Genomic DNA, 335,683 nt, shown 5'->3' with positions numbered 1-335,683 from the left:
GGAGCTCGACCGCCCACACAAATAATGGTGGATTTTATCCAGAACAATAAAGATCGATATGGTGTTGAAGCGATTTGTAGAATTTTACCGATTGCAGCTTCGACCTATTATCGGGCTTTAGATCTCGCTGACAATCCAGAACATCGAGCGAAACGTGCTCTGCATGATTTACATCATGCAGAGCAAATCAAACGTATTTGGAAAGAAAGTTTAGGTCGATATGGTGTGCGTAAGGTCTGGCAACAATTGAAACGTGAAGGTTATGTTATCGCACGTTGTACAGTTGCTCGATTGATGCAGAAGCTAGCTATACAAGGTGTTTGGCGAGGTAAGAACAAACAAACCACCCGTAGCCGAGATGACCAAAAACGAGCAGATGATTTAGTGAAACGTAATTTTACTGCTGATCATCCTGACCAACTGTGGGTCAGTGACTTTACGTATATTCAAACTCATTCAGGCTGGGTCTATACCGCCTTTATTATTGATGTGTTCTCACGAGCAATTGTTGGCTGGAAAGTATCTACACGAATGAATACAGATATGGTGCTCGATGCATTAGAGCAAGCATTGCATGATCGAGGCATGCCAAAGAATGTGATTCATCATTCCGACAGAGGTGTGCAATATCTTTCCATTCGTTATACCCATCGTTTAGAAGCAGCAAATTTACGAGCATCAGTCGGTACGACTGGTGATTCATACGATAATGCTTTGGCTGAAACGGTGAATGGCTTATACAAAACAGAGGTGATTGAATATTTAAAAGCAGATTGGCAAGGTTTAGCAGATGTACAACTTGCGACACTAAACTGGGTAGATTGGTTCAATAAAAAGCGTGTACACAGTGCACTGGGTTATGTATCGCCTTTTGAGTTTGAAGCAATGTACTATGATAAGATTAACCCGTTAGGTCAGGTGGCCTAACTTAAATAAAAAAGTCTCCGACAAACCCGGTACGGTTCATAAGATGCAAGTCCCAGTTCTTCAAGCGCTTGCTCAACAATTTGTCTTTTAGTCCAGGACATTTAGCACCTCTTATTTATTCAGAGTCTTTAGACTCATGGCCCAACACCAACTGAGCTAATTCAGGCTTTCCAGCATTGGCTTTGTATTTGATTTCAGCCTTATCAAGAATGGCTTTGAGTTCATCTGCTGGCTTGTCTTCCAGTTTCTTAAAACGGATCTGCTTGCGTAGCTCTTGGTTTTCTTTTAGAGCTTCAACCAGTTCTTCTTTAAGCTTCGTGTTTTCTTCACCTAGCGCATCAAACTGCTCTACTGGTACGAATGCAGATGAATCAATTCCAGAAACCGAGCCACCAGTAACTGGTTCACGTTCAGGCAATTCACCAAAACCCACCCAACCTGAATCAAGTAATTTTTTTTCCGACTCTTCATTCGATGCGGTTTGGTGTTCGTATTTAGCTTTGTTGCCCTTGTAGAGCATTTTTGGATAATTCGACATTTCACTACTCCAAAAATGACAACGCCCGCATATAGCGGGCATTTGTCGTCATGGTTTTGTTAGGTCTGATTCTCTAGCATGATGCCAGCCAATTCAGGGTTAAGCACTTCCACGTTCGCCCATACAAATAAACGGTAGTTAGCCGCCAATGTATCGACGTTAGAGTCAGACAACATCACGATCTGAATACCGCTATCTGTAGTCGCTTTACGTACACGCTTACCTGAAGCTTCAAACGGCTCAGTATTGAAGTCAGCATGCACAATTTCAATCGCTGATTTTTCATAGAACACGCTTGCTGCAGTGGTCTTTGTGTTTAGGATAGTAATTGCTGCATCTGCTGCCGCACCAGTGGTCACGTTTGCATAAGCTTTTTGTGCTACTGCAGTGCCATCTGCAGGAACGATTGCAGGTGAAATTGTCCAGTTACCACCGCTAATTGCAAGAATACGGAAAGTTTTCAACTGTCCAGTAGACTGCTTGTTGATATGACCAACCGCATATACACCCGCAATTGTAAACACATCACCAACTGCGGCACCTGTACCAGTTTTAACTGCTAAAGTTTGAGTACGATTATCAGCAGGGATGCCATTCACATCAGCAGAAACTGGGGTATATGACTGCGCACCGCTAACCAAATAACCAGCACCTGCAGAGCCAACAATTGATTTACCGTAGTCAACACGGAAAGTATCAAAGCCTGCAATCGGTTGAAGTGTAGAGCGCTGGTATGCGTTCATTGGCGCTGTGTTCATTGTTTGACGCGCAGCAAGGTTGCCTGCAATGTTTTTCGCCATACGTGGATTTAACAGCATGATACGTTCGCCACGAGTCGCTTGTTGCTCAAGCATCAAAGCATCAGCCTCAGCAGCCTCGTCGTAAGTGTCAATCGGACCACCATTGATGACTGCTAAAGTGCCGCGCTCTGCAATACGGTTAGCAACCAATGTATCCAACTTGTTAGAAAGTAAGATATTTGATGTTTTAACGATATTGTCAAAAGCATACGGGTTGTTAAGGTCTACACCTGTCAATTTAACTGGCACGTTACGGATGTGTGATTCAGTCAAAGTAGCAGGTACAGTAAGCTCCACTAGGTCTTTATATTGACCAGTAATGTCGCGACCATCCACAATTTCAGTCATCAATGGCATTGGACGGTGGAAAGTTTGACCATTTAAAGCAAGTGCTTCTGCAGGTGCTTTGTATTGAGAAACGTTTTTAGAGCTGATATTGGTTGCATCAAAGCCAGCCACAACATCATCAAAGAAAACATCAATTTTTTTAGCAAATGAGTTCGCCATAAGTATTCACCTTATTTCTGTAAAGATTTTTTGTATTTAATCAGCTCGGTACGATCACCAGTTTTAGCTGCTTTCGCTTCGAGTTGCGCTAACTTCTGATCTACCACACCAGATAAGCCCGCCGATCCACTGGGTTTCCGCTCTGGTTGAGTTGATGGTTTACGAGTTTGGATTTTCATCTGAGAGTCCAGTTTGGCTGCAGCAAAGGCGAATTGAATTGGGTCTGTAATTTCAGAAAGCTCTTGTGCTTTCTTTGGGTTTTTCCCTAAGTGATACAGAATTAATTCTGGATTCTCGGCAGCATGAATCAAAATGCCCTGTTGGGTTGCTGTGAGTTTGTCTTTTGCAGCTTCTTCTACTTCCTCAAAGTCACGAACTTTGGATGCTACATTTTGACGTCGCTCTTCATAGCTTTGCATTTTGGTCTGCCATGCTTGCTTAGCCTTTTCTTCCTCAGCCTGCTTTGCTGCCTGCTGCTGTTCAACTTGACGTTTACGCTCATGCCATTGCTCGACTGCGCTTTCAAATTGATCTTCGTCATAATCAAAGTCGGCAAGCTTTGGTTTTGGTCCAACTTCAATTGGCTTTTCAGTAGGTTTAGCTTGTTGCACCTGAGCTTCTAGCTCCTTGATGCGCTTTCTTGCTTCCCGCTCTTTTTTGCGAAGGTCTTTCACCCATGTTGGCGCTGGTTTACCGCTAAAATCATCCTCATCGGATGGTTCGGGATCTTCATCACCAACCGTAATAACAAACTCCTCATCTTCAGACGTCTCATCATCAGATTGGTTTGATTCATCTTGGGTTTCTTCTGGATCTTCCTGATTTTCATCGTCCTGATTATCTTCAATCGGGTCGATGTTGTCTTGTTCATCCAGTTCTGTGCGCAGGTCTTCAATTGACATATTGCATTTCCTCGTTCTGTGTAGGCTGAACGGTTGCCTGTTGTGGTTGCATACCTAGTTGGCTGATTGCTTCAAGCACTGCTTGTCGCTCGTCCATATCTAAGCGTGTCATTAAATCGATTGCTTTGGCTTTGGTTTCTTCTGCTCTTGCTATCGCAAGTTCAGTGTCTGCCTGTGCTTTAATTGCGAGTGATTTATTCTTTTCAGCTTCGGATTGCAGATACAGTGTATTTGCATCAGGCTGCTGATTCTGAGCTTCTTGCGCGAGTTGCTGAGCTTCCTCTTTGGTTGGCTCTACAACACCCATACGCAGCAATTTCTTGCGGTAATATTCACGGACTTCATTAACGCCTTCACCTTCCATATTCATCATAATCATGGATGACAAAACTTGTTGATCCATTGGATCAGATACCAGTGGAAGCATGTTTGTCAGTGATCGTACGGTTGCATTGCGCTTACTGGTTGATGTTGGTCCAATATCAATTGAGACATCAAACTTGGCTTTGGTTAAGTCATTTGTATGCTCAACCTCACCAGAAGTCGGGTTATAAACAGGTTTAAATAACTCAATGGAGTCAATCTCGTCCTGATCCCCCACCGTCTTCATTGTTCGACCATCTTCAACATAAAGCTCAGATGCCATAGACAGCCAAATTTCACCAGAACGACGCACCGCTTTAGCAAAGTTCGAAATGTAGATAAAGGACTGCATATCCAAGCGGTTTTGAATCATCTCGATTGCAACACCGCTAGTATTGGAAACAATCTCATCACCTGATTCTTGATTGCCTAAAATGTCCGATAAATCCTGCTCAGTAACCTGAAGCAAAGCAGCCATTGCGGGCGGTATATTTGGCGACTTGGTATAAGCCACTGGACCCTGAGCAACAGCACTACCCATTGCATCTTTAAGCGGATGAGCTAACAGGAATGGATAGTTCTCAATATTGTCATTCGCCCACATGTGCTGAACGCCAGCTACCTGTTCAGGCGCTAGAATCGGCTTCTCAACGCTAGATAGCGCACTGATTTCACCAAGCTTAGATAGCTGCATGTTCTTCAGTCGTTGAGCGTCTTTACAAAGCCGCACATGACCCATGCAACGCTCTACGTTGTCGATATACCAGCGCTTACCATACACAGGCACGATTGGAATATGACGTCCTGCGATATGGCCGTAATCCTCAAGAACACCAAGACCTGACATAAGCATTTTACGAACACGCTTACGCTCAAAATCTCGGACTCGAACTTGTTGCGCACCTGTTGCATTTAATTCTTCAAGGATGCTTGGCTCTTCTTCAAGTTGTTCTGCGGTATATCGCTCTTCGGATCCATCGATTAAGCGGAAGATATGAATCTTCTCCTTAACCTTTTCGACCTTGTAATATTCAGCGACATAAACAGAATCCTTTGATGCCCAATCAAAATGACCATTGCTAATCGTCTTATCCCAAGAAGATGGGTCTTGATCTTCACCATATTCTTCTTTGAATGCATCACAAGACATTGAAGTTAAAACAAAGCAGTATTTCGCATCTGCTTTGTCTTGGCGCTTTGCATCGGGATCAAAGAAAACACATGTATCAGCATCAAAAATAGGCTCTATTCTGATTCGTTGACGCTCGTTCTCTTCATCGTCCTCATCTTCATAGTCAGCACGCAAACGCCAAGCACCAAAGCCACCACCGACTGCTTCTTCAAACGCATTGTCATAAGCCTCGTCTGCACCAGAATCCTGTTCATCTGCCCGGTAAAGCTTTGCACAGGTATCAGCCAAGTCATCATTGCTCACACCATCTTTGCTAATGAAGTTCACACCAATGCGGTTGTTGCGATATTCATTGATAATACGAATGACAGCCAGGTGAATCTTATTGACTTCAAATTTAGGCTTATTTTCAAACTGTTCGCCTAACTTGCCTTCCCATTGAGCACCAGCAATAGAATAAAAACGACGATCCTCTAAGCACTGCTGACGTTCATCGGCAACAGCACATTGAGCTTTATCAAATTGTTTCTTTGCGGTTTCGTGGATTTTGGCAAGTCGATCTGTTTTATCAGTCACGACTTGACTCCATTTGATTACCAACGATTGATTGTTGGGGTTGGATTGATTTCTATTGGATCTTGTTTAATCTTCACAGGGAACATAAAGGCAATTGGGTATGTGCCAGCATCATTCATGTGATCAAAGCCTGCTTTCTTGTCTGGTTGTCCATTCTCGTCATAAATTTGACGCTCTTGGCATTTCGAAAAGTGCGGGCACTTATCCACATTCACAAATAATTTTCGTTCGCCAAGCGTGTTGCATAACATCCCATTCATGGAGTTAATACGATCTTTAACTGATGGGTTTGTGGTATTCACAAAAACATTAAAGCCAGCGTTTTTTAGCAAAGAAATGTCTGTGTAACTTGCGCCAACGGACTTCCGGTTATCACCCGAAGCATCAGGATAAATACCAATTTCATGCTCTGGATAGCGCTCTTTGATCTCATCAATCATTGCAGGCGTATCAAATAGATTCACAAACTCATCTACTGCATGCATGGTGTCACCACGACGCACATAAACCACAGCGGCCATTTTGGTAACGTTAAAGTCCATGCCGATATGAAGCGTGTCACCATCCTGAACCGTTTCATTTGAGCTACTGAGTACCCGATTAAAGCAGTAATAAATAACGCCATGATAACTTTCAAAACTGGCTTCATATTCCTGACTGAATGTTTTCGGGTCCATCTTGCGCTTGGCAACAATGATTTCTGATTCAGGAATATTCCCACCCTGCAGCGAGGTATAGGAAAAGCTACGACAATCCGGTTCATGTCCTGGCTGACCATCCATGAAAGTGTCATAGCAATGGTTAAAGCCTTTCGGTGTACCAATCCTTAGGACATGGCCACCAACACGCTGTTCGCCACTCACGACGTACTTACAGGTTGAAAGCATTGGACGCAGGACTTCTTCCCATGCGGCCCATTTACAGTCTGCCCATTCATCAATGATCAGGAAAAATAAGCCAGATCCACGAAGGTCATCATAGTTATCCAGACCAACCACACGCATGACATGACCACTTTTTAGAGTGATCGTGCATTCAGTTTCGTTGGGCTTTCCTGCGCGCCATGATGGTGGAATTGCTTGTTTTAATCGTTTCCAGAAGACACGCTTGGCCTGCTTGAATGTAGGTGCTGCATACCAGATTTCATCCTCAACCGATACATTCCATTTTGCAGCCAGTCGTGCAGCTCGACGCATTTCAGCTTTAGCCAAGAATGTCTTGCCAAAGCGTCGACCACATACAGCATCACGAAAACGCGCTTCTTTTTGCCAGCCCCATAAGTAGATATTGGCCTGCTTTGGTGTAAGAGTGACTACACCTTCTGGTGGCTCAAAGAATTGGCTCATTTGGAATTTCCTCATCAGGCCGCAGCTCAACCTTGTAGTCTTCTCCCAGGCCGTGTTCTTGAGGTGGCTTAACTTCTCGTCTCAATTTCTCTACTTCAAGCTCTAATTTTTGATTATTCAAAACCTGATACTCAAGCTCATTTCTTTGCTTGGTCAACATAGAGATGCGACCAATCAAGCGGTCAATTAAAGCGTCATAATCTTTGCGCTTATATACAATCCTGTCACCACCACTCTGATCTTCAGGGTTTGTGTCCCCAAGCGTCATCGAGTCAATAGCAACCTTGTCTTGGTCTTTAATTGCGTCATCCTGTGCTTGTTTGGCTTTTAATGCTCTAGTCAATTGCACCTTGCAAAGCTTTAGTTCTGAATCAACAGAATGCAATTCAGATTGCTGACTAAACTCTATTTCTTCTTCAGTCATAAACTGAGAATAAATATTGTGCTTTGCGCTGTTTTTGTTACCTATTGGCGCTCCTGCGTTCCCACCATGCAGGCGACATCGTTTTTTACCTTTGATTGGCGGTTTTTGACACGCTTCGCCATTGCGTTTCTTTGCTCCGCAAATAGCCATAAACGCCTCATAAACTTTCTTTCATAGGATTGTTTCGCAAATGCCTGTTATTGTTCTCTCAAATACTTCAAATCATCTGGACAAGTCAGCTTCACACCATCTTTCAAGCACCACACTTCAATATCATTCAAATATTCGGCCATCTGCTTTGTCGTGGCTTCTGTAATACTCATTCGATTTGATACAAACTGTCTTAACGGCTCATAGCCTAAACTGCCTGATTCTTTAAGCTCTCGCATGACTTTAAATGTTTCAGGATACTCGCCAACCTTGTCGCGGTTATAAATAATCGAAAGGTATTTGTATTTAAAAAATGCAGAAGCTTCCTCTTTATCTAGTCCGCGCTGTTTGCCGTACTCGGTCATCCAAAGCCAATACAATCGTCTTTGTGCGCTAGACAGTGTTTCCTGCTTCTGATCTATACGCACCACCAACGGCTTGCCATCATTAATCGCCTGAGTGTAATTGGTGTGCATGAAGTTAATGGCTTTGGTGATGTCAGCATGTGATTGGATAGGAAACACGGCTTTTTGCATTTCCTGCTCCTGCCATTACTTAAAACAATTCAATCCGACTAACAAGCAATGTGTAATACCAATTCATTGCATCGTACTGCTCGTTTAACAAAGCCCAATTCTTATCATCAATGAAAGTTGGCTGCCCTTTTTGCAGAAAATCACGCAACTTATCAAGTCGTTCTTTGAGTTGATCTTTTTCTTCAACTACGCGCTGTTCATGTGGTTGTAGTTCTTTATTACTCATTTTCTTCTCACAAAAAAAAGAGCCATCTGGCTCAGTTAAAAAATCTCTTTGTCTGTTTGATTCATCATCAGCTCAGTCTTGACCAACCATTTCTCAAACATGGCTTCACTCTCTGCCCGATTGCCAAGCTCAAACCGATCAAACGCAGCATGGCATTTAAAACAAAGGGGAACGGTAAATAGGTCAGAACTTTTGATTCCTCTACCCTTACCATGCTTGGCGCTATTTGAATGAGCAGCTTGCGAGTTTGGATTACCACACTTCACACACGGAAGCTTACGAATCTCAGCGAGTCTTTTTGGATTGCGCATTTAATTGCTCTGCTATGCCATGAATCTGTTTATTGATCTTGCGCAATTCAGCACTGCAAGATTCTTTAAACGCATAGCTTGAAAACAGATGGTTGTAATTCATCAATCGGCTGCGGTTCTTTTCCAGCGTTTCTAAATTCCGTTTTGCTTCTATGATGTCCATACACCACCTGATAAGAAAAGAAAAACCCTGCCAATAATGCATATTGAGCAGGGTCTTATGTGCCGTAATACGTTCGGCAAATGCCACTGGAGTTGTGGCGAGGGTTCATTTAACTTCTTTCAAACAATCCCGACACACTTTGATTTCTTCATCATCAATCGTGTAATCAATCTCAGTCGCACCATGAAAACCGAATAAGCACATTAATAATCGGAGCATGTTTTCTCCTTATTTCATCGCAAATCGAAATAACTAAAAATAACTAAATCTATCTAAAATAATGTCAGTAATTTGTTCATTAAAACCAATGATTTATTTTATTTTTTAGCTAAAACATGCAGAAATTTTGGTGCCCTCATTTGCGAGGGTAGCATCTGGCACGCCATGCAGGACTCGAACCCGCAACCAATGCAATAGAAGTGCAATGCTCTATCCAATTGAGCTAATGGCGCTTAAATAAGGATGTGGCGATCTGCCACACCCTGCCTTAGATTACGATATTGACCAGCTCGGCAACTGATCTACCGCTACTCACAATCACACACACCTAACATGCACGGTCTGCTTTACTTGCTTTCAATCCTCTTTAGTTCGGGACGCTACTCCCTAGTCCAGATTCCCGAAGGAAGTTTACTCGATGGCATGTTCCACTGGTCAGCACTCCAGTAGGAATGAGTTACCTTTTTACAGGCAACAAAAAAGCCCACATTTCTGTGAGCCTTTACGGTAATTATCAGTCTTTCCTGATCGTCATTTGCTTTCATGGTTAAGTGCGTATACATGACTTTGACCACTTAACATAAATATAGCATCTGCCTTGCGCAAGGTCAATTTTTTTCATACCTAATAAAACCATAGCGAACATGCAGTGCAGCTAAACCACACTTAACATCCTGCTTGGCGTCATGCTCAGTGCGATATGGAGTTCGCATTTCAGACCAGCTATTAAAATAAAAATATCTCACTATGACTGCATCCAGCCAATCATCCAAAATATCCGATCTGCCTTGCATATCCAAAATTAGGCGCTGCACTGCACGCGCTTCATCATCACTGATCTGGCAAACAATGTCTTTAGGGGTTTGTTTTTTTGTTGGCAGAAAATCAAGGTCGCTACACATTGCATCCGCAATAATTTGGCGTTTTTTCTTAACGCCCATTTTTAGCTTTTTCCGTTTACTTACAGCTTGATCCATTGCAGTAGCAATAGGGTTTAATGACTTCCCACAGGTACCTTTGACACTGTCTTGCCATGCTCCAAATTGATACAACCACCCCTCTAAATCAAAACGTGACCAATCAACCGCCTGCAAAATATGTTTCTGTTTAACTGCTGCATTCATCACTTCACCAACCCTTCAATCTGTTTAATTGCAAATCCGCTTGTCACTTGCTCTGTACTGAACCGTAAAACCTGAAATCCCATCATTGTTGCTGCGTTATATTTTTCCATATCCCCCAAATAACCATTACCCCGTGTATGCCTGCCGCCTGACCATATACCGCCTTCAACTTCGATCAGCAGCTTCGTATTCTTAATATAAAAATCTGCCCGCCATTTTCGTGTTGAGTGAAATTGAAATTCTTGCTCAAATTCAATTTGTAATGCTTTGAGCTGCTGGATTAGTGCCGCCTCTCCTTTGCTCTCAACCCTTACACCCTTAACTTTGGTTGTGCGTTTGGTGGCAGTCTTACGACCACCGCCATAAAGTTTTTTGTATTCAGCAAGTGAGATGCTAGTCACTGGCACCTCGCAATGCATACATCACACGACTTGGCACCCAGCCACAGTACCCACAAACCAAACCGCCTTTTAAGCGGCCACAGAATTTACACATGTTCACCTACCCGTTCTATGACTGTTTGAATGGCTTTCAATGTCATATCCTTGTCAGTGGAATCACGTAAAAGATCAGCAATCATTAAAACTTTTCGCTTATATTTCTCAGCAACTTTTTCCGCAGCTTTCTGCTTACGATCCTGCACAGTGTTGAATGCGATTAGCTCATTGTGTTCTTGCTTGAGCTGGATATAGCACTGCTCCATGTTGTTAAGCTGGGCTTTTAGGTCGTCAGTGCTAAACTCATTCGCTTTCATACTCAATCCCCCTGCACAATCGTCATCGGCGATATGTGGTTGCGAATATCACTTACATAGTCCGTGCGGTCGTGGTCGGCGATGGCTGCTCTCAACTCATCCAAATCAAATACGTGTGTATCTGTCTCATAGACATCGAAACCCTCAGGCGCACCATCCACAATTTTCCGCATTTGTTCGATTGTTAAATTCATGCCTTCAACTCCCTTTCAACATTCATGATGTCTTTGGCGTACTGCGTTGCCTTGTAGTGACTACCTGAAACACGCTCCAAATATCGCCATTCAACAAAATTTTGCAGTTGGCTATAAACGGTTGCCCTGTGTGCATCAATAACGGCTTCTTGAATATCTTTCACAGTGAACAACTGAGTTGCATAGCATGCGAAAAGCAAAATATTTAACTGATCTTCAAATGTGAGCTTCCTTGTTTTATCAATCACACTTTCAACTGGTTTAATATCCCCGCCATTCTTTAAGAATTCTGCAACTGATTTGCTCACACCACACCCCCTACTCGCTGATCTGCCCAGTTGCATTCCACAACCTCCAACCCATCATGTTGAAAACGGGACCACAGTCGATCACCTAAATCTTTGCGCAATTCTTCTAACGTATAATTTGAAATGAGCATTGTTGGCTTGCCTTCGTCATAACGTGCGTACAGCACTTTGTGCACCAGCTGAAGTCTGTTCTCGTGCCGATCATGCAAACCGTATTCATCCAAAATCAGTAAATCGTATTCAGTGAATCGGTAAACCGCTTGAGCTTCGTTGTCATCGGGCTTAGTCCATGCATTGGCAATTTCTGCTGACATGTCTTCAGACGTGATGTATCTTGCGAATTTACCCTTATCCAAAGCGTTTCTAGCCACGGCGCAAGACAGATGCGTTTTACCCGTACCAGTACGACCAACCATGATCAAATTACGTGTAAGGCCCGTAATAAAATCCTTGGTGTATTTCACGCAAAGCTCTTTGGCATTTCTTTGGCCATCGTTTTGAGTGATGTACTCGTTGAATCCACTTTTGGCGTGTCGGCTTGGGAGCTTGGCACCTTCAAAGTGTTTTTTTCGCACCATGGCATCAACTGTTTTTTGATGTTCCAGATTGCTTTGAATCACATTTTCTTTTGCACAGGTTCCACAAACCAAACTACTGCCCGCTTTGATTTTGAGTTCACCGTGGATGGGACAAATGTCGCTACTCACTTGGAAATTAAATCCTGCTACTGCTGCAATTGAGTTCATACAAGGTCCCCCAAATCGATATCGTCAGTTGAGCAAGGCGCGTACTGGGTCACATCGCCCCAAGCGTCGTTGACGTTGCGTGAAGTGCTAACTTGGCTTTGTTTGTATTGGTGGGTATTTGTATTGCGTGAAAACTTTCGCTTAATCCATTTCACAAAATTTGAATACATCTGAGTTTCTGTAATCAGCCCAGATTTAAACTTTTGCTCGTAATGCGCATTGACCTCCAGCAAAACCTGATTCACTTGATCTTGTGTCATTGGCATTTCACCTGATCGTTGCAACCAAGAATTCAAAGAATGTAAATCTGGTGTCCAGAGATTCAATACCTGATCTACTGGATTTTGCTGAGTATCCCTTTCTTTAAATTTTTCTTTAATATTTTCTTTTAAATCTATTTCTTTTACAGAGTGACATTTGATGTCACTAGTGGTGGTGACATGAGATGTCACTGGTGTAGTAGCATTTGATGTTACTGGTGTAGTAGCATTTGATGTTACTGGTGTAGTGACATGAGATGTAACTACATTAGATGTAACTGCATTAGATGTAGTTACATTTGATGCTACTGCTTCAACAGAAATACGATCACCTAAAGTCAGTGTGTAAGAGCTACTTTTACCTAGTGTTTTCGTGATGATGATCAATTGGTATTTGGCTAGCTCGGCCATACATTTACGGACAGTTCGCTTGTCTTTAATTCCAGTGATTTTCATCACCAAGGTTTCACTCATTGACTTTTGATCTAGGTGAAAGCCTTTGATGTGGCGATTTAGTAGAACGATGCACTTAATAGCATCCCCACTTAATACAGCCAGATAGCCTTCGTCACAGATGAAATTGGGCAAGGGTGAATACCCATCATCTTTTTTCGACATGGCTTTTCGCTCTTTTTTGGGAAAATTCACAACCTCACCTTGTTGGTTGAGTGGTTCATGTGCTAAATTTGTGTTCATTCAATGCCCTCTAAGTTTTGAATACCAAAAGCCTGATCTCAACCATCAGGCTTTTTCTTTGTCTGCCGAGGTAGCCGAAGTTTCCTTTGTCTGCCCCCATAGTTTTTCCATACGATGAAACTCACGCTTACGAGCAACGAGGTTCTTTATGGCTAAATCTCTTAACCACTCAGCAACAGTTATGCCTTGTGCGTTGCAAATGGTTTCAATCGCTTGGTTTGTGTTGTCGTTAAATTTCACAGTCACAGGATTGCAAAGCTTCCCTTCTAGGAATCCTGCTTCCAGTGCTTCATTCATATCGTCCACCCCCATGTTTCCACCTATGCTGCAGGACTGTGTGAACAGTGTTTTTTCCACAGGCGTTCTAGGCTTTTGCCCAAGTCATACCCGATCCGTTTTCCACATAAGCCGTTTTCAAGATTGCTTACATAGTTTTGCGAACATTTAATTTCACTGGCGATCTGGGTTTGAGTGAGACCTTTTTCTTTTAAATCCACAATCATGGATTGCCATTGATTCATATCAACCTCCGATATTTTTAACCAATATATAGTTTTTCCGATATTTATACAATAGCCAAACCGATTGGTTTTTGTATCACAATTCCGATAATGGTTATAAAGGAGAAGCACATGGCTACTCTTGGTGAAAATTTAAGAAAGATACGCAAAGCCAAAAAGATGACTCAGGCTGTCTTGGCGCAAAAATCAGGCGTAAAGCAGTCTGTAATTTCTGACCTTGAAACTGGTAATGCTAGAAATACAGGCTTTGTAGTTGAGCTTGCTACTGCGCTCGGAGTTACTGCGGAAGAATTAAAGAAAGGTGTGGATACAGCTGATCTTATTACAAGTAATGTCGCCGCAATTAAGCCAAACATGGCTCCTGTTCTTTCTTGGGTGCAGGCAGGCGTATTCACCAATGTTCAGGCTGTAGATATGTCGCAGGTCGAAGAATGGCTTCCGCTTCCAGATGACTGTGAGGATTGTTTTTATTTAAAGGTTCAAGGTTTAAGCAACTACCCTACTTTCCATGAGGGCGACTACATCCTTGTTGATCCGCATGTGCAGTATTGTGATATGCAGTCTGGTGATCTGGTTGTTGTTAGAAAACACGATGATGCAACATTTAAAAGATTGGTAATCGAAACTGACGGCTCACCCTACTTACAAGCACTTAATCCTGACTTTAAACCAAACATTATTCCACTTGATGAGGAGTGTGTATTTGTTGGTGAAGTGGTGGATTGCATTCGCTTCGTTTACCGAGCCAAGAAAAAACCGCGCAAGAATTAAAAATAAAAGCCGCTATATGCGGCTTAGGTATTAATTGTGAACCCGCTGCATGATTTTAGAAATATTAGGTTTTTGTTTTAAATGGGGTGGCAAATGAGAAAAAGACCAAAAGATGATGAAATAATAGCCTTAAAAAGTGTTCCCAAAATACTCTTAAAGCCACTTCGTCAAAAGTGGATAGATCAGCTAAAATTTAGACAGCTTTCTATTGAGTTGTGTAGCCAGGATCAAAAACATAGATTCAAGCTTTACATGAGACAATCAAATCTAGATGAGGATAATTTCTCATGTGGATTGAGTTACTTGGAGTCAAATGAAAGTGATATTACGCTAGCAAGATACAATGGAAGTAGCCATGTTCATGTCAATAAATGTGATGGTCAACGATTTGATTTTCAATGCCATATCCATCAAGCTAATGAAGCATCACTAAAAGTTTCCAAAAAAATTGAAAACTTTGCTATTCAAACAGATAGATATAAAAATCTATCTGGCGCTATACAATGTGTACTAAAAGATTTTAATATAATTGATATCAACATCGGACAACTTATAGAGCAAGGAGGATTGTTTGATGAAAATTAATGAAGTTAAACAATTGCTTTGCAATAGCTTTTGTCGTGATATAGGTTTTAAAGAAACTAGAAATGGAGCAATAGTATCCCTGCCTATATTTGATATGGATGGTGATGCTTTTAGTATTTATTTAAGTGAAATAACTGGTGGTTGGCGTTTATCAGATGGCGCAAGCACGATGATGCGCTTAAGCTATGAGAATGACTTAGACACATTGTTAAAAGGCTCACGTTTTGATTTATTTAACAACTATGTAGCAGAGGCTAATGCTGAATATGATGATGGTGAGTTCACAATGCAGATCCCAGCTGACCAACTAGTCATGGGCTTGTTTGAATTCACTAGGTTGTTAAATAGAATTAGCGATTTAGCGTTACTAAAACAACATAGAGTTGTATCTACATTTAAAGATCAGCTTAGAGAGGCTTTATTCTCTCTGCTACCATCCGACCAGATTCATGAAAATTATCGCGTCCCAGGGCTACCAAATGCTGATGATTATGTTATTGATTACATGGTAGAGGCAGAGACCCCTTTATTTCTATTCGGTGCCAGCAATAAGGACTCTGTTAGATTATCAATTATTACAATGCAATACCTTGAAAAGCATAATATCAACTTTAACTCCTTAGTGATTTTGGAGGATTCTTCAAAATTACCAACACAGGATTTAAATCGACTCATGATTGCAGCTAACGATATAATTCCTAATTTGCATGAAACGCAAGCTATCGAGAAAAAAATCAAACATCGATTAGTTTGCTGATACTCAACTTAGCTCTATAGCAGCACAAACCCACCCCAGCGGTGGGTTTTCTTTTGTCTATTAAAGCGTAAAGCACAACTCAAAAATAAAAAATTATCGGTTTTTCTATATTTTTATCGGTTTGCCTATTGACTAATAATATCGGTAATGCGATATTTAACCTCGTAAACACAAAAAAGCCCGCAGACGGTCAAATCAGGCGGGCTCGAATACAACGAGGTCATTATGGCAAAACTTCAAAAATCATTCAAGGCTGCGTTATTCGCACTACTTGTTGGCTCAGGGATGTTCGCAGCGTATGCGGTACAGCCTGCCAAAGAGCAACCTACTGAGCATTTTTATAGCAGCTCATACCAAATGCAAAACAGCTTCTGCGCTGATGAATATTGCACGGCACGTATCAAGGCTGATGATGCTGACGTTTATGTTGAATACAAACTTGATGACGCATCTGTTGCAGAAATGGAAGTTATCAACGTGATTCGCTTCAACGAGTCAGTAAACGCTGAAATAGATCGCTACGAAATTCAAAAAATTAATGCTGCGATTGTAGGGGGTGTTTGATGAGTATCTTCACTCCGAAAATTGCACCTCCAGCTGGCGCAACACATCACGCTTTAGTGAATGGTGAAGCGCTTGAGTATTACCGCAAAGACACGAATCAAAAATTTGATGGTAGTCACTGGGTAGATTTGAACTCTTATTTCCCGATGTGGCCAACCCCTATCAACCAAATGCCTGCACAAGTAACTCGTGGCTTTGTGCGTTCTGAAATTTACCCACGTAAAAGCGTTTGTGGCGCATATCAAGGGGACTAAATATGAATACTGCAGTGGATTTACAAAGTGCTGAAAACGCCCGCCAAGCATGGCTTGAGTCTCGTCGTTTAGGTATTGGTGGTTCAGACGTTGCTGCAATCCTTGGTTTGAGCAAGTACAAATCACCGTATCAATTGTGGCTTGATAAAACTTCACGGTCTGAACTTGAAGATTCTCAATCTGAGGCTGCTTACTGGGGCAACACTTTGGAGGACATTGTTGCCAAAGAGTATGCCAAACGGAATGGCGTTAAGGTGCAGCGTGTTAATGCAACGATCGCCCACCCTGAACATGACTGGATGCGTGCCAATATTGACCGTGCAATCATTAATCCTGAAATTGCAGGCAATGTACGCATCAAAAATGGAAAGCTAACCACTGACCGAATTCTTGAGTGCAAGACTGCAAACCAATACTTAGCAAAACTTTGGGGTGATGAGCAAACTGAGTCGGTACCTGATTATTACCTGACTCAATGCCAGTGGTACATGGGTGTTACAGGTGCATCACTTTGCGGTTTAGGCGTGCTGATCGGTGGTCAAAAGTTCCGTACCTACCAAATTGCTTTCGACCCTGAATTGTTTGAAATGCTTATCGAGCAATGTTCTGAGTTTTGGCATGAGCATGTGTTGGCAGACGTACCACCAGCGCCAACCACATTTGATGATGTCTTGCATCGCTGGGCAAAACACAATCCTGATCAGGCTGTGGAAGCCGATAGCGAGCTGGCGCAGATCATCACCGAATACAAAGAGCTAAACAGCAACATCAAGGAAGCTACAGCCGAGCTTGACCAACTCAAGCTGCAGATCTGCACACGCATGGAAGATGCGGAAATGATCATTGCTGAAGAAAAGCGTTTGGCCACATTCAAATATCAGGAACGCAACACCTTAGACAGCAAAGCATTAAAGGCTGCACATCCTGAGATTTATGAACAATTTTTAAAGACCTCTAGCACTCGTGTGCTGCGGATTGGTTGAGGTGGGTATGAGTCAAATCACAGTCGAAAAACTTTCCGCTAGGTTCACTAAACACGATGAGGAGGTGCAGGTAAATCTTTTTCGGGATGTGGAAACCGAGAAGATAGAGGTGATTTACGGCCTGCATATCAATGATGGCCGTGAAATTTACCTGTATGAAGAAGAAATCGAACTTGCACACCAAATGCTGCAAAAACTTAAAGAATTAAACTCAAAGGATTAAAACCATGAACTCAATTGTTAAAGCTCCAGCGAACCAAGCTGTTAATTTCTTAACTCCAAACAACTTGCAAGAAGCAATGCAGATTGCTGACCTTTTGGCGGGTTCTGACATTGTGCCAAAGGATTATCAGCGTAAGCCAGGCAACATTCTAGTTGCTATGCAATGGGGTGCTGAAATCGGATTGCAGCCACTTCAAGCAATGCAAAACATTGCTGTAATTAATGGTCGCCCTTCTATCTGGGGTGATGCAATGCTTGCCTTGGTGCGTGGCTCAGGCTTACTTGACTTCATCCGTGAAGAACTTTCAGAAGATGGTACTAAGGCAATTTGCACAGTAAAGCGTAAAGGCGAAGAGCCAACCGTTTCTGAGTTCAGCATGGAAGATGCCAAAAAAGCTGGCTTGTCAGGTAAGCAAGGACCTTGGACACAGTATCCAAAGCGCATGATGAAATTACGTGCACGCTCTTATGCTTTACGTGATGTCTTCCCTGACGTGCTTAAAGGTATGGCAATTGCTGAGGAAGAAAAGGACAAGGAAATTGATATTACCCCTGCTACGGTTACACCAGAAACAAGCAATGCAAAAGCAAATAGTGGTTCATCTGCATTAAAAGCACGTATGGCCAAGAAGCAGGCGGTTGAGTCTGTTGCCACTGAAATTGACCTTACTGCTTATTACCAGCGCATTGATAACGCAACGTCACTTGATGATTTGAAGCAGATTGGTGCTGATATTGTGGCACTCAATTTGGGCGAACCTGCCAAATCTGAAATTGGGGAGGCATACAAAGCCAAACATAAAGAGCTTAAAGAAGCTCAAATGTTCCCTGCTGAATCTGTGACCGCTGTGATTGATGAAATCAACAACGCAAGCGACTTGGATGCATTGAATGCAGTCATGGCGACCCGTTTTGAACCATTTACAGCGAAAATGACTGAACAGCAAATTGCTCAAATTAATTCAGCGTATGAAGCTCAAGAAGCAGCTCTAACACCATGAGTTTTTCATATTCAACCATCACCCGAACACTGACAGTGTTCGGGACCAAGATGACGCACATATTTAACAACGTGAGTTTAGGTGAAATTGAAAGCCTAATTCTTGACGCAAAATTCAAAGAAGCGAACTGGAGAGAATAATGAATTCAGCAGCTGATCTAAAACGATTACACGAGCAAACGGCTCTACAAAAAGCAAAAGACAAGGTAATTGATGCTTTAAAGAATGACCCGCTTGGCTTATCTGCAAACCAATTAATGACTGTTTGCCGCCTTAGTATTAAGACCGTGAAAAACACTCTAGCAACGATCGATGTGCAAGAAGAGCATGGTGTTTATTTTCTGTCAGGTGTGGCTAGAGCAGAAATTTCAACCGAACCACAAGCAGAACAAGTCACAACTGTAGCGCAGGTAAAGGCTCATGATGCAATTTTGCAATATTTGCATGACTTTCCTGCAGGTTTAACAAAGCCTGAATTGATGGCTGCTTTGCAACTGAATGACAAGCAATTCACCAATGGTATTTATAAGCTGAAAAACGAAGGTGAAATTATCCGTACTGGTAAATTCGGCAGCTACAAATACCAATTAAAAACTAATAGCCAAGAAATGAATACTGAAGTTATTGCGGCACCAGCTGCTGAAGAAAATGTGATTAGTGTGCAGCCTGTTGTAGAAACATCTGCTCAGGATCCACAACCAAGTGAGCCTGATGCCATCGCTTTACTAAAAGACCAAATCAAAACAGTGGTCACAACCAAAAACCACTTAACAATTACGGAAGATCAGCTGTACGTCCTATTGTCTGACTTATTTGGTTTAAACACAGTCAATTTCTGTATTGATGGTGGTCGTCTTGTTGGTGTGAATCTTAGTGAGGAAGTGGTGGCGTGATGGATATTCATATCAGTACATCTCGATTTAACGCCAAAAGAATAGTTCGATTTAACTGCCCAGACTGCAAGAAAAATAGTCGAGCTATTGAGTTTTTTCAACACTATCGCGGATGGGGCTCAACTTGCATAAATTGCGGCAGACAGTGGTGTGATGGTGAGTGGTTGCCTTTGGATTTTTATCGTGGCGTGCGCAAAGAGAATATCAATGCAGCTAAGCGGCTTTGGCGAAAACTAAAAGATATTGGTAGCGAAATAACATTTGAAGAATTTGAGGTGGCGTGATGGATATTCAAAGAAAATGTTTTGAGGAATCAAACAATGTAAATCCAGATTGGTCTTTTAAGTTTGATGAAGAATTGCAGCAGTATATTGCGCTAGATAGCGAAATGGAATTGCAAGTAGACGAGTTTAACGAGCTTTGGGATGCGTTCCGTGCTGGATGGCAAGCAGCCAAAGCCCAATCCGAAAAAGCTCTACTCGAACAATTTGAAATCAACAATAAACTTGTTGAGCAAATGGAAAACATGGTCACTTATGAGCGCTTGCAAGAGCTTATTGCAATTGGTGTTGAGGCGGCACTGGAGCAAGCTAATGACTGAAATTCAGCAAACGAACGTCGGCGTAGCGAATTTCATTGCTGGTGAGTTGCACAAGGAGTTGCCCTTTGACTTGGTGTTAGATCCAGGTGAAACAGGCGCTCTTTATGAAATAGCGGTTGATATGCGTCATTTAAATTCTGATTTTGTTGAATGGGTTATCAAGGTCACAAAGAGCAGAAAGGTTGATGGTACTGGAATCATTATCCGTGTGCAAAAACACTTTGTGCATCCACTCTACAACATGCTTGCTTTATATATTAATAAGCATGACCAGTATGGCGTGGTGAAGGCTTTGGGAGAGGTGTCGTGAAATTCTATGAAAGAGTGATCAGAGATTTTGGCGGATATGAAAAGTGCAAGGATATTTTAAGTCAGCCAAACATTGGTTTTATTATGAATGCCCATGCATTGCGCGACCACATGCTCGAATACCGCCGCCAGCACAATATTTTTGAGGTTGGGGATAAGGTTGTATTGGCTCAATCTTACCCTTTGGATACGGTTAATGAGATCAAAAGAATTGAAAATCTTACACCGCATATCAAGGGCTCAGAAACTAAATACTTTTTGGAAAATTCATTAGGTTGTTGGTCATTTCAAATAAAACACGCCACAGATGAAGAAATCAAAGCAGGTAAAAGATTGGAGGTGAATCAATGACAGCAATGGCAAACATGGGCAACTTGGTTGTTGCTCTGCCTCCTGCGGATATTTGGCTTACAGATGAACAGGCGGCAGATTTTTTGGGTTATGCGGGCACTTATTTCAAAGCATCTATTATTTGCTTAAAAGGATTCCCAAAACCAAGATACATCACAGACAATTCAAAAGGTCGCAGATGGAACTTGAAAATGCTATCTGATTGGTTGAGTGAAAGACCAGAAGATTTGAAAATTAAGACAGGCAGACCCCGCAAAATTTAGCGGGGTTTTTCTTGTTTAAAATATGGATTACGCCAATATTACGCCAAAGTGTATATAAGTTATTGTTTTTATAGTATGTATTGGTGCGCTCAGCGGGACTCGAACCCACGCCACAGGCTTCGGAGACCTGTACTCTATCCAGTTGAGCTATGAGCGCGCGCTGCACATCATAACAAAAAATTGCTGAAGGTAAAGCAACTATATATAAGTTACGTATTTTTATGCTTATGCTTTAAACAATGTTCCAAACTTGGAACAAAGAATTCCATGTAACTTACTTGGTTTATTGACGTGGATCGCTCACAATAGTGGCTCTATTCCTCAAGTGAGAATTTCATGACTGATGCATTGACGTTAAGGGACGTGTCAAAGACCTATCGAAATGGTTTCCAAGCACTGAAAGGAATTAATTTGACCGTTCCTGAAGGCGAGTTTTATGCCCTACTTGGACCCAATGGTGCAGGTAAATCTACAACCATTAGCATCATCAGTTCTCTTACCAAAAAAACTGCAGGTACCGTCGAAATTTTTGGGCATAATCTAGATACCCAACCATCCCAAGCCAAGCAATGTTTAGGGGTAGTACCGCAAGAATTTAACTTTGGTCAGTTTGAAAAGACCTTTGATATTTTGGTCACACAAGCAGGCTATTACGGCATCCCTAAAAAAGTTGCCGAGCAACGTGCCGAAGAATATTTAGAAAAACTGGGTTTATGGGATAAACGTGCCACTCAAGCGCGAATGCTGTCTGGCGGTATGAAACGTCGTTTAATGATTGCACGTGCCATGATGCACGAGCCGAAACTGCTTATTTTGGATGAACCCACTGCAGGTGTAGATATTGAGCTGCGTCGTTCAATGTGGGATTTTTTAACAGAGATGAATGATAAAGGCACCTCAATCATTCTCACTACCCACTATTTAGAAGAAGCGGAAATGTTGTGTCGTCGTATCGCGATTATTGATCGTGGTGTGATTAAAGAAGACACTTCAATGAAAAACTTCTTAAACCAGTTAAGTGAAGAATCTTTTATTTTCGATTTGGCTGAACCTATTCAACCCATTCATCTAGATATTATTGGTGTACGTTTCAACTTAATTGATGCAGTGACCCTAGAAGTCACTATGGATAAAGCTCACACCTTAAATGATTTATTCCAACTTTTAGAAGCACAAGGCATTCGCGTGCGCAGTATGCGTAATAAGTCCAACCGTCTAGAAGAGTTATTTGTCAAAATGGTCGAAAAGAATTTAGATGGAGCTGCGCAATGAATTTTACCCAACTACGGATTGCACTCTATACCTTAGTACATAAAGAAGTTCGTCGTTTTATGCGCATATGGCCTCAAACCTTGCTCCCGCCAGCCATCACCATGAGTTTGTACTTTGTGATTTTTGGTAATTTGGTCGGTTCGCGTATTGGTGAAATGGGCGGCTTTAGCTATATGCAATTTATTGTGCCCGGCTTAATTATGATGGCAGTCATTACCAACAGCTATGCCAACGTATCTTCAAGTTTTTTTAGTGCAAAATTCCAGAAAAGCATTGAAGAACTAATCATGAGCCCTGTACCTTTGCATGCCATTTTATGGGGCTATGTTTTGGGTGGTGTTAGTCGTGGCGTATTGGTCGGTATTATTGTCACCACCATGAGTCTATTCTTTACCGACCTTTATATTACCAATTGGTTTGTTACCATTTATACCGTATTAATTACGTCCTTTTTATTTTCATTAGGCGGTTTTATTAATGCTGTTTATGCCAAATCATTTGATGATATTTCTATTATTCCAACTTTTGTACTGACTCCACTGACTTATTTAGGTGGTGTATTCTATGCCATTAGTGCCTTAAGCCCTTTTTGGCAAAATCTCTCTTTAATTAACCCTGTGGTGTATATGGTTAATGCTTTCCGTTACGGCATTTTAGGCCATAGTGATGTCAACGTGACGATTTCATTATCTGTGATTACACTATGCTGTGCTGTGCTTTATGGTATTGCCTATCATTTACTTTCTCGTGGTTCAGGAATGCGTGAATAATGAGTGTTGAACAATCTCTTCTTGGTAAAGACACCAATTATCCTACAGAATATCAACCCGATATTTTGTTCCCTATTTCACGTGCTGCTGCACGTGAAAAATATGCAGATGTTGAGGGAATTCAACTGGGGCAAGACTGGTGGCACGTTTTTGAAATTTCGTGGTTGAATGCCGCAGGCATTCCGCAAGTTGCGATTGGTCGGATTACACTACCTGCTTCATCGCCTAACCTGATCGAATCAAAATCATTAAAGCTCTACTTTAATAGTATGAACTTTACCCGCTTTCAGTCTGAAGCCAATTTCATTGAAACTGTTGAGCATGATTTAACGGCTGCTGCGCAAGCACCTGTTACGCTAACTTTATTTCAGGTCGATGATTTAGCGATTAGCCAGCCTGAGGGCATTTGCATTGATCAGCTCACGCCTGAGCGTTTAGAGCAGCATCCTGACCCAAGTTTATTGCAATTCGATTTAGAACAAGCGGAAGATGTAGAGGTACAACTTTACTCGCATTTATTACGCAGCAATTGTCCAGTCACAGGACAACCTGACTGGGGCACGGTTTTTATCCGTTATCAAGGCAAAAAACCTTGTTATCGCAGTATTTTGGCTTATATTATTTCTTATCGTCAGCATAATGGTTTCCATGAACAATGTGTGGAACAGATGTTTGCAGACATCTGGCAAAAATTCGCACCAGAAAAACTGATGGTATATGCAACCTATACACGTCGTGGTGGTTTAGACATTAACCCTTGCCGTGTATCGGACTTAACATGGATGCCTCGCCCTATTCGTTTAGCGCGACAATAACAACATTGAGGTTGAACAATGCCATTTTTTGGATTCATTCCATCTGCAGAATTATTAAATACGATTGAAACTGCACAACAGAAAAAAAATTCAAGTGAGCCGCTGTACCCACTGCGCGACAAAACCGCATTAATGATTAATGAAGAAATCATTGATGCCATTTTAACCGAGTTGGTACGTCGTTTTCCTGCCAGCGATAAACGCGACACTGCCGAAAAACTTGCGGGCTATGTCAAATCTACCGTTGCAGTACTCCTAAAACAATTATTAAGCAAAGCGCCAAATGATGTCGTGAAACAATCGATTGAATTTTCTGAGCGCAGTAGCTTTAAAGATGCAGCAGGCAATGCACGTGTAGGTGAAACGCTCGATGCAAGTTTAGTGACCAACCTGAAACACAACTATGCCGAAATTCAAGCAGGCAATGAAGTGAACAAAGCTGCTTTAACCGAACTATATAAACAGTTTGCAGAAGCGACGGTACGCCACTTTATGAGCGACTTTAACAAAACCCTCGATTTGGGCATGATTAAGCGTAAAGCAGCAGATATTGGCGCAGCAGCGGTAATTAAAGCTGTCCATATTGCGGTGGATAAAATCATCCCAAATTTAACCAAAGAGGAACTCTTGGTTTTAGCGGAATATCACGACACCTTATTCCATCATTAATATCAGTGGGTTTAACTCATAATGCGTTTTAAGCCCTTTTGTTGCATGTTAAGTGCAAAATGCCTGATTTTGATCAGGCATTTTTATATGCAATGCAATATCAGGATATGTCTGCAACTTTTGCACAATCAAGAATAACTTTTTGCACCTAGATTGAATTTTGTTACAAATCCTGCGCGCTTTTTACACATTCTTTGTCTATTTTTGTATAAGTTTTTGCAAACCAGTCACGCATGAATGCTATCTTAGCCGCTTACTTCGCTTTCGCAGTTTGGCCCCAATAGCGGCTTATTCTTCATATATAAGTAGCAACTTATTTACTGCATATAAATAAGTTGTGTAAATCATCAATTTGGAATTTTCCTCAATATGTTCAAACTTGATTTTTATAACAAACTAAAACGTCTTTCTTTACTCATTGGTGCATTTTCTATCACCAGTTTTTGTCAGGCCAATGATTTCCAAAATCATCCGTCTTATGCCAGTTTTAAACAAAAAACCATGCAGACCTATGGCTTGAGTGCAGCACAAGTCGATTGGGCGATGGAAGGCTCTAAAAACTTACCCAATATCATCAACATCATGAACCGCCCAGGCGAAAGTAAGCCTTGGTACGACTATAAAACCAATTTCCTTGCAGAAAGCACTATTCAGCGCGGTGTGCGCTTTAAACAACAATATGCAGACACGCTCAATCGTGCTGAAGAGCAATTTGGTGTACCGCAATCCATTATTTTAGGGATTCTGGGTGTAGAAACAGGTTTTGGAAGCAATAAGGGCTCTTTTGTAACCCGTGATGCCCTTGCCACCTTAGGCTTTGGTTATGAACGTCGCGCGGAATACTTTAAAGATGAACTCGCAGCACTGATCGCATGGTCATATAAAGATGGTGTGCCAACTTCTTCAATTGTTGGTTCTTATGCAGGTGCTGTTGGTTATCCGCAGTTTATGCCTAGCAATATTCCAAAATTTGGGGTCGATTATGACGGCAACGGACATATTGATCTACGCAACTCGGCAGTCGATGCCATTGGCTCTATTGCAAACTACTTAGCACAACATGGTTGGCAGCGTAATCAACCCATTGCATTTGCTGCACGGTATACAGGCAACAATCCTGACAGCGTCATCGCCAAAGATTTAACCCTGCCAACACCTTATGGAGTTTTAAAATCGCAAGGTGTGATGCCAATGAATCCAATTGTGCAAATAGATGACCTCGACTTGGTCAATGTCATTCAATTACAAGAAAATTATGGTCATATCTACTATATAACCTATCCAAATTTTCAGGTGATTACGACTTATAACCGTAGCCGTATGTATGCGACTGCACTGTGGTTATTGGGCACTGAAATTGCGAGCCGCTAAGCGCGAGTTCAAACACAAAACCAAAAAGTCAAGAAATATTTTTAACAATTTGATCACAAAACAAACTTTTTAAATATTATGTTACAATGTTGATTATTTTTTAATCAAATAGAGTTGGTTTTTGTCACTTTTTGTCATTATTTTCGTATAAAGACTAGACACCTTTAGTAAGGGGTGAATATTATCCATTTCGTCAAATGTAGTCGAAAAAGTGAAATTACAGACAGGATTACCGCTATTTCAATCAGTTAAGAGCGAAATAAGTTAAAAATTCTGTCTTCAGGAGTTCAAACCATGCATAGTTCACTTAAATACTTACTTGCACTTTCTGCAGCTATTGCCCTAAGTCAGTCGCAAGCTGAAATGGTGCAATCATCATTCAACAATGATAATGAGTCATCTAGCCTAGCTGCGCGTGTACTCAATAAAGAAGCTCAAAGTTTTAATTCACATTTCTCAAATTTAAACAGCCTTTCAATCACCGAACGTTCAGGCGACCAAATTCGTCGTCAAACGATTGCAGCGAAAATTGAAATTCCTGCAGAAGAGCCTTCAGTGATTGAGAAGTTAAACACTGTGGCTTCAAATACTGTACGTAAATTTAGCCAAACAGGTATGGCGTCTTGGTATGGTCGTCAATTCCACGGTCGTAAAACTGCAAGCGGTGAAACGTTCGACATGAACGCAATGACTGCTGCACACCGTAGCCTGCCGCTAAACTGCTATATTCGCGTAACCAATAAAAACAATGGTAAAAGCGTTGTAGTTAAAGTAAATGACCGTGGTCCATTCCATGGCAACCGTGTACTCGATCTTTCTTATGGCGCTGCAAAACAATTGGGCATCACCAATGCAGGTACTGCCAAAGTAAGCATTGAGCGTATTGACGGTCCAAACTCTTAAGATTCGCTTACACGACTTCACATTTGACTTGAAAGCCACAGCAATGTGGCTTTTTTAATGCCTGTAAGATTTACAGTCATCCCATGCATGTCTGCACAAAGATGATCCACACAAATTTTGTTGCCACTTCATTTTGAAAATATGAATACTGTTTTGACCGCCTCACTGTTCTCAGTTATATTTTAGACAGTCAAACAATAACAACGGATGATCGGTCTACAGGAGTAGCACATGAAGACAGTAAGCGAGTGGCTTGATGAATACAGCGAGAGCCATCAAAATAAAACCAATAAATTAATTCACTGGGTGTGCGTACCTACGATCTTTTTTTCGATTGTCGGCATCTTGGCGCATTTCAGCGCTTTACTAACAACATTACTTCTGGTGCTCAGTTTTATTTTTTATGCACGTTTAGACTTGGTTCTTGCAGTTGCAATGGCAGCATTAATGCTGGTAATGGCATGGCTGATTTATGTTTTGCCTGTTGGAATGGGTTTTTATATCGCAATTTTTGTTTTGGCGTGGATTGGGCAGTTTTATGGTCACAAAGTTGAAGGGAAAAAGCCTTCATTCTTCAAAGACCTCCAATTCCTTCTCATTGGCCCAATTTGGTGCATGGATGCCTATTTAGGTAAAATCCTACCCTCTTGGAAAACACGTCGTAAAAACAGCATTATGAGCATTTAAACGCTATATCCTATTTTCGTTATCGGAAGAACCGTTATTGATAGGTTCTTCCTTGATGTTTTAACCATCCGCCCACGTGTTTATTTGCTGGATCATGATGCGTCCAGTGAATCACCCCACCCTTATCTGAGTATTCATATTCACCAAAAAACTCAACAGTATCACCTTTTGCAATATTGGTAATTCGTGGTGCAAGATCAATATTATGTGCAACCAATACAGTTTGCCCATTATTCAGTTTTAAAATAAATTTTTGATGACGTGAGCCTTCGTTGTCATCCGCTAACACTGCAATGACCTGCCCACTCGCACGGACTTGTAAATCGCTCTGTTTGCGCTCAAACGCACGTTCAATCAGCTGAACACCCTGAGCATCATCTTGCAGCGCATCTCGCTGTACGTCTAACTGCTCTTTTTCAGTTTGCGATGTGCGAGCAGTACTTGTAGATGGTGCATTTGATGTTTCAGACTGAAACTGCTGTAAATCTATGCCAAAAAATGCAGCAATTAGCACTACAATAATTGCGCCGATGCTTAAATTCTTTTTATTTGCCATATAACCTTCTTGTTCTGATTCCGCTCTATACGATTAAGTCAATCACCCATAACATACTGATTTAAAATAAATATTTTTTAATTCTCATCTCAATATTTATGCTTCAATTGCATATCGCTAAAATCTATATTCACAAAAAAGCCCCAAAATAAATTGGGGCTTTCCTTACAAAATATTTTACCTTAAGTAAAAATTATTTTGCAGCAGCTTGAGCAGCAGCAACTTCTTCAGCGAAGCTCATTTCTGCTTTTTTCTCAATACCTTCGCCTACTTCGAAACGAACGAATTGAGCAACAGTTGTACCAGTTGCTTTTAATACTTCAGCAACTTTCTTCTCGTTGTCAATTACGTACATTTGACGATCAAGCGCAACTTCGTTCAAGTATTTTTCAACTGAACCAGTTACCATCTTCTCTACGATGTTTGCAGGCTTACCAGATTCAACTGCTTTCGCTTCTGCAATTTCTTTCTCTTTAGCGATAAGATCAGCAGGAACTTGTTCAGCAGTAACAGCAACTGGGTTGAATGCAGCAACGTGCATTGCAATACCTTTACCAGTCGCAGCATCACCTGTGTAAGAAACAACAACACCGATTTTTAAACCGTGCTTGTACACAGCAAGGTTTTCACCTTCAACGATTTGTGCACGACGAACTTGGATGTTTTCACCAATTTTTTGAACAAGTGCAACACGTGTTTCTTCAACAGTTGCGCCATCTTCAAGTTTAAGTTCAGCAATTTTAGCAGCATCAGTTTCGTTTGCAGCAAGAGCAGCAGCAGCAACTTTCGCAGAGAAACCAGCAAAGTTTTCGTCTTTTGCAACGAAGTCAGTTTGACAGTTTACTTCTAAAAGAATCGCTTTGTTGCCTTCTTGAACGATTGTGATTGCACCGTCAGCAGCAATGTTACCTGCTTTTTTAGCAGCTTTTGCTTGACCAGATTTACGAAGGTTGTCAATCGCTAATTCGATGTCACCGCCCGCTTCTGTTAATGCTTTTTTACATTCCATCATTGCTAGACCAGTACGATCACGCAATTCTTTAACCATGCTTGCTGTAACTGCAGTCATGTTTATCTCCTAAAATCGGTAGAAAATGAATTCTTTTTTTAACAGAAACGGCCCAGAGGGTGTCTCTTGGGCCGTCTGCATACATGACGCTTACTTTGCCACCATCACATGTCGCAAAAATGACAAGCTTACGTCAAAACGCATTAAGCCTCAGAAGCAGGAGCTTCTTCGCCTTTTGCTTGAGCATTGGCTTGAGTTTGAGCGTATTCTTTACCAGCAATGATCGCATCAGCCATTGAAGAAGCGTAAAGTGTTACTGCACGGATCGCATCGTCGTTACCCGGAATAACGTAGTCTACGTTGTCTGGGTTAGAGTTTGTATCTACGATACCGATTACAGGAATACCTAAGTTTTTCGCTTCTTTAATTGCAATTGCTTCGTGATCAACGTCAATTACGAATAATGCGTCAGGTAAACCACCCATGTTTTTCACACCGCCTAAAGCGCGCTCAAGTTTTTCCATTTCACGGCTACGCTCTAAAGCTTCACGTTTAGTAAGCTTAGCAAAAGTACCGTCAGTAGACTGAACTTGAAGATCTTTTAAACGGCTGATAGATTGGCGAAGTGTTTTCCAGTTCGTCAACATACCACCTAACCAACGGTGATCTACATACGGTTGACCAGCGCGTTGAGCTTGTTCACGGATGATTGCAGAAGCAGCACGTTTTGTACCAACGAACAAAACTTTGTTCTTTTTGCTAGCCAATTGGTTTGCAAAGTTCAAAGCATCATTTAACGCAGGAACAGTGTGTTCAAGGTTGATGATGTGAATTTTGTTACGCGCACCAAAGATGTATTGACGCATCTTTGGGTTCCAGAAACGTGTTTGGTGACCAAAGTGTGCGCCAGCTTGAAGAAGGTCGCGCATGCTTACGTTGTAATCTGCCATTTTCTTTACCTTAAATGTTTGGGTTAGGCCTCCATATATCCGCATTCTCCACCCCAAAGGGCACCCAGAGTAATGTGACGATATATGTGCGGATTTTTAATTTCCCTTTTACCAAGCTCTTTGAAACATATTCATAAAAAGCATTTGATAAAATGGGCGGCTATTTATACCATAGTCACACACAAATTTCCAAAAGTTTTTAAAGATCATGAACACAACTTATCAAGCACCTCGTCGACTCATCAAAACCGCAGAAGATATTGAAAAAATGCGCGTGGCAGGACGACTGGCGGCAGAAGTTTTGGAGATGATCAAAGCACACGTTAAACCAGGCGTTACTACGCTCGAACTGGATACGATTTGCCATGACTATATTGTCAATCAGCAACAAGCTATTCCTGCCTGCTTAGGTTATGGTGCTGCTCCGGGTCGTCCAGCATTCCAACACACCATTTGCACATCGGTTAACCATGTAGTTTGTCACGGTATTCCGTCAGAAAGTAAAGTGCTGAAGAAAGGCGATATTTTAAATATTGATGTCACAGTCATTAAAGATGGTTTCCACGGCGATACCAATATGATGTATATCGTGGGTGGTGAAACTTCCATTTTAGCCAATCGTTTATGCAAAGTTGCCCAAGAAGCGATGTATCGCGGTATGGCAACCGTTAAACCCGGTTCAACCATTGGTGATATTGGTCATGCGATTCAAAAATATGTTGAATCTGAACGCTTTAGTGTCGTGCGTGAATATTGCGGTCATGGTATTGGGACGACCTTCCACGATGAGCCACAAGTATTGCACTATGGTCAAGCCAACACAGGCATGATTTTAGAAGAAGGTATGACTTTTACCATTGAACCAATGGTCAATGCAGGCGTATGGCAAACCAAATTACTTGGCGATAAATGGACAGTGGTGACCAAAGACCACAAATTATCGGCACAGTTTGAACACACCATTTTGGTCACCAAAGATGGCTTGGAAGTGCTGACTGCCCGCCCTGATGAAGATTTATCACGCTTTACTGCATAACGTGTTTGCAGCCAAAATCTGTCATTGGCTAAAAATTTAACCCGTATGTCAAAAAGATCAGTTCCGACTGGTCTTTTTTATTAATTTCAACGCATACAATTTCTATAAAATCTTTTTATTTCAAACCAATAGAACTTTAAAGCCATCCAATAAAACAAGCATTTTCACGTATTCAACAGTTTTGGATTTAACAAAACACCTGCACACTTTTCCAGTTATTCACAAAAGTTTAAAAAAATATCTTGTAAAAACAACAGTTTTATTTTTCCAGTCCATTTCATAATGCCTTGCATAACAATGCCGTAAATAACAACAAGCAAAATTGGACATGGAGTTCCACAATGAAAAAAACACTATGCTGTTTGGCACTGAGTAGTTTGCCAGTCATTAGTTATGCCAACTCACCTTATTTTAGTTTAAAAGATGGTGATGGTTTATTTTAGTTTAAAAGATGGTGATGGTTTTAAACGCTTTTCTGTTTCGGTAGGTGCGCTGCACGTTATGCCACAAGGCAAAGCACAACCTTTTCGGGTCAATACAGCCATTCACAACGGCTACACAGCCGATGTCGGTGAGGTTCAATCTCAAACTGTAAGAGATAATTTACGTGACGGTTTTGAGCCACCCGTATTATTAAGCGGAGCATTAAATTTACTGCCTACCGTACCTGCCAACATGAGTGGACAAGCCACAATTTCAGGTTTGGAGCAATGGGATAATCCCGGCACAGGTTTAGAAGCAGATGATGTCACCACACTGGGTATTATCAGCAACTATTTCTTTACCGATAATATTTCCTTTGAAGTCAAAGGCGGCATTCCACCTAAAGTTGATTTGCAAGGCAAAGGTAAAATTTATGCACCCTTCTCCGCAATTGCACGTCCATTAGGCGGTGCGTTGGGTGAACTAGAATTACAAAATGATATTTTCATTACCGATTTAGCAGCGCATGGCCCTGCTGCTTCTGCCCGCGCATGGACACCTGCATTTGAGTTTCAATATCACTTTGGCAAAACAGGCGTAAATAAGTTCCGCCCCTATGTTGGCGTCGGTTTGATGTATGCCTATTTCAATGAGTTAGAAATTAATCCACGTACTGAGCAGGACTTAATTGCTTCAGGTCACATGATTGCCAATATTAAAGAAGGAAAATCAGGCGCATCTTTAGAAGGCAAACCAAGTTCAGCCAACCCAAAAGTTGAGTTAGATGCCACCGATGCGTTTGCACCTGTTGCCACCGTAGGTTTTACCTATGACTTTAATGAAAAATGGTTTGCAGTTGATTCACTATCTTATGCACACCTTAAAAATGAAACCACCATTACGGTGACCGATGCCAAACATGGTGAATTGATTCACTCTAAAGCAGATATTGAAGTGAATCCGATCATTGCATACGCTGGCTTTGGGATGCGCTTTTAATCTCTAATTTTACTTTTCCACTTTCAACTAAATTTAAGACGGCTACGGTCGTCTTATTTTTTCTTACACTATTTAATTAAAGCAATCGCTTCTATCTTGATAACTCAATTTTATCATTTGATGAATTTTATTTTATCGCGCTCTTGAGCTGAATCGATTACCATAACAAGCTGTTAGCCATACGTGGATGCCTTATGTCGAATGCTCAATTTTCCAAACCTCTAATTTATATGTTAATTGGAAGCGCCATTATTTTGGCATTATCGCTTGGGGTTCGGCATGCATTTGGTTTGTATTTGGTACCGATGAGCCATGAATTTGGCTGGGGACATAATGTCTTTAGTTTAGCCATTGCCATGCAAAACCTAATTTGGGGTGCAGTCCAACCCATCACAGGTGCTTTTGCAGACAAATACGGTAGTAAAATTGTAGTTGCAGTTGGTGGCGCACTGTATGCACTCGGCTTATTGCTCATGGCCGTCAGCTCGACAGGCTTATTGCTAAATTTAAGTGTGGGTTTAATTTTAGGTTTGGCACTTTCTGCAACCTCTTTCCCTGTGCTACTTTCTGCAGTAGGTCGCGCTGCTCCTCCAGAAAAGCGTAGCCTTGCAATGGGTATTGCCAGTGCTGCAGGCTCGTTTGGGCAATTTATCATGTTGCCATCGACCTTATTGTTATTACAAAGTGTAGGTTGGTCGGGCGCATTAATTGTCAGTGCGATTTTAATTGTCTTGATTGTTCCTTTGGCATGGATGCTCAAAGCACCCATGTATCAAAACCCTAATGCAAGTTCAGTCAGCCAACCCGCTTTAGGCTTTAAACAAGTTTTGGTGATTGCCAAAAACCATAAACCCTTTTGGTTTTTAGCTTTGGGCTTTTTTGTCTGTGGTTTTCAAGTGGTGTTTATCGGGATTCACTTACCTAGCTACTTAATCGATCATGGCTTTAATGCAACCACAGGCACAGTTTTTCTAGCACTCGTGGGTTTATTTAATATTGTAGGCACCTATACCGCAGGTTGGTTAGGCGGTCGCTATTCGAAACCGCACTTGCTGATGTGGCTTTACGGACTACGCGGTATTGCCATTATCGTCTTTTTAATCCTGCCTTTAAGCATCTGGACAATTTATGCATTCGGGATCATTATGGGTTTGTTGTGGTTATCTACAGTGCCTTTAACCAATGGTATTGTGGCAAATATGTTTGGGATTAAATACCTGACCATGCTCAGTGGCATTGTGTTTTTTACACACCAAGTCGGCTCATTTTTTGGTGGATGGCTTGGCGGTTTAAACCACGATCTGACAGGTAACTATAATGCTATCTGGATTGTTTCTATTGCTTTAAGTGCGTTTGCGGTCTTGGTGCATTTCTGGGTCAATGAGGAGCACGTCATTCATGACTAATTCTTTATTTAATTTTAAAGTGCTGCTCGCGCTGGCGGTTATTGCCCTGCTCGTCTTTTCAATTTTTTTATGGATGCAAACGCCTCAACTGTTTGAGTATTTTAATCAGGCATTCTGCGCACATTAATTGTCTGCGTCACTCGATCTCTTTATCAATGTATTCAATACTGAAGGAGTAACTTATATAACATGCTCCATTGACTAGATTGCATTTAAACAGCAAATCTATGCAAAATAAGTTAAATAGTTCAAGATCAAACATTTATTTAAAAAATAATATTTTTCATAAGTTTAGCATTTCTTTTAATTTTATTTGATGGCTGTTTTTACTTAAATTTTCTTGACCATATACCAAGAAAGAGTAAAAACCCAATGAGCAGTCTAAGCCCGCTTTCTCAAGCAATTCATGATGCACCACGTTGGCATCAAGCCGATTCATTACAAAATCCTAATGATATTCAAATACAACCTTTAGCATGTGCTGCCTTAGGTGCTGTCGTGACAGGGCTAGATGCGAAAAAAGCCCAAACAGGTGCAACAATTTATCGTCTAAAACAAGCTTTGGCACAACATCTAGTTTTGATTTTTAAACAACAACATTTAGATGATTTACAGTATTTAGTATTTGCCAGTTACTTTGGTTCTATTTTCCGTCCAAGTTCAGACAATCCTGTTTTGGGCAGTCAAGCCGACACAGGCACACCGTCTGATGTTGTGCCTGTATCTAATGCTGTTGGACAAGGTGATTATACGGGACATGCAGAACTCAAACCGCATGCAGACCATCAATGGACACCTTTACCCTCTTTTGCCTCGCTGCTGTATGCCATAGAAATTCCAGAACAAGGCGGCCAAACTACGTGGTACAACACCATTAAAGCCTACGATGCCTTAGATGAAACCACCAAAGCGGAAATTGATCATCTTCAACTCATTACATACAACCCTTTTGTTCGTGCACAAAACACAACTGCAACGGGTAGCTATGGTAATTCGCCCCTATATCGTTTTCATGATCAACCTATTGTTGGTCATGGCTATCCACATCCTTTGGTGAGAGTCCACCCTGAAACTGGACGTAAAGTCCTTTGGCTGAACACCCATTCTGAAGTGGAGTTGCTCAATTATGATGATCAGGCAGGCAGTGAATTAATTGCTCGGCTACGCGCACATATTTTAAAGCCAGCCTTCCGCTACACGCATCATTGGGAACAAGGGGATTTGGTATTTTGGGACAATCAAGTGACCTTACACTCTAGGGAGCCATTCCCTGCCGAGCAACGGCGCTTACTTAAAAGAATTAGTTTGGCGGGTAGCCGACCATTTTAATTTGTTCATCATGCAGATAATCTATCGAGCCATTATTGGACTCAAATAAAATGACGTACCAAAACTAAAACACCAAACGAATAACTTAGAATAAGAAAACCCGTAAAGCCTAAACTTTACGGGTTCTTCTTTTAATGAACTTTAAGCGATGTTGCAGCAACTTAGAATAAGCGGTTCATACCATTTAAAGTTGCTACACGGTAGGCTTCAGCCATAGTCGGATAGTTAAATGTTGTTTCAACAAAATACTTAATTGTATTGTTCGGGCTGTTCATCACGGCCTGACCAATGTGAATAATCTCTGCAGCATTATTACCAAAGCAATGCACACCCAACACTTCTAAAGTATCACGGTGGAACAGAATCTTTAATTCACCTACGGTATCACCCGTAATTTGCGCACGTGCTAAATGACGGAACGACGCCTGACCAACTTCATACGGAATTTTCTCTTCAGTTAATTCCTGCTCAGTCTTACCAATCGAAGAAATTTCTGGAATGGTGTAGATACCTGTTGGAATATCAGTCACAGGTACAACATTTTCTTCGCCACTCATATTTGCACCTGCACAACGACCTTGGTCATACGCAGCAGATGCCAATGATGGCCAACCAATTACATCACCCGCAGCATAGATATTATCTACTTCAGTTTGATATTGATCATTGACTGTTAACTGACCACGGCTGTTTGGCTTAAGCTCAACATTTTCAAGACCTAAACCATCGGTATTACCTGAACGACCGTTACACCACAGAATTGCATCGGCTTTAATTTTTTTACCACTTTGCAAATATAAAACCACGTGATCATCAAAAGTTTCTAAATGATCAATTTGCTCATTATGGCGAATCAACACACCCTGCGCACGTAAGTGATAAGACAGCGCATCGGAAATTTCATCATCCAAATAACTGAGTAATTTATGCTGTGTATTGATCAAATCGACTTTGTGATCTAAACCAATGAAAATAGACGCATATTCACAGCCAATAACCCCTGCACCGTAAATAATGATTTTTTGGATAGAAAAGTCCAAATCCAAAATTTTATCTGAATCGAATACACGCGGATGGTTGAAATCTAAAATTTCAGGACGATACGGACGACTACCCGTTGCAATCACAATTTGCTGACAAATAATGGTTTCTTTAATGCCGTCTGCACTAAAAACCAAAACTGTATTTTTATCTTGAATATAAGCACGGCCATGATAAATCGCAATTTCATTGCGATCATAAAAACGTGAGTGCGTTTCAACCTGCTGTTGAATTACTTTATGTGCACTTTGAAGCACTTGCTTCATGGTAAACTGACGCCAGTCACCCATTTTTTTAAACATTGGGTCACGACGGTAACGAATAATATTAGACACCGTCTGACGCAGTGCTTTACTCGGGATTGTACCCACATGCGTACAGTTACCACCGAGTTGTTCACGAATATCTACAATCGCAACACGCTTACCTGATTTGGCAAGTTTCATTGCCGCGCCTTCACCCGCAGGGCCTGAACCGAGAACGACCGCATCATACTTCACGAAAGTTCCACTAACGACCTCTTTTTTACGTGGCATTCAACGCTCCTTTTCTTTAAATCTATCTTTTCAATGGGCCATATTATGACGTAAATCGTTTGAATTTTCTGTATTTAGTGTGCATATATTACGTGATAACCACATTTTTTATATGAATATCGTTTTTACCCAATTTAAGCACAATTTCGTTATAATAATATGCTCTTATGATGAATGTTCGTTGACATTTTACCGTGCATGTTGGAATTGGCATATTTTGCTTCAACATTCTGTAAAATGTAAGCCATACTAAATCTCTCCCCTTCAAAAACAGTGGAAAAGTTGAATATGTCTGCAAACCGTAAACCTGAACAGGGTGTCAAACTCCGTGGTGCTGAAAAAGTCGCACGTATTCCTGTAAAAGTTGTTCCTACGGTTGAAACGCCTCGCAAGCCTGACTGGATTCGGGTCAAAATGACGGCACCTGAAGAAGTTCAACGCATTAAAACCACTTTGCGTCAGCAAAAATTACATACCGTTTGTGAAGAAGCCGCTTGCCCAAACTTACCTGAATGCTTTGGTGGTGGTACTGCAACCTTTATGATTATGGGTGATATTTGTACCCGTCGCTGCCCATTCTGTGATGTTGCCCATGGTCGACCAAATGCGCTTGACCCTGAAGAGCCACGTCACATGGCAGAAACCATTGCCAATTTAGGCTTAAAATATGCCGTAATCACCTCTGTAGACCGTGATGACCTATTAGATGGCGGTGCGCAGCATTTTGTAGATTGTATTAAAGAAACCCGAGCGCTCAGCCCAGACACCTTATTGGAAATTTTGGTGCCAGACTTCCGTGGTCGTATGGATATTGCACTACGCATTATGACTGAATGTCCGCCAGATGTTTTCAACCACAATATTGAAACTGTGCCACGTTTATATAAAGCCATGCGTCCAGGTTCGGACTATCAACACTCTTTAAACTTACTCAAAATGTTTAAAGAATACTGTCCTGATATTCCAACCAAATGTGGTTTGATGGTGGGCATTGGTGAAACTGAAGAAGAAGTGATTGCGTTATTGGATGATCTTAAGGCTCACGACGTAGATTACGTGACCATTGGCCAATATTTGCAACCCTCTAAAGAGCATGCGCCAATTGACCGTTTTGTAACGCCAGAAGAGTTTGAACGCTACACAGCACATGGCCAAAAGCTTGGCTTTAAAAATATTTGGGCGGCACCAATGGTGCGTTCAAGTTATTTTGCAGACCGTCAATACTATGGCGAACCTGTTCCAACAGTGCGCCGCAAAGCAGACCCTGCTAAAAAAATTAGCGTGCAAACCATTGAGGCTTAACACTCGCTTATTTCCAAATTTGCGATAAAGCCAAAACAGCCCCAACTCGATGTCTGGGGCTTTTTTATGCCTTGTGAATAGATTTAAATAGGTTCATCTGAGCATTTTTTGATTGTCTACGACCAAGTGTGAATGGTGTTGTGCCCATAAATTGTTAATCTATCTACTAAGTTCAAACAATAAAATAAGGCTAGCAAAATGTCACAACAAGATTATGAAAATGGCTTAAAAGTCCGCACAGAAGTTATGGGTGAAAGCTTTGTAAAACGTGCACAAGACAATACTGTGCCGTTTACCCAACCTTTACAGGACTGGATTAACGAACATGCTTGGGGCTCAACTTGGCAACGTGAAGGTGTATTACCTCGTAAATATCGTTCATTAATTACCATTGCATTTTTAACAGCGCTAAAAAGCCCAACCGAATTAAAAGGACATATTCGTGGTGCGCTGAATAATGGCGCAAGTGTAGAAGAAATTCAGGAAGTTTTGCTACACAGCCTACCTTATTGCGGTGCACCTGCAACACAGGAAGCCTTTCGTGCAGCTTTAGAAGTGTTGGCTGAACATACCACCAACACTTAAGTGCAAGCTAAGAAGTTATAAAAACTGTCGACATTTCACTGAACGCATACAGTGAAATATCGACAGTTTTGATCTTAAATCCAATACACATTAAAACTATAGAAAAACTCATTCAGCTCAAAACGTACCTGATAACCTAAGTCAGTCAGTTCAGCCGATAAATTGCGAATATCTTCCAAAGGTAAATGTTTAGGTAACACAGCCAAAACTGCCGTATTACCCTGTTTGGCATTTTCCTCAATCAACATAGCCAAACGCTGTTTATACAATTCAATATCAAGGTGGGCGTGATCTGAATAGACTTTCGCTTCCTCAGCAGTCAAAAATTTTACCATCTTATTGTTCTCATCATGTCTTATTCAAATTAAGCATATTGAAGCAAGCCATTCTGACTCAAGTGATTTTTTGTTATTCATTTAATTTTAACCAATCAAATACAACACTCTTCCCTTGCAGATCAACCCACCAAACCTCTGCAATAAAGATAGCTTTTTCATGCAAGACCTTTTAGGCTATCGCTCATTCAAAAGTTCAAAATTGTGTTGGATGGCGTTATGTCAGAATCTGTTTCTATTCCTACTGCACTAATTAACCGCGCGATTGCTGGGCAAGCTGAAGCTCAGTTTGAAGTTGCCGTGCTGTATATGCAAAGCGATTTTGATGAAGATATTGAACTGGCCGAAGAATGGGCACTCAAAGCGGCAAGTAATGGACATATTGAAGCCATGTATTGGCTTGGTGAAGGCTATACCGTATATGCAAAAGATGTGCAGGAAGATGACCCTGAAGATGCCAAACATCACTTTGACCAGGCCTTTTTTTGGCTTAAACAAGCCAGTGATGCGCAACACCCTGCTGCAATTTTAGAACTGTCGGGCTTTTACCGTCGTGGCGATGTCGTTGATAAAGATGTCGCACGTTCAGTCGCACTGGTTCAGCAAGCTGCGGAACTAGGCGAAGTACAAGCCATGCGTGACCTTGCTTTTATTTATGAAAATGCTTTGGGTGTAGATGCAGATGAAACCAAAGCAGATTATTGGACACAAAAAGCCGATGCTGCCCAATAGCTGCAATAATTTTTCTTTCAAGCCGATCAAATGATCGGCTTTGATAGATTTGCTGCTTTCACTTTGGATTATTGAAAGACATTTCAATCATATTTTAAACATCTACCACAATCACTTGTCTGCAAATACCTGCTTGCTGACGTTGTTGCTCAAAAACAGCCGCAGGCATAGGCTCAAAACTGTCAAAAAAACAGATTTCAGCTTCGTCTATTGAATATACCAGTGAATGATTGCCCTCACCGTCTAAAGTATCGTAATACACAATCACAAATTTATTTGCATCAAAGGCTTGCTGAATTTGGGTATAAGCAATAGGCGCTAATATAGGCAATTTTAGCTGTTCAGCTTTTGCATAACTCAACTTTTCTGAATCTTGTAGATCAGGGTCAGGGTCTGTGTAAAACTGCACATTAAAACCGAATTTTTTCAGACCAACTGCCAGACCAATCGTGGTTGTACCCTGCTCAGGTGTATAGCCACAGACATCAATTAATTGTTGAATATCGGCATCAATGCCTAAATGTTGTAATAACATCCAAACCGCGTAAATACCACAATTGGCTTCAAGCTCTGCCAATTCAGAAGGAATCTCCACCGCCATGCTTTCGCCCCAAAATATAATTGTGTTGATAATAAACAAAACATGATTGGAACTAAATCAATTTCCAAGTACAATATTGCGCTAGTCGAGGGATGCTGCGACGTTTTACAGGCACTAAATGTAAAATCGCCAGGCTCGACCAGCGTAGCATATCCATTGCTATGCAAGAAACGGCATCCGCGAACTGAATGATCAATTGTTTTTTTAAGGAGATCGTGATGAACGCGGTTAATGCTTCATTTACAGATTATAAAGTTGCCGATATCACCCTAGCTGATTTTGGCCGTAAAGAAATCAAACTTGCAGAAGCTGAAATGCCAGCATTAATGGGCTTGCGTAAACGCTACTCAGCTGCAAAACCACTTGCAGGCGCGAAAATTCTCGGCTGTATCCACATGACCATTCAAACTGCTGTTTTAATTGAAACATTGGTTGAATTAGGCGCAGAAGTTCGTTGGACATCTTGTAACATCTTCTCTACTCAAGACCATGCTGCGGCAGCAATTGCAGCATCTGGCGTGCCTGTTTTTGCTTGGAAAGGCGAAACTGAGGAAGAATATGTATGGTGTCTTGAGCAACAAATTAATGTAAACGGCACACCTTGGGATGCCAATATGATTCTGGACGATGGCGGTGACTTAACTGCACTTGTTCATGAGAAATATCCTGCATTATTAGAGCGTATTCACGGTATTACCGAAGAAACCACAACTGGCGTACAACGTCTGATTGAAATGTGGAAAGATGGTTCTTTAAAAGTACCTGCCATTAACGTCAATGACTCAGTGACGAAATCTAAAAACGACAACAAATACGGGTGCCGCCACTCGCTCAATGATGCAATCAAACGCGGTACAGACATGCTATTGTCTGGTCGTCGTGCATTAGTGATTGGTTATGGTGACGTAGGTAAAGGTTCTGCGCAATCTTTACGTCAAGAAGGCATGATTGTACGTGTTTCTGAAATTGACCCAATTTGTGCAATGCAAGCATGTATGGATGGCTACGAAGTTGTATCTCCATATAACAATGGCGTGCAAACAGGCAACAAAGCAGACGTCAACCTAGAGCTTTTAGAAAATACTGACTTGATTGTGACTACAACAGGTAACTATCACGTGTGCGACGCAGCAATGCTAGATACACTTAAAGCAGGCGCTGTTGTATGTAACATTGGTCACTTCGATACTGAAATCGACACCAACTACTTACGTGGTTATAAGTGGGTTGAAGTGAAGCCACAAGTACACCAAGTGTATCGTTCAGAAAACGAAAACGATTATTTAATCTTGCTTTCTGAAGGTCGTTTAGTGAACTTGGGTAACGCAACAGGTCACCCATCACGTATTATGGATGGTTCATTTGCTAACCAAGTATTGGCACAAATGCACTTATTTGCAGAGAAATTTGCCGATCTTCCTGCCGATCAAAAACAAGCGGCAATTCGTGTTGAAATCTTACCGAAAAAACTAGACGAAGAAGTTGCTGCTGCAATGGTTGCTGGTTTTGGTGGTGTATTAACACAATTGACTCAAGTACAAGCGGACTACTTAGGTGTAGCTGTTGAAGGTCCGTTTAAATCGGATGCTTATAAATACTAAGTTTTTAATCCTTCTCCCTAACCCTCTCTCATAGGGAGAGGGAATGATTCATTGTTTAATGAATGTATTCGAGGGTAAGTCCTCTCCTGAGCAAGTTTAAAGCACTGCTTTTAAACCCAGCGCAAGAGAGGATTTAGGAGATGTGAAAAAATATAAATAAGTATTTATAACAAGGATTTAATCATGACCAAACAAGTTCCTATTTCATTTGAATTTTTCCCATCTAAAACCGATGTAGGTGCAGAAAAACTCAAAGTTGTGCATCAAGAATTACAACTTTTAAATCCAGAGTTTTTTTCTATCACTTATGGTGCAGGTGGTTCTACTCGTGAACGTACTTTATCGACCATTAGCGACTTCAATGGCAAAGGCACACCTGTAGCGCCGCACCTGTCTTGTATTGGTGATGACAAAGCGCGTATTGCTGAATTGCTTGATATTTATAAAGCACAAGGCATTGACCGCATTGTGGCTTTGCGTGGTGATTTACCTTCAGGTCAAGTTGGTTTAGGCGAATTGCCGTATGCGTCTGACTTGGTGCGTTTTATTCGTGAACATTCAGGTGATCATTTTCACATTGAAGTTGCGGCTTATCCTGAAATGCATCCACAAGCAGACCACTTTGATCAAGACATTAAAAACTTTGTCACCAAAGTAAATGCTGGTGCCAATGCTGCCATCACCCAGTTCTTTTTTAATCCAGATGCGTACTTTTACTTTGTAGAACGTATTCAAAAGCAAGGTGTGAATATTCCTGTTGCGCCTGGCATTATGCCGATTACCAATGCCAGCAATTTAATTCGCTTTGCAGATGGTACAGGTGCAGAAATTCCACGCTGGATTCGTAAGCAATTAGCAACCTATGGTGATGACACAGCTTCAATCAAAGCCTTTGGTCATGAAGTGATTATTAAACTGTGCGAACGCCTGATTGCAGGTGGTGCACCAAGTTTGCATTTTTACACCATGAACAACACCGAACCGACTCGTCAATTAGTGACAGATCTTGGTTTGGCTTAAGCTGTATTTTTCATATTTATTGACTTGAACGAGTAATCCCTATGCCCCGTTTTTATATTGAGGCTGAATTAGCAGTAGATACGCAAGTTGAACTGACTGAAACAGTATTTCATCACTGGGTGAAAGTACTACGCGCACAAGTCGGTGAAACCGCCACCTTGTTCAATGGGCAAGGTGGTGAATATGAAGTGGAACTGGTTGAAGTTACCAAAAAAACAGCGCAAGTGCAGATTAAAAGTTTTAATCCAGACAATCGCATCCCAAGCTTTAGCGCCTTATTAGGACAAGTAATGAGCAAAGGCGATCGTATGGATTATGCGATTCAAAAAGCGGTAGAGCTTGGCGTGACTAACATTCAGTTGCTCACCTCTGAACGCTGTGAAATGCGCTTAAAATATGACCGCGATCAAAAAAAATTAGATCATTGGCAAGGCATTGCCATTGCAGCCTGTGAACAATGTGGCATGAATATCGTACCGAAAATTTTAGCCCCACTACGTTTAGAGGACTGGCTGAATAGTGACCTTCCTACCACCAAATTAGTGTTAGCACCGAATAAAGATCAAGTAGATGTGCTAAACAATGTCAGTAAAGATTTGGCTTTATTAATTGGGCCTGAAGGTGGTTTAAGCGAAACAGAAATTAGCGCTGCCAATGCGGTTGGCTTTCAAAACTGGTGTATTGGTACTCGGGTATTACGCACTGAAACCGCACCTGTGGTTGCTTTAGCTCTCTTAAATTATCGCTTGGCCGAGTAATTTATCCGTTTTTACAGAAATCGATTGCCAATAACATTGCAATTTATAAAGTACAGGATTAATCTCGAACAATATATTAAAAAATTTGCATAAAATTTAAACACAAAACAGCAATATTTTATGCATGAACGTGATGTTATTTAAAAATATAAATGATGGAATCATTTAACTAGATTTTGGGGAAGTATGTCAGACGCTCAAGATGAATTGTTGCAGCAATACTTAGATGCTGCGCAAATCACCAATACCATTCGGCTTATTCGATTCTTTTTGGTCAGCATCCTGATTGTTTGCCTGTATGTGTTTTTTATTTATCAAATTTCTTTCTCACATTCATCACCTTACTTCAATATCTGGTTTATTCTCACTGAACTGACCATTGGTTCGTGTTTACTGCTCACAGCAATTCACTTTAAAGTGGGACAATATCAACTCCAACAAGCACATCGTTGGTTAAAATTGGTGTGTTTCTTGATCGGAACAGCAATCGCGGTTGGGGTAAGTTTACTGTATTACTTTTTACCTCAGCAAAACCCTGAACTGAGCAACTATGAAGCGATTATTTTAGCGGCCTTATTAATTATTGTGAGTCAAACCTTTGCCCTCACCTTTTTAACGCAGCGCTTGAGTTATTTTTGCTGGGTATTCATTCCAGTGATTACACCCTATATTTTCGCACAGTTTTTAGTTCACTCCGAAACTTCCGCTTTCTTTTTTCTCGCGACAAATTTTGCCTTAATTACCTTACTGATTTGTGCCAATACTTCAATGCACATGCATCGTCGTTTATCGAGCGTCTATTTTAAGAACGACCAACTCAAAAAAGCCGCAGAGCAACAAGTCGGCTGGACAGATCAACTCTGCCAACAATTACAAGTTGAAATGAACAAGTCCAAAGATATTGAACTTCAACTGCAATTTAACAATCAAATGCTAGAACAAAAAGTAAGAGAACGTACCTTTGACTTAGAACAAACGCACCAAGATTTAATCAATCAACAACATAGTTTAATTTTAGCGCATGAAGCCGCAGGTCTAAAAGCATGGGACTGGAATATACGGCAACGCAGTATTGTCTTTGGTGGTGGCGCACAGCAAACTCGTTTAGAGAATACCAAACAGCATCGGAATAAATTACAGCAACTGATTCACCCTGATGATATTCCGCACTTTCACCAAACCATGAAACAACATTTACGGGGTCTAACTGAACGCTATCAAGCCACATATCGCGTACAACATAGTTCAGGTCAATGGTATTGGGTGCATGATATTGGTCGGGTGATTGAGCGTGATCCTGTCACCAATAAACCTTTGCGCATGGTGGGGATTCGCCGTGACATTCACCAAGAACGAATTGGACAAGAGCGCTTAAAACTTACTGCCAGCGTACTTGAACAGGCAGCCGAAGGTATTTTTATTTTAGATGAAAACTTACGTTATATTGAAGCCAACCCATTCTATGCTCAAATGAGCGGATTTAAACGCGACCATATTTTAGGCAAATATCTGTTTGATTTGGTCGAGTCCCACAAAGCACATCAACGCATTACGCAAGAAGAAATTCTTCAACAATTGCTCAGCACAGGTAAATATGATGCTGAAATGAATACAAGATTCCGCTCTGGTAAAGAACTCGCAGTTCGTGTGCATATCAATGCCGTCACCGATGAGCAAAACCGCATTATTAATTATATTGGGATTGTGTCTGATTTAACCGAACATAAACTACAAGAACAGCGTCTATCCTATTTAGAAAATTACGACCCACTGACCGACTTGCCTAATCGCTTTTACTATAATTATCAACTACATCAATATCTTATTTCGCAGCAAGATTCATTGCAGCAATTGGCGGTCATTCGACTCAATATTGACCGTTTCAGACCTTTAAATGAATATTTAAGCAATAATGGTGGCGATGAATTACTCCGTCAAGTGGCGCAGCGTTTACGCATCACCAATGCCGAAGCGCTGTTTGTCGCGCACTTAAATGGCGATGATTTTGCAATTGTGTATGAAATTTCTCATATTCGCCCTTCTATACAGCAGCACTGTGAACGCATCGCCAAAGCCTTTAATTTGCCGTTTAATGTGCAGGGACAAGAACATATTATTACCCTGTCGATGGGGGTTTCCCTCTATCCTGAACATGGACGCCAGCTGGATTATCTGAATAATTGTGCAGAACAAGCCTTGTCTGAAGCCAAGCGTTTGGGTGGTAATACCGTTAAATATTACGCTTTAGACAACACCAAACTGCTAGAACAAGATGTGCATTTAGAGCGTGACTTACGCCAAGCCATTAAAAATGATGAGTTAATTGTATATTATCAACCTAAAATTGATTTCCATAATTATCAGGTAGTTGGGTTTGAAGCATTGGTGCGCTGGAAACATCCAACCAAAGGCATTATTCCACCGAACCTATTTATTCCTATTGCGGAACAAACCAGTTTAATTTCCGATATTGGTCGGGTTGTAATTCAACAAACTGCCAAGCAAATTCGTGAATGGAATCTGTTAGGTTTTGATCATATCCAAGTATCGGTTAATGTAGTTGCACAACAACTGCAACGTGGTCAATTGCTGCAAGATTTAGATGATGCGATTAATACCTATCAAATTTCAGGTGCAAGCTTAGAATTAGAAATTACCGAATCCTCTTTAGTGGAAAACTCCACAACCGTGAAGTCTTTATTAGATGAAATTAAACAACGTGATATTCATATCGCCTTAGATGATTTTGGTACAGGCTATTCTTCACTTTCTTACTTAACAGACTTCCCAATTGACAGTTTAAAAATAGACCGTAGCTTTGTTTCTAAAATTGGAAATACCAAACAAGAAGCCATTGTTAGTGCCATGATTGCTATGGGCAAAGCCATGGGCATGAGTGTGGTGGCTGAAGGGATTGAAACTGAGCAACAACTGCAATATTTGCAGAATTTAAATTGTGATATTGCGCAGGGGTATTTATTCTCTAGGCCTTTGCCTGAAAGTGAAGCGACCCAATTTCTAAAAGCCAATTTAGTATCGCGCGCTTATCGCTCCTTAATCTGAAACTAGACCCAAAAGCTCTAAGTTTGTTCTAAAAATAAACAGTGACGTCTGTGCTAAGGGGGCAAGTAATGGTATATTCGATAAGATTCATAAAAAAACCACCAGCATCGCTGGCCAACTTGTCACACACGAGATTCAGATGGACGATCAATCATTAAAACAGCAGGCACTTTACTATCACGAATTTCCAACACCAGGAAAAATCAGCGTTACTCCAAGTAAGCAGCTGGTCAACCAACGTGACTTAGCGCTCGCTTACTCACCAGGTGTCGCAGCACCATGTTTAGAGATTGAACGTGATCCTTCAACAGCTGCACTTTATACCGCTCGCGGTAACTTGGTTGCTGTCGTTAGTAACGGTACAGCAGTATTAGGTTTAGGTAATATCGGTCCTTTGGCGTCTAAACCTGTGATGGAAGGTAAAGGCGTACTCTTTAAAAAGTTTGCTGGTGTCGATGTATTTGACATCGAAATTGCTGAAAATGATCCAGACAAAATTGTAGATATTGTTGCAGCACTAGAACCAACTTTTGGTGGTATTAACCTTGAAGACATCAAGGCACCAGAATGTTTCTACATTGAGCAAAAACTTCGTGAACGCATGAATATTCCTGTGTTCCACGATGACCAACACGGTACGTCAATCATTGTAGGTTCTGCCCTACTCAATGCCTTGTTACTTAACGGCAAGAAGATTGAAGAAATCAAAATCGTTGCTTCAGGTGCAGGTGCAGCCGCACTGTCTTGTTTAGACCTGTTGTGTGCATTGGGCGCGAAAAAAGAAAATATCATTGTTGCAGATTCGCGCGGTCTAATCACCACCAAACGTGAAGGTTTGGATGACTCGAAAAAACGCTATATGCAAGACATTGAAGGAACGCAACTTGCTGATGTAATTAGCGGTGCGGATATGTTCCTTGGTCTTTCTGCAGCGGGTATCTTGACCAAAGCTATGGTCAAAGAAATGGCTGAAAATCCAATTATCTTTGCTTTGGCTAACCCAGATCCAGAAATCTTACCTGAACATGCGCATGAAGTACGTCCAGATGTGATTATGGCGACTGGTCGTTCGGACTACCCGAACCAAGTTAACAACGCACTTTGCTTCCCGTATATTTTCCGTGGTGCATTAGACGTTGGCGCAACTACCATCAACGAAGAAATGAAAATTGCTTGTGTACACGCAATTGCACGCATGGCACACATTGAAGCAGATGCTGCGACTTATGGTGAAAAATCTGCATCATTCGGTCGTGACTATTTAATTCCACGTCCACTTGATCAGCGTTTAATTCTTGAAATTGCACCTGCAGTTGCTCAGGCGGCAATGGATTCAGGTGTAGCAAGTCGTCCAATTCAAGACTTCTCTGCATACCGTCAGCGTTTGTCTGAGTTTGTATATAACTCGGCATTTATGATGAAGCCTATTTTTGCTCAAGCAAAAACTGACCCTAAGCGTATTGCTTATGCAGAAGGTGAAGACTTACGCGTACTTCGTGCAGTACAAATTGCAGTGGATGAAGGCTTGGCTAAACCAATCCTTGTAGGTCGTACCTCAGTGATTGAAGCGAACATCAAAAAGTTAGGTTTACGTCTTGAACATGGCGTGAATATGGAAATAGTAGACCAGGAAAGCAACCCTAACTACGAAAAATTTGCAGATGATTACTACACCATCATGCAGCGTAAAGGCGTTACACCTGAATACGCGCAGCGTGAAGCACGTCGTCGCTCTACCCTCATTGCAGCAATGTTAGTGAAACATGGTTTAGCCGATGGTATGTTATGTGGTACTTATTCTAGCTACGATATTCACCTTGATTTCGTGAAAAATGTGATTGGTCTAAAAGAAGGTCGCACTAACTTCTTTACCCTTAACGCATTGATGCTTGAAGATCGCAACTTGTTCATTGCCGACACTTATGTCAACACTAACCCAACTGCTGAACAGTTGGCTGAAATGACACTTTTAGCGGCTGAAGAAGTACGCCGTTTTGGTATGACACCACGCGTTGCTCTACTTTCTCACTCAAGTTTTGGTTCTGACCAACAAGACTCTAGCGCACAAAAAATGCGTAAAGTCTTTGAAATCTTGAGTGAGATTGCACCTGAGCTTGAAGTTGAAGGTGAAATGCACGGTGATGCAGCATTAGACGAAAATATTCGTCAATTTGCTTTCCCGAACTCACGCTTCAAAGGTTCTGCAAACTTGTTGATTATGCCGAACTTAGATGCTGCCAATATTTCATTTAACTTGTTGAAATCGACTTCAGGTAACAATGTTACGATTGGCCCTATCTTGTTAGGTGCAGCAAAACCTGTACATATTTTGACTCCGACTGCAACGACACGTCGTGTTGTGAATATGACTGCACTCACTGTTGCTGAAATTCAACAAACAGCACAAGTTAAAGCATAAACCTATATTTCTGAGTGACTGACTCAGAATTATAGACTTGAGAAAACCTCTATTCTGTAGCATGATTGCTTGAAGAATAGAGGTTTTTTCATGCAAGTTTATTTAGTAGGCGGTGCAGTTCGAGATCACTTACTCGGGCATCCCTATCACGAAAAAGATTATGTTGTGGTTGGCGCAACGCCCGAACAACTTTTGGCTCAAGGTTTTCAACCTGTGGGCAAAGATTTCCCTGTTTTTCTTCATCCTGAAACCAAAGATGAATATGCACTTGCTCGTACAGAGCGCAAATCTGGACATGGTTATCACGGTTTTGAATTTCATACCGACCCAAGCGTGACTCTAGAAGAAGATTTAATCCGCCGTGACTTAACCATTAACGCCATGGCAATGGATAGCGATGGCAATGTTTATGACCCTTACGGTGGACAGCAAGATTTGTGCAATAAAGTGCTGCGCCATGTATCCAATGCATTTGTAGAAGACCCGTTACGAGTACTGCGCATTGCCCGTTTTGCGGCACGTTATCATGCTTTAGGCTTTGTGGTTGCCCCTGAAACCTTGTTATTAATGCAAGAATTGGCAGAATCTGGTGAGTTACACGCGCTGACACCTGAACGCGTGTGGAAAGAAACTTCACGCGCCTTAATGGAAGCACGTGCCGATGTTTATTTTGAAACGTTGCGTGCCTGTGGTGCTTTAAAAGTTTTATTTCCTGAATTAGATGCTTTATTCGGTATTCCACAGCGTCCTGAATATCACCCTGAAATTGACAGTGGTGTGCACACCATGATGTCACTACAACAAGCCTGTCGTGCCAATTACTCACTCGATGTACGCTTTGCAGTGTTATTGCATGATTTAGGCAAGGCCTTGACCCCTGCCGATGAATTACCACGGCACATTATGCATGAAGAACGTGGGATTCGACCTGTAACGGAAGTGTGTGAACGCCTGCGCGTACCGACCAATACCAAACAACTTGCACTTGCTGTATGTAAAGAGCATTTAAAATGCCACCAAGCATTGAGCTTAAAGCCTGGCACGTTATGGCGCTTATTACAGCGTTTGGATGTCTTGCGTCGTCCTGAGCGTGTAGAAGCCTTTGTACAAGCCTGTGAATGTGACTCTCGTGGGCGTTTAGGTTTGGAAGATCGTGACTATCCGCAAGCGAGCTATATTTTGGAAGCGATTCAAGTGGTACGCAGCATTAAGGCGCAAGACTTACCTGCCGATGTCCAAGGCCCCGATATTGGTGAAATGCTGATTGAACGACGCATTAAAGCGATTGAGCAATTAAAGGCACGTCACTTGGCTGCTACTGCTTAGGCTATTTAAGTCTATAGAACGTCATTACATGCGTTCTTTGATCTATCATTCTTAACCTATTTAAGTCAGCCTAAATTTCTGATCGAAAAGCCGTAATCTTCTAAAATATAGAAGCTACGGCTTTTTAGCTCAAATAAATCCTTCTTGAAATAAGAAACTGTCTTTTGCTTTTAGGCAAGCTGCGCAGGAAAGCTAATCACTTGCTCTAAACGCATCTGCTCAGTTGCAATCATCAATAAGCGATCTATGCCCAAGGCGATACCTGAACATTCAGGCATGTTCGGCAACGCAGCCAATAAATATTCATCAATTGGCATCACATGTAAACCAAGTTGTGCGCGTTCTGCATTATCGGCTTCAAAACGAGAACGCAGCACAGTAGCATCAATCAATTCATCATAGGCATTGGCAAGCTCTAAACCTTCGATATATAGCTCAAAACGGGCTGCGACCAATTCCCCATCATCATCTGTTCTGGTTTTAGCCAAAGATACTAATTCAGGTGGAAAATCGGTTAAAAATACAGGAGCATCAAAGCCCAAACTTGGTTCTACAAAATGTGAAAACAATAGGTCGATGTAGCCTAGACGGTCATCACCCAAATCCAGATGCAAACCCACACGATGACAGCAGTCTTTCAATTGTTGCAGACTTGCCTGTAAAGGATTTAAATCCAAACGATCCATAAATGCGTGTTTATAACTCAACACTGTTGGACGTACTTCGCCAAAGCGTTGTTTTAACGTCAGATTAAGTAAATCTGTCACCTCAAACATAAGCTCTTTCAGGCTAAATTCGGGACGATACCATTCCAACATGGTAAATTCGCTGTTGTGTTTACGTCCATGCTCATCATCACGAAAGACTTTGCAAATTTGATAAATAGCACCACTACCACTGGCCAATAAACGCTTCATGGCAAATTCAGGTGAGGTCTGTAAATAGTGCGTATGCAATTTGCCCTGCACATGGCGCTGTGCTTGCACTGAAGCCAAATGCACATCTGTCACTCCTGCCTGTGACAAAATTGGCGTTTCAACTTCAAGTACTTCACGTTCCGCAAAAAAATGGCGTATTTGTGCATACAATTGTGCACGTGCGCGCATGCTGTTTAAGTCGCAAGTTGGTTGATATTGGAGATTTGAACTCATGCTTGCGGGCCTCCGTGTGCTGCCCATTCACGACGCAGAGGATAAGTTTTTCTTAAATGATCAAAAGCCTGCTGCTCAACTTTGCCCGCTTTGACACAGGCACGTAAATTGGCATCATCCTGTGCAATATCATAAATTTGACTTAAATGTGCATGCAGACTATTTTTCAAATCTTGGGTTTTGAAATATTGCGCGCAGCTTGGCAATTGAGTTTCAAATTGTTTTGTGGCATCTAAACCAAAATTTTCACAAAAAGCCTGATAAATCATTTGTGTGCCGCGTGCCTTGCCTTCTAGGCTATACCCTGCAATATGCGGGGTTGCCAAAGCAAGCAAATCTAATAATTCTGCAGAGATTTCAGGTTCATATTCAAAAACATCTAATACCACTAAACGCTGAGTATGTTGAATATCCTGCATTAAAGCCGCTTCTTCTACCACTGGCCCACGCGCTGAATTAATCAGAATGGCTTGAGGCTTCATACATGCCAAACGCGCTGCATTAATTAAATGATGAGTAGGATGTTCACCAGTTTCTGTTAATGGCACATGAATGGAAATTGCATCTGCCTGTTGTAATAGTGCATCTAAGTCACATTGCTGCACATTGGGCAACTGCACAAATGGATCGTATGCGATGACATCCCAACCTAATAATTGTGCCATTTTGACCAAGCGCGAGCCGACATTGCCCAGTCCAATAATGCCAAGTTTAAAGTTTTGATTGGCATGTAGTAATTCAGGCTCGAGATGAAGCAATGCGGTAATCACATACTCACTCACCGCCTGCGCATTACAACCTGCCGCATTTGACCATGCAATGCCCTGCTGCTCGATGGCTGGGATATCAAGGTGGTCTGTGCCAATGGTCGCGCTGCCAATAAATTGAAGCGCGGTCTGTTGAATCAATGCTGCATTCACTTGGGTGACGGAACGAACTAGCAGCGCATCAGCATCTTGCACATCTTGATGCGTTAGACGGCGTCCAGCCTTGTGCTCTATTTCTGCCAAATCTGCAAAGAAATAATCGGTATATGCCAGATTTTCATCTGCAATGATTTTCATAACGCCATCCCATGTGTGTTTGCTTGTTTATGATAGCTTGAGTTGTCTAGGATGACTATGATTGTTGAGATTAATGCAGAATTGTTGAACAGCAAGCCGACGATTCATTTAGGTGGAAACATGCACGTCTATATAAAAGTTGCATATTCACAGCAAAAAAATCAGCCACCCGAAGGTGGCTGACTGCTATAGATTAAGCGAGTTAAATCTTAACCAATAAATTTACGCGCATTGCGGAACATACGTAACCATGCACCATCTTCAGTCCATTCTTCAGGTTTCCAAGAATGTTGAAGCGCACGGAAATTACGTTCAGGGTGCGGCATCATAATTGTTGCACGACCATCTTTTGAAGTTACGCCTGAAATACCTTCTGGCGAACCATTCGGGTTCATTGGATAATGTTGAGTCGCATTTCCGTGGCTATCGACATAACGTAAAATCACTTGGTTACCTGCGTTCAAGGCTGCCAAATTAGCTTCTGGTGCAACGACGCGACCTTCACCATGTGCCACTGCGATTGGTAAAATCGAGCCTTCCATATCTTGCAATAATACAGAGTTTGATTTTTCCACACGGACGTTAACGCTACGCGCTTCAAACACTTCTGAAGTATTGCGATGGAAACGTGGCCACGCTTCTGCACCTGGAATGAGTGGTGCCAATTGTGACAACATTTGACAACCGTTACAGATACCCAGTGAGAACGTTTCTTGACGGTTAAAGAATTTCTCAAACTGGTCGCGTAATTTCGGGTTGAACAAGACTGACTTCGCCCAGCCACCGCCAGCACCTAATACGTCACCGTAAGAGAAACCACCACACGCCACTAAGCCTTCAAAGTCGTCTAAATCGACACGCCCTGCAAGCAAGTCACTCATGTGTACGTCAACGGTGTTAAAGCCGACTTTGTCAAATGCTGCCGCCATTTCTACATGACCGTTTACACCCTGTTCACGTAAAATCACCATATTAGGACGACGTGTATTGATGTACGGCGCTTCAACTGGCTCATTTAAGTCGAATGTCGGTTGAGCAATCAAACCTTTGTGGTTCTTATCTGTAATCAAGGCAAATTCTTGATCAGCAGTTTCTGAGTTGTCACGTAAACGCTGGATTTGGTGAGATACTTCACTCCAAGCCGTTTGCAAGTCAGCACGTTCAAGCACCAAGCCATTTACAGCAAGTTGATCTGTGTTATTGACTGTACCGACTACCGAAATTGCATCTTTCAGAGTAGATGCAGCAACTTCAGTAGCTAAGTCAGCCCAATCTGCTTTAGAAATTTGTAGTACTGCACCAATTTCTTCAGCAAACAATGCCGCAACAGATTGATCTTCAAGCGCTACGCCTAAACGCGAAGCGAACATCATTTCAGTCACAGTTGCCAATAAACCACCATCACCAATGTCATGGTAAGCTTGAATCAAGCCGCGGTTATTCCAGTCTTGCACCAAAGCAAAGAATGCTTTGAATTCGTCAAAGTTATCGACATCTGGTGTCACTGAACCAATGGCTTTATACACTTGCGCTAAAATTGAACCGCCTAAACGAAACTGACCTTTAGACAAGTCAATACGCACCAATACTGAATCGGTATTTTTTAATTCAGGGGTTAGCGTTTTGCGTACATCAGTCACTGGTGCAAATGCGGTAATTACACCTGACATTGGTGAAGTTACAGATTTATCAACACCTTCGTCATTCCAGGTGGTACGCATAGACAATGAGTCTTTCCCTACTGGAATTGCAATTCCTAGTGCAGGACACATTTCCATACCAATGGCTTTTACACCTTCAAACAAGGCTTGGTCTTCGCCTTTTTGACCTGCTGCTGCCATCCAGTTTGCAGACAATTTAATGTCGCTAATCTGGTCAATTTTGGCTGACATGATATTGGAAATAGATTCTGCCACTGCCAAACGCGCAGATGCTGCAGGGTTTAATAAAGCTACAGGTGGACGTTCACCCATCGCCATTGCTTCGCCTGTAAAGCCTTGCAAGCTGGTAGTGGTTACTGCCGCATCTGCAACAGGCACTTGCCATGGGCCAACCAATTGATCACGTGCAACCATACCTGTAATTGAACGGTCACCAATCGTGATTAGGAATGATTTAGAAGCAACAGTTGGATTCTTAATCACACGGTAAATCGCATCTTTCAGATCAATAACTTGAGCTACATCAAAATCATCACCTTGACGTTCAATGCTTTCATAAGAACGGCTCATGCGTGGCGTACCACCTAACAAGACCTGCATTGGCATATCTACAGCTTTGTTATTGAACAGTGGATCTTCAACCGTTAAATGACGCGCTTCTGTCGCTTCACCCAATACTGCAAACGGACAACGCTCACGCGCACAGATTGATTCAAATAATTCTAAAGAACTTGGACGGATGGCCAATACATAACGCTCTTGCGCTTCGTTTGACCAAATTTCCATTGGTGACATGCCTGGTTCTAAAGATGGAATCTTACGCAAATCAAGTACAGCACCTAGTTCGTGATCATTCACCAACTCAGGCATTGCGTTTGAAATACCACCTGCACCCACGTCATGCACTGATACGATTGGGTTAGCATCTTCCAAACGCCAGCACGTATCAATTACTTCTTGGCAACGACGTTCCATTTCTGGGTTTTCACGTTGTACTGAAGCAAAGTCAAGGTTTTCACCCATGGTTCCGCTATCTACAGAAGATGCAGCGCCACCGCCTAAACCGATCAACATCGCAGGGCCGCCTAAAACGATTAATAAATCGCCTGGCTGAATTGGGTCTTTTTCGACATGGTCTGGACGAATGTTGCCGTAACCACCTGCAATCATGATTGGTTTATGGAAGCCTTTTACTTCACCATTCACGTTTTGCTCGAAAGTACGGAAGTAACCATTTAACGCAGGACGACCAAATTCGTTGTTAAACGCTGCACCGCCCAATGGGCCTTCAATCATAATTTGTAATGGCGATGCCATACGTGAAGGCTTGCCATAGTTTTCTTCCCAAGGCTGTTCAAAACCAGGAATATTTAAATTCGATACTGTAAAGCCTGTTAAACCTGCTTTTGGTTTACCACCACGACCTGTCGCGCCTTCATCACGGATTTCACCACCCGAACCTGTCGCAGCACCTGCAAATGGCGCAATTGCAGTTGGGTGGTTGTGTGTTTCCACTTTCATAAGAATGTGGGCAGCTTGGCTCTTATATTTATAAACGTAGTGACCTGTTGCAGCATCTTTTTTCGGATAGAAACGCTGCGTATCAAAACCAACAATCACCGAAGCGTTGTCTTTGTAAGCCGACAATACATCTGTTGGTGATTCTTTATAAGTATTTTTGATCATTTGGAACAATGACAATGGCTGTACTTCGTCATCAATTGTCCATTCAGAACCAAAGATTTTGTGACGGCAGTGCTCAGAGTTGGCTTGTGCAAACATCATCAATTCAATGTCATGCGGATTACGGCCTAACTTGATAAATGCTTCGGTTAAATAATCAATTTCTTCATCAGACAAGGCAAAACCAAACTCACTGTTGGCTTTTACCAATGCCGCTTTGCCTTCACCCAAAATATCAATGCTATTTAAAGGTTTTGGTTCAGTTTCAACAAATAACGCTGCAGCATCGTTAATGTGGTTAAACACACTTTCGGTCATGCGGTCATGCAATACTTGTTTTACTTCGTTTGAAACGTCTGTAATACCTTTTAAGGTAAACAAAACACCGCGTTCTAGGCGGTGTACAGGCGTATTACAGTTGGCAAAAATATCGGTTGCTTTTGATGACCAAGGAGAAATTGTGCCCACACGTGGTGTCACTAAAATTTGAACTTCATCACTTGCAGCTTGGCGTAATTCAAAAGATGCACCATCGTTTAAAAGCTGTAAAGCAGATTGCTGTTGTTGCTCGTCGAGCGCTTGGTCAAATAAATAAACCCATTGGCTATCGAAAGATTGAACAGAACTCATTGACGCTAAACGGTTTAAGAGTTGAGTTTTCTTAAAAGATGAATGTGCAGGTGCACCGGCAACGATAAACATGCTGATTTTGGCTCCACGGGCTGATCTTTTGGACCATGCCACAATGTGACTTGAAGAGAGCGCATATTCTACTGTGAAATGCCATAATCAGCTAGATGGAAAATGGTTTTCTTGGCGCGTTTCGGCAGTAAAACTTCCGAATGTTGATTTAAAGCCTCTATTTCAGATCAATGTATTCAAGATTCGTGCTTTAAATTGCACAAAGCACTCTCACTGTGGAAATTACTGAATGATTGATGCTGTTTTTATTTTCTATGCCATCTGTTTACACACAGATGCTCTAAAGATCAGGACATGACGCTCAACTTCCGCCTTGCTCAATATCAACTAATCAAAGCACCTCAAATTCAATACGTCGATTTTTCTTACGTCCTTGTGGCGTTGTATTGTCTGCGACAGGCTGATTAGAACCTTGACCTTCGGTGCTTAAATGCGTTATCGCAATACCTTTATCGATCAAATAATTTTTTACCGCGCCTGCACGTGATTGGCTTAACACTATATTTTTATGCGCATCGCCCGAACTGTCTGTATGTCCAACAATTTTCACTTTTTTGGTGCCAACTTGCTTCAATGCCACAGCCATTTCATCCAGAATTTTTTGCCCTACGTCAGTCAAAATTGCACTGCCCGATTCAAACTCAACAATCCTGTTTTTGAGCGCAGTATCCAGCATTTTTTGTTCATACTGACTCTCCGAAAGCTGTGTGTTCAAACGATAAGGCTGCTGTACCAAAGCCTGAAAATTTGCTGTCGTGGCTTGAATTTGATGAGCAGCATTCACTTTTCCTTTCAAATCAACTTGAGTCCCTTTCACACGTAACTGCCCTTGAGAAATCTTTTTTAACTCTGCTGTAATCATACGAGTGACTGAATCATCCCAACCATTCGGTGCAGCAACTGCACGGACTTGAATTTTATCTAACACCTGCGATTCACCATACACAGCTTGCATTTTCGCCAAAATGGCTTGTTTACTTGCTTCGTTTGGCACCACACCTTCTATAACAATGGGCGCTGCATAGATCAAATGACTTTGGACTAAAAAACACAAGCCAATAAGTAGACTTACGCGAATACGTTTTTGATTATTTTTCATATTTATTTATCTAAAAAAGTTTGCCTAAACAGCTTCAAGGCTTGGTTAAGATTTAACTGCCGCTGACAAAGTAATTGTTCCAATGTTGCAAGACCTGCATTTTGTTCTAAATAAGCATCAATCCAAGTGGCTTGAATTAAAGAAACCCAATGTTCACCCTGCATATTTTGAATAAATAGATCGCGCAGCGTCATGACATCAGCCCCCTGAAAATCAATGATCAAAATGGGTGCCTCAAAATGTAGTATCCCCAGCAAAATTTCAGTATGATGCGCGCCTAAAAACCGCCCGATCATGCCCATCCAAAATGCTGCGATTTCAAAGCAATATCGCGGATGATTCAGCGGTAAAATCATCACTTTGTTTAAACGACGAGTGCCATTTTTGAGGACGGGTTGCAGTAAAAGTCCCAACCCAATCACACTCTGAGCCAAGTCATTGACACTGATTTTCATTAATTGTGCCAATGAATGCGTGCTGTGTTTTTCATAAAAGTCTTGGTATTCTTCTGCACTCAAAAGTTGAACCCTATTCGGCAATTGATTCAACAGTTCAAATGACATATTGGGATCACGGATATTGCTTAAGACCTGATTGCGTTGCAATAAATCAGTCCAAATAGCTTTGTAAAAAAACGGCACAAATAATAACTTTTGACTCGGCTGTTCGACCTCAAACAACTGCCCCAGTAGCATTGGAAATGCCCGCCCCGAGCTATCTTGGCTCGCCTTTAAATTAACAGCTAAAAACATTGGTTCTGCTGGATGGGCAATCAAAAAATCTAAAGCAGGCAAAGTTGCATAACGCTGTTTAAAATCTGCGCTCTGCATGGCATGTTCCAGTGCATTACTAATCCACTGATCGAGCTGCTGAATGAGTTCCGATTGCCCTTTAGACTTTATAAAATCACCACGGGCAGGTATTTTTCCATAATATAAAGGTACGGTTTTTACTGCTTGCATACCCACCACGCCTTTTGCCAAGTGTTATTTCTCTTGATCATTGCGGAACGCCTCCCACTTGTGCAGACATTGTAGTTTTAGACTGCGTAGCCGCTGTTTGTGCGGGACTCATTGCTGTCGTTTGTGCAGCAACCACAAGAAGTGCTTTGGTCGTGGTGACTTGATCGACCAACTGCAACCCCACATAACCACGACTTGAACCAATATTGCCCGAGCTATGTCCGCTAATGAGTCGGAAATTCACTTTTAAAGATAAAGATGGTTCCGTTTTACTGACCCAAGTCATTTCAAAGTGACCGTTTTGCTCTTTGCGCTGTGCAGCATCAATTAAACGGTTAATGCCATATTCGCCCGGTGCTTCAAAAATAGTATGCGACTGACCTTTTAAATCGAGTGCACTAATACGCACGCCGGGAATTGCGCCTGGATTGGGCCACACAAAGTTGACCCATTGTTGAATTCCATTTTCAAACTGCATTCGCTGACCATCAATATCGATGCTATACGATAAAAATTGTGGGTGCTGTAATGGATAAAATTGGAAATTGGATTGATTTGAAACAGCAGATGTTGCAGGCTGATCTAAACGTCCTGTTGCCATACCATGAATTGGCGCAACATATTGCGGAAATGCCATCACAAACTGAGGATTTAAATTTAAGCCTAAATCTTTCCATGTTTTTGAAGTTAAGACATAACCTCGACGAATCAACAACGGATCTAAAGTGTCTTTGACAAAGCCAGCAATACTTCCTGTTTCACCAAAAATTTGTCCCATTTCCTGACTGGTTGCCTGTAAAGTCCCCCCTGAATGAAATGGATATTTCTGACCTAAATGTGTTGCAAACGGTTGATAGGCTTGAATACGCCATAATTTATTAATTTCATCTTGTGTCGGTACAATTAAACTTGCAAAAGATTGAGTTAGCGGTGTCATCAACAGTTTTTGTAATAATTGTTGGTCAGCCTCTTTTAAACCCACCATCATTTTTTCATCGACATATTTTTGCGTTGTATTAAAGACCGAGTTTTGATCATGGATGGTTTGTTTGAACAATGCCATTGCACTTGGTCCAATTTCCCCTGCCGTTTGGAGATCATTTAACTTGCTGCGTACCTGTGCAAGGTTGTTCATATACACATCAAACAGAGATTGATCCTGTAAATCGTCACGTTTACGCAGCAGTTGATAAAACATTTGGTATTCTTGAGAAATCGCACCTTGCGCTTTTAGAGCTGCCTGCGCTGCAGCTTTGTCATTAGATTGACGCAGCACTTTGTCTTTAAACCACGCCATAAATCCTTGTTCAGGCACAGCAAGTTCAGCTTGCACAATTGGATTATCCCAATTGGTTTCCACTGCAATACGTTGCAATAACTTGCGAATTGGCGAGTTTTGCGGCTCTCCCAACAGATCAAGCTGTTTCACTTGCTGATTGAACTGATCTGTTTTTGCATAATGGATGCCATTTAGAAATTTCTTCCATTCACTTACATATTCTTGCTGATACAAACTCAGCAATTGTTTACGGATTTGTTCAGGGCTTCCTGAAAAAGTCAGATCATCTGACTGACGGCTATTGAGTACCCAATCTTTGCTGTCCGTTGGCTGATTGGCTGCCTGATCAATTGCTTGTTCGACATATTCACTCCACGCCTGCTGCGTAAAAATGCCAGGCAAAGCATGACTGCCTAAAACAATGCGACTGTGTTGCTCCCCCACAATTTGACTGACTGTTAGCGCAGGAAAACGTACTGCTGCACGCATTTTTATTTCGTTATATACCCGATCTCGTGCAGGCATTCCCTGAATGACCGACAACAGCACTTGACGAGTTTGATCGACCATTTGTGCATCGCTTTCCAGTACAGGAAAATCGTCCTGATGAGCGAGTGTCATGGCATAAGACAGGATTTTTTCTGCCTGCAGAATCATGTCAGTACGTGGCATTTCCCCACGATGGGCATCCAACCAAGTGCGCCAAAAACGTGAAATCTGATCACTTAAATGACTGCTCTCCCGATATTCAGGATTCGTCAGCATTAAATAAGCCTTTAACGCATTATAAGCATCTTGCGGATTTTGCACGGAAGGCTCTAAATATGGTTGAGTTTTCGCAACTTGCTGCGTTTTTGCATGTATATGATGCGCTTTGAGTGTTGCCGCATCTTGTTGGACACGCTGTAAATATTGCGCGATATTTTGCTGCGTTGGCAACAATACAATCTGCTGAACACCTTTTAGATATTCAACTTTGAGCTGTTCGCGTAACTGCTTGCCCTGATATAAGCCAAAACTGAACTTAAGTGGACGTTGTTCGGAAAATCCATCCAACTGTTGCAGTCGCGCTTGTAAAATTAATAAGCTTTCCAATTGCGTGGATAAAACCTGCCCAGAAGTTTTTTCCAAACGTACAACTTGATCTAAATCTGCCTGAACATCGGCAATGAGTTGTTGATTATGGCGATATGACCATACCCAAACACTGAGCAACAATCCAACACCAAGCAATGCAGCAGTAAATGCCATATAACGCTGACGTTTTTTCGCAGGATTAATATGTTGTTTCACCAAATGCTGATCTCGCAAAATCACATTGGAAAACAGACCTTGTAAAAAATAGCCATGATTTGGGGCAATCGAACTTTTTTCTTCGTCCTGAAAAGGACTTGCAATCTGCTGCAGTTGAAATTCTTGTGCGATACTTTCTGTCATCGGGCTTTCGATGCTGCCTTCCTGTAACGCACTGGTAAAGTAAAAACCTCGAAAAACAGGTTGGAATTGATACGGATTATCTTCAAATAAAGTCCCAGTAAAACTTTTTAATGCTGGCTTTAAAGTTTTAAATTCCAATGGAAATGTCATGACACTCGGCGAAATATTTTGAGCATGACGGCGACTTAAATGTGTGGTGCTCACGCTTTTTAAGCCATCATATAAAATGTTGTAATGTTTCTCGAACAATGTCACGGCATGCTGCGATGAGTTTTGCTCATAAGGCAAAGTCGCGCCCCAAGCCTGATTATATTCTTGCGCTGCATAACAATTGAAAAACTCGGTAAACCCTGCAATTAAATCCATTTTGGAAAATACCAAATACACAGGAACCACAACTTCCAGTCTTTCGGTTAAATCCTGAATTCGGGCACGTAAATTTTTAGCAAGTTTCAACGAATGTTCGGGGCTTTGACTGATTAATTCAGCAATACTCACGATCACAATCAAGCCATTTACAGGGGCTTTGGCTCGGCTTTTTTTAAGAATATTTAAGAAGCCAAGCCATTCCGCATGATCTTCTGCATACACCGAATAACGTCCTGCTGTATCTAGCAAAACGCCTTGGGTAGAAAAAAACCAGTCACAACTTCGGGTGCCGCTTAAACCAGCTGACACCATTTTTTGATGAGTTTCTTCAAATGGAAACTTCAAGCCTGAGTTATAAATTGCAGAACTTTTACCTGCAGCAGGATTACCAATCACCATATACCAGGGCAATTCATATAAGGCAGCATTGCCCTTTTTATCGCCAAGTTTAGATTTACGAATCAACTGGATTGATTCTTTCACTTGTTGTTGAATTGATTGTAATTCTGCCTTGTCTTTATATTGGGTAGAAACAGCCTGATGGCTTTGTTCAATAGCATGGGCAAGTTTTTCACCTTGTTCCGCGTGCTGTTTGCGCTGGATGAGCCAATAAATAACATAGGCAATGACACTCAGCGCATAACTGACTACCAATATCCAAAATATTTTGCGGGGTAGCACTGAATATGTAGATAGCAAGGCAATGAATAAAGATAAAGCAATCATCGCTTTAGGATTACTCATGTACTGCCACAAATAAGCTAAAATAATATGCATGGAATTCTCTTATTATTGTTGTTCATTAATCAGCAAATGCTGCACATGCTCGCTCTGCGGGAATCTCAGAAAAAGTTTGGATGCATGCCTGTAAATTTTGTGTATAAACCAAAGCGGCTTGATGACTTGGGAGCAATGCTCCCAACATCAACCCAAATGGTTTGGCTAAGTTCAGGGTATTTCCGACAGCGGGTTTACAATATAAATAGTGATACGGCTCGACAGGACTTTCTGCGAAAAACTGTTCACATTTTTTCATTGCTTTACGATCCGTAGCATCTTCAAGCATGAATACAAAAGGCGCTTCGGCTTGGTCTAGTGCCAACTCACGCAGTTTTAATATTTCAAATATTTGTTGCACATGAGCTTGATCGGCAAATAGATTAAAAGCCTTGATAGGTCGTTGCTGTTCTAGTTGCACAGCAGTATTTGCAACACACCAACTACTAATAAATTCGGCAGGGAGATAGCTGCTATTAATCCAACATTTTTCATCAATCAATACTTGATCAATTTCAGAATCCACCACAATGATCAAAGCAATTTCATGTGCTTGATGCTGAATACGCTCAAATAATTCCTGTAGTTCCTGTTCGGCAGATAATGCGCTTAGATAATGATATTCAAGGTGAATTTTTTCTAAAATGATGCCCATTTCATCTAAAATACGCTGAATAGCCGTATTACTGTGTGAATCATCCCAAACATCCACAAGCTCTGCAGACAATAAAATATGTAGATTCAGACGATCTAAACGATAGACCTGTTCAAGCTGAGCAAGCTCACCCTGTTCAGTATCTGCCAAACTTAAATCTGTCCATGCAGGATGCATACGATATTCATGTAAATGCTGGCTTTCATAAAATAAACTTGAGCATTTTAGCTGCGCTGAGATCAGACTCAAAAGCGTAATGTGCTGTTCAATTTGCTGTTGAATTAATGCCATGATGCGCTGCTGTCGAAGTGACAAGCATGATTCATCTTGCTCATGCGCACTTCCATCACCGTGCTGTTGATCTAAATCTTCAATGCGATACGAAAGCATCGGCAGCCCATGTAAATTCAGTAAATTTCGATCTAACTTTGGACTGGTAAAATGCTGAATACCTTCCAGAATTGCCTCATTTTCACCTAAAGCACTATATGCAGCTGCTGCATACACATGCAATTTCAAATATTGAGGGTCAACATGAGGCATGGCTGTTGTGAAAAACTGCGCTGAATCAAATTCAGTCTGTGAAGCTTGTTGCCGCTGCATTTTGTAGTGCTGATAAACCTGATAAATAAACCAAGGTGCAAACAAAGCTGCACTGATCAGCATCGGTACAACCAAAAAATATGCAATCAAATCTGTCAATTCAGGTTGATATTGAATATCACGCCAATAATCAATCGCGCCCCATCCAAACAAAATAAAACAGGCAATCCATGTTGCTAAAAACTTCTTCAACATGGCGCACGTCCTATTAAGGCATAGCAAGTTTCAGCATGATGGTCTAATGTCTTAGTAGGCATTAAAAATGCACCTTGCCCCAACCCCATCTCATGTTTTGAATCTAAACACATCGGCTGAATTTCTGTTCGACCTAAAATCAAACGCAAATCAATATGCAAACTTGGATCACACCATGTTTCAATCAGACGTTTTAATTTGTGGCTTAAAGGTTGATCTGGCAAAAAAGCGAGATATTGCGCTCGGCATAAAGGCCCAATTTGAATCTCAATTTTGCCATCCATTTGCTGCATAGTACTTCCACAAAACGTATTCAGCCCGAGCAAACTTGGATTCTTGCCACCTAAGCAGGATTTTTGTTCATCCTGTAACTGAAACTTTTCTTTTACAAATTCCCGAATATGTATTTGCTGCGCAAAAATGCAGGACAAGACCGTTTTTAAGGCATGTGCAGTGTTATTCTGCCCCTGCATGAATCCAGAAAACTCGGCAAAATATTCATCTAAATCAGGCTGTTCATGATGAGTTCTCGAATAACCACTTAACGCATGCAAAATATCGAGATAATCATTTTTGTGTTCTATCTCATAGCGGATGGGCAAGTGATATGCCAAAGTCGCATCGACATATTTTGCGGTCAGTTGATGATTAAATAAGCCTAAAAATGCTTGCGCTTCCAAACGCTGTTGACGCAAATGCTGTTTTAACTGATGCGTATAACTATAAGGCAAAGCCCCTTGTATACCAGTCAGTCCGATCACTAAATTGCTTAGATGAATACGTTGATCCTGATAATGCAACGATTCAATTTCCGCTAATGGAAAACTCAAGCGAAATGAAGGTTCAAAATAAAACGCTGCTGACCAATGGTATTGACCTTGCACTACAGTCGAATGACGTAATAAGCGCGTCGATTGAACAAATTCAAATGTGCCTGGCTGTTTAAAGACTTGATCAATTATAGAAGTGTCTTGCCACCAACGTTCTGCACGCATGGGTAGATCTCCTGTTGATTCAGACTGTCTTTAATGACGACATCCACAAAACTATTGATTTGAACTTTCAGATTAAAAAGATGACTTAATAATTGGCTAAAAATATAAAGACTGTGTCCATGAAAAACACGTGGATCTATACAAAGCTCAGCTTTCACACCCCGAAAAAACATAGGAAATGGCTGTGTATTCACTAACTTATGTGTTGTGGAAAAACTGAGTTGTTTGATTGCATCAATCAATACAATATTGTCTTTCGACTGCGGCAAATTGTATAAAGTTAAAAGCTCTTTCACGTGACTCAAAGCATCACCTTTCATTAAAGCCAAAGTATTGAGTGAAAGATGCGAAATAATGCGCCATTGTTGCTGACTATTTTGATCAAATGAAACCGCCAAGGTAGGTCGTTTTAGAATATTGGCACGCCTTGCCAGACGACTGTCATTTAAATGTAGAACATGATTGCTCTGACTTAGCGCTTCATGCGCCAAATCACCGTTGGAACACAGCAAACGTGTACTGATAAAATCCGATTTAACTTCATCTGGCTGCAACTGTTTGGAAATAATCGAATAGCTGATTGGCATCATTTTATTTTGCACAGGCTGATAATGCAGCGTATAAAAAAATTGAGTTTGATCTGGATGATAATGACTCATGGCAAAAAATGGCAAAACAGGCAAATGAGTTGCAGCCTGCCGAGTCTTTTCGCGCAGCATATTCATTTCGATCACTGCATAAACTTGATATAACTCAGGGTGATGCGCATCTGTAATCAAGGGATAGTGTAATTGTGTATGTAAAATCTTTTGCGGTTCTGCCTGCTTTTCAAACAGGTTAATTGCAGGTGTACTAAACAATTTAAAATTTGCGACATTCAATGCGGAATAATTGCGTAGAAGTGCCTGATTATTCAAATTCAGTTTGAGATGAATCAATATTTCAAAACTATTTTGCTGCTGCAAGTGTTCATTTAAAACACTCAAATCAAAGTTTAAATAATGAAACTTTTCAGGAAAACAAAAATACTCCATCAATAAACGATAAGCATGATGCGTGTGTTGATCAATCGGCAATAATCTCTCTTGTTCGCTAAATCCCATCACGGTAAATGGGTTGCGAATATCAGTTACGCTTTGTCCAACACGAAGGGAAAAAGCTGTTTCCTGACGAAAAATACCATCTAAAACTTGTAGGGGAAAATTAGAAAGAGCATCCAAATAGATCGGTAGTTTTTCATCTAAAATCCAGCTGTGTGCATCATTAAAAATTTCAAATTTCAGACTTAAAGTTGCATTCTGATTCAAATTCAGATGTACACTTGGTGAGGTCTGAAATGCCAAATCCGTTATTGCAATCGGCAATAAACGCACATCTTGACTGGTGTTAAATTCACATTGTACGCCTTTAAAACTACGTGACTTTAATGTAGTTTTTGCTGGAATTAACTGTGCTGCAGTCAATTGTTTCAATTTATCGCGCTCATCAAAACTCACCACCGTACACGCGGGAAAATGACGTAGATACTGCGGAAACATCACCTCAAACAAAGAATAAGTAAAAACCTCATAACTGTCTGCTAATTTTTTATCAATACGTGCAGCAATAAAGGAAAATGCCTGAATGAGACGCTCGATATGCGGATCATCAATTTGCTCTTGATTTAACGCGAGTCGCTGTGCAATCTTCGGATATTTCTCTGCAAATGCTCTAGATTGTTGACCGAATTCTTGTAATTGTTTTTCATAATACGGTAAAAGTTGCTCTATCACAGTGGACTCCCACTAAGCTCGGGCAGAAATAACATATTGTTGTGTTGTGGGTTTGAGTAAGGCATCAAAAAAAACAGGCTCATACAATGGGTGAATATTTAAATAAGCTTGAATACTTAAACAAAGCGCGCCCATGTTGTGTCCATCAAATAGCATGTCAACTTTAATCTGCTTCAATCTTGGTTCGTGCGCTGTAATGGACTGCTCAATCGATTGACAAATTTTATCGCGATCTAAAGGGTTCGCTGTCGACAATCCAATAAAGTCAATAATGCCAAACTGCAAAATCGATTTTTTAACGAGTGGGAACTCATCCATATTTCGATCAAACTTTGCAATTCGACTATTCAGCAAATCTTCTAAATCACGTGCAACTGACTCGCGCAATTGCTGAATCGACATCCCGCTTAATCCGTTTTCTTGTTCAGCGAACAAACGATCAAATAAAGTTGATCTAAAACCATAAGGATATAAATGATCTAAATTCATGATGATCACGATAATCTTTGAGAGATTTTGAGAAATTAGAGCTGAGGTGCTATGACCTCAGTCTAATCACCCCATGCTTGATTAAGCAGCGTATGAAGCTGTGTTATTGGACAACGACCACTTTTTCGTCACTGCACCTTTTGCAGTGCCATTAATGTCTTGTTGGTTATACGTCCACTCAACTGCTGCATATTTCAAACCAAATGTTTCAGCCGGAACGCCCTCTTCATTTACAGTAGGCGTCACACTTGAAACCAAAACATGCTTCAATTTGATTTGTAAGTACTTGATTCGCTTATCGCCATTGGCACGATAATAATCAATTTGCACTTCATCGAAGGTATAACCCGCAGAACACGCTTCCCATAATTTAGGACTGGTTGCATCTAAGTCTTTCACAAAAATCATATCTGAATGTTCAACTCGTTCAGCGGTATGACCACCAACGCTACTTGAGGTCGCAGATTTAGGTTGACGAATGTGATGTGACCAAGAGTTCACTTCAAGCCAACCTTTGTGTTCAGCATCTCGTGATTCTCCATCGACTTTGTACTTGCCGCGAAACTCAACATATATATCTTTCATTTATAATTGACCTCTATTTTTATATTTAAAGTTATGATTAGGCTCTTAATGTGAGGACTGAGGTAATTCAGTCACGAGTCGCAAAGAAACAGACAACTCGTCTAGCTGGAAATGTGGTCTTAAAAACACCACAGACTTGTAATGACCCGGTTGAGCTGGATCTTCTACAACTTTTACAGATGCCTCTCGAAGCGGATATTGCGCTTTTGCTTCTTGAGATGCACCATCATCAAGCAAGACATACTGCGAAAGCCATTCATTTAAAAAGGCCTCCACATTGCCTGCAGATGCAAAACTTCCGACTTTGTCGCGCATCATGGCTTTTAAATAATGTGCGATACGTGACACCGCCATGATGTATTGAATTTGACTCGACAATGCAGAGTTCGCATTGGCTGTATCATTGTCATATTTTTTAGGTTTCTGTGCAGATTGCGCACCAAAAAATGCTGCATAATCGGTATTTTTACAATGAACCAAAGGAATAAAACCTAGATCGCTGAGTTCTTTTTCACGGCGATCTGTAATGGCAATTTCAGTCGGGCATTTAAATACCACTTCACCATCTGAGGTTTTAAAGGTGTGTACAGGTAAGCCTTCTACCAAACCACCACCTTCAACCCCACGAATCGCAGCACACCAACCATGCATATCAAAAGCATTGGTTAAGCGCGTGCCAAAAGCATAAGCAGCATTCATCCATAAATAATCATCATGCTTTTCGCCAGACACATGTTCTATAAAATTAAAGCCTTCTGTGGCTGTGCCATCTTTGGGATGGTAAGGCAGGCGACCCAACACATGCGGCATAATTAATGCAACATAGCGTGAATCTTCACTCTCTCGAAATGAACGCCATTGCACATATTCAGCCGTTTCAAAGATTTTTGAAACATCACGCGGGCGGTCAATATCCGTGAATGATTCAAGTCCTAACATGCTCGGACTTGCAGCCGATACAAAAGGTGCGTGTGCCGCTGCAGCCACATGCGAAATTTGTTCCAATAAATACATATCTGACGGGGTACGATCAAACTCAAAATCGCCAATCAGTGCCGCATAAGGCGCTCCACCAAACGAGCCATATTCTTCTTCATAAATCTTTTTAAACAAAGTGCTTTGGTCAAAATCAGTTGCCCCCTGAAAATCTTTGACCAATTCTTTTTTTGTCGTATTTAACATACGAATTTTGATCATGCTATTCGAGGGTGTTTCTTGGCAAAAATAGTAAAGCCCCCGCCAAGTTGATTCAATTTTTTGAAACTGCGCATGCTGCATAATCTGGCTGAGCTGACTGGAAATTAATGCATCAATTTCGGCAATACGCTGATCAATAGACAGCGTCATATTCTCAGAAACAGTAATTGTTCCCGCCATGACTTCTTTTGCCAACTCACCAATCAAACTTTTGGCACGAATCTGCTCATCCGCATTACGCGCAATACGGCTTTGCTCAATAATTGAATCCAATAAACCTACCGATTCTACTTGCTGATTTGATGCAACTGCTGTTTGTAAATTATTCACGTTCAGCCTCTGCACTCAATTGACGAATTTGATCGGTATTGTTCAGCACTTCATCCAGTAAATCTTCTAAACGTTCGCTATTAGAAATTTTATTACGCAAATCCGTTAAACGCTCACGCGCTTCTAGCAACTTACGCAGCGGATCCACTTGTTGTACGACCTGTTCTGGACGAAAGTCTTCCATCGAGTTAAAAATGAGATCAACGGATAGTTTTCCACCTTCCGCAGTCAAGGTATTTTCCACTTGAAAAGCCGCACGCGGTGCTAAAGATTGCATCACTTCATCAATATTATCTAAATCGACATTAATGAATTTTTTGTCTTTTAATTTGGTCTTTTCTACTTCGGATGCCGCTGAAAAATCCCCCATTACTCCAACCACAAACGGTAATTCTTTAGATGCAATACCATCACCAACCTCAACATCATAAGTCAGCTGAACACGCGGTGGACGTATGCGTTGCAGTTTCTTCTGCACGCTTTCTTTTTTAGCCATGAGTGATTCCTTTGGTTATTTTTTTAAAGTCGCAAATGGATTTGTACTACTTGGTGCAACAGCAAGTTGAACCATTTTTACAGGTTGAGTTGTTACGGTTTTTTCTTTTTTTGGTGATTTTGCAGTCACTTTAGATATTTGCTTTTTAGGTTTAGGTTTAGGTTGCAGTGATTTTTTTGACGATTTCTTGACGTAACTAGAAGCCTCTTTTACCGCTAAAACAGGTGCAGGCTTTGCTTGTTCAATTGCATCGACCAAGTTTTTTGCTGCCGGATAAGTCTGTTCTTCACTTAAATAGCGAACTTCATTACGACGCATTTGCTCAATCGCTGAAGATGCCATTTGCGTACTTGCCATAAATTGCACATCCGTCAATGCAGTACTTTGAATATCTTGCTCGTGCAAATGACTGATCAACTGCAATGCTTTAAAATTCTGTCCAAGCTGCTGATGTTGCTGTGCGGCTTGAATGAGTAAATTATTTTTATTTTGACGATTTTTCTTGTCACAAATCTGCGCATAAATACCACGCAAAGCAAGGTCTGACTCCCCTTCCATCCACGGATATTGTTGGATACATTTCTTTTTAAGCTTCACTTCTGATGTATTTGCAACCACATGCTGATTGAAAGTAAAACCAGACAAAATTGTGATAAAAATAACGATTCTTTTCAAGACAACCTCTTATTTATTTGTTATTTGAACTAATTTCTAATCATTTTTATTAAAATGAGTTTCTCTTAATTTTTGTAATTCAACTGGAGTCAAAATTAACTTTTATTTTGATTATTTCCAGTTCAAATATAGTTATAAAATAATTTAGCGAGCGCATTTAACTAGAACATGAATAGATAAGTCAAGTCATACGTGAAAATTCAGTTAAGTATTCCAATATATTATGTTGTGAGTGAATTACAACATTTAAAAATATTAAAATTTAGTTTGATTTTATTTTTTGATTTAAATATGATGCGGTGTCCCAAGACAGGAAAGCAATCGTTTTTGTCGCAAAAATAAAAGTAAAATATATTATTTTCAATAATTTAAATAAAAATAGAACGATTAGATTCATTTAAAACTAAAAATTTTCTTACGATAAAGTTAGAGCCAGATAATGAACAACCTAAAAACACTCATTACAAAACTTTCGCAACCGACTAAAACAGCATTAGAAAAATCTGTAAACTTTTGCATAAGTCAAAGTCATTATGAAGTCGAGATTGAACATCTTTTATGTGAATTATTAAAGGAACAATCCAAAACTGATCTTTCTATATTATTTGCTAAATATAAAATATCAAAATCCAAATTTATTGATGATTTAAATAACAGCCTTACAACACTGTCTAAAGGAAATACACGTACACCTATTTTCACAAAATCAATTATTCTTTTATTAGAACAAGCTTGGTTACTCGCTGCTGCAGATCAACAGCCGATTATTCGCAGTGGTCATTTAATCATTGCCTTATTAACTTCTGCCGATTTATATCAAGTGGCAATCCGTGCCTCAACTTTATTTGAAGCATTTCCCATTGATACCATGAAACATAAGTTTCTAGAAATTTGTGCTGAAAGCTGTGAAAATTTTAGCCAAACAAATCAAACATCATGTGCAGAAAACACGAATCAACTTCAAGCAAAAACATTAGCACCCAAAACCCCTGCATTGGATCAATACACCATCGACCTGACCCAAAAGGCACAAAATGGTGAGATTGATCCTGTCATTGGGCGTGAGTTTGAAATCCGTTTGCTGCTTGACATCTTAATGCGACGTCGTCAAAACAACCCAATTTTGACAGGTGAGCCAGGTGTTGGAAAAACAGCTGTTGTAGAAGGTTTGGCATTAAAAATTGCCCAAGGTTTGGTACCTGATGCCTTAAAAAATGTGCATCTGCATGCCTTAGATTTAGGTCTGTTACAGGCTGGTGCCAGTGTCAAAGGTGAGTTTGAAAGTCGCCTAAAGCAAGTGATTCAAGAAGTTCAATCTTCCTCTCATCCGATTATTTTATTTATTGACGAAGCACATACTTTAATTGGGGCAGGTGGTCAAGCAGGACAAAATGATGCCGCAAATTTACTGAAACCTGCCTTAGCACGCGGAGAATTAAGAACGATTGCCGCAACAACTTGGAGCGAATATAAGCAATATTTTGAAAAAGATGCTGCGCTTAGCCGTCGGTTTCAAGTTCTCAAAGTTGCTGAACCTACAGAAGCTGTCGCAATTGACATGCTACGTGCCATGATTCCAGTCATGCAAACACATTTTAATTTACAAATTGATGATCAAGCCATTATCAGCGCAGTACAAGCATCTAATCGCTACATCAGTGGTCGTCAACTTCCAGACAAAGCCATTAGTGTTTTAGATACTGCTGCGGCACGAGTGGCTTTAACCCAAAATGCACAACCTGTTGTTTTGGATCACCTCAAAGCACAGTTACACAATCTACAATTAGAACAGCAGCTTATCACGCAAGAACATCAACAACTCCCGATTTATCAGGAACGATTATCACAACTCAAACAACAGCTCGTTCAGCTAGAACAAGAAATTGCCGATACTGAAAAACGGTGGCAACAAGAGTTGAATTTGGTTCAGCAGATTCAGCAGCTCAATACGCAAAACGCCTCAGATGTTCTGGATAAAGTTACGCAATTAAGAATCCATTTAGCTGAATTACAAGGTCAAAATCCTCTAGTTTTTGAACGTGTTAATGCACAGATCATCCATGAAATTATTTCTGATTGGACGGGTATTCCTGTTGGCGAAATGCTCAATGATGAAATCCAGAAAATTCTAAAGTTAAAGGTCAAACTGAGCCAACGTGTGATGGGACAGGAGTATGCCTTAACTCAATTGGTGCATGGGATTCAAACTGCCAAAGCAAAATTAGAAGACCCACAAAAGCCTCAAGGTGTTTTCTTATTAATTGGTCCAAGCGGTGTCGGTAAAACTGAAACAGCGCTCGCCCTCGCCCATGAACTCTATGGCGGTGAGCAACATCTCATCACTATTAATATGTCTGAATATCAGGAAGCACATACCGTTTCTACCTTAAAAGGCGCGCCACCGGGTTATGTCGGTTATGGGCAAGGCGGTGTCTTAACCGAAGCCGTGCGCCGCAACCCTTATAGTGTCGTGTTATTGGATGAAATTGAAAAAGCGCATCCCGATGTTCAAGAATTATTTTATCAAGTCTTTGATAAAGGCATGCTGGAAGATGGTGAAGGTCGCAGCATTGACTTTAAAAACACCACGATTTTACTGACCTCAAATACAGGTTCGAGTGCAATTATGCAAGCCTGTTTAAATCAACCTGTAGAAAATTGGCCTACTGCAGAAAAGTTAATTGAGCATTTAAAAACAAGTCTATCTCAACAATTTAAACCTGCATTTATTGGGCGAATGCGCATCGTACCTTATTTTCCGCTGCACGATGATCTTTTGGTTCGTATTATTCAGCACAAACTCGAAAAAATTATTACGCGTATCGAACAACAGTATGCAATACAGGTTCAATATTCTGATGATGTGATTGAATTAATTTTGCAGCGTTGTACTGAAGTAGATAGTGGCGCACGCAATGTCGACCACATCTTGAACGCTACCATTCTACCTACTTTAGCCACGCATATTTTAGTTGCTTTGGCAGAACAGCGCCTACCGAAGTTGATTTTGATGCATGTCGTCAATGATGAAATTCACTATCAACTAGATCCAGCAGAACCAACAACCAAAAAAGCCTCCAATCCAGAACCTCAAGCTGCGGTTTAAAACTTTAAAATTGAGTTAATTTAGCTATATGGATATTTTATCTTTACTTGCACCTATTCAAGCACAATTGCCTTGTGGCGAAGATTATTGTTTTTCAAATGAATTTCATGCAATCAAACTCGCTAGAACTCAAGATGATACTTTACTGGAACAAGGGGATTGGGTCACTGCCCCCAAACAGGCAGATTGGGACTTTGTTGCAAATACAGTAATACATTTACTGCAAACGAAGACTAAAGATATTCGTTTGCTGACTTGGCTTGCTGAAGCATGGGCGAACTTATCTGGTTTTGAAGGGATCAGTAAAAGTCTGGAACTCAGCCATCGCCTCATCGCGCAATATTGGATAACGCTCCATCCTGAAATTGAAGATGAAGATTTAGACCAACGAATTGGACTATTACAAGGACAGATCAATCAATTGCCCGTCTTGATTAAAAAAGTTCCCTTGGTCAATCAGGCGCCTTTTTATTGCCTACTCGACTATGACAATTTTCTTTATCAGGAAAACATGCTTCGTAAGCAAGGCGATGATAGCAGCGTGGATCATTCCGCGGAATTGGCTCATTTAGAACAAGCCGTATTGGAGCTAAATCCAGACATTCAGCGCCAAAACTATCAATATTTTACAGAGATTTTACAGCACTGGACGACCTTAAAGCAGGTGCTAGATCATGTGCTGGGCTTAGATGCGCCAAGTTTTGCTGCAATTGATTCAAGCTTCAATAGCATTCATCTTAGTCTGAAGAAAATTTATAAAGTAGCATCACTTGAACAAAGCCCAGTCACTGCACTTACAGAAGTGACAGCTTTATCGCCCTCTATTTCACCTCCAGTCAGCATTCAATCGTCTACTGCACAACAACTGTCATTTCAACCACAGCAACAGTCACACCTAGAAAATCGTGAACACGCCATGCAAATTCTGCAGGAAATTTCAGCATATTTTCAAAAAAATGAACCGCATAGTCCTGTCAGCTATTTACTGGAAAAAACCATTAAGTGGAGCCAAATGCCCTTGCATGAATGGCTAGCGCAGGTGATTAAGGATGAACATCCATTGAACATGCTACAAGACACGCTTGGCGTTCAATCCAACAATCAATACCAATCAGAATAAGTGAATCACCATGTTTAAAGCAGAAAAAATCCTTTGGGGTGAAGGCTTATTTTTACGTCCTCAGCATTTTCAAGTTCAAGATCGCTACCATGAACAGCGTTTGAATCACACCATCCGTGCCATGATTCCTCATGCCTATGGCATACAAAAATTAAAATTTGATGAAGCACAACTTGCAACACATATTCTTGCACTGCAAGAGGTACAAATGATTTGGCAAGATGGTGAAATTTACCATGCACCTGCACAAGACTTGCTACCTGCACCGTTGTTATTGGATGACCTGAATTTAAACACAGAGATGATGCTGTATCTAACTCTTCCGATTTTGCAGGCCAAGCAAAAAAATATAGCAGATGAAACACAGGCAATACCGAGTCGCTATCATAATTTTTTGCAGGAAACCCATGATTTATTTACCGATGCCAGCCCTGCTGAACTCAATTTTTTACATCGCCGCGCAGCATTTAAGTTATTAGAGTTGCATGTTCAGCCCAGTCAAAATCTGGATGGTTTTCTATACCTACCGATTGCGAAACTCAAACGCCATAGTTCAGGCAGTTTTGAGCTAGATTACCAATTTATTCCACCACTTTTGCATATTTCAGCTTCAGAAGTCTTAATCAATCACTTCAAACGTAGTCTAAACATCATTAAGGCGAAGATAAAAACCATTCAGGGCAATAATCGTGAAAATGAACAAAAACTGATTGAGTTCCGTTCAGGAGATATTGTTTCCTTTTGGCTAATCAATGTCTTAAATACAGCCTATGCCGAATTAAACCACCTATTACACTATCCACAGATTCATCCAGAACGCTTATTTTCAGAATTATTACGTCTAACTGGCTCATTACTGACGTTTTCAACTGCTTATAGTGTGGAGCATCTTCCACAATACCGACATTGCCAATTACAAGAGAGTTTTCAGCAGCTTGATCTCATCTTAAGAGATTTACTCGACACAATTATTTCCAATCGTTACTTCAGCATTGCACTGAAAGAAACCCGCCCATCATATTGGGTCGGTAGCCTTGAATCTGACAAGATTGACCGTGATACGCGACTGTATCTTGCAGTTTCTAGCAGCTCAATGCAAACCCATGAATTAATTCAAGTCGTGCCTTTACGTTTTAAAGTGGGCAGTACCTTTGATGTAGAGCAACGTGTCATTGCCGCACTACCCGCAGTTCCATTGCAGCATTTAGTCCAAGTGCCAAGTGCAATTCCAGTACGTTCTGGGGTCAGTTATTTTGAAATTGAATCACATCATGAGCTTTATCAACCAATGCTGGAATCCACAACAATTTGTGTGTATATGCCCGCAGGCTTCCAAGATATCAGCATCGAACTGATTGCAGTACTTAATCATTAAGAGAAAAATTATGACTCAACCCATCGGCATGCCCTCTTTATTTGATGATGAAGAAATTGGTTCAGACTTATCTCACCTGTCCTTACCAACAGCTCAAACCACCAGTTTAATTGACCTCTTACATGATGGCTTTTATTTAGTTTTTCTGCTGCGTAATCATTATATCCCTACCCATCCGAGTGAGTTTCGTGAAAAGATTCTGGATGTACTCAGTCATTTTGAGCAACAGGCAAAACGCTTACAATTTTCTGCCGATGATATTCACAACGCCAAATATGCCTTTTGCGCTCTGATGGATGAAACCATTGCCACACAACAAGATAATGCCTATTTTGACTTGCAAAATACATGGCTCATCAGTCCTTTACAATTGAGTCTGTTTGGTTCGCAATTGGCAGGCTATCGTTTTTTTGAAATTTTGGAACAGTTGCGTAGTCGCGGTAAAGAACATTTAGCAGCATTAGAAGTATTGCATTACTGCCTGTTACTGGGTTTTCAAGGGAAATATCGACTGGAATTGGTGGAAAATTTAAATCATCTTGTTGCCCGTGTTGGCGATGAAATTGATTATCTCAAAGGGAAAAAAGCGGCATTTTCTCCATTTGCTGCCATTCCAGATCAAATTAAGCATCTGATTCATCATGAATTACCTTTTTTCTGGATTTTAATTTGCCTCTGCATGTTTACGGTACTGACTTTCGCTGGCTTAACATTCATGCTTTCTCAACAGAGCCAGAATGCCTTAAGTCCCTATCAAAATGTGATTTCGATACCTGTAGAAGAAGCACATATCACAATTCATTTACCCTAGTGGATGATGTATGGCACAGGAAAAAAAGACTTCTTTACGCATCTTACAACATAAGAAAAAGACCTTAGCTTCTCGCTTTTATGTACTGATCGGTTTTATTGCAGGTTTGATTGTTTCTACCCTGATTTTCTTATTATGGGTGAACAACTTTAATGGCTCTAATCTACAGACCTCGCCAATATTAGATGAATCAGAAAAGAAACAAATGCATCCATCAATCACGGTTCATGCTCCATGGGTTGATGAGGTTGTAACAGATGATCATGAAACTTCTTTATTAAGTGAAGATCATCATTTCATTCAGCCGAAGGACAAGGATTTAAATAAATTCTTTGAGCGCCCGACATCCAACAACACACCATCAAACGGCGCTCCAACGCCGCCTGCACAGCAAGTTGCTCCCTTTGAAAATACCGCACAGCATCCAGTAAAGCGCATCACGAAAGTTGAGAAAATTAATCCAGCAACAACGAAATCCACAACATCGACACAATCAGAAGCTGAAACAGCAACGCCTGAAGCAACACTAAAAATTACGGTGACACAAAGACCATTGGCTATAGATGAAGATCAATAACCTATGATTTTTGTGATTTTTTTCTGCTTTGTTGCTATTGCACTCGGATTAATGCTGCTCATGTCTTATGAGATACAGCATACATGCAGGCAGCGTTTACGGTCTTTATTGCCACAAAGTAAAACTAAAATAATCAATTTTTTGCACGTTATTCATCATTTATATCAGGCTGCTTCACCCAACAAACTACAATCACATTGGTATGTGCAGCAATGGTGGATTTTAATTGCGGGGCTAATTTTATTGACCAGTGTTCTGACTTTTGCTTTTACCCAACCCATTCATTCCACACGAATTGAAGCTGAATATTTAAAAGAAACTGACCCACAAATTTATGCCTTACTTCAGGGAGAAATGCTCAGTCCTCCCCCAGAAGAAGATGCTATTTTGATTCAAGATGCAATCATAGAAACGACTCAGCTTGAACAAAGCTATCAAGCACAACATTCCGCCGAGGGCAGCGTGGATGCTGCTCGTATTGAAACGCCCGTTTTTCATAGCCATGCACATTTAGATTCTGCTTTACTGGATCGTAAATGGGACAAAATCAACCCACGCTATAAGCAACGTCTGCTGATGGTATTTAAAATTATGCGAGAACAACACGGTTATGAACTGGTCTTACTTGAAGGTTATCGTAGTCCAAGTCGTCAGAATATGTTGTCGACTAATCCAAATACTACACGCGCCAAAGGCTATCAGAGTTATCATCAGTTTGGTTTAGCTGCCGATATTGCTTTTAAACGTAATGGTAAAATTGTTATTTCGGAACGTGATCCTTGGGCAATGCGTGGCTATCAACTGTATGGTGAGGTGGCTGAATCGGTAGGTTTGACTTGGGGTGGTCGCTGGAAATCAATCCAAGATTATGGTCATACTGAATACCGTATGCCTGGTTTAAAAAAGACCAAAGAAATGGCTGAACAGTTAATTGCAGAGGGTCAATTGCGATAGTTGAGGGGTTGTAAAAACAAAAGCAACTCAATTTTCAGCCTCTATACCAAGTTAATCATATTTAACTTTTTCAGATATAGGTCATAAGTGAAATAACAAGACATAAAAAAGACCCTTGAAAATCAAGGGTCTTTTAAAAATTTGGCGGAAGCGGTGAGATTCGAACTCACGGAGGACTCACACCCTCGTCGGTTTTCAAGACCGGTGCATTAAACCGCTCTGCCACGCTTCCATGTGGGCCATGATACGAAGCTTTTGATTTGATGACAAGTAAAAAATACCACTCAAGCACTCAAGTGAATATTGTTTCACCAAATCAGCGCTAAAGTTCATCAAAACAACAGCATAGCCACCTCACTTTTTAAAGTTTAGCAGCCAATTCAGCCCCTTCACGAATCGCACGTTTTGCATCTAACTCTGCAGCAAGCTTTGCACCACCAATAATATGATAGTTAGCCAAAGTATTTTCATCTGCCGCAGGCATTAAATCTTTAACCGATTCCTGCCCTGCACAGACTACAATGCTATCTACACGTAACAATTGGTCTTGACCTGCCATTTCAATCCACAAGCCTTCATTGCTGATGGCTTTATATTGCACACCACGTAGCATACGCACCGCATGTTTTTTCAACTGTGCACGATGTACCCATCCTGAAGTTTTACCCAAACCTGCACCTAAAGCTGTCGTCTTACGTTGCAATAAATAAATTTCACGGACTGGGGGATGAACTTCTGGAGCAAGCATACCACCTTCAGTCACATAGTTAGGATTCGGATCGACTCCCCACTCACGCTGCCAATCTGCCAAAGGCTGCGGTTGTGGCTGATGTTCAGGTTTCAGTAAAAACTCCGACACATCAAAACCGATACCGCCTGCACCAATCACAGCGACTTTTTGTCCAACAGGTGCACCACGTAATACTTCTGCATAAGACAATACTTGCGGTGCATCGCTGCCTTCAATTTTTAAAGCACGTGGTACTACACCTGTTGCAATGACCACTTCATCAAAACCTTCACGTTCGAGTTGCTCGCGGTTGACTTTGGTATTTAAACGCAAATCGACCCCAGTTTTTTCAATTTGCACTTTAAAGTAGCGAATGGTTTCGTGAAATTCTTCTTTGCCCGGCACGACTTTTGCCAAGTTGAATTGACCGCCCACTTCGTTGCTGGCTTCAAATAAAGTCACATGGTGCCCACGACTAGCAGCAACTGTAGCAGCAGACATTCCCGCAACACCACCACCGACAACTGCAATACGCTTCGGTTGCTTGGTTTTTTCATAGACCAATTCAGTTTCATAGGCTGCACGCGGATTGACCAAACAAGTCGCACGCTGATTTTTAAAGGTATGATCTAAACACGCTTGGTTACAGGCAATACAGGTGTTAATTTCATTGACACGATTGGTCGCAGTTTTATTGACCCAAAACGCATCTGCCAACAATGGTCGTGCCATTTGAATCATATCAGCTTTACCCGCTGCCAATATTTCTTCTGCAGTATCAGGCATATTAATACGGTTGGATGCAATTACAGGAATCTCAACGTGTTTTTTCACTTCTGCGGTGTAATCAACAAAAGCTGCGCGTGGCACAGAAGTCACGATGGTTGGAATGCGCGCTTCATGCCAGCCAATCCCTGTATTGAGCAAGTTCACACCCGCATGCTCTAAGGCTTTGGCAACGGTAATCACTTCGTGCATGGTATTGCCATCGTGGACTAAATCCAGCATCGACAAGCGGAAGCAGATAATAAATTTTTCACCCACTTCGGCGCGAATGGCTTTGACTACTTCTAAAGCAAAACGCATACGGTTTTCAATCGTACCGCCCCATTGGTCTTCACGCTGATTCACATGACGGCTTAAAAACTGATTCAGTAAATAGCCTTCCGAACCCATAATTTCGACACCATCGTAGCCTGCCATTTTGGCTAAACTAGCTGTTTTCGCATAATCTTCAATGGTATTTAAAATTTGTCTTTCACTCATTTTACGTGGTTTAAATGGTGAAATTGGAGATTTAATCGGACTTGCAGACACCACAAATGGTTGATAACCATAGCGTCCTGAATGCAGAATTTGCATTAAAATTTTCGCACCATGCTTATGTACGGCATGTGTCACTAATCGATGTGGTGCAACATCGCCCAATGTATTCATAGTACCGCCCGCAGGCAATAACCAGCCTTGACGGTTAGGTGAAATACCACCTGTAATAATTAAACCCACGCCACCTTTGGCACGTTCGCCAAAATAAGCAGCCAGTTTTGGATAATTATAAAAACGATCTTCCAAACCCGTGTGCATTGAACCCATCACGACACGGTTTTTAATGGTGGTAAATCCTAAATGTAATGGTTTTAGAATATTTGCATAGCGAGTTGTCATGATGAGTCCTTATATAATGAGCTTTGCAACTTGTTGCATGAATACTTTAACCGATTTTTATAAACTGTTTATGACTCTAAAGTTCGACTGTGTGGCGCAAACGTCAATTTATAGGGTCTGTTGACACTTCTTCTATGTTTGCGACGTGAGAGATATATCTCGCAAGGTTTTTTAGCTGATATAAGGCATGAGGCAGGAAATTTAGTCATTCTAAATGACTGACTCATAACGCAATAGCAGCAAAAAATATGCTTGTCCCCTTGCGCAGCAAACAAAGCAGTGCTTTGTTCTTGCTCATGTGGCTAAAACTTTCTCAGATTGCGTTATGAAACTTGGCAATAGACCCTAACTATTCTTGATATAAACTTGATATAAAACCGCCCAAAAGTAAAAGTGATTTTATTCTGCACCATCCCAATTGCAGGTTTTGATCTTCAACATCTATACCAAGTTTGCCATTTCTAAATGAAAATTTAAGCCTGAACCTGATTTTTTTATCAAATGCGCTTTTTTAACGAAAACAAGCATTTTAAAGAGTGCTATAATTTGCAGTTTAGAATTCTCCTTGGCCACCAAATGTGGTGCCTATTTTAAAAAAGTTAGGACTAGCAATGACTGATAATGCAACTATCTTGCAGAATGTACCAGTAGGCAAAAAAGTCGGTATCGCCTTTTCTGGTGGTCTAGATACTTCAGCTGCTTTATTGTGGATGAAGCAAAAAGGCGCTGAACCATATGCGTATACCGCAAACTTGGGTCAGCCAGATGAAGATGACTATGATGCCATTCCAAAGAAAGCCGAAGAATACGGTGCGGTAAAAGCAGTCTTGGTTGACTGCCGTATGCAGTTGGCTTTGGAAGGTATTGCTGCCATCCAATGTGGTGCATTCCATATCAGCACAGGCGGTATACCTTACTTTAACACCACCCCGCTTGGTCGTGCAGTAACAGGTACAATGCTAGTGACTGCCATGAAAGAAGATGACGTAAACATCTGGGGTGATGGTTCAACCTATAAAGGTAACGATATTGAGCGTTTCTATCGTTATGGTTTATTGACTAATCCTGCGCTTAAAATTTATAAGCCGTGGTTAGACCAAACCTTTATTGATGAATTAGGCGGTCGTGCGGAAATGTCACAATTCCTTATCGACAATGGTTTTGACTATAAAATGTCAAAAGAAAAAGCTTATTCAACTGACTCAAACATGCTAGGTGCAACACACGAAGCGAAAGACCTTGAGTACCTAGATGCTGGCATCAAAATCGTTGATCCAATCATGGGCGTGGCGTTCTGGAAAGATGACGTTGAAGTTAAAGCCGAAGAAGTGTCGGTTACCTTTGAAGAAGGTATGCCAGTTGCATTAAACGGTCAGCGTTTTGAAAACCCTGTTGAGTTGATTCTTGAAGCGAACCGTATTGGTGGTCGTCATGGTTTGGGGATGTCTGACCAAATCGAAAACCGTATTATTGAAGCAAAATCTCGCGGTATTTATGAAGCACCAGGCATGGCGTTATTGCACATTGCTTATGAGCGTTTGGTTACGGGTATTCACAACGAAGATACTATTGAACAATACCGCATTAACGGTTTACGTTTAGGTCGTTTATTGTATCAAGGTCGTTGGTTCGATTCTCAAGCGTTAATGTTACGTGAAACTGCGCAGCGTTGGGTGGCTAAAGCAATTACTGGTACAGTGACTTTAGAATTACGTCGTGGTAATGACTATACCATTATGAACACTGAATCTCCGAACCTCACTTATGAAGCTGAGCGTTTAACTATGGAGAAAGGTGATTCAATGTTTACGCCAATGGATCGTATTGGTCAGTTAACTATGCGTAACCTAGACATTACCGATACACGCGCTAAATTGGGTCTTTATACCAATTCTGGCTTATTGTCGATTGGTTCAGGTTCTGCAGTGCCACAATTGAAAGACAAAAACAAATAATCACTTGGTGATGATTTTGTGAAATCGAAAGCCGCTCAAATTGAGCGGCTTTTTTATGTTTGTTTAAACATGAGGACTAAACAATTCATACTAAATGAAAGCTGCAATAGAAAAATTTACAGCACTTCTTCCACCTGCAAAGTGTGGTAATAAATTTGATTACGTCCCAACTGTTTCGCACGGTACAAGGCTTGGTCTGCACGTTGTAAGAAATCGCTTTTAAAAATGTCCGCCTCACCTTTATAGACGGTAAAGCCCAAACTGATGGTGACATTACTGTCAACCAAAGATTGACTATGTGGAATCGCTAAACGCTCAACCGCTTTAAAAATATTGGAAGCCACAGCATACGCACCATGCGCATCGGTTTCTGGCAATAACACCACAAATTCTTCACCACCATAACGCGCAACAAAATCCATGTGACGAATTGAGTCTTTAATGGATTTGGCAATCGCTGAAATGACTTCATCTCCCTTTTGATGCCCATAATGATCGTTATATTTTTTAAAAAAATCGACATCGATAAAGAGTAAAGACAATGGCACTTCATCATGCCGTGCCTGTTCGAAATAGCTGTCCAGCATTTCATCAAAAGTACGTCTGTTGGATACTTTAGTCAGCGCGTCATGCTGACTTAAATGCAACAATTCTTCAGCATGAATACGGTTAATTTTTTCACTAAGTCGGGCTTGGTGCATGACCAAAAAAATCATCCGCTCACGGGTACACAGCATTTTACTGATTAAAAAACCCACTACCGTACTGCCAACCAACACCCGCCCCATCACCATCACATCAATTGGAATATACAAGGTTAATAGCATAATCATGGCAACCACAGCCGCCATTAACCCAGTCAGCAGCATGTGAAACGGCTTCACCCCCGTCAGTACAAAACCCATAATATAAATCATGCTGATGATCATCATGGCTTGGTGTCTAAACACTTCGGTATGCACCGTCATGGTCAGCCAGGTCATCGACACAATGGCCCAAAAAATCATAGCCATGGCGGCATAGGCATAATACGGGCGCAAAATTTTATAATGGGCAAAAAAGAACAGGGTCAGTAAGCAAAACGCGCCATTGACCAAGCCTAGTAAAGAGTGGATAAAATCGTGTTTAAAAAAATTACGATCAATAATCCAATAATCCCCAGTAATCATCAGCACGGTGATAATAAAGTAGATGAGTACGCCCGACCAAAAATATTGGTTAATGTTGTGCCGAGCTTGTTCAAGATGCTGTTGCCAAAACTCAACTTCCAGTTGTTTCGGAAAAACCTGCCCCGCACGTTTACGTTGACGTTTAATCAACTCTTCATTTTTTTCTTTGTCGTACTGTAGCTTGGCTAACTTATATTTGTATTCCATGGATGCTTTAAATTCCATTTAATCACGATTGTTGCACAGCAAAACTGTAACAACCTGAATATAATTTTTTTAGTGGTTTAAAAATAACACAATGTCGAAACAATTAATTCAGGCATTTCTATTTTTTATGGCTTTCGACGTTACCATTTTAACATTTATAGATTATCATCTGTTTTATTTTTCAGACTGGCAGCGCCTTGAATACGATTACTCTTATCCAGCCAGATGACTGGCATGCTCATTTACGTGATGGTTTAGCACTACAACGTACTGTTCCCGATCTTGCCAAGCAATTTTCACGCGCAATTTGTATGCCTAACCTTGTTCCACCAGTAAAAACGGTAGAAGAAGCGGAAGCGTATCGTGAACGCATCATGGCACACGTCCCTGAAGGTGTAAATTTTGATCCGCGTATGATGTTGTATTTTACCGATCAAACCTCTCCCGAAGAAGTCAAGAAAATTAAAGCCTCTGCGCATGTGAATGCCATTAAACTTTACCCTGCTGGCGCGACCACCAATTCAGACAATGGGGTGAGCGACATTCGTAAAGTATATGCGGTGATTGAGCAACTTGAAGAACAACAAGTGCCATTATTACTGCACGGCGAAGTCACGCACAATCATGTCGATATTTTTGACCGTGAAAAACGTTTCTTAGATGAAGTGCTTTCACCATTATTACAACAATTTCCAAACTTAAAATTGGTGCTTGAACACATTACGACCTCTGAAGCAGCGCAATTTGTTTTAGAACAAGGCCGTAATGTCGCAGCAACCATTACCCCGCAACATTTATTATTTAACCGTAATGATATGTTGGTAGGTGGCGTAAAACCGCATTTCTATTGTTTGCCTATTTTAAAGCGTCAAACCCATCAACAAACTTTATTGGAAGTTGCGACTAGCGGAAATCCTAAGTTTTTCTTAGGGACAGATAGCGCACCGCACTCAAAAAATGCCAAAGAAAATGCATGTGGCTGTGCAGGCTGCTATAGTGCGCCTACGGCAATTGAGCTTTATGCACAAGCTTTTGATCAAGTTGGACGTATTGACCGCTTAGAAGGCTTTGCAAGCTTCTTTGGTGCAGATTTTTATGGTTTGCCGCGTAATACCAACACCATTACTTTGGTGAAAGAAGAGCAAATCATTCCAACCAGTTTAGACTACTTGGATGGTGAACAAATTATTCCGTTATATGCGGGTAAAACCATTCAATGGAGAAAAGTGTGACAGATACAACTTTGCCCGTGATGGGGCAACGTTTTCGTGGTTTTTTGCCTGTGGTGGTTGATGTGGAAACCGCAGGCTTTAATGCCCAAACCGATGCTTTGTTGGAAATTGCTGCCATTCCAATTATTTATGATGCGGATGGCAAATTTGTACCAGGTGAAGCGTATCATGCGCATATCAACCCGTTTGAAGGGGCAAATTTAGACCGTCGTTCGTTGGACTTTATTGGGATTGATCCTTTCAACCCTATGCGTATGGCTATGGCTGAAGATGAAAAAACCGCATTAAAACGGATTTTCAAATCAGTCAATGAAGTGCGTCGCCAACAGAATTGTACCCATGCCATTTTGGTCGGTCACAATGCGCATTTCGATTTAGGCTTTGTACAAGCAGCCATTGCCCGCACAGGCACGAAAAACCAAAACCCATTCCACAGCTTTTCAGTGTTTGATACAGTGACTTTAAGTGCGGTGATGTTTGGTCAAACGGTGCTGGCAAAATCATGCATTCAGGCAGGTATTGAGTTTGATGGCAAAGAAGCTCATTCAGCTTTATACGATACGCAAAAAACTGCAGAGCTGTTTTGTTTTATTCTAAATAAACTTGCGCCGCACATGGTAGAGAACTTACTCAACCCAGATCAATAATACGATTTGTACTCGAACATTGAGATGTTTACAGGATGACAGACTGCGTTTGTCGTCCTGTTTTCTTTTTAGTGTTGTGGTTTTGATTCGTGCTTTTCAACCACAAGACTGAGCATCAAAATGATTTTTACTGCGAATCAGCTTTTATGCATGCAGTCTTTTGAGCTGGCTTTGGTTATAATGGCAATATTCCAATTTGTGTTATTGATTCTGCCATGTTGAAAAAAATTGTCTTGGTTTTGGTCATTCTCGCGCCTTCTGCGTTGTATCTTTATATTGTGAATCGTGAGCCTGCTCAACCTAAACCAAGCACTCAACCCGCAGCCACACAAACAACAACCACTGAAAAGCAATATCAAACCCCTGATCATTAAAATGATGCACCGTATTCAAATTTACATGCACTGATTTATTTTTAAAGATGTATTATTTTTTAAGCAAATAACAAATAGTGCGGCAGTTTTTTTAGATTCAGGTTTGACACTGTCGCTAAAAATTCATAATATACGCATCACCTCGCAACGTCCCTATCGTCTAGAGGCCTAGGACATCGCCCTTTCACGGCGGTAACCGGGGTTCGAATCCCCGTAGGGACGCCATTTATCGTGCTATACGATCATTTCTAATCCAAATTTATTATTTCAAGATTGCAGATTTGTAGTTTTTCTCTACAATACTTCGCTTCATTTCATTTTTTCTCCTATCACTTATGCCGTCATCGAATCATCAAAATGATGCTGTGCATCAAGGCAATACTATGCCTTTAAAACGTGCGATGAGCACTCGACATTTGGTTATGATTTCACTGGGCGGTGCTATTGGCACAGGTCTATTTTTAGGCTCAGGTGAAGTCATTGCACAAACAGGCCCCGTTGGCGCCATCATCGCTTATATTTTTGGTGGTTTAATTGCCTATATGGTGATGCTGTGTTTGGGCGAGCTTGCCGTACACATGCCTGTTTCAGGTTCATTTGGGGCATACGCCAAACAATATATTGGACCTGGCACGGGCTATACCATCACTTGGTTATATTGGCTCACGTGGTCGGTCACTTTAGGCACAGAATTTACCGCCGCTGCGTTGCTAATGCAGGAATGGTTCCCGCATATTTCCATGTGGATTTGGACACTGATTTTTGGTGGCGTTGTATTTGGTTTGAATATGATTTCCACGCGCTTGTTTGCAGAATCTGAGTTTTGGCTATCTTTGGTCAAAGTCGTGACTGTCATTGCCTTTATCGTTTTGGGTTTAATGGCAATTTTAGGTGCTGTGTCTTATCAAGGTTATACCTCTGCACCTTTATTTAGCAATTTAACCGCACAAGGTTGGTTTCCTGAAGGGCTATTCCCTATTTTTGCCACCATGTTAATTGTTAATTTCGCCTTTTCAGGTACAGAGTTGATTGGTGTTGCCGCAGGTGAAACCAAAGACCCTGCCAAAAACGTGCCTAAAGCAATCAATACCGCAATTTTCCGTCTGTTGATTTTCTTTGTAGGTACCATTGTGGTGATTAGTGCCTTGCTACCACATCAGGCTGCAGGTTTGGCTGCAGAAGGTGTAAGCAGCAGTCCTTTTGTAACGGTGTTTAATCAGATTGGTATTCCTTATGCGGAAGATATTATTCGTTTTGTGATTATCACAGCGTTACTCTCTGCAGCGAACTCAGGTTTATTTGCAGCTTCACGAATGATGTGGTCGCTCTCACACCAAAAGCAATTACCACAGATTTTTTCTAAGGTGAATGCGCGTGGTATTCCTTATATTGCAGTCATGGTCACCATGCTCGGTGCAATGCCAGGTTTATTGTCTGAACAATTTGCGCCTGAAACCATCTTTAAAAACCTCTTGGGTGTGGCTGCATTTACCATGGTCGTGGTCTGGATGAGCATTTGTTTAAGCCAGTTTAACTTCCGTCGCCAATGGTATAAACAAGGTAAAACCGTGCAGGACTTAGGTTTTGCTGCACCGCTATTTCCAATAGTGCCTATTTTAGGTTTTGTGTTCTGTTTTATTACTTGCTTAAGTATGGTGTTTGACCCTGAAATGCTGGCAGGTTTTATTGGCTGTATGATTTTTATTGTGTTGTGCTATCTCAGTTATTACATGATTTATCACAAAAAATCATAATGCTTTTTTAGCGATGATGTAAAACAATAGGGGCGATCTTCGGATTGCCTTGTTTTTTGAGTTGTGTTGATTAGCAATGAATACTGCAAAATACAAAGAAAATCATGCTGCTCTAATAAATGTGTCCATTTAAAAATAACTTGAAAAGCATGATTTTTACCGCTTCAAACGTATCACGACAGCAGAATAGTTTTAATTTTATTCAGTTGAACATTTTTTTCAGAATTATTGCAGAAAAGCGTTTGACACCCCCCCTTATACGCCCTATTATACGCCCACCTCTGAAACGTCCCTATCGTCTAGAGGCCTAGGACATCGCCCTTTCACGGCGGTAACCGGGGTTCGAATCCCCGTAGGGACGCCAATTTCAGAAGTAGATATTTTTTTAAGTCCCTATCGTCTAGAGGCCTAGGACATCGCCCTTTCACGGCGGTAACCGGGGTTCGAATCCCCGTAGGGACGCCATATTCTCAACAACTGCATTGGTTGTTACATGGTTTAAAAATATAAACTTCTATTTGTCCCTATCGTCTAGAGGCCTAGGACATCGCCCTTTCACGGCGGTAACCGGGGTTCGAATCCCCGTAGGGACGCCATATTCGAGATGTTTACATCTCAACAAAAAGCCCAATCAATATGACTTGGGCTTTTTGCTATCTAACGCATTAGTTTTATATTTCAATCTGTGCGGACTGATTCAAAAACCATAGTTTAAGCTTTGAATCCGTCCACTGAGGTTTGAAAAATACGAATCAAGCTGATTTACGTGAGTTGACCTGTCCTTTAATCACCGCAGTTAAATTGCCTTTTAAATATTTGAAAAAGACTTTTAAAGGCGAGAGTTTTGGGTTTGGACGCTTGCCTTGTGCAATTGCTTTGAACTGCGCGGCATACCAAATAATTTCCATAATTGCCATTTTATCAATCATCGGGATACCAGTTTTAATTTTATCGACCCCGTAACGTACATCTTGACCCGCCAACAAACGGTTGGCTAAATCGGTTTCTACCGCAAATGGTCGGGCGATCCCAATAAAGTCACATGCACCACTGTCCAAAGCAGCATTCATGGCAACTACCGTTCTAAAACCACCTGTCACCATTAAGTGGCATTTCACCTGACTGCGAATCAATTCCGCAAAAGATAAAAAATAGGATTCACGGGCAATGGTACTTGGTTTACGTTTATCAGCTTTAGAGCCTGCCATCGCGGGTGCTTCATAAGTACCACCTGAAATTTCAATCATATCTATACCTGCTTCATCCATGGCTTTAAACACGCTAATCACTTCTTCTTCAGTGATGCCGCCACGTTGAAAATCTGCAGAGTTTAGTTTGACTGATACAATAAAATTGTCTGAGGTCGCTGCACGTACCGCTTGATAAATTTGCATCAAAAAGCGCATACGGTTTTCAATATTGCCGCCCCATTGGTCTTGGCGTTTATTGGTCAGTGGCGATAAAAACTGGCTGATCAAATAGCCATGCGCACCATGCAGTTGAATCCCTTCAAAGCCCGCTTGCTCACAAATCTGTGCAGCTTTGGCAAAACGCTGAATAATATCGAGGATTTCATCTTCATGTAGTTCACGTGGTGTACCAAAACTCAAAGCTAAACTTGGACTAAAAGGCACAGCCGAAGGTGCAACCGTTTCTTTATTCAAACCTTTCGGACATTGCCGCCCAGGATGTGACAACTGTACCAATTGCACCATGCCATAACGTTTACCAACTTCTGCCCACTGTTTGAGCTTTTCTATATCTCGGTCTGATTCAATTCCCACAACACCCGGTTCATTTTTGGCACGTAAATCGACCATTACGTTGCCAGTGATGGCACAGCCCAAACCACCTTTTGCCCATGCTTCATATAGACCTAAATGCAGGCTATTCGGCTGCCCTGCCGTGTTGGCAAGCGCCTCACTCATCGCGCCTTTAATGATGCGATTTTTAAACATGGTATTACGAATCTGAATTGTTTCGGCAAGATGGCTCATACACTGTTCCGTATTGTGTTTTATTGGTCTTTTTTACTCTAAAGATTTTTCGGAACAGGTCAATGCCATTTTGACAAATCTTATTGTCAAAATGGTAAAACAAGTCAGCCAGCCGAAATAGCTGTTTAAAAATATTGAAGGTTTAATACTCACTGGCAGCAATCAATTGACGGGTATATTCTGTTTGCGGATGGCTAAATAACTGTACAGTATCTTGAAATTCCATGACTTTCGCTTGATGCAGCACCAACACTTTTTGACACAGTGCTTTCACCACTTGCAAATCGTGGCTAATAAACAAATAGCTCATCTGTTCTTGCTGCTGCAAACGGCGTAACAGCTGCACGACAGCACGTTGCGTGGTACGGTCTAAGGCAGAAGTCGGCTCATCCATAATTAACAGTTTAGGACGCAGCACCAACGCGCGTGCTAATGCAATCCGTTGTCGTTGCCCACCCGACAATTCATGCGGATAGCGTTGTTTAAAACTCACAGGCAATTCCACTTTGCTTAGAGCTTCATCAATGCGCTGGATGATTTCAGGCTTGGACAATTGTTGCAATGCCAAACCCTCACCAATGGTTTGCTCCACATTTAAACGTGGATTTAAGCTGCTAAACGGGTCTTGAAATACAATTTGAAACTGCTGACGTAAGGGACGCAATTGGCGTTCATTCAGTTGATTCAGATCTTGCCCAAGTAGTTCAATTTTTCCCTCACTTTCAATCAATCGTGCAATTGCAAGTGCCAATGAACTTTTACCCGAACCACTTTCACCGACAATACCAATAGATTGACCTTGCGGAAGTTGCAAGCTTAACGGCTCAACCGCAACCACATAATCTTTAACCCGATTCAGCAAGCCTTGTTTAATCGGGAATTTCACAGCAACCTGCTCCAACTCCAAAATGGTCGGCAACTCATCAACCTGCAAAGCTTCACCAAAATCATGATTCAACAAGTTTTGGGTATAGGCTTGCTGCGGTCTATTAAAAATATCTGCCACACTGCCCTGTTCTTCGACCCGCCCCTGATTCATTACAATTACCCGATCTGCATAGTGTTTGACTAAATTCAAATCGTGGCTGATCAAAATCATGGCCATATTACGACGCACTTGCAGGCTTTTTAATAAATCCAAAATCTGCGCCTGCAAAGTCACATCTAAAGCCGTAGTTGGTTCATCAGCAATTAAAATATCGGGATCGAGTGCCAACGCCATTGCGATCATCACTCGCTGACGTTGCCCCCCAGATAATTCATGTGGATAACGCTTTAGTTTTTCTTCAGGCTGTGGAATGCCGACATCTGCAAGTAATTGCAGCACCCGGGCACGCGTTTTTTCTTTGCTCCAACCTTGGAGTAATAAACTTTCACCAATAATTTTTTCCACTCGATGCAACGGATTTAAAGCCGTCATTGGTTCCTGAAAAATCATGGCAATTTTTTGACCACGAACTTGTCGCAATTGTTGCGGTTTAAGGCGAAGTAAATCTTGTTCTGCAAAGACTGCCTGACCTTGCACCTGTAAATGTTCGGGCAATAAACCCAGCAATGCCAAACTACTAATAGATTTTCCAGAACCACTTTCACCAACCAAAGCAATGGTTTCGCCTGCATGCAGCTCAAAGTTTAAATCGTGCAATAAAACCTGTTGCTGCTGAATACGCAGATGACTGACTGTTAGCAATACTGCAGGCTGTGATGCAGTTGAAGAATTAACGTCTTGGATCGAATGCATCACGGGTCGCCTCCCCAATATAAATTAACAAGGACAGCACAATTGCTAAGGTAAAAAAGCCTGACAATGCCAACCACGGTGCATTTAAATTATTTTTACCTTGTAACAACAACTCCCCTAAAGATGCTGCATCGGGCGATAAGCCGTAACCTAAAAAATCCAGTGCGGTTAAAGCTGTAATATTGGCGGTTAGCATAAATGGCAACTGCGACAAACTCGAACTCATGGCATTGGGTAAAATATGCCGAAACATAATGGTACGATCGGTTACGCCTAAACTTCGCGCTGCACGGACATAGTCAAAATTTCGGGCGCGTAAAAATTCTGCTCGAACCAAGCCGACCAGTGTCGTCCAGCCAAATAACAGCATAATCACAAATAGCCAATACACACTTGGGGTAAACATGCTGACCAAAATCATCACCATGAACAGCATCGGTAAACCGCCCCACACCTCTAAAACGCGCTGACCAATTAAATCGACCCAGCCGCCATAGTAGCCCTGAATTGCCCCGACCAAAATGCCCAAAGCTGCCGATGCAAAAGTCAATGCAAAGCCAAATAACAACGATACACGCAAGCCATATAAAATTCGCGCCAACACATCGCGCCCTTGGTCATCTGTACCTAGCCAATTTTGTGCAGTTGGTGCAGAAGGTACAGGAACGGCCAAATCTAAATTCGGGGTCTGGTAAGAAAACTCAATGAGCGGCCAAACTGCCCATCCTCGGTCTGCAATCAGTTGTTGCACCACTGGGTCTTTATAATCTGCTTCGGTTTCAAATACACCGCCAAAGGTCGTTTCAGGATAAGCCTTGAACACTGGCAGATATAAAGATTGCTCATATTTGACCAATAACGGTTTATCATTGGCAATCAGTTCTGCCGCCAAAGACAACACAAAAATAATGATAAAGACAATGAAACAACCCAAACCCAATTTATTCTGTTTAAAACGCTGCACACGCGCCTGCATGATCGGTGACATTATTTTGCCCCTCGCGATTCAAAACTAATACGTGGGTCAATCACCTGATATAACACATCGCTGATTAAGCGTAGAATTAAGCCCAATAAGGTAAAAATAAACAAAGTGCCAAAAATTACAGGATAATCACGCTGTACAATCGCCTCAAAACCAAGCAGGCCTAATCCATCCAAATTAAAAATAATTTCGATGAACAAGTTCCCGACAAAGAAAATACCCACCAACGCTTCGGGCAAACCTGCAATTACAATTAGCATGGCATTACGAAACACATGCCCATATAACACACGCGATTCGGTTAGACCTTTAGAACGTGCCGCCAACACATACTGCTTGTTTAATTCTTCCATAAACGAGTATTTGGTGAGATAAGTCAGCCCTGCAAAACCACCAATCACCATCGCCAATAAAGGCAAAGTTATGTGCCAAAAATAATCGGTAATTTTTCCCCACAGACTTAATTGTGCAAAGTTCTCAGACACCAAACCCTGTAAAGGAAACCACTGAAAATATGAACCACCCGCAAAAAATACAATCAGCAAAATAGCAAAGGCAAACGCAGGAATGGCATAACCGACTGCCAACAAAATAGAAGTGGCTTTATCAAACAACAAGCCATGCTGACGGGCTTTTTTAATGCCTAAAGGAATAGAAATTAAATAAATCAGCAAGGTGCTCCATAAACCTAAAGATAGCGATACAGGTAATTTTTCCCATAACAATTGGGTCACAGGTTTATCTTTAAAAAAGCTGGTGCCAAAATCGAACTGCACATAGCTGGTGAGCATTTGCCAAAAGCGTTCATGTGCAGGTTTATCGAATCCATATTGCGCTTCGATTTTTGCAACCATTTCATCACTTAAACCTTTAGCACCTTGATAATTGCTGCTATTGGAGGTTGCAGCAGTTTCACCGCCTGTCGCCCCCATGCCCTGAAAGGCTTCGGCTTGCTGAATCGCCTGTTCGACTGGACCGCCCGGTGCAATTTGAATCACCACAAAGTTAATCAATAAAATGAAAAACAAGGTTGGAATAATCAGGAGCAATCTTTTGAGTATGTATGTGCCCATGTACTTACCTTTTGGCAATGTTCTGGTTTATCGCAAACACTGTCATGCTTGAGTTTTAAAATCGTTATTGTTGACGTAAATAATGTGCAACTTTCTTGGCTTGGGCAGCATCACTCCACCAATAATCAATTCCTGCCGATAGTTTAGGTTTGATGGCGGGCTGACGATACATATTCCAATAGGCATACCAGTTTTCACCTTTGCCATAGGTTGGAATTTGATAATACCCCGCACGCAATAAACGATCCAAAACTTTGGTACGCACAATCAATTGTTCACGATTAGGCGCACGAATCAACTGTTGTACCACCTCATCAATTACTGGGTTTTTAATGCCTGCGTAATTATAGTTTCCTGGTTGATCTGCGGCAGCACTACTCCAAAGCTGTGCTTGCTCATTGCCTGGACTTAAAGATTGCGGCATGACACTGGTGGTCATATCAAAATCGGCACGGCGCATGCGTTCAATATATTGCGGCACATCGACATGCCGAATATTTACCGTAACGCCCAGACGTTTCATATTGCGCACAAAAGGCACTAATGTGCGTTGCAAACCATCCTGATGGATTAAAAATTCAATTTGAATGGCTTTGCCTTTGGCATCGACCAATTTACCTTGCTGAAAACGATAACCCGCTTTCAAAAGCAATTCACGGGCTTTAAGCAAGCCGTTACGGTTAAAGCCACTGGCATCAGTCACAGGATACTGCCAATTTTGCAATACGCCTTGGCGTTGAATAGGATGCAGCTTGGCCAAATAGGGTTTTAAAACAGACAATTCTGCGGCTGAAGGTGTGCCTTTGGCTTCTAATTCACTGTTAGAAAAATAACTTTGCAAACGGCGATATTGCCCATAAAACAAGGCTTTGTTTTGCCATTCAAAATCATAAGCGTAGGTTAAAGCCTGCCTAAAACGAATATCCTGAAACGCATGTCTGCGGGTATTAAAAACAAAACTTTGGGTCGGAATTGGGTTTTGGTGCTGAAATTTATGCTTGACCACCATGCCCGCATTCACAGCAGGAAAACGATATTCAGTGACCCATTTTCGTGCGGTATATTCTTCATGCAACGTGTATTGCCCCGACTTAAACCCTTCGAAGGCAATATCCAGATTGCGATAATAAACATACTTCAGGCGGTCAAAATTATAGCGCCCTTTATTTACGGGTAAATCTTTGCCCCAATAATTTGGATTACGCTTATAAGTAATGCTGCGCCCTGCATCAATCCGCTCAATAAGATACGGCCCTGAACCTAAAATCGGTTCTAGTGTGATGCGGGTAAAGTCACGCTTTTGCCAGTCTTTTTTAGAATAGATTGGCATTTGCGACAAAATCAGCGGCATTTCTGCATTGTTAGTGGATTTAAAACTGACTTTAACCTGATGCTTAGACAAGACCGTGGTTTTATCTAAATCGGATAAATACATTTGCAAACCTGGATTAGACTTGGTCTGAAAAGCATCAAAACTGAATTTCACATCATCTGCTGTAACTGGGCTGCCATCACTAAATTTAGCTTTAGGATTTAAATGAAAAATGACAAATGCAGTTTGCTTGGGGTCATAGCTGACTTTTTCTGCCAATAAGGGATACATCACCCCCGGCTCATCTAAAGAACTGCTCATGAGTGAATCGAATATAAAACTCACCCCATCGGTTGAGCTGCCCTTGCCATTCATGTCATTTAAATTATCAAAAGTGCCATTACTGGCACGAATTAAATCGCCACCTTTGGGCGCTTGCGGGTTGGCATAAGGCATAGCCGAGCGCCCCACATACTGAGGCTGGCTATGTACGGCAATATAGGGCGTGGTTTGTAACGCAGCCCATCCAAACTGCGGCAAGACCACACAACCTAAAATACAGCCCAGATATTGATGTGTCTTTTTTATGGCAAATGACATGCACACAGCTCCTTGTGCAGTATTCCTGAGGATGCCGTCAAAACATGACATCCTCAAGATTAAACTTTACAGATTCGGGACTTTAATCACATCGCCAATACGCAATTGAGTATTTGGCTGCATATCATTTAAATCTGCCAATGCTTTGGTGTCGATGCCATAACGACTGGATAAGCCAATCAGCGTATCCCCACGTTTCACTTTATATTCAGTTACGGTTTTGGGAACTTGAATATTTTGTCCAATGCGTAAACCTGAACGTGGCGTTAAGTTATTTAAACTCGCCAATTCTGCAACCGACACACCCACACGGCTGGCAATCGAATTTAAAGACTCACCACTTTTAACGGTATAAGTTTCGGTGGCTTTACTACTGCTGCTTTTCGCAGCACTTACGACCTCTGTTTTTACTTCATTTTTTGCAGCGCTGGCATCGACTTTTAAGCGCTGTCCAATGCGGACATTGGCAGTATGTGAAAGATCATTCAGCTCTGCCAAATAATTCAATTGCAATTTATATTGGCGCGCAATACTGCTTAAAGTTTCCCCTGCTTTGACCACGTGAATATCATTGGTGGTTTCAGCCACCGCTTCAACTTGGGCTTTTTTCTCAGGAACATCCCCCGTGAGTTTAAGAATTTGTCCTGCTCTTAAACCACTGTTACGGCTTAGATTGTTTAAGTCTGCAATATAGTCTTGGCTGAGATTATATTTTGTCGAAATCGCCGATAAGGTATCGCCACGTTGTACCGTATAACGCTCAGGCACATTGACACCTGCAGGCACTTTGAGGGTTTGACCAATGCGCACACCGCTTTGCGTGCTTATATTATTTAAACTGGCGAGCTCTGCCAAAGAAATTTTGGCTTGGTTGGCAATGCTCGATAAAGTATCACCACGCTGTACTTGGTAGTTTTCAGTCGAATAGTTTGGCTCTGCTGCTTTTGTTTCTGACTTACTGGCTTCAGCTTTGCTCGCTTCCGTTTTTTGTGCAGTCACTTCATTTACAGGCACATTAATGCGTTGCCCAACCAATAAGCTACTGTTCGCGTTTAAACCTGGAGTTAAATCAGCCAATTCCTGATTTGACAAGGCATAACGGTCTGCAATCAGTTTTAAGTATTCGCCACGCTTCACTACGTAAGTTTTGGTTGCGATTTTTGCAGCCTGTTCTGCGGCTTTTTTGTCGGCTTCTGCTTTGGCTTTAGATGCAGCCGTTTCTTTTAAACTTAGACGCTGCCCTACAAATAAGCCACTGGTGGTGCTTAAGTTATTAAAATCTGCCAATTGTTTTACAGTTAAACCAAACTGACTGGCGACACCTGTTAAGGTATCATTGGCTTGCACCACGTATTGCTCAGGCATGGTTTTTGGCTTAGCAGGCTCTGCCTGTACTTGTGGCTTGGCGTCGTATAAATAAATACTGGTGCCCACATACAAAGTTGCATCTGGAGCAATTTGGTTCCACTTGGCAATATCACGCCAGTTCAAGCCATTTTTCATGGCAATACTGGCCAAGGTGTCCCCCGCTAACACGGTGTACGTGGTACGTTTGCCTTTTGGTGGTACGACCACCACTTCAGACTCCGTACGCACATAATTCTTACCTTGGTTACGCTTTGCTTCTTCTGAATCTAGGCGCGTATTTTCTGCCACACTTTTCGGGTAAGCAAAACCTTTGGTTAATTCTTTACCTTGCTGCTCTGCAACAGACAGACTGGTCTGAATAGCGGTCAGCTTAATTTTTCCATCGTATGGATCAACAATTTCAGTGCCTTGAGGCGCAATTTGTTTTAACTCAGCCACAAGTTGTTCTTGTTCTGCTTTAGAAGCCACAGGCTGCAACACTTCTTCTACAGTTTTATTGCTACCTTCTGCCTGCACTGCTGCAAGAATTTGCTCACGCTCAGTATTGGAAATTGGTGGTTCAATCCGCACAGGCTGAATATTGGCAGCAGGTGTAACAGCAACAGGAATACGCGGCGCACTTGGAATATCGCTACCCGCAGCAAATGCTGCCAAAGCGTCCGAACCTTGTGGCGTACGTGACAAACGTGTAGGCGTAGTCGTTGCTGGTTTTGAAACACTGGCTGTAGTCGATGCTGTGCTTGGTGTAGTGGTAGTTGTGACTGCCGTAGAGGCAGCAGGCTTGCCTGTAGTCGTTCTGGTTGTTGTACTGGTCGTTAACGCAGGTGGCTCAGATTTAGATGGTGTAATGGTCACACCAGAAGATGAAAACGATGGTGTGTTGCTGCTATTGCTTGCCCATAAACCGCCACCACCTTGTAGTTTTTTCAATCGTGCATCGACTGTTGGGCTTAAATCTGCAGGAATCAAAATACGCATTGGACTTTGGGTGTCAATCCGATCCCCACGATGTCCAGGGTTAAGCGAATACAGTTCGGCACGGCTGAGACCGGTAATATTGGCCACATCATTTAAATTCACCGCGCCTACATTAATTTCACGGAAGTGTGGACGGTTGGCAATTGGGGGTAAAGACACGCCATAAGCATGCGGGCTTTTAATAATTTGTGCTACCGCCAAGAAACGCGGCACATAGTTCATGGTTTCTTGCGGCAGTTTTAAAGACCAATAATCGGTTGGTAAACCTGCAGCTTTATTGCGGTTAATGGCTTGTTGAATACGACCCGGGCCTGCGTTATAAGCCGCCAATGCCAATTCCCAAGAACCAAACTGATTATACAAACTGCCCAAAAACTCATAGGCAGCACGAGTCGACTCCACGACATCTCGGCGACCATCGTACATCGAAGTTTGTTTTAAGCCGTAAATACGCCCTGTACTTGGAATGAACTGCCATAAACCTGCGGCAGCTGCGCTACTGGTTGCTGCAGGGTCATAGGAACTTTCAATCACAGGTAACAACGCCAATTCAGTTGGCATACCACGACGTTCAGCTTCTTTAACCGTGTGATACAAATAACGTGACGCACGCGCACTTAAACGATCCAAATACGGTTGACGTGAAATAAACCAGCCTCGCTGCGCTTCAATACGTGGGTTCCAATGGTTTAAATCCATTTTGAAACCAACGGTCATACGCTTCCAGACATCACCGTGTTTTAAAATTAATAAACGGTCACCTTCTACCGCGCGCATATCGGTTGCAGAGAGTAAATCTTCCAGAGCATCTAAAGTACTGGCATCTAAATAACCCGAACCGACCTGACTTGAAGTGAGTGGCTTGCTCGCACCCTGCGTCGAGCTACAGCCCATCATCAAGCCAAGGGCAGCCAATGCTGAACCTAAAACTGTAATTTTTAAAAATGAAGGTAAAGTCGGCTGCCACATGCGCGTGGTTGGTTTATACATAAAAAAATCCAAACAACTCGTATATAAATTATTTTTTAGACTTGCCATTGTAGTAGAGCTAGACAACGACACAAGGCATTAATTTAGCGCGTTTCGTCTATAAATGTTACAAGAAATTAAAAAATAGACAGGATTTACACGTCTAAACCGAATTTGCGATATACAATAGCTTTTCATTTTGATTTATTTTGCACAACCTGCGGATCTGATTTATGTCTCAAACAATCACTTTATATGTTGATGGTGCTTGTCGTGGTAATCCTGGCTTGGGTGGCTGGGGTGCGTATATTGTTACCGAACAAGAAGAACATAAATTATATGGTGGCGAAGCTCAAACCACCAATAACCGTATGGAATTGACTGCAGCGATTGAAGGCATTTTATTTTGCCCAATGGATGCCAAGCTGATTATTTGGACTGACTCCAATTACGTCAAACAAGGCATTACCGAGTGGATTCACGGTTGGAAAAAGAAAAACTGGAAAGATGTCAAAAACCCTGACCTTTGGCAAAAATTAGATGCGGTCTGTCAAGGTCGTGAAATTGAATGGCACTGGATTAAAGGTCACGCAGGACATGCAGGTAATGAAATGGCAGATCAACTCGCCAATGTGGGTGCAGATCAAGTCAGCAAAATGTTAAAAACCGCAGACTCAAACCCAACCCTCAATGCAACCTTAATCACATCGGCAGTAGACATAGCAGAACATGATAAAAAAAAAGCGGAATCTGACTGGTTGCTCGATGACCCGTTTGGTTTTGATTTAATGGGCGATGATGCCGAGGTTGAAACAGAAGATATGCAAAATACGCTTCAGGAAGCTCATCAGGCAACCGACACGGAACTCGAAATCGGCGCATCTGTTCATGTCATTGAAGCAGAAACCAACGTGCCTGCAACTGAATCAACCATTACAGATGAAACTGAAACAGAAAAAACCAATCCATCAGCTCGCGTTGACGTAGTGAACACAACTCAATTGCATCCGCATATTGTGGTCACCCCTGCCACAATGGAGCTACACGGCCCGCGCCAACTGATTCTGGATACCGAAACCACAGGTTTTTACTATCAAGATGGTGACCGAATTATTGAAGTCGGTGCGCTGGAAATGATTAACCGTAAACTCACGGGCAGTTCCATCCACATTTATATTCAGCCTGAAAAACTGGTCGGTGAATCAGAAAACATTCACGGTATTTCAGATGAGTTCTTAAAAGACAAACCCAAGTTTGCCGAAATTGCCGATGTGCTGTATCAATATCTTAAAGGTGCAGAAATTATTGCGCATAACGCCACCTTCGATATGAACTTCTTAGATATGGAGTTCAGTCGTGCGGGGTTGGGCAATTTGTCCGAAGTATGCGAAGTGACCGACTCACTGCTCATGGCAAAAAGTAAGCATCCTGGGCAAAAAAACTCACTCGATGCGCTCGTCAGACGCTATGAAATTCCTGCGCGTGACCGTACGTTCCACGGCGCATTACTAGATGCTGAAATTCTAGCCGATGTTTACTTGGCAATGACTGGCGGACAAGTCGCCTTTGATATGGATGCTCTGTCTGCAAGCGAAGAACAGCAACGTCAAAGTGATCGTTTAAGCATTGATATTGATCTTGCTGTGATTCTGCCATCAGAAGAAGAATTGGCTGCACATGAGAATTGGGTCAAACAATTTGAAGAAAAACACGGTAAACCTTGCTTTTTTGCCAAATAAAATCTACGAGTTTTGTAATTTTATGTATTTAAAGATTTGCCAGTTCAGTTATAGTTAAAGCAAATAGGACTTTGTGTATTTTGCAAAGAACCAACAAACAGATAAAACACTAGGAAAGGTGCAGATCCATGTCTTACCAAACCTCTATACATTTTGATCCAACTGCCTTACTGATAATAAAAAATGAGGTTGATAATTCTATCAAACTGGTTGAATCCGCAGTAAGCACCTTAGCAGAAGATCAAACTTTGCCTTTTGGGATTGATGATGCACTGAATCAGTTTGAACAGTGTGCTCAGGTTTTAGCCTTAATTGATATGGAAAGCTTGGCAAAAATTGCGCAATACTCAGCAGAGCTGATGCGTAAAATTATGGGGAATCCAAGCAATATCAACACGCTGGAAGTCATTGCACTTAGCGAAGGCACCACCATGCTCAAGCGTTATATTGAGTTTATTTGCCTACGTGAAGTTAAAATTCCACAATTCCTACTCGACACTTTAAACCGTTTAGAATTGGCATTGGGTAAACCATTGACTCAGGAAGGTCAGCATATTGAAACTTTATTGGACTGCATCACTCCAAGTTTCCAATTGCCGCAAGTGCCTTCTTTAGAAAAGTCGGCTTATGTGCATCGCTTATATAAACTGTCATTACATAAGCTGCTCAAGCAAGAAGAATCTGCCATGGATCTTCAAGCGATTAAACTGGTAGGAACGTATTTGGCAGGTTTGGCAGAACAACATCCGAGTCAGCAATATTGGGGCTTAGTACACGTTGCCTTTAACCATATTGATAACTTGTTGTTGAATGAGCCACGTTTGCGTACTTTTATTAGTATTGAGCACAATATGCGTCAATACTTTGCTACGCCAGAAAGCTTTACCGCCAGCTTGTCTGATCTTGCGAATGTGTTGAGCCTGTGTATTAGTCAAGAAGATGAAATTTCTCAACATATTCGCAGTCAAATGAATATTGGTGAAGACTTACTCACCGACATGCAGCTCCAAGTATTCAGCCGTCATTTATATGGTCCAGATTTTGACACCATGCATACCATTAGCGATTTGGTCACCACAGAAATGACACAAATTCGCAATGATATTGAATACAACTATCAAAACATGAGTCCTGAAAAAACGCTGGAATTACAAGGCAAATTAACAGAGTTAGCAAACTTGTTTAAAGTCTTGAACTTAAATGAAGCGCATTTGGACTTACAACGCCAAGCTGAATCATTAAGCCGTCCTGAATTACTCAAAGATGAAAACTTTGCCCAGCAATTAATGAACGTGATTTTATCGGCCATGAACTCAATCGGTGTGCTTGAACGTCACCACACCTCTAGCCGTTTGCAGTTACGTGTGAATAACATGAACATTTCGCTAGATCGTTTAGATGAAGCACACGAAGCCTTGCTGACTGAAACCAAGTTACTGATTGACTTAATCACGCAAACACTGACACAGTACCTACAAACTCAAAGTGTTGCAGATTTAGAGCATACTTCAGCGCAAATTCGTGAAGTTGCAGGGGCAATGTTGTTCTTGAATGCTGAAAGTGGTCAAAAAGCACTGAAAGTATCTGCAGATTTTGTGCATGCACAAGTTGAAGCAGGGCAAAACTTAACAGCTGAACAGGTCAACAATATCTTAGATACGCTTGCCAGTGCAGATATGCTGATTGACAATTTAAAGAACAAACAACCTGTTCTGCAAAGCATGTTTAAGGTAGCATTGGACAGTAGTAAAAAATTGAAAACTGTAGCCTAATGACTGAACTCTCACTTGCATATATTTTTCAGCAACAACAACTTTTGGTCGATGAAAACTTCCAATTACCACGTGTGGAAAAGTTGGCAAGTGATTTAAGTTTTAGCTCGGGTGATCAAGTGATTGCCCGAGATCTGCTTGAAGATGAATCCATTCCTGAAGGCTTTCAACTGGTGCCTATCCGACAACTTTTACAAGTCTGGAACACCCAACAGTTTGAACAAGCCAGCCGTGCTATTCAGTTACTCGAATGGCGTCGCAACCACAAATTCTGCAGCCATTGCGGTCATAAAACCGAAGTCCATGCGACTCAATATGCCATGGTCTGCCCAGCTTGTGGCTATCACCAATATCCGCGCGTAAATCCATGTGTCATTACCGTGATTACTCGTGGTGAAGATGAAGTCTTATTGGCGCGTAATGCACGCAATAAACTGCCCATTTACGGTTTAATCGCAGGCTTTGTTGAAGTGGGTGAAACACTCGAAGAAGCAGTACGTCGTGAAACTTTTGAAGAAGTTGGCGTACAACTTAAAAATATTCAGTATCTTGCCAGCCAGCCGTGGCCTTTTCCAAGTAACTTAATGATCGCCTTTAAAGCTGAATATGCAGGCGGTGAAATTCAGTTACAGGAAGAAGAAATTCGTGATGCACAGTTCTTTAAGTTTGATCAACTGCCTGATATTCCATTTAAAGGCAGTATCGCCCATGCCATGATTATGCATGTGACCCAAGGCACGCCTGTGGCAGATGACACCAAAGCTTGGCTATAAGTCTAATTCGCAATCTTGCATTTAAAAAACCGTTGCACCCCATAAGCTGCAACGGTTTTTTTAATTACCATTTTCCACAGAAGATCAATCAACATCACGCATCTTTAAGTGCCTGATCTAAAGCACGCATAATTTGGCGTTTGGTCGCAAAGAAACGACTAAACAAACTCGACACCGATGCCATAACACTGACATGCCCTGTTTTTGGAATGACAATAATTTCACTATGATTGCCATATTTCTTTAATACGTGGTCGAAGTCTGTGGCATTACTTGCCCCCACAATTTGATCTTTTTCTGCCACCAATAAATAGTGTTTGACTGAATTCGGCTCCACAAAATAATACGGCATCACATCCTGATACGGCACCTCTTGATCAAAGGCATCGGCACATAGCGGATCATCCTTATAATCAAAATGATAAGGCCCTGCCAAACCAATAATCGCACGAATGTGATCTTTACAGCTTAAAGCATAGGGCTGGGGATGGTACAACAAGGACATCACATTAAATGCCCCAGCCGAATGTCCCATCAATACCACCTGTGCCGTAGAAATACCCAGTTTGTGTTGCTGCTGAGTCAAGTAATTCAGTGCAAGAGTTAAATCATCAATATAGGTGGGAAAAATATGCTGTGGCGCGAGTTGATAGTTCATCACCGCAACATCAAAGCCTTCTTTTGCAAAAGCTTCGCCCACAAAACGATAATCCTGCTTATCGCCACGTGACCATGCCCCACCATGCACAAACACCATGAGTGGACGCTGCGGGCGTGGTGTTATGGTGCGGTACAAATCCAAACGATGCCGTGCGCGTAAACCATAAGCAATATTGCTTTGAACGGTATAACCCTGACGTGGCGTTAAACGGTTCAGCGCATAGCTGCCCAAATCATACAGGCGAAATTCTTCATAAATACGTTTCGCCTGTTCTAAAGTTTTATTCAGTTGTTTAAACCAGTGTTCCACATTATTGAACATGTGTCGGTTCAACCTGATCTGGGTCAATCGCGACTGGCGTTTGTGTTTCTGGAGCAACCATTGGGCTGACAAAGTTCGCATTGTTGCTCGGTTGTAGCTCAATATTATCAATCAGGGTAATAATTTTAGTGACATTGCCCACTTGTTGTAGCACTTGGTTTAAATCCTGCAATTCTGCATTGTTTAAACGTCCCATCACATACAACACACCATCTTCGGTATGAATACGCACTTTGCTGTCTGACACCACAGGTGCTTTCATAATCAAACCACGGGTATTTGCAGTAACCGTGGTGTCCTGCATAATGGTGCTATAGCTGATTTGATTACCCACTGTAATATAATTGTGGATGGTTTTTACATCACTCATGGCACGCACATTGTCTTCTGCCAACTGTTTTAAATGCGCGTCAGGCACTTGCCCTGTCAACAACACATTGCCATGAAAACTTTCTATATTGACACGTGATTGTTTAAAACGTGAATCCAGTTTATATAAATTAATTTTTGCAGTACGTTCAATAGAGTTATCTATAAACACTTGCCCAAGTGAGCGTGCACCACTTTCTGTACCCACTGGCGCAGTGCCTGTGCCACTTGAAATAAAACTTGCACAACCCGATAAACTTGCTACACACAGCAAGGTCACTGCAATACGCTTGAACACTCAGCAAGACTCCTATTATTTTCTTTCAATTCTGGCTTGTGCTGTGCATTTCATCCTTAGATTTGCACGATCAACAATACACCGACTGATGCTTTTGCTTTAAATTTCACTCAAAGATTAATCAAGTCTGCATCAAAAGTAAAAGCATTTTCAATCCATTGCAAATCATACGGGAATTTGGAAAAGTCTTGCTGTACTGTTTTTGCAAATTGCTGAGAAAAATCAAAGCAAATCACATCAAAACGACAATAATATTCTGAATAGTGTGGATATTCTGTTAAAAACTGCATGGCGGTTTTCATAATTTTACGCTGCTTAGATGCAGACACCACTTCGTAGGCTTTGCCATAGCCAGTTTGCGAACGCGCTTTAACTTCTACAAAAATCAGTTGTTCTGCTTGAATAAAAATACCATCTATTTCACCAAAAACACTGTGATAATTCTGCTCCAGCATACGCCAACCGTGTTGATGTAAATATTGCCAAGCCGTCTGCTCTGCCCATGTGCCAATGCTTTGCTGCAGTGTTTTTTGATTCATGCTATATCCGATTTTTTTTATTTTGTTATGGTGCGCAATCGTAGTATTCGCTGAAGTGCGATGACGCGAGTTTCACACGCCAGACTGCAATTCAGGTAGAATAAGCGCTTGGTCTGTAACTTGTATCAGACGCAAGCCAATACTGCTGTTGTTTCGTGTTCCATCATTTTTATTTTAGTTTGCTATTTCCCACGGAGAAAACTCAATGAGTGCCCAGTTATTTGTTGTTGCTACCCCAATTGGTCACTTAGATGATATGAGCTACCGTTCAATTGATGTGCTCAAATCGGTCAGCCTAATTGCCGCTGAAGATACCCGCACCTCTGCACAATTAATGAAACATTTTAATATTTCAACTCCGCTTACAGCCTGCCATGAACACAACGAAAGCAACAAGATTGATATTTTAGTCCAAAAATTACTCAATGGCGAAGATATTGCGCTCATTAGCGATGCAGGTACACCACTGATTAGCGACCCAGGTTTTAAACTGGTTCGTGCAGCACAAGCCAATGGTATTCGTGTGATTCCTGTGCCGGGTGCATGTGCAGCCATTGCAGCGCTCAGTGCGGTTGGCTTACCAAGTGATCGCTTTAGTTTTCAGGGATTTCTCGCTTCTAAACAGTCACAGCGATTACAACAACTTGAAAAGCTAAAAGATGAAACCCAAACCCTGATTTTTTATGAAGCACCACATCGAATTTTAGATTCAGTCAAAGATATGGCTGCCGTGTTTGGTGCAGATCGCCCTGTTGGCTTTGCCCGTGAAATCACCAAAACCTTTGAAACCATTAAAAAAATGACTTTAGGTGAATTGGCTGAATTTATCGCAGCAGATCATCATCAACAAAAAGGTGAAATTGTATTGGTGGTGGGGGGAGCGAGCGAAGAAAAAGACATGGAACAAGAAAAATTAGATCAATTATTGCAGCGTTTGTTGCAAGATTTATCGGTAAAAGCAGCATCACAATTGGCGGCTGATCTAACAGGGATTAAAAAGAAAATTGCCTATCAACGTGCGTTGGAATTAAGCCAAGCAGCTGAATAAGCCGATTGAGCAATAACAGTGATGACGATCATCGCGCATAAAAAAAAGCATCACCCTTTATACAAGGTGATGCTTTTTTATGTTGAAGGTATAAGCATTAGAGCAGCCTGCATAGTAAGCATCCCGCCCTAACTCACTCAACAGTTCAACGAATAAATTCAATCAACAAGTTCAGCAAGCACGTTCAACAGATTAGTCGCGCGCAGACTCATCTGGTGGCACTTCGGTAATTTTTCCGCCACGCGCCAAGAATGCAGCCACTTCATCTTCCAATGCCTGACGCTGTTTTAGTTTGGCAGTTACAGTGAGAGTTTCTGCTTCTGCAAGATCACCATCTACAGCACCTTCTTCTGATTCTGCTGCACCTTTTTCAGCCGCTTTCGCTTCATCTTCGTCTACAGTTGAATCTTCTACATCATCGTAATCGTTCATGTCCGTCATCTTAATCTCCCCACAAATGACTTCAATTTAGTCCAAGTGAAAACTGGTTATGAATTACGATGAAATTTAGCAATCTCTTGGCCTTTCGCATAGAGTCTAGATTAAAAAAAACGTATCTTTTTTAACCAAATTCGTAATCAGGTATGTATGACCGTACAAAAAACGACTGTTTTGCTTTAAACCGCGTAGCGTGTGTCTTTAAGCAGGCTTAATCCACTGGCTTGTGACATAAAGGCATCTTTTAACGCAGGCAGCTGCTCCACCTGTTTTAAACCAAAGTTACGTGCCCACACCACAGGGAATAAAGTGGTGGTTTCCATCCAGCCAATCGCAGACATACTATGCATCATGGCATCATTTTGTCCTTTACGACGATGCTCGTAACGCTTTAAAGTTTGCTCATGCGCCCAAACACCACGTTTGAAATCATGCAACAACACATCGCACAGTACGGCTGCATCCAGACAACCAATATTCACGCCCTGCCCTGCAAGCGGATGAATTACATGCGCGGCATCACCAATAAGTGCCAAACCATCTTGCACATAACGCTGCGCTGCACGTGCTTTCAGTGGGAAAATAGCACGTGGGGTTGCCTCTAAGACTTCCCCAAGCATGTGATGACTTTCACGAGTCAAAAGTTGGGTAAAGTCGTCATCATTCAGTTTGGCATATTCTTCGGCATAGTCATCAGGCAAAGTCCAAACAATCGACTGCCAATGCCCTTCCTGCTCGGCGTGTAAACTTGCCATCGGTAAATAGGCCAAAGGACCAGTTTCTAAGAAAATTTGACGTGCAACATGCTGATGCGGCTGCGCAGTACGAATTGCACAGGTTAGACCTGCCTGACGATAATCCAACACATCAAAATCAATAAAGGCTTGTTCGCGCACAAAGGAGTTAGCACCATCTGCACCAATCACCAGTTTGGTTTGTAATTGGGTACCATCGGCCAAATAAATGTGCCAAACGCCAACACCACGCTCTAAACGGGTCACTTTGACTTGCGTTCGATAATCTTGCACTTGTTGCAACATTTGCTGCTGAATCGCTAGATTTAAAATGCTTGGCTCGACCATTGAACCCAGAGCCTGCTCAATAGCGGGTGTACGTTCGTTACTTGCCCCAAAGTTAATTTCGCCATAGCCATTTTTATTCCAAACCTGCATGCCGCTATACGGCATATGTCGCGCCAGTTTAGACCAGACATTGACTGTTTTTAACAGGTGGATGGTGGCCTGACTTAAAGCCAATACACGCGGATTGGCAACTGCAAGGGTTTTCTCTGCATCTAAAATAGGTGCGGCATCTAAAACTGTAGCCTGCACACCCCCTTGTGCCAATAAAAGTGCAGTTAAGCCTCCCACCAAGCCGCCACCAATAATGACGACATCTAACACTTGCGTTTGTTGATTTGCTGTGATCATGCTTTTAACCCCATGGCATAATTGGCGACCAAAGGTTTAATGCCTGGAATGGTATCAAACGCGACTAAGCCTGTATTACGCATAAATTTCAGGATTGGGTTTTGATTGCTAAATCCACGTACCACGCTGTCACAGAATTTAATGACTCGCTGTTGATCTTTCAAACGCGATTGTTCATAGTCACGCAGCATTGCAGCATCGCCTAAATCTGCTGACTGTGCCGCCTGTTCGGTGAGATAACGCAATAATACGTAAGCATCTCGCATACACAAGTTAAAGCCCTGCCCTGCGACTGGGTGAATGGTATGCGCTGCATTACCCATCAGTACAACGCGACCAACCGCCTGTTTTTCTGCCAGAACTTGTGACAATGGAAAACTAAAACGACGTCCTGTTTTTTCAAACTTCCCTGCACGATCACCATAGGCTTGTTGCAAGGCATTTAAAAAGTGTTGATCATTTTCATCGCCAATCCATTCATGTTCTGTACCTTTTGGCACAGGCCACACCACAGAACGGCGATATTCACCTGGCAGGGGCAGCAACGCCAAAGGCCCTAAGTGACTAAAACGCTCAAAACCCACATGCGCATGCGGCTTGGAGGTTTGCACTGTGGTCACAATCGCTACTTGGTCATAATCATGTTCCGATGCACCAATGCCCAAGGCTTTACGGCAGAAAGAATCACGACCATCGGCAGCAATCAGTAGTTTGGCAGCAAGCTGTAATTGTTCCTGACCACGTACCGCTTCAATATAGGCAAAATCTGCATCTTGTTTAAGACTGGTGACCTGCACACCATCAATCAATTCAATCAAAGGTTGTTTACGTACTTCGGTCAACAACACTCGACCTAACCATGCATTTTCAATCACCTGACCAAAGCTTTCGACTTTTTCTTGTTCGGCCAATAAACGTGCCTTGCCAAAACTACCTTGTTCGGTAATTTGAACTTCTAAAATAGGCGTAGCATGTTCTTGCAAGGCATCCCATAAACCTAGCTCTTGGTAAATTTGTACGCTGCGACGCGACAAGGCACTGTTACGTGCATCAAAACTGGAATGATACGGCGCAAGGCTGGCATCGTCATAATTGGGGTATTGAATCGCTTCTAGCAACTTCACTGCAATGTTTGACTTAGCCAACATCAAGGCTAAGCTTAGCCCGACCATACCACCGCCTACAATGATCACTTCTTGTTGCATGCCTTGATCCTTTTTATGAGGTATTCGACTTCAAAAGATTCAATCGAAATACGTATAATCTGTAATGGATTTTATCTTACCGCAAAGTCATTTATTTTTATAATGAATTAGTGTTGAAGCTATGGAAGATGATTAGACTTCTTGCAAATGTCCAATTCAAACTATAATTATTAGTCCCTCATCTTCTTGCTCCGAGCCATGTATGACACAAGAGAAGATAAATTCAATACTTAGTATTATTGATGGCTGATGATCAATTTTGAAATAAGCTCAATGATAAAAATGATCTCACATAATGATTATTATACAAACTATCTTTGTAATGCATATTGCATTACAATATTTCCATACATTCAATAACTGAGAAAAGTGATGGCTACTGTTAATTTCAGGGTCGATGAAGCCCTTAAAGAAAAATCTTATTCTATTCTAAAAGAACAAGGTATTTCACCTACCGATTTCTTCACCAATATTCTTGAATATGTGGCAACGACTGGAAAACTTCCTGTACAAAAAGTATTGCTTTCAGAAGAAGATGCAGAACTATTGGCACTCGTCCGTAAACGCATGAATGATCCTAAAGAGATGTTCGAGGAAGTCACATTAGATGACTTATAATCTTTTACGTCATAAGGACTTCACTGCAGAATGGGAAAAGCTTCCGAGTGCTATCCGCGACCAATTCAAGAAAAAATTAGCCAAAGTCATTGAGCAGCCACATATTCCAAAGAACATGCTTAAAGGTGATCTTGCTGGCTGCTATAAAATCAAATTATTAAAAGCGGGTGTCCGACTTATTTATCAGGTCAAAGATGATCAGGTCGTTATTTTGCTCATTACCGTTGGAAAGCGTGCTGATAACATTGTTTATGATGAAGCAAAAAAGCGGATCAAAGACTAAAAATTATTTACATACTCAAAATTTACACGCGCTTTCTAATAAAAAAGCTGATCACTTGACCAGCTTTGATTAGACCCAATTAAGCAGATTTAGCTTTTGCCATCAATGCTTCAATCTCTTCTACGGTTTTCACCACTTTTGAAGTCAGATTCAATGGCCCGTTCGCAGTCGCAACAATATCATCTTCAATACGGATACCTATACCACGCCATTTAGCATCTACCGTTTCATCATCGGGTGCAATGTATAGACCCGGTTCAACGGTCACCACCATACCTTCTTCATAAACACGCCAGTCTTCACCGTGTTTATAGCTGCCGACATCATGCACATCCATGCCCAACCAATGCCCTGTACCGTGCATATAAAACTGGCGATAACTTTCCGAAGCAATAATTTCTTCTAAATTGCCCTGCATAATGCCTAGATCAAGCAAACCTTGCACCAAAATACGCACCGCAACATGGTGTGGTTCTTTATAGGAGTTACCAATTTGTACAGCTTCAATTGCTGCAATTTGCGCATCCAATACAATGTTATACAGTGCTTTTTGTTCTGGACTGAATTGACCATTCACGGGAAAAGTACGGGTAATATCTGAGGCATAGCACTGATATTCACAGGCTGCATCAATCAGGACTAAATCGCCATCTTTAAGCACTTTGTCATTTTCGACATAATGCAAAATGCAGGCATTTTCACCACCACCGACAATACTGTTATAGGCAGGTACGCAGCCATTTTTACCAAAAATATAATTCAGTTCAGCTTCTAGCTCATATTCCATCATGCCTGCTTTTACTGTTTGCATGGCACGAGTATGTGCTTCTGCACTAATATTTGAAGCAATTTGCATCAGTTCCAATTCAGACTCAGTTTTATGCAAACGCATTTCATCCAGCAAACGATCTAACTGAACAATTTTGGCAGGTGCAGTATTGCCTTGACGATGTTGTGCATCAGCTTGTTGGTTCCATGCCGCAACACGTACATCAAATTCAGTCTGATGCCCCAAGCGATAGTACAACGTGTCTTTATTGACAATTTTGGCGATGATTTCTGCATCTAATTGCGCAATTGCAAAAGACTCATCTGCCTCAAACAGCTCAATTGCACCTTCTAAACCTGCGCGATAACCATTCCAGATTTCCATTTCACGGTTACGTTCACGGCAGAACAACGTGTAGGTATAACCTTCATCAATTGATTCATAGGTTTCAATCACCGCAACTGCTTCAGGTTCGGCAAAACCTGTTAAATAGAAAAAACTGCTGTCGGCACGATATTTATAATCTGCATCACGATTACGCATTGCCACAGGACTGGTTGCAATAATTGCGACACTATTAGGCCCCATCAGTTCTGCAAGTTGATCACGACGTTCTTTAAATTCGACTTGAGTCAGTTTTTTCATAAATACGGTCTACACATATAAAATGATGAAAATATGATTGTTGTAATGACTTAAAGCACCTTACACCGACTTAACTTAGGCACACAACGCCCGATTAACTCGGACGGTGTGGCGTAAACATTTCAACAACAGCACTTGCGTTTTGTGTTGTTTGTACGGTTTGTTGACGCGACTTAGCATGTAAGTTTTGCAATAAAGAGCTTTCTTCTACAGGCACTTTTTTACGTCCTACAGATAAACTCACAGGAATCAAACGTACAAATTCATACAATTCCTGATAGCTTTCTTCGCCTTCTTCATCATTGTCTGAATCTTCAAATTCAACCGCAGCGACATCTTGTAAATGCTCAATCAGTTCGATTTCATCTGAACGAATATGCCCAGAAGCTAAACCAAACCCAAGCACGACGCCTGCACACCAATCCGCCAAAGCTTGCACACGTTCTTGTAAAAGATGTTCATCATCTGGCAACAACGGCAAATAATCCAACTCATCTTCAGACAAGGCATGTGCGACATCTTCTGATTCATCGGTTAAAAGTGAGAGTGCGGCTGGCTCTAATTCTGGCACATTTAAAGTTTCTAAAATCTGCTGCCATTCGGTTTCGGTTGGTGCATTTGTCACACAAACTATACCTGTCAGCAAGCCATGTAACTCACTTGGGCTTGAAATTTCTTCAATGTTAGAAAAATTGCGGAACCATTCCGACCAACCTGAAATATCGTCTTGCATTCGTTTATCCAATCTCTATACTTCGTATATATTACCTTTGTTTGCAATACTGTGCGACCACGATATGTTAGAAGAATTACAGCGTCTACAAGCGTATATTGGTGTTTTAAAAACACGAATTAATCATTATGAAAGTGAAAATGCCGCCCTCAGCACAGCCAAGCAAACTGCTGAGGAACAGCATCATGCTCAAATTGTTCAAAGAAACGGCATCATTACTGCCAAGCAAGATGAAATTGAGAATCTGACTGAGCAATTAAGCAGCACGCAAGCGCAATTACAGCAGTTAAATCAAGATGCGACAGCACTGGCAGACCGTTACAGTCGTTTGGAAAAAAGCTGTACTGATTTGAAAAACCGCTTTCAGGAAATTTTGGCTGAGCGCAATGAATTACGCATTTTAAAAGAAAAAATGCTGAATGATCAGCGTTTAAATCAGCACGAAATTCAGACACTCAAACAAGAACGTGAAAGATTGTTACAAAAAAATGAGCATGCAAAAGCCAAAGTGGAAGCCATTATTCAGCGTCTTGCAATTTTAGGTACAGCTCAAGATCATCATGCGCAAGAAATTCAACAACTTGCCCACCCTGCCGAAGTGAGTGAGGAAGGTTAATATGTCAGTTCAAATTCCAATTGATTTACGTGTTTTAGGACATAGTTTCCGTTTAGCCACAACTGAAGAAAAAAGAGAAGATTTAGAGCGTGCGGCACAATTATTGAATGAACGCTATGATGAGTTTCGTCGTAAAGCGCCCAATATGGAACCGAGCAAACTGATTATTGTGGTGGCTTTAGAGTTGATGCAAGAGGTTCTTTCTATGAATAAATCTTTGCAGCATTATGAGCATTGTGAGCGTTTACTCAGCACCATTTTGCAAGAAGTTGAAGCCCTTACTTAAGTGGTGTTTTTTTGACTTAAGTTTGCATAAAGGCTATGCAAACAAGCTCTATCTTTATAGTTAATTCGTGAACATGAGTTGCCAAGCAACTGAGATGGGTTATACTAATTCTAACTCTGAGGTGTTCGCCAGCGAGTCTATATCCCTGCCGATACTTAAATCTTAGGATTGTGTTCTGCATATTTAGAGCGTATGCCCATCTCGTATGGGAAACCCAGCAAGTATGCGTCGCGTCCGCCTTGAACTTTTTCGGGTTCAGGGTAACGACATGCAGCGGCATCTTCGGAGCTATTTATTTTTAAATATCTAAAAATAAAATGTCTAAAAAATATAAAATCGTTTAGAAAAATGTATCAGCAGAAACCTTAAACCGCTCAGACAGCGCTTTAATATGACGAATATTCAACTGGCGTTTGCCGCTTAAAATCTCCGAAATCACAGATTGAGTTGCAACCTCTGCCAAGTCAGATTGACCTAATCCATGTTGCGCCATCAAAAAAGCTAAAGCAGCACGACCATCTCCATGAGGAATAGGCAGGTGTTCATTTTCATAAACAGAAACCAAGTCACCGAGTTGATGAATCAGCCCCATTAAAGGATGCGTTTCATCATCACCAACAATATCTAAAAGCTCATCTAAAGCCTCGACAAGTGCATGAAAATCTTTTTCATTTTCTGGTTTACTCAGCAAAGGAGCAACGTAGTGCCAGTGATCTACAGCCTGTTTAATCATTGCGTTCATACTAATCCTCCTTCCAATGACCTTTGTCATATTCTTTATGGGATAACACATGACGAATATACACACGCTTTGCCTGATACATCACAACAGCAATAAGTCGAATCTTATTCCCACCAATATCGAATACATGAAACTTTCCAACTTTATCAACTGCTGGAAATAACTGCTTCATTTCGGCAAAGTCTTTCGGATCATTTGCCTTAATAATTCGATACCAACCATCGAGTGCTGTTTCAGCCTGTGGCCACTTGTGCATTGCCTCTATAATTCTAGCGTGGGTGATCACATGCATAATATTTTATCGCATTTTGCTATAAATCAAGTATAAACTGATTATCGCATATTGCAATATTTTATAGCGAATTAAACAAACTCAGTTTCACCAACTTGATGATAGTGACGATTAAAATAAACCAACGCCTGATCTTGTTGATTTTTTTGAATAGCAACAATTGGGCAAATAAAAATAGTATGCGTCCCCACTTCTTGAATTTGTGAAATTTCACAATCAAAACTGACCAATGCATTTTTTAATATAGGAGCACCTGTTTCCAAAGCTGCCCATTCAGCCTGCTTAAAACGCTCATCGGAACTCAATTTTGATGAGGCAAATGCATTAGAAAGATGTTCTTGTTCTGCATTTAGCACATTCACACACAGCACTTTATTCTCTAAAAAACTGAGATGAGAACGCGATGATTTGTTCATACACACCAATAATGTTGGCGGTGTATCTGTCACGCTACATACCGCAGATGCAGTAAAACCATGACGTCCTGCATCTCCCATTGTCGTCACTACATTGACTGCACTTGATAAGAAAGACATTGCATTTTTGAAGTCTGTTGCTTTAACCATCACCGTATTCTACACTCAACTTTTTTAGAAAGTTCAAAGGATGCTTTTTGCCTGAAAAAGCATCCCTGATTCACTTAACTTAAATTCACTTGGCTTGAATTCACTTCGCCTGATCGAACGCTTAACTAGATAATTCTTGGCGAATAATCTTCGTACCAGCAGCCAAAGCCTGTAACTTGCCTCGTGCAACCTGACGACTCAATGGTGCCATTCCACAGTTAGTCGATGGGTACAACTTGTTAGCATCGACAAATTGCAATGCTTTGCGCAATGTATCTGCAACTTCATCGGCTGTTTCAATCGTATTCGTTGCGACATCAATCGCACCCACCATCACCTTTTTACCACGGATAAGTTCAAGCAAATCCATCGGAACACGTGAGTTGTGACATTCCAGTGAGATAATATCCAAATTAGACTGCTGTAGTTTTGGGAAAACTGCTTCGTATTGACGCCATTCTGAGCCGAGTGTTTTTTTCTTCCAATCGGTATTGGCTTTAATGCCATAGCCATAGCAAATATGCACGGCTGTTTCACATTTCAAACCTTCTAACGCGCGCTCTAATGTTGCCACGCCCCAGTCATTCACCTCATCAAAAAACACATTAAACGCAGGTTCATCAAACTGGATGATATCCACGCCTGCTGCTTCAAGTTCACGCGCTTCCTGATTCAGGATTTTGGCAAATTCCCACGCCAGTTTTTCACGGCTCTTGTAGTGCGCATCGTATAAAGTATCAATCATGGTCATAGGACCAGGCAGCGCCCATTTGATGGGTTGATCTGTCAGTGAACGCAGGAATTTGGCATCTTCAACAAAGACTGGTTTTTGCCTAGAAACTGCACCCACCACAGAAGGGACACTGGCATCATAACGATCACGAATTTTGACTGTTTCACGTTTTTCAAAATCGACACCTTCAAGGTGTTCAATAAAGGTGGTGACAAAATGCTGACGGGTTTGCTCCCCATCACTCACAATATCAATCTCTGCTTGCTGTTGTTCATGCAGTGATAGACGTAGCGCATCTTGTTTTGCGTCCAGTAATTCTTGCCCTGTTAATTTCCAAGCTGACCAAAGTTTTTCAGGTTCTGCGAGCCACGAAGGTTTAGGTAAACTGCCAGCCGTTGAGGTCGGTAATAAAATAGCCATTTTGAATCTTCTATCTGTATTTTAAGTTAAGCAACACGTTCTTGATTGGCAGCATGTAGCGGCACGAACTTGGCAGCCCATTGTTCAAGAATATCTTGATAAGGCTTGATAAAGTTTTCTTCAGTCCATTTGCCCTGCTTGACTGCCAACTGACCTCGCTCAACACGGTCATATACAACTTGGGTTAATGAATAATCCTGATAATTCAAACTTGGCTGATAGACCTCGCCTGCAGGTGAGTTGGTGTTATAAATTTCAGGACGATAAATTTTCTGGAAACTTTCCATAGTACTGATGGCACTGATCAACTCAAAATCTGTGTAATCATGCAGTAAATCGCCAGAAAAATAGAACGCAAGCGGTGCATTGCTATTTTCAGGTTTGAAGTAACGCACGGTTAAACCCATTTTTTCAAAATAGTCATCGGTTCGTGAATATTCATCATTTTTATATTCTGTACCTAAGACAGGATGCACATTGGTCGTACGATAATAAGTTTTTGTGGTTGATACGCTCAGGCAAATCACAGGTTGTTTTTGAAACTCAGCTTGGAACACTGCTGAACTGACCAAATGCTGATAAAGCTTGCCATGTAAATCACCAAAACTTTCAGGCTTTTCATTTACTTTGCAGCCTAATGCTGGCAAGACCACACTAAAATCATAATCACGAACATACGATGAAAAACTGTTGCCAATCATGCCTTCAATACGTTCATTTGTTTGATGATCTGTGATCGTACTTTTTAGCATTTCAATGAATGGAAAAGTTTTGCCATTTCCTTCAATATCAATTTCTGCAGAAATAATGTCGATTTCAAGCGAATAACGATCACCTTTTGGGTTATCGCAAGATGCCAGCGAGTTAAAACGATTATTGATCATCGCTAAAGTTCTGCGTAAATTTTCCTGACGGCTTTCACCACGCGCCAAATTTGCAAAATTGGTGGTTAAACGCGTGTTGTTAGCAGGTTCATAGTTTTCGTCAAAACGAATACGTTTAATTGAACAGGTGAATGGCTTTGTCATGATGATCTACTACCCAAATTTAAAAAGTTAAAATTTCTGAATGAGGGTATTTATACTGGAACGACAAAGTGAATAAAAATGATTTAACCTCAATCCAAAGTGAATTTTATTCACCTTAATTTAAAATATGCAGCAAAACATCTAAAAATGATGGTTTTTCTGTTATCCCTTAAATTTAAAAATTAAAATAAATATTTCAATAACAACAAGTTAAAACCAAAAAATTTTTTTATTCCGATAAATATTGAAGAGTATATTTTAGAGGACAGCACATAGTTCATTCAGTAGATTTCAGCCCTGAATGAATGAAACTCAGCTTGAAGTTAGAAAATCTCAGCTTCTGATTGGCTTGGTTTAGCATCTTCGTGATCAAAATGTATTCAGTTGGTCACATCAAAAAACAACGAGAAAAAATCGGCAGGCAAAAAAATAGGTCAATTCGTCAGTTGACCAATTGACCTTACGATAAGCTCACACATTGGAGCTTCTTAGATGATGCAGTTTTATTGAACTTGTGCAGGAAAATCATCTTCTGCCAATGCAGCCGTAATTTGATCTACAGTTGCAGTGCTTTCCACGGTCACAATTTTAGTCGCTAAATCGACTTCAACTTTTGCAGCAGGATCAACATCTTGAATGGTTGCCGTGACACCACGTGCACAACCGCCACAAGTCATATTTTCAATCAATAGTTTCATTGCGAACTCCACACTTCTGCCTTTGTTGAACTGTAGTTTAAAGCTTACCATGCTGGCAAGGTCAAGCCTATTTTGGGCTAAAATTTACTTGACCTTACCATCGTGTCAATCTATATGCTAAACACATCCTCCAAATTATAGAGACGACCATGGACGCAAAACACCCAAATGCCTCTCCCTATCAGGAAACTTTGTCTATAGAAGGCATGACCTGTGCCTCATGTGTCGGGCGTGTCGAAAAAGCCTTAAAAAAAGTCGATGGTGTAGAAAAAGCTGAAGTGAATCTTGCAACAGAAAAAGCACTGATTCACGCATCGCAACCTTTAGACCGTGCACTGCTCATTAAGGCAGTGCAACGTGCAGGTTTTGATGTAGCTGCCATTCAACCAATAGAACTGTCTATTGATGGCATGACCTGTGCCTCGTGTGTAGCACGTGTCGAAAAAGCCTTAAAGAAAGTGTCTGGTGTAGAACAAGCCAATGTCAATTTGGCGACTGAACGCGCATGGATTCAACCGAATGCCACAGTTTCTAGCCAAGACCTGATTCGAGCGATTCAAAAAGCAGGTTATGACGCCAAACTGCTGCAACACGACTCTAACGAACAACACGATAAAAAGAATCTGGAACAGCAACAACTGAAACGTGATTTAGTAATTTCACTGATTTTAGCCTTGCCTGTATTTATTCTGGAAATGGGCTCACACATGATTCCCGCCTTTCACATGTGGGTGATGCACAATATTGGGCAACAACAAAGTTGGTTGATTCAATTTGCTTTAACCACATTGGTGCTGCTGTTACCAGGACGTCGTTTTTATCAAAAAGGGATTCCAGCGCTGTTACATTTTGCGCCTGATATGAACTCTTTGGTGGCGGTAGGAACTTTGGCTGCATACAGTTTTTCATTGGTGGCAACGTTTATGCCGCAGCTTTTACCCGAAGGCACAGTGCATGTTTATTATGAAGCTGCGGCAGTGATTGTCAGTTTGATTTTGCTGGGTCGTTATTTTGAAGCCAAAGCCAAAGGTCGCACCTCGCAAGCCATTCAGCATTTAATTGGCATGCAAGCTAAAACTGCACGTATTCATCGGGATGGTCAAATCATTGAAGTGCCAGTGGCGGAAGTCAGCTCCAATACCATTGTCGAAATCCGCCCAGGTGAGCGCATTCCTGTAGATGGTGAAGTGATCGAAGGTCATAGTTATATAGATGAGTCAATGATTACAGGTGAGCCTGTTCCTGTGGCAAAACAAGTGGGCAATCAAGTTGTAGGCGGTACCATCAACCAAAATGGCACACTAAATATTCGTGCCACTGCCATTGGTGAAGCTTCGGTGTTGGCGCAAATTATTCGCATGGTCGAGCAGGCGCAAGGGTCTAAATTACCCATTCAAGCCTTGGTGGATAAAGTAACCATGTGGTTTGTACCTGCCGTGATGTTATTGGCTGCACTTACTTTTATTGTGTGGTTTATTTTTGGCCCAGAACCTGCCCTGACCTTTGGTTTGGTCAATGCAGTCGCTGTTCTAATTATTGCCTGCCCATGTGCGATGGGTTTAGCCACACCGACTTCAATTATGGTGGGAACAGGTCGTGGCGCAGAAATGGGCGTGCTGTTTCGTAAAGGCGAAGCTTTGCAGCTTTTGCAAGATGTTAAAGTGGTCGCGGTGGATAAAACAGGAACGCTCACCGAAGGCAAACCAACATTAACCGATTTTCATGTGCAATCGGGTTTTGATGCAGATCAGGTCTTTGCACTTTTGGCATCGGTAGAAGCGAAATCTGAGCATCCCATTGCACTGGCGATTGTGCAAGCTGCAACAGAAAAGCAAGTCAGTTTACTGCCTGTGACCGAGTTTGACAGCATCACAGGTTCAGGTATTGAAGCACTGGTGAATGGTCAACGTATTCAGATTGGTGCAGACCGTTATATGCAACAAATTGGGCTAGATGTTAGCGCTTTTAATGCAGAAGCTGCACGTTTAGGACAAGAAGGCAAAACACCCATTTATATGGCGATTGATCAACAACTGGCAGCCATTGTTGCCGTTGCAGACCCAATTAAAGACACGACTTTTGCTGCTATTGCGGCGTTGCATCAACTGGGTTTAAAAGTGGCGATGATTACGGGAGATAACCGACATACGGCTCAGGCAATTGCTGCACGTTTACAGATTGATCATGTGGTGGCCGAGGTTTTACCTGAAGGCAAGGTCGATGTTGTACGTGAATTACAACAGCAATTTGGACGTGTGGCTTTTGTGGGTGATGGTATTAATGATGCCCCTGCTTTGGCACAAGCCGATGTTGGAATTGCGATTGGTACAGGTACAGATGTTGCGATTGAAGCAGCCGAAGTTGTATTGATGTCGGGCAATTTACAAGGTGTGCCCAATGCAATTGCTTTGAGTAAAGCCACTATCCGCAATATTCGTCAAAATCTGTTTTGGGCATTTATTTATAATATTGCCTTGATTCCAATTGCTGCAGGCGTGCTATACCCGTTTGCAGGTATTTTGCTCTCGCCTATTTTTGCTGCGGGCGCGATGGCATTATCTTCAGTGTTTGTATTGGGTAATGCGCTCCGTTTAAAATATTTCCAAGCAGCACAGATTTAAATGCAACATACAAAAGGGTTTAGAAGATTGCTCTACGCCCTTTTTATGAGAGAAGTCACATGAATATTGGTCAAGCCTCTAAGCTATCGGGTATTTCCAGCAAAATGATTCGTTATTATGAGCAAATTGGTTTACTGGATACCGCCAAACGCTCTGCTTCGGGTTATCGGATTTATTCTGAGCAAGATTTAAAAACTTTGTCTTTTATTAAGCATGCACGGGATTTGGGGTTTTCTTCTGAGCAAATGAAAGAATTGCTAGGTTTATGGAAAAATGCTGACCGACAAAGTGCAGAAGTGAAGCAACTCACGCTTAAACATATTGAAACCTTAAAACAGAAGATTACGCAATTACAGGAAATGGCGAACTGGTTGCAAAGCTCTGCAGATCATTGCTCTGGCGATGAACAGGCAGATTGTGTGATTTTGAAAGATATTGAATTGGGGAAGTGATTTGGAATTAAGCTTCCCCCATTCAAACAAGACCTGACAGTTATCCACTTGTTAGAAACCATTGTTGTATCTGTCAGCTTAAATTTAACTTAGGAAATCTACATCCCTATCTTTTTAATACATAGCATAAAAAAACTCACACTTTGGGGAAGTGTGGGGGGAAACTTGGAATATCTGTTACTTTATGGGAGCGTATTATATATAAACACAATTTGAATTAGTGAGCATTCTATATAATTTACGAGATAAATTTAACACTTTTTAAGAATCTCTCCGATAAACTGCACAACAATCAAGTTTTAGCACTATTCATTACGCATATTTTAGCGCGGTAATTCATATCCTTTTTCATTAATTAAACGAACCGCAGCATCACAGACTTCTGCATCATAAATTGTACCGTGTCCACGTATGACTTCTGCAAGTGCGACATCTACCCCTAATGCGAGGAGAAATAAATGACTTTAAGTCAAATACGTCTGGCGATACTAAGTCACGAGATAATTTAGGCATACTTTACCCTGCACCCAACCGATGAATGGTTTTTAGACTGACTTCGCTCATTACAGGTACGACAATATTCTGAAAAGACATCACGATATTTCCTATTTACTTGCAAGCCTGATTGAATCAATCTCTTTTATCATCTTACAAGCTATTGATCATTTTTTAAGGCATTTAAAGGTTGAAATTTAAGGAAATTTTATAAAAAACTCCAAGCTCAAACTCAAAAACCACATTACGACTTCATCTATTTTGTGAAATACCTCTCATTTTTAAACGATAAATTTTTTAGAATGATTTATGCTATATCACACATCAATAAACGAAAATTGAATAACAAGAGAGTTTGATCTATGCCACATTCTTACCACCTCGAAAAACACTATATTGAACGGTCTGGATGGTTACGTGCTGCAGTATTGGGTGCGAACGATGGGATCATTTCTGTGACCAGTTTGGTCGTGGGGATGGCAGCCAGTGGTGCATCTTCTCAAACATTGTTAATTACCTGTATTGCAGGCTTAATTTCGGGCGCTGCTTCTATGGCAGCAGGTGAATATATTTCGGTGAAATCTCAACAAGACATTGAACAAAATGACCTTGCGATGGAAGCACGCGAATTAAAACTCAATCCAGAGCATGAACTAAAAGAACTCACCAATATTTATATGATTCGTGGTTTAGATGCCGAATTGGCAGAACAAGTTGCCATACAACTGACTGCTCACAATGCTCTAGATGCCCATGCCCGTGACGAAATTGGTATTTTAGAACACACCTCAGCGCAGCCATTTATGGCAGCTTTTTCATCGGCATTGGCATTTACTATAGGTTCATTATTCCCGTTGGTGTCTATTTTACTCTTACCTGAACATCTGTTAGACAAAGGCGTGATGTTGGTCGGTGTAATCAGTCTAGGGGTTATGGGTGCGCTTGCCAGCTATGTCGGTGGCGCAAGTATGTGGAAAGGTGCATTGCGTGTCATGATCTGGGGTATTGTCGCCATGGTATTCAGTGCGTGGATTGGTTCAATGTTCCATGTCGCTGTGGCTTAAAATCTAGAAAACTCAGTATAAAAATCTGCCCTATCTTTGGATAAAAATATGTTCAGAGATAGGGCAAGCTTCAGAAATAACATGAATGAACAGCTTATCCATGCAAAGTTTATATCTCTAAAACTTCTATCTTCAAAGTTAATCAAATAAAACTACAACAGATTCAGCCCACAATTTTAAGTCAGTTTTAAGTTTCAAATTTTAAACTAAAGCATCTTAAAGTCTTTTAAATCATTGACAATGTCTAAGCAGCCCGAATCACCACTTGCTCCATCTATCTTTGCCCGACTACGCTTTTGGCAAAAACCGATTTCTTTATTCTATTTCAATCTACTGCTTGCCCTATGGTTAGGCTTGGTATTGAACTATGGATTTTATGAGAAAATTCAACAATTCACACCTTATCAGGGCATTAAAGCCATAGGCTTATTGATTGCAACTGTGATCGTCATCGTATCGGCGTATCATCTGTTGCTGCAATGGCTAAACTGGCGTTGGAATGCCAAAATATTAGCCAGTATTTTGATTGTAGTCGGTGGATTCAGCGCTTATTTTGTTAATAGCTTGGGCGTAGTGATTACCGCAGACCAAATTCAAAATATGCTGCAAACCGATGTACGTGAAGTACGTGATCTTTTGTCTGTACGCTTAGTGGTTTGGAGTGTGCTGTTTGTACTATTGCCATTGGTCTTGGTGTGGTCTGTTAAAATTCAGCCGACTCATTTTGCCCGTCAATTACTGCAAAAGACTTTAGGCAGTGTGGTTTCGATTGTGCTGATTTTAGGTTTATTGTTCTGTTTTTATGTGGATTATGCTGCAATCTTCCGTGAACATCGTGATTTAAAAGGCATGCTTTCTCCACAAAATGCGATTACCTCTAGTCTATCGTATTATAAAAAGAAAGCTCCTAAACAGAATTTGCCGCTGCTGCGCTATGGTGAAGATGCGCATTTAATTCAACGTGCGAAAGCAGGCACAGCACCCAAAATTATGCTGTTGGTGGTTGGTGAAACTGCACGTGCCGAAAGCTTCTCACTGAATGGCTACGCAAAAAACACCAATCCTGAACTGTCCAATCTGCCTGTGATTAATTTCACTCAAGTCAGCTCATGTGGTACAGCCACGGCTGTTTCTGTGCCGTGCATGTTCTCGGGGATGCCACGCCAAAACTATGATGAACAACTGGCAAGTCACCGCGAAGGTTTACTGGATATTGCCCAGCATGCTGGTTATCAAGTCACTTGGATTGATAACAATTCAGGCTGTAAAGGTGCTTGTGATCGGGTGCAGCAATATCAAATTCCTGCAGCGCTAAAACAAAAATGGTGTGATGCTAGCGGTGAATGTTTAGATGAAATTTTAGTGGACAGTTTACAGGCTTATCTTGCTCAGCTTGACCCGAAAGACACGCGCTCACATTTAATTGTATTGCACCAAATGGGCAGTCATGGACCTGCTTATTTCAAACGCTCAACCGCAGCTTATCACCCCTTCCAACCGACGTGTAACAGCAATGCGATTCAGGGGTGCAGTGCCGATGCCTTACGCAATACCTATGACAACTCGATTGTCTATACCGACCATGTTTTAAGTCAGTTGATTCAAACTTTAGAGCAACAAAAAAACTATCAAACAGGTTTTTGGTATTTGTCTGATCATGGAGAATCGACAGGCGAACATGGTTTATATTTACACGGCGCACCGTATTCTATGGCACCCACTCAACAAACTCATGTACCGATGCTGATGTGGTTTTCAGAAACTTGGCAACAACAAAATGCTGCGCAAGTGAATTGCTTAAAAGCACAACGCCAAACAGCATTGAGTCAGGACAATCTTTTCCCAAGTTTATTGAGCTTACTAGATGTAAAAAGCCAAGTGATTGATCCGAAAAATGATATGCTGAATCAATGTTCTGCCCCATCTACCACTCAACCGCAGCACGAGTCGTAACATGCCTAAAATATTAATCATTGAAGATGATTTTATGATTGCCGAATCGACCCAAACCTTGCTCAAGTTACAGCAATTTGATGTTACTTGGGTGAACAACGGGATTGATGGCTTAAAGCAATTAGAGCAGCAAGATATCCAGTTGGTGTTGCTGGACTTAGGCTTACCCATGATGGACGGCATGCAGGTATTAAAAAACATTCGCCAGTTACATCTACAATTGCCCGTGCTGATTATTTCTGCGCGTGATCAATTGCAACAACGGGTGGATGGTTTAAATCAGGGTGCAGATGATTATTTAATTAAACCCTATGAATTTGATGAATTACTGGCGCGAATTTATGCCCTGCTCAGACGTAGCGGCGCACAAAATCCTGTAAACGATACCGCACATATTTTAAGTTATGGCGATTTAGTCTTAGATACCGAACAACATTTGGCAAAATTCAAAGGTGAATATATCGAATTGTCGAATCGTGAATGGGCAATTTTAATGGCTTTGGTCAGCCACCCTAATAAAATTTTCTCTAAAAGTAATTTAGAAGATAAATTATATGATTTTGACAGTGAAGTCAGCAGCAACACCATTGAAGTCTATATTCACCATTTACGCGCCAAACTTGGCAAGGACTTTATTCGTACCATTCGTGGTTTGGGCTACCGTTTAGGGCAAATTTAATGCAATCCTACTCTTTGCAAAAACGTCTGATTGTTTATGTTTCTATCTTTAGTGTCATGTTGGGCTGCGTTTTGGTATTTGCAGCGTATCGAATTGCCCTAGAAGAAATGAATGAAATTTTAGATGCACAAATGCAAAGTTTGGCAGAACGCATTGCAGCGAACCATCCTGAACCTACACAGAGCCAAATCGATTTAAATCAGAGATATAGCGAAGAAGACTTATTTGTCGATATTTGGTCATATGACGATGCTACAACACAATTACACCCTCAAGATGTGTTGCTACAACCCGTAGAAAAACCAGGGTTTTATAATCATCAAACCGAAGTTGGACTGTGGCATACCTATATTTTGCCGCAAGAAACCCTACAGATTCAAATTAGCCAGCAAAACTCTGTGCGCCAATATTTAGCTTTAGAATTAGCGGCAAATATGTTTATTCCCTATGCAATATTTTTACCCTTTGCCCTTTTGGCTTTGGGTTGGCTGATTCGTCATAATTTTCAACCACTAAATAACTTTAAAAGCGAATTGGCACGTCGTAAAGCGCAGGATCTCAGCCCGATTCACATGTTGGATTATCCTGTCGAGCTTGCACCCACGATTCAGGAAATGAATCAGTTATTTACGCGAATTTCTGCCGCACAGCAGGAACAGCGCCAGTTCGTTGCCGATGCTGCACATGAATTACGTACCCCACTCACTGCACTCAATTTACAAGTACAAATTTTATTGCAGCAATTTCCACATAGTGATGCCCTCAATAATTTAAGCCAAGGGGTTTTGCGTTTACAGCATTTAGTCAATCAGTTATTAAGCTTAGCCAAGCAAGATGCCTCAGATAGTCTAATTGAAAACGATCAAACCCTATCTTTAAATCAAATGACCATTGCCTGTGTGGAACAACTTATTCAATTGGCATTGCAAAAAGATATTGATTTAGGTGTCGAACAACGCCAAGAGTTAAATATTCATGGACAAAGTTCTGCCTTACATTCCATTATTTATAATTTAATTGATAATGCGATTAAATATACGCCCAAACAAGGCGTGATTAATGTGACTATTTTTCAGCAAGCGCAGCATGCTATTTTGCAAATTGAAGACAGTGGTGCAGGCATTGACCCCGCACTATTCAATCAAATTCGACAGCGTTTTTACCGTATTCATAACCATGCGGAAATTGGTAGTGGTTTAGGTTTATCTATTGTAGATAAAGCCACCCAACGCTTAGGTGCAAGTTTAGAGTTTTCTAAAAGTGCCAGTTTAGGTGGTTTATGTGTGCAGGTTAAATTTCCGATGCGTTAAGATCGGGTTTTAAGTTAGATTTTGAGTGTGCAATTTATGCGCCAAGAATGCATAGGCAACCACATTCAAACACCAAGTAATCCAGCCTGTCCAAAGATTATGACTAAAAAAATGTGCCCCGCGCATCATTTGCGCCCAGCCCATCCCCATGCCTAAAATACATGCTGCAATTAAGAAAAAATAAGCACGTTTAGGTTGAGCAACCCGATAAACAAAATATCCTACCAATAAAGCAAAACCACTTGAGGCATGCCCACCAGGAAAACAATGCCCTGCCGTTGCACTTAAATCCCACCAAACGCCATGCGCTGTGGCAATGCTCATATCCCACGGGCAAGCATGTGCCGACTGCGATTTAAGTATTGCAATCACACTGGTTGAAATCACCGCCATCCAAAAGAAATAGCCAAACTCCCAACGACGAGCACGTAATTTTTGAAATCTGAAAGACAGCAACCAAGCCAGCAAATAGCTCAGATATACTGCAATCAGGATATATTTGACATACCGATGATTTAATACAGCCAATGCCCAGTCTTGTCGAAGTGGAAATTCTGCATGAGCATCCACAAAGGGTTGAATGAGGTATAAATCTAGCCTGCCTGCAACGCTAAAGAAATTGAGCAATATCAGCAAACTCAGAAGGAGTAAAATTGCTTGAAGAAGTAAAAATTTTGAATGCTGATGCCGCATGAGGAATACTCAACTCACTATCTATTTTAAAGTCTGTTTTATGCTTGTTTTTTAAGGAATTAAGCAGAAATCAGGCATGCACCCCAAGTCAATGCGATAATTGCCAAAGCAACAAATTGCGCTGCACTGCCCATATCTTTGGCATTTTTAGACAAGGGATGTTGCTCAATTGAAACACGATCGACCACAGCTTCAATGGCTGAATTAATCAGTTCGACAATGATGGCAAGTAAACACACCACTATCATGATCACTTGTTCGACACGACTAACAGGCATGAAAAAACTGAGTGGAATCAGCAGTGAATTAATCAGAATGATTTGCCGAAATGCCGCTTCATTTTGAAAGGCGGCTTTAAACCCTGCCAAAGAATAGCTTGTGGCATTCAAAATCCTTTGTAAACCAGAAGTGCCTTTGTAAGGAGAGCGTGGAAGCATAGTGAATCTGATTTGAAATAAATCCGATGTTAAGTCACTTAGCTTAAAATTGGCTTAAATATAACCTTTTGAGACTATTAAATTAAATCTGTGTAATATGTAACATTATGAATGCCTATTGAATAATAAGACTCCATCTAAAGTAAGCTGTAAATACCATCAATTTCTTATTGTTGAATCTAAGGTTGTATCAATTGCTCGGCTTCAACTTGCTTAATATCAAAATCAGGACTTTCTTTGGCTTGAATAATTTGCACAGGAATAAAGCGCACTTGAACCACACTTGGTTTTCCACGTGGGTCTTGTGCTAATTTTTGATTCAATGCAGAAATCTGTTGAGGTTTTGGCGCTATATCTCCACGCAAGACTACGCGAATTAAAGTCATCTCTTTACGCCGATCAAACTGCACCGTATCAATCAAATTATTATGTTGATTAAATTGACTTTCAATCAAGCTTTCTACCTGATGTTCATACATCTGTTTATTTAACATCATCATAAAGTTAAAGCTTAAATAGATACCCAGCGCAAAAAGTACTAAAAGACTCACGATATTTCTTTTAATAAATTCAATTACTGTGCTATTTACTTCTTCATCTGAACCGCGTCTAAAACCTGCTGCCCATAACACCAGTGAAGAACTAATTTGAATAGCAACAATATTGGTCAGTGCCAACAGCAGAGCATTTGCTGCATGTTTCCATTCCAGATGCGCAATTAATATGCCACTTGCAACCAGCGGCGGTACCAAAGCAGTCGCAACTGCAACGCCAACAACAGCCACAGACAGACGTGGTGAAACGGCTGCAAATGCCCCTGCTGCACCACCAGCAAGTGCAATCATTAAATCCATAATGGTAGGCTGAGTTCTAGACAGAATTTCATGGGTGATAGGTAAGTTAATATTGATAAGACCTAAAATGATGCCAATACTGACAATCATCGACACACCTAAAACTAAGGTTTTAAATGCTGTTTTAAAAAACAACCATCGATTATCAATAAATGCTAAAGCCATACCTGAAATAGGACCAAGCATCATCGCAACCAGCATTGCACCAATCACCACTGCAGCTGAATTAGACAATAAACCATAGCCTGCAATAATAGCTGCCAAAGCATTCATTATAAAAAAGGTTTTGCTTGGCAAGGCATCGGCCTGAATATTCAGCCGTACTTGTTTATGATCAATCTTTTTAGAGTTTTCGCGCTCCGCTTGTTTGTATTTCAGCTTTTCTTTCAGAAGTTCATATTTTTCTTGTTCAGGACTGTCTTCAACCACAATCGTTGGATCTTGATCTTTTTCCATCGCATGCCTCTGTGTTAGCTGAATAGGAATCTATCCAAATTCTCATGTAGCCGTAGACTTTGTGCAATTCCGCCCAGCATGTTTGGCTTCATACAATTTATTATCTGCAAGTTTAAGCACTTCAGAAATATCCTCTGCATCTTTAAACCAAAATGCGATACCAATTGAGATGGTAATTTCACCCATACCATTAATATTGGTTTGTTGCATGGTCGTTCTTAAACGCTCCGCAGCTTTATATGCCACACTTGGGTCGGCAGTCGTCATCAGCACTAAAAACTCTTCGCCCCCAGAACGGCAACAAATATCATGATCCCTAAAATTAGTTTGCATTATTTGGGCGAGCGTTTGCAGTACCATATCACCTTGATCATGCCCATAGTGATCATTAACTTTCTTAAAGAAATCAATATCAATAGACAATGCTGCAAACTCAGTTCGGGTTTTGACCAACTCATTTAAAAATAATTGCATCCCACGACGGTTATATAAACCTGTCAATGGATCAGTATTGACGTGATGCTTTAACTCCGCAATCCGATGACTAAAGGTTTCCGAACTGAGTAATAATGAGGTTCTAAACTTTAATACCTCGAAATACCACGGGTCGACTTCTTTAATTTTATCTTGAATTTCAGCCTGATTCAGCATACTTGCCATACGTGCCAAGCGGTTCAAAGGTGAAGAAATAAAGCTTGAGATATACCAAATCAATAAAAAAATAAAAAAGTAAAAAATGAAGATTCCAATCGATACTTTAAAAATCAGCGTATTAGCTTGTGCAAGTAAATCATCTGTGGGCTGCTGAGAAACTACAATCCAATTTACACTTGGAATATGTGCAAAACCCGCCAAATTATCTATACCTAAACTATTCTTTAAACGAATTGATCCCTTTGTATTCTTATTAATATAATCCAAACCTGTATTATTGATAATTTTTTCACCAATTCGCTTTTTATCTGGATGAAAAATAATACGATTATGTTGATCAATCACATACATATAACTTTTTTTATAATCATACTGAGTATTGAGCATGGTATTAATCAAGTTCTGCTCCTGTAAATAAATCGTACCACTGATTAAGCCTAAATATTGATGTGTTTTATTATAAATAGGTTGTGACATCATGACGATTAAATTATTACTTATAGACCAATAGGGAGATGAAATATAAGTTTTCTTTTTTTCAATAGATCCATCAATACCAATGGTACTATAAGCCTGATTAAAATTAAGTTTTAATGTATTAGGTGCATAAGCTAAAATATGTTTATTCTGCTCTACCAATAAAACACTATTAAAATTATTCGATTGATTTTTTAAGCGTTTTACTTCTTCTTTTCTAACTTGTGTATTATAAAATTTTTTTTCTAATAAACGTGCACTATAATCCAACTCTTGCAGCATATCTGAAAAATGTTGATTGGCACTGGTGGCAATTTTTTCTGCATATTTTTCATTGATCGAAAGTGAATTTTGAATTAATTGTTGTTTAATTACATAATTTAAAATAAAAATACTTACGACAAATAAGCCTGATACACTTAAAATTGTGGAAATTAAAATAAGTTTACGCAGATCCAATCCAAGTCGTAGTAAAAAATGTTTCAACAGTTCCTACCCCAAAAATTCAAAAACTGTGACAATTGCCAACTTTAACACATAATTTTACAACTAAATCACATAATTTTAAAGCAATATAGTTGAATTTTTGATGTTCAATTCAACAAATTGGATAATTCGCTTGTTGCTGACCACAAACTAAATCAGAAATATATCCTCTAAATACAATTTCTACCACACACTTCCTAAGAATGCACCGACTAATAACAAATAAAGACAACTTGAATTTTTTCGTTCTTATTTTTTGCTGAAAACCTTGTCTATTCGATAAATTTTTAGGGTCAATTACTCATAAAATTACAAAAAATAAATATTTATTCCATGCTTTAAATTTATCCTATCCACCTAATAAATAAATTGTTTTCTCTTATGTTTAAGACACTTTTCACTATAAGCAGTTGCTCACTTTTAACAGCATGTATTGTAGTTGACGGAACAGCATCGGGGCAGATTCCCAATATCGTCATTCAACCTCAAATTCCAGCAAGTACACCTGTAGAACGTCCTGCACAACAAACCATTTATATGCCAACACCTATGCCTTATCCTGCACAAACATGGCAACAAAAAGTCAAAATTAAAACCTATGATGGTCGCTGCGTAGATTTTAGTCGCAGTAATCAACGTTCCATTCAGACTTCACATTGTCATGATGGTACCAATCAGCATTTTATTTTCCATCCTGATCAAAGCATTACCGTGCAAGGTAAATGTCTAGATGTAGCAGGAAAACAGAAACATGATGGTGCTGAAGTAATTGCTTATACCTGTAATGGACAAAGTAACCAAAAATGGTATCTCGATGGTCAGCGTATTCGTAGTGCAGATACAGGCAAATGTTTAGATATTTATAATGGAAAAATGAAAATGTATAGCTGCAATCAAAATCGTGGGCAGAAATTTAGTTTTATTGCCTTATAAAAAAGAATCACTAATTCCCTCAGCCTAGCCTGCTCTTTTGAAGATGAGGGAATTAGCGAATGATAATTTAAAAAATTATAAAAATTTTACTTTAAATACGATTAATTAAGGATGCTGACTAAACAAATCAAAAATCACTTTTCTTAACCACTGATGACTGGTTTGGTGATGACAAGACGTATGCCAATATTGTCGTACAGGATAGGTTGGAAAATTCAAAGGCGCACTCACTACTTGTAAATTCCCGCGTGCCAATAACACCTCACTTAAATAATAAGGCACTGTCGCAATCATATCGGTTTCTTGCACAATTAAACCGACCCCTAAATAACTTGGGATACTCATTAGAATATTACGTCTTAAACCACGATTGCTTAATTCATTTTCAATATGGTAGTGACCTATACTGGTATCTACATCGACATGCGATTCACGAATATAAGCTTCAACATCTAAACTTTTTTCACAAATACGTGGATGATCTTTACGACTAATCACCACATAATATTGTAAAAATAATTGCTGCTGATAAAAATCCTGCTCTAACTCAGGTAAAAAACCAATCGCAAAATCAATTTCACCATTTGCCATTTGATAACTGGTTTCACGGGTAATAGGACGAATTTTAATCCGCACTGAAGGTGCATATTTTTTTAAAAACTTGGTCAGTTTTGGCAATAAAACCAAATGCGAAACATCGGTCATTGCCAAGGTAAATAATTGATCGGAATGTGTCGGATCAAAATCGACTTTAAAATTATTGACCGTTTCAATTTTATTAATAATTTCACTAATCGGTGAAAAAATCTGTTTCGCCAACTCTGTAGGCAACATTTCATTGCCAACCCTTAAAAATAATGGGTCATTAAAATGCTGACGAATTTTATTTAAACAGTTACTAACCGCAGGCTGACTCATGCCCAATGCATCTGCTGCTGCAGACACATTTTTTAATTTATATACATAGTAAAAAATCTGTAGCAGTTTGCTATCTAACTTAAACATATCCATCTTTCCTTAGAATCAGTTTCACTGCTCAGTTTTCATCCTTATTTAACGCCAAGCTTTTAATTTAGAGCTATGCCCAATGCCCACATTAAAACAATTGGTCGGATCCAATTTTTGATAATGCTGCTTTAAGGCAGGCTTCGCCACATATAAATGCCCAACATTATGCTCTGCAGGATACTCTGCCCCACGTGCATCAAGCAATGACCACATTTGATGTTCCATCGCCAACGGGTCTACGCCTTTTTTAATAATATAGTCCTGATGAAAGACATGACATAAAAAATGACCATAATACAACTTATGTATAATCGCCTGCTCCAACTCTTCGGGCAAGGTTTCAACCCATTGCTGATCATTACGTCTTAACGCAATATCTAAAGCAACAATGTCTTCCACTTCATTTCGATGTGTATCACGATAACGAATTGCAGCACCTGCCACTGCAAAGCGATGCAGAAAAGCCTTGCGTCCTTCATCTTCACTACACAGGAAAAAACTGCCTGAGCTGCGCGTGATAAAATAATCCATTAAAAACTGCTGTACTGCCGCAACATCTTGCTGCTCAATGCGCAAAATTAAATGATGTTCATACAAATCACGAAATTGGTTCATGCGTTCTGGTAAATGATTTGGCAGTAGTTTCGTGAACATTTGCAAAACTTTATCCGACAATCCACGCATGCCCCAACGGGTTAGAAAACCATCAACTTTGTCTTTCATGGCAAAAGCTGCAGGTACTTTACTGGTGCCAAACTTCTCGATAAACAAGAAGCTGTCTTTGCCATATTCTGCACCAATGTCATAGGCATCTCGATGAATATACTCGCCAGCAATCGGTACACGCGGCAAATCACGTAATAAAAAACGGCGAATCGCGGTTAAATCATCCTGCTGATTGCTGCCGATATAAAACACCTGACTCGGAATTTTCTCAAATGTATCCAAACGCACTGCAAACACACAGACTTTACCTGCCGAACCCGAAGCTTCAAACAAACGGCTCGGGTCGGCATTAAACCGTGCAGGCGTATCGGCATCGACTTGGGCAACATCATGCACGTAACGCTGATCTGAAGCACAACAATGTTCCGAATATTCAATATCTTCAGGGCGATATTGTTGTTGCTCAAGTTTGGTTAAAATTTCTTCTGGCGAGTTCCCTAAATTCACCCCCAAATGATTGATGAGTTGCAACTCGCCCTGTGCATCGACTTGTGCATATAAGGCCAACTCAGTATAGGCAGGACCACGTCTGACCAATGCACCACCTGAATTATTACATACCCCGCCCAACACTGAAGCGCCAATACAAGATGAACCAATGACTGAGTGTGGCTCACGCTGATGCGGCGCCAATTGCTGTTCCAAAGCATCCAATGTTGCACCAGGCAAGCAAATCACTTGCTTGGCATCGTTGATGAGCTGAATACCTTTTAAACGTTGGGTGTTGATCAAAATTACAGGACGATCATAGTCATCACCAAAAGGGGTAGAACCACCCGTGAGTCCAGTATTGGCGGCTTGCATGATAATAATACAATCTGCTGCCACAGCCACTTGTAACACTTGCCACTGCTGCAATAAAGAACCTGGCGTGACCACCGCAAAAACCTGTCCTTCGCCAAAACGTCGCCCTTGACGATATAAACGAGTATCTGATTCATGGGTCAATACATGCGCTTTTCCCACAATATCGACCAAGTTTTTGAGGGTTGATGCAGCATCAAATTGTATTGCAGAAGAAATTGTCTGTGGCATAGTGTACAAGTCCTGAAACAAGGTGATAAATACAATTAAGCGATTCAGCCAAATGCATCGGTTGATGGATTGGTCGCTTCTGTTGGCAATTTAGCCTTTCAGTTCACGCTCAAGTTGTACCAAGCAATCTGAGTTAATCGCCTGAATGTTTTTAGCACCCGTTAAGGTCATTGCGACTCGCATTTCCTTATCAATCAATTCGAGTAAATTACTCACACCCGCCCCGCCTGCTGCACCTAGTGCATAAATAAAGGCACGTCCGAGCATACAAGTATCCGCGCCCATCGCCAGCATGCGCACCACATCTAGGCCATTACGAATACCTGAATCCACTAGAATTTTAAGATCTCCTTTCACCGCATCAGCAATTGGCGGTAAAGCACGTGCAGTCGAGAGCACACCATCTAACTGACGACCACCGTGATTGGACACCACAATTCCATCAGCGCCAAAACGCACAGCATCTTTAGCATCTTCTGGGTCTAAAATGCCTTTAATGACCATTGGGCCATCCCAGAATTCACGAATCCACTCCAAGTCTTTCCATGAAATAGATGGGTCAAAGTTATTGCCTAACCAGCCAATATAATCTTCAAGTCCTGTTGGTTTGCCTAAGTATTTAGAGATATTGCCCAAGTCATGCGGACGACCTAGTAAGCCAACATCCCATGCCCAGTTTGGATGCATCACTGCCTGCATATAGCGGCGCATAGCAGCATTTGGACCACTCATGCCCGAATGTGCATCACGATAACGTGCGCCAGGCACAGGCATATCTACCGTAAAGACTAAGGTTGAACAGCCTGCTGCTTTGGCACGTTCCAAGGCATTGCGCATAAAACCACGGTCACGTAATACATATAATTGAAACCACATTGGGCGTGAAATGGCAGGCACCACTTCTTCAATTGGGCACACCGACACGGTAGATAAAGTAAACGGAATACCTTTTTTGTCAGCTGCAACTGCAGCCTGCACTTCACCACGGCGCGCATACATGCCCGTTAAACCCACAGGTGCCAAAGCCACAGGCATTGACAAGGTTTCATTAAATAAGGTGGTTTCTAAACTTAAAGCCGACATGTCATTCAAAACACGTTGGCGCAAGGCAATCTGTGAAAGGTCTTCCACATTTCTTTTCAGCGTTTGTTCCGCGTACGCACCTCCATCAATATAGTGAAATAAAAATGGCGGTAAACGGCGTTTGGCTGCTTCGCGGTAATCATTCGCAGAAGAAATAATCATGGCGCTATCCTGTTTAATCGACTCGCACGCTGACGACGCGCATCTTCCTCGTCTATCATGCGTACTTGTTGAACTACAAATTCAATATGTCCACACACTGCCGAACGGGCAGCTTCTGGATCCTGGCGTTCAATTGCATCCATCACTTGAAAGTGTTGATCGTGCAACTGATCGAAACGGTGGGCTTCGGTATAGACTTTGCGTCTGCCCAAAACTACGTTGTATTGCAACAAATCAAATAAGCCGCGCATCATTTGAATGAGCACCAAATTGTGCGATGCTTCGGCAATTGCCAAATGAAACTTGGCATCGGCAATTGCTGCCTGATCGTCATCACCTAAAATTTGAAAATGGGCGATTTGCTCATAACAGGCACGGATGTTTTTCAAATCCTCAGCAGTTGCCCGCTGTGCGGCATACCATGCCGTACCACCTTCAAGCACCATTCGTGCTTCCTGCACATCAAAACGATAAGCAGGATCTTCATCAATCAGGTTACTTAAAGGCTGCACAATTTGATATTGCGACCAATTGGTTGGCAGCTGTTGCAAAAAAGTACCCGCTCCAACTTTGCTGACCAGCATGCCCTGACTGGTCAATTGCTGAATAGCCTCACGCAAAGAGGAACGGGAAACCCCGAGTTGTTCACATAACTTTCTTTCGGCAGGCAATCGGTCTCCGACTTGCATCTGATTTTTTTCAACCAGTGTGCGCAGGTCTTGAACAACTTTGTCGGAAACTTTCATGCGGCTATCCTCTTGTGCATGTGGTTATGGAATCATCCATGGGAACACATAAGCTTGTAGAGTGATAATAATACCGATCATTACGGTGAACGTGATACTGTGTTTCACGGTAAAGCGGAATAAATCCGATTCTTTACCGACTAAACCAACAGCCGCACAGGCAATTGCAATAGATTGCGGTGAAATCATTTTGCCTGTTACTCCACCACTGGTATTGGCAGCAACCAACAAGACTTCTGGTACACCAATTTGCTGTGCAGTTGTGGCTTGCAAGGCAGCAAATAAGGCATTGGCTGATGTATCTGAACCTGTCAAGAACACTCCAATCCAACCTAAAAATGGCGAGAAGAATGTGAAAGCATTGCCTGTGTGTGACAAAGCCAATGCCAAAGTCGCAGACATGCCTGAATAATTGGCAATAAAAGCAAAAGCCAACACCATCCCAATCGAATAAATTGGTGTTTTTAACTCATTGATGGTTTCTGCAAAAGTTTTAACAGCTTCGCGCGGTTTCATTTTTAAGTAAATGATGGTGATGACAGCCGCAATCATAATTGCAGTCCCTGTTGCACTCAGCCAATCGAACTTAAAGATTGCATCGTAGTCTTTAACTTCAGCAACCACAGGCGGCATTTTTTGCACCAGTTGGTGTAAAAATGGCACTTTGATGGAAATTACCCAGTCGTGCATTGCGCCATCTTTGGCAAATAAATCTTTAAACGGCTTGATGCTCCAAATAGTGACCATCACCGTTAACACTGCAAAAGGTGACCATGCTTTAACAATCTGCCCGATGCTGTATTTTTGCTGTTGTTCTGCAACTAAGTTGGCATCCACTTTGGTGTCTGCATCGCTAAAACGGAAAATGTGTTTTGGCTGCCAGAATTTAAATAAGACCGTTAAACTAATCAAAGAGGCAATTGCGGCTGTAATGTCAGGTAACTCAGGTCCAACAAAGTTAGAGGTCAAGTATTGTGCAATCGCAAAAGCACCACCACCCACCAACACTGCAGGCCAAGTTTCTTTCACACCGCGCCAGCCATCCATAATTGCCATAATCCAGAACAGCACAATAGGCACCATAAATGGCAACTGACGCCCAACCATCTGGCTAATTTCCATGGTTTCTACACCCGAAACCTGACCCGCCACAATAATTGGAATCCCCATTGCGCCAAACGCAACAGGTGCGGTGTTCACAATCAAACATAAACCCGCAGCGTATAAAGGTTTAAAACCCAAACCCACCAACAAAGCAGCAGTAATTGCCACTGGCGCCCCAAAGCCCGCTGCACCTTCTAAAAATGTGCCAAACGCGAAGCCCACTAGTAGCATCTGGAGACGCTGATCTTCTGTAATTGACAGAATAGATGAGCGAATAATGTTAAACTGCCCTGTTTTTACAGAGATTTTATATAAAAATAATGCGCCAATAATAATCCATGCGATTGGCCATAAACCGTAGAAAAAGCCATAGATCAATGAAGCAAAAGCCATTGGTGCAGGCATGCCATAGGCAAATAACGACACCAATAACGCCAAAATCACCGTAATTGTTCCCGCAACACTTCCTTTTAAGCGAAATACAGCCAATGCCAGAAAGAAAAAGATAATCGGGATTAATGCAATAAGACTCGAAATCCAAATATTTGCCATTGGATCGTAGATCTGTTGCCAATGTTGAAGCATTGTCATCTCCTTGAAATGCTCACTCAAACGTAAACATAGGTCTAAGCATAGAGGTAAAATTCTAATTTTGGTCTGACCAATATTGAGGTTAAAATCAGAATTTCCTCAATATAAGGTACAAATGATAGTTTTAGACAAGAAAAAGTCAAGATTGGTCTGATTGTTTATCTTGAATGGTCATACCAATTTTACTGAAGGTATGTCTTTATATACAGCATAAAAAATATGCCAAAGAAATATTTAAACTTTGTTTTTTCTGCAGTTTTTAAAAGGAAGGAAAAACCAAATTTATTCGGCACAGCCTTATACAACTTTCGTCTAATACAGTAAAATACGTGTGCTTTCTTCTAAGATGAATTGAACGCTTGATCAAAGGAATCATGGATAAATTCAGCTCAAGTGGCCGCTATTCGGCTTAAAAACATGTGGATTAAAAGAATTTTTTAGACAAAAAAATAACGCCATTATTGACTGCAACAATGGCGTCATCGTGTATTTATAACAGCAACTCACACCTTACTGTGGCTTAACCTGTCACCACGTTCAGGCGCTTTAAACGCGAAATATGCAAATCAATTTGCCCTGCAATTTCAGGTAAAATTTGCTTTAAAAACTGGCTATAGTTCATTGCATCTTCTGCTCTTAATACGCCTGCTTGTACCAATTGTTCCTGCTGTAGCAACATACTTTGTACACGGTTTAAATCAGGCTTTTGCCCTTGGCTTAAACCTGTACTAATTTGCTTAAAGCCTAAATACAACTGATCACGTTGCTGGATTAATTGCTGCATTTCAACTGCAGATACCGCAGCACGCTCTAGCATAGCGTTTGTTTCCAGTACATTTTCAGATTCATCTGAATATAGACTTTGCGTTGTTTCTATCTCTGTGGAAGCCGTGTTCGGTTTCACCCACACTGTTTCCGAAACAGTCTTATTCGGTGGTTGAAATACATACACCACAGTAAACAACACCGCGACCGCCAAAACAAAAAAGCCAATACCGAGCCATCGAGTCCCATTCATGTGCATGCTCCATAAGCAAACCATCCTAAAATGCGCTCAATTCAAATATCGTCTTGAGCGCCTTAGCATGCTTTGCCTGTTATGATCGGCTTAAAAATTACGGCGTCGACCAATCGCTTGGTGCATAACCCAAACGCACTCGCTGTGGGTGATTCCCCACTGGCACACTGCGGACTTTTTCTCCCGTAGCAAAGTCAATCACCGTTACCACATCGGTTTCACTTTCTGAAATCACACAGCTTTTTCCATCTGGGCTACGGGTTGCCCAATATGGTTTACCTGCAGGAATCAGTTTGCCTGCTTTTAAACTCTGACGGTCTACAATGGTCGCGTAATCATCCATCGTGCCTGCCACACAGAGTTTTTCGCCATCTGCGCTGATGGATAAACCATGATGACGTGAATCATTTACCCATTTGCTGCGGTCTTTTGGAATTGTACTGCTGCCTGGTAATTGTCCAATACGCGTGACTTTATCGGTTTTTAAGTCGTATTCCACCAAACCATTAAAAAATGAAACCTGCGCATAAAGTTTGCTTTCATCTTTACTTAGCACCATAGGACGCACTGAGTTGGATAAATCCTTACGTCCAAAGGCATCTAACGCAGGTCGGAAATCAATTTTTTTCAGAACTTTATAATTGTTGGCATCGGCAATGGTAATAAAGCGCTTACCTTTGGTAAAATCTTGCCACTGTGCATCCATCGAAGTTTCTACGTTACCAATCGCAGAGTTTAAGATTTTCGTTCCACCTGCAAAGTAAATATTTTCGTGCGGCTTATCCCCTGTTGCAAAACGCCCCAATTCTTTACCTGTATGAATATCTAAAACATGCACCACATTACCTGACGATGCCGACACAGCAACACGTTGTCCATCTGGTGAAACCGCCATGTGGTCTGCGCGGAAACCTTCGACTGGCGTACGCCAATTAATTTTGCCCGTTTTAATGTTGATGGATACCACATCGGCAAAACTTGGACGTGAAGCCACAATCGACTGTCCATCTGGCGTGGAATACATATCATCCACCAACTGGTCATTGCCCTCACCTGCAGTTTGTTGAATGTAAGTGTAGGCAATCAATTTCACTGGATTTAAATGAATTTCTAATAAACGCTCTTTGCGGTCAGGAATCATATTGACCACACCCACTTTGCTAAAGTCTTGTGAAGGGTGAATCACCGTCACTGTGCCATCCCAGTTATTGCCGACAAAAAAGACTTGTTGGGTATTCGGTGGCTGCGGTAAATAGGTCGAATCTGCATAACTTTGTGCGCTGACACAACTTCCTAAAGCCAGCACGCCTTGAAGTAGATGTTTAAACACCTTGTTGGAATAATTCATGTTCTTGTTCTCCCTGAACAGCAAAATGAAAGTGTTGTTTTTGTTTTGGCTTGTGTTTTTACATATTTGTTGTTTTTAACTGAAGCCTGCCTAATCCATCTTGAAGCGATCTTGAAGATTGTTGGCGTGGCATTGATTGGGCAATAGCATAAGAGTTTTTGTAATTTTGCGTCTAGGGTTCGAGCTAGACTATCCGATAGCAGGTCAATTTTCAGATAAACAGAAATACAGCATCACATCCTGTTAAAATGCCAAGTATGATAAAAGCTTGTTTTTGTCGATGAAATGACAGTAATCCCATACCCATTCAAGCATTTAAACTCAAGAATATAAGGATGTGCCGAGATGCAGTTGTTGGAACTTAAAACCTTGCGTAAACAGCTTCGACAACAGCGCAGAGCGGTCACGCGCACCCAACAGCAACACGCACAGCAAGCTGTTTTGCAGCGGCTAATACGACTGCCAAAATTTCAGTACGCAAAAAAAGTGGGTATGTATTTACATGCTTTTGGTGAAATTCATACACACCGCATCATTGAATATTGCTTCGCGCATAGCAAACAAGTGTATTTGCCCATGATTTGCAATATGAATCAACACTTGGTGTGGGTACAAATCACCCCACAACAATATCGTCAGCGTCGCTTTGCCCATCATCGTTTGGGGATGCAAGAACCAAGAACAAGTCGCGGAAAACACATCTCCCATTTAGATTTAGTCTTGATGCCCTTATTGGCTTGCGATACGCATGGCACCCGCATTGGAATGGGCGGTGGTTATTATGACCGCACTTTAGCCTCTGCCCCGCAGCATCCTTATCGCTTAGGGATTGCACATGATTTTCAGCTAATTCATACACGCTTGCCACGTGAAAATTGGGATCAACCTGTAGATGCCTTACTAACTCCACAACATTTTTTACAGTTTAAACGCACCTTGAAACGCTAAATTGATCATTTTGACTGAATAGATCAATTTAAAATCACATATTTAGCTACTTTTTAAACAATTTGTGTTGACCTACCCTTGTATTTTAAAAAATACCCATCACTATTAAAAACATGGCAACACCGTTGTCACTCATTAGGAGTGCCCATGTCTGAAATTATTATGAATCAAGAAACCTTAGAGCCTCAGGTTCCAAGTGTATTACCGCTTTTAGCGCTACGTGATGTGGTGGTTTATCCACACATGCAAATCGCGCTATTTGTAGGTCGTGAAAAATCGATCAATGCAGTTGATGTGGCTCGTAACAGTGACAATCTAGTATTTGTAGTTGCGCAAAAAGATTCGCTTACAGAAGAAATTGATCACGACAATTTATATCAATACGGTACTGTCGCGAAGATTGTGCAAGTTGTGAATCACGAAAATGATGAAAACTGTATCAAAGTTCTGATTGAAGGCTTATACCGCGCCAAACTCGAAAAAATTATTGATGAAGACGCGTATTTGACTGCAGAACACAGCTTGAGCCCAATGACTGTTGCGATGGATGAAAATACCCAAGCAACACGTTTGCAAGAATTACGTGCCTTATTTGCGCAATATGCAGAAGCAAAATTACGCAATGCACGTGAACTGATTGCTGCTGCCAATAAAATTGAAGATTTATTGCAGTTGTTGTTCTTTGTTGCAACCCGTGTGCCATTGAATATTGATGTCAAACAAAAATTCCTTGAGCACGATGAGTTTGAAGCTCACTTGACCGAGTTAATGACTTATTTATTGCAACAGTCTGAAGAACAGCAGATTGAGCAAACCTTGCATGACTCTGTTAAACGCCAGATGGAAAAAAATCAGCGTGAATACTTCTTGAATGAGAAGATGAAAGTCATTCAACGCGAACTGTCCGATATGAACGGCGGTGCGGAAGATGATGTCGCTGAAATTGAAAAACGTCTGGCCGAAGCAGACTTGCCAGAACATGTCCGCAAAAAAGCAGAAGCTGAGTTCCGTAAGCTAAAAGCCATGCAACCTGCATCTAGCGAAGCGGCTGTGGTACGTAACTATCTGGAAGTAATTTTAGATACGCCATGGAACAAAGCCAGCAAAGTCAGCATTAACTTGGCGAAAGCACAAGAAATTTTAGATGCCGACCATTACGGTTTAGATGAAGTCAAAGACCGTATTGTGGAATACCTTGCTGTGCAGTCGCGCGTGAAAAAACTCAAAGGTCCAATTCTGTGCTTAGTCGGTCCTCCGGGTGTAGGTAAAACCTCACTGGGTGAATCGGTTGCAAAAGCCACTGGACGTGAGTTCGTGCGCATGGCGCTAGGCGGCGTACGTGATGAAGCGGAAATTCGCGGTCACCGCCGTACCTATATTGGTGCGATGCCGGGTAAAATTGTGCAGTCATTGACTAAAGTTGGTGTGAAGAACCCACTGTTCTTGCTCGATGAAATTGACAAAATGGCACAGGATTACCGTGGCGACCCTGCATCTGCTTTGTTAGAAGTACTTGATCCATCACAAAACAACAAGTTTAATGATCACTATTTAGATCTAGACTTAGACTTGTCTGAAGTGATGTTCATTTGTACTGCCAACAGCATGAATATTCCAGAAGCTCTGTTAGATCGTATGGAAGTAATTCGTCTACCGGGTTATACCGAAGATGAAAAAGTGAATATTGCAGAACGCTATCTTGTCCCTAAAGCCATCAAAAATAATGGCTTGCGTGCTAAAGAATTGACGGTTCATGAAGAAGCGATTCGTGACATTGTGCAGCGCTATACACGTGAAGCAGGTGTGCGTAGTCTGGAACGTGAAGTGTCAAAAATTGCCCGTAAGGTGGTGAAAGAAGCAGTCAGCAAAAAAGCCAAAAACCTACAGGTAGATGTGACTTCACAAAACTTGCCTGACTACCTTGGTCCACACAAATTTGACTATGGTATGGCAGAAGAAGAAGCCGAAGTGGGTCGTGTAAATGGCTTGGCTTGGACTTCAGTGGGTGGTGAATTACTCACCATTGAAGTGGCAACCATGAAAGGCAAAGGTAATTTCATCACCACAGGTTCATTGGGTGATGTGATGCAAGAGTCAATCAAAGCCGCGATGACCGTTGTGCGTACCCGTGCCGACAGTTTAGGCATTGAAGCCAATGTATTTGCCGAAACCGATGTACACGTACACTTGCCAGAAGGTGCAACACCTAAAGATGGTCCATCTGCAGGTTTGGCATTGACTACGGCATTGGTATCTGCATTTACAGATATTCCAATTCGTCCTGATATTGCCATGACAGGCGAAACCAGCTTACGTGGTCGTGCAATGCGCATTGGTGGCTTGAAAGAGAAACTTCTTGCGGCACATCGTGGTGGTATCAAACTGGTATTTATCCCACAGGAAAACGTGCGTGACTTGTCTGAAATTCCAGACAATGTCAAAGAAGGTTTGGAAATCAAGGCTGTGAAAAGCATTGATGAAATCTTGCCTTTGGCACTGACCAGTATGCCTAAGCCTTTAACCAAGGCACCGATTGTGAAGCCAGTAGCAGCAGGCAAAGCCGCACGTCATTAAGCAAGTTACTCTGCTTTAAGCATAGAACATCTCAAAAGAGCACTTCGGTGCTCTTTTGTCGTATTTAGATTCTGGATTTAAAATAATTGAATAATTTTTTAATTATTTTTAAAATGGATAGTCTGTTTTTAATTCAATTTCCTTGAAAAATAGGCAAACCATCCACATATATAAATTTAAGATACATCGCGCTGTATGTTTCTTGTTTGGTCTATTTAGACCGATAAATTGATCAGACGCTTTTGATTGAAGCGTGCTTCATGGTCTGGTCATCCATATCTCCAGGTGGATGACCTTTTAACCGCAGTCCTATTTCAATTCAGGGCTGCGTTTTTTATGCGCTGCGATCAATCATCAAGGTGATAAAATCTGTGCAACCAAGCCATTCACGACATGTGCCATTTTTTCAAAATTTACTGTTTTTAAAGTATCACCTGTGGTATGGCGAAGTGTGCTGCGATAACTGCCTGTATCGGTAATTAAAATGGCAGGAATATCATATTTCCAATAATTTAAATGATCTGAAAAATCCATGCCCTTGACGAAAGTCGGTGCGACCACACGCTCACATTGCAATTGATTCAAACGCTGCATCGCATTGCAATAGGTTGCACTCATTTCACGTGACTGCATATTGCTCAATGCCGCAATAAAATTGCCATGACTTGGGTAAATCCACTTTAAACCGATTGGGTAATTTTGCACCAAATTTTTATCGTAATAACCAATCATATCCAGCACATACACCGCACGGATTTTTTCCTTTTCAGCCTGCACAGATTTGGCATGTATAAAACTGCCCATCGACTCGGTTTTAAAAAATGGTGGCTCTGCCAAGGTATAAAAAACAAATTCAACATTTTGACTAAGTTTATTCTTTTCCTGCGCCAAAATTCGTGCTGTTTCGATTACACCTGCAACGCCAGAAGCGTTGTCATTTGCCCCCTGCTGCTGCCCATAAACATCGTAATGCGCACCAAAAATCGTTTTTTGCGCAGCACCGATATTCAATTTGCACACCACATTGCGGTAGCTTTGCTGATTGACCACATAATTTTGAAATTGACACGGAATTCCAAATACTCGCATTTGTTCCCGAATCCATGCCGAAACCCGATTCAGTTCAATCACATTTTTATAATGACGATACTGTTCTGAATTACCCAAACCCTGCTGCCCAATCACTTGCTGCATATAGACTTGCAAATTGTTTGGTTCTGCCCATTGAGCCTCAGGCACAGCAAATGTAGCAGTGGTCATCAATCCCATACCCGCGCCCAATATCCATGAATATAACTGCTGACTTTGAAACGCGCGCATGCTGATAATTCCAAGACAAAAAAGACCAATAAGATTGCTGAGTATTAAAGCAACAGCCTGTTGGCAAATTCAATTGCAAATTGTGTCGTTACACAGCGCTTGTGTTGAATCATGGTTATAATGCGAGATTCTGATTGATCGCTACATGAACTCGCCTATGAAAATTCGCATTCTGACCATTGGACAAAAAATGCCTGCTTGGGTGCTGACTGGTTTTGAAGATTATTTCAAACGGATTCAGCCTTTTGTGCAGACTCAAATTGTCGAACTGCCAATGGCGAAACGTGGCAAAAATGATTCTGAGGCCGATATTCTAAAATATCGCCAAATTGAAGGTGATAGCATTTTAAATGCCATGAAAAACAATGAGCTGTTAATTGCCTTGGAAGTGGGCGGCAAAGAGTTCAGCACCGAAAAACTTGCAGAAACCATGAAAGGCTGGATGCTAGAAGGCAATGATGTCGTGCTTGCGATTGGTGGACCAGATGGTCACTCTGAAGCAGTACGTAAAGCAGCAGCATGGCATTGGTCATTATCCAAACTAACTTTGCCACACCCTTTAGTTCGCGTGATGCTGATTGAGCAGCTATACCGTGCTATGAGCATCAACCACAACCATCCTTATCATCGTGCAGGTTAAATCAACTTATTCAATTTGTACGTTGAGTTATCAAAATATCTTCAACTCAAACGACGTTGCAAAGCTGCAACATAGCGTTGAACAAAAGTACATTTCGCTATACACACTTTTTTGCGATGCTGTAGAACAGCAGGCTTTAGGGATCTAGGCATGAACTTACAGACATTACCCGGTTTATTTATCTCACATGGTTCGCCCATGTTGGCACTCAATCCTGAACAGGTCGGGCCTGCACTCAGCCGTTTAAGTGAAAATTTGCCAACACCGCAAGCCATTGTGGTGATGTCGGCGCATTGGGAAAGTAATGCACTGGAGGTCAACACAGGTATTCGCCCTGAAACATGGCATGACTTCCGTGGTTTTCCTGAAGCCTTGTACGCCCTGCGCTACCCTGCACCTGGCTTACCTGAACTGGCAGAAGATATTTTGCAGCGTTTGGCTGATGCGGGCTTTGCTGCCCATGCCAACAGCACACGCCCGCATGATCATGGCGTATGGATGCCATTACTACACATGTATCCCGATGCCAATATTCCAGTGATTACCATTTCTTTGCCCATGAATATGAGCGCCGAACAGATTTATCACATTGGGCAAAGTTTAGCGCCATTACGTGAACAGCAAATTTTACTGATTGGCTCAGGCAGTATCACCCATAACTTACGTGAATTATCATGGAATACACCCAATGCGGCTGTGCCTGAATGGGCATCTAGTTTCCGTAATCGTGTGGTGCAGCATTTAAGTCATCGCAATTATGATGCAGTACTAGATTGGCAACAATTGCCACATGTAGCACGTAATCACCCAACCCTAGAACACTTTGCACCGCTGTTTTTTGCAATGGGTACGGGAGATCGATTTAACATTGTACATAGCAGCTTTAGCATGGGTTCACTCGGTATGGATATTTATCGTTTTGACTAACCGATAGCTCCGCTTATTTAAAATCTGACTTTTTAATTTGGATACATTTTGTTAGCAAAAGCTACGATTTGTATCCATATTTTTTGTTAATCTCTTGATTATAATCACGTTGAAACTTTAGCACATAGAATATAAACCAATGAAATTCAGTATTTTTGCGCTTGCCCTGCTCCCTTTGGCTTTAACTGCATGTCAATCTTCACATCTTCCTGCCACTTCAGGAGATCCAGCTATTTCTACTCTATCCACCACATTAAAAACGCCTACACAAATTTTGCCCGCTTATACCTGGGAACTTGATCGTGGGCTGCAACGCCCGATTGTTCTGAGCTTTGATCAACGAGGCAGACTAAGTGTAGCTTCTGGCTGTAATGGCCTTGGCACGAGCTGGACTGTTAAAGATAATACCCTGAGTACGGGTGACATGATGGGCACCATGATGGCATGTGATGCACCATTAATGGAACAGGAACGTTTTATCAGCCAGCTTCTGCAAAAGCGTAATATTCCGTTTAGTCTGGATCTAAATGATGCCAATCAGCCAAAACTGAGTATTACTGCAGCTGATGGTCAAAAATATGTCTTTACCGGAAAAATGACACCGGAAACCAAATACCAAGGTCAGGCAGAAACCATTTTCCTGGAAGTTTCGTCACAGACTAAAGCCTGTACGGGTGTAGCTCAGCAAACCTGCTTACTGGTGAAAGAAATCAAATATGATGAAAAAGGCTTAAAGACTCAGGTCGATAAAGACTGGACTTTATTTTACGATCAGATCGAAGGTTTTCAGCATTCATCGAATGAGCGTCAGATTATTCGGGTAAAACGTTATGAAATTAAAAATCCGGCAGCTGACCAGTCTAAATATGCCTATGTATTCGACATGACCGTAGAGCGTGAAGCAGTCAAAGGCACTCTATAACGATAAAATCGCAATATAAAAAAACCGAGGCATTCACCTCGGTTTTTTTTCAAGCTTAAACTCAGTCAGACTTAGAATACGCCTTGAGAAAGCATTGCATCAGCAACTTTTACGAAGCCAGCGATGTTTGCGCCGTCTACATAGTTCACGGTACCGTCTTCTTTCGTACCGAATTTTACGCAGTTGCGGTGAATTTCTTTCATGATTGCGTGTAAGCGCTCATCAACTTCTTCGAAAGTCCAGCCTAAACGCAATGCGTTTTGAGACATTTCCAGACCAGAAGTTGCTACACCACCGGCGTTAGATGCTTTACCTGGCGCATAAAGAATTTTCGCTTCAACGAATTTCTCAACCGCTTCAAGTGTAGAAGGCATGTTCGCACCTTCAGCAACACAGATTACGCCGTTTGCAAGAAGCGCTGCTGCATCATTCGCATCAAGTTCGTTTTGAGTCGCACATGGAAGCGCGATATCACATTTAATACCCCAAGGACGTTGACCTTCAAGGTATTCAAAACCGTGCTTAGACGCAAATTCAGAAATACGACCACGTTTTACGTTTTTAAGCTCCATCACTTCAGCAAGTAATTCTGGCGTGAAACCTTCTTTCACGTACACAGTACCATTCGAGTCAGAAAGTGAAACTACTTTCGCACCCAAGTACATTGCTTTGTCTGCAGCAAATTGTGCAACGTTGCCTGAACCAGAAATCGCAACGACTTTATCTTTAAAGCAATCGCCACGAGTCTTGAGCATTTCCTCAGCGAAATACACAGTACCGTAACCTGTAGCTTCTGGACGCGCCAAAGAACCACCGAAAGACAAGCCTTTACCTGTGAATACACATGAAGTGTCATTGCTGAGCTTCTTCATCATACCCGCCATGTAACCCACTTCACGACCGCCTACACCAATATCACCCGCAGGAATATCCGTGTTAGAACCTAAATGACGATATAACTCGATCATTAAGGCTTGGCAGAAACGCATAATTTCGCCTTCAGACTTACCTTTAGGGTCAAAGTCTGAACCACCTTTACCACCGCCCATTGGCAATGTAGTCAAAGCATTTTTAAAGGTTTGTTCAAAACCTAAGAATTTTAAAATTGAAAGGTTCACTGATGGGTGGAAACGCATACCACCTTTAAATGGACCAATTGCTGAGTTGTACTGTACACGGAATGCACGGTTTACGTGGGTTTGACCTTGGTCATCTACCCAAGAAACGCGGAACTGAATTGCACGCTCAGGCTCAACCAAACGCTCAAGCAAACCATGTGCTGCATATTGAGGGTTCTTTTCAATGAACGGCCAAAGGCTGGTCATTACTTCTTCTACAGCTTGTAGAAACTCTGGTTGATGTGCATCACGTGTTTTAACGTAATCTAGGAATTCGTTAAGGCTGTTGTATTTCAACGCTTAATCCTCAGCAGAAAATGGATCAAAATTGGTCAAAATTTCAATCAATGATATATTTTGGCGCAAAATATTAAATATCTTTTGTTAACAATCTACAATAGTTTTTTTCAAAAAACTTTAAAACATTTGTATTTTCATAAATTTAACTTATTTTTTAGCGTGTTAAGCCCATAAGTTAATGTAACAAATTAATTCATAGTTTTGAGCATTTTTGCCCAAAAAGCTAGCAATTGTTGTTCTTAATTTGCGCACAAGCCTAAAAGCAAAAATCGTGCTAAAATCATCGACCTAGAATTTCCCCCTAGCCTTATCTTCCGTTTTTCTGCTGCTGTTAAAGTGGCATTGGTTTGTCCATGAATTCGCAAATTGCTCTGATTCAAAATATTGATGCGCTGCTCCCTCAAACTCAATGTGGCTTATGTGGTCACCGTGATGGCTGTTTACCCTACGCCAAAGCGATTGCAGAAGGCGAAGCGGCCAATAAATGCGTACCCGGTGGACAACCTGTTGCAGATGCACTAGCAAACTTACTGCAACGCCCTGTATTGACCGCAGAAGCCAGTGTTTGGCCTGTGCAGGCAGATGGACGCCCACAGCGTATGAAAGCCCTAATTCGTGAAGATGAGTGCATTGGTTGTACCAAATGTATTAATGCCTGCCCTGTCGATGCCATTTTAGGCTCAGGCAAACTCATGCACAGCATTTTGACTGATTTATGTACGGGCTGTGAATTGTGTATTCCGCCTTGCCCTGTCGATTGCATTGACTTGGTAGAAGATACACAACCCCTGCTTTCTGATAGCGCACGAGTGGCAGAACAGAATGATTTACGCCAACGCTACTACGCCCACATACAACGTGAAGAACAACGTCGTCTGCACCGTAAAGGCCCTGTGGTACGTGCAGAAATTGATACCGAACTGTTTGCTCAATTTTCTGCACAAGCCGATGCTGCTGTGCCTGTGATTGAATTGCCTGTGCAAAAAAATGAACAGATTTCCACTGCCGATGCACAAACCACCATCGAACTGGCAAAATTACGCACACAAATTAAAAAACTCGAAAAACAACTCAGTGTGCGTGACGATGAGAAAAAACGGCTATTACTAACCAATTTACAACAACAGTTACGTGAATTAGGAGCATAAACATGCCCGAAAGAAATACACGTCTGACCAATAAAGCGGTCAAAACAACGGCTGCCAAAAGCACCACGCTCAAAGAAAAGCCGTCTAAAAATATGACCAAAAAGCAAATTCAGACTTTTTTTGAGCGCTTACGTGACCAACGTCCAAATCCGACCACTGAACTGAATTTTTCCAATCCATTTGAATTGCTGATAGCGGTGACCTTATCTGCACAAGCGACCGATGTCAGCGTCAATAAAGCCACCGACAAACTGTTTCCTGTTGCCAATACTCCCGAAGCGATTTATGCCTTAGGTGTGGAAGGTTTAAAAGAATATATTAAAACCATCGGGCTGTATAATTCCAAAGCAGAAAATGTCATTAAAACCTGCAAAATTCTCATCGAAAAACACGGCAGCATCGTGCCTGATAATCGTGCCGATTTAGAAGCCTTGCCCGGCGTGGGACGCAAAACGGCCAATGTAGTGTTAAATACCGCATTTGGACAGCCTACTATGGCGGTCGATACGCATATTTTCCGCTTAGGTAACCGTACAGGTTTAGCTGTAGGTAAAAATGTTTTAGAAGTCGAACACCGTTTGATTAAAGTCATTCCTAAAGAATTTTTAATTGACTCGCATCACTGGCTAATTTTACATGGCCGTTATTGTTGTATTGCGCGTAAGCCTAAATGCGCTGAATGTGTGGTGTCAGATGTGTGTAACTGGCCTGATCGCTTTGAATTTGGTGCACATCGTCATACTACGCTGCATGAAATTCATCACGCGCCCATATCTAAGTAAGTGCTTCGGTAGAGTTTTGCAAAGTGATCTAAGCTTATTGATGACAAGCTAGATCATCAAAGCAATGTGGATTATCCAAAATCGTGTGGATAACTGTGCAATCTATGCACAAGATTGTGCAGAGATGATTTATTTATCCTGAGAATCTTCAGACTGACGTTGTTGTTCTTGCTGTTGTTTAAGTTTCGGATGCAATTGATAGTGCTTGCCTGATTTTTTTTCAGCCGAATTCTGAGCTTGTGTGTTGCGCAATAACTTATAGCTCACAAAAACAAGAAAGCCTAAAACGGCAATACTTGCCAATAACATGATGATCACAGCAGCATGTTGCAAAGCACTCTCCCAAACTGACACAAATAAAAAGAGCCCTAATATGAATCAGGACTCTTTTAAAGTCAAAACAAGCTGCCTGTTTAAGCGATTTTATTTTCTTTTAAACAGGCTTGGTCTAAAACCTAGACTTATTTTGCTTGGTCTAAAATAGCAAACAAATCTGCTTGAACTTCTTCAATTGGACGAAGACCATTCAATTTGTTATAGCTTGGTGCATTTTCACCAGAAGCAGCACGACCTTGATAGAAGCCAACCAATTGCTCAGTTTCTGAGTGATACGCTTTTAAACGTTTACGAATAGTTTCTTCTTGGTCATCTGGACGTTGAACCAAATCTTCGCCAGTTTCGTCATCTTTACCTTCCACTTTTGGTGGATTGTAAACAAGGTGATAAATACGACCAGATGCAGGGTGCTGACGACGACCAGACAAACGTTGTACGATTTCTTCGTCTGCAACATCAATTTCAATCACGTGGTCGATATTGATGCCTTCGCTTTCCAAGGCTTCAGCTTGTGGAATAGTGCGAGGGAAACCATCAAAAATACAACCATTCACGCAATCTGGCTGCGCAATACGCTCTTTCACTAAGCCAATGATCAGTTCATCAGATACCAAACCGCCACCGTCCATGACGCTTTTGGCTTGTAGACCTAATTCAGTACCTTCACGAATTGCAGCACGGAGCATATCACCGGTTGAAATTTGTGGGATATTGTAGCGCTTACAGATCAACTGAGCTTGTGTACCTTTACCTGCTCCAGGTGGTCCGAGTAAGATAATGCGCATAAAAAAACATCCTCATTTTAACAATGTATTTGACACTCGTTGCATATCAGAGCCATCGCCCTTTACGCAGCCAGCATCCTCTTATAAGAAAGCGACAAACAAATGTATTAAACCAGCAATAAAACCAGTTACACCACCCAAGACAATTAAAATCCACTCATCTTCCTGAAAGGCAGGACGCAAGAGATTCTGGAATTCTTTTGGCGTCAGTTCACGAATACGATCTCTGAACATTTGATAAATTTTCTGTGCACGGCTCGCATTAAAGGCAGGGTCGCATACAGGCACCATCGTAATTTCAATCGAACGATCAATCAAGTCAGTCTTGAGTTTGGCATACTCTTTTGGCCCCAAAGACAACTGTAAAAAGGTACGAACCAATGGTGTTTCCATAATTTCGTTGATGTGGCGTTTGACAATACGGCGGGTTTTGTCTTTTTTACTGCCATACATCATTTCAGTCATAATCGATTTTAACGTAATCAGATCTTCTGTGACTACCGTTGCAAACACATCCGAGACTTCTTCTTGGCGTTTCATGAACGCACCCTGAATATTATAAGTCCCAATGCGTGGAATCACTGGCTTAATCCATGGAAATTGACGATTTTCAGTCAATTTAAAGAACTGCGGATATTTCACGTAATGTGGTTCGACTGGGTTAAATACCATCCAAATCGCAATCCAGTTGGTCAAGAAGCCCCAAATTGCCGCCCAAAATGGAACCGTCCAGTGCCATGGTACAAGAAACCAAACAATCATTTGGAAAATACCAAAGAACATCCCAATCAATGCACTGATATGCCAAATAAAGTTAATTTCTTTTTGACCGACTTTTAGGAACATACGCACCATTAAGCGGCGATCACCTTCCATTTGGCTGACCACCATTTCACGCATATCCACCAAGGATTCAACATTCAAGGTCAGTTCAGTCACCAATTCACGCAGCACACCTGGCAATTGTTTATGCGCCTGTGCGTAAATACGGCGTTTAATCGAATACGGTAGGTTTTCCCAAAGCACAGCATTGCGGTCTAACATGACCTCATCAATTAAGTGCTCAAGTTCAAAACCCACTTGCTCACCAATAATACGCGCCATATCTTCAGGGTCCATAGCATTGAGAAACTCACGCAATGAACCTAATTTTGACAATGTGTTATCGGTAATGATGCCTGAAATACGCCCTGCTTTACGCGGTACAATCCCCTGCCATCCCACAGGAATAGGCCCAAGGTGAAAGCCCCAAAAGCTAATTGGATAGAACACCATTTTTAGTGCCATCCACACGTGCGCCCAAGTCACAAAAGCAGTCACAGGAATAATACTGAGCACGGCCCAAAAATCTGGACGATTCAAAAAGGTTTGCCACAACTGATTGACGTACTCAAGCATGCATTTTTTCCATATTTAGTTCTAATTACAAGATTCTAAAGTAGTTAAAAGTCACTATTCTGACTACAAACCCATACTGAGCGTATAGGAAAATTGTAGTCTAGGCTCAGTTTCCGCAATCACTCGCCCTTGTCGATCTTCCAATTTTTCACCTGCGCCAATGCCAACACTAAAGCTACTGATGCGTTCAGGGCTCAGTAATACATAAGCCAGATCAATGCCTGCACCTAAACGCGCTTTTTCTTCACCATCCACCCATTTAGATTCTAGGTGTCCTGCGTAAGCGCCAATATAATAACCATTTTTGTCTTTACCTGTGAGGTGGTATGGGTAACGAAAACCTGTTTGCCCACCGACTTCATGGTCACCATTTAAAAAAGCCCCCGCTTTTAGATAGGCAATGCCATAAGGATTGACCCATTCACCATTCAAATGCAGTAATTTTTGGGTAATACCCGCCCCTACATTCCAGGTTTTTGCGCTATCTGCGCTAATTTTTGCTTCAGGTAAAAAAGTAGTGTTCCCAGCAAAGCTAAAACTTGAAAAGGCAAGTAATGCCACGAAAGAATAGACTTTTGTCATTATTGTCACCAGTGTCCATTTGTTTTAATTTTAAAAACAGTCCTGTTTTCGTGTTTTGACTCTAGCAGAATTGTCAGGATTCTTATATACAGCAAATTACAATTTTGATGTCGCTAAAGTCAAAAATTAAGATTGCGCCCATCTTCTAGGTTAAATCGGGCAATTCAGTCAAACATGGTTACTCAAAATTGCCAATAGATGCGTTAGAATAGTCCAAATTCGTTCTCCCTCATTTTTGTTAAGCCAATTTTTGTATGAAACAACACTATCCGTTAAAAAATGCTCAGCAAGAGAAGCGTATTTTTCGCAATCGCATCTTTTTTTCGGTGGGTGTTGTGGTTTTTTTCTTGCTGCTGTTGGTGGCTCGTTATGCCTTTTTACAAATTAGCGGCTACGATGAATTTGCGACTGCATCAGATAAAAACCGAATTCGGCTACAACCACTCGCACCTGCACGTGGTTATATTTATGACCGCAATGGTGTGTTATTGGCAGATAACTACCCTGTGTTCTCAGCCACTTTAAGCCGTGCAGATGTTGAAGATATTGACGATACCATTGCGCGACTGACACTTGTTTTACAACTGACAGAAGAAGATATCGATCGCTTTAAAAGTCGGATTAAAACTTCACGTAAAACTGAACGTGTATCGATCAAGCTGAATTTAAATGAATCGGATATTGCCCGTTTTAGTGAAGTTAAATTTCAATTCCCTGGGGTCAATATTGAAACCCAGATGACACGTTACTATCCGCATGGTGACTTATTTGCGCACGTGATTGGTTATGTCGGGCGCATTAACGACAAAGAACTGAAAGAAATTGACAAAGATGCTTATGCAGGCACCAACTTGATTGGCAAAATTGGGGTGGAGAAATCGTATGAGCACTTGCTACATGGCGTACCCGGCAACGAATCTGTAGAAGCCGATGCACATGGTAATGTGCTGCGCAATTTAGGACGTAAAGACCCTGTACGTGGCAATGATTTGTTTTTGTCATTGGATTATGGCTTGCAAGTGGTCGCCTCTGAACAACTGGCAGAACGCCGTGGTGCAATTGTGGCACTTGACCCACGTACAGGTGAAATTTTAGCTTTAGTCTCCAGTCCGAGTTTTAACCCTAACTTATTTGTCACAGGTATTAGCCATACCGACTACTCTGCCTTACGCGATAATTTAGATCAACCACTCTATAACCGTGCAGTACAAGGTGTTTATCCACCGGGTTCTACCATTAAGCCGATGTTTGGTTTAGGCGGTATTCATTATGGCTATGTCGACTGGAAAACCGCCATTCAGGATTATGGTTATTTCACTTTACCAGGCGACAGCCACCGTTTCCGTGACCATAAAAAAACTGGGCATGGCATTGTCGATATGCACAAAGCTCAAGTCGTGTCGTGTGATACCTACTTCTATGTATTGTCGTATCGCATGGGCATTGAAAAAATGAACGACTGGATGCGTCAATTTGGCTTTAGTGAAAAAACTGGGGTCGATTTACCAAGTGAAAGCACAGGACTCTACCCAAACCCGGACTGGAAAATGCGTACGCGCAAAGCCAAATGGATGAAAGGTGAAACAATTTCCGTCAGTATTGGTCAGGGTGCATTTACCTCGACACCATTGCAATTAGCAATGGCCACCGCCATCACCGCCAACAAAGGATTTAAAGTCACACCGCACGTGTTACGTGAAAGTCGTGGCGCGAAACCATTTAAAGTTCACAATGGTACCAACGGAAAAATTGACTTTAACGGCACAGAAGAAGACTGGATTAAAATGCGTGATGCCATGGTTGATGTGATTCAATCAGGTACAGGTAAAGGGATTAAAGGCGGCTTGCAATATTCAGTTGCAGGTAAAACAGGTACAGCACAGGTTAAAAGTATTGCGCAAGGTAAACGCTATAACGAAGCCTTATTGACCGACCGTCAGCTTGACCACGGTTTATTTGTTGGCTTCGCTCCTGCCGAAAACCCTGAAATCGCAATTGCCATCATTCTAGAAAATGGTCGCGGTGGTTCTGCAGCAACGGCTTTGGCGCGTCCAATTTTAGACTATTGGTTACTGAATAAAAATAAAAAGCCAATTCGTCCATCTGCCGCACAAGTGAGTGGTGGCTTAATGACTGCAGGTTTAAAACCAAGTGAATTGCCAAGTGGTGAAGTCCCTTCATCTACTGCACCAAATACGAATAACGTGAATAATCCGAATACAGCAACCAATCACCCTGCGCTCAACCCAAATCCTTCGCAAACTACTCCGAGTTCAGCTCCAACCAATCCACCTGCAACTGCGCCAACAGCAGTTGTACCCACTAACCCAATTGAGAGCGACTAAGCCATGAAAAATCAACTACGCATTATTGGTGGAGAATGGAAACGTCGTCAGTTGGCTTTTGCTTCAATTGAGGGATTACGCCCTACGCCCGACCGAGTGCGCGAAACCTTATTCAACTGGTTAATGTGGGATGTGCAAAACGCCAAAGTGTTAGACCTCTGTTCAGGTTCGGGCGCTTTAGCTTTTGAAGCCCTGTCTCGCGGTGCGGCACACGTGGTCATGATTGAGCCAAACCGTACACAAGCACAGTTTTTACAGCAAAATTTAGAATTATTACGCGTCAATAAAAGCAAAGCACAATTAAAAGTTTCTACCGCACAACATGCTTTGGCGACACTAAAAGATCAGTTTGATTTGGTATTTTTAGACCCGCCTTATAGTTTAGATTTATGGGAAGAATTGGCAGGGTTGGCTGATCCACTCATTGCGGCACAAGGTCTGATTTATGTTGAAGCAGATCGTGATTTAAACCTGTTAAAATTACCGCAGACTTGGCAAAAAGTTAAAGAGAGCAAAGCGGGAACTGTACGTGCGGGCTTATACCAAAAGATTGTTGTTTAAATTTTCTCCTTAAAAGATACGCGGTAATTTTATGACTATCGACACTTTTCAAGAGCCATCTATTAATGTAATATTATAACATTACATATTGTAGTGTTTATCTTCATGAAAGTTCGTTCATCTTTAAAAAGTGCAAAATCGCGTGCCGATTGTCAAATTGTGAAACGTCGTGGCAAATTATTTGTGATTTGCAAATCCAATCCACGTTTTAAAGCAAGACAGGGATAATCCCCTGTCTTTTAGTTTTGATAGATTATTACACTGAAATAGTGTGCTTATTCTGAATAGTAACGTGTATCGACACTAAAACTTTCAGGAAATTTTGCTTGAACCTGCGCATAAAATGCCATGATTTCAGCCATATCTTTTTCAAAATCACCGGTTGGATGCACAATTTTTCCCACACCCGTTTTCTTTTTTGCGTAATCCATATACGCCAAAGCAATTGGCACACCTGCATTTAACGCAACATGATAAAAACCTGTTTTCCATTGTTCTTGACGCGCACGTGTGGCTTCAGGCGTCACCAACATCACCAATTTAGGATGGTTTTTAAATAAGTCCGTCATGAGCTGAACCATACTAGGTCGTGCTTCGCCTGGTGCTTTCGGACGACGGTCTATACCAATGCCTCCCATCGCACGAACAAATGGCCCAAACGGCAATTTCATATAGCTGTCTTTAATGGTCAGGCGAACATTAACGCCCAAAGCTTTAAGCCCTAAACGTGCATATAACGCATCCCAATTACTGGTATGCGGTGCTGCAATCATCACATATTGGTCTAACTCCAACGGACAATGATTGTCGATTTCCCAACCCATTAAATTTAAGCTTCGCTCAGCTAACTTTTCAAACACAACCGCATACCCCAAATAAAGTGTGCGAATTTTAGCAAGCATCGACAAATACAAAAGTCTAAAACGACGAATAAATAAACAAATACTTTATAAATGTATAAAAATTTCCTGCACTCATCTTATTTTTGTCATTCCATGCAAAATCATACTGTTTTTGCGCTTATTCATTGCTAGATTCAAGCAAGTTTAAAATGGTAAATATATAAATTTACGCACAGTTTGCTGAGTTTTTTACGGTCTAATCCGATGTAATCCTTGAAGTGAAACTTAAAACTTTAAAACATCTGGCTTGTTATGATTTGCTACAAATCTTCATTAAAAATAAGGCAAATTGGCTTTTCAGATACAAGGTGAAAGTTTAAGGTGGCAGCAAGACAAGTTTGAAGTTCAGAACATTTATGCTGAATCGTTATCCGATTGCACTCAGTACACTTAGCTTATTTTTAGTAGCTTGCGGATCAACTGATCCAAGCAGGGAATATCAATCCGCTTTGCCTTCTGAGCCACAAATTACGCCCAAAACTGAAGTTCAAAATTCAGCAACTTCATGGACAGGACAAGCTACAGGTAACTTTAGAGCCTTATTGCCTTGTGACAACTGTGAACAGCATGTGATTCATTTACGCCTGAATGATGATCAAACCTTTCAACTCATCGACATTAAACGCTCGAAACAGCGGCAGCGCGAAAACCAAGTGGCGGGAACGATTCAAGCTGCTCAGGGCAACAATCAGCAAGACAAACAGAACCAACACCCATCGCAAAACACGGCAAATGAATGGTTGCTCAATACAGAAAATGGGCAAGCCTATGCACGTATTCAACTCACAGCGCACGGTCTTAAATTCAGTTTATACAATCAGAAAAAGACACAAAATCAGCAGAAAAATGAAACTCAGGTTTTCTTACATCCTGTAGAAAATATGCAAGTCAGTAATGCCCTGAAGCATGTCGATATTCAGGCTGAACACGTACAAAATGTTGAGGTCAAAGAATTAAACGACCCTGTGATGGCACACGATTATTTTCTGGCAATTCACAATCAATCTGATCAAGCATTACAATTACATGCCAATGACTTGGTTTTGGTCGATCAGCAATATCAAGAATATGCAGCCGTAGTCGATCCGCATTTTTTAGAACCAATTCCTGCACAACAAAAACAATGGATTAAGGTGTCTTTCCATTACCCTGCTTCTGTAGAGGCAGATGTGATCAAAATTAAATAGGTTACAGCTGCTGCATTTCATAAATGAAGGAACATCAATTTAAGGATGTTTCAAAGTTCTTTGACTATTTTAAATAGCCATAAAAAAAACCCTGCATCAGCAGGGTTTTCTTTTAAACCATCAAGCGATTACGCGTTGAATTGGTTCATTGTGTTTTTAGCTTCGTCCGCTGCTTTAAGCGCGTTGTCACCAGAGAAAATTTCTTTGTGATCGTCACCGATGTCAGAACCAGCCATTGCTTGGTGTTTAACACAAGCGATACCACCGCGGATTTCTTTACGTTGTACGCCAGCAACATAAGCCAACATACCTTCAGAACCGAAGTAACCTTGAGCAAGCTCGTGAGTAGAAAGAGCAGCTGTGTGGTAAGTAGGCAGAGTGATCAAGTGGTGGAACACGCCTGCTTCACGAGAAGCGTCTGCTTGGAATGTACGTACTTTTTCGTCAGCTTCAGCAGCCAATTCAGAATCGTCGTACTCAGCGCTCATTAATTTAGCGCGGTCGTATGCAGATACGTCTTTACCTTCAGCAACCCAACGGTCGTACGCTTGTTGACGGAAGTTCAGTGTCCAGTTGAATGATGGAGAGTTGTTGTAAACAAGTTTCGCATTTGGCACAACTTCACGTACACGGTTAACCATGTGAGCGATTTCTTCTACGTTTGGAGTCGCAGTTTCGATCCAAAGAAGGTCAGCACCGTTTTGTAAGCTAGTTACACAGTCAAGTACAACGCGGTCAATTTGAGTGCCTTCACGGAACTGGTACAAACCAGAAGCTAAACGCTTAGGACGGTGTAATTTACCATCACGCTTGATTAGGATTTCGTCTTCTTTCGCTTCAGAGATGTCAATTTCTTGAGTGTCTAAGTAGCTGATGTATTGAGAAGCGATGTCGCCTGGCTCTTTAACTACTGGGATTTTTTGAGTTAAGTCAGCGCCTTCAGAGTCAGTACGTGCAACGATGATACCGTCGTCAAGACCCATTTCTAAGAACGCATAACGTAACGCGTGGATTTTAGCGATGAAGTCTTCGTGTGGAACAGTTACTTTACCAGCTTGGTGACCACATTGTTTCGCGTCAGAAACTTGGTTTTCGATTTGAAGTGCACATGCACCCGCTTCGATCATTTTCTTAGCTAATAAGTAAGTTGCTTCTTCGTTACCGAAACCAGCGTCGATGTCCGCAATGATTGGCACAACGTGAGTTTCAAAGTTGTCGATTTGAGCAGTGATTTCAGCAGCTTTAGCAGTATCACCAGCGTCTTGTGCTTTTTTAAGTGCGCGGAACAAATCGTTTAATTCTTTCGCGTCAGCTTGACGTAAGAATGTGTAGATTTCTTCGATCAATGCAGGAACAGAAGTTTTTTCGTGCATAGATTGGTCAGGAAGTGGACCGAATTCTGAACGAAGTGCAGCAACCATCCAACCAGAAAGGTAGATATAACGGCGTTCGGTAGTACCGAAGTATTTTTTGTTCGCAATCATTTTTTGTTGCGCAACAAAACCGTGCCAGCAACCTAAAGATTGAGTGTATTTGCTTGAATCAGCATCATAAGCAGCCATATCACGACGCATAATCGCAGCTGTATATTTAGCAATATCTAAACCAGTTTTGAAACGGTTTTGCATTTGCATACGCGCAGCATCTTCAGGACTGATGTCTGCCCAAGTGTTGCCGAATTTTGCTTTTAATTCGCGGATTGCATCAATCGCTGTTTGGTATGTAGTCATGATATTGTACCCTGTAATATTATTTAGGATTTATCAATCGAAGGCTAAATCGCGCTTATGCTTGATTGCTCAGATTTAGAGCACTTCGTTACGATGAATACAGAGTAGAGTGACTGAATGAATTAATCCAATATTCTCGTGTAATTCTCGGTATTTTTTAAAAAAATGTATAGATCAAAGTCTTAATTCACAAAAACAATAAAAACACAACATATTGATTTTAAAAACCTTATTTAGAAAATCAATCAAATATCTTTGCTTACAAATTCATCTCTGTGCCGATATTTTCTGCATTAGACTTAAGTCTTGCATTTCATAAAAAATGCTTGCATTGGCGATTTCTGCCATTTTTTAGCAAAATTTTGCTGCTTTTCAGCGCAATGTAAGTGCATAAGTTTCATACAAAATAGAAGCTGCTATCAGTTCTGCCAATGCTTTTAAGTGTTTTTGCATTTAAGATTAAAAAGTATAGATGCAGTACTAGGCAACCTACATTTCTTTAGGAAATAATGATGGGGCTGGCTGTTTTTATTCAGATTTTTTGCTGTTTATCTCGTCGATTTTTTCATCATAATTTATACACAAGCCTTACGGCTTATGGCATAATTCCAATAATTTAGTGATTTTATTTTCGGTATTTATTTTATGAATCTGGAGCGGGTTGATCTTAATCTATTAATTTATCTTGACGTCTTACTTCGTGAAAAAAATGTAACCCGTGCTGCAGAACAATTGGGCGTTACCCAACCTGCGATGAGTAACATTTTACGTCGTTTGCGCAATTTATTTAATGATCCCCTGCTGATTCGTTCTTCTGAAGGCATGACGCCAACTGAACGTGCCTTAGAATTACAACCGCGTATCCGCGATGCCTTATCTGACCTTTCTATGATTTTGGAGCCGCGTACTGAGTTCCGCCCTTATACTTCAAATCGTGTATTTCGGATTATGACCTCCGATTACGCAGAAGCCACATTAGTCCCACGCTTGGTTAAAGCTTTACGCTCTGAAGCACCTAATGTGGTATTAGACTTTTTAACCCCGAGTGATGTGTCTTATCGCGACATGGAACAAGGTAAAGTCGATTTGGCGATTAACCGTTTTAATGAAATTCCACAAAGTTTCCATCAGGTTTTAGTTTGGCGTGATAGTTTTTCTTGCCTGCTCAATCACAAACACCCTGCTGCCAATAACCTGAATTTAAAAAGCTACTTAGATGCACAACATATTTGGGTTTCTAAAACAGGTATGGGCGTTGGTTTTGGTGTGAATCCAGAGAAACAAGCGGGACTGGGTTGGATTGATCAAGCTTTAGAGCGTATTGGACAAAAACGTAAAATTTCGGTGTTTACCCGTCATTATCAAATGCCTGCACTACTCGCGTCTAATGTAGATTTAGTCGCAACCTTACCTACACGTATTGCGCGCTTACAAGCCAAAAGCCAAAGTTTACTGATTAAAGACCCACCATTTTATATTCCAGAATTTGAATTAAAGATGGCATGGTGTCCGTTGTTACATCATCACCCTGCACACCGTTGGTTACGCCAATTGATTTTATATGTAGCGCGCCAAATGATTGAAGAAGAAAACCGTGAGTTTTTACTGAATAACTCTCAATTTTCAGCCTATTAATTAAAAATTCACTGAACTTATTGGTACAAACGCTTATACTCAGATGAGGAATATTTCGATATTCCTCATTGTTTAATCATGATTTAATAAAGATTCAAATTGTTATATTTAAAATAATATAATCCACAGGTGGATTCGTGAGCCTCTTCCAGAATATTGTTATTATCCTCATCCTCATTGTCGGAGCTGGTTTTTTATCGCTGACTGAAATTGCGTTGGCTGGTGCACGTAAAGTTAAACTGAAAATTCTAGCCGAATCAGGCGATGAACGTGCCCAAAAAGTTTTAGACCTACAAGAAAACTCAGCTGATTTTTTTGCTGCCTCACAAATTGGCTTAAACGCAGTTGCCATTTTAGGTGGTATTTTAGGTGAAGGCGCATTCCGTCCTTATTTTTACAACTTAGTTGTGCGCTTCTATCAAGGACCATGGGCTGAAACGCTTAGTTTTGCCTTGTCATTTACCTTAGTGACTTCGCTGTTTATTTTATTTGCCGACCTAATGCCTAAGCGTTTGGCAATGATCGCCCCTGAAAAAATTGCGGTATCGGTGATTAATCCGATTCAAATTTTTATTCGGATATGCAAGCCTTTGGCATGGATGATTAATGCGATTGCCAACGTGCTGTTCCGTTTATTCAAAGTAAACACCACGCGCGAAGACAATATTACATTTGATGATATTTCTGCAGTCATGGATGCAGGCGCTCAAGCAGGTGTTTTACAAAAGCAGGAACATCACTTTATCGAAAATGTGTTTGAACTTGAAGAACGTAACGTACCTTCGAGTATGACCACACGTGAAAATGTGGTGTTTTTTACTCTAAAGGAATCAGAAGCCAGTATTCGTCAAAAACTTGCAGAATATCCTTATTCGAAATTTTTAGTCTGCAGTGAAAATATTGATGATGTGATCGGCTATGTTGATGCTAAAGATATTTTGGTCAGAATCCTCAATAATCAATCTTTACTACAACTAAATGAAAGCACCATCCGTAATGTATTAACCATTCCAGATACACTCACGCTCTCTGAAGTGTTAGATCGTTTCCGCTCGACCAAAGAAAAATTTGCCGTAGTGATTAATGAATATGCATTGGTTGTAGGCGTAATTACCCTGTCTGACATTATGATTACTGTGATGGGCGATTGGGTAACACCTATTGAAGAAGATCAGCAAATCATTAAACGTGATAACAACTCTTGGTTAATTGATGGCAGTACGCCAATTGAAGACATTAAACACGCGCTGCAAATTGATGAAATGCCAGATGATGAAAATTATGAAACCATTGCAGGTTTTATGATGTATAAGCTACGTAAAATCCCGCGTCCTGCCGACTCTGTACTTTTTGATGGTTATAAATTTGAAGTGGTCGACGTCGATCATTTTAAAATTGACCAACTTTTAGTGACACGAATTGTAGAAACGCAGGAAATACAAAACAACACTGAAGCAGATGGATAGTGAGATTCCTTGTATTCGTTCAGCCTGATTGCATCTACATTTTCGGTAGTGTTCAAAAAACTGTGTCATTTCCTTAAACTGTTAAAAACAGGAATGATGCATTATGGCAACTACATTTGATTTTGAAACAGCCTTAAAACAACTCCAGTCAGGACAAGCACTGACTGGAGAAAATGGCATACTCACCCCTTTAATTAAACAACTGACCGAAGCTGCTCTTGAAGCAGAAATCGAGAATTACATTGAAGCGAATCCGAAACAAGGTAATCGCCGCAATGGCTATACTCGCAAGACAGTAAAATCTACATCAGGTTCATTTGAGCTTGAACCCCCTAGAGATCGAAATGGTGAATTTGAGCCACAGTTAGTTAAAAAGAACCAGACCAAATTATCAGAAGAAATTGACAATAAAATCATATCACTCTATGCACTTGGTATGAGCTATCGTGATATTCAAAAGCATGTTGCTGATATGTATGGATTGGAGATTTCAGATGGTGCTATCACCAATATTACAGATAAGCTCCTCCCTCAGTTACAAGCATGGAAACAACGCCCACTCGATACAATTTATCCCTTTGTTTGGTTAGATGCCATACATTACAAAGTGAAGGATAAAGGTGTTTATGTGAGCAAAGCGATCTATACCATTTTAGCTTTAAATGTTGAAGGTAAGAAGGAACTACTCGGCTTGCATTTATCGGAAAGCGAAGGGGCGAACCATTGGCTTAGTGTACTGACAGACCTACAAAATCGTGGTGTTCAGGATATTCTGATTGCCTGTGTAGATGGACTAAAAGGTTTCCCCGAAGCCATAGCAGCGATTTACCCTCAAACAGAAATACAACTGTGTATCGTTCATCAAATTCGTAATTCTTTACGCTATGTTGCCAGTAAAGATCAGAAGGCATTTATGGCTGATTTAAAGCCAATTTACCGTGCTGATACCAAAGGGGCGGCAGAAGTAGCACTGGATGAGCTAGAAGAAAAATGGGGCGAAAAATATGGTGTGGTCATTCAGTCATGGCGTACCAAATGGCATCTACTATCCGCCTATTTCAAATACCCTAAAGCGATTAGGAAGCCGATTTACACCACCAATGCCGTTGAAGCCGTACATCGTCAATTCCGCAAACTAACCAAAACCAAAGGAGCTTTCCCCAATGAGGATAGTCTGATGAAATTACTGTATATTGGTATTCAACAGGCATCAGAAAAATGGACAATGCCTATTCAGGAATGGGGACAAACGATTACTCAATTATCCATTTACTTTGAAGGTCGATTAGATGATATAATTAAAATCTAGTCAAATTTACTGACACAGAATTTTGAACGCCCTCACATTTTCTCGCATTCACAAAAAAGCACCACATCAAAATGAAGTGGTGCTTTTTTAAATCTGAACTGATACTTCTGAAATTTAGCTGAGTATTTACTTAATACTTACTGATCAACTCATCCAATACTGCTTGATAATGAATCGCAATATCTTCAGCTAAAATTTTATAGACATTGTCGAATTGCACCATTGGCCAACCTTCTTTCCAGAAAGGGAAAATATTGTGCAAATCATGCGTTACCACAGCATCTTCACGCACAATCGCTTGTGCAACCTGAGCCAATACTTGTGCAGTTTCTGTGCCATCAATGGCTAAATAATCAATCCCACGTGCTTTTAAAATACGCACACGGTCTTTTTTATAACGAATTTTTTTCATTTGCGCTTCATTTAACTGCAAAGCCAAACTCACCGCTTCTACAAATTTGCTTTCAAATGATTGATTCAGTGCCACCAACGCTGCTTTATGCGCTTCCTGACGACCTGCTTTCCCACCATTACGGATAATTTCTTTTGCCTCTGTGTCTAGCTCATCACTTTTCATAGACTGCAAAATGTCGAGTATTTCGATATCACTTAATGATTCAGGAGATTGGTCAATCATGTACTGCCCTTGGACAAAAATAGCAAAACGCTATTTTCGCACAATTTAGCTAAAAGCTCGACACATTCCGAAGCAATTGTTCACACAAGGCAGTGCTGCACCTATTACAGTGCAGCAGTTTAAAATTGATCTTTCAGCTTTGATCATCCTTGTTTATTTTAAATTTCTTATTGTTCCCTTAGTTTTTCTCCTGAATTTTACCGTCTATTTAAAACCCGTTATTTCAAATGAATAATCCAATAAATAACAGGTTTAACTTTTCAACTCACTTGTACTTTTTAGTAAAAAATAATTAACAGGTTGCTCTTTACACTTAATACAAGTTTTCGCGTTTATCATGATCGAGGCGGTCAATATAGCGCTCTAAATGTAGCATCGCATGATACATTTTATTTAAGTTCCCAACATTGATTTGCTGACGAACAATATTTTTGTGTAACCGTTTTAATGCACGTAGACTGTGCTTTGTCGTATATGCAGATAAAATTTTCATAAGCCTGCTCTCTCTATCAAATTATTTTACATGAACCGTTTTGTAATCTTGAGAATGAATTCAATGAATATAAAGATAAGGTTTATTATTGACAGGGTGTGTCCTACACCTCCTTAATATTTGACTATTTGGAAAAATTTCATTGTGTTGAATTGTAGTTTAAAGGAATATTTATGTAATTATGATTAAAATAATTGCTAAAACTGATTCAAAAAATCTTTGTTAAAATCCTCTATAAAGTACACATAAAAAAACTGACACTCGGTCAGTTTTTTTATGTACGCTGATTTTAAATTTTGAGTCTTTAAATCACTTCCACCACTACTTTGCCCACATGCTCACCTGTATCCATTTCGGCATGTGCTTGTTGAATTTGATCAAACTGGAAAGTTTTATAAATCATTGGCAGACATTCGCCTTTTGCTAACAATGGCCAAACAATCTCTTGCAAGCCTTTGGTAATTTCAGCTTTTTCTGCAGTATTGCGGGCGCGCATGGTCGAACCCGTAATGGTAAGACGCTTCATCATAATTTGACCAAGTTTTACTTCTTTGGCTTTTGCACCACCTAAGAATGCGATATACACCAAGCGACCATCACGACGTAATAAGTTTAAATTACGTTCCAAATACGGCGCACCAACAATATCTAAAATGACATCGACCCCAGCATTGTCTGTCGCTGCATTAATCACTTGTTCAAAATCTTGTGTCTTGTAATTAATTGCTGTGGTGAGATGTGAAATTGCTTGTACTTTTTCATCTGAACCTACGGTTGCAAAGGTTTTTAAACCTAAGGCATTGCACAGCATTAAAGCAGTTGTACCAATACCACTGGTTCCACCATGAATCAGCGCCGTTTCACCTGCTTTGGCTTTACCCATTTGGAATACATTGGCCCACACAGTAAAAAATGTTTCAGGTATCGCAGCGGCTTGTACAAAACTGACACCTGTTGGAATTGTCAAAGTCTGGCTTTCTGGTACAACACAATATTCTGCATAACCACCACCATTGGTTAAGCCACACACTGCATCACCAACTTTAAATTGGCTAACATCTGCACCCACAGCAACTACTTCACCTGCTACTTCTAAACCTGGCACTGGCGTCACGCCTTTAGGCATAGGATACAGACCCTGACGCTGTAAAATATCAGGACGATTCAAACCCAAAGCATGTACTTTGACCAAAACCTCATTGGCTTGTGGCTCAGGTATTGCAACCGTTTCATAGGCTAATTTTTCTGGGCCACCTGGTTCTGTAATAATAATCTGCTGCATTGTGTTTTGTGTCATGGCAAATCCCTGATTGTTTGATGCTGATATGAATTCTGACTATTTGAACATAAAACAGCAAAGCATTAAAACCCAGATTAACTTAGGTATAATTCTCATGCCGTGGTGTTTCATGCGTGATTAAATTTTTATTTATGATTAAAGAGTATGTGATGTCAGAAATTGTGGAATACAACGAAAATAATTACCGTGAGTTTGAATATGAAACAGGCGTTGCGGTGATTCGTTTTTATGCGACGTGGTGTACGCCTTGTGTTCAAAATGCACCATTTTTTGAGCAGCTTGCCCAACTTTTTGATGCTTCGGTAAAGTTTGGCAAAGTGAATGTCGATCAATCTCCAATTTTAACTTTGCGTTATCAAGTCTTTGGTTTACCGACCACTCTGATTTTTAAAGATGGGCAAATTGTTGAACGACTGTCGGGCAATGTTTCTGTCGTACAACTTCAACAAAAAATTCAGAGCTATCTTTAAGCCATGTAGAGTAGCGTCAACATATTAAGTTTGAATTACTACCTGATCGCGTCCTGCATGTTTGGCTTGATACAAATGCGCATCTGCAGCTTTCATAAAATCATCCACGTGCGTATACGCTTGTGCGCGAGTCATCCACGCTACACCGATACTTAAAGTCACATATTGTTTATGGTCTTCTCGTGCTACATGCTCAAAAGCTGCATCACGCACAGCCTGCAAGACCTTTTGCATGAGTGGTGCAATCGCAGGTTGCGGAATATCGTGCAGTAAAATGGCAAATTCTTCACCCCCATAACGTGCCACAAACGCATTTTTAGGCAAAATATCTTGTAAAACTTTAACTAGGTTTTGCAGAATTTGATCGCCTTTTAAGTGCCCATAATGATCATTGTATTTTTTAAAATAATCGACATCGAGCATCGCAAAGACCAAAATATGTCGCTTATTTTGCAAGGTTTCAAAATACAAACGCTGAATTTCTTCATTTAATGCACGGCGATTATATGCCCCTGTTAATGCATCGGTTTTAATCTGTATTTCCAGTTTTTCATTCAAAAGACTGAGTTGTTCAGTGCGTTCCTGCACTTTTAAATCTAACGAGCTGTTTAAATGAATCAGTTTTTGGTTCAAGCGTTCAATGCGCAAGTTATGGTAGGCATAATTTCGTGCCTGCTGAAACATGATAAGCAATGCATAAACACTGGTCGAAATAAAAGATAAATGAATGGAATTGACCAGATTCAGCATTAATAAAAAATCATGAATAAATGTGCCACATAGAATAATTACTGCCCAAAAATTAATTTTGGAATAATCCTCTCCTGAACGCAGGGTTTGATAAAATCCATAAGCAAAATTTGCCAAAATCAAAACAAAGAAAAATGAACTATAAAATGCCAATTGCTGAAAAATAGTGGGTTCTGCCCACAGCGTCACCCCAATATTAAAGCTCAATAACAGCATTGCCGCGCTATATACCCAACGATGCAAATAGCGCGAACTGAGCAAAAACATATAACTCAGGAAAAATAAAATCGCTAAAAAACTAAATAAATATTCGAGTCTTATTCCCCAAGACCAACTTAAATTCAGGAAAGTGGTATAGGCATAGGGTGCAGAAAATAAATTGTGTAATGCCAGAAAAACAATAAAAATGCCGAAAATAAAAATACGCTTGGTCTTTCCACCATTTGCAAGACTAAATGCCGAAAACATCAAGGTAAACAAACCAATACCAAGTACTGCCCCACAAATCATGGCAATACTCATCATCAAACGCTGATACTGTTGATTGATGGTGCGACTTAAACCAATTTTCATTGGATTTTTTAAACCACCTTGCAAGCTCTGAAAGCTAGACGCTTGAATGGTCAGGGTAAAATATTCACTTTCAGGAACAAAATATGCAATTCGTGGGGCATTTTCGGTTTGGTGACTACTCGCATCTGCACCGACTGTGCCAACACGCACCAGTGGATCGCCATTTAAAAATACCCGATAGGCGCCATATTGGTTGGGAATCCAAATCGCAATACGTCTGCCTAGAAATTCTTTTGGAATTTGAAAGTGCCCAATAAAAGTGCCGTAAGTATTGGCATTGCCCATTAAATCTTCAAATGAAGCAGGCAATTCAACGGTATTCGATGCCAGTACCGCACTGGGTTCTTGAATCAATTGTTGCGGATAAAACAACCATCGCCCAGTCAAAATACTCGATTGATCTTCAGTAAATTGAACAGAATTGAGCAGTTGTTGATGTAGATAGTAAGATTCAGGTGCAGACTCATACTGCGCCAACACACACGGTGGTGTGAGTACACTGCACAGTAAAATTAAGAAGAGTAATGCACACTTGTGCCACATCCGAGTGAAATTCAAAAATGCAAAAGTCCTATTGTGCTTGTTTTTTAATCTAATCGTTCTTGCACTAAATTTGAAGTAAAAAATTAAGTCATTTATGCTAGACCTTACTGGCATCGGATGAATGACTTAAATTCTAGCGGTTTGGCTAAGTTGAAAGGTGTTTATTGATCGCGTGTTTTCACATCATACAATTCAATTTCAAAAATCAAATTAGAATTAGCAGGAATGATATTGCCCATTTTGCGCTCACCATAAGCCAAATGCGCAGGGACGATCAGTTTGCGTTTACCACCCACTTTCATCCCCATGATGCCTTGATCCCAGCCTTTAATGACACGACCTGTACCAATCACGGTTTCAAAATAGTTACCACGGTCTAAGGATGAATCAAACTTGGTGCCATCTTCCAACCAGCCTGTGTAATGCGTAGTAATTAAAGCGCCTTTAACCGCTTCTTTCCCCTCACCCACCACCAAATCAATAATTTCTAATTCTGCACTCATGTTCATCTCCAAATATTTACACTTCGATGTTTAAGATAATTTCCAGCTCGTGCAAGTGTTATTGCAACTGTGTCCACTCAATCTGAGCCTGTGCCTGATCACCAATCAATGTCCATTCACCATCCATCACATTCAACTGCAATTGCATGGTACGCTCGCATAACGCTTGAATGGCTTCGGTACTTGCTGGCGATAGTTGCCACACTTCAACATTATTCAAAGTTTTGATTTTACTGTTACGTTTGTACCACTCATCTACCGATGAACCATAAGCAATAATCGCAACTTGCTTACAACGCGAACTGGCTTTTTTGACTTTGTCTTCATCTGGGCAACCAACTTCAATCCACTTAATTAACTGCCCTGTTAAGTCTTTTTCCCACAAAGCAGGCTCATCGGTTTCAAACAAATCTTTGGTAAATTCCAAAGCTTCATCTGCATAACGTGCGAATGCCAAAATACGCACCATCAAACGCTCAATAGTTTCAGAAGGATGCAATGCCATGGTGAGCTGATAGTCACCGTATTGATGCACATCCATATTGGCAATGTTCAAATCTGCCTTATAAATTGTCGCTTTCAGCGCCATTGTCTATTCCTAAAACCATGTTCAAATTTGCCGCTAAGCATAATGGATTTTCTGGGATTTTGCTTTATCGTTTGCCCGATAACGTATAGATTTCAGTCTAGAACCGCAGCAGCATCGACCCGATACGCCAATATTTCAGCCTCAAATTTTGCCCAATCCCGCGCGGTTTGATAAATAATTTCCACCCGATTGTCTGTGCCTTCATCGGTAGATTGATAATTAAATTGCTGCGGATTGAAGTTGAAACTTTTCCAACCCTGATTGGTATAAAAAATTCCTTTAATACGCAGCCAATCTTGCTGTTCACAGAGTAAATCTAATAAGGGATAAAAGTCGAATTGCCAACGTTTAGGCAATTTCCAACCTGCGACTGCATATCCTTGTGCAGTTTCGACATAGTGATATGGCAATTGTTTGATTTCTGCAGACTCTTGCAGATTTGTAGAGCTGACCTTCTGTTGCAATTTTAGCAACGGCTGAATTTTACGCTGTGTACCGACATACGGTATATCCATTTCGGTCAAAGCCAGATGACCCTGTTCTGCTTTCAACCATTTTTGCGCGTAGGCTTGATATTCCTGTTGTAGTTGCTCGAAGGCTTGCTCATCTGCCGCCTGCATTTGATCTGCATGTGATACCACAATAATTTGTGCAGCTTTAAGCTGATCGGCATACAGGTTTTGCTGCGTCCACGCCTGATCATGCAAACGCGAACCGTCTACCACCGTCACCAAGGCACGCATAGATAAATGCGTATGCCAATGTGGTTCAGTCAGTTGTTCCAAGAGTTGTGCAGGATGCCCCAAACCTGTCGGCTCGATGAATAAACGGTCAGGCTTCGCTTCGGACAATAAACGCGACAAAGCAATTTGCATAGGCAATTGGCTGCTACAACATAAGCAACCGCCCAATAACTCTTTGACCTGATAGCCTTGTTGCTGAGGTAAGAGTTGTTGATCGACCCCGATTTGTCCAAATTCATTCATCAACACCGCCCAAACTTCATGTTCTGGTTTTTGGCTGAGTAACTGTTTCAATAAGGTGGTTTTTCCTGCACCGAGAAAACCAGAAATAATATGCGTCGGGACTGCTTTTTGTGGTGCAATTAATTTCAAAATAAGCTCACTTTATTGAATTTCAAACAACTCAAGCATGCTAAGCAAGTTTAGCGATTAGTTCAATCTGAATCTAAACACACTGAAATTTATTCATTTCAGCACATCTATCACCATCATGATTTGAAAAATTCGCTTACATTTATTACGTGATGATCTGCAACTTATTTGGGGAAATACACGAGTTTTAGCCGCTTGATGTTATGTTTTATTGCCAACCACGCAATTTTATTGCGGAAAACACAGCCATTTTGATTGGATTTGACCGCATATTTAAAACAAAAATTACCAAACTACGACCTATTCATCATCATTGTGCGGTTCAAGTAACCGTCATTGTTTTGCTTTGTTGCAAGCATTGATCCCATAGCTTTGGCTCTTTAGCATGAGTTCCTGTTCAGCCCGTTCAAATCAGGTGATGACTGACTTGAACACTTTAGCCGCAATAAGTTTTTTTACTTAATGCTTGTGCTGAGCACTCCCTACTACTCATGAAAAACTTTAAATAAGGATGCCAAACCATGAAATTGACACAAATTTTACTCGCTTCAACTTTTGCTTTTGCCACTGCAACTACTTTTGCTGCAAAGGCTGAATCGACAGCAACAGAACAGGAAAAAGTGGTTGTTTCAACGCAGGAAACTGTGGCTGAACCAGCTTCAGAACAAGCTGCTGCACAACCTGCATCTGAAGCAAGCACTGAAACCCCTGCTGCATCGACGCAACAGCCTTAAAACTTAGATACATTTAAAAATGTAAATCGAATACAAAAACTGAGTTTTCCACCACTCTCTCGGTTTACTCAGTTTTTGTTTATCTACAAAGCCAATCAATATTGCCTTGGACAAAATTAAAAAATAGGCACAAAAAACCTGTCTACAATTGCAAACAGGTTTTCAGCTAAATTTGATGAAAATTTAGTTTTGTTCAGTTTTCTTATAAATGCTGCAAGATGGATGATGATTTTCTTGCAAACGTGCTACTTTACGCTGCTCTGCTGCTTCAAAACGGCAACGCTTCCAGTCATTGTCTAATTTCAACGCAGGGATTTGTTTTGGTTTACCATTTTCATCGACAGCAACCATAGTGAAGTAACAGCTGTTGGTATGGCGCACTGTACGCTTTTGAATATTTTGTGCTTCTACACGAATCCCAATTTCCATTGAAGTACGACCGACATGGTTCACACTAGCAAGGAAAGTCACCAATTCACCCACATGAATCGGCTCTTTAAAGTTCACTTTATCAACCGAAAGAGTCACCACATAACTACCCGAATAGCGGCTTGCACATGCATACGCCACTTGGTCTAATAGTTTTAAAATTGTTCCACCATGTACATTCCCTGAGAAATTTGCCATGTCGGGTGTCATTAACACGGTCATGGTTAATTCTGACTGGTCATCTAACACTGGGGCAATTTGATCTAATGGTGACATCGCGTTCTCTAGACTCTTTTAAAGACAGTAAGATATGAGCCTATTATTATATCGCGTTTATAAAAGTTTGAATGTTCATTTCGGCAACAACTGCATCATTATTATTTATATTGTTTATGATAACATTTATTTAAAATTATAAGACTAAAGACTAAGACTCCCAAGCTGTTATTTTTTAATCCATTTCTGATTTTTTAGAATATTTGTTCAAATTGAATATTACGTGAATCCCCCTGATTCAAGTGTTCAAAAAACAATCTAAAATCTTTTATTCAATGGATTATTCAAGCGAATTTACACGAAAAAAAGTTCAATTTCCCCGTAAATTTTCAAACTTCGCTGCGACATTTAAACCAAGCGCAGCATTTCCTGCGACACATTGCTATAAGTAAAAGTTTGTTCAGTACTCAGTGCAGCTTCAATCACATAAGAACCATCTGGATTAATCATCGTCACTGTAAAAATAACTTGCTCCATAGTAGCAAGTTTCACCTGCTGTCCAATTTCAAAGCCGTGCATGAAGTATCCCCTCGATTTTTTATAAAGTTTTAAAGTCCTGAAGCACAAAAGTTAGGCCGTCTTGGAAGCATGTTCAATTGGTAAACTGCTTAAAAAACGAATTCAGTAAATGCTGCATAGAATAAATGGAAACAGTGCGAAAGAACACGCTAAAAAATTGATTTTAAGTCTAAATACCTATTCTCAGTATTTAGATATTTTTAGGGTATCTTTATTTTTAAACTATAATATCAAATACTTACAAAGAATAAATCTAAGCAATCTAACATTAAAGTTATTTTTATCAAGCACCTAATTAGACTTAAGTTAAATCTGTTGATTTCATTGAATTGACCTAAATGAAGGATCTGGACAGCTATTTAAACTGTCCATAAAGCCCAAAAGTATTACTCACTTTATAGTCTACAATTCTATGCCCATGCGCATAATGATGCTGTTGATAGACCTGATCAATTTTATTTAATTGCGCTGCAGTTGCTTCTGCGCCTGCCAACATGGTCGCTTCGCGCCCTTTCACATCAAAAATATGGGCTTTTTCACGTAAATCGGGTTGAATGACCACATCTGCCAGTTTCAATTCTTCATTGGCCAAATGCTTTTGCATAATATTAATATTTTGGTTAAACAATCCCCACACATTACTGGTTTCAGTATGAATAGGCTGCGCCAAAATATTCACGGCAATCACAATATCTGCCCCTAAATCGCGTGCAACCTTGACAGGTACAGGGCTCACTAAACCACCATCGACATATTCATGTTCTGCAATTTTAGTAGGTACAAACATACTTGGGATAGACACTGACGCACGCACCGCTTGACCCGTATTGCCATAATTAAATACAACTTTTTTGCCTTCTTTTAATTCAGTCGCCACCACGTACATCGGGATTTTAAATTGCTCCAAACGGAGTTGATCGACTTGTACATTGACATAATTTTCAACTTTTTTACCATCAAAAAAGCCTTTTAAATCTAAAGTCACATCCCGCACATCATTGGCTTTCATATTCATGGCAATTTCACGTAATTGCTGTGCATTTTTACCACTGGCATAAATTGAACCGACAATGCTGCCTGCGCTGCTGCCCACAATAAAATCAGGATGAATACCGTACTGCTCAAGTACTTCAATTACTCCAATATGTGCATAACCACGAGCACCACCACTGCCCAAAACCAATGCAACAATTGGACGTTTTTTTTGTTGTTTTAACTGACGAAAATCAATTTGATTCAGGCGTGACTCTGCTTCAACCACGGGCTGCGACTCAAGTAAAGTTTGAGTCGAAAATTGCTGCTGTGATGGCACTGCCTGACATCCCACCATCAGTAATGCTGTAAGAGATACATACCCAATTTTCATAATGACCTTCTTGAATCCATAGGTTTCAGTCGATATTTCACCATCAATCGTGTCAAGGTTGATCAGCCTACTTGATACAGCAACCCTCTTAACGTCAACAGTTATGCTCTCTGTTTTTACCTTGCATGAGCGCCCATAGTCTATCTATTATTTTAACCGATCCTTGTAGTAATTCGTTAAACTGTCACGTCTAGCCACTACAGTGGCGCACAATTTGAATCTATCTAAAATAATATGCAACCACCTTCTTATTCCTTATTATTCTGGATTTTTCTGCAATTAGGTTGTCTGTCTTTTGGTGGGCCTGCAGCGCATTTGGTGTTTTTCCATCAGCGTTTTGTGCAACAACTCAAATGGCTAGATGAATCCCAGTATTCACAAATTGTCGCACTTGCACAACTCTTACCTGGCCCAACTAGTAGTCAGGTGGGGTTAGCGATTGGTTATTTGCAAAAAGGCTATTGGGGTGCAGTCCTAGCTTGGTTGGGTTTCACCCTACCTTCAGCGTTGTTTATGGCTTTGGTTGCAGTTTTGGGACATCAATATTTAGATGTACTGTCGTCAAATAGCTTTCACAGTATTCAACTGATCGTATTGGCCGTGGTGGCTTGGGCATTTTGGCAAATGTTGCGTAGTTTTTGTAAAACGGTTTGGCAATATGCCTTAATGTTTGCTTCTGCCCTATTTATTTATCTGGTGCCATTGAGCTTCAATCAAGTTTTAGTGATTCTGATTGCAGCTTGTTTTGGCATTTGGATGGCGAAACGCGCAGCACCAACTGCTGCACAATCATCCACCAATACAACGGCGACAGATACGCATTTTACTGCGGCACATTTACTCAAACATCGTCGTTATGCTGTATTTTGGGCAGTACTTTTTGTTGCACCCTTTATTGTGCTGTCAGGTCTAAACTGGCTGCAACCTCAATTACTCTATGCAGCCAATTTAAGTTTCTATCAAGCCGCATCTTTGGTCTTTGGCGGTGGGCATGTCATTTTGCCTTTATTGCATCAAGATTTTGTTAGCACAGGCTTAGTCAGTACAGAACAGTTCGATTTGGGTTATGCCATGGCGCAATTGGTGCCTGGCCCACTGTTCAGCTTTGCAACATATTTGGGCAGTTTGATTCCAATGACAGAATCAACGCTGCTGAATGCGACTTTAGCTACATTGGCTATTTTTCTGCCATCTTTCTTTTTGGTATTTGCGACCTTGCCTTATTGGTCTTGGTTGATGCAGCAAGCCTATATTCGTCATGCGGTTACAGGGATTAATGCAGCGGTAGTCGGTTTGCTGCTGTATATGGTGCTCGAAATGGCACAGCGTCATATTTTGAGTATTGCTGATCTGCTGTTTATTGTTTTGGTGATTGGATTATTAAAATCCAAACTACCTATTTGGCTCAGTTTAATTGGTAGTTTTCTGGTCTATACAGCATTTTTGCATTTCATGGCTTAAATGAAAAATGCTACAGATCAAATAAAAATGCCAGTTCAATTGAACTGGCATTTTTTGTGGATGATTAAATCAATCCTTCATGCTTTGGAGCTTAGCCACCAAAGAATTTTAGAATAGATTGAATCACCGCAACGTTAATTAAATCGACAAAGAATGCACCACACAGCGGCACAATCAAGAACGCTTTATAAGATGGACCATACATATTGGTAATGGCCTGCATATTGGCGACTGCTGTTGGCGTTGCCCCCATCCCAAAACCACAGTGTCCTGCTGCCAGCACGGCTGCATCGTAGTTTTTCCCCATAATACGGAAGGTCACAAAAGCTGCATATAACGCCATTGTGAGCGTTTGCGCCCCTAAAATCACCATCAACGGCCCTGCCAAATCGGCCAATTGCCATAATTTGAGTGACAATAACGCCATCGCCAAATATAACGATAAAGATGCATTCCCAAACACATCAATCGCACGGTCAAAAATATTAACTTTAAAAATACTTTCTAAGACATTACGCAGAACCACACCGCCCGCCAATGCCCAAACGAAAGTTGGTAATTCAAACATCGTGCCTTTGGCAGCGCCTGTCATAAATTCGGCAAATGCCAAACATCCAGCAAATAAACCCAAAGTAGTAATTGCATTATCTGCTGTAATTAAACGAACCTGATGCGGATATTCAAATGGAATAAACTCATTGGAATCTTGATCCGCAGGCGTATTATCGCGTTTTTCAATTTGTTCGTCGGTACGTGGTACAGCCAATTGATGACGGTTGATTAAAGTTTTAGCCAGTGGACCACCAATTAAACCACCAATAATTAAACCAAAGGTCGCACTTGCCATGCCCAGTGCCAAAGCACCTTGAATACCATATTGGGTTTCTAAAATTTCACCCCACGCACCTGCTGTACCATGACCGCCAGTTAAAGTAATCGATCCTGCAATTAAACCAATTAGTGGATCAATACCTAACAATGTTGCAAGACTAATGCCGACAATGTTTTGCAACACAATAAATGTGGAAATTGCAATCAAGAAAATAATTAAACCGATTCCGCCCTGACGCAATTTTGTGAAGTTCGCGCTTAAACCAATCGAAGCAAAGAAAATAAGCATAAAGCTAGTTTGCAATGCGCTACTGGTGGTAATGCTATAACCCCAAAATTGATTCACCAACAATGAAACAATAGCGGCAACCAAACCACCTGCAACAGGTTCAGGAATATTATAGCGTTTTAAAAAATCAATTTTATTGACTAAAAGTCGCCCTAAGAGCAGGACGATGACCGCAGCAATCAGCGTATAAAACGCATTAAAAGTAAATTCCATGGCAATATCCATATAGTGATTGCAGATTATTTTTAATATGATCAAGAACTGTCTATGCAAACCAAAGCATTTGCATCACTATGACTCTAAATCAACTAAAAAATGCCGCAATACAAAGTATGTAAACAGTATCGTATTTGACCGAAGTTTAAGAGGTATGCATTTCGCTCAACCAACCCATCCTTTGGTTTCACTCAAGCGTTATGATCTGCGTTTGCCTAGAACAAAAGAAAAGAAAGACAAAAGACAGCAATTTCACTTTCGGGGTGACTTCGAGTGCAAACAACTGAATCGGCTTAACACTGAGAGGTAATCTCATATAAGCTCCAAAATATCTGAGGTGGATAAATACCTTCCGTTAAAGATAATCAACCACTTGATAAAAAACAGCAAGATTAAAGGTCGATCATTATGCATTTTTTTTGACAAAAAGCTGCTATTTTCTGCGTTTTTTCTATAATTTTTAATGATTGTTTTCAGCTATAAGAGAAAGTTACAACATTCCTTTAAACTGGATAAAATTTAAGTTATTGAATTAATGCTATAAATTTTATACATAAAAAAACAGAGCTTAAAATTAAGCTCTGTTTTGGATTTTGCTCAAAAGTAGCGACTTAGAAGCTATAACGTGCCATAAAGCCTACGCGGTCGTCACTGAATTTATCGCCAGCAAATGTTTCACGCTCACCGTTGATATACTCAATACCTAAATCGACTGGTTTTACAGGTGAATAGATAAAGTTAATCCACGCTTGTTGTACTTTCTCATTAGCACCAGAATTATTTGCTGCACGCGCATAGTCTGTACCATCATCGGCAAATAAAGCACCGTAGGCTAAAGTTGAACGTAGTTGTGGAGAGAACTTATAGGTTGCACCCACTTGTACACCAATCGTTTCATTTTGCTCAATTTCACCATTAACTGTATTTACGTAAAATGCAGAGTTACTACCATATAAGTAGTTGCTGTTACCTTTTACATAAGATACGTCTGCAGATACTTTTAAAGGTTCCGCAACTTGATAATTCGTACCTAGAGCTGCACCCCAACCAGTTTTATCATCATTTACTGCTTCTGATTTGTAATGTTCAACCAATGCACGTGCAGAAGCTGTTCCTTTACCTTCTGCAAAGCCTTGAACTACTTTAGCAGTCAATACAGGAGCTCGGTAAGTTACGTCAGAGCTAACATTTTTCTTCTCTTTAGTATCATATATTTGTGAAGAACTATTCCCTTCTTCAGCAGAAACAAATAATTCAGTTGCAGGTGCTAATTTGTAGTTGTAACGAACTTGCGGTATACGTGTTGTACCACCACCAATATTTGTCGCAAAGTCAATCATTTCTGGTGCATGATTTGACAAGAAGTTCGATGTGGTTTGACCGAATAACCAGTTGTTTAAAGTCAAATAAGCGTGGCGAATACGTAAGTTTTCTGACTTAGAATTGTCCGAACTTGCAAAATCAACTTCAACTTTACCGCCCACTTTGTTATCACCAACAGGTGTATTAAAGTCTAAACCTAAGCGGGTGACTTTTGCGGTAGCACGTAATTTGTCACTTGCTTCTTCTTTACTTGTATGTGCTGAGTTAAAGTCATTATCCGCACCTTTAATAATATAGTTTGCATCACCACGGATCGAACCATAAATAGAAATATCTGCACCAGATTTAGACTTTAAACTGCTTAATGCACTTACAGGTGCAGCAGGCTTCGCCTGTTGTACTTGGGCAATTTGATTTTGCTGCTGTTGTTGTACTTGCTGTTGTTGCTGAATTAACGATTTTAACGCTTCAACTTCTTGACGAAGTTCTTGAATTTGTTGTTGCTCAGTTTTTGCTGCGTGTGCAGTACCTACCATTAATGTTGTAACGGCAATAGCTAAACCTTTGATCATAAATTGACCGTTGAGTAATTGACTCATTTATCTCTCCAAAATAAAACAACGCTGCATCCGTGCATGATGATTTTGTTCGTCATCTATCGATTTCACATCGAATTATAAAAATGGCTTAAAAATCAAAACACTTTTGCCAAATAGTCCAAGACACCCAAATATTTAAAATATTACAATTTGTGTCATTTATTACAGGCTTCAATCTATCAAGTTATGACGTTTATTAAAATCAGTTTTCCCGAATAAGAAATCACAATTAATCATAATTACAGATTTAAACAATTAAACCATATAAAATTCAACACCTTAAATAGGTTGATTATTCAAGTATTTACACCACCATTAGACTATTGTATATATTTCAGTTCTGTTAAAAAGCCCGATTTTTTCGAAAAAAATCACCATTTGAAAAAGTATTGACCCCAACTCAATCTGATTGAGGTTGCAAAATATGAAAAACGGCAAACATCCCAAACCCAATAAATAGCAGCATTAATACAGCCATATTCAGCAAAGCACTGCCTGTTAAAAAGTTGAGTAACACTCCACCAATCAAGCCACAAAAGAATTGCACACTGCCCATGACCGCACTGGCTGTTCCTGCACGTGCGCCTTGTTTTGCCATAGCTAGTGCCATGGCATTCGGGCCTGTAAAACCAATCCCAGACACGGCAAGAAATAAACCGATCATCACCAATGCCAAAGGTGCATACCCCAAACTACCTGCAAGCAGTAGAATGACCGCACCACTCAGTTGAATCATGCTGCCCAATTTTAAGCGTTGTAACACACCCAATTTGCCACTGATTTTTTTATTCAAAGCCGAAAACAGCATAATACCAATCGCATTGGCACCAAACACATAAGCAAAAGCTGTTTCACTCAAGCCATATTGATCCATCATGACTGCACTTGAACCGCTGATATAGCAAAACAATGCCCCACCAGTCAGACAGCCTGCCAACATTGGAAAACGAAAATCACGATCTTTTAAAATGGCAAAATATAAGGTCAGTACTTGCTGAAAGTTCAAATTTAAACGACGTTCTTTCGCCAAAGTTTCTTTAAAAAAGAAGTGCACACATAAACAGCAAATAATTCCAACGCAGGTCAGCACTACAAAAATAGCTTGCCAATTCATCCATCTAAGTACCCATGCGCCCAGCGTAGGTGCAATAATGGGCGCAATGGTCATCACAATCATCATGCTCGAAAAAGCTTGAGCGGATGTTTGCAAATCCAAGCGATCACGAATAGCTGCTCGTGCAATTACCACACCCACACAGCCACCCAAAGCCTGCAAAATACGTGCAGCAATCAGTCCCCATTCATTTTGTGCAAACACACACAACATACTGGCGAGTGAAAATAGTGCCAAGCCAAAATATAAAGGCGGCTTACGTCCAATCCGATCACTCAGCGGCCCGTAAATCAGTTGACCCAATGCCAAACCTAAAAAGTAGGCAGGCAAACTGTTTGCGACCATTTGGGTCGATACGCCAAACTCGCTTGCCATAACGGGCAAGGCAGGCAAATACATATCAATCGATAAAGGCCCAAGCGAAGTCAATAACGCCAACAATAAAATCCACGCAGTCGAATATTGCCGCATGTTGGGTTGTTGCGTAGATGGTGGCGTACTGCTTGAACTTGGCAGCGTTTTCGATATGCTCATATTTTATGATGAAATGACAGATGTACAGACAAGCTTACACGCTCCATAGTATGATTTGTTGTGATCAAAGATGAATTTTCACATATTAGGCACTCTAAACATCTCATCTACAGTTACAATGTACGCAAACCTTCATCTTGCAGCATAAATCTCTGTTTAGACAGAAAAGTTTACTTAAAGGAATGATGTTGAAACCTTGGCTGATAAAGCTCAAACAAGCGACCTATAACACCACATTTATGTATAACATCCGCATGCTCATTGCATTTGCGGGAACTGCTTTTGTTCCCTATTTTATGGGGATGCAGCTTGCCACTATTCCTTTAACTTTAGGTGTGCTTGCCGCAGGTTTGAGTGATATTGATGACCGTTTTTCGGTGCGTATTGTCAATCAGCTCTATACCTATATTGGTTTCTTTGTTACCGCCACATCAATTCAGTTTTTATTTCCGCATCCTATTTTATTTGCTACAGGCTTAATCCTGTCGTGTATTGTCTTAATTTTGCTCGGTTCGCTCGGACGACGTTATGCCACCATTTCTTATGGCTGTTTGGTGGTGTCGGTCTATTCCATGCTTGGCGTCAACCTATTTGATGACTGGTACATGCAGCCGCTGCTTTTGGTTTCGGGCGCAATTTGGTACGGCTTAATTTCGACCATCAGCTTTTTACTGTTCCCTGTTCGTGCCTTACAAGACAAACTTTCACTCAGTTATTCTTCTTTGGGTGATTTTTTATTTGCCAAATCAAATCTATTTGATGTGGATATGACTGCACCGAGTTATCAACAAAGTATCATTGATTTATCACTTGAAAATGGCAAATTAATTGCGATTTTTAACGACTTAAAAACCGCTTTACTGACCCGTTTAAAAGGCGACCGTGGGCAAAAAGATACCCGACGTAGCTTACAGTATTACTTTGTCGCACAAGACATTCACGAACGTGCCGACTCTGCACATATTGATTATCAAAAACTGGCGAAAATATTTCAGCACAGCGATATTTTATTTCGCTTCCAGCGTATTTTGTCGATTCAAGGCAAAGCCTGTAAAGATTTAAGCGAAAGCATTTTGCATCGTAAACCTTATGTGCATAACAAGCGTTTTAAACATGCTTTTGAAAATCTTAAACAGTCTTTAGAAAAACTGCGCAGTGAACAGCAATATGACCAAGTCTGGATTAATGCACTGTTTGCCTTATACCAAAACCTGAAATCAATTGATGCTCAACTGCGTAACCTTGAAACCGAACGTAATATTAAACTGGATAAATCCAAACATATTGAACAGCAACTGAAAGATGATGACTTAAAAAGTTGGGATGATATTGTCATTCGGATTAAGCAGCATTTAACCCCCGAATCGGTTTTGTTCCGCCACGCCATTCGTTTGTCGATTGTGCTGTTGATTGGCTATATTTTTGTGCAAGTCACCAATATTCAATATGGCTACTGGATTTTACTGACCGCCCTGTTTGTGATGCAGCCCAACTTTAACACCACCAAACGACGTTTACGTTTGCGTATTATTGGGACGTTGGCAGGGATTGTAGTCGGCTACACCATTTTATATTTTGTACCATCTGTAGAAGGACAATTACTGGTTTTAGTGATTAGTGGCATGTTGTTCTTTGAATTGCGCAGTAAACAATATGCACAAGCCACTGCCTTTATGACCATTTTGGCGCTGATGAACTTTAACCTAGAGGGTTTAGGCTATGCTGCAGCCGTACCACGTATGGTCGATACCTTAATTGGTTGTGCGCTAGCATGGTTTGGCGTGAGTTTTATCTTCCCCGATTGGAAATTCCGCCGTCTATCACGCACGATTCGCCGCTCACTCACCGCGCAATGTGGCTATTTGGCAGAAGTGATTGAACAATATAAAAATGGACGCAACAACGGTTTGAATTATCGTGTCGTGCGCCGTGCTGCTCATAATACCGATGCAGAAGTTGCTTCACTGATTTCAACACTCGCCACCGAACCTGATTTTGACCCCAATCAAAAAGCTCAAGCCTTTGAGTTCTTGTGTCTAAATCACACCTTTATTAGCTATATTGCTGCACTTGGTGCGCATCGTGACAAAATTGACGATCAGGAAGTCTTGCAACTGCTCGATCAAGCAATGGACGATATTCAAGGTGCTTTACTGAAAGATGAAACGCCAGATTTAAGTGCACACAACATGTTGCAAACCATTCGTCAGCGTTTAAGCCAAAACAAAGAAGAAGATCAAAAATCATTAATTATTTTGCAGCAATTATCTTTGATGATGAGTATCTTGCAACAATTAAGTCGCTTAAAACAAAGTTTAAGCCACGAACATGATCAGGACGCAACTGAACTGGCGTCTTTATAAACAATCCTGCAAACGGTCAGTGCCTACTTATTCGCCCTAAGCTGCACAAGTATTCACCGACCTTAGCATGATTTTGCGACAATATACTCACTGCATGACAGCAATTAATGCTAAACTTTTTATAGTTTTAAATTTGTTAGTTTCACTATGACCGCGAAAAGTTTATACGCCTATACCCTACAGCCTGTGATCTACGAAGTTTCTGAAGAAGAACAACGTCACGCACAACTGGTAATTTGGCGCAGTACCAATAAAATTGGCATGAAAGCATGGATTATTATGGGTGTGATTGTTGCCCTTTCCATTTTAGGCATTCTGCTATTAAAAAATTATTCGACAATTTTCTGCTGGGTTGCCATTGTCTGTGTGGTGCTCTACCTGCTCGTGCGTAAATACGGCTTGGAATGGTACGTTAAGCGAAAAATGAATGAATTTCCTGTTCAAGAAATTAAAGGGATTCGTTTAGGCGTACAGCCGCACGGTATCGTGATGCGTCAGCAAATGGGCGCTCAAGAAGGCGTGGGTGCAATTGGCTGGAAAGATGTGTATGAATGGTACAATACCCCTGAGTTTATCTTGATGAACTTCAAAGTAAAAGGTCAGCAAGGTGCTTATATTCTGCCTAAGCGTATGGACAGCAAGAACTTTTCGTTCAACACCATTCGCAAGCATTTGACTGAAGCTGCAGGCGAAGCCAAGCAAATCTAAATATCCCTATTTAAAAATAAACCTCTATCCCCTGTGATGGAGGTTTTTTTTGCTTAAAATTAAAACAATGAACGATAATGAGAATAAATAGCATTTGCATTAACTTCATCTCTGCATTATTCTGCATCACAATTCATACTCAACAACCAACGCTTATGCTGAAGAAAGCCTTTTTCCAAATTCACTGGTTCCTTGGTATTACTGCAGGACTGATCTTGTCACTCATGGGCGTGACAGGTGCGATTTATTCCTACGAACAAGAAATTCTAAAATGGATGAATCCGAACAGTTATCAGGTACAAGTTGAGCAGAAAGCCAAACTAAGCCCTGCAGAAATTTATCAACATTTTCAGCGTACCCAACCTGACTATAAAATTAATAGCATCACCGTTGCAAAAGACCCGGCTGCATCTTCAACCATCAATATTGCGAAAGAAGGTGCAAAACGTGGACAAAATATCCTGATTAACCCTTACTCGGCAGCAGTGTTGCCTGAAATTCGGGGACGTGAATTTTTCCAGTTTATTCAGCAATTACACCGCAACTTAACCGTAGGGCCTATTGGTAAACAAATTACAGCCGCATGTACCCTCATGTTGTTGTTCTTTGTGTTAAGTGGCATTTACCTACGCTGGCCGAAACGCCATTCATTTAAACAATGGTTTGCGATTAAACCACAACTCAAAGGTCGTAATTTTATTTGGGACTTACATGCCGTAGTGGGCACGTGGGTCGTGATTTTCTATCTAGTTTTGGCATGCACAGGACTGTATTGGTCGTATGAGTGGTGGCGCAATGGCATGTTTAAAGTCATGGGTGTGGAAAGACCACAAGCGCAATTGCAAGCAGATGGACGCAACAAACCTGTAAATTCAAATGCTCAAGCACTTCATCAGGCTGCGCAAACACAAACTGCAGGACGCCGCGCAAACACTACAAAACCAGCCAAGCAGAATACGCTGGATCAGGCACAAATCAATCTGGCATTGACGAAGGCATGGCAACATTTCCCGCAGCAATTGGGGCAGGATTATTCCAGTATCACTTTTAATGTGCCTAAACACGCCAATAGTGAAATTGAAATTAACTTTGTCGATGTCATTCCACAACATGAACGTGCCCGCAATAACGCAACTTTTGATTATCAACAAGCACGTATTACTCAACTTGAATTATATGTAGACAAACGGCTTAATGAAAAAATCATGAGCAGTATGCTGCCTGTGCATCGCGGTAGTTTCTTTGGGCCTGTTTATCAATTTTTAGCCATGCTTTCTGCATTGATGATGCCGCTGTTTTTCGTCACAGGTTGGATGCTGTATTTAAAACGTCGTAAACAAAAGCGTTTGACTCTTGCTGCACGTCAAAACCAGACTCAATTTCAGATCGACCCAAATGCTGCACACTGGCTCATTGTCTATGCCAGCCAAACAGGTACTGCCGAACAATTGGCATGGCGCACCGCTACTAGTCTGCAAGAAGCACATCAATCTGTCATAGTCAAAGCTCTGCAACATCTCAGCCTTGAAGACCTTAAAAACACCACCCAACTGTTATGTATTGCCAGCACCTATGGCACAGGTGATGCACCCGATTTGACCTCAAGTTTTGTGAAAAAAATCCTACCGCAAACCTGTGACCTGAGTCATTTGCGTTATGCAGTACTGGCTTTAGGTTCACGTGAATATGCAGATCATTACTGCCGTTTTGGACATACGATTGCTGCATGGCTGCAACGTAATCAAGCACATGCCTTGTTCAATACCATTGAAGTAAATAATGCCAATCCTGCAGACATACAGCGTTGGAATCAGGCTTTGGTACAGGTCACACAACTTGACTTACCAAGTATGCATATCGAAAAAACTTTTGATACATGGACCTTACAGCAACGTGACTTGCTAAATCCCAACAGTTTAGGCGCACCCGCCTTCAATATTGAACTGTTAGCACAACATGATGTGCATTGGTCTGCAGGTGATATTGCAGAAATTCAGCCTGAAAACAGCACTGCACGGATTCACGCCTTTTTAAAACAGCATCAACTCGATGCCAATACAATTCTTGCTGATGGTCAGCAAACCTTAGTACAGGCTTTGGCAGATAAAGACCTCACCGCGCCAATTCAGACATTTAAAACTGCGGATGAATTATTGGCACAACTTTCACCCTTGCCTAGTCGTGAATATTCAATTGCCAGTATTCCTTCACAACAGGTTTTAAGACTTGTGGTGCGTCAAAAATTCGATGCTCAAGGCGAGCTTGGCTTAGGTTCAGGTTGGTTAACTGCACATGCTGCACTTGGGCAAAATATCGCATTACGCATTCGCAATAATCCATCTTTCCATTTAATTGATGATGACCGCCCAATTATTTGTATTGGCAACGGTACAGGGCTTGCAGGATTAATGAGCTTATTGCATGCACGTACCCGCCTGAATTACACCCAAAACTGGTTGTTTTTTGGTGAACGTCAGCAAGCGCACGATTACTTTTATCAGCACACCATCGAGGCTTGGCAAAGCACAGGTATGCTACAACGCCTTGATTTGGCCTTTTCCCGTGATCAAGCCGAAAAAGTCTATGTACACCATAAGTTACGCGAACAGGCTGAAGAATTAAAACGCTGGATTGAACAAAATGCCGTGATTTATGTCTGCGGTAGCATTCAAGGCATGGCCAGTGATGTCGACCAAGCCTTAAAAGATATTTTGGGTGAGACTCAACTGGAACAATTACGTCAGCAAGGACGTTATCGCCGAGATGTGTATTAGGATTTGTTGACACTTTTTAAATGGCTTGCGCTGTAGCTCTATAGCTAAAACTTGGCAATTCACCCAAGTTTTATCCATAGCCTCAGCCGAAACATAATTCAGTTGAGGCAAAATTTTTCAGCAGCTTCGGCTATACTGTTTGTACAGCATCACAGTACAATAAAATTATGCAAGGCATGCAAGCAAGTCACGTACAAACACAATTTAGTCTATTTAAAAGAATATTGAGTAGCCTAATTGGATTAATTTTAGTATTGGATGGTGCCTATCTCATCAGCTTAAAGAAAATTCATTTCGGCACCGTTTTACCTGTTTTAATAGGCATGATGCTGCTGTGTTATGCCATTTTCTATACTTGGATTCAAAGCTACTTAAAACAACATACACGCTTAGATTGGCTGTGGAAATTCGGTTGGGGCGTATTTTGGCTGTGGTGCATCAGCCTGCTGATCTTTTTTACTTATATTCATTTCAGTACACAGCAGCAAAATACTGTAACCAACAATGCTAAAGTGGTGATTGTACTCGGCAGTGGCATTGAAAATGGACAACCATCGCCCACGCTCGCCAAACGACTGGATACAGCAGCCGCGTATGCCTTAGCGCATCCTCAAAGTTATTTCATTGTTAGTGGTGGCCCTGCATTTGCGGAACAACTCAATGAAGCACAGGTGATGTCTAATTATTTGCAACAACGTTATGCAATTGCAGCATCACACATTATCTTGGAAACCCAAAGCACCAGTACGGCATTTAATTTGAAAAACAGTCAGCCCTTGCTGCATACATTAGGCACAGATAAAACCCAACTGATTATAATTGTCACCAGCGACTTTCACACACCACGTGCAGCAGCCATTGCCAAACGACAAGGATACACACAGTTCAGCATGCTCAGTGCAACGACACCACTCTATACCCGCTATAACGCATGGTTACGCGAGTATTTTGCTTATATCAGTGGTTGGCTGCTGAATGAGTATTAAAAATAAAATCTAGCAAGCAGATCGCTTAATTCAAACGTATCGAGCGTGGTAAAGGAATTTGCATATCTTTAAAAAATTCAGGTTTTTGCATATACACCTGATACAAATAATTTTTTAGATCAAGTAATAACTTTTCAGGGGCAACCAATACATTCTGCCCTTCTGGGCTTAGATTCATCGAAATATTGGTGGCTTCCTGACGTAAAAATGGAATCACTTTTTCAATAAAATCTTTCAGTGAAATTTCTTCGACTTGATAATTGGCCCAATTGTCTTTAATTAACAGTTTTGCCAGACTTTTATTTTGCCACATTGCAAAAGCACGTTGCCCTGTAGGCGTGGCACAGAGCGCCCAGCCATCTTCATACAATGCAAAAACATGCCCCTGAGACACAATGGTCTCAATAAATTGCTTGTAAATATCTTGTGCATTATAAGTTTGCGTTGCTTGCTTAGATGCAGCTTTACGTTGATAAGGATTTCGCATAAGTCACGGATATTAGTATTATTATTAAATAAAAATTTTAGGCGAATTTATTGCAATACGCAAGTAATATAAGATAAATGAGGATGAAAGGATATGGTGGGCGCTGACGGGATCGAACCGCCGACATTCTGCTTGTAAGGCAGACGCTCTACCAACTGAGCTAAGCGCCCTGAATATTAAAAAATAACATCGTTATTTTTTATGATGCAAGACAAGCGAAGTACGTCGTCTTGAACTTTGAAATACATTTTTCACATCAGGGAATGAAAAATGGCGCAGCGGACGGGGCTCGAACCCGCGACCCCCGGCGTGACAGGCCGGTATTCTAACCAACTGAACTACCGCTGCAACGGTAATTGCGTTAAGCAATTAAGGTCTTTTTTGTATATATGACAAGCATAGATACTAAAATATGGTGGGCGCTGACGGGATCGAACCGCCGACATTCTGCTTGTAAGGCAGACGCTCTACCAACTGAGCTAAGCGCCCTGATAAGATCAAAACAATATTTTGTTCTGATTTTGCAAAACTGTCAAACTTTGCATTATTTCAGTTTAAGTCTATCAGGCAACCTAAACTTTTCTTTTGAATGGCGCAGCGGACGGGGCTCGAACCCGCGACCCCCGGCGTGACAGGCCGGTATTCTAACCAACTGAACTACCGCTGCATCGCAAAAGAATCTGGTGGGCGCTGACGGGATCGAACCGCCGACATTCTGCTTGTAAGGCAGACGCTCTACCAACTGAGCTAAGCGCCCTCAAAAGCAATTTATGTAAATGGCGCAGCGGACGGGGCTCGAACCCGCGACCCCCGGCGTGACAGGCCGGTATTCTAACCAACTGAACTACCGCTGCACTTACACAAAGTCACTATTGTGGTACAAACAATGGTTAAAGAATCTTAAGTGGCGCAGCGGACGGGGCTCGAACCCGCGACCCCCGGCGTGACAGGCCGGTATTCTAACCAACTGAACTACCGCTGCACGTAAGAATCTATAACGTAAAGGCTTGGTGGGCGCTGACGGGATCGAACCGCCGACATTCTGCTTGTAAGGCAGACGCTCTACCAACTGAGCTAAGCGCCCTTAACGTCTTTATCGTTTGTGAGGTGCATTATAGAGAATCTTTACCGCCTGTCAAACGCTTTTCGGCTTGTTTTCAGTTTTTTGTGACTGAGTGATTAAAAAATAGGTGATCCGCTATAAAAACAAACAAATTCTGCAAGTTATTTTAGTTTTCAAGCAAAATTAATGTGCTTTTCAACTTGTTAGCGTTGCACTCTACCTGCTCAATGTATTGGTTTTTTATGTTGCGATGAATACAACTTTATTCAATTGACTCGCACCATCAACCAAGCAACCCTAAGCTATTTAAATCTAGCTTGTGTTCAGAAATATAAACCAAGGCTTTTTCTGGAATCAGTTCAAACAATTCTAAAATATCGTGGTTACGCATCCGAATACAGCCATGCGATGCAGGAATTCCCATCGGCTCTGTGTCTGGTGTGCCATGTATATAGATATAGCGCTGAAAAGTATCGCAGCCAATGCCTTGATTAAAACCTTCTTGCAAACCACTGAGCCATAAAATGCGGCTTAAAATCCAGTCCCGTTCAGGAAATTGTTCAGCTAAATCTAAATTGTAAATTTCACCTGTCGGTTGACGCGCAATAAATACTGCATTTTCAGGTTCATTTTCACCAAATTTTAAAGCGACTTCATGCCAGCCACGTGGTGTTTTACCACTATTTTCAGTTTCACCAATGCCATTCACACCACTCGAGATGACGTAGAGTTTCTGATGCTTCGGCAAATATAAAGTTTGCTCGGCTAAATCAATCAAAATATCTGCTTGTGTGTATAAAAAAGACATTGCGCTACCCTATTCTTCTTCTTTCGTGGGCGGCTGTGGTTCAGGACGTAACCACAACCAAATACACACCACCAACATGGTGGTATTGGTAAAAATTTTGACCGCAACGGGCGCAGTTGTGAACAGCATGATCACGGCACTAATACTCATCATGATCGTTGCAAACCATTTGGCTTTACGCGGTACAGTACCATTGGCGCGCCAATCTCTGAGTGTACTGCCATATTTAGGATGATTCAGTAACCAGTTGTCCATTTGCGGCCAACCGCGTGACGATGCCCAAGCTGCTAAAATCAAGAAAACAGTAGTAGGCATACCCGGCAACAATGCACCAATAAAGCCAAGGATGACAAAGATCACCACTAAACTTCGCCATAACAAGCTTTGCATACCACTGTCCTAAACTACGAATTGCGGTAGTATAAAGCGTTTTTTAATTTTCCGTTGTAATTCTGCATTTTTCAGCATGGATTCATAATGATTGAGTTGCATCAACCCGAGCTTCTGCCCGAAGTATGGCTGACCTACAAAACCCCGCTTATCCGTCAGTTGGCTTTTAGTGTGGCAAGTCCGAATACTTTATGTGCTGTGCCTGAGCAATTGCCCATTCAACATGCTTTTGAATTCCATTCAGATACTTTTTGGCAGCAGCATTATCACGCTTATCAATCACGTTTAGCCTATTTAGATTCACATCCCGAAGCGGTTTACGATTTTTTAAATCAACTGAAAAGCACCCGTTTAGGCTTACGCTTTGAAATGCTGATGTGGTTTTGGCTGCGTGATCGTGATTATCATCCCTTCGAATTATTGGGACACAGTATTCAAATTATTGATGGCGCTAAAACTGTGGGTGAACTGGATTTTTTACTGCACAACCATGACACACAGCAGGTTGAACATTGGGAAGTCGCATTAAAATACTATTTAGCCGAAGCGGATTGCTCTTTGGCACACTGGTATGGTTTAAACCGCTCCGATACTTTGGCGCGTAAACTGAATCATTTTAGTCAAAAGCAATTTCAATTTAAGCAAGCCTTGGATGTGCCGATTCAACGCCGTTTTGCTGTACTCAAAGGACAATTGTATTTCGCCATACATCACTTTGCACAATCATCTACAACACTTACGCCACACTGGGTTAATCGCGCTCGTCGTTTAGGTCTTTGGGGGAGTGATATTCCTGCCCAAGCAGAACGGTTTTATCGCCTACAACGTCATGAATGGATTTGTCAAAATGCTCAAGCCAGTAGCCTACCGAATCAATGGTGGGGCGATGGTTTGTATTATCAAGAGGCACATTCACAATTTTATATGTATCGCGCTGCACCGCTGATTAGCTATCCCCCTTTAACACGCTGAATAACTGTTTCAACATTTTATTACGTAAGCACCATAAAAGTTGCCTATTTATTATTCTGTTTATTTCCTAAGCTAAAAAACACATCAAAATAATCTATCTAGAGCATATTGGAGATGATCATGAAAAAAATTCTAGTGACTTCACTGCTATTAACCTTTGTTTTAACGGGTTGTAATACAATTAAAGGCGTGGGCGAAGACGTATCTTCTGCAGGTCATGCGGTGAGTAACACTGCTGAAAAAACCCAACAAGAAATTCGCAAATAATTCTGAGTATTTCACGAATATCTTCACAAAAACCACAAAAAACCTTGTTCTCGGACAAGGTTTTTTCACGCTAAAATTTCACTTTTGTTGCATTATTCCCCTATTATTAGCACTTACTCTTGATAAACGTCTGAAACTCTCATGACCTCTTCTGCTACTCTGGATTTAAGCCTTCAGCTTTTACGCCAACCGTCTGTCACTCCTGTCGATCACAACTGTCAAAACCTCATGGCAGAACGCTTAGAAAAAATTGGATTTAAGATTGAATCTATGCGTTTTGACGATGTAGATAACGTCTGGGCGCGTAAAGGTACAGAAGCACCTGTCTTTTGCTTTGCAGGTCATACAGATGTTGTACCGACAGGCAATTTAGACGCATGGAATACCGATCCATTCGTACCTGAAATTCGTGATGGCAAACTTTATGGTCGTGGCAGTGCCGACATGAAAACCGCATTGGCAGCCATGGTCGTTGCCTCTGAACGCTTTGTCGCCAAACATCCTGACCACAAAGGCTCAATTGCCTTTTTAATCACTTCTGATGAAGAAGGCCCCTCTATTAACGGCACCGTCAAAGTCGTTGAAACTTTAGAAGCACGTCAGGAAAAAATGACTTGGTGTTTGGTAGGTGAACCTTCAAGTACCCATAAATTAGGCGATATTATTAAAAATGGGCGTCGCGGTTCGCTCAATGGTGTCTTGACTGTAAAAGGCAAACAAGGTCATGTGGCTTATCCACACTTGGCAATTAACCCGATTCATACCGCGTCTAAAGCGATTTCGGAACTGTGTGAAACGGTGTGGGATCATGGCAATGAATACTTCCCTGCCACCTCATTTCAAATTTCAAATATTCAAGCAGGAACAGGTGCGACCAATGTTGTCCCAGGTAACATGACGGTGACCTTTAACTTCCGTTATTCGACTGAAGTGACTGCAGATGAGCTAAAAGCACGTGTCTTGGAAATTTTAGATCGCCATCAAGTGGATTATGAAATCGAGTGGACGCTTTCAGGTTTGCCATTTTTAACCCCTGTGGGCGAATTGGTTAATGCTGCACGTCAAGCCATTCACAATGTCACAGGTGTTGAAACAGAATTATCGACCAGTGGCGGTACATCTGATGGTCGCTTTATTGCGCCGACAGGTGCACAAGTGTTGGAGTTAGGCGTACTCAATGCCACCATTCACCAAATTAACGAGCATGTTGATGTGGCTGATTTAGAGCCATTGGCAGAAATTTATGAACAGATTTTGGAAGGATTACTAACTTAAATCCAATAAGATTAGTTGCATGAAGCAGAAAAGGAACTCTATTTGAGTTCCTTTTCTATTTTACAACGGAGAAAATTGCGTTTAGATCGTCAAATTTTCTTGAATGTATTGCAAATTAGGCACATGAAAGACCTGCTCACCCATACGGACATATTGGAATACCGCAGGATCAGTCGTGGTTTGCTGGTCATCATCTACCACTTCAGAAATACGCAAGCGCAGGGTTTTAGGCATTTCATTGCACATCAAAGCAAAACGCTGCTCCATTTCATCGCCTTCAATAACCAGTGCCACGCCCATTTTTTTCTCTGGGTCATTGACCGCATAAACAGGCAATTGCGATTCGTGCCATTCCACAGTTTTAACTTGAGTGGCGTTATCCAGCGCTGACAACACAATATTTTGAGGTATCAGCATTGGTTGTTTACCATGACATTCAACAATATAAGCATCAATAAAACCGGTAGATACGGTAATTAAATGTTGCAGCTCTTGCTGACTGATTTGCCCGAGTAAATTTGGACTATTCGTCTGACTCATCGTTTACCCCTGACTAACTGCTAATAATTGTTCAATATTGGCAAGCAATTCTGCCTCTTGGAACGGTTTACCCATGTAGTGCGTCACACCCAAGCTAAACGCTCGTTCGCGGTGTTTTTCACCTGTACGTGACGTAATCATGATGATCGGCAGATTGCTATGCATGTCGTGGTGGCGTACAAGGTTAGTCACCTCAAAACCATCCATACGTGGCATTTCAATATCCAGTAACATCAAGTCAGGTTTGACGTTTTCAAGCTGCTCCATGGCATCGACACCATCTTTGGCAGTCACGATGTCATAACCTTGACGCTCAAGCAGACGTGAAGTTACTTTACGTACGGTGACTGAGTCATCCACAATCATAATTAAGCGGCGTGTATCACGACGTTGGCTATCACGTTGATCGCTGGCTTGTTTAGTACGTTGCGTTGCAAGAATTTGACGGGCAATGTTCTGACCATCCAAAATCAAACAAACTTGACCATCACCCAAAATAGTTGCGCCTGCAATTGCACCAATGCTTGAGAACTGTTGTCCAATTGGTTTCACAACAATTTGACCACGCGAACCAATCAACTGATCGACTAGTAAAGCAATGGTTTGACCTGTGCTGCCTTTAATTAACAGAACAGGTAGTGAATGACCCACATGGCTTAAACGCGGTAATGGCTGATTGCCAACGAACTCAGATAAGTAACGTAACTTGTAGTTCTGGTTGTCAATTTGGAAGAAATCTTCATTGCTGTTGAAGTAAGATTCCAAAGTGGTTGGTGCAATACGTACAATACGGTCAATTTGCGCCAACGGTACAGCAAATTGTTGATCACCAACTTTAACCATTAAGGCATCGGATACCGCAACCGTCGTTGGTACACGAATACTAAAGGTTGTGCCTTGACCTAATGTTGAATCTACAGAAACGTGACCGCCGAGCGCCTTAATCTCACTTTGCACCACGTCTAAACCAACGCCACGACCTGAAATTTGTGTAACCGATTGTGCTGTTGTAAAGCCTGGGTGGAAAATGTATTGCAGAATTTCGTTTTTATCTAAATTCTGATCGGCTTTGATTAAACCTAAGCTCAATGCTTTTTCTTTAATCTTGGCATCATCAATACCCTTACCATCATCCACAAAAGTCACCACAACATCTGTGCCTTGACGGGTAATGTTCAGTTCAATTTTACCAACTTCAGGTTTATTGGCTGCAGCACGTTGTGCAGGGTCTTCAATCCCATGGTCGACCGCGTTGCGCAGCATGTGTTCAAACGGTGTCACCAAACGCTCTAGAATGGTACGGTCTAATTCACCTTCAGTGTTATAAACCACCAGTTCTGTCGGACGGTTTAAGGTCGATGAAGTCTGACGCACAATACGTTGTAAACGTGGCAATAAACGTGAGAATGGTACAAGGCGTGTACGCATCAAGCTTTCTTGAATTTCAGCCTGAATACGTGATTGTTGTAATAACAAACCTTCGGCATCACGAATTTTTTCAGCCAAGGTGCTCTTAAAGTCCACCAAGTCCGATGCAGATTCCGCCAGAGATTTAGACAACTGATTCAACGATGAATATTGGTCCATCTCTAATGGGTCAAAGTCTGCATAACGTGAGTTTTCAGAACCATGCTTGGCAATAATTTGCGATTCCAGCTCGCCTTCCATTCGACGTAACTGATCGGCAAGACGTTTAATCGCCAATTCCATCTCATTCAACGTACCGCCTAGTTGCCCAAGCTCCATTTCAATACGTGAACGGTTAATCGAGTTCTCGCCTGACAAGTCAATCATCTTCTCGACTAAATCGGCAGAGATACGAATCATCTCATTGCTATTATCCAGCTGTGTGGTTTCGCCCCACTCACCCGACATTGCAGGTGGCTCTGTACCATCACCCTGAACAAACTCATAACTACGGCTTGGCGATAACAAGTCGGTATGCGTTAAACGCTCGGGCAATTGCGCAGATACATCTACAAACTGCATCGCCGACAAGCTAGATTTTAAGCTGTCATAATTGCTGTAATCTGCTTTGAAGATTGCATCACGCAACCACGCCAACGTGGTTTGCAATAAAGCATCATAAACATTTGAGTTAAATTGATGCACAGCAAACTGTTCAAAGGCACTTTCAAGTTGATAGGCGATTTGCGCAACAGACTCAATTTCAGCCATACGTGCACCGCCTTTTAAGCTGTGAGCCGCACGTTGTAATTGAAGCAAGATACTTCGGTCACTACGCTGTTCAAACCATTGTTTCAAGCGCTGATCTGCAGCATCCAAAATTTCTTCCGCTTCTTCTCTGAAAGTCTCAACCACAATTGAATGTAATTGCTCATCTTCAGATTCAGCACTTGCTTCAAGACTTACAGTTTCTGTGATCGGCTCAAATGCCGCAGCAGCAGCGTCTTCAAAATGTGCATCATCAGCAACAACTGCGTCATCTTCAGCTAAATCTGCAGTTGTATCTTGCAACGCTTCTACCGCCAACTCAGGCTGTGCATCAACTTCTTCTACTGCCTCAATAGTCTGTTCAGGCTGCGCTGCGGTTGTCGCACTTGCAACTGACACATCTGCATCGCCTTGTGCCAAGCTAACAATGTTGCCTAAAATTGCAATCGACTCTGGCGCAGCATAGTCCACACGCTCATCACGAATGGTCTGAATACGGTCTGCAATATCATCTTGCACCAAACGAATAATTTGAATTAACGCAGGTGAAACAACAATTTGGTTGTTAATGATACGCTCGTAAATCGACTCAAGGTTGTGTGCAATTAAACCAATATGCGTCGCAGAAATCATATTTGCACCACCTTTTAAAGTGTGCAAATAACGCATTAAGTTGTTTAAAGCCGAAGTATCGCTGGCGTCTTTTGACCAAGTATTGACATCTTCATCCATACCCACCAAAAGCTCTTCTGCTTCTTCCAAGAAGATATCCAGCAAGTCAGGATCGAAGTCTTTGTTGGCATCATCGGCATGCATGTTTTGTTGATCTGATGCAATACGTTGTGACAATTGCGCCAAATTCACTGTGCCCGAATTTTCGCTAGCAACTGCAGCAGGCACCGCTTCAGGTTCTGCAACAACTGTTGTTTCTACAGCATTGTCGCTCACTGATGTTTCAGCATCTTCAAGTGCAATTGCATCAATGTCTTGCTGCACAAATGCAGTTAAGTCATTTAAGGTTTTCTGAATGTCTTCTGTAACCGTAACACGCTGTCCCGCAGCCAAGGTATCGAATAAATGAATAAACTCTTGGTGTGCCTGTGCAAATAACTCATAACCATATTCAGAGTTAAGCAGAATTGGTTTGGCTAAAACACTGTCGTAAGCAGCTTTAAGTTCTTCAGTAAATTGATGAATACCCACAGACGCACGGTTATCGGTATGCTCTACCAACAATTGCGCTTGTGCGCTGAGTTCTTCTAAATAGCTTGGGAATTGCGCTTGCGCCAATTTATCAAATTCAAATTCGGCATCAAGTAAACGATCAATATTCAGTTCGATTAGCTTCGATACTAAACCTTGAGGATTAGAGTCTTCTGTATCGCTGGTGCTAAAGCCGTAGCTATCCCATGCTTTATTAAAAGTTGCATAGATTACATCTAAACCATCACAGTGACCTTGACGAAGTACATGCAGATAATCCCGGACAAATTCTGCATATTGCACCAACAGCGCAGTTTCTTTTGATGTAGATTCAATTTCATCTTGTACAAACGCTTTAAACAAGTTTTCAACTTTAGAACTGGCTTGAAAAACTTGATCAATTTGCGCCATAGACGAACTGCCGCGCAGTGTATGTAATGCACGGATTAAGCCATTATAGTCTTGTGAGTAAATCTGATCTTGTGCCAAGAACTGATCAATGGTCGCTAAATGCTCTTCAGCTTCTTCTACAAAAATAGCCAGAGTTTCAGCCAATAGACTCGCATCAGCAGCCTCTTCTTGTGCAACTTCTGTCTGCGGCATTTCTTCAGCAGTCATTACATCTTCAGATGATTCAACTGCTGCGACAGCTGCTGTTTCAACTGCAGCATCCGTCAATTCTAGTCCTGTCGGCATATCAGTGGCAGTCAGTTGATCTGCTAAAACCAGCAACTCTTCCAATGCAGGTTCAGGACTTTGGTTTTGCTGTAATTGTTGTCCTAAAAGCACCAATGGGCGTAAATCAAGATCAATTAAACCGACTTGCTTAAAAATTGGATAAAGCTTGTATTGATAAATATTTAAAACAGTTTTTGCGTATTTTTGAATATCAGTATTGAGTGTTACCGCACCCGAAAGCACACGGTTTAAAGTATCTTCAACCGTCCATGCCAACTCGCCCGCAGACTTCGCACCCACCATGCGACCCGAGCCTTTTAAAGTGTGAAAGTGACGACGAATAGTTACTAAAGTTTCTTGATCTGTTGGGTTCGCAAACCAAGTTGTAAATAATGGATTTAATTCTTCGAAGATTTCTTCAATTTCTTCGACAAAAATTTCAAGAATTTCCGCATCTTGCTCAAGATAACTATCTTCAGGAAGCGTCATTGTTTCGACTAAATTTTTTAATATTTCTTTCATAGCTAAGGCTTCTTACGTTTTCAGCACCAAAAGGCACTTCAACTTAATTGTAACCATCCTGAATGCCCCTAACCCAAAAGTTAAGTTCATCTTTGCGATGCTTTATCTCTGAATGATGGTGTACCCATAACTGTGTATAGGTACACCTTTCCCCAAGCTGGAATCCCGCTTATTCAGGTAGTTTAAAGTCAGTTACAGATTCACGTAATGATTCTGCCATGTTGGCCAACTCAGATACCGAACGTGCAGTATCGAAAGTTGCACTGGTCGTTTGCGAGGTAATTTCCTGTACAACGTTCATCGTGGTTGCAATGTGACCTGCAGAAGCAGACTGAAGTTTTGCAGCATCCGAAATGTTAGAAATCAATTTCGCAAGGTTGGTCGATACCGTTTGAATTTCATCCAGTGCAACACCCGCATCTTTAGATAAGTTCGCACCACGCACAACTTCTGATGTGGTTTGTTCCATCGAAATTACGGCTTCGTTGGTATCGGTCTGAATGGTTTTAACCAGTGTTTCAATCTGCTTGGTTGCAGATGCTGAACGTTCCGCTAGACGCTGTACCTCGTCGGCTACGACTGCGAAACCACGACCTGCTTCACCCGCCATAGACGCCTGAATTGCTGCGTTTAATGCCAAAATGTTAGTTTGGTCGGCAATATCGTTAATCAAGGCAACGATGTTACCAATCTCTTGTGAAGATTCACCCAAACGCTTAATACGCTTAGAGGTTTCTTGAATCTGCTCACGAATGATATCCATACCTTCAATTGAACGGTTTACAACGTCTGCACCATTCGATGCAATATGTACTGAACGTTCTGCTACCGCTGCTGATTCTTCAGCGTTGGCAGATACTTGGTCAATTGACATTGCCATTTCGTTAATTGCGGCAGATGCACCTGCAATTTCTTGCGCCTGATGCTCAGATGCTTCAGCAAGCTGGTTGGTAATGTTCTGTGTGGTTGCCGTATATTGTGCAACTTCGTGCGATGTTTCGTGAATACGCGATACAAGGTCACGTAATTGGTCAATTGCGAAGTTAATCGAGTCGGCAATGGCACCCGTGAAGTCTTCCGATACTGTTGCGTATGAACGTAAGTCACCATCCGCAAGGTCGGCAATCTCATCAAGTAAACGTAAAATCGCGTTCTGGTTACGGTCATATTCATCTTGTAGACGAACCACGCGAGTTTTATCGGCTTCACCACGTAAGTTCAAGAGTTTGAATACACAGAATAAGAACGCAAGTAATGCTGCAATTAAGCCAATTGCAGGAATTGCAATAGACCAACCTGAACCGCTAGACAATTTATTTAAATTGGTTAAAAGCTTATCTGACTGATCAAAAATAGAAGATGATGCCTGACGTACTTTTACAATTTGTGTTGAGTTATTTAAAACTGTTGCAGCAGCAGATTTCAATACATCTTCATATTCTGCTTGAATACCTTCTAATGAACTACGTAAATCTTCTTGAGTAATACGTTGTACACCAAGTTCCGCACTACCATTTAACTGTGCTGCCAAGTAAGCACCAAACGTTTCGGTATCGGCACTAAAGTCATCTGCAGATTCACGTGAACTGTCTGTACCTGTTAATACAGAACTGATTGAACGTAAAATACGTTCTGCAATGAATACTTGGTTCTTTGCAATAACCACCTGGCTACTTGGCATGTCTTGACGTGCCATTTGGTCAACCATCAAGTTATATTCAGCCTGAATACCCGGAATGGTTTCACCAATTGCAATGTTGGTGTCATAGAGTTGGTTAATGATTTTTTGTTGCGAAGCAATCAAATCAATATTTTCAGAAACCGATTTCCACTGTGTTTCCACTTCACGCAGTGTATCTGTGCTGGCATGAATATCCTTCACTGTTTCTAAGTGAGCAGCAAAGGCTTTTTGTGAATCTGTTAAGTTTTTAATAGATTCAGGCGTACCTGATGCAGTCGCTTCGGTTGCTTGACGTGAAATGGTTTGTGACAACAGACGTAAATCACCCAAACTACGGGTAAAATCGTTATTACGCGGCACGCTATAAAAAAGGTATAACAACAGGAAAAGCGATAAGATGATACAAAAAGCTGCGCCTAAAATAAGTGGCTTAGATTTTTCTGTTTCGCCAAATACACTCGCAAACTCTTCTGTTCGCGCCTGTAATTTTGCAAAAAAACCTGGACCACTTGCTTTACGGACGGTTTCTTCGCCTGAATTTTTCTTTTTAAGTTTAAAGCCCATGCAGCTTCTCCCCGATTGACGCCTTCATTTTTTAGGTGCGCGACAGTTAATTTATAAATTTTATAGATGCGTTCATGTATTTTGGGTTTTGCAATAAACGACTAAATAAGAAAACATGCCATTGTTGGTTATGTTGGTGAAAATACCCCTGACAATATTCTTGTAAATTACTATCTAAATCATTGTGTTTAGAAAAGAAACTTTTCTTATTAAAGTGCTGTATACCCAAAACTTGATCTACAACTAAACCGACATAATGGTCATTATGACTAATACACATTACTTTTTGAGTAGGTGAATATTGGCTGCTTTGCCCAGAAACATAATGTGCCAAATCTGAAACTGAAAGTAATCTTCCGCGAATATTCGCTAAACCTACTACCCAAGGTTGGGTATTTGGCACTGGCGTATATTTCGGTGGATAAATAACCTCAGAAACTTCTCCTAATGGAGCAACGAAATATTGCCCCATCATCTCAAAAGCAATGCCTGACCAGCGGTTTACCTCATTTTCGGTACTAACGTAGTTTTTGTTTCCACGTTTAGATAACCGAAGCAATTCAATAAAACCATTTGCAGCCATAGCTTATCCTGCATTAAGGTGTTGATTAATCACATCAATTAATTGTTTTTCGTCAACAGGCTTAGTTAAGTAATCGCTTGCACCTTGGCGTTTTCCCCAAACACGATCAGTTGCCTGATCTTTGGTACTCACAATTACAATTGGAATGTGTTTGGTGGTGTCACCACGCGAAATTTGACGTGTTGCCTGAAAGCCATTCACGCCTGGCATAACCACATCCATTAATACTAAATCTGGTAATTCAGCTTGCGCCATGGTCACGCCATCTGCACCATTCGCTGCTTCAATGACTTCAAAACCATGCTTGGTCAAGATTTCTCTGAAGCGGAATGTTTCTGTAGGTGAATCATCTACAATAAGAATACGAGCCATTATTTTCCCCAATAAATCTAACTAACTAATAATTATGCTGTCACGTGGTTACGAATGGCGTTTAATAATTCATCTTTACTAAATGGTTTAGTCAGATACTCATCAGAACCTACTACACGTCCTTTGGCTTGGTCAAATAAACCATCTTTACTTGATAGCATAATGACAGGAATGTTTTGGTAGTTTTGCGAGTTTTTAATTAAGGCACACGTTTGGTAACCATCTAGGCGTGGCATCATAATATCTACGAATACGATATCTGGATTTGATTCGGCAATTTTGGATAAAGCTTCAAATCCATCAACTGCGGTAACCACTTCACAACCTTCACGCTGCAGAAGTGTTTCAGCTGTACGGCGAATGGTTTTTGAATCATCAATCACCATGACTTTTAGATTTTGGAATTTATCGTCCATTCAATGACCCTTCCCATTTTTGTTTGTACAAGCAACTGAGTAGAAAAATCTTACACATTGATCGTATTTTTAACATATCTTTACTTGTAGTTTCAATGAACATATTTAGTGTAAATCTACACTTTTACACCATTATCACCAAACCGCTCACACTTTCTTGTGACCATTGATATTTTTTATCGGTTGTATTTTTTTAATTCCTAATTTTGATCTAATATAACACTATTATTACGTGTAATTTAAGTAATTTAGTCAACTTTATTGTGGGGGACAACGTGAGCACTTTTTTTGCAAAATCACTCGCTGTCAAATTAAAACAAAATAAGCAGTCACTTAAATTGGGCATGCTTGCTTTACTGCTCTTGTCCTCTGCCCCACTCATGGCTGACAGCCAGAACAAAGCGGTGTGGTATCGCTATTATGATCAACATGGCGTTGCAAATATTAGTAGTAATGTGACACCTAATCATATTCGTCATGGCTATGAAGCATTAGACCGTAACATGCAAGTGATTCAGCGCGCACGTCCATACAACACTGAAATGGATATTAAAAAAGCCCCACAACGTGCTGCTCAAGCGTATCAAATGGAATCTGATCAGCGTTTAAAAAAAGCCTATACCAATAGTCAAACTGCAATCACCAAACGTAATAACGCTTTAGCGCATATTAAAAAGCAAATTATTTTCCAACAAGAACAACTCAAACAGTTGCAAAACGACCGTATTACTTTTAAACGTCAAGAAATGGAATATTTACGCAAGGTCAAACCTGTGCCTGCACAACTAAAAACCAATTTGGACAATAACTTAAAAAACATCGAGCTTAAAAAAGATATGATTCAATCTTTACAAACAAGCTATCGAAATACACAAGCAGAATACGACAGAATTATTACTCGCTTAAAAGCACTTGAATAGTTGATTTGAATTACCTTGTCATTTTGGCAATCAATAAGGACAAATATGCATGCACATTGCACAGCGTATCGCAGTTAGGTTTAATCGGCAGCATTTACCCATTTTTCGTATCGGTGCAATCGGTTTATGTATTTTGCTGAGTGCCTGCCAAAAAACAGAAACTGAAAATAAAACAACAGTATCAGAAAAAATTGAACTCATTCAGCAAGATTTAGTGACACCACAACAAGGCAGCGCAATCAGTAAAACTGCCTTTACAGGCACAGTGCGTGCTGTGAATCAAAGCAGTATTCAAGCACAGGTGACTGCCACAGCAACTTCAGTCTATGTCAAAGTGGGCGATAGCGTACAACGTGGTCAAACCTTGCTACGCTTAAATAATCAGGATAATGCTGCGCGTTTAGCACAAGCTCGCGCCAATTTAGCTGCAACGCAAGCGCAAGCCAACCAAGCCCACAACATGATGCAACGAAAAAAACGTTTGCTCGATCAGGGTTTTATTTCACAAGTGGAATATGAGCAAAGTCAGTTAGATTATCGTGCGCAAATGGAAAATGTACGCGCCCAACAAGCCAATGTCGATATTACACTAAAAGCCGATCAGGATGGCACGATTACCAGTCCAATTCACGGTGTCATTACCCAACGTCAGGTTGAGCCTGGGCAAACTGTGGCTGCAGGACAAACCTTATTTGAAGTCGTCGATCCGAACCAATTAGAAATTCAAGCCAAATTACCAAGCGACTTACAAGCCGCACTCAAAATTGGTCAAAAAATTGAATATCAACTCCAAGGACAAGCAAACACATTTAATGCACAAATTAGCCGCGTTTCCCCAGTGGCAGATTTAGCCAGTCGTCAAATTGAATTTTTTGCGACCCCGCTTGAGCGTCTTCCCTCTTTAAGTATTGGGGCATTTGTGGATGGTTATATTTTAGCGAACACGACAATTTCAGGGCAAATCATCCCACTCAATACCATTCACGATATCCAAAACAAACCTTATGTTTGGGTGATTCGAGATCAAAAAATTGCCCGCGTGGATATCACAGTTTTAGAACAGCGCTATAGTGACAATACTGCTGTGATTCAAGGCTTACAGAGCAGTGATCTAGTCAGTCGAGTGGTGTTCAACCCCGATCAAATTCAGCAGCAGGTGATCATTCAAAATAACCCTCAATAAATTGAATTTCATCTCAATGCAGTAGTGCAGATGTCCAATAAATAAAAAATCAGGATCGTTGTTATGTGGTTTACCCGAGTTAGCGTCAAGTATCCCGTTTTTACCATCATGATGATGTTTTGTCTAATGGTGCTTGGCTTGGCTTCATGGCAACGTATGGGCGTGGAAGAATTTCCTGACGTCGATTTTCCGTTTGTAGTGGTTTATACCAGTTATCCGGGTGCATCACCTGAAACAGTTGAATCTGAAATCACCAAGAAAATGGAAGATCAGATCAACACCATTTCTGGACTCAAACAACTGGTTTCACAATCCAGTGAAGGGCTATCTACTATTATTGCCGAGTTTAATTTAGATGTTCCTTCGGCAGTGGCGGCACAAGATGTACGCGATAAAATTTCGTCTGTCAGTGCAGGCTTTCGAGATGAAATTCAAGACCCAGTGGTGGAGCGCTACGACCCAACTGCCAATGCAGTCATGTCGATTGTGTTTGAATCCTCACAAATGTCTTTGCGTGATTTAAGTTCCTATTTAGATCAACAAGTTGTACCGCAACTGCGCACTGTGTCTGGTGTCGGAACTGTTAATTTATTGGGTGATGCACAGCGACAAATTCGGATTGAGGTAGATCCACAAAAGTTAATGAGTTTTGGCTTAGGTGTAGATCAGGTCATCAACACGCTCAAAGCTGAAAATATTGAAGTACCTGGCGGCACACTCAAACAAGCCAATAGTGAATTGGTGGTCGAAATCCAATCCAAAGTCATTCATCCTCTGGCTTTTGGCGATTTAATTATTGCCAATAAAAATGGTGCGCCAATCTTTTTAAAACAAGTTGCCACAATTCAAGACAGTCAGGCAGAGCTGGAAACCAGTGCATTTTTAAATGGGCAAACTGCGGTTGCTGTCGATATCTTGCGTAGTTCAGACTCTAATGTCATTGAAGTGGTAGATAACACTTATAAAACCTTAGAACGTATTCAAACCCAACTGCCTGCTGGCATGACTGCAAAAGTCGTGGTGGATTCTTCTAAAGGGATTCGTGGCAGTATCCGTGATGTAGCACGTACCATTATTGAAGGTGCGATTCTGGCAGTCCTGATTGTACTGTTGTTTCTTGGTTCATTCCGTTCTACCGCTATTACAGGATTGACCCTGCCAATCGCCCTACTCGGCACACTCACCTTTATTTGGGCATTTGGCTTTACCATCAACATGATGACCTTACTGGCGCTCTCGCTCAGTATTGGCTTATTGATTGATGATGCAATTGTGGTACGTGAAAATATCGTGCGTCATGCAGATATGGGTAAAGACCATGTCACGGCTGCTTTGGATGGTACTAAAGAAATTGGCTTGGCGGTTTTAGCAACTACCCTGACCATTGTGGCTGTATTTTTACCTGTGGCATTTATGGGCGGGATTATCGGACGCTTTTTCTATCAATTTGGTGTCACCGTCAGTACTGCCGTACTGATTTCCATGTTTGTCAGTTTTACGCTGGATCCAATGCTTTCTGCACACTGGGCAGAAAAAGCAAATCCGAATAAAAAACCTGGACGGTTAAAACGCTTCTTAAACTGGATTTCTAACAAACTCGACAATTTAAGCCATCATTATGAAAAACTTTTAAAATTAGCACTACGATTTCGCGTTATTACCTTATTGATTGCAGTGGGCTCATTATTTGCAGCACTCGGATTATCCAAACTGATTGGTACGGAGTTTGTACCTGTACCCGACAAAGGTGAGATTCGGATTAAATTTGAAACACCTGTAGATGCCTCGCTTGAATATTCACAAGCAAAATTAAAACAAGTAGATCAAATCATCCGTCAACACCCTGAAGTACGTGCGACTTACGGAGCCATTAACAGCGTGACAGATCGCGGGAAAAATCATGTTAACTTGCGTGTAACTGTCAGCCCGCGTAATGAACGTCAACAAACGCTGACCGAACTCAATAACGAATTTCGCCAGCGTCTACAAAGTATTGCAGGCATCACCATTACCTCTGTCGCATCTGCCGATGAAACGGTTTCTGGTGGGCAAAAACCTGTGATGGTGTCTATTAAAGGCCCTGATTTAGCAGAATTACAAAAAATCTCTGACCGCTTTATGACCGAAATTGCTCAGGTGAATGGTATTGTCGATTTAGAAAGCTCGCTAAAAGCTCCTAAACCTACATTAGGTGTTCATATTAACCGTATCCTTGCCAGCGATTTAGGGCTATCGGTGAATCAAATTGCCAATATTATCCGCCCACTCATTGCGGGGGATGATGTCACCACTTGGCAAGATGAACGTGGCGAAACCTACGATGTCAATGTTCGCCTTACAGAAAACCATCGTAGCTTGCCGAGCGATGTGCAAAATATGTATTTAACTTCAAAAAAAACTGATGCCAATGGACAAAATATTTTAGTGCCTTTGGCAAGTGTGGCGAAGTTTGAGGAAAGTTTAGGTGCAGCACAAATTAACCGTCGTGATTTAGCCCGTGAAGTTTTGGTCGAAGCCAATACTGCTGGACGTCCTGCAGGTGACATTGGTGTCGACATTCAAAAAATTCAGGATAACTTTAAATTACCCGCAGGTTATAGCTTCGACACTCAAGGCGCCAATGCTGACATGGCTGAATCTGCAGGTTATGCGCTGACTGCAATTACCCTATCTATTGTGTTTATTTATATCGTTTTAGGTTCACAATTCAACAGTTTCATTCACCCCGCAGCAATTATGGCTTCCCTACCTTTATCGTTGATTGGAGTATTCTTGGCACTGTTTATTTTTAACTCGACCATGAACCTGTTTTCTATTATCGGTATTATTATGCTGATGGGATTGGTCACCAAAAATGCGATTTTACTAATTGATTTTATTAAAAAAGCCATGGATCAGGGCGATTCACGTTATGATGCAATTATAGCTGCAGGGAAAACCCGTTTACGCCCTATTTTAATGACCACCAGTGCAATGGTGATGGGGATGGTGCCACTCGCACTTGGCTTGGGTGAAGGCGGCGAACAAAGTGCGCCTATGGCACACGCAGTCATTGGCGGTGTAATTACATCCACCCTACTCACCTTGGTGGTCGTACCTGTCATTTTCACTTACTTAGATGATTTTAAGAATTTTATGTTACGCCAAACACGTAAACTCATTTCTTAAAATCTCACGCAAAGTCACACAATCGTTCGGGCTAAATTTTAACGCAAGTTTAGCCCGATTTTTATTGTATAATCTGGCTTTGAAAAAACTCCATTTAACGCTTCACTTTTTAGGACAGTTTCCATGCGCGCGAGTCGCTTTTTATTTGCTACGTTAAGAGAAACCCCAAACGATGCCGAGGTGATTTCTCACCAGCTGATGTTACGTGCGGGTATGATTCGTAAATTGGCTTCAGGTTTATATACTTGGCTGCCAATGGGTGTGCGTGTGCTAAATAAAGTTGAAGCCATTGTTCGTGAAGAAATGAACCGCGCAGGTGCTTTAGAAACCTTTATGCCTGTCACTCAGCCTGCTTCACTTTGGGAAGAATCAGGTCGTTATGTGCAATACGGTCCTGAATTACTACGCTTTAAAGATCGCCACGACAATCCTTTTGTACTTGGCCCAACACATGAAGAAGTCATTACCGATTTGGCACGTAATGAATTAAAAAGCTATAAGCAATTGCCAATCAACTTCTATCAAATTCAAACTAAATTCCGTGACGAAATTCGCCCACGTTTTGGGGTAATGCGTTCACGCGAATTTATTATGAAAGATGCTTATTCTTTCCATACCGATCAAGCTTCTTTACAAGAAACCTATGATGTAATGTACGACACCTACTGCCGTATTTTCTCGCGCTTAGGTTTAGACTTCCGCCCAGTACAAGCAGATACAGGTTCTATTGGTGGTTCTGGTTCACATGAATTCCACGTTCTGGCTTCAAGCGGTGAAGATGATATCGCCTTCTCTACCGAATCTGATTATGCAGCCAATATTGAAATGGCTGAAGCTATTTTGGTGGGTGAACGTGCTGCTGCAACCCAAGAACTCAACATTGTGGATACACCAAACCAAAAAACCATTGCGGAAGTTTCTGCATTTTTAGGCACAAATAGTAACCAATCAGTCAAAGCGCTCTTGGTTCAAGGTGTTGCAGATGAAACAGGTCAAGTGCCTGTGATTGCATTATTCCTGCGCGGTGACCATGAACTCAACGAAATTAAAGCAGAAAAGCATCCACAGATTGCTGCACCACTTACTTTTGCAACCGATGCACAAATTGCAGCTTTAGGTTTAACTGCTGGCTTTGTTGGTCCACAAGGTTTGGTTGAAAAAGGCATAACAGTGATTGTAGACCGTGCTGCATCAGTACTGTCTGACTTCGTTGCAGGTGCAAACCAAGTTGATCAACACGCAACAGGTGTGAACTGGGAACGCGATGCACAATATACTGAAGTTTACGATTTACGTAACGTCGTTGAGGGCGATCCATCTCCAGATGGTCAAGGAACTCTACAAATTAAACGCGGTATTGAAGTCGGTCATATCTTCCAGCTTGGTACTAAATACTCTGAAGCGCTGGGCTGCAAAGTATTAGGTGAAGATGGCAAACCGTTTACTGTTACCATGGGATGCTATGGGATTGGAGTCACACGTGTCGTTGCCTCTGCCATTGAACAAAATTTTGATGATAAAGGGATTATTTGGCCTGCAGCCATCGCACCATTTGAAATTGCGATTGTACCAATGAACGCACATAAATCACCTCGCACATTAGAAGCAGCAGAAGCACTTTATGCTGAACTTCAAGCTGCGGGTTATGATGTATTACTGGATGATCGTAATGAACGTCCTGGGGTGAAATTCTCTGACCTTGAGCTTACAGGTATTCCGCACCGTATTGTGATTGGTGAGAAAGGTTTAGATGCAGGTACTTTTGAATATAAAGGTCGTCGTGATGCTGAATCTAGCAACCTAACGAAAGAAGAATTACTCATCAAAATTGCCAAATAAGATTGAACACTGAGTATAAAAAATCCCGCACAAGTTGCGGGATTTTTTTCATTTGGAATTAACAGAATTTCATACCACCATAACAGTTAGGGGTAACATTTTGGTTTTGTAAAACCTGATTATTAAGTGTTAATCTGGCTGGTTGACCCGTGTAATATCCTGTGTAACTACCAACATCGATATTCATTTTACGCTCGATTGGTGTACCAGCCAATGAACCTAATGCTTCTAACAAACTTACATCTACATTATGCTTATCTTGCATTAACTCAGAAGTTAATGCTTTTGCGACCTGTGGTAGTACTGCAGAAACATCTACCAAATCCGCAGTTGCCAAATAACCTAATTGCACTGGTTCCTTAAACGACATCCACCAACCTTGTTGTGCAATATCTTTTTCATCTGCACCCATCCACTGCACTGGCTTGCTTTGTAAAGATAAATATCCACCTGTTCCTGTCAGAGGAATATTGTGAATCATATTTAGGGCTTGGACAAAAGTAATATCCATATTCAAATTTTCTAGTGTAGAACCCTTACTCATTTTAAAGAATGAGTGATCACCAACAGAACCAAACAATAAAGGAGGAAATGTGACATATAACTGGTCTTTTGAAAAGTCAGGTGTTCCATTTACATCACCAGCATATGTCCGAGACTCTGTTGCCGCTAGCGGAATAGAAGCTAATGTTGAACGGATACCCGTAACTATAGCGGACTCCATACGCTGACCAGTCACTACTGTTTCAGGCATCGTAAAATCAGCTCGCATCGATGGAACGGTAATCCCAGTATGTCCTTCTGCGCCAGGTTTACTTGTATAGACACGATCCTGCCCCAACGCAGTCAGTATCCCACTAATTTTTTGGTCAGAGGCATTACCAAATTTAGCTTCTTTAGTAAATGAATGCCCTTGCGTTTGTGCCATTTTCATATAACCACTGAAACTTTTAATCCCGTCATTTGGGTTTTGCACGTTATCTGTACCCAAAGTCAGTAAACCTAAAATTTCTTCAGCACCTAAGCGAAAACCAACCACTTCACGTGTTGACGCACTATTTCCACTAATCGCAAATTCAATAAATGGATTGGTAATTTGTGCACTGGTACCCGCACGTTCACCATTAAACTTTGGGTTACCTGTTGAATCATAGGATTCATTCAAACCACTTAACGAAATATTAGAAATATCAATATCACATCCCGCTTTACCACCAATCGCGTTATTTACACCGCCACAACCTAATTGTAGCGTTTTAATGTTGGCATTAAGCTCCATGAGTGCATCAACACTTAGTTTATAAAAATTTAACCCTTGCGATTGATCTGTCGCAGTCATCAGGTTCAAAAGTGCCTGACCTTGTACATGAGATAACTGATCATCATTTAAAGCCTGCATCGCTTGAGCAGAATTGAATGAAAAAGCTGTACTTAAAATAGATGCAACTAAAATTGTTTTTTTCATTTTATTTCTATCCTTTAGCGTGGCGTAATGCCCAATGTGCTGCGCATGGTTCCACCTGTAAGCACGACAGATGCGATTTTCTGCATATTGCCATTGGTAGACATTGCAAAGTCTGTTTTAAAGGGTTGAGCAATATCATTTTTAAAATTAAATTTAACTTGATTGTCTAAAGTGACCGTATCTGCACTGACGACGACTTTTCCTTTGACACCTAAATGACCTTCCATACGATTCAAGTTAATAGAAGACGTTTGAACAGTTTCATTATTCACTTGATCTTCATTAATTAAACTAAAATAACTACCTAAATTCTTCGGATCAGCCTGTTCTGTGCTATCTAGACTTCTAAACTTAAAGTTCGCATCAAAAGACAAAAAGTTCGAGTTCGGATTAGTATCGGTAGGATCCACTCCAGGAATTACCAACAATTCACCATTGCCATCTAATTTAAAAGCAATTGTGGTCAACACATCATCTTTCTTAGAGAAATTATCGTAAGGTACAAAGCCACCGCATTTAGTTGATCCTGTGACGCAGTTGTATTTCGAACCTGGTAATTGTCCAATCGCTAACTCTGCTTTTGCTGCAACTAATAAATGATCTGCACGAATATAAATCCCTTCATCTTCATAACCAATCACACCGTCGGACTGAATTAATGCATCAATATTTCTTAAACCAGCATAATAGTTGACAGCTTCACCAGCATGCAGGCTGTCTTGCCCGTCAATTAAGATAATAGAAGTGGTACTTGGTAAGCCTGTTTTTGAATCAATGCCATAACCTTCGGTAGAAACAATAGCGTTATAACCAATTCCAGTTTTGTTCGTTCCATCATAAGGTGACAGATATTGTTTACCCGACAAGGCCACATTGGCATTTAAATTATAAATTGGAATCCCAATACCCCAAGAACCACCATCTCCTATCAATTCATTTAAAGAGTTGTCAGAAATAATTCTAGCTTTGGCTGCAATAGACTGAAAGTCCATACCACGAACAGCGATCAGTGAGAACTGGTCACCTTCAAGCTTACTCGATAGCAACTGGTTTAAAATAGGACTGGTTGCACCAATGGTATTTTTAATATTTTCATTGACTAAAAAATTGAGGTTTTTCGCTTGTACGGTATTAATATAAATATCGCCAAAATCAATATAAGCATTTTTATTGTGCAAAGCACCTTGTGCATCACGTGTGGTTAGCGGTCTTAAATTCGAAAACTCAACCGCATAACTGCCTTTTCCTGTGTGCCCAATTTCTAAGGTTGTTGGTAATTGCCCTGCAGCCAAGCCTGCCGTATTTTGATTGGTAAAATCAGCAGATAAGCCCAAATGCAAACCACCTTGCCCCACCACAGTATCGTAGCCTGTAACTGCGGTATTTTTAGTTTCAATTACACCATTGACCTTATTCGAAACGTCAAAATTGGCAACATTTTTTTGATGCCCATTAAAAAACAATTTCGCATTGCTTACCGCACCTGATGCACCAAAACGAATTAAATTTTTATCATCATAACGCAAGTCAATATTGACCCCAGGGTTAGTTGCATTTTGTCGGCTACTAGCAACATCACTCAGGTCTTTCACTCGTCCAAGATTCACAAAATGGTCGGTGGTGCCATTTTTAGTGGTAAAGACCAATCCCTCATCGGCATCAATGTACATATAGCCGTCAGTCGCAAAATTAAAGTTAAAATCATGCATAGATAATTCATGCTTACCTAAACCATGACTAATTTTGGCATTCTGTAACTGGAAGTTTAAATGTGCCGTTTCATTTTGATTGAATAAACCTGCTTTGGTTTCTAATAAAACTTTTAAAGGTGATTTAGTTTCTAAGCCGAACTGACCCAAGCTTTGTGTTTCTTTAGTACAACTATTTCCGACACAGTTTTTTTTGACCAAGTTTAAATCTGCAGTCGATTGAAAAGCATCAATACTCGCATCGATACGCACACCTGCGCCAACATCAGTTTTCCCCACATCTAAAGCAAGCTTACTGATAATAGGCTGGTTATTCTGTCCTTTAATTTCTACATTATGTAAGCCTAAACCCTGTTGAGTTCCAGCCACTAAATCAGGATCATACCAATTGACTTGATTAATCGTGGCTTTAGACATTTCATGGGTGATTACAATACCATCTTGCCCACTTACATCAGACAAATGCTGGTCTGCAATCAGCTCTAAAGCATACACTTGTTGCGCACAAAGTACGCTCAATGTTAATAAATTCAACTGCATTATTTTTTTCATTGTTATTTCCCTATACTGTACTTAATCCTATATTCAACAACGACTTGCTGCTGAACCTGTACAGTTGTAGCTAAATATTTTCACATTGCCAGACATGTGCATATTGCCGTGAATATTTAAGCCCATAAATCCTTTTTCAGCGCCCTGATCAAACAAAGGTACATCTTGCTGAACTAAGTTATAACTACCATCTTGTTGATAATTTCTTCCTTGAAATTTGGTATATACCTCTGAATTTGCATAACCTTCATTTGCTCCCTGCCCTGTACCTGTTTCGATCGCCATGGTTGCAAAACCCAAATTTCTTATTTTTAATGGCTTATCATCATAAAACTTAAGCTGCATTGCCGTTTGTGGGTCATTTTTATGATTAATAATAGTCGTGCCATCTAAAGAAAATTTATCTATTTGTATGGTGCCCTGAATTTGTTTAAATACCAACCATTTTTTATTGCCGTTATTATCTTCATGGTTATTGGGTGCAATGGCTAAACGACAAAGCACATTATTGTCAGCACAATTTTTACTATAGCGATAATAAACTTCTGTAGGTTTAGTCCCACCATTAAATTTAGAAATATTGCTGAGTTCTAAATTTTCGGCATATTCATGGTTTAACGATAACGTCCAACTGAGGTCTGCTCCACCTTGACCAGTAGCCTGCGTTAATTCATGATTTTCCAGTGCAATTAAATTGGCATGGGTCAAAGGACTACACATCAATGCAATACAAGACAGTTTTTTCAACATGATGATTCTCCTTTTATAGACCTGTTGTTTTAAATTTAAGGTGCTGAATCAGCACACCATCTATTGCAACTGAACCTAGATTCTTAGCAGTACCATCTACACCCTTAAATACAACACCTGTGGCATCCGTATGATCTTTGGCACGCAACATATTATTTGGCAAGCGTTCTACAGTACCAATTGCAATACTACTATGCGTCGCATTACGTCCTTGATACATCGCAGCACTGTCATTGACATTGGCTTTTAGCGGTGTGCCACAACTCACCACATTACAGGTAGAACCTGTAAATGCTGTAGAACCTAAATACCCACCCTTTCCATCTTCATAATTTTGATAAATTTTATTGTAAATTTCAGGAACATTCGGAATACGTGTTACTTCTAGCACAATATTATTGCCCTCAGAACCAACCACAAAAGGCTGATACATATTCCCTAAAACTAAATTGATATTCGGACTGTATAAATACAAACCCTCTGTATCATGAAAAACTGGTGCCAATGAACCATCTATTGCTGGTGTGACCGCCGTTCCATCCAAAGTATCTGATTTCGCTGCTGTACTAATGCGGATCCCTTTACTGTCTAAGTTTGAATCTGTGAAACTTAAATTCGCAGGATTATCATTGGTATTTAAACGCAATACACTTGCCATACCCAAGGTTTGATGATGATTTGGGTTATCCGAGTCTAAAGTCTGAAATATTCGGGTCTGTGAACCATTTAGACTTAAACCATTGGCAACAAACTGAGTACGTAAACGGTGCTCTTTATCTAAACCAGATTTTGGCGCCCCAGTGCTTGGATCCACCTCTGCACTTGAGTTCAACTGACGTGAAAAAATATCAGTCCAAAAGCCCAGTTTAATATTATTATCACTTTCAGTTGGCGTAGTAGTTGCGAGTGGTGCCTCTAGTGCTAAATAACCAACATCTTTTTCTACATTTTTAAATTGTTTAACTTTTTCTGTGCCTGCACGGAATAACCATGGGTTATCTGCTGAACCCCAGTTAAAGCCTTGATTGCTATAACGACTGCTTAATGAGTTATCACTTTTAGATAAGGCTAAACCATAAATAAAGACATCTGCTTTGGTTCTTAATGATTGCACAGGAGAACCCGATGCAGCAATTGCCGCTGCCTGTTCAGCCGATTGTATAATTTGAGCATAAATTTCTGCCACAGCAGACTTGGCTGTATCTTCTGCAAGTTGACTCGCATTATATTTAGCCCGAATATCAGCCGATGCTGTTTCTTTGGTTATTTCAGCCTGTATTAATGTGGCTACTTGTGAACCAACTTGGTCTGCTCGAGTGAAGTTGCTAAGCCCTTTATAAAAATCAGAATTCAATAAATCATTATTAGCTTCTGCCGACCGACTCCCATATAAAAGATCAAGCATTTCATAAGTGTTTGTAATAGCATATTCTTTTGCTTTTTTCTCATTCACAAAAAAAGCATTCATATCATATGCTGTTGTCCCATCTTTTGCTAAACTAGCTCCAATCTTTCCCCAAGTACCATCCATATAATCCGCAAGACGCTGATTGTAATAATTCTTGAGCGTCTCATTATTAAAAAAACCTTCACGAACATCAAATGTAAATGTTTCTTTTTTCGCGTCAACATCAGCTTTAATATTTTTAGTATATTCTTGATACAAAGTTGAATATTGATTTGTATAGGTTTGTTCATAAGTTGAACGGTAAGTTTCGTTATATTTATGCTCAGCCTTACCTTTTAAAACACTTTGATTATAAGTATTGTTATAAACCGTATGGTATGCACTTTCTGCCAACTGCACATAATTCTCCCCCGTCGGGATAATACGAATAAAGCCCGTATCATATTGACTAGGGTTTTCTAAGCCACGTGTATAGCTCGACCCTGTAGATAGATCATTCGGTTGCTGAAACACCATTTTGAAGTCATCAAGGACTAAAGCAACCCCTTCGCCTGTGGTATTTGACAAAGAGTCATCGGAGAGTGCTTGTAAAGCATAACTCGGATTCGCCAAAAGTAAGCCTATCGCAGTGGCTAAGCAATGCTTACGAAAAGGGTAAGTAATTGCGTGTTCAGTCATCTCGACCTTCCTTTTATCTGATGCTCCGCATCTTTCTTTTATTTATCTATAGCTTGGCTATTTATTTGAGTGTTTTTATCCTTAAAAACGTGATTATGCCAAACCATTCTCATATTTAATTATGCTGAATATTTATGCAAATGCAAAACAAACTGGCTAAACAGCACAGCTTTCCGATGAATGAAAAAAAGCGAGCACATTGGCTCGCTTGTTCAACAGAAAAATTGTGATGGGTTAATCACTTATGCTTTAGGCAAGGTCACGCCCGTCTGCCCTTGATATTTACCACCACGGTCTTTGTACGAGGTTTCACAAACTTCATCTGATTCAAAGAACAGCATTTGTGCCACACCTTCACCCGCATAAATACGTGCAGGTAAGTTCGTGGTATTGGAAAACTCTAAAGTTACATGACCTTCCCACTCGGGTTCGAGTGGCGTGACATTCACAATAATACCGCAACGCGCATAGGTCGATTTACCTAAGCATACTGTCAATACATTGCGTGGAATACGGAAATATTCAACGGTACGCGCCAAGGCAAACGAGTTTGGCGGAATGATGCACACATCTGATTCAATATCGATAAAACTTTTTTCATCAAAGTTTTTTGGATCGACAATTGCTGAGTGAACATTGGTAAAGACTTTAAATTCACGTGCACAACGTACGTCATAACCATAGCTAGAAACACCATAAGAAATGAGTTTCTCGCCATTTTCGTCAAAGCGAACTTGGTTTTCTGCATACGGTTCAATCATGCCGTGTTTTTCGCTCATTTCGCGAATCCAACGATCAGACTTAATTGCCATTTATTTTCTATCCAAAATATGAATGTTTAAACTGTGCTGTACTTTAACTGAAAACCAGATTAATGAAAACTAGCTACTTTTAAAGCGCCAAGATAATTTAAATTTCCGCCATTTCCCATTTACAGGCACACTAATCCTAAGTAGCTTCTAGCTATTGAAATACTTATAAGGCAACAATAACTGTTATTTTTCAATTCGCACTTAAAAAATACGATTATGATCTTTTTCAGCTTTAGGCAGTTTTTTTGCTATCTGTTGGGCAATCGCAATATAACTGTCTGCAGCATCATCGCCAGCAATTACAGACGGTGTGCCTGCATCGACATTTTCACGAATACTAACATTTAAAGGCAAACGTCCTAGCAACGGAATGTCATATTGTTCTGCCAGTTTATCGCCACCGCCCTGACCAAAAATTTGCTCTTCATAGCCACAGTTTGAGCAGATATGCGTCGACATATTCTCAATTACGCCCATGACAGGGATTTGCACACGATTAAATAGTTCGATGCCTTTGACAGCATCCATTAAGGCAACATTTTGTGGTGTAGTCACAATCACCGCTCCCGTTACAGGAATACGCTGTGCAAGTGTCAATTGAATATCCCCCGTTCCTGGTGGCATATCAATCATCAACACATCTAAATCTGGCCATAAAGTTTGATTAAAGAGCTGCATTAATGCACCTGTGGCTTTTGGTCCACGCCACGCTACAGGTGTATTGTGGTCACCTGTTAAATGTCCGATGGATAACACAGGCATCCCAAAAGCATCCAACGGTACAAACTGCTCGGCTTCAATCATTGGGGTTCTGCCTGCATTGCCGAGCATGGTCGGAATACTTGGACCATAAATATCGGCATCCAATACGCCAACTTTTAAGCCGAGCTTTTGCAAAGCTAAAGCCAAATTTACTGTAGTGGTAGATTTTCCAACCCCGCCTTTGCCTGAAGATACCAAAATTACGTTTTGAATACGCGGATGTTTCGGCACATCACGTTGGTGTGGCGCAGCTTTTTGAATCGGTGGATTATTCGGATCGGCTTCTTGCATTGAACTTTGGCCCGCAGCATCGACCACCGGTGGTAAATGAGATGTTGCAGTCTGTGTGGTCGATGTTGCGCAGCTTTCATCTTCAGCATGTTGATGCCCACAACTTTCTTTTTTCTGTCCAGATTTCTGCTGAATCACATGCATATTCAGTTCTTTAATGCCGCATTTTTCTAAAGCATCTGCCAGTTCATCATGAATTTGTTGTAAATGTTGTTTTTCTTCAGGATAAGTATTGATGGTGATTTGCAGAATATCACCTTGCACATTCACTTGAGAAATACGATCTTTTAAAGCATGTTCAGATTCAGGCAATATATAACTTTGTAGCACGTGCTGAATAGCTTCCTCATTCACCGTATGCGAAGGTGAAAAAACTGATTTAAGTGAAGAAAGCCAAGACATAGATTTACTCCAAAGTTTGGAAATACCGCGATTTTGATAGTGTAACGATAATTCAGTATAAGGTTAAGTCGTGCTATCACTGAAATACTTAATTCTGAGTATATTGCTTGGTTTTTGACATGATTTATCTTCAAATGCAGACCAAGAGCTTGTTTCGATATTGTATTTAGCCTTCTAAGCGGATTTGAAAAGAATTCCTGGAATCCCTTGTGCATCTATGTGCTATCTAAGGTAAAATTGCCCGAATTGCATCGTCCCTATTTGAGAGAGTTATATCCGTGCGTCAAATTTTAGTCACTAACGCCCTACCATACGCCAATGGTCCGATCCATATGGGTCACTTACTCGGTTATATCCAGGCAGATATCTGGGTTCGCGCCATGCGTGCAATGGGACATGACGTGACTTATGTCTGTGCGGATGATGCGCATGGTACAGCAATCATGCTGCGTGCCGAAGCCAACGGGATTAGCCCTGAACAGCAAATTGCCAATGTGCAACAAGAACACATTCGCGATTTTGACGGTTTTGGCGTGCATTTTGATCATTATGATTCAACGCATAGCGACACCAACCGCGCACGTGCCAGCGAAATTTATGTCAAAAACCGTGATGCAGGCAATATTGCTGTCCGTCCCGTCACGCAATTATTTGACCCTGAAAAAGGCATGTTCTTATCAGATCGTTTTATTAAAGGCACTTGCCCAAAATGTAAAGCGGAAGATCAATACGGCGATTCTTGCGAAGTTTGCGGCACAACCTATAATGCGACTGAGCTGATTAATCCAAAATCGACTTTGAGCGGTGCGACGCCTGTAGAAAAATCATCAGATCATTACTTCTTTAAATTGCCTAATTTTGGTGAATACTTACAAAAATGGACACGCGATGAAGGTCGTTTGCCAGTTTCGATCGCCAACAAATTAGATGAATGGTTTGAAAATGGCTTGAATGACTGGGATATTTCACGTGATGCACCATATTTTGGTTTTGAAATTCCAGACGCACCAAATAAATATTTTTATGTATGGGTTGATGCACCAATTGGTTATATGTCGAGTTTTGAAAACTACGTAAAAACCAAACGCCCTGACCTAAATTTTGACGATTACTGGAAAAAAGATTCAGACAAAGAAGTCTATCACTTCATTGGTAAAGACATCGTATATTTCCACGCTTTATTCTGGCCTGCAATGTTAGATGGTGCGGGTTATCGCACGCCTACAGGTTTATTTGTAAATGGTTTCTTGACTGTAAATGGTCAAAAAATGTCGAAATCTCGCGGCACATTTATTAAAGCAGAAACGTATTTACAGCATTTAAATCCTGAATATTTACGCTATTACTTTGCATCAAAACTGTCTGATAAAGTTGAAGACTCTGACTTAAATCTGGATGATTTTGTGCAGAAAGTAAACTCTGATCTTGTGGGTAAAGTGGTAAATATTGCCAGCCGTTGTGCCAAATTCATCAACACCAAATTTGATAACAAATTAAGTGCAAACTGCGCTGAACCTGAGTTAGTACAAAGCTTTATTGCTGCAGGTGACTCGATTGCCAAAGCATACGAAGAGCGTGAATTCTCTGCGGCAATTCGTGAAATTATGGCGCTTGCTGACCGCGCCAACCAATATATTGATGAGAAAAAGCCTTGGGCTTTAGCCAAAATTGAAGGCGAAGAACAGCAAGTTCATGACGTATGTTCTGTAGGGATTAACCTATTCCGTCAATTGGCGATTTATCTTGCGCCTGTACTGCCAACCTTGGCTGAACAAGTTCAAGCCTTCTTACAGTTAGATAGCTTTAACTTTGAATCACGTAAAACTGTTTTAGTCGGTCATGAAATTGCGTTGTTCCAACCACTCATGCAACGTGTTGATCCGAAAGCGGTAGCTGCAATGGTAGATGCATCTAAAGATTCTTTAGCCGCACCTGTTGAAGCACCAAAAACGGAAAAGAAAAAAGAAAAAGCCAAAGAGAAAAAAGCAGAACCAAAAGTCGGTGAAGCGGAAATTATCACGATTGATGACTTTGTCAAAATTGATTTACGTGTTGCAGAAGTTTTAGAGGCTGCAACCGTTGAAGGTTCAGACAAACTGCTTCAATTAACTTTAAATGTAGGTGAAGCTGAGCCACGTAATGTGTTTAGTGGTATTCGTGAATTTTATCAACCAGAAGATTTAAAAGGCAAATTGGTGGTGATGGTGGCTAACCTTGCACCTCGTAAAATGCGTTTTGGTATTTCTAACGGTATGGTACTTGCTGCGGGTAATGGCGAAGGTGTTTGGGTGATTTCACCTGAATCTGGCGCAAAACCGGGTGATAAAGTGTCTTAATTTTTAGACACTGATAAAAAGCCCTGCTATATTTTAGTGGGGTTTTTTTATAGTTATAAATAATGAATAGATGGATAAAGTTTTTTTGCTTAGTTCTACCAATAGTCTTGATAATTATTAGTTTGCTAGCTACCTATTTTATTTTTACCAACAAAGCTTTTCAAATTGGAGTAACCTCCTTGATTGATCCAAATTTAGGAGCTTCTTTAGGTAATTTGTATGGAGGAGTTATAGGTACTCTCTTAAGTGCATCAAGCATATTCCTCTTGATTTATACAATTATTAATCAAAAAGATGAAGCACAGAAAAATAATTTAAAGTCTAATTTTTTTAAAATGATTGATTATCACAACCAACATTTGATAAATATTTCTTTACCCAATACCAATCCGCAACACCCACCAAAAGAAGGGAAAAAGGCTTTTGTAACCTTCAAAATTCAGTTCAAACGAATTTTAGAAACGATTCAAGAAATTTCTGTACAAGAAAATCTCCAACTCAATAAATCACAAATATTAGATATCTCATACGTTATTTTTTACTTTGGTATAGAGGGAAGTTGGACGACATTTATAGTAAATAAACTATCAAGGTATAATGGATTTAATGAAGAATTAGTTATTAAAATTCAGAAAAGGTTAATGGAAAAGGATTTTAGAGGCTGCTTATTGAAAACCAATCAAACTCATTTAAGCTCTTATTTTAGAAATATGTATAATGCTATAAAAATAGTAGATGAATCAACAATCCTAAGTGATTTTGAAAAATACGAGTTAATAAAAATTTACCGTGCTCAACTTTCAAACCCTGAGCTTTATATCCTTTTTTCAATGTTTTATCGCGTTTTGGAAAAAAATGGCTCCAAAATAATTTTATAAATAAATATGATTTTATTAAAAATATTCCATTTGAATATTGTGACGGATATGACCCTAAACATTACTTTCCATCTATCAAATTCGAAGAGGATGAATATTGATTTAAGTACTAACGCACAGAAAGGTGACATGGATGTAGCCTGTTCGTTAGGCACACGGACGTGCCCTCTAACGAACAAAGGATTTTTGTTACTTTTGATCCTTTAAAAGTAAGGCAAACATTTTAATTATTAGAATACCCTCATCCCAATCTTCTCCCAAAAGGCATAGGTATCTACACAAATAAATCACTTCATCCCAAAAATTAACTTTAATCCCAATACTGTCATGACCGCCCCTGCTGCACGGTCAAAAATAGCCTTAAACTTAATATAAGCCTGACGCGGTTTTTCTGCAGACAAAGCCACTGCAACCAATGAACACCAACCTGCATCAATAAAAAAACACAGAATTGGCAGCACCACATAAAAATAGTTCGGAATTTCTTTAGGCAACAAAGCCGTAAAAATACTCGCCAAGACAATTGCAATTTTAGGGTTAGATAACTGCGTAATTAAACCTGTAGTAAACGCACGGCGCAGTGACATTTGCTGTCCATGTGCAAGATTGGTTTGAATAGGCGCTTTGGCATGCTTCACAATTTTATAAGCCAAAAACAACAAATATAAACCACCACAAATTTTAAGCAGAAAATATGCTGAAGGCACTGCCAATAAAATAGCCTGCAACCCCATCACCGCCAATAAACCAAAAATTGCGGCACCCGTACCCGTGCCTAAAGCCGTAAATAAACCATGCTTACGTGAAATGGCTATCGAATTTTTTGCCACATAAATAAAGGTAGGCCCAGGACTAATTGCCCCCAACATTAATGCCAAAGCAATAGAGCCTAAAATCAATAATGATTCCAAGATAGACCTCAAGATTAGAATAATTTTCAATTATTTATTTTACTTAAAAAACAATAATAGAAGATATAATTTTTTTGATTTATGTTTATAAATTTAAGGATTTTTCAAGCAATTTGATATTTATTAAAAAAACCAAAAATAGAGTAAAAACTCAATTTAATTTCAATATCAAACAGTTAAAACATAGCATATGAACAGTAAAATTTTATTGTGCATCCTTTTTTTCTATTAAAGTTTTTTTCTGATAATAATTTATCATCGATTTTTAGCAGAACTTTCATATATTTTTAAAACATATAATCCCATAATAAAATTACGGCTTTAATTTTCTTTAGAACTACAAACGAGGCACATCAGATGCAAAATAAAAGACTGAAAACATTAGACCGCTCTAAATCACATCTTTGGATTGTAGGTGGAGGCATAGCTGGTATGGCTGCTGCTGCTTTTGCGATTCGTGATGCTAAAGTGCCAGCTGAACATATCCATATTTTAGAAGAATTGAATGTTTCTGGTGGTTCGATGGATGGTGGACATAATCCGCTTAATCCGAACCAAGCATGGGTCACACGTGGTGGACGTATGCTAACTGATGAGACTTATTTGTGTACTTGGGATTTATTTTCAAGCATCCCATCTTTAGAAAATCCAGACATTTCTGTTCGTGAAGAATGTCGTGAATTTAACGAACAAGTTAAAACCAATGCTCAAGCACGTTTGATCGACTCAAATCATATTATTGCAGAAGCTCAAAAATTGGGATTATCAACGCTCAACCGTGCTCAAATGTTACGTCTACTGGCATTAAAAGAAGATCGTATCGGTAGTCGCCGTATTGATGAATTTTTTGATGATGCATTTTTCCAAAGTAATTTTTGGCGGATGTGGCGAACCACGTTTGCCTTTCAAAAATGGCATAGCGCAGCGGAATTACGCCGTTATTTTCTACGTTTCATTCAAGAATTACCACGCATCCATACCTTAGCAGGTGTGAAACGAACTAAATACAATCAATATGATTCAATGATTCATCCTCTACAACGCTGGTTGGTGGAACAAGGCGTTGATGTTCGTTTCGGTAGTTATGTCACAGATGCAGACTTTGTCGAAGATGCCCAAACGAAGGAACGTAAGGCAACCCAACTTTATGTCAACATTCCAGAAGGCACTGAACAAATTCAACTGGGTGAGCATGATCTTGCGCTCTTTACTTTAGGTTCGATTACGGCTGATTCACGTTATGGCGATAAATTCGATGTTCCTGAGCTGATTCGTGATCGACAAGATCATGGCTGGCGTTTGTGGGAAACATTGGCTCAAAAAGCTCCTGATTTTGGTCGTCCAATGACCTTCTATGGCAACATTGATGAGCATAAATGGAAATCCTTTACGCTCACCATGCATGATGATGTGCTGCTAAAACGGATTATTGATTACACAGGAAATGAACCGGGTACAGGTGCACTCATGACTTGGTTTGAATCTGGTTGGCATCTATCTGTGGTCGTTCCAGCTCAACCGCATTTTGCTGACTTACCAGAAGGTAAATTCACCTTATGGGGTTATGGTTTTGAAATTGACCATATCGGCGATTACATTAAAAAACCGATGAGTGAAGCGACGGGTCAAGAAATTTTAATTGAGTTGATTCATCAACTTGGTTTCGATGACATTTTGGATCATGTGTTGGCACATACTGACATTACCACAGTAATGATGCCTTATGCCTCTGCCCTATTTGCATGTCGTAAAGCAGGTGATCGCCCATTGGTCATTCCAGAAAATGCAGTCAACTTTGCTTTCTTAGGTCAATTCGTAGAGCTTGAAGATGATGTGGTTTTCACTGTGGAATATTCCGTACGTTGTGCCATGATTGCCATTTATCAGCTCTTAGGTGTCGAACGTGAAATTCCAGAGATTTACAATGGTTTACTCGATCCTAAAGTTGGCTTAAATGCTTTGGAAGCAGTTTTTCATTAAATTTTAAAAAGCCATAGGGTAAATTGCTGCCCTATGGTTATTCAACTTACTTTGATAAAACGATCTTTGTACACGACAAAAAAAGATAACTCATTGAAATAATGGCATAATACTTGTTTTCTGACGACGAATATGATGATACATTTCAATGAGTTACATCTCATCTTAAACAAATATCTAAAGTTGAACAAGTCACATGTAAAATGTTTTACACTGATTATGCTGGCATTAATTGTAAAACAGACATGTAATCTTTCTTCTGCATTTAAAGCCTTACCCATCACGTGCTTACCACAATCATTTTTATCGATGTATACAACGCTTCTTTGCAGATCAGTATTTCGATTATCGTCAAATTTCTCAGTTAATTTTCAATATATTTTTATTCGATAAAGTCCAATTAACTTTGGATAGAACCAACTGGAAATGGGGAAAACGAGATATCAATATCTTGATGTTAGCCATCGTCTATCGTGGAATAGCGATACCTATTGTTTGGACATTGCTCAATGAACCAGGCCATGTGGAACAGATTTCCCCCGCTGCGGGTTCAGAGTTCAGTGTACTTAAACCTGACAATCCCACAGGAAATTTTACCAAAGTCGTTCAACGTATAGCGGTACGTATCACCATTGATCCGAATTAAAAAGGGATCGAAAATCTAAGCCCTGGTATGTCGGTGATCACGTCGGTGGATACCGACTCATAAACCAACACTGACATTCTCAATCAAATACATTTACAATGTGGTCAAATTCATTTCTCGTTCGCAAAAAATGTTTGATCACATTGCTTTTCCTACCCCTTATCAAACATTAGAACTTCCCCAGCCTGTTCAACTAACCATCAAACGCCTTGATCAGATTCATCCCCAGATTTCGGGCAACAAGTTTTTTAAACTTAAATACAACCTCTTGGCAGCACAACAGCAAGGTTTTTCTCAAGTCCTCACTTTTGGCGGTGCATTTTCCAATCATATTGCAGCAACGGCTTATGCAGCTCAACGCTTTGGCTTTCAAAGTATTGGCATCATTCGTGGTCAAGAACTTGCGACCCAAGACTTAAATCCTACCCTACAAACAGCGCAAGATTTTGGCATGCAACTGCATTTTGTCAGCCGAGCCGAATATCGTCTGCGCCATGAAGTGGAATATTTACAACAACTTCAACAGCAATATCCTCAAGCCTTTATTATTCCAGAGGGTGGAAGCAATTCCCTTGCCATTCAAGGGACACAGGAAATCCTCTCCCCTGATGATTTAGAAAATTATGACGTAATTTGTTGTGCTGTGGGTACTGGTGGAACAATTGTGGGCATCATTGAAAGTAGCTCGGAACAACAGCAAGTTTTAGGGTTTTCAGCCTTGAAAGGTGATTTTCTCAAACAGGACATTCAACAATGGACCGATAAAAGCAATTGGTCTTTAACCGATGCCTATTGTGGTGGCGGCTATGCCAAAACTACACCTGAATTATTGAAATTTATTCAAAATTTTGAGCAAAAATATCAAATTCCACTCGAACACATTTATACAGGTAAAATGATGATGGGACTTCTTGATTTAATCCAGCACAATCATTTCCCTGCCCACACTCGAATCCTGGCCATTCATACAGGTGGGTTGCAAGGAAAGCTTAAAGTATATTAAAACCCCCACAAATCTTTTATAATTACTCGCTTTTCGTCTACCGAGTAATACTCATGGTTCATCAGGTTGATGTTGTTGTTTTAGGTGCAGGTGCATCAGGCTTGATGTTGGCTGCTGAAGCAGGCAAACGTGGGCGTTCGGTTGTGGTACTGGAAAAGGCCAATAAAGTGGGCAAAAAAATTCTAATGTCTGGTGGTGGTAAATGTAACTTTACCAACTTAGAAGTCGAGCCAAACCATTATATTTCACATAATCCACACTTTGTCATTTCTGCTCTCACCCGTTATACCAACTGGGATTTTATTGGTTTGGTCTGCGAATACGGCATTGAATATGAAGAACGTAAACACGGACAATTATTCACCTTAAACGGCGCTAAAGAAATTTTAGCCATGCTCTTGGCCGAATGTGAAAAAACCAATCTGGTCAATATTCAAACTAATTGTGAAGTCAAAGCTGTGAATGCCCTAGATGATCAAGGTTTCCAAATTGCAACGACTTTAGGGTATTTCCAAGCAAGCGCTGTGGTTGTAGCCACAGGTGGTTTATCTATTCCAACTTTAGGTGGCTCTGGAATTGGCTATGAAATTGCTAAACAGTTTGGTCATCGTGTTTACCCGACCCGTGCAGGTTTAGTGCCTTTTACCTTCTCAGACAGCTTTAAAGAAGTCACTACACGTTTAAGCGGTAATGCGGTGGATGCGACTTTATCAAATTCATTAAATAGTTTTACCGAAGCATTGCTATTTACCCATCGTGGTTTGAGTGGGCCAAGCGCCTTACAGCTTTCTAATTATTGGGATGTCGGACAAAGTTTTAAAATTAACTTTTTGCCATACTTAGAACTCTATGACTTTTTTAAAAACAAAAAGCAAAGCAGTCCTAAAGTTTTACTACGCACCTTGCTCAGCGAACATTTGCCAAAAAGTGTAGTGGCTGAATTGCAGCAACTGATCTGGCCTACGCTCTCTGAAACGGCAATTGGCAATATCAGTGATGAAAAACTAGAACAGATTGCAGCACGTTTAAATGCCTTTGAAGTCAAACCATCGGGCACAGAAGGTTATCGTACTGCCGAAGTCACTTTAGGCGGAGTCGATACCCAAGAAGTTTCCTCTAAAACCATGGAAAGTAAAAAACAAAAAGGCTTGTATTTTGTCGGAGAAGTCTTAGATGTAACAGGACATTTGGGCGGCTATAATTTCCAATGGGCGTGGTCATCTGCACATGCGGCATCGGAGTATGTTTAAGTTTGCTTTTAGATGAAACATGCAAACAAATGAATGTGATAAAAATGATTCTAGTCTAAACAGAATAATATTGATCTTGCCGATCAAATTGCAAAATGACAAAAGCCAGTTTTTTCTAAACTGGCTTTTTCTTTAACACCGTCACGTACTATAAAGACTTAGCAATACGTGAATCCTGTTATTTTATTCTAAATAATCGGTACGAAATAATACCAATTTTGGCGTATTTGCCAAACGTGATTCAGTTTGCTGCATTTTAAGCACAGCATTTTGTTGATGCATAGGTAACGAATTTGCCACTTGAACTTTTAAACTGATACGTAATTTGTTTAGCATATTGATTTCTCTCATTATTGTCATCCTTGCGCGAATTTTAAGACTCAAATATTTCAGCTTGGTTAAAACCCAAGTTTTTTATTTTTCCCTTAAACCCTCATCAAGCTTTCCAAGTTATTGATCTGATTTATCCAAATCAGTCTTTGGCTCATTCCTGCCAAAGTTGATTAATTTTTAACATAATTTAAGAGCTTAGTCTATCCTCCTTTGGGTGATTTTTATCAACATTTTCAGTTGATTTTGCCGTTGCTTCTGGTTTAGCAAAGACAAACTTATAAGCGGCAACAAAAAAACCGATGGTGATGCCAGCAATCACTATTGGGGCAAAAAACTTATTGGGTACTGATTTGGACATTAGTCTTTCCTCTTTTTTAATAAATACCGAAAAGAAATCGACCAATACGGTGATTGGCCGATTATCTTAGCGATTCAAATCAAAATTTGAATAGGTTATTTCGGGTCATTTTTTGGATGTTCATCGACATCAGGTTCAGCCTCACCTGTCGAACCAAATGGGTTGTTGACTGGTGGATGTTCAGGATCAACCTTTAAGGTATCTGGCACTGCATGATCAGTTGCCGCTTCAGGTGTTGTAGTCACATCACTTACAGACGCTTGCGGCTGCTCAGATACAATAGGTGTCATCACACTTGATGCTGACGTTGCCGTTTCTGTCTTGTGCAAAGGATTCGGTTGATTTGCCTCACGTTTAGCTTTATCAATCAAATCAGTTAACACACGCTCTGCAGGTTGACGACCACCTAAACCAAAGGCAAGTGCGAAAGCCACTGCAACAGAACCGAGAGTTAAACCAAAGGCCAAGTTCACAATCGAGTCGGCAATACCCATCGCGCGTAAGCCCATGGCTACCACCAAACCCATAATTAAAATACGGACTAAGTTTGCCAACCAACGTGAGCTGTTATATTCACCGCGCTGTACCACTTTGGCGACCAAATTCGCGAGCCAGAAACCCACCACCAAAATGACAGCACCCAACAGGATATCTGCACCAAACTGGATAAACATGGCAATCAAGCCGCTGACTTGATCAAAGCCCAAACGGTTCGCCGCTTCAGATACCGCAAATAGCATGGTAAAGAATACAATCAGATAACCGACTACACATGAAATTTTAGTCGTACCTAAAAAGCGCTGTAAGTCGAGTTTGGCAGGAATATCATCGACTCCTGTACCTGCAACCACTTCCACCACAATATTGGCTACAAAACGCGACACCACATAAGCCAAAATAAGAATCAGACCTGCCGCAATAATATGCGGGATCGCATTCATAATTTCATACAGCATGGCTGTCGCAGGCTGCGAAATGGCTTCAATTCCAAGTGCCTCAAAACCAATAATCAAGGCGGTGATGATCACCAAGGCGAAAACAAACGAACCGAGTAATTTAGGTAAATTTGAATTTTTAAAAATGCCAACTTTTTCAGCATGCTGTTGAATATTCAGGCTGCCTAATAAACCTTCGACAATGCCACGAACAATTTTTGCCAGAATGTATCCGACAAAAACAATCACGCCTGCAATGAAGATGTTCGGTAAATACAGCACAACTTCATTCACCATGTTTTGCACAGGGAACAACAGACCGTTTAAGCCTAAAATTGACAGCACAATTGGCAAGAACAGCAATAAAATCAGCCAATAAACAATTTCACTGATATTTTGACTTAAGCCACTCACACCCACATCGGCGCTGAGTTTTTCATCCAACTGAGTACGTGCCAACAGTTTTTGCATCCCCACTTTGACCAGATTTGCCAAAATCCACCCAATAAAAGCAACGGCTACAGCAGCCAGTAAAGAAGGAATAAACAGTAAGAACTGCTGAATCATATTACTGAATGGCCCACTGACACTGGTCAGATTCAACACATTCAGCGCACCAATGACCGCAATAATTAAAATCACCCAAAACACGACCCGCGACACAATCACTTCAATATTTGAACGATGCCCCGTTGCATTTGATAATTTTTGATCGGTACCTAATTTTTGTAGAACCTTTTTAATTCCACCCGCAACCAATAATGCAATCACCCACCCGACAAGTAAAATTGCGACTGCAGCTAAAATGGGTTGAAATTGCTCCCAATAATACATGGCATCAAAACCTCTGCCATGTAGGTTCCCATTAAAATAATCATTCATCTTGTTTAATCCTCATGGTGATTAGCTTCATTTTTAGGTTTGCACTACAGCGCAAAACTGCTTTTTATCGATTCAAATTATTGAGTAAAGCTCTACCCACCATAGAATTTGCATATTTTTTATTCAACCTTGGGATGCAGAATCGCAACAATTCTACAAAGGAGGGATAATAAACCTTGCGAAAATCCACAAAAAAGCCCTGCATCTAGGCAAGGCTGAATTTGTAAATACGATTTTTTGACGCTTAGGCTAAACTACCGATCTGTTGCTGTTGCAGTATTGCTGTCCTCTGCACGTGCTTCATCTCCAGCTGTGCCCGTTGTCGTGCTATTTGGCGTTGCTTGTTGTACGGTTGGATTAGGATGTCCAGGAGGTGCTTCGCTCGGACTCGGATTGCGATCCGCCATCATGTAAATCAGCAATGCCAATAAAAAGATTCCCACCAGTAGAAGCATATAGACTGGAATACGTTTTTTTCGCTTAATGTCTTCAGCTGAGTTTACATGAGGTGGTTTATTGAAATCATGCGGCATGTTCCCCTCACTTATGTATTTATCTGATGAATTTTCATACTAACAAGCTCCTCACGCTTATTGTGTGACAATACATAGCAAGATGGTGAAAAGATGTAATATACCTCAAGTACCACCTATGTTGCCCAATATCGACAAAGCTGCCTCTCACGGGGAAATGCGCTATAATCACGTACCGTTTTTTTGTGTACTTTGAACTTTATGGCGTATCGTCAACAAAGTGTATCGCTTGATCTTGACACTGACGTCACTCATCAATGTGCCTTGCACTATACCCGTGATGGGCATCTCATTGGTATTATTGAATTTAGCAAGCCCAGCTATCTGCTCAAATGGGGCGATTTGGAATATTTCCGTCGTCGTACCGAAGAATTTTCGGTCATGCCATTTCCAGATTGTGTGAATGCCATGATCATTGATATTCGCAACATTGCTGCATTTCTGGATAATGAAGTGCCAATTTTACCGTGGCGCTTACTTGAAGAAGAATGTCCTGTGCGTTTGGTGGTTCCTCAAGAGCGCTTAGAGCATTATGCAGGTTTTTTTGAACCGACTTGGCTAAGTAGCGATGTCGATAGCGCGATTCAGGAAATCCGCGAATATATGGATATGTTTGTGCACTAATTTCTTTGAAGAGTCACTTTCAAGCATTGCGTTCAAAAGTTGCTTTCAAAATTGAATCGCACCAAGCAAAAACCTCATCTGCAGCGTTGTAGATGAGGTTTTTATATGAATGGTGAAGATCACCTCAACAACCAATTTTTAGCGAATTGTGAAAATACATTTATTTTCAAAACTCGATTTAGGCAGCCACAAAACCTGCTTAAAACGCACCTGATCTATGCCAAAACTTCGCATTTTCTTAGATGTATAGCGCCAACCGACACAGTCTTGATATTTTTCATATTCAGGTGCCTGCCCTGCAATGGTTGAGCTTTGCTGAACTTTAATTTTCTGAAAAAAAGCGGTTTCCTTTGCACGGATTGGGCCAATATATTCATTATACATTTGCTCCATTTCAGCACTTTCAAATTGCATTTTTTGCAAACTGCCGCCATGCCAACCGAGCTGGCTACGCAAGTTTAAATATTTTACTTTGCCCGCAGGAAATACATAATTGGCACAAGAAGAAAAACAATATTGTCCAACTTCTACATTCAGTTGATGGTCATAAACCAAATTGCCCAAATCAATGCCTAAGCCGATCTCGCCACCACGGCTGTTGATTTTTAAGGTATCAATCTTATCTGACTGTTTGAGTAATTCCGCTGCACGTGCGTTGGCTTCAGGGCTAAGTGGCCCATCATAAATGAGTACGTGATCTTGCACAGCAACCTGAGTTTCCACCGTTTCAGCCTGTACGGTTTGTGCGACTATAAACATCAGCCCTGCGCTGGCTATATATTTGAACAGTTGATATTTGAATAGTTGCATCACATCCTCACCAATAATTTTCAACTGCAATATTGCCTTCCCCACGGCGGTTCATGCTTAAACCACGCGCTTTTAAGGCTTCTTTGGTGTCATCGACCATGGCAGGGTTACCGCATAACATCACATGGCTGGTTTCAGGGTTGAGTACACTACCCGCAGCCTGTTCAAGTTCACCATTTGCAATTAATATAGGCAAACGATCATGCAAATCAGCTTGAGGATCGCGAGTGATAATTGGGATAAATTTAAAGCCTGTATGCCCTTCGCCAAAAGTTTCGGCAATCTCGTGAATTTTATCGACATAAGCCAATTCAGCTTCGGTACGCACGCTATAAACCAAATAAATATGTTGATATTTTGTCCATGTTTCAAAATCTTGCAGCATGGATAAAAACGGTGCAAGACCTGTACCTGTGGCCAGTAACCATAAATCGTGTGGGGCAGGCAATTGATAACGCGCCAAGGTCAAAAAACCATAAGGGATTTTTTCCAAGTACAGCTCATCCCCCACTTGAAGGTGCTGCAAGTTAGAAGTAAACGCACCATCTGGCACGACAATTGAGAAAAACTCTAAAGTTTCATCAAAGGGTGATGACACCACCGAATAAGCACGTACTACCAATTCATCGCCCACTTTTAACCCGATACGTGCAAACTGCCCTGCAGTAAATTTAAAATGCGCGGGTCGGGTCATAATGAAGCTAAACAAGGTGTTGGTCCAACGATGAACCGAAAGCACTTTTTCTAAAGTAAATTTTTCAATTGACATGATTTGAGCGTGGCATGAAAGACTGTGCTCATGTTAGCATGTTGGGGTAATTTATGAATATTTTTAAATGTTAAGGCTTGATTCATGCGCATGACTTTACGCCAGTTGGCGGTTTTTGTAGCAGTTGCCCAAGAAGGGACAGTAACCAAAGCCAGTGATGCCGTTAAGCTCACCCAAAGTGCTGCAAGTATGGCCTTAGCAGATTTGGAGGATGGCTTAGGCGCTCCACTGTTTGACCGTTTGGGTAAGCGCCTACAGCTGAACGATTTAGGTCGTTTTTTATTGCCACAAGCCTTAGAAATTTTGGGTCGTTGTGAAGCATTTGAGCAAGCCGCTAAAGGCGAGCTACAAAGTATTGATTTGCGTTTAGGTGCAACTCTTACCATTAGTGACTATTTGATGCCTGATTTAATGGCAGACTTTTTGCAAATTCAGCCGCAGGCGCATTTACAGTTACAAGTGGGCAATACCCGCCAAATGATTGAAGCTGTAAACCAATTTCAGCTAGATTTAGCACTGATTGAAGGTTCTTGTCACTTACCCCAACTCCAATGTATTCATTGGCGTGATGATGAACTTGCAGTGTGCTGTGCGCCAAGTCATCCTCTAGCGCAGTTAAACCGTGCTTTAAGCATTGCAGATTTTGAAGATGCCGAGTGGATTTTACGTGAAGAAGGTTCAGGTACCCGTGAAGTGTTTGACAATGCAATTTTAAAAAACCTGCCTGATGCCAATATTCGTTTAACTTTGGGTCATAACGAAGCGATTTTAAAAATTGTCGCAGGTGGGATTGGTATGTCGTGTATTTCACGATTGGCGATTGAACCTTTACTAGAAAAAGGTCAATTGGTGATTTTAGATACACCTTTCTGGCAACTGACGCGCCCGTTATTCATGTTGGTGCATCGTCAGAAATACCAAGGGCCTGGCTTAAAGGCATTTATGAAGTTTTGCGACGCGAAATAGTTTATAAAAGAGTACCGATGATGGTACTCTTTTTTTAGCGATTAAACTGACTCTCACACGGTATGCCGTCACCATCACCGTCCATTTTAGTATTTGGACAATTTCGTATAAAGAATAATGCTTCTTCGTAAGACGTCATTTGACTACAGTGCTCACGCCCATCACAAGTAAAGTTCTGTTCAACAACAGGAACTTCTACTACTTTTTGTACTGATAAAGCTTCAGGCTGACTATTTTGCCAAGCTTGGTACTTATTAAATACTGCATAAGCCAAGCCGAATATAATCAATATACCCATATAAGTAACAAAATTGGATGAGTTATTTTCAGACTTCTGCTGTCTTTTATGATTCTGCTTTGTCGTATGAATTGCCCTTGATTGAGGTGTATGCCTTTCGACTGCAACCTTAATATCTAGACGGACAATATTATCTGCTTTGAACTTGCCATTTTCTTCTACTTTACGAAATTTTAGATTTTCTCCCACTTTTAGTGGAATATTTTTATTGGGAAAATCTTTAATATGAAAAAATAAATCTTTAGGCTCTCCTTCTATTTGAATAAAACCAAAGCCTCGTTCTTCGTTATAAGTTTTTATTTTCCCTTCTAAAAACATAAATTACTCTTTTCACGTTAATTTTTGATTATTGTACAAAAAAAGAGGCGAGAATGCCTCTTTTCTGTGCATGAAAACATTTAAAACTAACGCTTTAAGTTTGATAACAATGCAGACGTAATCGACGTATTCGTAGCAACCGCTTTGGCTTTTTTTGCTTTTTTGGATTTATCTTCTACAGGTTCAATATTAATGGCTTTATAACGATCACCATTTTGAACCACATTAAATTTAACCCGATCATTGCGCTTTGGCTCGCCTTCAGCCGCAGGAAAATCCGAGATATGGAAAAACACTTCACCTTCAGGTGCGGCAATAAATCCATAGCCTTTTTCGGCATTATATTGTTTGATTTTCCCTTGATATTGTTCAGATTTCATGGCTTAACCTTTTACGAGCTGCACTTTATATGAGTATATAAAAAAGAGGCAGTTAATGCCTCTTTTTCACCGACATTCGGCTTAATCTTTTTGCACTGAACCAAAAATTTTATCGCCTGCATCACCCAAGCCAGGCACAATATAACCATCTTGGTTTAAACCTTCATCTACCGATGCAGTAAAGATCACCACATCTGGATGCGCGGCTTCTACACGTTGAATGCCTTCTGGCGCTGCAACCAAAACCATCACACGAATGTCTTTACAACCACTGGCTTTGAGCAAATCAATCGCTGCCACTAAAGATGAACCTGTGGCAAGCATAGGGTCAATAATCATCGCAATACGGTTTTGTACATCTGGTACTAATTTTTTGTAGTACGTACGCGCTTCTAAAGTTTCTTCATCACGTTCCAAGCCAAGTACAGACACTTTGGCACTTGGAATCAAGTTTAAGAAACCATCTAACATGCCAATACCTGCACGTAAAATAGGCACAACCGTAATTTTTTTACCCGCAATACGGTCTACAGTGACTGCACCATTCCAACCCGCAATTTCGTGCTCGACCATAGGCAAATCTTTGGTCGCTTCATAAGTCAGCAACATGGTGACTTCTTGTGCCAATTCACGGAAGTTTTTGGTGCTGATATCAGCACGACGTAATAGCCCTAATTTATGACGAATAAGCGGATGTCGGATTTCATGAATAGCCACGGGAGAACACCTAAAAGGAAAGAAAAGCAAATATCATTTTATTATATGCTGTTTTTATTGTGTATATAAACCAAAAAGCCCTCAATTTATGAAGGCTTTTTGACTGAAAGTTAAACTTCTTTCAAATTATTGCTGTGACAGCATGAAATGGATTGGTGACAAAATTTCAGCTTCAAGTGCAATTTTGATAATTGGGTCTGGATAAACACCAATCACCAATACCGCTAAAGCTGCAGCCAATACCATAATACCGCCCACTTTTTGACCCCAATGATCAACAGCGTCCATTTTTGGTTCATCTGGCGGTGTCATATACATCACCACCATAACGCGCAAGTAGTAGTACAAACCAATACCTGAACCTACGATGATCATCGCAGCTAAGAACCAGTGCTGAGTCGTAACAGCAGCCATCACCACCAAGAACTTACCAATGAAGCCTGCAGTGAGTGGAATACCTGCTAGAGAAAGCATCATGACAGTTAATACAGCAGTCAATACAGGACGACGCCAGAACAAACCACGGTAGTCTGCTAAGCTTTCTGCTTCAGCTACGTTGTTATACGGGCTAGACATTAATGCCACTGCACCGAACGCACCAATGGTGGTCAATACATAAGTGATCACATATACGCTGACATTGCCCAAACTTGCATAGGTCATGCTGATTAAACCAATCAACAAATAACCAAAGTGCGCAATAGATGAGTAAGCCAAAATACGCTTCAAGTTAACTTGACGTACAGCTAGGAAGTTACCCACCAAAATTGAAAGCACAGCAATAATGGTCATGATGGTTACAATTGAGTCGATCAGGATTGCACCTGAACCCAAAATGTAACGTACAAACAAACCAATGGTTGCTACTTTTGCTGCAGTCGCAAGAAAGGTTGCGATTGGTGCAGGCGCACCGTCATAAACGTCTGGCGTCCATTTGTGGAATGGTGCCAACGACAATTTAAATGCCACAGCAAAGACAATTAAGCCTAGACCTAAAATCACCAATGGCTGTTGGATATTTTGCATTAATGCTTGTACAGAGTCATAGAAAGACAATGAACCAGTGTATGCATAAATGTACGCCATACCCATGAGCAACATTGCAGATGCGGTTGCAGACAAGACTAAGTACTTCACGCCTGCTTCTAAAGATTTAGAACGTTGGTGAGTGTATGCCAATAAGCCATAAACAGGAATTGACATTAACTCAAGGCTAATGAAGAACGACGCATAGTGCGAGCTTGACACCATCAACATAGCGCCCGCCACTGAACACAACATTAAGATGTAGAGTTCTTCGCGGTTGTCTTTATACGTTTCAATATACGCATGTGACAAAGTAGAACATGCTAATGCAGCGATCAGAATCACCAGTTGATATAACAAGGTGAACGGATCAATCATAAACATGCCCATCACGCTGGCAGGAGCAAAATTCCCGCCAAACATCATGAGTAAAAGGTAAGCCGCAGCGAGGTTCAAGCCCACCACTGATGCTGTAGCAATTAAGTTATGGTTACGCTTAATTGCAGTAAGGATCATCACGATAATCGCAGTTAAAGCCACGATCATCACAGGAGCTAAAGGCATAAGCTCAGAAAATGACATTGTGAAGTTCATGGCTTATTGGATCTCCACATTTTCGAGTTGAGCTGTTACTTCTTGCGTAACTTCAACTACTTCTTGAACTGGGATGTAGCTATTTGCTAACCACGCCATACTTGAATTTGAAATATCAAGGAAGGTTTGTGGATACAGACCAAGCCATACTAGACCCAGCGCACAAATTGAAAGAATCACAACTTCACGTGCATTTAAATCTTTTAACGGATTTGCATAGTGCTGTTTTTGCTCTTCATTTGGTACACCAAACAAAGCTTTGTGAATCAGGATTAAACCGTAAACACCTGCAAAAACTAAGCTGATTGCCGCAATAATTGTGAAGGCTGGGAACTGTTCAAATGAACCCATCAAAATCAGGAATTCACCAATAAAGTTACCTAAACCAGGAATACCGACTAACGCAGCCACAAAGAACATCAGGAAGAATGAAAGGTATTGGAATTGACCACGAATACCGCCCATTAAACGCATGTCACGTGTATGTACGCGCTCGTAAATTTGACCACACATAATGAACAATGCAGCAGATGACAAGCCATGTGCCAACATCATGATCATTAAGCCTTGGTAAGTCAGGATATTACCTGCATAAATTGCAAGTAATACGAAGCCCATGTGCGAAATTGAGGTATAGGCAAGTAAACGCTTCATATCGGTTTGCTGGAAAGCACACCACGCGCCGTAGAACACACCAATTAAACCCAAAATAATGGCGATGTCTGCAAACTGAGCAGAAGCCGCTGGGAAGAATGGAATCACGAAACGTAATAAACCGTATGCCGCAGTTTTAATCAAAATACCTGCAAGGTCGACAGAACCCGCTGTAGGCGCTTGTGCGTGTGCATCTGGTAACCAACCGTGTAATGGGAAAACTGGAAGTTTTACCGCAAAACCGATGAATAAACAGATCATGAAAGCATAAGCGACTGCTGGTAATTGTGCGTCAAGGGTATTCGCTACAGCCAATAAATAGTTGTAGTTGAATGAAATAGTACCTGACATCATGTATCCATAGATCACTAGACCTAAGATACCAATCAACATGATTAAACCAGCAACTTGCGTGTAGATAAAGAATTTGGTTGCAGCGTAAACACGTGAACGACCATTTGAACCTTTATGACCCCATAACGCAATCAGGAAGTAGATTGGTACAAGCATCATCTCCCAGAAGAAGAAGAACAGGAACAAGTCAATCGCAAGGAATACGCCAATTACCCCACCCAAAGACCATAAAAGGTTAAGGTGGAAGAAACCGACGTTCTTTTGAATCTCACCAAATGAACAGCCTACCGCTAAAATACCCAGTAATGCAGTTAAACCCACCATGAGTAAAGATAAGCCATCCACCGCTAAGTGAATGTTGATGCCTAGGGTTTGAATCCAAGGCAGCATAAATTCAGCCGACCAAGTTGGAACTTGAGCGCCTAATTCATAGTTATAGCTAGCACCTTGCCACAATGCGACAGTTAAGCCCAAAGTAACAAGCATGCCCACTAAAGCAATGTAACGCGGTAATTTATCGTCGAGTTTATCGACCAACCAGCAAATAAAACCTGCAATGAACGGAACAAGGATCAGCGCGGGTAGAATTAAATTGTTTGGAGTATCCATCTTATTTCCCCACGACCTGAATCACGATCAAGATCATTAGTAAGACCACTACACCAAGTGCCATACTTGATGCGTACTCACGCAATGAACCTGTTTGACGTGAACTTGTGAAGCTATGACCACCTTTCACCAGTGCAGGCAGTACCAACCACATACCATCAACTGGATCACGACCTAATAGTTTGGCAATCAGCAAGAATGGTTTTACAAATACGATGTCATACAACGCATCGAAACCAAGTGCATTACGGCAAATGTTGGCAAGGCCTGCGCCCAATGAAGTTTGCGCAAAACCTTTTACAGCATTGTAAGCAAAGGCAAATAACACCACACCTACTGCTAAACCAGCCAAAGCCACACCAATTGCAACATACTCTGCACCATGTGCGCCTGCTTCTAATGCTTCAGGAATCACAAATGCTGGGATTTTTGCAGCATCAAGAATGCTCATCACTGGTGCTTTTAATACAATCGCTAAACCAGTTGAAAGTACTGCAAGCACTGCCAATGGGAACCAGTAAGTTGCGCCTTTGATCTCGTGATACGGTGTGTTTTCTTTACCAAAGAATACAACCCAAATTAAGCGGAATGTATAAATTGACGTTAAGAATGCACCTGCTACACCCACCCAATATAAGGTGTTATATAGCGGAATACCTGCGATATGACTTTGCGTCCAAACTGCTGCCAAAATAGCGTCTTTTGAGAAGAAACCAATGGTCAAGAATGGAATCGCTGCCAATGCACCGCCACCAATTGCGAAACATGCAAATAGGAATTTGTTCTTGTAGAACAAGCCACCCATTTTGAAAATGTTTTGTTCGTGATGGTAAGCCAAAATCACCGCACCAGAAGACAAGAATAATAATGCCTTGAAGAATGCGTGAGTTAACATGTGGAATAGACCCGCTTGGTATGCTTCTGCACCAACTGCCATAAACATATAACCCAGCTGACTCATAGTTGAGTAAGCCAAAATACGTTTGATGTCGGTTTGAACCAATGCTGCAAAACCAGCAACTAGCAAGGTCACAGCACCTGTAATTGAAATGAATAACATCACTTCAGGTGCAAGTTCAAATACGCTGAACATACGGCAGCATAAGTAAACACCCGCAGTTACCATGGTTGCAGCGTGGATTAATGCAGATACAGGTGTAGGACCTGCCATCGCATCGGCTAACCAAGTTTGCAACGGAATTTGTGCAGATTTACCCGCAGCACCCAAGAACAACATTAACGCTGTCCAAATGGTGATCGACGAGCTTTGAGTCATTACATTGGCTGCATTTTCTACGATGTATTGTGTGTTCAACGTACCAAATTGTTGATACAACAAGAACAACGCGATCAGTAGGAAAACGTCACCCACACGTGTTACGGTAAATGCTTTGATTGCTGCAAAACCGTTTGCAGGGTTTTGGTAGTAATAACCAATCAGCAAGTAAGAGCACAAACCTACACCTTCCCAACCTAGGAACAATAACGCCAAGTTATCGCCAAGTACCAACAACAACATGCTCGCAACGAACAAGTTGAAGTAAGAGAAGAAACGTGCAAAGTCTTCTTCACCACGCATATACCATGATGCAAAGATGTGAATTAAGAAACCCACGCCTGTAATCATGCCCAGCATGAGCAAAGATAAACCGTCTAAGTGCAAGCTAAACGCAGGTGCAAAACCACCCACATTGAACCAAGTCCATAAATGTTGAGTCGTTGCAACCGAACCGTTGTTCACAAAGTCCATGCCTGCAATTAGCGCAAATAATGCAGACAGACCCACTGAACCTACGCCAATAATCGCAGCAACTTTTTCAGGTAAGTTGTTACGCCCTGCCGCTAAAAGGATAAAACCAATGAGCGGAAACAATACTGTTAGATATAAATAACTCATCCGCGCATCTCACTAGCAGCATCCACATCCAAATGATGGAAGCGATGATAGAACTGAAGGACGATCGCAAGACCGATACACGCCTCTGCCGCAGCAAGTGTCAAGATCAAGATAAACATGATCTGACCATCTGGTTGTACCCATGCACTACCAGCCAAGACAAACGCCAATGCCGCAGCGTTCATCATGATTTCAAGGCCCATTAAAATAAATAGTAGGTTGCGTCGCACCATCACACCGTAAAAACCGAGTGCAAAAAGAATGGTCGCGACAATCAAACCATGTTCTAAAGGGATGTTGCCCATTATTCTTTTTCCTCTTCTGCACTTGGTTCACGTTTACCGATGTGGAAGCCTGCAACCAAAGCTGCAAGTAATAACATTGCGGCAACTTCAACCAACAATAAGTACTGAGTAAAGAGTGCTTGACCCACTGCTTTTGGACCCACCATTTCGGTGCCCATAAGCGCGCTTGGTGCAGTGTAGTCTGAGCTTAATGACCACACTAAAACCAAACCAATTAGGAAGCTCATCAAAGCTGGGTATGCCCAAGTTGATGAAGTCAACCATTTACGCTCTTGCTCAACAGTTTGCTGACCAAGGTTGAGCATCATCACCACGAATACGAACAAGACCATGATCGCACCCGCATAAACAATGATTTCCAAGGCACCAGCAAATGGTGCACCCACGATCATGAACATGCCTGCAACCGCAAGTAATGACACGATCAAGCTTAATAAAGCATGTACTGGGTTCGCGTTAGTCACTACACGAACCGTAGAAACAATGGCCACGAGTGCCATCAAGTAAAACGGCCACATCATGGTAATAGACTCCGTACATCAATAGGTGCGCTTTCACGTTGCGCTTGACCTTTGTCTTTACCTGTAACAGCCATACCCGTTACACGGTAGAAGTTGTAGTCAGGATATTTACCAGGACCTGAAATGAGTAAGTGTTCTTTCTCATACACCAAGTCTTGACGCACATATTCACCTAACTCGAAGTCAGGTGTTAACTGAATTGCAGTCGTTGGGCATGCTTCTTCACACATACCGCAGAAAATACAGCGTGAGAAGTTGATACGGAAAAACTCTGGGTACCAACGACCATCTTCCTGTTCTGCTTTTTGCAGTGAAATACAACCTACTGGACAAGCAACTGCACAGAGGTTACATGCTACACAACGCTCTTCGCCATCTGGATCGCGTGTTAACACAATACGACCACGGAAGCGTGGAGGTACAATTTCTTCGGCTGGTACTTCCGGATACAAAATGGTGTCACGTTTACGTGTCACGTGCGAGAAAACCATCCACAGTGAACGTACAATTGACCCAAACCCAGCTAGAAACTTAAACATATTGTTCTCCCTGCTGTCTTAGGCCGAATGATTCATAAGAATCACAGCACCAGTTACCAAAAGGTTAACAAGCGCCAATGGCAAGCAAATTTTCCAACCAAAGTTCATCACTTGGTCATAACGCGGACGCATTAAAGAACCACGAGCCAAGACAAACATCATCACAAAGAATGCTGTTTTGATAATGAACCAGAAAGCTGCTGGAATGAATGGAATTTCAAGGTTAAACGGCGCTAGCCATCCACCGAAGAATAGAGTCACGATAAGCGCAGAGATCAGTACCACGTTGACATATTCTGCAACGAAGAACATCCCCCACTTCATACCGCCATATTCGACGTGATAACCTTCAGCCAATTCTTGTTCTGCTTCTGGTTGGTCAAATGGGTGACGGTGAGTTACCGCAACGCCTGCAACCACGAAAATCAAGAAACCTAAGAATTGTGGAATCACAAACCAAACATCACGTTGCGCTTCAACAATTTCACGCATGTTGAAGGAGCCTGCAATAGCAACCACACCCATGAGTGAAATACCCAAGAACACTTCATAAGAAATGGTTTGAGCGGCTGAACGTAAACCACCAAGCAATGCGTATTTGTTGTTTGATGACCAACCACCAAATAACACCGCATAGACTGCGATACCTGCCATTGCCATAAAGAACAACAGGCCAATGCTCATGTCTGCCACACCTAAATAAGGTGATACAGGAATAACCATGAACGACAGTACCGCAGTTGCCATTGCAACCGCTGGTGCCATACGGAACGTAAGTTTGTCGGCAAATTTTGGTGTCCAGTCTTCTTTGAACATGATTTTCAGCATGTCGGCAACAATCTGGAACATACCGCCTGGACCTACACGGTTCGGACCATAACGGTCTTGCCATAAGCCCAGTAAACGACGCTCAATAAAAGACATGAGTGCAGCAATCAATACCACAACCAGTAAGATGACAATCGCTTGAATGACTGAATAGGCAATTGGCCAGTTCTCAGCCCACAGCGGCGTCTGACGGATTAATTCTTGTTGCATGAATTACACTCCTACCGCGACTGAAACAGGCTCTGCAAGAGATACCGTTGGTGCAAGACCAATTGGGTAGCCAATATAACCTGTAGGTAAATATTCAATCACTTGTACTGGCAACACGATAGATGTTTCGCCTGCTTGTACAGTAATTGTTTGACCATCTTGTAGATTCAAACGCTGCGCATCCTGCGTACCTACAGCAAATACTGCTTCAGGAATACGTGATTCCATTGCAGGAGTTTTCACCGTAAATTCCCCCGATGCAAAAATGTGATGCATTGGAATTAAACGGAAGCTGTCTGGATTTGCAAGTACTGGTGCAGGTGCAACATAGCTACGTGCAGGACGTTTCGCCAAACGATCGAATAAACGAATGCCTGAATCACCACCTTTTAAGTGACCGCCCACATTGTCTTGGAATTTGTTCCAAGCTTGTGGTGAGTTCCAACCTGCAGACCAGGCAAATGGTACAAGTGCCGATGGTGTTTGGTTACCAACATAACCTTCCATAGAGAAAGTTAATGCAGAATCGACATCGGTCGGTTGTTTTGGCTCGTGAATAGATAACGGCGCACGCATTGCAGTACGACCTGAGTAACGACGTGGTTCACGCGCAACTTTCAAGCCATGTACACGGAAACCTGCATCTGGTGCAACATCCTGAATTGCTTCAAGTGCTGGAATATTTTTCGCAACAGATTCAATCACGTCATCTAAAACAGTCCAAGAAATTGCTTTACCTTTTAAGCCTGTTTCAAGTGCGTGTAACCAGCGCCAAGATTCTTTAATCGCCAATTCAGGTTTGTAGTAGCTTGGGTCATAAACTTGGAAGAAGCGTTGTGCACGACCTTCCTGACTCACCACCGTACCATCACCTTCCGCGAAGCTTGCTGCAGAAAGTACGATATTGGCTTTTTGCACAGTTGCGGTTTCAGCATGATCTAGCACGATGACATCTTGTGCTTTCGCTAAAGCTGCATCGACTTGTACTGCAGGTAAACGACGATATAAGTCATTTTCAACCACAATCACAGCATCGTAATCTTGCGCAAATGCTTGCTCTAAGCTTTGACCACCAAAAATAGCCAAGCCCATTGAGTTCACTTCTGGCACAGTTAAGCTTAAACCTGCGTTTTCACCCAAGTTTTGTGCCACTTGTGCAGCCGCTTCCATAATGGCAGCGTCTAGTAAGCTTGTACCTGAAATCACCAATGGTTTTTTCGCAGCTTTTAACGTGTCAGCAATGGTTTGTGCAAATGCTTTCGCATCGTCATCTAAACCTGTGATCACGTCACCTGCAACCGCAGCAGCAATGGCAAAACCTAAACGTGCGATATCATTTGGAGAAGCAACCACTTCACCTGTTGCGACATCAGCTAAACGAGTTTGCGTTGCAGCCAAAATGTAAATTGGTGATTTTGCATCTTGCGCAATACGTTGCACAGGTTCAGCCAACCAATCTGGCGTACGACGCTCTGCCGCCATTTCTTTGGCTTTGTTTTTCGCCGCTTGACGAACAGACAACGCCATACGTGGTGCAGTTTGGGTTAAATCTTCACCCAAAATTAACACAGCATCGTAGTCTTCAATTTCACGCATACCCGGGTTGTAAATCCCTTCGGTTTGCATGATTGAAGCTGCAAGTTCAACCAAGTTTTGCTCTTTTTGCGATAAACCTGTTGAGTAGTTGTCTTGGCCAACCAACTCACGCAAAGCAAAGTTTGATTCAAGCGATGCACGCGGTGAACCAATACCCAAAACTTTTTTGCCTTGAACTTTGGCAATAATCGTATCAAGTGCAGCATCTACAGAAACGGTTTCTACGCTCGCACCGTTACGGAACTGAGGCTGACGTGGACGATCTTCACGGTTCACATAACCTGTACCGAATCGACCTTTATCGCATAGGAAGTATTGGTTGACTTCACCGTTAAAGCGGTTTTCTACACGACGCAATTCGCCATAACGCTCACCCGGAGAGATGTTACAACCTGAAGAACAGCCTTGGCATACGCTAGGCGCATACTGCATGTCCCACTTACGGTTATAACGCGCAGAGTGAGTTTTGTCGGTGAATACACCTGTTGGACAGACTTCAGTCAAGTTACCTGAGAATTCAGATTCCAAAGTACCCGATTCAGGACGACCAAAGTAAACACGTGATGCGTTGGCATAGACACCAAAGTCTGTACCGCCTGCATAGTCTTTGTAGTAACGCACGCAACGATAACACGCGATACAACGGTTCATTTCATGCGCGATGAACGAACCAAGCTCTTGGTTATAGTGAGTACGTTTAGTAAAGCGGTAACGACGACGATCGTGCTGTGTCATTACAGTCATATCTTGTAAATGACAGTGACCACCTTCTTCACAGACTGGACAGTCGTGTGGGTGGTTGGTCATCAAGAACTCTACAATTGAAGCACGGAACTCAGTTGCTTCCTTGTCTTCAATCGAGATATAGGTATTGTCAGCAGCAGGTGTCATACATGACATCACCAAGCGACCACGAGTATCTTCAGGGTTCGCATATTGGGTCACGGCACATTGACGGCAAGAACCGACAGAACCTAAGGATGGATGCCAACAAAAGTACGGAATGTCGATCCCAAGGCTCAAACATGCTTGCAGCAAGTTTTCCGAGCCATTGACTTCGTACGATTTTCCATCGACATGAATTGTAGCCATAGTCGAATTCCTTAAGCTTGTTCTACGTTGCTAGCTTGAGCAGCAGGACGGCTATTTGCCACTTTTGCTTCAAACTCGCCACGGAAATATTTGAGTGCGCCCATTAATGGCTCCATCGCACCTGGTGCGTGAGCACAGAAGGTCTTACCAATCCACAATTTTTTGGTGAGTTCTTGAAGATGTTGAATGTCTTCTTCTTTCCCTTCGCCATTTTCAATTGCTTTGAGTGCTTTTACAGCCCACGGTAAACCATCACGACATGGGGTACAGAAACCACATGATTCGCGCGCAAAGAATTCTTCTAAGTTACGGGTTGCAGAAACCATACACTGGGTTTCATCGACCACCATAAGCAAACACGTACCTAAACGTGAACCTGCCTTCATGATGCTTTCTGCATCCATTGGCAAGTCAATGTGTTCTGCTGCCAAGAAGTCGGTAGATGCACCACCCGGTAACCATGCTTTTAGCTTCAAACCATCACGCATGCCACCCGCATAGTCTTCAATTACTTCACGTGCAGTCGTACCAAATGGAAGTTCCCATAAACCTGGGAATTTCACCTTACCAGAAGCACCATAAATTTTTGTGCCAGGGTCTTTCGATTTTCCTGCAGATAAACCGATATACCACTCTGCACCACGTAACATGATTGCAGGTAAGTTATTATAGGTTTCTACGTTGTTGACAATCGTTGGACGACCCCATGCCCCTGCAACTTGCGGGAATGGTGGTTTAGTACGTGGGTTTGCACGGCGACCTTCAAGCGAGTTAATCAATGCGGTTTCTTCACCACAGATATAACGACCTGCGCCTGTATGCACGTATAGCTCAAAGCCCCAGTTGGTACCTAAAATGTTTTCGCCCAAATAACCTTTGGCACGAATTTGCTCAATCGCTTCATTTAAGTACTGTGCAGCTTCGATGTATTCGCCACGAATAAAGATATAGCCGTGGGTTGCTTCAAGCGTGTACGCAGCAATCAGCATACCTTCAATCAGTTGGTGTGGAAGTTTTTCCATCAACAAACGGTCTTTGAAAGTACCCGGTTCCATCTCATCGGCATTACAAATCAGGTAACGTGGACCTGAATTGTCGTTTGGTGCCATCAGTGACCATTTGATCCCTGCTGGGAAGCCTGCACCACCACGACCTTTCACTGTCGCAGCTTTAATGACTTCAAGCACATCTTTAGGCGGCATAGAAATCGCTTTCTTAAAGCCTGCATAGCCTTCTAGTGCTTCGTAATCATCTGCATTACGCACGTGCTCTTGCTTGCTTAAACGCCAAGTTAATGGATGCGTTTCTGGGTTACCGTCACCATAAATTGGTCTTGGTTCGGTATTCATACATACTTCTCCAATAACTGTTGCACCGATGTCACCTCAACTAAACCGTGAGTATCTTCATCAATCATCAAGGTTGGGCCCTTATCGCAATTTCCTAAACAGCAAATTGGCAATAACGTGAAACGACCATCTGCAGTCGTTTGACCAAACTGAATGCCTAATTCACGCTGGAATGCTTCTGCAAGTGTTTCTGCACCCATCAGGAAGCATGCAATCGAGTCACACAATAAAATCACGTGACGACCTACAGGCTGGCGATAAATACGGTTATAGAATGTTGCAACACCTTCTAAATCAGCAACGCTGATGGTTAGAAGCTGTGCAATCGCATTTAACTGCGCATCATCTACCCAGCCATTACGGCGCTGTACACACTTCAAGGCATCTAAAGATGCTGCACGTGGGTACGGATAATGACCAATGTGATGTTCAATTTCATGGATTTCTTCCGCAGTCAAAATCCCTTCAACATTCACACGTGGCTTTTTATCAGTCAAAATCATCATAATGCGTTTACCCCTTAGCGATCCACGTCTGCCATTACGACATCAATGGTCGCTAAATAAATGATTAAGTCAGATACCAGACTGCCGTTAATCACAGAAGGCATTTGCTGTAAATGCGTGAAAGTTGGTGTACGAATACGGGTACGGTAACTCATCGTTGACTTATCTGAAGTCAAGTAGTAATTCGATGCACCTTTCACCACTTCTGCCATTACAGATGCTTCACCAGCAGGCATTACAGGACCCCAAGACACGCTTAAGAAGTGCGTAATCAGGGTTTCAATATCTTGTAATGTCTTGTCTTTTGGTGGTGGAACAGCCAATGGATGGTCTGCTTTATATGGACCAGATGGCATGTTATCTAGACATTGTTTGATGATTTTCAATGACTCTTCGATTTCACGGAAGTGAACCAGTACACGTGCGTAAGCATCGCCTTCGTACTCTACAGGTACTTCGAAGTCATAGTTTTCATAACCACTGTATGGACGGTATTTACGCACGTCAAAGTCGATACCTGTTGCACGTAAACCAGTACCTGTCACACCCCAAGCCAAGGCAGATTTCGCATCATACTGCGCTACGCCTTGCGTACGACCCATGAATACCGAGTTGCGTAATGCCGCAGTGTAGTATTCGTTCATACGTTTTGGCATCCACTCTAAGATTTCACGAATCAGGTGTTGCCAGTTGTTTGGTAAGTCGTGTGCGGTACCACCGATACGGAACCATGCTGGATGCATACGGTAACCCGTAATAGCTTCAATCGCATCGTAGATTTTTTGACGGTCTGCGAACATATAGAATACAGGGGTCATACCGCCCGCATCCTGAATTGCAGTACCAATGAACAATAAGTGGTTATTGATACGGAACAATTCCGACATCATGACACGGATACATTGTGCGCGGTCTGGCACAGTAATGCCTGCCAGTTGTTCCACACCCATGACATACGGCATGTTTTGCGCACAACCACCCAAGTAGTCCACACGGTCTGTATAAGGAATGAATGAATGCCAAGTTTGACGCTCAGCCATCTTTTCCACACCACGGTGGTGATAGCCGATATCTGGCACACAGTCTTTCACTTCTTCACCATCCAACTGCAAAATTACACGGAACGCACCGTGCGCAGATGGGTGGTTAGGACCCAAGTTCAGGAACATGAAGTCTTCGTCTTTATTACCGCGCTTTAAGCCCCAATCTTCAGGCACAAAGCGAAGGTGTTCTTGCTCGAAGTCTTGTTTGGCTTGGTTCTGCATATACGGTGTATATTCCGTTGCACGTGCAGAATACTCTTTGCGTAACGGATGACCTTCCCAATATGTTGGCAACAAGATACGACGAAGCATTGGATGCCCTTCGAAGTTGATACCAAACATATCGTAAGCTTCACGCTCGTACCAGTTGGCATTTGGCCAAATGTTGGTTGCTGTTGGAATATTGAGATCACTCTCATTCAACGCAACTTTAATACGAATGTCCGTGTTACGCTCTAGCGATAACAAGTGATAGAACACAGTAAAGTCAGACGCAGGTAGACCATCGCGGTGAGTACGCAAACGCTCATCTACCGCAGACAAGTCGAACAACATCACGTATGGACGTGACACTGTACGCAAGAACATTAAAACTTCTTGTACACGTGCGCGCTCAACCCAGACTGTTGGAAAATCTTCAAAAGTCGTTTGCACATAGAAGTTCTCACCAAATTTGGTTTTGAGCTCTTCTACAATTGCAAATGCTGGGCGTGAATCAACTGCTGTTGATTCTGGCATAGCAATGTCAGTTTCAGCCATTGGCTTGGCTTCCTATTTAATACAAATTCAGTCAACCTAAACGACAACTACACCCGTCGGGTGCATCAATATTTGTACGTTTAAATTATTTAATTTCATCCATAGAGCGTAAGTTTTTCACCGCAATACGCTGCGCATTCTTACGGTCACGTTCTGGCATCATCTTCGGCTTATATACTGGCTTAAGATCATCACCAATCACCGCAGACAACGGACGACGCTCTAATTGAATTTGGTCTTGTAATAACATCAATGCTTGGATTAATGCTTCAGGACGTGGTGGGCAACCCGGAATGTACACATCCACAGGAATGATTTTATCCACACCTTGCACAACTGAATAAATGTCGTACATACCACCTGAGTTTGCACATGCGCCCATTGAGATTACCCACTTAGGCTCAAGCATTTGCTCGTACAAACGTTGAATTACAGGTGCCATTTTCACAAAACACGTACCTGCAACAATCATCAAGTCTGCCTGACGCGGTGAAGCACGAATAACCTCTGCACCAAAACGTGACAAGTCATGCACACCTGTTAAGGTCGTCGCATACTCTACGTAGCAGCACGATGTACCAAAGTTAAACGGCCAAACTGAGTTCTTACGTCCCCAGTTTACTGCTGTATGTGCCAAGTCCTCTAAACGAGTCATGAACACATTTTTATTCACTTCTTCTTCAAGCGGATCGGTTACGATCTGACGCTCTTGAAGTGGATATTGATCAGCATCGGGATTCGCACGGGTTAAGGTATATTTCATCCCGAGTTACTCCTTGTCAGATGAGGTAGTCGCAGATTTTTTTACACGACCAGAGGATTGAGCTGGAATTTGACCGGTAGGGTCCGTTACCAATTCTTCAATTGAGTTAAAGCGTGTGATTTCTGCAAGATCCATATTTGGCGAACCAATTTTAGGTTTAATCCCTGCTGCTTTACGCTTATCAGATGGAGCCCAGTTCAGCGCACCAGTTGATAATTCATAAATTAAGCCAACGAGTAAAACTAAAATAAATACAGCAGCCGTTGCAAAGCCCACCCAACCTACTTCACGAACAGAAGCTGCCCATGCGTATAGATAAAGTGCTTCTAAGTCGAAAACAACGAAGAAAATTGCAACCAAATAGAACTTTGCAGATAAGCGGATACGTGCTCCACCAGCACCTACAACACCCGACTCAAACTGCTCTTGCTTCGCACGCCCCCATGATTTACCCCCAAGGAGTAAAGGAACGGTCAGCATAAAGACGCATAAAAATGTAACGCCGATCACGAAGGCAATAATTGCCCATTCGTATGGAGTAATGGCACTCATGCGGGGATAACTCCTGGCAGGCCTATTTATTAACAAAGAATGTATGTATTGGCCTTCAAATACACCAAACACAAAATTAATCACGCCAATTGTACCTGATTTATGATTTCACTTGCTAGTTCATAAGTCTTAGTCTTTCGGATGATTTTTTATTCAAATACTTGATATTTTAGAATTCCACTACTCCGTAGGGCTCTTAATCGCTTTAACAAATAGATAAGTCAGTTGTGATTATTTTTTCCAAAACACCAATTGAGCGGTTCGTTGCAAAGTTTTTAAATTTATAGAGAGATCATCGCAACTTCAGGTTTCAGCTTAGTTTAAGCCGCACAAAATTTTGTGTAGTTTTTGCAACTTAGACCCTGAGTTTCTTTAATTTTTCACCCAGAGTGTGCTATTCCTAGTAAGCATTAAAAATTTGAATAATAAGGAGTAAACACATGAGCTTAGACTATACCCACAAACCAAATTACTTTATGTTTGCGCAATTATTTATTCGTCATTTGCAAAATTATTTTGAAAAACATCCTGACGCACAAAATGCAATTTTTGACCTGCGTGATATTTACGAGTTATTTCGCCAAGACAAAGCATCTGCCACCATTAATTTAGACGGCATTATGAATATTGCAGATGAATACCGCCTTGAAACCTTACAAGGCGATCAAAAATTAATTAGCCGTTATGCGATTGATCCACAAAATAATTCTTTGTTGGTAGATTTTAACCGCGAGGCTTTAGACAGCTTAAAACAAGGCAAAGCAATTTTACCACCTGATGCAACGCTACAAGAATAAAGCCGTATAGAATCTGCATTAAAGTGTGTTGCTTAAAACAGCCAACACTTTCATAAAGCACAAAAAAGCGAGCATCTGCTCGCTTTTGAGTATTGAGAGCCACAAGCCCTCCATCTAGAATAATTTAGCTTTTACGTGACAATAAAAACTCGGAAATTTGCTGTAACTCTAAGACGGTATCAGTTTTAAAATATGCCAACGCAGCAAAGGCTTGATCGTGCAATTCTTGTGCATAAGCTTGTGCTTTTTCCAAGCCCATGAGTGCAGGATAGGTCGACTTTTCAACTTGTTCATCTTTCCCGGCAGTTTTACCTAACACTTCAGTATCCGAAATAATATCTAAAATATCGTCTTGTACCTGAAAGGCTAAACCAATTGCCTGCGCATATTCACGCAATTGCGGAATCGCTTTATCTCGTCCATCAAACACGGTCACAGCGGCCATCATCACCGCTGCAGAAATTAACGCCCCTGTTTTATTACGGTGGATATTTTCCAAAGTCGCCTGATCTACCTGTTTACCTTCAGACTGCAAGTCTAAAACCTGACCACAGACCATTTTTGAAGAAGCGGTGGCTAAAATTTGCATCTGTTTGAGCACAATGCCTTGATCTACTGCAACAGCCTGATCAAACAAACGACTGCCTAAAATTTCAAATGCCATCGACTGTAAAATGTCGCCTGCCAACAATGCTGTATCTTCACCATACGCTGCATGGCACGTCGGTTGCCCACGACGCAACAAGTCATTGTCCATACACGGCAAGTCATCATGTGCCAATGAATAGCAATGAATCAGCTCAATCGCAACTGCAGCACGGCGTACCGCAGCAGAGTTTTGATTCGGTCTTAATGCTGCGGTGGCATAACACAAGGCAGGGCGAACACGTTTTCCACCCAACATGACGGCATGATGCACGGCAGACTTTAACGGTTCTGGCAATGCAAAAGCCTCTAAAGCGGTAAGCAAGTCTTGCTGAATACGTTGTTGGGCTGCGGTTAATGCATGCGCCTGTAAATCGTGAAGTGATGACACATTCGCCTCGAGTGGTTGGTTCATGTCTAATAAGCAGTAAGCTGCCTGTGTTGCAGCATTGTACCTGTAATTCAAAGTTTTTTAAGCCTTAACTGAACTGATATAACATTTCAGCCATAAGAAAGCCCCTATCGAGATAGAGGCTATATGTAGTTAATTAGGGTCTGTTGACACTTCATCTATGTTTGCGACAACGCATATTTTTTAGCTGATATAAGGCATGGGACAGGAAATTTAGTCATTCTAAATGACTGGCACATAACGCAATAGCAGCAAAAAATATGCTTGTCCTGAAAGGCTGTGGCTAAAACTTTCTCAGATTGCGTTATGAAACTTGGCAATAGACCCACTATTCCCTGCGTTTCATGCCTGATCTGCTCAGTTTTAGCCTACAGCGCAAGCCATTTATGAAATGTCAACAAACCCCAAATCTGTTCGAAGCAAAACTTATTCTAATGTTTCCGCAGGTACACGCACCCAACCTTCCATTAATACACGTGCACTACGGCTCATCACAGCTTTTTTGACTTGCCATTGTCCATTTTCCTGCACGGCTTGCGCACCCACACGAAGCGTACCTGATGGATGTCCAAAGCGCACTGCTTCACGCTCTCCCCCGCCCGCAGCCAAGTTGACCAATGTTCCCGGAATGGCTGCAGCTGTACCAATCGCGACTGCTGCTGTACCCATCATGGCATGGTGTAATTTACCCATCGACAATGCACGTACCAATAAATCGGTATCTTCAGCCTGAATTTGTTTACCACTTGAAGATACATAACTTTTTGGCGCAGAAACAAAGGCAATTTTTGGCGTATGTTGGCGTTTTTCAGCTTCAGCAATTTCCTGAATCAAACCCATTTGTTTAGCACCATAAGCGCGAATGGTTTCAAAACGTGCCAAAGCTTGTGCATCACCATTGATTGCATCTTGCAGTTCTGTGCCTGTATAACCAATTTCTTCTGCATTTAGGAAAATTGTTGGAATACCCGCATTAATAAAGGTCGCTTGGAATGTTCCAATATCTGGCACATGCAAAGTGTCCACCACATTTCCAGTTGGGAACATCGCCCCACCTTCTTCGCCATCATCGGCAGGGTCTAAGAATTCAATTTGTACTTCTGCGGCAGGAAAAGTCACGCCATCCAACTCAAAATCACCCGTTTCCTGCACCTGACCATGCGTCATTGGAACATGCGCAATAATGGTTTTTTCAATATTTTTCTGCCAAATACGTACGGTACAAATGCCGTTTTGTGGAATTTTACTGGCATCAACCAAGCCATTGCTGATCGCAAATGCACCGACTGCAGCTGTTAAGTTACCGCAGTTGCCACTCCAATCGACAAATGGCTGATCAATCGAAACTTGCCCAAACAAATAATCGACATCGTGATCGGGTTGAGTGCTTTTGGCTAAAATTACGGTTTTACTGGTACTTGAGCTTGCACCGCCCATTCCATCAATTTGCTTGGCATAAGGGTCTGGACTGCCAATCACACGCAATAAAATTTGATCTCGAATTTTGCCTGGCAGCTGCGCTGCTGCAGGTAAATCATCAAGTTTAAAAAATACACCTTTACTGGTACCGCCACGCATATATGTTGCTGGAATTTTAACTTGTGGTGCAAAACGCATGAATTTTATTCCCTTGTTTTTTGATTGTTATGGCCATATAAAAAGACCCTTTTGCATCATAACGGTTTTTATTCAAAAGGTATCGCGGTCTTGACTTAAGTATAAAAAAACAACATTTGGTAAATTTCACCCTAACCAGTCATCTTGATTTATAAGGCAAAAATAAAATTAATATATTGATTCACTTATCTTTTATACAAATAAAAACCATAAAATATTTTAATATTTATTATAAATTTATTTCATTATTGCCTAGCTACTAGGCTAATGAAATTTGATCTATTACAATCTTGTCACTTTTTCATTGTCGGGCTGAATACTTTGAACAACGAGTCTTCACAACTTCAGCGTGGCTTAAAGAACCGCCATATTCAATTGATTGCCATGGGTGGCGCAATTGGTACAGGCTTATTCTTAGGTTCCGCGCAGGTCATCCAATCTGCTGGCCCTTCTATTATTTTGGGTTACGCCATTGGTGGTCTTATTGCATTTTTAATTATGCGCCAATTGGGGGAAATGATTGTTCATGAGCCCGTTGCAGGATCATTCAGTCACTTTGCCTATAAATATGCAGGTAAATTCCCCGGCTTTTTAGCAGGTTGGAACTATTGGATTTTGTATATTTTGGTGGCAATGGCAGAACTCACCGCAGTTGCCAAATACATTAACTATTGGTGGCCGCATATTCCTGCTTGGACATCGGCACTGTTCTTTTTCATTGTGATTACCATTATTAACTTGGGCAATGTAAAGTTCTACGGTGAATCAGAGTTCTGGCTAGCAATCATTAAAGTCGCTGCTGTGGTTTCGATGATTGTGTTTGGTTTATATCTCTTACTTTCTGCAGATGCCAATTCAACCGCATCATTCAGCAACCTTTGGGCGCATGGGGGGTTCTTCCCGAATGGCTTTGAAGGTCTGTTCTTCATGCTTGCATTCCTCATGTTTGCCTTTGGCGGCATTGAGTTGATTGGTATGGCTGCCGCAGAAGCGCAAGATCCTGAAAAAACCATTCCTAAAGCCATTAACCAAGTGGTGTTCCGTATTCTAATTTTCTATATCGGTTCACTCACCATTCTATTGTCTTTAGTGCCTTGGAATCAGTTAGATTTAGGTGGTTTAGATAAAAGTCCATTCGTGATGATTTTTAGTCAAATGGGCATTGAATGGGCAGCGCACTTACTGAATTTCGTGATTTTGACTGCGGCACTTTCTGTGTATAACAGTGGGATGTATGCCAACAGCCGTATGCTGTTTGGTTTAGCCAAACAAGGTAACGCACCAAAAATTTTCCTAAAAGTGAATAAACAAGGTGTGCCAATTCCAGCAGTATTATTCTCTGCGGTATTAATTTTCGGCTGTGTATTGTTGAACTACTTTGTACCTGAAGAAGCTTTAAGCCACCTCATGTATATTGTTGTGGGTGCATTGGTTTTAAACTGGGCGATGATCAGTTTGACTCACCTTAAATTTACCAGCACACTGAAAAAATTAGCGATTCCAACTAAGTTCCCTGCGCTATGGTCACCATTTAGCAACTATTTGGTTTTAGCGTTTATTGCAGTGGTACTTTATATTATGTGGACTCAAGGCTTTAAAGAATCAGTCATTATGATTCCTGTATGGGTGGTCTTGATGTACATTTTATTTAGAGTGCTTAATGCGAAAAAACCTTAATTTGCATAGTACGCATAGTACAGATTTCTAAAAATTGAAAAGTTATTGCTTCGGCAGTAACTTTTTGCTTTTAAGCCCCCCCTTTTAATAGCCCATAAATAAAGTGCTGCACTTAAAATAATTTAAATTCCAACCTATTGTTTTCAGTTGATATTTCAACTTTTTGTAGCAAAAACTACATCATTTACATTCTAAATGATAAAAAGACTCTACATGAGAAGAGTTCTTAGTTATCATTTGAGCACAAAATTTGTCGTGTGAATAAACTATGAATGCGTACGCTGCTCAACCTGCCAATGTCTTGACGATCCAACAGCTCAGTAAAAAGTTTGGTTCGCGTTTTGCAGTGCAACAAGCAACATGGTCAGCGATGAGTGGACAAATTGTGTGTTTATTAGGTCATTCAGGCTGCGGCAAAACCACAATGCTACGTCTGATTGCAGGCTTGGAAACACCAAGCAGCGGGAAACCATTGCCAAACAAGCTTTAGCGCATGTTTCCATGTTGCATCATCAAGACAGCTATCCATATACACTTTCGGGCGGCGAACAACAACGCGTTGCCTTAGCACGTGCCTTAGCACCAGAACCGCAAGTTTTGTTGATGGATGAACCTTTTTCAAATTTGGATCATCGTCTGCGTGATCAAATTCGTCAAAATACCATTCAACTCCTCAAACAAACTGCAACGACTACGGTTATCGTGACACATGACCCAGAAGAAGCATTGCAAATTGCCGATCAAATTATTTTGATGCATCAAGGGCAAATTATTCAAATTGGTTCACCGAAACAACTTTATTTACAGCCGAAAACGTTGTTTGCTGCACGATATTTTTCTTCGTTGAATGAAATTCCAACGCGCATCAAGCAGCAAGAAATTCACACTGTATTTGGCAAGATTGATTTACCAGAACATGTAAACGCTCAAGATTCACTGGTCTGCTGCTTCCGCCCGCATCAATTGCGTGTCAGCCAAACACCAAGTGAAAATGCGTTGCCCGCAAGCGTTGTGTCATCAAGTTTTATGGGACATGCGCAACAACTGCGTCTAAAACTACGCGATCACGATCTCACTCTTTTGGCGCAAGTCAGTCATCTTCAAGATATTCAGCCCGCTGAACAAGTCTATGTTTCTGTCAATTTAAACAGCTGTTATTTCTTGGCGTCTGATGAACAATCACCCACTGCTTCATCTTCTACTCAAGCTGCTGTTCAGGTTTAAATTTTTAATTAGGAATACTGCATGAAACCACTGTCTAATTTATCATTGCTTGTTACAGGTTTACTTGCATTTGGTGCAAGTGTCGCACAAGCAGCGGAAGTCAATTTATACACCACGCGCGAACCTGTGCTGATTCAAACCTTATTAACCGAATTTACCCAAAAAACTGAGGTAAAAGTCAATACGGTTTTTATTAAAGATGGTTTATTGGAACGTGTAAAAGCAGAAGGTCGTCGTTCTCCTGCCGATGTGATGCTGACTGTAGATTTTGGCAATTTGGTTGATTTAGTAGAAAGTGGTTTAACCCAGCGCGTAAGTTCTAAAACCTTAAATAGCGCAATTCCTGCCAATTTACGAGCTGCCAATGGTCATTGGTATGCTTTGTCGATGCGTGCACGTGCAGTCTACGCCTCTAAAGACCGTACACCGCTTAATGCGATTACTTATGAAGATTTAGCCAATCCAAAATGGAAAAATAAAATCTGTATTCGCTCAGGCAACCATCCATATAACACTGCTTTAATTGCGGCTTATATTGCCCATCATGGTGAAAAACAAGCCGAAACTTGGTTGCGTGGTGTGAAAGCCAATTTAGCTCGCCCAGCCAGCGGTGGTGACCGTGATGTGGCACGTGATATTTTAGGTAAAATTTGTGATATTGGCGTTGCCAACACCTATTATGTCGGCACGATGCGTACAGGTGATGCGGAACAAAAGCGCTGGGGCAATGGGATTAATGTTGTGTTACCACGTTTTAAAAATGGTGGAACGCATGTAAACGTATCGGGTGCAGTGGTTTCTAAACATGCACCAAACCGTAAAGAAGCTGTACAACTGCTCGAGTTTTTAGCTTCTGATCACGCACAAGCCATCTACGCACAAAACGGCTTTGAATACCCTGTCAAACCTGGGGTAAAAATTGACCCGATTATCGCTAGTTTTGGCAAACTGAATATTGATTCAATTCGTTTAAGCGATATTGCACGTCACCGTAAAGCCGCCAACTTATTGGTCGATAAAGTCCAGTTTAACCGCTAAAATTTCCTGCTTTTGTCTTACAGTGCAGCGCTTTGCACTGTAAGATGCTCTGCTGCTCCCTCCCCCTTATTTAGTACCTCTATCGCAATGCTTAAAAATAAATTTAATTTTTTATTTTCGCTCAGTGGGTTATTGACACTACTCGCCTGTTTACCTGTGCTCGCTTTAATTTGGACAGCATTACAAGGCGATAGTGAAATTTGGGGACATCTGCTGCGTTATGTAATTCCACACACGTTGGCAGAAACAGGGATTTTATTGTTGGGTGTGGGGATTCTCACCATCCTGATTGGTACAGGCAGCGCATGGATTGTAACAGCGTATCAATTCCGAGGTCGTGCATTTTTAGATTGGGCCTTACTGCTGCCTTTAGCCGTACCAACTTATATTATTGCGTATAGTTATATCGACATTTTGCACCCCATTGGCCCTGTGCAAAGTATCCTGCGGGATGGGTTTAATTTAGAATTACAACAGTTTTGGTTTCCTAATATTCGTACCGTTTGGGGCGGCATCTTCTTGCTTAGCTTTGTGCTGTATCCGTATGTGTATTTAAGCACCCGTGCAATGTTTCTGATGCAATCGGCCAGTTTAATTGAGGTTGCACGTACATTAGGATTAAAACCCGATCAAGTGTTTTTACGTGTTGCAATTCCACTGGCACGTCCTGCAATTGCTGTGGGTACTAGTCTGGTTTTAATGGAAACCATTAATGATATTGGTGCAACAGAATTTTTAGGCATTAAAACCTTAACTTTGTCGATTTATTCAACCTGGACCAATCAGTCCGATTTAGCCAGTGCTGCACAAATTGCCATTTTCATGTTGATGATTATTACCTTATTGGTGTTAGTAGAGCGTTTAGGACGACGTAAACAGCGCTATATGAACTCGGCTCAACGCAGCCGTTTAATGCCTGCACAATCGGTCAAAGGGCTTAAAGCGCTTGTGTTACTAGGCGTGGGCTTAATTCCTGTCTGTATTGGCTTTTTAATTCCAACCAGTCATTTATTGGTCGAATCCTATAAGCGTATTCAATATGCAGGGTTCTCAGATTATCTGATCCAAGCATCCATCAACACACTGATGCTTGCCAGTATTGCCACCATCGTCACCATTTTGATTGGCTTCTTTATTGTCAGTGCTGCACGTTTTAGCAAACACAACTGGTTTAGCCGCATTTCTAGCTTAGGTTATGCCATTCCAGGAACCGTTTTAGCGATTGGTCTCATGCTGGCTTTGGGTAAAATTGATCATGCCATTGCCGACTTTTTAGAATTTAAATTAGGGATACACACAGGTTTATTATTCCTCGGCACCAGTTTTACCCTTATTTATGCTTATGCTGTGCGTTTTTTAGCTATTTCAGTAGGTGGCATTGAGTCAGGCTATAACCGAATTCATGGTGTTTTTGATGATGCTGCACGCAATTTAGGGCAAAACAACTTTGCACTGTTGTGGCGTGTACACCTGCCATTATTACGCCCTGCTATTATTTCTGCAGCTTTATTAATTTTTGTAGATTGCATGAAAGAGCTACCTGCCACTTTGTTGCTCCGTCCTTTAAATATGGAAACACTCGCTACCCAGCTATATGCAGAAGCGTCTAGGGGCACTTATGAAGATGGTGCCGTAGCAGCTTTACTAATTGTATTGGTTGGGCTGATTCCTGTCATTCTTTTGGCAAAGCTTGGAAAAACCACACGTTAATATGTCACATTGTTGCGAAATACACCAAGCGACAATGGGTTTTACTACAAAAAATAGTATTTTTTTTAATCAATCAAAAACAGCCTACCAACTGCAAATTTATTAATTTTATTTCTTATTTATCAAATACTAATAGAAAAAAAACACCTCGTTATTAGAATAAATACTCTATTTGATTTAATTTTTATACTGAATAGTTTTTTCTAGAGCATTTACTCTTATTTTAATTGTGATATTTTTGTCACATGGAGTAACAAATGGTCTCGGTGGATACAAGCCGAAATCATCCTAGATGAAAGCTTAAAGCATCAACAAAAACTGTCATAAAAGACTTTATAGCCCAAGGGAAATGTATAATGAAATTAAAAGCACTAAGCACAGCAATGATTTTAGCAACTGTACCAATGACAGGTGCTTTTGCTGCAGCAATGGATCGTTCAGGCCAATCTATTGCAGCCTTCCTGCAACCGGGTAATTACTTTGAAGCAGGTATCTCTGTATTAGATCCTTCTGTATCAGGCACTACAGCTAATACCCCACGAACATTAGGCCTTGGTGCAAATCAAGCTACAGGTGATATGGCTAGTGACTACTACTTTCCATCCGCAGCATTAAAATTCCAAGTTACTGATAATTTTTCTTTTGGTCTTCTGTATGATCGCCCTTTTGGTGCTGAGGCAGAGTATTCAGCACCTAATGCTGGTCTCACAGCATTTTCTTATTTAGGTGAAGGTACTTCAGCAGAAGTTAAAACAGAGAACTTAACCTTCTTATTGGGTTTCCAACCAAATGAAAACTGGAATTTTTATGCTGGCCCAGTTTATCAAGAAGCTCAAGGTGAAGTACATTTAAGAGGAACAGCTTATAGTGCTTTAGGTGGTGTCCCCCTCGCCACGTTCCCAGGCATGGTTTATGATGCCAACATGAAAAAAGACTCTGAAATTGGTTGGATTGCAGGTTTAGCTTATCAAATTCCAGAAATTGCTCTTAAAGCATCTTTAACTTATCGTTCGGAAATTGAGCATCAATTAACTTCTACAGAAACTCTAGGTGGAAATCCAGTTGGTGCTGTAACAGGTATGTTAGGTGGCACCCCTACTACTGGTAAAACTGATGTAACTACTCCCCAGTCTGTTAACCTTGATCTTCAGTCAGGTATCATGGCTGATACAGTCGCATTCTTAAATGTCCGTTGGGTAGACTGGTCTGACTTTGCAATTCGTCCTCATGATTTTGGACAACTTCTTGATACCTTAGGAGCTTCTGGTATTCCTGGTACTTCTCCAGCTCTTATTGGTGGTAATTTAGTTGAATATAATGAAGAACAATGGTCAGCTACCGCAGGGGTAGGTCGTAAGTTTAACGAAAAATGGGCTGGTAACGTTTCTGTAGGTTGGGACTCAGGCGCGGGTAATCCTGTAACTACGCTTGGCCCAACTGAAGGTTACTGGAACGTTGGTTTAGGTCTTCAATTCTCTCCAGCTCCAAATTACTTTATTGCTGGCGGTGTGAAATACTTCTGGTTGGGTGATGCAACAGCTTTAACAGTAGCTAATCCAAATGTTGGTGAGTTCACAGACAACCATGCAATCGGCTACGGTCTAAAAATGGGTTACCGCTTCTAATTCCAATATTTTTCAAAAGAGCCACCCTTCGGAGTGGCTCTTTTTGCACTTAAAACTCCTCTTTTTTATACAAGTGTTAACTAAATGTTCAAATTTAAAGCAATTAAACTCATATTTACCAAAACATCACCCTAAAAAATTATTTAATAAAATTCATTCACTTAAGACCTGAAAATAGTACTTTTACTCTAATCAACTGCTATTTATAACTTATTCAGTTCATTTATTCTGCCAAGTTGAGCATTTACTCTTTTTTCAAATATGTTACTTTTCCTGCACTTTTTGTTACATAAAGCATCAGGGAACGACCATGAAGCTCAATAAAATCTATTCGGCTATTTTACTTAGCACTCTCCCACTTACACCTGCGCTTGCTGCTGGTTTAGACCGTTCTGGTCAATCTATTGCTGCATTTTTACAATCAGGCAATTATGCAGAAGCAGGTATTTCAATTTTAGATCCAACAGTTAAAGGAAAAGATCTTATAAAAAATAACGTCAGCGATATGGCTGAAGACTATTACTTCCCTTCCGCTGCAATTAAAGTACAAGCGACTGAACAAATTTCTTTAGGTCTTTTATATGACCAGCCATTTGGTGCAGATGCGATGTATAGCCTAGAACAGAGCATGTTTACTAATGGAATTGAAGGCACAAAAGTTGAAGTTGAAACACACAATCTTACCGCTTTAATTGGTTACCAACCTACAGAAAACTGGAATTTCTACGCTGGACCAGTTTGGCAGACAGTAGAAGCATATATTAATTTACGTGGTCAAGCGTATGGTAATACTGGTTACAACATTGAGGTTAAAAAGGAAGAAGCTTGGGGTTGGCTTGCTGGTTTTGCTTATCAAATTCCAGAAATTGCATTAAAGACTGCTGTTACCTATCGTTCTGAAATTAAGCACAATGCTAACTCAGTAGAAACATCAGATATAAAAATTCCTGCGGGTTACCTCCCCCACTTACCAAATGGAATTGAAGAAACACGCTTAGAAAAACTAAATGCAACAACACCACAATCTGTAAATATAGATTTTCAAACAGGTATTGCAGCGAATACTTTAGTTTTTGCCAATATTCGCTGGGTACATTGGGATCAATTTGCTGTTAAACCCTCACTATTAGGGGATTTATCCATTATCCAAAAACCTACAGCACAGCGCCAAAACCTCATCGACTATTCAGATGATCAATGGTCTGCAACCGTAGGCGTGGGTCGCAAGTTTAATAGTCATTGGTCTGGTTCTGCTTCTGTAGGTTATGACTCTGGTGCGGGTAACCCTGTCACCACTTTAGGTCCAACAGAAGGTTATTGGAGTGTTGGCTTAGGTGGTCAATATAGCCCTGCGGAAAATTATTTTATTCAAGCTGGCGTAAAATACTTCTGGTTGGGTGATGCCACTGCACGTACGGGTACAACAGACGTTGGTGAATTTGAAGACAACTATGCTTTGGGTTATGGTCTAAAAATCGGCTACCGCTTCTAAATCAATGCACTGTTAATATCGCATAAAAACAAAGGGCATCAAATGATGCCCTTTATTGTATTCAGCTTCGGAATTAAGCTGGAATATCACGTACCGAAGCACCACGAATTGCCTCTTTTAATGCTTCATAACCATAAATTGCAGGGAATTGTGGGAATTCTGCAATCACATTTTCAGGTGCATCAAATAAGAAACCATGATCCGCTTCACCTAGCATCGTGGTGTCGTTATATGAATCACCTGCAGCAATTACACGGAAATTTAAACCGTGTAAGGCTTTAACAGCTTGACGTTTTTGGTCTGGTTGACGCAATTTATAAGCGGTAATCATGCCATTTTCATCTGATTCTAACTTGTGGCAGAAAATTGTTGGCCAACCCAATTGCTTCATCAACGGATGTGCAAATTCATAGAACGTATCTGAAAGAATAATCAATTGGAAGTGTGTGCTCACCCACTCGACAAACTCTTTCGCGCCAGGGAATGGCCCCATATCCGCAATCACCGCTTGAATATCATTCAAACCCAAGCCATGCTGTTTTAGAATATTTAAACGCTGAGTCATCAACACATCGTAGTCAGGAATATCACGTGTAGTTGCTTCAAGTTCTTTAATGCCAGTTTTTTTAGCAAAGTTAATCCAAATTTCTGGAACTAACACACCTTCAAGATCAAGACATACGATTTCCATGGGTTCTCCCAAAATACCAATAAAAATTTTCACTATCATAGCCGAAGATTCGGTTTTTGCCTTGTTCTTTTTTAAATCTATTTAGTTCATAAGCATTTATTTTTTAGTGATAATAGAGTTTTGACAATTCTATTAAAATAAGCGCTTAATTCAGTAAGATTAGCTTCTCCAAGCCGAATGCTAGGAACATATAATGACCACCATTCCAACTATAGATATCGTTGATGCACTCGCAACCGAATATGCAGACAAATCGCCTAGCGAGATTTTAAAACTTGCTTTGAACCAGCAGGGTGAAGTTGCAATTTCTTTTTCTGGCGCAGAAGATGTGGTACTGATTGATATGGCGTCTAATTTAGGTTTGCCATTTCGTGTATTTAGTTTAGATACAGGACGTTTGCATCCTGAAACCTATCAATTTTTAGAAACTGTACGCAAATATTATAATATTGAGATCGAAATTTGCTTTCCTGAAACCGAAGCAGTCCAACAATTGGTACAAGAAAAAGGCTTATTTAGCTTTTTTGAAGATGGGCATCAAGAATGTTGTGGGATTCGTAAAGTTCAACCTTTACGTAAAAAACTGGCAACACTAGATGGCTGGATTACAGGTCAACGTAAAGACCAAAGTCCAGGTACACGCCAAGATATTCCTGTCGTACAAGCAGATGCAGGATTTTCAGGTCCAGATAAACAATTAATCAAATACAATCCACTGGCAAACTGGTCAAGTAGTGACGTGTGGAATTACATTCGCATGATGGAAATTCCATACAATCGTTTGCATGAAAAAGGTTTTATTTCAATTGGCTGTGAACCTTGCACCCGCCCTGTTCTTCCGAACCAACATGAACGCGAAGGGCGTTGGTGGTGGGAAGAAGCAACGCACAAAGAATGCGGTCTACATGCTGGAAATTTAAAATAACACATCTATTACTACAATAAAAATCACAGTTTTACTGTGATTTTTATTGACTTGCGATGGCGCAAAAATCACTATATTTGTTTGATAAAAAAGATATACTGAATTAAATCTTATATAACTCTAAAAACCTTGTTCAGATAAGAACAAGCGTAGAAATTGCAGTGAGGCAATCCACAATATGCGTCCATTACACCCTATTGATTTTATTTTCCTATCACTCGAAAAACGTCAACAGCCCATGCATGTGGGTGGATTATTCTTATTCCAAATTCCAGAACATGCACCAGCCACTTTTATTCAAGACTTGGTTGCCGATATTCGCAATTCAAAGTCAATGCCTATTGCACCATTTAACAATAAGCTCAATGGTCTATTTTGGGATGAAGATGAAGAGTTCGATCTCGATCATCACTTCCGTCATATTGCCTTGCCAAAGCCAGGCCGTATTCGTGAATTATTAACTTATATTTCACAAGAACACAGCTCGTTGATTGATCGCGCCAAACCACTCTGGACTTGCCATATTATTGAAGGTATTGAAGATAATCGTTTTGCGATGTTCTTTAAAATTCATCATGCTATGGTAGATGGTATTGCTGGCATGCGTTTGGTGGAAAAATCCCTTTCGCACGACGAAAATGCAAAAAGAATTGTACCGCCTTGGTGTGTGGAAGGTCCGCGTGCTAAACGCCTGAAAGAACCGAAAGTCAGCCGTTTAAAGAAAATTTTTGGTGGGGTTAAAGGTCATGTTGAAGCAACCCCTCGCGCAGTTTATGAAGTATCACAAACTGTTACTAAAGATATGGGACGTAACCCCGATTATGTTTCTAGCTTCCAAGCACCAAGTACCATCTTAAACCAACGTGTCAGCGCCTCACGTCGTTTTGCCGCGCAATCTTTTGAGTTTGCACGTTTGCATCGCATTGCTAAAGCTTTGGGCGTAACCATTAATGATGTGGTACTGGCAATTTGCTCAGGCGCATTGCGTGAGTACTTACTCAGCCAATATGCTTTACCGAAAAAACCTTTAATTGCGATGGTGCCTGCCTCTATTCGTGATGACGATTCTGAAGTATCTAATCGAATCACCATGATTTTAGCCAACTTAGGTACGCACAAAGAAGATCCGCTTGAACGTTTAAAAATTGTGCGCCGCAGTGTACAAAATGCCAAGCAGCGTTTTAAGCGCATGAATGCCAATCAAATTATGAACTATAGTGCTTTTGTTTACGGCGCTGCTGGTTTAAATATTTTGTCAGGCATTATGCCAAAGCGTCAGGCCTTTAACTTGGTAATTTCCAATGTACCTGGCCCACGTGAACCTTTGTATTGGAATGGTGCAAAGCTAGATGCACTATACCCTGCTTCAATCGTGTTAGATGGACAAGCTTTAAACATTACCATGACCAGCTATTTAGACAAATTAGAAGTTGGTTTAACTGCTTGTCGTCATGCCTTACCGAAAATGCAAAACTTATTGCAACACTTAGAAGATGAAATTCAGCGCTTTGAACAGATTATTGATGCGCCTGAAGGGGTCAATAAAATCGTGGATTGATACGTCAATCCATCAGAAAAATAATTCAATAGAATCAATTAAGGGGCAATTGCTGCCCCTTATTTTTGAATAGTACGACACTGTTTTAATAATTGCTGACAAACTGCGCTAACCATTGCAGTGGTAATTTGAGTTTCTTTACCTTGCTCATCCACAATATAACCGTTATGTGTCACTTTACGATCTAATACTTTTAAACTCTTTTGAATCACAACTTTACTCATACCCATGACATACCTCATTTGCTAAACCGAGGGAGATGTTCGGCTTTGGCTACTCTGTATGCTTAGTATTGAGAATTCACTCAAAAAAGTAAAATTTCAGATGTAACAACTGTTTAGCGATATCCTGTTACAATTTCAGCTCAAAATGATATCGTATTGCTCTTGCGTATATAAATTTTCCACCTGAAATTTAATCACACGGCTGACAAAGTGCTCTAAATCCGCCACTGCTGGCGCTTCGGCAGTTAACAATCGGTCAATCACCGATGGGTGCGCAACGACAGTAAAGCCACGTTGTGATTCAAATGCGCGTGCGTATCTTAAAATTTCTCGAAAAATTTCGTAACATACTGACTCTGCTGTTTTGACATATCCCCGTCCTTGACAAGTTGGACAGGCTTCACAAAGTAAATGTTCTAATGATTCACGGGTGCGTTTACGGGTCATCTCGACCAAGCCCAGTTCAGACACTTGGGTAATTTTGGTCTTGGCATGATCTCGCTCAAGCATACGCTCAAACTGACTCAAGACTTCATCACGATGCTGTACTTCTTGCATATCAATGAAGTCGATAATGATGATGCCACCCAAATTACGCAAACGTAACTGGCGGGCAATGACCTGTGTGGCTTCCATATTGGTTTTAAAAACAGTGTCTTCTAAAGTCCGACCACCGACATAAGAACCCGTATTCACATCAATGGTGGTCATGGCTTCGGTCTGATCAATCATCAGATAACCGCCTGACTTTAATGCCACACGGGTTTGCAATGCTTTTTGAATATCTTCTTCGACATTGTATAAATCGAATAGTGGGCGCTCGCCTGGGTAATGAATCAGGCGATTGTGCATATTGGGCACAAACTCATCCACAAATTCTTTTAATTTGGCGTGAATTTCACGTGAATCGACATAAATTTTGGCGGTGTTATCATTCGCCAAATCACGAATTACGCGTTGCGGTAACGGCAACTCTTCAAAAATCAAAGAAGGCACAGCAATGCTTTTTTGTTTACGCTGAATGTATTCCCACAATTTTGCCAAGTAACACATATCTTGCACTAAGGCCGCTTCATCGACGCCTTCGGCTGCTGTGCGTACAATCACTGAGCCTGGTAATTTATGCTCAGCCTGAATGGTTTCAATGATCCCGCGTAGACGCTCACGTTCTTCACTCGATTCAATGCGTTGTGATACGCCAATATGACTGCCATACGGCATTAGAACCAAATAACGCGAAGGAATGGAAAGATCAGTGCTCAGTCGTGCGCCTTTAGTACCGAGCATATCTTTCATCACTTGCACGGTTAGAATTTGCCCAGGCTGCAATAATTCAAAGACATTCGGTGTAGGTTGGCTGCGCGGCCAAATCATGTCATTGATATGCAAAAAAGCAGTACGCGATAAACCAATATCGACAAAAGCGGCTTGCATGCCTGGCAGCACGCGCACCACTTTGCCTTTATAAATATTGCCCACCAAACCACGCTTGGCTGTACGCTCAACGAATAGTTCATTGACCGTGCCGTTTTGAATTAACGCCACCCGACACTCCATCGGTGTGACGTTAATCAACAACTCGTCAGACATAATAAAACTCAAAACATTATAAAAATTTTTGTGCAGCAGTTAATTTAGTGCCTTAACTGTCTGTAATAACTGTACGGTTTCATAGAGTGGCAGGCCGACAACATTGCTATAACTGCCCTCAATACGCGGAATATAACGTGCTGCGATGCCCTGAATCGCATAAGCACCCGCTTTTCCAATCGGCTCACCTGTTGCCCAGTAGCTTTCCATATCATCTAGGCTAAGCGATTGAAATTCAACCTGTGTATGTACCACTATACTGGATTTTTTCTGTTTTGTACGCACACAAACCCCTGAAAAAACATCATGTTTTCGACCAGAAAGTTGTGACCAAATGGCAAAGGCATGTGCTTTGGATTCTGGCTTGCCCAAAATCTGCCCATCTACGCCTAGACTGGTATCGGCAGCAATCACAATAGCATCAGGAAATAGCCGTAAAACCGCATCGGCTTTGGCACATGCCAACCGCTCAACATACGCGGCAACATCTTCGCCCGCTAAAATAGATTCATCGATGTCTGGACTGTAAATTTCAAATTCCAGCCCAAGCTGTTGCAGGAGTTCCCGACGGCGCGGTGAACTTGAGGCAAGAATTAAATGCGCCATTTTCGCAAGAAATAATACAGCACAGGCCAGAGCAAAATACTACTCAGCAAAGGTTGCCAATGACGGGCAAATGGGAACTGAATCCCACCCATGACTTGCATCACCCAAATCAGGGCGAGGTGAGCCAAAATTGCGATTACACTAATGACCCATAAATTCGCAAACGTCATAATACGGCGCTCACGAGTCAGGAAACGCGCCACAAAAGTAATCACCACAAAACTTAGGGCATTCATGCCCAAAGGTGCATCGAGGAGCAAGTCTGCAAACAAGCCTGTACCAAAGGCAAACCAAATACCACACCAAGTTGGTTGCCCAAGCACCCAAAACAAGGTCACCATCAACATAAACAATGGTCGCCAACCCGAGCCTGTATAAGACAGCGGATACACCATGAGTACAGATGCAGCAATTACAGAAAAAATAATCGGAAATAGTGGATCTTTATTCTTGTTTTGTCCGAGTCGGGTTTGTCCAATTTTAGCGATTGGCATTTGGCTGCTCCTTCGCTAAAGATTCTGAGAACAGCACCACCACATGATGACCACCCGCCAATTGTGCTGCAGGCATCACATCAATTTGTGCAAACTCACCAGAATTATGTCGGCTGATTTTGGTAATGCTGCCAACCAAATACCCTGCGGGAAAATGCTCGCCCAAGCCTGAGCTATAGACCTTTTCTCCAACTTGAATATTGGCACTGGTCGGCACATATTCCATTTTTAAACGTCCCAAATCGCCAGTACCTGACACAATCGCACGCATGCCTGTATGCTCTAAACGCACCGAAAGCGAATGTTCTTTATCAGAAAGCAACATGACACGGCTACTGTGTGGATACACAGCAATGATCTGCCCCATAATGCCTTTATCATCCAAAACGGTTTGCCCGACTTTGAGCTGATTTTGTGAACCACGGTTAATCACAATAATGTGGCGCAAAGGATCGGCATCGGTACCAATTACTTCAGCAATTTCCATGCGTCCATCAATGATTAGAGGCGTATCGAGTAGACCACGCAGGCGGGTATTTTCTGCAGAGAGTTCAGACAATTTTTGCAAACGGACTTGAGCCTGTAATAGCTCTGCCTGCATCGCGGTATTTTCACGACGCAATTGAGCCTCAGACTTACTTTGTTGACTTAGCCATTCTCGCGACAATACAGGATAGCTTGCAAGGGCATAAATTGGATTATATGCCGCATACAAAACATCACGTGCAGGTTGAATTACATGCGGGACACGCCAGTTAAAGAACAGGATGACCAAGCAAGTAATGACCGCAATTATAAAAGAGCGAAAAGATGGCGGTTGTCTGGAAAACAGATTTGTTTGCACCGCCGAATCCTATGTATTAGCCAACAAATAACATATCGTGGTTTGGATTATCAAAGAATTCCAAAACCTTGCCGCCACCGCGGGTAACGCAAGTTAATGGTTCTTCTGCGACTACCACAGGCAAGCCTGTTTCTTGTGCCAAAAGCTTGTCTAGGTTACGCAATAACGCACCTCCACCGGTGAGCACAATTCCACGCTCTGCAATATCGGAAGAAAGTTCTGGTGGAGTTTGTTCCAGTGCAGATTTTACTGCCGATACAATGCTTTGTAACGGATCAGAAATGGCTTGGGTAATTTCATCAGAAGTTACAGTAATGGCACGTGGCACACCTTCTGCCAAGTTACGACCACGTACTTCAATTTCCAGTGGTTTAGCACCTTCATCTGGCAATGCCATGCCAACTTCTTTCTTAATAGTTTCTGCTGTGGTTTCACCAATCACACAACCATGTGCCTTGCGCACGTAGTTAATGATTTGCTCATCAAACACATCGCCACCAATACGCAATGAATCTGAATAAACACAACCTTGTAATGAAATAATCGCGATTTCTGTCGTGCCACCACCAACATCTACCACCATTGAGCCACAAGCTTGCTCGACAGGCATACCTGCACCAATTGCTGCTGCCATTGGCTCTTCAATTAAACGTACATCACGTGCGCCCGCATTAAACACGGCTTCACGAATGGCACGGCGCTCTACCAAAGTAGATTTGCATGGTACACACACCACTACACGCGGTGCAGGTGGGAATAAACGTTTTTCATGCACTTTGCCAATAAATTGGTTCAGCATGGTTTCAGTCACTTCAAAATCAGCGATAACACCATCTTTCATTGGGCGAATTGCAGAAATGTTTGCAGGGGTACGACCCAACATTTGTTTGGCATCAAGACCGACTGCGGCAACAATTTTCTGTGAACCGCTGTGACGAATTGCCACAACTGTCGGTTCATTTAATATAATGCCTCGTCCTGGCGCATAAATAAGTGTATTTGCTGTACCTAAATCAATGGCTAGGTCTGGCGAAAACAAGCCAATTAGTCGTTTTAGAATCACGGAGTCGTTCTCGATTAAACTTTATGTGGACGCAAGTTGGCAACTTTAACTAAATGTGGTGCGTTGAACAAGTCAATCGCTTATTATAACGCACGATATTTTGAAATTTTTTATTAATACTGATTTTAGGTGATGTTATGTCTACCTCGGATGCTCAGCATTCTGCAGATTTAAATGCACAAACAGTTTCAGCAATTGCCCATCTTGCTCGTCTTAAACTCAATGATACGCAATCTGCTGAGTATGCTCAAAGTCTAAATAAAATTTTAGGCATGATGGAAAGCTTAAAAGGCATAAATACCGATGACGTTGAGCCTTTAAAAAGCCCATTTGACCACCCTCAACCATTACGTGAAGACGTCGTAACCGAACAGAATCATCGTGAGCAATATCAAGCTGTTGCCCCTGCAGTTCAGGATGGCTTGTACCTTGTTCCACGTGTGATTGAATAATTTATTCGGCTGTTACATTTTGACTTCATAAAAAGGTAAAAGAATTTTTCTCATGACAGATTTACATCGCTTATCGATTCGTGAAATCTCTGAGGGTTTAGCGGCAGCCAAATTCTCCTCTCGCGAACTAACAGAACATTATTTAAAACGTATTGCCAAAATTGATCCGCAAGTGCGCTCTTATGTCACCGTGACCAATGAAGTAGCACTGGCACAGGCGGATGCAGCCGATGCATTACGTCAGGCGGGTCAAGCGACAGCACTGACAGGTATTCCTGTTGCACATAAAGATATTTTTTGTACCCAAGGCATTAAAACCTCTGCGGGTTCAAAAATGCTGGACAATTTTATCTCGCCTTATGACGCAACTGTGGTGGCACAAGGTAAAAATGCAGGTTTGGTCACTTTGGGTAAAGTGAACATGGACGAATTCGCAATGGGTTCAACCTCTGAAAGTTCGTTCTATGGCGCGACCAAAAACCCATGGGCACTTGACCATGTACCGGGTGGTTCGTCAGGTGGTTCTGCTGCTGTCGTGGCGGCTGACCTTGCACCATTTGCTACAGGTACAGATACAGGTGGTTCAATCCGTCAGCCTGCGTCTTTCTGTGGTTTGACTGGTCTCAAACCAACTTACGGACGTGTTTCACGTTACGGCATCATCGCTTATGCATCATCTTTAGATCAGGCAGGCCCAATGGCACGCTCTGCAGAAGACTGCGCATATTTAATGAATGTAATGGCTGGTCATGACGCCAAAGACTCAACCTCTATGGATAAAGCGGTTGAAGATTATGTGGCGAACCTGAATGCAACAACGCTCAAAGGCTTACGCATTGGTATTCCGAAACAATACTTCAATGTGGCTGGTTTAGATGCTGCGGTGAAAGCACGTGTTGAAGAATCACTAAAAAAATTAGAAGAATTGGGCGCAGTATTGGTTGAGATTGATCTCAACATGACTGAAAGCTACGTGCCAACTTACTATCTGATTGCCCCTGCAGAAGCATCATCTAACCTTTCTCGTTACGATGGTGTGCGTTATGGCTACCGTGCAGAAAATCCTCAAGATATTTTAGACCTCTACAAACGCTCGCGTTCTGAAGGTTTTGGTGCAGAAGTGCAACGTCGTATCTTGATTGGTACGTATGCTCTTTCTGCGGGTTATTACGATGCTTACTACGTGAAAGCACAAAAAGTCCGTCGTTTAATTCAGCAAGACTTCTTAAAAGCCTTTGAACAGGTCGATGTGATTGCAGCACCAACTGCACCAACAACTGCCTACAAAATTGGCGCGTCTTTAGACCCTGTTGAAATGTATTTGGGTGATATTTACACCATCGCGGTGAACTTAGCGGGCTTACCTGCAATTAGTGCGCCTGTTGGTTTTGACCAAGATCACTTGCCTGTAGGTTTACAATTGATTGGCAATTACTGGTCTGAATCACAACTGTTATCTGTGGTACATCAGTATCAACAAGCGACCGATTGGCATACTCAACGCGCTGCAATTGCTGAGGAGAACGCATAATGGCGAAGAATACTGCTAAACCAAAATCAAACCTGATTGATGGTTGGGAAGTCGTAATTGGTATTGAGATTCACACTCAGCTTGCAACCAATTCTAAAATTTTCTCGGGCTCATCAACCGAATTTGGTCAAGACCCAAATACGCAAGCCAGCCTTGTTGATTTAGCTATGCCGGGCGTCTTGCCTGTGTTGAATAAAGAAGTGGTGGATTTGGCAATCCGTTTTGGCTTGGGTATTGATGCCTACATCGACCAAGCCTCTGTATTTGCACGTAAAAACTACTTCTACCCGGATTCTCCAAAAGGCTACCAGATCAGCCAGATGGATAACCCGATTGTAGGCTTGGGTCATATCGACATCCAACTTGAAGATGGCACAACCAAACGCATTGGCGTAACCCGTGCACACCTTGAGGAAGATGCAGGTAAATCGATTCACGACCAATTTGAAGGCATGTCAGGTATTGACTTAAACCGTGCAGGCACACCTTTATTGGAAATCGTATCTGAACCCGATATGCGTTCGGTTGAAGAAGCGGTTGCTTACATTAAAGCGATTCACACACTGGTTCGTTGGTTGGGTATTTCTGACGGCAACATGGCTGAAGGTTCGTTCCGTGCGGACTGTAACGTGTCGTTACGTCGTCCGGGTCAACCCTTCGGTACACGTTGTGAACTTAAAAACCTGAACTCATTCCGCTTTATTGAACAAGCGATCAATGTTGAAATTGAACGTCAAATGGAAATCTTGGAATGGGATGGTACGATTGATCAGGAAACACGTTTGTTTGACCCTGTGAAGATGGAAACGCGTTCAATGCGTTCGAAGGAAGAAGCGAACGATTACCGCTACTTCCCTGATCCAGATTTGTTGCCTGTGGTGATTCCAGATGCGCAAATTGAAGCCATTAAAGCAACTATGCCTGAGCTTCCTGCTGCTCGTCGTGCACGTTTCGTGGCGGACTTTGGTGTGACTGAGTACGATGCTCACGTACTGACACTGACTCGTGAAATGTCAGAGTTTTACGAAGCTGTAGTTGCTGCGGCTGGTGGTGCGGCTCAAGGTAAAGTTTCTGCAAACTGGGTAATGGGTGAATTCTCAGGTGCTTTAAATAAAGCAGGCTTAGATTTGGCAGACTCTCCTGTATCTGCCGAGAAACTTGGCGGTATGATCGCGCGTATTGTGGACAACACGATTAACGGTAAGATCGCGAAGCAAGTATTCGGCTTTATGTGGGACGAAGGCAAATCTGCGGACGAAATTATTGCGGAAAAAGGCTTGAAACAGGAAACTGATACAGGCGCGATTGAAGCAATTATTAAAGACGTACTTGCTGCCAATGAGAAGATGGTTGAAGAGTATAAATCTGGTAAAGAGAAAGCTTTCAACGGTCTTGTGGGTCAAGTCATGAAAGCTGCGAAAGGTAAAGCCAACCCTGCGCAAGTGAATGAGTTGATGAAGAAATTGATTGGTTGATTTATTCGCTAATCATTTGATTTCATGTTATAAAAAACCTCGCACAATGCGGGGTTTTTTATGGCTTACTTCAATCTACTACAGTGCTATTCAGAACAAGAAATAGATACTTTAGATAATAATTTTATATCCATTACTTATAGTACCAGTCGTTTCGCTGAATATACAGATGAGCCTATTCGATTAAAATTCAAAGAACTAACAGAAGAGTCTTTACTAATCTTACGTAACTTCCCTTGCTTTATCTGTTTTGAAAACTTTCAAGATTTTGTGGCAATAGCAGAATTACGAGAGACAAAGTTAAATAATGATAATAATACTATAACCGCAACTTTTAGATTACTATCAGATAAAATATCAACATTAAAACCTAAAGAGGGACATACTAATAGATATACTTATATTTGTGATTTAGAAGAATTAGAAAAAGCATTAAAATTTGAGGGTTGGGAAAAAACCAGAACACATTGGGCGATTAAAAATTCTAATTTATTTGAAAAATTAGCACCTCTTAATATCTTTTCAAATTTAGAAGAGATAAAAGAAACTTTTCCAAATCAAAATATTGACTTACTAAGTCCACCTCAAATTATTGGTCATATAAATGTATCAATTGAAACTAGTTTTAGCGTAGAAGCTGAAATTATTGTTACACCACCATATATAAATAGTATTTCTACTTATATAGAAAGAATTAAAGATATAAATACATTCATTGCTAGCAAAAAAGAAAATAGCGAAGTCTTTTATAGAGGTCATGGAAAATTTTCGTACCAATTATTACCATCACTTTTACGTGAAGATCCCAGTGGCAAAGGAAAAATTTATTTAGAAGGTGAACATCTGTTATTCCGTGAATTACTCACAATGGAACCTAATTCATTCAGTAATGACATCAGTGGTTTTGACATCCTCACACGAATGCAACATTATGGAATGCCAACTAGATTGCTTGATATATCTAGCAATCCATTAACTGCACTCTACTTTGCTTGTGAAAATTTAAACCACAATGAAGATGCTGAAGTTGTAATAATTTCCGTAAAAAAAACAGATATATGTTTTTATGATTCTGATAAAATTTCTTGTTTAACAAATTTAGCAAAACTTACTTCTAATCAGAAAGATCAACTATCCCAATATATTATTAATTGCCAAAAAAACGACTCAACCAAAACCCTTCTAAATGAGTCTGATCTTAATCAGAAAGTTTATGAACAATACTTACACTGTATATTAAATGAAAAACCATACTTCAAACCTAGAATTGAAATCAAAGATCTTAAAAATACCTTCTGTGTAAAAGGTCGGTTAAACCAAGAAAGAATTATTGCTCAATCAGGCTCTTTTCTAATCTTTGGTTTAGATGCAGAAGCAATACCAGAACATGGTAATAATGATTTCACCGTTCATAAAGTCAGAATAAAAAAAGATGATAAAAAGCCAATATTAGATGAATTAGATTTACTCAACATCAACCAAAGAACGGTTTATCCAAGTATTGAAAATTCAGCAAAATATATCAAAAATCGATTAGAAAACTTTAAAATATGACCATCAAAAAAGTATCCTCCATCGCCAAACTCGAAGACTTAGGACGAATTCAACTTTCAAAGTCATTTTTTATGCGCGATTTCCTCTATAGCGAAATCGCAAATTGGTACGGTGTACCTAACTTCCCCGACCATCCTGACATTGCGATTCGTACGGGCTCAAAACTCTGCGAAGAACTACTTGAACCACTGCAAGAAAAGTTTGGACGTATTGCCATTCGTTCCGCGTACCGTTCACCAAGCGTCAACCAACTTGGCAATGAAAAAGGACACAACTGCGCGAGCAATGAGAAAAACTTTGCAAGCCATATTTGGGACTATCCTGACGAAAAAGGCTACGGCGCAACGGCGTGTATAGTCATTCCTTCATTTCTAGAACTGTATGAAAAAGACCAATCCAACTGGCAACAACTCGCCTATTGGATTCATAACCACTTGAACTATAGTTATATGCAGTTTTTCCCAAAACTGTGTGCTTTTAATATTGGTTGGCATGAACAGCCAACACGGGAAATTTATAGTTATATCAAACCCAAAGGCTATTTATTACGTGGGGAAGCGGTGAATCAAGAATTTGAGCAGTTTTATCCTGATCTTATTTAGTTTTCTCTTTTAAATTACCCTCCCCCTTGCGCAGTAGTACTACTCATCCCAGTGGGAGAAGTAGCTCCCATTACCCATTAAATGCCTAAAAAAATTTAATATTGGATATTGGAAAGGTCTTTAAAACAAACACCAGTGATAAACTGCACTGCGGTGCAAGGGAGAGATAAATATTTAAATTTTAAAATGAAGAGCAGATCAGAAATTATGCGCTCCTCACTTCATGCCTCTCAACATATTCTTAGCCCCTGCGTGATTATAATTTTTGGCTAAATTCTGCAAAATGCGCTTGGCTTGCACTTCTGCGTTTGGAAAACGACTGCGATAACTCGACACACTGGTTAAACAACGTGCCACCAACATGCCAGATTCTGTATAAATACGCGTACCCTCTGCGCCCTGTAACTTGCCATAGTTATAAGCACGTTGCGCATTATTACAGGCATTAATTTGATTACGCCCACTGTTTAAATCACGACGTGCCGCCACATATAAACGTGTCTGTTGCTGTTGTGGTGTCTCAACCACGCGTGGTGGAGCTGTTTTTACTGGCGCAACTACAGGCTCTTTTTTCTCTTCAGGTTTTTCTTTCATTTCAGCAACTTTGGTTGCATTTGTTGTTTTTGGATTACTTTGAGCTGCTTTAGGTGCAGCCTTTGCAGGTGTAGAAACCGCGCGGTAAAAACGTCGTGCTTCATCTTCAGACATTATTTTAGTGACCAAACTCACTACTCGCGCTTCACCACGCTGTTCCAACTGGCGCTCTGCCACAGGCTCGATAGACACAATCCAACTTTCGCCCTGATTAGCTACACAACGGTATGCCCCAATCCCCTGTTTTACATCTCGATAAGTATTGAGTAATTTTTTAGACCATGCATTTTTAACTAAACTCATTGAGCTTTTATAGGCAAGCGTTAAGCGTCCATGTTGTGACTGACAATAGCTGCCCATATATTTACGTGGAATCATAGATTCAGCAGGCTGATCTTTGCGCTGTGGCCCCCAATAATAGACATATTCTTTAGCGGCACCACTGGGCTGATTTAAGTTTTTTTGAACAATCAGTTCTTGTGCAGATGCAAAATGCTTCACCGAATTTGGGCTAAATTGATCAACTGTTGCACAACCAAATAATAGGCTGCCAATTCCCCCAATCAAGAGTAATTTTTTGCAGGTCACGTTTCAATTCTCAATTGTTTTTATAGGAATGAAAATATATGAATTAGCGGAAAATAACAAATCTAACACCTTGATTTTATAGTTAAATAATCATCGTTTTATTTGAATCGCGTTTGATATTTTTATAAAACAATCCAATTCATCACAGTTTTTTATGATTTTGAACACTAGCACCAGTATTATTTTTATACAACTGTTCAGATCAATTTATATTTGGCAGTCACCACTCTAAACATGCGAACGCGACATCCACAACACTTATGAATGTCGCCATCAAAACTATTGATCCAAGGTCGATTCAAATGCTTTTAAACGCTTATGAATAGACAAGAGCTCAATAATGGTTGGCCAAGATGCAATCAGATACTGAAAAGATTCACGGACTTTGCCAAATACGTTGGCAATTTGCATCATCAAACCCAATGTAATAGCCCCTGCGGCAATACTTGGGAACAACACAAATAAACCATAAATATTGTCCAATTGCATGTACCAAATGCGTACCAAGTTAAAATAGGCATAGTGGAAATATAAACGGAAATAGTTCAAACGCACTTTGCTAAACAGTTCTTTTAAACTCAGCGGATCAGCACGTTCAGCGTGATCTTCACCATAAACCAATTCTTTACGATAAGCCGCCTCAACTTTTTGGTTATTAAATTCCAGACCTGGTAACTTCGCACCCACCACAATTAACACCACTGTACCAAATACTGCCCAACCCACTGCAGCCCAAACTAAGGCATACGAAATTTCCCCCACTATAGGCAGGGCTTTGACATGCACAGACAAACTAAACAGCACAGGTAAAAATGCCAACAAAGTCATTAGGGCTTCGACTAAATTTACCCCTAAAGTTTCCATGGTTCTGGCAAAGCGCATGGTATCTTCTTGAATACGCTGTGAAGCCCCTTCAATATGTCTGAGTTTTTCCCAATGTGCGGTGTAATAATTATTCATTGCCGTACGCCAACGAAAAACATAGTGACTAACAAAAAATAAATTCAAAACCATTAAGGTCACTGCCACCATGGCGATGTATAAAAAGGTCAGCACACCTGCATAGAGTTCATTGACATCTCCACCGCCACTACTGAGCATTTTTTGAATCAGGTCATAAAATGGGTTGTACCAGGCATTCACCACAACATTGACTTGTACCCCAAACCAAATATTAAACAGGATGAATGCCGATCCCCATACCGACCAGCGCTGCCATGGGTGATTTGCTTTAAGTTTCCAGAAAATGGCAAACAGCGTCGTTGCCACAAAAAACCACAGATAAAACCATAAAAATGCAGGTGACCAAAAACGGCTGACATCGATGGGTAATGTTGCTTCGGCATAGCCTTGCGGGAAGCCAATCCAACTACCCCATGCGCTACCGCCCGAGTACCATAAAGCCAGATTGATCGCGAACCAAACAAGCAATGAAATAAAAAACCACTTTGGATTTGGAAAAAATGACTTAAACATGCAGACAAAAAGCCTTTATTTTTTAAATTGGAATGTAAAACCCAGTGCCTTCACCACTTAAAAAAGCGTGAATGGATACTTTAACTTTTATACTTTATACGCTGTTTTTTCAGCAATAATTTTATTTTTATACTGAAAACTGTAAATTTCATCAATCGGCTATATTTTACTGCGCTGTTCATTTGCCATTCATCTAAGAAATTACATCAAATTTCAATTTCTTATATTTTTAAAATGTCAAATTATGAAGTATTGGGCAAATTTATTGCGATTTTTTGACCAACAATTCAAGTACAAAATATTTAAACCCGACACAAATTTACGATTTTGTGTAGATTATTCATCAATTTACTATATAATACAGTTGATTAAAAATAACTCATTTAGGGTGCGGTATGGAATCTCCAACAGAAAACATTGCTATTGAGCTACTTGAACCTATTGTTCTACGTAAAGAAAACTGCGCACCAATTGAATTCGAGCAAGGTACAATTTTAAAAGTTTTATTGGTTAATCCTAACTCCTACTTGGTTACCGTAGACGACGAATTTAACTTTACTGTCTCTTTAGAAGATGAAAATAAGGTGTGGCGTAAACTTTAATTACTGAGTCGCCACAAACTTTAATGATTGAATGTACGCAAAGCACATTCAATCATTAGATAAAGCTTGATAAATACGCTACTGCTTTCATGGCTTATAAAAACTAAACTTTCATTACACCTATCAATCACAGCATCCTTTTAATTTTTCAGAAGTCCACTTCGGGTATGGCTCTCTGAAAATGTTGCCTAAGATTCAGTTTTCAATCCTCTGTATATCATTGTAGATTTTGCAACAATCTCATCAAAATCACCTTTATATTGGGCAAAATGAGATAAAAATTAGCTTTAAATTTTCATCTTATTTTCTCTATAAAAATCAATAAAATATACCAATTGATCAAACCAAAACAACAACAGCAATGACTTTAAATTCACTTTTACAACTAAGCAAAACCAAAATTAATCAAAAATTATGATAAGATCATGCTTCTTGTAAAACACATTTTTTTATAAAGATGAGTTGCTTAAGCAATTTTTACTGTCTTTAGTGTGTTTTATTTTTTCTATTTTTTTAATTCACATCCTATTTTGACAAGATCTACTTGATCTCTAAATTTAGGATTGTATTTGCTTATTTTTATAATGCGGATATTTAAAATCCTGAATTGTGTCACTCAAAATTGGAGAAGTAATTAAGAACTCAAAAACTAATGGAGATAGCAATGGATCGAATTGCAATTATTGGCGCTGGCCCAAGCGGCATGGCCCAATTAAGAGCGTTTCAGTCAGCAAAGGCCAAAGGTCTACAAGTTCCTGAAATTGTATGTTTCGAAAAACAAAATGATTGGGGTGGACTCTGGAACTATACTTGGCGCACAGGTATAGATGAACATGGTGAACCTGTCCACGGCAGCATGTACCGTTATTTATGGTCAAATGGCCCTAAAGAAGCGCTAGAATTTGCCGATTATACTTTTGATGAACATTTCAAAAAACCAATCGCTTCATATCCGCCACGTGCAGTACTGTGGGATTACATCAAAGGTCGTGCAGAAAAAGCACAGGTCAAAGATTTAGTCCGTTTCAATAGTGCCGTTCAGCACATTGCCTATGATGAAACAACACAAAAATTCACGGTAGATGTTGAAGATTATGCACAACAACAGCATTATTCAGAACAATTTGATTATGTTGTTGTTGCATCTGGACACTTCTCTACCCCACGCGTTCCTGTTTATGAAGGCTTTGATCAATTCCATGGTCGCATTTTGCACGCACACGACTTCCGTGATGCGCTGGAATTTAAAGGCAAATCTGTATTATTGGTCGGCAGCAGCTACTCTGCCGAAGACATTGGTTCACAATGTTATAAATACGGCGCCAAGCAAATTTTCAGTTGCTATCGTAGCAAAGCCATGGGCTTTAAATGGCCTAAAAACTGGTCTGAAAAGCCACAGTTATTGCGTGTAGATGAAAATACTGCTTATTTTGGTGATGGAACATCGGCCAAAATTGATGCCATTATTTTATGTACGGGCTATTTACACCACTTCCCGTTTATTGAAGATGGCTTGCGCCTCAGAACGCATAACTGCCTTTATCCACTAGGTTTATATCAAGGTGTGGTTTGGGAAAAGAATCCTCGTTTGTTCTATTTAGGCATGCAAGATCAATGGTACACCTTCAATATGTTCGATGCGCAGGCATGGTTTGTCCGCGATGTGATTTTAGGCAAAATTGCATTGCCAAGTACAGATGAAATGCAAAGCCATACCCAAACCTTGCATGAAAAAGAACAACGCTTAATCAGCGATGAACAATCTGCACGTTTCCAAGGGGATTACATCAAACGCCTGATTGCGCAGACCGACTATCCATCTTTCAATATTGATGCAGTACACGATATTTTCATGCAATGGAAAAAGCATAAAAAAGAAAATATTATGGGCTTTAGAGATAAAGTTTATCGCTCAGTGATGACAGGAAAAATGGCTAAACCGCATCACACACCATGGCTTTATGCACTAGATGATTCTCTGGAAAGTTATCTAGAAGATGAAGCTCAACGTGAGGCAATGTAAGGCGTAATCTAAAAGATCAAAGTAACGAAAAAACAGCTACAAGCCTCAAAAGTTTTGCTGATGAGGCTTGTGGTTTAAAGATTTATTTCAACTTAGCGTTATTTTAGAAATAGCGCTGATTATAAGTCTGACTTAGCACGTTTTAAGGCTTGTTGCCAACGCGCTAAATGTTCTGCACGCTCTGCTTCATTCATTTGGGGTTCAAATACCCGATCTAACTGCCAAGATGCTGAAATTTCAGATAAGTCAGAAAATACACCCGCCTTTAAACCTGCCATAGCTGCTGCTCCCCAAGCGGTTGATTCCAACATTTTAGGACGTAACACAGGCACATTTAAAATATCGGCTTGGAATTGCATCAACATATCATTTTGACTAGCACCACCATCGACTCGAAGCTCTTTCAGTGGATGATCTAAATCGGATTGCATCGCAGTGAGTACATCCGACACCTGAAATGCAATGGATTCCAAGGCAGCACGGGCAATATGTGCCTTGTTGGTGCCACGTGACATTCCACATAAAAGCGCTCGCGCTTCACTGTCCCAATGTGGCGCACCAAGCCCTGTAAATGCAGGAACTAGCACTACACCATCGCTAGAAGTTACACTATTGGCAAGTTGTTCCACATCGCTGCTTTTTTGGATAATACCCAAACCATCGCGCAGCCATTGCACTACAGCACCTGCCATAAAAACACTGCCTTCAAGGGCAAAATGGGTTTGATTTTGACATTGCCACGCCAAAGTAGTGAGTAACTTATTTTGGCTAAATTGCACCTGATTGCCTGTATTAAACAACATAAAACAGCCTGTGCCGTAGGTATTTTTTGCTGTACCAACTTCAAAGCACGATTGCCCAAACAACGCCGCCTGCTGATCGCCTAAAATACCTGTAATTGGGATATTCGCCCCCAATAAACCCGTTGCGGTATCTGCAATATAGCTGTCGGATGCAATAATTTTAGGTAAAACTGATGCGGGAATTTGAAATAATTCCAGCAATTCTTCATCCCAAGTTTGGTGATGTAAATTCATCAACATCGTTCTTGAAGCATTACTCGCTTCAATGACATGCTCTGCGCCTTGGGTCAAATTCCAGATTAACCAACTGTCGATGGTGCCAAAAGCCACATGCCCCTGCTGTGCCAATGCTTTTAATCCATCGACATGCTCAAGCAACCACACCAGTTTGCCTGCACTAAAATACGGATCTATACGCAGACCTGTTTTTTCCTGAATCAATTGCATCTGATTATTTTGAATCAAGTGATGACACCAATCAGCCGCACGACGATCTTGCCAAATTATTGCAGGCGCTAATGGTTTGCCTGTGCGTTTATCCCACACCACTGTGGTTTCACGTTGATTGGTCACACCAATTGCGCAAATGTCTTTAGCCAAAATACCTGCAGTCGCCAGAGCCTGTTGCACCACAGCAATTTGATTTGACCAGATTTCTTGGGCATCTTGTTCCACCCAACCTGAATGTGGGGTCTGAATATGGGTTTCTCGTTGTGCCGTTGCCTGAACTTGTCCGTGTTCATTGAAGATGATGGCGCGACTAGAAGTTGTGCCTTGATCGAGTGCCAGTAAATAACTCATATTTTTTATTGTGTTTGACTTGAAAAATAAAATATTAGCGCAATTATGTAACTAAGCGCATCGAAATGTGTAATTGTGCAGAAAATACATCGTAATTTTTGCCAGCTATGCTATGATTGCGCTGTGATATGGGGATGTTATTGGCTTCGACGCTGATGATGAAGCTCATAGATGCATGCCGAGAGCGCATTTTCTCTCGTAAATCAAATTTGCATTAAAATAGTCGCAAACGACGAATCTTACGCTCTAGCTGCCTAAGGGCCGCTTGTCCGCTTCACTGAATACTTGTGGTCAGTGAACCCGACTGAAGCGCACGCACACAAGTCCGTATAGAGTTGAGCCTCGGGACTTTATACCAAACTTAGAGGATCGCACTTTAAACCCTGTTCGTCGGGTCTTAGAGTGTTAAAACAATAGACGATATCTAAGCATGTAGTATTCTCGAGTGTAGTGTTGGCGGACGCGGGTTCAACTCCCGCCATCTCCACCAAATTCTTAAATTCATATGAAGTTACATAACTAAATATGACTAAAAAAGCCTTAAACATCAGTGTTTAAGGCTTTTTCTATGGGTTTTGCGTCCAATGCTATCCAGAACAAATTGACCCAAATTTGAATAAATTGGGTCAAAATTGCGTCAATTTGACCCACAACTTTTAGATCTATAATGACCTGAAGCGAAGTACATCTCTCAAACAACCCTTGTCATAAATTTGTAATGTTTGTTGCTTATAAATTCTTAGAAATTTCAACTTTATATTTTAAGGTTCAGGAATGTCAGCAAACATCAGCTTAAAGTATCTAAATTCATTGATCAGTGATGCTCAGACTAAAGGCAATAAAATTGAGAAAATATTATTGGGCTATAAGGCTTATTATTTTTTCATGTCAGATAGTGATTTCCATAAGGCAGTGACTAGCTCTGCACTCTCGCCAAGCAAACGTAAATATAAAGACCATAAAATTAAAGTGACCCAAGACGACTATCAAATTGAGGTAAAACTTCACGAAAAATGATCAGGATTGCTCACTTTTGCACAATACAGGTTCAAATCCACTTTTAGGATTTAAGCCTTTTTATTGGACGGTTTATTCATCTCCAAACATTTTTCGCTTTCATCCCCCAAACCGAATAACTCTCCCGCACAATAACAAAATAGATTATATTCTCCTTAATTGATAAAAAATTATGCGGAGTACACATGCAGGTATTTCCCTTAGGCAAGCGAACGATTTCCGTGATTGTGGTCATTGTAGCTTTGGTTTTATTGTTAATTTACGTAGTCTTACGCACAGGCCCATTTGCCCCTGTCAACGTCACCCTCACGCAAGCCAAATATCAATCCATTCAACCTAGCCTGTTTGGCATAGCTACCGTTGAAGCGCGTTATAACTATAAAATTGGCCCAACTGCAGCAGGTCGCTTAAAAAACTTAAAAGTAGATATTGGCGATAACGTACAAGCAGGACAACTGTTAGGCGAAATGGATCCTGTCGATTTGGAAGATCGTTTATTGGCTCAACGTGCGATAATCCAAAAAATTACCGCTCAGCAACAAGACACTCAAATCCGTCAAAATTTTGCGCAGCAACAAGTCAAGCGTTATCAACAACTGGCCAAAATCAATGCCACCAGCCAAGAATCTTTAGCCATTAAACAACAAGAGCTCGATTTGGCAACGGCGGCACTCAGCGCGATGCAACAAGAACTCAATAAAGCACGCGCAGACTTAAACACCTTACAAGCACAGCGCGATAATTTAAATTTAGTGGCCACAGCCGCAGGTGTCGTCACTGCACGTTATGCAGAACCGGGTTCAACAGTCGTGGCAGGTCAAACAGTACTAGAAATTGTCGATCCTAACTCCATTTGGATGAATGCCCGTTTCGATCAATCCAGTGCGATTGGTTTAGCTGCAGGTTTACCTGCTCAAATTCATTTACGTTCACGGCAAAATAATGCTTTGGCAGGTCATGTGTTATGGGTAGAACCCCGTGCCGATGCCATTACCGAAGAAATTTTAGCCAAGGTGGTTTTTAATCAACCACCAACGCCTCTTCCGCCTTTGGGTGAGTTAGCAGAAGTCACCATCAGCCTCGCACCATTGGCACGCAGTTTAACCATTCCCAATGCGGCAGTTCACCGTATCGATAACCAAGTGGGGGTGTGGGAAGTTGCAGCAGAAAAACCACAATTTGTTGAAGTTCAATTGGGACGTTCAAATTTAGCGGGCGATGTGCAAGTGCTCGCAGGCTTATCTGAAAATGATCAAGTGGTACTGTATAGCGAAAAACCACTGCATGCCAAAAACCGTTTACGGGTTGTGAAGCAACTTGCAGGAGCAGCTAAATGATTAGTCTAGCAGGTCGTGATATTTTCCATTCATGGGGTAAATTTGTATTTACTGGCTTTGGACTCGGCTTGCTGATTGGTGTGACCTTAATTATGGCTGGTGTGTATCGCGGCATGGTAGATGATGCCAAAGCCCTGCTGAATAACAGTGGTGCTGACCTATGGGTTGTACAGCAAGATACGCTTGGTCCTTATGCAGAACCTTCAAGTGTACGTGATGATTTATATCGTAGTGTGATGAATATGCCTGGGGTGGCGCATGCTTCAAATATTACTTATTTGACCATGCAAGTGCATCATCAAGACAAAGATATTCGCTCGATGGTGGTCGGGATTCAAACAGGTGAACATGCGTGGAATAACTTGGGGTGGCCACCACACTTGTTGGCAGGACGTCAATTGACTCGTGGACACTATGAAGCTGTAGCCGACATTAGTACGGGATTAAAGTTGGGTGATCGTATTAAAATCCGTCGTAACACCTTTACCGTGGTGGGTTTAACCCGACGCATGGTGTCTTCGGGTGGTGACCCGATGATTTTTATTCCGCTGAAAGATGCACAACAGGCGCAATTCCAAAAGGACAATGCTGCCATTTTACAAGACCGTAGACGAACTGCAGAAAACCCGATTTATAATCGCCCTGCTTATCCTGACTTGCTTGAAAGCGTACTCAATGCACAAAGCAGCAACCGTTATGTAAACGCCATTTTAGTCCGTTTAAATGCAGGCGCTTCGGCTGAAGAAACAGCTGCCCATATTCAGCGTTGGCAACAACTGACAGTCTATACCCGCCTGCAGATGGAATACATTTTAATCAGCAAAATGATTGCCACATCTGCCAAACAAATTGCCATGTTTTTGGTGATTTTGGCCTTGGTCAGCGCCGCGATTGTGGCATTTATTATTTATACCCTGACTATGGACAAAATTCGTGAAATTGCGGTCTTAAAATTAATTGGCACACGCAATCGCACAATCGCTTGGATGATCTTGCAACAAGCACTCGCGCTTGGATTAATTGGGTTTGCTGTTGGTAAAATCAGTTCAACCTTTGCCGCACCATATTTCCCGAAATATGTCTTATTGGTTCCGCAAGATTCTATTTTTGGATTTATTGCGGTGATGCTGATTTGCATGTTAGCCAGTTTGGTTGCAATTCGGATGGCACTGCGTATTGACCCTGCCGAAGCAATTGGGGGATAACATGACACACGGCATTTTAATTGAAGGTTTAAAAAAGCGTTTTGGACAAGGTGACAATGCCTTTTATGCCTTAAAAGATGTCAATATGCAGGTTGCGCCCGGTGAAGTAGTTGGGCTGATTGGCCCCTCAGGTTCGGGCAAAAGTACCTTACTCAAATGTTTAGGTGCAGTGATTGATCCTACCGAAGGACGCATGACTTTGGGCGATGAGGTGATTTTTGATCAACGTTGGTTAGTCAAAGACTTAAGTGCCTTACGCCGCGACAAAATTGGTTTTATGTTCCAAACCCCGTACTTAATTCCTTTTTTAAATGTTTTGGATAATGTAGCGCTGCTGCCAATGTTGGCAGGCATAGCCAATGACATTGCCCGCGCCCGCGCATTGGAAATTTTAACGGCGCTCGATGTGCAGCATCGGGTACATGCCATGCCTGGGCAATTGTCTGGTGGTGAACAACAGCGTGTCGCCATTGCACGTGGTTTGATTAATCAACCGCCTGTGATTTTAGCCGATGAACCCACTGCACCATTGGATAGTGTACGCGCGATGACCGTGATTCGCTTATTACACGAAATGGCAGAAAAATTTCAAACTGCAATTATTGTAGTCACACATGACGATAAAATCATCCCTACCTTTAAACGCTTGTACCACATTCGAGATGGTGTGACTTATGAAGAACAAGGCGAAGGACGTCCTTTTAAGTAGGCTCTAAAGTTTTCAGCGCTGGAAACTGATGTTTTAGCTCAATATCAAAAGCAATAAAATATCTGCATTTCAAGTTACATGCGACACAATGCTAAAAAACGGTTGATGTGGTATTCTGATAGCATCAGAAATGCAAAAATATAATACTTACTAGCTTCATACTGTTCTTGGAATTTAATCAAAATACGCATATATTGATTAAATAGAGCAATTTATTCTTAATCCAAGAATTGACGCGCTAACCATGAAACTTAATCACCTAGAGGTTTTAGATATGTCAACTAGAAACCGAACCAATGAAAGTGAAATCGCTACAGCTGCAGCTGACGTTTTGCGTGAACGCTTCATTGCAGTAGCTCACAGTGATCGAGTACTTTATGTGGAAAATGATGCCTTAGTCAGCAAAACCCCGAATGGCAAACCAGTTTTAATCAAACAGTTATCTGGTCGGAACCCTGATCTAGCCCGCCAGTTTAATGGTCGCAGAACCTTTAAAATTAGAAAACGTAACATAGAGGCTACTGCAGAATAATTTATGTTGCCAAAAACACCTCGAATCAGAATGTTTGCGGGTCCAAATGGATCGGGCAAAAGTACGATGATTAATGGTTTAGATAGCCGTTTATCTAAATTGTTTTTGAATGCTGACAACCTTGAGCGCGATCTTAAAGCCACACCCATTCTTGATCTAAGTCAATTTGATATACGCATTAATGCAAACATATTGGTTGATTATCTTACTCAAGCAAGTCGACCACTAAAAAATGCAGATGGTACTCTAAGCAAAAGTCCTCTCCTCTCAGTAGATCCTGTGATTGATGGAAGCTTAATCGACTTAAGCGGGAACACGATTGATTCCTACCTCGCAGCCCGAATTCTTGATGTCATCCGTAAAGAGTTACTTACGCTTAAGGTTGGATTTACATTTGAAACCGTAATGTCTCATGAGAGTAAAATCGAGTTTTTGCGAGATGCTAAAACGCAAGGCTATCGTACCTATTTATACTTTGTGACGACTGAGGACCCTGATATTAATGTGGACCGAGTTAAACAACGTGTGAAAAATGGTGGTCATCCAGTCGAAGAAATTAAAATCCGTGAACGCTATTTCCGCACTATGCACATGTTGATTGATGCGATTGAAGTATCTGACCGAGCGTATTTATTTGATAACTCAAGTAATGCGACCAAGAATATGGCTTCTTATATCTGTGAAGTGACTAACGGAGATACATTGATCATTAATCCAGATTTTAAAGGAGAGTTTCCGATCTGGTTTGAAAAATATGTACTTGTTCATTTGGTTGATGAAGAATAAAAAAACCGCGCTTAAATCATTCAAACGCGGTTTTTTAAATATTCACAGGTCAGTAAACTGAACCCATCGGCATCTTATTCAGCCAACATTTTACTCAGTATTCATAGCCATTGTTGATAGACCATTGCTGCAATTTGCCATAATAGATTTCATCACTGAACAGCAGGTCTGCTTTAGAGGCAGCATTACTTTCTTCGGTTGGGCAGAAACCATCATCACAATCGGCATCGACAACCCAGCAACCACGCACAAATAATACTTTATTGCCTTCTTGCTCCAGTTGTTTCTGAACGCGATCAATCGCTTCATGTAAGTCATCTGCGCCTAAATATGCGGTCAAATACGCATAAGAGCCTGTTTCATCGGATGCTTTACGGAACTCTACACCCACACAAAATAAATGTTTTTTCATTCTTGGCTCCTTGTCATCTTATACAACTAAGCTAATCTTTAATTTGGTCTAGGTCTAGTGCTTTTTCTTACACTTAACAATACGTTACCTATTCACAATACTGCAGTTCAAAGTAAAAACCTAGTATCCAAATATCAGACTTAAGCCATAATCGCTGTATAAATGAGGTAGAACGCAACACCAATAACTGTCGTAGCAAATACCTTTTGTACAGTATTGCTATTCATGCGATGTACCAAAGTACGTCCAAGTAACATCCCGACAATACATGCCAGAACAAAGGTGATGGTGACTGCCATTGGGTACTGAAAGCCATCTAAAACGTGTGCTGAAATACTCACGCCACCAATCAGGAAAATAATCATCAAAGAGGTTGCGACGATACTGCGCATATCCAAATCGGTAAATTTACGCAATAACGGCACAATAATAAAACCACCGCCCACACCCAACAAACCCGTCAGCAAGCCTGCAATTACACCCACTCCACCAAGCAAAGACGCCGTTTTAACATTCCAAATTAAGCGTCCTGTGTTTTGGTTTACCTTACACGGTGGATTAGTTTGGTCGTTGACCTTATTAAAGAAAATACGATACGCCACAATAAACATGACCAGACTGAACGCCAGTGTTAACCACATGGGCGGCACAATACCTGCCAAATGCACCCCATAACGTGCAGATGGAATACTGATTAGGGCAATCCACAATGCAGCACGATAACGTACAATACGTTTGAACAAGCCTTCAACTGTGCCAACCAAAGCCGCCAAAGTGACTGCCAATAAACCGACAGGTGCAGCCTGCGCCACAGTCCAGCCCTGACTTGCCATAAGTGCAGGAACGGCAAGAATACCGCCCCCTGCCCCAGTTAAACCCAGCAAAGTACCAATCGCCAAGCCTTCTAGGATTAACATCCACATGCGTATTTCCCCCTATTCCATCACTATGTTGTGCTGTGCAAACATCACTTGCCACAAACTTTGTTGGCAGGCAAAGCCACATCAATATGTTTTGGATAAGGCAGGTTTAAATTCTGCATGAGGGTAATAAATTCCGCTTTGGTGCGCCCTTGTCCTAAACGCGAGTTATTGCGTTTTTCCTGCCCAACGGTAGAAGACACACGCCCTTTGTAGTCATGCCCTGGGTACACCAAAGTGTCATCAGGTAAGCTAAAAATTTGTAGATGAATGCTGTCATATAAAGTCGCTGGGTTGCCTTCCTGAAAGTCAGTACGACCACAACCATCAATTAACAACGCATCGCCAGTGAATACCATGCCATTGACCACATAGCTGGTACAGGCGTTGGTATGACCCGGGGTATAACGTGCTTCAATCAATAATTCACCCGCACGAATGGCGCTGCCATCGGTAATGAAAATATCGCCACACACCACACCTGAATTACGATGTAATACAGTTTTACAACCAAAACGTGTTCTGAGTTCGTTGGCAGCAGTAATATGGTCAGCGTGTACGTGCGTATCTAAGCTATACACCAATTGCAAATCATGCTGTTCTAGAAAAGCAGCATATTGCTCAACCTCTGAAATTACAGGGTCAATCAGCACCGCTTCACGGGTTTGTTCAGATGCCAATAAGTAAGTATAGGTCGAGCTGTCAGCTTCAAAAAATTGATGAAAGATCATGAGATAGATACTGAGTTTTATATTTTGTTATTCTTAATTTTGCAAATATAGTGCCAACTTAATCTCTTTTAAATATATTAATAAAATACAATATATTAAGAGATATTGTTTAATTTAGATCATCCTCCATGTTTCACATCTGTTGCATTTTATGTTTCAATTGAATCACCAATGAAACAAAAGATGAAACATTATGAATGCGATACATGACTTTGAACAACAAGCCAGTCTTGAAAGCTTTTTGTTTCATTTACAACAACTTTGTCCAGACAGTTTGCTCTATGTTTATGACGACATTGCTCAAACATGGATTTATGAATATGCACAAGACGCTTCTGTTTCTGCAGCTACGGGTAAAACATTAAAAACCCAATTGTTGAAATTAAAACTACAATCACAATCAGCATCACAACCACAGACAGGTCTGCTACAACTCCCGAATAGTGCTAAGGCATGGCACTACCACAGCCTGAATATTCGTGTCCATACAGCCGATTTCACAGGATGTTTATTCTTTCTGCAGCCTAGCGTTGCAACAGTGTCATCACAAACACTCACCCCATCTGCCCAAGCACAAAATAGTTTGGCGGAGTTTTTCCATAGTGATTCGCCACAAATGCAGCATATGTATTCCATTATTGAACGGGTAGCGATTACTGAGTTTCCTGTTTTGGTGCGTGGTGAATCTGGTAGTGGTAAAGAGTTGGTGGCGCAAGCAGTACATGCACGCAGCCAACGGCATGCACAAGTCTTTATTGCGATTAACTGCGCGGCTTTAAATGCCAATATTTTAGAAAGTGAATTGTTTGGGCATGTGAAAGGTGCATTTACAGGGGCAATTCGTGAGCATAAAGGTGTGTTTGAACGTGCTGCAGGTGGTACTTTATTTTTAGATGAAATTGCAGAAATTCCACTGGAACTGCAAGCCAAATTATTGCGAGTATTAGAAACGGGCGAATTCACCCCTTTGGGCGGTGAAAAAGCGATTAAATCGAATGTCAGAATTATTACCGCAACCCATCGCGCTTTACGTGAAGAAGCGCGTTTAGGCAGATTTCGCCAAGATTTACTTTATCGTTTACGGGTGATTCCAATTTTTGTGCCACCACTACGTGAACGTAAACAAGATATCCCTAAAATTGCAGCATTTATTTTGCAACAACAAGCCCAGTTTCAGGTCACGCCACATTTGACCGAGCAAGCACTGAAGGTATTAATCAATTACGACTGGCCGGGCAACGTGCGTGAATTAAAGAATACCTTGCTGTATGCATTGACCATGTCAGCAGGTAAAACGGAAATTGATCAACACGATTTACCCGATGAAATTGTGCATGCTAGTTTGAAACTCGCCACAGCTACCCCAACGCCACAACCTATTGAGCTGCCCATCAAAACCAACAATAAAGTAGATAAAGACACACTGCAGGATTTACTGGAAAAATATCAGGGGCAAACTGAATTGGTGGCACAAGCCTTGGGCATTAGCCGAACCACCTTATGGCGTTATCGAAAAAAATATCATTTATGAGGCGGAAGTTTGCTGAATAAAGGACGCTTTGCTTTGATCTGCATATTCATAAATGGTGTCTAAATCTTTTTGAATGGCAGCTGCGACTCGGCTAGGCATCAACTGATTCAGTTTGACAAAGACTTTTTCAGGATAACCGACCTGATAGGATTGACGGTCTGTTTGTAAAAATTGATACAGTTCTTGTGCCACAAATTCAGGTGAATCCACTTTTGTACCCATTTTGATATTCATTTCAATCACATCGGGATTGTTCATACTGGTATTGGTCGCGCGTGGGGAGAAATATCTAAAACGAATGGCAGTCTGACAATACTCTCGCGCCAACGCTTCAGTTGCACCACGCAAGGCAAACTTACTGGCGCAATAACTCACATAGCCAGGATAGCCGATGCTGCCAAAAGTCGAGCCAATATTGATGATCTGACTCGGCTGACTGTCCGACATATATGGAATCACATCCTGAATCAGTTGCAGCGGATAAGCCACATTGACCAACATCATTTGCTCAATGGTATCCTGTGATTGCTGCGCAAACAGACGAAAATCATTCATGCCTGCATTGTTAATATAGTAATGAATCGGCTGTTTTAATGCGGCAAGTGCCTGAATAAAATCATGACGACTGCTGGCATCAATTAAATCACAACGCAGACTGTGTAATTGCAACTGAGGATACTGCTGCGCCAGACTTTGCTCTAGTTGTTGCAAGGTGTCTTGCTTACGCCCAACCAAAATTAAGTTTAAGCCTTTTTCAGCAAAATGATGCGCAATCGCATGACCAATCCCGCCTGTTGCCCCGAAAATCACCGCAGTTAAATTTGACATAAAAGATACTCTCAATTTTAAGATATTCGATACAACTCAATTATAAAAATGCAGGATTCAGTCCCAAGCCCATACAAATATAGAGTTTACGATCTTCTAATGGCACCAATATTTCACGTCTGCCATGCATAAAGCGCTTGTTATCAATGAGCACCACATCACCATCTTGCCAGTCAATTTCTGAGGTTTCACGCTCGCATCGCTCTGCCAACTCTTCCAATAATTCCGCTTGGATTTCGCTGCCATCGGCAAAGTAAAAACGCGGCTTTTCGTAATTATAAGAAGGCCCCAACAAGGTGTTGGCAAAGGCAGGCACAGCTTTTAAATTGTCATGGCGAATCATCGGCATGCTTAAATCGTACTGTACGCCTTCATCATGCGCAGGGCGAATCCGTTGTCTAGGAATCATCGCAATAAAATGAGCGAGTTCCCGCTGCCCGACCTGTGCAGCATCGGCAATATTGAGTGCAGTTGCCACATACTTTTGCCACATTACTTTAGGTAAGTAACGGCTGATGGTCATCGGTTCAGCAAATTTCTGTTTCAGTGTATCAGGCAGTTTTTTCCATACCTCATGTCCATCACATAAGGTGGTCTGCGAACCACGCGAAGCACTTTTTTCACTAAAAAAAAATAATATCAGGCGGCATTGGGGTTGAACCATTTTCTATATGCAGTCCCATTGCCTGCGTACCTGCATCTACTTTTTGCGATTGTCGGGTCACATTTTCACGTGCAGGGTCATAGGTCAGCTTTTGGCAAATATTGCTCATCAGCCCACTAAACGCATTCACATCATAATGTTCATTTCTAAGTAAAACCCAACCGTGTTCCACCAAACGATCTTTAATTTGTTGTGGGGAATGTTTGAATTGCTGTTGTGCAATATTCATGTGATTTCTCTCTATCTCTATTGATGACTGACAGGTATGTCTATCTGTGAAACATCTCCAAGATCAGCCATTTAATACGTTGTAGGATGTGCCAAAGCTGTCTGATACTGTTGCTGAATGACTGCTCTACGCAATTTTCCGTTATCGGTTAACATCTGATTATTTAAAGAAAAAGGTTGTTCAGCACGGCACCAGTGTTTAATTTGGGCATAATCAGGCATACGGGTATTGGCACGATAAATCGCGGCTGCCAATTGCGCATCTGAACGATGTTCCTCGGCATAAATCACTGCAGATAATGACGGCTGCGCTTCACCAAACACGGCAATCTGTTGAATTTCAGGCTCACTCAAACTGTTCGATTCAACCCATTCTGGTGAAATATTGCGCCCAAAACTGCTGACAATAATTTGCTTGATACGCCCCGTGATATATAAATAGCCATCTTCATCAAAATAACCTGCATCGCCTGTGTGAATATCGGCTGATACCGCATCCTGCTCACGCCCAAGTTCATGCATATATCCCAACATGGCATTGCCCTTGACCACCACTTCTTGATTGGCAGCAATTTCGACTTGAACATGCGGCAATACGCGGCCAACACTGCCAATTCTGCGAGCTTCAGGCAGGTTTAAACTCACGACCGATGCACATTCAGACAGACCATAACCTTCATAAACAGGTAAATTGAATTGCTGACACTGCTTGAGTAAATCTGCAGACACCTTGCCACCACCCACGGCAATAAACTTCAAAGTGCGCAAGCCCAAATCGCCGTGTTGATGGATATATTCCACAATCGCTTTGAGCATTTGCGGCAATAAAATCACGCTTTCAATATGATATTGCTGCACGGCATCGACAAAGCGTGAAACATCAAACTCATGGTTGGACAGCAAACCAAACTGACTGACTTCAGCCACCACCACTGCACGCCCCATGTGAAAAGGCACATACACGCCTGCGATATTTTCAAGCAATGTTGCAAATGGAATTAGACACAAATGCCGCCCAAGCTGGCTGCTTTGCAATGCCTGACTTAAAGAGTACGTAATTGAATTAATGGTGGCTTCTGCCAAACACACACCTTTGGGAGTACCCGTACTGCCCGAGGTATAAGTAATTTTTGTAGGCTGCTCAGCAGAATTTGGGGATAAATGCGGTTGTGCTGTTTCAACGCTTAGACGAAACAACTGCCCTTGATATAAATCTGATGGTGGCAAAACCTGTGCCTGAACTGCATCAATCATCTCCAACAAAGCTTCTGGAATAGCAGTATTTCCAATAGCCGAGTTAACATTGGACGGAGTATCGCTTTGTGCAGTATCCGTCAAAATACACAGCAACTCCGCTTGGCTGTCTTGCAGTAAATGTTGCACTTGTGCAGCAGTAAAAAATAAAGGCACAGGAATGACTGTCATTGCAGCTTTACGTGCGGCTAAATCGACCACAATCCAATCGGCCTGATTCACACCCCACAACGCCAAACGCTGTACTTGATAAGTTGCCAATTCTGCACTGAGCAACTCAATCCGTTGTTGTAATGTGGCATAACTCAGTGTGGTTTGTGCCGTCACAATTGCTTCACGCTCAGGGTCTGTTTGGGCATAGTGATTCAGGTTTTCAAACAACTCATTCATCTTTCAATTTCCGCCTTTCTGCATAACCTTAGGCATAAAAACAATATTGCTGTTGCGTGACCGCCAACGCTGCTGCAACGTCAATCGCCAGTACATAAGGCTTCTGTTGGTAATAACTGCCCCATTGATGCTGTGCATCGCCCAAGGCTTCGGGGTTGGCTTTTTCTAGTACCTGAAAATGCAAACCCATTTGCTGTAACACATAGCGCACTGCTGCTGTTCCTGTGCAAACTGCCCACGACACATTGTTCTGCGATAAGTGAAAGACCAAAAAAGCCACCATCAATTTGGCTTTGCTCATGTCTTGCGCTGCCAAGTTGCCAATTTCAACAATCTGCGCGCGCGTTACAGGCACTTGGCTCAATTGGGTTAAAATGGTTTCAATGGGTGCACCTAAATACTGTTCCAAAAAGGCTTGGTTTGCGCCCAATGGTTGCATGCCAATCACCACTTGCATGTCGTGGTTTACATAGCCTGCAAACAAGGTGTCTGAAAAAGTATTTATGGATGCCTGATGGACTTTTTGGTATTTATCTCGAATAAAATGCTCTAATGCCAAGCGTTGTTTGCTAGCATCTTGGGTCACAGTTGTCACATTTAAATGTTGTGCTGTTGTGTGTGCTTGAATCACCGAGGCATAGCTGTGTAATACATCTAAATGTGGCTGTTCTAGGTTCAACTGTTTTGGGTTCGTTTGTGGTTTATACGGCTGCGCTACAGATGCATACCCGTTGAATTGTTTTTTATTTTTTTGCTGATGAAAATTCGCATCCAGAAAATGCGTTTGACTGGATGATTGAGCATCAAAATTAAATTTGATCATGTGCATCACATTGGATAGAAAATAACTCAATGCTCAAGATAGAAATCTAAACTTAAAGAAAACTTAAGTCGCTACAAACTGTCACAATTCAAAAAACTCTTCATGCACACAAAAAAAGGAGATGATCACTCAACTCCTTATATGTTTAAAACAATAAACTAATCAAAAATAAACAGTCATCCAATTATGCAAAACACAATTGTTCGCGCCCTACCTTAGATTTTAATAGGCATAAGACGCAATTGCCGTTGCAATTGGTTTATCTTCATCATTGACCATCGTCATACGCATGGTGCAGCCTTTACGCCCTAAACGCAAAGTTTCCGCACGGGCAATAAAATACTTGCCGCGTCCCGGTGCTAAATAATCCACTCGCATATCTACGGTAGCCAAACGAGTGACTTTTTTAATGGTATCGGGCAAATCGTCAGGTTCTGTCCGTTTATATAACTCCCCCATTGCCACAATACCGCCCACACTGTCCAAAATGGTTGCAGCAACACCACCATGTAAAATTTGGAAAGCCACGTTGCCCACCATATACGGTTGCATCTCAATATAGGCTTCAATTTGACCATCTACCACACGCATGCTCATGCCATTGTGTTGAAAAAATGGCGATCCATTAAATGCATTGACCAATTGTCTTAGCACGACATCAATATCGACTTTCGCGCCTAAATGTATATTCCCAGTCCAATTTTTCTCTGCATTACTCATAACGTGCCCAAAAGTCCAAACAACTCAATTTACCAACAATAAAAACAGCCAATGTATGCCCAAATGAAATTTAAGGGGCTACAATAGTCGTCTAGTTTAATACTGATCAGTGAGATTTTTATGACCTATACGTTCAATCGCCCTGCATTTCCTGCCACTCGTATGCGTCGTATCCGTAAAAATGATCAATTACGCGCCATGGTTCGCGAAACTCACTTAACCACAGATCACTTGATTTATCCTGTATTTGTTTTACCGGGACAAAATCAAACCCAAGATATTCCAAGCATGCCGAATATTCAGCGTTTATCGGCAGACTTATTACTCAAAAAAGCCGAGCGTTTAATGCAGTTGGGTGTGTCTAAACTGGCATTGTTTCCAGTCACACCACAAGAAGACAAAAGCCTGACCGCAGAAGCAGCATGGCGTGAAGATGGCTTGGTGCAAAACACACTACGCCTGCTGAAAAAAGAATTGCCAGAGATGGTACTTATTACCGATGGCGCACTCGACCCGTACACCACTCATGGTCAAGATGGCATTATTGATGACACAGGCTATGTCCTGAATGATGAAACGGTTGAATGTCTAATTAAACAGGCGTTAAGCCATGCCGAAGCGGGTGCAGATGTGGTTGCGCCAAGTGACATGATGGATGGCCGTATTGGTGCGATTCGTCAGGCGTTGGAAAGCAACGGGCATATCTATACCTCTATCATGGCTTATTCAGCCAAATATGCCTCTAGCTTTTACGGTCCTTTCCGTGATGCAGTCGGTTCTGCCAGCAACCTAAAAGGCGGCAACAAATACAATTATCAAATGGATATTGGCAACCGTGCCGAAGCCTTGCATGAAATTGCACTGGATATTCAAGAAGGTGCAGACATGGTGATTGTAAAACCAGGCATGCCTTATTTAGACATTGTACGTGAAGTGAAAGATAACTTTGGTGTGCCAACCTTTGTCTATCAAGTGAGTGGTGAATACGCCATGCTTGCTGCCGCGATTCAAAATGGCTGGTTGTCGGACAGTGTGATTATTGAATCGCTAATGAGTTGCCGCCGTGCAGGTGCAGATGGTATTTGGACATATTTTGCCGAAGAAGCAGCACTCAAACTTAAAGATATGGCATAAACAGGCGACTTTCATGCACATCGCAATCATTGGTGCAGGCATCAGCGGTTTGTTGTCTGCACTCGAACTGGTAGAGCAGGGCTGCTCTATCAGTATTTTTGATCAACAACAAGCAGCACAAGCGGCATCATGGGCAGGTGGTGGAATTCTTTCTCCCATGTATCCGTGGCGTTATCCTCAAGCGGTCAATGACTTAGCCCAATTTGCCAAACCGCAGTACCAAGCATGGAATGAAAAACTCAAACCTATTACAGGCATTGATTTTGAAATCCATGAAACAGGCATGTTGATTTTTGATGAAGATGATTTTGAGATTGGTATAAATTATGCCGAACGTCATCATGAACCGATGCAGCAAGCTGAATGTCTGAATCGGGAACAGCTCGAACAAATTAACCCGCATATCCCCCCCAAATTTAAACAAGCCCTGTATTTCTCACAACTTGCCAATGTGCGCAATCCGCGTTTATTACAATCGCTCACGCAATATTTGAAACAACATCCGCGCGTGCGATTTTTTGAACACTGCCCAATTCAGCAATTTCAGATCACTGAAGATCGTATTCAAGCCATTCAATCTGCCGATGGTCGCTTGCATCGTGCAGATCATATCGTGCTTGCGACAGGTGCATGGTCACAGCACTGGGCGGCACAACTGGGTTTAGAGATTCCTGTACAGCCTGTACAAGGGCAAATTGTGTTATTTAAAACCCCTGCACAATGGTTGCCAAGCATGTGCATGAACAAGGTGATGTACTTGATTCCACGTCAAGATGGGCATGTGCTATGCGGTTCCAGTATGCGTCACGTTGGTTTTGACACCACACCAAACCCGCAAACCCAACAAGATATTTTAACGGCTTGTTTTGAAATGGTGCCTGAATTGGCACAGTTCCCCATTGTGAAACAATGGGCTGGTTTACGTCCAGGCTCGCCTACAGGTGTGCCGTATATCGGCAAAGTGCCAAGCCTAAATAATGTATGGATGAATTTCGGACACTTCCGTAATGGCTTATGTATGGGCACTGCTTCAGCGCAGTTATTAAGACAGCTCATGCTTGGGCAAGAAACGATTGTTGATCCTGCCGCTTATGATCCAAAGCAGTTACAGCCCACCTCAATCTGTGCATAACACTCAGCATCATCCTCTGTTTAAGTAGAGGATGATGCACCCAGACAAGCCGCTAGCGCCTGTTCAAGTTTTGGATATTGAAAGCAATAGCCTGCTTGTTCTAACGCTTGTGGTTTAACATATTGCCCATTCAGCACCAATTGCGATTGCTCGCCCAATAACCAACGCAAGACAAAAGCAGGTAACACCAAAAATGGACGACGTTTTAAAAGCCGAGCTGCGGTTTCGGCAAAGTCTTGCTGACTGGTTTTTTCAGGTGCAACCACATTCAAAATTTTGGCGTCTACAGGTTGCATCATTAACCAGTGAATGGCCTGTAAAACATCTTGTATATGCACCCATGCAACAGGCTGCCGTCCATGCCCAATCCGCCCGACGGCATTTAAACGAATTGGTAATAACATTTGCGGTAAAATGCCGCCACCGCGTCCAAACACCACACCCAAACGCATAATTTTAGTATTTTGCTGGCTAAAGCTTAAAGCAGCTTGTTCCCATTGCTGACACAGTTGCGACATAAAAATATCTTGTGCTGTACTGTGCTCGGTACACAATGTAGACCATTGTTCCTGCGGGTCAATTCCGTAATACCCCACAGCCGAGCCTGAAATAATACACTTGGGGAAAATACGGCGCTTTTCAAGATATTGATATAAGTACAGTGTGGTCTGAACTCGACTATCGAGCAATTTTTGTTTGCGTTCTGCTGTCCATCTGCCCTGTCCAATACTTTCTCCCGCCAAATTAATCACATAATCAATTTGGTCGGTGTCGAGTTCATCTAACTGCTGAATCCAGCGTAATTGTGGATGTTTGGATACTCGATTGGGCTGTCGGGTTAGCCCCACCACCCGATAATCCTGTTGCAATAAAAATGGCAACAATTGTAAACCAATAAAACCACTTGCCCCTGTTACCAGTACCAAAGGTTTATGCATCTTCCAATCTCAGCATGATGAAAAATATAGTTTTAGCTATACGAGATTTAGACTGAATGTTCAAGTCTGAGCAAATCATCATCACATAACTGATCATGTATATTTGAAGAAAATCAGATATTAACAACTTCTTTTATCAGCCAAACATTTTAACTGCCATACGCTGTGCCTGTTTACCATAAAACCAATAGGTCAGCAGATACAATGGAATTGCGATCAACAAGAACATGATCACCACCACACTCATAAATTGTGGCTGTTGCAAATACTGTAAAAAATCTTGCCAAATGCTTGGGTTTTGGCGAGAAAATATCGCCAAACCTAATAATAAAAACGCCAAGTTATAGCCCCAAAAAATCAGGCTAAATCCTAAAGTAAATGTCTTGCGTTCCTTGTCATTCGGCGCACGGCGTTGTTGTTTTAAAAACTTATACAGCACTAAAATCATGGCAACCAAATAAGGCACCGCAGTTAAAATCCCGCCTACACCCGCAGGTAATAATGCAGCCAATACGCCACAAATACAGGTCATCACAAAGCAATACAAGAAAAACCAGATAAAATAACGGCTTAGCGATACCATAAAGATGACTCAGACAAAAGATTCAGCCTAGTATAAAAAAAATTGATTTTTTTTTCATGAAATTGTCAACCGAATACAAAAGCCTGACGTTATATAGGCTACAAGGTCACAACAACCGTTAATGTGTATGGCATCCACAATATTTTCGGTGACCTGACTAAAGCAATAAATCTCATACAGTCATGCTTTGAACAGCAGCCAAAGCTTTACTGTATCGCAAGTTTTTCTTTGACCGACGATTTCATCATCACTCGAATCGTCGGTCTTTATTTTTTAAGGTCTTTTTTTAGCCTTTCTAACATCAGTATTTTAACTCTCTATATTTTTCTATACAGATCACGACAGATTTTACTTTCCCTTCTCTTTAAAATCTCTGCGACCTAAATTGTCGCTTTAAAAGCAGAAAACTGGTTTTTTGCCGCAGTGTTGCGCTCAGTTATGTTAAGTTATCCCATAATTCAACATCAAGATTGGAACACGCATGGCTGTTCATTTTTTACATACGTCTGATTGGCATTTGGGGCAATTTTTCCATCACCATGAACGTGAATATGAACATACTGAATTTTTAAATTGGCTCTTAACTCAAATTAAAAGCAAACAGCCGAATGCCCTGCTCATAGCAGGCGATATTTTTGATGTGGTCAATCCTGCTTCGAGCGCTCAGAAACAGCTCTATCAGTTCCTTACCGATGCGCATGCGCTTGCTCCACACATGCAAACCCTAATGATTGCAGGCAATCATGACTCTGGCTATCGCATTGAGCAAGTGGAACCTTTTTTAGATCGTTTCAACGCCAAAGCTGTGGGCGTAATTGGCAAAACAGCCGAGCAAAAATTAGATTTAGATAAACTCCTAGTGCCTATTTATGACACTGCGCAAAATATTGTGGCATGGTGTCTAACACTGCCCTATTTACGCAGTGCAGAAATTACAGGTTTAAATGAACATAGCAGTGACAATCAATCTGCGGTTGCTTACTTACATCAACAACTGATTGCAGAAGCCAAAGCTCGTAAACAGCCAAATCAAGCCCTGATTTTAATGTCACATGCACACATGCAAGGTGGCGAAACTTCCGACTCAGAACGCCCCATTGTAGTGGGGAATGAAGAAGCCTTATCGACTGCGCTGTTTGATGAAGTGATTGACTATGTCGCACTCGGACACTTACACAAACCGCAACAGGTCGGACAGCCACACATTCGCTATAGCGGCTCACCCATCCCTTTATCATTTAGCGAGCTGAATTATAAACACCAAGTCCTTGAAGTTAGGATTGATCCATTACAGGCTGATGCACAGCGTTTCCAATATAAAAGCTTGCTTATTCCACGTACGGTAGAGCTGCTTCGGATTCGCTGTGAACTTTCTGAATTAATCACCGAACTGAATAAATTGCCAAAAGATGAAATTGCAGAAGTTTGCGCACGGCATTTTTTAGAAATTGAATATATCAGCGATGCCCCGCCACCCATTGATTTACGCCAACAAATTGAACAAGCACTGCCTGCCAACCGCTATCGTTTACTGCGCATTGCACGACGCTTTCAAAACTGTGAAAACTCGAACGTGCAACAATCAAAAATTGATTTAGAGCCGCCTACGCCTGAAAAATTATTTTTAGATTTATGGGAAAAAATGGGCTATCAACCTGACCCAGAAGTGAGCCAAGATTTTTTACAGCTTTTGGCCGAAGCCCAACAAGAACTTGATCAGAATAAAGCTTAAGGATTTGCCATGAAAATTTTACGTTTAAGTTTAAATAATTTGGCATCTTTGGCAGGCACGCATGTCATCAATTTTGAAGATGAGCCACTGGCACAGGCAGGTTTAATTGCAATTACGGGCAAAACTGGTGCAGGCAAATCGACTTTGCTGGATGCCATGTGTTTGGCACTTTATGACGAAATTCCACGTTTGAAAGGTGCAACAGGCAGCCTGACCGATACCGCAGGCAAAGAAATTTCCTTAAAAGATTCTAAACATATTTTACGTCGTGGTACGACTTCTGGCTTTGCAGAACTTGAATTTATCGCGCTCGATCAAAAACGCTATTCGGCACGTTGGCAAATTCGCCGTGCGCACAATAAAGTGGATGGGAACTTAAAAGTTGAACGTGCCATCACCTGCTTAGATGAACAACGGGTTTTAAATCAAAAAATTTCTGAAGCTACGCCGATTGTAGAACAACTGATTGGTCTTAGTTTTGAGCAATTCACACGCGCAGTATTATTGGCACAATCGGAAGTTGGGGCATTTTTAAAAGCCAAAGACCATGAACGGGCAGATTTACTTGAATATTTAACCAATTCGCAAATTTTTACCGAAGTCAGTAAACGTGCAGCCGTTAAATTTAGTGAAATTAAACAAAAGCGAACAGATCTTGAAAATGTCATGGGGCATGTGGTGCTCCTCAGCGATGAAACACTAAAAGACTTAGAAACCCAACAACATGACCTAAGTCAACAATTAGCTTTGCTGACCCAAACCGAAAAACTGTATGAAAATGATGTGAAATGGCACAAAGATTGCCATGAACTCTATGCCAGCACCCAAGCTAAAAAAGAAATATATGATGTTCAAGTCGATGCCGATCTTAAACTCGCCTCTCAAAAACAATTGCTCAAACATTTAGATGAATTTCAAACCATCCGCGAGCAATTTGTCTTGCGTCAGCAAGCAGATACCGAGCTAAAAAATCTGAATCAGCAGCTTTTGGAATTTGAACCAAACTTGCAACAAGCGGAATACGCACAACAGCAAGCGATTAGTCAGCAACAGCAAGCGGAAAAAGACCTTCAGGCATGGCAGCAGCATGTTGAACAATTGAAACCACAACTTGAAATTGCGGCACAGTTACAACATGAAATTTCTAGCAAACTTCAACAATATACCGCTTTGGATGCTGCACAAAAATTATTTGCAGAGCAGCAAATTCAGCCTGTGCAAAATAATTTGAAGCAACTGACGACTCAACTTGCAACCGAGCAACAACAACAGCAACATTTACAACAGCAATTCAAACAGACTGCGGCATGGGCAAATTTTGATGATAATTTAGCCCTTACGTTGCAACGTCTGCAAGATTATTTGCAGCTTGAACAGCAGCTACGTCAGCAAAACCCTACGCTGTTCCAATCTGCATTAGATACTTTAATTGAGCAACAACAACATACACAGCAACAACTGTTGGTTTGGGAAAAACAATATCAACATCCTGAACAACTTGAGCAGCAACTCACGGCAGAGCAACAGCAATTACAACATGCTTTAAAGAGCGTGCATGTTTTAGAGCGCTTGCAACAGGCACTTGAACAATGGCAACAACAGACCACCCTATTTGAGCAGTTACAACAGCGTCAGCAAGAAACTTTAAGTCTGCAACAGCAGACACAGACTCAAATTCAAACCCAACAGCAGCAAGTGCAAATTACTGAACAAGCCTTGCAACAATTACAGCAGATTTTTGAACAGCAGCGTTTATTGCAGCATCAAAGTGTGCAGGATTTACGTGCCCAATTAAAACCGAATGAAGCTTGTATGGTCTGCGGCAGCCATGAACATCCGTTTATTCAGCATGAAAATTTACTCAGTGACGCTTTAAACCAATTGCAGGATCAGCAATTGCAGCAGGCCAAAACTGAATTTGAGCATGCGCAAAAACAGCTACAACAATTGGAGCGTGCTCGCAGTCAATACGATGCAACTTATCATCAACAACAACAACGCAGTCTTGAACTGCAACAGCAACTTGAACAACAACAGACATTGGTGCAACAGCTTGCAACATCCTTATCTTTAGATTTGGATGCAGCGCTGCCTGTTGCAAAGCAAATTGAACACGTACAGCAACATTGGGCAACAACACATCAATCCACTCAACACTTGCAGCAGAGTATTCAACAAGCAAACGATACCCTGAAACAATGGCGCAATGCTGCACAGCAGGCAGAACAACTCAAATATGCTATTCAACAACGCCAAGACCTCGCTCAGCGTTTACAGCCTATTTTGTCGCTTTTAGATGCAGAACAAAGACACGCTTGGCTCAATCAACCGATTGAATACTATCAAAATGCCTTACAACAGTTAGAGCAACGTCATCACTTGCAGCAGCAGCAAGTTCAACTGAGCAAAACGATTGAACAACTGACTCAACAACAGCAGCAAGTGCAAGAAAAGTTGCTATTTTTACAACAGCAACATGCAGAGAAAACCCTACAACTGCAGCAGATTAAAACTGCAGGAAGTGAGCTGCGTGATCAAATTAAGCAGCTTACAAGAACTCATGCGGGATGTGAATATCAGACCTATCAAGAATGGCAGCAGGCTTTAGATCAGCAACAACAGCAACTCAATCTTGCACTTAGCACACAACGAACTGTACTTAATCAAGCAGAACAGGTGTTAAAAGACTTACAACTGCAAAAACATGGTTTGGATAGTAGAATTCAACAGCGCATGCAGCAACACACTGAATGTCAGCAACACATTGCAACGTGGCAAGCGACACACACGCATTTTCAAGCCAGCATCATTGATAAATGTTTACAGATTTCTTATGCCGAACATCAGCAAATACGCAACATGCTGCAGCAACAACAAAACAGTTTGGAGAGTGCTAAAACGGCTTGGCAAACATTGGAAGAGCAATATCAAAAACACTTAAAGCAACAGCCACAACTGAGTTTTGACGAGGTCACCACGCAACTGGCAGCGCTGCAAACAGACAAAGCCAAACAACAGCAAAACTATAATGAGATTGAGGCACAGCTACGCCTGAATAGCACCAATCAAGGGATTTTTGCTACCTATCAAACTCAAATTGAAAATATCAAAGCTGAAGAATATCGTTGGGGACGTATTTACGATTTAATTGGGCATAAAGAAGGGACAAAATTTAAGAAAATTGCCCAAGAACATCACTTGGATATTTTGGTGGAATACGCCAATCAGCAATTGCTGCCACTGAGTTCGCGTTATCAGTTGCATCGTATTCCTGACAGTTTGGGGTTGGCGATTATTGATTTAGATATGAACAGTGAAATTCGCCCTGTTCTGTCTTTATCGGGTGGCGAAACCTTTTTGGTTTCTTTAGCTTTGGCACTGGCAATTGCCAATATGGCATCTGGCTCAATGAAACTGGAATCGCTATTTATTGATGAAGGCTTTGGCACTCTCGACCCGACTTCCTTGCACATGGTGATGAATGCCTTAGACCATCTGCAAAGTCAGGGACGTAAAGTGGTGCTGATTTCGCATATTCAGGAAATGCACGAACGAATTCCTGTGCAAATTCAAGTCAAACCAGTGGGTGCAGGGGCAAGTGAAGTCAATGTGGTGGGTTAAAGCCAATACTGCCTAAAATCTGAAGATTATTTGTCGATTGAAGAATTATTGAGATGACTGTGAGATTTCAGATTTTAGGCTTCCATGAAGTTGTATTGAATTTATTTTAAAATCACCCACACTTTAAGTACTTAATTTTATGGATATAAAAACGATTATTCTCTTTGCTGTATTGCCCAGTTTAAGTATTATTTTTCTCACATGGTTAATACGTTTCCCTAAACCTTGGGTTTTTAAAGCGGTTTTAATTTTTGAAATCATTCTCACCGTCTGCACTTTAGTCATTGAGTTGGATGCAAGAAAAACACCTGGAAATAGCGGTTGGACCATCATTTTCACAGGCTTCTTTCAGTTCTGTTTTTTGCTATTTTTACTGATTGCCCGTATTCGAATCTGGATAGAAAATAAATCTTGAATGTCTACTTCACCTATTTACTGGACGGGAGTGGCGCTTTCTAAAAATAGTGAAGGTTATTAAAAATAATCTACACAAGCCAAAACTTTGACAGCTTTACAGCATACATAACTAAAAAAGCCTCGACATCCTGTCGAGGCTTTCTAGATTCAGTTTTTGGTATAACTCCTGTCGTACCAAGCACTTCCGTGTTGTTCTATTTCTTATTCTTCTTATTTAGGAAACTCCCTGTTTCCCGATAAGTTCATATTAAGAAAATCCAACCTTCAGCACTAGCCGCAAAATTCCGCATTTCATATCAGCCAAAACGTACAAGATAATGTTTGCAAAATCTTGGCAGATTCTTTGTTCATCTAGCAATTAAGCCTTGGAATAGTCACGTGCGCCAAACAATGCTGTACCAATCCGTACCATAGTTGAACCTGCTGCAATTGCGGCATTTAAATCGCCCGACATCCCCATACTCAAAGTATCCCAATCTTCAGGTTTTGCATGTTGTGCTTTCACTGCATCAAACAATTGTTTGGCATCTTGAAAAGCTTGAGGATGATCAGGTGCAGGAATCACCATCAAACCGCGTAGTTTTAAATGCGGTAATTGGCTGATCTGTCGGACTAATTCTGCAACTTCGCTCGGCTGACAACCATCCTTCGTGTCTTGCGCATCAATATTTACTTGTAAACAAATATTCAGGGGCACTTGTTGAGCATCGCGCTGATTCGATAAACGCTCGGCAATAATCAAACGATCTACCCCATGCACCCATGCAAATTTTTCTGCCAAATGTTTGGTTTTATTGCGCTGCACATGCCCAATAAAGTGCCATTCAATTTCTAAATCACTCAGGGCCTGCATTTTATCCAAAGCTTCTTGCAAATAATTTTCGCCAAAAGCGCGCTGCCCTGTCGCATACATTTCACGCAAGGCTTCACTCGGATGAGTCTTAGACACTGCCAACAATTGCACCGTATTTGGCTCGCGCTGTGCCAACTGGCATGCCTGTTGAATTTGTTGCAAAACCTGAGTGCGCATAAGCTGCAGATTATTCATTGATGCATTTCTCATTTCATTCATCTTTTTTTACCTTGTCCAGCAACTAACAGTTGGTTAAGCTGATGGAAAGCCGTATTATTCTATCAAAATAATTAAGATTTAATTGATCTCGGGGACTTTCATGGATATTACAGAATTATTGGCGTTCTCCGCTAAAAACGGCGCTTCGGATTTACACTTATCTGCGGGCATGCCACCACTGATTCGTGTGGATGGTGAAATTCGTCGAATTAACTTACCAGCATTAGAACATAAAGAAGTACACAAATTAGTGTACGACATTATGAATGATAAACAACGTCGTGATTATGAAGAAAATCTAGAAACGGACTTTTCTTTTGAAGTCCCAGGCGTGGCTCGTTTCCGTGTGAACGCATTTAACCAAAACCGTGGTGCAGGTGCAGTATTCCGTACCATTCCTTCTAAAGTTTTGACCCTTGAAGATTTAGGCATGGGACAAATCTTTAAAGATATTTGTGAATATCCACGTGGTTTGGTATTGGTGACAGGCCCAACGGGTTCAGGTAAATCAACCACACTTGCCGCGATGATTGACTTTATTAATGACAATCGCTACGACCATATTCTGACCGTCGAAGACCCAATCGAATTTGTACACCAATCTAAAAAATGTTTGGTTAACCAACGAGAAGTACACCGTGATACGCATGGCTTTAACGAAGCATTACGTTCGGCACTGCGTGAAGACCCTGACATTATTCTAGTTGGTGAGATGCGTGACTTAGAAACCATTCGTTTGGCACTGACTGCTGCTGAAACGGGTCACTTGGTATTTGGTACGCTACACACCACCTCTGCAGCAAAAACCATTGACCGTGTGATTGACGTATTCCCTGCCGAAGAAAAAGACATGGTACGTGCCATGTTGTCTGAATCTTTACAAGCCGTCATTTCACAATCCCTGCTCAAGAAAAATGGTGGTGGTCGTGTAGCTGCGCATGAAATCATGATTGGTATTCCTGCAGTGCGTAACCTGATTCGTGAAAACAAAGTAGCTCAAATGTACTCGGCAATTCAGACTGGTGCCAACTACGGTATGACCACCCTTGACCAGAGTTTGAAAAACTTGGTATCGCGCGGTGTGATTAGCCCACAAACGGCTCGTACGGTTGCAAAACAGCCTGAATCATTCTTATAAGTTTAAAATTCGAGATACGCGATGGACTTTAATGATTTACTGAATTTAATGATTCAGCAAAAAGCGTCTGACTTGTTTATTACAGCCGATGTTGAACCTTCCATGAAAATTCATGGACAAATTGTGCCTGTAGCCAAAAGTAAACTTACAGGTGAAATTGTCGGTCAGCTGCTTAACTCAATTATGAGTGAAAAACAGCGAAAGGAATTTGCCGAAACCCGTGAATGTAACTTTGCGATTACCAACCGTGAAAAAACAGCACGTTTCCGTGTCAGCGCATTCCAACAACGTGATGAGCCGGGCATGGTACTCCGTCGGATTGAAACCAAAATCCCGACCATGGATGACTTGAAACTGCCACCTATTCTCAAAGATTTGGCGATGACCAAACGTGGCATCATCATTTTTGTAGGTGCGACTGGTACAGGTAAATCGACTTCTTTGGCGTCTATTATTGGTTACCGCAACCAAAACTCCAAAGGTCATATCATTACCATTGAAGACCCGATTGAATTTGTGCATGAACATGCGGGCTGTATTATTACCCAACGTGAAGTCGGGATTGATACCGACTCCTTTGAAATCGCCTTAAAAAATACTTTGCGTCAAGCGCCTGATGTAATTCTGATTGGTGAGATTCGTTCCCGCGAAACCATGGATTATGCAATTGCCTTTGCCGAAACAGGTCACTTGGTATTTGCCACCCTACACGCCAACAACGCTAACCAAGCAATTGACCGTATTATTCACTTCTTTGAAGCAGACCGTCATAACCAGTTGTTCATGGATTTGTCGCTAAACCTGAAAGCAATTGTGGCACAGCAGTTAATTCCAACCATTGATGGCAACTCACGTCGTGCTGCGATTGAAATTTTAATTAACTCACCACTGATTGCAGATTTAATCCGTAAAGGTGATGTGCACGAAATTAAAGACCTGATGAAGCGTTCACGTGAGTTGGGTATGCAAACCTTTGACCAAGCGTTATACGATCTTTATAAAGCCAAACAAATTAGCTACAAAGATGCACTTAAACACGCCGACTCGCCAAACGATTTGCGTCTACAAATCAAATTATCAGAAGAAGGTGGCGAGCGTTTGTTACATGCAACCTCGAATATTACCTTCGATGGGCAATAACTTCGCAACAATGCTTAAACACAAACAAAATAGGCTTCCATACGGAAGCCTATTTTTTATACCTACAGCAAATTATTTCTTGCGCAACGCTTCACGACATTCTGGCGCATCACAATAACCATATAAATTCAGCGAGTGCCCTGTGAGCTCAAAACCAAATTTCTCTGCCACATCATGCTGTTCTTTTTCAATAGTATCATTAATAAATTCAACCACTTTGCTACAGTTCAAGCAAACTAAGTGGTCGTGGTGATCTTCCTGCATGATTTCAAACACAGAATGATTGTTCTCAAAATTATGACGCTCAATAATGCCTGCAGCTTCAAACTGTGTTAACACACGATACACAGTTGCTAAACCCACATCTTCACCCTGATCGAGTAAAGTTTTGTAGATATCTTCTGCACTTAAATGATGTTGTTTTGAATTTTCTAATAATTCTAAGATTTTAATTCGTGGAAGGGTAACTTTAAGTCCAGCTTTGCGTAATTCTTGATTTGAAATAGGCATGAAAAAAGGTCTCTCAACAAAATTAAAGTTGGAATATGCAACAAAGTTAAGATGCAGTATGATCTAACACTGGATCAAGATCAAATGCATCATAATTAATTTGGGATAGTGTAGCAAAATGCAAAAAATCATGTTGACGTTATTGGTCACTTCACTGCTCGCAGGCTGTTCGACCTTGGGCGTTTATAAAGTCGATATTCCACAGGGTACACCTTTAACCCAAGCTCAAGCGTCTAAAGTCCAAGTCGGTATGAGTCATCAACAAGTCCGCTTTTTGCTGGGCAGTCCTACCATCGCCGACCCGATGAATCCATTACGTTGGGACTACATTTACAACTATATCCCAGGAACTTATGCTAAAAAAGCCAAGATCCCTGCCGCGCATGGTCAGCATTTGAAAATCTTTTTCAATCAACATGGTATTGTAGAAAAAGTTGAAGGATTGGAAACGATTCCAGAATCTCAACCAGGCCTACCGGGATCGAAAGAAGCGATTCTCAACGCGCCACCACTATAGCCGCTTTAGAATAAAAAGAAACCCCTCACTGAAATTCATCTGAGGGGTTTTTAAAATCATTGCAATTGTTTCAAGCGATTGCTTTTGGCATAACGCCCTACAGGGTTCTTTGCGGCACGTTTACGACGAATATCTTTCGGGTTAATGGTCAAAGCACGATAAATCTCAACCCTATCACCTGCTTGTAATACATGCTGCGGCTCAACCCGTACACCAAAAATACCCAGCATCAACGGTTCAGGTAAAGTCGTTGCTGTCACAAGTCCACTCTGCTGAATTGCATCCAGTACAGTCATGCCCTGCTGAAATGCGACAGCCACATGCCATTGTTGTTCGGGTGTGGCATACGCCACCCAAACCTGCGCCATTTGACTCATGCGATCCACTGTCCAATTAACGCCACCATCGCCACTACGATAGATACAGGTAACACCACACGTACCGCAATACGCCAAATGTTATAAAAGGCTTCACTGCTAAAGTTCATGGCTTTACGCAAATGGCTGATTTTCATAATCCAGCCTGCAAAAATTGCGTAAATCAAACAAATAACTAAGCCCCAAAGCAATAAGGCAAAATTAAATACAGGACCAATGGCAGGAATTGCCCAAACCAAAGTTGCTGCAATCAATACAATCCACTGAATCGCAACCGCCATTTGACGTTGTGCCAATTGTTCACGTGCCAATTGCAATAGAACCGCTGCTGCTGCAACAGTTGCCACCACCAAAGCCAACGCTGGAATTTGTGCTTGCACGGCAAAGAATGCAAAAGCAACGACTGCCAATAGCTGTGCAATCCAAATTGGCAATACCGTTGAGGTTGCTGCAGATTGTTGCTGTACTTGCGGCAAACTGGTTTGCCAGTACAAGCCCATGCCTAAACCACTGGCCACCAAAGCCAAAACGGTTGCACTGCCCCATTCGCTAAACTCAATTGAGGTGACTTGCCATGCAGGGAGTTCTGAACCCATCACCATCGATAAAACCAAAGCCGCCACAACAGCAACAGCGGTACATAGCAATAAAATTTGACGCGGCACTAATGACAATGCCAGTGCGAAAATAGCCACAATCACAAACAAGACATGACTAGCCAAGTCTGCAGCGGCATATTGATTTAAAATTTGCGCAGCATTAGACAACAAACCGCCTGCTAAAAATGGAATGAACACCACTGCAAGCCAGCCCACCAAACGCCATTTTTGAGAAGCATCGGCATCACGGGTTAAACTTAAAAGTGCTTGTAATGCTGTCGTTTTTGAGCGTTTGGCTAAGGCAATTTCCAAATAAGTAATCGGTAATGCCAAAATCAGCATGGTTGCTAACCACAACAACCAAAAGTCGAGCTGACGCTCAACCTGAATACCTGTCATTGGTGCGAGTGTGGCAATAATAATGAATGATAAACCAAATGCCATCAGCGGCGATAACCATCGTGACATAGCATTGTCCTGCATGACGCTGTCCTAATAAAAATCTACGGCTATTTTGCCTTTGTCATCAAGGAAAAGCAAAACCTCAAAAAAGAAAAAGCAAACTATCGTTAGATAGCTTGCTGCGCAAATTTATAATTTTTATTCTTTCATTTTTATGGCTTCAGACTTATGAGAAGAAACGAGCGAACCAGCCTTTACCTTTCTTCTTCTCATTTTCCTTAATAATACCCATCATATTCTCTTTCACTGCACCGACATAATCGGCGTCATCGTGTTGAATATGATTAATTAACCATTTTGATAAAACTTCATGCAATTCGCCTTCAATGGATTGTCCCATTTCAAAACGATCACGATAAAACTCAATTTTTTTAATGAATAAATCATGTACACGTTTATGTGGTACGCGGTATTTATAACCCGCTTCTTCTTGTAATGATTCTTCAAACGTAAAATGCGACTGGGTGTAATCAATAATATTATCTAAAATCTGCTTTACACGTGCTCGATCTGTACCATCGCTAATTTCAACAATTTCATTAATATAATCGAGGATACGTTTATGCTGATCGTCAATCACATCGATACCAGTGTTGTATTCTGGAACCCATTTCATCTTCATACGACCACCTTACAGAAATAAATGATTAATCACATTGCGGAATGGTAGCCGTATTTCCCATAAATAAAAATGAAGCGAATTGGTAGGGATTGGTTTAAATCGCACAAAAACAACACAAGACATTGATTTAAATAAATTTTAACAAAAATACCCGACTAAAAGAATCAATTATTAATTAACCAATTTATACATTTTCATTCTTGATTTAATTGAATTATACAATAATAAAATGAATATTTTTCAACCACACATACCCGTATAAATTAGTATTGATCCGCTTTGGTGATCCGTCTTAATTCAGGATTTAAACGCTCACATTCCAAACGCGCAATATGTGTCATTTGGGTTTTAATTGGGCGTCCATGTTGAAATAAAATCATTTCACCTGGCTGAAATGCTGTCCATGTTTCATTTTGAGTCAAGGGTTCAGTGGTAATCACTGCCACACAATCCTCTGCTGTGGTGACTTGGCTAAAATCAACCTCAACATCTAAATCAATTAATTGTGCAGGCTGAAATGGATAAGCACGCACCAACCAATGTAATTTGGTCACCGCATAACTAAATAATGCCTGACCATTGGACAAACAAAAATTAAAAGTGCCATGTTCTGCAATTTTAGGAGAAATTTCGGCTAACAAGTCAAAAATTTGCGTCAGGCTCGGTTCATCATAACCAAAATGATTTACCAATTGATCTAACAAATAACAAAATGCACGTTCACTGTCGGTATTGCCCACAGGGGTAAAACGACCTGATAAACGTGGATGAAAGTCATGTAAATCACCATTATGGGCAAAAATCCACTGGCGTCCCCACAACTCACGACTAAACGGATGTGAATTTTCTAAATTAATTTTGCCTTGTGTCGCTTTACGAATATGGGCAATCACATTACGCGATTTGATGGGATAGTTACGGATCAATTCTGCAATGGGTGACTCCACTGCAGACTGGTTATCGACAAATAAACGGCAAGCTTTATCTTCAAAAAAAGCAATGCCAAAGCCATCAGAATGATCTGAGGTGATTCCTGCGCGCTGCGAAAATCCCCGAAATGAAAAGGTAATATCGGTAGGTGTCGCACAATTCATTCCAAGCAACTGACACATAAGGCCTTATCTTTATACAAATAATGAAATTATCTGATTATTGTGCATCAGCCATGTGGATAATTCAAATCTGAAAAATATAAATAGATTTCTACAGTACCACTTCATAGATATGCAGTGCTGTAGAAATCTCTGCTTAATTATTCTAGTTAAGATGCTTTCACTTTCTTTTGGCGAATAAAATGTTTCGCCATTTGTTTCACATCTAACAAAACAAAATAATCTAGACAGTTAAACTCACGGTCATAAAATGCTTGCTCAGACAGCTTAGCATTCATTTTCAGATAAACATCAAACAGTTTAGGTATTCGTTCATCTTGGCTAAAGCTATGACTTGGACAACTTGGCTCAAACGGCTGCTGTGACTGAATATCGCAGCGTTGATTTTCTGCCAATTGTTGAATCGCTTGATGGGTATGATACGCGCGTGCTTCATTACCTTCCAAACGAATACTGACACAGCCAATCATGTGTTTGGCACGCATTTCCCATAACACTTTAGGCACTAAATTCAGCCATAAAATAGAGAGTGTTTTGCCTGAACGATAACGTGGATGCACACAAGTACGCCCCATTTCGACAATATTCGAGAGATGCCCTAACTCATCTATAATTTTAAACTCGTGCGCACTATAACTGTTGGCTAGCTCATGCCCTTGCCAAAGTTTTAAACGAGTATAAGCAACAATTTCACCCGTAGATTTATCTCTGAGTACGGCGTGTTCACAGCCAAAATCGTACAAGTCCTGATCTAAAGCCGATTCAAATTCAATGCCAAATTGCTTGGAAAATTGCTGTGCACGAAAGCGCTGTACTTCTTGTAGTTGCTTTAAATTTTCAACCCATTCAAACGCATATTGCGTAGCTTTGCTGTTTTTTTTCTGTGCTTTACCCACTTTAACCATAGGAAAGCTAAACTGCTGACGATACTGATTTAATTTTTGTAGCATCATAGATACCTCATGTTTTCTCCTACACTAGGACAGCAGCATGACACTATGATGACCGCGATTTTAGCGACTACAATTTTAAGATTGCAGGATAGGTGCAAAGCAATTTCAAGGATGCTGAATCAACAAAATTTCAGTTTCTTGCCGTAAATTTGACATAAAAAAGAGCTTCAATTGTGAAGCTCTTTTAGGGATCATCTTATAGAGTTTTATTTACGCGTTTGGACACGGTTGGTAATTAATGTTCCCACACCATGATCAGTAAAGATTTCCAATAAAGTAGCATGTGGCACACGACCATCTACAATATGTGCACTGATTACACCGCCTTTAACTGCATCCAATGCACAACCCACTTTTGGAATCATGCCACCGTAAATCACGCCTGTATCAATTAAACGATCTACTTCCTGCGTAGTCAAACCAGTTAACAGGTTTTTATTTTCGTCTAATACACCCGTAATATTGGTCAGCAAAATTAACTTTTCCGCACCCAATGCTTCGGCAACTTTACCTGCGACTAAATCGGCATTAATGTTATAGGTATTGCCTGCATCATCGACACCTAAAGGTGCAATCACTGGAATAAAGTCGCTGCTGGTAAACATTTCCAACACGTCGGTTTTGACACCCACCACTTCACCCACCAAACCAAGGTCAATTTGTTGTACTTCGCCTGTTTCAGTAGTTTTTTGCATCAATAATTTTTGTGCGCGAATCAAGTTACCATCTTTACCCGTCAAACCAATGGCACGACCGCCATGTTGGTTAATCAGATTGACGATAGATTTGTTGACGCTACCACCCAAGACCATTTCTACGACTTCCATAGTCGTAGGATCGGTGACACGCATGCCATCAATACGGTCAGACTCACGTCCCAATTGCTTGAGCATAGAATCCACTTGTGGGCCACCGCCATGCACCACAATCGGGTTTAAGCCTACAGTCTTTAACAACACGATATCACGAGCAAAAGAACTTTCCAGCTCAGGATCGGTCATGGCATTGCCGCCATATTTCACAACAAGGGTCTTGCCCGCAAAACGTTGAATATACGGCAAAGCTTCAGTCAAAATTTGCGCTTTGTCGATACCAGTCTGTTGATGTGGCATTCGCCTCTCCTTATTGAGCATCTAAAATGTCTTGGGCGATTTCAGGGTATCGCTCACTTAACATGGAAACAAATGTATCGCGAATATCATTCAGTCGTGATGGATTATCGGCATCAAAACGCACCGTAAAATATTCGCCTGTATTGGATGCTCGAATAATGCCAAATCCATCTTCAAAATCAAGTCTTACACCATCTATTTTACTTAATTCTGCACCACTGCGATGGCTAGAACTTTCAACATCATTTAAAACCGCACTCGGTTCAATATTCCGTGTGCTGATATACGTGTCTTCAGTGCAGCAACGCTCAGGGTATTTCTGCATCAATGCCGAAAGGCTGCTGTAATTACTGTGGCTTAAATATTCCAACACACGCAGCGCTGCGTAAATACCATCGTCATAGCCAAAACCACGTCCATCATTGAATACATAATGTCCTGCGTATTCGCCACCGAACACAGCCTTGCCTTGCGACTGCGCCAAATAACGCCGCAAGAAGGTACTGCCCGTGCGAATCATCACCGCTTCGCCACCCAAATCACGCACGGTATTGCGCACCATAGTGGAGCATTTTACATCAAACACCACTTGATGCTGAGGATGAGTTTTTAAACACATTTCTGCAAATAAAGACAGCAAACGATCTGCTGAAAGCACATTGGCATGTTCATCCAAGAGGACGACACGATCACCATCGCCATCTAAAGCAATGCCAATGTCCGCCTGATGTTCACGCACCGCAGCTTTTAAATGTTGTAAGTGTTTTTCTTGTGATGGATCGGGTGCATGTTCTGGAAAATGACCATTGGCTTCGCAGCGTAAAGCAATCACCTCACAGCCCATTTTTTGCAAAACCAAAGCAGCGCAATGACCTGCCGAACCATACATCCCATCTAAAACCACTTTAAAAGTGCCCGCCAGTTGAATATCGTTCAACATTGCCTGCTGATATTGCTGACACGCATCTTCAATAAATTCATGTGAAATATTGGTGGCGTGTTGTGAGGCGATGGATGGTGCTGCATCGGTATTTAAATAATATGGCGCTGCATCGTGTGCCACGTGTTGAATCATTTCAGGGGTTGGCGGTTCGCCCTGCACAATCCATTTAATGCCGTTGTCTGATTTTGGATTATGACTGGCCGTAAGCATAATGCCATTGCCTGCCGTGTGTCGTGCCATAAAATACAACATCGGGCTAGAACAACAACCCACCATCGTCACTTGAAATTGATGGGCAAGAAAGACTTGGCGCATAATTTCAGCATAAGCGGGGCTATTTAAACGCGCATCATAACCAATACTAATTTGAGTTTGCTTTTCTTGTTGATATTGTTGCACCAATCCTTGTGCAATGGCGTGTACCAATTTCGCGGTCAGCACAGTTTCTTTGCCACGAATGTCGTAAGCGCGAAAAATATGCTGAGGAAAAAGTGTTTGTGGATTGTTCATAGGCTTACAACTACAAAGATGAGCCAACATAAAGTGAATAAATCTTGGCTCGAGATATTTTGAAAATTCTAATTAGATTTTTTAATAGATGTGCAATGGTCTCATCAGAGCTAGTGATTTACTTGTCATTATTAGTACATCTTTCGTTACTTTTCAAGAATTGTTGGTAAAGTTTCAGATAAAACTTTACCAAACGATATAGGCTGAAACCTAAGTAACTTAGTTTTTGCCCGTATGCCCAAAACCACCTGCACCACGTTCGGTGGCAACAAATTCATCTACTTGTTCAAACTTGGCCTGTACCACAGGAACCAAAACGTATTGCGCTAAACGCTCACCAGGTTCTAAGCTAAATGCTGTTTGGCTACGGTTCCACACCGAAACCATCAATTCACCCTGATAATCTGAATCAATCAAACCCACCAAGTTCCCCAACACGATGCCATGTTTGTGACCCAAGCCTGAACGCGGCAAAATCATGCCTGCAAAACCTGTATCTTGAATATAAATCGCTAAACCTGTTTTGACCAATACTGTTTGACCCGGCTCAATCACGGTGCTGCTGTCTACACAAGCACGTAAGTCCAACCCTGCCGAACCTGCGGTTGCATAAGTTGGCATTGGCCATTCTGTGCCTAAACGTGAATCTAAGACTTTAACTTGAACTTTCATGAAGTTTATCCTGTTTTTAAATTTTCAATGTAATTTCGATATAAATTATGCCCTTTGATGCTGTACTTGCATCAACACCGCTGAATGTTTTTCAGCGCTTAATCAGAGCACGTAAATTTTCCAAATAATGCTGTGCCTGTAATTTCGGATCGACATCACCGGCTAACTTTTTCTTACGTCCGAGCCATTCCAATTCATCTTGTGGTAATTCATCCAAAAAACGACTTGGGGTCATTTGTTTCATTTGCCCGCCCGCTTTGCGCTGCTCTGCCAAAGTAATGGTTAAGCCCTGACGTGCACGAGTAATCCCCACGTACATCAAACGGCGTTCTTCCTCGACAGTATCTGCCACAATTGAGTTTTTATGCGGTAAAAGCTCTTCTTCCAAGCCAATCAAATACACATACGGAAATTCCAAACCTTTGGACGCATGCAGGGTGAGTAAATTGACTTTATCGGTGTCTTCTTCTTCCTGTTGCTGTTCGAGCATATCGAGCAGCACCATTTTACGAATCACACTTTCAATATTTTTTTCATCGACATCTTCAGCGCGGTTAATCAGACTTTGGATGCTGCTATACAGCACCTCAATATTATCTAGCTTGGTTTTTTCCTGCGCAGGTGTAGCCGCTTGCTCTTTAATGTAGTCGATATAGCCTGCTTCGAGCATCATCTGGCGGATGATTGGCACAGGTTCATCATCTTCCAATAAATTACGAGTAAAATTACCAATAAAATCTGAAAACTCTGCCAACTGCGTCGTGGCTTTTTTCGGAATTGCCATGGTTAGGCGCTGATCACCTGCAGCAGCCAATAATGACAAATGGTTTTCCTGTGCAAACAGCCCTAGTTTTTCCAAAGTCACAGGACCAATCGCGCGTTTAGGCGTGTTAATAATGCGTAAGAATGCGCTGTCATCTTCAGGGTTAATAATCAGACGCAAATAACTCATGATGTCTTTGATTTCAGCACGTGCGAAGAATGACTGCCCCCCCGAAAGCTTGTAAGGAATTTGCATTTGACGTAATTGGGTTTCCAGAATACGTGCCTGAAAGTTCCCTCGGTACAAAATTGCATAATCTTTCCAGCTTTTACCATTCATCAGTTTATGCGTGAGTAAGTCTTTAACCACGCGTTCTGATTCATCATCATCATTGCGGCATGTAATTACCCGAATCACTTCACCATGACCTTTATCTGACCACAGTTTTTTGTCAAAAATATGTGGATTATTGCCAATGACGGTGTTGGCCGCTTTTAAAATGCGACTGGTCGAGCGATAGTTTTGCTCAAGTTTAATCACTTTTAAATTCGGGAAATCATCTTTCAGCAAGGCCATATTTTCAGGCTTCGCACCGCGCCAAGCGTAAATCGATTGGTCGTCGTCACCTACCGCAGTGAACTGCCCCATTACGCCCACAAGTAATTTCACCAAGATATATTGTGCGGTGTTGGTGTCCTGATACTCATCGACCAATAAATAACGAACACGGTTTTGCCACTTGTCACGCACTTCGGCATTTTCTTGCAAAAGTCGTGTCGGCATTACAATTAAATCATCAAAATCTACCGCGTTATAGGCACGTAAATTACGTTCATAAAGTTGATATAAATGTGCAAACTGGATGTCTTCTGGCGTTTCGCAGGTGGTATGCGCCTGCTCTGGTGCAATCAGATCATTTTTCCAGTCTGAAATCATCTTCATGGCTTTGGCAATCAATTCTTTGCTTTCTGCACCCGACAAATTATCGCGGTGCATTAAATCCATCAGAATACGTTTGCAGTCATCGGCATCTAAAATAGAGAAGTTGGCTTTTAACGGCGTGTGTTTTAATTCAAGACGTAATAAATTCAGACCAAAGGTGTGGAAAGTCGAAACCGATAATCCTTTAGCTTCTTCACGTGACAACAATTTGGTCACACGCTCTTTCATTTCTCGTGCTGCTTTGTTGGTAAAAGTCATCGCTGTAATACGATGCGCAGGAATCCCGCAATGCTTAACCAAATAGGCAATTTTTCGGGTAATCACCGAAGTTTTGCCTGAACCTGCACCTGCAAGCACTAACAAGGGTCCTTGAGTGTATTTCATCGCTTCAAGTTGCTTGTCGTTTAACTGACTTGCCAGTGTCATAGTATTTCCTCTATTTCGGTTCGAGCTCGATTATAGTCATCTCCGCCAAAGATGACTAATCTAAAATGCTACTTTAGACGTCATTGTCTATTTGCTGAGTAGACCCTAGAAATTGCTTGCATAAAAAAACCGCCCGAAGGCGGTTCTTTACAATCTATACAATGCCAGATTATTGGATTGCATAAATGCTGATTTCTACACGACGGTTTTGCTCACGACCTTCTGCAGTAGCATTCGATGCGATTGGGTTTGCAGCACCGTGACCTTGTGCATTAATACGTGAATTTGATACACCACGGCTAGCCAAGTAGTTTGCAACCGATTGTGCACGTGCTTGTGACAATGGAATGTTGATTGCGTCGTTACCAGTGCTGTCAGTATAACCTGTTACCAAAATACCGCTCTTGTTATCTTGGGTTAGCGTTTGCGCTACTTTGTCCAAGGTAGAATAGAAGTTTGGTTTGATGTTTGATTTGTTAGTATCAAACGTGATGTTACCCGGCATGATCAAGCCAACAGAACCATCGGCATTACGGTTTACTTCTACGCCTGTACCAGCCATTTGTTGACGAAGTTGTTTTTCTTTATTGTCAAGATAAACACCCGCAGCAGCACCCACTACAGCACCAATCGCTGCAGCACGGTTGTTTTGTGCGCTTGTATTTGCGTTACCTTTAGAGATGCCATAACCCGCAGCAGCACCAATTACTGTGCCTAACGCAGTTTTGTCATATTCCATACCACCAAGGTTGTTACCAGTCGTTTGACAACCAGTTAAAACCATTGCCCCTACGACTGCTGCCGAAATTGCTAATGCACGCATGGCATGCCTCCTTACTTGTGTTTTGTTGTATATGCTGAATATTGAATGAAAAAATATACTTAGACCATTGATTTTTTGTTAATAAAAAAACTTTTACTTACAAATATACATGATCATGTACAAATCTTGGTATAACTTCATCACAATTTCTACACACTTTCACTTCAACACTTTTTTATTTTAAAAACAACATTTATATTGAGTCTATAAATCAATATGTGACGCATTGGACGATTTTTCTTCAGGACCGATTTTTATGTCATCGCAAGCTAAAAAACACCCTTTATTAAAAAAAATCACAAAAGGACTCACCGTGGGTACAGTCATTACTGGCAGTACATTTTTTCACGGTCCACCTGTGTTGGCGCTGGGCTTGACCAAACTGCTTAAACAGTCCCGCAAGGTCGATGAAACCAATATTCAAATTACCAACAGTTGGCTAAGTGTCAATAACTGGCTGATTGACCATGTTTTACCCAACACAAAGTGGGACATCAGTATTGATGAAGACTTGGCACTCAGTATGCAAGGTCGTTACCTGATGACCTGTAACCACCAAAGCTGGGTAGACACTACGGTCAATCAATATTTTGGTTTAACCCGCATGCCACTGACCCGCTTCTTTACCAAGTGGGAACTGATCTTTATTCCATTTGTTGGTCAGGCCTTTAAAATTTTAGGCTTCCCAATGATGAAACGGCATACCAAAGCCCAGATTGCTAAAAAACCTGAACTGAAAGATCGTGATATGGAAGAAGCACGTAAAGCTTGCCAACAGTTGTTGAGTCAGCCCTTTACCCTGCTCAACTATTTAGAAGGCACTCGCTTTACTCAAGAAAAACATGATCAGCAGCAATCGCCATATCAACATTTATTAAAGCCTAAAGCGGGTGGTTTAGCGCTGGCTTTGAATATTTTGGGCGATCAAATTGATGCTTTGGTGGATATGACCATTGTTTACCCAGACGGCGTGCCTGGCTATAGCGAGTTCTGGCTCGGAGAAGTTCCTCGCATTGCGGTAAATTTACGAAAAATCAACATTCCAGACTGGGTCTTGGGTGGTAATTACGAAGATGATGCGGAATACCGTGAGCGTTTCCAGCAATGGGTGCATGAATTATGGTTGGAAAAAGATCAGCTGATTGAATCCATGCAACAAAAATTTGCTGCCCCGACGGCCTAACCCAATCAGGTGAACCATGAAAAAGTCTGAAGAGCCTGTAATCAAATCCTCATTCCATACCCTGCGTAAAGATTCATGGGGTTGGAAAATTGCCTTAATTTATGACTTGTTTTTGATGGGTTTAATCATCTTCAACTTGTTCTGTTTAAGTACCAATGCCATTTTAATGAGTGATTTTGGTGAATGGCTGTTCGACTTTATTCGCCTGCCTGAAATCTTACAGTTTTATCGGGGCGAGTTACGTCCTTGGGTGATTATCACCGAAGGTTGGTTTACCACATTTTTAATTGTGGAATTGGGTGTGCGCTGGGGCATTGCTATTATTTTTAAGCATCATCAACGCTGGTGGTTCTTTCCGTTTGTTCACTGGTATGAAATTCTCGCAATCATTCCACAGCTACGTTTTTTACGTTTATTACGCGCCTTTGCTATTGGCTACAACCTGCATAGTCACGGTTATAAAGTCATCCCAAATAGTTGGTATAAACGTGGCAACTTCTATTACAGCTTATTGATGGAAGAACTGAGTAGCCGAGTGGTACTGACTGTGCTGAATGGCGTACAGCGTGAACTGACCACCAGCACCACACACAAACAGTTTATTGATGATTTGGTCGAGCGGCATCGTCAGTTACTGGCCATTGCACTGGCGGATATTCTGCAAGAATCCTTGGGTAAAGAGTTGCAAGCCCAACGCCACCTGATTGCAAAAAACGTAGGGCTGGTGGTCAATCAAGCCATTGAAGATACACCTGAGCTAACTCAGCTTCTGCGTCTGATTCCATTGGTTGGCGGTCGTATTGAACAGCAAATTCAAAGTATTGGTCAGCGACTGGGCGAAAACATTACCCAAGGTTTGATTGAACCTTTTGCACAACACAACTCACAGTCCAGCAACCCGACGTATCAAATGATTGCCGAAAAAATTAGTCAGATAGAAGTTGAACATAATCAGCATATTGATAAATTAGTAGAGTCAGCAGTATTTGAAAGTTTGGAAGCCATTCGTAAACAAGTAAAAGTCAAACAATGGCAACAAATTTTAGATGAAGGACAACAACAGCATATTTCATGAGTGCGTTTTAACATTTTTACGATTGGGATAAATATTTTTAGTCATGCAACTAGAGAATTCACCCGATTTGTTCTAGGATTTGCTCTATTTATAATATGACTTCGACAACCAGCAGAGTCAGAAGTGTTAAGGAATTATTATGGCTGACATACGGATAAAAGGCAGATTGGTCAATGCGATTCGCATTAGCTTAGACACCAATGATCATGATGCGATCCGCCAGCAACTAAGCCCAATGTTGCAAAAATCATTTCCACCAGGTGTTTTGGTGGTGATTGAAAGTTCAGTCGAACAGGAACTGATTGCACTGATTCAATTACTCATCAGTTTAGAGGCACAGCCAATTGCGGTGACCGAAGGACTATTGGGCGATCAGGCACGTGCCATTCAATTTCCTGTGATTCCACAAGACCGCCCACTTCAGGAAGTGAAAGCGACCAAAGAACAAGTGGTGGAAGTTAAACCTGAGCCTGCCGCAGAACAACAGGCTGAAAATCAAGTCGCTGAAACGGCACCTGCAGTGGCACATATTACGTCGTATCACGATGAAATTTTGCGTACAGGCCAATGTCTGGTACAGCATCAGGGCGACATCATTTTAACCGCAGGCATTAACAGCGGTTCAGAAGTGATTGCTTCAGGAAATATACATATTTATGGTAGTGTACGTGGTAGAGTCATTGCCGGCGCGGGCGGGAATATTGCAGCACGAATTTTCTGCCATTCCCTAGAAGCAGAATTGGTATCTATTGCAGGCACATATTGCGTTGCGGACGACATTCCACAGCATGTGACCAAAAAACCTGTGCATATTTACTTAAATGATAACCAAGAGCTTGTATTTGAAGCTCTACAATTTTAATGTATAAATAATCACCAAAAATCCCCAAAAAATATAGGGGAATTTAAACCATAACAGGAGTGGATTCGGTGGCGAAAATTGTTGTCGTAACATCAGGCAAAGGTGGCGTAGGTAAAACCACTACAAGTGCATCTTTTGCAACAGGTTTAGCCCTACGTGGTCAAAAAACTGTTGTTATCGATTTTGACGTGGGTTTACGTAACCTTGACTTAATTATGGGTTGTGAACGTCGCGTTGTTTATGATTTTGTGAATGTTTTAAATAATGAAGCGCGTTTACAACAAGCATTAATTCGCGATAAAGATATTGAAAACCTTTATATTCTTCCAGCCTCACAAACCCGTGATAAAGATGCCCTGACTGATGAAGGCGTGGCACGTATTATGGATGAGCTAGCACAAGAGTTTGATTACATTATTTGTGACTCACCTGCAGGGATTGAGCGCGGTGCTATTTTAGCGATGTATCATGCCGATGAAGCGATTATTGTGACCAACCCTGAAATTTCTTCAGTACGTGACTCTGACCGTATTATTGGTATGCTAGACAGCAAAACTAAAAAAGTAGAACAAAACGAAGGTCGTATCCGTAAGCACCTGTGTATTACACGTTACAACCCAGAACGTGCCGATAAACAAGAAATGCTAACGATTGATGACATTTCTAAAGATATTTTACGTGTACCCACTTTAGGTGTAATTCCTGAATGTAAGAGCGTACTTCAAGCATCAAACGAAGGTAAACCTGTCATTCTGTATAGCGATGCTGCTGCAGGTCAGGCTTATGATGACTTGGTTGCACGATTCTTAGGTGAAGAACGTCCGTTTCGCCATATTGAAGCGAAACCTAAGGGCTGGTTAGCACGATTATTTGGAGCGTAGACATGGCAGGATTTTGGAGCAAATTATTCAGCGGTGAAGATAAGCCATCTAGCGCACAAACAGCAAAAGATCGCTTAAAAGTGATTGTTGCTTCTGAACAAGGTCTTGGTAAACGCTTAAGCCAAGACAAAATTGATCAGATGAAGAAAGAAATCATGCAAGTGGTGAACCGCTACGTGCGTGGGGTAGATGAACAACACATTCAAATGTCAGTACGTTCAGAAGCCAATATTGAAATGCTAGAAATGAATATCAATTTGCCTGAAGAGCGATAATCTGAATACTGATTAGTCAAGCAAATTGAATCAGGGCAAAATAACGCAAGTTATTTTGCCCTATTTTTTCAAAAGAATATAAAGGAGATTGCTATGGCATTATCTCAACCTGCAACCTTTAATGAAGCATGGTCAGATGAACGTGTGTTTGCTTACTTAAATCAGTTGCCACCTGCAGGTGTCAATGCAGATTTCCATGTGTTATATCATGCTTTTAAACACATGCGTCCAAGCGACTATGAGCGCTTATTGACCCAGTTTATTGCCGATGGTCGTGACATGAATGCCACCAATCCTGAAGGTCAACGTATTCATGACGTAATTGCTGAATTCCCTCGTCAAAAAGATGAGTTTTTAGCAGTTTTAGCTAAGTTTGCCTAAACGATTTAGCAGTCATTTCTTTAGCTAAATTCAGCAAAAGATACTGAAATAAAAAAATCCCGCAATCGTCATTGCGGGATTTTTTGCATAAAACAAAATGCGAAAACACTAAACTAAAATTTCACGTTTTCCGTTTGGCCCTTGCTCACTGACAATGCCCTGCTCTTGCATTTGATCGACAATACGTGCCGCACGGTTATAACCTAAGCTAAATTTACGCTGTAAAGACGAAGTCGAAACTTTGCGTGTTTCCAAAACAAACGCCACACACTGATCATAAAGCACATCACGGTCTGGATTGCCTTCACCATCTTCAAAACCACGTGAAGAGGGTTCTTCATCAAATGGGGTCAAGATTTCATCCACATAATCTGGGTCACCACGTTCTCGCCATGCATCACAAATACGGTTAACTTCATCATCTGAAATAAACGCACCATGCACACGTTCTGGTTCAATTTTACCAGGCCCCAAGAACAGCATATCACCATGACCAAGCAAGTCTTCTGCGCCACCTGCATCTAAAATGGTGCGCGAGTCAATTTTTGAGTTTACGCGTAAGGCCACTCGGGTTGGAATGTTGGCTTTAATCAAACCTGTGATCACATCTACCGATGGACGCTGAGTCGCAAGCAATAAATGAATCCCTGCTGCACGTGATTTTTGTGCCAGACGGGTAATCATTTCTTCTGCTTTTTTACCGACCTGCATAATCATGTCGGCAAATTCATCTGCCACAATCACAATAGAAGGTAATGGTGTTAAGCGTGGAGCACGTTCCTGTGTCGCAGAATCACCCGGTTTCCAAGTTGGATCAATCAGGTCTTCGCCACTAGCAAGCGCCTCTTCCACCTTACGGTTATAGTCGCTTAACTTACGAATTTTAAGGAAGGACATTAACTTATAACGACGTTCCATTTCATTGACACACCAATTCAAAGCACTGACCGCATCTTTCATATCAGTCACGACAGGTGTCAATAAATGTGGAATATCGTTATAGTTAGCCAATTCCAATTGTTTCGGGTCAATCAGAATTAAACGCAATTGATCAGGTTTGTATTTCAGCAACATCGACAAAATCATCGAGTTCACCGCAACCGATTTACCCGAACCTGTTGTACCTGCAACCAGCATGTGTGGTGCTTTACCCAATTCGGTAATCACAGGATTGCCTGAAATATCTTTACCCATCGCCATCGATAAAATGCCGTTCGGGTCTTCAAAAGCAGGGGTTTGCAATAATTCAATCAAACGTACCATTTCACGTGAACTATTCGGTACTTCAATGCCAATATACGGTTTGCCCGGAATCACTTCGACCACACGTACCGATGCCATCGACATTGAACGCGCCAAGTCACGAGAAATATTGGTTACTTTTGAAGCTTTGACCCCAGGTGCCAAATCCAGCTCAAAACGGGTCACGACAGGACCAGGCTGTGCTTCAACCACTTTGGCTTTGACATTAAATTCCTGTAATTTAATTTCCAGCAATTCCGACAAGCGCGATAATTGTTCTGCGGTGAAGTTCACTTTTTTGTTTGGATCGACTTTATCAAGCAAATCCAAACCCGGTAATGGCGATAAATCACGACGTTTTTCTGCAACCTGCATGGCGCGTGACATCGGACGACCATGTGCATCGGTCAGCGGCGCATCAAAATCAAAGTCATCTTCGTCTAGTGGTTTGCCTGCGGTTTCCTGCCAAGCTTCGATAAATGCTTCTTTGGATAACGCCACTTTTTCTGCTTGTTCAGCCTGTGTAGCAGTCGCTGCGTTTGCCATCACTGCGGCAGTGGCTGCCGTCTGAATAGGTGCCTGAACAAAAGCAGAACTTTGTGCATAGCTACTGGTACTACGCGCTACAGGCGCTTGATCTTGAAATGCATCTTGCTGTAACTCATCACCCAAAAGATCATCCACCAACAAGTCATCTAAACTGTCTAAATCATGCTGCAAATGGCGCTCTTGGCGTACAGCATGATTTTGCGTATTCGAAGCACTTGACGATGGCGGGTTAAAATCTGACTCAAATCTGCTGAGATCATCGTTAAAATTGTGAGCCGTAGGATTCGAGTGCGGATGCACTGTTTCTTGCTGGGTCACAGACTCATCTAAAGTATCCATTGCCCCGCTGTTTTGGAATGGGCTGTGTAAATCACTTGCAGCTTTGCCTTGCGGAACTGCTGCGAGCAATTCATCAAAAATTTGATCATCATCCCAATCTAACGAAGATTTTGCAGTGGCTTGAGATGCCGTAGATGCAGGACGCACTTCATCAAAAGGATTCGATTGTAGATGTGGCTCTGGTTCTTCAGAAGCACGTAATAATGCATGAATGTCTTGGTTATGCTGACTGTCGGTATTTTCTTGTAAAGCACGCCACACTTCGCCTGTCGCAACAATACGCTGGCTGTCTTGTTCTAAGCGATGCGCCTTTTCGATGGTTTTTTCTAACTCAACATCATCAATTTCATCTTGCACCAATAGCTGTTGCTGCGCCTGTTGCTCTTCTTCTTCACGTTGCTGCATGTGATTAAACATACGCTCTGCCGCAGGATGTGGCGCAGTTGTTTCAGCTTCTTTCGCCTGTGCAACCACGGGTTCACTTGCTGCTTCTAAATCAGTTGATGCCACTTCAACAGCAACCACAGGTGCAGCAGCGACAACGGTCTTTTTCACCTGTGGTGTAGAACGGTCAAAGTCAGATTCTGCTTCAGGTACATTGCGATAGAACAAATCTTGCAGATAAGCAGGTGTAGCTTTTAAAGTTGCCCACGTTCTGTTCCACTTCACCCCAAATGCGAGGGTAAATAAGAAAATCCAAAAGACGACTAAAAAAAGTGTTGCTCCATAAATGGTTAAAATTTGCGATAAACTTTTCCCAAGTTCAAAACCAATGATGCCGCCTGAGGCATTGTCTAACGTATCGGCAGGTACTTGCCAAAATAAATACAGCAAACTTGCTGTTGCCAATAAAATGAAGAATTGTGCAGCATAACGAAATGGTCGGTTTAAAAAACTACGTGGCCACCAGACTTGTAAGGCTTCAATAAAAAAATAAGCAGGAAGAAGCAGACTCGCCCAACCTAAAAAGCCAAACAGTAAATCGGCAATCCACGCACCTGCGATTCCACTCGCATTTGAAACCTGTTGGGTGTCACTGGAAATGTGCATCCAACCTGGGTCAAATGGAGTATAGGTCACCGTTGCAAGGAACAGATATATTCCAAAAGAGACCAAAAATAATGTCGCTATTAAGCGATGTGCATAAGCACCCGACACCGCAGTCATATATTGTCCTGTCGCCAATTCTTCATCAATGTTTTTTGTTTGTTCGATGGTCTTAAAAAGCCACCTGATTCGGAGCGTCTGTATTTCATTTAGCTGTGTCATTTAAGTTGCATTTCACGATGCAAGCTTCACCACACAGCAAGCTATAAATTATAACAGACCTTCTATTATGCATGTGTTGCCTAGAAAAAGATGCAAGATTATTGAAGTGTGTTGTTAACTTTTTCTATATAGCTCAAATCGATTTACATGATCAGTAATATCAACTTTAATCACACAGCAAACTCATCCTGTTTCACGTATAATTCCATAAATTTCTAAATAAAAAAAGGATGCTGTGCATGAGCGCTCGTCACTCACGTTTAATTATTTTAGGTTCAGGCCCTGCAGGTTATAGTGCTGCAGTATATGCTGCACGTGCCAACTTAAAACCGACTTTAATTGCAGGCTTACAATTGGGTGGTCAACTCACCACAACTACGGAAGTTGATAACTGGCCAGGTGATCCTGAAGGTTTAACAGGCCCAGCGTTAATGGAACGTATGCAAGCTCATGCGGAACGCTTTGGCACAGAAATCGTGTATGACCATATCAGTGAAGTAAACCTGAATGTGCGCCCATTTGTACTGAAAGGTGATATGGAAGAATTTACCTGTGATGCTTTAATCATTTGCACAGGTGCGACTGCACAATATTTAGGTTTAGAATCTGAAGCAGCATTTATGGGTCAAGGCGTAAGTGCTTGTGCTACCTGTGATGGTTTCTTCTACAAAAACCAAAAAGTGATGGTCGTTGGTGGTGGTAACACGGCTGTTGAAGAAGCATTATACCTGTCTAACATTGCATCACACGTGACATTGGTGCATCGTCGTGATTCACTTCGCTCTGAAAAAATCTTGCAAGATCATTTATTTGCCAAAGAAAAAGAAGGCAAAATCAGTATTCTTTGGAATAACCAAGTTGATGAAGTCTTGGGCGACAACACAGGCGTAACTTCAGTACGTTTAAAATCAACCACTGATGGCTCTACTCAAATTGTTGATGTGTCTGGCTTATTCATTGCGATTGGTCACAAACCGAATACAGGCATGTTCGAAGGTCAATTGAACTTGCGTGATGGTTATATCCAAGTACAAAGCGGCACTTCAGGCAATGCGACTCAAACTTCTGTGGCTGGCGTATTTGCTGCAGGTGATGTGGCCGATTCAATTTATCGCCAAGCGATTACTTCTGCAGGTTCAGGTTGTATGGCAGCTTTGGATGCAGAAAAATATTTAGATGCACTTGGTGAATAATTTAGTGACCAAGTTTAAAGACCGCTCTCCTTGAGCGGTTTTTTTATCACGGCATTTTTAGGTATGATGAAATCAAGTTCATCGTAAAACTTCATACGGCAATTGATATGCACACGCTCCCGGCTTCACAATTCATTTTCCCCGATCCCATTGAAGTTGATCCTGAGGGTGAAGGCTTGATTTGTGTAGGTGCAGACCTTTCCCCTTCAACCTTATATGAAGCCTATACACATGGCTTATTTCCATGGTTTTCAGAAGGTGATCCTATTTGTTGGTGGAGTCCTGAGCCACGTTGCGTAATTATTCCGCAACATTATCAGCCGAGTAAGTCTTTAATCCGCAACATGAAAAAAATAGATTATCGCATTACTATCAATCATGCCTTTGAACAAGTGATTCGCAATTGTGCCTTGCCCCGTAGCTACGCCAATGATACTTGGATTTCTGAAGAGATCATTCAAGGTTATTGTCAGCTTTTTGCAGCAGGTTATGGCTATAGTTTAGAAGTTTGGGAGCAAGATAGTTTGGTCGGTGGTTTATATGGAGTCAGTATTGGCAAAGGCTGTTTTGGCGAGTCCATGTTTAGCCATCGTACCGATGTCTCCAAAATGGCATTTTATAGTTTGATGCTGCTCGGACAAGAACAACAATTGCCTTGGATTGACTGCCAATTGGTCAATGACCATTTAATCAGTCTCGGAGCATGTACACTTTCTCGCCAAGACTATCTTAAATCGTTACAAGATGTTGTAAAACAACCTGCAATCAATTGGAAAAAATATCAGGACAGTGTATTTTCAAGTAAAACAATAGCGCAGTATGCGCGCCTACTTGAATGACAATAACAGAGAGGGATCTTGACAATGAATTCATATCACCCAAAATCCCTGCTAAATGATTTGCAGTATTACATTACTCCGCCGCATGATTGCAGCTATTTACCTGAAAAATCTGCGCGGATGGTTTTTTTAGATCCTGCACATAAAATTGATGTGCTGACTTTGTCTGAACTCTCTCGGGTCGGTTTTCGTCGCAGTGGCGATTTTGTCTATCGTCCTGAATGCCATTTGTGCCGCCAATGCCTTTCTTCACGTATTCCTGTCGCTGAATTTAAAATGAACAGCACGCAAAAGAAAGCTTGGAAACGCAATCACGATTTACAGATCAAAATCACCAAGCCACAAGATGCAGGTGATTTGCATTATGCGCTGTATGAACGCTATATCAATGAACGACATGCCGATGGCGATATGTTCCCTGCCAGCCGTGACCAATTTGAAAAATTCCTAATCCACAGTTGTACCAGCAGCTTCTTTTTAGAGGTTTGGCAAGATGATCGCTTAATTGCAGTATCGACCTGTGATTATTTAGATGATGGTATTTCTGCGGTCTATACCTTTTTTGACCCAGACGAAAGTCGTCGCTCACTCGGAACATTTGCGGTATTAAAACAAATTGAACAGGCACAGCATTTGGGACTGCAATATGTTTACTTAGGTTATTGGGTACCACATTCCAATAAAATGAACTATAAATCGCAATATGTGCCCCTTGAGCTACTGCTTGATGGTCAATGGCGACGCATTAACCGCAGCCTAAATACCGATGAGGTGCAGCAATTGGGAAACTCCTTAATGACCACGCTGCCCTTAGGCTGGAATAACTCCATCATCAAATAAAAATGTAATGATGCAATACTGATTTTTGCATCGATCAGATTCACTTAAACAAACTGGCAAAATCATCGCTACAAGATTTCACCATAATAATGGCATGCTCCCGTGTGCCATCCGTTTTAGGATAATAATTTTTACGTAAATCAATTTGATGAAAACCTGACTTTTCATACAGGGCTATCGCAGCTAAATTACTTTCACGTACTTCTAAAAAAATCTGCACAGGTTGGTTTTTCAAACCTGCAATAGAATGTTCTAGCAGTTGATAACCTAAACCTTTGCCTTGCTGACTTGGATGCACCGCCATCAACAACAAATTTGCTTCATCCAACACAGGTTGCAAAATACAAAAACCCACCACTCTCCCTGCATGTTCAATCACGGTACTGTGATAACTCTCTACCGCTTCGGCAAATTGTTTGGCACTCCACGGATGACTTTGTACCAAATTTTCAATCGCAACCACATCGGCGACATCATGGGCTTGCATTAAACGAATCATAAGAAATGATCTTGTGCTGTTCTAAGATGTAGGCATTATAGATTTCACGACAAAAAAATCGAGCAAAAAAAAAGGCAACTTACGTTGCCTGACCAAAAGGAAAAGTTTAAAAGCCTAATTTAGCTTTCCAAGTATTTAATAATGTTGTGGTATCAAAATCGTTAGGATGAAAATTCGGTTTGAAATAGAACAACATTTCTTTGCCCATGCCTGTAATAATCCCTTTAGATGGACTATAGGCATAACGATAAATCATGCGTAAATTTTCCAAATTCAACTGCTTGTCTTGTTTTAGTAAACGCCACAAAAAATAGTTTTGTACAAAAAATAAAGTCAGCATCGAAATAACCAAAGAACTTGTACGTAGTGCATAGGCTTTCAGACCTTTGCCAAACACACCTTCAAATACATCATACGCAACAGCTTTATGTTCGTTTTCTTCAATCGCATGCCACAACCACATAGTTTTCATGGTGTCATCGGTCATCAATTCTTGAATATGTGAATTGGTCAATAATTGTGAGGCAATCGTAGCTGTGAAATGTTCTAGCGCAGTGGTCGCAGTTAAATCTACCATTTTCTGTGTAATGCCAATCGGTTTAGCCAACTTTGCCATAAATTTGCGTGTAGTTTGAATCACAGTATCTGTATAACAATCCAAAGTATCAACATCATGCCCAAATTTCTGTGCAGAGGCATTAAAACCGACATGCTCATGCGTGTGCATGGCTTCTTGTCCAATAAATGCACTGATTTCTTTCTGTAAATCTGCATTGTCTTTCAGCATTGGGTGATAACGCACAGCACGCACACTGTCTATAAAGAACTTCTCACCTGCGGGAAATAACGCAGATAATGCAGTCATAAAATGCGTTAGACCTGCATTACCATTCATCCAATATTCAGGTACAGCATCAAAGTTGAAATTCATTCGACGGACAGGAAAACTCGCCCCTGCACGTTCACTAATACTCACTTTAGCATTCATGTTGCTCACTCCTGAGGTTACAACAATGAAGTCATTCATTTCCTGTAACCCGCTATATTTTTTATTTTTCGGTATGAGTTCATATTACGGTTTTCTGTGCGGTATTTAAGTGCAGTTAAGGACAGTGAGTTGTCAGTTCAGGACATGAGGAATAAAAAATAATGATAAGTGAAATTATTTTTTGTGACGCAAGAGTAAAAAATAGACAATGAAATTATTTTTACGACGCAAGAGTAAAAAAATAGACGATGATTTTTTATGACGTAAGAGCAAGAATAATTAGACAGCAAAATTATTTTTATGATGTAAGAGAAAAAAAGGCAACTAAACCGCAGCAAAAGAATGTTCATAAAATGGTTTTAGATTGATTCAAGGTTTAAAGAACAGCTATTTCATCCATCAATACAGTAGGACAAGCTTTCATCCACCTGGAAACTAGCACACAAAATACAGCCATAAAAAAAGCGCCCCAAATGGAGCGCTTTTTCACACTATAAAGTGATTATGCTGTTACTTTAGCAACAACACCAGCACCTACAGTACGACCACCTTCACGGATCGCAAAACGTAGACCTGGGTCCATTGCGATTGGGTGGATTAATTCTACTGACATTTCAACGTTGTCACCTGGCATTACCATTTCAACGCCTTCTTTCA

General features: G+C 41.2%; 305 protein-coding genes, 15 tRNA genes, 2 other RNA genes and 5 pseudogenes. 146 read left to right on the top strand and 181 right to left on the bottom strand.

The features are described 5' to 3' along the window. Window positions 1–927: IS3-like element ISAba29 family transposase (locus tag FTV41_RS03440; RefSeq protein WP_179996125.1), on the top strand; the 927-nt coding region annotated here is incomplete at its 5' end. A gap of 115 nt (window positions 928–1,042) precedes the next feature. Here FTV41_RS03440 and FTV41_RS03435 read toward each other — a convergent pair. From FTV41_RS03435 to FTV41_RS03340, 20 genes are all read right to left on the bottom strand, one after another. Then, window positions 1,043–1,465, bottom strand: a complete 423-nt coding sequence (locus FTV41_RS03435) for a hypothetical protein (RefSeq protein ID WP_179996124.1) — start codon at window positions 1,463–1,465, stop codon at window positions 1,043–1,045. A gap of 59 nt (window positions 1,466–1,524) precedes the next feature. Next, a complete protein-coding gene (locus FTV41_RS03430; RefSeq protein WP_179996123.1) occupies window positions 1,525–2,772 on the bottom strand; it encodes a P22 phage major capsid protein family protein in 1,248 nt (415 codons plus the stop codon). 11 nt (window positions 2,773–2,783) lie between these two features. Then, on the bottom strand, window positions 2,784–3,674 hold the full coding sequence (locus FTV41_RS03425; protein WP_179996122.1) for a hypothetical protein: 891 nt from the start codon (window positions 3,672–3,674) through the stop codon (window positions 2,784–2,786). Further along, entirely contained in the window at window positions 3,664–5,745 is a 2,082-nt protein-coding gene (locus tag FTV41_RS03420) for a portal protein (RefSeq protein WP_179996121.1), read from the bottom strand. Before FTV41_RS03420 ends, FTV41_RS03425 begins: the two co-directional genes overlap by 11 nt. A gap of 17 nt (window positions 5,746–5,762) precedes the next feature. Then, the gene (locus FTV41_RS03415) at window positions 5,763–7,091 is read right to left on the bottom strand and encodes a terminase (RefSeq protein ID WP_179996120.1); all 1,329 of its coding nucleotides are present in this window, start codon (window positions 7,089–7,091) and stop codon (window positions 5,763–5,765) included. Further along, window positions 7,075–7,665: an HGGxSTG domain-containing protein gene (locus tag FTV41_RS03410; RefSeq protein WP_179996119.1), complete on the bottom strand. Its 591-nt coding sequence runs from the start codon at window positions 7,663–7,665 to the stop codon at window positions 7,075–7,077. Before FTV41_RS03410 ends, FTV41_RS03415 begins: the two co-directional genes overlap by 17 nt. Window positions 7,666–7,712: 47 nt before the next feature. Continuing rightward, the gene (locus FTV41_RS03405; RefSeq protein ID WP_179996118.1) at window positions 7,713–8,201 is read right to left on the bottom strand and encodes a hypothetical protein; all 489 of its coding nucleotides are present in this window, start codon (window positions 8,199–8,201) and stop codon (window positions 7,713–7,715) included. A 19-nt stretch (window positions 8,202–8,220) separates the two neighbouring features. After that, window positions 8,221–8,427, bottom strand: coding sequence for a hypothetical protein (locus tag FTV41_RS03400; RefSeq protein ID WP_179996117.1), 207 nt, complete (start codon window positions 8,425–8,427; stop codon window positions 8,221–8,223). Between the two features lie 35 nt (window positions 8,428–8,462). Further along, complete coding sequence (locus FTV41_RS03395; protein WP_179996116.1) at window positions 8,463–8,738, bottom strand: DUF968 domain-containing protein; 276 nt, start codon at window positions 8,736–8,738, stop codon at window positions 8,463–8,465. Next, window positions 8,713–8,901 carry a hypothetical protein gene (locus tag FTV41_RS03390; protein WP_179996115.1) on the bottom strand — a complete coding sequence of 63 codons (189 nt, stop codon included), beginning with the start codon at window positions 8,899–8,901 and terminating at the stop codon, window positions 8,713–8,715. Before FTV41_RS03390 ends, FTV41_RS03395 begins: the two co-directional genes overlap by 26 nt. Before the next feature lie 375 nt (window positions 8,902–9,276). Further along, window positions 9,277–9,353 (bottom strand) — tRNA-Arg (locus FTV41_RS03385). A 375-nt stretch (window positions 9,354–9,728) separates the two neighbouring features. After that, window positions 9,729–10,244 (bottom strand): hypothetical protein, encoded by a 516-nt coding sequence (locus FTV41_RS03380; protein WP_179996114.1) that lies wholly within the window; start codon window positions 10,242–10,244, stop codon window positions 9,729–9,731. Further along, window positions 10,244–10,645: a DUF559 domain-containing protein gene (locus FTV41_RS03375; RefSeq protein WP_179996113.1), complete on the bottom strand. Its 402-nt coding sequence runs from the start codon at window positions 10,643–10,645 to the stop codon at window positions 10,244–10,246. The genes FTV41_RS03380 and FTV41_RS03375 overlap by 1 nt, the downstream gene beginning before the upstream one ends. Window positions 10,646–10,731: 86 nt before the next feature. Then, window positions 10,732–10,998: a hypothetical protein gene (locus FTV41_RS03370; RefSeq protein WP_257221903.1), complete on the bottom strand. Its 267-nt coding sequence runs from the start codon at window positions 10,996–10,998 to the stop codon at window positions 10,732–10,734. 2 nt (window positions 10,999–11,000) lie between these two features. Then, window positions 11,001–11,192 (bottom strand): hypothetical protein, encoded by a 192-nt coding sequence (locus tag FTV41_RS03365; protein WP_179996112.1) that lies wholly within the window; start codon window positions 11,190–11,192, stop codon window positions 11,001–11,003. Continuing rightward, a complete protein-coding gene (locus FTV41_RS03360; protein ID WP_179996111.1) occupies window positions 11,189–11,500 on the bottom strand; it encodes a hypothetical protein in 312 nt (103 codons plus the stop codon). The genes FTV41_RS03365 and FTV41_RS03360 overlap by 4 nt, the downstream gene beginning before the upstream one ends. Then, a complete protein-coding gene (locus FTV41_RS03355) occupies window positions 11,497–12,246 on the bottom strand; it encodes an ATP-binding protein (RefSeq protein ID WP_179996110.1) in 750 nt (249 codons plus the stop codon). Before FTV41_RS03355 ends, FTV41_RS03360 begins: the two co-directional genes overlap by 4 nt. Beyond that, on the bottom strand, window positions 12,243–13,202 hold the full coding sequence (locus FTV41_RS03350; protein WP_179996109.1) for a replication protein: 960 nt from the start codon (window positions 13,200–13,202) through the stop codon (window positions 12,243–12,245). Before FTV41_RS03350 ends, FTV41_RS03355 begins: the two co-directional genes overlap by 4 nt. Window positions 13,203–13,247: 45 nt before the next feature. Next, the gene (locus tag FTV41_RS03345) at window positions 13,248–13,499 is read right to left on the bottom strand and encodes a hypothetical protein (RefSeq protein WP_257221902.1); all 252 of its coding nucleotides are present in this window, start codon (window positions 13,497–13,499) and stop codon (window positions 13,248–13,250) included. Between the two features lie 23 nt (window positions 13,500–13,522). Beyond that, window positions 13,523–13,723: a helix-turn-helix transcriptional regulator gene (locus tag FTV41_RS03340; RefSeq protein WP_104852037.1), complete on the bottom strand. Its 201-nt coding sequence runs from the start codon at window positions 13,721–13,723 to the stop codon at window positions 13,523–13,525. A 111-nt stretch (window positions 13,724–13,834) separates the two neighbouring features. Here FTV41_RS03340 and FTV41_RS03335 point away from each other — a divergent pair, with 111 nt between their 5' ends. From FTV41_RS03335 to FTV41_RS03270, 14 genes are all read left to right on the top strand, one after another. After that, complete coding sequence (locus tag FTV41_RS03335; protein ID WP_179996107.1) at window positions 13,835–14,494, top strand: LexA family transcriptional regulator; 660 nt, start codon at window positions 13,835–13,837, stop codon at window positions 14,492–14,494. A gap of 93 nt (window positions 14,495–14,587) precedes the next feature. After that, entirely contained in the window at window positions 14,588–15,079 is a 492-nt protein-coding gene (locus FTV41_RS03330) for a hypothetical protein (protein ID WP_179996106.1), read from the top strand. After that, on the top strand, window positions 15,069–15,836 hold the full coding sequence (locus FTV41_RS03325; RefSeq protein WP_179996105.1) for a DUF1828 domain-containing protein: 768 nt from the start codon (window positions 15,069–15,071) through the stop codon (window positions 15,834–15,836). The genes FTV41_RS03330 and FTV41_RS03325 overlap by 11 nt, the downstream gene beginning before the upstream one ends. A gap of 225 nt (window positions 15,837–16,061) precedes the next feature. After that, window positions 16,062–16,400: a hypothetical protein gene (locus FTV41_RS03320; protein ID WP_179995571.1), complete on the top strand. Its 339-nt coding sequence runs from the start codon at window positions 16,062–16,064 to the stop codon at window positions 16,398–16,400. Beyond that, window positions 16,400–16,654 (top strand): hypothetical protein, encoded by a 255-nt coding sequence (locus FTV41_RS03315; RefSeq protein WP_179996104.1) that lies wholly within the window; start codon window positions 16,400–16,402, stop codon window positions 16,652–16,654. Before FTV41_RS03320 ends, FTV41_RS03315 begins: the two co-directional genes overlap by 1 nt. 2 nt (window positions 16,655–16,656) lie before the next feature. Beyond that, window positions 16,657–17,637, top strand: coding sequence for a YqaJ viral recombinase family protein (locus FTV41_RS03310; RefSeq protein WP_179996103.1), 981 nt, complete (start codon window positions 16,657–16,659; stop codon window positions 17,635–17,637). A gap of 7 nt (window positions 17,638–17,644) precedes the next feature. After that, the gene (locus FTV41_RS03305) at window positions 17,645–17,860 is read left to right on the top strand and encodes a hypothetical protein (protein WP_179996102.1); all 216 of its coding nucleotides are present in this window, start codon (window positions 17,645–17,647) and stop codon (window positions 17,858–17,860) included. 4 nt (window positions 17,861–17,864) lie between these two features. Then, on the top strand, window positions 17,865–18,860 hold the full coding sequence (locus FTV41_RS03300; RefSeq protein ID WP_179996101.1) for a recombinase RecT: 996 nt from the start codon (window positions 17,865–17,867) through the stop codon (window positions 18,858–18,860). Between the two features lie 139 nt (window positions 18,861–18,999). Further along, window positions 19,000–19,752 (top strand): hypothetical protein, encoded by a 753-nt coding sequence (locus FTV41_RS03295; RefSeq protein WP_179996100.1) that lies wholly within the window; start codon window positions 19,000–19,002, stop codon window positions 19,750–19,752. Further along, window positions 19,752–20,036 (top strand): hypothetical protein, encoded by a 285-nt coding sequence (locus FTV41_RS03290; RefSeq protein ID WP_179996099.1) that lies wholly within the window; start codon window positions 19,752–19,754, stop codon window positions 20,034–20,036. The genes FTV41_RS03295 and FTV41_RS03290 overlap by 1 nt, the downstream gene beginning before the upstream one ends. Continuing rightward, on the top strand, window positions 20,036–20,353 hold the full coding sequence (locus tag FTV41_RS03285; protein WP_179996098.1) for a hypothetical protein: 318 nt from the start codon (window positions 20,036–20,038) through the stop codon (window positions 20,351–20,353). The genes FTV41_RS03290 and FTV41_RS03285 overlap by 1 nt, the downstream gene beginning before the upstream one ends. After that, window positions 20,346–20,663, top strand: coding sequence for a hypothetical protein (locus FTV41_RS03280; protein WP_179996097.1), 318 nt, complete (start codon window positions 20,346–20,348; stop codon window positions 20,661–20,663). Before FTV41_RS03285 ends, FTV41_RS03280 begins: the two co-directional genes overlap by 8 nt. Further along, entirely contained in the window at window positions 20,660–21,013 is a 354-nt protein-coding gene (locus FTV41_RS03275; RefSeq protein WP_179996096.1) for a hypothetical protein, read from the top strand. Before FTV41_RS03280 ends, FTV41_RS03275 begins: the two co-directional genes overlap by 4 nt. Beyond that, entirely contained in the window at window positions 21,010–21,276 is a 267-nt protein-coding gene (locus FTV41_RS03270) for a hypothetical protein (protein ID WP_121594692.1), read from the top strand. Before FTV41_RS03275 ends, FTV41_RS03270 begins: the two co-directional genes overlap by 4 nt. Window positions 21,277–21,357: 81 nt before the next feature. On the opposite strand, the gene FTV41_RS03265 is transcribed toward FTV41_RS03270, so the two are convergent. Next, a tRNA-Arg gene (locus FTV41_RS03265) sits at window positions 21,358–21,433 on the bottom strand. Between the two features lie 179 nt (window positions 21,434–21,612). Here FTV41_RS03265 and FTV41_RS03260 point away from each other — a divergent pair. From FTV41_RS03260 to FTV41_RS03230, 7 genes are all read left to right on the top strand, one after another. Continuing rightward, the gene (locus FTV41_RS03260; protein ID WP_096902394.1) at window positions 21,613–22,548 is read left to right on the top strand and encodes an ABC transporter ATP-binding protein; all 936 of its coding nucleotides are present in this window, start codon (window positions 21,613–21,615) and stop codon (window positions 22,546–22,548) included. Beyond that, the gene (locus FTV41_RS03255; protein WP_096902393.1) at window positions 22,545–23,318 is read left to right on the top strand and encodes an ABC transporter permease; all 774 of its coding nucleotides are present in this window, start codon (window positions 22,545–22,547) and stop codon (window positions 23,316–23,318) included. The genes FTV41_RS03260 and FTV41_RS03255 overlap by 4 nt, the downstream gene beginning before the upstream one ends. Next, window positions 23,318–24,133 (top strand): NADPH-dependent 7-cyano-7-deazaguanine reductase QueF, encoded by an 816-nt coding sequence (gene queF, locus FTV41_RS03250; protein WP_179996095.1) that lies wholly within the window; start codon window positions 23,318–23,320, stop codon window positions 24,131–24,133. Before FTV41_RS03255 ends, queF begins: the two co-directional genes overlap by 1 nt. Window positions 24,134–24,151: 18 nt before the next feature. Further along, complete coding sequence (locus FTV41_RS03245; protein ID WP_070152374.1) at window positions 24,152–24,802, top strand: hypothetical protein; 651 nt, start codon at window positions 24,152–24,154, stop codon at window positions 24,800–24,802. 369 nt (window positions 24,803–25,171) lie between these two features. Next, the gene (gene mltB / locus FTV41_RS03240) at window positions 25,172–26,173 is read left to right on the top strand and encodes a lytic murein transglycosylase B (RefSeq protein ID WP_179996094.1); all 1,002 of its coding nucleotides are present in this window, start codon (window positions 25,172–25,174) and stop codon (window positions 26,171–26,173) included. A gap of 294 nt (window positions 26,174–26,467) precedes the next feature. Next, window positions 26,468–27,076, top strand: coding sequence for a septal ring lytic transglycosylase RlpA family protein (locus tag FTV41_RS03235; RefSeq protein ID WP_179996093.1), 609 nt, complete (start codon window positions 26,468–26,470; stop codon window positions 27,074–27,076). Window positions 27,077–27,307: 231 nt separating this feature from the next. Further along, the gene (locus tag FTV41_RS03230) at window positions 27,308–27,763 is read left to right on the top strand and encodes a DUF962 domain-containing protein (protein ID WP_004972797.1); all 456 of its coding nucleotides are present in this window, start codon (window positions 27,308–27,310) and stop codon (window positions 27,761–27,763) included. Window positions 27,764–27,797: 34 nt separating this feature from the next. On the opposite strand, the gene FTV41_RS03225 is transcribed toward FTV41_RS03230, so the two are convergent. The 3 genes from FTV41_RS03225 to rpsB all read right to left on the bottom strand — a co-directional run bounded on the left by FTV41_RS03225 (window position 27,798) and on the right by rpsB (window position 30,278). Then, window positions 27,798–28,319 (bottom strand): DUF3465 domain-containing protein, encoded by a 522-nt coding sequence (locus FTV41_RS03225; protein ID WP_004972795.1) that lies wholly within the window; start codon window positions 28,317–28,319, stop codon window positions 27,798–27,800. Window positions 28,320–28,512: 193 nt separating this feature from the next. Next, a complete protein-coding gene (tsf, locus tag FTV41_RS03220; RefSeq protein ID WP_004972793.1) occupies window positions 28,513–29,388 on the bottom strand; it encodes a translation elongation factor Ts in 876 nt (291 codons plus the stop codon). 143 nt (window positions 29,389–29,531) lie between these two features. Further along, window positions 29,532–30,278 (bottom strand): 30S ribosomal protein S2, encoded by a 747-nt coding sequence (gene rpsB, locus FTV41_RS03215; RefSeq protein ID WP_004972791.1) that lies wholly within the window; start codon window positions 30,276–30,278, stop codon window positions 29,532–29,534. A gap of 208 nt (window positions 30,279–30,486) precedes the next feature. Here rpsB and map point away from each other — a divergent pair, with 208 nt between their 5' ends. The 5 genes and pseudogenes from map to FTV41_RS03195 all read left to right on the top strand — a co-directional run bounded on the left by map (window position 30,487) and on the right by FTV41_RS03195 (window position 35,471). Then, window positions 30,487–31,314, top strand: coding sequence for a type I methionyl aminopeptidase (gene map, locus FTV41_RS03210; protein ID WP_004972787.1), 828 nt, complete (start codon window positions 30,487–30,489; stop codon window positions 31,312–31,314). A 341-nt stretch (window positions 31,315–31,655) separates the two neighbouring features. Beyond that, window positions 31,656–32,736, top strand: a pseudogene (locus FTV41_RS03205) (OmpW family protein). Between the two features lie 194 nt (window positions 32,737–32,930). Then, window positions 32,931–34,142 (top strand): MFS transporter, encoded by a 1,212-nt coding sequence (locus FTV41_RS03200; protein WP_179996092.1) that lies wholly within the window; start codon window positions 32,931–32,933, stop codon window positions 34,140–34,142. Then, entirely contained in the window at window positions 34,135–34,269 is a 135-nt protein-coding gene (locus FTV41_RS15185; RefSeq protein ID WP_004972778.1) for a hypothetical protein, read from the top strand. The genes FTV41_RS03200 and FTV41_RS15185 overlap by 8 nt, the downstream gene beginning before the upstream one ends. Window positions 34,270–34,514: 245 nt before the next feature. Then, on the top strand, window positions 34,515–35,471 hold the full coding sequence (locus FTV41_RS03195; RefSeq protein ID WP_179996091.1) for a TauD/TfdA family dioxygenase: 957 nt from the start codon (window positions 34,515–34,517) through the stop codon (window positions 35,469–35,471). A gap of 161 nt (window positions 35,472–35,632) precedes the next feature. On the opposite strand, the gene sthA is transcribed toward FTV41_RS03195, so the two are convergent. Continuing rightward, window positions 35,633–37,048 (bottom strand): Si-specific NAD(P)(+) transhydrogenase, encoded by a 1,416-nt coding sequence (gene sthA, locus FTV41_RS03190; protein ID WP_168418062.1) that lies wholly within the window; start codon window positions 37,046–37,048, stop codon window positions 35,633–35,635. A 288-nt stretch (window positions 37,049–37,336) separates the two neighbouring features. Here sthA and lipA point away from each other — a divergent pair, with 288 nt between their 5' ends. Beyond that, the gene (gene lipA, locus FTV41_RS03185; protein WP_168461188.1) at window positions 37,337–38,350 is read left to right on the top strand and encodes a lipoyl synthase; all 1,014 of its coding nucleotides are present in this window, start codon (window positions 37,337–37,339) and stop codon (window positions 38,348–38,350) included. Between the two features lie 198 nt (window positions 38,351–38,548). Next, complete coding sequence (locus FTV41_RS03180; protein WP_136144185.1) at window positions 38,549–38,935, top strand: carboxymuconolactone decarboxylase family protein; 387 nt, start codon at window positions 38,549–38,551, stop codon at window positions 38,933–38,935. Between the two features lie 74 nt (window positions 38,936–39,009). Here FTV41_RS03180 and FTV41_RS03175 read toward each other — a convergent pair whose 3' ends face one another. Next, complete coding sequence (locus FTV41_RS03175) at window positions 39,010–39,270, bottom strand: hypothetical protein (RefSeq protein ID WP_136144186.1); 261 nt, start codon at window positions 39,268–39,270, stop codon at window positions 39,010–39,012. Window positions 39,271–39,489: 219 nt separating this feature from the next. Here FTV41_RS03175 and FTV41_RS03170 point away from each other — a divergent pair, with 219 nt between their 5' ends. Continuing rightward, window positions 39,490–40,002 (top strand): tetratricopeptide repeat protein, encoded by a 513-nt coding sequence (locus FTV41_RS03170; RefSeq protein ID WP_136144187.1) that lies wholly within the window; start codon window positions 39,490–39,492, stop codon window positions 40,000–40,002. Between the two features lie 94 nt (window positions 40,003–40,096). Here FTV41_RS03170 and FTV41_RS03165 read toward each other — a convergent pair whose 3' ends face one another. Continuing rightward, window positions 40,097–40,603: a cysteine peptidase family C39 domain-containing protein gene (locus tag FTV41_RS03165; RefSeq protein WP_179996090.1), complete on the bottom strand. Its 507-nt coding sequence runs from the start codon at window positions 40,601–40,603 to the stop codon at window positions 40,097–40,099. A gap of 218 nt (window positions 40,604–40,821) precedes the next feature. Here FTV41_RS03165 and ahcY point away from each other — a divergent pair, with 218 nt between their 5' ends. The 6 genes from ahcY to FTV41_RS03135 all read left to right on the top strand — a co-directional run bounded on the left by ahcY (window position 40,822) and on the right by FTV41_RS03135 (window position 50,790). Then, window positions 40,822–42,204, top strand: coding sequence for an adenosylhomocysteinase (ahcY, locus tag FTV41_RS03160; RefSeq protein WP_179996089.1), 1,383 nt, complete (start codon window positions 40,822–40,824; stop codon window positions 42,202–42,204). 183 nt (window positions 42,205–42,387) lie between these two features. Then, a complete protein-coding gene (gene metF, locus FTV41_RS03155) occupies window positions 42,388–43,224 on the top strand; it encodes a methylenetetrahydrofolate reductase [NAD(P)H] (RefSeq protein WP_004972760.1) in 837 nt (278 codons plus the stop codon). 41 nt (window positions 43,225–43,265) lie between these two features. Beyond that, window positions 43,266–43,982, top strand: coding sequence for a 16S rRNA (uracil(1498)-N(3))-methyltransferase (locus FTV41_RS03150; RefSeq protein WP_004972758.1), 717 nt, complete (start codon window positions 43,266–43,268; stop codon window positions 43,980–43,982). 186 nt (window positions 43,983–44,168) lie between these two features. Beyond that, window positions 44,169–47,045: a bifunctional diguanylate cyclase/phosphodiesterase gene (locus FTV41_RS03145; protein ID WP_179996088.1), complete on the top strand. Its 2,877-nt coding sequence runs from the start codon at window positions 44,169–44,171 to the stop codon at window positions 47,043–47,045. Between the two features lie 139 nt (window positions 47,046–47,184). Beyond that, entirely contained in the window at window positions 47,185–49,464 is a 2,280-nt protein-coding gene (locus FTV41_RS03140) for an NADP-dependent malic enzyme (RefSeq protein WP_179996087.1), read from the top strand. Between the two features lie 90 nt (window positions 49,465–49,554). Next, entirely contained in the window at window positions 49,555–50,790 is a 1,236-nt protein-coding gene (locus FTV41_RS03135; RefSeq protein ID WP_004972751.1) for a multifunctional CCA addition/repair protein, read from the top strand. Window positions 50,791–50,960: 170 nt separating this feature from the next. On the opposite strand, the gene epmA is transcribed toward FTV41_RS03135, so the two are convergent. Both epmA and FTV41_RS03125 read right to left on the bottom strand, forming a co-directional pair. After that, window positions 50,961–51,941, bottom strand: coding sequence for an EF-P lysine aminoacylase EpmA (gene epmA / locus FTV41_RS03130; protein ID WP_179996086.1), 981 nt, complete (start codon window positions 51,939–51,941; stop codon window positions 50,961–50,963). Continuing rightward, window positions 51,938–53,005 (bottom strand): 4-phosphoerythronate dehydrogenase, encoded by a 1,068-nt coding sequence (locus tag FTV41_RS03125; RefSeq protein ID WP_004972744.1) that lies wholly within the window; start codon window positions 53,003–53,005, stop codon window positions 51,938–51,940. Before FTV41_RS03125 ends, epmA begins: the two co-directional genes overlap by 4 nt. Window positions 53,006–53,056: 51 nt before the next feature. Between FTV41_RS03125 and FTV41_RS15180 the strand changes: the two genes are divergently transcribed. Beyond that, window positions 53,057–53,188, top strand: a complete 132-nt coding sequence (locus FTV41_RS15180) for a hypothetical protein (protein ID WP_256732322.1) — start codon at window positions 53,057–53,059, stop codon at window positions 53,186–53,188. A 26-nt stretch (window positions 53,189–53,214) separates the two neighbouring features. On the opposite strand, the gene purL is transcribed toward FTV41_RS15180, so the two are convergent. The 12 genes from purL to FTV41_RS03065 all read right to left on the bottom strand — a co-directional run bounded on the left by purL (window position 53,215) and on the right by FTV41_RS03065 (window position 70,966). Beyond that, window positions 53,215–57,051, bottom strand: a complete 3,837-nt coding sequence (purL, locus tag FTV41_RS03120) for a phosphoribosylformylglycinamidine synthase (RefSeq protein ID WP_179996085.1) — start codon at window positions 57,049–57,051, stop codon at window positions 53,215–53,217. A 331-nt stretch (window positions 57,052–57,382) separates the two neighbouring features. Beyond that, entirely contained in the window at window positions 57,383–58,150 is a 768-nt protein-coding gene (locus FTV41_RS03115) for an OmpA family protein (RefSeq protein WP_179996084.1), read from the bottom strand. A gap of 2 nt (window positions 58,151–58,152) precedes the next feature. Further along, window positions 58,153–59,112: a type VI secretion system-associated protein TagF gene (gene tagF, locus FTV41_RS03110; protein ID WP_179991276.1), complete on the bottom strand. Its 960-nt coding sequence runs from the start codon at window positions 59,110–59,112 to the stop codon at window positions 58,153–58,155. Window positions 59,113–59,149: 37 nt separating this feature from the next. Beyond that, window positions 59,150–62,974 (bottom strand): type VI secretion system membrane subunit TssM, encoded by a 3,825-nt coding sequence (gene tssM, locus FTV41_RS03105; RefSeq protein ID WP_179996083.1) that lies wholly within the window; start codon window positions 62,972–62,974, stop codon window positions 59,150–59,152. A 25-nt stretch (window positions 62,975–62,999) separates the two neighbouring features. Next, a complete protein-coding gene (locus FTV41_RS03100) occupies window positions 63,000–64,427 on the bottom strand; it encodes a hypothetical protein (RefSeq protein ID WP_136144007.1) in 1,428 nt (475 codons plus the stop codon). Next, window positions 64,421–65,422: a type VI secretion system baseplate subunit TssG gene (tssG, locus tag FTV41_RS03095; RefSeq protein WP_004972723.1), complete on the bottom strand. Its 1,002-nt coding sequence runs from the start codon at window positions 65,420–65,422 to the stop codon at window positions 64,421–64,423. Before tssG ends, FTV41_RS03100 begins: the two co-directional genes overlap by 7 nt. Continuing rightward, a complete protein-coding gene (tssF, locus tag FTV41_RS03090; RefSeq protein WP_179996082.1) occupies window positions 65,386–67,194 on the bottom strand; it encodes a type VI secretion system baseplate subunit TssF in 1,809 nt (602 codons plus the stop codon). Before tssF ends, tssG begins: the two co-directional genes overlap by 37 nt. Before the next feature lie 12 nt (window positions 67,195–67,206). Continuing rightward, window positions 67,207–67,683 (bottom strand): type VI secretion system baseplate subunit TssE, encoded by a 477-nt coding sequence (tssE, locus tag FTV41_RS03085; protein ID WP_004972715.1) that lies wholly within the window; start codon window positions 67,681–67,683, stop codon window positions 67,207–67,209. 81 nt (window positions 67,684–67,764) lie between these two features. Then, the gene (locus tag FTV41_RS03080; protein ID WP_004972712.1) at window positions 67,765–68,268 is read right to left on the bottom strand and encodes a type VI secretion system tube protein Hcp; all 504 of its coding nucleotides are present in this window, start codon (window positions 68,266–68,268) and stop codon (window positions 67,765–67,767) included. A 45-nt stretch (window positions 68,269–68,313) separates the two neighbouring features. Then, window positions 68,314–69,795, bottom strand: coding sequence for a type VI secretion system contractile sheath large subunit (tssC, locus tag FTV41_RS03075; protein WP_136144009.1), 1,482 nt, complete (start codon window positions 69,793–69,795; stop codon window positions 68,314–68,316). Continuing rightward, window positions 69,788–70,291, bottom strand: a complete 504-nt coding sequence (gene tssB, locus FTV41_RS03070) for a type VI secretion system contractile sheath small subunit (protein WP_004972705.1) — start codon at window positions 70,289–70,291, stop codon at window positions 69,788–69,790. Before tssB ends, tssC begins: the two co-directional genes overlap by 8 nt. Window positions 70,292–70,306: 15 nt before the next feature. Continuing rightward, on the bottom strand, window positions 70,307–70,966 hold the full coding sequence (locus tag FTV41_RS03065) for a hypothetical protein (RefSeq protein WP_136144010.1): 660 nt from the start codon (window positions 70,964–70,966) through the stop codon (window positions 70,307–70,309). A gap of 439 nt (window positions 70,967–71,405) precedes the next feature. Between FTV41_RS03065 and tssH the strand changes: the two genes are divergently transcribed. From tssH to FTV41_RS03035, 6 genes are read left to right on the top strand one after another with little or no spacing between them, the layout of a single operon-like run. Continuing rightward, a complete protein-coding gene (gene tssH / locus FTV41_RS03060; RefSeq protein WP_218945138.1) occupies window positions 71,406–74,072 on the top strand; it encodes a type VI secretion system ATPase TssH in 2,667 nt (888 codons plus the stop codon). A 28-nt stretch (window positions 74,073–74,100) separates the two neighbouring features. Further along, the gene (gene tssA, locus FTV41_RS03055) at window positions 74,101–75,192 is read left to right on the top strand and encodes a type VI secretion system protein TssA (protein WP_154320499.1); all 1,092 of its coding nucleotides are present in this window, start codon (window positions 74,101–74,103) and stop codon (window positions 75,190–75,192) included. Window positions 75,193–75,202: 10 nt separating this feature from the next. Further along, window positions 75,203–76,567, top strand: a complete 1,365-nt coding sequence (gene tssK, locus FTV41_RS03050) for a type VI secretion system baseplate subunit TssK (protein WP_179996081.1) — start codon at window positions 75,203–75,205, stop codon at window positions 76,565–76,567. A gap of 10 nt (window positions 76,568–76,577) precedes the next feature. Beyond that, the gene (gene icmH / locus FTV41_RS03045) at window positions 76,578–77,378 is read left to right on the top strand and encodes a type IVB secretion system protein IcmH/DotU (RefSeq protein ID WP_179996080.1); all 801 of its coding nucleotides are present in this window, start codon (window positions 76,578–76,580) and stop codon (window positions 77,376–77,378) included. 10 nt (window positions 77,379–77,388) lie between these two features. Beyond that, window positions 77,389–77,955, top strand: coding sequence for a hypothetical protein (locus FTV41_RS03040; RefSeq protein ID WP_004972690.1), 567 nt, complete (start codon window positions 77,389–77,391; stop codon window positions 77,953–77,955). Window positions 77,956–77,958: 3 nt separating this feature from the next. Beyond that, the gene (locus FTV41_RS03035; RefSeq protein WP_004972687.1) at window positions 77,959–78,909 is read left to right on the top strand and encodes a M15 family metallopeptidase; all 951 of its coding nucleotides are present in this window, start codon (window positions 77,959–77,961) and stop codon (window positions 78,907–78,909) included. A gap of 142 nt (window positions 78,910–79,051) precedes the next feature. Here FTV41_RS03035 and FTV41_RS03030 read toward each other — a convergent pair. After that, window positions 79,052–79,141: transfer RNA gene (locus FTV41_RS03030), tRNA-Ser, on the bottom strand. Window positions 79,142–79,270: 129 nt separating this feature from the next. Beyond that, the gene (locus FTV41_RS03025; RefSeq protein WP_004972684.1) at window positions 79,271–81,304 is read right to left on the bottom strand and encodes an NADPH-dependent 2,4-dienoyl-CoA reductase; all 2,034 of its coding nucleotides are present in this window, start codon (window positions 81,302–81,304) and stop codon (window positions 79,271–79,273) included. Window positions 81,305–81,915: 611 nt separating this feature from the next. On the opposite strand from FTV41_RS03025, the gene argG reads away from it, so the two are divergent. Next, on the top strand, window positions 81,916–83,259 hold the full coding sequence (gene argG / locus FTV41_RS03020; RefSeq protein WP_004972682.1) for an argininosuccinate synthase: 1,344 nt from the start codon (window positions 81,916–81,918) through the stop codon (window positions 83,257–83,259). A gap of 116 nt (window positions 83,260–83,375) precedes the next feature. Here the strand turns inward: argG and FTV41_RS03015 are convergent, their stop codons facing one another. After that, the gene (locus tag FTV41_RS03015) at window positions 83,376–84,635 is read right to left on the bottom strand and encodes a GGDEF domain-containing protein (RefSeq protein ID WP_096902183.1); all 1,260 of its coding nucleotides are present in this window, start codon (window positions 84,633–84,635) and stop codon (window positions 83,376–83,378) included. 197 nt (window positions 84,636–84,832) lie between these two features. Between FTV41_RS03015 and pyrC the strand changes: the two genes are divergently transcribed. From pyrC to FTV41_RS02975, 8 genes are all read left to right on the top strand, one after another. Beyond that, entirely contained in the window at window positions 84,833–85,867 is a 1,035-nt protein-coding gene (gene pyrC, locus FTV41_RS03010; protein WP_179996079.1) for a dihydroorotase, read from the top strand. Further along, window positions 85,852–86,514: a ribonuclease T gene (rnt, locus tag FTV41_RS03005; RefSeq protein WP_131261730.1), complete on the top strand. Its 663-nt coding sequence runs from the start codon at window positions 85,852–85,854 to the stop codon at window positions 86,512–86,514. Before pyrC ends, rnt begins: the two co-directional genes overlap by 16 nt. A 215-nt stretch (window positions 86,515–86,729) precedes the next feature. Next, window positions 86,730–86,888, top strand: a complete 159-nt coding sequence (locus FTV41_RS03000) for a hypothetical protein (protein ID WP_004972674.1) — start codon at window positions 86,730–86,732, stop codon at window positions 86,886–86,888. Between the two features lie 149 nt (window positions 86,889–87,037). Continuing rightward, a tRNA-Glu gene (locus FTV41_RS02995) sits at window positions 87,038–87,113 on the top strand. 110 nt (window positions 87,114–87,223) lie between these two features. Beyond that, on the top strand, window positions 87,224–88,642 hold the full coding sequence (locus FTV41_RS02990; protein ID WP_026438458.1) for an amino acid permease: 1,419 nt from the start codon (window positions 87,224–87,226) through the stop codon (window positions 88,640–88,642). Window positions 88,643–88,930: 288 nt separating this feature from the next. Further along, window positions 88,931–89,006, top strand: a tRNA-Glu gene (locus FTV41_RS02985). A gap of 25 nt (window positions 89,007–89,031) precedes the next feature. Further along, window positions 89,032–89,107 (top strand) — tRNA-Glu (locus FTV41_RS02980). Between the two features lie 55 nt (window positions 89,108–89,162). Continuing rightward, window positions 89,163–89,238: transfer RNA gene (locus FTV41_RS02975), tRNA-Glu, on the top strand. Between the two features lie 156 nt (window positions 89,239–89,394). On the opposite strand, the gene FTV41_RS02970 is transcribed toward FTV41_RS02975, so the two are convergent. From FTV41_RS02970 to FTV41_RS02945, 6 genes are all read right to left on the bottom strand, one after another. Beyond that, window positions 89,395–90,639, bottom strand: coding sequence for an NADH:flavin oxidoreductase/NADH oxidase family protein (locus tag FTV41_RS02970; RefSeq protein ID WP_179996078.1), 1,245 nt, complete (start codon window positions 90,637–90,639; stop codon window positions 89,395–89,397). A 142-nt stretch (window positions 90,640–90,781) separates the two neighbouring features. Then, window positions 90,782–92,380: an ABC transporter ATP-binding protein gene (locus FTV41_RS02965; protein ID WP_179996132.1), complete on the bottom strand. Its 1,599-nt coding sequence runs from the start codon at window positions 92,378–92,380 to the stop codon at window positions 90,782–90,784. Further along, window positions 92,358–93,368 carry an ABC transporter permease gene (locus FTV41_RS02960; protein WP_179988923.1) on the bottom strand — a complete coding sequence of 337 codons (1,011 nt, stop codon included), beginning with the start codon at window positions 93,366–93,368 and terminating at the stop codon, window positions 92,358–92,360. The genes FTV41_RS02965 and FTV41_RS02960 overlap by 23 nt, the downstream gene beginning before the upstream one ends. Next, on the bottom strand, window positions 93,368–94,438 hold the full coding sequence (locus tag FTV41_RS02955; protein ID WP_096902176.1) for a microcin C ABC transporter permease YejB: 1,071 nt from the start codon (window positions 94,436–94,438) through the stop codon (window positions 93,368–93,370). Before FTV41_RS02955 ends, FTV41_RS02960 begins: the two co-directional genes overlap by 1 nt. A gap of 64 nt (window positions 94,439–94,502) precedes the next feature. After that, on the bottom strand, window positions 94,503–96,350 hold the full coding sequence (locus tag FTV41_RS02950) for an extracellular solute-binding protein (RefSeq protein ID WP_004972660.1): 1,848 nt from the start codon (window positions 96,348–96,350) through the stop codon (window positions 94,503–94,505). A gap of 66 nt (window positions 96,351–96,416) precedes the next feature. Beyond that, window positions 96,417–99,686 (bottom strand): LysM peptidoglycan-binding domain-containing protein, encoded by a 3,270-nt coding sequence (locus FTV41_RS02945; protein WP_179996077.1) that lies wholly within the window; start codon window positions 99,684–99,686, stop codon window positions 96,417–96,419. Between the two features lie 212 nt (window positions 99,687–99,898). Between FTV41_RS02945 and dnaQ the strand changes: the two genes are divergently transcribed. From dnaQ to nudC, 3 genes are all read left to right on the top strand, one after another. Continuing rightward, window positions 99,899–101,404, top strand: a complete 1,506-nt coding sequence (gene dnaQ / locus FTV41_RS02940; protein ID WP_179996076.1) for a DNA polymerase III subunit epsilon — start codon at window positions 99,899–99,901, stop codon at window positions 101,402–101,404. A gap of 128 nt (window positions 101,405–101,532) precedes the next feature. Beyond that, on the top strand, window positions 101,533–103,176 hold the full coding sequence (locus FTV41_RS02935; RefSeq protein ID WP_179996075.1) for a chemotaxis protein: 1,644 nt from the start codon (window positions 101,533–101,535) through the stop codon (window positions 103,174–103,176). Then, a complete protein-coding gene (gene nudC, locus FTV41_RS02930) occupies window positions 103,176–103,949 on the top strand; it encodes an NAD(+) diphosphatase (protein WP_096902169.1) in 774 nt (257 codons plus the stop codon). The genes FTV41_RS02935 and nudC overlap by 1 nt, the downstream gene beginning before the upstream one ends. 94 nt (window positions 103,950–104,043) lie before the next feature. Here nudC and FTV41_RS02925 read toward each other — a convergent pair whose 3' ends face one another. The 3 genes from FTV41_RS02925 to FTV41_RS02915 all read right to left on the bottom strand — a co-directional run bounded on the left by FTV41_RS02925 (window position 104,044) and on the right by FTV41_RS02915 (window position 106,137). Beyond that, the gene (locus FTV41_RS02925; RefSeq protein WP_096902167.1) at window positions 104,044–104,931 is read right to left on the bottom strand and encodes an alpha/beta hydrolase; all 888 of its coding nucleotides are present in this window, start codon (window positions 104,929–104,931) and stop codon (window positions 104,044–104,046) included. Continuing rightward, window positions 104,921–105,598, bottom strand: a complete 678-nt coding sequence (locus FTV41_RS02920) for a BON domain-containing protein (RefSeq protein WP_004972649.1) — start codon at window positions 105,596–105,598, stop codon at window positions 104,921–104,923. Before FTV41_RS02920 ends, FTV41_RS02925 begins: the two co-directional genes overlap by 11 nt. A gap of 110 nt (window positions 105,599–105,708) precedes the next feature. Continuing rightward, window positions 105,709–106,137, bottom strand: coding sequence for a YraN family protein (locus tag FTV41_RS02915; RefSeq protein ID WP_004972647.1), 429 nt, complete (start codon window positions 106,135–106,137; stop codon window positions 105,709–105,711). Between the two features lie 205 nt (window positions 106,138–106,342). Here FTV41_RS02915 and rsmI point away from each other — a divergent pair, with 205 nt between their 5' ends. Beyond that, window positions 106,343–107,185 carry a 16S rRNA (cytidine(1402)-2'-O)-methyltransferase gene (gene rsmI / locus FTV41_RS02910; RefSeq protein WP_179991266.1) on the top strand — a complete coding sequence of 281 codons (843 nt, stop codon included), beginning with the start codon at window positions 106,343–106,345 and terminating at the stop codon, window positions 107,183–107,185. A gap of 192 nt (window positions 107,186–107,377) precedes the next feature. Here the strand turns inward: rsmI and FTV41_RS02905 are convergent, their stop codons facing one another. From FTV41_RS02905 to ubiH, 3 genes are all read right to left on the bottom strand, one after another. Further along, on the bottom strand, window positions 107,378–107,626 hold the full coding sequence (locus FTV41_RS02905) for a hypothetical protein (protein WP_004972644.1): 249 nt from the start codon (window positions 107,624–107,626) through the stop codon (window positions 107,378–107,380). A gap of 176 nt (window positions 107,627–107,802) precedes the next feature. Then, window positions 107,803–109,053: an FAD-dependent monooxygenase gene (locus FTV41_RS02900; RefSeq protein WP_154320491.1), complete on the bottom strand. Its 1,251-nt coding sequence runs from the start codon at window positions 109,051–109,053 to the stop codon at window positions 107,803–107,805. Continuing rightward, window positions 109,050–110,258, bottom strand: coding sequence for a 2-octaprenyl-6-methoxyphenyl hydroxylase (gene ubiH / locus FTV41_RS02895; protein WP_179989404.1), 1,209 nt, complete (start codon window positions 110,256–110,258; stop codon window positions 109,050–109,052). Before ubiH ends, FTV41_RS02900 begins: the two co-directional genes overlap by 4 nt. Window positions 110,259–110,630: 372 nt before the next feature. Here ubiH and FTV41_RS02890 point away from each other — a divergent pair, with 372 nt between their 5' ends. After that, the gene (locus FTV41_RS02890) at window positions 110,631–110,876 is read left to right on the top strand and encodes a type II toxin-antitoxin system RelB/DinJ family antitoxin (protein ID WP_167846138.1); all 246 of its coding nucleotides are present in this window, start codon (window positions 110,631–110,633) and stop codon (window positions 110,874–110,876) included. Next, a complete protein-coding gene (locus FTV41_RS02885) occupies window positions 110,866–111,159 on the top strand; it encodes a type II toxin-antitoxin system RelE/ParE family toxin (RefSeq protein ID WP_004970510.1) in 294 nt (97 codons plus the stop codon). Before FTV41_RS02890 ends, FTV41_RS02885 begins: the two co-directional genes overlap by 11 nt. 79 nt (window positions 111,160–111,238) lie before the next feature. Here the strand turns inward: FTV41_RS02885 and pepP are convergent, their stop codons facing one another. Beyond that, entirely contained in the window at window positions 111,239–112,573 is a 1,335-nt protein-coding gene (gene pepP, locus FTV41_RS02880; protein WP_154320488.1) for a Xaa-Pro aminopeptidase, read from the bottom strand. A gap of 94 nt (window positions 112,574–112,667) precedes the next feature. Further along, entirely contained in the window at window positions 112,668–113,306 is a 639-nt protein-coding gene (locus FTV41_RS02875) for a UPF0149 family protein (protein WP_179996074.1), read from the bottom strand. Window positions 113,307–113,370: 64 nt separating this feature from the next. Between FTV41_RS02875 and FTV41_RS02870 the strand changes: the two genes are divergently transcribed. The 3 genes from FTV41_RS02870 (at window position 113,371) to ssrS (ending at window position 114,501) form a co-directional block, all read left to right on the top strand. Then, window positions 113,371–113,922: a hypothetical protein gene (locus FTV41_RS02870; protein WP_154320487.1), complete on the top strand. Its 552-nt coding sequence runs from the start codon at window positions 113,371–113,373 to the stop codon at window positions 113,920–113,922. Between the two features lies 1 nt (window position 113,923). Further along, entirely contained in the window at window positions 113,924–114,208 is a 285-nt protein-coding gene (locus tag FTV41_RS02865; protein ID WP_004970518.1) for a cell division protein ZapA, read from the top strand. Window positions 114,209–114,318: 110 nt separating this feature from the next. Next, window positions 114,319–114,501, top strand: a non-coding RNA gene (ssrS, locus tag FTV41_RS02860) — 6S RNA. 47 nt (window positions 114,502–114,548) lie between these two features. Here the strand turns inward: ssrS and FTV41_RS02855 are convergent. From FTV41_RS02855 to FTV41_RS02830, 6 genes are all read right to left on the bottom strand, one after another. Continuing rightward, the gene (locus tag FTV41_RS02855) at window positions 114,549–114,950 is read right to left on the bottom strand and encodes a type II toxin-antitoxin system HigA family antitoxin (RefSeq protein ID WP_004970519.1); all 402 of its coding nucleotides are present in this window, start codon (window positions 114,948–114,950) and stop codon (window positions 114,549–114,551) included. 1 nt (window position 114,951) lies between these two features. Then, complete coding sequence (locus FTV41_RS02850; protein ID WP_019836372.1) at window positions 114,952–115,242, bottom strand: type II toxin-antitoxin system HigB family toxin; 291 nt, start codon at window positions 115,240–115,242, stop codon at window positions 114,952–114,954. A gap of 71 nt (window positions 115,243–115,313) precedes the next feature. Continuing rightward, window positions 115,314–115,808, bottom strand: coding sequence for a flavin reductase (locus tag FTV41_RS02845; protein WP_004970523.1), 495 nt, complete (start codon window positions 115,806–115,808; stop codon window positions 115,314–115,316). Between the two features lie 121 nt (window positions 115,809–115,929). Then, the gene (locus FTV41_RS02840; protein WP_179996073.1) at window positions 115,930–116,961 is read right to left on the bottom strand and encodes a methionine synthase; all 1,032 of its coding nucleotides are present in this window, start codon (window positions 116,959–116,961) and stop codon (window positions 115,930–115,932) included. A gap of 26 nt (window positions 116,962–116,987) precedes the next feature. After that, window positions 116,988–117,989: a putative oxygenase MesX gene (locus tag FTV41_RS02835; RefSeq protein ID WP_154320486.1), complete on the bottom strand. Its 1,002-nt coding sequence runs from the start codon at window positions 117,987–117,989 to the stop codon at window positions 116,988–116,990. Between the two features lie 503 nt (window positions 117,990–118,492). Continuing rightward, window positions 118,493–118,687 carry a heavy-metal-associated domain-containing protein gene (locus FTV41_RS02830; protein WP_004970528.1) on the bottom strand — a complete coding sequence of 65 codons (195 nt, stop codon included), beginning with the start codon at window positions 118,685–118,687 and terminating at the stop codon, window positions 118,493–118,495. A 149-nt stretch (window positions 118,688–118,836) separates the two neighbouring features. Between FTV41_RS02830 and FTV41_RS02825 the strand changes: the two genes are divergently transcribed. From FTV41_RS02825 to FTV41_RS02800, 6 genes are all read left to right on the top strand, one after another. After that, on the top strand, window positions 118,837–121,308 hold the full coding sequence (locus FTV41_RS02825) for a heavy metal translocating P-type ATPase (protein WP_179996072.1): 2,472 nt from the start codon (window positions 118,837–118,839) through the stop codon (window positions 121,306–121,308). 59 nt (window positions 121,309–121,367) lie between these two features. Next, on the top strand, window positions 121,368–121,760 hold the full coding sequence (cueR, locus tag FTV41_RS02820) for a Cu(I)-responsive transcriptional regulator (RefSeq protein ID WP_004970532.1): 393 nt from the start codon (window positions 121,368–121,370) through the stop codon (window positions 121,758–121,760). Between the two features lie 857 nt (window positions 121,761–122,617). Then, window positions 122,618–123,319: a VIT family protein gene (locus FTV41_RS02815; RefSeq protein ID WP_178319220.1), complete on the top strand. Its 702-nt coding sequence runs from the start codon at window positions 122,618–122,620 to the stop codon at window positions 123,317–123,319. 240 nt (window positions 123,320–123,559) lie between these two features. Beyond that, window positions 123,560–125,272: a phosphoethanolamine transferase gene (locus tag FTV41_RS02810; protein WP_179996071.1), complete on the top strand. Its 1,713-nt coding sequence runs from the start codon at window positions 123,560–123,562 to the stop codon at window positions 125,270–125,272. Window position 125,273: 1 nt separating this feature from the next. After that, a complete protein-coding gene (locus FTV41_RS02805; protein ID WP_104852307.1) occupies window positions 125,274–125,951 on the top strand; it encodes a response regulator transcription factor in 678 nt (225 codons plus the stop codon). Beyond that, window positions 125,951–127,261 (top strand): ATP-binding protein, encoded by a 1,311-nt coding sequence (locus FTV41_RS02800; RefSeq protein ID WP_179996070.1) that lies wholly within the window; start codon window positions 125,951–125,953, stop codon window positions 127,259–127,261. The genes FTV41_RS02805 and FTV41_RS02800 overlap by 1 nt, the downstream gene beginning before the upstream one ends. A 9-nt stretch (window positions 127,262–127,270) precedes the next feature. Here the strand turns inward: FTV41_RS02800 and FTV41_RS02795 are convergent, their stop codons facing one another. The 4 genes from FTV41_RS02795 to FTV41_RS02780 all read right to left on the bottom strand — a co-directional run bounded on the left by FTV41_RS02795 (window position 127,271) and on the right by FTV41_RS02780 (window position 131,318). Next, window positions 127,271–127,954: a phosphatase PAP2 family protein gene (locus FTV41_RS02795; RefSeq protein WP_179994041.1), complete on the bottom strand. Its 684-nt coding sequence runs from the start codon at window positions 127,952–127,954 to the stop codon at window positions 127,271–127,273. Window positions 127,955–128,013: 59 nt separating this feature from the next. Next, a complete protein-coding gene (locus FTV41_RS02790; RefSeq protein ID WP_179988910.1) occupies window positions 128,014–128,391 on the bottom strand; it encodes a diacylglycerol kinase in 378 nt (125 codons plus the stop codon). A gap of 179 nt (window positions 128,392–128,570) precedes the next feature. Then, window positions 128,571–129,701 (bottom strand): TIGR00341 family protein, encoded by a 1,131-nt coding sequence (locus FTV41_RS02785; protein WP_004970544.1) that lies wholly within the window; start codon window positions 129,699–129,701, stop codon window positions 128,571–128,573. Between the two features lie 42 nt (window positions 129,702–129,743). Further along, window positions 129,744–131,318 carry a sensor domain-containing diguanylate cyclase gene (locus FTV41_RS02780; RefSeq protein WP_179996069.1) on the bottom strand — a complete coding sequence of 525 codons (1,575 nt, stop codon included), beginning with the start codon at window positions 131,316–131,318 and terminating at the stop codon, window positions 129,744–129,746. 381 nt (window positions 131,319–131,699) lie between these two features. Between FTV41_RS02780 and FTV41_RS02775 the strand changes: the two genes are divergently transcribed. Next, window positions 131,700–132,251, top strand: a complete 552-nt coding sequence (locus tag FTV41_RS02775) for a ricin-type beta-trefoil lectin domain protein (protein WP_019837853.1) — start codon at window positions 131,700–131,702, stop codon at window positions 132,249–132,251. Window positions 132,252–132,356: 105 nt separating this feature from the next. Here FTV41_RS02775 and FTV41_RS02770 read toward each other — a convergent pair whose 3' ends face one another. From FTV41_RS02770 to FTV41_RS02740, 7 genes are all read right to left on the bottom strand, one after another. Next, complete coding sequence (locus FTV41_RS02770; RefSeq protein ID WP_179996068.1) at window positions 132,357–133,256, bottom strand: LysR family transcriptional regulator; 900 nt, start codon at window positions 133,254–133,256, stop codon at window positions 132,357–132,359. A gap of 48 nt (window positions 133,257–133,304) precedes the next feature. Continuing rightward, complete coding sequence (gene dld, locus FTV41_RS02765) at window positions 133,305–135,020, bottom strand: D-lactate dehydrogenase (protein WP_179996067.1); 1,716 nt, start codon at window positions 135,018–135,020, stop codon at window positions 133,305–133,307. A gap of 90 nt (window positions 135,021–135,110) precedes the next feature. Further along, complete coding sequence (gene lldD / locus FTV41_RS02760) at window positions 135,111–136,265, bottom strand: FMN-dependent L-lactate dehydrogenase LldD (RefSeq protein WP_016659249.1); 1,155 nt, start codon at window positions 136,263–136,265, stop codon at window positions 135,111–135,113. Beyond that, window positions 136,262–137,011, bottom strand: coding sequence for a transcriptional regulator LldR (gene lldR / locus FTV41_RS02755; RefSeq protein ID WP_004970689.1), 750 nt, complete (start codon window positions 137,009–137,011; stop codon window positions 136,262–136,264). The genes lldD and lldR overlap by 4 nt, the downstream gene beginning before the upstream one ends. A gap of 24 nt (window positions 137,012–137,035) precedes the next feature. Then, window positions 137,036–138,706 (bottom strand): L-lactate permease, encoded by a 1,671-nt coding sequence (gene lldP, locus FTV41_RS02750; protein WP_179996066.1) that lies wholly within the window; start codon window positions 138,704–138,706, stop codon window positions 137,036–137,038. Window positions 138,707–139,226: 520 nt separating this feature from the next. Beyond that, window positions 139,227–139,724: a hypothetical protein gene (locus FTV41_RS02745; RefSeq protein ID WP_004970693.1), complete on the bottom strand. Its 498-nt coding sequence runs from the start codon at window positions 139,722–139,724 to the stop codon at window positions 139,227–139,229. Between the two features lie 97 nt (window positions 139,725–139,821). Beyond that, entirely contained in the window at window positions 139,822–141,072 is a 1,251-nt protein-coding gene (locus FTV41_RS02740; protein WP_167846147.1) for a YncE family protein, read from the bottom strand. Window positions 141,073–141,423: 351 nt separating this feature from the next. Between FTV41_RS02740 and FTV41_RS02735 the strand changes: the two genes are divergently transcribed. Both FTV41_RS02735 and lon read left to right on the top strand, forming a co-directional pair. Continuing rightward, a complete protein-coding gene (locus tag FTV41_RS02735) occupies window positions 141,424–142,020 on the top strand; it encodes a 5-formyltetrahydrofolate cyclo-ligase (protein WP_026438444.1) in 597 nt (198 codons plus the stop codon). 147 nt (window positions 142,021–142,167) lie between these two features. Continuing rightward, on the top strand, window positions 142,168–144,594 hold the full coding sequence (gene lon / locus FTV41_RS02730; protein WP_131260796.1) for an endopeptidase La: 2,427 nt from the start codon (window positions 142,168–142,170) through the stop codon (window positions 144,592–144,594). Between the two features lie 354 nt (window positions 144,595–144,948). Here lon and FTV41_RS02725 read toward each other — a convergent pair whose 3' ends face one another. Then, window positions 144,949–145,914, bottom strand: a complete 966-nt coding sequence (locus tag FTV41_RS02725; RefSeq protein ID WP_371971487.1) for a M28 family peptidase — start codon at window positions 145,912–145,914, stop codon at window positions 144,949–144,951. 157 nt (window positions 145,915–146,071) lie between these two features. Here FTV41_RS02725 and rlmH point away from each other — a divergent pair, with 157 nt between their 5' ends. The 3 genes from rlmH to FTV41_RS02710 all read left to right on the top strand — a co-directional run bounded on the left by rlmH (window position 146,072) and on the right by FTV41_RS02710 (window position 148,403). After that, window positions 146,072–146,554: a 23S rRNA (pseudouridine(1915)-N(3))-methyltransferase RlmH gene (rlmH, locus tag FTV41_RS02720; protein ID WP_026438445.1), complete on the top strand. Its 483-nt coding sequence runs from the start codon at window positions 146,072–146,074 to the stop codon at window positions 146,552–146,554. Between the two features lie 150 nt (window positions 146,555–146,704). Then, a complete protein-coding gene (locus FTV41_RS02715) occupies window positions 146,705–147,481 on the top strand; it encodes a dioxygenase (protein ID WP_096901485.1) in 777 nt (258 codons plus the stop codon). 139 nt (window positions 147,482–147,620) lie between these two features. Then, window positions 147,621–148,403, top strand: coding sequence for an META and DUF4377 domain-containing protein (locus tag FTV41_RS02710; RefSeq protein WP_096901484.1), 783 nt, complete (start codon window positions 147,621–147,623; stop codon window positions 148,401–148,403). 71 nt (window positions 148,404–148,474) lie between these two features. On the opposite strand, the gene gdhA is transcribed toward FTV41_RS02710, so the two are convergent. Further along, window positions 148,475–149,818 carry an NADP-specific glutamate dehydrogenase gene (gene gdhA, locus FTV41_RS02705; RefSeq protein ID WP_004970711.1) on the bottom strand — a complete coding sequence of 448 codons (1,344 nt, stop codon included), beginning with the start codon at window positions 149,816–149,818 and terminating at the stop codon, window positions 148,475–148,477. A 356-nt stretch (window positions 149,819–150,174) separates the two neighbouring features. On the opposite strand from gdhA, the gene FTV41_RS02700 reads away from it, so the two are divergent. Further along, window positions 150,175–150,969, top strand: coding sequence for an RnfABCDGE type electron transport complex subunit B (locus FTV41_RS02700; protein WP_004970712.1), 795 nt, complete (start codon window positions 150,175–150,177; stop codon window positions 150,967–150,969). A 92-nt stretch (window positions 150,970–151,061) separates the two neighbouring features. Continuing rightward, window positions 151,062–151,751, top strand: a complete 690-nt coding sequence (gene nth / locus FTV41_RS02695; RefSeq protein ID WP_154321249.1) for an endonuclease III — start codon at window positions 151,062–151,064, stop codon at window positions 151,749–151,751. Window positions 151,752–151,880: 129 nt separating this feature from the next. On the opposite strand, the gene FTV41_RS02690 is transcribed toward nth, so the two are convergent. The 4 genes from FTV41_RS02690 to FTV41_RS02675 all read right to left on the bottom strand — a co-directional run bounded on the left by FTV41_RS02690 (window position 151,881) and on the right by FTV41_RS02675 (window position 154,852). Further along, on the bottom strand, window positions 151,881–152,084 hold the full coding sequence (locus tag FTV41_RS02690) for a hypothetical protein (protein ID WP_004970716.1): 204 nt from the start codon (window positions 152,082–152,084) through the stop codon (window positions 151,881–151,883). Between the two features lie 128 nt (window positions 152,085–152,212). Continuing rightward, on the bottom strand, window positions 152,213–152,872 hold the full coding sequence (adk, locus tag FTV41_RS02685; protein WP_004970717.1) for an adenylate kinase: 660 nt from the start codon (window positions 152,870–152,872) through the stop codon (window positions 152,213–152,215). 81 nt (window positions 152,873–152,953) lie between these two features. Further along, window positions 152,954–154,270, bottom strand: a complete 1,317-nt coding sequence (locus FTV41_RS02680) for a hypothetical protein (RefSeq protein ID WP_179996065.1) — start codon at window positions 154,268–154,270, stop codon at window positions 152,954–152,956. Window positions 154,271–154,333: 63 nt separating this feature from the next. Then, complete coding sequence (locus FTV41_RS02675) at window positions 154,334–154,852, bottom strand: hypothetical protein (RefSeq protein WP_004970721.1); 519 nt, start codon at window positions 154,850–154,852, stop codon at window positions 154,334–154,336. Window positions 154,853–155,106: 254 nt separating this feature from the next. Between FTV41_RS02675 and mrdA the strand changes: the two genes are divergently transcribed. The 3 genes from mrdA (at window position 155,107) to ykgO (ending at window position 157,986) form a co-directional block, all read left to right on the top strand. Next, on the top strand, window positions 155,107–157,197 hold the full coding sequence (gene mrdA, locus FTV41_RS02670; RefSeq protein WP_179996064.1) for a penicillin-binding protein 2: 2,091 nt from the start codon (window positions 155,107–155,109) through the stop codon (window positions 157,195–157,197). A gap of 3 nt (window positions 157,198–157,200) precedes the next feature. Further along, window positions 157,201–157,758 carry a 16S rRNA (guanine(966)-N(2))-methyltransferase RsmD gene (gene rsmD, locus FTV41_RS02665; protein WP_004970724.1) on the top strand — a complete coding sequence of 186 codons (558 nt, stop codon included), beginning with the start codon at window positions 157,201–157,203 and terminating at the stop codon, window positions 157,756–157,758. 105 nt (window positions 157,759–157,863) lie between these two features. Beyond that, window positions 157,864–157,986: a type B 50S ribosomal protein L36 gene (ykgO, locus tag FTV41_RS02660; protein ID WP_026438469.1), complete on the top strand. Its 123-nt coding sequence runs from the start codon at window positions 157,864–157,866 to the stop codon at window positions 157,984–157,986. A gap of 47 nt (window positions 157,987–158,033) precedes the next feature. On the opposite strand, the gene FTV41_RS02655 is transcribed toward ykgO, so the two are convergent. Beyond that, window positions 158,034–158,660 (bottom strand): 1-acyl-sn-glycerol-3-phosphate acyltransferase, encoded by a 627-nt coding sequence (locus FTV41_RS02655; RefSeq protein WP_104852321.1) that lies wholly within the window; start codon window positions 158,658–158,660, stop codon window positions 158,034–158,036. Window positions 158,661–159,016: 356 nt separating this feature from the next. Here FTV41_RS02655 and FTV41_RS02650 point away from each other — a divergent pair, with 356 nt between their 5' ends. Then, window positions 159,017–159,847: a copper resistance protein NlpE N-terminal domain-containing protein gene (locus FTV41_RS02650; RefSeq protein WP_179996063.1), complete on the top strand. Its 831-nt coding sequence runs from the start codon at window positions 159,017–159,019 to the stop codon at window positions 159,845–159,847. A 128-nt stretch (window positions 159,848–159,975) separates the two neighbouring features. On the opposite strand, the gene FTV41_RS02645 is transcribed toward FTV41_RS02650, so the two are convergent. Then, a complete protein-coding gene (locus tag FTV41_RS02645; RefSeq protein WP_004977281.1) occupies window positions 159,976–161,577 on the bottom strand; it encodes an isocitrate lyase in 1,602 nt (533 codons plus the stop codon). 645 nt (window positions 161,578–162,222) lie between these two features. On the opposite strand from FTV41_RS02645, the gene FTV41_RS02640 reads away from it, so the two are divergent. The 3 genes from FTV41_RS02640 to FTV41_RS02630 all read left to right on the top strand — a co-directional run bounded on the left by FTV41_RS02640 (window position 162,223) and on the right by FTV41_RS02630 (window position 165,987). Beyond that, window positions 162,223–163,212, top strand: coding sequence for a LysR family transcriptional regulator (locus tag FTV41_RS02640; RefSeq protein ID WP_004977282.1), 990 nt, complete (start codon window positions 162,223–162,225; stop codon window positions 163,210–163,212). Between the two features lie 137 nt (window positions 163,213–163,349). Continuing rightward, window positions 163,350–164,678 (top strand): hemolysin family protein, encoded by a 1,329-nt coding sequence (locus tag FTV41_RS02635; protein ID WP_104852324.1) that lies wholly within the window; start codon window positions 163,350–163,352, stop codon window positions 164,676–164,678. Window positions 164,679–164,781: 103 nt separating this feature from the next. Beyond that, window positions 164,782–165,987, top strand: a complete 1,206-nt coding sequence (locus FTV41_RS02630) for an IS256 family transposase (RefSeq protein WP_179996062.1) — start codon at window positions 164,782–164,784, stop codon at window positions 165,985–165,987. Window positions 165,988–166,117: 130 nt separating this feature from the next. Here FTV41_RS02630 and FTV41_RS02625 read toward each other — a convergent pair whose 3' ends face one another. The 3 genes from FTV41_RS02625 to FTV41_RS02615 form a co-directional block, all read right to left on the bottom strand. Continuing rightward, window positions 166,118–166,624 carry a hypothetical protein gene (locus tag FTV41_RS02625; RefSeq protein WP_004977287.1) on the bottom strand — a complete coding sequence of 169 codons (507 nt, stop codon included), beginning with the start codon at window positions 166,622–166,624 and terminating at the stop codon, window positions 166,118–166,120. A gap of 313 nt (window positions 166,625–166,937) precedes the next feature. Continuing rightward, window positions 166,938–167,117, bottom strand: coding sequence for a hypothetical protein (locus tag FTV41_RS02620; protein ID WP_131262037.1), 180 nt, complete (start codon window positions 167,115–167,117; stop codon window positions 166,938–166,940). 304 nt (window positions 167,118–167,421) lie between these two features. Next, window positions 167,422–168,414: an NAD(P)H-quinone oxidoreductase gene (locus tag FTV41_RS02615; protein ID WP_179996061.1), complete on the bottom strand. Its 993-nt coding sequence runs from the start codon at window positions 168,412–168,414 to the stop codon at window positions 167,422–167,424. A 152-nt stretch (window positions 168,415–168,566) separates the two neighbouring features. On the opposite strand from FTV41_RS02615, the gene FTV41_RS02610 reads away from it, so the two are divergent. After that, complete coding sequence (locus FTV41_RS02610; RefSeq protein WP_004977299.1) at window positions 168,567–168,887, top strand: co-chaperone YbbN; 321 nt, start codon at window positions 168,567–168,569, stop codon at window positions 168,885–168,887. 24 nt (window positions 168,888–168,911) lie between these two features. Here the strand turns inward: FTV41_RS02610 and FTV41_RS02605 are convergent, their stop codons facing one another. The 4 genes from FTV41_RS02605 to FTV41_RS02590 form a co-directional block, all read right to left on the bottom strand. After that, a complete protein-coding gene (locus FTV41_RS02605) occupies window positions 168,912–170,753 on the bottom strand; it encodes a GGDEF domain-containing protein (protein WP_278519314.1) in 1,842 nt (613 codons plus the stop codon). A 161-nt stretch (window positions 170,754–170,914) separates the two neighbouring features. Continuing rightward, window positions 170,915–171,256, bottom strand: a complete 342-nt coding sequence (locus FTV41_RS02600; protein ID WP_004977304.1) for an FKBP-type peptidyl-prolyl cis-trans isomerase — start codon at window positions 171,254–171,256, stop codon at window positions 170,915–170,917. A 58-nt stretch (window positions 171,257–171,314) separates the two neighbouring features. Beyond that, on the bottom strand, window positions 171,315–171,845 hold the full coding sequence (locus FTV41_RS02595) for a YaeQ family protein (protein WP_179989704.1): 531 nt from the start codon (window positions 171,843–171,845) through the stop codon (window positions 171,315–171,317). Window positions 171,846–171,937: 92 nt separating this feature from the next. Next, a complete protein-coding gene (locus FTV41_RS02590; protein ID WP_179996060.1) occupies window positions 171,938–172,960 on the bottom strand; it encodes a GTP-binding protein in 1,023 nt (340 codons plus the stop codon). A gap of 521 nt (window positions 172,961–173,481) precedes the next feature. On the opposite strand from FTV41_RS02590, the gene FTV41_RS02585 reads away from it, so the two are divergent. Further along, on the top strand, window positions 173,482–173,694 hold the full coding sequence (locus FTV41_RS02585) for a hypothetical protein (protein ID WP_004977309.1): 213 nt from the start codon (window positions 173,482–173,484) through the stop codon (window positions 173,692–173,694). A 183-nt stretch (window positions 173,695–173,877) separates the two neighbouring features. Here FTV41_RS02585 and FTV41_RS02580 read toward each other — a convergent pair whose 3' ends face one another. From FTV41_RS02580 to FTV41_RS02570, 3 genes are all read right to left on the bottom strand, one after another. Beyond that, window positions 173,878–174,399, bottom strand: a complete 522-nt coding sequence (locus FTV41_RS02580; RefSeq protein ID WP_004977311.1) for an acyl-CoA thioesterase — start codon at window positions 174,397–174,399, stop codon at window positions 173,878–173,880. Window positions 174,400–174,747: 348 nt separating this feature from the next. Next, a complete protein-coding gene (locus FTV41_RS02575) occupies window positions 174,748–174,918 on the bottom strand; it encodes a hypothetical protein (protein ID WP_179996059.1) in 171 nt (56 codons plus the stop codon). A 355-nt stretch (window positions 174,919–175,273) separates the two neighbouring features. Further along, window positions 175,274–176,248 (bottom strand): patatin-like phospholipase family protein, encoded by a 975-nt coding sequence (locus FTV41_RS02570; protein WP_179996129.1) that lies wholly within the window; start codon window positions 176,246–176,248, stop codon window positions 175,274–175,276. Between the two features lie 270 nt (window positions 176,249–176,518). On the opposite strand from FTV41_RS02570, the gene chrA reads away from it, so the two are divergent. Beyond that, entirely contained in the window at window positions 176,519–177,745 is a 1,227-nt protein-coding gene (gene chrA, locus FTV41_RS02565; protein ID WP_179996058.1) for a chromate efflux transporter, read from the top strand. A 91-nt stretch (window positions 177,746–177,836) separates the two neighbouring features. On the opposite strand, the gene gltS is transcribed toward chrA, so the two are convergent. The 3 genes from gltS to FTV41_RS02550 all read right to left on the bottom strand — a co-directional run bounded on the left by gltS (window position 177,837) and on the right by FTV41_RS02550 (window position 182,588). Beyond that, window positions 177,837–179,078, bottom strand: coding sequence for a sodium/glutamate symporter (gene gltS, locus FTV41_RS02560; RefSeq protein ID WP_179996057.1), 1,242 nt, complete (start codon window positions 179,076–179,078; stop codon window positions 177,837–177,839). Window positions 179,079–179,692: 614 nt separating this feature from the next. Beyond that, complete coding sequence (locus FTV41_RS02555; RefSeq protein WP_179996056.1) at window positions 179,693–181,003, bottom strand: DcaP family trimeric outer membrane transporter; 1,311 nt, start codon at window positions 181,001–181,003, stop codon at window positions 179,693–179,695. Between the two features lie 400 nt (window positions 181,004–181,403). Next, window positions 181,404–182,588: a multidrug effflux MFS transporter gene (locus FTV41_RS02550; RefSeq protein WP_179996128.1), complete on the bottom strand. Its 1,185-nt coding sequence runs from the start codon at window positions 182,586–182,588 to the stop codon at window positions 181,404–181,406. Window positions 182,589–182,839: 251 nt separating this feature from the next. Between FTV41_RS02550 and yccS the strand changes: the two genes are divergently transcribed. From yccS to FTV41_RS02530, 4 genes are all read left to right on the top strand, one after another. After that, entirely contained in the window at window positions 182,840–185,014 is a 2,175-nt protein-coding gene (yccS, locus tag FTV41_RS02545) for a YccS family putative transporter (protein WP_131261543.1), read from the top strand. 147 nt (window positions 185,015–185,161) lie between these two features. Next, window positions 185,162–185,722 carry a YcxB family protein gene (locus tag FTV41_RS02540; protein WP_004977388.1) on the top strand — a complete coding sequence of 187 codons (561 nt, stop codon included), beginning with the start codon at window positions 185,162–185,164 and terminating at the stop codon, window positions 185,720–185,722. Window positions 185,723–185,877: 155 nt separating this feature from the next. Then, window positions 185,878–188,496 carry a sulfite reductase flavoprotein subunit alpha gene (locus FTV41_RS02535; protein WP_179996127.1) on the top strand — a complete coding sequence of 873 codons (2,619 nt, stop codon included), beginning with the start codon at window positions 185,878–185,880 and terminating at the stop codon, window positions 188,494–188,496. 167 nt (window positions 188,497–188,663) lie between these two features. After that, entirely contained in the window at window positions 188,664–189,482 is an 819-nt protein-coding gene (locus FTV41_RS02530) for a YdcF family protein (protein WP_179996055.1), read from the top strand. A gap of 25 nt (window positions 189,483–189,507) precedes the next feature. Here the strand turns inward: FTV41_RS02530 and FTV41_RS02525 are convergent, their stop codons facing one another. From FTV41_RS02525 to FTV41_RS02475, 11 genes are all read right to left on the bottom strand, one after another. Further along, window positions 189,508–189,969, bottom strand: coding sequence for a DUF2750 domain-containing protein (locus FTV41_RS02525; protein WP_004977378.1), 462 nt, complete (start codon window positions 189,967–189,969; stop codon window positions 189,508–189,510). Between the two features lie 94 nt (window positions 189,970–190,063). Next, window positions 190,064–190,139 (bottom strand) — tRNA-Val (locus FTV41_RS02520). Between the two features lie 101 nt (window positions 190,140–190,240). Next, window positions 190,241–190,317, bottom strand: a tRNA-Asp gene (locus FTV41_RS02515). A gap of 65 nt (window positions 190,318–190,382) precedes the next feature. After that, a tRNA-Val gene (locus FTV41_RS02510) sits at window positions 190,383–190,458 on the bottom strand. Window positions 190,459–190,559: 101 nt separating this feature from the next. After that, a tRNA-Asp gene (locus FTV41_RS02505) sits at window positions 190,560–190,636 on the bottom strand. Window positions 190,637–190,650: 14 nt separating this feature from the next. Continuing rightward, window positions 190,651–190,726, bottom strand: a tRNA-Val gene (locus tag FTV41_RS02500). Between the two features lie 20 nt (window positions 190,727–190,746). Next, window positions 190,747–190,823, bottom strand: a tRNA-Asp gene (locus FTV41_RS02495). Between the two features lie 51 nt (window positions 190,824–190,874). Continuing rightward, window positions 190,875–190,951 (bottom strand) — tRNA-Asp (locus FTV41_RS02490). Window positions 190,952–190,977: 26 nt separating this feature from the next. After that, window positions 190,978–191,053 (bottom strand) — tRNA-Val (locus FTV41_RS02485). 262 nt (window positions 191,054–191,315) lie between these two features. Next, window positions 191,316–191,840, bottom strand: coding sequence for a cell wall-recycling L,D-carboxypeptidase ElsL (elsL, locus tag FTV41_RS02480; RefSeq protein WP_131261501.1), 525 nt, complete (start codon window positions 191,838–191,840; stop codon window positions 191,316–191,318). Between the two features lie 9 nt (window positions 191,841–191,849). Then, a complete protein-coding gene (locus tag FTV41_RS02475; RefSeq protein WP_004968265.1) occupies window positions 191,850–192,230 on the bottom strand; it encodes a YbaN family protein in 381 nt (126 codons plus the stop codon). 87 nt (window positions 192,231–192,317) lie between these two features. Between FTV41_RS02475 and FTV41_RS02470 the strand changes: the two genes are divergently transcribed. The 3 genes from FTV41_RS02470 (at window position 192,318) to dapE (ending at window position 194,744) form a co-directional block, all read left to right on the top strand. Next, window positions 192,318–193,202, top strand: coding sequence for a DUF1853 family protein (locus tag FTV41_RS02470; RefSeq protein WP_179996054.1), 885 nt, complete (start codon window positions 192,318–192,320; stop codon window positions 193,200–193,202). A gap of 120 nt (window positions 193,203–193,322) precedes the next feature. Next, complete coding sequence (locus tag FTV41_RS02465) at window positions 193,323–193,469, top strand: entericidin A/B family lipoprotein (protein ID WP_004968261.1); 147 nt, start codon at window positions 193,323–193,325, stop codon at window positions 193,467–193,469. A gap of 141 nt (window positions 193,470–193,610) precedes the next feature. Then, complete coding sequence (gene dapE / locus FTV41_RS02460) at window positions 193,611–194,744, top strand: succinyl-diaminopimelate desuccinylase (protein WP_179994308.1); 1,134 nt, start codon at window positions 193,611–193,613, stop codon at window positions 194,742–194,744. Window positions 194,745–194,825: 81 nt separating this feature from the next. On the opposite strand, the gene FTV41_RS02455 is transcribed toward dapE, so the two are convergent. The 6 genes from FTV41_RS02455 to pilG all read right to left on the bottom strand — a co-directional run bounded on the left by FTV41_RS02455 (window position 194,826) and on the right by pilG (window position 203,478). Continuing rightward, window positions 194,826–195,284, bottom strand: coding sequence for a hypothetical protein (locus tag FTV41_RS02455; protein ID WP_004975530.1), 459 nt, complete (start codon window positions 195,282–195,284; stop codon window positions 194,826–194,828). 3 nt (window positions 195,285–195,287) lie between these two features. Next, complete coding sequence (locus tag FTV41_RS02450; protein WP_179996053.1) at window positions 195,288–199,862, bottom strand: Hpt domain-containing protein; 4,575 nt, start codon at window positions 199,860–199,862, stop codon at window positions 195,288–195,290. Window positions 199,863–200,031: 169 nt separating this feature from the next. Then, complete coding sequence (locus FTV41_RS02445; protein ID WP_179988579.1) at window positions 200,032–202,107, bottom strand: methyl-accepting chemotaxis protein; 2,076 nt, start codon at window positions 202,105–202,107, stop codon at window positions 200,032–200,034. A gap of 46 nt (window positions 202,108–202,153) precedes the next feature. Next, complete coding sequence (locus tag FTV41_RS02440; protein ID WP_004975527.1) at window positions 202,154–202,690, bottom strand: chemotaxis protein CheW; 537 nt, start codon at window positions 202,688–202,690, stop codon at window positions 202,154–202,156. Window positions 202,691–202,693: 3 nt separating this feature from the next. Beyond that, a complete protein-coding gene (locus FTV41_RS02435) occupies window positions 202,694–203,062 on the bottom strand; it encodes a PleD family two-component system response regulator (RefSeq protein WP_004975526.1) in 369 nt (122 codons plus the stop codon). A gap of 32 nt (window positions 203,063–203,094) precedes the next feature. Continuing rightward, a complete protein-coding gene (pilG, locus tag FTV41_RS02430; protein ID WP_004975524.1) occupies window positions 203,095–203,478 on the bottom strand; it encodes a twitching motility response regulator PilG in 384 nt (127 codons plus the stop codon). 275 nt (window positions 203,479–203,753) lie between these two features. On the opposite strand from pilG, the gene FTV41_RS02425 reads away from it, so the two are divergent. The 4 genes from FTV41_RS02425 to FTV41_RS02410 all read left to right on the top strand — a co-directional run bounded on the left by FTV41_RS02425 (window position 203,754) and on the right by FTV41_RS02410 (window position 210,588). Further along, complete coding sequence (locus FTV41_RS02425) at window positions 203,754–204,398, top strand: hypothetical protein (protein ID WP_154320463.1); 645 nt, start codon at window positions 203,754–203,756, stop codon at window positions 204,396–204,398. Window positions 204,399–204,447: 49 nt separating this feature from the next. Continuing rightward, window positions 204,448–205,581 carry an efflux RND transporter periplasmic adaptor subunit gene (locus FTV41_RS02420; protein WP_179996052.1) on the top strand — a complete coding sequence of 378 codons (1,134 nt, stop codon included), beginning with the start codon at window positions 204,448–204,450 and terminating at the stop codon, window positions 205,579–205,581. Window positions 205,582–205,644: 63 nt separating this feature from the next. Then, complete coding sequence (locus FTV41_RS02415; RefSeq protein ID WP_179996051.1) at window positions 205,645–208,749, top strand: efflux RND transporter permease subunit; 3,105 nt, start codon at window positions 205,645–205,647, stop codon at window positions 208,747–208,749. Between the two features lie 123 nt (window positions 208,750–208,872). Next, window positions 208,873–210,588, top strand: coding sequence for a proline--tRNA ligase (locus tag FTV41_RS02410; protein WP_179996050.1), 1,716 nt, complete (start codon window positions 208,873–208,875; stop codon window positions 210,586–210,588). A 58-nt stretch (window positions 210,589–210,646) separates the two neighbouring features. Here the strand turns inward: FTV41_RS02410 and FTV41_RS02405 are convergent, their stop codons facing one another. The 6 genes from FTV41_RS02405 to apbC all read right to left on the bottom strand — a co-directional run bounded on the left by FTV41_RS02405 (window position 210,647) and on the right by apbC (window position 219,417). Beyond that, window positions 210,647–212,053 (bottom strand): hypothetical protein, encoded by a 1,407-nt coding sequence (locus tag FTV41_RS02405; protein ID WP_179996049.1) that lies wholly within the window; start codon window positions 212,051–212,053, stop codon window positions 210,647–210,649. 14 nt (window positions 212,054–212,067) lie between these two features. Then, window positions 212,068–214,314: a DUF6160 family protein gene (locus FTV41_RS02400; RefSeq protein WP_179996048.1), complete on the bottom strand. Its 2,247-nt coding sequence runs from the start codon at window positions 214,312–214,314 to the stop codon at window positions 212,068–212,070. 33 nt (window positions 214,315–214,347) lie between these two features. Next, window positions 214,348–215,064: a hypothetical protein gene (locus FTV41_RS02395; RefSeq protein ID WP_004975509.1), complete on the bottom strand. Its 717-nt coding sequence runs from the start codon at window positions 215,062–215,064 to the stop codon at window positions 214,348–214,350. Window positions 215,065–215,077: 13 nt separating this feature from the next. Further along, window positions 215,078–217,150: a hypothetical protein gene (locus FTV41_RS02390; protein WP_179996047.1), complete on the bottom strand. Its 2,073-nt coding sequence runs from the start codon at window positions 217,148–217,150 to the stop codon at window positions 215,078–215,080. Window positions 217,151–217,392: 242 nt separating this feature from the next. Continuing rightward, a complete protein-coding gene (gene dcd, locus FTV41_RS02385) occupies window positions 217,393–217,962 on the bottom strand; it encodes a dCTP deaminase (protein WP_004975507.1) in 570 nt (189 codons plus the stop codon). 201 nt (window positions 217,963–218,163) lie between these two features. Further along, on the bottom strand, window positions 218,164–219,417 hold the full coding sequence (gene apbC, locus FTV41_RS02380; protein WP_179996046.1) for an iron-sulfur cluster carrier protein ApbC: 1,254 nt from the start codon (window positions 219,415–219,417) through the stop codon (window positions 218,164–218,166). Window positions 219,418–219,695: 278 nt separating this feature from the next. Between apbC and metG the strand changes: the two genes are divergently transcribed. Together metG and FTV41_RS02370 are read left to right on the top strand one after the other, a co-directional pair. After that, window positions 219,696–221,753, top strand: coding sequence for a methionine--tRNA ligase (gene metG / locus FTV41_RS02375; protein ID WP_179996045.1), 2,058 nt, complete (start codon window positions 219,696–219,698; stop codon window positions 221,751–221,753). 179 nt (window positions 221,754–221,932) lie between these two features. Continuing rightward, a complete protein-coding gene (locus FTV41_RS02370) occupies window positions 221,933–222,631 on the top strand; it encodes a putative phage abortive infection protein (RefSeq protein WP_257221897.1) in 699 nt (232 codons plus the stop codon). A 287-nt stretch (window positions 222,632–222,918) separates the two neighbouring features. On the opposite strand, the gene FTV41_RS02365 is transcribed toward FTV41_RS02370, so the two are convergent. After that, complete coding sequence (locus FTV41_RS02365; RefSeq protein WP_096901823.1) at window positions 222,919–223,542, bottom strand: LysE family translocator; 624 nt, start codon at window positions 223,540–223,542, stop codon at window positions 222,919–222,921. Window positions 223,543–223,899: 357 nt separating this feature from the next. Between FTV41_RS02365 and FTV41_RS02360 the strand changes: the two genes are divergently transcribed. The 5 genes and pseudogenes from FTV41_RS02360 (at window position 223,900) to FTV41_RS02345 (ending at window position 228,421) form a co-directional block, all read left to right on the top strand. After that, window positions 223,900–225,522 (top strand): oleate hydratase, encoded by a 1,623-nt coding sequence (locus FTV41_RS02360; RefSeq protein WP_087545413.1) that lies wholly within the window; start codon window positions 223,900–223,902, stop codon window positions 225,520–225,522. 135 nt (window positions 225,523–225,657) lie between these two features. Further along, window positions 225,658–226,045: pseudogene (locus tag FTV41_RS15080) on the top strand (IS4 family transposase); the annotation flags it as partial. Next, window positions 226,040–226,231, top strand: a pseudogene (locus FTV41_RS02355) (HlyD family secretion protein); the annotation flags it as partial. The pseudogenes FTV41_RS15080 and FTV41_RS02355, both read left to right, overlap by 6 nt. A gap of 67 nt (window positions 226,232–226,298) precedes the next feature. Further along, window positions 226,299–227,171 carry a 1-aminocyclopropane-1-carboxylate deaminase/D-cysteine desulfhydrase gene (locus tag FTV41_RS02350; protein ID WP_104853251.1) on the top strand — a complete coding sequence of 291 codons (873 nt, stop codon included), beginning with the start codon at window positions 226,299–226,301 and terminating at the stop codon, window positions 227,169–227,171. A gap of 53 nt (window positions 227,172–227,224) precedes the next feature. After that, window positions 227,225–228,421, top strand: a complete 1,197-nt coding sequence (locus FTV41_RS02345; RefSeq protein WP_167846177.1) for an NAD(P)/FAD-dependent oxidoreductase — start codon at window positions 227,225–227,227, stop codon at window positions 228,419–228,421. Window positions 228,422–228,604: 183 nt separating this feature from the next. On the opposite strand, the gene FTV41_RS02340 is transcribed toward FTV41_RS02345, so the two are convergent. From FTV41_RS02340 to FTV41_RS02325, 4 genes are all read right to left on the bottom strand, one after another. After that, window positions 228,605–228,772 carry a hypothetical protein gene (locus FTV41_RS02340; RefSeq protein ID WP_004975492.1) on the bottom strand — a complete coding sequence of 56 codons (168 nt, stop codon included), beginning with the start codon at window positions 228,770–228,772 and terminating at the stop codon, window positions 228,605–228,607. A 169-nt stretch (window positions 228,773–228,941) separates the two neighbouring features. Further along, on the bottom strand, window positions 228,942–229,112 hold the full coding sequence (locus FTV41_RS02335) for a hypothetical protein (protein ID WP_171501094.1): 171 nt from the start codon (window positions 229,110–229,112) through the stop codon (window positions 228,942–228,944). A gap of 95 nt (window positions 229,113–229,207) precedes the next feature. Beyond that, window positions 229,208–230,929 (bottom strand): mechanosensitive ion channel, encoded by a 1,722-nt coding sequence (locus tag FTV41_RS02330; protein ID WP_004975489.1) that lies wholly within the window; start codon window positions 230,927–230,929, stop codon window positions 229,208–229,210. A gap of 254 nt (window positions 230,930–231,183) precedes the next feature. Next, window positions 231,184–231,462, bottom strand: a complete 279-nt coding sequence (locus tag FTV41_RS02325; RefSeq protein ID WP_004975487.1) for a hypothetical protein — start codon at window positions 231,460–231,462, stop codon at window positions 231,184–231,186. A gap of 201 nt (window positions 231,463–231,663) precedes the next feature. On the opposite strand from FTV41_RS02325, the gene FTV41_RS02320 reads away from it, so the two are divergent. Then, entirely contained in the window at window positions 231,664–232,086 is a 423-nt protein-coding gene (locus FTV41_RS02320) for a hypothetical protein (RefSeq protein ID WP_004975486.1), read from the top strand. A gap of 138 nt (window positions 232,087–232,224) precedes the next feature. On the opposite strand, the gene FTV41_RS02315 is transcribed toward FTV41_RS02320, so the two are convergent. Both FTV41_RS02315 and FTV41_RS02310 read right to left on the bottom strand, forming a co-directional pair. After that, on the bottom strand, window positions 232,225–232,896 hold the full coding sequence (locus tag FTV41_RS02315; RefSeq protein ID WP_179996044.1) for a hypothetical protein: 672 nt from the start codon (window positions 232,894–232,896) through the stop codon (window positions 232,225–232,227). Between the two features lie 7 nt (window positions 232,897–232,903). Continuing rightward, window positions 232,904–233,665, bottom strand: coding sequence for a ferredoxin--NADP reductase (locus FTV41_RS02310; RefSeq protein ID WP_179988594.1), 762 nt, complete (start codon window positions 233,663–233,665; stop codon window positions 232,904–232,906). Window positions 233,666–233,749: 84 nt separating this feature from the next. Here FTV41_RS02310 and gigC point away from each other — a divergent pair, with 84 nt between their 5' ends. Then, on the top strand, window positions 233,750–234,631 hold the full coding sequence (gene gigC, locus FTV41_RS02305) for a LysR family transcriptional regulator GigC (protein WP_179996043.1): 882 nt from the start codon (window positions 233,750–233,752) through the stop codon (window positions 234,629–234,631). Window positions 234,632–234,665: 34 nt separating this feature from the next. Here the strand turns inward: gigC and FTV41_RS02300 are convergent, their stop codons facing one another. The 16 genes from FTV41_RS02300 to ndhC all read right to left on the bottom strand — a co-directional run bounded on the left by FTV41_RS02300 (window position 234,666) and on the right by ndhC (window position 251,541). Continuing rightward, window positions 234,666–235,247, bottom strand: coding sequence for a cold shock domain-containing protein (locus FTV41_RS02300; protein WP_179994129.1), 582 nt, complete (start codon window positions 235,245–235,247; stop codon window positions 234,666–234,668). 86 nt (window positions 235,248–235,333) lie between these two features. Next, window positions 235,334–235,627: a cold-shock protein gene (locus tag FTV41_RS02295; RefSeq protein ID WP_179996042.1), complete on the bottom strand. Its 294-nt coding sequence runs from the start codon at window positions 235,625–235,627 to the stop codon at window positions 235,334–235,336. Between the two features lie 81 nt (window positions 235,628–235,708). Next, window positions 235,709–236,344, bottom strand: a complete 636-nt coding sequence (gene upp / locus FTV41_RS02290; RefSeq protein WP_004975475.1) for a uracil phosphoribosyltransferase — start codon at window positions 236,342–236,344, stop codon at window positions 235,709–235,711. Window positions 236,345–236,470: 126 nt separating this feature from the next. Continuing rightward, window positions 236,471–237,964 (bottom strand): NADH-quinone oxidoreductase subunit NuoN, encoded by a 1,494-nt coding sequence (gene nuoN / locus FTV41_RS02285; RefSeq protein WP_179989664.1) that lies wholly within the window; start codon window positions 237,962–237,964, stop codon window positions 236,471–236,473. Between the two features lie 3 nt (window positions 237,965–237,967). After that, a complete protein-coding gene (gene nuoM, locus FTV41_RS02280) occupies window positions 237,968–239,581 on the bottom strand; it encodes an NADH-quinone oxidoreductase subunit M (RefSeq protein WP_004975471.1) in 1,614 nt (537 codons plus the stop codon). Window position 239,582: 1 nt separating this feature from the next. After that, window positions 239,583–241,478 carry an NADH-quinone oxidoreductase subunit L gene (nuoL, locus tag FTV41_RS02275; RefSeq protein ID WP_096901802.1) on the bottom strand — a complete coding sequence of 632 codons (1,896 nt, stop codon included), beginning with the start codon at window positions 241,476–241,478 and terminating at the stop codon, window positions 239,583–239,585. Next, window positions 241,475–241,783: an NADH-quinone oxidoreductase subunit NuoK gene (nuoK, locus tag FTV41_RS02270; RefSeq protein ID WP_004975463.1), complete on the bottom strand. Its 309-nt coding sequence runs from the start codon at window positions 241,781–241,783 to the stop codon at window positions 241,475–241,477. The genes nuoL and nuoK overlap by 4 nt, the downstream gene beginning before the upstream one ends. Next, window positions 241,783–242,301, bottom strand: a complete 519-nt coding sequence (gene nuoJ / locus FTV41_RS02265; RefSeq protein ID WP_171062597.1) for an NADH-quinone oxidoreductase subunit J — start codon at window positions 242,299–242,301, stop codon at window positions 241,783–241,785. The genes nuoK and nuoJ overlap by 1 nt, the downstream gene beginning before the upstream one ends. Further along, complete coding sequence (gene nuoI, locus FTV41_RS02260) at window positions 242,301–242,843, bottom strand: NADH-quinone oxidoreductase subunit NuoI (RefSeq protein WP_004975460.1); 543 nt, start codon at window positions 242,841–242,843, stop codon at window positions 242,301–242,303. Before nuoI ends, nuoJ begins: the two co-directional genes overlap by 1 nt. Before the next feature lie 18 nt (window positions 242,844–242,861). Further along, on the bottom strand, window positions 242,862–243,881 hold the full coding sequence (gene nuoH, locus FTV41_RS02255; RefSeq protein WP_004975457.1) for an NADH-quinone oxidoreductase subunit NuoH: 1,020 nt from the start codon (window positions 243,879–243,881) through the stop codon (window positions 242,862–242,864). Window positions 243,882–243,884: 3 nt separating this feature from the next. Then, window positions 243,885–246,569: an NADH-quinone oxidoreductase subunit NuoG gene (gene nuoG, locus FTV41_RS02250; protein ID WP_179996041.1), complete on the bottom strand. Its 2,685-nt coding sequence runs from the start codon at window positions 246,567–246,569 to the stop codon at window positions 243,885–243,887. An 11-nt stretch (window positions 246,570–246,580) separates the two neighbouring features. Continuing rightward, window positions 246,581–247,918 (bottom strand): NADH-quinone oxidoreductase subunit NuoF, encoded by a 1,338-nt coding sequence (nuoF, locus tag FTV41_RS02245; RefSeq protein ID WP_004975453.1) that lies wholly within the window; start codon window positions 247,916–247,918, stop codon window positions 246,581–246,583. After that, window positions 247,915–248,424 carry an NADH-quinone oxidoreductase subunit NuoE gene (nuoE, locus tag FTV41_RS02240; protein ID WP_004975451.1) on the bottom strand — a complete coding sequence of 170 codons (510 nt, stop codon included), beginning with the start codon at window positions 248,422–248,424 and terminating at the stop codon, window positions 247,915–247,917. Before nuoE ends, nuoF begins: the two co-directional genes overlap by 4 nt. Window positions 248,425–248,438: 14 nt before the next feature. Then, window positions 248,439–250,226: an NADH-quinone oxidoreductase subunit C/D gene (gene nuoC / locus FTV41_RS02235; RefSeq protein ID WP_004975450.1), complete on the bottom strand. Its 1,788-nt coding sequence runs from the start codon at window positions 250,224–250,226 to the stop codon at window positions 248,439–248,441. An 85-nt stretch (window positions 250,227–250,311) separates the two neighbouring features. Then, window positions 250,312–250,989, bottom strand: a complete 678-nt coding sequence (locus FTV41_RS02230; protein WP_004975447.1) for an NADH-quinone oxidoreductase subunit B family protein — start codon at window positions 250,987–250,989, stop codon at window positions 250,312–250,314. 6 nt (window positions 250,990–250,995) lie between these two features. After that, window positions 250,996–251,541: an NADH-quinone oxidoreductase subunit A gene (gene ndhC, locus FTV41_RS02225; RefSeq protein WP_004975445.1), complete on the bottom strand. Its 546-nt coding sequence runs from the start codon at window positions 251,539–251,541 to the stop codon at window positions 250,996–250,998. 440 nt (window positions 251,542–251,981) lie between these two features. Between ndhC and FTV41_RS02220 the strand changes: the two genes are divergently transcribed. Further along, window positions 251,982–252,338 (top strand): hypothetical protein, encoded by a 357-nt coding sequence (locus FTV41_RS02220; protein ID WP_096901797.1) that lies wholly within the window; start codon window positions 251,982–251,984, stop codon window positions 252,336–252,338. A 124-nt stretch (window positions 252,339–252,462) separates the two neighbouring features. On the opposite strand, the gene FTV41_RS02215 is transcribed toward FTV41_RS02220, so the two are convergent. Further along, complete coding sequence (locus FTV41_RS02215) at window positions 252,463–253,398, bottom strand: polyprenyl synthetase family protein (RefSeq protein ID WP_178866902.1); 936 nt, start codon at window positions 253,396–253,398, stop codon at window positions 252,463–252,465. A 423-nt stretch (window positions 253,399–253,821) separates the two neighbouring features. After that, entirely contained in the window at window positions 253,822–255,012 is a 1,191-nt protein-coding gene (gene prpF / locus FTV41_RS02210; RefSeq protein WP_096901795.1) for a 2-methylaconitate cis-trans isomerase PrpF, read from the bottom strand. A 321-nt stretch (window positions 255,013–255,333) separates the two neighbouring features. Between prpF and FTV41_RS02205 the strand changes: the two genes are divergently transcribed. The 6 genes and pseudogenes from FTV41_RS02205 to FTV41_RS02180 all read left to right on the top strand — a co-directional run bounded on the left by FTV41_RS02205 (window position 255,334) and on the right by FTV41_RS02180 (window position 263,778). Next, window positions 255,334–256,689, top strand: coding sequence for an amino acid permease (locus tag FTV41_RS02205; RefSeq protein WP_171287414.1), 1,356 nt, complete (start codon window positions 255,334–255,336; stop codon window positions 256,687–256,689). Between the two features lie 268 nt (window positions 256,690–256,957). Beyond that, window positions 256,958–257,913 (top strand): annotated as a pseudogene (locus FTV41_RS02200) (ABC transporter ATP-binding protein). 21 nt (window positions 257,914–257,934) lie between these two features. Beyond that, complete coding sequence (locus FTV41_RS02195) at window positions 257,935–258,951, top strand: extracellular solute-binding protein (protein ID WP_179996040.1); 1,017 nt, start codon at window positions 257,935–257,937, stop codon at window positions 258,949–258,951. An 87-nt stretch (window positions 258,952–259,038) separates the two neighbouring features. Further along, window positions 259,039–260,661: an iron ABC transporter permease gene (locus tag FTV41_RS02190; protein ID WP_179996039.1), complete on the top strand. Its 1,623-nt coding sequence runs from the start codon at window positions 259,039–259,041 to the stop codon at window positions 260,659–260,661. A gap of 356 nt (window positions 260,662–261,017) precedes the next feature. Further along, the gene (locus FTV41_RS02185; RefSeq protein ID WP_179996038.1) at window positions 261,018–262,286 is read left to right on the top strand and encodes an OmpP1/FadL family transporter; all 1,269 of its coding nucleotides are present in this window, start codon (window positions 261,018–261,020) and stop codon (window positions 262,284–262,286) included. A gap of 310 nt (window positions 262,287–262,596) precedes the next feature. Continuing rightward, the gene (locus FTV41_RS02180) at window positions 262,597–263,778 is read left to right on the top strand and encodes an OmpP1/FadL family transporter (RefSeq protein ID WP_179996037.1); all 1,182 of its coding nucleotides are present in this window, start codon (window positions 262,597–262,599) and stop codon (window positions 263,776–263,778) included. A 73-nt stretch (window positions 263,779–263,851) separates the two neighbouring features. On the opposite strand, the gene thrH is transcribed toward FTV41_RS02180, so the two are convergent. Then, the gene (gene thrH, locus FTV41_RS02175) at window positions 263,852–264,469 is read right to left on the bottom strand and encodes a bifunctional phosphoserine phosphatase/homoserine phosphotransferase ThrH (protein ID WP_178866914.1); all 618 of its coding nucleotides are present in this window, start codon (window positions 264,467–264,469) and stop codon (window positions 263,852–263,854) included. 193 nt (window positions 264,470–264,662) lie between these two features. Between thrH and FTV41_RS02170 the strand changes: the two genes are divergently transcribed. Then, entirely contained in the window at window positions 264,663–265,394 is a 732-nt protein-coding gene (locus tag FTV41_RS02170) for a phosphoadenylyl-sulfate reductase (protein ID WP_179996036.1), read from the top strand. A gap of 178 nt (window positions 265,395–265,572) precedes the next feature. Next, window positions 265,573–266,952, top strand: coding sequence for a wax ester/triacylglycerol synthase family O-acyltransferase (locus FTV41_RS02165; RefSeq protein WP_179996035.1), 1,380 nt, complete (start codon window positions 265,573–265,575; stop codon window positions 266,950–266,952). Between the two features lie 59 nt (window positions 266,953–267,011). Here the strand turns inward: FTV41_RS02165 and FTV41_RS02160 are convergent, their stop codons facing one another. From FTV41_RS02160 to FTV41_RS02135, 6 genes are all read right to left on the bottom strand, one after another. Then, window positions 267,012–267,182, bottom strand: a complete 171-nt coding sequence (locus tag FTV41_RS02160) for a PA1571 family protein (RefSeq protein ID WP_004975418.1) — start codon at window positions 267,180–267,182, stop codon at window positions 267,012–267,014. Window positions 267,183–267,311: 129 nt separating this feature from the next. Continuing rightward, complete coding sequence (rng, locus tag FTV41_RS02155) at window positions 267,312–268,766, bottom strand: ribonuclease G (RefSeq protein ID WP_104852376.1); 1,455 nt, start codon at window positions 268,764–268,766, stop codon at window positions 267,312–267,314. 39 nt (window positions 268,767–268,805) lie between these two features. Next, entirely contained in the window at window positions 268,806–269,372 is a 567-nt protein-coding gene (locus tag FTV41_RS02150) for a Maf-like protein (protein WP_179996034.1), read from the bottom strand. Then, on the bottom strand, window positions 269,360–269,866 hold the full coding sequence (mreD, locus tag FTV41_RS02145) for a rod shape-determining protein MreD (RefSeq protein WP_154320436.1): 507 nt from the start codon (window positions 269,864–269,866) through the stop codon (window positions 269,360–269,362). The genes FTV41_RS02150 and mreD overlap by 13 nt, the downstream gene beginning before the upstream one ends. After that, window positions 269,853–270,710, bottom strand: coding sequence for a rod shape-determining protein MreC (gene mreC, locus FTV41_RS02140; RefSeq protein WP_019838366.1), 858 nt, complete (start codon window positions 270,708–270,710; stop codon window positions 269,853–269,855). Before mreC ends, mreD begins: the two co-directional genes overlap by 14 nt. A gap of 16 nt (window positions 270,711–270,726) precedes the next feature. Next, a complete protein-coding gene (locus FTV41_RS02135) occupies window positions 270,727–271,773 on the bottom strand; it encodes a rod shape-determining protein (RefSeq protein ID WP_004975408.1) in 1,047 nt (348 codons plus the stop codon). A 137-nt stretch (window positions 271,774–271,910) separates the two neighbouring features. Here FTV41_RS02135 and gatC point away from each other — a divergent pair, with 137 nt between their 5' ends. From gatC to FTV41_RS02110, 5 genes are read left to right on the top strand one after another with little or no spacing between them, the layout of a single operon-like run. Further along, the gene (gatC, locus tag FTV41_RS02130; RefSeq protein ID WP_004975405.1) at window positions 271,911–272,225 is read left to right on the top strand and encodes an Asp-tRNA(Asn)/Glu-tRNA(Gln) amidotransferase subunit GatC; all 315 of its coding nucleotides are present in this window, start codon (window positions 271,911–271,913) and stop codon (window positions 272,223–272,225) included. Window positions 272,226–272,277: 52 nt separating this feature from the next. Continuing rightward, a complete protein-coding gene (gene gatA / locus FTV41_RS02125; RefSeq protein ID WP_004975402.1) occupies window positions 272,278–273,756 on the top strand; it encodes an Asp-tRNA(Asn)/Glu-tRNA(Gln) amidotransferase subunit GatA in 1,479 nt (492 codons plus the stop codon). Next, complete coding sequence (gene gatB, locus FTV41_RS02120) at window positions 273,756–275,231, top strand: Asp-tRNA(Asn)/Glu-tRNA(Gln) amidotransferase subunit GatB (protein ID WP_179996033.1); 1,476 nt, start codon at window positions 273,756–273,758, stop codon at window positions 275,229–275,231. Before gatA ends, gatB begins: the two co-directional genes overlap by 1 nt. 60 nt (window positions 275,232–275,291) lie before the next feature. Beyond that, window positions 275,292–276,785: an FRG domain-containing protein gene (locus FTV41_RS02115; protein WP_179996032.1), complete on the top strand. Its 1,494-nt coding sequence runs from the start codon at window positions 275,292–275,294 to the stop codon at window positions 276,783–276,785. Then, window positions 276,782–277,387, top strand: a complete 606-nt coding sequence (locus FTV41_RS02110; protein ID WP_179996031.1) for a hypothetical protein — start codon at window positions 276,782–276,784, stop codon at window positions 277,385–277,387. Before FTV41_RS02115 ends, FTV41_RS02110 begins: the two co-directional genes overlap by 4 nt. Before the next feature lie 216 nt (window positions 277,388–277,603). On the opposite strand, the gene FTV41_RS02105 is transcribed toward FTV41_RS02110, so the two are convergent. Both FTV41_RS02105 and sbmA read right to left on the bottom strand, forming a co-directional pair. Next, window positions 277,604–278,569, bottom strand: coding sequence for a hypothetical protein (locus FTV41_RS02105; RefSeq protein WP_179996030.1), 966 nt, complete (start codon window positions 278,567–278,569; stop codon window positions 277,604–277,606). Window positions 278,570–278,848: 279 nt separating this feature from the next. Continuing rightward, window positions 278,849–280,045: a peptide antibiotic transporter SbmA gene (gene sbmA / locus FTV41_RS02100; RefSeq protein WP_179996029.1), complete on the bottom strand. Its 1,197-nt coding sequence runs from the start codon at window positions 280,043–280,045 to the stop codon at window positions 278,849–278,851. Window positions 280,046–280,440: 395 nt separating this feature from the next. Between sbmA and FTV41_RS02095 the strand changes: the two genes are divergently transcribed. Next, entirely contained in the window at window positions 280,441–280,647 is a 207-nt protein-coding gene (locus tag FTV41_RS02095; protein WP_004975391.1) for a hypothetical protein, read from the top strand. A 664-nt stretch (window positions 280,648–281,311) separates the two neighbouring features. Continuing rightward, window positions 281,312–282,670, top strand: a complete 1,359-nt coding sequence (locus FTV41_RS02090; RefSeq protein ID WP_179996028.1) for an NAD(P)-binding domain-containing protein — start codon at window positions 281,312–281,314, stop codon at window positions 282,668–282,670. A gap of 119 nt (window positions 282,671–282,789) precedes the next feature. On the opposite strand, the gene glpK is transcribed toward FTV41_RS02090, so the two are convergent. Further along, window positions 282,790–284,274: a glycerol kinase GlpK gene (gene glpK / locus FTV41_RS02085; RefSeq protein WP_179996027.1), complete on the bottom strand. Its 1,485-nt coding sequence runs from the start codon at window positions 284,272–284,274 to the stop codon at window positions 282,790–282,792. Window positions 284,275–284,404: 130 nt separating this feature from the next. Here glpK and ssrA point away from each other — a divergent pair. The 7 genes from ssrA to FTV41_RS02050 all read left to right on the top strand — a co-directional run bounded on the left by ssrA (window position 284,405) and on the right by FTV41_RS02050 (window position 289,860). After that, window positions 284,405–284,764: a transfer-messenger RNA gene (ssrA, locus tag FTV41_RS02080) on the top strand. Window positions 284,765–285,048: 284 nt separating this feature from the next. Further along, window positions 285,049–285,291, top strand: a complete 243-nt coding sequence (locus FTV41_RS02075) for a hypothetical protein (protein ID WP_004975383.1) — start codon at window positions 285,049–285,051, stop codon at window positions 285,289–285,291. 185 nt (window positions 285,292–285,476) lie between these two features. Beyond that, a complete protein-coding gene (locus tag FTV41_RS02070; RefSeq protein ID WP_179996026.1) occupies window positions 285,477–286,628 on the top strand; it encodes an efflux RND transporter periplasmic adaptor subunit in 1,152 nt (383 codons plus the stop codon). Further along, window positions 286,625–287,833 (top strand): ABC transporter permease, encoded by a 1,209-nt coding sequence (locus tag FTV41_RS02065; protein WP_179996025.1) that lies wholly within the window; start codon window positions 286,625–286,627, stop codon window positions 287,831–287,833. Before FTV41_RS02070 ends, FTV41_RS02065 begins: the two co-directional genes overlap by 4 nt. 1 nt (window position 287,834) lies before the next feature. Further along, on the top strand, window positions 287,835–288,542 hold the full coding sequence (locus FTV41_RS02060) for an ABC transporter ATP-binding protein (protein ID WP_179996024.1): 708 nt from the start codon (window positions 287,835–287,837) through the stop codon (window positions 288,540–288,542). 274 nt (window positions 288,543–288,816) lie between these two features. Then, window positions 288,817–289,074 carry a hypothetical protein gene (locus FTV41_RS02055; RefSeq protein WP_004975373.1) on the top strand — a complete coding sequence of 86 codons (258 nt, stop codon included), beginning with the start codon at window positions 288,817–288,819 and terminating at the stop codon, window positions 289,072–289,074. Window positions 289,075–289,077: 3 nt separating this feature from the next. Next, the gene (locus FTV41_RS02050) at window positions 289,078–289,860 is read left to right on the top strand and encodes a hypothetical protein (RefSeq protein ID WP_225543583.1); all 783 of its coding nucleotides are present in this window, start codon (window positions 289,078–289,080) and stop codon (window positions 289,858–289,860) included. A 94-nt stretch (window positions 289,861–289,954) separates the two neighbouring features. Here the strand turns inward: FTV41_RS02050 and FTV41_RS02045 are convergent, their stop codons facing one another. The 3 genes from FTV41_RS02045 to FTV41_RS02035 all read right to left on the bottom strand — a co-directional run bounded on the left by FTV41_RS02045 (window position 289,955) and on the right by FTV41_RS02035 (window position 291,923). Next, entirely contained in the window at window positions 289,955–290,272 is a 318-nt protein-coding gene (locus FTV41_RS02045; protein WP_104852389.1) for a hypothetical protein, read from the bottom strand. A 140-nt stretch (window positions 290,273–290,412) separates the two neighbouring features. Next, window positions 290,413–291,195, bottom strand: a complete 783-nt coding sequence (locus tag FTV41_RS02040; protein ID WP_104852390.1) for a sulfite exporter TauE/SafE family protein — start codon at window positions 291,193–291,195, stop codon at window positions 290,413–290,415. Between the two features lie 44 nt (window positions 291,196–291,239). After that, on the bottom strand, window positions 291,240–291,923 hold the full coding sequence (locus FTV41_RS02035; RefSeq protein WP_179989354.1) for an MBL fold metallo-hydrolase: 684 nt from the start codon (window positions 291,921–291,923) through the stop codon (window positions 291,240–291,242). Window positions 291,924–292,116: 193 nt separating this feature from the next. Here FTV41_RS02035 and FTV41_RS02030 point away from each other — a divergent pair, with 193 nt between their 5' ends. Continuing rightward, window positions 292,117–293,454 carry a sigma-54-dependent Fis family transcriptional regulator gene (locus tag FTV41_RS02030; RefSeq protein ID WP_179996023.1) on the top strand — a complete coding sequence of 446 codons (1,338 nt, stop codon included), beginning with the start codon at window positions 292,117–292,119 and terminating at the stop codon, window positions 293,452–293,454. On the opposite strand, the gene FTV41_RS02025 is transcribed toward FTV41_RS02030, so the two are convergent. The 6 genes from FTV41_RS02025 to FTV41_RS02005 form a co-directional block, all read right to left on the bottom strand. Next, the gene (locus FTV41_RS02025) at window positions 293,449–294,282 is read right to left on the bottom strand and encodes an SDR family oxidoreductase (protein WP_096902277.1); all 834 of its coding nucleotides are present in this window, start codon (window positions 294,280–294,282) and stop codon (window positions 293,449–293,451) included. The genes FTV41_RS02030 and FTV41_RS02025 overlap by 6 nt on opposite strands. A 40-nt stretch (window positions 294,283–294,322) precedes the next feature. Then, on the bottom strand, window positions 294,323–294,946 hold the full coding sequence (locus FTV41_RS02020) for a TauD/TfdA family dioxygenase (protein WP_257221896.1): 624 nt from the start codon (window positions 294,944–294,946) through the stop codon (window positions 294,323–294,325). Then, on the bottom strand, window positions 294,906–295,175 hold the full coding sequence (locus tag FTV41_RS15175) for a hypothetical protein (protein WP_257221894.1): 270 nt from the start codon (window positions 295,173–295,175) through the stop codon (window positions 294,906–294,908). Before FTV41_RS15175 ends, FTV41_RS02020 begins: the two co-directional genes overlap by 41 nt. Window positions 295,176–295,246: 71 nt before the next feature. After that, on the bottom strand, window positions 295,247–296,818 hold the full coding sequence (locus tag FTV41_RS02015; protein ID WP_179993998.1) for an AMP-binding protein: 1,572 nt from the start codon (window positions 296,816–296,818) through the stop codon (window positions 295,247–295,249). A gap of 28 nt (window positions 296,819–296,846) precedes the next feature. Beyond that, window positions 296,847–297,641, bottom strand: coding sequence for a thermostable hemolysin (locus FTV41_RS02010; RefSeq protein WP_167846200.1), 795 nt, complete (start codon window positions 297,639–297,641; stop codon window positions 296,847–296,849). A 222-nt stretch (window positions 297,642–297,863) separates the two neighbouring features. After that, on the bottom strand, window positions 297,864–298,361 hold the full coding sequence (locus FTV41_RS02005; protein WP_096902274.1) for a thioesterase family protein: 498 nt from the start codon (window positions 298,359–298,361) through the stop codon (window positions 297,864–297,866). Between the two features lie 120 nt (window positions 298,362–298,481). Here FTV41_RS02005 and hemB point away from each other — a divergent pair, with 120 nt between their 5' ends. Both hemB and thiO read left to right on the top strand, forming a co-directional pair. Further along, complete coding sequence (hemB, locus tag FTV41_RS02000) at window positions 298,482–299,495, top strand: porphobilinogen synthase (RefSeq protein ID WP_004975342.1); 1,014 nt, start codon at window positions 298,482–298,484, stop codon at window positions 299,493–299,495. A 13-nt stretch (window positions 299,496–299,508) separates the two neighbouring features. Then, complete coding sequence (gene thiO / locus FTV41_RS01995) at window positions 299,509–300,627, top strand: glycine oxidase ThiO (protein ID WP_179996022.1); 1,119 nt, start codon at window positions 299,509–299,511, stop codon at window positions 300,625–300,627. A 20-nt stretch (window positions 300,628–300,647) separates the two neighbouring features. On the opposite strand, the gene FTV41_RS01990 is transcribed toward thiO, so the two are convergent. Continuing rightward, window positions 300,648–301,565, bottom strand: coding sequence for a TIGR01777 family oxidoreductase (locus tag FTV41_RS01990; protein ID WP_179996021.1), 918 nt, complete (start codon window positions 301,563–301,565; stop codon window positions 300,648–300,650). Window positions 301,566–301,701: 136 nt separating this feature from the next. Further along, window positions 301,702–302,148, bottom strand: coding sequence for an ABZJ_00895 family protein (locus tag FTV41_RS01985; protein WP_004975337.1), 447 nt, complete (start codon window positions 302,146–302,148; stop codon window positions 301,702–301,704). Between the two features lie 481 nt (window positions 302,149–302,629). Here FTV41_RS01985 and FTV41_RS01980 point away from each other — a divergent pair, with 481 nt between their 5' ends. The 3 genes from FTV41_RS01980 (at window position 302,630) to FTV41_RS01970 (ending at window position 307,916) form a co-directional block, all read left to right on the top strand. Continuing rightward, window positions 302,630–303,880: an exonuclease SbcCD subunit D C-terminal domain-containing protein gene (locus tag FTV41_RS01980; RefSeq protein ID WP_179993995.1), complete on the top strand. Its 1,251-nt coding sequence runs from the start codon at window positions 302,630–302,632 to the stop codon at window positions 303,878–303,880. A gap of 9 nt (window positions 303,881–303,889) precedes the next feature. Beyond that, a complete protein-coding gene (locus FTV41_RS01975; RefSeq protein WP_179996020.1) occupies window positions 303,890–307,501 on the top strand; it encodes an AAA family ATPase in 3,612 nt (1,203 codons plus the stop codon). Window positions 307,502–307,640: 139 nt separating this feature from the next. Then, entirely contained in the window at window positions 307,641–307,916 is a 276-nt protein-coding gene (locus tag FTV41_RS01970) for a hypothetical protein (RefSeq protein WP_004975329.1), read from the top strand. Between the two features lie 360 nt (window positions 307,917–308,276). On the opposite strand, the gene FTV41_RS01965 is transcribed toward FTV41_RS01970, so the two are convergent. Beyond that, the gene (locus FTV41_RS01965; RefSeq protein WP_179996019.1) at window positions 308,277–308,966 is read right to left on the bottom strand and encodes a YggS family pyridoxal phosphate-dependent enzyme; all 690 of its coding nucleotides are present in this window, start codon (window positions 308,964–308,966) and stop codon (window positions 308,277–308,279) included. 124 nt (window positions 308,967–309,090) lie between these two features. Here FTV41_RS01965 and FTV41_RS01960 point away from each other — a divergent pair, with 124 nt between their 5' ends. Together FTV41_RS01960 and FTV41_RS01955 are read left to right on the top strand one after the other, a co-directional pair. After that, complete coding sequence (locus tag FTV41_RS01960) at window positions 309,091–310,128, top strand: type IV pilus twitching motility protein PilT (RefSeq protein WP_004975327.1); 1,038 nt, start codon at window positions 309,091–309,093, stop codon at window positions 310,126–310,128. A 21-nt stretch (window positions 310,129–310,149) separates the two neighbouring features. Next, entirely contained in the window at window positions 310,150–311,268 is a 1,119-nt protein-coding gene (locus FTV41_RS01955; RefSeq protein ID WP_004975326.1) for a PilT/PilU family type 4a pilus ATPase, read from the top strand. Window positions 311,269–311,340: 72 nt separating this feature from the next. Here FTV41_RS01955 and fur read toward each other — a convergent pair whose 3' ends face one another. After that, window positions 311,341–311,778 carry a ferric iron uptake transcriptional regulator gene (gene fur, locus FTV41_RS01950; protein WP_004975325.1) on the bottom strand — a complete coding sequence of 146 codons (438 nt, stop codon included), beginning with the start codon at window positions 311,776–311,778 and terminating at the stop codon, window positions 311,341–311,343. Between the two features lie 118 nt (window positions 311,779–311,896). On the opposite strand from fur, the gene FTV41_RS01945 reads away from it, so the two are divergent. Further along, window positions 311,897–312,295, top strand: a complete 399-nt coding sequence (locus FTV41_RS01945) for an outer membrane protein assembly factor BamE (RefSeq protein ID WP_179996018.1) — start codon at window positions 311,897–311,899, stop codon at window positions 312,293–312,295. A 56-nt stretch (window positions 312,296–312,351) separates the two neighbouring features. Here the strand turns inward: FTV41_RS01945 and FTV41_RS01940 are convergent, their stop codons facing one another. From FTV41_RS01940 to FTV41_RS01895, 10 genes are all read right to left on the bottom strand, one after another. Continuing rightward, on the bottom strand, window positions 312,352–312,672 hold the full coding sequence (locus FTV41_RS01940; RefSeq protein WP_136144088.1) for an RnfH family protein: 321 nt from the start codon (window positions 312,670–312,672) through the stop codon (window positions 312,352–312,354). Further along, on the bottom strand, window positions 312,669–313,754 hold the full coding sequence (locus tag FTV41_RS01935) for a hypothetical protein (protein ID WP_179996017.1): 1,086 nt from the start codon (window positions 313,752–313,754) through the stop codon (window positions 312,669–312,671). The genes FTV41_RS01940 and FTV41_RS01935 overlap by 4 nt, the downstream gene beginning before the upstream one ends. A gap of 145 nt (window positions 313,755–313,899) precedes the next feature. Further along, window positions 313,900–314,355, bottom strand: coding sequence for a bacteriohemerythrin (locus FTV41_RS01930; protein ID WP_154320417.1), 456 nt, complete (start codon window positions 314,353–314,355; stop codon window positions 313,900–313,902). A 263-nt stretch (window positions 314,356–314,618) separates the two neighbouring features. Beyond that, window positions 314,619–315,467: a class II glutamine amidotransferase gene (locus FTV41_RS01925; RefSeq protein ID WP_179996016.1), complete on the bottom strand. Its 849-nt coding sequence runs from the start codon at window positions 315,465–315,467 to the stop codon at window positions 314,619–314,621. A gap of 149 nt (window positions 315,468–315,616) precedes the next feature. Continuing rightward, window positions 315,617–316,417 carry a GNAT family N-acetyltransferase gene (locus FTV41_RS01920; RefSeq protein ID WP_168710353.1) on the bottom strand — a complete coding sequence of 267 codons (801 nt, stop codon included), beginning with the start codon at window positions 316,415–316,417 and terminating at the stop codon, window positions 315,617–315,619. 209 nt (window positions 316,418–316,626) lie between these two features. Then, window positions 316,627–317,532 carry an acetylglutamate kinase gene (gene argB, locus FTV41_RS01915; RefSeq protein WP_004975310.1) on the bottom strand — a complete coding sequence of 302 codons (906 nt, stop codon included), beginning with the start codon at window positions 317,530–317,532 and terminating at the stop codon, window positions 316,627–316,629. A 10-nt stretch (window positions 317,533–317,542) separates the two neighbouring features. Beyond that, a complete protein-coding gene (locus FTV41_RS01910) occupies window positions 317,543–318,985 on the bottom strand; it encodes a phosphomannomutase/phosphoglucomutase (protein WP_004975308.1) in 1,443 nt (480 codons plus the stop codon). Window positions 318,986–319,204: 219 nt separating this feature from the next. Beyond that, window positions 319,205–319,657, bottom strand: a complete 453-nt coding sequence (gene dut / locus FTV41_RS01905; protein WP_004975307.1) for a dUTP diphosphatase — start codon at window positions 319,655–319,657, stop codon at window positions 319,205–319,207. A gap of 91 nt (window positions 319,658–319,748) precedes the next feature. Continuing rightward, window positions 319,749–321,788, bottom strand: a complete 2,040-nt coding sequence (locus FTV41_RS01900) for a UvrD-helicase domain-containing protein (RefSeq protein ID WP_179996015.1) — start codon at window positions 321,786–321,788, stop codon at window positions 319,749–319,751. Window positions 321,789–321,957: 169 nt separating this feature from the next. Further along, window positions 321,958–322,611, bottom strand: coding sequence for an OmpA family protein (locus tag FTV41_RS01895; RefSeq protein ID WP_179996014.1), 654 nt, complete (start codon window positions 322,609–322,611; stop codon window positions 321,958–321,960). A gap of 256 nt (window positions 322,612–322,867) precedes the next feature. Here FTV41_RS01895 and FTV41_RS01890 point away from each other — a divergent pair, with 256 nt between their 5' ends. The 6 genes from FTV41_RS01890 (at window position 322,868) to FTV41_RS01865 (ending at window position 327,268) form a co-directional block, all read left to right on the top strand. Continuing rightward, the gene (locus FTV41_RS01890; RefSeq protein WP_168418245.1) at window positions 322,868–323,794 is read left to right on the top strand and encodes an acyltransferase; all 927 of its coding nucleotides are present in this window, start codon (window positions 322,868–322,870) and stop codon (window positions 323,792–323,794) included. A gap of 16 nt (window positions 323,795–323,810) precedes the next feature. After that, a complete protein-coding gene (locus tag FTV41_RS01885) occupies window positions 323,811–324,869 on the top strand; it encodes a preprotein translocase subunit SecA (protein WP_179996013.1) in 1,059 nt (352 codons plus the stop codon). A gap of 139 nt (window positions 324,870–325,008) precedes the next feature. Continuing rightward, window positions 325,009–325,731, top strand: coding sequence for a septum site-determining protein MinC (gene minC, locus FTV41_RS01880; RefSeq protein ID WP_019838277.1), 723 nt, complete (start codon window positions 325,009–325,011; stop codon window positions 325,729–325,731). 68 nt (window positions 325,732–325,799) lie between these two features. Then, on the top strand, window positions 325,800–326,612 hold the full coding sequence (gene minD / locus FTV41_RS01875; RefSeq protein ID WP_179996012.1) for a septum site-determining protein MinD: 813 nt from the start codon (window positions 325,800–325,802) through the stop codon (window positions 326,610–326,612). A gap of 2 nt (window positions 326,613–326,614) precedes the next feature. Further along, window positions 326,615–326,887, top strand: a complete 273-nt coding sequence (minE, locus tag FTV41_RS01870; RefSeq protein ID WP_096902698.1) for a cell division topological specificity factor MinE — start codon at window positions 326,615–326,617, stop codon at window positions 326,885–326,887. A gap of 93 nt (window positions 326,888–326,980) precedes the next feature. Then, the gene (locus tag FTV41_RS01865; protein WP_179996011.1) at window positions 326,981–327,268 is read left to right on the top strand and encodes a PA4642 family protein; all 288 of its coding nucleotides are present in this window, start codon (window positions 326,981–326,983) and stop codon (window positions 327,266–327,268) included. Between the two features lie 108 nt (window positions 327,269–327,376). Here FTV41_RS01865 and FTV41_RS01860 read toward each other — a convergent pair whose 3' ends face one another. Then, on the bottom strand, window positions 327,377–330,565 hold the full coding sequence (locus FTV41_RS01860) for a DNA translocase FtsK (protein ID WP_179996126.1): 3,189 nt from the start codon (window positions 330,563–330,565) through the stop codon (window positions 327,377–327,379). Between the two features lie 341 nt (window positions 330,566–330,906). Here FTV41_RS01860 and trxB point away from each other — a divergent pair, with 341 nt between their 5' ends. The 3 genes from trxB to FTV41_RS01845 all read left to right on the top strand — a co-directional run bounded on the left by trxB (window position 330,907) and on the right by FTV41_RS01845 (window position 333,539). Beyond that, window positions 330,907–331,860: a thioredoxin-disulfide reductase gene (trxB, locus tag FTV41_RS01855; protein WP_179996010.1), complete on the top strand. Its 954-nt coding sequence runs from the start codon at window positions 330,907–330,909 to the stop codon at window positions 331,858–331,860. 107 nt (window positions 331,861–331,967) lie between these two features. Next, entirely contained in the window at window positions 331,968–332,699 is a 732-nt protein-coding gene (aat, locus tag FTV41_RS01850) for a leucyl/phenylalanyl-tRNA--protein transferase (RefSeq protein ID WP_131261723.1), read from the top strand. Between the two features lie 24 nt (window positions 332,700–332,723). Next, window positions 332,724–333,539 (top strand): arginyltransferase, encoded by an 816-nt coding sequence (locus tag FTV41_RS01845; RefSeq protein ID WP_131261724.1) that lies wholly within the window; start codon window positions 332,724–332,726, stop codon window positions 333,537–333,539. Window positions 333,540–333,579: 40 nt separating this feature from the next. Here FTV41_RS01845 and rimI read toward each other — a convergent pair whose 3' ends face one another. From rimI to FTV41_RS01830, 3 genes and pseudogenes are all read right to left on the bottom strand, one after another. Beyond that, window positions 333,580–334,038, bottom strand: a complete 459-nt coding sequence (gene rimI, locus FTV41_RS01840; protein ID WP_004975283.1) for a ribosomal protein S18-alanine N-acetyltransferase — start codon at window positions 334,036–334,038, stop codon at window positions 333,580–333,582. A 106-nt stretch (window positions 334,039–334,144) separates the two neighbouring features. Further along, window positions 334,145–335,026: a metal-dependent hydrolase gene (locus tag FTV41_RS01835; protein ID WP_004975282.1), complete on the bottom strand. Its 882-nt coding sequence runs from the start codon at window positions 335,024–335,026 to the stop codon at window positions 334,145–334,147. A gap of 502 nt (window positions 335,027–335,528) precedes the next feature. Continuing rightward, window positions 335,529–335,683: pseudogene (locus tag FTV41_RS01830) on the bottom strand (elongation factor Tu); the annotation flags it as partial.

Origin of the sequence: Acinetobacter sp. YH16051, assembly GCF_013417135.1 — a bacterium.
Lineage (GTDB): Bacteria > Pseudomonadota > Gammaproteobacteria > Pseudomonadales > Moraxellaceae > Acinetobacter > Acinetobacter towneri.
This window is presented reverse-complemented; position numbering and strand designations above follow the sequence as displayed.

What these genes read in the sequence shown, in the direction of transcription:
- FTV41_RS03435 (WP_179996124.1), bottom strand. Translation starts at nt 1,465, where the DNA reads ATGTCGAATTATCCAAAAATGCTCTACAAGGGCAACAAAGCTAAATAC.
- FTV41_RS03430 (WP_179996123.1), bottom strand. Translation starts at nt 2,772, where the DNA reads ATGGCGAACTCATTTGCTAAAAAAATTGATGTTTTCTTTGATGATGTT.
- FTV41_RS03425 (WP_179996122.1), bottom strand. Translation starts at nt 3,674, where the DNA reads ATGTCAATTGAAGACCTGCGCACAGAACTGGATGAACAAGACAACATC.
- FTV41_RS03415 (WP_179996120.1), bottom strand. Translation starts at nt 7,091, where the DNA reads ATGAGCCAATTCTTTGAGCCACCAGAAGGTGTAGTCACTCTTACACCA.
- FTV41_RS03410 (WP_179996119.1), bottom strand. Translation starts at nt 7,665, where the DNA reads ATGGCTATTTGCGGAGCAAAGAAACGCAATGGCGAAGCGTGTCAAAAA.
- FTV41_RS03405 (WP_179996118.1), bottom strand. Translation starts at nt 8,201, where the DNA reads ATGCAAAAAGCCGTGTTTCCTATCCAATCACATGCTGACATCACCAAA.
- FTV41_RS03400 (WP_179996117.1), bottom strand. Translation starts at nt 8,427, where the DNA reads ATGAGTAATAAAGAACTACAACCACATGAACAGCGCGTAGTTGAAGAA.
- FTV41_RS03395 (WP_179996116.1), bottom strand. Translation starts at nt 8,738, where the DNA reads ATGCGCAATCCAAAAAGACTCGCTGAGATTCGTAAGCTTCCGTGTGTG.
- FTV41_RS03390 (WP_179996115.1), bottom strand. Translation starts at nt 8,901, where the DNA reads ATGGACATCATAGAAGCAAAACGGAATTTAGAAACGCTGGAAAAGAAC.
- FTV41_RS03380 (WP_179996114.1), bottom strand. Translation starts at nt 10,244, where the DNA reads ATGAATGCAGCAGTTAAACAGAAACATATTTTGCAGGCGGTTGATTGG.
- FTV41_RS03370 (WP_257221903.1), bottom strand. Translation starts at nt 10,998, where the DNA reads ATGAAAGCGAATGAGTTTAGCACTGACGACCTAAAAGCCCAGCTTAAC.
- FTV41_RS03365 (WP_179996112.1), bottom strand. Translation starts at nt 11,192, where the DNA reads ATGAATTTAACAATCGAACAAATGCGGAAAATTGTGGATGGTGCGCCT.
- FTV41_RS03355 (WP_179996110.1), bottom strand. Translation starts at nt 12,246, where the DNA reads ATGAACTCAATTGCAGCAGTAGCAGGATTTAATTTCCAAGTGAGTAGC.
- FTV41_RS03350 (WP_179996109.1), bottom strand. Translation starts at nt 13,202, where the DNA reads ATGAACACAAATTTAGCACATGAACCACTCAACCAACAAGGTGAGGTT.
- FTV41_RS03345 (WP_257221902.1), bottom strand. Translation starts at nt 13,499, where the DNA reads ATGAATGAAGCACTGGAAGCAGGATTCCTAGAAGGGAAGCTTTGCAAT.
- FTV41_RS03340 (WP_104852037.1), bottom strand. Translation starts at nt 13,723, where the DNA reads ATGAATCAATGGCAATCCATGATTGTGGATTTAAAAGAAAAAGGTCTC.
- FTV41_RS03335 (WP_179996107.1), top strand. Translation starts at nt 13,835, where the DNA reads ATGGCTACTCTTGGTGAAAATTTAAGAAAGATACGCAAAGCCAAAAAG.
- FTV41_RS03330 (WP_179996106.1), top strand. Translation starts at nt 14,588, where the DNA reads ATGAGAAAAAGACCAAAAGATGATGAAATAATAGCCTTAAAAAGTGTT.
- FTV41_RS03325 (WP_179996105.1), top strand. Translation starts at nt 15,069, where the DNA reads ATGAAAATTAATGAAGTTAAACAATTGCTTTGCAATAGCTTTTGTCGT.
- FTV41_RS03320 (WP_179995571.1), top strand. Translation starts at nt 16,062, where the DNA reads ATGGCAAAACTTCAAAAATCATTCAAGGCTGCGTTATTCGCACTACTT.
- FTV41_RS03315 (WP_179996104.1), top strand. Translation starts at nt 16,400, where the DNA reads ATGAGTATCTTCACTCCGAAAATTGCACCTCCAGCTGGCGCAACACAT.
- FTV41_RS03310 (WP_179996103.1), top strand. Translation starts at nt 16,657, where the DNA reads ATGAATACTGCAGTGGATTTACAAAGTGCTGAAAACGCCCGCCAAGCA.
- FTV41_RS03305 (WP_179996102.1), top strand. Translation starts at nt 17,645, where the DNA reads ATGAGTCAAATCACAGTCGAAAAACTTTCCGCTAGGTTCACTAAACAC.
- FTV41_RS03300 (WP_179996101.1), top strand. Translation starts at nt 17,865, where the DNA reads ATGAACTCAATTGTTAAAGCTCCAGCGAACCAAGCTGTTAATTTCTTA.
- FTV41_RS03295 (WP_179996100.1), top strand. Translation starts at nt 19,000, where the DNA reads ATGAATTCAGCAGCTGATCTAAAACGATTACACGAGCAAACGGCTCTA.
- FTV41_RS03290 (WP_179996099.1), top strand. Translation starts at nt 19,752, where the DNA reads ATGGATATTCATATCAGTACATCTCGATTTAACGCCAAAAGAATAGTT.
- FTV41_RS03285 (WP_179996098.1), top strand. Translation starts at nt 20,036, where the DNA reads ATGGATATTCAAAGAAAATGTTTTGAGGAATCAAACAATGTAAATCCA.
- FTV41_RS03280 (WP_179996097.1), top strand. Translation starts at nt 20,346, where the DNA reads ATGACTGAAATTCAGCAAACGAACGTCGGCGTAGCGAATTTCATTGCT.
- FTV41_RS03270 (WP_121594692.1), top strand. Translation starts at nt 21,010, where the DNA reads ATGACAGCAATGGCAAACATGGGCAACTTGGTTGTTGCTCTGCCTCCT.
- FTV41_RS03260 (WP_096902394.1), top strand. Translation starts at nt 21,613, where the DNA reads ATGACTGATGCATTGACGTTAAGGGACGTGTCAAAGACCTATCGAAAT.
- FTV41_RS03255 (WP_096902393.1), top strand. Translation starts at nt 22,545, where the DNA reads ATGAATTTTACCCAACTACGGATTGCACTCTATACCTTAGTACATAAA.
- queF (WP_179996095.1), top strand. Translation starts at nt 23,318, where the DNA reads ATGAGTGTTGAACAATCTCTTCTTGGTAAAGACACCAATTATCCTACA.
- FTV41_RS03245 (WP_070152374.1), top strand. Translation starts at nt 24,152, where the DNA reads ATGCCATTTTTTGGATTCATTCCATCTGCAGAATTATTAAATACGATT.
- mltB (WP_179996094.1), top strand. Translation starts at nt 25,172, where the DNA reads ATGTTCAAACTTGATTTTTATAACAAACTAAAACGTCTTTCTTTACTC.
- FTV41_RS03235 (WP_179996093.1), top strand. Translation starts at nt 26,468, where the DNA reads ATGCATAGTTCACTTAAATACTTACTTGCACTTTCTGCAGCTATTGCC.
- FTV41_RS03230 (WP_004972797.1), top strand. Translation starts at nt 27,308, where the DNA reads ATGAAGACAGTAAGCGAGTGGCTTGATGAATACAGCGAGAGCCATCAA.
- FTV41_RS03225 (WP_004972795.1), bottom strand. Translation starts at nt 28,319, where the DNA reads ATGGCAAATAAAAAGAATTTAAGCATCGGCGCAATTATTGTAGTGCTA.
- tsf (WP_004972793.1), bottom strand. Translation starts at nt 29,388, where the DNA reads ATGACTGCAGTTACAGCAAGCATGGTTAAAGAATTGCGTGATCGTACT.
- rpsB (WP_004972791.1), bottom strand. Translation starts at nt 30,278, where the DNA reads ATGGCAGATTACAACGTAAGCATGCGCGACCTTCTTCAAGCTGGCGCA.
- map (WP_004972787.1), top strand. Translation starts at nt 30,487, where the DNA reads ATGAACACAACTTATCAAGCACCTCGTCGACTCATCAAAACCGCAGAA.
- FTV41_RS03200 (WP_179996092.1), top strand. Translation starts at nt 32,931, where the DNA reads ATGTCGAATGCTCAATTTTCCAAACCTCTAATTTATATGTTAATTGGA.
- FTV41_RS15185 (WP_004972778.1), top strand. Translation starts at nt 34,135, where the DNA reads ATGACTAATTCTTTATTTAATTTTAAAGTGCTGCTCGCGCTGGCGGTT.
- FTV41_RS03195 (WP_179996091.1), top strand. Translation starts at nt 34,515, where the DNA reads ATGAGCAGTCTAAGCCCGCTTTCTCAAGCAATTCATGATGCACCACGT.
- sthA (WP_168418062.1), bottom strand. Translation starts at nt 37,048, where the DNA reads ATGCCACGTAAAAAAGAGGTCGTTAGTGGAACTTTCGTGAAGTATGAT.
- lipA (WP_168461188.1), top strand. Translation starts at nt 37,337, where the DNA reads ATGTCTGCAAACCGTAAACCTGAACAGGGTGTCAAACTCCGTGGTGCT.
- FTV41_RS03180 (WP_136144185.1), top strand. Translation starts at nt 38,549, where the DNA reads ATGTCACAACAAGATTATGAAAATGGCTTAAAAGTCCGCACAGAAGTT.
- FTV41_RS03175 (WP_136144186.1), bottom strand. Translation starts at nt 39,270, where the DNA reads ATGGTAAAATTTTTGACTGCTGAGGAAGCGAAAGTCTATTCAGATCAC.
- FTV41_RS03170 (WP_136144187.1), top strand. Translation starts at nt 39,490, where the DNA reads ATGTCAGAATCTGTTTCTATTCCTACTGCACTAATTAACCGCGCGATT.
- FTV41_RS03165 (WP_179996090.1), bottom strand. Translation starts at nt 40,603, where the DNA reads ATGGCGGTGGAGATTCCTTCTGAATTGGCAGAGCTTGAAGCCAATTGT.
- ahcY (WP_179996089.1), top strand. Translation starts at nt 40,822, where the DNA reads ATGAACGCGGTTAATGCTTCATTTACAGATTATAAAGTTGCCGATATC.
- metF (WP_004972760.1), top strand. Translation starts at nt 42,388, where the DNA reads ATGACCAAACAAGTTCCTATTTCATTTGAATTTTTCCCATCTAAAACC.
- FTV41_RS03150 (WP_004972758.1), top strand. Translation starts at nt 43,266, where the DNA reads ATGCCCCGTTTTTATATTGAGGCTGAATTAGCAGTAGATACGCAAGTT.
- FTV41_RS03145 (WP_179996088.1), top strand. Translation starts at nt 44,169, where the DNA reads ATGTCAGACGCTCAAGATGAATTGTTGCAGCAATACTTAGATGCTGCG.
- FTV41_RS03140 (WP_179996087.1), top strand. Translation starts at nt 47,185, where the DNA reads ATGGACGATCAATCATTAAAACAGCAGGCACTTTACTATCACGAATTT.
- FTV41_RS03135 (WP_004972751.1), top strand. Translation starts at nt 49,555, where the DNA reads ATGCAAGTTTATTTAGTAGGCGGTGCAGTTCGAGATCACTTACTCGGG.
- epmA (WP_179996086.1), bottom strand. Translation starts at nt 51,941, where the DNA reads ATGAGTTCAAATCTCCAATATCAACCAACTTGCGACTTAAACAGCATG.
- FTV41_RS03125 (WP_004972744.1), bottom strand. Translation starts at nt 53,005, where the DNA reads ATGAAAATCATTGCAGATGAAAATCTGGCATATACCGATTATTTCTTT.
- FTV41_RS15180 (WP_256732322.1), top strand. Translation starts at nt 53,057, where the DNA reads ATGACTATGATTGTTGAGATTAATGCAGAATTGTTGAACAGCAAGCCG.
- purL (WP_179996085.1), bottom strand. Translation starts at nt 57,051, where the DNA reads ATGTTTATCGTTGCCGGTGCACCTGCACATTCATCTTTTAAGAAAACT.
- FTV41_RS03115 (WP_179996084.1), bottom strand. Translation starts at nt 58,150, where the DNA reads ATGAAAAATAATCAAAAACGTATTCGCGTAAGTCTACTTATTGGCTTG.
- tagF (WP_179991276.1), bottom strand. Translation starts at nt 59,112, where the DNA reads ATGCAAGCAGTAAAAACCGTACCTTTATATTATGGAAAAATACCTGCC.
- tssM (WP_179996083.1), bottom strand. Translation starts at nt 62,974, where the DNA reads ATGCATATTATTTTAGCTTATTTGTGGCAGTACATGAGTAATCCTAAA.
- FTV41_RS03100 (WP_136144007.1), bottom strand. Translation starts at nt 64,427, where the DNA reads ATGTTGAAGAAGTTTTTAGCAACATGGATTGCCTGTTTTATTTTGTTT.
- tssG (WP_004972723.1), bottom strand. Translation starts at nt 65,422, where the DNA reads ATGCGTGCAGAACGTTGGTGGCAAGACACTTCTATAATTGATCAAGTC.
- tssE (WP_004972715.1), bottom strand. Translation starts at nt 67,683, where the DNA reads ATGAATTTAGATCATTTATATCCTTATGGTTTTAGATCAACTTTATTT.
- FTV41_RS03080 (WP_004972712.1), bottom strand. Translation starts at nt 68,268, where the DNA reads ATGAAAGATATATATGTTGAGTTTCGCGGCAAGTACAAAGTCGATGGA.
- tssB (WP_004972705.1), bottom strand. Translation starts at nt 70,291, where the DNA reads ATGGCTAAAAAAGAAAGCGTGCAGAAGAAACTGCAACGCATACGTCCA.
- tssH (WP_218945138.1), top strand. Translation starts at nt 71,406, where the DNA reads ATGAACAACCTAAAAACACTCATTACAAAACTTTCGCAACCGACTAAA.
- tssA (WP_154320499.1), top strand. Translation starts at nt 74,101, where the DNA reads ATGGATATTTTATCTTTACTTGCACCTATTCAAGCACAATTGCCTTGT.
- tssK (WP_179996081.1), top strand. Translation starts at nt 75,203, where the DNA reads ATGTTTAAAGCAGAAAAAATCCTTTGGGGTGAAGGCTTATTTTTACGT.
- icmH (WP_179996080.1), top strand. Translation starts at nt 76,578, where the DNA reads ATGACTCAACCCATCGGCATGCCCTCTTTATTTGATGATGAAGAAATT.
- FTV41_RS03040 (WP_004972690.1), top strand. Translation starts at nt 77,389, where the DNA reads ATGGCACAGGAAAAAAAGACTTCTTTACGCATCTTACAACATAAGAAA.
- FTV41_RS03035 (WP_004972687.1), top strand. Translation starts at nt 77,959, where the DNA reads ATGATTTTTGTGATTTTTTTCTGCTTTGTTGCTATTGCACTCGGATTA.
- FTV41_RS03025 (WP_004972684.1), bottom strand. Translation starts at nt 81,304, where the DNA reads ATGACAACTCGCTATGCAAATATTCTAAAACCATTACATTTAGGATTT.
- argG (WP_004972682.1), top strand. Translation starts at nt 81,916, where the DNA reads ATGACTGATAATGCAACTATCTTGCAGAATGTACCAGTAGGCAAAAAA.
- FTV41_RS03015 (WP_096902183.1), bottom strand. Translation starts at nt 84,635, where the DNA reads ATGGAATACAAATATAAGTTAGCCAAGCTACAGTACGACAAAGAAAAA.
- rnt (WP_131261730.1), top strand. Translation starts at nt 85,852, where the DNA reads ATGGAGAAAAGTGTGACAGATACAACTTTGCCCGTGATGGGGCAACGT.
- FTV41_RS03000 (WP_004972674.1), top strand. Translation starts at nt 86,730, where the DNA reads ATGTTGAAAAAAATTGTCTTGGTTTTGGTCATTCTCGCGCCTTCTGCG.
- FTV41_RS02990 (WP_026438458.1), top strand. Translation starts at nt 87,224, where the DNA reads ATGCCGTCATCGAATCATCAAAATGATGCTGTGCATCAAGGCAATACT.
- FTV41_RS02970 (WP_179996078.1), bottom strand. Translation starts at nt 90,639, where the DNA reads ATGAGCCATCTTGCCGAAACAATTCAGATTCGTAATACCATGTTTAAA.
- FTV41_RS02965 (WP_179996132.1), bottom strand. Translation starts at nt 92,380, where the DNA reads ATGCATTCGATCCAAGACGTTAATTCTTCAACTGCATCACAGCCTGCA.
- FTV41_RS02960 (WP_179988923.1), bottom strand. Translation starts at nt 93,368, where the DNA reads ATGTCACCGATCATGCAGGCGCGTGTGCAGCGTTTTAAACAGAATAAA.
- FTV41_RS02955 (WP_096902176.1), bottom strand. Translation starts at nt 94,438, where the DNA reads ATGGGCACATACATACTCAAAAGATTGCTCCTGATTATTCCAACCTTG.
- FTV41_RS02950 (WP_004972660.1), bottom strand. Translation starts at nt 96,350, where the DNA reads ATGTCATTTGCCATAAAAAAGACACATCAATATCTGGGCTGTATTTTA.
- FTV41_RS02945 (WP_179996077.1), bottom strand. Translation starts at nt 99,686, where the DNA reads ATGTATAAACCAACCACGCGCATGTGGCAGCCGACTTTACCTTCATTT.
- dnaQ (WP_179996076.1), top strand. Translation starts at nt 99,899, where the DNA reads ATGTCTCAAACAATCACTTTATATGTTGATGGTGCTTGTCGTGGTAAT.
- FTV41_RS02935 (WP_179996075.1), top strand. Translation starts at nt 101,533, where the DNA reads ATGTCTTACCAAACCTCTATACATTTTGATCCAACTGCCTTACTGATA.
- nudC (WP_096902169.1), top strand. Translation starts at nt 103,176, where the DNA reads ATGACTGAACTCTCACTTGCATATATTTTTCAGCAACAACAACTTTTG.
- FTV41_RS02925 (WP_096902167.1), bottom strand. Translation starts at nt 104,931, where the DNA reads ATGTTCAATAATGTGGAACACTGGTTTAAACAACTGAATAAAACTTTA.
- FTV41_RS02915 (WP_004972647.1), bottom strand. Translation starts at nt 106,137, where the DNA reads ATGAATCAAAAAACACTGCAGCAAAGCATTGGCACATGGGCAGAGCAG.
- rsmI (WP_179991266.1), top strand. Translation starts at nt 106,343, where the DNA reads ATGAGTGCCCAGTTATTTGTTGTTGCTACCCCAATTGGTCACTTAGAT.
- FTV41_RS02905 (WP_004972644.1), bottom strand. Translation starts at nt 107,626, where the DNA reads ATGACGGACATGAACGATTACGATGATGTAGAAGATTCAACTGTAGAC.
- FTV41_RS02900 (WP_154320491.1), bottom strand. Translation starts at nt 109,053, where the DNA reads ATGATCACAGCAAATCAACAAACGCAAGTGTTAGATGTCGTCATTATT.
- ubiH (WP_179989404.1), bottom strand. Translation starts at nt 110,258, where the DNA reads ATGCAACAAGAAGTGATCATTGTAGGCGGTGGTATGGTCGGGCTAAGC.
- FTV41_RS02890 (WP_167846138.1), top strand. Translation starts at nt 110,631, where the DNA reads ATGGCTACTGTTAATTTCAGGGTCGATGAAGCCCTTAAAGAAAAATCT.
- FTV41_RS02885 (WP_004970510.1), top strand. Translation starts at nt 110,866, where the DNA reads ATGACTTATAATCTTTTACGTCATAAGGACTTCACTGCAGAATGGGAA.
- pepP (WP_154320488.1), bottom strand. Translation starts at nt 112,573, where the DNA reads ATGAAAAAACTGACTCAAGTCGAATTTAAAGAACGTCGTGATCAACTT.
- FTV41_RS02875 (WP_179996074.1), bottom strand. Translation starts at nt 113,306, where the DNA reads ATGCAAGACGATATTTCAGGTTGGTCGGAATGGTTCCGCAATTTTTCT.
- FTV41_RS02870 (WP_154320487.1), top strand. Translation starts at nt 113,371, where the DNA reads ATGTTAGAAGAATTACAGCGTCTACAAGCGTATATTGGTGTTTTAAAA.
- FTV41_RS02865 (WP_004970518.1), top strand. Translation starts at nt 113,924, where the DNA reads ATGTCAGTTCAAATTCCAATTGATTTACGTGTTTTAGGACATAGTTTC.
- FTV41_RS02855 (WP_004970519.1), bottom strand. Translation starts at nt 114,950, where the DNA reads ATGAACGCAATGATTAAACAGGCTGTAGATCACTGGCACTACGTTGCT.
- FTV41_RS02850 (WP_019836372.1), bottom strand. Translation starts at nt 115,242, where the DNA reads ATGCATGTGATCACCCACGCTAGAATTATAGAGGCAATGCACAAGTGG.
- FTV41_RS02845 (WP_004970523.1), bottom strand. Translation starts at nt 115,808, where the DNA reads ATGGTTAAAGCAACAGACTTCAAAAATGCAATGTCTTTCTTATCAAGT.
- FTV41_RS02840 (WP_179996073.1), bottom strand. Translation starts at nt 116,961, where the DNA reads ATGGCTATTTTATTACCGACCTCAACGGCTGGCAGTTTACCTAAACCT.
- FTV41_RS02835 (WP_154320486.1), bottom strand. Translation starts at nt 117,989, where the DNA reads ATGACAAAGCCATTCACCTGTTCAATTAAACGTATTCGTTTTGACGAA.
- FTV41_RS02830 (WP_004970528.1), bottom strand. Translation starts at nt 118,687, where the DNA reads ATGAAACTATTGATTGAAAATATGACTTGTGGCGGTTGTGCACGTGGT.
- FTV41_RS02825 (WP_179996072.1), top strand. Translation starts at nt 118,837, where the DNA reads ATGGACGCAAAACACCCAAATGCCTCTCCCTATCAGGAAACTTTGTCT.
- cueR (WP_004970532.1), top strand. Translation starts at nt 121,368, where the DNA reads ATGAATATTGGTCAAGCCTCTAAGCTATCGGGTATTTCCAGCAAAATG.
- FTV41_RS02815 (WP_178319220.1), top strand. Translation starts at nt 122,618, where the DNA reads ATGCCACATTCTTACCACCTCGAAAAACACTATATTGAACGGTCTGGA.
- FTV41_RS02810 (WP_179996071.1), top strand. Translation starts at nt 123,560, where the DNA reads ATGTCTAAGCAGCCCGAATCACCACTTGCTCCATCTATCTTTGCCCGA.
- FTV41_RS02805 (WP_104852307.1), top strand. Translation starts at nt 125,274, where the DNA reads ATGCCTAAAATATTAATCATTGAAGATGATTTTATGATTGCCGAATCG.
- FTV41_RS02800 (WP_179996070.1), top strand. Translation starts at nt 125,951, where the DNA reads ATGCAATCCTACTCTTTGCAAAAACGTCTGATTGTTTATGTTTCTATC.
- FTV41_RS02795 (WP_179994041.1), bottom strand. Translation starts at nt 127,954, where the DNA reads ATGCGGCATCAGCATTCAAAATTTTTACTTCTTCAAGCAATTTTACTC.
- FTV41_RS02790 (WP_179988910.1), bottom strand. Translation starts at nt 128,391, where the DNA reads ATGCTTCCACGCTCTCCTTACAAAGGCACTTCTGGTTTACAAAGGATT.
- FTV41_RS02785 (WP_004970544.1), bottom strand. Translation starts at nt 129,701, where the DNA reads ATGGAAAAAGATCAAGATCCAACGATTGTGGTTGAAGACAGTCCTGAA.
- FTV41_RS02775 (WP_019837853.1), top strand. Translation starts at nt 131,700, where the DNA reads ATGTTTAAGACACTTTTCACTATAAGCAGTTGCTCACTTTTAACAGCA.
- FTV41_RS02770 (WP_179996068.1), bottom strand. Translation starts at nt 133,256, where the DNA reads ATGTTTAAGTTAGATAGCAAACTGCTACAGATTTTTTACTATGTATAT.
- dld (WP_179996067.1), bottom strand. Translation starts at nt 135,020, where the DNA reads ATGCCACAGACAATTTCTTCTGCAATACAATTTGATGCTGCATCAACC.
- lldD (WP_016659249.1), bottom strand. Translation starts at nt 136,265, where the DNA reads ATGATTATTTCTTCTGCGAATGATTACCGCGAAGCAGCCAAACGCCGT.
- lldR (WP_004970689.1), bottom strand. Translation starts at nt 137,011, where the DNA reads ATGAAAGTTTCCGACAAAGTTGTTCAAGACCTGCGCACACTGGTTGAA.
- lldP (WP_179996066.1), bottom strand. Translation starts at nt 138,706, where the DNA reads ATGACAATGCTTCAACATTGGCAACAGATCTACGATCCAATGGCAAAT.
- FTV41_RS02745 (WP_004970693.1), bottom strand. Translation starts at nt 139,724, where the DNA reads ATGAATGGGACTCGATGGCTCGGTATTGGCTTTTTTGTTTTGGCGGTC.
- FTV41_RS02740 (WP_167846147.1), bottom strand. Translation starts at nt 141,072, where the DNA reads ATGAATTATTCCAACAAGGTGTTTAAACATCTACTTCAAGGCGTGCTG.
- lon (WP_131260796.1), top strand. Translation starts at nt 142,168, where the DNA reads ATGTCTGAAATTATTATGAATCAAGAAACCTTAGAGCCTCAGGTTCCA.
- FTV41_RS02725 (WP_371971487.1), bottom strand. Translation starts at nt 145,914, where the DNA reads ATGCGCGCGTTTCAAAGTCAGCAGTTATATTCATGGATATTGGGCGCG.
- rlmH (WP_026438445.1), top strand. Translation starts at nt 146,072, where the DNA reads ATGAAAATTCGCATTCTGACCATTGGACAAAAAATGCCTGCTTGGGTG.
- FTV41_RS02715 (WP_096901485.1), top strand. Translation starts at nt 146,705, where the DNA reads ATGAACTTACAGACATTACCCGGTTTATTTATCTCACATGGTTCGCCC.
- FTV41_RS02710 (WP_096901484.1), top strand. Translation starts at nt 147,621, where the DNA reads ATGAAATTCAGTATTTTTGCGCTTGCCCTGCTCCCTTTGGCTTTAACT.
- FTV41_RS02700 (WP_004970712.1), top strand. Translation starts at nt 150,175, where the DNA reads ATGAATTCGCAAATTGCTCTGATTCAAAATATTGATGCGCTGCTCCCT.
- nth (WP_154321249.1), top strand. Translation starts at nt 151,062, where the DNA reads ATGACCAAAAAGCAAATTCAGACTTTTTTTGAGCGCTTACGTGACCAA.
- adk (WP_004970717.1), bottom strand. Translation starts at nt 152,872, where the DNA reads ATGCGCATTATCTTACTCGGACCACCTGGAGCAGGTAAAGGTACACAA.
- FTV41_RS02680 (WP_179996065.1), bottom strand. Translation starts at nt 154,270, where the DNA reads ATGCTTGAGTACGTCAATCAGTTGTGGCAAACCTTTTTGAATCGTCCA.
- FTV41_RS02675 (WP_004970721.1), bottom strand. Translation starts at nt 154,852, where the DNA reads ATGACAAAAGTCTATTCTTTCGTGGCATTACTTGCCTTTTCAAGTTTT.
- mrdA (WP_179996064.1), top strand. Translation starts at nt 155,107, where the DNA reads ATGAAACAACACTATCCGTTAAAAAATGCTCAGCAAGAGAAGCGTATT.
- rsmD (WP_004970724.1), top strand. Translation starts at nt 157,201, where the DNA reads ATGAAAAATCAACTACGCATTATTGGTGGAGAATGGAAACGTCGTCAG.
- ykgO (WP_026438469.1), top strand. Translation starts at nt 157,864, where the DNA reads ATGAAAGTTCGTTCATCTTTAAAAAGTGCAAAATCGCGTGCCGATTGT.
- FTV41_RS02655 (WP_104852321.1), bottom strand. Translation starts at nt 158,660, where the DNA reads ATGCTTGCTAAAATTCGCACACTTTATTTGGGGTATGCGGTTGTGTTT.
- FTV41_RS02650 (WP_179996063.1), top strand. Translation starts at nt 159,017, where the DNA reads ATGCTGAATCGTTATCCGATTGCACTCAGTACACTTAGCTTATTTTTA.
- FTV41_RS02645 (WP_004977281.1), bottom strand. Translation starts at nt 161,577, where the DNA reads ATGACTACATACCAAACAGCGATTGATGCAATCCGCGAATTAAAAGCA.
- FTV41_RS02640 (WP_004977282.1), top strand. Translation starts at nt 162,223, where the DNA reads ATGAATCTGGAGCGGGTTGATCTTAATCTATTAATTTATCTTGACGTC.
- FTV41_RS02630 (WP_179996062.1), top strand. Translation starts at nt 164,782, where the DNA reads ATGGCAACTACATTTGATTTTGAAACAGCCTTAAAACAACTCCAGTCA.
- FTV41_RS02625 (WP_004977287.1), bottom strand. Translation starts at nt 166,624, where the DNA reads ATGATTGACCAATCTCCTGAATCATTAAGTGATATCGAAATACTCGAC.
- FTV41_RS02620 (WP_131262037.1), bottom strand. Translation starts at nt 167,117, where the DNA reads ATGAAAATTTTATCTGCATATACGACAAAGCACAGTCTACGTGCATTA.
- FTV41_RS02615 (WP_179996061.1), bottom strand. Translation starts at nt 168,414, where the DNA reads ATGACACAAAACACAATGCAGCAGATTATTATTACAGAACCAGGTGGC.
- FTV41_RS02610 (WP_004977299.1), top strand. Translation starts at nt 168,567, where the DNA reads ATGTCAGAAATTGTGGAATACAACGAAAATAATTACCGTGAGTTTGAA.
- FTV41_RS02605 (WP_278519314.1), bottom strand. Translation starts at nt 170,753, where the DNA reads ATGTGGCACAAGTGTGCATTACTCTTCTTAATTTTACTGTGCAGTGTA.
- FTV41_RS02600 (WP_004977304.1), bottom strand. Translation starts at nt 171,256, where the DNA reads ATGAGTGCAGAATTAGAAATTATTGATTTGGTGGTGGGTGAGGGGAAA.
- FTV41_RS02595 (WP_179989704.1), bottom strand. Translation starts at nt 171,845, where the DNA reads ATGGCGCTGAAAGCGACAATTTATAAGGCAGATTTGAACATTGCCAAT.
- FTV41_RS02585 (WP_004977309.1), top strand. Translation starts at nt 173,482, where the DNA reads ATGAAATTGACACAAATTTTACTCGCTTCAACTTTTGCTTTTGCCACT.
- FTV41_RS02580 (WP_004977311.1), bottom strand. Translation starts at nt 174,399, where the DNA reads ATGTCACCATTAGATCAAATTGCCCCAGTGTTAGATGACCAGTCAGAA.
- FTV41_RS02575 (WP_179996059.1), bottom strand. Translation starts at nt 174,918, where the DNA reads ATGCACGGCTTTGAAATTGGACAGCAGGTGAAACTTGCTACTATGGAG.
- FTV41_RS02570 (WP_179996129.1), bottom strand. Translation starts at nt 176,248, where the DNA reads ATGGTGGGATGTCAGGCAGTGCCATCACAGCAGCAATTTTCGACTCAA.
- chrA (WP_179996058.1), top strand. Translation starts at nt 176,519, where the DNA reads ATGCAACCACCTTCTTATTCCTTATTATTCTGGATTTTTCTGCAATTA.
- gltS (WP_179996057.1), bottom strand. Translation starts at nt 179,078, where the DNA reads ATGGAATTTACTTTTAATGCGTTTTATACGCTGATTGCTGCGGTCATC.
- FTV41_RS02555 (WP_179996056.1), bottom strand. Translation starts at nt 181,003, where the DNA reads ATGAGTCAATTACTCAACGGTCAATTTATGATCAAAGGTTTAGCTATT.
- FTV41_RS02550 (WP_179996128.1), bottom strand. Translation starts at nt 182,588, where the DNA reads ATGCGGCAATATTCGACTGCGTGGATTTTATTGTTGGCGTTATTGACT.
- FTV41_RS02540 (WP_004977388.1), top strand. Translation starts at nt 185,162, where the DNA reads ATGACCGCGAAAAGTTTATACGCCTATACCCTACAGCCTGTGATCTAC.
- FTV41_RS02535 (WP_179996127.1), top strand. Translation starts at nt 185,878, where the DNA reads ATGCTGAAGAAAGCCTTTTTCCAAATTCACTGGTTCCTTGGTATTACT.
- FTV41_RS02530 (WP_179996055.1), top strand. Translation starts at nt 188,664, where the DNA reads ATGCAAGGCATGCAAGCAAGTCACGTACAAACACAATTTAGTCTATTT.
- FTV41_RS02525 (WP_004977378.1), bottom strand. Translation starts at nt 189,969, where the DNA reads ATGCGAAATCCTTATCAACGTAAAGCTGCATCTAAGCAAGCAACGCAA.
- elsL (WP_131261501.1), bottom strand. Translation starts at nt 191,840, where the DNA reads ATGTCTTTTTTATACACACAAGCAGATATTTTGATTGATTTAGCCGAG.
- FTV41_RS02475 (WP_004968265.1), bottom strand. Translation starts at nt 192,230, where the DNA reads ATGCAAAGCTTGTTATGGCGAAGTTTAGTGGTGATCTTTGTCATCCTT.
- FTV41_RS02470 (WP_179996054.1), top strand. Translation starts at nt 192,318, where the DNA reads ATGATTGAGTTGCATCAACCCGAGCTTCTGCCCGAAGTATGGCTGACC.
- FTV41_RS02465 (WP_004968261.1), top strand. Translation starts at nt 193,323, where the DNA reads ATGAAAAAAATTCTAGTGACTTCACTGCTATTAACCTTTGTTTTAACG.
- dapE (WP_179994308.1), top strand. Translation starts at nt 193,611, where the DNA reads ATGACCTCTTCTGCTACTCTGGATTTAAGCCTTCAGCTTTTACGCCAA.
- FTV41_RS02455 (WP_004975530.1), bottom strand. Translation starts at nt 195,284, where the DNA reads ATGAGTCAGACGAATAGTCCAAATTTACTCGGGCAAATCAGTCAGCAA.
- FTV41_RS02450 (WP_179996053.1), bottom strand. Translation starts at nt 199,862, where the DNA reads ATGAAAGAAATATTAAAAAATTTAGTCGAAACAATGACGCTTCCTGAA.
- FTV41_RS02445 (WP_179988579.1), bottom strand. Translation starts at nt 202,107, where the DNA reads ATGGGCTTTAAACTTAAAAAGAAAAATTCAGGCGAAGAAACCGTCCGT.
- FTV41_RS02440 (WP_004975527.1), bottom strand. Translation starts at nt 202,690, where the DNA reads ATGGCTGCAAATGGTTTTATTGAATTGCTTCGGTTATCTAAACGTGGA.
- FTV41_RS02435 (WP_004975526.1), bottom strand. Translation starts at nt 203,062, where the DNA reads ATGGCTCGTATTCTTATTGTAGATGATTCACCTACAGAAACATTCCGC.
- pilG (WP_004975524.1), bottom strand. Translation starts at nt 203,478, where the DNA reads ATGGACGATAAATTCCAAAATCTAAAAGTCATGGTGATTGATGATTCA.
- FTV41_RS02420 (WP_179996052.1), top strand. Translation starts at nt 204,448, where the DNA reads ATGCACATTGCACAGCGTATCGCAGTTAGGTTTAATCGGCAGCATTTA.
- FTV41_RS02415 (WP_179996051.1), top strand. Translation starts at nt 205,645, where the DNA reads ATGTGGTTTACCCGAGTTAGCGTCAAGTATCCCGTTTTTACCATCATG.
- FTV41_RS02410 (WP_179996050.1), top strand. Translation starts at nt 208,873, where the DNA reads ATGCGCGCGAGTCGCTTTTTATTTGCTACGTTAAGAGAAACCCCAAAC.
- FTV41_RS02405 (WP_179996049.1), bottom strand. Translation starts at nt 212,053, where the DNA reads ATGAAAAAAACAATTTTAGTTGCATCTATTTTAAGTACAGCTTTTTCA.
- FTV41_RS02400 (WP_179996048.1), bottom strand. Translation starts at nt 214,314, where the DNA reads ATGAAAAAAATAATGCAGTTGAATTTATTAACATTGAGCGTACTTTGT.
- FTV41_RS02395 (WP_004975509.1), bottom strand. Translation starts at nt 215,064, where the DNA reads ATGTTGAAAAAACTGTCTTGTATTGCATTGATGTGTAGTCCTTTGACC.
- FTV41_RS02390 (WP_179996047.1), bottom strand. Translation starts at nt 217,150, where the DNA reads ATGACTGAACACGCAATTACTTACCCTTTTCGTAAGCATTGCTTAGCC.
- dcd (WP_004975507.1), bottom strand. Translation starts at nt 217,962, where the DNA reads ATGGCAATTAAGTCTGATCGTTGGATTCGCGAAATGAGCGAAAAACAC.
- apbC (WP_179996046.1), bottom strand. Translation starts at nt 219,417, where the DNA reads ATGTCTTGGCTTTCTTCACTTAAATCAGTTTTTTCACCTTCGCATACG.
- FTV41_RS02360 (WP_087545413.1), top strand. Translation starts at nt 223,900, where the DNA reads ATGCAAAATAAAAGACTGAAAACATTAGACCGCTCTAAATCACATCTT.
- FTV41_RS02350 (WP_104853251.1), top strand. Translation starts at nt 226,299, where the DNA reads ATGTTTGATCACATTGCTTTTCCTACCCCTTATCAAACATTAGAACTT.
- FTV41_RS02345 (WP_167846177.1), top strand. Translation starts at nt 227,225, where the DNA reads ATGGTTCATCAGGTTGATGTTGTTGTTTTAGGTGCAGGTGCATCAGGC.
- FTV41_RS02340 (WP_004975492.1), bottom strand. Translation starts at nt 228,772, where the DNA reads ATGAGAGAAATCAATATGCTAAACAAATTACGTATCAGTTTAAAAGTT.
- FTV41_RS02335 (WP_171501094.1), bottom strand. Translation starts at nt 229,112, where the DNA reads ATGTCCAAATCAGTACCCAATAAGTTTTTTGCCCCAATAGTGATTGCT.
- FTV41_RS02330 (WP_004975489.1), bottom strand. Translation starts at nt 230,929, where the DNA reads ATGAATGATTATTTTAATGGGAACCTACATGGCAGAGGTTTTGATGCC.
- FTV41_RS02325 (WP_004975487.1), bottom strand. Translation starts at nt 231,462, where the DNA reads ATGCCGCATGATTTCAATAAACCACCTCATGTAAACTCAGCTGAAGAC.
- FTV41_RS02320 (WP_004975486.1), top strand. Translation starts at nt 231,664, where the DNA reads ATGGCGTATCGTCAACAAAGTGTATCGCTTGATCTTGACACTGACGTC.
- FTV41_RS02315 (WP_179996044.1), bottom strand. Translation starts at nt 232,896, where the DNA reads ATGCAACTATTCAAATATCAACTGTTCAAATATATAGCCAGCGCAGGG.
- FTV41_RS02310 (WP_179988594.1), bottom strand. Translation starts at nt 233,665, where the DNA reads ATGTCAATTGAAAAATTTACTTTAGAAAAAGTGCTTTCGGTTCATCGT.
- gigC (WP_179996043.1), top strand. Translation starts at nt 233,750, where the DNA reads ATGCGCATGACTTTACGCCAGTTGGCGGTTTTTGTAGCAGTTGCCCAA.
- FTV41_RS02300 (WP_179994129.1), bottom strand. Translation starts at nt 235,247, where the DNA reads ATGTTTTTAGAAGGGAAAATAAAAACTTATAACGAAGAACGAGGCTTT.
- FTV41_RS02295 (WP_179996042.1), bottom strand. Translation starts at nt 235,627, where the DNA reads ATGAAATCTGAACAATATCAAGGGAAAATCAAACAATATAATGCCGAA.
- nuoN (WP_179989664.1), bottom strand. Translation starts at nt 237,964, where the DNA reads ATGAACTTCACAATGTCATTTTCTGAGCTTATGCCTTTAGCTCCTGTG.
- nuoM (WP_004975471.1), bottom strand. Translation starts at nt 239,581, where the DNA reads ATGGATACTCCAAACAATTTAATTCTACCCGCGCTGATCCTTGTTCCG.
- nuoL (WP_096901802.1), bottom strand. Translation starts at nt 241,478, where the DNA reads ATGAGTTATTTATATCTAACAGTATTGTTTCCGCTCATTGGTTTTATC.
- nuoK (WP_004975463.1), bottom strand. Translation starts at nt 241,783, where the DNA reads ATGGGCAACATCCCTTTAGAACATGGTTTGATTGTCGCGACCATTCTT.
- nuoJ (WP_171062597.1), bottom strand. Translation starts at nt 242,301, where the DNA reads ATGTGGCCGTTTTACTTGATGGCACTCGTGGCCATTGTTTCTACGGTT.
- nuoI (WP_004975460.1), bottom strand. Translation starts at nt 242,843, where the DNA reads ATGTTTAAGTTTCTAGCTGGGTTTGGGTCAATTGTACGTTCACTGTGG.
- nuoH (WP_004975457.1), bottom strand. Translation starts at nt 243,881, where the DNA reads ATGCAACAAGAATTAATCCGTCAGACGCCGCTGTGGGCTGAGAACTGG.
- nuoG (WP_179996041.1), bottom strand. Translation starts at nt 246,569, where the DNA reads ATGGCTACAATTCATGTCGATGGAAAATCGTACGAAGTCAATGGCTCG.
- nuoF (WP_004975453.1), bottom strand. Translation starts at nt 247,918, where the DNA reads ATGAATACCGAACCAAGACCAATTTATGGTGACGGTAACCCAGAAACG.
- nuoE (WP_004975451.1), bottom strand. Translation starts at nt 248,424, where the DNA reads ATGATGATTTTGACTGATAAAAAGCCACGTGTGAATGTTGAAGGGATT.
- nuoC (WP_004975450.1), bottom strand. Translation starts at nt 250,226, where the DNA reads ATGGCTGAAACTGACATTGCTATGCCAGAATCAACAGCAGTTGATTCA.
- FTV41_RS02230 (WP_004975447.1), bottom strand. Translation starts at nt 250,989, where the DNA reads ATGAAATATACCTTAACCCGTGCGAATCCCGATGCTGATCAATATCCA.
- ndhC (WP_004975445.1), bottom strand. Translation starts at nt 251,541, where the DNA reads ATGAGTGCCATTACTCCATACGAATGGGCAATTATTGCCTTCGTGATC.
- FTV41_RS02220 (WP_096901797.1), top strand. Translation starts at nt 251,982, where the DNA reads ATGAGCTTAGACTATACCCACAAACCAAATTACTTTATGTTTGCGCAA.
- FTV41_RS02215 (WP_178866902.1), bottom strand. Translation starts at nt 253,398, where the DNA reads ATGAACCAACCACTCGAGGCGAATGTGTCATCACTTCACGATTTACAG.
- prpF (WP_096901795.1), bottom strand. Translation starts at nt 255,012, where the DNA reads ATGCGTTTTGCACCACAAGTTAAAATTCCAGCAACATATATGCGTGGC.
- FTV41_RS02195 (WP_179996040.1), top strand. Translation starts at nt 257,935, where the DNA reads ATGAAACCACTGTCTAATTTATCATTGCTTGTTACAGGTTTACTTGCA.
- FTV41_RS02190 (WP_179996039.1), top strand. Translation starts at nt 259,039, where the DNA reads ATGCTTAAAAATAAATTTAATTTTTTATTTTCGCTCAGTGGGTTATTG.
- FTV41_RS02185 (WP_179996038.1), top strand. Translation starts at nt 261,018, where the DNA reads ATGAAATTAAAAGCACTAAGCACAGCAATGATTTTAGCAACTGTACCA.
- FTV41_RS02180 (WP_179996037.1), top strand. Translation starts at nt 262,597, where the DNA reads ATGAAGCTCAATAAAATCTATTCGGCTATTTTACTTAGCACTCTCCCA.
- thrH (WP_178866914.1), bottom strand. Translation starts at nt 264,469, where the DNA reads ATGGAAATCGTATGTCTTGATCTTGAAGGTGTGTTAGTTCCAGAAATT.
- FTV41_RS02170 (WP_179996036.1), top strand. Translation starts at nt 264,663, where the DNA reads ATGACCACCATTCCAACTATAGATATCGTTGATGCACTCGCAACCGAA.
- FTV41_RS02165 (WP_179996035.1), top strand. Translation starts at nt 265,573, where the DNA reads ATGCGTCCATTACACCCTATTGATTTTATTTTCCTATCACTCGAAAAA.
- FTV41_RS02160 (WP_004975418.1), bottom strand. Translation starts at nt 267,182, where the DNA reads ATGGGTATGAGTAAAGTTGTGATTCAAAAGAGTTTAAAAGTATTAGAT.
- rng (WP_104852376.1), bottom strand. Translation starts at nt 268,766, where the DNA reads ATGTCTGACGAGTTGTTGATTAACGTCACACCGATGGAGTGTCGGGTG.
- FTV41_RS02150 (WP_179996034.1), bottom strand. Translation starts at nt 269,372, where the DNA reads ATGGCGCATTTAATTCTTGCCTCAAGTTCACCGCGCCGTCGGGAACTC.
- mreD (WP_154320436.1), bottom strand. Translation starts at nt 269,866, where the DNA reads ATGCCAATCGCTAAAATTGGACAAACCCGACTCGGACAAAACAAGAAT.
- gatC (WP_004975405.1), top strand. Translation starts at nt 271,911, where the DNA reads ATGTCTACCTCGGATGCTCAGCATTCTGCAGATTTAAATGCACAAACA.
- gatA (WP_004975402.1), top strand. Translation starts at nt 272,278, where the DNA reads ATGACAGATTTACATCGCTTATCGATTCGTGAAATCTCTGAGGGTTTA.
- gatB (WP_179996033.1), top strand. Translation starts at nt 273,756, where the DNA reads ATGGCGAAGAATACTGCTAAACCAAAATCAAACCTGATTGATGGTTGG.
- FTV41_RS02115 (WP_179996032.1), top strand. Translation starts at nt 275,292, where the DNA reads ATGGCTTACTTCAATCTACTACAGTGCTATTCAGAACAAGAAATAGAT.
- FTV41_RS02110 (WP_179996031.1), top strand. Translation starts at nt 276,782, where the DNA reads ATGACCATCAAAAAAGTATCCTCCATCGCCAAACTCGAAGACTTAGGA.
- sbmA (WP_179996029.1), bottom strand. Translation starts at nt 280,045, where the DNA reads ATGTTTAAGTCATTTTTTCCAAATCCAAAGTGGTTTTTTATTTCATTG.
- FTV41_RS02095 (WP_004975391.1), top strand. Translation starts at nt 280,441, where the DNA reads ATGGAATCTCCAACAGAAAACATTGCTATTGAGCTACTTGAACCTATT.
- FTV41_RS02090 (WP_179996028.1), top strand. Translation starts at nt 281,312, where the DNA reads ATGGATCGAATTGCAATTATTGGCGCTGGCCCAAGCGGCATGGCCCAA.
- glpK (WP_179996027.1), bottom strand. Translation starts at nt 284,274, where the DNA reads ATGAGTTATTTACTGGCACTCGATCAAGGCACAACTTCTAGTCGCGCC.
- FTV41_RS02075 (WP_004975383.1), top strand. Translation starts at nt 285,049, where the DNA reads ATGTCAGCAAACATCAGCTTAAAGTATCTAAATTCATTGATCAGTGAT.
- FTV41_RS02070 (WP_179996026.1), top strand. Translation starts at nt 285,477, where the DNA reads ATGCAGGTATTTCCCTTAGGCAAGCGAACGATTTCCGTGATTGTGGTC.
- FTV41_RS02065 (WP_179996025.1), top strand. Translation starts at nt 286,625, where the DNA reads ATGATTAGTCTAGCAGGTCGTGATATTTTCCATTCATGGGGTAAATTT.
- FTV41_RS02060 (WP_179996024.1), top strand. Translation starts at nt 287,835, where the DNA reads ATGACACACGGCATTTTAATTGAAGGTTTAAAAAAGCGTTTTGGACAA.
- FTV41_RS02055 (WP_004975373.1), top strand. Translation starts at nt 288,817, where the DNA reads ATGTCAACTAGAAACCGAACCAATGAAAGTGAAATCGCTACAGCTGCA.
- FTV41_RS02050 (WP_225543583.1), top strand. Translation starts at nt 289,078, where the DNA reads ATGTTGCCAAAAACACCTCGAATCAGAATGTTTGCGGGTCCAAATGGA.
- FTV41_RS02045 (WP_104852389.1), bottom strand. Translation starts at nt 290,272, where the DNA reads ATGAAAAAACATTTATTTTGTGTGGGTGTAGAGTTCCGTAAAGCATCC.
- FTV41_RS02040 (WP_104852390.1), bottom strand. Translation starts at nt 291,195, where the DNA reads ATGTGGATGTTAATCCTAGAAGGCTTGGCGATTGGTACTTTGCTGGGT.
- FTV41_RS02035 (WP_179989354.1), bottom strand. Translation starts at nt 291,923, where the DNA reads ATGATCTTTCATCAATTTTTTGAAGCTGACAGCTCGACCTATACTTAC.
- FTV41_RS02030 (WP_179996023.1), top strand. Translation starts at nt 292,117, where the DNA reads ATGAATGCGATACATGACTTTGAACAACAAGCCAGTCTTGAAAGCTTT.
- FTV41_RS02025 (WP_096902277.1), bottom strand. Translation starts at nt 294,282, where the DNA reads ATGTCAAATTTAACTGCGGTGATTTTCGGGGCAACAGGCGGGATTGGT.
- FTV41_RS02020 (WP_257221896.1), bottom strand. Translation starts at nt 294,946, where the DNA reads ATGGTTCAACCCCAATGCCGCCTGATATTATTTTTTTTTAGTGAAAAA.
- FTV41_RS15175 (WP_257221894.1), bottom strand. Translation starts at nt 295,175, where the DNA reads ATGAATATTGCACAACAGCAATTCAAACATTCCCCACAACAAATTAAA.
- FTV41_RS02015 (WP_179993998.1), bottom strand. Translation starts at nt 296,818, where the DNA reads ATGAATGAGTTGTTTGAAAACCTGAATCACTATGCCCAAACAGACCCT.
- FTV41_RS02010 (WP_167846200.1), bottom strand. Translation starts at nt 297,641, where the DNA reads ATGATCAAATTTAATTTTGATGCTCAATCATCCAGTCAAACGCATTTT.
- FTV41_RS02005 (WP_096902274.1), bottom strand. Translation starts at nt 298,361, where the DNA reads ATGAGTAATGCAGAGAAAAATTGGACTGGGAATATACATTTAGGCGCG.
- hemB (WP_004975342.1), top strand. Translation starts at nt 298,482, where the DNA reads ATGACCTATACGTTCAATCGCCCTGCATTTCCTGCCACTCGTATGCGT.
- thiO (WP_179996022.1), top strand. Translation starts at nt 299,509, where the DNA reads ATGCACATCGCAATCATTGGTGCAGGCATCAGCGGTTTGTTGTCTGCA.
- FTV41_RS01990 (WP_179996021.1), bottom strand. Translation starts at nt 301,565, where the DNA reads ATGCATAAACCTTTGGTACTGGTAACAGGGGCAAGTGGTTTTATTGGT.
- FTV41_RS01985 (WP_004975337.1), bottom strand. Translation starts at nt 302,148, where the DNA reads ATGGTATCGCTAAGCCGTTATTTTATCTGGTTTTTCTTGTATTGCTTT.
- FTV41_RS01980 (WP_179993995.1), top strand. Translation starts at nt 302,630, where the DNA reads ATGGCTGTTCATTTTTTACATACGTCTGATTGGCATTTGGGGCAATTT.
- FTV41_RS01975 (WP_179996020.1), top strand. Translation starts at nt 303,890, where the DNA reads ATGAAAATTTTACGTTTAAGTTTAAATAATTTGGCATCTTTGGCAGGC.
- FTV41_RS01970 (WP_004975329.1), top strand. Translation starts at nt 307,641, where the DNA reads ATGGATATAAAAACGATTATTCTCTTTGCTGTATTGCCCAGTTTAAGT.
- FTV41_RS01965 (WP_179996019.1), bottom strand. Translation starts at nt 308,966, where the DNA reads ATGAATAATCTGCAGCTTATGCGCACTCAGGTTTTGCAACAAATTCAA.
- FTV41_RS01960 (WP_004975327.1), top strand. Translation starts at nt 309,091, where the DNA reads ATGGATATTACAGAATTATTGGCGTTCTCCGCTAAAAACGGCGCTTCG.
- FTV41_RS01955 (WP_004975326.1), top strand. Translation starts at nt 310,150, where the DNA reads ATGGACTTTAATGATTTACTGAATTTAATGATTCAGCAAAAAGCGTCT.
- fur (WP_004975325.1), bottom strand. Translation starts at nt 311,778, where the DNA reads ATGCCTATTTCAAATCAAGAATTACGCAAAGCTGGACTTAAAGTTACC.
- FTV41_RS01945 (WP_179996018.1), top strand. Translation starts at nt 311,897, where the DNA reads ATGCAAAAAATCATGTTGACGTTATTGGTCACTTCACTGCTCGCAGGC.
- FTV41_RS01940 (WP_136144088.1), bottom strand. Translation starts at nt 312,672, where the DNA reads ATGAGTCAAATGGCGCAGGTTTGGGTGGCGTATGCCACACCCGAACAA.
- FTV41_RS01935 (WP_179996017.1), bottom strand. Translation starts at nt 313,754, where the DNA reads ATGCAGGACAATGCTATGTCACGATGGTTATCGCCGCTGATGGCATTT.
- FTV41_RS01930 (WP_154320417.1), bottom strand. Translation starts at nt 314,355, where the DNA reads ATGAAGATGAAATGGGTTCCAGAATACAACACTGGTATCGATGTGATT.
- FTV41_RS01925 (WP_179996016.1), bottom strand. Translation starts at nt 315,467, where the DNA reads ATGTGTCAGTTGCTTGGAATGAATTGTGCGACACCTACCGATATTACC.
- FTV41_RS01920 (WP_168710353.1), bottom strand. Translation starts at nt 316,417, where the DNA reads ATGCTACAAAAATTAAATCAGTATCGTCAGCAGTTTAGCTTTCCTATG.
- argB (WP_004975310.1), bottom strand. Translation starts at nt 317,532, where the DNA reads ATGCCACATCAACAGACTGGTATCGACAAAGCGCAAATTTTGACTGAA.
- FTV41_RS01910 (WP_004975308.1), bottom strand. Translation starts at nt 318,985, where the DNA reads ATGAACAATCCACAAACACTTTTTCCTCAGCATATTTTTCGCGCTTAC.
- dut (WP_004975307.1), bottom strand. Translation starts at nt 319,657, where the DNA reads ATGAAAGTTCAAGTTAAAGTCTTAGATTCACGTTTAGGCACAGAATGG.
- FTV41_RS01900 (WP_179996015.1), bottom strand. Translation starts at nt 321,788, where the DNA reads ATGACACTGGCAAGTCAGTTAAACGACAAGCAACTTGAAGCGATGAAA.
- FTV41_RS01895 (WP_179996014.1), bottom strand. Translation starts at nt 322,611, where the DNA reads ATGCGTGCATTAGCAATTTCGGCAGCAGTCGTAGGGGCAATGGTTTTA.
- FTV41_RS01890 (WP_168418245.1), top strand. Translation starts at nt 322,868, where the DNA reads ATGTCATCGCAAGCTAAAAAACACCCTTTATTAAAAAAAATCACAAAA.
- FTV41_RS01885 (WP_179996013.1), top strand. Translation starts at nt 323,811, where the DNA reads ATGAAAAAGTCTGAAGAGCCTGTAATCAAATCCTCATTCCATACCCTG.
- minC (WP_019838277.1), top strand. Translation starts at nt 325,009, where the DNA reads ATGGCTGACATACGGATAAAAGGCAGATTGGTCAATGCGATTCGCATT.
- minE (WP_096902698.1), top strand. Translation starts at nt 326,615, where the DNA reads ATGGCAGGATTTTGGAGCAAATTATTCAGCGGTGAAGATAAGCCATCT.
- FTV41_RS01865 (WP_179996011.1), top strand. Translation starts at nt 326,981, where the DNA reads ATGGCATTATCTCAACCTGCAACCTTTAATGAAGCATGGTCAGATGAA.
- FTV41_RS01860 (WP_179996126.1), bottom strand. Translation starts at nt 330,565, where the DNA reads ATGACTGCGGTGTCGGGTGCTTATGCACATCGCTTAATAGCGACATTA.
- trxB (WP_179996010.1), top strand. Translation starts at nt 330,907, where the DNA reads ATGAGCGCTCGTCACTCACGTTTAATTATTTTAGGTTCAGGCCCTGCA.
- aat (WP_131261723.1), top strand. Translation starts at nt 331,968, where the DNA reads ATGCACACGCTCCCGGCTTCACAATTCATTTTCCCCGATCCCATTGAA.
- FTV41_RS01845 (WP_131261724.1), top strand. Translation starts at nt 332,724, where the DNA reads ATGAATTCATATCACCCAAAATCCCTGCTAAATGATTTGCAGTATTAC.
- rimI (WP_004975283.1), bottom strand. Translation starts at nt 334,038, where the DNA reads ATGATTCGTTTAATGCAAGCCCATGATGTCGCCGATGTGGTTGCGATT.
- FTV41_RS01835 (WP_004975282.1), bottom strand. Translation starts at nt 335,026, where the DNA reads ATGAATGCTAAAGTGAGTATTAGTGAACGTGCAGGGGCGAGTTTTCCT.